The organism is Mesorhizobium sp. AA23 (assembly GCF_001672435.1).
In the GTDB taxonomy this organism is placed as follows: Bacteria; Pseudomonadota; Alphaproteobacteria; order Rhizobiales; family Rhizobiaceae; genus Mesorhizobium.
The window spans coordinates 1-461,373 of record NZ_LYTP01000023.1; the positions used below are offsets into that span (position 1 = coordinate 1).

The following is a 461,373-nucleotide window of genomic DNA, read 5'->3' on the forward strand; positions in this document are numbered from 1 at the left end:
GGGCGGGGAGGGGCGGCCGCAGCACTCCTCAAATCCCGCGACCGGTATGCCGCCTTCCGCCAGCGCCGGGTCGTCGTCAAGGTCCGCTTCGTCAAGCTCGCCGGCAAGGGCGCGGACGGGGCGCGTGCGCATCTGCGCTATCTTCAGCGCGACGGCGTCACCCGCGAAGGCGAACCTGGCGAGCTCTATGGCGCCGACAGCGACCGCGTCGACGGCAAGGCGTTCATCGATCGCGCGGACGGAGACCGCCATCAGTTCCGCTTCATCGTCGCAGCCGAAGATGGCATCGAGTATGAGGACCTCAAGCCGCTGACTCGGCGCCTCATGGCTCAGATGGAAGAGGACCTCGGCACCAAGCTCGACTGGGTCGCCGTCGACCATTTCAACACCGGCCATCCGCACAGCCACATCATCGTGCGTGGCAAGGACGACCGCGGGGAAAACCTCGTCATCGCGCGTGAGTATATTTCGAGCGGCATCCGCGAGCGCGCTGCCGAGCTGGTCAGCCTCGATCTCGGTCCACTCACCGATCGCGAGATCGAGCAGCGCCTGCGCCAGGAAATGGAGCAGGAACGCTTCACCAGCATCGACCGGCAGCTGCTGCGCATGCGTGACGATGACGGTCTTGTTTCGACAAACGGCCGCGACACCTTTCGCCAGACGCTGCACCAGGGCCGGCTTCGCAAGCTGGATCGCATGGGTCTGGCCGAGGACGTCGGCGCCGGCTCCTGGCGACTCGACGGCGAGCTGGAAGCGACCCTGCGGCGTATCGGCGAGCGCGGCGACATCATCAAGATCATGCATCGCGAGCTGGCCGGCAAGGGGCTGGCGCGCAGTGCCGCCGACTGCGTGATCCACGATCGATCCGGTGAGCCGGCCCAGCCCGTCGTCGGCCGCGTCGTCGCTCGCGGGCTCGCCGACGAAATCAATGACCGGCAATACCTTGTCCTCGACGGGGTTGACGGCAAAAGCCATTGGATCGACATCGGCAAAGGCGAGGCCACCGAACCGACGCCCGAAGGCTGCATCGTGCGTGCCACCCCGAGGAGCAGCGAGCCGAGGCAAGTCGACCGTACTGTCGCCGAGATCGCCGCTGCCCATGGCGGCCGTTACGACGCCGATATCCACCTGGAGCATGAGCCATCCGCCACCGAGAGCTTTGCGCAAACGCATGTCCGGCGGCTGGAGGCGATCCGCCGCGCGACCGGCGGCATCGAGCGAGAGCCGAACGGCACCTGGCTCGTCGCGCCGGACCATCTCGATCGTGTCGCGGAATACGAGCGCCAGCGGGCCAGGGCCGAGCCTGTCGTTGTCGACAGGCTGTCATCAATGCCGCTGGAGCACCAAGTCAGCTTTGAAGGTGCCACCTGGCTCGACCGGGAGCTGGTTGCCGACGGACCAGAGCGGTTGCGCAACTCAGGCTTCGGGCATGAGGTTCGCGAGGCGCAAGCCCGCCGGCGGCAGTGGCTGATCGCGCAAGGCCTCGGGCGCGAAGAGCAGGATCGGATCGTTTGCCGCGCCAACATGCTTTCGATCCTGCGGCAGCGTGAGTTGAACCGAGTTGCCGGCCAACTGTCGGAGGAACTTGGACTGTCGTATTCCGAAGCCAAGCCTGGGGTTCGGATAGAAGGTACGCTGCGCCGAAAGGTGGAGCTTGCCAGCGGCAAATATGCCGTCATCGAGAAGTCGCGCGAGTTCACGCTGGTACCATGGCGGCCTGTGCTCGATCGGAATCTCGGCAAAGAGGTGTCCGGGATCGTGAGCGGGGAGGGGATTTCGTGGGCGATCGGCCGGCAAAGGAGTGGGCCAAGCGTTTCATAGTGGCGCCCACATCTCTCGCGCACAAGCCGCCGCTCTGCGGCAAGGGAGACGTCTGCGTCCGCTTAGGCGGCGGAGACATCGCTTAGCTGCTCAACGCTCTTGCTATATTTGCGCCTGTAAGCGGCAATAAAATCGTCGTCGCTACAGATGCAGCGGCCGCTGGAATCTTTGGCCTTCGGATCGTGCAAATGAGAGCCAAGGGGGCGCAGAAGATTCACCCGAGTGCTCGTCGTCCGGCTCATGGGAAAACCCGCACTATGTTTGACCAGCTCCGCGGCAAGCATAATCCCGGCAAGCGCTGACTGAAAGGCCATCGGAACTACGGTTCGAACGAGGCGACCTCCATCGCTGAGCTGGAACACCAGACCGCCGCAGATCGCCTGCTGATAAAAGGAGCGCAGGGGCTGGCCAACAAACGGAGCTAGCGGTTCAAACGGCACAGCCATCGCAGTAGCCACCCGGACTACAAAGTCGTTGGGAACTCCGGCATTGGTCTGCAGCAGCATTTTCACCTGCTCGTGTGCTTCCGGTATTCCGAGTTCCTCGGCAATCAGCTGGTGCTCGTCCTTGGATTTTCCGGATGACAGGTACATGCAACAAAGGCAAGCCTGGCTGTCGTCGAAACCATGCCGGGAGATACCGAGATCGTGCTCCTGGGTCCAGGCATTCGCGATCCATCGGGGCAGAGCACCTTGGACAGCCAGACGGTCGGCGGCGGTGTCAAGCGCCACACCCACTTGGTCGAAGACCCAATTGCCCCTGCGCGCAACAAATTCTGCCCACTTCAATGGGTGCGCCTCAACATCGAGGGCGGTCGATCGAAGAGCGGTGGTTGCAAGGACCGCCTTGGACATGCCTATCTCCGCCTGGCCGGCCAGTGCGTAGCGCTGCAGGTTTGAGAGTTCGATCGCTTCGTGATCGATTACATGCAGGCGACCCGAGAGACCGGGTTGTCTCGCTAGGGTCCAAAGCGAGCCATGGCCTATCGCGCCGAGCCCAACGAGGTGCGTTTCGCCAAGATCGACAGGGAAGTCGATCGGGCCTGCCTCGCCGGCTTTGGTCTTGTCGTAGCTGTATAAAGAGAGGTCGATGGTTTCGTCCGACTCGGCGCCGGTCAGCTGGGCGGCGAAAATGGTTCGAAAGACATTGGCGGCGCCAAAGCAACTGGCGGCCCCAGCTCCATAGGGCAGCAAACTCGGGCCAGAGCCCACCGGGTCCGTACGCGACAGCTTGGCCGACCAACCGTCCGATCCCATGAAAAAGGTTGGGCACCGGAGTGATGGGCGCGTTACCCCTGCAACTACGCAGACGGTGGCAGATTTGCCGGAACGCCGGATGCCGACTTTTGGATTGATCGACTTTGCCAAGCGCTCCAGCGCTTGGGTTTGACAGCTTGCCGCGCTGTCCAGCGGGAGTATCGCCAGAACTGGGTAGAGCCTGGCGAGCAATCTCACCGCAAGATCCAGCGTCGCCTCGCCTTCGGGGCAGGAAGCCGCCTGATTGTCGAACGCGACTGCCACGACCTGCTTTTCAAGAGCGGCTTTGAAGTCGCCCAGATGAAAGTCGGCCAGCACCTGAGATGCCGCCGTGGCAGCGCGGTCGATGAAGTTTGCAAGGGCCATCGTCAGCTCGTTATCGTGATCATTCGCATCAGGGCCGTGGACGCGACCTCATTCCAGTTCGCCTTCGCGTCAAGTCGGTAGGCAGCGACGCGAGCAAGATCGAAAGGCTCACGGGCGAAATTCGGCACTACCAGCGACAGACACCCAACCGTGCTAGCAACCGCATAAGCGTCGTCGGTCGTCGAATGGTAGGCGCGGCCCGGATGGCTGTGAATCTGGGCCAACAGTTTCAGGCCGCTTTTGTAGAGCCAGACATTGAGCCGGTGCAGTTCTTCGGCCGGAACTATCACGCAAACGCCATCGCTTGTCTGAATGTGACGCTGCGCCGGGATAACTGTCTCTGTTACGGCAAACTGCCGGTCTTGCTGAACGCCGACCCAGAGCGCCATCCCCTCATTGCCCTCGCGACCAACTGAGCGCAGATGCGCATGCGTGGTCGAGATGCAGCCGCGCGGGAGAGTCACGGTCGCTACATCTTTCAATTCAGTCATTCCGGTATCGCCTGAGGCGACACCGCCATTCCCACGACGGTCGGTTGGAGATGAATCTGCAACTGCTCTACAGGATTGATTCCGTATTTGATGATCTTGTCCAGAATGAAGGCCAAACAGCCTTCGCCAGAACCCCGATGAAGTAGCCATGGGTCACCTGAATGGGCTGGGTTATCGTGGTATTCGCGGACACCCGCCATGCACAGGAATGGGGGGTCTTCAGGGCCGTTGGCCTGGATGAAGTCCGTCAAGGCCACAGCATTCTGCTGGATCAGGGCTGGGATCATCCCCGGAGGAGTTCCCGGCAGCGCAGGACGTCTCAGCATTCTAAGCATCAAATCCTTCCGGGCAACTGGCTGACGGGTAAACGGGTCTACGAAGACCACCGAAGGAGGTCGAAGGTCGAAGTTGGAGAAGTCGATCTCGACAGCTGCACCGATCATCTGTGGCTTTATCTTCGGCGGTGCAAATATGAAGAAGGCGCTCGGGAAGCTCGCCTCGATCAGGAAGCAGCCTTGAGCACGATAGGCATCTGCATATGGCCGGAACCGGCCCATCTCACGATCAAACTTCGCTCGGGAGACTTCCGGGTCCACAGTTTGGAGTTCAGGCACCTGCGACACCCGCCCTTAGGCTTAGGAACAGGGTCACAGGATTCGCGAAACCGAGATCGCCAACTTTTTTGTCGACGTCGAGCAAGTTGCCGGCCTCATCCTTGAATTCCCAATTCTCGGCCGGTTGGGCGACGTTCTGCGTGTTTTCAAGGGCTTTGGTACGAACGACGTGCAGCGGCTGGTTGGGATTGGCTTCGACCTGCGTGGGCTGGCCGTTCACCACCACCGTGATCTCGATCTTGCCTGGCCCGCCGCCGTGATTATCGCTCTTACCTGAATCCTTCGACATTGTCCTACTCCTGTGGCTTGCCAATCCCGCCCCCCGTGCCCACTTGCTGGTGAGACCGTCGGTCTTCAATCGTCCACGCGGCGCCACGACCGCGAGTACGCGAAAGACAGGGGATAAGCTACCGAATCGGTGCTACCTCTTTTATCCGTGACTTGAGCGGCAAGTAAACTGGCCAAAATTGCTCTTCACAACTATAATCGATTAGAGCAATGCCAAAATATTGGCGACGCGCCGATTCATGTGCTCTTTCACTCGCCTGCTCCAATTGCAGCGTGCAACGTTGGCCGACCCCGTGCAAGTCCGGCGGCCGGTATGATTTCATGTTCGACTGGGCGGGCGCTGTGATGATTTGGCTGGGGCGGCTTCTGGCCGCTGTAATCTTGACGCAGGGTTTGGCAACCACGCGGAGCCTTAGAGTTGGTGATCGGGAGCTCGGCCCATTCGAAAGGTGTCTCGGAAGCAGGTCGCCGTGACCAACTCCGGATACCGCGATAGTCACGACGAGATGACGGGACGTGAGTGGTTGCACCGAACCGTGCTCCGGGTGCGCCCGAAGAGCGATGTTGGCCAGCTAACCTATTGCGAGTGGAAGGAGTAGAGTTAAACAACTGATAAGGCAACATTATGATTCGTTTTAATCGCACGACAGGTACAGCGCTTTTTACCCATTCTGTTGCCAAAAGCGCCGCCGTGATTCATCCTTCTCGGCAATGATTCTGCGTCCCAAACCCGCTCCGCGCCACCACCCCACGCTTGCCGGCGCCCCTTCGACCGCGCCGATGGCAACGGTGCCGGCCTGGCTGCGCCGGGTCATCCCGGATACGCAAAGCCTTGCGGGAAAGGATGTCGAGGACGTCGCGCTTACCGCGGGCGCGGCCATCGGCGCGCTCGATGCGGTGGTCCGCCGGCAGGAGCGCTGGGCCGGCGCCTGGCGGCAGCGGCTGGCGCTTACGGCGGCTGCCGCGACTGCAAGTCGGGCGGGGCGCAGCGAGGATGAAGGAGCACTGCGCGATGCCGTGCTCTTGACCCGCCCGGGCGACGATGTCGGGCCCGGTGGGCGCATGCTGCTTGCCTGGCGGCGGCTGGCGTTGCGGCCCACAGATGACTTGTTTACAGCGGCGGGGCTTGCCGCTGTCCTTGATGAGCATGGTCGCGCCCCCGACGACGGGACGACCAGCGAGCTTGTCGACGATCTCCGTCGGCTTGCCGCGTCAGGCAGCTTTGTCACGGTGCTGACCGGTGCTTTCGCAACCGCCGAACGTCATGGGCTCGGACACAGCTTTGGCTCTTGGCTCGGGGATGCGCTGCTCGCCCGCAAGTTGGGCTGGTCGCACGCCGTGCCGCTGCTCGGTGTCCAGCCGCCGGGTGAAGGCGCGCGTGGCTCGAGGTCACAAACACGCGGCCTGACGCAACGAGGTCCCGACAGCGGGCATCGAGGCTGAGCGGGCGTTGCTGGCGGCGCAAGCGCGCGCAGCCTTATCTGCCGTTGATCTGTCGATTGAGCTTGGCCGCCGTGCTGAGCGGCTGATCGCTGTCGCGCCGAAGTTGCGGGCGAAAGGAGCGGACCTCGTTGTCGAAAAACTGCTGTCCGAGGATGCGGCCGTGGCTTCCCAGCCTGTCAGGGGCATGAGCGATCGCGGCCTGAGGCGGCTGTTCGACAGACTGGTCGATCTTGGTGCCGCGCGCGAGCTTTCCGGTCGCTCGTCCTTTCGGCTCTACGGGCTGTAGCTATGGTTGAACCGTCCCTCCGCCGAAAGCAAAACGATCAGGCATTGCTGGATACCGAACTCGAGCATTTACCGCCCGAGCTGCGCTGGCGCGAATGGATGGGCCGCGTCGAAGCCGTGATCTTTGCCGCCAGTGAACCGGTCGGCCGCGAGACGCTCGCGCGCGTCGTCGGCAGAGGCTGCAACATCGATCTGATCATCGACGACATTCGCGAGGAACTGCGCAGCCGGTCCTATGAATTGGTGTCGGTCGCCGGCGGCTGGCAGCATCGCACCAAGAAAGCCTTTGGCGACGTCATTCGTGTCGCGACGGGGCAGGGTGATGCCGTCCGGCCACCGTCGCAGTCCGAGGCGCTGGTGCTGATGTGCATCGCGTACTTCCAGCCGATCACCCATGGAGAGCTGTCGACCTTCTTCGGCAAGGAGGTTTCGCGCGATCTAATCGGTCTGCTGCGCGCGCAAGACTTCATCGCCTCGGGACCGCGCAGCCCACAGCCCGGCGCGCCCTACACCTACGTGACGACCAAGGCCTTCATGTCGCACTTCGGTCTCGACACGCTGCGCGACCTGCCCGATTTCGAAGCGCTTGAGGATGCCGGGCTGCTCAGCAAGGAGAAGCTGCTGGCGGCGACATTCCCGTCGGGCTGGTGAGCGGTGGAGGAGATGAGGAGCGACACTCCAACGATGAAGCGTGAAGTCGGGTTGAAGGCGTCTTCAAGAATTATTTCAAAAAGTTACCGATGGATTGCACTTTGCCCAGTTCTGCTTCATCGTGCTGCGAAGATGTTGTCGGGCTGATTCGACGGACCTCGACGAGTTGAGCTTCTTGCGTCGAATACGGCCAAGTTCAAATCTTGTTCCAAGACGTCACACCCGACCGGAAGATTGTTCGCGGGGGCATCCTGTCGAGAAGTGAGTCGAGCGTGGGACAACTAGCATCGAAAAAGAGCATAGTAACCTCTGCCGAACTGGCGGCGGCGGTCGCAGACAATCGAGGAAATGTGCGCTCACAAGAGCTTCGGGAGCGCCGGGATGCGAATGGTTTTTTGAGCGCGCCTCCTCCACGCATCAATTTAGATGCGAACGCGAACGCGGCGCCTACGCCAAAGGTCGTCGCTGCTGTTGTTCGGGCTCTGCACAACAGCGCCAACCCGTCGAGCGCGCATGCGGCCGGCGATGAAGCACGTGTTCAGCTTGAGCAGGCGAGGGACGCTGTCTCTGCGCTGTGCCGCGGCGTCTATCCAGAAAACGTCATATTCACCTCGGGATGCACCGAAGCGAACAATCTGGTGGTAGCTACCGCCAAGGCCTTAGGTGCGACGCTCATCACCACCACTGTGGAGCACCCATCAGTGCTGCGGCCAGCCTACGAGCTGCGCGCGGCGGGCCACGATGTCCGCTTCGTTCCGGTCGACGCCGAAGGTTGCATTGAGCTTCCGCGCCTTCAAGAGGAGCTCCAGATCGCACTGGGCCCGATCGTCTTGTCGGTCCAGACGGCGAACAGCGAGACCGGGGTCCTGCAGCCGATCGGCGAGATCGCAGCCGTGGTGGCAGACCGCAAGGATGTCCTTTTTCACAGCGACGCGGCGCAAGGGCTCGGCAAGTTTGAGTTGGCCCTGGGCGGCCGTCACGGCCCGCACGTTGTGACGGTATCGGCGCACAAGCTGCACGGACCTATGGGCGTGGGTGCCATCCTGATGAGTGAAGGCGAAGACCGTCTCCGCCCGCTCTTGGTGGGCGGCGACCAGGAGCGCGGTTTGCGTGCGGGCACTCAGTCCCTTCCGCTAATTACCGGTTTCGGCGCCGCCTGCGAGGAGCGACGGGCTCATCTCTCGAGTCACGTTGCGTATATGGCCCTGCTCCGCGACCGCCTGGAGGCTGGCGTGGTGGCAGCCCTCCCTGGCGTGACTGTCGGGGGCGCAGGCGGTCCGCGCCTGCCTAACACCAGCAATCTCCGATTCCCTGGCATGGAGGCGATGGCCTTGGTGGCCCTCTTGGATGCCGAGGGTGTGCTTGCATCGCAGGGCTCTGCCTGCCACAGCCACCGGCCGGAGCCCTCCCCTGTGTTGATGGCCATGGGCGTTTCGGAAGCCGATGCATTCAGCGCGGTCCGCTTCTCCGTATCCCCACTCAACACGACAGCGGAGATCGACGCAGCCATTTCAATCATTGTGCAGGCTTGCCAGAGTTCGGGGTTTTGCAAGTGAGCCAGGCCGCTATTCGTTTCCAGTTCGGGGGCCACGCGACCTTCCCAGTGCGTTATGGATGGCTGCCCAAGGGCTTGGAGCAGCTGGTGAACCAAGGCGGCTTCACGGCCAACACGGAGACGGCCGATGAACTTGGTCTTGGCTCCAAGATGGTCGAGTCCCTCGCCTACTGGCTGAACGTCACAGGTCTGGCCGCGGCGGGAATACAGGGCGTGGCGCCGAGCCCGCTGGCTGACCTCATACATGAGCACGATCCCTACTTTGAGCTTCCTGGCACCTGGTGGTTCCTGCACCTCCTCCTGGCGCGGCGGGACGGCTCGGTTTGGAGCTGGTTCTTCAACGACTACGCCGACCGGATTTTCGACCGTCTAATTTGCGCGGACGCGTTCCTGCAGTTCGCCCGCAGCAAAGCCATTCGCCCGCCGAGTCCGGCGATGGCGCAGCGTGACGTGGCCTGCCTGCTCAGCGCCTATGCCTCGCGACCAGGAGTCGACCTGGTGGACCCGGACGACATCGGTGCCTGTCCGTTCCGCGAACTCGGGCTGCTTGTGCGGCACGAGGCTGTTAACCGCTTCGAACGCTCTCGTCGGCCGCACGGTGTGCCAAACGAGGTGTTCCTGGCGTGCGCGGCCCTCCTGGCCCGGGAGACGGGCAAGCAAGCCCTGTCGCTGCGCGAGCTCGCCACGCTCCGCGGTGGCCCGGGCCGCGTCCTCTGCATGGGTCTGGAGGCCATCGAGACGCAGGTCGGCAAGATTGGCGGCAAGCGCTGGCAGGAGGGCATCCAAGTCCAGACGCTCAACGGCGAGCGGCACCTGTTCGTCCCTTCGCGCGCCCCCCAGGATTGGCTGGTGGCGCTCTACGCCCGCGTTGAAGGCGAGCACCCGCAATGAGCGAGTTCTTCTTCCGCTCCCTAAGTCTGACTGAGGATCTCGACAGGCCCGAGCGGTTCGCGCACTACCGTCCGACGCGACGTGCCACGCCAATTCTTGCGGCAGTATTGCAGCCCCGCAGTGCGGCGATGGTCATCGCCCCCTACGGCAGCGGCAAGAGCCTAGCCGCTGGCGTGGGCGCCCTTGCCATCCGCGGTGAGGCTCGGGACCGAGCCGTCGTCGAGACGATCCTGCCGCGCCTGACCCAGGTGGCACCCGAGCTCGCCATCCGGCTGCGCGAGCGCCTGGACGCTGGACGGGTGGGCAAGGTCGTCGTGCTTAGCGGCCACGTGCCCAACCCTTTGGCGACGATCGCGAGTCAACTGGGTCTCGGCAAGACACCCGGCAATCTCGAGGCCCTCACCCGCGCGCTCAGCGGCGGCGGAGCCGATCACGTGGCGATCGTATGGGACGAGTTCGGCCGTCATCTGGAGGGCTTGGTCTCCGATGGCCGCTCGACGGACATGGACTTCGTCCAGCGATTGGCGGAGCGCGCGGTGCGCGCCAACGTCCCCACCTTGGGCCTTACCCTCCTGCTGCACCAGAACCTGCTTGCCTACGCGAGCCGGCTGAACGAGACGACGCGCAGTGAGTGGAGGAAGATCGAGGGTCGCTTCACCGCCATCCGGCTGGTCGAGGACAGCCAGGAGATCTACAGCGTAATCGCTGAGGTGGTCGCCTCGCTGCGGACGATCAAGCCGCGCGGCAAGATCACGCGGGATCTCGTCGAGCGCGTGCAAGGGGCGCGTTGGTTCGACGGCATGGATGACGCCGATGCGGTCGAGCGCGTACTCCGCAACGTTCGCCCACTCACAGCCGGCGCCCTCCAGATCCTCCCGACCCTCGTCGCCCGTATTGGGCAGAACGAACGCAGCCTGTTCTCCTTCTTGCGGGAAGTCGACCTCGGCTCGACGGTGGGCATTGAGCAGGTCTATCTCGCCTTCTCTGACGCCATGCGCAGCGACGTAGGCATCGGGGGCAGCTATCGGCGCTGGGTGGAGGCAGAAAGCGCGCGCTCCCGGGCCCGTAATGCCTTGCAGCGGGAGCTGATCGCGGCAGCCTGCCTGCTCCAGCTGGGCGTGAGCGGGGAACGCATCCGGCTACCTCGCGAGGTGCTTGAACTGGCCGTGGTTTCCAGTGCGTACGATCCGGCCGAGGTGAAGCAAGCCGTCGACGACCTGATCGCGGCCAACCTGCTGCTCTGGCGCCGCCACAATGATGACGTCGCCGTGTGGCATGGTGCGGATATCGATGTGGGCCTAAGGGTCAAGGAGGAGCGCGAGCGCCAAGCGATCGGCTTCGATCTGACCGCCTTCCTGAAGGCGCGCTTCCCCGCCCCGAACGTCCGCGCACCAGGTCACAACGCCCGATTCGGCGTTAACCGCTTCTTCCGTGGGGTCTATGCGACCGCCGAAGCGCTGCCAGAGCAGCCACCGGAGACCCAAGCCTGCGCTGTCATCTATGTGTTGGCGCGGACGCGCGAGGAGATCGACACAGCTCGGGAGGCAGCCCGTGCCGGCGGCGGCGCCAGCCTTATCTATGTGATTCCTCAGCAGCCGCTCGATGTGGAGAGCGCCGCGCTGGAGGTCGTCGCCCTCGAGGCGCTACGCGCGGACCCGGACTTCGTTGCCGCGGACCCCATGGTGACCACCGAACTCGACGAGTTGCAATCGGTTGCCTTCGAGCAGCTCGCGCTACTGCTGCGCCCTGTGCTCAGCCCGAGAGGCCCCGCCGCACAATGGTGGGCGGGGGGCCGCCGCCTCGAAGTGACTGGCGACCGCCCAGGCACCATGGCGGCCTCCGAGCTACTCAATAGCTGGTACCCGCAGACGCCGAAAATTGGAAACGAACAGCTGATGCGCGAGCATGCCTCGCGCACCATGCAGACCGCTCGCGTGCGCGTTATCAGCGGCGTTCTTGAACGCGGCGATCGTGAAAGGCTTGGCCTAGCCGACGGCGAGCGCAGCGCCGAGGGCTCGACCTACCGCACAGTCTTCGAGAAGACCGGCCTTCACCGCAACGAGGACCGCCGGTTCGCCCTGGTCCATGAGGTCGAGGACGGCGGTCTCGCGGCGGCCTGGCGGACGATCGCCGAGTTCTTCCAGATCCCGACCCCAGACGGTGCCCGACCGCTCACAGATCTTACCACTGCCCTGCAGGAGCCGCCGATTGGCCTGCCGGCGGCGGTCATGCCGTTGCTGGTGGCGGCCGGCTATAAGCAGTTCGCCCATACGGTCGCGCTCTATCGTGACGGCGTTTATGAGCCCGATCTATTAGGGTTCCAGTTCGACCAGATGGTTGTGCAGCCCAAAGGCTTCACTCTCCATGTTGAGCCCGGCGGAATTCGGCTCTCCGAGTACCTGCGCGAGCTCTGTTACGCCTTCCAACACGAGCACCCCGCGGCCGGTGACGAGTTGGTGCGGCGCGCTTACGACGCTGTCCAGCGCTGGCGTGTGACCGTCCCCGACGGTGCGCGCCGCACGCAGAAGTTGGATGATACCGCCCGCCACTTACTACAGGTGGTTACTACGGTCCGCGACCCGATCGAGCTCCTGCTCTCCGCGATTCCGGGCGTGTTCGGCGCGAACGGTGCAGACCAGTCGGTCATCCAGCGGGTCGAGCAGGCCCGCAAGGCGGTCGACGAACTGCGCGACATCTTTGCCGAGGAGGCGGTCGCGACCGTGAACGAGGCCTTCCGCCTCCCTAACACGTCCGGCGAGCTCCTCGATGCAGTCCGCGACTGGGCCAGCTGCTTCGACTGGCCAAGTCTTAGCCGGGGCGACGATCTGCGGATCAGCGACAAGGCGGTCCTCAGCAAGGCGGTTGAGACCGCCAACGGCCGCTTCTCACCCAAGTCATTCGCCGGCGCCCTCAGTCTGATCCTGCTGAAGTGCGGCCTCGACAAGTGGGATGACCGCTCGGCCGCTGAGTTCCGTACTGCGCTACGCGAGGCGCGCGAACGCATCGAGGTGGCGGCTATCAGCGGCCCGTCACTGACGCCGGCGCTGCGGCCGATCATCACCGCGCGCATCAAGGAACTGCAGGACCGGTTGGCTCAGCTAGACGGAGAAACTGACGCGCCGGAAGTGCTTATGACACGGGGAGGATTGCGTTGATGAGTATCGTCGTGTCCGTGGACGACGCAGTCCGAGACCAAGAGGCCCGCCACATCGTGCCGGTTTCCGGCGGCAAGGACTCGTCCGCACTCGCCGTTTACCTGCGGCAGCGCAACGCCGAGGTCCGCTTCGAGTACGTGTTCTCCGACACGGGTGTCGAACTCCCGGAGACTTACGACTATCTGGACCGCCTGGAGAACGTGCTTGGCATCAAAATCGCCCGCATCTCGGCGATGGAACAATTCGACGTGGAGGAGAAGCCCGGCCGCACAGCCTTCGACGTCGCCTTGTACGAACACTTTGCCGGCTTTCTCCCGAGCCCACGGGCGCGCTGGTGCACCCGGGTGATGAAGATCGCCCCGTTCGAGCGCTTCGTCGGCTCCGACCGCGCCTACTCCTACATCGGTATTCGCGCCGATGAGAATCGTTTGGGTTACCTCGGCACAGGCGGCGCCGGTACCAAGCCGGTGGTGATCTCGGAACGGCCGAACATCACGCCGGTCTATCCGTACAAAGACGACGCGATCGGCCTGGAGGACGTGAACCGTATCCTCGAGAGCGCGGGCCTCGGACTCCCTGACTATTACCAATGGCGCAGTCGCTCGGGATGTTACTTTTGTTTCTACCAGCAGATCGGTGAGTGGCAGGGCCTAAAGGAGCGCCACCCCGAGCTATACGAGCGCGCCAAGATGTACGAGGTCATGAAGCGAGGCCGCAAGTACACCTGGGTGGATGGCCGCTCCCTCGAGGACGTGGAGCGGATGCCTCGCCGTGCCGTCCAGGCGAAGGAGGAGGACGGCTGCGCCTTGTGCCACCTGTGAGCGCCCTCGTAGACTTCCTGCGCACTTTCGGTCCGGTCGCCACGTCGGACAGTCTCTGCGACGAGAACCTCCACCAGACTCAGGCCAAGTTCGATGTCGAGCCGATCGACACACCCGCCCCCCGCGCGGCAGACCTCCGAGAGGCGATCCTCGGCGCATCGCCTACGAACGTGATCCTCACAGGGACAGCGGGCGACGGGAAAACCTACCACATACGTCAGTTCTTCATGGCGACGTACTCTGATCGGGTGGGAGAATGGCCAGGCGACGACGGAGTCCTCAGTCTCCCACTCGCAGACGGCAGGGAGCTCCGCGTGATCCGCGACCTCAGCGAGATCTCGGACTCAGAGAAGGCGGCCGAACTTGGGAGCTTCTCTGCCGCCCTTTTGGGCGAGAACTCCGAGCGCGTCTACCTCGTCGCCGCCAACGACGGCCAGCTCCTAAAGTATTTCCGGGACGCCGCGGCCCAGGACGAGCCCAATGCTGCGCGCTATCGGGACCTGCATCATGCGATCTCCGAGATGCTGCGCGAGGAGAATGAAACCCGCGCCTCGTTGAATCTGCGGCTGATGAACCTCAGCCGCACGTGGAGTGAGGCGGTCGTTGACAGCATTTTTGACTCCGTACTCGAGCACCCGCGCTGGGAGAGCGACTGCGAGGGTTGCCCATCCGTCGGAGGCGCCACTTCCTGTCCCATCCGCCTGAACCGAAGCCTCTTGCGCAACGGGTCCGAAGGGCCGTCGGTATTCCGCCAGCGTCTCAAGGAGGCGCTCCGGCTTGCCGCCTCGAACGATCAGCACATCCCAATCCGCCAGCTTCTGACCTTGGTGGTCAACATCCTGTTGGGTGACGCCAGCCGACCCGATGACCCACTCCTGGACTGCGCGACAGCGCGCAAACGAGCGGACGGCCGCCGCTACACCGCCACTAACCCCTACAACAACGCGCTGGGGCTGAACCTGCGACTTGAGCGGCGGCGTGCGAACCGGGTGTTTAATGTCTTCGAAGTCCTGGCGGTTGGATATGAAACCAACAATCTGATCGACAGCGTCCTCGTTCAGAAGCAACCCGCAGCTCTCTACAACCCACTGTTCGCGAGCGATCCCACTTACGGTCGCGAGCTCTTCGAGCCGTTGCGCGATGCTTATTTCAGCAGCGGCGGAGCCGGTGGCGCTGACGGCGTGATCCGCGACTTCCGGCTGGGACTCGAGGCCCAGCGGCGACGGGCCTTCTTCCGCTTACCCACCCAAAGCGAGCGCGAGATGGCCGCCCCCTGGCGGCTCTCCATCTTCCACCACGGCGGCGAGTACCTCAATCTGCTCGACGCTCTGGCCACCAGCGCGCCTCGAGAGACGACTGACCCCTACACGCGCCAGCTGCTACGAGGCCTCAACCGGGCCTTCTCGGGAATGATGACCAGCGACGACGAGCGCCTCTGGTTGGCTGGGACCATTGGCAAGACCGATGACCCCACCGGTCGAATCGCGACACTCGAACCTATCGAGCGGACGAGTGCCAATTCCTTCGGTGTCCGTCTTGCGCTGGATCCAGTGAGCAAGCGTCCCTGTCTGCGGATCATGCCGCCGCGGATGGCCCCGCAGGTTGCCGTCTCCGAGCTCCCGCTGCGACCCCTCCTTTTCGAGTATCTGATGCGGGTGGCGAACGGCAGCCTGCCTTCGAGCTTTTCGCGGCAGTGCCATCAGGAGATTCGTCACTTCGCGCTCGTCACTCAAACTGCCGTGCAACGCCTACTGCCCCCTGAGAAGGACAGCGCGCAGGTGGTGCGCGTCCTGGCGCTCGGGGGCCGCGGCGAAGTTCTCGCCCAGTCCCTGGAGGTCTGACGATGCCGACACCGAACCAGCGACTGCAGCTGCCGCCCGACGCCGTACGGGTGCCCGATACTCAGAATCTGTCGGGCGTGAAGCTCTGGTGCGAGTACGCGATCTGGGGGCTGCTCTTCTACGACGACCAGTCACCCTGGCGCACGCTGGTCGAGTGTCTGCACATCTGCTTCGACCGCCAACGCCGAGGCCTGCCGATTTTCGACGATTGGAAGGTGGCCGGCGTCGCCGACCGTGCCCATGAGTCTGTCCGCTACGGGACGCCCCTCAACCACGCACTGCGGCACCTTCTGTTTCGCGACCGCGACATCCTGCAGATCGCCGATGGCCCCAGTGATGACCGCGCCATGTGGAAGGAGTGGCTCGACCGCTTGGAGCGCGACCGCATAACGATCGACTTCCGCTATCTGCAGGAGCGATTCAGAACTTTCCGTGACTTGGCGCTCGGTGTAGAGCTGCTGCGCTCCGCCGAAATTGAGAGCCACACAGCTAAGCGCTGGACCTCTCGCCACCTGCTGCCGCTCGGGGCGGCCATGCTTTTCCCGGACGTGGACGAGGCCAATAAACTCGACCGCAAGTTCATGCGACGAACCGGAGAGATGCTCTACCTGATGCTCAACCGGGCGCGAGACCGCGGGCCCTTGAGCAACCTCATCTCGGAGCGCCTCCTGACCGCGAGCGGACCATGGGACGGTCTGGCGCAACGGCTCGCCGGACCCGACCTGGGTGCGCTCGTGGAGACGACCATCGGATATCTGCCGCTGCCTCGGCACTCGGTCTACGACCAGCTGGCGGCAGACTGGATCGCGCTACTCGAGCTGCGCAGCATCCCCGTCGAGAATATGCTCGATACCCTTGAGCGGGTCAGTGGCTTGCTGCAGGCGTTGTACGTCGTGAAGCGAGCGCAGGAGACGATTGGGGAAGACGCGCCTCTCCCGCCGTTCTTCCTAGACCTGGTTGGGGCTCCAGGCGGAAATCCAGTGCGCAAGCTCTCCATCGACCAGTACAAGCGCCACCGCACGATGCTGATGGATGCCATGAGCCGGTTTGTGGAGGACTTTGCTGACACAGAAGACTGGCAGAAGGTCCTCGACAGTGCGGCGGGGGCTAAGGAAGCGTTCGATCTGCTGCATAAGCGCTTTCGTTGGGCGCCGCCCCGTCCTGACGACCCCCACCGCATGACCTCCGCAGACCAGCAGCTGGCGGAATTGCGCGCCGAGACGCAGGCGAGCCGAGGCCATTTCATCGGCTCCACCTTCCTAAACCATGTGCGCCAAATCGGCATGCTGCGGGCTCATCGTCGTGCGGGCACTTGGTACGCGCCCAACGACGCCTTCCTGGAGGCTTTGGTGCTAACGGTGGTCCGTTCGCCGATGGAGTTCGGCGATTTCCTCCAGACGCTTCACGCACGATACAATATCGTCGTGGGGCCCGAAGAGGTCCGTCTCGCCTTTCGTGTGACCACCGGGTCCCTGCCAGCTCCGCTTGCGGACCTAAAGGACAACGAACGCCGGTTGGAAGAGCGGCTTCGTGTGCTGGGTTTCCTCGACCGTAAGTCAGATGACTGCGCGTTCGTGATCAATCCCTTCTACGTCTCGCAACCGAGCCCGACTGGAGCCGCTGTCCGTGTCCCCGCTTGATCTGATCGGCCGCGTTGCAGCGCGGCGTCTGCGTTACAATACGGACGGACGGCACGGGCGCGCCTTCTTCTGCATGATCGGGCTCGAAGCTCCCGTGGTGACAGCCATAGCCCGTCGTGTCGCCGAGGGCGGGTCCAACGGCGAGGTCCAGGTCTTCGTCCACCCGAAGCTCGTCGATGGCGGTCTCGGCGCGGCGGTAGTGTCCGACAAGCCCGCACCCTGGCATAGAAATCACGCCACGCCGGGCGTCCGCCTGACGGTCTGCACTGTCCCGCCTGACATGGTTAAGGCGACGGAACCAACACTCGAGCATAACACCAAAATCGACGACGCCTGGCTGTTGCAAGACGCGGCGGTATGGGCGCGTGAGGGGCTTAACCAGAGCTCCGACGTGTTGCAGGACGCCTTCACCGTCGCCCTGACCGGGCTTCTCCACGCGAAAGTGGCGCACGATGCGAAAACCATCGCCGGCTTCGTAAGCAGGGTCCACAAGCATATCGTGCAGGACGGTCTGACTCCGGAGAAGGCGATCCGCAGCGCGCTGCCGGTTATTCGGCTGCCCCGCGACGCGGGGGATCCGGGCGCGAAGACGACGGAATCTGCGAGTGGCGCGGCTCAATTCTTTCGGAAAGTGCTCGAAGAGACTCAGCCGGCGCTCTACCTTAAGGGAAAAGACGGCGATCCACTGGACCGCAGCCAGCTGCGTCGGCGGTTGGAAGAGCTCACTGGGAGCGGCCAGCTACAGTCCGCCGCCGCCGCTGGGCTCCAGGCGCTGCTGGCTGATCGCTCCGTCTATGACGGCTCTTGGACAGAAACCCAGGCGCTGGTGGCAGAGCTCGGGTGGGATGCGATCGATCCCCTCTTCAGCGATGCCAAGCGCAAGAGTAAACCGGTTTTCGGCGCCGAGACCAAGTCCTTCTTTGAACGGCAGTTCCCGACGGCGTTGACGCCGAAGGATATTGCCCTGCTGGACGACCTTAGCAAGGACTCCATCAAGCCGAACGATCAACTCGACGACTTCTTCTCGGACCACCGGGCGCGGCTGCAGACCGAACCCAAGCTTTACAAACGGTGGGAGCGCCTCGTCTTCCGGGCCCCGATAGAAAGCCAAGACCTGACGGAAGGCCTGTTGAAGCTCGCGCACCGTGCCGTCCCCGATATCGACGAGGGCGAGGACGAGGCGGCGGAGCGGACCCTGATCATCCGCCTACGGAATGCCGAGAAGCTCGACTTCTGGACCCGGGACAAGAATACCCGCGTGCTGCGGTACCTGCGGGACCGCTACCGTGGCCTAGATAAGCTCCTCGTGCCGTCCGCGGTCCTGCTCTTCGGGCGCTGCTGGGACGACGACTGGGAGGCCCAGATCACCGAGCCCAACAACTCGCCCAGCCGGGCGGCCGTCGAGCTCGAATTCGAGGCCTTCCTGGTGCGCCGTGACGAGGTCGAGGCTTTCGCGGCCGCCGTGTACGGCAAGCCTCATCCGAACCGCGCTCACCTTATCTGGCGGCCCCAAGCCGAGGCGATTGGGCTCTCTCTTTCGCAGGATCTGCGGCATATTTGGCCCAAGGAGCAGGACTATGCTCGCCTGCTGACTGGACGAGTGCACCAGAACCGGGCGGCACGTGCCGCCATGGCCACTGGGGTTGACCTAGCCGTGCGGACAAGCCTGACTGACGTCTTCGGCGGCAGCGAGGGCCTGCTCGCTAACCCAGGGCGTCCAGAATACCGGATCGATGAGCAATGGCCTGCGGCCCTCGCCGACATCGCTGAACAACGGGTCCTCACGACGGCCCAGGTCGAAGCGCTAACGATAGCGTTCGAGACCTTCCACACAGCCTATGGTCAGGCTGTGCAGGACCTCCTGTTCAGCGAGGGCATCGGCGCCGCCAGTCTCATCGTTCAAGCCGAGGCCTATGGTTCGCTGCTCACCGCGCTGCAGACCCACGCCCCGCAGGAGATCTGTATTTCGAAGCTGCTGGCGCCACTGACACATCTGGGGATCATCGCCATCGAGAGCGAAACGCCTTCCGCGGTAGTCGCTGCCTGGCAGCCGCTACGCCTGGCCGAGCTCGCGGCGAAAGCGCACCAGTTCGCTAGCGCGGTCGCCAAGGTGGTCGGCAGCACCCCAGAGCAGCGCGCCGATGTCCAGGACTTCGTGAACGACCGCGCGTTTACGCTAACCGCGACCTATTACGCGGACGTGGCTGTGCTGCCTGGCGAGGTGCCTCAACTGCTACACGAGAGCCAAGCGCTCGCCGACTGCAGTTTAGTCGAGAGTGTCACGACCACCCAACACGGCCTCTCAGACGAGCCTGCGGATGCCGCCGTCACAGCCTTCGATCGGGTGGCTACCGAGTACCTGAAGCTGCGCCCGCATGAGAGGGCGAACTTCTCAGTCGTCATTCTGAACGCGGACTCCGAGAACCTGCCGCTCGCAATGGCCAACGGCCTGGCGCGTCGCATCGACGACGACCCAGAGCTCCGATGCGAGCTGGTCGTGACTGACGATGACGCAACCCACCTGCGGCAGGTCTACGAGCGCCAGAACCGGCGTATCAATCATGAGATCGATGCCAGCCTCGCCAGCGAAGCCGCGCGTAACTTTCTCTCCCGCCTTCGACTCGGGATTCTTAGTCCCGATACCCTCACGCGGGAAGCGGGCCCGAAGTCAAGCGACATTGTTGTCCTGCAGGATGTAATTGCTCGGAACAGCCGCCTCAGGTGGACACGTGCTCAGTCTGATGCCCAGCCGCCGCCGCTAATAAGCTTTGCTCCGACCGAACGCTCAAAGCGGCGCCCGTTCCGCATGGGCAACACCACCTCCGCCCTCTATTTGACCGCGCCACGCCAACCTACCGCTGGGCGCGCCTATATAGACGCCCTCTACGCAGTCCTCAACCGGGAGGCGGCGAGCGGGGTTTCGCGCCTGCCCGTACAGGAAGTGGAGTTCCGGTCCGGCGAGGTCGCAGAGGTGCTATGCAAGGCACATGCGCTCGGCAACTGGGTCATGACCTTCGACCGTGTTGCCGATCGGCGCCTGGTCGCCAACGACGCACGTCGAATCATCCGCTACTTCAGTGTGCCGGGATCGAGCCACAACGTCATCGTCTCCACCGAGATTACTGCGGAAGAACTCGCCGATTGCATCTCGGCGGATCTCGACGTCATACTCCCGGGCGCAGACAAGGACATGCTCGAAGTCCTGCGCGAGCAGCTGTTCACCCGAGCCGCGGAGCTTTCCGGTGGGGTGGTGATGCGCGGCGCCCAATGGCGCAATTACGCCCATGAGCTCCTGGGGCTGGTACTGACCCAGCGTGAGATCGATCGCCTCCTGAAGGTCGGCCGCGATAACCGCACCGGTTGGTTCTTCCTCGATGAATTCCGGGACTGGCTCGACCTCTCCGGCGAGATGGCCGACATTCTGGCGGTGGACCTCTCTGTTGGGCCCGAAGGTCCCGAAGTGCGCTTGGTCCTCGCTGAGGCCAAGTATGCGGGTCGGGAGAACCTGATCGAGCACCGCAAGCGTTCGTTACGGCAGCTCGAATCCACCTTCACGGCGCTACATCATAGACTGCTCGACCCGACCTCCACCCTCGACCCCTCGATCTGGCGGCACCGCATCGCTGACATGGTGCTGGAACATATGGAGCCGTTCGATCAAGTGGGAGGGATCGTCCAGGATACCTGGCTGGAGGGACTCCGCTCTGGCGAGATCCCGGTGCGCCTGGACGCCCACTCAGTAGTCTTCAGCCATGACCTCGACGCCGTACATGAGAATATGCCGATGCTTCCGGATGAGACGAAGCCCCAGGCGGAGCGCCGCCATCTGGCGCAGTGGGTTTTCCCTCGTCCGGTAACGGCCAAGGCGCTCCGCGAACTCGGAGACGACGCGTCCACCCCGCTCCTGAGCTACCCGGCTGGATGGCCCCCGGCCGCCCCTAGGCCGAGCGATGGCAGTGAACGCGAGCCACCGCCTTCCGCAGCGGGCTGGGACGAGCCTGAACCAACCCCGCCACCGCCTCCAGCGCCAGCTCCGGCGGAGAACGCACGGGAGGCTCCGAGCGATGTGCCGGCAGAGCCGCCTCCCGATCTTGCTGAGGTCGTCGCCCACGCTGGTCCTTGGAGTCCCGAGATCTCAGCCGTCCTCAGCCGCCTCAGCCGGGCTAAGGACGAGGCGGCAGGCGAGGCTTGGCTCGAGACGCAAATCATCGCCCTCCGCAGCGCGCTCCAAACCGAGGGCATGGACGCCCCCGTGATCGGCAGCCGTCTCACTCCGAATACCGGGTTGGTCTATGTCGGCGGACGTAGCCTCACTGTTGGTTGGCTTGAGAAGAAGCAGACGGACCTGCTGACGCGATACGGCCTGGACATCGTCCGGATCACCCCCATGGCTGGGCAAATCGCCGTTGGTCTCCGGCGGCCCTCTCGAGCGATCCTGCACCTCGCCGACGCCTGGCTGCGGCGTACGGGAGAACCCGACAGCGGCGCCCTCACGATGTCGCCTCTGCTGGGAGAGAAGGAGGATGACGGCGGACTCTGCTTCCTGCCGTTGGCGAGCGGGTTTGCCGGCCAAGAGACGGCTGCACCCCACAGCCTGATCTCCGGTACCACCGGCAGCGGCAAAGGTATCCTGGTCACCAACCTGATCCTTGACCTCTGCGCCCTCAACTCTCCGAAGGACCTCGATCTCTACCTCATCGATCCGAAGCGGGGGGTGGACTACGCTTGGGCGCGCCGCTTGCCGCAGTTGAAGGTCGGCATCATCGACGACCAGCAAGAGGCGCAGGCCCTGCTGGCTCGGCTCGTAGATGACATGGACGTGCGGTATGAGGCGATAGCTGCCGAGAACTGCCGAAATATCGACCACTTCAACCGCAAGGTCCCGCCGCACCGGCGGATGCCGCGCATTAGTATCTTCTTCGATGAGGTAGCCAACTGGATGCAGGACGACGGCTTCAAAGGGGTCGTCGATGGCCTGATCAATAAGATTGCCACCAAGTCGCGGGCCGCCGGTTTCCACCTGTTTATGATCTATCAGCGCGCCGACAATCAAGTCATGACGATGCAGTTGCGCACCAACCTCGGAAACAAGCTGATCCTGAGGCTGGGTGACGAAGGCAGCTCGCGCATTGCCCTAAATGAGAAAGGTGCCGAACGTCTACTTGGCAAGGGACATCTTATCGCTAAGCTGGGAAGCGACGAGAAGCTTTACATGCAGGTGCCCTACATAGGGGACGAAGAGGTTGAGGAACTTGCGGAGGCGGTTATCGCCACTTGGAGCCCGACGCAACAGACGGCAGCCGAATGAGATCTCGGCGGTCGGTAAGCGGGTCCGTGACGCACTCTACATCCATCGCGCCGCCCTTGATAGGCTGAAACCTGAGCTGCGAGAACGGCTCGAGGCGGCGAGCCGGCTGGCAGGTGATCGGCCCTGGAATGTCGCTCGGATTGAACCGAAGGCGGTGGGGTTGCTTCTCTACGAGCCCTTCGAAATGGCCGCCTTTCCCGCCCTGATCGTCTCCACTCGTATAGATTTGGCGAGCGGGACTGTCAGTTCACGCAACTTTAAGGGCGCCGCGAACCCGCTGATCCTGCACCGTAAGGAACAGATGGTGTCGGACGAGCATCCCGAAGCCGTGCTTTGGGCCGAGCTGACGGCCGAGCTCGAGGCGCTCGGCTGCTTCCGGGACCCTCACCTCATCGGACGCCGGAGGGCCTGGGAGGCGCGGCTTGCGGCGGCCGGCGTTCGCGTCGAAGGTCATGCGCTTTGTCCGATCTGACCGCATTAACTCGAACCATCCACCGCTACCGCACCGCTATGGTGCGGTACGACCTGTCACAGCCAGTCGCCCTCCTGGTCCGTCATCGCCTCATCGAGCCAGGCGTGCGGGTTTTCGACTATGGCTGCGGTCAAGGCGACGACCTGCGGATCCTGAGTGCCAGCGGGATCGAAGCCGCCGGCTGGGATCCTCACTTCTTCCCCGACGCACCTCAGACCCCGGCAGCGGTGGTGAACTTGGGATTCGTCCTGAACGTCATAGAGGATCCGGCCGAGCGCCGGAAGGCGCTCACTCAGGCCTGGGTGCTGGCCGAACGGATCCTCTCTGTGGCAACCATGATCGCGGGGCAGGTCCCAATTCGCGGCCTGCGCCCCCACGGGGACGGCTATCTCACGTCGCGCGGCACCTTCCAAAAGTACTTCCAGCACGCTGAGCTGCGCACGCTGATCACCCAGGCCCTCAACACCAACGTGGTGGCTGTCGCGCCAGGAATTTTCTTCGCCTTCCGCTCGCCCGAGGATGAGCAGGAGTTCCTGCTCAACAAACGCGCAGGCCGCCGCGCCTCCACCGCGGGCTATCGAGCGCTACGTGAGCCCAGAACCCGCCGGGCAGTCCGCCCGGAACTAACCGAACGCATCCCGCTCGCGCTCTCGGAGATCGCCGCCTTCATCCGTCGACGTGGCCGCCTGCCGCAGGCGGACGAGCTTGGTCCACTCGTGCTTCAAGAATTGGGGACGCAAAGTGTTTCTCTCGCGCGAGCTGTGCAGGTCTGCCTGGACCGCGTGATCTCGCCAAATGAAGTCGAGGCGGCCGTGGCATTTCGCCGGGAGGACCTCCTGGTCCACCACGCCTTAGGCCTGCTCAACCGCTCCCCCTCCGCGAACCGGCCGAGCCCAGCGATGGTTCGAGACATCCGAGCACACTTCGGTAACCAGAAGGAGCTCACGGTTCAGGCCACTCAGTATCTGTACGAACTCGCCGATGAGGACCGCGTTCGGGCCGCCGTGCACAAGGCCGCCGAAGTGGGTCTCGGCGTGCTCGACCACCGCGATCGTCTGATTGTGGATGGTGAGCGCGCGGAGGACCTGCCTGGCGTACTTCGCTGCTACTTCGGCTGCGCCACTTTCCTCTCAGGCGATCCGTACGGTCGCTTCCTGCTCCGGATAGATGCTGGCCGCCGTCGTGTCACGATGTGGCCGGTGCCGGACCTGAAGGACTCCTTTCCGCTGACAGAGTTGTCAGTGCGTGTGGACCTCCGCCGGCAGGACGTCGCAGTTCGGAAAGACGTTCGCCGGTTACTCCGCAAGAGCGAAATCCTGGGTCTATCATCTCGATCTCGGCAACGCCGTACGGAGGTCGCTTACCGCGTGGAGCACGGGCTACCAAACATTGCTGTGTTCGAGAAGTTGATATCGCCCCCTCTCAGCCCCTGAGAGTGCTTTCCCGAGGCCCATCGGTCGGCCAGGACGCGGTAGATTTGCAATCTAGAGCATCGAATGTTCCTGGCGATCTCAGTTGGGGTCAGGCCCTCCTGGTCGCCCGCGCGATTCGCCGCAGCGCAAGGCGCGCCTAAAGACGTCCTGCTTCGCCTCTTGGCGTTTCCGCCGCCGCTCCGTCTGCAGCGCGCTCAGGGCGACCATTTTCTTGACCAAGGCTAGCAGATCGCGCTTCGTGCCGTGCGGCAGAGACACGACCTGTTGTATTGAGTGGTTGGCTGAACAAGGGGATGGCGGTCCGGGCGTTCGAAACGAATTGGAAGTCCCGGACGACAGTTCCCTCGGGATGGAAAGGAAGCTCGATCGTTTGGGCCGCCTAGTCTTGTCTCGGGCGGAGGAGCTGGTCGCCACGGTCGACGGCTCGGCGACCCTTGCGGAAGCTTTCGTGCGCGAGGCTGTCGCCTTTGCCACTAAGGGCTCTCAGGATCACCGTCAACTCGCCTTTGAACGGGGGCTGGCACGCGACGGCTTCGTGATCGTCTGGAGCGAGTGGGACCGCGTTGCATCGCTGCGTTCCGCCCTGCCTGACGAGGTGGACCTGCCGGCCAGTGACGACGAGGTCCGAACCCTGCTTCGACACTTTCAGTCTTCCGTTCCGTTGAGCCACCTCGATCAGGCCATAGAGGCGCATATTTTAATCCTCATGCGCAAGTGCCATTTGAACCAAGCTTTACGTGGCCAGAAGAGGTTCCCGAAATTACTATGACGTGACGGCCGGCCAACCGATCCAAATACATCCCGATCGCGCGTTGGTTTCCCGGCAGGTTTTTGAATTGAGCCCTTTCTGGATGCACCATCTCCTTGAAAGCAATGGTTTTGTCCGATGTCTCCATCCCTCGAACAATTGCTGGTGGAGCCAGGCATGACCGCTTTGCGCCCAATTTCAGCCCTTGAGCTGAACGCAGACGCAGCCTGAAAGCAGACATGGCTGGAAGAGGTGGTGCGACACGGGCGGCAGCCAAGCAAAATCCTAGAAACATACCCGCACCCGCACAACACCCGAGCGCTTGCGGCTTTCGAACCTTCAACTCATGTTCAGACGTAGAACTTGAACGGCTGGCGTTTCTCGCCCTTGGCCGACCCCATTGTCAGGACATCGCCGACCATCTTCGCAAAGCGAACGGTGACCGGCAGCCCGTCGTTGAAGTTGCACGAGTTATAGTTGATCTTGGTTAGACCCATTATGTCTTCCAGCACAGTGCTGATTTTCGGTTTGGATTTCTTGGACCGCATCACCGTGATGTGCAGCGGATTGGGCGTCTCGGGCCCAATGTAGGTGTCGAGCTGCGGCACGTAGCCTGTCGTCCACAGATACGCTGTCTGATCGTCGAGCAAGAGCGCTGTGCCGCGCAGCACCGGATAGTCGCCATCCCGAAAGAGCTTGGTCTCGCCCCCTGTTGGTCGGATCCTCACGCCGACGACATTTGTATCTTTCGGCGCGGCCGCGACGAAAGCATCCCACTCTTCATCGTTGAAATAGGTCTGTCCGTGAATGAACAGCTCCTTCGGGGGGCCGCCATGCTCTTCGCTGTAGGTTTTCAGCACGAGCTCAAGCAAGTCCTTAGCCGCCGGCGCCTTGAGATGATACTCATAGTCGCCGGTCTTCCAAGGACCATTGGCACCGCGGAAAACGACGCCGTCACCCTCGTTGAGGAACATCTGAGCGGCGCAGCAGGCATGCCCGTCAGGATCGTTCGGCAGGCTCTTGTAGACCAAGCCGATGTAGCAAACGCCGGGCCGCACGTCCGCCAACCGCCATGGCGGTTTCGGCTGCGTCTTATAGTAGAATCCGGTGGCGAGATTCCATGCGACCGTTGCCGCATCCTGCGTCTTGCGGATGGGGTAGTTGGCCTTGTTGAGGAAGGCGCCGGGCGCGAGCGTCGTCTCGCGCACCAGCTGCGTCGGCGCGATCCTCAGGAACTCGGCCTTGATCCGGCGATGGAAGTCGGGGACATCCTCGAAGATCGCCTCGTCGGACTGATCGATGGCGCCCATGGCGGACAACAGCGGCAGGTTTTCTTTTGCCTTCTGCCGCTTCTTGAAGTCGCCGAGCTCCATGGCAACGCCAATGCGCTTAGATTGCGGCCGGCAGCGCTCATAGACGATATCCGGCAGAACAAGGACCCAGACGTCGATTGATCGCTCGTCGTTGCGGCGATGCTGCTCGACACGATCGATGTAGAGGCGGGCGACCTTGTCGACCGCTTCATTGAGATTGAAGATGCGCGTGGCGCGCTCAATATCCTTCAGCTGGATCGACAGCGCACTGCATTCATCCGGATCGAACGATATCCCGAAGGCCTCCTCGAGCCCGGGGAAGTTCGCCAGATGCAGGCGATCGGCCTTCTCACCCTTTCCGGGCGGTGGAACCGGAACGACGGACTTCAGCTTGCGCGCCCAGGTGCGAAAATGCGCAATGCCGTCGCTGGTGCCGACCACCCCGACACGGATTTCGCGCGTCCTCTTCGCCTTCGCGTGAGGTCCATAGAGGAACAGACCATCCTTCGGGTGAGGACTGCGCTGCGCGTAGGCAAATTCCAGTAGCGGCTCGTCGAAATGTTCAACCTGGAGCGATTTCTCAGGAAATTTCATTCGTCGGCCTCGTCATCATTGTCCGGGCGACCCAAGGTGCTGATGTCGGCTTCTTCCTCCTCGGCATCGAGGATATCGGGAAGTGTTGTGCTCACCGGCGACATGAACAGCATCGGCGCCGCCTCGATAACCAACTCGGCATCCTGCGCAAGCGCCAGGCGGATGTTCGCGCTTTCGCCGGAGAGGAGCTCGAGGAAGGCAAGCATGCGGCCATGCCATTGCTTGTTGCGCCATCCCTTGCACACGCGGCGGCGCAGGCGATGTAACTTCTTGGGATCGTCGATATCGAGCCCGCCCGGCGTGTTGTTGTCGACGGAGAACAACACCCGCGCCTTCAGCTTCAGATGCCAGAACGGCCAAAAATAGGGCATCGCGGTGACGCCAAACTGCCAGATATGCCCCTTCGCGACGTTGCGCAGCATTGAGGACCGCTGATCCCCCTGTCTGCCCCAGGGAATGCGTTGGCCGGTCCGCACCTGGGCGGCAGACGCGTGGAAGCCGGCCGCGTTAGAGTAGTGATATTCGACGAAGCCCTTCGCCCTGCAGAACGAGAACCAGGCCTGTTTGATCATCACAACGACCAAGTTCGATGCGACCCCACGCTCGATGCCAAGCTGCGGGTAACCGTTGTCGACGAAATCCTGCAACGGGATCTCGTGCTTCATCTGAAAACGGCCTGCGGATGCGAACGCGATGTTGATCTCGGTCTGGTCCGCAAAGGTGATGAGGCCGGCGCCCTGCAGGGTGCATGGATACTTGAACTGCTCGATCGCTCGATCAAGCAACCGACTGTTGATCGCTCCAGTGCTCTCGTAGTAGCGAATGACGTCAGGCGCCTCTGCAGCGCGCAGCCAATTCGATGTCAGGCGCTCAGCTTCATCGACGAGCGGGACCGCGCCGCGCCGGCGGGAGATTTCCCAATTCGGATCGATCACGGCGGAACCGCCGGATCGCGGGACCTTCTGCCTTTGCAGGGCATCAAGGAGGCTCGCGACGCCTTCTCCCCAACCGCGGACGAAATCGACCGGCATCGCGTCGCCGAGACCCTTGACCTTTTTCCCCTGCTCGAGACGCAGTGGGATGATGAATCGCGGATCGTCGATTTCCTTAGCCACCTCCAGAGCAATGTCGAGATCGTCCTGCACGTGCTGGTCAGCGAGCGTCGCGTCGCGCCAGAGGAGGAGGACTTTCGCCGCGCGGTACTGCAACGCCTGGTTCATCTGCCGACGCAATTTGTCGCCCGGCTGCAGCGTCAGGATGTCGGCGAAGACCCGATAGCCTTCGGCCTCCAGCTTGGGGCCTAGCCACAGCGCAAATTCGTCGTCAATCCGCGAGGCCTTGAGCAGAAAGATTGTGTCGCGCACCGCTGGCGCGGCAGCGTCAGGCGTGGTTCCTTGCGCCGGCGGCAGCAGATTGGCGAGGACAGGAGGGACCGGCCCTGACTTCCCGAGCGCTTCCTCGAACGCTTCCTTGATCACCGATTTCAGAACGGGGGTGCTTTGCGCCCAAAGCTTCTGATGAGCTTTTTCGATCTCAGGATACTTGCGCAGCAACGCATTGAGATCGCCGGGCCCGAATATGTCGCCGGGGCCTTGCAGAGCCGGCCCAACGATCTCCGTCAACGCCGTCTTGTTTTTTGGCGTGAGTGAAGCTGACGTGACGAGGATATAGCGCGACGGCGCCATATCATCGATGGCTGTGCGCTCGCTCTTCATCTTGGATTTCAGCGCCGAGAAGCCCGACCGGTGGTAGTGCTTCGCCTGCAGCACAATGTCGCCGTCGGCAAGGGCATGTCGCCCATCCATCGCGTCGTCCGGTCCCTCGGGAAAGGCCTCGAAACGCTTGTCGATCTCGCGACCTACGAGGTCGCGGGCCAAATCCTCAAACTCGTTGTGGGACAAACTCGAGAAATCATAAGCCATGCGCCCAGATTGAGTGCCCATTTCGCGGGCAGTCAAGCAACCGAAAGCATAATTGCGTTGTGCCTAACCTTACCAACAAAAAGATAAACGCGCGTTCTCAGGAAATGCGGTCGAATGATCGTTCGCGCTTGGCAAAAGCGAACGGATCAGTCTATGGCTCTCGGTAGGGGGCGAGTTATGCGGCGTGTGCGAATCCTTCAAATAGGCGATATTCACTATCCGGACTGGCATCCTTCCTCTAGCAATATCGATGCCAAGGACAGCAAGTTCGCTCCGAAAATAACGCAGAAGCTGCGCGCGTCTTCGCTGCGCGCCGTCTTGACGAAACTTCGGCGGCTGACGACTTCGAAGCCCCTGGATTCGATCGCCTTCATGGGCGATTTCACGAGCCGTGGCGACAAGACTTTCATTGCTTCGGCATTCCAGCATTTCACGTTGCTCTGCCGCGCACAGGGGCGCAGTTCAAAGGCGCTTCCGTTGATATTCGTACCGGGAAATCACGATGTGAACCGTGATGACTCGCGCGAACTTGGACCGACTGAGAAATTCAGCGAAATGGCGAGTTTAGCCGCCCGCTTCGGTTGGCAAACCGTTCCCGTAGACCAACCCGTGCACTTCAGACTTCCGACAGGATCCGGGCGCCGATTATGACTGATTGTGCATTTCGATTTTTGCTTTGGAATAACGACCAGCCTTATAAGCCATCTCGTTGTTACATTATCGCCGACCCAGAGGTCAACGATCGCAAGCAGTGGCGACTTCAGCTCGATCCTCCCGAAGGGGCGGCTTGGTCCTACGAAATTGACGATGTTAAAGACTGGATGCTGCACGGCAAACCGAAGCGGCAGATCATTTTCGACAGATCGAATCCCAAGACTCCTTTCCGAGATTTGGTACGCGATGAAGTCTTTCGGGAATACCTTCGAAAAATCCTGGAAAATATCCCCGCAGCGTACCAGTCGCGTCGCAAGTATGCTCTCATGCCATCAATTGCCGACGAAGAGTCGAGGACGCGCTACAGGGATGCGATAGAGGCTGCAATTCCGGACGTGACGGTTTTTCCGGAGCCGGAAATGGTCGCGGAGTATTTCCGCCTGATCAAGCGGAACCTGGAGCTTGAGGCGGGTCAAAACAATGTCCTGCTCGTCGTCGATGTCGGCGCCTCGACCGCCAATATGACCCTGATAGTGAGCCGGCGCGACCGCACAATCCTGGACGTGGACACGAAGGGCGCCCAGCGCGACTTGCGTCTGCGAGCGCTGCGCGGGGACAGCGACGATCATGCTGGCCGCTGGGTCGACAAGCGCCTGCTTGGGATGTTGGGTTTGAACGAGTCGGCCGCGATGCTACGCGAAATTGAACAGGCTAAAGTACGGGCCAGTTCAAGCGACGGCCAGGTCCCCCTTGCCAACTCATCGCTGACGATAGACCGCTCCATGTTGGCCGCGGTTTCGACCGAACTCTGGATGGAGTTGCGTCCGCTTTTCGAGAGGTTATGCGAACGGCTTTACGATAATCAGGTCTCCTCGGAGGATGCCCGCCGGAAGAGCGAGGAACGCCGTATCGAACGCGGAGTCACCGCACCCGGCGATGCGCACCGGCTGATCGACACGATCTTGTTAGCGGGCGGAACAAGCCTGTTGCCAGGTTTCGAAGAGGCGATGCTGGCGACCCTTTTTCCTGACGGTCGTCGTCCCGCGGTCCTGCGCGTCGGGAGTTCCTTCGCCGTTGCCGCCGCGGCCGGCGGCCTCGCCCACATCCTGCACAACTACACACCGCCGCGCTTACGCGAATCGCCCGGAGCGAGCAGTGCACTATTCACGGCGCAGCTCGAAGCGACGCTCCCCCATGCGTTGCTGTTGGGTATCAAGCAGACCGCTGAGCGAGAGCAATATGTTACCGTGCTCGACCCGAACGACCCGTTCGTCGACGACGGCGGAACGCGGTCGATTGATGATATGCCTCCTCTCGCCCAAGGTGCTCAACCCAAGACGCGTCTGATTCCCGCCCTCACCGCTGGAGTCGAGGCACGGCGGGGCAGCAAATTCCTGCCGACGCGCGTCAATCAATCGCCTGCCAAGTTTGCGCTGCTTTGGGACCCCGCGAAGGAAAAAGCCTACATCTCTTCCGATCAGGTTAGCCAGACGGGCCACCTCTGGATCGATGCTGGCAAATTGCGTAAGAGGGAGGAGGCTTCCCTCCATCCTTTCGACGAGCCGTTGCCAGCAGACGCGCTAGCGGTGGATGCGGCCGACGACATCATTCTGGATCTCGGCATGTCCAAGATCGTCGCGGTGACAGCCGAACGTGGCTGGGTATCGACACAAGAACTGGAGCGGATCGTCCGGGAAGGGGACCCGTCCGCCACGCGTTTACTATCCGAGAACAACAACAACTACATTGATCCTGATGCCGGCCCTGAGGCAGCGGCTGGGGCAGCGATCGACGATCCGGAGATAGAGGTCACGTACGATAGTAGCGCCCATCCGATCCGGCGGGATGCCCAGGAAACAAGTTTGGACCCGGATGAGAAAAATGCGGCGGAAATATCGAACGATCTAGACGGCGGCGAAGCGAGTTCTGGCGATGACAGTCGGCCTCCGAAACTGGGCGCGGCTGCCGTTGCGACCAAGCAGCCCTCGCCTTCTTCCAAACACCAATCAGAAGCCCGCTCCAACTGGAACAGGCGGGTTGCGGACTCCGAATTTTCTCACGCACTAACGTCGTTACGCGATGTCTTCGCGAGTGAAGCCCCCGAGGTGCGTTTCGACGACATCGTCGTCGCCCTTCTGGCGCTGGCGGTCCGCCCGATCGTGCTACTGGCTGGACCGCCCGGATGTGGAAAGTCGACACTCGTCCGACTGATCGCTCGCATATTGGGCAAGGAACCCGGCGAAAACTTCCACGATGTGGCGGTCCAGGCGCATTGGGCCGATGATGTGGCTCTCTTCGGCAACAATGGCAAACTGGCTGCCCTTCTCACGCAACCGGAGACGGCGCATTTGGTGCTGTTCGACGAGTTCAACCTCACTCGGCCCGAATATTATCTGTCGCGGTTGTTCCACGCATTCGACAGCGGGAGCGGCAAGCTCTCTCACGATCAAAGCATTGCATCGTGCCGGGTCTTTGGGACGCTGAACATCGACGAATCCTCGCGCCCGCCCTCACCGAAGGTCATCGATCGCTGTTTTCTCCTCGAGCTGTCGCAGGTCAGCCACGAAACTGGTGGACAGGCCGACCTAACAATGCCGAGCAAATTCAAAGCGCTTCCGGGTCTGCCGGAAGTTTCGATGACCGGTCCCAATACCGACGAACGGATAGATGGCGTCCTGAGCGCGCTCCATATAGCGGTCCGCGATCACGAACTTCGTCACGATCTGCTTCCGTCGCGCCGCGTCCTTTCCGACATTCGGGCGATGCTTAGCTTGCACCATCGGCTGGATCTCCAAGGCAGAAGCTTGCTGGACAGGAGTGACTTGGTCGACCGCCTCATCGCCAGTCGAATCCTCGTAAAACTTTCGGGCGCCTACGATCAACTTGGGCCTGCGCTCTCTGCCCTTGAGTCTTTTGTCGACGATGTGGAGGAGTTGCCTAGAACGCAGCGTCGTCTCAAACTGGCGCGCCAGCAAGCGCGGCTGGGGTTCGTTTCACCTTGGCAGTGAACCAAACGATCATCGAAGCCGTGCGGGTCAGGGGAGCCGACGGGATCGGCGTCGAATATCCTTGGGACCCCGCGACCTGGTATTTGATCCGCGACGATCATCCCTTTCTGGACATTCTGACTCGGGGCTATCCTGCGCGACCCGCGCACGATGCGACCATTTCGAAACTATCCGAGCCTTGCGAGGACGGCATGCAATGGCAACGATGGGACCTCTCTGAGGAGCTGTCGAGGAAGCGACGGTTTGGTGAGATAAGTGCCGTGCTGAAAGTCCCCAAGGACTGCATGCTCCGCTGCTATGTAATTCCGACGGCACTTCTCAGCTACCGCGATGTGGTCACGATGGTGGAGGACGTCGAGGCGGAATTGGGACTGGCGGCCGCGTGGGACATTTTGGCCGACCGGCCGGACCGAAGCTGGAGCCGTCCGTTGGACAGATCGCGATCGCTGACGCCGTCCGAAACCTTGAATTTGATCGAGGAAGAAGTCCGCGCAGCGAGTTCGATCCGTCGTGATCCGTTCACGGAACTGGGCCCTCCGTCTAGGCTGTACACGCCGCTTGCGGAAAATGCACTCGTGTCGCAATGGGCGATGCGCAGGTCGGGCCAACTTCGCGATCTCACCAAGGTTTTGGAGGGTGGTCTTGAGGTCGCAAAAGCCAAGAGCGCTCTGAACAATCCTGAAAAACGCCAAGAAAGAATCGATGCGGAAATGGATCGGCTGAACTCGATCCTGCTGCGATCAGGTGAACTAATTACCCTTCTGGCCCGCTTCGTCGACGACGTAGAACTTGGCACCCAAATATACCCGAGTCCGCTCTTCCAGCGCGATCACCGGCTTCGATTGCTGCTGCGCGTCTTCGCACCGAACCCGTCCGAAGCGATCGCCGAGATCGAGTCGGTGAGATCAAGTTATCCGCCACTCATCCTCAACCATCTTTGGGAGCTTTGGGGCGTCGTCTGGATCGCCAGGGAACTTCGGAACCTCGGATTTTCCGGCATATGTTCGGTCGAGGCGATCGAAACTGTGAAGCGATGCTCCTGGCATCTCACGAGGGACGGGGTCACTATTGAGCTCGATTTCGAGGCTGAGCCCGCTTTCATCGACTATGACCACATCCCGCCGCTTCATGAGCGCGCCGTTCCCGCGCTGGAATGGGCAGCACGCCACCAAAAAATCGATGCCGAGCGTCCGTTTCTGGGAGTGGAACTAAAATGTTCGCCTGACTACCTGATTCGGATCACGACGCCGACTAATAAGGCGCTTTTGGTCGGGGATGCCTGCCTGACGAGTCCCGAGCATCATGGCAAGAAGGGCGATAAAACGGCTTCGAAACCCTACACAGTGGAAAAATACAGGAGAACGATTGGCTGGGCTGTCGGCGATCAGTTGATCAGATGCCATCCAATGGGTGGTTTCGTAATATTTCCGCCCCCCGCTCATGAGTGGACCGAGTTCGAGGCAATGCCAGGCGCAAGTGATTGCATGCTTCTTTCTCCGAGCCCCCAAGGCGATGTGGAGGCAAGCCGTCGACTAAAGATCCTCCTTAGGTCCATCGTTCCAGAACTTGGCGCCCCGAGCAGCACTACCCAATAATCTACGGTCTGAACCGCATTAGGCAGTTTCGATCGATGATCCCCCGCGTCGCCAATGTCTGTTCACGAGGCTACGCGCCTAAGAGCTGCCAGTCCTCTAAACGGCCCCCTCGCCACTGCTTCGCGGTTCTCTTCCGTCAAAACGGCCAAAGGAGAACCGAAAAATGGGTATTTCACAATACGATCCAGGAGCTCTAGGACGCCCTGCTTGGAACGCTGGTCGGAAGGTCGGCGTCAAGAAGCCGCTGAAACAACGGCAGATATGGGCGATCCGCTTTTTCCTCGACAGAGAAGGGCGCATGAGAGATCGGGCGCTGTTCGATCTGGCAATCGACAGCAAGCTGCGGGGCTGCGATTTGGTGAAGATCAGGATCGGGACGCTGGTCACTGGCCCGGAAATCCGAACGCGGGCCATGGTCGTTCAACAGAAGACCAGACGACCCGTGCAATTCGAGATTACAGCCGACGCGGGAGGACTGCGTGAGGATCGGCGCCGAACACAACGTTGAGGGAGCCGACGCCTACGAAGCGATTGTTATCTACGGTGGGAACACCTCGCTTCGCGCGCTTTGCCACCTCCTCCAGAACTGCGCTGCCGTTACCAATGGCGTTGGCAGCATTCGTCTTTCTCGGATCGAGACCACGCTTCGTGTCATGTCGTGCGGCAGCGATGCGCTCAAGCTTTTGCACGAGCGCGGCGACGACCCCCGAAGATCGGCTTAATTCCGGACAGCGACAGATAATTCCGGACTGCACAGAACTTGGGGCTGTTGGGCGCCAGCATGCCGGACAAGCCACCACAAGAGGGCTTAATCGACTCGAATCTGCGATTTTGGCAACTTGCGGACAATCCGAGAACTTCGAGGCTTGTTCTCCTTGCTTGGGGAGCATAGCGACGCTTTCCTCGGCAAAGCGAAGGCGGGCAATCCCCGTTTGCGCGCCATTGCCGTCGAAATGGCCCTGGCTCTGGCTGCGGCACCAGCCCGGTTCGGCGCTTGCACGCTGGTATCACGAGAGAGTCCGCCCGTTCGGCCCACGCACAAGGAAAGTCACGATCGTCGCTCTGGCGCGCAAACTGCTTGTCGCTATGTGGAAGTACGTGACCGGGGTGTCGTGATCGAGGGCGCCGGAATGAAGGCCGCCTGACCGCTACGGAGTAGCCATCCAGTTGCCGAGACCTCTGGGCTTACGGGCCAGCCTTGGCCGCCGCTTCGTGCTCGCGCACCGCGCGATCTGCCGGACTCTACCCCAACTGGAGGAAGTTACTGGTGACAGTCAATAGGCCAATGATCAGTCTGCCGCGACCACTTTCACCCCTGGCCGCACGGCCGTTTCGCCGTCAATTACCAGGTAGGCCGGCTCCGGGAATTCGCGCGTACGGATCTCTGCGGGGCCTAGCAAATCGGCGTTCCTTCCGCGATTTTGTGCCCAAAGACCCGATAACGAGGCACGTAGCAAGCACGTGAACCCCTGAGCCAACCAGGAGGCCCCCTATAGGTCAATATGGTCAGCTGGCCATCATTCCATGACAGGACAACTGATAAAAGAAGGTGTCGCCGGTTCTGGCGTCTGACGATCGTATACTATCCGACACTGTTCTGTCGCTTTTGTTGGGTCCGCGACACCGGTCTTTTTCGCCGAGCTCTTGTGTGGGCCTCACGCTAATCCGCTGAAAAGCAATCACAATGTTTTTTCTTCTGCTGGGTCGGCCAAATTGGCACGAGTTTTGAAACTCCTTCGTTGGGAGCCCGGGAGCCGCCGACCGACCTTCATTTCGTGGATGACACCGCGATCGATGGAACGAAGAAAGAAAAGCAAATGTCAAATCCGCATCAGATAGCATTCTATGGCAAGGCGGCCCCGGCGAGACCGCCTCGTACCCAAACAGGCGCCGCCCTTGTCGACCCTTGCGCAGGAAATATTGACGGCCGGCTGCGACTCAAAGGCCGGCCCACCACACTCGCTTTATCCTGACTTCAAAGGCGCAGGATAAAGTTCTGCACTCTCGCCCCGCGCGGTATGCCTGGACAGTTATACGTTGGCCAATCTTATAATCGAGCCGGCTACGCCGCGGAGGACGTCTACATGCCGTCCTACGTCATTCGCTGCCCGCAGCGCCTTCCGCCCTTCCATCGCTTAGAGAGTGAAGTGCCACCATGTCCGAACACCCCTTGCCGACGCTGCCGATGTGGCGCGTCGATCACATCGAGCCCTCGCCCGAGATGTTGGCGCTACGCGCCAACGGTCCGATCCACCGCGTGCGCTTCCCGTCCGGGCACGAAGGCTGGTGGGTGACAGGCTACGACGAGGCCAAGGCGGCGCTGTCCGACGCGGCGTTCCGGCCCGCGGGAATGCCGCCGGCGGCATTCACCCCGGATTCGGTGATTCTCCGTTCGCCGGGGTGGCTGGTCTCGCACGAGGGGGGCGAGCACGACCGGTTACGCACGATCGTGGCGCCGGCCTTCAGCAACCGAAGGGTGAAGCTGCTCGCGCAGCAGGTCGAGGCGATCGCCGCGCAGTTGTTCGAGACGTTAGCTGTCCAGCCCCAGCCCGCCGACCTGAGGCGCCACTTCTCCTTTCCGCTTCCGGCCATGGTCATCAGCGCGCTGATTGGCGTGCTCTATGAGGATCACGCCTTTTTCGCCGGGCTGTCCGACGAGGTGATGACGCACCAGCATGAAAGCGGTCCGCGCAGCGCGGCTCGCCTGGCCTGGGAAGAACTGCGCGCCTACATTCGCGGCAAGATGTGGGACAAGCGCCAGGATCCGGGCGACAACCTGCTGCCGGATCTGCTCTCGGCGGTCGACCAGGGCAAGGCGACCGAGGAAGAGGCGATCGGCCTGGCGGCGGGCATGCTGGTGGCGGGGTCACGAGAGCACCGTCGCGCAGATCGAATTCGGCCTGCTGGCCATGTTCCGCCATCCGCAACAGCGCGAACGCCTGGTCGGCGATCCACTGGTGGACAAGGCGGTGGAGGAAATCCTGCGCATGTACCCGCCGGGCGCGGGCTGGGACGGCATCATGCGCTATCCGAGGACCGACATGACTATCGCGGGCGTGCATATTCCCGCGGAGAGCAAGGTGCTCGTCGGCCTGCCGGCGACGTCGTTCGATCCGCGCCATTTCGACGACCCGGAAATCTTCGATATCGGACGCGACGAAAATCCGCACCTGACGTTCTCGCACGGGCCGCACTACTGCATCGGCATGGCGCTGGCCAGGCTGGAACTCAAGGTGGTGTTCGGTTCGATCTTCCAGCGCTTTCCCGCGCTGCGCCTGGCCGTGGCGCCCGAAGCGCTGAAGTTGCGCAAGGAGATCATCACTGGCGGGTTCGAGGAGTTCCCGGTGCTCTGGTGATGCACGGACGCCGCCGGGAATCGCGATCTTCTCCGCAACTTGCCGGCGCCCCTGGCGCGCGCCGGTCAGATCAGCCAGCCAACAGGTAACCAAGATGGACGTGCAAGAAACCATGGCAGCATGCCGGGACGCCTTCGCCGAACTGGCGTCGCCAGCGTGCATCCACGACCCGTATCTGTTCATGCGGTGGTTGCGCGAGCACCATCCGGTGCATCGCGCGGCGTCGGGCCTCTTTCTGTTGAGCCGCCACGCCGACATCTACTGGGCGCTCAAGGCCACGGGCGATGCGTTTCGGGGACCGGCTCCGGGCGAACTGGCGCGCTATTTCCCGCGTGCGGCGACCAGCCTGTCGCTCAATCTAATGGCGTCCACGATAGCGATGAAGGACCCACCGACGCATACGCGTCTGCGCCGGCTGATCTCTCGCGATTTCACCATGCGCCAGATCGACAACCTGCGGCCGAGCATCGCGCGCATCGTCGCAGCGCGCCTGGACGGCATGGCGCCCGCGCTGGAGCGCGGGGAGGCGGTGGACCTGCATCGGGAATTCGCGCTGGCCTTGCCCATGCTGGTCTTCGCCGAACTGTTCGGCCTGCCCCAGGACGACATGTTCGGGCTCGCCGCCGGCATCGGCGCCATTGTGGAAGGCCTGAGCCCGCACGCCAGCGATCCCCAGCTCGCCGCGGCGGACGCAGGCAGCGCCAGGGTGCAGGCCTACTTCGGCGACCTCATACAGCGCAAGCGCACCGATCCCCGCCATGACATGGTGTCGATGCTGGTCGGCGCACACGACGACGATGCCGACACGCTGTCGGATGCGGAGTTGATCAGCATGCTGTGGGGCATGCTGCTGGGCGGCTTCACCACCACTGCTGCGACCATCGACCATGCGGTCCTGGCGATGCTGGCGTATCCCGAACAGCGGCACTGGCTGCAGGGAGACGCCGTGGGGGTGAAGGCATTCGTCGAAGAAGTCCTGCGCCGCGACGCGCCCGTCCTGTTCAGCGCCACTCCGCGTATCGCCCAGCGCGACATCGAACTGGGCGGCGTGGTGATCCCGAAGAACGCGGACGTTCGCGTGCTGATCGCGGCCGGCAATCGCGACCCGGACGCCTTCGCCGATCCCGACCGCTTCGATCCCGCGCGGTTCTACGGCACCAATCCTGGCATGTCGACCGACGGGAAGATAATGCTGAGCTTCGGCCACGGCATCCACTTCTGCCCCGGTGCGCAACTGGCCCGGATGCAGTTGGCCGAGAGCCTGCCGCGGATCCAGGCACGCTTCCCCACGCTGGCATTGGCCGAGCAGCCGACCCGGGAGCCCTCCGCGTTCCTTCGGATGTTTCGCGCGCTGCCGGTGCGGCTGGATGCGCAGGGGAGCTGAGATGCGCGTCGTGGTCGACCAGGATCTGTGCGGAACTACCGGGCAGTGCGCGCTGACGCTGCCGGGCACCTTTCGCCAGCGCGAACTGGATGGAGTGGCCGAAATGTGCGTGGCGACGGTTCCGCAGGCGCTACACGCCGCCGTGCGGCTCGCGGCCAGCCAGTGCCCGGTCGCCGCCATTCGGGTCATCGAAAGCGAAGCTGGCGATGAGGAGCGCGCCAGCGCCGACCCTGCGCCTTCTCCGGCGGAGGCCGAGCGGCATGCCGCGAAAGACCAACGCAATCCAGGGCGACACGATGGGGCGGTTTGAAGGCAAGGTGGCCGTGGTGACCGGCGCCGGCGCCGGCATCGGCAAGGCTTGCGCCCTCGCCATCGCGCGCGAGGGCGGCAGAGTGGTGGTGGCCGACATTGATGGCTCCACGGCCATCGCCTGCACCGCGCAGATCGCGGCCGAAGCGGGTCACGCGCTGGCCCTTGCCATGGACATCGCCGATGCGCAGGCGGTGGCAGCGCTGTTCGAGACGGCGGAGCGGCACTTCGGTGGGGTCGACCTGCTGGTGAACAACGCGAGTGCCATGCATCCGACCCCGCGCGACTGCGCGATCCTCGACCTGGACCTGGCGGTCTGGGATCAGACCATGGCGACCAATCTGCGCGGCACGCTGCTCTGCTGCCGACAGGCCATCCCAGGGATGATCGCCCGCGGCGGTGGCGCGATCGTCAACATGTCGTCGTGCCAGGGCTCAGCGGTGGCACCGCGCAGACGTCCTACGCCGCGTCGAAGGCAGCGATGAACATGTTGTCGGTTTCGCTCGCCACCCAGTACGGTCATGCGCAGATCCGCTGCAACGCGGTTGCGCAGGGTCTCATCATGACCGAGCGTCTCCTCGCCAAGCTGGACGAGTGCATGCAACGGCATTTGCGCCGGCACCAGCTCCTGCCGCGCGTCGGCCGCCCCGACGACGTGGCCGCGCTGGTGGCGTTCCTGCTCTCCGACGATGCTGCATTCATTACCGGCCAGGTCGTGTGCATCGACGGCGGCATGCTGGCGCATGTGCCGACGTATGCCGACGGTGGCAACAACCGCGCCGCGCGGCCTGCCGGCGGCCTCGCCGAAGCGGCCGCGTAGCAGCGCTGCTGATGGACATGCTGCTCAACCCCCTGGACCGTCGGCGCCGGCTGCGGCACGACATCCCGGTCATGCCCGGCGCTTTCCCCCTGGTCGGGCATCTTCCCGCCATCGTCTGCGACCTGCCGCGCCTGCTGCGGCGCGCGGAACGGACGCTGGGCAGCCACTTCTGGCTGGATTTCGGCCCTGCCGGCCACCTGATGACCTGCGTGCATCCGGATGCGTTCGCACTGCTCCGGCACAAGGACGTGTCCTCGGCGCTAATAGAAGAGATCGCGCCCGAATTGCTTGGCGGAACGTTGGTCGCCAAGGACGGCGGCGCGCACCGGCAGGCGCGCGATGCGATCAAGGCGGCGTTCCTGCCCAAGGGGCTGACCCAGGCCGGCATCGGCAACCTGTTCGCGCCCGTCATCCGAGCGCGGGTGCAGGCGTGGCGCGATCGCGGCGACGTAACCATCCTGCGCGAAACCGGCGACCTGATGCTCAAGCTCATCTTCAGCCTAATGGGAATCCCCGCGCAGGACCTGCCGAGATGGCATCGCAAGTACCGGCAACTGGTGCAGTTGATCGTCGCGCCCCCGATCGACCTGCCCGGACTGCCCTTGCGGCGCGGCCGCGCCGCCCGCGACTGGATCGACGCGCAGTTGCGCCAGTTCGTCCGCGACGCGCGCGCGCATGCCGCGCGCACCGGGTTGATCAAGGACATGGTGAGCGCCTTCGATCGCAGCGACGATGCGCTCTCCGATGACGTCCTGGTCGCCAATATCCGCTTGCTGCTGCTTGGCGGTCACGAGACCACCGCCTCGACGATGGCCTGGATGGTGATCGAGCTGGCGCGGCAGCCTGTGCTATGGGACGCCCTGGTCGAAGAGGCGCAACGCGTGGGCGCGGTGCCGACCCGGCACGCGGACCTGGCGCAGTGTCCGGTCGCCGAGGCGCTGTTCCGCGAGACGCTGCGCCTGCATCCGGCGGTCACGCTCCTGCCGCGTCGCGCGCTGCAGGAATTGCAACTCGGCCAACGGCGCATTCCCGCGGGCACCCATCTGTGCATCCCGCTGCTGCATTACTCGACCTCGGCGCTGCTGCACGAGGCGCCTGATCAGTTCCGCCTGGCGCGGTGGCTTGAACGCACGGAGCCGATCCGGCCGGTGGACATGCTGCAGTTCGGTACCGGCCCACACGTCTGCATCGGCTACCACTTGGTATGGCTGGAAATGGTGCAGTTCTGCATCGCCTTGGCGCTGACCATGCACGAGGCCGGGGTGCGGCCGCGGTTGCTGAGCGGCGTCGAAAAAGGCCGGCGCTATTACCCGACCGCACATCCGTCCATGACAGTCCGCATCGGATTCTCATGAGCTGGCATCCCATGCCCCGTGTGGCGAGGCAGTGGCGCCGGCGACGCGCAGCATTGCTGCACTCGGCGCAAGCGCTCAGCGCCGGCAACACCGCGGCGGCTCGACGCTCGCAGTGGCCGTGTCAGGTACAAGGACTATGAACAACATGCATACCGGTTCCACGCTACACGACGACCGAACGGGCGTTTCCGCGCTCGGCGGATTGGGCGCGCAGGCGCGCGGCGCATCCGGCAGGCTGCTGCCGGAGATCTGGATGCAGGATGGCGCAAAGCGGGTCGAACAGGCGCTGGCGCGTCTTCTCTGCGCCGAAGATCACAGTGAGACCGAGCTGATGGCGGCGATGCGCTACGCCACCTTGCACGGCGGGAAGCGCACCCGCGCCTTGCTCTGTCTGGCTGCCGGCGCACTGGCCGACACGCCGGCGCACATGCTCGATGACGTCGGAGCCGCCATCGAGATGATGCACGCCTGTACCCTGGTCCACGACGACCTGCCCGCGATGGACGACGACGTGCTTCGGCGCGGCCTTCCGACCGTGCACGTCAACTTCGGCGAAGCCACTGCGATCCTGGTCGGCGATGCGCTGCAGGCGCACGCCTTCCTGACCCTGGCGAGCCTGGATGCGCCGGGCAACAACCGTATAGCGCTCGTGCGCGAACTGGCGCAGGCGGTGTCCGCCGAGGGTGCCGCAGGCGGGCAGGCCATGGATCTGTCGCTGGTCGGAAAGCACGTCGAGTTGGACAGGATCGTGGCGATGCACCGGAAGAAGAGCGGAGCGCTAGTACGCGCGTCCGTTCGCATGGGCGCGCTATGCGCCATCGCGGAGGATACCGCGCACGCTGCGCTGTACTGTGCGCTCGATCGCTACAGCGCCTGTTTCGGCCTCGCGTTGCAGGTGGTCGACGACCTTCTCGACGCGACAGCCGATGCCGCGACGCTGGGCAAGACCCCCGGCAAGGACGCGGCGGCGCAGAAGCCGACCTGCGCGTCAATCATGGGGCTGCAGGCAGCGCGCCAGTTCGCGCTGGATCTGTTGCGCGACGCCGGGGAGGCCATCGCCCCGCTGGGGTCGCGTGCGGAACGGTTGGCGCAGATGCTGCAGCGGGCCAAAGCGTATCTCTTCAAGCACGCGCCGGGCGCATGAGCGCGCCCGTCCGCATGGAGTCGCCCCTGTGCCGCTGCGATCGGCCCGGCGGCAGCGGTGCATGCTGCCTGTGTCCGAGTCCTCGGCGCCGATCAGCGGTTGCCCAGCACGGCCGCGGCGCACGGGCGCGCTGCGCGCAAGCCTATGCGGTAGAACGGCTCCAGCGTCGGGGCGCGTCGCCGCGCCGGAGCAGGGCGGCCGTCCGGCGCTGCACATGCGCCGGGACGCGACGGGGCTGCGGCCAGGTGCGCGGCGTCTGCCCAATCCTCGTCAACCGTTTGCAGAAGGACCATCCCGCGTGAACGCGCCGTCCGAACAGATCCTTTCCGAATTGCGCCACCTGCTGAGCGAGATGAGCGACGGCGGCAGCGTCGGTCCGTCCGTCTACGACACGGCGCGAGCTCTGCATTTCCACGGCAACGTCACCGGTCGGCAGGACGCATACGCCTGGCTGATCGCGCAGCAACAGGCCGATGGCGGATGGGGAAGCGCGGATTTCCCGCTGTTTCGCCATGCGCCCACGTGGGCGGCGTTGCTGGCATTGCAGCGCGCCGACCCTCTTCCCGGCGTTGCCGACGCAGTCCAGGCTGCAACCCGGTTCCTCGAGCGCCAGCCCGATCCCTACGCGCATGCGGTGCCGGAAGATGCGCCGATCGGCGCGGAGCTGATTCTGCCGCAGTTGTGCGGCGAGGCTTCCTCCCTGCTGGGCGGCGTGGCGTTTCCGCGCCACCTGGCGCTGTTGCCGTTGCGGCAAGCCTGCCTGGTCAAGCTGGGGGCGGTGGCGACGTTGCCGAGCGGCCATCCGTTGCTGCACTCCTGGGAAGCCTGGGGGACGTCGCCGACCACCGCATGCCCGGATGAAGACGGCAGCATCGGCATCAGTCCGGCGGCCACCGCCGCGTGGCGTGCGCAGGCCGTGACACAGGGGAGCAGGCCGCAGGTCGGGTGCGCCGACGCGTATCTGCAGGCGGCATCGCGGGCGACGCGCAGCGGCATCGAAGGTGTCGTTCCCAGCGTCTGGCCGATCAATGTGTTCGAGCCATGCTGGTCGCTGTACACCCTGCATCTGGCCGGGCTATTCGCGCATCCCGCGCTCGCCGAGGCGGTGCGCGTGATCGTCGCGCAGCTCGACGCCCGCTTGGGCGTGCGCGGTCTGGGCCCGGCCTTGCACTTCGCGGCCGATGCGGACGACACCGCCGTTGCGTTGTGCGTCCTGCGCCTTGCAGGCCGCGACCCGGCGGTTGATGCGTTGCGCCATTTCGAAATCGGCGAGCTATTCGTCACCTTCCCCGGCGAGCGCAATGCTTCGGTGTCGACCAACATCCATGCCCTGCATGCGTTGCGACTGTTGGGAAAGCCCGCCGCCGGCACCAGCGCCTACGTCGAGGCCAATCGCAACCCGCACGGCCTATGGGACAACGAAAAATGGCACGTTTCTTGGCTGTATCCCACCGCGCATGCGGTCGCTGCGCTGGCGCAAGGCAAGCCCCAGTGGCGCGACGAGCGCGCGCTGGCGGCGCTGCTGCAGGCGCAGCGCGACGACGGCGGCTGGGGCGCCGGTCGCGCGTCCACATTCGAGGAAACCGCCTATGCGCTGTTCGCGTTGCACGTGATGGACGGGAGTGAAGAGCCGACAGGGCGCCGGCGCATCGCGCAGGCTGTGGCGCATGCGCTGGAGTGGATGCTCGCCCGCCATGCGGCGCATGCATTGCCGCAGATGCCGCTGTGGATCGGCAAGGAACTGTATTGCCCCACCCGGGTTGTGCGCGTGGCCGAACTCGCCGGGTTGTGGCTGGCGCTTCGTTGGGGGCGGCGCGTCCTGGCCGAGGGAGTAGGAGCGGCGCCATGATCCAGACCGAACGCGCGCTGCAGCAGGTGCTGGAGTGGGGGCGTTCCCTGATCGGGTTCGCCGACGAGCATGCCGTGGAAGCGGTCAGGGGCGGCCAGTACATCCTGCAGCGCATCGACCCGAGCCTGCGCGACACCGGCGCCCGCACTGGTCGCGATCCGCAGGACGAAACACTGATCGTGGCGTTCTACCGCGAACTGGCGCTGCTGTTTTGGCTCGACGATTGCAACGACCTTGGCCTGATCGCGCCAGAGCAGCTCGCCGCGGTGGAGCAGGCGCTGGGGCAGGGCGTGCCGTGCGCACTCCCCGGATTCGAGGGCTGCGCTGTGCTAAGCGCTTCGCTGGCCGCGCTCGCCTACGATCGTCGCGACTATGCTCAGCTTCTCGACGATACCCGGTGCTACTGCGCGGCGCTGCGCGCCGGAGGCGCGCAGGCGGCAGGGGCGGAACGCTGGTCCTACGCCGAGTACCTGCACAACGGCATCGATTCGATCGCCTACAGGAACGTTTTGTGTTGCCTGTCGTTGTTGTGGGGGCTGGACATGGCGACTTTGCGCGCGCGTCCGGCGTTTCGCCAGGCCCTGCGGCTCATCTCCGCGATAGGGCGCCTGCAGAACGATCTGCATGGACGCGACAAGGACAGGTCGGCCGGCGAGGCCGACAACGCGGCGATCCTGCTGCTGCAGCGCTATCCGGCTATGCCTGTGGTGAAGTTCCTCAACGACGAGTTGGCCGGCCATACGCGCATGCTGCACCGAGTGATGGCGGAAGCACGCTTTCCCGCACCGTGGGGACCGTTGATCGAAGCCATGGCGGCCATCCGCGCGCAGTTCTACCAGACCTCGGCCACCCGCTACCGCAGGGACACTGCGGGGGGAGGCCAGCATGGGCCGGCTTGAACGCGCGGGAGGCGGCGGCCTGTGCATGCTGCCGTCGGTCCGATCCGACACAACGCGCCGTCGCCAGATGCGACGCATGGAGCGAGCATGAACGACACCGTCCTGAGCCGGCGCAAGGACGACCATCTTGGCATCGTGCTGGATCGGCGAACGGCGCCGGCCACGGTCGCCGCCGGCTGGGAGTGTATCCGTTTCGAACACTGCGCATTGCCCGAGTTGGACCTGACGCAGATCGACCTGCGCGCCTCGCTGCTGGGCAGGACCATGCGCGCGCCGCTGCTGATCAGCTCCATGACCGGCGGCATGCCGCGCGCCGACGCCATCAACCGGCATCTGAGCGAGGCAGCGCAAGCCTTAGGGATCGCCATGTGCGTCGGTTCGCAGCGCGTGAGCCTGCAATCCCGCAACTCCCAGGGGCTGACGCGCGCGCTGCGCCGCCTGGCCCCAGACATCCCGTTGCTGGCCAATATCGGCGCCGCGCAATTGCGCGAGGCCGACGGCCTAGACTTGGCGCGCCGGGCGGTGGATGCGCTGGAGGCCGATGCACTCATCGTTCATCTCAATCCGCTGCAGGAGGCGGTACAGCCGGAGGGCGACCGCGACTGGCGCGGCGTCCTGGCGCAGATCGCTCGCGCCGCGCGCAGCGTGGGCGTGCCGATCGTGGCCAAGGAAGTGGGGTCGGGCCTGTCCGCCTCGGTGGCTTCTGCGCTCGTCGAGGCGGGCGTGGCGGTGATCGATGTCGCCGGCGCCGGCGGCACCAGTTGGGCCGCGGTGGAGGGCGAGCGCGCCCGCGATGCCGCCGACCGTGCAGTGGCGATGGCGTTCGCCGATTGGGGGATTCCGACCCCTGCAAGCGTGCAGGCGGTACGTCGGGCGCTGCCAACGGTGAAGCTGATCGCGTCGGGCGGTATCCGCGACGGCGGCGACGTGGCCAAGGCCATCCGCCTGGGCGCGGACTTCGCCGGGCAGGCGGCCGGCGTGCTGCGCGCGGCGACGGTGTCCACCGAGGCGGTTGTCGCGCATTTCGAGATCGTCATCCGCCAGTTGGCAGTCGCGTGCTTCTGCACCGGCTCGGCTGATCTGGCGGCGTTGCGTCAAGCGCCGTTGTTGCCCTCGGCGCATCTGCCCGCCGGTTAATGCGTGGCGTCGTCCGCACGTGGCGACGGGCGCCTAGCAGGCTGCTGAATACCTAACCAACGATAGACTACTGATCCACCTCGGCGAGGCGGTTCGATGCGCGGGAGCTCGTGATCACCAGGCGGGAAGTCGATGTTCGGGGACAGCAATAGGATCGAACCGTCTCGTCACGCATGGCGGGACGATCGCTCCAGAGGAAGCATTCGGTTCTGCCACACAGCATTGGCCAGGCAAAATAGCTTGCGTTGCGCAGATAAAATGCCCTGATCCTGCCATTCCTCCATGGACACGTGGGCGGGGAGAGATCTCTTACAACCGGCAGCGAAGGGAGGTTCAGCCCAATGAGCGGGGTAGCGCATAAAGAAGTAATCCGGTGTCATCGGCGACCGCCGCTGACCTGTTCGATGCACTTGCACACAGCACAATTGCGTTTTCGCGCCGCAACCCCGAGGCGAGCTTGTAATTTTTCGCTTTTGCTGGGTTTGACTCCAGGGTCCGAGATATGAACCGGTTGTCCTAAGAATGCTACAAATTTCTGACAAGCTTACGCCGGCCAGGGGCGCTGCGTCTTTAACTGGGCTGATGTTCACGCTTCGTGCTTCTAAAGTCAAGGCTTCCGCCAAAGATGACCGCCGATGCTAAAAGGCCTTGCTCGCCGGCGGCGTTCGGAAAAGCCATAATCCGGCTTTTGCCTTTCGATTGTCCGACCGCGTCACTTCGATTGTTATGGGCCGAATAGACCGATTTCCCTTCGCTTTGGCCTTGTCTTCCCCCGCAGCATCTCCGTTTGGCCTTCAGCACGTTTCCGCCCGCGCTTGCCCTGTATCGGGGTAGGAGCTATCGCTTCCGGTGGATCCAGCATGCCCGGCAGGTGCACAGGATATGCCTGAAAGAGTTGGTCGATAGTCACGATCTGAATTCTTTGAACCTTCTATGATGTGGGGCCGCATCGGAAGGTGAAGTAGCGGCTTCGCGCACCATTGGTCCGGTCGGCGGATTGACACAGACAAATACGCCAATCTCCGCATCTGCTACCGGGCTGGGCTTCGCGTCGCCACCACTCTCGCCGAGTCGGCGGTGAACCCAGTCGTCGGGAAACGTATGGTCAAGAAGCAGCAGATGCGCTGGTCGCTTCACTGTGCGCATATGCTCATACAGGTCCGGGCAGCGGAGATTAACGGCGAACTTCTTAACCGGCTGCGGGCGCCTTTCCGACAGCCAGAACTGAACATGCCTCCAATATTCAGGCCCAAAACGCCTCTTCTACGCGCCGCCTGACCCCGGAGAAATTACTGGTCTCGATTGAGGCGTCGGCCTCTACACGTCTAATCCCTGGCCTCCACAGCATTCCCGACTTTGAGTTAACGCCAGCGACGTCGATCGAATGGGAACATAATGTAATCCCGCGCGGTCAGCGGCTCGGGCTGGTTTCGCATGCCAACCTCCGGCCACTCATTCTTTTTTGGCCAGTATGCCGTTAGAAAAATCGAATCCCAGATGGTTGTGAAAAACCCATAGTTTCGGCGCTGGTGATGCGGTTCCATCGAGTGGTGGATGCGGTGGAATTTGTTGTCGCCAATGATGTATCGAAGCGGCCCAAGATTGATGCGGGTACTAGAGTGCGAAAGATGGGCCTGGAACGTAATCAGCGTCATGGCAACGATGGGCACTACGCCAGATTCAAAATGGAGCAGAGCGAGTGGCAGTGCTACCAGCGCTGCGTAAACGAGTGGTTCGGAGATGTGATGATTGCAATTCCATGCCGTCAATTCGCGGATCGAGTGGTGCGTAGCGTGAAGTCGCCAGAGGAATGGAACAGCATGCTGAGCGCGGTGCATCCAATAGTAAAAGAAATCGCCAGCAATCGCGACTAAAACCCCGGAAAGGACCGCAAATCCACTGTTGAGGATTGCGTTGTCAGAGTGTAGCACCGTTGCGAAATTGATCGTTACCAGCGGCTTTACTCCTAGCCAAGCCAGACCAACAGCGAAGAAGTGCCAAACAAACGCACCCAATCCGAGCCGAATCAGCCAATTTCGCGCGCCGCGAGCGTATGAGGCAAGACTGTATCGATAGGCCGGAGAGGCGAACTCCAGCGCGGCGCAAATGGTGGCGAAGATCACCACTAGCTTGAGCGATTTCACGAGGATCTGCGATATCTGATTAAAATCGAGAACTTGCATTTGTTTGCTCCGGCGAATCGTTCAAGCTGCGCCAGCTTCAGGTCGGAACATCGAGGCAGTCATTTTCGTCATCAGGGCGAATCCGATGGTTAGTCGATCTCCGGCGCGGCCCAATAAATTCGAGGTCGGCACCCAAATCTATCTCCGCGCAGAACCCATAGCGGTCATGCAATTTGCTTTTTCAACGGGTGATTATTCCGTGCACGCAGGGCATCGCGGAAGCGGACTATGCGGGGTTCTCCTGGATTGGTAAAAGCGATTGTTTGGATGAGACGTATCTGTTTCCTAAATGGTCGGAAAAGCCCTTGGGCGAGTTGGCTTTCCCGAGGCGACAGACCATGTGTTGGGCGGCTCACGCTCGCGTCGGCACCATTGATCCCGTGAGCCTGAAAGACATGCTTGGCGATATCCAGGCCAATTGTGGTAATCTTCTCCATGGACGGCTCTCCCTTATGTGACTTTCGACAGCCACACTTTGGCACACTGCGATGCCGGGAGCGGAGGCCGTCCACATCTGGTCAGATGCGGGCTGCATCGTGATGCTCACAAATCAGCAACTCGGCGCGCAGGGTGTCGACGAGGGTCATCGCGACTTGCTAATGCAGGCTTTTCGGGGAAGTCCGGGTCGTGCGCGATGATTTCGACAATGGCATCGCCGATTTAAAGCAGGTCACATTTCACCATCAATGGCTTTCTTGGTTCGCCACCGACCCCGGCTTTCTTCCAGGCCGGCCGGCCGAAGTCTGGTCATAGAAGGGTGTTGCGCGTCCTTTTGGCGCCGGGTATCAAGGTGCGGCGAGCCCGCCTCGCGCCGCATCGTCGGCTCTGTCAGTCCTCTCCCAAGTGAACTCGGGCTCTTCGCGACCGAAATGACCATAGGTCGAGGTCTTGCGGTAAATCGGGGCGTAAGAGATCAAGCATCTTGATAATGCCTTTCGGTTTGAAATCGAACAACTCAGAATGAGCTGCTCGATCCTTCTTTCCTCGACCCTTGCTGCCCCGAAAGTATTGACCATGACAGAAACCGGACTGGCCACGCCGATCGCGTAATCAAGCTGCACCTCGCAGACGTCCGCGAGTCCGCTAGCCACTATATTGGGGTCGGAACAAGATGGGGTGGTTGCCGCCCATCTCAGACGGCATCAAATGTGCCAAATAGTGGGTGGACCCCACCCCATCTTGTTCCCACCCCTCGAACGGCTGCAGCAACTCGATGCCGTGCGCGAGCTGTCGGGCCGCGCCAGCTTCCGGCCATCGTCGATCGACAGGCCAATCTCACCGCCGTACAGGCGCTCCCAGCTCTTGTCGATCCGGACTACCCGGCGACAAACGTCGCCGAACTCGTTCTTCCCCTCGATCGTAACCGTCCATTCCACCGCCATCGCTTTGTCTCCGATCAAAACGATGATGATGGAATGCTCGAGCCTAACAACCCGTATTTGACCCCACAGAAATTACCGGTCTCGTGGTAGGCCTGTCAGGATTATATTCCTATTTAGCCTTTTGGTTTGTCAACCAGATAATCGCCAAAGGCAAAAGGTCGTGTTGAGCAGCGATCCAATTCTGGTGCGCGGAACGCCCGCGCCCCGGCTGCCTAATCTAGCAGTTGCACTGGGCATGCTCCGTGCTCGGCTATCTCGAGCTTCTCCAGTGCCTGCCTAATGTCATCTCCGGCGTCCTCCGGCAACGGCAAAATTGGACGCGGTGGCTGGACGTGCGCCAGACCGAGGTATTCGGCGACGACGAACATAACGCGGAAGCTACCGTAGCGCTTGAACACCGTCCAGAGCGGCTCGAAAGCGCGGTTCAACCGAGTGGACTCCACCGCGTCGCCGGACTGCGCCGCACGCGTCAGCGCAAGCGCCGGGACCGCCAGCAGACCTGCCGCAACGCTGTACCAGGTGTCACATCCGGCGAGTAGGGCATCCGCCGCGCCCCAATCGCCGCTGTATCCGATTGTGAACGTGTCAGGCGTCATCGACCGCAAGCGTGCCAGTTCCCCCGTGTAATCCTCATTCGTCGCCAAAGGCATTTTCACGGCGACGATGTTGGACACCTCTGACAGCCGGGCGATCAATGCGTCGCTGAATATGAAGCGCGTGGTGCTTGGATTGTTGTATATGCACAAAGGCAGTTCCCCCGCCTCGGCAACCGCGACGAAGTGCTGGAAGACTTCGTCCTCGTTCAGGGGAACGTAGGACATCGGTGCCAGGAGCAGGCCGTCAGCGCCAGCGGATTTTGCATCGCGCGCCAGAGCCTGAGCTTCGTCGGTACGCAATGCACCCACACCCACGACAAGGGGCGTTTTGCCGCCGATGCATTCCACGGCAGCCTGAACAGCACGCTTGCGTTCTTCCCTCGCGAGGTAAGCATAACCGCCTGTGCTCCCCAGAAGGCCGATGGAGTCTGCTCCCGCGTGTTGAATACGCTCGAGAAAGCGAGCCAGTGCCTCGGTGTCGACATGCCCTTTCGCATCGGTTGGCGTGAGGGGGAACGCCGACAGGCCACGAAACAAGGTCATCATCCATTCCTTTCGAAACTACATACGGGAAAGCAGCATGCGCAGCCCGGCGAACCCGAAGAACATCGCCAGCAGACTTTCGATCCAGCGGCGACAGCGGCGATATAGAGCCACCATTGGCGGCGTGGAGAAGACAATGGCGTAGCCGCAGAATATCGTGACACTTAGGACGGCGCAGCCACCCAATATCGCCGCGATGCTCTGCCACGACGAATTCGGGCCGATGCCCAATGTGACGAGCGCGATCCATGCCAGCACGGATTTTGGGTTCGCCAAATGCATTAAGAGGCCCTTTCTATAGAGCTCACCCCGTGAAAGAGCGACTTCGTCGGCCGAGGCGCGCGCCGCCAGCTGCTCGTTCGACGTAAGCGCCGACCGTCCCGCCCTGAAGGCAAGGAATAGCAGGTAAAGCCCCCCGAAAACCTGCAGCACGAGCAGTGCCTGGGCGTACCTGGCCAAGAGGGCGGAGATGCCGGTCGAGGCCATAAAGCCCCAGAAGATCGAGCCGCTGACGACGCCAGAGGCGAGCATGAGCGCGGCACCCCTGCCGCGCGACATCGCAACCCCCATGATGCGCATGTTGCTCGGGCCGGGGCTCCCCGCGGCAATGACATATGCAGCAAAGACGATGAGCAACTGATGGAGATCTGCATTCATTCTCTCAGCCCTTGATAATCTTGCGCCGGATGCCATGGACCCGTTCGCTCGACCGGAAACGTCTCCGGCGATGGCAATTTCTTGGCTCGCGATTTTGCAGCCAGCGGCGCGACCAGTCATGATCGCTTCCTGACTGCGAGCCAATATTGCATTCTACTGGTTTAAACTAAACTGCCACTTTTGGAGCCTTTCAGTGGTCCAGTAAAAGGAGGGCTCTCGCAGGACGGGAGCGACGCGTCGAATTTATCAATCCCTGCTCAAGCAGATCCAGGCCGGAGCCTACGGTGTCTGTGACGCCACTCAGTTCTCCGCAAGCTAGCGGTCCACAAGGTCCCCATGATCTGGTCATGCTGTTGTGAACCTAGCGCACTATCGTCGATGCCAGCGCCACCAGGCTGGCGTTGTAGTGTTCGAAACCGCGTTACCGCAGTTTTGCTTTACGTCGCGCGATGACCTTGGCCGAGGCCTAGAATGAAGCGCCGATTGGAGTGATGGGTCGGGCCGCGAGTTAGACGGGTAAAGCGCGCCCGTTGCACGCCACCCGCAGTGTTAGTCCATCCATAGCGTGGATGACAGCGATCCCAACAATCGATTTTACCAATCGTGCTGGATTTCATTCTAACTGAGCGCGCGCCAGGGCGGGTGTTCGTCCCTCGTCTGCGTCCGCTGAGGCTGCCGGTAAGAATTCGGAGAAGAACATGTGCGGGATTGTTGGCATCGTTGGAAAATGGCCGGTGTCGGAGCGCCTAGTCCACGCGTTGAAGCGTCTGGAATACCGCGGCTATGATTCGGCCGGCATTGCGACGATCACCGAGGGCACCTTGCAACGCCGACGCGCCGAGGGCAAGCTCGTCAATCTCGAGGCGAGACTGAAGGAAGAGCCGCTGAGTGGCACCATCGGCATCGCCCACACCCGCTGGGCAACGCATGGGCCACCGACGGAACGCAATGCACACCCGCACTTTACGGACGGTGTGGCCGTCGTTCATAACGGCATCATCGAGAATTTCGCCCAGCTGAAGGACGAATTGGCGGCGACGGGAACCGAGTTCCAAACCGACACGGACACCGAGGTCCTAGCGCATCTTTTGGCAAAACACCGCCGGGAGGGCATGGGGCGTGGTGAGGCGGTACACGTCATGCTGAAAAGCGTCAGGGGTGCCTATGCGCTTGCTATCCTCTTTGAGGATGATCCGTCGACCATCATTGCGGCGCGCAATGGACCACCGCTGGCGATCGGTCATGGCGACGGCGAGATGTTCCTGGGCTCCGACGCGATCGCGCTTGCTCCATTCACGAATGAAATCACCTATCTCCTCGACGGCGACTGGGCCGTCGTCGGCAGGACGCGCGCCGATATCTTTGATTACGACGGCCACCCCGTCACTCGTCTGCGCCAGACCTCCATGGCCGCGGCCACTCTGGCCAACAAGGGCAACCATCGCCACTTCATGGGGAAGGAAATCCTCGAGCAGCCAGAGGTCATCGCCGATGCGCTCGGTCATTATACCAATTTCATAGAAAATGACGCCGATGCGGTATTTGGCATCGACTTCGCCAGGATCCCGAGTTTGGCGATTTCTGCCTGCGGCACCGCGTATCTCGCCGGGCTGATCGGAAAATACTGGTTCGAGCGCTATGCGCGCCTGCCGGTCGAAATAGATGTTGCATCCGAATTCCGCTATCGCGAGATCCCGTTGTCGCCGCAGTCGGCGGCTCTTTTCATTTCACAGTCGGGCGAAACCGCCGACACGCTGGCATCGCTGAGGTACTGCAAGCAGCTTGGGCTAAAAATAGGCGCCGTTGTCAATGCGTGCGAATCGACCATCGCTCGGGAGGCTGATGTGGTCTTCCCGATCCTTGCCGGCCCGGAGATCGGCGTCGCCTCCACCAAGGCCTTCACCTGCCAGCTCACCGCTCTTGCAGCACTCGCCATCCACGCAGCCAAGGCCCGCGGAACAGTGACGGAAGCTGAGGTGCAGGCGCTCGTCGGGAGCCTCACCGAAATGCCGCGCCTCATGAGGCAGGTACTGGACAGCGTCCAGCCGGAGATTGAGCTTCTGTCGCGCGAACTGTCAAAGTTTCATCATGTCCTGTATCTCGGCCGTGGCACAAATTTCCCACTGGCGATGGAAGGTGCGCTGAAGGTCAAGGAGATTTCCTACATCCACGCCGAGGGCTATGCGGCAGGTGAATTGAAGCACGGTCCTATCGCATTGATAGACTCGAACATGCCAGTGATCGTCATCGCGCCACATGATCGCTTTTTCGACAAGACCCTCTCCAACATGCAAGAAGTGGTCGCCCGCGGAGGGCGCATTATCCTTATCACCGATGGAAAAGGGGCAGCCGCATCGAAACTCGATACGATGCACACGATCGTGCTGCCGGCCACCGACGAGATTATCGCGCCGATGATCTTCTCGCTGCCGATACAGCTTCTTGCGTACCACACGGCGGTCTTCGTGGGCACAGATCTCGACCAGCCACGCAACCTGGCAAAATCAGTCACAGTCGAATGATTGTGAAGCTTTCATAGGTCGCAACGCTCGCCTATTGGGAAAACCCCAAGCCCTTCAACCGGCGCAAGCGCACACCGCTTTGTGTTATTTACTGGAGCATGCCGGCTAGCGACGATTGGTTATCCGTTTGGCCGCCCCTCACGCTGCTTGGCTGTGCTTACAGGCAAACCCGGTCGAGAAGAGCATCGAATACGCAGCAATGGCGCTAATCACAAAGCGATGCTCCTGCCGCACGCGGATAAAACCCTTCGATGTCCACTATCCCGTCCTCGGCAGCATCGCCGGGCGTTTAGCTGAACTAAGAAAACGGATCGGATCAGACCCGTGGGCCGCACAGATTGCCGGCACATCAGCGGCTCGATGATTGCGGCTCGCGCGCGATCTTCGTCGGTGAGAAGGTAGCCCTTTGATTTTGCCAGGCGGCCAGCTGCGATGTGCCGGCTGTGGGAATCCCGTGTAACCTGGTTCTGGACGCAACGCTCGCCGGTACGCCCGGCCAGTCACAAGAGGATCGGGCGATGATCGGACGCTTCCAGGAACCGCTCGAAGGTTCGGTCGAGCGGACGACCGAAATAGCGGCCGTACAGCACGAGATTGGGCGAGATAAATACATGGTCGGTCAGCGACTTGAAGGGCGCTTGGACCTACGTGATCTGCTTGTCCGAAGCATCCTGCGCGGCGAGCGCGGTCAGGCCGGCGGCGGTCAGCGCGTCGAGGTCTCCGGACGCCAAGGTTGCATTGGCGTCGCCGCCGATCCGGTCGATATCGAAGCTGGGACACTGGCCGAGCCGAATCGACCGGTCGAATGCGGCATGCCGCGTTCCAGCAGCATCTCCTCGCCCAGGCGGACGCTGAAGGGAAGGGGATAGGATAGTAGCCCCAGACGGTGTGCACGATACTTTCGACGGGAAACCTGTGGCGCTTGTCGCTGACCAGCGCGTGCTCATACCGTCGCTGTCCAGCCAAGGCTGAACAGCGCTTATCACTGCGAATCGGACCGAAAGCGGAACGGCCTGATATAGCGCAAAGACACAGGAGAGCGCAGTGGTAAGGATTGGAAGGCATCAACATGGGACGGTAACTGTTGCAGACCACAAAACATCGCGAGGCCCGCCTGCCTTGGTACACCATCTATCCGACTGTCTCGGAGTTCTCTGGGGCGGTCGGCGCCGAGGCTTATAAGGAATGGCTTAGGAACCTACCGGCTGACGATCCGGCGTCACTTTACTTGCACGTTCCGTTCTGCCGATCAAAGTGCTGGTTTTGCGGCTTTCCCACCGCCATCACTCGCCATGATGCGCCGATCCTCAATTATCTGGCGGCGCTGCGTGACGAGATACGTTTGGTCTCGGAGCACGCGCCACAGGCGCTGCCCGTGAGCGATTTGCATTTCGGCGGCGGAACGCCAGCTCTCATGGGGCCAGTAGAGTTCCTCGCCCTGATGGAGTTCCTGCGCCGCCACTTTGCGCTCGCGAAAACAGCTACGATCGCCGTCGAGATCGATCCACGCACGTTCACGGCCGAGATGGCCGAAGCCTTGGAAGCAGCCGGCGTGAACCGCGCGAGCCTCGGCGTGCAGAGCTTCGATCCCATTGTTCAAAACGCGATCAACCGGGTCCAGAGTGAGGCGCAAACGGCGGCTGCCGTCGAAATGCTGCGTCGGCATGGAGTGAGAAGCATTAACTTCGACCTCATCTTTGGTCTCCCGCATCAAACAGTGCAGTCTTGCGTCGAGACCACGAGGGCGGCGGTCGCCATGCACCCCAACCGGCTTGCGGTGTTCGGCTACTCGCACATTCCGTCCTTTATTAAGAATCAGCGCCTCATCGACGAGACATCTCTTCCAGGCAGCGCTGCCCGCGCCGAACAGGATGCGGCCATTGCCGTGACGCTGATTGCCGCCGGCTACCGAGAGATCGGGCTCGACCATTTCGCCTTGCCGGACGACGATCTCGCCCTCGCACAGAAAACCGGGCGCCTGCGGCGCAACTCGCTGGGTTACTCGGCCGACACCTGCAAAACCCTGATCGGTTTTGGCGCGTCGGCTATCGGGCGTGTCGGCGAGGGTTACGTTCAGAACGAGGTTACACGGGAATCCTACAGCCGGCACATCGCAGCTGGCCGTCTGGCGACGTCAAAGGGCTACCGTCTTACCGACGAAGACCGCGCGCGAGCCGCAATCATCGAGCGACTAATGTGCGATCTCGAGGCCGATGTGCCGGCAATCTGTGCCGCCCACGGGTCTGATCCGATCCATCTACTCGAATCAGCTGAACGCTTGGCGATGCTTGCCAAGGACGGAATTGTGGACATCGAAAAGGGTTTTGTCCGCGTATGGCGGCAGCATCGCTTTGCGATTCGCGGTGTTGCTGCCGCATTCGATGCTTTTCTCGACCGGGTTGCCCCGTGAGTCAGCCAACGAGTGTGAGGGAGGCCAAGGCAACGCCGAAGCGAAAGTCGACGCACATGCGGTTTGCCTTCTTGTAGGTCAGGATTTCATCGCCGTCGCCGGCGTAGCGGGCCTCAAGCGGCTTCCCGCCCTCGAAGAAGGCCACGGTGAAGGCCCAACGAGCCTCGAGATCTGCGTCCGATACGCGGACGGCTGCACAGGCGACGCGCAGATTGGCGAAGCGGCGGGGAAGCAAAGAGTTCCTCAAGATTAGTGCAGAAGCCCGGCCTCGTTAACGCCCGCGCGCGCCCCCTCAGGAGCGGCAGCCAAGGAGCAGCCGTCTGTCGGCGGCCGACTAAAACGATCGGTCGTGTGGAGTTGGCCGACACCTGTGAACAAGCCGTGTGCGACATTGCAATCATCCATCTAATGGCTCAACTGCCCACATGGCCGTGAATGAACTGGATTTGTTTGTTTTCCAGATGGCAGTGGAAAGCGTCCGCTCACTCTGCTTGAGCTTCAATGACAAAGCGGCGGAAATAGCCGCGAGGAGCCGCGGAATCCTGATTTTCGACGTGCGGGTCGACGATGACGCCGACATCCAGCGGATCGCAGCCATCCGATATCGAGGCGACCAGATTGGTGTGGTGGCGTTGGACAGACAAGGCCTTGTTAGCCGCTACTGCGTCGTAAACGGTACCTTTTCCCGCTTCATTGTACCGTTGGAAAATTGGACCAGCATGCCGGTGTCAATGCAGGCCAAAATCGATGTCACTCACCTTGCCAGCCTCTTCCTAGGCGCGTTGCGAAATGCGGGTCATATGCCTGGCAACTAGCGCTTGGCGGAACGCATCTGAGGATTTTTGCATCCGCCTGGGCGTTTGAACCGGTGGCCCATCGAGATTCTGCAGCGCGCGGATGTGCCACGGCCGGGGAGTGATAGCCGCCTCTGCCCGACAGCATCGCCGGCGAAGCTTGCCACACAATGAATGTCGTCAATTCGGCGTCCGAGGAGATCGCCCAAGATATCCTCAGCGCCCAATATGTCCGAGCTCGCCTGAGGAATTCCCATGGCGGGCAGGCCCACCTCGCGATCCGATCTCGATAGGCCTGTTGTACCTCAGATCGGACTGGATGTTCAGGATTCCTCAGCGGCTTGCCCGCACGCTACCGCCAGCTCCCCGACCAAATATCCGACGTGCTCACGATAAGCACGAACGATATGGGCCCCCTCCGACATAGCAGTCAAGACTCGCTCGGGAATGCGCGAATATTGATGCACACCTCGAAGGAGAGCAACGGCGCGCCAAACAGCCTCTCGTCGCACCACGTCGTACATAGGGTGCATTCCTGTTCCGGCCGCCCCCGGCGATGCTCGATCCACCTCTCCAGAACAGCGGAGCTATCCAGTGACGCCCACAAAGCTTCTGATTGGGCAGATCGCCATTGTGTTCGCCATCGTTCTCCTTGGCGTGTGGGCTGCCACGCAATGGTGCGCTCATATGCTGGCCTTTCAGGAACAACTCGGCGCGCCATGGTTTGTCGCGGCTGGCTGGCCGATCTACGAGCCGTGGAAACTGTTGGAATGGTGGTTCCAATTCGATGCCTATGCGCCCGAGGTATTCGACAAGGCGGGCATGCTTGCGGGCACCAGTGGATTCATGGGCTGTGCCGCTGCAATCGCTGGTTCCCTCTGGCGCGCGCGCCAGCGCGGGTTGGTCACTACCTATGGCTCCTCTCGATGGGCGGCGACGCGGGAGATCGAGAAAGCAGGGCTGTTTCAGCCGGCAGGCGTCTTCCTCGGCAAACTGAAGGATCGGTATCTGCGTCATGACGGGCCGGAGCACGTCATGGCGTTTGCGCCGACACGTTCGGGCAAGGGCGTCGGACTGGTTGTCCCAACTCTTCTCTCCTGGTCCGGATCGGCCGTCATTCACGACATCAAAGGCGAGAACTGGCAGCTGACCTCCGGCTGGCGGTCGAAGTTCTCGTATTGCCTTTTGTTCAATCCGACTGATCCGCGATCGGCCCGCTACAACCCGCTCTTGGAAGTGCGCAAAGGTCCGAACGAGGTCCGCGACGTTCAGAACATCGCCGACATCTTGGTCGATCCTGAGGGCGCGCTGGAGCGGCGTAATCATTGGGAGAAGACCAGCCATTCACTCTTGGTCGGCGCCATCCTGCACGTCCTCTATGCCGAGGAGGAAAAGACACTCGCTCGGGTCGCCACGTTCTTGTCGGACCCGCAGCGCTCAATTGTTGCAACGCTACAGCGGATGATGACTACCAACCATCTTGGCGCGGCGGAAAGGCCTCAAGTACACCCGGTTGTGGCTTCTGCGGCGCGCGAGGTGCTGAACAAGTCGGAGAACGAGCGTTCAGGCGTGCTCTCGACCGCCATGTCTTTTCTCGGGCTCTACCATGATCCGACCGTGGCTGCGGCCACTTCGTCTTGTGACTGGCGGATTGCCGACTTGATGGATGCCGCGCGACCGACATCGCTCTATCTGGTCGTGCCGCCATCTGACATTTCGCGCACCAAGCCTTTGGTGCGACTGATCCTGAACCAGATCGGCAGGCGGCTCACGGAGCGCCTCGAGGGTGACCCAAAGAAGAGTCGCAAACATCAACTGCTCATGATGCTGGATGAGTTTCCGGCGCTCGGTCGCCTCGACTTCTTTGAGACCGCGCTCGCCTTTATGGCCGGTTACGGAATTCGCGCCTACTTGATCGCGCAATCGTTGAACCAGATCTCCAAAGCGTATGGCGAGAACAACGCCATTCTGGACAATTGCCATGTGCGAATTGCCTTTTCTTCCAACGATGAGCGCACGGCCAAGCGAATCTCGGACGCGCTTGGCATGGCCACGGAATTGAGATCGATGCGCAACTATGCGGGCCACCGGCTGGCGCCCTGGCTCTCGCATGTCATGGTGAGCCGCCAGGAAACCGCCCGCCCGCTGCTGACACCTGGCGAGGTGATGCAATTGCCGCCCTCGGACGAACTGGTGCTCGTTTCGGGATTGCCCCCCATCCGCGCCAAAAAGCTGCGCTACTACGAGGATCAGAATTTCACCGAACGAATGCTGCCTGCGCCGGTGCTGCATGACGGTCTCTACGCAGACTGCCCTGCGCCGCGCCAAGACGACTGGACTGGCCAAGTACGCGGCGTCGACCGCCGTCTTGCCTCCGACGACGAAAGCGCTGGCGCCGCGCTTGCGGACCAGGGAGGTGTTCAGCAGCAGCGCCATCCTGGCCTGCCCGAAGAACATACCGCCGTCACCCAGGAACCGGACCAGGACGATCTGTCCAGACCCGCAGACGATGATAGCGAGGCGATGGCCGACAAGCGCGTCATGGACCGGATCTCCACCGTCGCGCGTGCCTATGGCATCAACGAGGGAAGGGGCGACGACAAGGATATGGTCCCCGGCTTCTGAACGCCGGCGCGTGGCCGGCGTACTTCAGCGTAGATAACGGCCATAAGCGATTTCGGGGCTTTGGCCGATGCTTGTTCCCGTCGCCGGCGCAACGCCGGTCCGTCGGAACGAGCCGCATGAAGACCCACCGCATTCGTCACCAGTTTCTGCTCGAACCCGAATTGAGCGAGAGGCTGGAGAACCTCAGCCGCGATCCCTCGACGACCAAATCAGCCATTGTGGCGAAGGCGGTTGAGGCTTTCATCGAGCGGCGTGGCGAGAACGAACTCGACCGGCGCTACGGTGTGCGGCTCGATCGTCTTTCACGCGACCTCATTCGAGTCCGGCGCGATGCCGAGATGATTCTGGAGAGCCTGGCGCTCTTCATTCGCTTTTCGATCACGCTTCACGCCCACACGCCGGTCCCAGACAAGGCGACGCAGGCCATTGCCCAGGACCGTTTCGACAAATTCGTCGAGCAGGTCGGTCGCCAGATCGCTTCCGGGAAACGGTCGCTCGGCAAGGAGAATGGCAGGGGAGGGGAAGGATGAGCTCTCATCCGGAGGCCGACCATCGTCGCCGCGCGATGCTGCGCACCGCCATGGGCCCTGCGATCACCGAAGCGCTCTCCGATTCATTGGTTATCGAGGTGATGGTCAATCCCGACGGCGCGCTGCGGCTCGACCGGTTGGGCGAAGGCCGGGTCGATACCGGCGTGCACATGCATCCTTCCGAGGCGGAGCGCATTATCCGCCTGGTCGCGTCCCATATGCGCGCCGAGGCTCATGCCGACAACCCGATCGTCAGTGCGGAACTGCCGTCGGGCGAACGCTTCGAAGGACTGCTGCCGCCTGTGGTGCTGGCGCCGTGCTTCGCCATTCGCAAACCAGCGGCAAAACTCTACACGCTGGCCAACTATGTCGCCGACCGCATCATGTCGCCGCTGCAGGCCGATGCGCTGAGGAAGGCAGTGCGCGAGCGGCGCAATATCCTGGTCGCAGGCGGCACGTCCTCGGGCAAAACGACCCTTGCCAATGCGCTGCTGGCCGAAGTCGCCGACTGCGACGAGCGGGTGATCCTGATCGAGGATACGCGCGAACTGCAATGCGCAGCAAAGGACTGCGTTGCCTTGAGAACGAGGCGTGGTTCGGTAACGATCGCCGATCTCGTGCGCTCGACGCTCCGGCTCAGACCCGACCGCATCATTGTCGGCGAAGTGAGGGGCGCGGAAGCGCTCGACATGCTGAAGGCATGGAACACGGGCCACCCCGGCGGCATCGCCACGGTTCACGCCAATTCGGCGCGCTCCGCTCTCTACCGTATCGAGCAACTCGCTCAGGAGGCCGTCGTCACCGTTCCCCGACGCCTCATCGCCGATGCGATCGATCTAATCGTCTTCATCGCCGGGCGCGGATCCTCGCGCCGCATCGACGCGATCGCCGAGGTCACTGGTCTCGACGGCAGCGGCGACTACGCCGTCACCCAACTCACGCTTCCGCAACTCCAGCAGTTTTGAGAGGTCACTTCATGCGCAAGAAGCTTCGCTTTGTTTCGTCCACCGCGCTCGCGCTTCTAGTCACCGCCCCGGCATACGCGGCTGGTTCCGGCATGCCCTGGGAACAACCGCTGCAGCAAATTTTGGAATCGGTGCAGGGGCCGGTCGCCAAGATCGTCGCGGTGATCATCATCATCACCACCGGCCTGACGCTTGCCTTCGGTGACACGGCAGGCGGGTTCCGCCGGCTTATCCAGATCGTCTTCGGGCTGTCGATCGCGTTCGCGGCATCGAGTTTCTTCCTCTCCTTCTTCTCCTTTGGCGGCGGGGCACTCGTCTGATGGTCGCCGCAGAGCAGCACATCGAAGGGTTCGAGATCCCGGTTCATCGCGCATTGACGGAGCCGATCTTGCTGGGCGGCGCGCCGCGAGCGGTGGCGATTCTCAACGGCACGGTGGCCGCGGCAATAGGCCTTGGCTTACAGCAGTGGACTGCCGGGCTGGTGCTCTGGACCGCCGGGCACACGCTCGCGGTCTTTGCCGCAAGACGCGATCCCGATTTCGCCAGCGTGCTACTCCGCCACCTTCGCCTGAAGGGCTGGCTTGCATGCTGAACCTTTCGGAATATCGCGGCAAAGGCGACCGGCTTGCCGACCATCTGCCTTGGGCTGCTCTTGTCGCTCCGGGCATTGTGCTCAATAAGGATGGCAGCTTTCAGCGGACCTTCCGGTTTCGCGGCCCCGATCTCGAAAGCGCGACGGAAGCCGAGCTCGTCGGCATCTGCGCGCGAGCGAACAATGCGCTCAGACGACTTGGCTCCGGCTGGGCATTGTTCTTCGAGGCGGAGCGCATCGAAGCGCTGGGCTATCCGCAATCGCGTTTTCCCGACGCCGCGTCGTGGCTGGTCGACGAAGAACGCCGCGCGGCCTTTGAGGGCAAGGTGGCGCATTTCGAAAGCCGTTATCACCTGACCTTGCTGTTCATGCCATCGCCCGACAGCCAGGCGCGGGCGGAAAGCGCGCTCGTCGACTCGCATCATTCCGAAGGCGAACGAGACTGGCGCCAGGAGATGGCGCGGTTCCGTGACGAGACCGACCGTGTGCTGGACCTTCTGTCCGGCTTCATGCCCGAAGTGCGCGCGCTCGAGGATGCCGAGACGCTAACCTACCTGCACGGCACAATCGCGACCCGCCGCCATCCGGTCGCAGTGCCGGAAACGCCGATGTATCTCGACGGCTTCCTGGTCGACGTGCCGCTTACCGGCGGCCTGGAACCGATGCTGGGCGAGCAGTATCTGCGTACGCTCACCATCCTCGGCTTCCCGAACCTCACCCGGCCCGGGATCCTCGACGCCCTCAATCATCAGGATTTTGCCTATCGCTGGGTATCGCGGTTCATTCCGCTCGACAAGACTGCCGCCACGAAGACGCTGACACGGTTGCGGCGGCAGTGGTTTGCCAAGCGCAAGTCAATCTCGGCCATCCTGCGCGAGGTTGTGACCAACGAACCGGTCCCTCTCGTGGATAGCGATGCTGACAACAAGGCGCTCGATGCCGATGACGCGCTTCAAGCATTGGGTGGCGATCATGTCGGCTTCGGCTATCTCACCACGACCGTGACGGTGTGGGACGAGGATCGCCACGCCGCCGCGGAGAAACTCCGCGCGGTCGAGCGCATCGTCAACGGACTCGGTTTCACCACGATCCCGGAGAGCGTCAACGCGGTCGAGGCGTGGCTCGGGTCGCTGCCAGGTCATGTCTATGCCAATGTTCGCCAGCCACTCGTTCATACGCTGAACCTTGCCCATCTTATGCCGCTGTCGTCGGTTTGGGCCGGCCCGGCGACGAACGAGCATGTCGCGAAAGTCACCCAGATCGACGCCCCGCCGCTTCTCTTCGCCGAGACGAGCGGGTCAACTCCGTTCCGGCTTTCCACCCATGTCGACGATGTCGGTCACATGCTGATCGTTGGTCCGACCGGCGCCGGCAAGTCGGTGCTGCTTGCGCTGGTAGCTCTGCAGTTCCGACGCTATGCCGGCGCCCAGGTCTATGTCTTCGACAAAGGCAATTCGGCTCGAGCGGCAACGCTCGCCATGGGTGGAGAGCACCACGCACTCGGCGCGGATGGCGCGGTTGCCTTCCAGCCCCTGCGCGACATCAGCGACCCCGCGACGCGCAGCTGGGCGGCCGAATGGATCGCCGGCCTCATTGCCCATGAGAACGTCACCGTCACTCCGGAAGTGAAGGAGGCCATCTGGTCGGCACTTACCAGCCTATCTACAGCGCCGGCGCAGGAACGCACCCTGACCGGCCTGTCCGTCCTGCTTCAGTCCAATGCGCTGAAGTCTGCCTTGATGCCCTACACACTCGACGGTCCCTACGGCCGGCTGCTCGATGCCGATGATGATCGGCTGGCCTTGTCCGATGTGCAGTGTTTCGAGACCGAGCAACTGATGCACAGCCAGGGCGCTGTCACGACGCCGGTGCTCACCTATCTCTTCCATCGTCTTGAGGAGCGGTTCGACGGACGGCCGACACTGCTCATGCTCGACGAGGCGTGGGTCTATCTTGACAATCCGCTCTTTGCCGCCCGCATCCGCGAATGGCTGAAGGTGCTGCGCAAGAAGAACGTCTCGGTCATCTTCGCCACGCAGTCGCTTGCCGACATCGCCGGCTCGGCAATAGCGCCGGCAATCATCGAGAGCTGCCCTCAGCGCATCTTTCTTCCCAATGATCGTGCCGTGGAACCGCAGGCTAGGGCAGCCTACGAACGCTTCGGTCTCAACGAGCGGCAGATCGAGCTTGTCGCTCGCGCCACACCGAAGCGCCAGTACTATCTACAGTCGCGCCGCGGCAACCGGCTCTTTGAGCTTGGCCTCGGCCCGATTGCTCTCGCCCTTTGCGGTGCCTCCGATCCTGCCAGCCAGACGCTAATCGGTAGCGTGCTGTCCGAGCACGGGCAGGACGGCTTTGTCGCTCGGTTCCTGAATGCGCGCGGACTCGATTGGGCCGCCGAGCTTCTCAAGCAATTCCCTCAACCCATGGAGCAATCGTCATGATGCGGCGCCGTTTTCTCTCCACCCTGATCACTATTTCTCTGATCGCCAAGCCGATGGCCGACTATGTCCAGCCGGCCTATGCACTCATCGTGTTCGATCCCTCGAACTACGCGCAGAACGTTCTGACGGCGGCGCGCTCGTTGGAGCAGATCAACAACCAGATCCAGTCGCTGCAGAACCAGGCAACCATGCTACAGAACATGGCACGCAATCTTCAGAGTTTGGATTTCTCCTCCGTGGGTCAGCTGACCGGCGCGCTGCATCGCATCGATGGACTGATGGACCAGGCGAGCGGCCTGAGCTTTGATCTGGACAAGCTCAAGAACCAGTGGCGCAACCAATATCCGGAAAGCTACGACGCCACCATCAAGGTCAGCAATGTGGCGAGCGCCGCGCGCGAACGCTGGCAAAGCGCCATGCAGGCGTTCCGACAGACCATGGGTGTGCAGTCGCAGATCGTCGAGAATGTCCGAGGCGACGGTGACCTGCTTGCCGATCTCGTCAACCGCAGCCAAGGGGCGGCCGGCGCCCTTGAGGCAAGCCAGGCCACCAATCAGCTGATCGCGCTTTCGACCAAGCAGCAGATGCAGATCCAGACGCTGCTTGCGACGCAGTTTCGGGCTGAGGCTGAGGATGCCGCCCGCAAGGCGCAGTCCGAGGAAGCCGCCCGCGAGACGACAAAGCGCTTCCTGGGCACCGGCACGGCCTATCCCGGCAACTGATCACCAGTTCTTCAATACGAGAGAGGTGGCGGCGTGAACGACCTCGGGGTCATTGATCGCTTCATGGAGACTTTTATCGGCTATATCGATAGCGGGTTCGGTCTACTTTCGGGCGACGTCGCCTTCCTCACTACGACTTTAATTGGCATCGACATCACGCTTGCCGGCCTGGCCTGGGCATTCGGCGGCGAGCCCAACATTCTAGCCCGCCTCATCCGCAAGGTCCTCTATGTCGGCGTCTTCGCCTTCATTCTGAACAATTTCAAAAACCTTGCCGACATCATCTATCGGTCCTTTGCCGGTCTCGGCATCAATGCCTCTTCCGGCAATCTCTCCGCCGACAATCTGCTGCATCCAGGCCGCATTGCCGCGACGGGCTTCGAGGGCGCGTGGCCGCTTCTCGATCAGGCGAGCCAGTTGCTTGGTTTCCCCGAAATTTTTGGCAACGCGCTCACCATCTTCGTGCTGCTCTTGGCCTGGTTCCTGGTCATCATCGCCTTTTTCATTCTCTCCATCCAGCTCTTCATCACCATCCTGGAATTCAAACTCACCACGTTGGCAGGCTTCGTTCTCGTGCCCTTCGCGCTGTGGAACCGCTCGTCGTTTCTGGCCGAGCGCGTGCTCGGTAATGTGATCTCGTCGGGCATCAAGGTGATGGTGCTCGCCGCCATCGTCGGTATCGGGTCCACGCTCTTCGGCGAGTTCGCTTCAGCGCTGCAGGGCAAGGAGCCGGACTTGGCCGCTGCCATGTCGCAGGTGCTCGGGGCGCTGGCGCTGCTTGGGCTAGGCATTTTCGGCCCTGGGATCGCCTCGGGTCTCGTCTCCGGCGCGCCACAACTTGGCGCGGGCGCAGCACTTGGGACTACCGCGGCAGCGGCCGGTGCATCGCTCGTTGCCGGAGGTGCGGCATTCGCCGGCGCGCGCATGGCAACTGGCGGCGGGCTTGCCGCCATCCGAGCCGGCACGACCATTGGCTCGGCAGCTTCCTCGGCATGGCAGTTGGGACGAGCAACCTCGCCCGAGACCGGCCTGTCCGGTGTGGCTGCTGGAATGCAGGGCGTGGCGGGTGCCGCCAGCGGCGCCGCGATGCGAGTAGCACGATCTGCCGCGGGAGGGTTCGCGCGCAGCGCCGATTCCGGGCGCGAAGCCGCATGGACCGCGACCGGCGGTGCGCCGACCGCGTCAATGGCCGGAAGTCCAGCCAGTACCGCCGCTAACGCCGCGCCCATCTGGGCGAGGCGCTTGCGTTCCGAGCAGACCGCTCGTGCTCATCGCCACGCCGCCGTGCAGGCCGTCCGCGACGGTGACAGACCGGGCGGCAGCGCCAATCCCTCTCTCAATGACAAGGACAACTAGATGCTCTTCAAGCGACCCGTTCAACGTTACGGCAAGACGCCCGAGCCGGTCACGCCGTATCAGAAGGCCGCCCAGGTGTGGGATGAGCGCATCGGCTCATCGCGGGTGCAGGCCCGGAACTGGCGGCTGATGGCTCTTGGCTGCCTGGCTTTGACGACTGGGCTCTCCGGCGAACTCGTGTGGCAGTCGATGCACAGCCGTATCGTGCCATACGTCGTCGAGGTCGACCGCTTCGGTGAGGCGCTCTCCGTTGCACCGGCAATCCGGGACTACGAGCCGTCCGATGCACAGATCGCCTGGCATCTCGGCCGCTTTATCCAGAATGTCCGTTCCGTCTCCACAGATCCGGTGCTGGTGCGGCAAAACTGGTTGGCGGCCTACGACTTTGCCACCGACCGGGCGGCGCTCTTCCTCAACGAGTACGCCAAGGCGAACGACCCCTTCGGTCAGATCGGCACGCGCAGCGTGTCGGTGCAGGTGACCAGCGTGATCAGGGCTTCCGACAGCTCGTTCCAGGTCAAATGGACTGAGCAGGTTTTTGAGCGCGGCAGCCTTGCCAGCACGACGCGCTGGACGGCGATCCTCACCATCGTGATTCGCCCGCCGAGCAATACCGACCAGCTGCGCAACAACCCGCTCGGCGTCTTCGTCAATGCCATCGACTGGTCGCGTGAGCTCGACAGCGCCGCGCCGACATCCGTTTCCCCGAAGGAGCCTGCAAATGAAAAATAGAGTCCCATCATTCCGTGCCGCGCTACTCCTGTCCGCGTCAGCAGCCGTCCTTCCCGCTTGCGCCTCGAAGCCGGTGCCACCGCCTGAGATTTCCTACGATGCTGCCGACTTCAAACCAGCCGCGATCGAAAAGCCGCCGGAGAAGCCGGTGAAGATTGTCCAAGTCCCAAAGCCGCTACCGCTCCCGGGCCAGTTGCAGCCCGATCCGGATAAGGTTGCTGAGGAAAAGCGCTCTCCCGAAGACCGGGTCTCCGATGCCAACAAGGCTGCGACGCAGCAACCCACCAAATACGGCTATGTCAACGCGGTACAGGTCTATCCCTTCTCTGATGGAGCGCTTTATCAACTCTACGCCGCGCCGGAGCGCGTCACCGATATCGCTCTACAGCCGGGCGAGAAATTAACAGCCGTGTCGGCTGGCGATACCGTGCGCTGGGTGATTGGCGACACCGTCAGCGGCACCGGCGACAGTCAGCGCACCCATGTGCTGGTCAAACCTTTTGCGCCGGGGCTTAGCACCAATCTGGTGATCACCACGGAACGCCGGACATACCACCTGCAGCTTCAAAGCACCGAGAAAACTGCAATGGCGGCGATCTCCTGGACCTATAGCGAAGACCAGATCATTGCGTTGCGCCAGCGCAATGCGCAGGCCGACGCCGCCATGCCGGCAGCTTCAAATGTGGCGCTCGAAAACATTCGCTTCCGCTACTCGATCAGCGGTGACACGCCGCCTTGGCGGCCGACGCGTGCCTTCGACGACGGCAACAAGGTTTATATCGAATTCCCGCGGCGCATCGATCAGGGTGAGGCACCGCCACTCTTCATCGTCGGTGCTGACGGGAGCAACCAGCTCGTCAATTACCGCATGCGCGGGAACTATTACATCGTCGATCGTCTCTTTGCCGCCGCCGAATTGCGCCTCGGCGTCAAGCAGCAGCAAGTGGTCCGCATCACCAGGATCGACGGCCGGCAACCGCCGCGGCGAATACGGCTCTTTGCGCCGTCCAGCAGGTGAGGAGAGCGCTCATGACCGATACTTCCCGACCAGATGCACCGCCGAAACTCGACCCCGAGCAGCTGCAGTTGCGGGCTTCTCCCCGCCGCGCGGTGCGGTTCAGGCGCGGCGTGATCGTCGCTATCGCTGCAGTTGGGTCCGGCGCAATTCTGGGCGTCACGATGATAGCGCTTCAGGGGCCGGCGTTGCGTATCAAAGAGCGGGCGGAAGACCTCTACAACACCGAACGTAAGCCAACCGCGGAGGGACTTGAAACGCTTCCCAAGGACTATTCCGTAATGAAGCCGAAGCCTCCCGTGCTTGGGCCACCTCTGCCCGGCGATCTCGGCCGCCCCATTCTTGAACGCCAGCGACAGCTTGGCATCGCCCCGGGGCAGGAGGCCTCCGCCGAGGAGCAGCGGCTTGCCCAGCAGGCGATCGAGGCACGTGAGTCGCAAGTCATGTTCCGGATCGAAAACCGGCCCAGGGAAACGAATGTCGCCGACAATGCGCAGGGAGCGCGGCCGCCGTTTGAAGCACCACTTGCACAACCGGATGCGGGAGACGCAAGGGCTTCCGTTGCACCGGCTGAGGGTGATCAGAACAATCAGCAGCGCAAGCTCGACTTTGTCAGCCAGCAGAGCACAAATGGGATCTACAATCCGCACGCGCTGCAGACTCCGGCTTCGCCCTATCAGCTGATGGCCGGCAGCGTGATCGCCGCAAGCCTCATCACCGGCATCAATTCCGACCTGCCTGGCCTCGTGGTTGCACAGGTTACCGAGAATGTGCACGACACAGTCACCGGCAGCACCTTGCTCATCCCGCAGGGCTCGCGGCTCATCGGCACCTATGACAGTGTCGTCGCTTTTGGACAGAAGCGCGCGTTGCTAGTCTGGCAGCGCATTGTGATGCCGGACGGGTCGTCGATTGAAATCGACAATCTGCCAGCGACAGATACTGCCGGCTATGCAGGGCTGGAGGACCAGGTGGATTTCCACACTTGGCAGCTGATCAAGGGAGTTGCTCTAGCCACGCTGCTGGGCGTCGGCACCGAGTTGAGCTTTGGGGACAACGAAAGCGATCTGCTCAAGGCAATCCGCGAATCCACTCAGCAGAACGTCAGTCAAGCTGGCCAGCGCCTCACCGAAAAAAACCTCAATATTCAACCCACCATCACCGTCCGTCCTGGTTGGCCGCTCCGCGTCATCGTGCACAAGGACATCGTGCTACGACCATACATAAATTGAATAGGAGCCGCTCATGGCGAACCTGAAATTAGGAAAGCTTCCGGACCGGACGCCTTCCAAGATCACCATCACCGTCAGCGCGGGCCTCAGCCAAGCACTGAAGGACTACGCGGCGCTTTACCGTCAGACCTACAATGAGTCTGAGACAGTAGCTGAGCTCATTCCATTCATGCTGGTCGGGTTCTTGGAAGGCGATCGCGCGTTTGCCAAGGCCAGAAAGGAAAGCTTGCCTGCCGCCGGCATGTCAGAGAAATCGCGACGCGTGTCAGGTTCAGGTTCCGAGTAATTATAAAGTTGGTCAATGGCGCAAGCCGCAGCGCTGAGTAGCGGAAGCCGCAACGAGGTGCGTCGCTGACATTCAGTGAAAGAATGGGCCGAACAATCCAACCTCCTTGGGCGGATACAAAGTGGAGCCCTGCCTACAGGTTCCGGCCGGCCCTCTGCCATGCGACCCCCTACGGTCATCTTCGGAAACGCGATGCCGCGGGCCGCAGCCAGCCCGGCATTGGCGACCAGGCGCCCGCACCGGGCGGTCGACGGCATGTTCTGCACGTAGCCCTGGCGAAAAGCGCCCGATGGAGGAAGGACCAACGCCGATGAGCGTTTCGCAGCGATCCTCGGTGTAGCCCTGGAAATTGCGGCGAATTGTTCCCGCGCGAGCCGAGATTGCAAGCGCATCATCCGGCCTAGCGAAATGGTCTTCCGGCGCCCATGATCAGATGGGCGGCAATTTGCGACTGAGCGAACCGTTCGGCCGGACCCGGCAACCATGCCTCGTCGATCATAGTCTGATGCTTCTTGAACAGGTGCCGAACAGCGCCATCCGGTCAGGCTCCAGAGTCAGCGCCTGCGCCACGGTGGAACAGACGCTCTCCCTGGTCTGATGCGGCAGACCGTAAAGCAGATCGAGGTTCACGGACCCTACGCCGCGAGAGCGAATGTCGACAACCGCCTTGGTCTGCAAAAAGCTCTGCTCGCGGTTGATCGCCTTCCGCACTTCCGGATCGAAATCCTGCACGCCGAGGCTCGCCCGCGCCATGCCGATCTCGGAAAGTGCATCAAGGCGGGCTTCGTCCATGTCGTGGGGTTCGATTTCGACGCTGATCTTCGCATCGGCAAGAAAATCGAAGCTATCCCGCAGGACAGTTCCCAGGGCTATCATATCCTCGGGCTTCAGCATGGTCGGCGAGCCGCCGCCGAAATGCACAGCGCGGACATGGGCCTTGCCGCTGACAAGACCGGCGACAGTCGCGACTCCGCGTGAAGTGAGCGGAGATACGCAGCCCCCGGCTCGTAGTGGCGGGTCTGCTTTGTATGGCACGCACAGAACCAGCAGAGCCGGTCGCAATGAGGAATGTGCAGGTAGAGCGAGACCTCGTCACCGGTTTCGAGCGCCTTAAGCCAGTTTCGATAGGCATCAGCTTCGACGTCCGGATGGAAATGCGGCGCGGTCGGGTGACTGGTATAAGGCGGGACGTCCTCGCCAAGCCTGGCAGCTAATTCCGGTCTCATTTGGTGGTCCGCCGTTTTTGCCTCGCCGGAAGTCTGGACGCGTTGAAGAGTCAAAGGCCTGATTTCGGTCAGCCTCCAGCACGGACAAACTGCCGCAAGGATTTCTCTGCCATCGCTTGCTATCCTGCCGAAACTTGGGATCGATAGCGCGAGCGTAATGACAGTACAGCAGGACATTCACAGTTCCGGCATTCCCGTTCTTTGCCTGTCTTGCGCCGCACGGCATCGCGGGATCTGTGGTGCGCTCGATCCAAACCATTTGGTTGGGCTCGCCAAGACTTCGTCGCGGCACAAAATCGAGCCGGGGGTCGAACTGATCGCCGACGCCGCGGCTGTCGACAGCTATTCAAACATGCTTTCAGGCGTTGTGAAGCTGACGAAGTGCCTTTCGGACGGCCGCCAGCAGATTGTCGGTCTTCGGTTCGCACCGGATTTTCTGGGATGGCCCTTCAAGGTGAAAAGCACGATCAATGTGGAAGCGGCAACCTCCGTCTCGCTGTGCTCGTTTCCGAAGGCGGCCGTTGAACGAATAATGAAGGAATCACCGGAACTCCAGCTTCGCCTGCTCAAGCAGACGCTGAACGAACTCGACGAGGCACTTGAATGGATGGTGACTCTCGGGCGCAAGACCGCACCCGAGAAGGTGGCGAGCTTTCTCCTCATGATCGCCCAGAATATGGATTCCAGTATCGACCCGGCGGCTAGGTCCTCATGCTTCGATCTGCCGCTGACACGTGCCGACATCTCTGATTTCCTTGGACTGACGAACGAGACCGTGAGCCGCCAGCTTACGCGATTGCGGGCTGACGGCGTGATCCGGATCGAGAACAAACGCCATGTAACGGTGGACAGCATGAGCCGGCTGGAGCAGCGCTGCGGCGGCCGAGGCGCGTGGCAGCTGACCTTTGAATGAGACCTAAGCGCCGGGGTCTACGTCGCTTATTGCGATCCGCGGCAGGACGTGCTCGCGTTCGAAAGCGATGTGTCGCCGCAAGCCTTCGAAGAAGCCTCGTAGCATGAACCCGACAGCTTCCGGGCTCTCTATCGCATCACCATGACCGATCGCTAGGAGCGTTTCGGCCACCTCGCTAGCGAAGCATTGATCCTCAAGGTGCTCGACGCGCAACCGGCTGGTAGAGGCAAGTTTGGCCTCGGCCGGGGTCAAGTGCGCCTCATACGCAGGGAAAATCTCCGTCTCCTCAAACCCATGAAACAGCGGAACGATTTTCTTGGCCGTTCCAAGACATTTGAGGCGATCGACGTTCGGCAGCGCATCGGCAATGCTTTCCAGCGAGTCGCAGAGATTCAGCTTTTCCCGATGGGCACGCTTCATGACCTCGCCCGGAATCGCCTGTGTGCCGGCCCGGCGCGAGGAAGCTGCACTTGTCCATGAGTGGGGTGGCCCGTGCTGCGTTTCCTTGTTCAAATCGCCACCTTCTGATTGCACCGAACTCGATGCTGCCCGAAGCAAAATCGTGCTGCCCTGACATGGATCAGGGCGAGCAGGCGGCAACTGCGGAATTAATGCACCGCGGATTTAGCGTCCGCGCATTGGAATCCTGGTCGGGGACATGTCATGAAATTCGGCACAGAGATCGTCCTTTTAAGCCTGTTTGCCTTTGCGGCCCTGGTGGCTGCCGGCTTTGGCGTAGAAGGACCCTTTCGCCAGCACATGTGGGTTCTGTTCTTCGCACTGACTGGCTTCATCGCGATGTTGCTGCGCAATTGGGATTTCAAGCCCGTGGGGCCGATCGACCCCTCCGCCTACATGGATGGTCCGCTCCGCTACGGGGCCATCGCAACGGTGTTTTGGGGTGTCGTCGGCATGCTGGTCGGCGTCATTATCGCGCTTCAACTCGCCTTCCCCGACCTTAACATCCCACCCTGGTTCAATTTCGGCCGTTTGCGTCCGCTGCACACATCGGGAGTCGTCTTCGCCTTCGGCGGCAACGCGCTGCTTTGCACATCGCTCTATGTAGTCCAGCGCACCTGCCGCGCCCGGCTGTTTGGCGGCAATCTGGTCTGGTTTGTGTTCTGGGGTTACCAGCTGTTCATCGTCATGGCCGCGACCGGCTACCTGCTCGGCATCACCGAGAGCCGGGAATACGCCGAACCCGAATGGTATGTGGACCTCTGGCTGACCATCGTCTGGGTCGCCTATCTCATCCTGTTCCTCGGCACCATCCTGAAGCGCAAGGAACCGCATATCTACGTCGCCAACTGGTTCTATCTATCCTTCATCGTGACCATCGCGATGCTGCATGTGGTCAACAACCTGTCGATGCCGGCCTCTTTCCTCGGCTCGAAGAGCTACTCCGCCTTCTCCGGCGTCCAGGACGCCTTGACGCAATGGTGGTATGGCCACAATGCGGTCGGCTTCTTCCTGACGGCCGGCTTCCTTGGCATGATGTATTATTTCGTGCCCAAGCAGGCTAGCCGGCCGGTCTATTCCTACCGGCTGTCGATCATCCACTTCTGGGCGATCATTTTTCTCTACATCTGGGCCGGCCCGCACCACCTGCATTACACCGCCTTACCCGACTGGGCGCAGACGCTAGGCATGGCATTCTCGATCATGCTGTGGATGCCGTCATGGGGCGGCATGATCAACGGCCTGATGACGCTGTCAGGCGCCTGGGACAAGCTGCGCACCGATCCGATCATCCGCATGATGGTGATGGCAGTCGCCTTCTACGGCATGTCGACCTTCGAGGGTCCGATTATGTCGATCAAGACGGTCAATTCGCTATCGCACTACACGGACTGGACCATTGGCCATGTCCACTCAGGTGCGCTCGGCTGGGTCGGCATGATCTCGTTCGGCGCGATCTACTACATGGTGCCGAAACTGTGGAACCGTGACCGGCTCTATTCGATACGGCTCGTCACCTGGCACTTCTGGCTGGCGACGCTGGGGATCGTCGTCTACGCCGCGGTGATGTGGGTGTCCGGCATCATGCAGGGCCTGATGTGGCGCGAATACGACGAGCAGGGGTTCCTGGTCTACTCCTTCGCCGAAACCGTCGCCGCCATGCACCCCTACTACGTCATGCGCGCCATCGGCGGGGCGATGTACCTCTCCGGCGCCATGATCATGGCCTGGAACATCGCTATGACCATCCTCGGATACCGGCGCGAAGAGCAACCAATGCCGGGTTCCGAGCCCGCCCTCCGGCCTGCCGAATAGGGAGCCAGACAATGGGCTTGACGGACAAACACGCGATCATCGAGAAGAACGCCACGCTTCTTCTCGTTGGCTCTCTTCTTGTCGTGACCGTCGGCGGCATAGTCGAAATCGCACCGCTGTTCTATCTCGACAACACGATCGAGAAGGTCGAGGGCATGCGCCCCTATTCGCCGCTCGAACTCGCCGGACGCAACATCTATGTGCGCGAGGGCTGCTACCTCTGCCATAGCCAGATGATCAGGCCTTTCCGGGACGAGGTCGAACGCTACGGCCACTACAGCCTGGCGGCTGAGTCCATGTACGACCACCCCTTCCAGTGGGGCTCGAAGCGCACCGGCCCTGACCTTGCACGAGTTGGCAACCGCTATTCCAACGAATGGCACGTTCAGCACCTTGTGGATCCACGTTCGGTGGTGCCGGAATCTATCATGCCTCGCTATGCCTTCCTGAAGGACGCGCCGATCGAGGTGAAGGACTTCTCGACGCATCTGGTTGCGAACGCGCGTGTTGGCGTCCCGTACTCCGATGACCTGATCGCGCACGCTAATGCCGATCTAATGGCCCAGGCCGACCCGAATGCCGATAGCTCCGGCCTCGAGAAACGCTATCCGAAAGCCAAGGTCGGCGATCTGGACGGCAATCCGCAGCAGGTGACCGAGATGGATGCCCTCGTCGCCTATCTGCAAATGCTGGGAACACTGGTCGATTTCAAGACCTATGACGATGCAGCCGGCTACCGCTGAGGGGGACGCAATGAGCTATGATTTGATGCGGGAATTCGCGGACAGCTGGGGTCTGCTTGCCATGTCGCTCTTCTTCGTCGGCAGCATTGCCTTTGCCTTGCGTCCCGGCGGCAAAACACAGGCCGAGCAAGCCGCCCAGATTCCACTTAAGGGCGACCGATCATGAGCGACGAGCACATCGACGAAGTCTCGGGCATCTCAACGACCGGTCATGAATGGGACGGGATAAGGGAGCTCAACAATCCATTGCCCCGATGGTGGGTGATAACCTTCTACATCACCGTTGGTTGGGCGGTGGCTTATACAATTGCGTATCCGGCTTGGCCCATGCTGTCTTCCGCAACCAAGGGTGTGCTTGGATATTCCAGCCGCAACGATGTCAAGAACGAGCTGGCGGCGGCGGAAGCGGCGAAAGGCAAATACGCCGCGGCGGTGGAGTCGAAAAGCGTCTCTGAAATCGCCTCGGACTATGCCTTGCGCGAATTCGCGGTCGCGGCCGGCGGCGCCGCATTCAAGGTCAACTGCACGCAGTGCCATGGCTCCGGCGCCCAAGGGTCGAAGGGTTTTCCAAACCTGAACGACGATGACTGGCTGTGGGGCGGCACGACCGAGCAGATCCAGCAAACGATCGCGCACGGCATCCGCTTCGCGTCAGATCCGGACACGCGCCTGTCGGAAATGCCGGCCTTCGGCGACATCATCACCGCCGATCAGATCGCACAGGTGAGCGCCTACGTTGCCACCCTGTCCGGCAAGGTCCGCGATGCAAGTCTGATTGAACCCGGCGCCAAGATCTTCGCCGAAAACTGCGTCGCCTGTCACGGCGACAATGCAAAGGGCAACAGGGAACTCGGCGCACCCGACCTGACCGACGCGATCTGGCTCTACGGGTCGGGCGAGACAGCCGTCGCCGTCCAGGTCCGTGCGCCGAAGCACGGCGTCATGCCGGCCTGGATCGGGCGTCTCGGCGAGACCAAGGTTAAGGAACTTGCGGTTTATGTCCATTCGCTTGGCGGCGGAGAATAGGAACGGAAGCCTATTCTCGGCCCTCCCCCGCCAAGCGACGAGGCCCGGCTTTGCCGGGCCTCGACACCATTCCGGCATGCGGCGATTGACCCTGCTGCAAGACGGCGCGGCCCCATTCGGGGAAGCGGGCTCACTTCAGACCGGACGTCTGTCGAAGCAGACAAGTCCGTCGCACGACGTTGTCATAGGCCGCGGGCAAGTGGAGATACACGTGCTGGATAAAACGCAAATGGAGCGGCTCGAGGCAAATGCGGGCAACTCCGCCAAGACACGACAGCCGCTCTATGCACCGCGCAAGAAAATCTTCCCCAAGCGCGCCTCGGGTAGCTTCCGCCGCTTCAAGTGGCTGGTGATGGCGATCACGCTGGGCATCTACTATCTGACACCCTGGCTGCGCTGGGATCGAGGTCCGTTTGCTCCTGATCAGGCAGTGCTGATCGATCTTGCCAACCGCCGCTTCTACTTCTTCTTCATCGAGATATGGCCGCAGGAATTCTACTATGTCGCCGGCCTTCTGATAATGGCCGGCATCGGCCTCTTCCTGATCACGTCCACCGTCGGCCGCGCCTGGTGCGGCTATATCTGCCCGCAGACGGTATGGGTCGATCTTTTCCTGGTGGTGGAGCGGGCGATCGAAGGCGATCGCAATGCCCGCATAAAGCTCGACGCCGGCCCATGGACGATGCGCAAACTGGTACTGCGCGTATCGAAGCACGCCATCTGGCTGGTCATAGCAGCAGCCACCGGCGGCGCCTGGATCCTCTATTTCGCCGACGCGCCAACGCTGATCAGCGAGGTACTCACCGGCACCGCCGCTCCGGTCGCCTACGTCACCATCGCGGTGCTGACGGCGACCACCTACACGTTCGGCGGGCTGATGCGCGAGCAAGTCTGCACCTACATGTGCCCGTGGCCGCGCATCCAGGCTGCCATGCTCGACGAGAATTCGCTCACAGTGACCTACAATGACTGGCGCGGCGAACCTCGTTCGAGGCACGCCAAGAAGGCCCAGGGGGCGGGGCAGCGGGTCGGCGACTGCGTCGATTGCAATGCCTGTGTCGCGGTGTGCCCGATGGGGATCGACATTCGCGACGGCCAGCAGCTCGAATGCATTACCTGCGCGCTGTGTATCGACGCCTGCGACGGCGTCATGGACAAGCTCGGCAAGGAGCGTGGGCTGATCTCCTACGCGACGCTCTTCGACTACAACGCCAACATGATGCTGGCGACAGCAGGCGGCTCCAGTTCGATCAATCCGTCGCTGGTCAGGACTGCTGTCGGCACCTTCTGCGATCAGGTGGCGTATTTTCACATTCGCAAGATCTTTCGGCCGCGCACCTACGTCTACATGGCCCTGTGGCCGCTGATCGGGCTGGGCCTGTTCTATTCGCTGCTGACGCGCGATCGGCTCGAACTGAACGTGCTGCATGACCGCAATCCACAGTTCGTCACGCTGTCCGACGGTTCGATCCGCAATGGCTATACCGTCAAACTGCTCAACATGATCCCCGAGCCAAGGACAATCATTGTCGCGATGCAGGGCTTGCAGGGAGCCGAAATGAGCGTCGTCGGCAGTGATCTGCCGGCAGATCGCTTCTTCGGCATCGCGGTCGAACCCGACCGGCTGAAGATGCTGAAGGTTTTCGTGCGCCAGCCAGCGGGTGAGGTGCGGCATGCTGCACAAACCTTCAAGTTCCGGGTCGAGGACAAGGCGAACTTCGAATCGGACGAATACACGGCCACCTTCAACGCACCGGAGATCGCCAGATGAGCGCCAATACGCAAAAGACGCGTGAGTTCACCGGCAGGCACATGCTGCTCACCATTCTCGGCTTTTTCGGCGTGGTCATCGCCGTCAACCTGACCATGGCGACGCTCGCCAGCAAAAGCTGGACCGGCCTTGTCGTCGAGAACACCTATGTGGCCAGTCAGCAATTCAACAAAAAGGCCGAGGAAGGGCGCGCGCAGGCGGCACTCGGCTGGACCGGCAACCTGACGATCGCTCGGAGTGAGGTCCGCTACAGCTTGAGCGATGCCACCGGCAAGCCTGTCCCCTTGCATGGCGTGAAGATACTGTTTCGTCATCCCGCTTATGAGGCCGAGGACAAGTCCGTCACTCTTGCCCTTGCTTCGGCTCAGGAGTTTGCAGCACCGGACGTGCCCAAGGATGGCGTCTGGATCGTCGAAGTCGATGCCGACGCCGGTCTCGCGGAGCCCTATCGCGACGTTCGCCGGATCATGATTTCGCAAGGAGCGCTGCAATGAGCTGCTGTGCACCCGGCGCGGAACTGCCGCTGGATCTGACCGGTACCACATCGGTCCTGCCGTCTGGCCAGGAGATCAGGTTGGCGAGCCGCTTGGTTGGCGACGGTCTTCGCCAGACCGACCTTTCAGTTCCGACGGTTCGTTGCGCAGCCTGCATCCAGACGATCGAGAAGGCGTTGGGAAAGCTCGATCGCGTCGAGAGCGCCCGCGTCAACCTGTCGACGAAACGGGTCTCGGTCAGGTGGCGTGGTGACGAGGTGCCGCCGTTCGTCCTCGCGCTTGGGCGGCTAGGCTACCAGGTGCATCTGTTCGACCCCGAGGTTGGCGACAAGAACAAGACGCTATCCGAACTGATCCGCGCGGTCGCGGTTGCTGGTTTTGCGGCGGGCAACATCATGCTGCTTTCGGTCTCGGTCTGGTCCGGCGCCGAAGGCGCGACCCGCGACTTGTTCCACTGGGTCTCGGCGCTGATCGCGATCCCGGCGCTTGCCTTCGCCGGCGGCATTTTCTTCCGCTCGGCCTGGAACGCGCTGCGCCACGGCAGCATGAACATGGACGTGCCGATCGCGGTCGGGGTGTCGCTCGCCTACGCCATGAGCCTCTATGAGACGATCAATCATGGCGATCAAGCCTATTTCGACGCGTCGGTATCGCTGCTGTTCTTCCTGTTAATCGGGCGTACGCTGGATCACGTCATGCGCGAGCGGGCCCGGACCGCCGTAAACGGCCTGTCGCAGCTGGCGGCGCGTGGTGCCATGGTGCTGCGCGGCGACGGCGCGCGCGACTACCTGCCGGTTGTCGAGATCGAACCGGGAATGCAGCTGCTCATCGCTGCGGGCGAAAGGATTCCTGTCGACGGAAAGATCATTCGGGGATCATCGGATCTCGACTGCTCCCTGGTCTCCGGCGAAAGCACGCCTAGAAACGTGGCGCCAGGCGTAGCCGTGCAGGCTGGCGTACTCAACCTTACCGGCTCCCTGACGATCGAGGCGACAGCCGCCGCGAAGGACTCGTTCCTGGCGGAAATGGTTCGGTTGATGGAGGCGGCGGAGGGCGGCCGCTCGCCCTATCGACGCATCGCTGATCGTGTCTCCGCCCTCTATGCGCCGGTGATCCATCTCACAGCCTTAATAACATTCATCGGTTGGATGGTTGCGGTCGGCGACTGGCACCTGGCAATGACGATTGCAATTGCCGTTCTCATCATCACGTGCCCATGTGCGCTCGGCCTCGCCGTGCCGATCGTGCAGGTGGTCGCGGCGCGGCGTCTGTTCGAAAGCGGCATCATGGTCAAGGACGGTTCGGCCATGGAGCGCCTGGCGACGATGGATACGGCGGTGTTCGACAAGACCGGAACACTCACGCTCGGACAGCCCCGGCTCGTCAATGCGTCGTCGATCGATCCGGCCCTGCTGGCAATCGCCGCCGATATGGCCGCGCATTCGCGTCATCCGTTTTCAAAGGCCATAGCCGGTTTTGCCGCTGCTGGCGGGCAGCACAAGTTCGATGCCGTCACAGAGCATCCGGGGTTTGGAATCGAAGCCACTGTCGCCGGAAGTATCTGGCGGCTGGGCCGGCGCGGATGGGCTAGATGGAAGGCCCGAACCGATGGCGAAAGCGGGCATGGCGGAACAGTCCTGACGAAAGACGGGGGCATTGTCGCATCCTTCGTTTTCGAGGATGCGTTGCGGCCCGATGCCAGGGCCGCCTTGGCGCAGTTGAACGATGCCGGGGTCTCGGTCGAAATGCTGTCGGGCGATACCGCAGACGCCTGTGGCGATGTCGCAAGATTATTGGGCATCGACCGTTTTGTTTCGGCGCTGCTGCCGTCCGGGAAGGCTGAGCGGATCGAAGTGCTGACCAAGGCCGGCCACAAGGTCCTGATGGTGGGCGACGGGCTCAACGACAGCCCAGCGCTAGGCGCGGCGCACGTCTCGATCGCTCCAGCCACCGCCGCCGATGTCGGCCGCAACGCCGCCGATTTCGTGTTCCTGCGTGAAAGCCTTTCGGCGGTACCCCTTGCGCTGGACGTCTCGCGGAAGGCAGGGCGGCTGATCCGCCAGAACATAGCCATCGCGATCATCTACAACGCCGTTGCCGTTCCGATCGCCATCCTCGGCCACGTCACACCGTTGATCGCGGCGGTCGCGATGTCCGCCTCATCGCTGCTGGTGATCGGAAACGCGCTGCGGCTGCAGGGCTTTATGCTCGCCGAGCTGACAAGGGCTTCTTCGGCAACGCGTTCCGGCATTCGCTCATCAGCGCGGCCGTCATGACGACACTCGTCTACCTCATACCAGTCGCCCTATTTTTTGGCGCACTGGGGCTGTCTGGCTTTCTATGGGCGTTGAGAAGTGGCCAATATGAGGATCTTGATGGAGCCGTTGAGCGCATCCTCATCGACCAGGACGGCAAGCCGGGACGCTGAGCCAGATCGCTGTCCCGACGCTGTGCGCATGCCGGCCGTCAGCCGACTCGGAATAACGATTGAGGCTCCGCAACCAGCTAAGCCACCCTTGAGGTAGATTTGTGAAAAGCCCCGTCGCTCGAAGGACTGCGTCGCCGGTTCCGCCCCAACATAGACGCGGCCAATGTCGCGGCCGCCCATGGCGGGCGCTACAACATCGACATTCAAACCGAGGCATGATCTGGTCCGCCACCGAACGCTTCGCCGAAACCCCGTGCGGAGGCCGGAACCGATCCGCCGCGCGACCGGCGGCGTGGCGCGCGAAGCGGACCGCACTTGGATCATCGCGCCGGACCATCTCGATCGTGTCGCCGATTCCGGGAATCCATATTAGATCGGAAATGGGTGCAACGCTTGAACCGCCAACGAGGCAGGCCGCGATTGTAAAGGCAACCGAATATTTCTGCTGCAAGATCATCATTCAGATTCGTTTCGAATCCATGCTCGGTCAAAAGATCGCGATCAGTGTGGCCTGCAGCTACATCCATTTTTTGCCCACGCTGCCAGTTCGGCCCGAGCCTTTTCTGGCCAATCATGCAGAGGTGGCCAGACCTGCGGACACGAAAACCATTGCCTCCTGAAGGCCTCACATATGCGGGGTGCAAGCCGTTCCGACATAGTCGTCGCCGACGAATTGCCGGAACCAGCCCCGTCGAGCGTTTCGCGGTATGCCTTAAGGTCGGTTCCGAGTAGGTCACTGATTGCCCGGCCTATGTTGCAAAGCCCTTATCCATGTCTGATTGCTTCGCCGTAAAAGTTCGGACGGATGTTTGATGGTGAGTTCACGTAAGGATTTCGACGGACGGCCCCTCGGTAAGCCCGGCGGATGGCGTCCACACCCATGCTTTGCCAACCCTTCCGGCGCTTGGGGCAATGGAAAATGTAATCACAGTATCTTGAACCTTGCGGGTTACCAACGCGCAGTCGGTGCCCTCGATTGGCCCGTCAATGCGAGGGTTGCTGTTGGTTGGAAACGACACGACGAAGGGCGATACTTCACACGAGGCGCCGCCGGAGAGACTGTTGCCGATCAATGTTGGAATTCTGCCCACCAGCGCAATTTCGTCTATGGTGAGCCTACCGTCTGTAATGGTGGGTTTCCCGTCGAGATGCATCGTCTCCTCGGTCTTGCCGTAAATTTCGACTGAATGACCAAATAGAATGGCGTTGAAATCATCTGCCATTGAGAGGTGTGAGGCTGGGGATGACAATTAGCGCGAGAGGTTTCTCAAGCTACTTCGCATTGGACGGCCTTAGTCTTTTGGATCTGAAAGTGCCGCCGTATGTAGCCTTGTGGATGGGCGATCGGACTTGGCTCCGTGTCAGAGAAAAGGGCGGCATCGCTGCCGCCCCTCGAGATTGTTGAGGTGAGTGGACCTTAGAAATCCATACCCCCCATACCACCCATGCCGCCGCCGGGCATGCCGCCAGGCATGCCGCCGCCAGCCGACTCCTTCTTCGGGGCTTCGGCGATCATGGCTTCGGTGGTGACGAGCAGGCCGGCGACCGAGGCCGCGTCCTGGAGAGCCGTGCGCACGACCTTGACCGGGTCGACGATGCCCATGGCGATCATGTCGCCATACTCGCCGGTCTGGGCGTTGAAGCCAAAGGTCGCGCCCTTGTTCTCGAGGATCTTGCCAGCAACGATCGAAGCTTCGGCGCCCGCGTTCGCGGCGATCTGGCGGGCAGGAGCCTGCAGTGCGCGACGAACGATGGCGATGCCGGCGGTCTGGTCGGAGTTGGCGCCGCTGACAGTGATGGCCAGCGAAGCGCGCAGCAGCGCGACGCCGCCGCCGGGAACGATGCCTTCTTCGACGGCCGCGCGGGTCGCGTTGAGGGCGTCATCGACACGGTCCTTCTTTTCCTTGACTTCCACCTCGGTCGCGCCGCCGACGCGGATCACCGCGACGCCGCCCGCGAGCTTCGCAAGACGCTCCTGCAGCTTCTCCTTGTCGTAGTCCGAGGTGGTCTCCTCGATCTGCTGCTTGATCTGGGCGACGCGGCCCTGGATCTCTTCTTTCTTGCCAGCACCGTCGACGATGGTGGTGTTCTCCTTGGAGATCGACACCTTCTTGGCGCGGCCGAGCATGTTGAGGCCGACATTCTCGAGCTTGATGCCGAGGTCTTCCGAGATGACCTGGCCACCGGTGAGGATCGCGATGTCTTCCAGCATGGCCTTGCGGCGGTCACCGAAGCCCGGCGCCTTGACGGCGGCGATCTTCAGGCCACCGCGCAGCTTGTTGACGACCAGCGTGGCCAGAGCCTCGCCTTCGACGTCTTCCGAGATGATGATCAGCGGCTTCGAGGTCTGCACGACAGCCTCGAGGATTGGCAGCATGGCCTGCAGGTTGGAGAGCTTCTTCTCGTGGAGGAGGATGTAGACGTCCTCGAGATCGGCAACCATCTTGTCGGCATTGGTGACGAAGTAGGGCGAGAGATAGCCGCGGTCGAACTGCATGCCTTCGACGACTTCGAGCTCGGTCTCGGCGGTCTTGGCTTCCTCGACCGTGATGACGCCCTCGTTGCCGACCTTCTGCATCGCTTCGGCGATCATCGAGCCGACCGAAGCATCGCCATTGCCGGCGATGGTGCCGACCTGGGCAACCTCTTCCGAGGTCTTGATCTTCTTGGCGTTCTTGATCAGCGTCGCGACGACGTCGCTAACCGCGAGATCGATGCCGCGCTTCAGGTCCATCGGGTTCATGCCGGCGGCAACCGCCTTGTGGCCTTCCTGGACGATCGACTGCGCCAGTACGGTCGCGGTCGTGGTGCCGTCGCCGGCGATGTCGTTGGTCTTCGAAGCGACTTCGCGGACCATCTGCGCGCCCATGTTCTCGAACTTGTCTTCAAGCTCGATTTCCTTGGCGACGGTGACGCCGTCCTTGGTGATGCGCGGGGCGCCGAACGACTTGTCGATGACGACGTTGCGGCCCTTGGGGCCGAGCGTGACCTTCACCGCGTCGGCGAGGATGTTGACGCCGCGCAGCATGCGCTCGCGGGCATCACGGGAGAATTTTACGTCTTTGGCAGCCATGTTTAACTCCTGGCAGGGGCTCGGATCGAGCCCGAAGATTCAAGATTCAGTTGACGGTGAGGCCGATATTCAGCCGATGATGCCCATGATGTCGGATTCCTTCATGATCAGAAGGTCTTCGCCATTGAGCTTGACTTCAGTGCCCGACCACTTGCCGAACAGGATGCGGTCGCCGGCCTTGACGTCCAGCGGCACGAGCTTGCCGGCTTCGTCGCGGGCGCCGGAACCGACGGCGATGATCTCGCCTTCCTGCGGCTTTTCCTTAGCCGTATCGGGGATGATGATCCCGCCGGCGGTCTTGGATTCGGATTCGACCCGACGAACGACCACGCGGTCATGCAGCGGCCGGAACTTCGACTTTGCCATTTTGGATATCCCTGGTGCGGAGGTTGAAAGGTTCTCCGTTGCCGGAGCCGGTTAGCACTCGCCAGCGGGGAGTGCTAACATGGCGGTGAGATAGGCTGTAGGTTCGTCCTGGTCAAGACGGATGAGCGGACAGCCGAAGAGCAAAAGATTTGGAATCGACACGGAAGCCTGGCCTCCATTACGGGCGCATCCCACTGCCTAAGCGCGTTTCGGCCGTCAGCTCTGGGCCGATTTTTGTGTCTTATTTGGAATGTGAAATTATGTGAAATTAACGGCCGAGCCGTCGGCCGCATCCATAAACTTGGGGTCGCAACGAGCGCTCATCGCTTCGGCAGGCACTTGCAAAAGGCGCTCTGAGAGTAGTCGCTCACCGATCTCAATGGGGTTCCCCGTTTTACGATGGGAATGGCATCCCGGCTGGATGTCTCATGCCGTCGCATGCTGTCTAAATCAATAGCATCCTGCATGATGGGCTTTTTGGCGGGTAAGTTCTGAAATTCGCTCTAAATTATTGATTTTGTTTATGAACTGGCGGAGAGAGCGGGATTCGAACCCGCGTTACGGTTTCCCGTAAACACACTTTCCAGGCGTGCGCCTTCAACCACTCGGCCACCTCTCCGTCTTGCATGTCGCGTCGGCCGGTTTCGCCGCGCGGGTTGGGGAGATGCATCTCCCTCGGGAAGGCCTCTCGGCCTAAATTTGGGGTGCCTTCAACCGGCAGGCAACCCTTTCCCGGCACCTCTAGCCGTCTAGGCAAAACAGGCGCGGGGCTCATCTAGTCGATCCTAAAGCGAATGCCAAGTCATTCCGTGGCTTTTGCCGTGGATGACACGGAAGCTGCCTCGGTGGCCTGCCATGCAGCCGAATGCTGTGCACAGGCTGGCCGGCGGAGTTTCCCGCGCTTGACTTCGGCTCTGGCCGCCTGTCGACTGCCTGAGGCGTTGTTTTTGTGCACCTCCGGACGGAAAACCACGACGCAGTTCCCGGAACTGCTTGGGCTTTGCGAGGGGCATCGTCCTGACATGGCATCGATCAACCAGCAGCCCGCGGGCCGGCCCGACAGCGGGCTCTCCTTCATCCCGGTGGCGTGGCTGATCATCGTGATGGCGCTTTCGGCCTATGGCCTGATCTCGAGCTGGCGGCTGATCGGCGACTTCAATCTGCCGGAAAGCGTGCTCTTCCTGATCTACGGCGGGCTGACCGGTGGCGTCGTGACCATTCTGTGGGGGCTTTACCTGCTCGGCCTCGCCTTCAACCGGTCGGCGCGTTTCCCGCGTCACTATACGATCGGGCAGGTCGCCATCATCCTTTGGCTCGTCGTGCGTCAGGCCTACACGCTTCTTGTCCCCGATTTCGTCTTCTCGGCCGAAGGGCTGGGCTTCACGGTGGCCGAGATCGCCATCGGCCTGCTCTGCATCTACCTCCTGCGGCGCGGCGCCGGCGCCGACACGGTGTATGCCAATCCCGAGGCCGTACGCCCGCCGCTCCTGGTCTCGCTCGTCGCCGCGTTGCTCGGCATCATTCTTGGCGGCGCCATCGGCGCCTGCATCGGATTTTTCGCGGGGTCGCTAATCGCCGACGCCACCCATATGAGCTGCTTCGAGGGCGCCTGCGGGTTTTTTGCTGTCTTCATCGGCTTGGGCGGACTGATCATCGGAGCCGTCGGCGGCGGGATTTTCGCCATCTGGCGCGTCAACCGGCGCAAAGCGGCGCGGAGGGCCTAACTCAAAATCACGTGTCGCGATTGCGTGGCGGTTGTGCACGCTCTATGTCGTTTGGCGGGGCAGACGGGAGTGTTCCCGGGGAGTGCGTTGGATGCTGCGTTTCATCTTTCGGCTGGCGGCCATGGTTGCGTTGTCGATTTCTGTCATCATGGCGGTGATCGACACCACGCGCTCTGTCGCGGCGTCGGCGCTGGTCATGACGCCGCTCAACGCAAGCTGGCTGGCGGTATCGCCCGACACGCGCGCCGCGTTCGAGACCTATGTGCGCGCCAAGGCCAGTCCGCTGGTCTGGGACGGGATCATCGCCTGGGTGCTCGGCCAGCCGGGATTCGCCGTGTTCGCGGTATTGGCGTTCCTGCTCTACGCCCTCGGCTACCGCCGGCGGCGCCACGAATTCGCCCCGACCAACTGACGCTGACTCCGCCCGAAACGGTCGGCCTTCACGCTTTTTCCAACAGGTCAAAATTCCACGTGAATTTTGTTTCGGGCCGTGCCAGATTGGCCGCGAGCGGGAGGGGCATACACTTCCTGCCTGACGTCGCATGCCTGCCGGAGAACCGGGCAGGGTGTGCGGTGCAACGGAAAATAACCGACAGGGTGTGGATCACATGAAACGTATCGTTCTCGGCCTCCTGGCCGCAACCGCAATGGTTCTCCCGGCCTTCGCCGCGGATGTCCAGCCGGCCATCCTCTACGATCTCGGCGGCAAGTTCGACAAATCCTTCAACGAGGCTGCCTATAACGGCGCCGAGAAATTCAAGAAGGAAACCGGCGTCGCTTATGTCGAATTCGAAGTCTCCAACGCTTCGCAGCGCGAGCAGGCGCTGCGCCGCTTCGCCGAGGACGGCCGCAACCCGATCGTGATGGCCGGCTTTGCCTGGGAAGATGCGCTGAAGAAGGTCGCGGCCGAATATACCGACCTCAACTTCGCCATCATCGACGATGCCGTCGACCTGCCCAATGTCCGCTCGCTGGTGTTCAAGGAGAACGAAGGCTCCTACCTCGTCGGCATTCTGGCTGCGATGGCGTCAAAGTCGAAGAAGGTCGGCTTCGTCGGCGGCATGGACATCCCGCTGATCCGCAAGTTCGAATGTGGTTATGTCGGCGGCGCCAAGTCTGCCGGGGCCACCGAGGTCATCCAGAACATGACCGGCGATACCCCGGCCGCCTGGAACGACCCCGCCAAGGGCGGCGAGATCGCCAAGACGCAGATCGATCAGGGCGCGGACGTCGTCTATGCCGCGGCCGGCGGCACCGGCGTCGGCGTGCTGCAGGCGGCCGCGGATGCCGGCAAGCTCGGCATCGGCGTCGACTCCAACCAGAACGGCCTGCAGCCCGGCAAGGTGCTGACCTCGATGCTGAAGCGCGTGGACGTTGCCGTCTACACGGCTTTCATGGACGGCAAGAACGGGACCTTCAAGGGCGGCGTCGAAAATCTCGGCCTGAAGGAAGGCGGTGTCGACTACGCCATGGACGACAACAACAAGGCGCTGGTGACGGACGAGATGAAGGCGGCGGTCGAAAAGGCCAAGGCCGACATTATCGCCGGCAAGGTCCAGGTGCACGATTACACCACCGACAACAACTGCCCATATTGATCGGCAACTGAACGAGGCTTCTTAGACCGCCGGGCTTTTTGCCCGGCGGTTTGTTTTTGGGACCAGCATCATGCAACCGATTATCGAAGCCATGACGGAGCGCGATGTCGAGGCGATCGCCAAGCTGCGCCTGGCCGCCTTCTTTGAGGGCACCGGCCGGACGCTCGCAGAGGATATTGCGGGACTTCGCCGGCTGATCGCAGGCGACGGGTTCGAGGCGGCTGTCGTCGCCCGCCTCGGCGGCCCGCCGATCGGAAGCTGCCTCTTCGTCCGCAACGAGATCGACCCGGCGCATGATCTGACGCCGTGGCTCGCCGGGCTTGTTGTTGACAAGGCGTATCGAGGGCAGGGCGTTGGCACGGCGCTGGTCAGAGCCATAGAAGGCCACGCCGCGTCGGCCGGCGTTAACCGGCTCTATCTCTACACCTGGCAGGCACGACCGTTCTACGAAGCGCTTGGCTGGACTGCGGCGGAAGCTTTCGAGCAGGAGGGCGAGCCGATGCTTTTGATGTCATGCGCCCTATAGCGTGCCGGCGAGATAGCCCAGCGCGAAGGCGGCCGCCAGGGCGAGCGCGATAGCCAGGCCGAGCCGGCCGCCAAGGGGATGCAGGCCGACGCCATAAGGCTTGCGCTCGATCTTGTTGATCACGATCGGCTGCGGCTTCGCATCGCCCTTGTCCAGCCCGGCAAACCGCATTTGCGGCAATTCGCCAAGCCGGCGCTGGATAAGCTGCCAGCGCTCATCCGAAGCCGTGGCCGACGCTCTCTGCGGCTCCAAAGCACGCATGCGCTCGGCAAGCCGCAGCACCGCGTCGCGAAAGGCGGGATCGATCTGTAGGTCGCGCTCGGCGCGAGCGCGCTCCCGTTCGTCCATCAGGCCGAAGACATAGTCGCCGGCCCTTGCGATGCGGTCTCCTTCACCGGCCATGACCGTTCTCCTCGAACTCGCTCGCTCCCCCTGCAGGCTCAGTAGTGCGGCGGCTTGGTCACCGGCACGTCGGGAGCGGCCTGCTCCTCCAGGGCCAGGAATCGGTCGGCAAGGGCGGCCAGCTTGCGTTCCATGCGCTCGATCACCGTCCACTGCTCGGCGATCTGGCCGGACAGTTCCTCGATCGTCTTTTCCTGCTCGGCGGCGCGGATTTCCAGCGTCGTCAGCCGATCGTCAGGCATCGTCATCATCCCGGTCTCTGTGAATGTGAAGCTCCCGGCCACCTTCGAAATTGACAAGCGCGGGGGGATTTGTCGAGAGTGAATGGCGTTTCGGCCAATTGGCACGGGCGGGGCATCATGCTAGGCATTTGACCAAGCGATAAAAAATAACGAGTGGGACAGGCTGCATGGCGCAAGCCGCAATCGAGCTCATAGGCATCAACAAGAGTTTTGGCGCCGTGCGCGCCAACCGCGACATCAACCTGGAAGTCACGCGCGGCACCATCCATGGCATTGTCGGGGAGAACGGCGCAGGCAAATCGACGCTGATGTCGATCCTCTATGGCTTCTACCAGGCCGACAGCGGCGAAATCCGCGTCGCCGGCAAGGCGGTGTCGATCAACACCCCAAACGACGCGATAGCGCTCGGCATCGGCATGGTGCACCAACATTTCATGCTGGTCGACAATTTCACGGTGCTGGAGAACGTCATCCTCGGCGCCGAGACCGACGCGCTGTTGAAGAGCAGCATCGCCAAGGCGCGCTCCGAGCTCGAACGGCTGGAGCGCGAATACGGCCTCGAGGTCGATCCCGACGCCATCATCGAGGAATTGCCGGTCGGCCTGCAGCAGCGCGTCGAGATCCTCAAGGCGCTCTATCGCGGCGCCGAGATCCTGATCCTCGACGAGCCGACAGGGGTTCTGACGCCAGCCGAGGCCGACCATCTGTTCCGCATCCTCAAGCAGCTGAAGGAACAGGGAAAAACGGTGGTGCTGATCACCCACAAGCTGCGCGAGATCATGGCCGTTACCGACACGGTCTCGGTCATGCGCCAGGGGACCATGGTGGCGACCAGGGTGACCAGGGAAACGACGGTCGGCGAGTTGGCCGAACTGATGGTCGGCCGGCGCGTGCTGTTGCGGGTGGAGAAAGGCCAGTCGGAGGCCGGTGCGACAAAACTCTCGGTCAAGAACCTGACGGTCAAGGATTCACGCGGCGTCACCATGGTCGACGACGTCTCCTTCGACGTGCGCGGCGGCGAGATCGTCGGCATCGCCGGCGTGGCCGGCAACGGCCAGTCGGAGCTGCTTGAGGCGATCTCCGGCATCCGGCACGCCGTCTCGGGCGAGGTCATGCTCGACGGCAAGCCAATCGACCTGACCGGCAAGGCCGATCCCGGCGAATTGCGCGACCGCGGTCTCGCCCATGTGCCGGAAGACCGCCACCATGTCGGGCTGGTGCTCGCCTTCGAGGAGAACGAGAACTCGATCCTCGGCTATCATGACGACGAGCGCTATCTCAAGGGACCGTTCCTCAACGTCGATGCCATCATGGCCGACGCGAAGAACAAGATCGAGAAATACGACATCCGTCCCGGCAATCCGCGGCTGAAGACCGCAAATTTCTCCGGCGGCAACCAGCAGAAGATCGTGCTGGCCAGGGAGATGGAGCAGGATCCCGGCGTGCTGATCGTCGGCCAGCCGACGCGCGGCGTCGACGTCGGCGCCATCGAATTCATCCACAAGCGGCTGATCGCCATGCGCGATCAGGGCAAGGCGGTGCTGGTCGTGTCGGTCGAGCTCGACGAGATCCGCTCGCTGTCCGACCGCATCCTGGTGATGTTCGCCGGCCGCATCGTCGGCGAACGCGGACCGGAAGCGACGGAAGGCGAGCTTGGCCTCTTGATGGCCGGTGTCGAGCACCAGGAGGCCGCCGAATGAGCACGCCTTACGCCAAGCTCCCGGCCTGGGCCGATTATGGGTTGATCCCTTTGATCAACCTGTCGGTTGCTTTCATCGTCGCGGGCTTCGTCGTCATGCTGGTCGGCGAAAATCCGTTCCGCGCCGCCGTCATCCTGGTCGAAGGCGCTTTCGGCAAGGGCACAGGCATCGCCTTCACCTTGTTCTATGCCACGACCTTCATCTTCACCGGGCTGTCGGTGGCGGTGGCGGCGCATTGCAGCCTGTTCAACATCGGCACCGAAGGCCAGGCCTATATCGGCGGCCTCGGCATCGCGCTCGTCTGCCTGAGCTTCGACAGCGTCCTGCCCTGGTGGCTGATATTTCCGATGGCGATCGTCGCCGCGGCGGCGTTCGGCGCGCTCTGGGGTTTCATCCCGGCCTATCTGCAGGCCAAGCGTGGCTCGCACATCGTCATCACCACCATCATGTTCAACTTCATCGCTGCCTCGGTGATGGTCTATCTGCTGGTCGGTCCGCTGAAGCCGGTCGGATCGCAGGCGCCGCAGACACGCAATTTCCTGGCCGGCGCGGAATTGCCGAAGCTCAACTGGATGATCGAATTGTTCGGCGCCAAGATCCGCTCGGCGCCGCTCAACATCTGCTTCCTGCTGGCGCTGGCGATGGCGTTCCTGGTCTGGCTGCTGATCTGGCGCACCAAGCTCGGCTACGAGATGCGCACCTATGGCCATAGTCCGAAGGCGGCGCGCTATGCCGGCATTTCGGAAACCCGCATCATCCTCACCGCAATGATGATCTCGGGCGGCCTGGCCGGCATGATGGCCCTCAACCCCGTGATGGGCGACCAGCACAATGTGGCGATCGATTTCGTCTCGGGCGCCGGCTATGTCGGCATCGCGGTCGCGCTTATGGGCAGGCTGCATCCGGTCGGCATCGTGCTGGCGGCGATCCTATTCGGCATGCTCTACCAGGGCGGGGCCGAGCTTGCCTTCGAGATGCCGGCGATCAGCCGCGACATGATCGTCATCATTCAAGGGTTGGTCATCCTCTTCGCCGGCGCGCTGGAGCATATGTTCAGGCCCTATATCCAGGCGCTGTTCGCATCGGTCAGCCCGAAATCGGTCGGCATGCAGGCGGTCAAGGGGAAGGGGGCCTGAGATGGACAGTTTCAACGCGATCGTCCAGGTCCTGGATTCCACCATCCGCCTGTCGGTGCCGCTGCTGCTTGCCTGTCTTGCCGGCCTCTATTCAGAGCGGGCCGGCATCTTCGATATCGGTCTCGAAGGCAAGATGCTGGTCGGCGCCTTCGCCGGCGCTGCAGCGGCATCGGTCTTCCATTCGGCCTTTTTCGGTCTCGGCACCGCCGTCCTGATCTCGGTCGCCTTCGCCATGGTGCACGGTTTCGCCTCGATCACGCATCGCGGCAACCAGATCGTCTCCGGAGTCGCCATCAACTTCGTCGCCGCCGGTTCGACCATCATCCTCGGCCAGGCCTGGTTCGAGCAGGGCGGCCGCACGCCGGCGCTGCAGCCGGGCGAGCGCTTCGAGGCGATCGTGTGGCCGGGCGCCGAAGCCGTTCGCAACGTGCCGATCCTCGGGCCCGTTTATGCCGAGCTGATCTCCGGGCATTCGATCCTGGTCTACTTCGCCTTCGCGATGGTGCCGTTCACCTGGTGGGTGCTGTTCCGCACCCGCTTCGGTCTCAGGATGCGCGCCGTGGGCGAAAACCCGGCCGCCGTCGACACCGCCGGCATCTCGGTCGCCTGGCTGCGCTATCGGGCGCTGATCTGCACCGGTATCCTTACCGGCGTCGCCGGTGCGTATCTGTCCATGGTCCAGAATGGCGGCTTCGTAAAGGACATGACCGCAGGCAAGGGCTATATCGCGCTTGCCGCGCTGATCTTCGCCAAATGGAAGCCGGTCAACGCGATGTTCGCCTGCCTGCTGTTCGGCTTCCTCGACGCGGCATCGATCCGCTTGCAGGGCTCGCCGCTGCCGATCCTGGGCAAAGTGCCGGTGCAGTTCATGCAGGCGCTGCCCTATGTGCTCACCGTCATCCTGCTCGCCGGCTTCATCGGCAAGGCGATCCCGCCGCGCGCCGGCGGCGTGCCCTATGTCAAGGAACGCTGAGGCTCGGGCAGTCTCGGCAACCGGCAATTTGAACAAGATCGTGGGAGAGAAGAAGGAAATGTCGCATGATCTGTTCGAAGCGGCCAGGACGGCGATGGCCAAGGCCTATGCGCCCTATTCCAAGTTTCCCGTAGGCGCCGCGCTGCGCACCGAGGACGGTCGCGTCTTCACCGGCGCCAACATCGAGGTGGCGTCCTATCCGGAAGGCTGGTGTGCGGAGACCACCGCGCTCGGCCACTACATCATGGGCGGCGGCGGCAAGATCACCGAGATCGCGGTGATCGCCGAGCGCATGGCCAAATGCTCGCCCTGCGGCGGCTGCCGGCAGCGGCTGGCGGAATTCTGCCGGCCGGAGACGAAACTCTATCTCTGCGACAACACCGGCGTGGTCGAGACGGTCACCATGGGCGACATGCTGCCTTACGGCTTCAGGGGCGATATCTTGAAATGAAGGAGGCGCTGGATCATCTGGTCGAGAAACTGGACGGGCTGGCCCCGACCGCGGCGCTTGTGCTGGGCTCCGGCCTTGGTGGGCTGGTCGACCAGGTGGAGGACGCAAGGCGCATCCCCTATGCCGAACTGCCGGGCTTCCCGCGCAGCGGCGTCTCCGGCCACGCCGGCGAGGTGGTGGCAGGGCGTTTCGCCGGCACGCCGGTGCTGATGCTTTCCGGGCGCGCGCACTATTACGAGCACGGCAATGCCGCCGCCATGCGCCCGGCACTCGAGGTGCTTGCCGGCATCGGCATCTCGCATCTCATCCTCACCAACGCCGCCGGTTCGGTCGATCCCGAGATGGGACCGGGCTCGGTGATGATGATTACCGATCACATCAACTTCTCCGGCTCCAATCCGCTGATCGGAGAGCCGAGCGACCGCCGCTTCGTTGGCCTCACCGAGGCCTATGATGCCGGCTTGCGCAAGGCGATCGAGACGGCGGCGAAGGAGACCGGCACCGCGCTCCACCAAGGCGTCTACATGTGGTTTTCCGGACCATGTTTCGAGACGCCGGCCGAAATCCGCATGGCGCGCGTCATGGGCGCCAACGCGGTCGGCATGTCGACCGTGCCCGAAGTGATCCTGGCCCGCTTCCTCGGCCTCAAGGTCGCTGCCTGCTCGGTCATCACCAACCTTGCGGCAGGCATGACCGGGGCGGAACTCTCGCACCAGGAAACCAAGGACATGGCGCCGGTCGGCGGCGCGCGGCTGGCGACGATCCTGCGGCGCGTCTTCGAGGAAGGTTTGCCGGAAAGCTGATGCTCCCGCAGGAAATCATTCGGCGCAAGCGTGACGGCCACAAGCTCTCGATGCCCGAGATTGCGACCTTCATCGAGGGGATCACGGCCGGCACGCTCTCGGAGGGCCAGATCGGCGCCTTTGCCATGGCGGTGTTCCTCAAAGGCATGAGTCGCGAGGAAGCAGTGGCGCTGACGCTCGCGATGCGCGATTCCGGTGACGTGCTCGACTGGTCCGATTTGCCGGGACCGGTCACTGACAAGCATTCGACGGGCGGTGTCGGCGACAATGTCTCGCTGATGCTGGCGCCGATCGTCGCGGCCTGCGGCGCTTATGTGCCGATGATCTCTGGCCGCGGGCTTGGCCATACCGGCGGCACGCTGGACAAGATGGATGCCATTCCCGGTTACGTCAGCCGGCCGGATTTGGCGCGGTTCCGCAGGACGGTGCTCGAGACGGGCTGCGCCATCATCGGCCAGACCGCCGACCTGGCGCCGGCCGATCGCCGGCTCTACGCCATCCGCGACGTGACGGGCACAGTGGAATCGGTGCCGCTGATAACGGCTTCGATCCTGTCAAAGAAGCTTGCCGCCGGGCTCGGCTCGCTTGTGCTCGACGTCAAGGTCGGCAACGGCGCCTTCATGGAGAAGTCGCGCGATGCGGCCGCACTTGCGAACAGCCTGGTCGAGGTCGCCAATGGCGCCGGTCTGAAGGCTTCGGCACTGGTGACCGGCATGAACGAGCCGCTGGCCTCGGCAGCGGGCAATGCGGTCGAGGTGAAGAACGCGGTAGACTTTCTCACCGGCCGCTTCCGCGACCGCCGGCTGGAGGACGTCACGCTGGCGCTTGCCGCCGAGATGCTGCAATCGGCGGGAATTGTCTCGTCCAACCAGGACGGGATCAGGCGCGCGGCCGAGACGCTTGCCGGCGGCCGCGCGGCGGCGGTGTTCGCACGCATGGTGACGGCGCTCGGCGGCCCCGCCGACTTCGTCGAGAATCCGGAGAAATATCTGCCAAAGGCGGCAGTGGAATCGGCGGTCAAAGCGGCCGAGGACGGCTTCGTCACCGGGATCGCGACGCGCGAAATCGGGCTCGCCGTCGTTGCGCTGGGCGGCGGGCGCGTCCGTCCGGATGACAAGATCGATCATTCCGTCGGCCTCACCCGGCTGCTGCCTGTGGGCGCGGAGGTGCATGCGGGCGAGGCGCTGGCGCTGGTCCATGCGCGGACCGAGGCCGACGCCGAGGCTGCCGCCGTCGCGGTGCGCGCCGCCTATACGGTCGGTCACTCGAAGCCGACCGCAGAAAAGACGGTGCTCAGGCGGATACTGCCTCTGTAAAATCGCGCCTATTGAACGAGCAACAGCGCGCCGTCCTGCACTTCGTATTTCTGCAGCCGCTGCAGGAAGCTCATGCCGATCAGGTTGGTTTGCAGCGCTCGATCGTCGAGCACCACCGCCTGGACGTTGTCGAGGGAAATCTTGCCGATCTGCAGCCGGTCGACGGTGACCACGGCAGCCTTGATGGCGCCGTTCGCCGTGTTCACCTGTTGATTGAAATCCGACTGGTTGAGCGAGATGCCGATCCGGCGCGCCGTCGATATGTTGATCGCGACCAGCGTCGCGCCGGTGTCGATCATGCCGTCTATCTGACGGCCGTTGAACTTGAAGGCGGAAGTGAAATGGCCGCCCTGGTCGGCATTGACCAGCACCTGGCGGCCGAGCGGCATCGGCGTCGCCGGCCTGGCTGGAACCGAAGCGAGATTGACGTCCGGCTGAGCCTCAGGCGGCGCCGGCTTCGAAGCAAACGCCGATCTCAGCAGGGTTTCCACCATCTGCGGGTTCGACTGATAGACGATCGGAATCGATGCCGAGCTTCCGACAAAGACGCCAAGGAGAAGAAGCTTGCGCAGCATGGATCGACCTTCGTGAAGGGTCGATCCTTAAGCCGACATGGTGTTTTCGGCTTTAACGCGCGCCGGAACCACGGCGTTTCGTAAACGAGCGGTTAAGAAAAGATCTCACTTGGTTCCGTACATGCGGTCGCCGGCGTCGCCGAGGCCAGGCATGATGTAACCCTTGTCGTTCAACTGGCGGTCGATCGAAGCGGTGAAGATCGGGACATCCGGATGCGCTTTGGTGAAGCGCTCGATGCCTTCGGGTGCCGCCAGCAGGCAAAGGAAGCGGATGTTGGTGGCGCCGCGCCCCTTCAGCTTGTCGATCGCCGCGATCGCGGAATTGGCGGTCGCAAGCATCGGATCGACCACGATCACCAGACGGTCGGCAAGGTCGCTCGGCGCCTTGAAGAAATATTCGATCGCCTCGAGCGTCTCATGGTCGCGGTAAAGGCCGATATGGGCAACGCGCGCCGCCGGCACCAGATCGAGCAGGCCTTCGAGCAGGCCATTGCCGGCCCGCAGCACGGAGGCGAAAACCAGCTTCTTGCCCTCCAGCGTCGGCGCTTCCATCTCCTCGATCGGGGTCTCGATCGTGGTGGTCGTCAGTTCGAGGTTGCGGGTCACCTCGTAGCCGAGAAGCAGGGAGATCTCGCGCAGCAGCCGCCTGAAGCCTGCCGTCGAGGTCTCCTTCTTGCGCATGATGGTCAACTTGTGCTGGACAAGGGGGTGGTCGACGACGGTGACGCCCTGCATGGTCTTCTCCAGTGAATGGTGAGTAGTGAATAGTGAATAGTGAGCCGGTTTGCGAGTCCTGATGGGCCGATGATTGCGGTTGACAGGCCGAAGGGCCCGCGAACCATTCACCGGCCTTTGGGGTCGAGCCGGCTCATCAGCATCGCCTTGGTCTTCCGGTCGACGAAGGCCGCCTCGATGGCCGTCCTGGTGACGGCGGTAAGCGCCTTGTCGTCCATCGCGAAATGCTCGGCGGCGATGTCGTATTCGCGCTTCAGCGAGGTCCAGAAATAGGGCGGGTCGTCGGAATTGAGCGTCACCTTGCAGCCGGCCGCGCGCAACGCCGGAAAAGGATGCGTGGCGAAACTATCGAACACCTTGAGCGCGATGTTGGAGCCGGGGCAGCATTCCAGCACCACGCCCTCGGCGGCGATGCGGCGAACAAGGTCCGGGTTCTCGATGGCGCGCACGCCATGGCCGATCCGCGATGGGCGGATATGGTCGAGCGCTGCCGCCACGCTTTCCCAGCCCATCAATTCTCCGGCGTGGATGGTGATGCCGAGGCCGGCCTCGCGCGCGATCTCGAAAGCCCGCACATAGTCCTCGAAATCGCCGATGCGCTCGTCGCCGGCGACGCCGAAGCCGGTGACCAGCGGATGGCCGCAGCGCGCCGCAAAGCGCGCCGCCTGCTCGATCGCCTCGACGCCGACGTGGCGTACGCCGGTGACGATCATGCGCCCCTCGATGCCGGTCCTCGCCTTGGCGCGGGCCATGCCTTCGCCCAGCGCGTCCGTATAGGCCTTGGGCGAAAGCCCGGCCCTTTTCGCGTGATCCGGCGAGGTGAAGACCTCGGAATAGATGGCGCCGTCGCGGGCGAGGCTGGTGAGATAGTGATCGGTTAGACGGGCGTAATCCTCCTCGGTGCGGAACAGGTCGGAAGCAAAATCATAGGCGGCGAGGAAAGACGTGAAATCGTGCCAGACGAAAGAGCCGTTCTGGATGTAGGGCGAAGGGTCCTTGCCGTATTTGCGGGCCTGGCTGACGACGAGGTCGGGCGCCGCTGCCCCTTCGATGTGGCAGTGCAATTCGGCTTTCAAGATCATGCGGCCATCCCGTGCGGTATTCTTCTGTCGTGGCGCCGATTCCGGGTAGAAAATCGTGGCAAACTCTTCCCCGACCCGTTCTGAAAGCGCGGCCGAAAACCGCGCCTTGGACAATAGCGCCCGCCCCATCGATCGGCTATGGTCCCGCCGGTTTTATGGCGGATCGAAATAATGTCAGTTGAGAGAACCACGGCCGCGGGCGGCATGGAAACCTCCTATGGTTTCAGGAAGGTTGGCGCGGGCGACAAGCAGTCGCTCGTCAATGACGTCTTTCACAAGGTGGCCAATCGATACGACCTGATGAACGATCTGATGTCGGGTGGGTTGCACCGGCTGTGGAAGGACGCGATGGTCGCGTGGCTCAACCCCCCGAAGCGGCCGGGCTGGAAGGTGCTCGACGTCGCCGGCGGCACCGGCGACATCGCCTTTCGCATCATCGAGGCAAGCCAGCGCCATGCGCATGCCACGGTGCTCGACATCAACGGCTCAATGCTCGACGTCGGCCGCGACAGGGCCGAAAAGAAAGGCCTCTCGGAAAAGACCGATTTCGTCGAGGCCAATGCCGAAGCGCTGCCGTTCGAGGACGGCACGTTCGATGCGTATACGATCGCGTTCGGCATCCGCAACGTGCCGCGCATCGATGTGGCGCTGAGCGAAGCTTTTCGTGTGCTGAAGCGCGGCGGGCGCTTCCTATGCCTGGAGTTTTCCGAGGTCGACATGCCGCTGCTCGACAAGGCCTACGAGGCTTGGTCGTTCAACGCCATCCCCAAAATCGGCAGGGCGGTGACCGGCGACGACGAGCCCTATTCCTATCTGGTCGAATCGATCCGCAAGTTCCCCAACCAGCAGAACTTCGCCGCGATGATTGGTCGGGCCGGCTTCGATCGGGTTACTTTCCGCAACTATTCGGGGGGCATCGCGGCGCTCCATTCGGGCTGGAAGCTTTGAGGCAGGGCGTCCGATGACCAGCGTTGGCGCCGGCTTCCGGCTCGCCAGGGCCAGCTGGGTGCTGGTCCGCGAGGGCGTCGTCGCGGCGCTGCCCGGCGAAGAGCTTTCCGGTATGCCGAAGCTCGGCTGGCGGCTGGCGCGCGTGCTCACTCGCCGCCGCGCCCGAAGCCATCTGCGCGGCGACCGGCTGGCGCAGGCGGTGGTGCGGCTGGGGCCATCCTATGTGAAGCTCGGCCAGTTCCTCGCCACGCGGCCCGACGTCGTCGGCAACGACATGGCGGTCGACCTTGCGCTGCTGCAGGACAAGATGCACACCTTTCCGAGGGCGGAAGCGGTCGCGGCGATCGAAGCCTCGCTCGGGCGCAGGATCGAGGATCTCTACGCAACCTTCGGCGAGCCGGTCGCGGCGGCATCGATCGCCCAGGTGCACGGCGCCGAAGTCGTTCGCGACGGAAAGGCTTCACGGGTCGCGGTGAAGGTCATCCGCCCCGGCGTGCGCCATCGCTTCTTCCAGGATCTCGAGAGCTACTTCCTCGCCGCCCGCCTGCAGGAGAAGTACATCCCCTCCTCGCGGCGCCTGCGGCCGATCGAGGTGACCCAGACGCTGGCGCAGACCACCAAGGTCGAGATGGACATGCGGCTCGAAGCGGCCGCGTTTTCCGAGCTCGCTGAGAACACCAAGGATGATCCGGGCTTCCGCGTGCCGGCGGTCGATTGGGAGCGGACCGGCCGAGACGTGATCACCATGGAGTGGATCGACGGCGTCAAGATGAACGATCTGACCGGCCTTGCTGCCGCCGGTCACGACCTCAAGGCGATCGCAGCCAATCTCGTCCAGTCCTTCCTCAGGCATACGCTGCGCGACGGCTTCTTCCATGCCGACATGCATCCGGGCAACCTGTTCGTCGAACCGGACGGCACCATCGTTGCCGTCGATCTCGGCATCGCCGGCAGACTCGGCAAGAAGGAGCGGCGTTTTCTGGCCGAGATCCTCTACGGCTTCATCGTGCGCGACTACCGGCGCGTCGCCGAGGTGCATTTCGAGGCCGGCTATGTGCCGCGTCAGCACAATGTCTCGGCCTTCGCGCAGGCGATCCGCGCCATCGGCGAGCCGATCCACGGCCAATCGGCCGACACGATCTCGATGGCCAAGCTTCTGACGCTGCTGTTCGAGGTCACCGACCTCTTCGACATGGCGACGCGGACCGAGCTGGTGCTTTTGCAAAAGACCATGGTGGTGGTCGAAGGCGTGGCCCGCACGCTCGATCCGGCGTTCAACATGTGGAAGACTTCGGAGCCGGTGGTCAGTGACTGGATCGCGGGCAATCTCGGCCCGCGCGGCGTGCTCTCGGACGCGCGGGACGCCGGCAAGGCCTTGATCTCGCTGGCGAGGCAGGCGCCGGACATTGCGGTTCGCACCGAGCGGCTGTCGCGTGAGATCGACCTGATGGCCGAGCATGGCTTGCGCTTCGACGAGGCGACCGCGCGCGCGATCGGCAAGGCGGAGGCGCGCCACACCCGCTCCGGCCGCGTGGCGCTGTGGACCATTGCGCTGACGCTGATTTACATCGCGTGGCGGATTTTCTGACCGCCCGCCGCCTTGCTGCGTTTTGATTGCATTGCTATCATTGCCGGCGCTAGTTTGAAGCGGGTGCAATCAGATGGCCAGCATCACGATCCGCAACCTTGACGATGGAGTTAAGGACCTGCTGCGCCAATTGGCTGCCGAAAATGGCTGCTCGATGGAGGAGCAGGCCCGGGCGATGATCAGGGCGGCGGTTGAGGGCCGGGCAGGGCAGGCCGACCGCATCGACCAGATCGAGAAGACGTTGCGCGCGCTGACCGGCCCCGGCCAGCAAGCACCGCCTATCGCCGACATGCCCGGCAGGCCATCAGTTCGCGGAACGCTCTCCGGCAAACGCATCCTTCTCGTCATCGGCGGCGGCATCGCTGCCTATAAATCGCTCGACCTGATCCGGCGCCTGCGCGAGCGCGGCGCTTCTGTCCGGGTGGTAATGACATCAGCTGCGCAGGAATTCGTCACCACGCTGTCCGTCGGCGCGCTTTCGGCCGACCATGTTTTCACCGAACTCTTCGACCGCAATGACGAGCACGATGTCGGCCACATAAGGCTGTCGCGCGAGGCCGATCTGCTGGTCGTGGCGCCGGCCACCGCCGACCTGATGGCGAAGCTCGCCAACGGCCATGCCAATGATCTTGCCTCGACGGTGCTGCTTGCGACCGACAAGAAAGTGCTGATGGCGCCGGCGATGAATCCGAAGATGTGGTCGCATCCGGCGACGCGGCGCAACCGGGCGACCTTGCAGAAGGATGGCATCGCCTTTGTCGGGCCGGCCAAGGGCGAGATGGCGGAAAGCAACGAGGCGGGCGAAGGCCGCATGGCCGAGCCGCTGGAAATCGTGGCCGCGATCGAGGCGATGCTCGACGAGAAGCCGCAGCCGCTTGCGGGCCGCAAGATCATCGTCACCTCGGGGCCGACGCATGAGCCGATCGATCCGGTGCGCTACATCGCCAACCGTTCGTCCGGCAAGCAGGGCCATGCGATCGCGGCGGCACTGGCGAAGCTCGGCGCCGATGTCCGGCTCGTGTCCGGTCCGGTCAACATCGCCGATCCGGCCGGGGTGAAGACCACGCATGTGGAAACAGCGGCCGAGATGAAGGAAGCGGTCGAGAACCTTCTGCCGGCGGACGCGGCTGTTTTCGTCGCGGCCGTCGCCGACTGGCGCACCGCGAATGCCGCCGGTGAAAAGATCAAGAAGGTGGCAGGGAAGGGCCCGCCGTCGCTCAAGATGGTCGAGAATCCCGACATCCTGGCGGGCGTCGGCCATCATGCGCAGAGGCCCGGCCTTGTCGTCGGCTTTGCCGCCGAGACGCAGGACCTCATCGGCAACGCCGAGGCCAAGCTCAGGAAGAAGGGCGCCGATCTCATCGTCGCCAACGACGTCTCGCATGGCAGTGGCATCGGCCCTTCCGGCGTGATGGGCGGCGATCGCAACAAGGTGCGCATCGTCTCGCGCAGGGGCGTCGAGGAGTGGCCGGAGATGGGCAAGGACGAGGTGGCGACACGGCTCGCCGCATCGATTGCCGAGCGGCTGAAAACGACAGTGGTTTAGCTGGCCGCTGCCTGCGGTCGCATTGGCGGCAGCGCGATCCGCAGCGCGGCGATGCAGCCGAGGATCCCAAGCGGCACGAAGGCGAGGAAGAGCCAGCCGGCCACGCCTGCAGCCGCGTCACGATTGAGGCCTTGCGAGAAGCCGCTGGCGTTGGCCACAATGCCGGCAACGGCCGCGCCCACCGCGTAGCCGATCCGCTGCATGGTCGGCACGGCGGCGGAAGCGATCGTCTGCTCGCCGTCGCGGGCCGAAGCGACGATGACACGCGTCAGGAACGGCCAGCAGACGCCGAAGCCGCCGCCCTGCAGCAGAGCGCAGAGCAGGATCAGCGGGATCGAACCTGCGGGGATGGCATAGGCGAAACCGGCAAGACCGGAGGCGATCATCAGCGCGCCGACGACGATGATCAGTCTTTCGCGCTCCAGCGGCGCATTGGCGATGAGGATCGACAGGATCGACCAGGCGATGGATTCGGCAGCGATGATATAGCCGGTGGTCAGGATTGGGATGCCGTGCAGCGTGGTGAGCAGCAGCGGCCCGTAAATGGTGAACGTACAGGTGGCTACCGAGAAGGCCGCAACCATCGTCATGCCTGAGCCAAGCGGCGAGCGCCATGAGAACAAAGGTGCCGGAAACAGGCGCGAGCGCGGCCTGCGGGCATCGATGCGGAAGAAAAGCGCCAGGCCGATCAGCCCGAGGGCCAGCAGCAGCGACGAGCGCAGCAGGGCGATGTCGATGCCGGCGGCAGCGATCAGCACGACGGCGATGGCGAGACAGGCAAGCGCCGGATAGGGAAAGGGCGGCGCCGTGCCGCTGCCCGCCTGCGGCCTCGTCGCCTCCGGCGTGCCCAGCACGATAAAGCTCGCCAGCGCCATCGCCGCGCCGCCGACAGTGAAGACGCCAAAGGCCCAGCGCCATGACAGGAACTCGGTCATAACAGCGCCGAGCATCGGTCCGCTGAAGGCGGCGACGCCCCAGATCGCCGACATGATGCCGAAGAGCTGCGGCCAGATGTTGCGCGGAAAGAGACGCTCGACCGAAACGAAGGCGAGCGACACCAGCGCGCCGCCGCCAAGTCCCTCGACCAGCCGCCCGGCGAGGAAGAACGGCATGGAGGGTGCCACGGCGCAGATCAGCGCGCCTGCCGCGTAGAGCAGGGCGGCGACCATCATGTTGGAGCGCAGCGCGACATAGCTCACCAGCCGCCCGGCGGCGGCACCAGCGACGATGGCGCCGAGCTCATAGATCGCCAGCGACCAGCCAACGAGCTGGACGCCGGCCAGTTCGCCGACCATGGCCGGCATCACCGTCGCCACCATAGTCTCATTGGTGGCATGCAGCAGGATGCCGAGACTGACAAAGCAGAAACGCGCCAGGTCGCCGCTTGCCCACAGTGCTCGCCAGTCCACCTTGTTGCCGGCCACCTTGCCGCCGCCTGCTGCCGTCACGTCGATCTCCCGCTTGTTTTCCGCAACCTCATCCGCATTGCGAACGAAGCGCCAGATCCAGTTCGGCAGGGCTTGTAGAACCTCAAGCGCAGTTGAGCTCAAGAGGCATTTTCGGCGATGTCAGCGAGCAAGCGCGCTAAAAATTCGGCCCGGGAACGAGCGTCCCGGGCCGTATCGGTGCTAATTGATTTGAAATTTCACTTATAGGAGTGGACGAGGTCCAGCGAAGCCACGGCAACAGCGAGGTTGACGCCGGTCTGTGCCTGGACGCTCAGCGGCTCGAGCATGAAGGCGCCGTCCAGGCCACCGACCAAAAGATTGGCGCCGCCGCCGGTCACGACGCTCGCCTCCGCGTTGACGCCGTAATAGCTGCCGGCGAGATCGCCCGAGTCATGGTGGCGGGTGGCGGCGAGAACTGCCCAGACAAGCTGACCTTGATGCGTCCGGCCGATATCGACGCCAAGCTTGGAGATCATGCCCGTATAGAGCTCGGCCGGGCCGTGATGATAGGGGCGGAAGACGCAGGACACGCCCTTGTTGGAGGTGATGACGTAACCGGTGCCCCCGTCGATGGTGCAATCGAGCGTGCCGAGCCGGAGCGTGCCGGCGCTGACCGGAGAAGCGAGGACCGTGGCGGCAAGCGCGGCGGCGGCACAGGCAAGTGTCTTGATCATCGGAAATGTCCTTTCGCAACAAACGGCCCCGGTTAAACGGTCGAGGTGCGAGGAGCGTTCCGCCCAAAACTTGGCGCGAGCATGGCGAGCCAACGCATCGCCGTTGGCGGCTGACGGCCACATCGGCGTGTCAGCGCCGCAATGGACCCATCGCGGGCGACCGGACCCCCGGGCGGCCTTAGCTTCCGATCAGCTGGCGCCGGCCGAGGTGCGCGACAGGCCGTCCTTGGCGGGTTGGTAGTTCGGGTCGAGGTGGACAGCCTCGCGGTAGGACTTGGCCGCCCTTTCCTTGTCGCCGCGTCGCTCGTAGATCAGCGCCTGGTTGGCCCAGGCCTCGGCGTTCTTGCCGTCGAGCTTGATGGCCATGTTGAAGTCGGCGAAGGCGTTGTCCTCGTCATTCATGGCGAGATAGGACAGGCCGCGGCCGTTGTAGGGCTCGGCTGCGTCCGGCGCCAGCGAGATGGCGGTCGAGAAATCCTCGATGGCGAACTTGTGCTGGCCCTGGCTCTGATAGATCAGGCCGCGATTGTGGTAGGCGCGGGCGTCGGTCGTGTCGAGTTGGATCGCCTTCTGGAAATCGTTGAAGGCGTCGTTGACGCGGCCGGCCTTGCGATAAAGATTGCCGCGGCCGATATAGGCGGCGTCGTAGTTGGCGTTGATCTGGATCGAGCGGTTATAGTCGGCAAGCGCTGCTTGCTGGTTGCCGAGGAAACGCTGGATGAGCGCCCGGTTCGAATAGGCCTGATAGAAGTTCGGATTGAGCTGGATGGCGGTGTCGAAATCCTTGAGCGCCGCCTGGTACTGGCCGCCGCGGCCATAGGCCGAGCCGCGCACATTGTAACCCTCGGGATCCTGAGGATTGCGCTGGATGACAGCCGACAGCGAGGAGATGTTCTCGGTCGAGCCTTGCGCCTTGTCGATATTGTTGAACTCTCCCGTCGGGGCGGTCTGGCATGCTGCAAGGGTCAGGCCCGAAAGCAGGGCCGCCGTCAGGGCGAAGCCGCGAAAAGCGGTTCTGCGCTCCACGGTAATTGCGTTCATCTCAGTCCTCACTGGCGCCGCGCCGTCAGGTCCGTTCCCTCTCCGAACCGGCTCGAACGCATAAACAAAAAGGTGGCGGCGATTCCGCATCGCGCCACCCTCGGTATCCTTCGAAAAGGACGAAAAATTGACGGTATCAGCGCGGCGAACGCGATGCGCCGGCAGCACCAGCCGGAGCCGGGCGCGGGGTCATCGGCAGCAGGCCTTCGCGCTGGGCGCGCTTACGGGCCAGCTTGCGGGCGCGGCGGACGGCTTCCGCCTTCTCGCGGGCACGCTTCTCGGACGGCTTTTCGTAGTGACCGCGCATCTTCATTTCGCGGAAAATACCTTCGCGCTGCATCTTCTTCTTCAGCGCGCGAAGCGCCTGATCAACGTTGTTGTCGCGGACGAGTACCTGCACGTGCAATCCTGTCTTCGGGTTTGAAATCTCAGGCAAGCAGCCCATAGCCGCATGCCTCCGCAGTGACCTGCACCGCGAATTGTGCCGGCTGATAGCAGAATCAGGCCGTGCTGTCCACCGTTGATTGCAGGAAACCGCGATCGGAAGCCCGAGTACCGTGCCTTGCGGGTCTGAGCCTTAGGCGGTCGCCAGATGCAGACGGGCGAAATCCTCAAAGAATTCGCCATAGTCGCAAGTGATTTCCTCGCCGGCCGCGATATCCCGGGTCGCTGTGGCGCCACCATATTGGGAGAAATCCGTGTTCGGCCGCTCGGAATGGTTCATGAAGCGGCCATTGTCGACCTCATATACCATGAAACCCGGCTTGTCCGGGCTCGGATAGGCGTAGCGGTCGAGCAATTCCTTGAGATGCGGCAGCGCCTTCTCGTATTTCTCCATGGGGATCAGCCGGTCGAAATCGGGATCGAGCCGCCAGATGGAGGCGCCTTTCCTGACCGGCTCGGCGGCGAAAACACCGACGCCTTCGATAGCGCTCTGGGCGACATAGGTTCTGATCAGCAGCATCGTTCCGATCCGTTTTCGACGGGAAACCAAATCGTCAAAACGGACCGGAATGCAAGGCCCCGTCGCGCTATTTCAGCGGATGAGCATGGCTGCCGACCGTCAGATGATTCACGTCCGATTGATCGAGACGCCACCATCGGCAAACAGCGCCGCGCCGGTGGTGAAGCTTGAGGCGTCCGAGGCAAGGTAGAGCGCTGAGCGGGCGATCTCCTCGGGCCGGGCCACACGCTTCAAGGCATGCAGGTTTTCGACGAATGTCCGCGACTCCGGCGTCTTGAACGTCGCTGCGGGCGTGTCGGTGCCGCCGGGCAGCAGCGCGTTGACGCGCAGCCCTTTCGGGCCGTATTCGGCGGCCAGCACCTGCGTCAGCCCGATCAAACCCGCCTTGGCGGCGGCATAGGCGGCCATGCCCGGCATGCCGGCGGTATAGCCGACGAAGCTCGAGGTGAAGATCAGCGAGCCGCCGCCGCGCTCCAGCATCGCCGGGATCTGGTGCCTGGCGGCGAGGAAGGCGCTGGTCAAATTGGTGTCGATCGTGTCGTGCCAAGTCGCCGGCGCCATCTCAGGAACCTGCGCCATCAAGCCGACGGCGCCGGCATTGTTGAAGGCAATGTCGAGGCCGCCGAACCTTTCGACTGCAAGCTCGACCAGAGCCCTGGCATAGGCTTCGTCTCGGACATCGCCGGCGAGTGCAATTGCGGTTCCACCGGCCGTCTCGATTTCGCCGACGAGTGCATCGAGTTCGGCCCGGCGGCGCGCCGCGACGACGAGACTGGCGCCCTGCTCGGCGAACAGACTGGCCGTAGCGCGGCCGATGCCGGAACTGGCGCCGGTGACGATGGCGACCTTTTCGGTGAGTGCGAACATTTCACATCCTTTCTCTATGCCGGTCCAGCCGGTGGTGGGATGGTTGGTCGCAAATCGGCATTTCGGCAGCCACCCGAAAGCTGACTTGCCGATCGGAATGCAAGTTGTCGGGCATGCGCCGCGCAGCCGCGGCGCAAAACGGCAAGCGCCGTCGCAAACAGCGCAAGGGTGACTGCACGCTTTCGCTAGTGATACACCACGCGCGCCGGGGAATGCCCGGCCGAGATCCGCGATTTTTGGCGCGAGGCTGAACGTGAAGAAATACTCCGTATTCGCCATTGCCCGCGAGGCGATGCGCGGCCACAAGGGCTGGGAAGAGCAATGGACCTCACCCGAGCCGAAGAAGGAATACGACGTCATCATCGTCGGCGCCGGCGGCCACGGCCTGGCCACCGCCTATTATCTGGCGACCGAGCACGGCATCACCAATGTCGCGGTGCTGGAAAAGGGCTGGCTCGGCGGCGGCAACACCGGCCGCAACACCACCATCATCCGCTCCAACTATCTCTATGACGAAAGCGCCGGCATCTACGACCATGCGCTGAAGTTGTGGGACGGACTGAGCCAGGAGCTCAACTACAACGTCATGTATTCGGCGCGCGGCGTCATGATGCTCGCGCACAATGTGCATGACGTTCAGGTGTTCAAGCGCCACATCCATGCCAACCGCCTCAACGGCATCGACAATGAGTGGCTGACGCCGGAACAGGCGAAGGAGTTCTGTCCGCCGCTCAACATTTCCAAGGAGGCGCGCTATCCGGTCATGGGTGCCGCGCTGCAGCGCCGCGGCGGCACGGCCCGCCACGATGCGGTCGCCTGGGGTTATGCGCGCGGCGCCTCGGTGCGCGGCGTGCACATCATCCAGAACTGCGAGGTCACCGGCGTCAAGCGTGCGGCCAACGGCGCGGTCACCGGCGTCGAGACGACGCGCGGCTTCATCGGCGCCAAGAAGGTCGGCGTCGTCGCTGCCGGCCATTCGTCGGTCATCATGGATATGGCCGGCGTGCGCATGCCGTTGGAGAGTTATCCGTTGCAGGCGCTGGTCTCGGAGCCGGTCAAGCCGGTGGTGCCATGCGTCATCATGTCGAACACGGTGCACGCCTATATCTCGCAGTCGGACAAGGGCGAGCTGGTCATCGGCGCCGGCACCGACCAGTATATCTCCTATTCGCAAACCGGCGGCCTGCACATCCTGCAGCACACGCTCGACGCCATCTGCGAGATGTTCCCGATCTTCACCCGCATGAAGATGCTGCGCTCCTGGGGCGGCATCGTCGACGTGACCCCCGACCGCTCGCCGATCCTGGCTAAGACGCCGGTCAAGGGCCTCTATGTCAATTGCGGCTGGGGCACCGGCGGCTTCAAGGCGACGCCAGGTTCGGGCAACGTCTTTGCCCACACCATCGCCAGGGACGACCCGCACCCGATCAACGCGCCCTTCACGCTCGAGCGCTTCCGCACCGGCCGTCTCATCGACGAAGCGGCGGCGGCGGCGGTGGCGCATTGATGATGGCCGAGATGGCCTGCCAGAAGCTTTGCGATCAACCGGCCGGCGCCCGCGTCAGCCATGGCGAATTGTAGGATCAACCTAGATGCTTCTCATCCGCTGTCCCTATTGCGAGGAAGAGCGCCCGGAACTCGAGTTCCGCAATGCCGGCGAGGCGCATATTGCGCGCCCGACCAACATTGCCGCCGAGAGCGACGACGATTTCGAGAAATTCTTCTTCATCCGCTCGAACCCCAAGGGCGTGATCTATGAGCGCTGGCGGCACATCCATGGCTGCGCGCGCTTTTTCAACGCCGTGCGCGACACCGTGACCGACAAGTTCGTCATGACCTACAAGGCCGGCGAGCCGAAGCCTGCGAAGCTGCCTGGAGCCTCGAAATGAACGCCGCCTTCCGCATTTCCGGCGCCGGGCGTCTCAGCCAGGCGAAGACCGCCTCGTTCAGCTTCGACGGCAAGCAGTATATCGGGATCGAGGGCGACACGCTGGCCTCGGCGCTGCTCGCCAACGGCGTGCATCTCGTCGGCCGCTCCTTCAAGTACCACCGGCCGCGCGGCTTCCTCTCGGCCGGCGCGGAAGAACCCAACGCGCTGGTGCAGATCGTGCGCGACGACGCGCGCAAGACGCCGAATGTGCGGGCGACCGTGCAGGAGCTCTATGACGGGCTGACCGCCCATTCGCAGAACCGCTGGCCCTCGCTCGCCTTCGATGTCGGCGCGGTCAACGACATTGCCTCGCCGATGTTCTCGGCCGGCTTCTACTACAAGACCTTCATGTGGCCGAAGTCGGCCTGGTTGAACTTCTATGAGCCGAAGATCCGCGCGACGGCCGGCCTTGGCGTTTCCCCCGACCGGCCGGATCCCGACCATTATGCGGCGCGCTACGCGCATTGCGACGTGCTGGTGCTGGGCGGCGGTGCGGCCGGCATCACTGCGGCGCTTGCCGCAGCCGAAACCGGCGTGCGGGTGATCCTCGCCGACGAGCAGGCCGAATTCGGCGGCAGCCTGCGCTTCGAGAGCGGCGCCAGGATCGATGGCGAGGACGGCTTTGCCTGGGCACAAGCCGCGATCGCCAAACTCAAGGCGATGGACAATGTCCGAGTGCTGTCGCGCACGACAGCTTTCGGGTACTACGCGCAGAACTTCGTCGGCCTGGTCGAGCGGGTCAGCGACCATCTCAAGAGCCCCGGCCCGGAGCTGGCGCGCGAGCGCCTGTGGCAGGTTCGCGCCAAGCGGGTCGTGCTCGCGACCGGCGCCATCGAGCGGCACATGGTGTTCGCCAACAACGACCGGCCGGGCGTCATGCTGGCATCGGCGGCGCGCACCTACCTCAACCACTATGGCGTGGCGGTCGGTAGGAATGTCGGCGTCTATACGGCAAACGACTCGGCCTACGCGGCCGCGATCGACCTGAGGAAGGCCGGCGTCAATGTCGCTGCCATCGTCGACCTGCGCGACAACCCGTCGGGGGCGGTGATCGACGAAGCGAGGAGCCTCGGCATCGAGATCAATTTCGGTCGCGCTGTGGTTAGCGCCGGCGGCAAGCTGCGCGTATCGTCGATGACGGTGCAGCCGAAGAACGGCGGCGGCGAGCGCAGGATCGCGGTCGACGCCATCCTGATGTCCGCCGGCTGGACGCCGTCGGTGCATCTGTTCTCGCAGTCGCGCGGCAAAGTCGCCTTCAACGAGGAGGCGCGACGCTTCGTGCCGGGGACCTATGCGCAGGACTGCGTCTCGGTCGGCGCCTGCAACGGCACGGACGGTTTGGAGGCAACGGTCGACGAGGCCTATGCGGCAGGCGCCCAGGCGGCAAGGGACGCCGGCGGCAAGGATTCCAGCGGCAAGATGGGCAAGGGCGCCAAGCCAAAGGTCGATGCCAGTGAAAGCTGGTCACGCGGCATGCTTGGCGCTGCGCCCGGCGCCGGGCCGGGCACCACGGTCAAGGCCTTCGTCGATTTTCAGAACGATGTCACCGCCAAGGACATTCGCCAGGCGGTGCATGAGGGCATGCACTCGATCGAGCACGTCAAGCGCTTCACCACCAACGGCATGGCGACCGACCAGGGTAAGACGTCGAACATGCACGGCCTGGCGATCGCCGCCGAGACGCTCGGCAAGCCGATCCCGCAGGTCGGTCTCACCACGTTCCGCGCGCCCTATACCCCGGTCACCTTCGGCTCGATCGTCGGCCATGCGCGTGGCGCGCTGTTCGACCCGACGCGCCGCACGGCGACGCATGGCTGGGCGGCCGCCCAAGGTGCCGTGTTCGAGGATGTCGGCCAGTGGAAGCGCGCCTGGTATTTCCCAAAAGCCGGCGAGGACATGCACGCCGCTGTCAACCGCGAATGCGTGACGGTGCGCAAAGCGGCCGGCCTGTTCGACGCCTCCACGCTCGGCAAGATCGAGGTGGTCGGGCCGGATGCGGCGAAGTTCATGGAGCTGCTCTACACCAACCCGTGGGAGAAGCTGGAGCCCGGCCGCTGCCGCTACGGCATCATGCTGCGCGAGGACGGCTTCATCTATGATGACGGCGTCGTCGGCAGGCTGGCGCCGGACCGCTTCCATGTGACGACGACCACCGGCGGCGCGCCGCGTGTCATGCATCACATGGAGGATTATCTCCAGACCGAGTTCCCGCATCTCAATGTCTGGCTGACCTCGATCACCGAGCAATGGGCGGTGATCGCCGTGCAGGGGCCGAGCGCGCGGAAGATCATCGAGCCTTTGGTCGAAGGCATCGACATGTCGGACGAGGCACTGCCGCATATGTCGGTGCGAGAAGGTAAGATCTGCGGCGTGCCGACGCGGCTGTTCCGCATGTCTTTCACCGGCGAGCGCGGCTTCGAGGTCAACGTGCCGGCCGACTATGGCGAAGCGGTGTGGGAAGCGCTGTGGGCCGAAGGCCAGAAGCATGGCGCGACCGCTTACGGCACCGAAACGATGCACGTGCTGCGCGCCGAAAAGGGCTACATCATCGTCGGCCAGGATACGGACGGCACGGTGACGCCGAACGATGCCGGTCTCGACTGGGCGGTCGGCAAGAAGAAGACCGACTTCGTCGGCATCCGCGGCATGATGCGCGCGGATCTCGTCGCCAAGGGCCGCAAGCAACTGGTCGGCCTGAAGGCCAAGGATCCGAAGGTCGTGTTGGAAGAAGGCGCGCAGATCGTCGAGGATCCGAAACAGGCGATCCCGATGAAGATGATCGGCCACGTCACCTCCAGCTACTGGTCGGAGAACTGCGGGCGCTCGATCGCGCTGGCGCTGGTCGCCGGCGGCCGTGATCGCATGGGCCAGACGCTCTATGTGCCGATGCCGAACGGCACGATCGAGGTGGAGGTCACCGGCATGGTGTTCGTCGACGAAAAGGGGGAGCGCCTCAATGGCTAAGGCTACCGCCAAGACAAAAGCCGCCGACGCTTCAGCTGCCGCCGAACGGCGTCCGGCACTTGCTGGGCGCGCGGTGTCGGCGCCGGGCGTCAAGGTCGAGATCCTACCGCCGGCCGAACGCATCTCGCTGCGCGCGCCCGAAGCTTCCGTCGCCGCGCTCTCCAAGGCCCTCGGCGTGACGCTGCCGTCGAAGCCGAAGACCTCGGCGGCGAAAGGCGGGCGCACCGCCTTATGGCTCGGGCCGGACGAATGGCTGGTCATCGACGATGCCGGCAACGATCCGCTGGCCGACTGCGCCAAGGTTTCGGCGCTGCACTCCGCGGTCGGCATCTCGCATCGCAATGTGGCGATCTCGGTTGCCGGGCCGGCGGCCGCGGTGACGGTCAGTTCCGGTTGCCCACAGGACCTGTCGCTCGAGGCCTTCCCGGTCGGGGCAGCATCGCGCACCATTCTCGGCAAGTCCGAGATCGTGCTGCTGCGTACCGCTGAAGACACGTTCCGGGTGGAATGCTGGCGTTCCTTCTCGGACTATGTATTTACTTTGCTGTCGGAAGCGGCGAGCGACGCGGCGAACTGATCCTGCGCCAACCGGTCCGAAGGGCCGGCCTCGGGGAGCCTTCACCGGTCCGGGCCGTTTCTGCGGCTTGCGAGGAGACTGCCGATGCCGTCCAAGTCTGCGCCGAAGTCGCCCAAGAAGTCAGAGGCGGTCCGTTCGCTGGAGCGGGATCGCGAGATCGAGGAAGAAGAGCTCGAGGAAGGCCTCGAGGACACCTTCCCGGCCAGCGATCCGGTGTCGATTACCAGCACCACCATCCCCGGCGGGCCGGCAAAGCCTGGCAGGGCCAAGACCTTGCCTGGAATGAAGTCGCACAAGAAGTAGAGCGCCGCCGCAGTCAAATCGGGCTTCAGGCGAAACGAAAACGGGCGGCCAAGCGCCGCCGGTTTCGTTTGCGATTTGGCGCTGATTAGAGGCCCGGCACGAACCAAGGGTTCACGTCGATACCGAGCCGCGGGCCGTTGGTCGTCTGAGTGTTGGCGGCATCGGGCTTTTCCACCGAGCCGGTCGCGGCGCAGTCGAGCGCCTGATTGGTGTGAGTCTGGGTGCAGGCCGCAGGGGCGTGCTTGGCCGGCTGGCTCCCGCCAGCGAAAGCGGCGCCCGAGAAAGCCAGCAAGGCAGCGAGCGCGAGGATTGTCTTTTTCATCTTTCCGTCTCCAATCGTACATGTACGACACAACGTACATATACGGTTAATGGAGGCTGAATTCAAGAGGGAATTTGTACGCGTACGACAAATTAGCTTGAACCGAGTAACCGGCGTCGCAAATCAAGCGACCGGCGTTGTGTCAAGCCGGCGAAGCCGGTCAGCAGTTGACCGGTGTTTCGGTGAGCGGGGGTATGTCTTGCGCCGACAACGAGGCCAGCATGAAGTCGCACATCCGCTTCACATAGGCCTGGGGGTCGCCGAACGGATAGAAGGGAAAGGTGATCAGCAGCGAGATCGTGCCGTGGCCAACGGTCCACAGCATGGTGGCTATGGCGCGAGGGTCGCCTTTGAGCTTGCCGGCTGCGACGCAGGCCTCGACCCTTTTGATCAGCACCTTCATCGCCGGGTTGCTCTCTTCCATGTCCTCGTAGGTGCGGCCCTCCGGAAGCCGGGTCTTCTCTGTCATGAAGACGGTGCGGTATTCATTGGGATTGCCGAGCCCGAAGGCGGCATACTCGGTCATAACAGCCCTCAGCGCCTCAACGGGATCGTCAGCCGGGTGCTCCTCGATGCGGCGGGCAAGCGTTTCGAACGCGTCCTCGGCGAGCGCGAACAGGATGTCCTGCTTGTCGGCAAAATAGGAATAGACCGACATCGGCGCGTAGCCGACCCGCTTGGCAAGCTTGCGGATGGTAAGCCCTTCGTATCCCTCTTCCTGGACGAGCTTGTGAGCTGCGTCGACCAGTTCGGAACGAAGCTCGGCTTTCTGTTTCTCGCGGCGTTTCTGAACGCTCAGCGGCAATTTCCGCCTGCCTTTATGACTGGGTGCCTGACAAAATTATATACGCTGTACGGAAACGGACAAGGGAGCGGCCTGGTTCCCCAAGATACGCCCTAACGCTTTGTTCCTACTTAATTCCGAACAGGAAAGCCGCTACCCACTTTTTCCGAACTAGATCGCGCTAATGCCGCCGTCCAGCGCCAGCGCATGGCCGCTCGCCCTCAGTGGCGAAGGCTTTGGCCGCGCCGCTGCCGAGGCCGCCTGTCGCACCGGCTAAAACACCGTCGCTCCATCGAAACGGCCCCGGCTTGGCTCCCTCAACTTTTCTTGTCAATCAGTTCCACCGCCAGCGCGGCGAGCAGCTTCACCGCCTCGCCATAGGTCCTGGCCTTTTCCGGGTTGGAGGCATTGCCGTCCAGCGCGCGGCGGTAGACGCCCTGGCAGATCGCCGCCAGGCGGAAGAAGGAGAAGGCGAGGAAGAAGGTCCAGTTGCCGATGCCGTCGATGCCGCGCCGGCGGCAATAGGCGGCGACATAGGCCTCCTCGGACGGCAGGCCGATCGAGGCGCGGTCGATGCCGTCTAGGCCGCGAAAGCCAGACGCATGCGGCAGCCGCCATTGCATGCATTGATAGGCGAGGTCGGCAAAGGGATGGCCAAGCGTCGACAGTTCCCAGTCGAGCACGGCGATGACCTTGGGCTCGTCCTTGGCGAAAATCATATTGTCCAATCGGTAGTCGCCATGGACCAGCGAGACCCGGCCGTCATCGGCCGGCATATGCGTCTCCAGCCAGGTCATCAGCTGATCCATAGCGGCTATGCTTTCGGTTTCGGAGGCGCGGTACTGACTTGTCCAGCGCGCGAACTGGCGCTGGAAATAGCTGCCGGGCTTGCCGAAATCGCCTAAGCCCACAGCCTCGACATCGACTTGGTGCAGGGCGGCGAGGGTGGCATTCATGGCGTCGCAGATCGCGGCACGCTCGTCATTGCCGGATATATCCGGCAGCGACGGATCCCAGAAGATGCGCCCGTCGAGGAACTCCATGACGTAGAACATGCGGCCGATCGGCGTCATCTCGCCTGAAAGATGGAGCATGCGCGGCACCGGCACGGAGGTCGTGCTCAGCGCCTGCATGACCCGGAATTCGCGGTCGACCTGATGCGCCGATTTCAGCAACTGCCCCGGCGGCTTGGCGCGCAGCACGTAGCGGCCGCTGGCGGCGGTCAGCAGATAGGTCGGGTTCGACTGTCCGGACTCGAATTTTTCGGCCGCGCAAAGCTTGGAAAAACCAGGCACATGCGCTTCGAGATAAGGCGCAAGCGCTGCTTGGTCGAGCGCGTTGGCGTCGCCGCTCATGCGGTCTCGGGCTGGCGCTCGATCAGCGTCAGGGTCAGCCAGCGCGCGGTGAGCGCCGGCTTCTTCGATCCTTCGATCTCGATGGTGACGTCGTGCGCCGTCTGCACCCATCCGGAAGGCCGCACCTTGACGTCGGCCAGCACGAAATGGGTGCGGATGCGCGAGCCGGTCTTCACCGGCGCCAGGAAGCGCAGCGTGTCGAAGCCGTGATTGACGCCCATCTTGGTGTTTTCGATCGGCGGCATGGTCTCGAAGGTCATGGCCGACAGCAGCGACAGCGACAGGAAGCCGTGCGCGATGGTGCCGCCGAACGGCGTCTCGCGCGCGGCCCGTTCCGGATCGCAATGGATGAACTGGTGATCGTCGGTGGCGTCGGCGAACTGATCGATCATGCGCTGCGTCACCGTGCGCCAGGGCGACACGCCGACTTCCTTGCCGACGCAGGCCAGAAGCGTATCGAGACTGATCGGTTCCACGCTGATGTCCTCCGCACCCCGCCCGATCGCGATTGCTTGAACCGGGCGTCCTACTCCTTGAACAATGTCATCCCGTGCTGCACCGACTGGCCGCCGTCGATCGGCAGGATGGCGCCGGTGACATAGCTTCCGGCACGGCTGCACAAATAGAGCGTTGCGCCGGCAATGTCATCCGCCACGCCGATGCGGCCGAGCGGAACATGGCTGCCGACACGTTTCGCCTGCTCCTCCGTGGCGGTGGCAAAGGCCGTCATCCGACTCTGGAAGGGACCGGGCGCAAAGGCGTTGACGGTGATGCGGCGGGCGGCGAATTCGATCGCCAGCGTGCGCGTCAGGTGATGCACCGCAGCCTTGGAGGCGGTGTAGGAATAGGCGTCGTCGGCCAGCGGCTGCGTGCCCATCACCGAGCCCAGATTGATCACGCGGGCCGGGTCATCGTCGCTTGCTGCAGCATCGAGCAGCGGCAAGAGCTCGCGCGTCAGGTGGAAGACGGCGGTGACGTTGACGCCCAACACCTTCGTCCAGGCGTGGTAGGGAAACTCTGCGAGCGGCGCGCCCCAGGAAATGCCGGCATTGTTGACCAGGATGTGCAGCCGGTCCGTTCGGACCTTCACCTCGGCAACCAGCGCGGCGATGCCCGCTTCGCTGGACACGTCGCCGGCAAACCCCTCGGTCCGACCGGAGCCGCCCTGAGCGTTCATTTCGTCGGCGACCCGCACACAGTCCTCGCCCTTGCGCGAGGCGATCATCACAGTGGCGCCGGCCTGCACCAGTCCGGTCGCCACCATGCGGCCGATGCCTGTTGCGGCACCGGTCACAAGCGCGGTCTTGCCGACGACCGAGAACAGCTTGTCGAGATAGCTCATCCTAATTCCTCCCGCGCGCCTCGTCCCGGCCGGAACCGAAGGACTCGCGTTGACAAGGCTAGCCGAAGTACGGTCATCCTTGCCACGGATAAAGAAGCGAAAGGGTCGGAACCGATGGCGGACATGAACCTCGGCATGACCGAGCGGCTGAAGCCGATCCATCAGCGCGTGGCCGCGATGGTGCGCGACGAGATCGCACCGCTCGGCGAGGAGTTTCTCGCCGAGGTCGGCAGAAACGGAGACCGCTGGACTTACACGGCCAGGCAGACTGAAATCCTCGAAGGACTGAAGAAGACGGCGCGGGAGCGCGGGCTGTGGAACTTCTGGCTGACCGATTCCAAGCGCGGCTACGGCCTGTCGACGGTCGAATATGCCTATTTGGCGGAGGAGATGGGCAAGGCGCATCTCGGCGCAGAGACCTTCAACTGCTCGGCGCCCGATACCGGCAATATGGAAGTGCTGGAGCGCTACGGCTCGGAAGAGCACAGGCGGCAATGGCTGGAGCCGCTGCTCGAAGGGAAGATCCGCTCGGCCTATCTGATGACCGAGCCGGACGTCGCCTCATCCGATGCCACCAATATTTCGATGCGCTGCGAGCGGCAGGGCGACGACTATGTGCTTAACGGCGAGAAATGGTGGGCGTCCGGGGCCGGCGATCCGCGCTGCGCCATCTATATCGTCATGGTGAGGACCGGCTCGGACGAGGAGCCGCAGCATCGCCGGCATTCGATGATCCTGGTGCCGGCAGAGAGCGAGGGGATCACCAAGCTCCGGCCAATGCAGGTCTATGGCGACGACGACGCGCCGCATGGCCATATGCATCTAAGGTTCGAGGATGTGCGGGTGCCGGCGGCGAACCTGATCCTCGGCGAGGGCAGGGGCTTCGAGATCGCGCAGGGACGGCTTGGGCCAGGCCGCATCCATCATTGCATGCGTGCGATCGGCCAGGCCGAGATGGCGCTGGAGATGCTGTGCCAGCGTTCGGTGCGGCGCGAGGCGTTCGGCCAATCGCTGGCAAAGCTCGGCGCCAATTTCGACATCGTCGCCGAATGCCGCATGGAGATCGAGATGGCGAGGCTCTTGTGCCTGAAGGCAGCTTGGATGATCGACCAGGGCGATGCACGCGCTGCGGCCCCTTGGATCAGCCAGATCAAGGTGGTAGCGCCGCGCGTCGCGCTCAAGGTCACCGACGAGGCGGTGCAGATGTTCGGCGCGCAAGGCATCAGCCAGGATACGCCGCTCGCCCGCTCGTGGACGCATCTGAGAACTCTGCGGTTGGCCGACGGGCCGGACGCCGTGCACCGGCGGCAGGTGGCGCGCGCCGAGCTCAGGAAATACACGCAGGAGAAGATCTGACCGCCATGACGCTTCCATCGGAAATGCGAGGCTTGCTGCTTGTCGGCGACGGCTACAGCAAAACGCCTTCGGCCAGCGTGCCGGAGGCGATGGAGCCTTATTTGAAGCCCGGCAGCATTGCCGTGCCGGCGCCTGGTCCGACACAAGCGCTGATCAAGGTCAGTCTCGCCTCAATCAACCCGTCCGATATCGCCTTCATCACAGGGCAATACGGCCAGCCCCGTGTGCAGGGCCGGCCGGCCGGATTTGAGGGCGTCGGAATCGTGGCCTCGACTGGCGACGATCCATACGCAAAAAGCCTTGCGGGCAAGCGCGTCGCCTTCGCCACCGGCGTGTCGAACTGGGGCGCCTGGGCAGAATACGCGGTTGCCGAGGCGGCTTCCTGCATTCCACTGCTCGACACGGTGCGCGACGAGGACGCCGCGGCGATGATCGTCAATCCGCTGACCGCCTTAGCCATGTTCGACATCGTCAAGCAGGAGGGTGAGAAGGCCTTCATCATGACTGCCGGCGCCAGCCAGCTCTGCAAGCTGATCATCGGGCTGGCGAAAGAGGAGGGTTTTAGGCCGATCGTCACCGTGCGCCGCGACGAGCAGATCCCGCTGCTGAAAGGGCTGGGCGCCGCCCATGCGCTCAACGAGAAGGCGGCGGATTTCGAGGCCGCGCTGCGCGAGGTGATGAAGGCGGAGCAGCCCCGCATCTTCCTGGACGCAGTGACCGGACTGCTTGCCTCGGCCATCTTCAACGCCATGCCGAAGCGCTCGCGCTGGATCGTCTATGGGAGGCTCGACGCCGAGCCGACTGTCATCCGCGAGCCCGGCCAACTGATCTTCCAGCACAAGCGCATCGAAGGCTTCTGGCTGGCCGAATGGATGCGGCAGTTCCGCGACCGGCTCGGCCCGGCGGTGCTGGAGGCACAGAAGAGATTTTCCGACGGGCGCTGGTCGACGGATGTGACAGCGGTGGTGCCGCTGGACGAGGCGATGGCCAGGCTGTCGGACGAGCTGGCCAAGCCGAACGGCAAGGTGTTTGTTAAGCCCTGATCAAAATAACTCGAGGTCGCGTCTATGAGGCTACGGTGGTTTGTCGGATTCGTCCTGGTGTCAATGGCAGGTCCATTTAGTGCCGAGGCCGCCGACAAGTTCCCGCCCATTTGGCGCAAGTCGATGACCAATGATCCGGGTACGAACTATTTTCTCAATAAATATTCGGCCTCTTTGAATGATCCAGCATCGACCGCAATTAGAAATATCATGCTGGCGCGCGTCGTCGGCTCTGAATGCCAGTCATCGCGGCTCAGCAAGGCCAAGGTCAGGGCCTATCGCAATAGCATGCTCGGCTCGCTTTCGTCGGATGCGATGAAAGCGGCTGCATTCGCAGCCGGCAGCGAATTGCGCAACTTCGACTATGAAACGCTCGCGCATCTTTGTGCCGGCATCGATTATCAATTTGGGCCGAAAGGAGTGCTCATAGCGGGAGCCGTTTCGTCTGGCAAAGGCGAGCCAAGATATCCCTACGATCAGCGCAATCCATACATTCGGCTGCCCGATTTCACCGGCAAGTAGCTGAGCTGCCTGGCTCGTGCCTGCGCACTATTCCGCCGGCTCGACATTGGCATAGGCGGCTTGCTCGAGTTCGCGCTTCACGCGGGCTTCCTCATGCGCCTTGGGCGTGACGAAGCGGCCAAGCAAGAGATAGGCGACAGGGGTCAGGAAGAGCGTGGAGACGGTCGCCAGGCCAAGGCCGCCGACGATCACCCAACCGAGCGCCACGCGCGCCTCGGCGCCTGCGCCCGAAGCCAGCACCAGCGGCACGCCGCCGAGCACGGTGCAGATCATCGTCATCATCACCGGGCGAAGGCGAATGGTGGCAGCCTCTTCGATCGCCTCGCGCACGCCAAGCCCGCGGTCGCGCAGCTGGTTGGCAAACTCGACGATGAGGATGCCGTTCTTGGCCATGACGCCGACCAGCAGGACCAGGCCGATCTGGCTGTAGGCATTGAGACTGGTGCCCGACAAAAGCAGCGCGAAGATGGCGCAGGCGAGCCCGAGCGGCACTGTCGCCATGATGATGACGGCGCTGACGAAGCTCTCGAACTGGGCCGCCAGCACCAGAAGAATGATGACCAGCGCGAAACCGAAGATGGTCGCCATGGCGCTGTTGCTCTCGCCGAGTGTCGCCGCCTCGGCCAGCGGCACGATCCGCGCGTCCGACGGCAGCAGCGGTGTTGCGATCTCCTCGGCGCGGGTCAGCGCATCGCCGAGCGCGAAGCTGCCGCCGAGACTGGCGGTGATCGCCACCGACGGCTGCTGCTGCTCGCGAGTCAGGGACGGCGGCACGGCGCGCTCGGTCAGCGTGGCGATGGTCGACATCGGCACGAAGCGGCCGTCCGACGTTTTCAGGAAGATGTTTTCCAGATCCGTCGGATCGTTGATCGGATTGGTGGTCGAGACCAGCTTCACGCCATAGCTGCGGTCGGCGATGTAGACGTCGACGACATCGTTGCCGTCGAGCATCGCCTGCAGCGTGTCCGCAAGCCCGGTGATGTCGATGCCGAGGTCGGAGGCGCGCTCGCGGTCGATGGCAACGGCAAGCTGCGGCTGCGTAAGGTCGACGGAAAGTCGCGGTGATTGGAAGCGCGGATCCTGCCGCATTTCCTCGACGATCTGCACCGCCGCCGCGCTTAGCGCCTTGCGGTCGTTGCCGACCAGGGCGAATTGCAGGCCGCTGCCCGCGCCGCGGATGCGAAGGCTGTTGGGCTGAACCGGGAAAACGCGGACGCTTGGCACCTGCTTTGTCAGGCGGCTGATCTCGGCCATGATCTCCTGCTGGCTGCGCGTCCGCTCGGCCCACGGCGCCAGCGTCATCACCATGAAGCCGCTATTGTAGGCGCCGTTGTTGCCGGCATTCGCGAAGGTGCTGCGGATCTCGCCGGAATCGCGCAAAGGCTGGATCAGCCGCTCGATCTTGCGCATCTGCTCGGTCGTGTAGTCGAGGCTGACTCCTTGCGGCGCGTTGATGCGCAGCAAAACGACGGCGCGGTCTTCGGTCGGCGTCAGCTCCTGACGTATCGTGCCGAACAAAGTGAAGGCGGTGCCAGCGAAGAGCATAGCGACGAGCACTACGATCCAGGGGGCGCCGAGGCAGGCATGCAGGCAGCGCTTGTAGAGCCGATGCAATGCGCCGCCGATGCGAGCGCCCACGCCGCTGCCACCTTCGTGGTGAAGAGAGGCGCTGGTCAGCATGCGCGAGGCGAGCATCGGGCAGAGCGTCAGCGCCACGACGCAGGAGAGCAGTACCGACATCGCCAGCACGAAGCCGAACTCGCGAAAGAGCCCGCCGGTCTGTCCCGGCAGGAAGGAGATCGGCACGAAGACGGCGACCAGGGTCAGCGTCGTGGCAACGACGGCGAAGAAGACTTCCTGGGTGCCGAGCACGGCGGCCGCTCGCGGCCCCATGCCCTCGTTGCGGCGGCGCACGATATTTTCGAGCACGACGATGGCGTCGTCGACGACGAGGCCCGTCGCCAGAACCAGCGCCAGCAGCGTCAGGATGTTGATGGAAAAGCCGGCGAGGTAGATCGCGGCGATGGTGCCGATCATGGCGACCGGCATCGACAGGCCCGGGATCAGCGTCGCGCGCCAGTCGAGCAGGAAGGCGTAGATGACGATCAGCACGATCGAGACGGAAAGCGCGAGCGCGATCTCAACCTCGTGCACAGCGCCGTTGACGAAGACGGCATCGTCGCTGGTGACCTTGATCGACATGCCTTGCGGAAGGTTTGCCTGGAGCTTCTCCACGGCGGCCCTGACGCCGGTCGATATATCGAGCGTGTTCGATTCCGCCTGGCGGATGATGCCGAGGCCGATGCCGGTTTTGCCGTCGGAGCGCAATGAGGTCTGGCCGATGTCGGGGCCGAGCGTCACGGTCGCGACGTCGCGGATGCGCGTCGCGCCGCCGATGACGATGCTCTCGAATTCCTCCGACGTGGTCACGTCGGCCGTCGTGCGCACGACGAGGTCCTGGTTGGTGGTGGTGATCGAGCCGGCCGGGGAATCGAAGGCGACGGAGGCGAGCGCCTTGCGCAAATCCGCCACGGTGAAGCCATGGCTTGCCAGCTTGTTCTGGTCGACATCGATGCGGAAGATCTTGTCGCGGTCGCCGGATACCTGGACGTCGGCGACTCCTGGAACGGCGGCGAGCTCGTCCTCGATGCGGTCCTGGACCAGCACCGTCATGTCCTGCACCGACATGGTGTCGGACGTGACCGCCAGCCGCATCACCGGGTCGGAATTGGCGTCGGCCTTGACGATGCGCGGCGCATCGGCGGTCTCGGGCAGTTGGTTGGTGATGCGGCTGACGGAATCGCGGACATCGGAGGCGGCTACATTGAGATCGACGCCGTCGCTGAACTCGATGGTGACGCGGCTCTGGCCGAAAGATGAAGTCGACGAGATCGACTTGACACCCGAGACGCGCGCGACGGCGCCCTCGATCGGGTCGGTCAACTCGCGGTCGACGGTTTCGGCGGCCGCGCCTTCGAAGGTGGTGTTGACGGTGATGACCGGGCGGTCGACATCCGGCAGTTCGCGGATTTCGACGCCCCAGAAGGCTGCGAGGCCGGCGACCGCGATCAGCGTGTTGAGCACGAAGGCCATGACCGGCCTGCGGATAAAGAGCGCGGTCAGGCCCGATCCCGCGGTCTGGTCGCCGGCGGCGCTCATGAGCCTTCGGCCGCGGTGGCGCGGTCCTCGCCGGCGATCCGGACGTCGCCGCCTTCGCTGACACTCTCCGTGCCTTCGGTCACCACCATATCGCCGCTCTCGACGGGAGCATCGATCAGCACCGTCTCGGTGTTGCGCTGGATGATGCGCACCGGCACGCGCTTTGCCTTGCCGTTTTCGACGGTCCAGATATAGGCGCCGTCGGTGCCCCACTGGATGGCCAGTGGGCTGACGGCCGGATAGGTGTCGCCGGGGAATTTCATGGCGATCTGGAACGACATGCCGGCGCGCAGCGAATCCGGCGGGTTGGCGATCGTCGCCTTGACGAGCAGCGTGCGGCTGTTCTCGTCGATATGGTTGTCGATGGCCGAAACCGTGCCGGAATAGACCTGGTTGGGGTTGGCCAGCGGCGTGGCCGACAATCGCTGTCCGACCTTTACAGCGGCGGCGAAACGCTCCGGCACCCAGAAATCGACCAATATGCTCGAGCGGTCGTCAAGCGTGGCGATCGCCGACTGGCTGGTGACATAGTTGCCGGCGGCGATCGGCAGGATACCGACAGTGCCTTCGATAGGCGCGACGACCGAGCGGCGCTCGAGCGCGAGCTCGGCATCGCGCAGCGCCAGCTTGGCATTGGCGAGCGCCACCTCGGCATCCGCGACGGCAACTTGCGTGGCGGCATTGGAGGCTCGCAGCGACTTGACCCGGTCGAGCTTCGCCTGGGCGTCGTCGAGCGCGACCTTGGCACGGTCGCGCGCAATCACTTCCGTCTCCGAATCGAGCCTGGCGATGACATCGCCTTTTTCGACATGGGTGCCGGACTGCACCGGCAGTTCGGTGAGGCGGCCGGAAGAGTATGGATTGACAGTGACTGTCGCATTGGCGCGGCCGGTCCCGATCGCCTGAAGCCTGTCGTTGATGGTGGCGGTGCCGGCAGGGGAGGCGACAATGGTCACGATCTGGCCGGCGCGATTGCGACCGGACCGGACAGAACCGCTCTCGATGCTTCCCGTGGCGGGGGGCGTCGCCGCAATCGCCCAGTCCATACCCCAGCGTGCCAATACCTCAGGCGCGCCGGGATAGAAGCGCGCCCAGGCGGCCGCAGCGGCAACCACGATCACCAGCGCAAGAACAATCTGTTTCCAGCTCGACATTGACACTCCAGCGGCAGAATCGTCCGCCGGTTCCAGGTGGAAGCAGGCTGAGCGACGATACGGCGTGAGAGCGATACCGGCCACGCCACATCATAATATCAGCGTTTTATGGCAATTATCACGCAAACGTGCACATTAAATCTCGGTAACGTGAAGCGGGATCATCGCTTCGGTCCCACCTTTTGCCGCAATTTGGGGGACGCCGGCCGCCATTCGGTTAAAGGAAAACCGAACGGACGGAACTGCCTAGCGCAGGCTCTCCAGGTCGCGGATGCGCTTGGCGCCGGCGGCTTCGAGCTGCCTCGTGACCGCGCCGATTAGCGTTTCGGCGACGACAAAGAGGGCGGCGGACGAATCCCAGGCCGAAGGCACGGCGGTACGCCCGGCGATCACATGGCGGGCGAAGCGGGCGATCGGCGAGAGCCACTGATCGGTGAAGAGCACGATCTGGACGCCGCGCTGGTGCGCCTTCTCGGCAAAGCGGAGCAGACTTTCCTGGTAGCGCCTGATGTCGAAGATAACCAGGACGTCGCGCTTGCCCATGTCAATCAGCCGGTCGCGCCAGATGCTCTCCTGGCCGGCGAGGTGGTAGACGTCTGGCTGGATGATGGCGAGATGGGCTGCCATGTAGCGCGCGAGCGGATCGGTGAAGCGGCCGCCGATCAGAAAGGTCTTGCCGCGGCGCTCGGCAAGCCGTGCGGCAATGTCGGCCAACTGCTTGTCGGTAAGGTGCCGGAACGTCTCGCGCATGTTGTCGAGCGTCGCCTCCAGCATCGGCGAAACGGCGCCGCCATTGGCGGGCGACGCCGAGTTGAGCGTGCGAGAGGCCGGCGACTGCAATTGCGCGGCCAGTTCATCCTGCAGCGCCGACTGGAATTCGGGATAGTTCTGGAAACCTAACCTCGCGACGAAACGCAGAATCGTCGGTGAGGAGACTCCCGCCGCGGTCGAGAACTCGGCCACGGTCTTCAGCCCGGTCAGCGGATAGTTGGCAATCAGCGTCTGTGCGGCGCGGCGCTCGCCTGCCGGCATCGTGCCGATGCGGTCCGAAATCAGTTCGGCAATACTGGAGATCATCGTTTTCCCCACCCTTTGACCCGGTCGCCGCCGTTTTCGGAATTCCGCGTTTGACAAAGCCGCGTAAACTGTATGAAATCATTCACAGGGGCGCAATGAGGCAAATTACGTAACATAAGATACAGCGCTCCCGAGGGGACGGCAGTATGGAGAAAGCACGGCGCGCCAGCCTTGCACCGTCTGAGACCGTGAGGGTGACCAACCCCGGCGGCTCGAGCCCCTTCGTCCTCACCTGCGATCACGCCTCGAACTTCCTGCCCGCCGAATTCGGAACGCTCGGGCTGCCCGCCGAGGATCTCTCCCGGCATATCGCCTGGGATCCGGGCGCGCTGCCGGTCGCCAGCCGGATGGCCGACGCGCTCGACGCCACGCTGGTCGAAACCCGCATCTCGCGCCTGGTGATCGACTGCAACCGCCCGCTCGACGCGCCGGACCTCGTGCCGCCGGTCAGCGAGGCGACGGCCATTCCGGGCAATTCGAATCTCTCCGGCAAGCAGCGCGCGGAGCGGATCGATCTCGCGTGGCGTCCGTTCCACGACACGATCGCTGAGATCATCGAGCAGCGGCTGGCGCTCGGCCAGGAAACGCGCCTGGTGTCGGTGCACTCCTTCACGCCGGTCTATAAGGGCAGGACCCGTCCCTGGCATATCGGCATCATCCATGACGACGATCGCCGGCTCGCCGCGCCGCTGATATCGGCGCTCAAGCGGCTCTCCGGCGTCACCGTTGGCGTCAACGAACCCTATTCGCCGGCCGACCGCGTCTATTTCACGCTGGAACGGCACGCGCGCTCGCGCGGCCTTGCCTGCGCGATGATCGAAATCCGCAACGACGAGATCTCCGGCGAGACCGGGCAGCGGAAATGGGCGGATCTGCTCACAGGCATATTCTCGAATCTGGAGCCCGAGGAGGCCAGGGGCTCCCGACAACGCGCAATGGGAAAGTCAGTACAGTCGGCCAGCTAAGAAACCACAGGGGACTTCCAACATGGCAGCAAATGACTACACCGAAGTCGACAAGGCTGAGGACATACAAGTCCTCCACAGCATGGGCTATGCCCAGGAACTGGAGCGACGCCTCAGCCGCTTCTCGAATTTCGCGGTTTCCTTCTCCATCATCTGCATCCTGTCCGGCGGCATCAACTCGCTGGCGCAGGCGACCTCCGGCGCCGGCGGCATCGCCATCGGCATCGGCTGGCTGGTGGGCTGTTTCGTGTCGCTCACCTTCGCGGTCGCCATGTCGCAGATCAGCTCGGCCTATCCGACGGCCGGCGGCCTCTATCACTGGGGCTCGATCCTCGGCAATCGCGGCACCGGCTGGGTTACCGCCTGGCTCAACCTGCTTGGCCTGATCACCGTGCTCGGCGCCATCAATGTCGGCACCTGGACTTTCTTCGTCGGCGCTTTCGGGTCGGCGCTGGGCATTGAAAACAACCTGACCACCCAGACGATCTTCCTGGTCATCATCACCGGCGCGCAGGCGCTGATCAACCATCTGGGCATCAAGCTGACGGCAAAGCTCACCGACTTTTCGGGCTATCTGATCTTCTTCGGCTCGATCCTGATCGCGGTGGTCTGCCTGCTCTCGGCCGAGACCTGGGACTTCAGCCGCCTCTTCACCTTCCACAACTACTCAGGCGATGCCGGAGGTGGCGTGTGGCCGCAGGTCTCGAACGCCTGGGTCTTCGCGCTGGGCCTCCTGCTGCCGATCTATACGATCACCGGCTATGACGCCTCGGCGCACACGTCGGAGGAAACCATCAAGGCGGCTTCTTCCGTGCCGCGCGCGATGGTCATGTCGGTCATCTGGTCGGCGCTGTTCGGCTACCTGTTCCTGGCTGCCTTCGTGTTGATGATCCCGAACATGGACGAGGCCGCCAAGCAGGGCTGGAACGTGTTCTTCTGGGCCTTCGACCAGCGCGTCGGAACCGGACTGAAGGAGTTCGTCTATCTCGTCGTGTTCCTGGCACAGCTGCTGTGCGGCCTTGCCACCGTCACTTCGGCCTCGCGCATGATCTTCGCCTTCTCGCGTGACGGCGGCCTGCCCGGCTCGGCAGCGCTTTCCAAGGTCAGCCCGACCTATCGCACGCCCGTGGCGGCGATCTGGACAGCCTCGATCCTGTCGGTGCTGTTCGTGTGGGGCTCGTCGGTGGTCTCGGTCGCTGGCACCTCGGCCTACACGATCGTGGTGTCCTGCACCGTCATCTTCCTGTTCCTCTCCTTCACCGTGCCGATCGTGCTCGGCATGATGGCCTGGGGGACGCCGAAGTGGGACAAGATGGGGCCGTGGAACATGGGCCGCGGCATCTTCATGCTGTTCGGTCTGCTCTCGATCGTGTCGATGATCCTGATCTTCGTCATCGGCATCCAGCCGCCGAACGACTGGGCGCTCTACATCACCGTCGGCTTCTTCATCCTGACGGCGGTCGTCTGGTTCGCCTTCGAGCGCAACCGCTTCCAGGGGCCGCCGCTCGGCGACATTATCGCGGCGCGCCAGGCGGCGATCAAGGCGGCAGAGCAGGCGGTCGGCGAGACCGGCCACTGATATCGAACATCATCGCTCTGGCCGGCGTCACGCCGGCCAGAGCTTCGTTTCTCCCTTTCAATCGACAAGTGTTGGAGTGCCAAAGGAATGGCCGGGAATTTCTCGTTCGATCAGTTGAAGAAAGCGGTCTCGAACGGCGAGGTCGACACGGTGCTGGCCTGCATCGTCGACATGCAGGGCCGGCTCGCGGGGAAGCGCTTCCTGGCCCAGTATTTCGTCGATTCCGCGCATGGCGAGACGCATGGCTGCAACTATCTGCTGGCCTGCGACATCGATATGGAGCCGGTGCCAGGCTACAAGGCGGCGAGCTGGTCGAAGGGTTATGGCGACTTTGTCATGAAACCCGACCTGTCGACGTTGCGGCGCGTCCCATGGCTGGAGAAGACGGCGCTGGTCATCTGCGACGTGCTCGATCATCACGACCATGAGGACCTCGCGCATTCGCCGCGCGCGATCCTGAAGAAGCAGGTCAAGCGCCTGAGCGAGCGCGGCTATATCGGCTACTTCGCCTCCGAGCTCGAATTCTACCTGTTCAGCGAAACCTATGAATCGGCGCGCAGGAAGCACTGGCAAGGGCTCGACAGCGCTTCGCCCTATATCGGCGACTACCAGATCGGCATCACCACCAAGGAAGAAGGCGTCATGCGCCGGCTCCGCAACGAGATGGAGGCAGCCGGTATCCCGATCGAAAATTCCAAGGGCGAGTGGGGTCCGGGCCAGGAAGAGATCAATGTGCGCTATGCCGAAGCACTGGAGATGGCGGATCGCCACGTCATCCTGAAGAACGGCGCCAAGGAGATCGCCGATTCCGAAGGCAAGGCCATCTCCTTCATGGCCAAGTACAATTACGGGCTCGCCGGCAATTCCAGCCACATCCATAATTCGCTGTGGAGCGCCGACGGCGGGACGCCGCTGTTCTTCGACAAAAACGCCGAATGGACGCTGTCGAGCCTCGGTCAGCAATGGGCGGCCGGCCAGCTCAAATACGCCAAGGAGTTCACCTGGTTCCTGGCGCCGTACATCAACTCCTACAAGCGCTTCCAGGCCGGCACCTTCGCGCCGACCAAGATCATGTGGAGCGAGGACAACCGCACGGCGGGATTCCGGCTGTGCGGCGAGGGTACCAAAGGCATCCGCATGGAATGCCGCATCGGCGGCGCCGATCTCAACCCCTATCTCGCCTTCGCCGCGCTGATCGCGGCCGGTCTCGCCGGCATCGACGAGAAGCTGGAGCTGCAGAAGCCGTTTGTCGGCGACGCCTATCAGGCGTCGCAACTGCCGGAAATCCCGAAGACGCTGCGCGATGCCACCGAGACGCTGGAAGCCTCCACGATGCTGAAGCAGGCCTTCGGCGAGGAGGTGATCGAGCACTATGTCCACACCGCCCGCTGGGAGCAGTTCGAATACGACCGCCGCATCACGGATTGGGAACTGCACCGGGGGTTTGAACGCTACTAAAGCTGTAGTCGAACGTTGACTGAACCTAACTAAAGCTGTAGTCTTGGCTGGTTGAGTTCGGGAGCGTGAGAATGGGAAAGTATTCGCCTTTGCGTTCGTATCTTATGGCTCAAACCGGCGAGCGGGTTCCGATGTCGTTCAGCGACATCGAGAAGCTGCTTGGCGAAAAGCTACCGGCGTCCAAGCAGTATCCTGCTTGGTGGAGCAATAACCCCAGCAACAATCCAATGACAAAGGAGTGGCTGGCTGCGGGGTTCCAGACTGAGTCCGTCAATATAGCGGACGAAAATCTGGTCTTTCGGCGCGTTCAGCCAGGTTCCGGCACTTCAAAGGGGTTCGGCGAATCGGCTCAGGCCGAGATCGGCGGGACACCGACACGGCACCCGATCTTCGGCTGCATGAAGGGAACGCTTACTATCCTCCCAGAGGTCGATCTGACGGAGCCTGTCGAGCAGTATTGGGGCAAGGTCTATGAAGACTGAGAACCTTCTGTTGGACACTTGCGCGGTCATCTGGATTTCGCAGGACGAACCGATAGCCGATGCGGCGACAACGGCTATCAGCAAGGCTCCTCAGTCCGGCACGCTGAACGTATCGGTCATGTCGGCATGGGAGATGGGCATGCTGGTGTCGAAGGGCAGGTTGCCGTCCACGAAGACGCCCGACCGTTGGTTCGACGAGTTCGTTGAGGCGGCGGCCGTCACAGTGGAAGGGGTGACGCCACGTATTCTCATAGCGGCCTCCTACCTCCCAGGTGTCGTTCACAGCGATCCAATGGATCGAATTCTGATAGCGACCGCGCGGGAGCGCGATTTGACTATCGTAACCCGTGACAAGGCCATTTTGGCCTATGCCGCGCAGGGTCATGTCAGAGCCATCGCCTGCTGAAAGAGTCAATTTGGAGACGTCTTCTTGGATACCGTAAAACTCAAATCACCCATCGACGGCTCGATCTACGCCGAGCGGCCGGTCGCGACGGATCAGGCGATCAATGCGGCGGTAGAGCGCGCCAGGGCGGCGCAGGAGAAATGGGCCGAGACACCGGTCGCCGAGCGCGGCAAGTACATGCTGGCGATGCTGGAAGCGCTGGTCGGCATCAGCGACGAGATCGTGCCCGAGATCGCCTGGCAGATGGGGCGGCCGGTGCGCTATGGCGGCGAGTTCGGCGGCGTCAAGGAACGCACCAGCTACATGGTCGAGATCGCGGAAGCTGCGCTGAAGCCGATCATGGCCTCCAATCCGAAGGACGGCTTTCGCCGCTATGTCAAGAAGGTGCCGCTCGGCGTCGTGCTGGTGATCGCGCCGTGGAACTATCCTTATCTCACCGCGGTCAACACGATCGTGCCGGCGCTGATGGCCGGAAGCGCGGTCATCCTCAAGCATGCGGCGCAGACGCTGCTGGTCGGCGAGCGCTTCCAGCAGGCGTTCGACAAGGCGGGCCTGCCGAAAGGCCTGTTCCAGAATCTGGTCATGAACCACGACCAGACCGAAAGGCTGCTCGGCTCGGGCAAGATCGATCATGTCAACTTCACCGGCTCGGTCGCCGGCGGCCGCGCCATCGAGAAGGCCGCGGCCGGCACCTTCATGACGCTCGGCCTCGAGCTCGGCGGCAAGGATCCGGCCTATGTCCTTCCCGACGCCAAAATGGACCATGCGGTCGCCAATTTGGTCGACGGCGCCTTCTACAATTCCGGCCAATGCTGCTGCGGCATCGAGCGCGTCTATGTGCACGAAAAGGTCTATGACGAGTTCGTCGAAGGTTTTGTCGCCGAGACCAGGAACTATGTCGTCGGCAATCCGCTGGAGCAGGCGACGACCATGGGTCCGATGGCGCAGGCACGCTTCGCCGACCTGATCCGCGAGCAGAAGGCAGAGGCGCTGCGCAAGGGCGCCAAGGCGCACATCGCCATGAAGGTGGAAAACGACAGGCCGGGCTCGCCCTATCTGGCGCCGGAAGTGCTGACCGGTGTCGACCACCAGATGAGCGTCATGCGCGAGGAAAGCTTCGGGCCGATCGTCGGCATCATGAAGGTGCGCGACGACGAGGAAGCCATCGCGCTGATGAACGACAGCCCCTATGGGCTGACGGCCTCGATCTGGACGCGCGACACCGAGCGCGCCGTGGCGATCGGCGACCGGGTCCAGACAGGTACCGTGTTCATGAACCGCTGCGACTATCTCGATCCGGCGCTGGTCTGGACCGGCGTCAAGGACACCGGCAAGGGCGCGGCGCTGTCCGCCATCGGCTACGACAACCTGACCCGGCCGAAATCCTATCACCTGCGCGAAGCGATCTGATTTTTCGAAAGACAATCCATGTCCAAGCTCACCTCCAAATGGAACTACCCCACCACCGTCCGCTTCGGCGCGGGGCGCATCAAGGAACTGCCGGACGCGCTGGCTGCGGCAGGCATCAAGCGCCCGCTTTTCGTCACCGACCCGGGGCTGGCGAAGCTGCCCGTCGTCGCTTCGACGCTGAAGATCCTCGACGATGCCAAGGTGCCTTATGGCGTCTTTTCCGAGGTGAAGCCGAACCCGGTCGAGTCCAACCTGACCGCCGGCATCGCCGTTTTCAAGAACGGCAAGCATGACGGGGTCGTCGCTTTCGGCGGCGGCTCGGCGCTCGACCTCGGCAAGCTGATCGCCTTCCAGGCCGGGCAGACGCGTCCGGTATGGGATTTCGAGGACATCGGCGACTGGTGGGCGCGCGCCAACTCGGATGCGATCGCGCCGATCATCGCGGTGCCGACCACGGCGGGCACCGGTTCCGAGGTCGGCCGCGCCGGCGTCATCACCAATGAAGAGACCCACACCAAGAAAGTCATTTTCCACCCCAAGCTTCTGCCGGCGATCGTGATTGCCGATCCGGAGCTGTCGGTCGGCATGCCGCCCTTCATCACGGCCGGCACCGGCATGGACGCGCTCGCCCACTGCCTCGAAGCCTATTGCGCGCCGGGCTATCATCCGATGGCCGACGGCATCGCCGTGGAAGGCATCCGGCTGGTGTTCGAGAACCTGCCCAAGGCCTTCGCCAACGGCAAGGATCTGGTCGCCCGCGCGAATATGATGAGCGCGGCCGCGATGGGCGCGGCCGCCTTCCAGAAAGGGCTGGGCGCCATCCACTCTCTGTCGCATCCGATCGGCGCGCTCTACGACACGCATCACGGCATGACCAATGCGGTGTTCATGCCCTATGTCCTCGCCTTCAACCGCGATGCGATCGAGGATCGCATCGCGCGGCTCGCCGCCTATTGCGGCATCAAGGGCGGCTTCGATGGCTTCGCAAAAGCCGTCATTAAATTGCGCAAGGAGCTCAAGGTGCCGCATGCGCTGCCCGGCCTGATCAAGGGCCTCGACATGGACAAGAACCGCAAGACACTGATCGCCGACATGGCGGTGGTCGATCCGACCGCCGGCGGCAATCCGGTCAAGCTCACCAAGAAAGGGGCGCTTGCTCTGCTCGAAAATGCCATCGTAGGGTCTGTGTAAACCAATTTGCAGCGGAAAGTTGATCTGGAAACGAGGGGAAAGGAAAGGGCAACGGGCGGAATGCAAGGAGGAGAATAATTAGCCGGAAAAAGAATCGCGAAGCGATTGCTACAGCCGGTTAAAGAGAGTTTACTTTTTCGTGTTGCGGGGTGCCGCTTTCACAAAGCTTTCATCTGGCTGTCACACGAAAACGATACCGCATCGCAGGCGTCCAATGGCGTCAGTTCAACGGAGAGAACACATGTTCAAATTCACGGGGAAAGTGCTTTCCCTTTCGGCCGCGGCGCTGTTTGCGTCGACGGTGATTTCGTCCGCCGACGCGATGGACGATCTCGTCAAGGCGGCGAAAGCCGAGGGCCAGCTCACCACCATCGCGCTGCCGCACGACTGGTGCGGCTATGGCGACGTCATCGCCGGCTTCAAGGCGAAGTATCCGGAGATCACCGTCAACGAGCTCAACCCGGATGCAGGCTCCGGCGATGAGATCGAGGCGATCAAAGCGAACAAGGACAACAAGGGCCCGCAGGCACCTGACGTCATCGACGTCGGCCTGTCCTTCGGTCCGTCCGCCAAGAAGGACGGCCTGATCCAGCCTTATAAAGTCTCGACCTGGGATTCTATTCCGGACAGCGCCAAGGACGCTGACGGCTACTGGACAGGCGACTATTATGGCGTGCTCTCGTTCCAGGTGAACAAGGATCTGGTCAAAGAATCGCCGACCGACTGGGCCGACCTGCTGAAGCCTGAATTCGCCAACTCGGTTGCCCTTGCCGGCGATCCGCGCGCTTCGAACCAGGCTATCCAGGCCGTCTACGCCGCCGGCCTTGCCAGCGGCGCTGCCGCTGGCGAAGCCGCAGGCACTGCTGGGCTCGAGTTTTTCAAGAAGCTCAATGCCGCCGGCAACTTCGTGCCGGTCATCGGCAAAACCGCCACGCTCGCCCAGGGCCAGACGCCGATCCTCGTCACCTGGGACTACAACGCGCTCTCCGGTCGCGACACGCTGAAGGGCAATCCCCCCGTTGACGTCATTGTGCCGAAGACCGGCGTTGTCGCCGGCGTTTACGTGCAGGCGATCAGCGCTTACGCGCCGCATCCGAATGCGGCCAAGCTTTGGCTGGAATATCTCTACTCCGACGAAGGCCAGATCGGCTGGCTGAAGGGCTATTGCCACCCGATCCGCTTCAACGATCTCGCCAAGAACGGCAAGGTTCCGGCGGATATGCTGGCGAAGATGCCTCCGGCCGAGTCCTATGCGGCCGCGGTGTTTCCGACGCTCGATGAACAGGGCAAGGCGAAAGAAGCCATCACCAAGAACTGGGACGCCGTTGTCGGCGCCAATGTGAAGTAAGCATCAATATGGTCCGGGCGGCCCGATGGCCGCCCGGACTCCTTCCCAAAAACGGTAGCCGGCGCATGACCGATCTCTCGGTTTCCAATCAGGCAATTGCAGGCAAGGCCGCGCCCCCCGGCGAAGCGCGCGCAATGCGGCTGCCGACGCAATGGCTTGGCGTAACGCCGTTCTTCGTCTTCGCCGTCATGTTCCTGATCCTGCCCACGCTCTACTTGATGCTGGGCGCCTTCCAGAACGAGTCGGGCGAGTTCACCTTCGCCAACATCGTCGCGCTTTTTTCGGCCAACATCGTTGCCGCCTACTGGATTTCGATAAAGGTCAGCCTGGCGTCATCGCTGATCGGCGCCTTCGCCGGTCTTGCCATCGCCATCGCCATCGTGCGCGGAGGCCTGCCCAACTGGATACGGTCGGGGACGCTGACGTTTTCCGGTGTCGCGTCCAATTTCGCCGGAGTGCCGCTGGCTTTCGCCTTCATCGCGACCCTAGGCCGGCTGGGCCTCGTCACCGTGCTTCTCAACACGCTGGTCGGGTTCAACATCTATGCGCATGGCTTCAACCTGCTGTCGTTCTGGGGTCTGACGATCACCTATGTCTATTTCCAGATCCCGCTGATGGTGGTCATCATCGTGCCGGCGATCGACGGACTAAAAAGGGAATGGGGCGAAGCCGCCGCCACGCTCGGCGCCACCCAGGCGCAATACTGGCGCTTGGTGGTAATCCCCGTGCTGTGGCCAAGCTTCCTCGGCACCGTGATCCTGCTCTTCGCCAATGCCTTCGGGGCGATCGCCACCGCCTATGCGCTGACCGGGTCCTCGCTCAACATCGTGCCGATCCTGCTCTACGCCCAGATCCGCGGCGACGTGCTGCACAATGCCCATCTCGGTTACGCGATCGCCTTCGGCATGATCGTCATCACCGGGCTTGCCAACATCTTCTACATCTGGTTCCGGACGCGCTCGGAGAGGTGGCTGAAATGAAATCCGGCAGGTTCTGGGCCTGGGTCGTCTTTGTCCTCGGCGCGGCGTATTTCTTCATCCCGCTGATCGCGACGATCGAGTTCTCGCTGCGCATGCGCCGCGGCGTCTATTCCCTGGACGCCTACAAGGTCGTGCTCGGCGACAGCCAGTTCCAGGCGACCTTCATGTTTTCGGTGGTCGTCGCCATCTTCACCATTCTCCTCGGCGTGCTGATCGTCGTGCCTACGGCCTACTGGATCCGCCTTCGCATGCCGCAGATCAGGCCGATCGTCGAGTTCATCACGCTGCTGCCGCTGGTGATCCCGGCCATCGTCATCGTCTTCGGCTATATCAGGATGTATGGGTCGAATTCGCCGCTGCCGTTCCTGGCAACCAATCCAGGCGCGAATGCTCTGCTGGTCATCGGCTATGCAACGCTTGCACTGCCATACATGTACCGCGCCGTCGACACCGGGCTTCGCACCATCGACGTGCGCACGTTGACGGAAGCGGCGCAGATCCTGGGTGCCGGCTGGGGCACGATTATCAGCCGCGTGATCCTGCCCAATGTGCTGATCGCGGTGCTTTCGGGCGCATTCCTGACCTTCGCCATCGTGATCGGCGAATTCACCATGGCCAGCCTGCTCAACCGGCCGGCATTCGGCCCGTATTTGCAGAATCTTGTGGCCAACCGCGCCTATGAGCCGGCGGCGTTGTCGATCATCGCGTTCGTCATAACCTGGGGCTGCATGTCGCTGATCCAGATCTTGTCCCGTTTCGCGCCGAAATCGGCGAACCGCCCCAATTGAGCGAAGTACCGACCGAAAGAAAAAGCCATGGCCGAGCCGTTCCTCTCCATCCAGCATGTGCGAAAGTCCTTCGGCGCCACAACCGTGGTCGAGGATTTCAACCTCGATGTCGCGCCGGGCGAATTCGTCTCCTTCCTCGGTCCGTCCGGCTGCGGCAAGACGACGGTGTTGCGCATGGTGGCCGGCTTCGAGGAGCCCTCGGCCGGCAAGATCGTGGTTAGCGGCAAGGACATCACCAGGCTGAAGCCCAACCAGCGCAATATCGGCATGGTGTTCCAGGCCTATGCGCTGTTTCCCAACCTCACTGTGGCGCAGAATATCGGGTTCGGACTGAAGGTGGCGGGCATGCCCAGGGCGGCCATCGATTCCCGTGTCGCGGAGATGCTCGACATCATCAGGCTGCCGCAGATGGCCGACCGCTATCCCTACCAGCTCTCCGGCGGCCAGCAGCAGCGCATCGCGCTGGCGCGCGCCATTGCGCCGAAGCCGAAGCTTTTGCTGCTCGACGAGCCGCTGTCGGCGCTGGACGCCAAAGTGCGCATTTCGCTGCGAGAGGAAATCCGCTCGATCCAGAAGAAGCTCGGCATAACCACCATCTTCGTGACGCATGACCAGGAAGAGGCGCTGTCGATCTCCGACCGCATCGCGGTCATGTATGGCGGCAAGGCCGAACAGGTCGGCACGCCGTTCGAGATCTACAACCGGCCGGCGACCAAGTTCGTTGCCAATTTCGTCGGCACGCTCAACGTCCTGGAAGGCAAGGTCACCGATGCCGCGTCCGGCAAGGTGCGGGTCAACACGCAGGAAGTCTCGCTGAAGGGCAAGCTCAACGGCTCGAAGTCTGGCGACACGCTGTCGCTGGCGCTGCGGCCCGAAGCGATTTCGCTCGGACGCCAGCCCGGCCACGACACCAGCCTTTCGGGCGAGATCGCCGAAGTGCATTTCCTCGGCTCGGTCATCCGGGTGCGCGTCGGCATCGGCGGCAACACGGTATCGCTCGACACCTTCAACAACTCGGCGACGCCGCCGCCTGTCGTCGGCGAGAAGGCGGACATCTCGTTCTCGTCGGGCGACATGCTGGTGCTGCACTAGGGTGAATGGTGAATAGTGAATAGTGAATGGTAGTCAGCGAAGAGAGCACTTTACGTGCTCGAATTGTTCTGATGATGCTATTCACCATTCACCATTCACCATTCACCATTCACCGTTCGCCATTCACCATTCACCATTCGTTTTTTGCAGTGCCAAAGGCCTGGTTCCATCGCTACGATGAGTCATGGCGCTTTTCGAGCTCACCCTCATTCTGCTTCTGATCGCCGTCGGGCTGACGACGTTGTCGCGATGGCTGGGGATACCTTATCCCTCCCTGCTGGCCTTGGCCGGAGTGGGGATCGCCTTTCTGCCAGGTGCGCCGACCATCGAGATCGATCCGGAACTGGCGCTTGCCCTGTTCATCGCGCCGGTGCTTCTCGATGCCGCCTATGATACGTCGCTGCGCGACCTGAAGCGCTACCGGCTGTCGCTGGTGCTGCTGGCGTTGGGCGCGGTCGTCTTCACCACCGTGGTCGTCGCCTTCGTCGGCTGGAAGATGGCAGGTCTGCCGATCGCGGCGGCGATCGCGCTCGGCGCCATCGTCGCGCCGCCGGACGCCGTGGCGGCGAGCGCCGTGCTTGGCCAGTTCAAGGTGCCGCACCGCCTCAACGCCATCCTGCAAGGGGAGAGCCTGCTCAACGACGCCACGGCACTTCTGATCTACCGCATCGCCGTTTCGGCCGCGGTCGGCTCGGTCATGCTGAGCGATGCGGTGCCGGTGATCCTTCTGTCGACGGTCGGCAGCGTCGCCGCCGGCTATCTGTTCGGCCGCCTCTCGCTGCTGACGCTGACGCGCATCGAGGATGCGGCAAGCAGCACCGTGGTGCAGTTTGCCGGAACCTTTGCCGTCTGGATCATCGCCGACAGGATCGGCCTTTCCGCCATCATCACCATCGTCGTCTATGCCATCACCATCGCGCGCACCGCGCCGCGCCAGATGTCGGCCAGACGCCGCGTCAGCACCTACTCGGTCTGGGAGTCGGCAGTGTTCGTGCTCAATGTGCTGGCTTTCGTGCTGATGGGCCTGCAGGCCCGGTCGATCGTCGGCAGGCTCTCCGGCGATGGGCAGGGCGATGAATTTGTCTTCGCCGCAACGGTGCTGGCCGTTGTCATCGTGGCACGCCTCGTCTGGGTGTTTGGCTACGTCGCGATCATACGGCGGTTCGCCCGCTTCGACAGCAAAGAGCAAAGGCGGGATGCGCCGACATTCGGGGGCGCCTTGCTTGTCGGCTGGTGCGGCATGCGTGGGCTGGTGAGCCTGGTGGTGGCCATTGCACTGCCGGCCAATTTCCCTGGCCGGGACCCGATCGTGCTTGCCGCCTTCGCGGTCGTGCTCGGCACGCTGGTGCTGCAAGGCATGAGCTTGAAGCCGCTGCTGCGCTGGCTCAATTTCGAAGAGGATACGACGATAGATCGCGAAGTGGCGCAGGCACGCGTTGCCATCATGGAAGCCGCGCTCGACGTCCTGAGCCGCAAGACGTCTGCCGCTGCCGACGTCGTGCGCGAGCAGTACGAGGCCCAACGCAAGATCGCCGAGAATCCTGAGGATGCGCAGGCGGCCACCGAATACGACCGGCTGCGCCTCTATGCCATCAAGCGGCAGCGCGATAGGCTCGAAGAATTGCGCCGCGACGGTACGATCGGCGACGAAGCCTATCACCGTCTGGAAGAAGAAATCGACTGGTCCGAGCTGGCAGCATCGCCGGCGGGGCGGTTCCAGTCGCTCACGACCTAGACGATGCCAGGGTCGGCGGTCATGACTGGACCATTCCGCACGTCGATGGCGTCCATTGCAACGCGATGGCCGAGGCGCTAGTGCCGTGGCCGGATATTCAGCCGGTTAATCGATGAAGCTGGTCAGCTACAACATCCAGTACGGCTACGGCAGCGACGGCCGCTACGATCTGGTGCGCGCCGCGCGCCTCGTCGACGGCGCCGACATCATTGCCCTGCAGGAAGTGGAGCGGCACTGGCAGCGCAGCAACGGCGACGACCAGCCGGAAATCCTGTCCAGGCTGCTGCCCGACTATCACTGGGTCTACGGTCCGGCCTTCGACATGGACGCCAGCGAAAAGCGTGATGGGCGCATCGTCAACCGCCGCAGGCAGTTCGGCACGATGCTTCTGTCCAAGCTGCCGATCGTCTGGTCGCGGCTGCATGCGCTGCCGCTGCGCCGCACGCTCAAGCCCCTCAACACGCGCAACGCCGCGCTGGAGTGCATGATCCGGACGCCGGCGGGATCGGTGCGGGTTTTCTCGCTGCATCTTGCCCATATCGCGGCCGAAGAGCGGCTGGAGCAAATCGACTATCTGCTCGCCGAACAGCGCCGCGCGCCGTCCGATGGCGGTCCCTGGAGCGGCGCCGATGACGAGCCGCAGCGCAACTGGGCGAATGGCGAGCCGGAGCCGGAAAACCCGCTGGCGGCGATCTGGCTCGGCGATTTCAACATGGAGCCGGGAAGTGCGGAATACCGGCGCATCGTCGGCAGCACGCCCTATCATCGCGGCGCCGTCTATATCGACGGGTTCGTCGATGCCGCAGCCGTCGCCGCCAAGCCGGTGGCGGACTTCCACACGCATGAAAAGATCATCGAGGGCAAGCTGGCGAAACGCCGGCTCGATCATTGCTTCGTTGGCGGCGTGCTGGCCGGGCGGGTGCGTTCCGTGAGCGCCGATATCGGCGAAGTGGCCTCCGACCATTTCCCGCTCAGGGTCGATATCGATCTGGAAACGCCAGGCATCGCCGCTAGGCTTGCAGGCGGGTGAGGCGGGCATGACGCTTTTCGTCTTCCTCGCGGTGCTGTCGGCGGCCGCCATGCACGCGATCTGGAACGCGCTGGTCAAGGTGCACCTCGACCGCTTCCTGTCGATCACCTTGATGACGCTCGGCATGGGGGCTGCGGCGCTGCTGGCGCTGCCTTTCGTTGAAGTGCCGAAAGCCGAGGTCTGGCCATTCATCCTCGCCTCGGTCTTCTTCCATATGGGCTACCGGACGTTTCTGATCGGCGCTTACAAGGCCGGCGATTTCGCTCAGACCTATCCGCTGGCGCGCGGTACCGCGCCGCTGCTCTCCGCGCTCGGCGGCATCGTTCTGCTCGGAGAGATACCGGCGCCACTCTCCATCTTCGGCATCGTGCTTCTGTCGGCAGGCACGCTGGTCATGTCGTTTCGCGGCGGTGTGCATCTTGAACGGTTCAATCTGCGCGCCGTCAGCTTCGCGCTCGGCACATCGATCTTCATTGCCAGCTACACGCTGTCGGACGGCAGCGGCGCGCGGCTGGCGGCAACCGCGCAAAGCTATGCGGCCTGGCTGTTCGTCTGCGATGCGCTCTGGGCGCTGGTGCTGTGCATCGCCTTTCGCGGGCCACAGTCGCTGCCCCTGCTGGCGCGGGACTGGAAGGCAGGCCTCTTCACCGGCGTGCTCAGCGGCGCCGCCTACTGGATCGTGATGTGGGCGATGACCAAGGCGCCGATCGCCTCGGTGGCGTCGCTGCGCGAGACCTCGATCCTGTTCGCCATGCTGATCTCGGTGCTTGCGCTGGGCGAGAAGATGACGGCATGGCGCGCCGCCGCGGCGCTGGGCATCGTCGCGGGCGTGGTCGCGCTCAGACTGGGCTGACTTCCCGGTCGATCACGGTCATGACCTCGCCACGCTTCTCGGGGCTGAAGCGGATCACGACGATGATGCAGACGGCGACCACGCCGGCAAACAATGCCAGCGCATAGCCATAGCTGCCTCCCCGCGCTTCGGCGATGCCGGCCTGATACGGGCCGCCATAGGAGGCCGCCAGATTGCCGGCCTGGTAGATGAAGCCAGGCAAGGTCGCCCGCACGGAGCCCGGCGATAGCTCGTTGAGATGCACCGGAATGACGCCCCAGGCGCCTTGCACCGCCACCTGCATGATGAAGGCGCCGAGCGCCAGCATGAAGGGCGTCGTCGTATAGGCCCAGAGCGGAATAGCCGGCAGGGCAATGACGCAGGCGAGCGTGATGGCGTTTATGCGCCCGATCTTCTCCGACAGCGCGCCGAACGCCAGACCGCCGACAATGGCGCCGATATTGGCGACAATGGTGATCCAGCTCACCGTGTGCGGATCGAAGCCGTGCTGCTTCTTCAGGAAGGTCGGGTAGAGGTCCTGCGTGCCATGGCTGAAGAAGTTGAAGAACATCATCAGCACCACGGCATAGAGCGCGATGCCCCAGTGCTTCTGCAGCGTTACGAGAAGACCCGGCCGCGCCTGCGCCCGGCCTGAGACGAAGGCGGGCGATTCAGGCACGTGCGAGCGGATGAAGAGCACGATCAGCGCCGGCACGAAGCTCAGCAGGAACATGGCGCGCCAGCCGAAGGTGAAATCGCCGATCTTCTGGCCGTAGAGCAGCCCATAGACAACTGCCGCCAGCAGATATCCCGCCGGATAGCCGCATTGCAGTATGCCCGAAACCATGCCGCGGGCGCTGGGCGGAATGGATTCCATGGCGAGCGAGCTGCCAAGGCCCCACTCGCCGCCCATCGCGATGCCGAACAGCGCCCGAAGCGCCAGGAAGATGCCGAGATTGGGCGAGAAGGCCGCCAGCGCCCCGATCACCGAGTAGCTGACGATGTTGAGCATCAGCAGCGGTTTGCGCCCATATCTGTCGGCCAGCATGCCGAACAGGAACGCGCCGATGAATCGCGTGGCCAAGGTCAGGAACAGCGCCTTGGAGACCGCCGGGACATCGGTATGGAATTCAGCGGCGATATCGGTGAGCAGGAATGTCAGAAGGAAGAAATCAAAAGCGTCGAGCGTCCAGCCCAGGAAAGATGCGAGTACGGTTTTCTTCTGCTCCGAGGTGAGACTCAAATCGCTGCTCCTTTGCATCCGCGAAAGGAACGATATGTTCCATGCAGTGCAAAAAAGAACGGGTTATTTGCCGGTTTCCGATCAACCGGCGGTCACATTTCCGTAAACTCCAAGTCGAGGACCATCAGCCCGTCGGTGCCCCCTTCGAGCGCCGCTACCAGGCGAGCGCCGGCGCGCTGATGCGCCTCGTGCGCCAGTAGGCGTCGCGGGCGGCAGCATCGCGGAAATCGATGGTAAAGCCATGGCCGAAACCGCGCGCGAACGGCTCCGGGCTGACCTTGGCGCTGAAATGAACCTTGCCCATGCCGTCGATGGCCGGGCGCAGCGCTTCGAGATCGGCGTGAATCGCGGCGCGCTCGGCGGCGGAGGTGCCGTCGCCGAAGCGGACAAAGACGCAGTGGCGGATCATTGTTCTCCCCTCAAGCCGCCTTATTGCCCTTGAACACGGCCGGCGGCAGCGGCTCGCGTCCGAGGATCAGATCGGCGCCCTTCTCGCCGACCATGATGGTCGGCGCATTGGTGTTGGAGGAGGGGACACGCGGCATCACCGACGCGTCGCAGACCCGCAGGCCGTCGATGCCGCGCAGCCTGAGATCGGGCGTCACCACAGCCAACGCATCATGTCCCATGCGGCAGGTGCCGACGGGATGGTGATCGGTCTTGGACGCGCGGCAGGCATAGTCGAAGAGGTCGGCGTCGCTTTGCAGGGCAGGGCCGGGCAGCACCTCGCGCAGCACAAAAGGCTGCAGCGCCTTCTGCCGCATGATCTCGCGCGCCAGCCGCAGTCCCTTGATCGACATGTCGCGATCGTAGGAATCGGACCAGTAGTTCGGGTCGATCAGCGGATGATCGGCGGGATCGGCGCTCTTCAATCGCACGGTGCCGCGCGAGCGCGGGCGCAGGAAGGCGGAGTTCAGCGTCACGCCGGGATTGTTCAGCTTCTCGACCCCAGCCTCGATGCCGGAGCCGAGACCGAGATGGAACTGGATGTCGGGCGAGGCGGCGGTCGGATCGGCGTACCAGAAGCCGCCGGTCTCGAACAGGCTGGATGCGACAGGGCCCTTCTTCAAAAGCACGTATTGCAGGCCGGCCCACATCGTGCGGTGCAGCTTGGCATAGTTGTCATAGGTGTGGTCGCCGGTGCATTCGGCGATCACGAACAGGTCGAGATGGTCCTGCATGTTGGAGCCGACGCCGGGCAGGTCGTGGACCGGCGTGACGCCGACCGACTTCAGATGGTCGGCCGGGCCAATGCCGGATTGCATCAAAAGCTTCGGCGAGCCGATGGCGCCGGAGGAGACGATCACCTCGCGTTCGGCGCGCAGGATCGTCTTCTCTCCGCCCGGCCTGTCGACGATCTCGACGCCGATGGCGCGGCCTTTCTCGACGACGACGCGGGTGACGAGCATATCGGTCCTGACCGTCAGGTTCTTGCGGGCGCGGATAGGCTTCAGATAGGCGACCGAGGCGGAGGAGCGCCGCGCGTCCTTCTGGGTGAGCTGGTAATAGCCGACGCCTTCCTGGCTGGCGCCGTTGAAATCCGGATTGAAGGGGATTCCCATCTCCTGGCCGGCGCGGAAATAGGCCTCGCAGATCGGCAGCGGCGAGATCGGGTTGGAAACGCCGAGCGGCCCTTGGTCGCCGTGATAATCGTTGGCGAAGCGCTGGTTGTTCTCGGCGCGCTTGAAATAGGGCAGCACATCGCGATAGCCCCAGCCGGCCAAGCCCTCTTCCTTCTCCCAGGCGTCATAGTCGCGGGCGTTGCCGCGCGTGTAGATCTGGGCGTTGATCGACGAGCCGCCGCCGACAACCTTGGCTTGGGTGTACCAGAAGACGCGGTCCTTCATGTGCTTCTGCGGAACCGTCGACCAGCCCCAGGAAGCGATGCCCTTGGTCATCTTGGCGAAGCCTGCCGGCATGTGGATCAGCGGGTGCCAATCCTTGCCGCCGGCTTCGAGCAGCAGCACCGAATTGGTCGGCTCCTCGCTCAGCCGGTTGGCCAGCACGCAACCGGCCGGTCCGGCGCCAACGATGATGTAGTCAGCCATGGTTCCACTCACTCACAGACGAGGCACGGAGAGCGCGCCGTCGACATCGATGACCGATCCGGTTGCAAAGCCGAATTTTCCGCTGGCAAGTGCGGCCACCACAGCGCCGATATCGGCGCCCTCGCCCCAGCGTTTGGCCGGCACCAACCCGCCGTCGATCAGCGCGTCATATTTGGCGGATACGCCTGCCGTCATGTCGGTGCGAATGATGCCCGGCCGCACCTCGAACACGCCGATGTTTTCCGCGGCGAGCCGCAGCGCCAGGTTCTTCACCCACATCGAAAGCCCTGCCTTTGAGATGCAGTAGTCGGCGCGCTCCGGCGAGGCCATTGTCGCGCTGACCGAGGTGATGGTGACGATCGACCTCGCAAAGCTGGCGGGTGTCGCCAGCATCGCCTTGGCGACGGCCTGGCTGAGGAACACCGTGCCGCGCAGATTGATATTTAGCTCGTGGTCGAAATTATCAGGCTTCAGTTCAAGAAGGTCGCCGCGCACGACGGCGCCTATGCCGGCGTTGTTGACGAGGCAATCGATGCTGCCGAAGGCGTCCACCGCCGCCGCGACCAGTTTTGGATGGCCGGCGAGATCAGCGATGTCACAGCTGGCATAGGCAAACTTCGCGCCGCGCGCGGCGATGCTTTCGGCAAGTCCATCGGCCGGCTTGTCCGCAAGGTCGGCAACAAGAATATCGAAGCCGGCATCGGCCAGCGCCTCGGCGCAGGCAAGGCCGATGCCGCGCGCGCCGCCGGTGACGATGGCTGCCGGGCGGGTCATGCCGCGAACTCCGTCTTGCGGATATGGTCTGCTACGCGCAGCGCCTGGGCGGCGATCGACAGCGCCGGATTGACCGCCGCCGAGGTCGGCAGGAAGCCGGCGTCCACGACGAACAGGTTCTTATGGTCGTAAGCACGACAGAACGTATCGAGTGGCTCCGTCGCCGGGTCGTTGCCCATGCGCACCGTGCCGCACTGGTGCGAGGGCGTGCGCTTGTCGAAGGGGTGCGACAGCACGATCGGGTAACCGCAGGCGCGGAAGTTTTCGCGCATCACCTTGGTCAGGCCTTCCAACGACTGCATGTTGGAGCGCCGCCACTGCATGACGATCTCCTTGCCGTCGACCAGGATGCGGCTTTCAGGATCGGGCAGGTCCTCGCACATCAGGTACCAATCGACGGCGTGGCCGGCCATGAAATCGAGCGCGAATCTCGGCGCCAGCTTCACATTGGCCCGCAGCATGTTGCCGTCGATCTTGCCGAGCAGTTGCACGTTGCCGAGTGGTTTACCGCCCTTGCCGTCCGACAGATAATAGTCGTTGAGCATCAGCGTCTTCTGGTAGACGGCGTCGTTGCGGCGGCGCGGGTCGATCGCCAGCATCGCGCTGGAATTGTGGTTCATGAAATTGCGGCCGACCTGGTCGGAACTGTTGGCGAGGCCTTTGCCGTTTGTCGAGGGCGAGCGCAGCAGGATGGCGGCGGAGTTGATCGCGCCGGCCGAAAGGATGACCAGCTTCGGCGAGAGCGTCCTTTGCGCGCCGTTCTGCGTGTAATGAATGGCGGCAATCGATTTGCCGCCCGGCGAGGCCTCGAGCCAGTCGACATGGGCGCCGGTTTCGAGCTTGATGTTCTTGTCATTGAGCGCAGCCGCCAGAGGCCCGGTCTGGGCGTCGACCTTGCCTTGGCCGGTGTTCGGAAAAGCATCCCAGCCGGTCTTGCCCTCCTTCAGCCAGGCTTCGATGTCGACGCCGAGCGGCAGCGAGGCAGGATGCAGGCCGAGGCCTTTGAGCTCGGCGCGGGCACGCGCGATCGAAGGTTCGTCGGGCACCGGCTTGAAGGCATAGGGAATCGAATGGAACGGCTCGGTCGGATCCTCGCCGAGCGCGCCGCGCACGCGGAAAAGCTGCTCGGCCTTCGAATACCAGGGTTCGAACTCGTCATAGGAAAACGGCCAGGCCGGCGAGACACCGCCGAAATGCTCCAACTCGGAGAAATCCTCCTTGCGGTAGCGGATCAGCACCGCGCCGAAAAATTTCGAGTTGCCGCCGACATAATAGTAATTGCCGGGGTTGAACGCGGCGCCGCCGGCCTCGCGCCACATCTCCTTCGGCCGGTAATGCCCGTCGACGAAGATCGAGCGCGTCGAGCGCGCATGCGGCGTCGCGGGCAGCGGTTCACCGCGTTCCAGGATCAGGATCGAGGCGCCGCTGCCGGCCAAGCCGGAGGCGATCGTGGCGCCGCCGATGCCGGAGCCGATGATGACGATATCCGGATTTGTCATGGTCTAAAGCGCGTCGTGTTTGAACTGACCGGGACCACGCGCTTTAGATCTTTGTCTTGACGCATGTCGCTGCCCCAAAACCGGATCCACTTTTGGGCGACATGCATCAGAGAATGCGCTTCTCGGTCGCCGGATCGAAGAACACCGCCTTGCTGAGATTGAAGGCCAGCGGCGTGCTGGTGCCGGGCTGGATCCTGGCGTCGGCGCGCAGCCGCGCCACCACGCCCTTGCCGCCGAGATTGGTGACCGCGAAGGTGTCCGATCCCGCCGGCTCGACCACTTCGATGTGGCAGTCGGCGGTGGCGATTTCGGATCCGTTGCGTTCGGCGCCTTCTGGGTCGGTCAGCGCCTCCGGCCGCACGCCGAAGATGACCGGCTTGTCCTTGAAGGCCGCAAGGCCGGTCGGCGCGCCGGGCAGCGACAGCGTGATCGGTTGGCGGGCCTCACGATCGAGAACAACGGAAAGCCCGCTGCCATTGGCGCCGATCTTGGCCGGGATCAGGTTCATCGCGGGCGAGCCCATGAAATCGGCGACGAAGATATTGGTGGGGTTGTTGTAGACTTCGGCCGGCGTGCCGAACTGCTGTACCTCGCCGTCGCGCATCACGGCGATCTTGGTCGCCAGCGTCATCGCCTCGATCTGGTCGTGGGTGACATAGACGATCGTGGTGCCGGTCGTGGCGTGCAGGCGCTTGATCTCGATGCGCATGTCGACGCGCAGCTTGGCGTCGAGGTTGGAAAGCGGCTCGTCAAACAGGAAGAGTTTCGGGTCGCGAACCAGCGCCCGGCCCATGGCGACGCGCTGGCGCTGGCCGCCGGAAAGCTGGCTGGGCTTGCGGTTGAGCAGGTGACCGATCTGCAGTATCTTTGCCACCTTGTCGATCGCCGCCTGGCGCTCCGCCGCCGGCACGCCGCGCATCTCCATGCCGAAGGCGATGTTTCCGGCAACCGTCATGTTCGGATAGAGCGCGTAGCTCTGGAAGACCATGGCGATGTCGCGCTTCGAGGGATGCAGATCGTTGATCGCGCGGCCGTCGACGCGGATCTGGCCCTCGGTGATGGTTTCCAGCCCGGCAATGGTGTTGAGCAGGGTGGACTTGCCGCAGCCGGACGGGCCGACCAGCACCAGGAAGCCGCCCTTTTCGAGCTCGACATCGATGCCCTTCAGGATCTCGACATTCCCGAAGCGCTTCTTCAGCCCATCAATTTCCAGAAAAGCCATGGTCGTTCCTTCAGAAAATAGGGTCAGCCCTTGACCGCGCCGGCCATCAGCCCGCGCACGAAATAGCGGCCGGCGACGACATAGACGATCAGGGTGGGGAGCGCGGCAATCATCGCCGCCGCCATGTTGACGTTGTATTCGACGACGCCGGTCGAGGTGTTGACGACATTGTTGAGCGCCACCGTCATCGGCATCACGTCGCCGGTGCCGGCGTAAGCGGAAGCGAACAGGAAGTCGTTCCAGATGTTGGTGAACTGGTAGATGACGGTGACGACGAAGATCGGCATCGAGTTGGGCAGCATGATGCGACGGAAAATCTGGAAGAAGGAGGCGCCGTCGACCTGCGCCGCCTTCACCAGTTCGGTCGGGAAGGCCTCGTAATAGTTGCGGAAGAACAGCGTGGTGAAGCCGAGGCCGTAGACCACATGGACGAAGGCCAGGTTGACCGTCGAGTTGCCGAGGCCGAAGTTGAACCCCGTCGCGTTCTGCAGGCTGGCGCCGAAGCGGCCGATGCTGCCGAGGATGGTCGCCATTGGCAAGAGCACCGACTGGAACGGAATGAAGCAGGCAAACAGCATCATCGCGAAGACCAGCGTGTGGCCGCGGAAGCGCCATTTGGTCAGCACATAGCCGTTGAGAGCGCCGAGCAGCGTCGAGATCAGCACCGCCGGCACCACCATCTTGATGGAGTTCCAGAAGTAGCCCTTGATGCCGGCACAAGTCAGGCCGACGCAGGTTTCGCCCCAGGCCTTGAACCATGGCGCGATGGTCGGCGACTGCGGCAGCGCCAGCATGTTGCCGTTCTGGATCTCGTCCATGGTCTTGAACGAGGTGACCAGCATCACGAAGAGCGGCATCAGGTAGAACAGCGCGAACAGCGCAAGCAGTCCGTAGATGACGATGCGGTTGATTGTCCTGGCGCTGACGCCGCTCGATGCCTGGCTGGCCGGTGAGGTGACGGCGCTCATCGCGGCTTCTCCCTGAGCTCGGAATAGAGATAAGGCACGATGATCGCGGTCAGCGTCATCAGCATGATCACCGCGCTCGCCGAGCCCACCGCCATCTCGTTGCGCTTGAAGGTGAACTCATACATGAAGTTGGAGGGCAGCCAGGCCGAACCGCCCGGTCCGCCGCTGGTCAGCGCCACGACAAGGTCATAGGACTTGATGGCCAGATGCGCGAGCACGATGAAGGCCGACAGGAACACCGGCCTGAGCAGCGGAATGACGATGCGGCGGTAGAGCTGGAAGGTGGTGGCGCCGTCGATCTGCGCGGCTTTCATGATTTCACCGTCGATGCCGCGAAGCCCGGCCAGGAACATCGCCATGATGAAGCCGGAAGCCTGCCAGACGCCGGCGATCACCACTGTGTAGATGACGAAATCCTTGTTCTTGATCCAGTCGAAATGGAAGCTCGTCCAGCCCCATTGGTGTAGCGTCTGCTCGAGACCGAGGCCGGGGTCGAGGAACCATTTCCAGGCGACGCCGGTGACGATGAAGGAGAGCGCCATCGGATAGAGATAGATCGGCCGCAGCATCCCTTCGCCGCGGATCTTCTGGTCGAGCAGGATGGCCAGGAACAGGCCGAGCGCCAGGCAGATCAGGATGTAGAGGAAGCCGAAAATCCCCATGTTGGTGATCGAGGTGTACCAGCTCGACGGCGGGTCGCTCTCGAAGGTCCAGCGCCACAGCCGCTGATAGGCGCGGGCGCCGGTGATGTCGTAGGATGGGAAGGTCTTGGAGTTGGTGAACGACAGATAGATCGTCCACAGGATGAAGCCATAGACGAAGACGATTGTCGCCGCGAAGCTCGGCGCCAGGACGATCTTCGGCAAAAGGTCCTGCAATCGCGAGCGGACGGAGGCGCCGGGACGGGCGTCGTGTTCCGGCGTCAGCTTGATTTGGGTTTCGGCGACTGTGCTCATCGGCTCATCCAGTACCGGTTATTGGGGACCAGTCAGCGTGCGGCGCACACAAGGCAGCAATCCCGTATATCGTCTCGACAGGAGACTCCCCCGCCGGAGCGGGGGAGACTCGAGTGGTTTGTTTATGCAATTCCGAACGGAAAACCGCTATGCACTTTTCCTGGAATTGCTCCAGCAGAACGCCTTACTTGGCGTCGTCGATCGCCTTGACCAATTCGGTCACGGCTTCGTCCGAGGTCTTGATCTGGCCATGGACGAACTTCGAGATGACGTCCTTGTAGGCGTTGGCGACAGCCGGGGGCGCGCCATAGCCCTGGGCCAACGAGCCGAACAGCTTGCCGCCTTCGTTAGCCGCCTTAAGGTCGGCGATGCCCTTCTTGCCGCAAGCATCGAAGTCGGTGTCCGGCACGTCGGTACGGGCGGGGACCGAGCCCTTCACGACATTGAAAGCCGACTGGAAGCTCTTCGACAGGGTGGCGGTGGCCAGAGCGACCTGCGCGGCCTTGCGGTCGTCCGGAACGTTGAACATGCCGAACATGTCGGAGTTGTAGATCACCGAGCCGTCGGTGCCCGGGAAGCGGTAGCAGAGGAAGTCCGTGCCCGGGGTCTTGTTGGCGGCGTGGAACTCGCCCTTGGCCCAGTCGCCCATGACCTGAACCAGCGCATCGCCCTTGATGACCATGGCGGTGGCGAGGTTCCAGTCGCGGCCCGAGAAGTTCGGGTCGACATAGGTGACGAGCTTGGCAAGGTTGTCGAACGACTTCTTCATCGTGTCGGACTTGAGCGACTCCTCATCGAGGTCGTTCATCGCCTTCTTGTAGAATTCCGGTCCGCCGGTCGACAGCACGACGGAGTCGAACATGGTCGCTTCCTGCCAGTTCTGGCCGCCAAGCGCCAGCGGGATGACGCCAGCGGCCTTGGCCTTGTCGAGCAGGGCGATGAAGTCGTCGAAGGTCTTCGGCTCGGTGCCGCCGATCTTGTCCATCACGGCCTTGTTGATCCACAGCCAGTTGACCGAGTGGACGTTGACCGGAGCCGCGACCCACTTGCCGTCATAGACGGAGAACTTCTGCAGGGCGGCCGGAACGCTCTTGTCCCAGCCTTCCTTCTTGGCGGTCTCGGTGAGGTCGCCCATGACGCCAGCAGCGGCATAGTCGAGCACGGTGTAGCCCAGCATCTGCGAGGCAGTCGGATAGTTGCCGGCCGCGACCATCGCCTTCAGAGCGGTCATGGCGGCGTCGCCGCCGCCGCCGGCCACCGGCACGTCCTTCCAGGCATAGCCTTCCTTGGCCAGATCCTGCTTCAGCACGTTCAGAGCAGCCGCTTCGCCGCCCGACGTCCACCAATGCAGCATCTGCACTTCCTTGACGTCCGCGGCATGCGCCGAGAACGCAAAGCTCGTCGCAAGAGCCGTTCCGATAAGCAGTTTGCGCAACATGTACTACCTCCCTTGTTGCATTCACATAACCGGCGGGGTGACCGCCGGGGTCTCCCAACTCAGCCAAGCCACCATCCGGTGCGCTGGCCGCGATGAAACTGGATTGTCTTTTCCTCGGTATAGTCCTCGACGGCGCGTTTGCCGAGTTCGCGTCCGAGACCGGATTGCTTGTAGCCGCCGAAGGGCAGTTCGGGATAACCCTCCATGAACGTATTCACCCAAACCGTCCCCGAACGCACACCGCGCGCCACCGACATGCATGTGTCGATGCTGGCGCTCCACACTCCCGCAGACAGACCATAGGGCGTGTTGTTGGCGATGTGCAATGCCCTTTCAATCGTTTCAAAAGTGAGCACGGACAGCACCGGCCCGAAGACTTCCTCGCGCGCGATTTCCATGTCCTCGGTAACGTTGCGGACAATGGTCGGATCGAGATACTGGCCGGCGTTGGAGGCGAGCTGTTCGCCGCCGCTGAAGACGCTGCCGCCGCTGGTCTTGGCCGCCGTCACATAGCCGGCTACCTTTGCCATGTGGTCGGCCGAGATCATCGCGCCGACCTTGGTGCGGTCGTCAAGCGGATCGCCGACTTTCACCCTCTCGGCCAGCGCCTTGACTGCGCCGAGAAAGTCGTCCGCGATCGCCTCATGCACGATCAGCCGACTGCCGGCATTGCAGCATTCGCCGGCGTTGAAGAAGCCGCCGAAGACTGCGGCATCCGCCGCTGCTTCGAGATCGGCGTCGGGGAAGACGATCTGGCCGTTCTTGCCGCCGAGCTCCATCGACACCTTCTTCAGCGAACTGGACGCCGCCGCCATCGTCATCTTGCCGACGCGGGTCGAGCCGGTGAAGGACACCATCTCAACCAGCGGATGCCTGACCATCGGCGCGCCGACATCGCTACCCAGGCCGGCGAGGATGTTGACGACACCCGCCGGCAGGCCGGCCTGCAGCAGGATATCGCCGAGCACGAAGGTCGACGCCGAGGTCATCTCGCTCGGCTTGACCACGGCAGTGCAGCCGGCGGCGAGCGCGAAGGGCAGTTTCTGGCTGACGATCAGGAAGGGAAAATTCCACGGCGTGACGATCGAGACGACGCCGATCGGCTCGCGCAGCACCACGCCCAGCATGTCATCGCCGAGATTGGCGTAGCTCTCGCCATGGAGCGTGCGGGCAAGCGAAGCGGCATAGCGCCAGATGTCGACGGCGCCGCCGATCTCGCCGCGCGCCTGCGCGATCGGCTTGCCGGATTCCAACGCGTCGAGCCTGGCAATCTCTTCCAGTCGGCCCTCGATCAGATCGGCCGCTTTGAGCAGCACCGCGGCGCGTTCCGAAGCCTTCATGCGCGGCCATGCGCCGGCCTCGAAGGCCTTGTGCGCGGCCTGCACCGCAGCGTCGACTTCCGCAGCACCCGCCTGCGCATAGCGTGAAACCGCAAAACCGTGGCCGGGGCTGTTGCGTTCGATCGTGCGGCCATCCCGGGCACCGACATGTTTGCCGTCGATCAGAAGCTTGTAGCTCTTCGGCGCCTGAGACGCTTCGACCGGCATGGAAATGTTAAGCGGTGCGTTCATCGTATCTTCTCTCAAGATCTCGAAAAGTCCGGCTTGTGCCTGGCCTTGAAGGCGCCGACACCGGCCTTGAGGTCGCCGGTGAGCGCAATGAAGCCGCTGGCCAGCGCTTCCGTGGCGGCGGCGTCTTCCTCGCCTTCGGCAATGCCGATCATCAGCTTGGCGGCCTCGGTTGCGAGCGGACCACGCTCGGCGATCTTTTCTCCCCAGGCTTTTGCTTCATCCAAGGCCTTGCCGGTTTCGACGACGCGGTCGACGACGCCGAGGGCGAGCGCCTCGTTCGCCAGAAAAATCTCGCCGCCAAGCGCCATGCGCCGCACGATCTGTGCACCGAAGCGGCGCACAGCGCGCTGCGTACCAGACCAGCCGGGCACGACGCCGATCGAGGTCTCGGGAAAGCCGAGCTTGATCTGGGTTTCGGCGACGCGAAAATCGCAGGCGGCGGCCAATTCCAAGCCGCCGCCCAGCGCATGGCCGGACAGCACGGCGATTGTCGGTTGCCGAAGCCGCGCCAGCCGGTCGAAGACACGATGGCCGTAGCGCACCCATTGAACCTGGAAATCGGCGGCGCTTAATTGTGCCCAGGCCTCGACGTCGCCGCCGGCGCAGAAACCCTTGCCTTCGCCGCTGATGAGCACGACACGGACACCCTCGGCCAGTTCGGCCTTGTCGAGTGCGGCTTCGAGCGCGCGCAGCATCGGAATGTCGAGCGCGTTGAACTTTTCCGGCCGCCTGAGCGTCACGGTACCGATCACGCCATCCTGCTCGAAGGTGACGAGGCGCTCAGCCATGCGCGCCTCCAAGCGAAGCGCCGCCGTTGAGCGACAGGCCGATCGGCCGATCTTGATAGAGCGAGGCCGGCGTGAACTTGAGGTCGTTTGCGACGGAGAGCGGAGTGTCGGACTGCGCCAGCACATCGCGTTCGAGATCGATGCCGGGCGCCAGCTCGGTCACCATCAGCCCGGCCTGGGTCAGCTTCATCACACAGCGTTCGGTGACATAGGTGATGTCCTGGCCTTGCGCGACCGCGCGCTTGCCGGAGAAGGAGATGTGCTCGACCTCCTCGACGATCTTTTTCACCTTGCCTTCCTGGTCGATGCGGAGGGCGCCGTTCGCCAGCGAAAGCTTGGCGCCAGCATTGAAGAAGCCGGAGAAGACGATCTTCTTCGCCCGCGCGGTGATATCGACGAAGCCGCCGGCGCCGGCCGTCACATGCGGTCTCGCCGAAAGCTTCGACACGTTGACCGAGCCGTGGCGGTCGATCTGCAGGAAGGACAGGAGCGAGGCGTCAAAGCCGCCGGCCTGGAAATAGATGAACTGGTGCGGCGAGGGCATGATCGCCTCGGCATTCGAGGCGCAGCCGAACTTGAAGTCGAGCAGCGGCACGCCGCCGACCGCGCCCTGCTCGATCACCCAGGTGACCTTGCCGTGCTGGCCTTCCTCGAGAAGAATGCGCGGCACGTTGGCGGAGATGCCGAAGCCGATATTGACGGCCATGCCGTCGCGCAACTCCATGGCGACGCGGCGCGCGATCACCTTCTGGATGTTCATCTCCGGGGTGCGGAAGGTGGAGAGCGGCCGGAAGATCTCGCCCGAGATCGCCGGGTCGTAAGCCGTCTGCGTCGTCTGCAGCTGATCGGGCGCGACCACGATATGGTCGACCAAGACGCCGGGCACGCGCACATCGTGCGGCTTGAGGGTGCCGTTCTCGACGATGCGCTTAACCTGCGCAATGACGATGCCGCCATTGTTGCGGGCAGCCAATGACTGTTCGAGACCGCCGAGATAGGCGCCCTCATGCTCGTAGGTGAGATTGCCGCGCTCGTCGGCGGAGGTGGCGCGGATGATCGAGACGTTGGGGACGATGGCGCGGAAATAGAGCCACTCCTCGCCGTCGAACTGCTGCACCGAGACGATCGGCTCGCTGGCGGCGGCGTTCATGGCGCAGCCCTGGTGGCGAGGGTCGGCGAAAGTGTCGAGGCCGACCTTGGTCAGCACGCCGGGACGCTTGGCGGCCGCCTCGCGATGCATGTCGAAGAGGATGCCGGAGGGCACGTTGTAAGCCGCGACCGAGTTGTCGCCGATCATCTGCCAGATCCGCGGCGGCTCGGCGGAGGAGGGGCCTGACGGATACGAGCCGCAGAGCGTGCGTTTGAGCAGGCCAGGCTTGGCGAGATGGTCGATGCCCTTGATGCCGTACATGTCGCCAGCGGCGATCGGGTGCAGCGTGGTGATCGCTCTCGGATGCCCTTCCGCATCGAAGCGCTCGCCGATCGCGGCGAGCACGGCGTCGGGGCAGCCGAGGCCGCTCGAGGACGACACCGAGACAACCATGCCGTCCTTGATCAGGCTGGCGGCATGCGCTGCCGTGACGAGCTTGCTCACGCGAGGCTCCCGAGTTGCGGATCGATGATCACGGCCTTGCCGGTCTTCGATGATTGCAGTGCTGCTTCGGCGGATGCCAGCGACCAAATGCCGTCCTCGCCGGTGGCCGAAGGCTGGCCTTCGCCGCGGGTCGCGGCATGGAACTGGCGCAGCGAGCGGGTGTAGAGGTCCTCGCGATCGAAGTTCAGCTCTTCCTCGCCATTTGCAGTGCGCAGCAGCACCGAGCCGACCGGCTTCTGCGTCATCACATCGGTGGCGATCAGCGAGCCCTCCGACCCATGCACTTCGAAACCGATGCCGGCGAACTTGGTCGTGAAGCCTTCATGCGATTGCGCAATGACGCCGGACTTGAAGCGCCAGATGCACATCGCGCCGTCCTCCAGCCCGCCGCCGGCCATGCCGGCCGACTGTGTGAAGGCCGAGATCTCGACCGGATCGTCGCCGAGCACGAAGCGCAGCGTGTCGGCATCATGCACCGTGATGTCGAGCACCACGCCGCCCCCGGCTTCGGGCCTGGTGATGCGCCAGCCCTGCAGGCTTTCAGGCAGATAGACGGAATGGAAGACACGCGCGGCGATCGGCTTGCCGATACGGCCGGTTGCGATCGCCTCGCGCATCGCCCGGTGCGCGCCGGCATTGCGCAGATGATGGTTGGTGCCGAACACGATGCCGGCTTTCCTGGCCACCGCCACCATCTTGCGCGCATCGGCGCTGGTCAGCGCCAGCGGCTTTTCGCAGAGCACATGCTTGCCGGCCTTGATGGCGGCCAGCCCCTGTTCGAGATGCAGCTCATTGGTGGTCGAGATGTAGACGGCATCAATGTCCGAGCCAAGCAGCGCATCGAGCGTCGAGACGGCTTTAGGAATGCCGTTTTCCTTGGCGTAGCCTTGAGCCCGCTCTGCGCTGGAGCTCATCACGGCGGCAACCTCGCCGTCGGCCTGCGCGCGAATGGCGTTGATCATGAACTGCCTGGCGATTGTGCTCGCGCCGATCAGGCCCCATCTCACGCTCATGCCGCGTCTCCCATTCCAGTGCCGTGCGCGCTGCGGCTCGGGCCGCAGCTTTCCCTGACGACGAGGCTGACCGCGCCGATATGGTCCTCGGCGCGCGTCGTGCGCGACTGGATCATCTTCAGCATGACGTGCGCGGCGCGCTCGCCGAGGCCTGGGGTGTCGACGGCGACGCTGGTCAGCGCCGGCATGTAGTGCTCGGCTTCGGCCACGTCGTCGAAACCGACCACGGCGAAGTCGGCCCCGGCCTCCAGGCCGCGCTTGCGCAGCGCGAGCATGACGCCGAAAGCGACGGCGTCGTTGAAGCAAAGCGCGGCTGTCGGCGGCTCGGCTGCCGCAAGCGCGGTCTCCAGGCAGGCCATGCCGCCTCTGCGGCTGGTCTCGCCTTCGACGATCGTCCGGTTGGCGGCCGGGATGCCAAGCGCCTCGCAAGCCTCGATGAAGCCGCCGAGCCTGTCGTGATAGACAACGAGGTCGGACGAACCGCCGAAGAAAGCCAGCCGGCGGTGGCCTTTGCCGATCAGATGCTGGGTGGCGAGATAGGCGCCGCGATGGTTGTCGGGCGCGATTGCCGGGATGCGGCTCTCGGGCAGGCGGCGCATGGCGAAGACGACCGGCACGCCGGCAGCCTCGATGCGGCGGAAGGCGCCGGGCGTGGTGCCGCGCGCCGGCGAGACGATCAAACCGGCGACGCCCTGTTCCAGCAGCGACTTCAGCACTTCTTCCTGGCGGACCGGATTTTCCGCGGTGTTGGCGATGAAGGGCACGATGCCTGCGGCCTGAAAGACGCGCTCCATGCCAACCGCCAGCTCGGCGAAGAAGGGATTGGTGAGATCGTTGATCACCATGCCGATGACGTTGGAATGCGCCTTGCGCAGGTTGGCGGCGCCGCGGTTGTAGACATAGCCGACATCCTCGATCGCCTTGCGGACCTTGACCGCGGTCTCAGGCCGGATCAGCCCGCTGCCTTGCAGCACGAGCGATACCGTCGATTTGGACACGCCGGCCTCGCGGGCGATGTCCAGGATCGTCGCCTTGGCCCGGCTGACCATATCCGTGCTTCCTCCGCGTCCGGCGCTAAAATTTATTGGAACGTTCTAAACATTGCGTCAAACCGGAGTCAACTGGGAATCATGTCGATTTCGAAAAATTGATCGATGGCCGGAAAATGTATGGGCTTAGGGCCGCAGCGCTGCGTTGGATCGCTTCAGTCGCAGGGATCATAAAGGTTCTTGATTTATTGGAACGTTCCATCTATAGGCTGCCACAAAGGGAGATTTCGATGGACATCATCCTGCCTGCGAAGAATGGCGATCGTGTCGGCTACCGGCTGGTCGGCCAACCGGCGCAGCCCATCATCGGCGCGGATTTCCCGCGCCTCGCCTATGCCGCCGCCCATGTCGTCGCCAACCCCTTCGCCATGACCGATCCCTGGTCGCGGCCGGCGGTCGAGTGGGACAAGACCATGGCATTCCGTCATCATCTGTGGCGGCTCGGCTTCCGCATCGCCGAGGCGATGGACACCTCGCAGCGCGGCATGGGGTTCGACTGGGCGAGCGCGAAAGAACTGATCCGGCGCTCGATCGCCGAGGCGCGCACGGTGAAAGGCGCCGATCTCGCCTCCGGCGCCGGCACCGACCATCTGGCGCCGGCCGCGGCAAGGACGCTCGACGATGTGATCCGAGCCTATGAGGAGCAGTTCGCCTTCATCGAAGGCGAGGGCGGCAAGGCGATCATGATGGCAAGCCGCGCGCTGGCGGCCGCGGCCAAAGGCCCGGACGACTATGCCCGCGTCTACGACCGGATCCTCAGCCAAGCCTCCGGCAAGGTGATCCTGCACTGGCTGGGCGACATGTTCGATCCGGCGCTCAAGGGCTATTGGGGCAGCAATGATTTCGATACCGCCCTGGACACCGTGGTCGCCATCATCGAGCGGCACGCCGACAAGGTCGAAGGCATAAAGATATCGCTGCTCGACGCAGGCAAGGAGGTGCTGCTGCGAGACCGCCTGCCTGAAGGCGTGGTGATGTTCACGGGTGACGATTTCAACTATCCGGAGTTGATCGCGGGCGACGGCAAGAGGCACTCGCATGCGCTGCTCGGCATCTTCGATGCCATCGCCCCGGTGGCCAACCCCGCGCTGGCCAGGCTCGCCGAGGGCGACCGGGCCGGCTATGACGCGCTGATGGCGCCGACCGTGCCGCTGTCGCGCAAGATCTTCGAAGCCCCGACGGAATATTACAAGGCAGGCATCGTCTTCATGGCCTGGCTGAATGGCCACCAGGATCATTTCACCATGGTCGGCGGCATGCAGTCGGCACGCGGCGTCTGCCACTACGCCGATGTTTTCCGCCTCGCCGATCAGGCGGGATTGCTGGCCGATCCAGATCTCGCCGTCGCTAGAATGAAAGCGCTGTGCGCCGTCTCGGGCGTCTGAGAGGGATACGCCTCTCGCTTCCCCTGCCGCTGGCGAAGAGCGTAACTTTGATATCGGGCTTGGACCGGCGGCAGTCGAACTTCAGCTGGAAGGGGTGGGCACTGCCGTCACGGACCATCATTAGGTCGGCCGATCGGCAGTAGCGCACGTCCCGCAGGCCCAGGTTTAGACCCCAGGGACTTTGCGAGAAATCCGCTTCAACCGGTGCGGATCGATCTGCGGTTCTGTGTCGATGAGCTTCTGCCTCGAACGATTGATCACATCTCTCGTTTGGGCGAGGAGCTTCCTGTCGCTCTCGGCTTGAAGAGGGCGCGGACGTGGGTTGTCGGGAATTTGGTCTCGCATGACGCGTCTCCGGTCTTGGTTCAGACGGGAGCGCGGTCGCTGTCTCTCACCCGCCGGCGTCCTTTGCTAGTTGCCGACGATGAAGGTTAACTTGCGAGCGTCAGATCAGTTGCACGGTGCGTTAGATCTTCTGGGCCTTGCCGGAATATCCAGGCTCGCTCTCGGGCCGATTGCACCGGATCCGTCGCGCTTGTTGCCGTTCGGCATCGACTTCGGCTCGAAGCCGATACCGCTCGGCGCGCAATTTGATGGAATCTATATAGACCTTCCAGAAACGGTCGTCGTCTTCGGCCATTGCAGCCAGTCCCCATTTGGCGTGCAACGGAACGCGTCCGCTTTGGTTCCGGAGTGCGGTTGGAAATCTTCGCCCCGGAGTTTCTGTGCCAATCGGCACATTGGGTTAGCTAAGTTATTGAAAGGATGGTGGGCGTGACAAGGATTGAACTTGTGACCCCTGCAATGTCAATGCAGTGCTCTCCCGCTGAGCTACACGCCCATCCGAAGCCGCGCATACACCATTTTTGGTCCGGCACGTCAATAGCAGGAACAAGAAAAGAAAGCTCCGTTTCGCCGCAGCAGCGGAAGCGCCGATGCCTAAAGCGCGTCGCGTCGAAACGGGTTCGAGTGACGCGCTTAGATCTTTGTTTTGTGGATGTCGTTTTCCCAGCCGCTGCGCCGTTTTGGACGACATGCGCCGGCCGGAAAAACCCTTTAGGCGGCCTGAAGCATCTTCTCGACCTCGTTGACGAGATCGCGCAGATGGAACGGCTTCGACAGCACCTTGGCGTCCTTGGGCGCCTTGGAATCCGGATTGAGCGCGACGGCAGCGAAGCCGGTGATGAACATGACCTTGAGATCCGGATCGATCTCAGTGGCGCGGCGGGCAAGCTCGATGCCGTCCATCTCCGGCATGACGATGTCGGTCAGAAGCAGCGAAAAAGGCTCCTCGCGCAGCCGCTCATAGGCGCTGGCGCCGTTGTCGAAATCGCTCACCTGGTAGCCGGCGCGTTCCAGCGCCTTGACGAGGAACCGGCGCATATCGTCGTCGTCTTCCGCCAGAAGAATGCGTGCCATCGTATCCCGTCCGAATCACCCGCCCCAAGCCTGCCGCCGGGCAAGCCCGTTAACCATCCTGTATATGAGGAGGAGACGGTAAACATCAAGTGAACGTTGGCCTTGTCGCGACCACTTCGACTGTGCGTTTCGCGGGGCTGAAATGCTGGACATGCCGGGCGCAAGATGTCAGTTTCGCATCATGATGCAGTGCTTCGTCCTGGTTCGTTCAAATTGAAGACGGCAGCCGAGGATTTTTCGGTCACACCACCCTTCGAAATCCGGTCGGGCGCCGAGCAACGCGTAGCTTTCCTGTTCAACTCGCCGCATAGCGGCCGCCATTATCCCGAGCGCTTCCTGGCCATGGTGCGGCTCGACCGCAACGCCATACGCCGGTCGGAGGATTGCTATGTCGATGAGCTGTTCGGCGGCGCCGTCGCGCTCGGCGCGCCCATGCTGGCGGCAAATTTCCCGCGCGCCTATCTCGACGTCAATCGCGAACCGTGGGAACTCGATCCGCGCATGTTCGCGGAGCCGGTGCCGTCCTTCTGCAACATCCGCTCTGCCCGCGTGGCGGGCGGGCTGGGCACCGTGCCGAAGCTGGTGGGGGAAGGGCTCGATATCTATCCCGGGCGTCTGCCGCTCTCCGAGGCCGTGGGACGCATAGAGGCCGTCTACAAGCCCTACCACGAGACGCTGAAGCGGCTATTGACCAGGACCCACGCCAGGTTCGGCTATGCCGTGCTGATCGACTGCCATTCGATGCCGGCCAGCGTCCGGGTCGGCGACAATGGCGCGCGGCCGGACTTCATCATCGGCGATCGTTTCGGCATTTCCGCCAGCGCGGCTCTAACCGAGAGGGCGATCGGCCTGCTCACCGGAATGGGCTACGCTGTCGCGCATAACAAGCCTTATGCCGGCGGCTTCATAACCGAGCATTACGGGCGGCCGGCGCGTCATCTCCACGCGCTGCAGATCGAGGTCAATCGCGGGCTCTACATGAACGAGCGGACATTCCAGAAATCGGCCGGCTTCGACGCTTTAGCCGACGACCTGACGCGGTTTTCGGCCGAACTGATTTCGATGCCCGGCCATCATTTCCTCGACCTGCCGCTCGCCGCCGAATGACGGCAGCGCTGCGATCCGCGGCTCAAAAAAAGACCGCATCGTTTTCACGACACGGTCGAAGTCTAGGGAGGAAACGCCCAAGGAGGGCATGGACAGGATAAGCTGTCCGAGAACAAAAGTATTGTGCGATGCACAAATGTCAATCGACTTCAGGCTTTTTTAATTCAATATGATGTGCAAATCCGGTTTCGGCGCCTGACGTGTGACTTTGAGGCAACAGGCGAGGGCGCCTGACCCGGTTGCACGCTCCGGTCCGACAAGAAGACAGCAGCTGCCGGATGGTTGCCGCAACGGGGAGAGTGGGTTGGATATCAGCATCGACTTCATGCGGCGCATCGCGCGTGCCGCCGCCGCCGAGACCTTGCCTCGCTTCCGCAGCCAGGCCGCAGTCGCCAACAAGCTGGCGGAGAGCTTCGATCCGGTGACGGAAGCCGATCGCGAGGCCGAGCGGGCGATCCGGGCGCTTATCTCGGCGGAGTATCCCGATCACGGCATCCTCGGCGAAGAGCATGGCAGCGAGAACATTTCGAGCCGGCATGTCTGGGTCATCGACCCGATCGACGGCACACGCGCCTTCATTTCCGGCCTGCCGGTCTGGGGAACGCTGGTCGGACTGACGATCGACGGCGATGCCGTCGCCGGCCTGATGTCGCAGCCCTTCACCGGCGAGCTGTTCTATGCCAATGCCTCCGGCTCGCATTACGAAGGCCCGGGTGGCCCGCGCAAGCTCGCGACGCGCAAGACGACGCAGCTTTCGCAAGCGACCCTGTTCACCACCACGCCGGCGCTGTTCAAGGGCGCGGCGCGCAACCGCTATGACGCGTTCGAGAAACAAGTGCAGCTCGCCCGCTACGGCACCGACTGCTACGCCTTCGCCATGATGGCGGCGGGCAGCGTCGATATCGTCGCCGATCCGGGTTTGAAACCCTACGACATCGTGGCGCTGATCCCGATCATCGAGAAGGCGGGCGGCGTCGTCACCACCTTCGAAGGCGGGCCGGCGGAAAACGGCGGCGACATATTGGCGGCGGCGACGCCGGAGTTGCACGCCGCGGCAATGGCGGCGCTGCGCGGCTGATCCGCGGCGTCGTTCCGTGATCAGGCAGCGTCGCCGGTTCCCGGAACAAAAGCATCGAAGGCCGCCAGGAGCTGCTCGCGAAAGAGATCCCTCTCCTGCAGGATCTCATGATGCGCGCCGTCGATCATCAACAAAGAGCCGACGCGCAGCCGTCTGGCATAGGATTCGACCGCCTTGGTCGAGACCACCTGGTCGGCGCCGGCGCCGACGATCAGCGTCGGTACTTGGATCCTTGCGATGAAATCGGGGTCGCTGACCGCCTCCGCGGCTGCGGCTGCGGCCTTCAGCCAGCGGATGGTCGGACCACCGAGTCCCAGGTGGGGCCAGGCCCTGTAAATATCGGTATTGCGCCGGTAGCGCTCCGGGTCGGACGTCACCTTGTTCATTTCGAAGGGCGTCGGCAATTTCGAGCGGGGCCCCCAGGCGGCATAGAGCCGGCCGAGGCCCAGCGCGCAGAACACCGCGCAGACGCGCCTTATGGTGGCCATCGAAACCCGCAAGTCGGGCACGGCCAGGAAAGGCGCGATCAGCACCATCCGCCGCACCCGGTTGGCCATCGACGGCGAGGCAAGCAGCGCGATCACCGCTCCCGTCGAATGGGCGAGGATGTAATAGGGGCCGCGGCAATCGGGCAGCACGATCTCCTCGAAGAACTGCTCGAGATCACGGGTGTAGTCACGGAAGCTGCGGACATAGCCGCGCTGCCGGTCGCGCAGCAGGCGGCTGGAATCGCCCTGGCCGCGCCAGTCGAGGGTGGCGACGCCGAATCCGCGGTCGGCGAGATCGCGGATGGTCTCGAAATATTTCTCGATGCACTCGTTGCGGCCGGTCAGCAGCACCACCGTGCCCTGGAGCGGGCGGGCGACGGCGGCGAAAACGCCGTAGCGGATCTTCCTGCCGTCGCGGGTGGTGAAGAAGCCGCCGGCAGCGTTCTGCGGCGGCGGGTTGCCCTCAGTCAGATAGTAAAGGTCCGTCATTCGGCGCTTCGTTGATTGCTTCTTGCCCGAGCGGGCCAGGCGTCGCCACGGTGATAGACGGCCATGCGCCAAAAGCAAAGGTCCGGGATACGCGCTTTCCTGAACAGGAAGGCCGGAAGCGCCTGCGGCGCGCTTCCGGCCTCTGTCGATCCGGGAGGAAGGGACGTTGCACCCGGTCGGCCTCGTCGCGGCGCACCGATCGAGGCGCCGCATATCCGTATCGTTGACTGCAGCCTAGCGATCCCACGCTGAACGGATGCCGAAGCCTCGGTTCATCTGGCGTTCATCGAAACGAAAAAATCGAAGGGAAAGTTGGTGCGCGAAGTTCTTGAAATGGGCTTTTCCGCTTCCCAAATGGAGGTTGCGGCCGCCGATGTCGGGGCCGCTGGCCTATCCGGAACGCCTTTCGAGGGTTTCGTACCGGGTCAAACGCAAACCATGTTGCTCAACAGGAGAACACATCATGCGTCACGTTGATTTTTCCCCGCTTTATCGTTCGACCGTCGGTTTCGACCGGCTGTTCACCATGCTCGATACGCTCGGCCAGCCCGAGAGCGCGCAGACCTATCCGCCCTATAACATCGAGCGCACCGGCGAGAACGCCTATCGCATCTCGATGGCGGTTGCCGGCTTCTCGGAAGACGAGATCTCGATCGAGGCGCACCGCAATGTGCTGACCGTCAAGGGTGAGCGCAAGGAAGAGAACAATGGCGAGGGTTCGGAGCTGCTCTATCGCGGCATCGCTTCGCGCGCCTTCGAGCGTCGCTTCCAGCTCGCCGACCACGTTGAGGTCGAGGGCGCCACGCTGAAGAACGGCCTGCTCTTCGTCGACCTCAAGCGCAACATTCCGGAAGAGCTGAAGCCGCGCAAGATCGCGATCACCTCGTCTTCGGACAAGGCCAAGCAGATCGAGGCCAAGGCCGCCGCGTAAGCCGCGGGCTCCATGTAAGAAACGTCTCCCTCCCGAGACGAAAGCGGCGCCGAAGGGCGCCGCTTTTTTGTGACATTAATCCTGCGCCAGAAAATCAACGCGGCGACATTTCGCCGATGTTTTCTGGCTTTTTTGATCCTGCTTGGCCTCGAACTGTCGCTGGGGCCTTTGCTCGCCTGATCATTGCGAGAGGTGTTGGCCGAGACGGTCGATCTCTTGGGTGGTGGTGGCGAAGCTGGCGACGAAACGGTAGATTGCTTCCTTGTCGCCGAGATGGCCATCGAAACCCTGCGGCACGCCCCATTCATAGAATTTGGCGCCGGCGGTCTGCAGCTTTTCGGCAAGAGCGCGGTCGAAGATTGCGAACACTTCGTTGGCCTGCGGCAGCCAGGCGAGCCTGCCCGCCGGCGCGTCCTCGATCGTCTCGGCGAGATGTGCCGCCATCGCATTGGCATGCCGCGCCATCCTCAGCCAAAGGTCGTCGGTGAAATAGGCTTCGAATTGCGCCGAGATGAAGCGCGCCTTGGAAAAGGTCTGTCCGGCGCGCTGGCGAAGCAGGCGCAGATCCCGGCCGACTTCCGGGTTGAAGATCACCACCGCGTCGGCCATCCAGCAACCGTTCTTGGTGCCGCCGAAGGAGATCAAGTCGACGCCGCTCCTCCAGGTCATTTCCGCCGGCGTGACGTCGGTCGCGGCAATCGCATTGGCAAAGCGCGCGCCATCCATATGCAGCGGCAGCTTGTGCCTACGGCTGACCTCGGCAATCGCCTTGACGTCGTCGACGGTGTAGACGGTGCCCACCTCGGTCGCCTGGGTGATCGTCACGGCCATCGGCTGGCCGGCCGGCGCAAGATCCTGTGAATAACGCCTGATGGCGTCGTCGAGAGCCTGCGGGTTGATGCGCCCCAGGGGACCCGCAACCGGCGTCGTACGAGCGCCGCCGGTGTAGAAGCCCATCGCTCCGAACTCGTCGACATTCATATGCGCTTCGGAATGACAAAGGGCGATGCCGCCGATACGGTTCAACGCCGCCATCGAAAGGGCGTTGGCCGCGGTGCCGGTGGCGACGAAGAACACTTGAACATCGCGCTCGAAGATCTCGCTGAAGCGATGGTAGACGGTGCGGTCCAGGTCGCCGTCGCCATACGCGGTCGCGATGCCGGCCGCGTGGCGGGAGAGGTTCGCCGAAATGTCGGGATGAACGCCCGCCCAATTGTCGGATGCAAAGAACATCGAGAGGTCCGTATTGTGATTGGCAGAAAGCGGCGCGACTTGACTGCTTTGGCGCCCGAAGCGCAAGGGCCAATCTTTCGCAAAACGGTGAAGCCAGCCGGGCCGTAACGACTGACTAGAGGTTGTGTTTTCCGATCCCTTCGCGAAATTTTGTGTCGCGGCACGCCCAAGAATTTTGTGAATCGGTCTTGTGCAGGTGCGGGATTTCTGCCATAAAAAATTTAGGACAGTAGTGCTGTCTTATTTTGTCGCACAAAACAGGCTGGACTGGCATATCATCGCTGCCATTCCGGCTATTGTCGCGAGCGGCGGGTAGACGGCTCCGCTCTGGCCTGTACGATACCGGATGCGAACCGGGCGTATGGCCGCATGGTTCGGCAAGAATTTCGCGAGACGTGCAGCAAGGACGAAGGGAAGCATCGTGCTTCCCAAGGCAAGCCAGCGCCCCGAGGGAAATCACCGCCAAGGGTGCGGAACGGAGGACAGGACGATGACGGAACTGACGCCATCTGCGATCAACGGCCAGGCCGCGCAGACGAAAGCGGCAGCCGTCAAAACTGGTACCACCGCCAATGGTTTGATCGCGCAGGGCCTCTACGATCCGCGCAACGAGCATGACGCCTGCGGCGTCGGCTTCATCGCCAACATGAAGGGCGTAAAGTCGCACCAGATCGTCGAGGACGGTCTGGCGATGCTGGAAAACCTCACCCATCGCGGCGCTGTCGGCGCCGATCCGCTGGTCGGCGACGGCGCCGGCGTGCTGGTGCAGATTCCGGATCGGTTCTTCCGCGATGAGATGGCCGCAAACGGCGTCGAACTGCCGCCGGCCGGCCAATATGGCGTCGGCCACTGGTTCATGCCGCAGGACGCAGCACTTCGCGCCCATATCGAGGATATCATCGCCGAATCGGCCCAGTCCGAAGGGCTGCCGCTGATCGGCTTCCGCGACGTGCCGGTCGATAATTCGTCGCTGTCGAAGGCGCCGGAGATTGTCGCCTCCGAGCCGTTCCATCGCCAGGTGTTTATCGGCCGCACGGCCGACATTCCGGACGACGAGGAATACGAGGCGAGGCTCTACCTGCTGCGCAAAGTGATCTCGGGCCGCATCTATGCCGAGAACGACAACAAGGATGTCGGCGCCTATTGCGTGTCGCTGTCGGCGCGCACCATCGTCTACAAGGGCATGTTCCTCGCCTACCAAGTCGGCGCCTATTACAAGGACCTCAAGGATCCGCGCTTCGACACGGCGCTGATTCTCGTCCACCAGCGCTTCTCGACCAATACCTTCCCGTCATGGAAGCTGGCGCATCCCTATCGCATGGTCGCGCATAACGGCGAGATCAACACGGTGCGCGGCAACAACAACTGGATGGCGGCGCGTCAGGCCTCGGTCGATTCCGAGCTGTTCGGCAACAACATCTCGAAGCTGTGGCCGATATCCTATGAAGGCCAGTCCGACACGGCGTGCTTCGACAATGCGCTCGAATTCCTGTTCCAGGGCGGCTATAGCTTAAGCCACGCCATGATGATGCTGATCCCGGAAGCCTGGGCCGGCAACAAGCTCATGGATTCCGACCGCAAGGCGTTTTACGAATACCACGCCGCGCTGATGGAGCCGTGGGACGGGCCGGCGGCGGTCGTCTTCACCGACGGGCGGCAGATCGGCGCGACGCTCGATCGCAACGGCCTGCGTCCGGCTCGCTACATCGTCACCGACGACGACCGCGTCATCATGGCTTCGGAAGCCGGCGTGCTGCCGGTGCCGGAGGAAAAGATCGTGCAGAAGTGGCGGCTGCAGCCCGGCCGCATGCTTTTGATCGATTTGGCCAAGGGCCGCATCATCTCCGACGAGGAGATCAAGTCGGAGATCGCGACCAGGCACCCTTACAAGACCTGGCTCGCCAACACGCAGTTGATTCTTGAAGAGCTGAAGCCGGTCGAGCCGCGGGCGCTGCGCAAGGATGTCAGCCTGCTCGATCGCCAGCAGGCCTTCGGCTACACACAGGAAGACACGAAGCTTCTAATGGCACCGATGGCCACTACCGGCCAGGAAGCGGTCGGCTCGATGGGCACCGACACGCCGATCTCGGCGATGTCGGACAAGTCGAAGCTGCTCTACACCTATTTCAAGCAGAACTTCGCTCAGGTCACCAATCCGCCGATCGACCCGATCCGTGAGGAACTGGTGATGAGCCTGGTGTCCTTCATCGGGCCGCGGCCGAACATCTTCGACCTGATCGGCACATCGCGCCGCAAGCGGCTTGAAGTGCGCCAGCCGATTCTCACCAACGGCGATCTCGAGAAGATCCGCTCCATCGGACACACCGAGGACCGCTTCGACACCAAGACGATCGACATCACCTACGGTTCGAACGAGGGCGCTGCCGGCATGCAAGGCGCCATCGACCGGCTCTGCGAGCGCGCCGAGGCGGCGGTCGCGGGCGGCTACAACATCATCATCCTGTCCGACCGCCAGGTCGGGCCGGACCGCATCGCCATTCCGGTTTTGCTGGCGACGGCGGCGGTGCACCATCACCTGATCCGCAAGGGCCTGCGCACCGCGGTCGGACTGGTCGTCGAATCCGGCGAGCCCCGCGAGGTGCATCATTTCTGCTGCCTGGCCGGCTATGGCGCCGAGGCGATCAACCCCTATCTCGCTTTCGACACGCTGCTCGACATGCACAGGCGCGGCGAACTGCCGGAGGAGGTCGACGCATACGAGGTCGTCTCCCGCTACATCAAGTCGATCGGCAAGGGCATCCTCAAAGTGATGTCCAAGATGGGCATCTCGACTTACCAGTCCTATTGCGGTGCGCAGATCTTCGACGCCATCGGGCTCAAGTCGGACTTCGTCGAGAAGTATTTCACCGGCACCGCGACGCTGATCGAAGGCGTCGGGCTGGACGAGATCGCGACCGAGACTCTCAGCCGCCATACCGATGCCTTCGGCAACGACCCGGTGCTGCGCAGCAATCTCGAGGTCGGCGGCGAATACATGTTCCGCATGCGCGGTGAGGCGCATATGTGGTCGCCGGATGCGGTCGCCAGCCTGCAGCATGCCGTGCGCCAGGGCTCCTGGGACACGTTCAAGGAGTATTCGGCGCAGATCGACAGCGCGACAGCTAGAGCGCAGACCATCCGCGGCCTGTTCGAGATCAAGCTGGCGGAAGAGACCGGCCGCAAGAAGGTCGCGATCGAAGACGTCATGCCGGCGGCCGAGATCGTCAAGCGCTTCTCGACCGGGGCGATGTCCTTCGGTTCGATCTCCCGGGAAGCGCACACCACGCTGGCGCGCGCGATGAACGCCATCGGCGGCAAGTCGAACACCGGCGAGGGCGGCGAAGAGGCCGACCGCTATCTGCCGCTGCCCGGCGGCGGCAAGAATCCGGAACGCTCGGCGATCAAGCAGGTCGCGTCGGGGCGGTTCGGCGTGACGGCGGAGTATCTGGTCAATTCCGACGTCATGCAGATCAAGGTGGCCCAAGGCGCCAAGCCCGGCGAGGGCGGTCAGTTGCCCGGACACAAGGTCGACGCCACCATCGCCAAGGTCAGACACTCGACGCCAGGCGTCGGCCTGATCTCGCCGCCGCCGCATCACGACATCTATTCGATCGAGGATCTGGCTCAGCTGATCTACGACCTTAAGAACGTCAATCCGGCGGCCGATGTCTCGGTCAAGCTGGTCTCGGAGGTCGGCGTCGGCACGGTTGCGGCGGGCGTCGCCAAGGCGCGCGCCGATCACATCACCATCTCCGGCTACGACGGCGGCACCGGCGCTTCGCCGCTGACCTCACTCAAGCATGCCGGCAGCCCGTGGGAAATGGGCCTCGCCGAGACGCATCAGACCCTCGTGCTCAACGGCCTGCGCTCCCGCGTGGCGCTGCAGGTCGACGGCGGGTTGCGCACCGGCCGTGACGTCATCATCGGCGCGCTGCTCGGCGCCGACGAGTTCGGCTTCTCGACCGCGCCGCTGATTGCGGCCGGCTGCATCATGATGCGCAAGTGCCACCTGAACACCTGCCCGGTCGGGGTGGCGACGCAGGACCCGGTGCTGCGCAAGCGCTTCAAGGGCACGCCGGAGCATGTCATCAACTTCTTCTTCTATGTGGCGGAGGAGGTGCGCGCGCTGCTTGCGGAAATGGGCTTCACCCGTCTCGACCAGATCATCGGCGACACCGACCTTCTGGAGAAGCGCGACGTGATCCAGCACTGGAAGGCGCGCGGGCTCGACTTCTCGAAGATGTTCTTCAAGCCGGAGGCGCCGCCTGAGGCGCTGCACTGGACCGAGCGGCAGAAGCATCCGATCGACGACGTGCTCGACCGCAAGCTGATCGAGCTGGCAAAGCCGGCGCTGGAAGCCAAGCAGCCGGTCAGCATCGAGCTGCCGATCCGCAATGTCGACCGCTCTGCCGGCGCGATGCTGTCGGGCGAAGTCGCCAAGCGCTTCAAGCACAAAGGCCTGCGCGAGGACACGATCCAGGTCAAGCTCACCGGCACGGCCGGCCAGTCTTTCGGTGCGTTTCTCGCGCGCGGCGTCTCCTTCGAGCTGGTCGGCGCCGGCAACGACTATGTCGGCAAAGGCCTGTCGGGCGGCCGCATCGTCATCCGGCCGCCGGAAGAGGCCAAGATCGTCGCGGCCGACTCGATCATCGTCGGCAACACGGTGCTCTACGGCGCGACCGAGGGCGAGGCCTATTTCGCCGGGGTCGCCGGCGAGCGCTTCGCGGTGCGCAATTCCGGCGTCGTTGCCGTCGTCGAAGGCGTCGGCGACCATGGCTGCGAATACATGACCGGCGGCATCGTCGTGGTCATCGGCAAAACGGGCCGCAACTTCGCCGCCGGCATGTCGGGCGGCGTCGCCTATGTGCTCGACGAGAAGGGCGATTTCGCCGAACGCTGCAACATGGCGATGGTCGAGCTGGAGCCCGTTCCGGAAGAGGACGACCTGATGGAGAAGCTGCTCCATCATGGCGGCGACCTCGACCATAAGGGACGCGTCGACGTCTCCGGAGACATGACAAGCCATGACGAGGAGCGGCTCTATCAGCTGATCTCGAACCACGTCCATTACACGGGCTCGGTGCGCGGCCGCGAGATCCTCGACAATTGGGCAAGCTTCCGGCCGAAATTCCGGAAAATCATGCCGGTCGAGTATCGCCGCGCGCTGATCGAGATGGAGCGCATGCGCATGAGCGTGGCGGCGGAATAGGCTTTGGGCACGGCCGAGGAGACGCCCGGCCGGCATCCTCACCAACAATCCTGACCTCGGACCAAGGTTGCCACGGCGTCCTTATGAGGTTAACGGGTGCGCCGACAAGCTAGACTTGCGAGCGCGCCTTCGGACAGCAGGGACTGGACTATGGGCAAGGTAACAGGGTTTCTCGAAATCGACCGGCAGGTGCAGAAGTACCAGCCTGCCTCGGATCGCATCCGGCATTTCCGCGAATTCACGCTGCCGATGTCGGACAAGGAGGTCGAGAAACAGGCCGCGCGCTGCATGGATTGCGGCATCCCGTTTTGCCATGGGCCGACCGGCTGCCCGATCCACAACCAGATCCCGGACTGGAACGACCTCGTCTACAATGGCGACTGGGACAGCGCGATCCGCAACCTGCATTCGACCAACAATTTCCCGGAGTTTACCGGCCGCATCTGCCCGGCGCCTTGCGAGGAAGCCTGCACGCTGAACCTCGAGGACATTCCGGTCGCCATCAAGACGGTCGAGCAGGCGATCGCCGACAAGGCCTATGAAACCGGCCACATCCGGCCCTACCCGCCGGAAAAGAAGACCGGCAAGCGGGTTGCCGTCATCGGCTCCGGGCCGGCCGGCATGGCCGCCGCCCAGCAGCTCGGCCGCGCCGGCCACGATGTGCATGTCTATGAGCGCGAGAGCCGGCCGGGCGGGCTGATGCGCTACGGCATTCCCGACTTCAAGATCGAGAAGCATTACATCGATCGCCGCATCGAGCAGATGCAGGGCGAGGGCGTGAGTTTCCATTGCGGCGTCAATGTCGGCGTCGACAAGCCGGTTGCCGAGCTCCTCGCCGAGCACGACGCCGTGCTCTATTGCGGCGGCTCGGAAACGCCGCGCCCGGCCAACATTCCGGGCGACGATCTCAGCGGTGTCTATGATGCCATGCCGTATCTCGTGCAGCAGAACCGCCGCGTCGGCGGCGAGCCGATCCAATCGGTGGCCTGGCCGTCACATCCGATCATCGCCGGCGGCCAGCATGTCGTCGTCGTCGGCGGCGGCGACACCGCGTCCGACTGCATCGGCACCGCCTTCCGGCAAGGCGCGGTGCGCGTGACGCAGCTCGACATCCGTCCGCAGCCGCCGGAGAAGGAAGACAAGCTCGCCGTTTGGCCTTACTGGGCGACGAAGATGCGCACGTCTTCCTCGCAGGCCGAGGGCGCGGAGCGCGAATTCCAGGTGGCGACCCTCGAATTCATCGGCGAGGACGGACAGCTGACCGGCGTCCGCTGCTGCGAGGTCGATGAGAAGCGCAAGCCGATCGCCGGCACCGAGTTCGTCATCCGCGCCGATCTCGCCTTCATCGCCATCGGCTTTGCCGGTCCGGCGAATGATGGGGTCATGAAGGAGCTGGACGGCGAGATAAAAATGGTCACCGACAGCCGCCGCTCGCGGAACGTCGAGGCCGACGACCGCGACTACAGAACCAGCATAGACAGGCTCTATGCCGCGGGCGACGTCCGTCGCGGCCAGTCGCTGGTGGTGTGGGCGATCCGCGAAGGCCGCCAGGCAGCGCGGGCGATCGACGAGGCGCTGATGGGGTCTAGCGTACTCCCCCGCTGAGGCTACCTGCAGCCACGATGGGCTCTTCCGTTGCGGCCCTACCGACGCACCGCTGTCGAGGTCTCCGATGAAGCGGTCGGCGTCTTCGGCGGCCAGGAAAAATCGTCGGCTCGGCCGGGCGAGGCGACGGGCGCCTTGCCCTCGACGGTCAGCTTTTCGCCTGGAAGATTCGGATCGGCCTTGGCTGGCGGTGCGGCACCCAGCAGCTCGGTCCCGCCGTCGAGCGCGGGGTCGCTGAGCAGCATCGGCGCGGTGCGGTCGACGATGACAGGGGCCGCGGCAGGCTTCGACGCCTCGACCGGAGCGCCCGCCGGCGCGGAAACCGTGGTGACGCTTCCGGGTGCCGCCAGCCCGAGGATCTTGGCCAGCGGCTTTTCGGTGTAGAAGGCAAGCTTGCGCTTGCCGGCCTTGGTCACGTTGATGCCGTCGTCGGAGCGCAGGCGCACCGGCTGGCCGTTGATGTCCGGACCGGAGGTGACGAAGGCGCCGTTCTCGTCGACGAAGCCGTCCCAGACATCGACGAACTCGCCGCCATGGGTCTGTGCGGCTGAATGATAGATGTCGTTGAAGGCGAGCATATCCGAGGTCATTTTTGCCGCCCCGAACGCCGGCATGCCGACCCACAGGAACGGCACCTTTGCATCCTGAATGGCCTTGCCCAGCCCATCGGTGCGGTGCTCGTATTCCTTGGTCCAGTTCTCGGAGCGCGGCTGCTCGCGGACGTCGCCGACGCGCATCTGCTGGCGGTCGTTGGAGCCAAGCATGACCACCACCACGGACGGCTTCTCCGTCTCGATCAGAGACTTGATCTCGACCGGCCAATTGTAGAAATCGTCACGCACGAAGCCCGACGAGCCGTTGCTGCGCGAAACGATCCTGACCGCCGGATTGTCGGCAAAGGCGACGTCCAGACCCTCGGCGAGCCCGCCCGCCAGGAAATCGCCGACCACCAGCACGACGCGCGCATCCGGCGCCTTTTCGACGACCGGCGCCTCCGGCTCGGCCGGCGGGCGCGGCTTGGGTTTTCTGGCCTTCGGCTTCGGCCTCACCGGCTGGACATTGGCAGGGGGTTCAATGCGCTCGCTGCGGCGCGGGAAAAGAAGATCGCGCAGCGACCAGCCGCGGTTTCCGTCTTCCTGCGCGAAAGCCGGGGAATGAAAGGCGCTCGAGCCGGCGACGGCAAGCACAGCGATGGCCAGGACGAGAATCGGCAGGCGGCGAACGATCAGCCAGACACGCGCGACCGTAACCAATGAAAGTCTCCATCCTTGGCGCATGACAACGTAAAAAGCCGGCAAGTCATGCGCAGGCCGCAGCGCTACAGCATCCTTTCCGCTTTTGAAAGGATGCTTGACGCCATGGGCGGCTCTATTGCTTCCGGAGCCATTTCAGCACTTCCAGGCTCGGATAGCCATCCTGGCTCAAGCCTACCTTCGCCTGGTAGGCCATGATGGCGGCTTTCGACCCCTCGCCGATCTTGCCGTCGAACTTGCCGTCATAATAACCGTGCTCGGAAAGCCGCTTCTGCAGTTCCTGCCGTTGCTCGAAGCTGAGCTTGGTGAAAGGCCGCTGCCAGTCCTGCACAAGCCCGGTGCCACCGGCGATTTCGTCGGCGAGCAGGCCGACGGCCAAAGCATATTTGTCGGCATTGTTGTAAGCCTTGATGACCGAGAAATTCCTGATCATCAGGAAGGCCGGTCCGCCCCTGCCGTCCGGCACCTTGAGCGTCGCCTTGTCGCTCAGGTTCCTGAACGGCTTGCCGTTGGCCCTGGCGACCCCGAGAGCCTGCCACTGCGCCAGCGTCTTCGATCCGGCGGGCAGCTTGCCCGGCGGCAAGGTCACTTCATAGCCCCAGGTCTTGCCGGCCTGCCAGCCGTTCTTCCTGAGCAGGTTGGCGGCAGTCGCCAACGCGTCGGGTATCGAATTCCAGATGTCGCGCCGGCCATTGCCGTCCATGTCCACCGCGTAGTGCTGATAGCTGGTCGGGATGAACTGCGTCTGACCCATCGCGCCCGCCCAGGAACCCATGAGATGGCTTTCGTCGATGTCGCCGGTCTGCAGGATCTTCAGCGCCGCGATCAGCTGGGTTCGGGCATATTTCGACCGCTTCGGGTCGCCATAGGCTAGGGTCGCCAGCGAACGGATGACATTGCGCATGATGTCGTCGCGCTTGAGGATCTCGCCATAGTTCGATTCCATCGACCAGATGGCGAGAAGGATATGGCGATCGACGCCGAACCGCGCCTCGATCCGATCCAGCCATGGCTTCCATTTGCGCGCCATTGCCTGACCGTTGGTCACCGACTGGTCATGCACCCGGTTGTCGAAATAATCCCAGGCGGGGGCGGTGAATTCCGGCTGGGTGCGGGCCTTTTCCAGCACGACCGGGTCGGGCTCGATGCCCCTCATGGCCTTGTCGTAGACTGCGCCGGAAACGCCGCCCGAAACCGCGGTGGCACGGAAGTCCGCGACCCACTGGCGGAAACCCGCATCGGCGAAAGCGGGTCCGGCGGGCATCAGCAAGGCAAGCGTGAGGCCCGCGGCCGTCACAAATGCCGTCAGGCGCCTTGCGCTGTTGCGAACGGACATCCTTTTCCTCCTTCATCAAAATTAGGAAGGATCATTCAACGCCGAAGCCGGTTAGTATTTAGTTTACCATAGGTGCCATTAGGAACGAAAAGAGAGGTCGGTGCTTTAACTTTCGATTTTCAGGCCAGCCGCTCGGGTAATTCAACATTCCGGCGCGAAAATGTTCGGGGGGATTGCAGAGCGGATGGCCGCGCGGATAATGGGCTTAAACGTATGGGTGGAGCATGAAGCGAGTTCGCAAGGCAGTTTTCCCGGTCGCCGGTCTCGGCACACGGTTTCTTCCGGCCACCAAGGCCATCCCGAAGGAGATGCTGACGGTCGTCGACCGGCCGGTCATTCAATATGTGGTCGACGAGGCGCGCGACGCCGGCATCGAGCATTTCATTTTCGTGACCGGGCGCAACAAGGCGGTCATCGAGGATCACTTCGACGTCCAGTTCGAGCTCTACGATACGCTCGCCCAGCGCGGCAAGGACGACCAGCTCGCCCGCCTGCAGCGGCTGCAGCCAGCGCCTGGCCAGACCAGCTTCACCCGCCAGCAGGTGCCGATGGGCCTTGGCCATGCCGTCTGGTGCGCGCGTGAACTGGTCGGTGACGAACCGTTCGCGCTGCTTTTGCCCGACATGATCATGCAGTCGGAAAAAAGCTGCATGAAGGATATGGTCGAACTCTATGCCGAGACCGGGAACAACATCATCGCCGTACAGGAATGCGATCCGGCCGAGGCCCATAAATACGGCATCGTCGGCCGTGGCGAGGACACCCATCACGGTTTCCGCATCACCGGCATGGTGGAGAAGCCTAAGGCTGGCACGGCGCCCTCCAATCTCTTCATCAACGGGCGCTACATCCTGCAACCGGAGATTTTCGGCATCCTCGAAAGCCAGGAGCGCGGCGCCGGCAACGAGATCCAGCTGACGGATGCGATGCTGAAGCTGGAGAAGCAGCAGCCCTTCTACGGCTATCACTATAAGGGGCGCACCTTCGACTGCGGCTCGCCGGAAGGCTTCGTCGAGGCCAATGTCGCCTTCGCGCTCTGGCGCAGCGACATGAATGCGAGCATGGCTGGGGTCATCCGCACGCTGCTGGATGAGGTGCGGCCGGCGGAGCGGGTCGGCGCCGCTTCCTAGGTGCTGGCTAAGCGGCGTTGATCCTTCGGATCTCCGCGTCCGCGTCGCTGGCGCGAGGATGACGAAGCGTCAGCGCTGCACCTTCAGGCCGAGATAGACGCTGTTGGCGACATAATCGCGACCGGGAAGGTTGCTGGTGAGCTTCTCCGTCCTGATTCTTGTGGTGAGGCCGGCATAGCGGTTCAGCCACCAGGTCAGGCCGGCCTCGGCGCTCAGGACCAGATCGTGGCCATCGGAGCCGGTGTAGTCGCGCCAGTCGAGCCCGAGCGCTGTATTCGCCGTCAGGTTGGCGCGGACCTGCCGCTCGCCGGTGAGCCGGCCCGAATAGAGGAGGTCGCCGCTCTCGTTAGCGATGGTCGTGGTCTCGACCGTGGTTCTTCCGGTCAGCCCGATGATGGTGCCGCGCTCGGGCGACCATCTGAGGTCGGCGTTGACGTAGGGCCCCGCAATCGCCGGCAGACGGTCGTCGTCGATGCCTTCGCGCAGCCAGCCGACGGAGAACTCGCCGGAGAGCTTCTCGCGCATGTCGAGCTCGAGGCCGGCACGCGCGCCGAGCCGCGTCGAGGAGCGCTCGAAACCGTTGCTGTCGAGGCGCAGATCGTAGATCCGCCGGCCGGCTTCCACCTCAAGGAATGGCGTCATGGCCGGTGAGACCTGGTAGCCGGTACGCAAGGTCGCAGAGTAGAGTGTCGAGTCGCGATCCTTCAGCGACAAGACGGTGCCGTCCGAGAGCTTGGCGTCGCCGTAGAAGTCATGCGAGACCGCGCCGGTCAGCGCGTAGCGCATCTTGCCGACATCCTTCTCGATGCCGAGGCTGCCGTCGACGGTCTGCCGCAGCGGCTGTGAGGTGACGCCGGCAATCGCATCCGGCGAGGACGCCGATTCCGGCACCGCTTCATAGCCGAGCTTGGCGATGGCGCGCAGTTCATTGTCGAGGTCGACATTGAGCTGGCCTTCGATCCGTCCCTGCGCATCGTTGATCTTCTGGCCCGAAAGCGTGTTGCGAAAAAGGCCGTAGCCGTCGACGACGGCCGAATTCTCGCGCCAGTCGGAGGTGGCGGAGAAACGCAGCGCGGTTTCGGACAGCACAGCCGACCTGCCGCCGGCGCTGGCATCGGCATTGGAAGTCGCGGTGAGGCCTTGCTCGAGTGTCGGACGGAAGACAAAGGTCCCGACCTTGATGCCGGGGGCGGCGAAGGCATCGTCCTCCAGCTTCACTTTCTGGCCCTCGATCGATCCTGTGCGCTCCGCGCCGGGATCGAGCTTCTGCCGGTCGACGCTGTCGATGGTGACGGCGCGGCGGTTCGCGCCGTCATCCTCGGTGGCCGCCGTTTCGGCCGGATCGCCGGTGGCGGCCTTGGCCGTGCTGTCGGCCGTCTGGCCAGGCTTCTTGTTGGCGTTTTTCTTGTCGGCCGCCTTGGCATCGCTTTTCGCGTTGGCACCCGCCGAGCCCTGCCTGGCAGTCGAAGGCCGACGTGGCGCGGCAATTGTCTGATTGTCGGCGAAGGGGTCGTCGGTGGCTTGCGGCTGGTTGAAGATGCTGCCCTCCGCGCCCCCGGTCTGGTCGTCGTCGGGCACCGCGCCTGGGCTTGCCGGCTCATAAGGGTTGGCGGGCGTCTGGTCCTCAGCCATTTGGGTCGCCGGAACCGCTTGATCCAGCGATCCCTGCGGGCGCAACTGTCTCGCCTTGCGTTGCTGGTCGGCCAGGATTGCCGATTCGGAGACCTCGCCGCGCAACTCGGTTTCCTGCGAAAATGCCGGCACTGTGCGCAGCAAGGCGACGATGCTTGCCGTCAGCAAAAGCGCTGCAACGGCAATGCACTTCCGGCCCTTTTTCGTATCTGGCTCGCCGCCGAACATCATCACCACTGCTTGCGCGGCGCAGGCGCGCCATACTTACCGGACCGTAAATGCGGATGGTTAACGGAGGGTTGAAACAGGCCAAGGGCCCTGTCCGCGACGCACGCGAGACGGGAATTCCGTTGGACAGGCGGGCGACATGGCGCTAATGGCATCTGCCATGCACGCGGGGTCCTCAGAAAGAAAGCAGCCGGACAGGCAGGCAGCGATTGAATCGGCGCTGAGAACGGTGGCGACGGAGCAGGCCGGCATGGCCGCGCTTGCAGCCGCTCTCGGCAACGGCTTGTCCGAACCGTTCGCTGCCGCAGTGGATGCCATCGCGCGGATCGAGGGCCGCGTCATCGTCACCGGCGTCGGCAAGAGCGGCCATATCGGCTCAAAGATCGCGGCGACGCTCGCCTCGACCGGCACGCCTGCCTTCTTCGTCCATCCGGCCGAGGCCAATCATGGCGATCTCGGCATGATCGCCAGGGACGACGCCATCATCGCCATGTCGTGGTCGGGCGAGAGCAAGGAACTGATGGGCATCGTCGCCTATTCCAGACGCTTTTCGATCCCGCTGATCGCCATCACCTCGGGCGAGAATTCGGCGCTGGCGCGCGCCGCCGACGTCGTGCTGTTGCTGCCGGCCGCGCCGGAGGCCTGTCCCCACGGGCTGGCGCCGACGACATCGGCGCTGCTGCAGCTGGTCATGGGCGACGCGCTGGCGATCGCGCTGCTCGAGGCGCGCGGCTTCACGCCGGACCATTTCCGCACCTTCCATCCCGGCGGTCAGCTCGGCGCCAATCTGATGCAACTGCGCGAGATCATGCATGTCGGCGAGCGGCTGCCGCTGGTGCCGTCGGGCACGGGAATGCGCGAAGCGATCGTCGAACTGTCGCGCAAGGGTTTTGGCTGCGTGGCGATCACTGGCGCCGACGGTGCGCTGATCGGCATCATCACCGATGGCGACATCCGCCGCCACATTGCCGATGATCTTCTGTCGATGAACGTCGATGAGGTGATGACAAAGAAGCCGAAGACGGCTGCCCCCGACACGCTGGTGGCGACGGCGCTGCAGACGATCAATACGTCGGCCATCACCAGCCTGATGGTGGTCGAGGCCGATCGCCCCGTGGGGCTGGTGCATCTGCACGATCTGCTGCGCATCGGCGCCGCCTGAGATGGGCGAGACTCAGGACACGCAGGCCTGATTCCCAAACGGCTTCAGAATAGGAAACCCGCAAACGTCAGACGGCCTCCACCGTCAGCTCCAGATCGGTGTCGGCGGCGCCGGTCACACGCACCTGGGTGCCGACGGGCAGGTCCGGGCCGGAGACACGCCACAGCGTGTCGCCGAGGCGGATGCGGCCGCGGCCATTCTTGATGGGCTCGGCCAATGTCGCCGTGCGGCCGACCATCTGAGCGCCGCGGCGGTTGAGCAGCGGCTGGTCCGCATTGACGGCACGATCGCCCACCAGCTTCTTGCCGACGAAGGCTGAGACCAGAGAGAGCACGAGGAAGGCGAGCACCTGGAGCTGCCAGGTCCAGAAGGCAGCGTCCCAAATCAGCAGCGATACCGCGCCGATGATCAGCGCGGCGATGCCGATCCACAGCATGAACACGCCGGGCGCCACGATTTCCATCACCAGCAGCACGAAGCCGAGGACCATCCAGTTCCACGGCCCGAGTTCCGAGACGATGCGATCGATCATTGACGTTCTCCCACCCAGATGGCGTGACTCAATTGTCCGACGGTCGCACGAGCGGCGTGCGCGCCCCCTGACGTTGCGGGCCGGAAGGGCCGTCGGCCTTGAACACTTCGCGGGCGATCTCGCCGATGCCGCCGAGCGAACCGATCAGCGATGAGGCTTCGAACGGCATGAGCACGATCTTGTTGTTGCTGGACGAGCCGATCCTGGCCAGCGCCTCGGTGTATTTCTGCGCGATGAAGTAGTTGATCGCCTGCACGTCGCCCTTGGCGATGGCTTCCGACACCACCTGGGTCGCCTTGGCCTCCGCCTCGGCGGAACGCTCGCGCGCCTCGGCATCGCGGAAAGCAGCTTCCCTGCGGCCTTCGGCCTCGAGGATCTGCGACTGCTTCATGCCTTCGGCGGCCAGGATCTGGGCGCGCTTGTCGCGCTCGGCGATCATCTGGCGGCTCATCGAATCCACCAGATTGGCCGGCGGGTTGATGTCCTTGATCTCGACGCGGGTGATCTTGATGCCCCACGGGTGCGCGGCCTCATCGACGACGCGCAGCAGCCGTTCGTTGATCGCATCGCGGTTGGACAGCAATTCGTCGAGATCCATCGAGCCCATGACGGTACGGATGTTGGTCATGGTGAGGTTGAGGATGGCGTTCTGCAGCCCGGAGACCTGATAGGCGGCCTGCGGGGCATTCAGCACCTGGTAGAAGGCGACGCCGTCGACGCCGACGATTGCATTGTCGCGGGTGATGATCTCCTGCGTCGGGACATCGAGCACCTGCTCCATCATGTTCATCTTGGCGCCTACACGCTCGAAGATCGGGTTGATGATGTTCAGGCCGGGCGTCAGCGTCTTGGTGTAGCGGCCGAAACGCTCCACCGTGTAGTTGTAGCCCTGCGGCACCGTTCTGATGCCTTTGAAAAGAAGGATGATGACGAGGAATACAAGAACAATGATGGCAATATCGAAACCGCTAAACCCCATTTCGTTTCTCCCTCAAAAGGCGGCGACCTCGCGGAATCACTTAAGTGTGTTTCCGAAGCGTTACAATCAGGTGATCGCGAATATTGGTTAGCGAAGGCTGTGCGAACCGGTTTCGCCGCCTAATATCGGACGTCAGACCCAGCCTGACAGTTCCCGCCGCACCAGCGCCTCGATCACTGCCATGCCCTCGGCGCTGTCGTTGAGGCAGGGGATGTGGGCGAAGTTCTTGCCGCCGGCATGGTGGAATGTCTCGGCGGCCTCGCGGCCGATCTCGTCCAGCGTCTCGATACAGTCGACGGAAAAACCCGGATTGACGACCGCGATCGATTTGACGCCGTCCTTCGCCAGCTTCTCGACAGTGACGTCGGTGTAGGGCTGCAGCCATTCCTGGGCGCCGAAGCGCGACTGGAAGGTGGTGATGAGCTTCTTCTCGTCCCAGCCGAGCCTTGCCCTGAGCAGCCTCGTCGTCTCGAGGCAATGCGCCTGGTAAGGGTCACCCTTGTCGGAATAGGGTTTTGGGATGCCGTGGTAGGAGGTGATCACCACCTCCGGCGCGAAATCGAGCGTCGCCAGGTTTTTCTCGATCGAGCGGGCGAGGGCGTCGATATAGACCGGCTCGTCATAATAGGGCGGCACGCTGCGGATCGCCGGCGCTTGCCTGATCTTCATCAGCGCCCGGAACAGCTGGTCGTTCGCCGTCGCCGTGGTCGTCGCCGAATATTGCGGATAGAGCGGAAAAGTGAGGATGCGCTCGCAGCCCTGCTCGACCAGCCGGCGGACGACGCTGCCGGTCGAGGGATTGCCGTAGCGCATGGCCCAGTCGACCACGACGTCCGGCAGATCAGCAAGCGCAATGGCGAGTTTCTCCGCCTGCGAGCGGGTGAAGGTGCGCAGCGGCGACTCGTTCTTCTCCCGGTTCCAGATCCTGGCGTAGTTGGCGCCGGACTTTTTCGGCCGCGTTGTGAGAACCAGCGCGTAGAGGATCGGATACCAGATCGCCTTGTTGAGCTCGATGACGCGCGGATCGGAGAGAAATTCTCTGAGATAGCGCCACATCGGCTTGAAATCGGTGCCGTCGGGCGTGCCGAGATTGATCAGCATGATGCCGGTCTTGCCCGCTTTCACCGGCGCGGCACCCGCCGGCGCCGGACCGGCGGTCTTGGCGGCTTTCGCATCGGCAGGATTGGCAAGCGTCATCGACGGTCTCCGGTTGTCGGTGCGAAAACTAGCGATGCCATGCCGGTTTTGGAATGCTGCGTCTGGACGCACCTTACCGCGTTTGCGTCTGAAAACGGAACACCCGTCCGGTCTCCCGGACGGGCGCCATGAATTTCCGGCGAAAGGTTACTTTGCGGCCGGCGGAATTGTCAGCGTTGCTCCGAGCGGCAGACGGCGCGGCCTGTAGTCCTTGTTGGCCTCGGAGATCAGCTTCCATTTGCTGCCGTCGCCATAGTTTTTCTTGGCCAGATCCCAATAGGTGTCGCCGGCGGCGACCACATGGCTGGTCTCTGGGCTGGCCTCCGGACCGGTCGCGGCCGGCTTGGCCTCGGCGGGCGCTGTTTCGGCCGGCTTGGCGGATTCGGTCGCAGGGGCGGCGGTCGCCGGCGCAGTCTCGGCAGGTTTTGCTGTCTCCGACGTTGCCGGTGCCGTCTCGGTCGGAACGGCCGGCGGCGTCCCGGCGATGTCGCCGGAATTGGACGGCAAAGCCGGCATGGCAGGCTCGGTGGCCGCCGGCGCCGTCTCGGCCGGCTTCGCGGGTTGGGCGGCAGGCGGCGTCGTGGCGGTCTCGGCAGGTTTTGCCGGCTCCGCGGCCGCTGTCATGGCGCCGATCTCGGTGATGCGGCCGTCGAGCTTCGGCGTGTAGGGGCGGTGCGCGCCGAGATAGTCGGCCACCACCTGCTCCAGGCCCGGGCCGTAGTCATAGGCGTCCGTGGCCTTTTCGGCGAAGACCTTGTAGCCGTCGCCGCCCTGGCGGACGTAGTTGTTGGTGGCGACGAGATACTGCTTGTCCGGATTGATCGGCACCCAGGCGCCGTTCTCCATCACCTCGACCGATTTGACGCGGCCGGCATTGGGCGCGATCGACTTGTCGAAGGCATATTTCAAGCCGGCCACCTGCGGGAAGCGGCCGGCGGCGTCCTCGACCTGGCTGACGCCGCTTTCGAGACCGGCGACCAGGTCCTTGCCGGAGATCTTGAAGGTCGCCAGCGTGTTCTGGAACGGCAGCACCGTCAGCACTTCGCCCATGGTCACGGTGCCCTGGTCGATCGAGGCGCGCAGTCCGCCGCCATTCGAGATGACGATCTCGACGCCCTGGCCCTTGACCCGATCGAGGACGGCGTCGGAGACGAGATTGCCCATTTCGCATTCGCGGGTGCGGCAGCTTTCACGACTGCCATCGATCGGCTTGGTGGTCTCCGCCACTTCCTTGTTCTTCAGCGCCTCGATCGGCGCGCCAAGCTCCTTGATGCGGGCGAGCACCGCCGGATCGGGCGTGATCGACTTGTCGAGAAAGATCGGGTCGCCGCTGGCCGACTTGACGACGCCGTTGTCGTCGAACACGACCTTGAATTCGCCGAGATATTTCGAATAGGACGCCGCCTGCACCACCGGCACCTTGTAGCCGTCGGGGTTGTCGACCATCGTCGGGTAGGGGCCTGCCGCCTTCGGATCGGTGTTCGACAAAAGCGTGTGGCTGTGGCCGCCGACCACCACGTCGACGCCGGGGATTTTCGCGATGACGTCGCGCTCGCGGTTATAGCCGATATGGGTGACGGCGATGATCTTGTTGATGCCCTGCGCCTTCAGTTTCTCGACCTCGGCGGTGATCGACTTGACGTCGTCCGCGATGGCAATGTTGGGGCCGGGCGAGGCGAGTTCCGGAGTGTCGTTGGTGACGGCGCCGACGATGCCGATCTTCTGGCCGCCGACCTCGACCACGATGGACGGCTTGACCTTGCCGTGGGCGCCGGACTTGTCGTTGGGCACGACGTTGGCGCTGACCACCGGGAACTTCGCCTTGTCGAGGTAAGGCACAAGCGCGCTTTCGCCGTCGTCGAACTCATGGTTGCCGAGCGTCACCGCGTCGGGCTTGAGCTGATTGAGGAATTCCTCCTCCGCTGCTCCCTTGTAGGTGATGTAGAACAGCGATCCCTGGAAGCTGTCGCCTGCATTGAGCAGCAGCACGTTCTGACCTTCGAGCTTCTTGCGCTCCTGCGCGATCGCAGTGACCAGCCGGCCGGCGCCGCCAATGCACTCGCCTTTGGTCTCCTCCTCCGCGGAACATGTCGACTCGTATTTGTTGTTGCCTTCGATGCGGCTATGCCAATCGTTGAAATGCAGGATGTTCAGCGTGTAGTCGGCAAAAGACGCTCCGGCCGAGAGGCCAAGTGCTGATGCGGAAAGGGCGGCAATGGCGGCAAATTTCTTCATTCTCGTCTCCCGGATGAGCTGACTTGAAGTGCTTAAAGCCCTCGCTTGGCTGGAAGGTAACAGTCAGCTTCGGATCATGTTCACATCGCGTTTTGGCCGATGCAAGCGGAAATCGGGAGGAGGTTTGCCGGCACAAAAAAGGACGGCGGCTCGCGCCGCCATCCTCGACAAAGTCGATCTCTGCCTGCGCTCAGGCCCGGCGCGTCAGCACGAAATTCTGACCACTGGAGCTGGTGCAGTTGAGCTGGCTGGTAGAGACCATCAGGCAGTTGAAGCTAACCGGCGTCTGGCGGATCAGCGAGGTGCCGTGGATCTCGACCGAGGTCGCGCCGGTCATGGTGTAGCTGCCCTCGGACAGCTTCTGGCCGGTATCGGTCGCGACGGTGGTGAAGCTGCCGGCCGCGAAAGTCGAGAGGCCGGTGCCCTTGGCGTCGATCCAGTTGCCCTCGACGCCCTTGGGCGCCGCTGCGATCGGCTCCGAAGGGCCGGTGGTGGTGCAGGCGGCCGCGGCCAGAAGGCTTGCCGCGGAGCCTGCCGAAAGCAATTTGCGCGCAATGGTCATTTAGAATCCTCTCCTCTCGCGTCGGCCCGAAAACCGATCTCCGATCTTCGGAAAAGCACGATGCGTGCATTCAAAGTGCTAGAGTACTTTGTGCGTCCGAAGGAACGCCCGTTTCTCTAGGCTGCCCGTCTTCAATCGCCCGATTTCCGGGCGATTGCAAGGTGGAGACGCGGGTAGGCTTGGCTGCTATCGCACCAGGATGTTGCGGAACTGCCACGGATCGTCCTTGTCCAGATCCTCGGGGAAAAGCCCCGGGCGATTATCAAGCGGCGTCCAGTCGGTGTAGTAGCCCCTGACCGGCCCGAGATAGGGAAGCTGCACTTCCAGGCAGCGCCGGTAGTCCATCTCGTCGGCCTCGACGATGCCGGCCATCGGATTTTCCAACGCCCAGACCATGCCGGCCAGCACCGCCGAGGTGACCTGCAGGCCGGTGGCGTTCTGATAAGGCGCCAGCTTGCGCGCCTCGGCCAGCGACAGCTGCGAGCCGTACCAATAGGCGTTCTTGGCATGGCCGTAGAGCAGCACGCCGAGCTCGTCGACGCCGTCGACCAGCTCGTTCTCGTCGAGCACGTGATGCACCGGTTGCGCCTTGCCGGCGGCGCCGAACATCTCGTGCAGCGACAGCACGGCATCGTTGCAGGGGTGATAGGCATAATGGCAGGTCGGGCGATACTGAACCTTGCCCTTCTTGCCGCGCACGGTGAAGAAATCGGCGATCGAGATCGCCTCGTTGTGGGTGACCAGGAAGCCGTATTGCGGGCCGGGCGTCGGGCACCAGGAGCGCACGCGCGTGTTGGCGCCCGGCTGCTCCAGATAGATCGCCGCCTGCGAGCCATGCTTGTGCTTCTTGCCGTTCTTCGGCATCCAGGTCTCATGCGTGCCCCAGCCGAGCTCGGCCGGCTGCAGGCCTTCCGAGATGAAGCCCTCGACCGACCAGGTGTTCCAGAATACATCCATCGGCTTCGGCTTCTTGGTGCGCTGGGTATCGCGCTCGGCGATGTGGATGCCCTTGACTCCGGCCTTCTTCATCAGCTTCGCCCAGCCCTCGCGGTCGTGCTCCGGCGGGACCACAAACTCGAGCCCGAGATCGTTGGCGAGGTTGACCAGTGCCTGCTTGACGAACCAGGAGACCATGCCAGGATTGGCGCCGCAGCAGGAGATCGCCGTAGTGCCGCCGGGAGCCTTCTCCTTCTCCTGGCGCACGCTCTCGCGCAGCGCGTAATTGGTGCGCGAGGCATTGTCGGCCTTGTCGTCGAAATAGAAGCCGAGCCACGGCTCGACCACCGTATCGACATAGAGCACGCCGAGCTTGCGGCAGAGCTTCATCAACTCGAGCGAGGAGGTGTCGACCGACAGGTTGACGCACATGCCCTGACCGCTGCCATTGGTGAGAAGCGGGGTCAGAAGCTTCTTGTAGTTCTTCCTGGTCACCGCGTCCTGAACGAAGGCGATGCCGCGCTCGTCGAGCAGCATGCGGTCGCTGTCGCGCGGGTCGATGACCACCATGCGCGACTTGTCGAACTTGAAATGGCGTTCGATCAGCGGCAGCGTTCCCCGTCCGATCGAGCCGAAGCCGATCATCACGACAGGGCCGGTGATTTCACCGTAAACGGGCCAGTTCTCGTTCGCCATTTTTTCGCACACTCCTTCAAACACGGGAAAGTCCGGCATTTTTCGCCGGTAGCCCTACATCATAGATCATTGTCACAAACCAGCAAAAACCGCCAACCGACGGCCAAACCGGCCTGGCGGTTTGGTTAAGCCACCATGGCCATGCCGGCGAGGTACGAAACCAGCCGGTCGCGGTCCGCGCTCAAACCCTTGTAGTCGAGCTGCGCCTGATCGAGAGCATTGAGCTGGTCGGCGAAGGAGGCCGCAAGCGCGACCTTGTCGGGGTGGCGGGCAAGCACCGCCAGCGGGTCGAGATGGATGCGAATGGTGAAAAGGATGTCGCGCGACACCGGCAGCTTGCGCAAGGTCTGACGCTCGACGCGAATGAAGGCATGGGCGTTGATGTCACCATCCGAAAAACGCGTCGGACGGTTCGTGGCACGGTCGATGCGCTCCCCGTTGGAAAGCGGATGATAGAGCGCGTCGCCCGCCTGGATCGACCAGTTGAAGCGCTCGACCGCTTGTCCCTGCAGGCCGTCGAACATGCGGTTGATGAGGTCGGCAGGCCGCGTGCCGGGGCCGAAGCCGGGCACGGGCGCGTGGATCTGTTGTAGCGGCTTGCCGAATTTCTCCTGGAGCGACCAGGACGACGGAAAGCAGAGCGAGCCGGCGGCGAGCCGCCAGCCATCATCGCCGCGGCGCATCAGGATCAGGTCTTCCTGGATTAGCAGCGAGGCTGCGACCAGCGGGGCGTCGGGGCCGACATTGCTGCCTTCGGGGCCGGCTACCTCGATCCCGGCACCCTTGCGGCGGTAGGTTTCGGGATGTTTCGCCAGCAGGTGCGCTCCAAGCAGATCCAGCACCTCCTGCTGCGCCTCACGCGTGCCCTCCTCCTCGACAAAAACCCGGCTTGGGATTTCCGCGTAGAGACGGCGCTTCTCGGCGAGATGCGGCAAAAGAAACTCGTCGAGCTCGATCCATCGATCGAGATCGAGCGGTTTCAGCCCGATGGTGAAAAGCCTTGACGATCCGTCATAGGGCGTATGGGTCGGCTGGCGAACACTCATGCTTCCTTGAAGGCGTCCAGTTCGGTGGCGGTCAACCGCGCCGCGAATTCGGTGATTTCGTAGTCGGCCGCGCCTGCCTCGGAGAAAGGGTCGGCCGCCAGTCTGGCGTCAAGCACGTCGCGGGAACCGCGCGCGACGATGATGCCGCCGGTCCTTGGCCGTTTCGGTCCAGACGCAACAAAAATGCCTTCCGCGTAGCAGGCCTTCAGCCATTCGACATGCGCCGGCGCCAGCCGATCGATCTCGGTCAGCGGCACCTTGTAGTTCAGCGAAACGATGAACATTGCATTCTCCTGCTTGGCGTCATGCCAGCCTCGCCGGGATCAACCCACGTAGCGAATTGCCGACGAAGATCGCCTGCGCCGACTTCAGATCGTCGAAGGTGTAGATCGCTTCCGCGGCGCGGCCTTCGTCCAGAAGCTCGCCGCGCAATACTCCAGGCAGCAGGCCGCAATCAAGCCGGGGCGTCACCAGCATCCCGTCGCCGAAATCGGCGAACAGATTGGTGATCGTGCCTTCGCAGAGTTCTCCGCGCTCGTTGGCGAGCAGCACTTCGTCGGCGCGGGTGGCGAGGTATTCGGCGCGCGCCTGTTGGTAGGTTTCGCGGCGGTTGGTCTTGTGACGCAGCAACAAGTTACCGGAATCGAGGCGGACCCGCGCCAGCTGCAGACGCCATGCCCTACCTGCGGGAAGCTGCTCAAAGGGCTGCGCGGCTGCTGTCGCCTCGCCGTTGCGCTGCAGTGCAAGCCGGGTGCGCAAAGCGATCCGCTGCCCGCCGATCGCGTTCTTCAGCACCTCGCCGATCCGTTGCGGATCGCAGGCAAAGCCGAGCTCCGCGGCCGAGGCATAAAGCCGTGCAAGATGGCGCTCGAAGCGCAGGAAGCCCGAGCCAGGCTCCCAGCGCATGGTCTCGATCAGCTCGAAGTCGGCACGGTTCCCGTCGCGAAGCGCGCTTTCAGAAGACACTCCCGGTACTCCTCCTCGGCGGTGGAATCGAAGACGACGCCGCCGCCAACATTGTAGACAGCCTCGCCGTCGGCAAAGAGCGAGATGGTGCGGATCGCCACCGAGAACCGCATCGTGCCGCCGGGCGCGACCCAGCCGATGGCGCCGCAATAGACGTCGCGCGGCACGCCCTCCAGATCGTGCAGGATCTCCATGGCGCGGATCTTCGGCGCGCCGGTGATCGAGCCGCAGGGAAAGAGCGCTGCGAAGACTTGGCGAATACCGATATCAGGCAGGAGCTTCGCCCGCACCCGGCTCACCATCTGGTGCACCGTCGGGTAGGTCTCGATGCGGAACAGCTCAGGCACTTCCAGCGTGCCGACCTCGCTGATCAGCGAGATGTCGTTGCGCAGGAGATCGACGATCATCCGGTTCTCGGCCTGGTTCTTCTCGTCGTTGCGCAGGAACGCCTTCAGCCGCGCGTCCTCGGCCTTGGTGGCGCCGCGCGGCGCCGTGCCCTTCATCGGGTGCGTCTCGATCATACCGTCGGCGTCGATCTCGAAGAAGAGTTCCGGCGAGCGCGACAGCACGATCGGATCGCCGAACGAGATCAGCGCGCCGTATTTCACCGGCTGGCGCCCGGTCAGCGCCTCGAAGGCGGCAAGCGGATCGCCCGACCATTGCGCATGGACCGGAAAGGTTAGATTGCCCTGATAACAGTCGCCCTTGCGAATATGGTGGTGGAGGCGCGCGAAGCGGACGGCGTAGTCCTCGGCGGACCAGGATGCGCGGGCGTCGAAGATCGGTCCGTTGCTAGCGGGGCCTTCATTCCGCGGGACAGCCTGTTCGAGCGGCGCATCGAAGACACCGAGACAGATCAGCGGCGCGCGGCGGCCCTCTGGCAGCAACGGCACCAGTTTCGGCTCCAGCAGGTAGCCTGCCTCATAGGAGAAATAGCCTGCCAGCCATTTGCCCGCGTCGGAGGCGGCCTGTGCCGCTTCCAGCGCCGGCGTGAATTCGTCCGCGGTTCGCGCCGTGATGACCTCATGCGGCCCGTCAAAGACGAGCTGGCGGCCGGTCTCGTCATTGCGGAATATTGCTGAGGGCAGGGACATAAGCCTTGGATGGGTCGATTAAGTCGATCGCTCTATATGGGGGCGCGGCGAGGCGCAATCGAGAGAGCGGCGTCGGAGGGCGTAAAGGCATCTGGTCCAAAGCAAAAACGGCGCCCAATGGACGCCGCCTGCGCTGGGAAGACACAGCGAGATCAGTTGTTGTTCGAGGTCGCCGCCGTGGGGAACCGGCTAGCGAATTCGGCCTCGTCGCCCGCGGCCAGCAGTTTCGCCTGCTCGATCCATTTCTCGCGCGCGATGCGGCCGTCGAAATTGAGCACCTCCTCGACGCGCTTGACGTCGGCATCGGTCCAAGCGGCGATCTGGGCATAGGACGTGACGCCCTGCGCCTTGAGCAGCTTTTCATTGACCGGGCCGATGCCGATCAGGCGGCGCAGATTGTCCGCCTTGCCGGTGGTCGCCTTCGGGGCGGCGGCTTTCTTCGGAGCCGGCGCCTTCTTTGGCGCCGCGGCGGCCGTCTTTGCCGCTGCCGGCTTGGCCGCGGCGGATTTGGTCGAAGCCGATTTTGCCGCTGACGGTCTTGCAGATGAGGATCTGGCTGGGGTCGGGGTCGACATCAGCGCCGCAGGCGCCGGCGCGGAGGCTTTGTCGGTTCCCGCCTTGGCGGAAGAGGTCGGCGCTTCGCGCAGCTTGCGTTCGAGATCGGCGCGGCTGCGGCCGCATGCGTCGAGCTCGCCGCTCAGGCGGTAGGTATCGGCGCTAAACCGGTCGCGTTCGCTCTTGGCGCGACCGAGTTCGCCGCGCAGGCTGTCGAGCTCGCCACGCAGGCGGCCCCAGATGAACCAGCCAACCAGGACACCGACAACGAACGCCAGGAGCATATAGAAGAAAGTGCTCATTTCCCTCTCCAGTCCGATCGGGCCGCGGTCGCAAACGGCGGCCTTGCCGCAGGGATCGTCAATCGTTCCGCGCGCTGGGCGGAACCGCCCCTCCAATCGCTGGCGGCTGGCCCTCCTCCGGCTGCGGCCCGACGGCCGCTATCGCTCTCGCTGAAGCAACGCTAGGGCCGCCTCCGGCCTTGCTGTCGCGTCCGGTTGAGCTTGGGGTCTACGCTAGCACACGGCCTGCGCAAAGCTAATTGAAAAGTGCGGGCAGAGTTATTCAAGAACAGCACAAGTATGCGTTCCGGCCAAACTGTTCCCGGTCTATGCCGCCAGGCGAGCACCCGTCATTTGTCGAGCGCCTCCAGCTCGTCGATCAGCGCGCCGATCACACCCAGGCCGATCTGCCAGAAGGCCGGATCCGTGGCGTCGAGGCCGAAGGGCGCCAGCAGTTCCGAATGATGCTTGGTGCCGCCGGCGCGCAGCATCTCGAAATACTTCTCCTGAAAGCCGCGCTCGGCGTTCTGGTAGACGGCGTAGAGCGAGTTGACCAGGCAGTCGCCGAAGGCATAGGCGTAGACGTAGAAGGGCGAGTGGATGAAGTGCGGGATATAAGTCCAGAAGACCTCGTAGCCATCGCGCAACTTGATCGCCGGCCCCAGGCTTTCAGCCTGCACCTCAAGCCAGAACTGGCCCAGCCTGTCCGAGGTCAGCTCGCCGTTGCGGCGCTCGGCATGCACCTTGCGCTCGAACTCGTAGAAGGCGATCTGGCGCACGACGGTATTGATCATGTCCTCGACCTTCTGGGCGAGCATGGCCTTGCGCTCGCGCTTGTCGGAGGTCTGGTCGAGCAGCGAGCGGAAGGTCAGCATCTCTCCGAAGACGGAGGCGGTCTCGGCCAGCGTCAGCGGGGTGGACGCCATCAGCGCGCCCTGGCCGGCGGCCAGCACCTGGTGAACGCCGTGGCCCAGCTCATGCGCCAGCGTCATCACATCGCGCGGCTTGCCCATGTAGTTGAGGAGCACGTAGGGATGCGCCGATGGCACAGTCGGGTGGGCGAAGGCGCCGGGCGATTTGCCCGGCCTGACCGGCGCATCAATCCATTTGCGGTCGAAGAAGGTCCGCGCGATTTCCGCCATCTTCGGCGAGAAACGCTGATAGGCTGACAGCACCGTGTCCCTGGCGTCGTCCCAGCGGATCACCGACTGCGGGGTCTCGGGCAGCGGCGCGTTGCGGTCCCAGTGGTTCATGACGTCCATGCCGAGCCAGCGCGCCTTCATCTGATAGTAGCGGTGCGACAGGCGCGGATAGGCTTCGCGCACGGCCGCGGCCAAAGCATCGACCACGCCGCGTTCGACGCGGTTGGCGAGATGGCGCGAATCGGCGATGTCCTCGAAGCCGCGCCAGCGGTCGGAGATCTCCTTGTCCTTGGCCAGCGTGTTGGTGATGAGCGTGAAGGTGCGCAGGTTCTTGCGGAAGGTCGCGGCGAGCGCCTCGGAGGCGCGGCGGCGCACTTCGCCATCCGCGTCCTGCAGTCGGTTCAGCGCCGGCTCCAGCGTCAGCTCCTCGCCGTCGACGTCGAAGCGCAGGTCGGTCATCGTCTCGTCGAACAGGCGGTTCCAGGCGCCGCGTCCGGTGACCGACTTCTCGTGGAACAACTGCTCGACCCGATCCTCAAGCTGGTACGGCTTGTCCTTCCTGAGATCGAGCACCCATGGGCGATAGTGGGCGAAGGCCAGGTCGGCCGCGAGTGCTGCTTCGATCACCGCGTCGTCGATCAGGTTGAGCTCCAGCGCGAAGAACAAAAGATGCGCGCTGGCATCCGTCATCTTCTCCTGAATGTCGCCATAGAGCTTGGCGCGCTGCGGATCGGCGGTGTTGCCGGCATAGACAAGCCCGGCATAGGAGACGATGCGGCCGATCAGTTCCTCCAGCGCCTCGTAGGTCTTCAGCGCCTCGCCGAGCCGGCCGGCGGCGCCACGCTCGGCTTCGGCGGCCAACGTGCCCTTCCAACGGACCTCGAAGGCAATGGCGTCGCTTGCCGCCCGGGCGATGTCACGCTTCAGCTCCGGCGCTTCCATGCCGGAATAGAGATCGGCGAGATTCCACTCCGGCAGATCGCCGAGCTCCGCCGCGGCCTGGCCAGATGCCGTCGCCGCAAGCCGCTGACCAAACATCATGCGCATCGACAATACCTTCTTCGAATCAACGGGAAAGGAGAAGCCGGTCAAATCCTAAGGAATTCGTTCACCGGGTTTTTTGAAACCTTATTTAGAACCCTGTGCCAAGATGATCCATGGGGATTTATCGGGCGGATAATTCAAAGAGTCATGACAGGTTCCGTACTCATAGTCGATGACGATCCCGTGCAGCGCAGGCTGCTCGAGGCGGCGGTGACGAAATTCGGCCACAGCGCCATCGTCACCGACGGCGGCGAGGCCGGCCTCGATGTGCTGGACGGACCGAAGGCGCGCGATGTGTCGGTCGTCATCCTCGACCTGGTCATGCCCGGTCTCGACGGCATCGGCGTGCTGAAGGCGATGCGCGAGCGCGCCATCAATCTCCCGGTCATCGTGCAGACCGCGCAGGGCGGCATCGAAACCGTTGTCTCGGCCATGCGCCACGGCGCTTTCGATTTCGTCGTCAAGCCGGCCTCGCCCGACCGGCTGCAGACCTCGATTTCCAATGCTTTGAAGGTCGAAGCGGTCGAGGACGAGGTGAAGCGCACGTCGCGGCGTCGCGGCGGCCATCTCACCTTCAAGGATCTGATCACCCGCAGCCCGGCGATGGACCGGGTGATCCGGCTCGGCCAGAAGGCGGCGGCCTCCAACATTCCGATCCTGATCGAGGGTGAATCGGGCGTGGGCAAGGAGTTGGTGGCGCGCGCCATCCAGGGCAGCGGCGACCGCCGCTCGAAACCCCTCGTCACCGTCAATTGCGGCGCCATCCCCGACAATCTGGTGGAATCGATCCTGTTCGGCCATGAGAAGGGTTCCTTCACCGGCGCCACGGACAAGCACACCGGCAAATTCGTCGAGGCGCATTCGGGCACGCTGTTCCTGGACGAGATCGGCGACCTGCCGCTCGACGTCCAGGTCAAGCTGCTGCGCGCCGTGCAGGAGGGCGAGGTCGACCCGGTCGGCGGCCGTTCGACCGTCAAGGTCGACATCCGGCTGATCTCGGCGACGCATCGGAATCTTTTGCAGCAGGTCAAGGACGGCAAATTCCGCGAGGACCTATTTTATCGCCTGAACGTCTATCCGATCTTCGTGCCGCCGCTGCGCGACCGGCGCGAGGACATCCCCCATCTGGTCAGGCATTTCATGGAGAAGGTGGCGCCGGCCGATCCGCGTCATCGTCTCACCGGCATATCGGCCAAAGCGCTGGCGATGCTGCAGGCCTACGATTGGCCGGGCAACATCCGCCAGCTGGAAAATGCGGTGTTCAGGGCGTCGGTGCTCGCCGAAGGCGAATTGCTGACCGAAGAGGAATTCCCACAGATTCGCGCGCAGGTCGAAGGCACGGTGAAGCTCGATGCCGAGCCTGCGACTGCCGTGGCACCGGTCGCGGACGAGCGGCAGCCGGGCGATCAGGCCGTCTCCAATGGAGCGGCGGCAGGTTCGCACGAGGCCGAGGCGCGGGCGCCGCTGCAGCCGCGATTCGGCACGCTGAGGGCCTTGGACGAGCGCGGCAATGTGCGGGCGCTGGCCGATGTCGAGTTCGAGATGATCAAGCTTGCGATCGACCACTATAACGGCCAGATGAGCGAGGTGGCGCGCCGCCTCGGCATCGGGCGCTCTACGCTCTACCGAAAGTTGAAGGAATATGGCATTGACCCCGAAGCGGGTCGGCTTGATCGACTTGCCTCTTGAGACGCAAGCCCAGCCCGGTTTATATTCCGACTTAAATCGTCGCTTTTTCGTTTCTGAAGGCGCTTTTTCAGTCGCTTGCGTGTTCGCGATCACGCATTTAACGCAATCGGTAACAGATTGTGTTTGGGCCAAAGCCGAATTCTCGATCTAAACCAGCGATTTACCACGAAACGTGGTGCATCATTTTTGACGGGATATCGCCACGGTGTTACCGCATTTCGGCTCCAATAAGCGATGATTAACCATTAGGATCGATATTCGGATGTGAGAACCACGCATCCGTTTGGGCAAATCCGGGGACAAACGGCAGCCTGCAAGGCCTTTTGATTTGAACCAAGTCGAACGACACACGAACGGGCGGCATTTTCACATGAGCGTCTGGCCACGGTGGCTGACGTTTATGATTTTGGCCGTAGGGTTCCTTTCGGCAGCCGCCTCCGGCGCGAAAGCCGAAGTCCGTTCGCTGAAGCTCTATCACCTGCACACACACGAAAAGGCCGAGATCGTCTACAAGCGTAACGGCCGCTACGTTCCCGAAGGCCTGCGCAAGATCAACATCATCCTGCGCGACTGGCGCCGCAACGAGCCGACCAAGATGGATCCGCGGCTGCTCGATCTGGTGTGGGAGGCCTACCGGCAGAGCGGAGCGACCGACTACATCCAGGTCGTCTGCGGCTATCGCTCGCCATCTACCAATTCGATGCTGCGCAGCCGCAGCCGCGGTGTCGCCGAGAAAAGCCAGCACATGCTTGGCAAGGCGATGGACTTCTACATCCCCGGCGTGCCGCTGAAGAAGCTGCGCAACATCGGCCTCAAGATGCAGGGCGGCGGCGTCGGCTACTATCCGAATTCCGGTTCTCCGTTCGTCCACATGGATGTCGGTAATGTCCGCCACTGGCCGGGTATCAGCCGTCAGGAACTGGTCAGCCTGTTCCCGAACGGCAAGACGCTGCACGTGCCGAGCGACGGCCGGCCGCTGCCTGGCTATGAGCAGGCTCTGGCCGCCTACAAGGCGCGCAAGGGCGCCGGCACCCCCAATATCGAGCTGGCCAGCGCCGGCGGCTCGACCAAGCGGTCCGGCGGACTGTTTGCGGCCTGGTTCGGCGGCGGCGACGACGAGGCCGACGATACCGCCGATGTCCCGAGCGCCCAACCCGCACCCCAGCCGAAAGCTGTGAAGCAGGTGGCGGCCGCCAAGAGCGGCAACAGCGGCAGCCTGCCGGGCATCGCGATCGTGTCGCCGCAGGATGCCAAGCGCGCCAACATCCCGCAGATCGCCGATGACAGCTCGGACGATTCGCAACCGCAGCAGGACACGCCCGAAACCATCATTGCCGCGTTGCCGCCGAAGGAGGTTCCTCTGCCCGCCTTCGCGCCGAGGCCCAAGGCCGATGTCGGCCAGCAGACGGCTGAAAACGTGCCGTTCGCCGTGGCGGACGCCTCGGCCACGGCTGAGCAGGCGGTGGCGACGGCGCATGCTCCGGCCAACGTACCGTTCGGCATGGCCGCCGGCGCGGCGCAGGCCGCAGCCGATCCCGCGCAGGGGGCGTTCAACAATGTTCCGCTGCCGACGAGGCGGCCCGATCTGCCGAGGGAACTTGCGCCCAAGGACAAGGGCGTGCTTCTGGCGCTGGCGGAAACCGCCTCGCAGGACAAGAGCGCGACCGATGCCTTCTCGGTGCTGCCGACCGCGCGGCCCGACACGGGCAAGCCGGATGAGATCAAAGCGGTGCTCGAGCAGGCCAGCGCGACCACCGTGGCCGGCTCGAGTGGGGCCGAATACGAAGTCGCTTCGCTGACTGCGCCGGAGCCACGCTCGGCATTCAACGATCCGTCGGGTCTCGATGCAGCTTCGCCGCGTCAAGCCATCGCCGCACGCCCCGCCGGCACCGATCCGGCGCAGGCGATCGGCGCCGGCGTGAAGACGACGCGCAAGGAGGCCAGGGCGTCCGCCAACGACCTGAAGCCCGGCCCGAAGGCAATGGTGGTGGCAACGCCGCCGCAGGCAGCGCGCTGGGCGCTGGGCAGCGGCGTCAACATCGCCACCGTTTCCGATCCGACCACGGCACCGCGCTATGCCTACAATATCGTGCACACGCCGCCGAGCGAGGTCTACACGGCCGGCTTCCAGACGGATGCGCAATTGCCGGACGCCAGCCGGTTCACCGGCAACGCGGTGAAGTTCCTTTCGGTCGCCCGCTTCCAGACGAAATAACGAGCCTGCCAGTGCCGCAACAGCCGCGTTGAACAACAGCGCGGCTTTTGCTTTTATCACGGCAGCATAGTTTGAACGGCGCGGGTTTCCCGCGTAGTCTTTTCCCGCTTCGTCTAACGGTAGGACAGCGCCCTTTGAAGGCGTGAATCGTGGTTCGAATCCATGAGCGGGAACCAGCCGGCGGCTGGTTTTCGGCCCGCACCGGCATGCCATCACGCACGCTTAAACTTCTCGTGAGACCGGAACGGGCCGCGCTTTTTCGGGTTAGGATGCGTTCGTTCCAAACTGGGGATATTCATGAAGAAGATTCTATTGGCGTCAGTTCTCGCTCTGGCCGCGGCATCGGCTGCGGTGGCTCCAACGCAGGCCGAAACCGTTATCGTCAATTCCGGCAAGCATCACTGCAGAACCAAGGTGGTCACCCATTGGGTTCACCACCGCAAGGTCGTCGAGAAGGTCAAGGTCTGCCACTGACCGCATGTCCAGCCCTGGAGCGGTTCAGCGTTTGATAGACCGCTGAACCGCTCCAGGTTGTTCTTTACACGATCCGGACGGAAGAACCGGTGCCCACTCTTCCTGGAATTGCGTTAGGCGAGCTTGCTCGCCTCGTGCGCCAGGGCTTCGATCTCATCCCATTTGCCGGCCTTGATGAATTCGTCGGGCGCCACCCACGAGCCGCCGACGCAGATGACGTTGGGGAGGCTCAGATAGTCGGCGGCGTTCTTGGCCGTTATGCGGCCGGTCGGGCAGAATTTCACGTCGGCGAGCGGCGAGGCGAAGGCCTTCAGCGATGCGATGCCGCCCGACTGTTCGGCCGGGAAGAATTTCAGGAAGCGCAGGCCGGCTTCGCGCGCAGCCATGATCTCCCCGGGGGTGATGGCGCCGGGCAGCAGCGGCACGGGGCTGTCCTTGGCCGCGTCGAGAAGCTGGCTCGTAATGCCGGGGCTGACGATGAATTTCGAGCCGGCGCGTGCCGCCTCGTCGAACTGCTTGGCATCGAGAATGGTGCCGGCACCGACAACCGCATCCTCGACTTCGGCCGCGACGCGGCGGATCGCTTCCAGCGCATCGGCGGTGCGCAGCGTGATCTCGATCGCCCTCAAGCCGCCGCGCGACAGAGCGCGAGCGAGCGGCACGGCGTCGGCGACATTGGCGATCTTGAGCACCGGGATGACCGGCTGGCCGTTGAGGAGCGACAGAAGCTTTTCGGTCTTGCTGGTCATTGGCTTGTCTCTCCGTGTCGGTCGATTTCAACCGATTAGCAGAAGGGGTATTCCGAGTCCACGAAGGCGGGCGTGTCGCAATGTCACGCGGCCCGTCCGCTCCGCCTTGAAACGGCTTTCAGCACGGTCTAGTGCCATGGGCATGACAACAAACAAGGAAATTCAGCCGGTCCGCGTTGCCGCGCTCTACAAGTTTGCGTGGCTCGACAATTACCAAGCGCTGCGCGCGCCGCTTGCCGCCTTCTGCTGCGGACGCGGCATCAAGGGCACGCTGCTTTTGGCGCATGAGGGCATCAACGGCACGGTCGCCGGCAGCGAGGCAGCGATCGCCGCGCTTATCGATCACCTGGAGGCGATCGAAGCGCTTGCCGGCCTGGAAGTGAAATACAGCACCGCCGCCGAGATGCCGTTCCACCGCATGAAGGTGCGGCTGAAGCGCGAGATCGTCACGATGGGCGTCGACAATCTCGATCCGACGAGCAGCGCCGGCACCTATGTCGCGCCGGCCGATTGGAACGCGCTGATCTCGGACGCCGACACGTTGGTCATCGACACGCGCAACGCCTACGAGGTTTGGATCGGCACCTTCAAGGGCGCGGTCGATCCCAAGACCGCCAGCTTTCGCGAGTTCCCGGGCTGGGTCGAAGAGCACCGCGAGGAGCTCGAAGGCCGCAAGGTGGCGATGTTCTGCACCGGCGGCATTCGCTGCGAGAAGGCGACCGCTTACGTGAAGTCGCTGGGCTTCAGGCAGGTCTTCCACCTTAAGGGCGGCATCCTGAAATATCTCGAAGAGGTGCCGGCCGAAGAGAGCCTGTGGCAGGGCGAATGCTTCGTCTTCGACGAGCGGGTATCGGTGTCGCATGGCCTGGCCGAGGGCGAAGCCGAACTCTGCCGCGCCTGCCGCCATCCGCTCACCGTCGAGGACCGGCTCTCGCCGAAATATACGGTCGGCGTCTCATGCCCGCATTGCTTCGAAGCGCGCTCGGACGAGGACCGCGCGCGCTACGCCGAGCGCCATCGCCAGGTGGAACTCGCGCATGCGCGGGGCGCCAAGCGCCACATCGGAAGCTGAGCAGCCCAGGTTTCGTCAAATCATCCGCCCGTTCATTGTAATGTCAATGCGCGGGGCCTACGTCTTGCCGATCCGAAACCCCGCCCGGGCGCATTCGGCCGGGCCAATTCTGGAGGCATTGATGCTCGACCCCAAGAAGCTGCTCGACGACCTTTTCGGCTCGCAAATTCCCGGCACGGGATCGACCGTTCGCGACAAGGCGGGGCAGGCGGTGCAGATGGCGAAGGACAATCCGCTCGCCGCCGGCGCGCTGGCGGCGGTGCTGCTCGGCACCGGCCCCGGTCGACAGGTGACGGGCGCTGCCATGAAGCTCGGCGGCCTGGCAGCCATTGGCGGCCTCGCCTATAAGGCCTACCAGAACTACAAGGCCGGCAATGTGCCGGCACAAGAACCCGTGGCCGGCGAGCCCGAGTTGCTGCCGCCGCCCAAGGACACCGCCTTCCATCCCTCGCAGGCGCCGCAGGGCGAGGCCGAATTCACGCTGACCCTGGTGCGGGCGATGATCTCCGCAGCCAAGGCGGACGGTCACGTCGATGACGAGGAGCGGCAGAAAATCGCCGACAAGCTCAAGCTCGCCGGCATCGGTGCCGAAGCGGAAAAATTTCTGCTGGATGAGCTTGAACGCCCGCTCGATCTCGACGTCCTGATCACCGGCGCCAAGACCGATGCGCAGAAGGTTGAGCTCTACACCGCCTCGCGCCTTACCATCGATCCCGACACCCGCACGGAGCGCGGCTATCTCGACCTGCTAGCCGGCCGCCTCGGCCTGCCGGACGCGCTGGTCGACCATGTCGAGGCGACGGTCTCGGCGGCGAAGGCGCCGGCTTGAACCGTGCCCGATCCGCGCCAGCAAATTGCCGGTTGGTAAACGCGCGTCGGACGTGCTGCTGGCCGTTAATCTTTCGTTAACCCAGCAAGCGCATCATTCTAACCAGTCGGACCGGCTTATCCTCCTCCCAAGCGCGGTTCAGATGAGGGGCGGTCGCCAATGACCGCCCTTTTTGTCGGCTCCGCTTTCTTGCCGACAATAGCCGCTTGCCACGCCCTCCGTCATTTGCGATGCCACGTCTTCTTCCAGCAGTGACGGGGAGCGAGGACGATGACCGCCATGACAGAGAAAACAGCCATCGTAACCGGCGCCGGCACCGGCATCGGCAAGAGCGTCGCCACCACGCTGCTCAAGGCAGGCTGGAACACCGTGTTCTGCGGCCGCCGCAAGACGCTGCTCGAGGAGGCGATCGCCGAGGCCGGGAAGACCAGCGCCAGGGCGCTTGCCGTTGCATGCGACATCAGCAAGGCCGGCGAAGTCGACGACATGTTCGAGACAGTGGTGGAGGCGTTCGGGCGCGTCGACCTGCTCTTCAACAATGCCGGCATGGGCTACAAGTCGACGCTGATCGACGAGATCCCGGTCGAGGTCTGGAACGATGTCGTCGGCGTCAACCTGACCGGCTCGTTCCTATGCGCCCGTGCCGCCTTCGGCGTCATGCGCCGGCAAAAGCCGATGGGTGGGCGCATCATCAACAATGGCTCGGTGTCGGCCTATGCGCCGCGGCCGGGCTCAGCGCCCTACACGGCGACCAAGCATGCCATCACCGGCCTGACCAAGACCCTGGCGCTCGACGGCCGGCCCTATGACATTGCCTGCGGCCAGATCGACATCGGCAATGCGCTGACCGAGATGGCGCAGGCGATGACCGTCGGCGTGCCGCAGGCCAACGGCTCCATCGCCGCCGAAGCGGTGATGGATGTCCAGCGCGTCGCCGACGCGGTGCTTCACATGGCGAGCCTGCCGCTCGACGCCAATGTGCTGTTCATGACGGTGATGGCGACGAAGATGCCGTTCGTCGGCCGCGGGTGAGGGGGCTGAGGCTCTATTTCGTCAAGAACCCTTCGATCCGCTCCAGCGCTCGCAATATGTTCTCCTCGGAATTGGCGTAGGAAAGCCGGACATAGCCTTCGCCGAGCACGCCGAAATCGGGGCCGCCGATCAGCGCTACGCCGGCATCCTCCAACAGCGCCGAGGCAAGCTTCTTGGCCTTCCAGCCGGTCTTCGAAACATTGGGGAAGGCGTAGAAGGCGCCCTTCGGCGTGATGCAGGAAATGCCGGGGAGCGCGTTCAGCCCTTCGACCACTATCTTCCTGCGGTTGTCGAAGGCGAGCATCATCTTTTCGACATCGTCCTGCGGGCCGTCTATCGCGGCGATGCCGGCATACTGGCTCGGCGCGTTGACGCAGGACCAGCAGTTGACCGCAAGCTTGCGCACCTTGTCGTAGAGATAGGCGCCCTTTTCGCCGTTTGGCCAGATCGACCAGCCCATGCGCCAGCCGGTCATCGCCCAGGTCTTGGACCAGCCGTTGAGCACGATCAGCCTGTCGCGGAGTTCCGGAAAGTTGAGCAGCGAGCAGTGGGTCTCGCCGTCATAGGTCATGACATTGTAGATTTCGTCGGAGAGGATCGCGACCTCAGGGTGCTTCTCCAAGCCCTTCACGAGTTTGGCGATCTCGTCCCGCGCGGTCACGCCGCCGGTCGGATTGGCGGGCGAGTTTAGGATCAGCAGCCTTGTCTTCGGCGTGATCAGCGCCAGCGTCTCTTCCGCCGAGAAGGCAAAGCCGTTCTCCTCGCGGATCGGCACCGGGATTGGAGCAGCACCCGTGAACTCGATCATCGAACGATAAATCGGAAAGCCGGGATCGGGATAAAGAATCTCCGCCCCCCGCTCGCCGAACATCAGGATCGCGGCGAACATGGTCGGCTTGCCGCCGGGCAGGATCATCACGCTCTCGGGCGATACTTCGACGCCGGTGATGGTCAGCGTGCGGCGCACGACGGCCTCGCGAGTGGCTAAAAGGCCGTTGGCAGGCGTGTAGCCGTGGTGGCCGTCGCGCAGCGCCTTTATCGCCGCCTCGACGATATGCTGCGGCGTCTTGAAGTCGGGCTGGCCGATGCCGAGGTTGATGATGTCGCGGCCCTGATGGGCAAGCGTCGTTGCCCGCGCGAGCACCGCAAAGGCATTTTCCTCGCCGAGACGATCGAAGGCCGCGATGGTGTGGAGCATTTTTCCCGTCCCTGTGGTTCTTTCTGTGGGCGAGCGTTTTTGTGAGCGTGCGCCAGGAAAAGTCAAACGGATTGGAGCTTTCGGTGTCGGAAAATCTGAAGAATTGGCAGCCACGCCCGCGGCCCGAACGCAAGGCGCTGGAAGGCCGCTATGTCCGGCTCGAGCCACTGAGCGCGTCAAAGCACGGCGACGGCCTCTATGAGGCGTCGTCGGTGCCCGATGCCGGAGGCCGCTTCGCCTGGCTGCCGGACTATCCGCCTGAGAACCGCGCCGCCTTCCAGCCATGGCTCGACAAAGTCGAGGCGAGCGAGGATCCGCTGTTCTTCGCCGTCATCGACAAGCCGAGCGGCAAGATCGCCGGACGTCAGACGCTGATGCGCATTGATGCCGCCAACGGCGTCATCGAGATCGGCAACATCTATTGGGGGCCGCTGATCTCGCGCAGGCCGCAGGCGACGGAAGCACAGTTCCTGTTCACCAAATATGCCTTCGACGAGCTTGGCTATCGCCGCTACGAATGGAAATGCAACAACCGCAACGAGCCGTCGAAACGTGCGGCGGAACGTTTCGGTTTCAAGTTCGAAGGCATTTTCCGCCAGCATCTTGTGGTGAAGGGCGAAAACCGCGATACGGCGTGGTACTCGATCATCGACAAGGAGTGGCCGGCGCTGCGCAAGGCCTATGAGGCCTGGCTCGATCCGGCGAATTTCGATGGCGAGGGCCGCCAAAAGCGACGGCTCGAGGAATTCCGCGCCGAGTCCGGCGCGTAGCAGGAGTTGCGCGATGGCGCATGATCACGGCTCACACGCCCACAGCCACGGCGCCGATCACGTGCACGGGTCGACCGACAAGAAGCGCGTTCTCGTCGCGGGCTGCCTGACAGCGGGCTTCATGATCGCGGAGGCGCTCGGCGGCTGGCTCACCGGCTCGCTGGCGCTGCTTGCGGATGCCGGCCATATGCTGGCGGACGCGATCGCGCTCGGCCTCGCCTGGTATGCCTTCCATCTCACCGGACGTCCCGCCACCGGGCGTCTCACCTACGGCTTCGCTCGCGTGAAGACGCTGGTGGCCTACACCAACGGCATCGCCATCTTCGTCATGGCGCTTTGGATCGTCTACGAGGCCTGGGCGCGGCTGATGCAACCGGCGCCGGTGCTGGGCGGGCCGATGCTGGTGGTGGCAGTCGCCGGCCTGCTGGTCAACGTCGCCTCCTTCTTCGTGCTGCATGGCGGCGACCGCGAGAGCCTCAACATGCGCGGCGCCATACTGCATGTGCTGGGCGACCTGCTTGGCTCGGCCGCGGCAATCGCTGCGGCCCTCATCATTCTCGCCACCGGCTGGACGCCGATCGATCCGATCCTCTCCGTGCTGGTGGCGCTGCTGATCCTGTCGACGGCGTGGTCGCTGATGCGCGAGGCCGCCCATGTGCTGCTCGAAGGCGTGCCGGCAAGCCTCGACCGCGATCTCATCGCCAAGGATCTGGAAGCCGCGGTCAAGGGCGTGCGGGAGGTGCATCACATGCATGTCTGGTCGCTCGACGGCACCAGCAACATGGCGACGCTGCATGCCTGCCTGAATGACGGCGTCGATCCGCATGCTGCGGTAAGCGCCATCAAGAAGCGGCTTGCGGCGAAGCACGGGATCGATCATGCAACGGTGGAGCCCGAGTTCGGGCTATGCGCCGACAGCCATGACGAGCACGATCATCACCATGATCACGACCATGCGCATGATGCGCCTCGCGATCGCCGCCACTATCACTGAGCCGGTGATGAGCTTCGGATCGAGGGACGGCGCCTGATGGATCGCGAGACACGCAACGCGGCGATCGCCGCGGCCTGGATACTGCTCCTGTTCGGGCTCGCCGCCTATTTCCTGCCGACCATCATGCTGGCCGCCGGCAAGGTCTCTACGGTCCTTGCGGTCGTCATCGCCGCGCTCTTCATGGTGGGGCTGTTCGCCGTCCTGTGGCTGCGCGGACGCAGCCAACGCAAGAAGGGTCTATGAGATGAGAGTTCTGATTACCGGCGCCGCCGGCATGGTTGGCCGCAAGCTGATCGCAAGGCTGGCCAAGGACGGTGTGCTGCGCGGGCGCAAAATAGCAGCGCTCGATCTGCACGATATCGTGCCGCCGCAGGCGCCGACGCTCGCGGGAGTCGATCTCTCGATCCACACCGGCGACCTTTCCACGCCCGGCGCGACGGCCAAGCTCGTTGCTTCCCGCCCGGACGTGATCTTCCATCTCGCCGGCATCGTTTCCGGCGAGGCGGAGGCCAATTTCGACCTCGGCTACCGCGTCAATCTCGACGGCACGCGCGCTTTGTTCGACGCGGTGCGGGTGGCGGGCTTCGCGCCGCGCCTTGTCTTCACCTCGTCGATCGCGGTGTTCGGCGCGCCGTTCCCGGATGTCATCCCGGACGAGTTCCATCCGACGCCGCTCACCTCCTACGGCACGCAGAAGCTGATCAGTGAGGCGCTGCTTGCCGACTACTCGCGGCGCGGAGTCTTCGACGGCATCGGCATCCGGCTGCCCACCATCTGCGTGCGGCCGGGCAAGCCGAACAAGGCGGCGTCGAGCTTCTTCTCAGGGATCATCCGCGAGCCGCTTAGCGGCCAGGAGGCGATCCTGCCGGTGCCGCGCTCGGTGCTGCACACGCATGCCAGCCCGCGATCGGCGGTGAATTTCCTGATCCATGCGGCCGAAATCGATGGCGATAAGGTCGGGCCGCGGCGCAATCTCACCATGCCCGGCGTGGCGGTCACCGTCGGCGAGCAGATCGAAGCGCTCGGGCGCATAGCCGGCGCCGAGGTGGTCAAACGGATCCGCGAGCGGCCCGACGAAACGATCTGGGCGATCGTCAGAGGCTGGCCGACGCGCTTCGAGGCGCGCCGCTCGCGGGAACTGGGTTTTGTCGCCGAGAAGAATTTTGACGAGATCATCCGCGCCCATATCGAGGACGAACTCGACGGAAAGATCGGGTGACAGTTCCGGTCGGCTTCAGACGCCGCCCGTCAGGCTGGCCGACAAGAGCAGCAGGCCAACGAGGAAGATGAAGGCGGCGCCGCCGATCTCGACGATCGAATGGATGCGGTTGCCGATGCGTCCGTCGCCGGCGAAATAGACAGCCCAGTTCTTGGCCGTCACCGCGATCATCGCCAGCGCTGAGACGGTGATCGCGGTGCCGATCGACATGGCGAGCACCGAGAGCAGGCCGCCGAGCCAGAGGCCGTTGAGGAGCGCGAAGCTCAGCACGATCAGCGCGCCGGAGCAGGGGCGGATGCCGACGGCGGCCACCGCCGACCAGGCGGTCTTCCAGTCGAAGCGATCGCCCGAAAGCAGCGCCGGATCCGGCGCGTGCGAATGGCCGCAGGTGTCGCAGACTTCGCCCGGGCCGTGGTGATGTTGCCCAGCGTGAGCATGGTCGTGCGCCGCGTGGTCGTGATCATGCGCCTTGTGATCAGTCGCCTCATGGCTGTGCGCATGCGAATGCGCGGCATGATCATGGTCGTGATGCGCGTGCGAGTGCGTCGAGTGGGCATGCGCGGAATGCGAATGGGAGTGGGAATGACCGGCATGGGAATGCGCGTGAGCATGCGAGTGCCCGCCATGCGAGTGGCCGGCATGGGCCGCCGACAGACTGTAGGCCGGACCGGCGCCGAACCGCCGAAGAATGGCCGGGCCCGCCTTGCGCCACAGTAGCCAGGCGCCGAACAGCGTCACCAGCACATAACTCGAGATCTCAAGAAACCATGCCGCGTCGGTCATCGACACCGCCGTGCCGCGCAGCACGAAATAGGCAAGCATCATGACGACGATCGCGGTCAGCCCCTGCAGCAGCGCCGAGACGAAGGACAGCATGATCCCGCGCTTCAGCGCCACTTCGTTGGCGACCATGTAGGACGAAATCACCGCCTTGCCGTGGCCGGGCCCGGCGGCGTGGAAAATGCCGTAGGCGAAGGACAGGCCGACCAGGAGCCAGAGCTTGCTGCCGTCCTGGCGCATGGCTTTCATGGCGGCCGCCAGCGAATGGTAAAATTCCTGCTGCCTAAGGTTGATCCACATCAGGATATGGGCGAACGGACCGGTCGTGCTCGGCGCCATGCCGTCATTGGTGCCGATGCCGAGCGAGCTCTGGGCATGAGCGACGCCGGGTAGATGCATCATGACCAAGGTGGCGGCCGCGAGGCCGAGCGCCAGGCGCAGCGACGGTTTCATCACCGATTATCCTTCCGGCGGACAGTTCAGTTCGAGCTTGGTGGCGAAGATCTTGCTCATGTCGGTGCCCGTCGGATCGTTGAAGAAGGCTTCCGTCAGGGTCTTCTGGTTTTCCTTGATCGCTTCGTCCGGATCGGGACGGATCACCTTCTTGGTGCAATTCGCGGGCAATCCCTCAACGGTGAGGTTGGCGTCGTCGGTGAAGTCGATCGCCGTGTAGAAGGTCGGATCGTAGACGCCGATGTCGATCTTGCCGGCGAGCTTGATCGGCGTCTTCGGCTGCGACTCGAACAGAATGATCAGCTGGTCGTTGTCGAAGCTCGCCATCAGATGCGGCGGAGGGACCATGGACACGTCCTTGCCGTCCTGCGTGACCAGCTGGAAATAGTTGAACTCGGCCAGCGAGGAATGGACGGTGTCGGCCACTTCCTTGAGCTCTTTGTCGTCAAGCTTCAGATCGGAGTTCTTGTCGAACTCCATCATCACTGTACTCGAAAACAGATCGTCGAAGCGCCAAAGGTGGCGCAGCGCCGTCACACTTTGGTGATCCGCGCCGAGGATGACGTCGAGGCGAGCCTCGGCGAAGACGTGCGGGTGCACCTGGGCGGGCTCTACCGCGGCAAAGGTGGCCGCAATTGCCGAAGCCAGTACGATTGCTTGCCGTTTCAGGTGCATTCCGGGCCGCGATTCCATCGACTTTGTGAGTGGGCTCCGAGAGTTAACAGAAAGGGGGCGAAAATGGGACGCGCTCTCGGAGAGCCTCGCGCTTTTTCCAGATTCGCTCGATGCGCTTTTAGGCTCTGATTCTGCGCATGTCCTTGTGCCGAAAACGGTTCCCACCTTCGGGGGACGTGCTTCACGCAGCGTCGCGCGTCCTGAACCAGTGCACCAGGAAATCGACGAAGACACGGACCTTGGCGGGCAAATAGCGGCGATGCGGATAGACCGCGAAGATGCCGCTGCCCGAGAGGATGCGGTCGTCGAGCACCGTCACCAGCTTGCCCGACGCGACTTCGGGCGCAGCGATGAAATCCGGCAGGATGGTGAAGCCCAGGCCCGACACGGCGGCTGCTCTCGCCGCCATCGGACTGTTGACCTCGATCGGCCCCGACACGGTGACGCTCACCGAATCCTCGCCGTCTCCCTTGAAGCGCCAGTTGGCTAAAGAGCGGCCGTTGGTGTCGACGATGCAGGGCATGTTGGAAAGATCCTGCGGGCGCGTCGGGGTGCCATGCTTTGCAAGCAGGTCCGGCGAAGCGCAGAGCTTGATCGAAAACGGCCCGAGGCGCCGCGCGATCAGCGACGAGTTCTCCAGCCGCGAAATGCGCACGGCGACATCGAAGCCCTCCTCGACCAGATCGACGAAGCGGTCGTCGAGATGGATGTCGAGAACGATATCCGGATGTTGCTTGGCAAAGTCGATCAGCGACTGGCCAATCGGCGCGTCGGCAAAGGTGCGCGCCGCCGAGAGCTTGATGCGGCCGCGCACGTCGCCGGAAGATTCGCGCACGGCATCGGCCAGGCTGTCGACCTCGCGCACGATTTCGGAGGCGCGCTGATAATAGGTGTGGCCGGCTTCGGTCAGCGAGAACTGCCGCGTGGTACGGTTCAACAACAGCGCGCCGAGTTCGTCCTCCAGCTCGCGCACATATTTCGACAGCAGCGCCTTGGAACGGCCGATCTTGCGCGCGGCGGCCGAGAAGCCTTCGGCCTCGACCACGTCGATGAAGGCGCGCATGCGGGTCAATGTATCCATGATCAGACCTTTCGGGCCGCATCGAGAATCGTGCGGCCGAGCCCTATCAGGGCGACGTCGCTGCCGAAAGGGCCGAGCAGCGACAGGCCGAAGGGCGCGCCGTCGACGGAACCGAGCGGCAAGGTGATCTGCGGGAAGCCCGACAACCCGGCCAGGCACAAAAGATGCAGCGCCCTCTCGCGATAGGCCTGGAACTGCTCCGGCGTGCTGGTCTTCAGTGGCGCTGCGCCCGGCACGGTCGGCAGAACAAGAAAGCCGCCGTTGCCGAGCAGCTTGCCGAACTCGAAACGGAAGGCTGCCCGACGCGCCGTTTCGGCTTCGACAGTCTTTGCATCGATCGTGCGGCCGAAGCCGAAACGCTCGTCGACACCTGGACCAAGCCCGTGATCGCCTGCCGAAATCCAGCCGCCATGCACCTGCCAGGCCTCGAAGGCCTGCAGCCGACGAAAGCACCAGTAGAGATCATCCGGGGAGGAGGCGAAGGCGTGTTCGGTTTCGGTCGGCTCGCCGACGACGGCTGCTGCCTGTGCCTTCATTCGCGCATATTCGGCGGCTTCCGTCGGCCCGGAGACAAAGGCATCGAGCCAGCCGATCGACAGCGGGCGGTTGAGCGGATGCTGGTGTGGATCGCGCCCGAGCAGAAGCTTGCCGACCAATTCGTAAGTTTCTATGTCGCCGGCGAACCAGCCGAAAGTGTCGAAGCTCGGCGCGAGCTTCATGGCGCCCTCGAGCGATATCCGGCCGTGACTGGTACGCAGCCCGATCAACCCGCAGAAGCTCGCCGGCGCGCGGATCGAGCCGCCCGTGTCGGAGCCGACGGCGATGTCGGCAAGGCCGCCGGCGACCGCTGCCGCCGAACCTGACGAGGAGCCGCCGGTCACGCGATCCGGAGCGGCTGCGTTCACCGGAAACGGGAAATGCGAATTCTGGCCGAACAGCGAGAAGGCGAGCTCGTCGGTTTGCGTCTTGCCGACGAATCGCGCACCGGCATCGAGAATCAACTGCACAGCCTCGGCCGTCCGCGAGGCGGCGTGAGCCTGTTCGAACTTGCGCGGGTTGCCGCAGCCGGTGCGATAGCCGGCGACGTCATAGATGTCCTTCACGGCTAGGCGCAGGCCGGCCAACGGGCCAAATTCCGCATTGGCCACGGGCATTTGGCGCAGATCGAGGAAGGCGTTGAGAGGGCCGTGGGTGCCTGGCATTGTTCGATTTCCGAATACGGTCCACAAACATTGTTCGATGCCGCAATATTTACAACCGGCGCTGACGATTTTTATTGATTGTGAAACCCTTCGCTCTTATATCGCGCTTGCCCAAAGTCGCACGTGCCTGTGGGTGTCCGCCGATCCTCGAATGGTGAGGGCAATCGGTAAGGTAACTGGAGCCAACCCCTCCAGTCGGTCAGTGGCCAACCACAAGACCGAGGACACCTTGAAGCAACGACGGTGCGGGCCTTTCTGGTGTCTGCCGGTCGTCCAAAGACCGGGGTTACTGAAGAGGCACACCTTCATTGCCGGCAGTGCGGACGGGTCCTCCCATCCAAGCCAAGGCAGACAAAGCGAACCGAGGCCGGGCAAGGCCAGGTTCACCGCCGCGAGACGGCGATCCGTGGTTCCGGGGTCTCCACCGGCTGGTTCCATGGATTTTCCGTCCCGCCTTTGTCCACCGCGAGTTCGCGAGGCCGAGCGCCCGCGTCCCGCAGCCTTTGTGCGCGCCGAAAGGCGCAGATGGAGAGACCTCGATGGCCAGCCAGCGCATCCTTGACTTTCTCGCCACCCGACGTCCGAACGGTCCCTGCCTCGTCGTCGACCTCGATGTCGTGCGCGACAATTTCCGCGCCTTCGAGAAGGCGTTGCCCGATTCCAAGATCTACTATGCGGTGAAAGCAAACCCGGCGCCGGAGATCCTGCGCCTGCTTGCTGCGATGGGCTCGTCCTTCGACACCGCGTCGGTTGCCGAGGTCGAGATGGCGATGGATGCCGGCGCGCCGGCGGATCGCATTTCCTTCGGCAACACCATCAAGAAGGAGCGCGACATTGCGCGCGCCTACCAGCTCGGCATCCGCCTCTATGCCGTGGATTGCGTCGAGGAGGTCGAGAAGATCGCCCGTGCCGCCCCGGGCTCGCGCGTGTTCTGCCGCGTGCTCACCGACGGCGAGGGCGCCGAATGGCCGCTGTCGCGCAAGTTCGGCTGCGTGCCGACGATGGCGGTGAATGTGCTGCGGCATGCCAAGGCGCTCGGCCTCGATGCCTATGGCGTGTCGTTCCATGTCGGCTCGCAGCAGACCGATCTCTCGGCTTGGGACCGCGCGCTGGGCGATGCCAAGAAGGTGTTCGCCACGCTCGCCGAGGAAGGCATCGTCTTGAAGATGGTCAACATGGGCGGCGGTTTCCCGACCCGTTACCTGAAGGACGTGCCGGCGGCGCAGGCCTATGGCCAGGCGATCTTCTCGGCGCTGCGCAAGCATTTCGGCAACGCGCTGCCCGAGACGATCATCGAGCCGGGTCGCGGCATGGTCGGCAATGCCGGCGTCATCAAGTCGGAAGTCGTGCTGATCTCGAAGAAGGCCGACAATGACAATGTGCGCTGGGTGTTCCTCGACATCGGCAAGTTCGGGGGCCTCGCCGAGACCATGGACGAGGCGATCCGCTATCCGATCGTGACGCCGCGCGACGGATCGGAGACCGCGCCTTGCGTGCTCGCCGGCCCGACCTGCGATTCGGCCGATGTGCTCTACGAGAAGACGCCTTATCCGCTGCCGCTGTCGCTCACCATCGGCGACGAGGTGCTGATCGAAGGTACCGGCGCCTACACGACCACCTATTCGTCGGTCGCCTTCAACGGCTTCGAGCCTCTCCGATCCTACGTGATCTGAAGGCGCGAGCCTTCAGATCAACCGGCGTGGGCGACATCGCCCGCCCGGGCTCGCTTGTGGAACAGATCTCCGCTCGTGAAGGATCGCGGAAATGGACTTTGCAGATTTCATCATCGAGGGCGCTGCGCGCCGGGTCTCCCCCCTCGAGGGGGAGATGGCCGCGCAGCGGTCAGAGGGGGGCGTCGCGCGTGGAGCGCCAGCGCCGCTTCTCGTCACGCTGGGCGCCGGTATTACATGCGCAACGACCCCCTCTGTCGCCTTTGGCGACATCTCCCGCTCGAGGGGGGAGATTGCGCCGGCCTTCGTCATCGTTGCCGAAGGCATCGGTGATATGCAGGCGCGCGAAGCGCTGCTCGACCGCGCCATGGGGCCGAAGCGCAGGAAGAAGTCGTCCGAGAAACTGCGGCGTGGCCGCCGGCCGTCGGAAGGCCTGGCCTTTGTCGCGCGCGACCCGTCGGGCGCGCTCGTCGGCACGGTTCGGCTGTGGGACGTGACGCTGGGCGAGGGTGGTCCGGCAGCGCTCCTGCTTGGGCCGCTGGCAGTCGAGCCGGGCCTGAGGAGCGGCGGCATCGGCTCGGCGCTGATGCGGCACGCGATCGCCGAGGCTGCGCGGCTCGGTCACGGCGCGATCCTGCTCGTCGGCGATGCACCCTATTACGGGCGGTTCGGTTTTTCGGCCGACCGCACCGGCTCGCTCGCCATGCCTGGGCCCTATGAGCGGCACCGCCTGCTGGCGCTCGAGCTGAAGGAGGGCTCGCTCGACGGGGCCGCGGGCACGATCAAGGCAGCCGGCCGCAAGGTCAAGGCGCTGGATTTCGTCGCCTGACTGTCGGAGGCATACCAATGCGGCGGCGCGCGTTCAAAAACGCGGCGCCGCATCGCTCTTCTAAAATAGTTGGCTGCCGGTCAGCCGAGCAACTGGCTGAGCGCCATGGCGACCGTCATGTCGCCCTCGACCTTCAGCTTGCCGGCCATGAAGGCCATGGTCGGGTTGAGGTCGCCGGCGATCAGCGAATCGAGATCGTCGAGCGAGAGCTTGATCGTGCAGTCGGTCGGGGCATCGGCGGTCGAAACGGTCGCGCCGTCGATCACGATGACGCCGTCGCTGCCGGTGTCGAACTTGACCGAATGCTCGAAGCCGGCGCTTGCCACCTGCGACCTGATCTTGTCGGCAATCTCCTGAACGCCCATGGCGGTTCTCCTCGTTTGGTTGCGTTTGACGCGCACCGGCCTTGGCCGCTGGGCGAAGCGCCGCGTCGCGCGGCAGCGCGGCGACAGCCATCGGCGCATATAGCTTCGGGTTGACGTTTACGTCAACGTGGCTGCCATGCGGCATGTCGCATCACCAGACGAGGGTGTGACCCCGCCAGTCGATCGCCGAGAGCGGATCAATGCTCCGGCTGGAACGGCTTGGTCATCGCTTGCGCGGTCTCGCCGGCAGTTTTGCGGCGGCGGATGGCGTTGTCGCGGATTTCGTCCTTGGACAGGAAGTTGACCTGGTCGATCAGCACGTCATGCACCAGCTCGACGCCGACGCGGGCGTTGACGGTATCGCGGATCGCTTTGCGGAAAGCATCGAGATCGATCGTGTCCTTCTTGGTGAAATCGATCTGCGGATTGGAATAGAGGTAGGAATAGACCTGATCGGTGATGATCGCCGGCGCCGGGATCGATAGTTTCTTTATCTGATCCGGCTCCACTGTGTAGACGAGCTTGGTGAGAAAATAGCCGTCGATCTTGGCATCGCGGATGAGCGGCACCGAAATGATGTCGGTCTTGACGTAGTCTAGACCGCCCAGCATCGGCTTCGGCGGCTCACCGACGCCGCGCTCGCCCGCCGCCTGGAAGGAATAAAACACGGCGCCGAGCGTTACGGCGCAGATCCAGAGCGCTGCGGCGAGGAACTTGATCACCGGATCCTACCTTGCTCCGCAGTCATCTCATTCAAGCCCGGGCGTATCCGAATTCGCCTGCCGAGTAGGTGCCGTCGGCATCGGCGCGCTGGATGGCGTTCTTCAACAGCGTGGCGACCTCGTTGACGGCATTGAGATGGGCAAGGATAGCCGCCTCGTTCTTTGCCAGCTTCTGGCGCAGCCGCGCCAGCCCCTCGCGATGCTGCTCGAGGAACTCGATCTCATTGGCGCCCTTCAGCGCGCGGGTCAGTTCGTAGAGATAGCGGCTTTTGCGGGCATTCGAGGCCTTGAGGTCGTAGCTGGTGCCGCTGCGGATACCCGCCGTCTCCTCGTCCACCGCCTCCTCGATCCGGCCGATGATGGCGGCGAGGTTGCCAGGCCGTGCAGCTGCGATCGGTGCTTCCGCGGCGGTGGTTCGTGCAGGCAGGTTGGAAAGGTCCGTTTGGTCGGCCATGTAGGTCCCTAGATCTTGATGTCCGTTTTTATGGTTGTGTCGTCACCGGTCATAGACCGGGCGGCCTTGCGCTCGAGCTCGTCGACCAGGGAGGTCGAAAGCCTGGTCTGCTGGTCGATCTCGGCTTTGTCCGGTCCGCCCCCAACGGACCCGACCGGCACCTTGTGTTTGCCGTCCAGATAATGGTCGGCAAGCATCGATCTCGCGATGCCGATCCCGCCATGCGCGGCCATGACATCGGCTACCTTTTCGGCAAGCTGCGATTTCCACATGTCGCCGGCCAGACCCTTGCCGTAAACGCCCTCGGTGTCCTTAGGCATCATGTTCTGGATGAAAGTGGTCAGCACCATCGCCTCGAAGCGCTGGAACTTTTTAGCCGGATTTGCCGCCTCGGCCTTGTCGGCAGCGGCGCGCGAGAGCACCGAGCCCGCCTCGACCGAGGCAGTCTGGTCGATCGAGAAGGTCTCCCCGGCACCGCCGGCCCGCCTCGCGAGTGCTGCCCGCGCGGCCTCGACGTCGGCCGGCTCCGCCGCACGGGCGACGTCCATCACGATGTCGCTGGGAGGTGAAATCGCCAAGAAAGCACTGCCTTTTGCCGGTTATGTCCGTTGCACAATGACGCAACAAGCTTGTGGCAGGCTTGCGGGGATGGCGAGGTGCAGTGCAGCCCGCTCCAAGCGGTGGCGCGCCCGCCGCCAGAGAGTCACCTCATCGATCGATCGTTCGGCCGAACCCCTCCGTAGCTTCGTACAAGCTCAAATCTTATTTTAGCAGGTATTAATATTTTAACGGTGTTGCCCCGCCGCCGGCGCAATTCGGGGTTTTGAAAACGACTAATTAACCCCGCCCCCTCATCCTCGAGACCACGCCTTGGAGACGTTGATCGTGAAAAGCGATGTCGTGCTGATCGCATTTCTGCTGTCGGTTGCCAGCCCATTTGCCGCCCAGGCCGGAACGGCGATGCAAACCAAAGGCAAGGCGTTCCCACCGCCGGCCTTCTATTCGTTCTGCAGCCGCCAACCCAGCCTCTGCAGCACGGCCGGCGGAACAAAGGTCGTCGCCCTGCGGCCTCAGCTCAGCGCGCAATTGAACGAGATCAACCTTTCGGTCAATTCACGCATTACCGAGGTCAGTGATCGAGCCGTTGTCGGCAAGAACGACGACTGGCGCGTGCCGACCGTGTCCGGCGATTGCGAGGATATCGCGATACTGAAGAAGCTCGAACTGATGAAGCGCGGCTGGCCGGCCTCGGCGCTGCTGTTGACCGTGGCAAGCTATCACGGCGAGGGACACACGGTGCTGACGGTGCGCACCAACGAGGGCGACCTGGTGCTCGACAACCTCACCAGCGCGGTCCGTGATTGGTCCAGCACGCCCTACAACTATTTCGCCCGGCAGGCGCAGGGCAATGGCAGGCGCTGGGAGCGGATCGGGGCGGCCAAGTCGGTCGGCACGACGGCGACCGGCATCTGACAGCCTCGTTCGCCGCGCGCCGGATCCACCGCTCTATCTTCTTGGTTTGACGCAAGTCCGGACGGGAGGCCACGGCGACGTCGCCGAGCCCAACCGTTTCATGCTTTTCCTGATTGCCCTAGTCATGTCCCCGCTTCTGGGCAATGAGGTCCAGCCGCTCGCGGTCTGAGCGTTCGCGCTCGTCGCGGCGGCGAGCGTCCCTATAGGCGCGCTCGACCATGTTGGTCCGCGCGGTCGCGGCGGCGATCAACGTCGCCTCCTCCCGGGCGCTTTCAAGATTCTGTTTTTGTTGGCCGAGCGCGTTCGCAATCCGGCGATGGTAAAGTTCCGGGAACAGGCCGGCCAGCGAGCTGTCAGCGTCGAAATGCCCGATGAGTTCCTTTGCTTCCGATTCGGCCGCCGCGGCCGCGGAGAGGAAGCCGGCATGACGAGTTTCGTGCACCGCCTTCAACTGCTCCTGCACCTTGACCAACTTCTTCAGTCTGTCCTTGCGCGAGGCCATCGCGGCTACCTCGCTAGCGTCAGGTCGACAAAGCCGTCGACGAACAACGACAGCAAGGTGCCGATGGCAAAGTAGAAGATGATCAGCCCGCCGGCGATGACGAAGGGCAGCGAGATGAAATACACCGGGATCTGCGGCGTCAGCTTGTTGACGAAGCCGATCGTCAAATTGACCAGAATGGCGTAGGCGACGAAGGGACTGCCGAGCCGGATGACCAGGAAGAAGGCGTCCGACACCGTGTCGGTGACGTCGACCAGCGCCGCCTGCGGGTTGAAGAATACATTGACCGGAGCAACCGTGTAGGAGGCGACCAGCGCGCGCACGATCTCGTGGTCGAAATCGAAGACGAAAAGCAGGAGCAGCGCCGAGAACGAGATGATGGCGGCGAGCGCAGCCTGCGGCTCCGGCTCCTCGATCGCCGGGCCGCCTGAGCCGCCATAGCCGATCATCATGGCGATGGCCGAGCCCATGAACCGCAGCGCTTCCATATAGAGCCTGGTCATGGCGCCGATCAGCCCGCCGACCAGAAGCTCGGAAACGATCATCGGCACCAGAACCTGCGGGCGCGGGTCGACATAGGGATAGATGCGGTCCCAGAGGAAGGCGAGCAGGCCGCCGGTGGCGGCGATCGACACAAACAGCCGGACCTGGAGAGGCACGCGGGCGCTCGACAGGCCGGGCATCAGCATGAAACAGGCGCCGATGCGGCAGAAGGCGAGGAAGGCGGCGATGACGACGCCTTGCGAGAGCGCGTTCACGAGATCGTTCCGAGCACCTTGATTTCGACGCCCTTGGCGATCTCGACGTGGCTGAGCACGGGCAGCGTGGTGAACAGCCGCTCGATGATCATGCGCACATAAGGCCGCGCGTCCGGCGCGGTGACCAGCACGAAGCGCTCGCCGGCTTCGAGATGCTTGCGGATCGCCTTGGTGGCGTCCTGGCCGAATTCCTCGAGCTGGCGCGGATCGATGTCGAACTCGCGCACCTCGCCCTTGGCGTCCCGCTTGAGGCTCTGGTGAAAGGCGAGGTCCCATCGGTTGCCGAGGCGCAGCACCTTGAGCATGCCGCCCTCGGAGAGATCGCCGCAGATCTGCTGCGCCATGCGGATGCGGACATGCTCGACGATCTGCTCGGTGCGGCGCACGTGCGGCGCGATCTCGGCGATGGCCTCGATGATCAGGTGCAGGTTGCGGATTGAGACACGCTCGGCAAGCAGAAGCTTCAGCACCGCCTGCAGGCCGGGATAGGAGATGTGCGACGTGCAGATCTCGTCGGCGAGCTTGCGGTATTCGGGGTCCAGCCGCTCGAGGAGCGCCTTCATGTCCTTGTAGGACAGAAGCTGCGGCAGGTTGTTGCGGATCACCTCGGAGAGGTGGGTGAGCAGCACCGACATGTTGTCGGCAAAGGTGTAGTTCTCGCGCTTCAGATCTTCGGCGAAGGTTTCCAGCACCGAATAGGCGCGCATGCCGAAAGCGGGCTCGCGGATTTCCTCACCGGGGATGTCGGGCACGCCGCGGGTGCCAAGCAGCACCATGATTTCGCCGACGCGCATCTGGTATTCGGCAACGACGGTGCCGTGGACCTTGATCTGATAGCTCTTCGGCGGGATGGCGAAGTCGTCGGCGACGCGCACCTCCGGCACCACGAACCCATATTGCTGGGCGAATTTCTTGCGCATCTTCGACATGCGGAACACCAGCTCCTGATGTGCGACCAGCAGCCTGGTCGAGAGCTGCTTGCCGATCAGCAGCTCGATCTCGGCAGTCGCAAGCGAGGCCTTGACCGAATTCTTCTCCTCCTCGACCTTGTCGGCCTTCTCCTTGTTCTTCTGCGCTTCGGCTGCCGCCAGCGCGCGGTTGTGGCGTAGCGGGATGACGTAGCCGAGGCCGGCCATGGCGCCGGCAAGGGCAAAGAACGGGAATAGCGGCAGACCGGGCATAAGGCCGAGGATGACGAGCAGCGAGGCCGCGACATAGAGCGCGCGCGGATGCGCGCCGAGCTGGCCGAACACCGCCTGATTGGCGGAGCCCCGCGTGCCGCCCTTGGAGACGAGCATGCCGGCGGCGAGCGAGACGATGAGGGCCGGGATCTGGGTGACGAGGCCGTCGCCGACCGACAGCTTGATGAAGACGTCGGCCGCCTGGCCGAGGCCCATGCCGTGGCGCAGATAGCCGATGGCGATGCCGCCGACGATGTTGATGGCGGTGATGATGAGGCCGGCGATGGCGTCGCCGCGCACGAATTTCGACGCGCCGTCCATCGAGCCGAAGAAGGAGGATTCTTCTTCCAATTCGCGGCGGCGAAGCTGCGCCGTCTTCTCGTCGATCATTCCGGCGGAAAGGTCGGCGTCGATCGACATCTGCTTGCCGGGGATGGCGTCGAGGGTGAAGCGCGCACCGACTTCGGCGATGCGGGTGGCGCCCTTGGTGATGACGATGAAGTTCACCACGATCAGGATCATGAAGACGATGAGGCCGATGACGAAGTCGCTCGACATCACCAGCTTCGAGAAACCCGAGATGACGTAACCGGCGGCATGCGTACCCTCATTGCCATGCGACAGGATCATGCGCGTGGTGGCGATGTTGAGCGAGAGCCTGAGCATCGTGGCGATGAGCAGCACGGTCGGGAAGGAGGAGAAATCCAGCGGCCGCTGGATCCAGAGCGCCACCATCAGGATCAGCACCGAGAGCGCGATCGAGAAGGCAAGGCCGATGTCGATAAGAAAGGCCGGGATCGGCAGGAACAGCACCGCCAGGATGACGACGATGCCGAGCGCGAAGAAAACGTCGCGGCCGTTCTTGGCCGCCAGGCCGGACGGGATTGTTTCGCTGATCGCCATATCGTCCTCGAATCCAGACTTGCCCAGCGCAAAGGCAGGCTCCCGACCTTAACCGGTCAAGCTTGCGCGAAGGTGGGAGAGGGGCTACGGGATTTGAGCCGGCTGGCGAAAGGAAAGGCGCATGCTCCTCATCATCGGCACGATTCGGCTGCCACCCGACAGGCTCGAGCAGGCAAGGCCGGCGATGGGACGAATGATTTCAGCGAGTCGCGCCGAAGCCGGCTGCCTCGCATATTCCTATGCGCAGGATGTTCTCGATCCCGGCCTGATCCATGTCTCGGAAGCCTGGCGGGATCGTGCGGCGCTCGAGGCGCATTTCAAGTCAGCGCATATAGCCGAATGGCGCGCGAGCTGGGCGGAACTCGGCATTGGGGATCGGAAGCTGGCGCTCTATGAAGCGGGCGAGGGTACTGCGATCTAACCGGCCGCGCCCGCGATCGAGACGGCGACCAGCCAGCGCCGGACGGCGCGCTCTTCGTTGGCCGAAAGTGCGGCGGTCAGCTCGCGTTCAAGCCGCTGCACCCGCTCGCGACATTTCTTCAGCAAGGCACGGCCGCTGTCGCTAAGATCAAGGTGCTGGATGCGCCCGTGCACCGCATGCGGCTTGCGGACCACGGAACCGGCCTTTTCCAGATTGCCGACGATCACGCTCACCGTCTGCGGCGTCAGCACCGCGAGCCGGGCGAGGTCGGCATTGGAGATGCCTGGATAGGCCGACAGCATGGTCAGCGTCGCGAATTGCGGCTGCGTGACGCCGAACTCATCCAGCGCCCGCTCGACCCGCAGCCTGTAGGCGCCGGCGGCCTGGCGCAGCAGGTAGCCGAGATAACCTTCCTCGCCGCGCTTGCCTTTGCCAGGGGCCGGAATTTCCGGTTTCTGCTTGCGCACGATGTAAGAGCTCTTATATGTTGTTCGAACTCTGATATTATCGCAAGATGGAATGGAAGACGATGGGCTATCGCATCTTTCTTGCTGGTGGTTCCGGCGCGATCGGCCGCCGCCTGATCCCGCAACTGGTCGCTGCCGGCCATCAGGTAGCTGCGACAACGCGCCGGGCCGAGAAGGCCGAGGCGCTCCGCGCGATCGGGGCCAGCCCGGTGGTGATCGATGTGTTCGATGCCGGCGACCTGCTTGCGGCGGTCGCCGAGGTGAAGCCGGAGGTCGTGATCCATCAGCTTACCGATCTGCCGGCCGGACTCGATCCCAACAAGATGGGCGAGGCCATCATCGGAAAGGCGCGCGTCCGCGACGAGGGGACCCGCAATCTGGTCGAGGCCGCGGCGTCGGCCGGCGCCCGTCGCCTGATCGCGCAGAGCATCGCCTGGGCCTATGCGCCCGGACCCGAGCCGCATGCCGAAACCGATCCGCTCGACAGCGGCGCCGAAGGCGGCCGCGGCATCAGCGTCGGCGGCGTGATCGCGCTCGAACGCCAGGTTCTCGAGGAGCCCATGACGGGCATCGTGCTGCGCTATGGGCATCTCTACGGGCCTGGTACCGGAGCCGACGCTGCCGCCGACCCGGCGCTGCATGTCGATGCCGCCGCTTATGCGGTGCTGCTTGCCGTCGAGCGCGGTGCGCCGGGCGCCTTCAACATCGCCGAGCCGAACGGCCATGTCGCGACCGACAAGGCGGTCAGCGAACTCGGCTGGCGGCCCGACTTCCGTCTGGCTGTGTGAGGCAGACGGAGGAATTGCCGCCAAAGGACAGACCTGGTTCGAGCCGCCGGGCACGGTGCATCGTTCGCGGAGAAGGCGAGCGCAATGGAGCCGGCGGAGCTGCTGGCGACCTTCGTCGCGAGGGACGATTGCGGGCCGCTGACCATCTTCGATCAGTGACATTTTCCCGTTCTCGCAGCGAGGGTAGCCGGCCCAACCGTCGCTAATCGACGCAACGCCAAAATGGCGCCACAAGGGGTCGGCATTGCGGTTGCCACTCCATGCCGTCGGGCGTATCAGGCGCGGCAGCATCCATCCTCCGCATACCGGCGAGCCGCTCCGTTGCCTGCCATAAACGAACCGCAAGTCTACGCCCGCCGGCTTCGGGCGGTGCTGATCAATTCCATTCCCGTGCTCGAGGCGCGCGGCATCGTCATTGTGCTGATGGCGGGGATGGTCGGCATGATCGCGGGCGCCCTGGTCACCGGCATGAGCGCGCTGGTGCAAGCCATGCACTTCCTGCTCTTTGACGTGCAGCCGGGCGGGCGTCTTTCAGCGATGTTTTCGCTGGCCAGTCCGGTGCAGGCGATGTTTCCGGCGATCGGGGGACTGCTGCTCGGCCTTTCGGTGATCTGGCTGAGAAGGCGGAAGTTCAGAACGCCTGTCGACCCGATCGAAGCCAACGCGCTCTACGGTGGGCGCATGTCGCTCACCGATACGTTCATCATTGTCGGCCAGACCATGATCTCCAGCGGCTTCGGCGCCTCGGTCGGTCTGGAAGCCGGTTATACGCAGGTTGGTTCCGGCATCGCCTCGCGGCTGGCGCGCGCCTTCCGGCTGCGCCGCAACGACGTGCGCATCCTGGTCGGCTGCGGCGCCGCCGGCGCGATCGCTGCCGCCTTCGACGCGCCGTTGACGGGTGCCTTCTACGGCTTCGAACTGGTCATCGGCATCTACTCGGTGGCCAATGTGGCGCCGGTCATGACGGCGGCGATCGCCGCCTCGCTGACGGCTGAGATGTTCGGCGGCGTGCCGTTTCCGCTCGAACTTTCCGGCCTGCCGACGCTGACCGCCAGCCAGTATGTGCCGTTCCTGCTGCTGGGACTGCTCGGCGGGGCGGCGTCCATCGCGATCATGCATCTGGTGAGCCTTATCGAGCGCGTCTTTGTGCGGCTGGCGATCGACGCTTCCGTCAGACCTTTCATCGGCGGCATCGTTGTCGGGCTGCTCGGGCTGGTCACGCCGCAGGTGCTGTCCAGCGGACACGGCGCACTCCACCGCGAGTTCGCCATGAACTACGCGCTTCCCGTGGTGGCCAGCGTCTTCGTGCTGAAGCTTGCTGCCTCGGCGATCTCGCTCGGCTCCGGTTTCCGCGGCGGTCTGTTCTTCGCCTCGCTGTTCCTGGGGGCGCTGCTCGGCAAGGTCTTTGCCGGCGTCATGGCGATGGCTGCGCCCTCAACCGCGCTCGATCCGGCGGTCGCCGCTGTCGTCGGCATGACGTCGCTTGCCGTCGGTGTCGTCGGCGGCCCGCTGACCATGACTTTTCTCGCGCTGGAATCGACGCGCGACCTGACGCTCACCGGCGTGGTGCTGGCAGCGTCGATCATGTCGGCCATCCTGGTCCGCGAGACCTTCGGCTACTCCTTCTCGACCTGGCGCTTCCATCTGCGCGGCGAGACGATCCGCAGCGCCCACGACGTCGGCTGGATGCGCAGCCTCAATGTCGGGTCGATGATGCGCAAGGACGTCCGTACTATCGATGCTTCGATTACCTTGGCCGAGTTCCGCAAGGAGATCCCGCTCGGCTCGGCGCAGCGCGTCATCGCCGTCGAAGGGGGCCGGCACTATGTCGGCGTGCTGCTCGTGGCCGAACTGCACAGCGACCTCTCAGACGGCGAGACTCCGGTGCAGGCGCTCGCGCAGTTCAAGGATGCGGTGCTGGTGCCGTCGATGAACGTCCAGTCCGCCGCCGAGACCTTTCAGCGCGCCGGCGCTGAAGAGCTAGCGGTCGTTGAGGATTTCGACGACCGCATCGTGCTTGGCCTGCTCACTGAAAGCCATCTGATGCGGCGCTACGCCGAGGAGCTGGACAAGGCGCGGAGGGATCTTTCCGGCGAGGGCTGAGCCCTGATTTAATCGGCGGTCTTGCGGCCCTGCTTGGCGACTTTCCGCAGCATGGATGGGCCCAAGCGAAGAGACTCGGCTCGAGCTTTTCCATCTGTTTTGGCGCCACCCTGCCTTGCGACGAGATAGTTGGTCATCAACCTTGCCTCAACAGGCTCCGACATAAAGAACCCTTGTGCGCCGTGACAGTGTTCGTGGATCAGGAAGTCGAGTTGGGCTTCGTTCTCCACCCCTTCCGCAACAACGGTCAGGCCTAGCGAATTGGCCAGCGCGATGATGCCTCGGACCACGTTCTGTTTCTTCGTGGAGGAAGCCAGATCGCTGAGGAACGAGCGATCGATCTTTAATTGGTTCAAGTCGAAATCGGCAAGGTATCCGAAGCTCGCATAACCTGACCCAAAATCGTCGAGTGCCAGGCTCACTCCGAGGTTTCTAATCTTGCCGATACTCTCCAGGGCATTGCGGCTGTTCTGGATGAATATCCCTTCAGTGATCTCCAACTGCAGACGCGATGGAAGCAACCCCGTTTGCCGCAGCGTCTCGGTGAGATGCGTCAGATAGGCATCGGTCTGGAGGCTTCTTCCGGAGACGTTGACCGAGCAGATGAACTCTTCGGTGGAAATAGGCATCCATCGGGCGGCTTGCTCGCAAGCCTTGCCCAGAACCATCTTGTCGAGTTCCAGTATCAGCTCACTTCGTTCCGCGATCGGAATGAACGATGCCGGCGCACGAACCGCTCCCGAGACCGGGTCGTGCCAGCGGACCAGCGCCTCGGCCCCGATCATGCGGCCGGTCGCCAGCTCGAACTGGGATTGCCAGACCAGGAAGAACTCGTCGCAATTGAGGGCCCGCTTGATGGCCGCTTCTTCACCGAGCTGCATGTCGATCTGACTGAGGATCGCGGGCGAAAACGTCACGAAACCGGACCGCCCTTCGGCCTTTGCCGTGTAGAGAGCGCTATCGGCACTGTGCAGCAACGTGGAAATGTCGGAACCGTGCTGAGGGAAACATGCCATGCCGATGCTGGCGCCAATGCGCACCTGATGGCCCTCCAACTCTGCGAACCTGTTCAGCCGTTCGCGCAGACGTTGCCCCAAATCGTCATGATCATTCCGATCGGCAATAGCCATGATGGCGAATTCGTCTCCGCCCAATCGCACGGCGGCTACGTCGCCGGGCCGCTCGACCGACTGAAGGACCTCGGCAACCGCCTTCAGCAGCAGATCGCCGACGTGATGGCCGAAGGTGTCGTTCACGCTCTTGAAATGGTCGAGATCGATCAGGAGCAGCTGAAGCTGCCTACCGGTCTCCCTCGCCCGGTCCAGCATGGCGTCCCTGTTGGCTGCCATCCAGGCACGATTCTTCAGTCCGGTGGTCGCGTCGCGCCAGGCGAGAAATTCCAGCTTCTTTATCGTTTCCCGGCGCCCGATGAACAGAACCGCCGTCCCGATTGCCAGCAGCGACAAGATCGTCAGAGCAAAGGCTATCTGATAGTTGAACCGATTCAGGCTGACTTCCGACGCATAGAGATCGGCGTTAACGCCCTCGCCGTATTTGTAGTACTCGTCGTTCATCCGGCCGACGATCTGCTCCAGTTCCAGACCGAGTTCCTTCAAGCGCTGCTGATCGAACGGGAGCCCCGCCGCGATCACGGCGTCGAGCCGCGTTACCGCGTCGTTCACGCGCGGCACGATGCCTGCATATGCGGGAATTGCGCTGATCGTTTCGCCGCCGTCGACCCGCTTGAAGCGGATGTAAACCAGGTCGTTTGCAGCGGCCAGATGATCTAGGCTCGCCTGAGAGTTGGGCGCGACCTCAGCAAGCGAGATCATATCCCTCAGGTGGGTCACGTCGCGTATGGCAATATGGAATTCGCGGATGGCGAAGAACCCGAACCGGGGCAGCGAAGACTCGATCTTGCTGATACTGACAAACAGCATGACGATGAGGATCGCGGAACCGACCGCCGCCAGCCCTATGGCACTGCCATAGGTAAGCGGAATGCGCCAGCCTCTCAGTCGAGATCCCACCATGGAGGCCTACCAGCCGGTCAGTTGTCGGACTCGATCGTCTTGATCAGCCAAATCCATCGCGGTTTGCGGATCGGCGTGTCGAAGGCGGGGAAATCCTTGAGAGGATAGACCAAGCGGGTCGGACCTTGTGTTCGTCGGGTGAGCAACTCCCCGTCCTGGCGCGTCGCAAGAAGCAGAGGACCTTCCGTCCAATCCTCGTGCGGAATCACCTGCACGTAATCGTCCGCGGCCCTTAGAGTGACGGAATCCCTATCTGCCAATCCCAGGGACTTAAGCACGTCTCGGAACAGGACGCCTTCAAACGTCAATTGCCCTTGCTCGAAAGGACTTGTGGTGATGACTTTGTAGAGGCCGAGCTTTTCCAACTGCCTCAGTGTGACCGGGATCTGCTTGCCGTCCTTCTGAACGGTGAAAGCTACGGAGTCCGGCGGCTCCGGATAGCTGGCCGGTTCCAACGCCCGTGCAGTCAGAGTGCCGATCGCCAAGACAGCCAGCATCAGCAGGCTGCGCACGAGCATCAACGGTCCTTTTCTTAGCCAGGATGACATATCGCAATCCCTTCCCGCTCAGCAGATCGACAATGGTCCTTGCTGTACGACATCTTGCCGGCCGACATTCGATACTGCCGTTGAATGCTTAATTTTTTGATCGGCTTCCGTTCCCCGCCATGGGACCGTGGAAATGGCATCCGCCCCCTATTGCCAGCTGTACAGTGGTACTGTACAAGGTGTTAAGTGGAGGAAAACGGGATGCGCGAGGCTTCGGAGGACGGCCAGGCTCCGGCGACGAACGGTGCCGGCACGGCTGCAGCTCATGCGCAGCAGGTGCTGGGCGTGCGGCTCAAGGCCCTGCGCCTCGCTCGCCGTCTATCATTGCGTGACCTCGCGGAAGCGACCGGAACGAGCGCCAGCTTCATCAGCCAGCTTGAACGCGGGCTGACCGGCGCCAGTACTGCCTCGCTCAACCAGATGGCTTCGGCGTTGGGCGTGAGCGTCGCGATGCTGTTCGAGGAAAGCGCGACACAGAACCATGGCGTGCTCCGGCGCAGCGAGCGGCCAAGCCTTCCGCCCAGCAACGGCTGCCGTAAGATGCTGCTTTCCCGCCCGCCGCTGAGCGACATGGAGGTCTATGTCGGCGAGTTCGATATCGGCGGCTCGACCGGCTCCGCGCTTTACACGCATGGCGACGCGCAGGAGATGCTGATCGTCCTTCGCGGTGTCGTCGAGGTCTCTCTTGGCGACGCCCGCCACGTCCTCGAAGAAGGCGACAGCATCGAATACGCGACATCGACACCACATCGCAGCGAGAACATCGGCAGTGGTCGGGCCGAGGTGATGTGGATCATCGCACCGCCGACCTCGGCACGCGCCGAGCTCGATCAATACAAGCCCTGGAAACCGCTCGCGGCCAGGTAGTCCGATTAAACGCGGGCATAATGGGAGAGTCAGAGTTATGTTGAAGTCGAAACTTGCAGGTCTTGGCGCCGTGCTGGCGCTCGGAATGCTGACAACCACCGCCTTCGCACAGGAAAAGCCTGTCGCGGGCGAGGTGAAGGAAGGCTCGCTCAAGGGCAAGACCCTGACCTTCGTCTCCTATGGCGGCATCTATCAGGATGGCCAGGTGGCGGCGCTGAAGGAGTTCGTCGAGAAGTCCGGCGTCAAGCTGCTCAATGACGGGCCGACCGAGATCGCCAAGCTGCAGGCCCAGGTCGAATCCGGCAACGTCACCTGGGACGTGGTCGATACCGGCGATCTGCCGCCTTACGTCCATTGCGGAAAGCTGTTCCAGAAGCTCGATCTCTCGAAGCTCGACGTCTCGAAGATACCCGAAGGACAGGTCGGCGAGTGCTCGGTTCCGGCGATGAACTACGGCGTCGTGCTGATGTACAATAAGGAGAAGTACAAAGATAACCCGCCCAAGAACTGGGCTGACTTCTTCGACACCGAAAAGTTCCCCGGCGTGCGCGCCCTGGACGGATCCGGCGATCCGACCGGTGGCCTGCTCGAACAGGCCTTCAAGGTGGCGGGCGGCGATCCGAAGGCGATGACTGCTGCCGACATCGACAAGGCCATCGACGTGATTCGCAAGCTCGGCCCGGACACGATCTACTGGAAGACGGGCGCTGAATCGCAGCAGCTCGCGGAGTCCGGCGAAGCCGACATGCTGATGATGTGGACCGGCCGCGCCATGACGGCGGTCAAGAACGGCGCCAAATACGCGCCCGCCTGGCAGGACTGGCTGGTGGTGATGGACCAGATGACGATCCCCGTCGGCGTCAAGGATACGGATGCCGCCTATGCGCTGCTGAATGCCTACCTCGGCAAGCAGGCGCAGGAGATTCTCACGCAGCAGACCTCCTACACGCCGATCAACAACGATGCGAAGCCGAAGGTTGACGAGTCGGTCGCAGCGTTCCTGACCAACACGCCCGAGCGCCAGAAGCAAGGCTACAAGCAGAACATCAAGTTCTGGGTCGAGAACTTCCCAGTGGCGCAGGAGAAGTGGTCCGCGCTGATGGCCGGCAACTGAGCTGACGGAGGCAAGGCCCGTGAGCGCGCTCGAACCGACGATCCAGACTGCCGAAAAACGGGCAGGATGGGCCTGGCGGCCGTTCGCGCTCACGCTGCCGGCCATGATCCTGCTCGCAGCTGTGATCGGCTATCCGCTGCTCACCATCGTGCTGCGCAGCCTCTCGGAGCCGGAATGGGGCGTGCAGAACTATGCCTGGTTCTTCGGCGCGCCCGTCAATCTCGCGGTGCTCCAGCGCACATTCACCATCTCGGCATGGGTGACGCTGGTCTGCGTGGTTTGCGCTTATCCTTATGCTTACCTCATGACCGCGGTCGGGTCGCGCGTGCGGCTCGTCCTGGTTCTCTGCGTGCTGATCCCATTCTGGGTGAGCGGCGTGGTGCGCACACTCTCCTGGGTGATCCTGCTGCAGGATTCCGGCGTCATCAACTCGCTGCTGAGATCAGCCGGCTTCGCGGGCATCCGGCTGATCCGCACCCAGACGGGCGTGGTGATCGGCATGGCGCAGGTGCTTTTGCCCTTCATGATCCTGCCGCTTTATTCGGTGATGAAAGGCATCGACCTCAGGCTGGTGCAGGCGGCGCGAAGCCTTGGCGCCCGGCCGTCCCGCGCTTTCTTCACAGTCTACCTGCCGCTGTCGCTGCCGGGCGTCTATGCCGGCGCAATCATCGTCTTCATCCTGGCGCTGGGCTTCTACATCACGCCGGCACTGCTCGGCGGGCCGCGCTCGACGATGCTGTCGACACTGGTGCAGACCCAGGTGCTCAGCCTGCTGCAATGGGGACGCGGCGGCGCGATGGGCGTGGTGCTGCTGGTCACGACCTTCCTGTTGCTGGCGCTTGCAGCGCCGGTGATGCGGTCGCGGCACCGGGAGGCGGGGCGGCGCTGATGGAAATGAAGACGCTCACCCGTGTCGTTCTCGGCCTTGTCAGCCTGCTGGTGGCGATCTGGCTGGTGGCGCCGACGCTGGTCGTCGTGCCGATGTCGTTCAACGGCAACAAGTCGCTCTCCTTCCCACCGCAAGGCTTCTCCTGGCAGTGGTACGAGAATTTCGTCACGAATCCAGAATGGTCGACCAGCTTCCTCAATTCCCTGAAGGTCGCCTCGATCGTGGCGGTGCTGGCAACGGTGCTCGGCACGCTGGCCGCCTTCGGGCTCGACCGTATGAAGGCACGGCCTGCCAATTTGCTGCGGATGCTGATGCTGACGCCGATGGTTGTGCCGGGCGTGGTTCTGGCCATCGGCATCTATGCCGTCTATCTCGATGCGCAACTCGTCGGCACGCTGCCCGGCTTCGTGCTCGCCCACACCATCCTGGCGCTGCCCTTCGTGCTGATCGCCGTGTCGGCCAATCTGGAAGTGTTCGACAGGCGGCTGGAGACGGCTGCGGCGAGCCTCGGCGCCGGCGCGCTCACCACGTTCCGGACGGTGACGCTGCCGCTGATCCTGCCCGGCATCCTCTCCGGCCTGCTGTTCGCCTTCGCGACGTCCTTCGACGAGATCATCGTCTCGCTGTTCATCACCAACCCCTATCTCAAGACCCTGCCGGTGCAGATCTTCTCCTCGATCACGCGCGACGCCGACCCGACGGTCGCGGCCGTCGGCACGATCCTTTTGTGCGCCACGACCATCCTGATCGGCGGCGGCATGCTTCTTCTTGGCCGCGAGCGGAAGGGACGCTTATGAACCCAAGACCGGACAATCGCGGCGCGGCGATCGACCTCGAATCCGTCACCAAGGCCTATGGCGCGTTCAAGGCGCTGGACGGCGTGTCGCTCAGGATCGAGCCCGGCGAGTTCATGACGCTGCTTGGGCCGAGCGGCTCCGGCAAGACGACGACGCTCAATGTGATCGCCGGCTTCACGGATGTGTCGAGCGGCAAGCTGCTGGTCGGAGGACAAAGTGTCGTCGGCGTGCCGGCGCACAAACGCAACATCGGCGTCGTCTTTCAGCACTACGCATTGTTCCCGCATATGACGGTCGGCCGCAACGTCGCCTATCCGCTGACGCTGCGCGGCGTTGGGCAGGACGATCGGAAGCGGCGCGTGGCCAAGGCGCTCGACATGGTCAAGATGGGCGACTTCGCGCATCGCTATCCGAGCGAATTGTCGGGCGGCCAGCAGCAGCGCGTGGCGCTGGCGCGGGCCATCGTCTTCGACCCGCCGCTGCTCCTCATGGACGAGCCGCTCGGCGCGCTCGACAAGAAGCTGCGCGAATGGCTGCAGCTCGAGATCAAGCGCATCCATCGCGAGCTCGGCACCACCTTCGTCTATGTCACGCACGACCAGGAGGAGGCATTGGTGCTGTCGGACCGCATCGCCGTGTTCAACCGCGGCCGCATCGAGCAGGTCGGCACTGGACGGCAGCTCTATGACGAGCCGGCAACGCTGTTCGTCGGCCGCTTCATCGGCGACTCCACGGTGCTGCGCGGCGAAGCCAGAAGTGACGGGACCGGCACTGCGCTGACCATCGCCGGCGAGACGGTCGCCGCGCCGCGCCGGCTTGCCGGAGAAGCCAGCCCGGTGATGCTGCTGCGGCCCGAGAAACTTGCCATTCGCCGGCCGGGGCAAGCCGACGGCAAGAACCGCCTGGCGGGAACGATCGCCGAGGCGATCTATCTTGGCTCGGGATCGAAATACGAAGTGAAGCTCGGCGACGGCTCGACCGCGATCGTGCGGTCGCCGCTGACGGGCGAGAATTTCGCCCTCGGCGAGAACGTGGAACTCTGCTTTGACGGCGCCGACGCCAAGCTTCTGCCCGACGACAGCACGGCAGACACGACGCTCACCTGATCCCTCTCTCCGGTCTCCTGGAAGCCATCCCATGCAAGTCAAGCGCAACGGCGACATCTCGTTCTGGTATGCGGATCTGGGCGCGGTCCCAAGCCCGCGTCCGCCCTTGCCCGGCGACATCGAAGCCGATGTTGCGATCGTCGGCGCCGGCTACACCGGGCTCTGGACCGCCTATTATCTGAAGAAGGCGAAGCCCTCGCTTCGCATAGTCCTGCTCGAACGCGAATTCGCCGGCTTCGGTGCCTCGGGGCGCAATGGCGGCTGGCTTTCGGGCGGCTTCGGCTGGTCGCGCGAAAAATATCTAAAGACCTCGACCCGGCAAGCTGTCAGCGCCATGCAGGCAGCGATGGCGGGCTGTGTCGACGAGGTGATCCGGGTGGCGACGGCCGAAGACATCGACGCCGACATCCGCCGTGCCGACAATCTGACGGTCGCCACCAATGCCGCACAGCTCCAACGTGTGCGCGAGGCGTGCGAGACGATCCGCTCCTGGGACGCCGACCCCGAGCGCATCGAATTGCTCGACGCTGCAGCCACACGCGCGCGCATCAATATCGCGAATGTCATGGGCAGCTTCGTCATCCACGGCCAGGCGCGGGTGCAGCCGGCCAAGCTGGTGCGCGGGCTGGCGGAAGCGGTCGAGCGGCTCGGCGTGCCGATCTACGAAAAGACGACCGTGACGTCGATCGCCAAGGGCAGGGTGGCCACCGACCGTGGCACGGTGCGGGCGGAAACGATAATTCGCGCGACGGAGGGGTTCACGGCCGGCATTCCCGGGGAAGAGCGGACATGGCTGGCGCTCAACAGCGCGCAGATCGTGACCGAGCCCCTGCCACAAGAACTCTGGCGCGAGATCGGCTGGGACGGGCATGAGCTCCTCGGCAATGCGGCGCACGCCTATTGCTATGCCCAGCGCACGCGCGAGGGCCGTATCACCATGGGCGGACGCGGCGTGCCCTACCGCTATGGCTCGCGCACCGACGTCAACGGTCGGACGCAGCAGGCGACGATCGACCAGCTGCACACGATCCTGACGACGCTGTTGCCGCAGACGGCCGGGTGCCGCATCGACCACGCCTGGTGCGGCGTGCTCGGCGTGCCGCGCGACTGGTGCACGACGGTCGGCCTCGACCCCAGGACGCGCATCGGCTGGGCCGGCGGTTATGTCGGGCTGGGCGTGTCGAGCTCAAACCTTTCGGGGCGCACGCTTGCCGATCTGATCCTCGGCAATGACACGGATCTTACGCGACTGCCCTGGGTCAACCGCAAGGTCAGACCGTGGGAGCCGGAACCGTTCCGCTGGCTCGGCGTCCACTCGATGTACCAGCTCTACCGCATCGCCGACCAACGCGAGGCCGCCGGGCTCAATTACACTTCGAAATTGGCCGCCCTGGCCGACAGCATCACAGGCCACTGAGACGGTTCGGCGTTCGCCGAACCGCTCTAACTCTTTGTTTTCGCGCAATTCCGGACGGAAAACCATTGCACTTTCCTGGAATTGCTTTTGACACTGGAGCCTATCTTGATCGACCTTTCGACCTTCCGCGACCTCGCCACGGCCGATATCGGCGCCTTTTCACCGAAGCCGACCTCGATCGAAGGCGATCAGGTCGAAGCGGTGCGCTCGTTCTTCCAATCGCCGGACGGGACCGTCGATATCGGCATCTGGGAATGCACGCCCGGCCGCTTCACCGCCGACCGCTCGGGTTCATCCGAGATCTGCCACATCATCTCCGGTCGCGTGGAAGTGAGCCGCGCCGACGGCGAGATGCGTGAGCTGGGGCCTGGCGATCTGCTCGTCCTGCCGAAGGGCTGGAAGGGCGAGTGGCTTATTCATGAGACGACGCGCAAGCTCTATATGATCCACAGCGCTGGCTGATCGGAACTAGATATTCCGGGCCAAAAGACGCGGGTTAGTGATCGATCGGCCCCTTGGGCGAGACAAGGGCCGTGCCGGCGGTGGTCGGGCGTTCGATCATGCGGCGCACACGCGGCGGGTTCTCGCCGCTGTGCAGCGCGCGGATGCGCTCGCCGACAACGGCGTCGGCATGGGTGGCACGCCGGTTGTGGCGGATATACTCGACCCAGGTCGGCGTGTGGTAGTGTTCGATCCAGATGCCCGGATTTTCGAGATCGCGGGCGAGCGTCCAGTTGCGGGCGCCGTCGCGGCGGCGGATGCGGCCACGCTCGGCCATGGTTGCGAGGAATTCCGGCACGTCCTCCTCGCGAATGATGTATTCGATCATGATGGCGATCGGGCCGCTGCGCGGCTTCAAATCGAGCGCCAGCATCGGCTCCTTGAACCGGTTGAGCGGATCGAGGTTGAGAGCGGTGTGCTGCGGCAGCGGCAGGATCAGGCCGATGCCGCCACCGACGAGCATGGTGACAGCGGCAACCATCAATGCAGTCTCCGCGCCATGGGCGTCGGCGACGACGCCCCAGATCCAGCTGCCCAGCGCAATGCCGCCGAAGGTTGCTGTCTGGTAGATCGACAGCACGCGCCCGACCACCCAGCGCGGCGTCGACATCTGCACCGTGACGTTGAAATGCGAGAGCGCGATCACCCAGCAGGCACCGCCGATGAGCAGGCCCGCCGACGTCTGCCAGGCATTGTCGCTGACGGCGGCGTTGAAGGCGCAAAGCGCGAAACCGGCGAAGGCGGCGCGCACCATCGTTTCGCTGGAGAGCAATTGTCTGAGCCTCACGCTGATCAGCGCACCGCCGACCGCGCCGATACCGAAGGCGCCAAGCATGATGCCGTAGGTCAGCGCGTCGCCCTTGACGACATCGCGCGCCACCAGGGGCAGCAGCGCCAGCACCGCGCCGGCGCTGAAGCCGAAGGCGAAGCCTCTCGCCAGCACCTTGCCGATGTTCGGCGACATGGCGACATAGCGCAGGCCGGCTCCCATCGCGGCGCCGAGCGATTCCCGCGGCAGGGTCGGCGCGGGCACTTCCGGCTTCCAGCGGAAAAGCACGACGATCAGGCCGATATAGCTGATGGCGTTGGCGGCGAAGGCCGCCGCCGCCCCTGCGGCGGCGACGATGATGCCGCCGATCGCCGGGCCGACGCTGCGCGTGATGTTGAAGCCCATTGAGTTGAGCGCGATCGCCGCCGGCACCTTGGCGCGCGGCACCATGTCGCCAACCGACGCCTGCCATGACGGGCTGTTCAGCGCCGTGCCGCTGTCGATCAGGAAGGTGAAGGCAAGCAGCGTCCACGGCGTCATCCAGCCGAACCAGGTGAATACGGTGAGCAGTGCCGAGACCACCAGCATGAAGCTCTGCGCCACCAGCATGACCTTGCGGCGGTTGAAGCTGTCGGCAATGGCGCCGGCAACAAGCGCGAACAGCATGATCGGCAAGGTGGTCGAGGCCTGGACCAGCGCCACCTGGTAGGATGAGGTGGCGATCGTCGTCATCATCCAGGCGGCGCCCACGCCCTGGATCAAGCCGCCGAAATTCGACACAAGGCTCGCCGACCAGACGGCACGGAAGATGCCGTGCCGGAACGGCGCCAACGCCGAGACGCGTTCGCTTTCCGGCTCGTCGTCGATCATGGTCGCTGTCCCGCCTTCATCTTGCTGTCTTGCGCTCGCCCGACGCCATTATCGCGCCGGCGACTCGCCAAAGCATCCCGGTCCAACAACAGGAAGGCAAAGGCGAAAATGCGTCGGCGAAGCTTTAAGCCAAGCATCTTGCCGGTGTGGACCAAACTTTTGCTGGTCCGCGCGGGCGGGATGCCCGCAGCCGCAGGTCAGAAGCCGTGCTCGATGCGTTCGAAGATGACGTTGGTGAAGGCCGAGATCTGGCTGCCGATGAACGGGCCGGTCAGCGCCACGACCAGCATGATGGCGACGATCTTGGGCACGAAAGTGAGGGTGATTTCCTGAATCTGGGTCAGCGCCTGGATGAGCGCGATGCCGATGCCGACGGCCATAGCCACGAGCACCACCGGCGCGGAAGCGGTAAGCACCGTCCACACCGCATATTGCACGATATCGAGGGCATCGGCCTCGTTCATGGGCAGACTCTATACAAAACTCTAGGCGGCCGGCTTGATCGATACGCCCGCGCCGACAGGGACCTCGGTGCCGTCCTGCAGCACCGCGATCAGGCCGCTGCTGGCGAGCTTCACCGAAGCCACGGTCCCTGTTGTCTTGCCGTCGGCGGCGGTGATCGAACGGCCGATCAGCGCGTCCGCCTGCGACAGCGCCGAGGATTGCATGATCTGGTCGAGCTTGCTGTTGGTCTGCACCGATTGCTCGACCTGCGAGAAGGTCGCGAGCTGGGCGACATATTCCGTCGAATCCATCGGCTTGGTCGGATCCTGGTTCTTCATCTCGGCGATCAGAAGCTTCAGGAACGACTGGTAGTCGACCGCCGTCTTCGAGGTCTGCTGGCTGCTGGCCTGGGTGGCGCCAACCGGGATCGTCGTTGTCATGTCCACGGCCATCTTTATGCTCCCACAGTCAGCGCGCGCGGCGCTTCCGGAATGTCGTCATTGCCGCCAAGCGCCTGGCGCTCGAGCGGATAGAGCGCGCGGATCGCCTTCAGCGCCTCGTAGATATGATCCTCGCCGACCATGCGGTCGATCTGCTTCAGCGCGCTGCAGATTTCCTGGTTGTCGAAGCTTGCGATCAGCATCGGCAGCGAGCGGCGGAACATGTCGCGGGCCTCGGAGGCGCCCGGCGGGTTGATCAGCATGATCTGCACGATGAAATAGAGCTGCCTGAGCGGCGTCAAGGCCTGCTCGGCCTGGATGACGTGGCTTTCGAGCAGGAACTGAACGTCGTTCATCAGCTCGATCGTGACCTTGCGGTCGACCCGGATGACGGCGCCGTTGATGTAAATCTTCTCGTTCGGCTTCAGCGAGATCTTCAGCGTGTTGCTCATTGGATGCCGTCTCGGATGATCTGGGAGACCTCGATCAATCCTTCGAAATTGTTGGTGCGGCCCTGCCGGATGTCTTCGGTTTCGCGCAGCAGCCAGAGGCCGATCGAGATCAGATTGGCGCGCAGTTCCTTGGGCAGCGCATTGTCGCTGGAGCCGAGATCCTCGACGAAGGTGGTCCAGATGCGGTTGGTGAAGTGCAGCGCCTCGACCGCCTCAATCGACTCCGGCCCAACGGAAGCTGCCGTGGACAACATGTCGATCGATCGGGTGAGCAATTGCCGCTCCCGGTCCTTGGCGTCGGCGACGGAGTCGGTCTGGATGTCGGCGTAGGAGAATTGATACATCGTCGGAGCTCTGGCGTTCCGGTGAGAGTGTCAGGTGAGATAGTTCAACAGGCTCAGTTGCTGCAGTCGCGCGGTCAAGGCGAAGGACGTTTCGATATGCTGCGTCAGGTCGGCCACGCGGGTGGCGGCCTCCGAGGGATCGACGCCTTCGAGGTCGATGATGTGCTTCTCGAACAGATCGACCTGGGTCTTCATGCGATCGCTGGCGTCGGACACGCGCTTCTGGGTGAGGCCGGCTTCGGACTGCACCTGGACGATGCCGCCGATGGCCTCGCCGACCAGCTTTTGCGCGCGGCTGACGATCGTATTCTGCCCGGCCTCGCTGATGTTGCCGGCAAAGAGCGTGCCGACCATGGCGGCCGCCATGGCGAGCTTGCGGATGCCTTGCTCGTTGGCGCTGACCGACGTCTGCGTGGTCTCGTTCAATGAAATGCGGCTGGTGATCTGGTCGTCGGTGGCGTTCGACCAGTTGGCCTGCCAGCCGGAGCCCAGGAACTGCGGCTCGACCGCGGTGGTGATGAAGTCGTCCATCTGGGCGGCGGTGATGTTGGCGGCCGCGGGGTCGTTCTGGGTGAAGCCGAAATAGCTGGTGAAGGCGGCGTCGAACGCCGCCTTGGCGGGCGAGCCGGCGGCGCTGAAATCGTCGATCGGCTTGACGTCGGTGTTGGTCCCGGCAAACAGGTATTCGCCGTTGACGCTGGTGTTGAGGATGCCCGTCATCTGCTGCAGCGCCGTGGCGCCGGCGGTCTGGGTGATGCTGGTCGAGGAGTCGCCCGATACGGCGCTGGTCAGCGCCGGCAGCAGATCCTGCGCGACATCGGAGAGCTGACCCAGCGAATCCTGTGTCGAAGTCAGACGCGCGGCGACCAGCGAGTTCGAATCGACGATGCCGTTCAACCGGTCGAGATCGCGCTGGAAGGTGACGGCCTGTGTCGTGCGCCCGCCGAGCGCCAGGCCGACATCCGCTACCTTGCCGGTCTGGGATTCGGTAGTCGCCTTGATGAGCTCGGCCTGCATGCGCATCTGCTGATAGCGCAGGGCGTTGGAGATGGCGGCTGAGGAGACGGCTGTCGCTTTCATCGATTATCCCACCGCGCCCAACAAGGCGTCCAGCATGTCGTCGACGGTCTTCATCATGCGCGCCGACGCCTGATAGGTATGCTCGAGGTCGAGAAGCAGGGACATTTCCTGGTCGACATTGACGCCGGTATCGTTCGACAGCGCTTCGGCGGTGCGCGTGGACAGCGCTTCCTTGGCGTCGGCGTTGGTCGACGCCTGCTGGCGCACGCCTTCGAACCAGCCGATGGTGTTGGCCGCGTAGTCCGAGACGCCGGAGCTGACCGTGATGCCGGCGGAGGTGTCGAAGGCCATCGGCTGGTCGAGCCTGTTGCCGTAGGCGATCAGCAGGTCCGAGTAGGAGGCGCCGCCGCCGGTGTTGGAAACATAGGCCGCGCCGTTGGCGCCGCCGTCGCGCAGCAGCGCCGCGCTGCCGCCGGCGCTCGGGTCAAACGCGGCGTTGACGCTGATCGAGCCGGCGAGGCCGTCGACCAGGGTGCCGGCAGCGGGAATAGCCGGCGCGCCGGACCAGGTGAACAGGCCTGCGGCGTTGGGCTGAGACGGCGCGGTCTCGGCAAATGCCGTGATCAGGCCGCGCGCGATCTCGTCGAGCTGGCTCTGCATGGTCGCGGCAACGCCGTCGCGCAGCTTCAGCATGCCGGCAAGCTTGCCGTCGGCGCTGGTATTGTCGCCGGTGCCTGCAGAAAGCGGCACATTGTCGATATAGATCGTGTTGCCGGGCGTGCCGGCGGTGTAGCCGGCCGAGGGCGTGAAGGTCACCGACCGCGGCACCGTCTCGAACAGCGTCGTGCCGTCCTTGGTGGTGATGACCATGTCGTTGTCGCCGCGCGTGAAGGTCGAGACCGGGACATATTCGGCGATCTTCTTGAGAAGCGCGTCGCGCTGGTCGAGCGCGTCCGACACATCCGTGCCGGAGCGCGTGCCGGCGATAACGGCCTTGTTGGCGTCCTGGAACTGGCTGAGCAGCGAGTTGAGGTCGTCGACCGCGGTGGCGATCTGGCCGTCCGTCTGGCTGCGGAAATCCTGGATCGCCGTGGTGCCGTCGTTCAGTGAGCTCACCACCTGCTTGGCCGCGTCGATGACGTTGGCGCCGAGATTCTGGTTCGACGGCGTGGTGGCGTAGAGCTGCAGCGCCTGCTGCAGATTGCCGATCGCAGTCGACGCAGACGACGCATTGTCGACTCCATTAACCGATAGGTCGAGCTGATCCATGCCGCTATAAAGCGCGCTCTGGCCGCTCCATGCCGACAGAGCGGAGAGGTTCTGCCGGAACAGAAGATCATTGGCGGCGCGCTGGATCTCCACCGATCGCGCGCCGGGCGCCGTGCTGGTGACGACGGCGACGCGACGGGCATAGTCCGGGTTGGACGCGTCGGCCACATTGCGCGACACGACGCTGGTTTGCTTGGATGTGGCCAGGAGCGCCGACTGGGCGATGCTTAATGCGGTGGAAAGCGACATGCGGGTCTTTCACGGGCTGGCGCCCGATGGGTTATCTTTTCAGGTTGACCAGGACGTCCATCAGGTCGGAACCGGTCTGGAAGACCTTCGAGTTGGCGGTGTAGCTGCGCTGCGCCGCAATCATGTTGGTCAGTTCCTCGGCGATATCGACATTGGAATTTTCGAGCGCGCCCGAGACGACCGAGCCAAGCTTCCCTTCATTGGCAAAGCCGATGCGAACAGCACCTGAGTCCGCGCTCTGCACATAGACGTTGCCCGGCATCGCGGTGAGGTTGTCGGGGCTCTGAACGTCGGCCAGCGGGATCTTGTAGAGCGGCTTGGTGGAGCCATCCTCGAATTGGGCGTAGATGACGCCGTCCTGGCTGATCTGGATCTTTTCGATCGTGCTCGGCGCATTGCCGTTGACGTTGGCGTCGGAGACCGTGAAGCCGGTTCCGAGTTGCGTCAGCTTGGAGAGGTCGAGGTTGAGAGTCGACCCGTTCGGCACCGTGAAGGACACGCCGGTGGTCGCGCCGGTGAGCTTGCCGGTGGTGGTGTCGAAGGTGAGATTGGCCGAACCCAGCGCGCCGCCCGCATAGGGGAACGACGTTCCGGCCGTGGCCTTCGACTGATCGAACACCGAAACCTGCCAGGTGCCGGTGCCGGTGTTGGTGAAGTAGACGTCGAGCAACACCTTGTTGCCGAGATTGTCGTAGGCGACCAGCGACGATTTCGACGTGTATTGTGACGAGGTGCTGTTGTCGGTGGGTAGGTTGCCGGCGGTGACAGCGGTGGCGCCAGCCGGCAGGTTGCCGGTGAATGTCCCTTCCGTGCTCGGCGTCGCCGTCATCTCCTGATCGGAAATCTGCACCGGCACGAGGCCTTCGAAGCCGTTGGCGGTGGCGGCCGGATCGCCATTGGCGTAGCTGTAGGCCATCAGCTGGTAGCCGGCGGCGTTGACGAGGCGTCCTTGAGCGTCCGGAACGAAGGCGCCGGCGCGGGTGAGATAGGGCGTTCCGCTCGGGTCCTGCACGACGAAGAAGCCGTCGCCGTTGACGGCTAGGTCGGAGACCGAAGTGGTGTATTGCAGAACACCCTGCGAGCTGACGGCCGAGCGGATCGTCGTCGTGACGCCACCCGAATTATAGGCGCCGCCGGTGCTGGGCATAATCAGCGTCGAGAATTCGGCGGAGGAGCGCTTGTAGCCGGTGGTGTCGGAATTCGCGATGTTGTCGGCCACCGTGGACAAGCGGTTGGCCTGGGCGTTCATACCGGAGACGCCGGTGCGCATCATTCCGTAGAGGCTCATCGATACATCTCCTCGGTGCCTTTCTGAGAGGCTACAAAACTAAGCCTCGTGTCTTGCGCGAGGCTGGCGCGGGATGTGCCGGCGACGACCATCAAAACACTAGCCGGTAGCCGAGGAACCTCTTGGAATCGATCGGGTCGTGGCCGAGCTTCTCACGCAATTTCTTGCGCAGCTTCGAGATGTGGCTCTCCACCACGTTCTCCTCGACCTCCTCGTCGAAGATGCCGTAGATGGCGTTGAACACCTGCGTCTTGGTCACGCGCCGGCCGCGATTGCTGGCCAAATACTCCAGGATGCGCCGCTCGCGACGCGGCAGCGGCAGCGGCTCGCCGTCGATCTCCGGGTCGCGCCCATCCATGAAGATGCGCATCGAGCCGACCTCGGTGTAGGCGGCCTCTTCGCGGGCGCGGCGGCGGATGGCGGTTATGCGGGCGAGGATCTCGCGGATGTGCACGGGCTTGCGGACGACGTCGTCGACGCCGCTCTCGAAGAGCCTGAGCGTGTGTTCCAGCGAGTGCTGTTCACTGAGCGCGATCACCGGCGCCCCGGTGCGGTCGCGGATCTGGCGCGGCGAGATGGCGCCCTCGCGGCAGTCGCCGATAAGGAAAGCCCTGACCGATCTTAAATCCGTGTCGGCGGCAGAGTTCACCCACTCGCCGAACTCGCCTGGCGCGAAGCCGGCGGTGGCGACGCCCTCGCGATCGAAAAGTGAGCTGTAGCCCTCAGTTACGAGCTCGCGCTCATCAACGATCACGATCATCGGCCCGCCCTCCGAATCATCTCATTTGCCCCGTGCGGAAAGCGGTATCCGGTGCGGTGAATCCTGAAAAACCGTCATTTCTTGTAGCTATTTTCTTGGGAGTTTTTTGGGAGCCGTAATAAAGCCGGCCGTGAAGGGTCTATTCGCGGCACTGGATGGAGGGCGATGCCGGCGGCGCTGTGAACCCCATTGCGGCAGACCAAAGGCACAAGGTTTGGCAACTATTGGTTGCAGAACGCGCTGGCGTTCGGCGTCCATTTGCCGAAGCCGGTGGCGACCATGTTGGCGATGACGCGGCAGACATAGACCTTCTGCGCCGGGTCGTTGTCGGGGCCCGCATGATAGCGGGCGACGGCCATCGACCAAGTCATGTGGCGGGCGTGGAGGCTCGCCAGGAAGCGCGCGGCGTAGTCGACGTTCTGGTGCGGGTCTAGCATGTCCTCGGCGCTGCGGAACTGCGCGCCATGATAGCGATGATTGATCTGCATGCAGCCGAGATCGATCAGCGTCTTGCCCTCGCGGCGGGCATTCTCGAACGTCGCCAGCGCTTCGCCCCTGCTGCGCGGAAAAACAGCCTTTCCTTCTACATTCAAAGCGTTGGGCTGAAGGCTGCCCTTCTTTCCCGTTTCGGTCAGGCCGACCGCGTAAAGGATACCGGCCGGCACGCCATAGCGATCGGCGGCGCGCAGGATTTCCGGCTCGCAAGGATTGGGCGCGGCTTTGGCGACGGTCGCGGCCAGACTAGATATAGATATCGTCGCCAGCGCGCTCGCGAAGAGGCGAAGCAGCGCGGCCGAATTCCTGTGCGCCATTGCCGTTGTTCCTTCCCGGTTGCCGATCGCCGCCGGCGCTGTTGCCGCCCGAGTTCCCGGGCTGGAACGAAGGCTGTTCGCGGCCCGTGGACATCGGCGGCGCGCCGCTCGCTTCGACGCGACCGGGCGAATGGACCGCTATCGAGGGTTGCATGATGGTGACGTGATCGACGTCGAAACCAAGACTGCGGAGCGACTTGACGATGGCGTCGCTGTCAGCGGTCAGACGGCGGTACGCCTCGTGCGTTTCCGGCTTCATCTCGATCGAAAGCTGCTCTCCGGAAAGACGCAGGCTGGCGGTGACGGGGCCGAGGTCAGCCGGGTGGAGCTCGATCTTCAGGACATGTGTCGAACTGGCAACAGAGTTGGTCGCGTGCGAGCCGATCGGAGCGCTCGAGTAGGCCTGCTGAACGCCGCTGTCAGAGGCGATCGCCTCGGCCAGCGCCGATACTGTCTGGCCGAAGGCGTTTTGGGCCGGCGCGGGGAAGCTCTGCTGGCTGACCATATCCAAGCGCCCGGCGGCGGAGGATGGCCTGGCTTGACTGTTTAATGCGAGGGCTTGCGCCGTTTGCGCGGTCTTCTGGGCGGCCGCCGGACGCCAGCCTTGCGGCGTCGCTGCGTCGGTTGCGGCTCCTTGCGTTCCAGACAGGACGTCGTCCTTGCGGATCGACATGTCCGGGCCCGGACCAGCGCCGGCCGGTTTCTGTCCGAAATCGGGTCCGGGCTTCTCGGTCGCCATCGTCGCGCGACCGGATCGCGGCAATGGCTCGCTGCCTTCGGAAGCGTCGGCCAACATGCGTTTGCCTTGACGGATCGCCAGCTGCGAAGACGCGGCCTGGCCGATCGAGGGCTGGGTTCCTGCCTCTCCCTCGACAGAAGATCCACCGCGCTCGGCATTTGTCGACGTTGCGAAGTGGCGGATGTCGCCCAGCGCCATCAACAAGGGCAAACCGTCATGAAGCGGAGCGCTATCTGACGATTGCGCCGCCGCATCGGCATCGTCCGTGGCCTTTACATGGTCGGCCTCGGCGCCATTCTTCGCGGCCTTTGCGGCCGCTGGCTTCGGCGCGGCAGTCTTGTTCTGGCCATCCTGATCGGGTCGTGGCTTGGGCGAACCGGCGAGGGCGCGCCGCTCCGGCTGCGCATGGGAAGACACAGGTTCGGCGGGATGCTTTGCCTCCCTCGCCGATTGTCCGGCGCCATGCACCATCTCGCCAAAATTCGCGCCGTTTTCCTTGCCGTCGGCAGGATGCTGCCGCGATTGGACGTGGGCGGATGCAAGTCCCGGCGTGGCCTGGCTCACGCTGTTCATTTGGGCGCTGGTCATTTGGGAGCGGCTCCGAGTAGCTGGTCGATCTGGTCGAGCTGGCGGCGCGCTTTGAGCATCGCGGCATCGGTGGGATCGTGCGGATCGAGGCTTGCTGCGGCCGCCGGCGCGGATGCAGGCAGCACGGATGGCGTTTCGGGCTGCGCAGGAGCGGGGGCTTGAGCCTCGGCCGCGGCCTGAGCCGTCGTCGGCGGAGCCGGCGGCGCGGACGCTGCGGCCGGCGCGTCCGCCGGCTTGACCGGGGCCGGCTGCTCGGCCATCGCGCCCTCCACCGGTGGCAACCCTTCGGCGTCGGCCGGGCTCGCAGCCTCGGTTTCAGCGGGTTTCGCGGCATCGCTCTTTGCCGGACCTGCGGCCTCCGTCTCATTCATGGCGGCCGCACGCACGGGAGCGACGACCTCGCCGGCAACGGCTTGCGCTGCATCGAGCAAAGCGCGGTCGCTCTCCGAAAGCTTGCCGCGATCAATCGTGCCGAGCCTCGCGCGCACATCGTCGATCGTGGCCGATGTCACCGTGGATAGGCTCGAATAGAGCACGGCGCGCGGGTCGTCCTGATTGCCTTTGCCGTTGCGGCCCTGCTCGGCCCGGGCCGAGGCGAAGGCGGAGAGGTCGCTCAGCCCGTCGATCGCGGCGCGGCGCGCGATGCGCAGATAAATCACCTTCTCGCGCTCGGGGTCCATCATCGAGGTGATGTCTGCGAGCTTGTGTTGGCTGATCGACATGTGCAGCGCAATCACACCGGAGACGAAGGAATCGGCGAACTGGCTGGCATAGGGGGAATAGAGATAGCCGGCGACATATTGCGTCGAGGCAAGCGCGAAGCGCGCGGCGTCGCCTTGTGTCGCTGCGAGGCCGACCGAGCGGCGAAGCGCTGCCTCCTCGACCAGTGTGCCGGGGCTGAGCAGGCGGGCCTCGTCAAGCAGCGTCAGCGCCGTTGCGGGTTCATCGGCCGCAAGCAGCGAGCCCTTGACCAACGCCAGGAAGGCGCCGAGGTCGGCGGGCACGCTCATCGGGTCGATCGGCTTCAGGATTTCGATTGCCGCGGCCGGCCTGCCGTTGAGATAGGCGACGACCCCTTTGGCGATGGCGAGGCTTTGCGGGTCGGTCGCCGCGCGCGAAGCTGCCGCCTCGACTGTGACGGGATTGCCGCCGCTCATGCCATAGACGAGCAGAGCGCGGAAATTCTTCGGGTCCTTGAAATCGCCGGCATCGGCGGCGCGAAGCCTCGCATCGGTCATTTCCAGCAGCTTGGCCTGCATCGGCAGCGCCGCATGATCGCCTCCGGCAATGCGGTCCTGGACCAACTGCAGCGAGCGCACCAGCTGGTAAGGCTGCAGGCCGTCATCCTGTGCAAAAGCGGCAGCGGGCGATCCTGCGGCGAGCAGCAGCAGCCCGACTGCGCGGCCGATGGCGGTCCTGACCCTCATCCGCCGGTCGCCATCAGGATCTCGATGCGGCGGTTGGCGGCGGCCAGCGGATCGGACGCGATCTTGGGCTGGCGGTCGGCGAAGCCCGCGACCTCGGTGATGCGGCTTTCGTCGACGCCGCCGCGCACCAGCATGTAATAGGCGGAGTGGGCGCGGGCGGTGGACAGCCGCCAGTTGTCGTAGGCGCCGCTGCGGAACTGCCGCGCATCGGTATGGCCGCCGATGGTGATGGTGCCCTTCTTCTCGTTGATGATGCGGCCGATCTTCTCCATCGCCAGCACCATCTCGCGGCGCGGCACGGCCGAGCCGATCTCGAACATGCCGAAGTCGAGCTGATCGGTGATCGAGATGACGACGCCCTTGTCGGTTGCCTCGACGGAGACGCCCTCGGCCAGCTTTTCACCGGGCGCAAAGGCCTTGGCCAGTTCCTGCTTGATTTCGGCGGCCGCCTTGAGGGCGGCGCTGCTCGGGACCTTCTTTCCCTTGTCGGAGGCTTGCTCCGGCTCCGCCTTTGCCGGCTCGGCCGTCGCCGCTTCGCCCCCTGCGGCTCCCGGCATCGCAGCATCGGTCGCAGCGGCCTCCGCCTTTTCGGCTTCTGCCTTTTCAGCTTGGGCTTTCTCGCCCTTGATCGCCTTGCCTTCGGCCTTCCCGACTTTCGTGTCGCCGTCCGATCCGGCGACCACCTTGGCACCGGGTTTTTCCGGTGTGGCCAGCGGCTCGAGCGGCGCATCCAACTGCGGCGGTGCCGGCGGAACGGCCTTGACTTTCGGAACATCGGTCTCGGCGACCTTCTCGCCGGGCCTGGCCGGATCGCCTTCGATCCTCCTGCGTTCGGCGCTGGCCTCGGCGCCGGGTGTCGCAACCTGCTGCGACCAGAAGTCCGGCGCGAAAGGATCGCGATAGGATTCGCCGCCGGAAGCGCCGGTCGCCGGACCGGCGTTCTGAGCGCCGCCTTCACCCTTGGCGCTGACATTCTGCATCACGCCGGTATCGGTAGCGATCTCCGACAGCACGGCATAGGGATCGGCAAACAAATGCTCGTCAGAGAGATCGGATTTCTGCGAGGCCTCCTTCGTCTGCCTGCGGTCGGAGGAGCCGGCGCCGCCCTTGCCGTCCTCGCCGGCCTTGCTCGCGCCATCCTGCGGATTGTCGGCGGTGAGGCCAACCTTGCTCGGGCCGTCGCCAAGGTCTTCCAGGCCCTTGCGGCTGGAATTGCGATCGATCAGCTCGACCGGGTTGAAATAGCTGGCGACCGCCGCCTTGGTCTGCTCGTTGGCGGCGTTGATCAGCCACATGACGAGAAAGAAGCACATCATGGCGGTCATGAAGTCGGCAAAGGCGATCTTCCAGACGCCGCCATGATGGCCGTCGTCATGACCGTCGTGGTTCCGCTTGACGATGATGATCTCGTGCCTGGCCTCGCCGTGGTCGATGGCGCTCATGATAGGACCTCCGACAGGGAAGCCGACCATTCGGCGATGCGCGTCTCGAAGACGGTTTCATCGATGGTCACGGTCAGGTCGAAGCCGGCGGCCTCGGTGAAATCGAGATTGGCCGCGCGATCTCCAAGCGACGCCTTCAGCGGCTCGAACAGCGACAGCGGCCCGCGCACGCCGATACGCACCGCCTCACTGTCGGCAATCGCGGCGCTTAGGATACGGGCAAGAGCTTCGATCGAGCGCTTCTGCAGATCATCGCTGACCACGCCGCCGATGATGCGGGCGACGGTGGCGGCGGTGAGCTCGGCCACGCGCGCTTCCATGGCATCGATCCGTGTCGCGACCGCCGCCCCCAGATCGCCGCCGAAGCTTTTGAGGAACGCCTTTGCCGCATCGTCATTGGCCTGGCGTTCGGCCTCGAGGGCCGCCTCGTGGGCGGCCGCGAGCCGCGCCCCGAGTGCTGCTTCCGCATCGGCCACCGCCTCGGCGATCAGCGCGCCGATGTCGGCCTGCGGTGGCGATATGTCTGGCTTGCGCTCGATGTCAGGCGCTGACGGTGCCTGGCCGGCGCGCGGGGCGCGCGAACCGAAATCGGGCAGGAGATCGAAAAGGGCCGCCGAAGCCATGGCTTAACCCGCGGCTTCCGGGGCGGCCGCCCATTTGCGCAGGATCTGGGCGGTGCGTTCCTCGTTGAGGTCGACCATGCGTGCTAGCCGTTCCTGCGGCGCAGGCCTGATCTTCTGGCGCAGGTCGTCGAGCGGAGTGGCGCCCGGCCGGGCGCCCGGCAGCGCGCCGACGGCCGTGTCGGCTGCGATTGCGGCCACCGGCGCGTCTGGGGTCGGCAGCGAGCGCTGGACATCGTCGAAGCTCGGGCCGGCGAGGGCCGCGGGCTTGGCCGACGCCGTCAGCGCGGCCGCCATCGGCCGCAGGCCGAAGAAGGCGACCAGGAACACGACGACGATAAAGGCGCCGGCATTGATCAGCGTGCCGGTGTATGTGCCGATCGAGGCGAGGATGCCCGGCTGGTCGATCGGCTCACCGTCCAGCCCGTCGATGAACTCGACCGCCGAGACATCGATGACGTCGCCGCGCTTCTCCTCAAAGCCAGTGGCGGAGGCCACCATCTTCTGGATATCGGCGACGCGCTTGGCAATCTGCTCGGGGGTGGCGTCCTTGCCGAGGATGGTCTTCAGCCGATCCTGGTTGACGACGACGGCGATCGACATCTTGGTCACCGAGTAGCCATTGGAAACGGTGGCGATCTTCTTGGAGTTGATCTCGTAGTTGGTGATCTCCTCCTTGCGGTCGTTCTGCGAGGAGGACTGCGGCCCTTCAGTCGTGGTCGTCTGCGTCTCGGGCAGGTTCTGCTCGACGCTGGTCGGGTTCGAGGCCTGCTTCTGGTTGCTGGCCTCGTTGGTGCGCACCGACTGCACCGAACGCTCGACGCGGGATTCGGGATCGAAGATCGTTTCTTCGGTCTGACGGGTGTCGGTATTGACGTCGGCCTTGACGCTGGCGCGAAAATTGTCGGGGCCGAGATAGGGCGTCAGCGCGCGGCGGATGTTGTCACCGATCTGCGCCTCGACCGTCTGCTCGACGCCGAGCGTGCGGGCAGCACTTGTGTTGGAAGTGTCGTCGCCGGCGGCGAGCAGATTGCCGTTGGAATCGAGCACGGTCACCTTGTCGGCCGACAGGCCGGGAACCGCTGCGGCGACGAGGTGGCGGATCGACTGGGCGCTCTTTTCGGCATCGACGCCGGCATAACGAATGACCACCGAGGCCGAGGGCTGCTGCTCGTCGCGGCGGAAATTGGCGCGCTCGGACATGACGATGTGTACGCGCGCCGCCTTGACGCCGGCGATCGACTGGATGGTGCGCGCGATCTCGCCTTCCAGCGCACGCACGCGGGTGATCTGCTGCATGAACGAGGTGAGGCCGAGCGAGCCGACATTGTCGAACAGCTCGTAGCCGGCGTTGGCGCTGGTCGGCAGGCCCTTTTCGGCCAGCAGCATGCGCGCCTGCGCGGTGGTGCCCGTCGGCACCAGCACCGATGTTCCGTCGGCGCCGACATCGAAGCCGATGCCGGCCTCGCCCAGCACCAGGCCGATCTGGTTCACGTCGCTGCGGTCGAGCCCGACATAGAGCGTCTCGTAGGCCGGGCGGTTGAGATAGACCGAGCCGACGCCGATGACGGCCATGACCAGCGCGGCGATGCCGCCCATGAGAGCGAGACGCCTGACGCCGAAGCCGCGGAGGTTCGCGATGAGGCTCTGGATCTGTTCCGGCACGATTCAACCGCTCCCATCATGACTTTCCGCCGGAAGACTAGACCGCGAAGCTTGTGCGAGGATGATAGTGCGTGCGGCCAGGGGCTATGCGAGGCCCGAACGGCCCGGAGGCAGCAGTCCGACGCGCAAGAAAAAGGCCGCGCTCAGGACGCGGCCTTGCGATGGAGGGGTTGCCTCAGCGGAAATATCAGCTCTTGAACAAGGCCAGGATCGACTGCGAGTTGCCGTTGGCGATCGACAGCGCCTGGATGCCGAGCTGCTGTTGCACCTGGAGCGCCTGCAGGCGGGTCGATTCCTTGTTCATGTCAGCATCGACGAGGGCACCGACGCCCTTGTCGATCGAATCGGACAGGTTCGACAGGAAGCTCTGCTGGGTGTCGATGCGCGACTTGGCGGCGCCAAGGTAGGCAGCGCCGGTGGAGAGCTTGGCAAGCGCGGTTTCAACGCTGTCGAGCGCGGTGTCGACGGCGGTGTCGGAAACGGCCGCGGCACTCGGATCGAAGAAGGTCGTCGCAAGCAGCCCGCCGACGATGCCGCCCGTGCCGGCGGTGTCAAGAACCTGCGTGTCGGTCGCTGCCACGTCGATGGTGTCGATGGAGACGGTCGTGCCGGTGCGGTTGTACGAAGCCACGACATGCAGGTCCGAGGCGGCCGTTCCGTCATTCTGCAGCAGGTTCGAACCGGCATAGCTGGCATTGGTGACCGACGACCTGATCTGGTCCTGGATGGCCTTGATTTCGGTCGCGATCTTCTGCTGGTTGTCCTGACTGGCGCCGCGCGCGGTGACCAGCTTGGCCTTGATCGCGTCGACCTGGTCCTTGATGTCGGTGATGGCGGTGTAAGCTGTGTCGACCTTGCCGGCGCCGAGGCCGAGCGCGTCCTGGACGGCCGAGAGCGCCTTGTTGTCGGACCGCATCGAGGTGGCGATCGACCAGTAGGCGGCGTTGTCGGAAGCGGTGGCGACACGGTAGCCGGTCGAGATGCGGCCCTGCGTCGTCTCAAGCGCCTTGTTGGTGGCGTTGAGGCTCTGCAGCGCGGTGAGCGCGGCGGCGTTGGTCATGATGCTTGCCAAGATACACCCCTTCTCAAAGCAGGCATGCCTCGCGCATGCCGGTCAACTCTCTGGCGGGGGCGGTCATGCCTGTCGACCGTCGGTCGGCCCGTCATAGCGATTGGTTAACCATAGCTAGCGCGTCACAGTTAACGGCGCGTTAAAAGCCAGCCTTGAAACCGCGGTGCGGTAATATTTCCCGAGGGAAGAGGCGCGCCTCGGAGGGGCAGCAGCATCAAAAATGAAAATCGGGCCGCGCTGGTGGCGCGGCCCGACAAGATGCCTGAAGTTCGCCGGGCGATCAGCCGCGGAAGAGCGACAGGATCTGCTGCGAATTGCCGTTGGCGATCGACAGCGCCTGGATGCCGAGCTGCTGCTGCACCTGGAGGGCCTGCAGGCGGGTCGATTCCTTGTTCATGTCGGCGTCGACCAGAGCGCCGACGCCCTTGTCGATCGAGTCCGACAGGTTCGACAGGAAGCTCTGCTGGGTATCGATGCGCGACTTTGCGGCGCCGAGCGAGGCGGCGCCGGTGGACAGCTTGCCGAGCGCCGTTTCAACGCTGCCGAGCGCGGTGTCGATGGCGGTGTCGGCGACGGCGGCGGAGCTCGGGTCGAAGAAGGTCGTCGCAAGCAGACCGCCAACGATGCCGCCGGTGCCCGCCGTGTCGAGGACCTGCGTGTCGGCAGAGGCCACCTTGATGGTGTCGATGGTGACGGTCGAGCCGGTGCGGTTGTACGAAGCAACGATGTTCAGATCGGAAGCAGCCGTGCCGTCGTTCTGCAGCAGGTTCGAGCCGGCGAAGTTGGCGTTGGTGACCGACGACTTGATCTGATCCTGGATGGCCTTGATTTCGGTCGCGATCTTCTGCTGGTCTTCCTGGCTGGCGCCGCGGGCTGTAACCAGCTTGGTCTTGATCAGGTCGACCTGATCCTTGACGTCGTTGATGGCGGTGTAGGCGGTATCGACCTTGCCTGCGCCGAGGCCGAGCGAGTCCTGAACGGCCGAGAGCGCCTTGTTGTCGGACTTCATCGAGGTGGCGATTGACCAGTAAGCGGCGTTGTCGCTGGCGGTGGCGACACGGTAGCCGGTGGAAATGCGGGACTGGGTGGTCTCGAGCTGCTTGTTGGTGTTGTTCAAGCTCTGCAGCGCGGTCAGCGCAGCGGAATTGGTCATGATACTGGACATGATACTCGTACCTTGGTTTTTACACGGATTTTTTTGACATACCGGCTTGTCCGGTATGACGGTGCGGCATCATGCCCATGATCGCTGAGACCCGATCACCCGCCATCTGGAGCGGACTATGCGGGCAACTTCCTACCAAACGGCTAAACTGGACGGTTAATCCAAAATAATTCGCGAGGGCCTTAGCAGGCGAAGCCTTAAGTGTCGTCCTGGAGCCCGGCGGGGCGATCAGGTAAAGGATCGCACCAGGCTGCCGACCAGAAGGTTCCAGCCGTCGATCAGCACGAAAAACAGGATCTTGAACGGCAGGGAAACCACCGTCGGCGGCAGCATCATCATGCCCATCGCCATGGTCACGGTGGCGACGATGAGATCGATCACCAGGAACGGCAGCACGATCAGAAAACCGATCTCGAAGCCGCGCCTGATTTCCGAGATCATGAAGGCGGGCACCAGAATGCGCAGGTCCACGGTGTCGCGCGAGACAGTCTGGCCGCGCTCGCGGGCGAGATCGGCAAAAAGATCGAAATCCTTGTCGCGCACATTGTGCAGCATGAAGCTGCGGAACGGATCCGAGATCTTCTCGAAGGCCTCGGCCTGGGTGATCTGGTTGTCCATCAGCGGCTTGACGCCGGTGTTCCAAGCCTGGTCGAAGGTCGGCGCCATGACATAGAAGGTCATGAACAGCGACAGCGAGATCAGGATCAGGTTGGCCGGCGTCGACTGCAGGCCGATGCCGGCGCGCAGAATCGAGAAGGCGATGACGAAGCGGGTGAAGCTCGTCACCATGATCAGCAGGCCCGGCGCCACCGAAAGCACGGTGAGCAGCCCGAACATCTGGATGAGATAGCCGACCGTGGTGCCGTCGGCCTTGCCTATGCCGCCGAGATCGAGCTGCTGGGCCGCGGCGACAGAGGTGGTGATGACGATGAGCGCCGTGGCGATGAGGAACTTTCTCATTCGAGCAGCATCGTCCTGATGAGAACCTGTTTGACGTGGCCGCCGCTGCGCAGCGCCGCACGCTCGTCGAGATCGGCCTTGAGATGCTGGTAGCCGCTGGCGCCTTCGATCTGATGCATCTTCAGCGTGCGCACGAACGCCAGCAGGTCCTGATGGATCTGCTCGGTCATTTCCTGCGGCTGCGGCGCGTCGTAGAGCACCGATGCCTCCAGCCTTATCCAGACTTCGCTGGGTGCGGCGAGATTGGTGGTGATCGGCGCCAGTTGGACCACCGTCGGTCCGGCAATCTGTTTGACCACTTCGGCCGACTTCTCCGGGCTGCCGGCGTTCTCGGGTGCGGCAGGAACCGGCGCCGGGGCTTCTCCCTGCTTGAGATAGCCGCCCGAGAACCAGCCCATGCCGACGGCCGCGCCCGTCATGGCCAACAGCATGGCGAGCTGGACCACAAGGGACGGTCCGTTCTTGGACTGAGCCTGCTCGACATTTGCCACGACAGCGATCTCCCCGGCCTAGAAAGGAAGAACCTGGTCGAGGATCTGCTGACCGTAGGCCGGCTGCTGGACCTCGCTCACGCGTCCACGTCCGCCATATGAGATGCGTGCCTCGGCGATGCGCTCGTAGGGGATGGTGTTTTCGGCGCCGATATCGGAGGGACGCACCATGCCGGCGATGGTGAGGACCCGAAGCTCGTAGTTGACGCGCACTTCCTGCGAACCCCTGATCATCAGATTGCCGTTGGGCAGCACTTCGGTGACGACGGCGGCGACATTGAGCTCGAGATTCTCCGAGCGATTGATCTCGCCGTCGGCGTTGGTCTCGGTGCTGGAGCTCAAGCCGGCATCGCCCTTGCCGCTGGTGCTCTTGCCGTCCCAACCGAGCGTGACGTCGTAGCCGAGCTTGCGCGCGGCGGTGCGGCTGCGGTCGTTCTTGTTCTTGAAATTGGCCTTGTCGTTGAGCTTGATGTTGACGGTCAGGATATCGCCCTCGCGCAGCGCCCGCGGATCGGTGAAAAGCCTGCTCTGGCGATCATCCCAAAGCGAGAATTTCTTGACGGGTCCCGCCGGCGGCTCCGGATAGGAGTAGGGGGCGGCGGCGCCATTGCCGATGCCGGAGCCGACCGGTGAGAGCGCAGGCTCCCGGCCGACTTCCTTGAGATCGGTGCCGCAGCCGGACAGTGCCGCCGCCGCGACAAGGACGAGCAATTGCAACTTCATGACGGATCAACCCTTCGCGCCGCGCTGGCCATGATGCCGGTGAGCGTCGCCGCCGCCTTCTGGTCCATTTCGTTGAGGATGATGCCGGCCTTGCGCGCATCGAGCTTCATCAGGATGGCCGCAGCGAGCTCGGCGTTGACCATTGCCAGGCGCTCGGCTGCGGCGTCTGGCTTCATGCCGGCATAGATCTTGACGACGCTCTCTTCGGCGCGCGCCAGGAATACCTCGCGTCGCTTCAGCCACTGCTCGTACTCGGAACGTTTTGTCTCCAGGGCTTTCATGCGCTCGTCGATGCCTGCCTGGAGCTGCTTCAGCTCCTCGGCCTGCAAGGCGTAGCGGCGGTCGCGAGCTGCATCGGCGATGTTGGAGCAGAAGCGCTGGATCTCGCTCTCGTCCGGCGCCTTCCCGCGCGCGAGATCAGCCGGCTGGGCCGGGGCCTGTCCGCCGGGCAGCACCTGGCGGACTTCTTCCGCGCGACCCGGAGTGCCGCCCATCAGCGCAGCGATCGAGACAGCGGCTAGTAGCTTCATGGTCGTATGAAGTCTCGGGCGACGATGCGGGTTTGAGGAGAAGAGCTCGATCATCGGCATGCCTATTGGAGAACCAGGTCGGCCTGCAGGGCGCCGGCCGACTTGATCCCTTGCAGGATGGCGATGATGCCGTCGGGCTTGACGCCGAGACGGTTGAGACCGGAAACGAGCGTTTCAAGGTCGGGGCCGTCGAGCACGGCGACGCGGGCGTCGGGTCGCGAGGCCTCGATGGCGGTGAAGGGTTCGACCGCCGTCTCGCCCTTGGAGAAGGGCTCCGGCTGAACCACTTTCGGCGCCTCGGTGATGCGCACGGTGAGCGTGCCGTGGCTGATCGCGACGCGCGAGATCTTGACGTTGTTGCCGATGACGATGGTGCCGGTGCGCTCGTCGATGACGACCCGGGCAGGCGCATCCGACTCGACGACCAGGTTTTCGATCTCGGCATAGAAGCGCGCGGCCGATACGTTCTTCGGCCGTCTGATCTGCACGGTGCGGGCATCGCGCTCGGCCGCAACCCGCATGCCGAAGCGCTGCGAGGTGTAGTCGTTGATGGCGTCCGCGATGCGGATGGCGGTCGAGAAATCGGGATTGCGCAATTGCAGCGTCAGCACGCCCTGGTCATCGAACTCGGCGGGCACCGAGCGCTCGACGATGGCGCCGTTCGGCACGCGGCCGGCGGTGGGCACGCCTTGCGTCAGTTGCTCTGCCTGGCCCTGGGCGGTGAAACCGCCCACGATCACCGAGCCTTGGCCGACGGCGTAGATCTCGCCGTCCGCGGCCTTGAGCGGCGTCATCACCAGGGTGCCGCCGGCAAGCGAGGTGGCATCTCCCATCGAGGAGACGTCGATGTCGATGCGCGCGCCCGACTGGACGAAGGGCGGCATGTTGGCGGTGACGATGACGGCGGCGACGTTCTTGGCGCGCGCGCTGCCGCCTTCGGTGGCGATGCCGAGGTTCTCCAGCATGGCGCGGATCGACTGTTCGGTGAACGGCGAGTTGCGCAGGCTGTCGCCAGTTCCCGCCAGGCCGATGACCAGGCCGTAGCCGACGAGCTGGTTGTCGCGCGCGCTCTGTAACTGGGCAATGTCCTTGATGCGCGCGGCGACCTGGCCGGGCGGCAGCGTGCTCGGTCCCGTCGAGACGCGGAACATGCGCGTGGTGGTCGCCGGATCGTATTCCGGGTCGTCGTAGACGCCGCCATTTTTTTGCGCAAGTTCGCGCTTGGCCTTGGACGTGAGCCCATCGGCCAATGCGGGCTGAAGACCGATCGCGACGCTCAGCAGAAGGGCAAAGACGGGCCTCACGATGCGCCGACCCGAATCGTGCCGTCGGCCATTACCGTGCCGGAAATGATCTTGCCGCTGTCGACATTGCGAATTTTGATGAGATCGCCGGCGGCGCCCGGCTGCAGCGTGACGCCGGCGGCCGAGATGGTCAGCGCTCCGGCGGTGAAATAGACCTGCACCGAGGCACCCTGCTCGACCAGCCAGGCATCGCGGATCGCGGCCGCCGGAATGTAGCGGCCGGGCACGAGGGTGCGCTTGGCGACCTTGCCCTGGAGTTCCTCGGAGCGCGTCGCCATGCCGTCCGGCGTGTGCTTGCCCGGGACAAGCGTCACCTGCTTCAGCGCCGCAAGTTCGATCGTCTCGCCGGGATAGATGACCCGGTTGGGGATCAGCACGGCTTCGCCGACCGCTTGATTGGCGGCGAACTGGTTGGCCGACTCCCCGGATCGCAAGGGAGATGGGCCCGTCTCTTGCGCAAGTGCCGGCACGCCGACGACCACCAGCGCAAGGGCCAGCACGGCGCGACGAAAAGCAGGGCAGGAAGCCGGCATGGTCATCGTCGGTTACCTGATGTTCTTTGAGACCACCGAGGCCATGTCGTCGGCGGCCTGGATGACCTTCGAGTTCATTTCATAGGCGCGCTGCGCCGAGATCAGCTCGGTGATTTCCTTGACCGGATCGACGTTGGAGGACTCCAGATAGCCCTGCTCGATGGTGGCGAAGCCCGGATCGCCTGGAACGCCGACATTGGCCGGGCCGGAGGCAGCCGTCTCCTGGAACAGATTGTCGCCGAGCGGCGCCAGGCCCGCCTCATTGGCGAAATTGGCGATCTGAAGCTGGCCGAGAAGCTGAAGGTCGGTCTGGCCGTCGATACGGGCAAAGACCTGGCCGGTCTTGTTAACGATGACCTCGACCGCGTCGGTCGGCACGGTGATCGCGGGAATGACGGTGGCACCGTCGGCGGTGACCAACTGCCCGGTGGCATTGGTGTTGAAGGCACCGGCGCGGGAGTAGAGCGTGCTGCCGTCGGCGCCCTCGATCTGGAACCAGCCGCGGCCGGTCAACGCCAGGTCGAAGCTGTTGCCCGTGCTGGTCAGCTCGCCCTGTGTGTGGACGTTGCGCACGGCCGTCGTCTTGACGCCGAGGCCGATCGAAACGCCCTCGGGCACAAGCGAGGTGTTGGAGCGGTTGGGCACCCCTTGGGTGCGGTCGACCTGGTAGAGCAGGTCGGAGAATTCGGCGCGCGCCCGCTTGTAGCCGGTGGTGTTGATGTTGGCGATGTTGTTGGCGATGACTTCCAGATTGGTCTGCTGGGCGTTCATGCCGGTCGCGGCGATGGCAAGGGCTTTCATGACGCGGTCCTAGATACTCATGCGGCTGATTTCGAGATAGGCCGAGACGACCTTGTCGCGAATGGCGATCGTCGTCTGCAGAGCCTGCTGGGCGCTCAGCACTGCATCGGCCACTTGGCGGGTGTCGGCGTCGCCTTTGAGCGCCTGAATCGACATCTGCTCGGCGTTCTGCAGCGTGTTGACGGTCCTGGTCGCAGCCTGGCTGAGAGCCTCCGCAAAGCTGCTGCCGACGCCTTCGCCTGCTTTGGTGCCGACGCCGCCCTGAAGCAGGCCCGGCGAGGCGGCCTCCGTGCCGTCGATTGCCGGTTTGAACTGTAGTGCCCCGATACCGCCGATCATTACTGGTTCCTCATCAGGTCGATGGTCATGGAAATCAGATCGCGAGCCTGCTTGATGACCTGCAGGTTGGCCTCATAGGAGCGGTTGGCCTCGCTCATGTCGGCCATTTCGACCAGCACGTTGACGTTGGGCATCTTCACGTACCCTTTTGCGTCGGCGGCTTCGTTGCCGGGCTGGAACTCGATCGGGAAGTCCGACGGGTCGCGCGCGATCGAGCTCACCTCGACCAGCGAACCACCGCTCGTCCGGTCGAGCTCGGACTGGAAGCTGATCGTCTTGCGGCGATAGGGATCGGCGCCAGGCGTGTTGCCCGTCGATTGCGCATTGGCGAGGTTCTCAGACACCACACGCAGACGCTCCGACTGGGCGCCAAGGCCGGATGCCGCGACTTTGAGGGCTGCGGTCAGGGCGTCCATGGTCAGCTCTTCACCACCATCGTCATCATCGAATGGAAGGCTTTGACGATCGCCGTGTTGAGCTCGAAGGAGCGGCGCACTTCGCCGGCCTTCATCAGCTCATCCTCGAGCACCACCGTGTTCTTCGACGGCATTATCGAGCCCGTGACATCCTCCGGCTTGAGATTGAAGCCGGCATTGGTCCCCTCGGCGCCCAGATGGCCGGTCTGGGTGGCCGCCAGCGTCACCGCAGTCCGGTCGAGGACCTTTTCGAACGGTTCGACGTCGTTTGCCGTGTAGCCCGGCGTGTTGGCATTGGCGATGTTGGATGCGATCGCCGACTGGCGCACGGCTAGCCATTGCGACTGCCGGGTGGCGAGGTCAAAGAGGTTGACGGATTCCATGGGACTCTCCGGGCGAGTACGCACAGGACTAGGCCACCAGTCTTGCGCGGACCTTGCGCGGAGCGAGCCCGCGGCCCGTTACGAGGCCATTACCTGGAAAGCTGGATTACCTTATTGGTATCGGTGACGATCACCCACTTGCCACCGCGCTGCTCGATCGCGGCGACGCGGCTGGAGTCCGGCAGGACGGAGCCGCGCTGGACGATCCACAGGCCGGTGTCGTCCTCGATCATCGCGCGGCCATTGGCGACATGCACCATCCTGAATTCCGCCGCGGCCGCAGGGAAGGGCTGGTCGCCATGCGCCGGCGGGGGTTCGTCCTGCACCGTTCCGGTGGCCAGCAGGTCGATATCGGCGTTGGGAACGTCCTTGGCCGTCAGCGGTCCGCTGCGTTCGGCCGCGACGCCGCCGCCGTCGCGTCCCGAATTGCTGCCGCTGCCGCCGAACTTGATGGTCTGAACGCCGAACTGCTCCTGGTTGAAAAAGATATACCAGGGAAACAGCGCGCAGATCAGGCCGAGCGTGATGCCGAGCGCTGCGACGACGAAATCGCTGCGCCGGTCCGCTTTCCTGTTCGCGAGGCGGGGGAACTGGACCGGCGGCGGCTGCGGCCACTCCACCTTTTTCGGGAACAGGCCGTTGATGAGCGAGTCGCGGCTGGCGTCGGCCTCCTCGGCGGCCTTGGCCTCGGCAATCATCTCACGCAGCATGCGCTCGGTCTGTTGCAGGTCAGTCTCCTTGATCGCCATTCTGCTTCCCCTTGAGATGGCGGGCGAGATCGGTGAACGGATCGGCCGATGCGCGGTCCCTCGGCGACTGCGTGAGCGCCTCGTAGATCAGCGGCACCTGGCGCACGGCGATGTCGAGCTCGGCGTCGGCGCCGCCCTGATAGGCGCCGAGCAGACGGATGTCGCGCGTGTCCTCGAAGCGCGCGATCATCGCTTTCAGCCTTGTCACCAGCATGCGCTGCTCCGCGCTCCAGGCCTTGTCGGCGAGACGTGAGATCGACGACAGCGGATTGACCGGCGGGTAGCGTCCCTGCTCGGCGATCGCGCGGTCGAGCACGACGTGGCCATCGAGGATGCCGCGCACCGAATCGGCCACCGGATCGTTGTGGTCGTCGCCGTCCACCAGCACCGAGATGATGGCGGTGATCGAGCCTTTGCCCTCGGCGCCTGGTCCGGCGCGCTCGAGCAGCTTCGGCAGATCGGTGAAGACCGATGCCGGGTAGCCGCGCGCGACCGGCGGCTCGCCGGTGCCCGTCGCCACCTCGCGCAGCGCATGGGCAAAGCGGGTGATCGAATCCAGCACCAGGAGCACGCGATGGCCCTGGTCGCGGAAATGCTCGGCCACGCGCATGGCTGTGTCGGGCGCGCGCCGGCGCATCATGGCGCTCTCGTCGCTGGTGGCGACGACCGCGACGGTCTTGGCCATGCTGTCGGCGCCGATGGTGTCCTCGAGGAATTCGCGTACCTCGCGGCCGCGCTCGCCGATCAGCGCCACGACCACCGTGTCGAAGGCCTCGGCACCTGCGAGCATGGCAAGCAGCGTCGACTTGCCGACGCCGGAGCCGGCGAAAATGCCGAGCCGCTGGCCGAAGCAGAGCGGCGTGAAGATGTCGATCACCCGCACTCCGGTCAGGAAGCCGGTGCCGACCCGCTGCCGCGACATGGCGCCGGGCGTCAATGTGTCGGCGCTGCCGGCGGCATTCGGCCTGACCAGCGGCGGGCCGCCGTCGATGACGCGAGTCAAAGCATCGATGGCGCGCCCGCGCCAGGAAACATCCGGCGCGACCGCGAGTGGGCCGCGCCGGAAAACGGTGTCGCCGATGCCGGCATCGGCGTGGCGCTCGAACGGCGCGACCACCACCTCGTCGCGGCCTATCCTGACGATCTCGCCGCGGCGCGTGCCGGTCTTGCCGCGCTGCTCGACGATGTCGCCGAGCCTGGCAATGTCCGAAAGGCCGCGCACCTTGTAGTGAGTGGGCGAGATCTCGACGACGCGGCCGCCGCGGCTGAGCAGCGTTTCCGGGTTGTCGAACCGCCGCCAGATGCGTTCGAGCGCGGCCAGCCGATCCGTGGGACCGGCGTCTGCAAGCTTCTCAGGCGCGCGGAGCAGGGACGAGCCGTTCGCCATCCCGTTACTTGTCGCCGAGCGTCTTGATCGCATCGTCGGTGGACGAAGCACTCTGCCGGATCAGCGCAGCCGTATTCTCGAAGGCGCGCTGCACCTGGATCAGCCGGGTCATCTCCAGCACCGGATTGACGTTGGATTCCTCGAGAAACCCTTGAGCTACGCCGACATCGGAGCGGTCGGTGACCGGTTCCGGGGTCCGCGCGGGAACGATGCCCGAATTGCCGTAGCGGACGAAATTGGCGCCGGGGTCGAAATCGTAGAGGCCGATGGCGCCGACGAGCTGGTCGTTTTGGCGTAGCGAGCCATCGGCGCCGGCCTTGGGCGGACCGTTGCGCGGATCGAGCTGGATCGGCGCGCCGCCGCTGTCCAGCACCGGATAGCCTTCGATCGACATCAGCTCGCCGTTCTCGTTCATGGAGAAACGGCCGTCGCGGGTCATCACCGTGCCGGCCGGCGTCTCGATGGCGAACCAGGCGTCGCCTTGGATGGCGAAATCGAAAGGATTGCCGGTTTCGGTCAGCGAGCCGTGCGCGCTGGAAAGATAGGTCTTGCCGGAGGATGCGAAGGATACCGACTTCGGCCCGGTGCCGGAGACCACGTCCTCGAATTTCACGCCGGTGGCGCGAAAGCCGATGGTCGAAGCGTTGGCGACATTGTCGGCGATGGTGTCGAGACGGCGTTCGAGCGCAATCTGCGAAGATAGGGCGACGTAGAGACTGTCCTGCATGGTGTTCTCAGAACTTCAGCTTCTGCATGGCCATCATCAGATCGGTCGAGATGCCGACCGTGGTCGGCTGCGCGAACAGCACGCTGACCGAGGTCACGGCAGTGGTCGTCGGGTTGTTGATCTCCCACAGGCTGGTGAAGCGGGTAAGGAAGGTGTTCAGCTTGTCGGGATCCTTGAAGTCGGCGATATCGAGCTTCTGCTCGAACATCTGCGCCTGCTTGTCGATGTCGGCCGACGCGATGGAGTCGGGCAGGCCGAGAGCCGTGCGCACCACGCTCGAAAGGGCCGTGTCGGCGAGCACGTCATACCAGCTGTTGATGTCAGGCGCCTTACGCTGGAAATAGAGCGCCAGCCGCACGCCCTGATTGGTTTCGCCGGCATTCTCCTCCAGTGTCTGGCGCATGTATTTGTCGACCGCGCCTTGCTGGGCGGAGGGATAGAGCGTGGCGGTCGAGCCGTAAGCCGCAAAGTTGAACGCTTTGACGAAGTCGGCGTAACGCTTGTCGCTCAGCTTGTTGGCGAAGCTGTCGGAGTCGGACACGCCTTCCTTGAGCGCCTTGACCATGAAGGCCTTGGCATAGGCCATGTCTTCCAGCCCGTACGCCTTCATCGCGTAGTTGAACAGCCGAGTGTTGTTGACGAAATCGTCGATGCTTTTGACGTTGCCGATATTGGCCAAATAGTAGTCGGTGTCACGCTTCACGACGGGCTGCGACTCGACCTGGTCGATTGCCTTTGGGATGTCCTTGGCGATGAGCTGATAGCTCGTATACGTGTTCAACATCTGCGCCTCCGGCCGAAGCTTTCCGGTGACGATAGCGATGCTTCCTTGTGCGAGGCTGAATCGGTTTCCGCAACGCAATTCAAGCCTCACACAAGGCACGAGGACTATCCCTGATCCCCGACGTGACATGCGGAAGGACCTGTCGTGGGTATTCTGATCGGACTTGTGGTGACGCTTGGCTGCGTGCTCGGTGGCTTCATGGCCATGGGTGGGCATCTGCATGTGCTGATCCAGCCTTGGGAAGCGGTGGTCATCTGCGGCGCAGCGCTCGGCACTTTCCTTGTCGCCAACCCGATGAAGACGGTCAAGGACACCGGCAAGGGCATTCTCGAGGCCTTCAAGCAGGCCGTGCCGAAGGAGCGCGACTATCTCGAAACGCTTGGCGTCCTGCACAGCCTGATGCGCGAGTTGCGATCGAAGTCGCGCAGCGAGGTCGAGGCGCATATCGACAATCCGGAAGAGTCGGCGATCTTCCAGGCGTTCCCGACGGTGCTCAAGAACCACGACCTGACGCATTTCATCTGCGACTATTGCCGCATCATCATCATCGGCAATGCGCGCTCGCACGAGATCGAGGCGCTGATGGATGAGGAGATCCAGACGATCCGCACCGACAAGCTGAAGGCCTATCACGCGATGGTCGCGGTCGGCGACGGCCTGCCGGCGCTCGGCATCGTCGCGGCCGTGCTCGGCGTGGTGAAGGCGATGGGCGCGCTCGACCAATCGCCGGAAATTCTCGGCGGGCTGATTGGTGCTGCGCTCGTCGGAACCTTCCTCGGCATCTTCCTGTCCTATGCCGTGGTCGGTCCGGTCGCCACCAAGATCAAGACGGTGCGCGAGAAGAAGAACCGCCTGTACATCATCGTCAAGCAGACGCTGCTCGCTTACATGAACGGCGCCTTGCCGCAGGTCGCGATCGAGTTCGGCCGCAAGACCATTTCGTCCTATGAGCGTCCGACGATCGATGCCGTCGAGCAGAGCACGATGAATACCGGCACCGCCGAGAAGAAGGCGGCCTGAGCATGCAGAACTTCAGCCGGGGCCGTTTGGCGTCATGACCAGTCCGGCAAGTCCGTCGCAAACCCGGGCTCTCATCATCGAGCGTCTCGTCGGCGACAGCGGCGAGGCCGCGCAGGTGATCGGCGTCGGCCGCGGCATGGCCGAGCGCTCGCTGCCGCTGCTGCAGAAAGCACTTTCCGCAGAGCTGGGCGCGCCGGTCACCGTCGACCTGCAGGCGGTCGAAGTGGGACGTGTCCCCGATGCGCGTATGCGCGCCGGCGAAACCTTCGCCATGACTATCGTTCCTTCGCCGACCTCGGCCGACGCCATGACGCTCGTCATGGACGCGCCGGCGATCGCCGTCATGGTCCAGGCGCTGTTCGGCGGCGATCCGGACCAGCCGGTGGCGCCGATCGAGCGCGACCTGTCACAGATCGAGACCGACGTCGCCACCACCGTCTTCCAAGAGGTTGCGATGGCGCTGAACGGATCGGGCCGGCGTTCTCTCGAGCTGCGCCAGCCTGTCCCGAGAGCGATGTCCGGCAACGAGGCGAAACGGCGCGTGCTGCGCGACGGGGCGGCGGTTCGCATCATCTATGGCATCTCGACGCCGACCGACACCGGCACGGTGACGGTGATGATCCCGCAGCGAATCCTTTTGGCGACCCGCGGCGCCACCGCCGATCACGGCGGCGACCAGACGACGGAATTCGACTGGCGAGCCCGCTTCTCGGAAGAAGTGATGCGCTCGGCCGTGCGGCTCGAGGCCACCATGCCGCTCGCCCGGCTGTCGCTTGGCGATCTCGCCGCCTTCCAGCCCGGACAGGTGATCGAGTTCGAGGAAGATGCGCAACTGCAGGCAAAGCTCAGCGCGCGCGACAAGACGCTGTTTGTCTGCGAGTTCGGCAAGCTCGGACAGAACTACACGGTCCGCATCCGGCATCCCCACGATGGCGGGCAGGATTTCATCGACGGATTGGTGTCGGGCTGAGGCCTGGCTTGGGATTATTGGAGACGAGGCATGGCAAAGACCAACTTGGAAGCCGAACCCGAAGCCGACCAGCCGGACGAGCAGCTCGACCGCGCCATCGAGGAATTGCGCGGCGTGCTGCGGGAGGAGGAGAACCGCCCCGACGCTGCCCTGCAGGCCGGCGCCAATTCCTCGATCATCATGACGATTCCGGTCGATGTGCAGATCATTCTGGGCAGCACCGAAATGCCGGTGTCGGAGCTGATGGCGCTGCAGAAGGGCTCGACGGTAGCGCTCAACCGCCGCATAGGCGAGCCGGTCGACGTGGTGGTCAACGGCCGCAGAATCGCGCGTGGCGAGATCACGGTGCTTGAACACGATCCGACACGCTTCGGCATCAGGCTTACCGAAATCAACGCTGCTACCAAGAGCGCCTGAGCATGGACGGCGAGAGCATTCACCGGCAGCGGAGCCATGCCCAATGACGTCGTTGACGCTGACGCGCCCGCAAAAGGCCGCCGCCATCCTGGTGGCGATGGGCAAGCCCTCGGCCAGCCGGCTGCTCAAATTCTTCAAGCAGGAGGAGCTGAAGGCGTTGATCGAGGGCGCGCGGCTGCTGCGCACCATTCCGCAAACCGACCTGGAGCGCATCGTTGCGGAATTCGAGGCCGAGTTCACCGAGGGCGCAGGCCTGCTCGATTCGGCGGACCGGATGGACACGATCCTCAACGAATCGCTGTCGCCGGAGGAAATGAGCGCGATCATGGGCGAGAAGAAGTTCGAGCCCGCTCCTGAGGGACCGCCGCCGATCTGGCCGGATCTGGAAAAGCTCGAGCCGACGCGCCTGGGCACCTTCCTCGCCGGCGAACACCCGCAAACGTCCGCCATGGTGCTGTCGAAGCTTGCGCCGCAGACCGCGGCCAATGTGCTGCTGACGATGGAAAAGCCGATACGCAGCCAGATCATCAAGCGCATGGTGACGATGGCCAACATTCCGGATGCGGCAGCCAGGATCGTCGAGAACCAGTTGCGCGCCAGCGTGCTTTCGCAAAAAGCGACCAGGGACACCTCGGTCGGCCAGGAGCGCGTCGCCAGCGTGCTCAACGAGATGGCCAAGCCCGAGCTCGACGAACTCATGCAGGATCTGGAGGAAGCGGGCACGCCCGATCTGGCCGGGGTCAGGTCGCGGCTGTTTGCCTTCGACGACTTGCCGCTGCTCGCCCAGAAGGCGCGCGTGCTTCTGTTCGACGGGCTGTCGACGGAGCTCGTCACACTGGCTTTGCGCGGCGCGCCGGCGGAGCTAACCGAATCCGTGCTGTCGGCGATCGGCGCTCGCTCGCGCCGCATGATCGAATCCGAGCTCGGACAGGGATCGGAAGGTATCGCGCTGGCCGACATCATGGCGGCGCGAAAGACGATCGCCGTGGCGACCATTCGTCTCTCGCGGCAGGGAGCGTTCGAGCTTCCCTCGACGCAGACCACCGCCGAAGCCGCCTGACGATAGCGATGCGGTCAGGGCACCATGGCTGACGCGGTCGACAAGGATTCCAAAACCGAGGAAGCCACAGAAAAGAAGATCCGCGACACGATCGAGCAGGGCAAGCTGCCTCACTCGCGCGAGACGGCGATCTTCGCTTCCTTCCTCGCCATACTGGTGTTCAGCGTCTTTTACGCCAAGGACGCCATCGTCAATCTCGGCATGTTCCTCGCCATGTTCCTGGAAAAGCCGGAAGCCTGGCCGATGGGCACCGAGACCGACGTCATCGAGCTCTACAAGACCGTGCTGTTCGAAATCGGCCGCGCCGTCGTCAGCCTGCTGGTGCTGCTGGTGGTCGCCGGCGTCGGCGCTTCGGTGTTCCAGAACATCCCGCGATTCGTCGGCGAACGGATCCGGCCGCAGCTGTCGCGCATTTCGATCGCCAAGGGCTGGAGCCGCCTGTTCGGCGTGCAGGGCTTTGTCGAATTCGCCAAGTCGCTGGCCAAGCTTGCCTTCGCCATCGCCGTGCTCGCCTTCACGCTGTCGGAAGATCACCGCAGGCTGCTCGCCGGCATGATCACCAACCCGGTGTCGTTCGGCATGGTCATCCGCGGCATCTTCGTCGACATATTGGTGGCGATCGTCTTCGTCATGGGGGCGGTCGCGGTCGCCGATATCGTCTGGTCGCGCTTCCACTGGCGGCGCGACCTGCGCATGACCAAGCAGGAAGTGAAAGACGAGCTGAAGCAGTCGGAAGGCGATCCGATCGTGAAGTCACGCCTGCGCTCGCTGGCGCGTGACCGGGCGCGGCGGCGCATGATGACGGCGGTGCCGCGCGCGACGCTCGTCATCGCCAATCCGACGCACTATTCCATCGCGCTGAAATATGTGCGCGAAGAGGACTCCGCTCCGCTGGTGCTCGCCAAGGGCCAGGATCTGGTGGCGCTAAAAATCCGCGAGATCGCGAGAGAGAACAACATCCCGATCTTCGAGGACGTGGCGCTTGCCCGCTCCATGTACAAGCAAGTTTCAGTTGATAGCGTGATCCCGTCGCAATTCTACCAGGCCGTCGCCGAATTGGTGCGGATCGTCTACTCGAAGAAGGCCGAGCGAAAAGTAACCCAATGATCGGACGCTGTTTCTATCCATGAACCGGCAACCACACGCCAATTCACGCGAGCAGATCGTCGCCAATGCCATCCAGGACGTGGTGGGCGAGCTGCGCCTGATCGAGGTCGCGGATTATATCGCCTTTATCCGGCTGGAGCATTTCGCCTGCCTGTCGGACCTGGTGGACTCGGCTGCGGAGCTCTATTTCCAGCCGGGCACGCTCAGGCTCGGTCATGGCGGCGAAGCGCATGTCGACTGGAGCGGCAGCCCGCGCATCGTGCTCGATCTCGAGCTTCGGCCGCGCGGCGTAACCGTCTATTTCCAGCTGATGCTGACCGGGCAGGGCACGTCCGTGATCGTCAATTACGTCTCTTTCGAGAAGCCGGGCGAGGCGCCGGAGCACAACACCGCCCTGCTCGAGGACGCGATCGACGAGGCGCGCATCCGGAGGACCGAGCCACTCGCTTTTCCCTGACGATGTTTCAGGTCTCGGCGCCTGGCCTGGGCGAGCTACTCGATCAGGCCAAGCCGCAGCGCCTTCGCGACCGCCTGGTTGCGGTTGACAGCGTTGAGCTTCTGCGTCGACTGGGTGAGATACTGGTTGGCGGTGTGCACCGACAGTTTCAGGAGCTTCGCGATCTCCTCGCTGGTGTTGCCGTTGGCGGTCAGCTTCAGGCATTCGAGTTCGCGCTTGGAAATGGCGCGCGTCCTGCCGGTTTCGCTTGGACGGATGCGGGCGACCGACGCAAACAGGGCAAAGCAGCGCGCGTGGATTTCACATAGCGTGTCGTCCGAAAGGGTCATATCCGGCCCCAGGAAGACGACCAGCCCGCACTGGCCGCGCTCCGCATGCACCGGAAAGGCGATGCCGTCGGTGCCGGGCGCGAGCGGCGCGGTCGGTTCGGACCATGCCAGGCTCTCCAACCTCTGCTGCGAAACGGCCATGCCGCTGTCGGCCCACCAGCGCGGCGTCGTCGAGATGCGGCTGTGGCGCACCATTTCCTCGCCGCTGGCGCCCGAGATGAATTTGGTGGTGAGGCCGGTCGACGGATAATCCGAATCGAAGCAGGCGACGAGGCGCGCTCGCTCCAGCGAGGGGCTGACGAAGAACAGTCCGAAACCAGAAGCGTTGATATCGACCGCGATCCAGCGGCAGCGGCGCACGGCGTCCGGAATAGTCACCGCGTGATGCGTCTCCGATCCGAGCGAGAAGGCGCCGAACGGATTGCGCTGCTCGTTGAAAAGGGCGGCAGCGGCCTCTTTGATCTGTGCGTGCTTCAAATGATGCCGCTCCTGATAGCGGTCGCAATCGCCATCGCGCGGTTCGAAGCCGCGAATTTCTGGATGGCATGCGTGATGTAGCTGTTGACGGTGTTCGACGAGACGCCAAGGATGAGGGCCACCTCGTCGGTGGTCTTGCCCTCCGATACCCAGAACAGGCATTCGCGCTCGCGGTCCGACAGCGGATCCTGCATGGATGCCGCGGCGATCAATTGCGGGATGCTGGATAACGCGTAGCAGCATTTCAGCTGCGCCTTCATCAAGGCCGTAAGGTCGATCTTGCCGGGCTCGGCGGCGGAAAACAGCACGAAAAGGCGCTGGCGGCCGACATTCAACCGCAGCGAATAGATCTCGGCGTGGCCGAGCACATCGAGCAGCCGCGCTTCCTCGCCGCTCAGTAGCGCGCCGGCGTCGGGCGCATGCGCCGCGACCAATGGCTTGGGGCGCACGCCCGGCGCTGCCGTCAGCGGGCCGAGCGCGAGATTGGCAATCAGCCGCTTGCCGATCAACTCGATGGCGTCGAAAATCCAGTTCGACGACACGATACGCGCGTCGTTTCGATCCTGATCGTGCACCATGGCGACCAACATATAGCTGTCGGCGCCGATATCGGCTGAAAGCTGCATGAAGAAACTGGTGAGATCGCCGCGCGACGCCAGGCGCGAGCCTGAAGCGTCGGATTGAAGAAGCGCGGCGGGACTGCTCATTTTGATATTCTGACCGGAATCGATCCTTGCGCCCGGTGCTGGCATTGGCCAGCGCTCGGACCCGAAACGCATCACGTTTACGAAGACACACCCACGGGCGCGCACAGCGCCCAACCGAGCCGAATCCTTACAGGGAACGCGAAGCCGTCCGCGTCTGGTACCGGCAGGACGCCGGAACTTGAGACTTTGGGTGGTCGCCGCGCCCCCCGTGGACCGGCTGATTCGGGTCTAATCTACCCGCAGATGAATCCGACATCAAACGCGATTTGACAAAATCGAATCCGCTGGACTCGTGTTGCGACTCAGCTGCTGCTCATCGCGTTACTTGGGGGTGGCTTCAGAGCTGCATCGAGCCGATGATTTCCCGGTGAAATCGAAAAAATAACGCTCCGTTGCAGGTGGAGCGCGTCCTTTTGATCAGATATGGCTCAGCGGTCCTCGAAGCCGGTCAGCACGCCGACGGCGTTGATGCCGATTTCCTCAACCGCGTAGCCGCCTTCCATGACGAACAGCGTCGGCAGGCCGAGCTTGGCGATGCGCCGGCCGATCTTGGGATAGTCTTCGCTCTTCAGCTTGAACTGGCTGATCGGATCCTTCTCGAAGGTGTCGACGCCGAGCGAGACCACGACCACGTCCGGCGCATAGGCGGCAAGCTTGGCACAGGCGTCTTCCAGCGCTGCGTTCCAGCCGTCCCAGTTGGTGCCGAAGGGCATCGGGTAGTTGACGTTGAAGCCTTCGCCTTCATCCTCGCCGCGCTCGTCGGCATGGCCGAGGAAGAAGGGGTACTCGACCATCGGATCGCCATGCAGGTTGAGCACCTGGACGTCGCCGCGGCGATAGAAAATCTCCTGCGTGCCATTGCCGTGGTGGTAATCGACATCGAGGATCGAGACGCGGCTTGCGCCCTGGTCGCGGAACCGTTGCGCGACGACGGCGGCGTTATTGATGAAGCAGTAGCCGCCCATGAAGGCAGCGCCGGCGTGGTGGCCGGGCGGGCGGCAGAGCGCGAAGGCGGTCCGCTCGCCGCCCTTGACCAGGGCGGCCGCCGTCAGCGCGACGTCATAGGATGACTTGATCGCCTTCCATGTGCCTTCGACGAAAGTGGCGCCGGCATCGAAGGAATAGTAGCCGAGCAGGGCGTCAATGCGCTTCGGCGGGACATCGCCGCGCAGGCCGCGCGTCGGCCAGGTGAAGCCCATCGCCGAGCCCTTGAAGCCGGCGGCGACCCATTCCGGCCAAACCGTCGGCAGGAAATCGATGTAGTGCGCTTCATGCACGCGCTTGGCGGCGGCAAGGTCGTGCTCGACCGGCCCGATGATCGGCCCCAGCTTCTCGCTTTCCACCCTTGCCTTGATGAATTCGGCCCGCGAGGGCTTCTCGAAACCCGGCACGATCGCCGAGGTGACCAGTTCCATCTGGCCGGCGTGACCGGCGTGAAGCGGCGAAAAAACTGTCTTCATTTTGGGAGTTGGCTCGCTGTTCGAGTTCTGGTTACGGGGCCTCAAACAGCTTTGTGGCAGAGAGTTCCGGCGCCGCCAAGGGGCATTTCAATTTGTCGTTCGGGCCAGCATGGGACGGCTTGCCAGACGCCAATACTCTGCTAGCCTAGGCAGAAATGGGAGAAAATGATGCCGCAAACGGCCGATCTTATCGTCGAGAACGCCAGCATATTGACGATGGATCCGGATACCCCCGCCGCCCAGGCCATTGCCATCAAAGGTGATAAGATAATTGCGATCGCAGATCGCGATAGCCTCCGCGACTGCAAAGGCCCTGCCACTCGTGTCGTCGATGCTCAGGGCGGCTCTGTCCTGCCGGGCTTCATCGAAGCGCACATGCATTTGTTCGGCGGCGCGGCCGAGCTCGACAATCTGCATCTGACAGGCGTGCAGGGCTTCGACGCGCTTCGCGACGCGATCCAGGGCTTTGCGGCGAAGCGTCCGAAAGCCAGGCTGCTGCTCGGCGCCGGTGTAGACTATGCGATCCTGCCCGAGCCGGTGACCCGCCATCACCTCGACCGTATCATTCCCGACCGGCCCTTCGCCATGTCGGCCTCCGACCATCACACGATGTGGGCGAACACCAAGGCGCTGGAAGAGGCCGGCCTGCTGCATGGCAAGCAGGTGGGACCAGGCAACGAAATCGTCATGGGCGCGGACGGGCTTGCCGCCGGCGAGTTGCGCGAAGGCGAGGCGTTCGGTCCCGTGCTCGATCATTTCGGCGCGAACCGGACACGGCTCGGCCTCCAAGGTGCGGAGCCGGATCCCTATCCGTCGGCAGCGGAGCTTGCCGCCGACGGCGATCTCATGCACCGCGGGCTCGAGTGGTGCGCAAAGCACGGCATCACTTCGATCCAGAACATGGACGGCAACCTCTACCAGCTCGAGCTGCTCGCCGGGCTGCAAGAGGAAGGACGGCTCATCTGCCGCACCAAGATCCCGTTCCACTTCAAGAATTTCATGAAGCTGGACATGCTGGAAAAAGCCTCGCGCATGGCGGCGGCGTACAATTCCGAGTGGCTGTCGTCCGGCATGGTCAAGGTCTTCTACGACGGGGTGCTGGATTCCTGGACCGCGGTGATGGTCGACGATTATGCCGACCGTCCGGGCTGGCGCGGCGAGCCGCTTTTTTCCCCCGAGCATTTCGCCGAGGTTGCGGTCGAAGCCGACAGGCGCGGCCTGCAGATCGCCGTTCATTCGATCGGAGACGGAGCGGTGCGCGCCGTGCTCGACGGTTACCAGGCGGCAGCGAAGAAAAACGGCAGGCGCGACAGCCGGCACCGCATCGAGCACATCGAAGTGATCACCCCGTCCGATGTGCCGCGTTTCGCCGAGCTCGGCGTGCTCGCCTCGATGCAGCCGCCGCATCCGCCGGGCGCGATGAATTTCCCGCTGGAGCCGACGATCTCGCGCATTGGCCACGATAAGTGGCCGCTGAGCTATGCCTGGCGCACCTTGAAGAATGCCGGCGCGCGGGTCGTCTTCGCATCCGACTGGCCGGTCTCGCCGGTTGACCCGATCCTGGGCATCCAGGCGGCGGTCTTGCGCAAACCTTGGGCAGAAGGCCTGCCGGACCAGAGCTTCTCGCTGCATGAAGCGATTGCCGGCTACACGGTCGAAGGCGCCTATGCCGAATTCATGGAACACCGCAAGGGGCGCCTGAAGCCCGGATACCTCGCCGATATCGTGGTTTTGTCGGCCGATATCGAGAAGACGGCGCCGGAGGCGCTGCACACCGTGCGGCCGGTCACCACCATCTGTGGCGGCAAGATCACTTTCCAAGCTTAGGATTGACTAGGCCTGAGGCTGGCATGGGTATTGCGTTAAAAAAACGAGTAGCAGCTCCGCAGTTGCCAAGCCGGTCGGCTTATGGTGACAATCAAACAGGAACGCACCTGCCGCCAAGAGCAGGCTCTCTCAATGGGGTAATCGTGCCGGAACAACCGGGTAAGAACGCGATCGAAGTTCGCGGCGTACGAAAAGTATTTGGAACCGGTGAAAACCAGGTAGCCGCTCTCGACACGGTGTCCGTCTCGATCCGCGAGAACGAGTTTTTCACGCTGCTCGGCCCGTCCGGATGCGGAAAGACGACGCTTTTGAGACTGATTGCCGGCTTCGATTTCCCAAGCGCCGGCGAAATCATGCTGCACGGCCAGGACATCGCGCCGCTGCCGCCGTTCAAGCGACCCGTCAACACCGTCTTCCAGAGCTACGCGCTCTTCCCGCACATGACGGTGGCGCAGAACATCGGCTTCGGTCTGGAGATGCTCGGCAAGCCCAAGGGCGAAATCGAGGCACGGGTCGCTCAGATGCTGAAACTGGTCAAGATGGAGGCGCTCAAGGCGCGCCGCACCAGCCAGATCTCGGGCGGCCAGCAGCAGCGCGTGGCGCTCGCCCGGGCGCTCGCGCCACAGCCGAAGGTGCTCTTGCTCGACGAGCCGCTCTCGGCGCTCGACTACAAGCTGCGCAAGGAGATGCAGATCGAACTGAAGCGGCTGCAGCACGAGACCGGCATCACCTTCATCTTCGTCACCCACGACCAGGAAGAAGCGCTGACCATGTCAGACCGGATCGCGGTGATGTCGGCCGGCAAGATCCTCCAGGTCGGCACGCCGCGCGACATCTACGACAAGCCGGCGGAACGCTTCGTCGCCGACTTCATCGGCGAGACGAATTTCTTGGCCGGCACGGTGTTGTCGAAGAAGCCAGGGGCGGCCACGGTCAAATTCGCCAGCAACGCGACGATCGCCGCCGGCTATCCGGAGGGCTTCGATCCGACAGGCGAGGTGACGCTGGTGGTGCGTCCCGAGCATGCCGACCTGGTGCCCGATCCGACCAAGGGCACGATCGCTGGAACGCTTTCCAACATCGTCTATTTCGGCACCGATACGCATTACCACGTGAGGCTCGACGGCGGTGAGAACTTCATCGTGCGCCATCAGAACAGCCGCTCGTCTCCGGTGACCTACGAGACCGGCGCCAAGGTCGGCATCCAGTTCGAGGAGGGCGCCGCGCGCGTCCTGAAAGACTGATGACGACAGCCACGCTCTCCCCGACCATGCCTTCCAAGGCCGCGTTGTTCGAAGCCCAGGCGGTGAAAGCCGGCGCGCGACGCAACCGCCTGCTGTCGCTGCCGGCGCTGCTCATCATCGGCATTTTCGGCGTGCTCCCGCTTTTGATCATCTGCGTCTATTCGTTTCTGGCCGCCGCGCCCTATGGCGGCGTGCAGTGGCGGTTCTCGACCGACGCCTATCTGAACTTCCTGTTCCAGCGCGACATCTTCGACGACACCCTGCAGTTCACGCCGGACTTCCTGATCATCTATCTGCGCTCGTTCCTGTTCGCGGTGGTGACGACGATCATCTGCCTGCTGCTCGGATTTCCGACCGCCTATTTCATGGCGACGCGACCGCCGGCGCAGCGCAACTGGTGGGTGCTTCTGATCACCATCCCGTTCTGGTCGAACCTTTTGGTCCGCACGCTGGCGATCATGTTCATCATCCGCGACGAAGGGCTGATCAACAACGCGCTGCTGGGGCTCGGCGTGATCGATAAGCCGATCACCATGCTCTACACCAATTTCGCAATCCAACTCGGCCTGCTCTATGCCTTTCTGCCGTTCATGGTGCTGCCGCTCTATTCCAGCCTGGAGAAGCTCGATTTCCGGCTGATCGAGGCGGCCTACGACCTCTATGCGACGCGCCGCCAGGTGCTGTGGCGGGTGATCATCCCGCTGTCGAAGCCGGGCATCATCGCCGGCTGCCTGCTCGTCTTCATCCCGGCGCTCGGCGCCTACGTGACGCCGCTGATCCTCGGCGGGGGCGTCCACCTGATGATCGGCGATCTCATCGCCCAGCAATTCGGATCGGGGCGCAACTGGCCGCTCGGCTGCGCGCAGGCGCTGATCCTGATGGCCGCGGTGCTGGTGGCGCTGTTCTTCTACGTCCGCAACACGTCAGGGAAGGTGCAGCATGGCTGAGCCGCGCAGCATCGACATCAAGGAGCAGCCGGGCTTCCGCTCGATTGCTGTCATCTGCCTGCTGGTGCTCTACGTGCCGGTGCTGATCCTGATGATCTTCTCGCTGAACAGCGGCTCGCTGGTCACGCATTGGGAGGGCGTCACGCTCGGCTGGTACGGCAGCGCATTGCGGAACGAGGAATTCCACAACGCTGCCCGCAACACGCTGATCATCTCGATCAGCGCCACGATAATCTCTACCGTGTGCGCGACGCTCGCGGCGATCGGCATGACAAGAGTGAAGCCGTGGCGCGGGCTGGCGGCGGCCTTCATGGTCATCAACCTGCCACTGATGGTGCCGGAAATCATCACGGCGGTGGCGACGCTCTCCTTCTTCGCGCTGATCGCCGGCACGTTCGGGCTGAATTTCGGCATCGGCAATCTGATCCTCGCCCACACCGTGTTTTGCATTCCGTTCGCCTACATGCCCATCCGGGCGCGGCTGGAAGACATGGACCTGACGCTGGAATATGCCGCCGCCGACCTCTACGCGACGCCGTGGAAGGCCTTCAGGCGCATCACGCTGCCCTTGCTTGTTCCCGGCATCATGTCGGGCGCGGCACTCGCCTTCATCGTCTCATTCGACGATTTCACCATCACCCAGCTCGTCGCCGGCCCCGGCCAGACGACTTTGCCCCTCTATATCTGGAACCAGATCCGGCGGCCGATGACGCCGGAGATCAACGCCATCTCCACCATCCTGCTTTTGGTGTCGATCCTGTTCGTCTCGGTCTCGTTCCTGATCGCGCGGCGACGCGCCAAATGATCCGTGAGCTCCAACACAAAACAATGGGAAGGCAAGGAGAACATTAAATGTCTGGAAAACTGATGGCGGCCGTTTCCGCGGCCGTGCTGTTATGGGCCGTTCCGGCGCTCGCCGACGGCGAATTGCATATCTACAACTGGGGCGACTACACCAACCCCAAGCTGATCGAGAAGTTCGAAAAGCAGTACAACGTCAAGGTGACGCTGGACGACTACGATTCCAACGAAACCATGCTGTCCAAGGTGCGCGCCGGCAATTCGGGCTACGACGTCGTCGTGCCGTCCGACTACACCGTGAAGATCATGATCGAGGAGGGCCTGCTCGAAAAGACCGAGCCCAACGCGATGCCGAACGGCAAGAACATCGATCCGCGCTTCCTCGATATCTACTGGGACTCCGGACGCCATTACACCGCGCCGTGGCAATTCGGCACGACGGCGTTCTCCGTCAATACGGATAAGTTCAAGGGCGACATCAACACGCTGGCCATTCTGTTCAACCCGCCGGACGAACTGAAGGGCCAGATCAACGTGCTCGACGACGTCAACACCGTCATGCACGCGGCCGAGCGCTATGCCGGCGTGCCGCGCTGCGGCGCAGACAAGGCCAGCCTGAAAAAGATCAACGACATACTGATGGCCGCCAAGCCGTCATGGAAGACCTTCAGCTACGACACGATCACCAAGATCACTTCCGGCGACGTGATCGTGACCGAACAGTGGAATGGTGCGGCCTACCGCTCGCGTCAGAAGATCCCGGCGATCAAATATGCCTATCCGAAGGAAGGCATCGAGGGCTGGATGGACAATGTCGCGGTGCTGAAGGGCGCCAAGAACCTGGAGAACGCCAAGCTCTTCCAGGATTTCGTCATGGCGCCTGAGAACGCGGCGCTGATCTCCGAGTATGCCGGTTACGACAACGGCATCGCCGGCAGCCACAAATTTCTGCCGGCAGAGTTCGCCAACTCGCCGGAAATCAGCCCGCCGGCCGGCTCGCCGACGCCGGAATTCGTGCCGCCGTGCCCGCCAGATGTGGTGGAGATCTACAACAAGATCTGGACCAACCTGCGCAAGTAACTGAGCGGGAACGCATGAAGGGAGGGAGGCTCCGGCCTCCCTTTCTTATGTGCAGGGAGGATTGATGACATCTTACCGCAACTCCGATCCGCGGCCGCCGATCATGCAGGGCTCGCCGCCGGCCATGGCTCTGCCGAAGCTCGACTGGGATCGGCCACCGTGGAACCGCTGGGCCTTCCAGCACGTGCGTGAGTTTTTGCCGACCGTCGAGGTCTGGCGCGGCCAAGGTCATCGCCGTCGGCTCGAGCGCGCCGAGGTCGATCTCGACGACCTGGCGGTGGCGGATAGCGAGGGCCGGCCGACAACGCTCGCCGGCTTGCTCGACGAGACCTACACGGACGGTTTCCTGGTGTTGAAGGACGGCACGGTCGCCTATGAGCGCTACTTCAACGGCATGGACGAGCGCACGCTGCATCTGTCGCAATCGATGGCAAAGTCGGTCACCGGATCGGTGTTCGGCATCCTGGTCGGGCGCGGCCTGATCGACCCGGCCAGGCTGGTGACGGATTATCTTCCGGAGCTCGGCGAGACCGCCTGGACCGGGGCCACCGTGCAGCAAGTGCTCGACATGACCACGGGCGTGCGCTTCTCGGAAGAGTACACGGATCGCTATTCCGAGATCGGTCAGGTCGATGTCGCCACCGGCTGGAAGCCGATCCCGCCGGGCAGCGATCCTGATTTCCGGTGGCCCGCGCATCTGTTCGAGCTGATCCTGCGGCTGAAGGACAAGGTGCGCGAACATGGGGAGGCCTTCGAGTACCGCTCGATCGAGACCGATGTGCTTGCCTTCATCATGGAGCGGGTGAGCGGCAAGCGCCTGGCGCAGCTGGTCTCGGAAGAACTCTGGCAAAAGCTCGGCGCCGACGAGAGCGCCTGTTTCACAGTCGACAGCGCCGGCTATGCGCTGGCCGACGGCGGCTTCAACGCGACGCTGCGCGATTATGGCCGCTTCGGCCAGTTGATCCTCGACAATGGCGGCGGGGTCATCCCTGCCGAGTGGATCGAGGCGACGCGCAGCGGCAAGCACGGACCGGACTTCAGCCCGAGCCTTCCGGACGGCAGCTACCGCAACCAGTTCTGGATCGAGGATCCACGCTCTCGCGCACTGATGTGCAAGGGCGTGTTCGGCCAGATGATCCATATCAGCTGGGAGCACAGGATGGTCGTCGTGAAGCTTTCGACCTATCCGGATTTCCTCAACGCCGCCTATTCGGTGGCGACGCTTAAGGCCGTGCACGCCATAGCCGCCGCGCTAGGCTGAAAGTCAGAAATGGACGACCGGGAGACAATCGTGACCGGCAACACCGCGTTCGAGACCAGATACGGCTTTGCCCGCAAGGATGTGCGGCTCGACAATTGGCGGCTGAGGCCGTTCAGCCAATGGTCGTTCCAGAATGTCGGCGAACTGGTGCCGAGCGTCCACGTTGCCGCCGCGCCCGGCGGCGAGGAAGAGGTGAAATCGCTCGGCGCGCTGCTCGAGGAGAAAGTCACCTTGGCCGGCGGCGCCGAAACAGTCGAAGCATTCCTGAAGCGCTCCGACACTGACGGGCTGACGATCCTGAAGGGCGGCAGGCTGGTCGGCGACTGGTCGGCGCCGCATATGGCGTTCGGTCAGCGCCACATCATCTTTTCGATCAGCAAGTCGGTGACGGCGATCCTCGCCGGCATCCTGCAAGGCGAGGGAGTGTTCGACCCGGAAGCGCCGGTGACAGAATACATCCCCGAAGCCAAGGGCTCGGCCTATGGCGATGCGAGCGTGCGCAATGTGCTCGACATGACGGTCAGCCTCGACTTCGAGGAGGCCTATCTCGATCCGGAAAGCGCCTTCGCCCGCTATCGCCGCGCGACACTGTGGAATCCAGGCGGCGGGTCGGAAAGCCTCGCTGCGTTTCTGTTGACGTTGCCGCGGCTCGCCGAGCCGCATGGGCAGACCTACCGTTATCGCTCACCCAATTCGGATATGCTGGGCATCCTGGTGGAGCGGGCATCCGGCAAACGCGTCAGCGACTTGCTCAGCGAGAAACTGTGGCTGCCGCTGGGCGCCGCGAGCGAGATGTCAGTGACGGTCGACATGGAAGGCACGGCGCGTACCGCCGGCGGCATGTCGATGACGCCGCGCGACCTTGCCCGCATCGGCGAGATGATGCGACAGGGCGGCACGGCCAATGGCCGCCGCATCGTGCCGGAGGCTTGGGTGCATGACACGGTTGCCAGCGGCGGCAGCCATGAAGCGTGGCGGCGCGGTACGATGGCGTTCCTCTTCCCTAAGGGCCGCTACCGCAACAAATGGTACCAGATGGGCACGCCAAGCGGCGCCTTCTGCGGCATCGGCATTCACGGCCAGTGGCTCTACGTCAACCCGAGCGACGAGGTGGTCATCGCCAAGATGTCGTCGCAACCGGAACCGGTCGACGATCAGCTTGATCTCGATGTAGTCGCCTTCTTCGAGGCCCTGAGCCGGATGGTTTGAGCCGTTCGGCTGGTCTTTCCTCGCAGCTCTTTCCTGTGGAGCTTTCCTGTCGGGTGGAGACAGCGCGGTTGGCGCAGCCGTCGTCCCGGCCTATTGTCGCCGCTCTTTTCGGCAGGAACCAGCATGGCATCGGACATCAAGCGCATCGCAGCAATCATCGCGGCCGAGATCGGCTCGCGGCCGGAGCAGGCGGCAGCCGCAATCGGGCTGCTGGACGAGGGCGCAACGGTGCCTTTCGTGGCGCGCTACCGCAAGGAGGTCACCGGCGGCCTCGACGACACGCAGTTGCGCGACCTTTCCGAGCGGCTTGCCTATCTGCGCGAGCTCGATGCGCGCCGCGACACCATCCTCGGTTCGATCCGTGAGCAGGGCAAGCTGACCGAGGACCTCGAGGCAAAAATCGCGGCGGCGACCACCAAGGCCGAGCTCGAAGACATCTACTTGCCATACAAGCCGAAGCGCCGCACCAAGGCCGAGATCGCCAGGGAACGTGGACTGGGGCCGCTGGCCGAGGCGATCCTCGCCGACCGTTCGGCGGTGCCTGCCGAACTCGCGCTAGCCTATCGCACAGACGAGGTTCCCGACGCCAAGGCGGCGCTCGAAGGCGCACGCGACATCCTGTCGGAGCAGTTCGCCGAGAATGCCGATCTGGTCGGGAAGCTGCGCGCCTATATGAAGGAGCGCGCCTTCCTGCGCGCCAGGGTCGTCGACGGCAAGCAGGAGGCGGGCGCGAAATTCTCCGACTATTTCGATCATGTCGAGCGCTGGGCGAACGTGCCCAGCCATCGCGCCTTGGCCATGCTGCGTGGCCGCAACGAAGAGGTGCTGTCGCTCGACATCGAAGTCGATGCCGACGATCAATCGCCGGTGAAACCGGTCGAGCGGATGATCGCCAACGCCTATGCGATTGGTAGCACCCTGCCAGGCGACCGCTGGCTGATGGAAGTGGCCGGCTGGACCTGGCGGATAAAACTATCGCTCCATCTGACGCTTGATTTGATGCGCGACCTGCGCGAGCGGGCCGAGGACGAGGCCATCCATGTCTTTGCCCGCAACCTCAAGGACCTGCTGCTCGCCGCGCCCGCCGGCTCCCGGCCCACGATGGGTCTCGATCCCGGCATCCGCACCGGCGTCAAGGTGGCTGTGGTCGACGGTACCGGCAAGCTGGTGGCGACGACCACCGTCTATCCGTTTCCGCCAAAGAACGATGTGCGCGGCACGCAGGCGGAACTTGCCAGGCTCATTCGCTTCCACAAGGTGGAGCTGATCTCGATCGGCAACGGCACCGGCAGCCGCGAGACCGAGAAGCTGGTGGCCGACATGCTCGCCAGCCTGCCGTCCGACGGCGGGCCGAAGCCGATCAAGGTGATCGTCAGCGAAGCCGGCGCGTCGGTCTATTCGGCCTCGGCGACGGCGGCCGCCGAGTTTCCCGACCTCGACGTGTCGCTGCGCGGCGCGGTGTCGATCGCCAGGCGCCTGCAGGACCCGCTCGCCGAGCTGGTCAAGATCGAGCCGAAGTCGATCGGCGTCGGCCAGTATCAGCACGATGTCGACCAGTACCGGCTCGGCCGCTCGCTGGAGGCGGTGGTGGAGGATGCGGTCAATGCCGTCGGCGTCGACCTCAACACGGCATCGGCGCCGCTCTTGGCGCGCGTGTCGGGACTGGGGCCATCGCTTGCCGAAGCGATCGTCGCGCATCGCGACGTCGGCGGCCCGTTCGCTACGCGCCGCGATCTGCTGAACGTGGCGCGGCTTGGACCGCGCGCGTTCGAGCAGTGCGCCGGCTTCCTGCGCATCCCGAACGGCTCCGAGCCGCTCGACGCTTCATCCGTGCATCCGGAAGCCTATGGCGTGGCAAAGAAGATCGTCGTCGCCTGCGGCCGCGACGTGCGCGCGCTGATGGGCGACAGTGCCGCGCTCAAGGCACTTGACCCTCGTGTCTTCGTCGACGAGCGCTTCGGCCTGCCGACGGTACGCGACATCATCGCGGAACTGGAAAAGCCCGGACGCGACCCGCGGCCGGGCTTCAAGACGGCGACCTTTGCCGAAGGCGTCGACGACATCAAGGACCTGAAGCCCGGCATGCTGCTCGAAGGCACGGTCACCAATGTCGCCGCCTTCGGCGCCTTCGTGGACATCGGCGTGCACCAGGACGGGCTGGTGCATGTCTCGCAGCTGGCCGACCGCTTCATCAAGGACGCGCATGAGGTGGTAAAGGCCGGCGATGTCGTGAAAGTTCGAGTGGTCGATGTCGACATCAAGCGCAATCGCATCGGCCTCTCGATGCGCAAGGATGGCGGCCAGGGTGGGGCGCCTCGGGTCGGCCAGCGCGACAGCGGCGGCGGCAAGCCCGTACCGCGCTCGCCGGCGCCGCAGCGCCAGCCTGAAAAGCCGTCACAGGGTGCGTTCGGCGCGGCGCTCGCCGAGGCGATGAAGCGGAAATAGCTACCACGCCAGAACAGCCGGCTCCTTCTCAACCTGGCCCCGCAGCCAGTCGCGAAAGCTGGCAACCGGCGGATGGCCGCGCTTGGCGTGCGGCACGACGAGATAATAGGCACTGCGGCTCTGCATCGGCTTGCCCGGCGCCGGCGCCAACTGGCCACGCTGCAATTCTCCGGCGATCAGGATCTGCGGCAGCAGCGCCACGCCGAGCCCCGCCATGCAGGCCTGCGCGACCGTACCGAACTGCTCGAACTGCATGCCGGGGCCGGTCGGCGCGTCGAGCTCCTGATGCTCGAACCATTCGCTCCAGGCGTCGGGACGCGTTGCCATGTGCAGCAACGGCAGGCGGCCGATATCGGCCGGCGTCGCGACCTTCCGCTGCGCCAGGAATTCGGGCGCGGCGACCGGCATCACGGTCTCGCGCATCAAAAGCGTGCAATCAGCGTCCGGCCAATCAGGCATGCCGTGGTGGATTGCGGCGTCGAGCCGCTCGCGCGCGAAGTCGAAGCGGCCAATGCGCGTGGCGAAATTGATCGTGATGTCCGGATGACGGGCGACGAAATCCGGAATGAGCGGCATCAGCCAGCGCGTGCCGAAGGTCGGCAGGATGGCAAGGTTGAGAACACCGCTATGCCGATTGCTCATCAATCCAAGCGCCGCATCGCGCAACTGCGCGAGTGCTGAGCGCACCGCGCCGGCGTAGATTTCGCCCGCCGTGGACAGCCTGACATTGCGGCTGTCGCGTTCGAAAAGCCGGCGCCCGAACTGCTCTTCCAGCAGATTGATCTGCCGGCTGACGGCACCTTGCGTGAGATCGAGCTCGCGGGCCGCGGCGGTGAAGGAGCCGAGACGCGCCACCGCCTCGAAGGCGGCAAGCGCGCTGATGTTTGGCAAGAGGCGGCGCTGGACGTTCATGATCTATTACTATCGCTCATTGATGCTTGATGCAATTTCGTTTGATTTTTTCCAGATGGAGGCGGATAAGCCGGGCCATCCAAGATTTTACCGGGAGACCCACCTCATGGCCGCCGAGAAGAACGCCTTCGTCTGGAACGATCCCTTCCTGATCGAGGACCAGCTCTCCGAAGACGAGCGGATGGTGCGCGACGGCGCAGCGGCGTTCGCCGCCGACAAGCTGGCGCCCCGCATCGAGGAAGCTTATGCCGATGAGAAAACCGATCCCTCGATCTTCCGCGAGATGGGCGAGGCGGGCCTGCTCGGCATTACCATTCCGGAGGAATATGGCGGGCTCGGCGCCAACTACGTCACCTACGGGCTGGTGGCGCGCGAAGTCGAACGCATCGATTCCGGCTATCGCTCGATGATGAGCGTGCAGTCGTCGCTGGTCATGTATCCGATCCATGCCTACGGCTCGGAAGAGCAGCGCAAGAAGTACCTGCCGAAGCTCGCCTCCGGCGAATGGATCGGCTGCTTCGGCCTCACCGAGCCGGATGCCGGCTCCGATCCGGGCGGCATGAAGACACGGGCCGAGAAGACGGCGAACGGCTACAGGCTTTCCGGTTCCAAGATGTGGATTTCCAACGCGCCGATCGCCGACGTCTTCGTCGTCTGGGCAAAGTCGGCCGCGCATGACAACCAGATCCGCGGCTTCGTGCTGGAAAAGGGCCTGAAGGGGCTGTCGGCGCCGAAGATCGGCGGCAAGCTTTCGCTGCGAGCCTCAATCACCGGCGAGGTTGTGATGGAAGGCGTCGAGGTCGGCGAGGAGGCGCTGCTGCCCAATGTCTCGGGCCTGAAGGGACCCTTCGGCTGTCTCAACCGCGCGCGCTACGGCATCTCGTGGGGCGCCATGGGCGCGGCCGAGGATTGCTGGCACCGCGCGCGGCAGTACGGCCTCGACCGCAAGCAGTTCGGCAAGCCGCTCGCCGGCACGCAGCTCTTCCAGAAGAAGCTCGCCGACATGCAGACCGAGATCGCGCTCGGCCTGCAGGGTTCGCTGCGCGTCGGCCGGCTGATGGACGAAGGCAAGATGGCGCCGGAGATGATTTCGATCGTCAAGCGCAACAATTGCGGCAAGGCGCTCGACATCGCCCGCCAGGCTCGCGACATGCATGGCGGCAACGGCATCCAGATCGGCTATCACGTGATGCGTCATGCCCAGAACCTGGAGACGGTCAACACCTATGAGGGCACGCATGACGTGCATGCGCTGATACTGGGTAGGGCGCAGACGGGGCTTCAGGCGTTTTTCTAAGCCGGCAACGCTGCTTAAATTAGGTGCAGCGCAACATCTCTGCTTGGAGAATGCCCAGCACTTATGTCAGGGTTCGGCGACTGAAACGCCGTTCCCCGGGGCACCATGGCAATTCTGGCAGCCGTCCACCACCTGACCCATTACAAATACGACCGGCCGGTCGTTCTCGGCCCTCAGGTGATCAGGCTGCAGCCGGCGCCGCATTCACGCACCAAGGTGCTCAGCCATTCGCTGAAGGTCGATCCGAAGAACCATTTCGTCAACCTGCAGCAGGACCCGTACGGCAACTTCCTCGCCCGCTTCGTCTTCCCGGAGCCGGTGACGGAATTGAAGATCCAGGTCGATCTCGTCGCCGATATGACGGTCTATAATCCATTCGATTTTTTCGTCGAGGAATCGGCCGAGAATTTCCCGTTCGAGTACCCGGAAGAGATCAGGCAAGACCTCGCCATATACCGCACGCCCGAGCCGGCCGGCCCGTTGCTGTCGGCCTTCCTGAAAACCATCGACCGCAGTCCGACAAACACGGTCAACTTCCTGGTCGGCCTCAACGCGCGGCTGCAGCGCGAAATCGCCTATATCGTGCGCATGGAGACCGGCGTCTATTCGCCGGAGGAGACGCTGGCCGCCGGCAAAGGCTCGTGCCGAGATTCGAGCTGGCTGCTGGTGCAGATCCTGCGCAACCTCGGCATCGCAGCGCGTTTTGTCTCCGGTTACCTGATCCAGTTGAAGCCGGACCTCGTCTCGTTGGACGGACCGCCTGGAACTTCGGTCGATTTCACCGACCTGCACGCCTGGTGCGAAGTCTATATTCCGGGCGCCGGCTGGATCGGCTTCGACCCGACTTCCGGTTTGCTCACCGGCGAAAGCCATGTGCCGCTGGCGGCGACGCCGCACTTCCGCAATGCCGCGCCGATCTCCGGCATGGCGAGCTTCGCTAATGTCGATTTCGGCTTCGACATGCGCGTCGATCGCATCGCCGAGCATCCGCGCATCACCAAGCCGTTCTCGGATGAAAGCTGGGAGGCGCTCGACGCCTTGGGCAACAAGGTCGACGCGGTTTTGCGGGAACAGGATGTGCGGCTCACCATGGGCGGCGAGCCGACCTTCGTGTCGATCGACGATTTCGAGGCTGCCGAATGGAACACGGCGGCCGTCGGGCCGACCAAGCGCGATAAGGCGGATCAGCTGATCCGGCGCCTGCGCGAGCGCTTCGCGCCGGGCGGTTTCCTCCACTACGGGCAAGGCAAGTGGTATCCGGGCGAGAGCCTGCCGCGCTGGACCTTCTCGCTCTTTTGGCGCACCGATGGCGAGCCGGTCTGGCGCGACCCGTCGCTGATCGCGCGCGAAACGAGCACCGTCTCTGTCGGGCCTGAGCAGGCCGCAAGCTTGCTCACGGCGATCGCCGCCGAGCTCGGCATCGACAAGGCGATGGTCGGCGAGGCCTATGAGGATCCGGCCGAATGGCTGCTCAAGGAAGGCAAGCTGCCGGATAATGTCGACCCGTCCAACTCGAAGCTGGAGGATCCGGAAGAGCGCAGCCGCATGGCACGTGTGTTCGAGCGCGGCCTGACCAAGCCGTCAGGCTATGTGCTGCCGGTGCAGCGCTGGAACAGCCAGGCCGCCGGGCAGCGCTGGCGTTCGGAAAAGTGGAAGACGCGGCGCGGCCGGCTGTTCCTGGTGCCGGGCGATTCCCCGGTCGGTTATCGGCTGCCGCTCGGCGCGCTGCCTTACGTGCCGCCGGCGCAGTACCCCTATATCGTGCCGGTCGATCCGTCGCTGCCGCGCGCTACGCTGCCGGCGCGCGACGCTCTCTTGCCGGAACCTGCCCCAGCAGAACTTGAGGGCCCCGACGAAATGGCGCGCCGCCAGCTGGCAGCGTCCTTCACCGCGACAACCGGCCAGCAGGACCGCGTCGAGCAGGAGATCACCGAGATCGGCGGTGCGGTGCGCACGGCGCTCACCGTCGAGCCGCGTGAAGGGCGGCTCTGCGTGTTCATGCCGCCGGTCGAGGCGCTTGAGGACTATCTTGAGCTGGTGGCGGCGGCCGAGAACGCGGCCAAGGCGATCGGCCTGCCGGTGCATATCGAGGGTTATGGGCCGCCGCACGACCCGCGCCTCAACGTCATCCGCGTGGCGCCCGATCCCGGCGTCATCGAGGTAAACATCCACCCGGCCGCCGACTGGCGGGAATGCGTCGCGACGACCGCGGCGATCTATGAGGAAGCCAGGCAGTCGCGGCTCGGCACCGACAAGTTCATGATCGACGGCCGTCACACCGGCACGGGCGGCGGCAATCATGTCGTTGTCGGCGGTGCGACGCCCAACGATAGTCCGTTCCTGCGCCGGCCGGACCTGTTGAAGAGCCTGGTGCTGCAATGGCAGCGGCACCCATCGCTCTCCTATCTGTTTTCCGGCCTGTTCATCGGCCCCACCAGCCAGGCGCCGCGCATCGACGAGGCACGGCATGATTACCTCTATGAACTCGAGATCGCGCTGGCCCAGGTGCCGCATCCCGACAAGGGCGAGGCGCCGTTGCCGTGGCTGGTCGACCGGCTGTTCCGCAATCTCTTGACCGACGTGACCGGCAACACGCACCGTTCGGAAATCTGCATCGACAAATTGTTCTCGCCGGACGGTCCGACAGGACGGCTCGGTTTGGTCGAGTTCCGCGGCTTCGAAATGCCACCCAATGCCCGGATGTCGCTCGCCCAGCAATTGCTGGTCCGGGCTATCATCGCGCGGGCTTGGAAGAAGCCGCTGGACGGCCGCTTCGCGCGCTGGGGCACGTCGCTGCATGACCGTTTCATGCTGCCGCATTATGTCTGGGCGGATTTCCTCGACGTGCTGGAAGATCTGAAGCTCAACGGCTTCGACTTCCGCCCGGAATGGTTCGCAGCCCAACTCGAATTTCGCTTCCCGTTCTGCGGTGAGGTGCAGCATGGCGGCGTCAAGCTGGAGCTCAGGCAGGCGCTCGAGCCCTGGCATGTGATGGGCGAGCAGGGCGCGATCGGCGGCACGGTCCGCTTCGTCGATTCGTCCATCGAGCGGCTGCAGGTGAGAACGCAAGGCCTCAATCCGGAGCGTCACGCGGTCGTCTGCAACGGCCGCATTGTACCGATGAAGGCGACCGACAGCAGAGAGGTCGCGGTGGCAGGCGTGCGCTTCAAGGCCTGGCAGCCGGCCTCCGGCCTGCATCCGGCCCTTCCGGTCAACACGCCGTTGGTGTTCGACATCTACGACCGCTGGTCGGGCCGCTCGTTGGGAGGCTGCGTCTATCATGTCGCGCATCCGGGCGGCCGCAACTACGACACCTTCCCGGTTAATGGCAACGAGGCGGAGGCGCGGCGGCTGGCCCGCTTCGAGCCGCGCGGCCATACGCCGGGTGCCTATGTGCTGCGTGAAGAACAAGGTTCTGAAGAGTTTCCCATGACCCTTGACCTCAGGCGACCGGCGAGATTCTGATCGACCATGGCCAAGGGGAATCAGAAACGGGCGGGCGGCAGGCCGCGGACGCAGAGCCTGTTGGAGCATTACCGGCCGATTGAAGGCGTCGTCGACGAGATGGTCGACGCGTCGGGCAATCCGCGCCCGGCCTGGCAGTCCTTCATCGGAGCGCTGGACGATCTGGGGGCTGAGGCGCTCGGACAGCGCTTTGCCCGCGCCGACCAATATCTGCGCGATGCCGGCGTCTACTACCGCGTCTACGACAAAGCCGGCGCCAACGAGCGCGAATGGCCGCTGGCGCATGTCCCGCTGCTGATCGACGAGAAGGAATGGGCCGAGATCAGCGCCGGCCTCGTCCAGCGCGCCGACCTGTTCGAGGCGATGCTGGCCGACATTTACGGGCCGAACCGGCTGATCGAGAAGGGAATCCTGCCGGCGGGGCTGATTGCGGCGAGCCCGGAATATCTGCGCCCGGTGGTCGGCGTCCGTCCGGCCAGCGGCCATTTCCTGCACATGGTCGCCTTCGAGCTCGGCCGCGGCCCCGACGGCCGCTGGTGGGTTCTGGGCGACCGCACGCAAGCGCCGTCGGGCGCCGGCTTTGCGTTGGAGAACCGCGTTGCCACCACGCGCGCCTTGTCTGACATCTATGGCGAGCTGCATGTGCATCGCCTGGCCGGCTTCTTCCGCCGCTTCCGTGATGCGCTGAACGGCATGGCGAAGGATTCCGGCGGCCGCGTCGCCATCCTGACGCCCGGACCGCTCAACGAGACCTATTACGAGCACGCCTATATCGCGCGTTATCTCGGCATTATGCTGCTCGAAGGCGAGGACCTGACGGTGTCCGGCGGCCGGCTGATGGTGCGCACGGTTTCGGGCCTGATGCCGATCGGCGTTTTGTGGCGGCGGCTCGATGCCGCTTTCGCCGATCCGCTGGAGCTCAAACCGGACTCGCAGATCGGCACGCCGGGGCTGGTCGAGGCGATCCGGCGCGGCACCGTCTCGGCCGTCAACGGGCTCGGTTCCGGCTTGGCGGAAACGCGGGCGCTGCTTTCTTTCCTGCCGCGGATCGCGCGGGAATTGCATGGCGAGGAACTCAAGCTGCCGAACATTGCGACCTGGTGGTGCGGACAGCAGGCCGAACGCGACCATGTGCTGGCCAATATCGACCGCATGGTGGTTGGCCCGGCGCTGTCGACACGGCTTGCCTTCGAGGACGATGGCGCGACCAGGCTCGGTTCGGCGCTTTCGGCCGGCGAGCGGGCGGAGCTTATCGCGCGGATCGAAGCCGACGGGGTTGGCTTCGTCGGCCAGGAGGCGGTCACGCTCTCGACTACGCCGGTCTTTGCCGGCGGCCGCTTGGAGCCGCGGCCCGCCAGCCTGCGCGTCTACCTGGCGCGAACACACGAAGGCTGGACGGTGATGCCCGGCGGCTTTGCACGCGTCGGCTTCTCGCTCGACCCGACCGCGATGGCCATGCAGCGCGGCGGTCAGGCGGCGGATGTCTGGGTGGTCAGCGACAGGCCTGTCGAGCGGGAGACGCTGCTGCCGCAGGAGACCGACGGCTTCACCCGCACCATGCCCGGCAGCCTGCCGAGCCGCGCCGCGGAAAACCTGACCTGGCTCGGCCGCTATATCGAGCGCTCGGAAGACACGGTGCGGGTGCTGCGCGCTTATCACGTCAGGCTGGCGGAGACATCCGATCCCGAGATGCCGCTGCTCGCCGACATCAGAGACTATCTCGAACCGTTCGGCATCGAGGTCGAAACCGCGATCCCGCTTGGATTGATCGGCACATTGGACAGCGCCGTCTACAGCGCCGGCCAGATCCGCGACCGCTTCTCGCCGGATGGCTGGCTGGCGCTGAAGGATCTGTCGAAGACCATCCACAAATTCGCGGAGACGGTCGCTCCGGGCGACGACGCGACGCGGGCGATGACCGTGATGCTGCGAAAGCTTGCGGGCTTCTCGGGGCTGCTGCACGAGAACATGTACCGCTTCACCGGTTGGCGCTTCCTGGAGATCGGCCGCCGACTGGAACGTGGCATCCAGATCGCGCGCACGCTAGCCAGGCTGACAAAGGCAGACGCGCCCGACGGCGCACTCGACATGATGCTGGAGATCGGCGACAGCGTCATGACCCACCGCCGGCAATATCCGGTTCAGTCAGGCCGGCGCACGGTTATAGACCTCTTGGCGCTCGATCCGCTCAACCCGCGCTCGATCCTGTTCCAGCTCGAGCGGCTCAAGGCCGAGATCGGCATGCTGCCTTCCGTCGGGGGCGAGGGACATATGTCGCCCGCGGCGAAAGAAATCCTGCAGCTCAACACGGCGCTCGCCGTGATGGAGCCTCAGGACATGACCGCGAAGGTGCTGGACGATCTCGCCATTCAGATCGGCGATCTCTACAACAGTCTCGCCAGGGCCTATTTCGGATAAATGCTCTACGACATCAGGCTCCATCTTCATTACGGCTATGCGGCCGCAGCCGGCGGCGGCAGGCACCAGGTGCGCGTGCTGCCACAGACGATCGCCGGCGTGCAGCGGGTTATCGCCGCCTCGCTGTCGTTCCAGCCGAATCCGGCCGAGCGCGCGGATTTTTCCGATTTCTTCGGCAACAACGTCACTGCGATCGCCGTTCGCGACGCGCATGAGGAGCTCCACGTCAGGATGAGCGCCCGTGTGTCGGTATCGCGGCCGGAAGCCGGCCTCGACGTCTCGCCCGACATTCACGGCTTGAGGGCGGAACTCGACGCGGTGCGTTCGCTGTCCCCCGACGCGCCGCATCACTTCCTCGCCGCCAGCGACCACGCCAGCATCGATCCGGTAATCACGGACTATGCGCGGGAAAGCCTCGCCGGTTCGGCGATCGCCACGGCGGTCGATCTCTGCAATCGGATCCACCGCGATTTCACCTATGACGGCAAGGCAACTACCGTGCAGACGCGCGCCAGCGATGCCTTTGCGCTTCAGCGTGGAGTTTGCCAGGATTTCTCGCACATTATGATCGCCGGGCTGCGCGGGCTTGGCATCCCCGCCGGCTATGTCAGCGGCTTCCTGCGCACGATCCCGCCCAAGGGTAAGCCGAGGCTCGAAGGCGCCGACGCCATGCATGCCTGGGTCAAGGCCTGGTGCGGGCGCGATGCCGGCTGGCAGGAATTCGATCCGACCAACGGCATGCGGGCGAGCAACGACCATATCACGGTGGGATACGGCCGCGACTATTCCGACGTGGCGCCGATTGTCGGCGTCCTGAAAACCACCGGCGAGCAGATCGGCGAGCAGGCGGTCGATGTCATCCCGGTCGCTGCCTGAAGGCGCACGATCGGTGATGCGGCTGCTTCTCAAATCGCGATCCCGCCGCTATCTTGCCGCCGGACCGTGGACCGGCCTGCCGGGCACTTGCGCGGAGTTCAATTGTTGACATCGGTCAGCATCATCATTCCAGCACACAACGCGTCGGCAACCGTTGCAGACACGTTGGCAACCTTGCGCTCGGAAGCCGAGATCATCGGCGAAGTGATACTGGTCGACGATTCCTCGACGGACAACACGGCGGCCGTGGCCGCGGACGCAGCCTCGCGGCTGGCGCTGCCGTTCCGGATCATCCGGTCCAATTGTCGAGACGCGGGCGGCTCCCGCAATCTTGCGCTGGCCGAGGCGCGCTTCCCCTGGATTTACATGATCGACGCCGACGATCTGCATATCGAGGGTGGGTTGCGGACGCTGCTGTCCAAGACCAGGACCAAGCCAGGCGCCGACATGGTGGTCGGCGCCTACCGCCGGCGGACCGATGGCCGGGACCGACAGTTCAAAACGCCGGCCGGCTACATGACTGCCGGGCTCGCCAATGCCTCCGCCTATGTGGAAGGCAGGATACGGTCGATTGCCGTCGGCAGCGCGCTGGTGTCGCGGCATACGGTCGGCGACACGCGCTTCCCGACCGGTCTTGCCTACGACGAGGACACATTGTTCTGGGCGCGGGTTATGCGCAAGGCATCGCTCGCGGTCGTAAGGCAACCGATCATGGTCTACTTCGTATCGTCGGACCGTTCGGATGACCGCTTCGCGATAAAGCCTGCGCGACGCTTCCTCGAATGGCGCCTGGCGTTGCGCGAACTCGCCGACTGCGGCATTGCGAAATCGTCGTTGAAAGCGAGGGAAGGGCTTGTGGCGCTCAAGATCGCCCGCGTACACTACGCTCGCGGCGATCTCGAAACGGCGGCAAAATTCCTGGCGGTTGCCGAAGCGGCGCCCAAGGTTTCCACCGACATCTGGCGCTGCATGCGCTACCGGCTCAAAATCGCGGCGCGGCGCCGGTTCCCGGCCCATCGCGTCCAACTGCAAAGTGCCTGATGGCCGACGGGCCGGAACTTGCAGTCGTGGTGATAGGTTTTCGGGCTCCGACCGATCTGGTCGCGGCGGTCAGGTCGGTGCTCGGCCAGAACATCCCGCTCGAGGTGGTGGTCGTGAATTCCGGCGGCGGGAATGCCCAGGCGCTTCTGGCCAATGCCGGACTCGACGTGCCAGTCATCGAGTGCGAAGAAAGGCTCTTTGCCGGGGCCGCGAGAAATCGCGGCATAGCGGCGACGAAAGCTCCTTTCATCGCCTTTCTCGCGGATGATTGCCTGGCATGCCCGCGATGGGCAGAGGTCCGGCTGCGCCATCACCGGGAAGGCGTCGCGGCCGTGGCAAGCGCCATCGCCAACAGTCATCCGCGCAATCTGGTCGCGTGCGCGGCCCATCTCGTTACCTATATGCGGCGCCTGCCAGGTCTTCCCGCTCATAAGGCACTTCGCTACGGCGTTTCTTTCGACCGAAAATTGTTCGATCGGTATGGCCTGTTCGACGAACAAATGGCGACGGGAGAAGACACGGAATTCCTGGAAAGGCTGCCGAAGGCGGTCGTGCCGCTATGGGAGCCGGCGGTGCTTACCGTCCATCGCAACGAGACACGGCTGATCCGAGTGATTGTCGACCAGTATCTGCGCGGATACCGATATGGGACCTACCTCAAATCCGTTGGACACCGAAAGCCATTGCGGATTTTCAAAGGGGTGTTTCGGGACCGGCGCAATGTCGGCAAGTTCGCAAAAGAAGGCCTGGCCGAAGAGGATAGACGTTTCGCGATGTTATCGCTGCCGATCGTATGGGCGGCATTGTTCGCAAAATCGCTGGGGGCAGCCGTCGGCGTAACGCATGGCGATAGGACAGGCACGCGGCCATGATCACCATGGAGATGAAGCAGCCGCGCCGGCGGCGCGGTCGATGGCTTTGGTCGCGGCAAAGGATCGTCGCCATTTTCAGCTATCGCTACGATGCGCATCTGGTGCCAGACCTCCTCGCCAATCTCGACGCAATCGTCGATGGCTGGATCGCCTATGACGATCGCTCGGCGGATGCGGTCTTCAGCAATGAACCGCAGAGGCGGCGCGCGCTTGTTGCCGCGGCCTATGAGGCGGGTGCCGATTGGCTTCTGGCAATCGATCCGGACGAAAGGCTGGAAGATGCCGTGGCAAGCCGGATAGGCCAACTGACCAGCGGGTCCAGGCGCAATGCCTGGGGATTTCGCCTAAGGGAGATGTATACGCCGGCAAGCTATCGCATCGACGGCGTCTGGGGCCAAAAGATGCAGCACAGGCTTTTCCCCGCCTATCACCCGGATCTGAGCCGGTCGCAAGGGCTGCATGAGGCCTGGTTCCCCGAAGATCTGCGCTTCAAGCTTCGGGACAGCGGCCTTAACCTTTATCATTTGAAGATGATCGAGCCGAAACGGCGCGTGGCACGTCGCGACCTCTACAATCATCTCGATCCGGAGCAACGTTTGCAGCAGATCGGCTACGACTATCTGACGGACGAGTCGGGAGCGGTTCTGGAAGCGATACCGGCCGGGCGAGACTACTTTCCCACCCATGTCGACGACGGCAGGCTTTGGATGGCTGAGGTGTCCGCCGACCGGCGGAGCTGAAGGACGCCCTCTGGGGACGGCGGAACCAGCCGCTGTCGCGCGGCTTATCTACGGACCAGTTCCGTGGAGTTACCATGCTGCAACGAGCACAATCGTCCTTCGGCCGCCTGGCGGGTGGTCTGGAAATACAAGGGAACGGCGCGCAGAGTTCCGCCGAGCGCGCCGCGCTCAGCTATGTCAGCGATGCCGATCCGGGCATCCGGCGCCTGAGAAAAGGCAAGGGATTTTCCTATGTCGGCCCGAACGGGAGTGCGGTCACCGCGGCCACCCTTGACCGTATCAAGGCGATCGTCATTCCGCCCGCGTGGACGGATGTATGGATCTCGCCCGACCCGAACGGCCATATCCAGGCGACCGGCCGGGATCAGCGCGGACGCAAGCAGTACCGCTATCATCCGCAGTGGACCGAGGAACGGGACGGCGTCAAATACTCCAGCCTCGTTGCTTTCGCGCAAAGCCTGCCCTCCTTGAGGCGCCAGGTCGATGCCGACCTGCGCCGTCATGGACTTCCGCTGGAGCGCGTTGTCGCCTCTGTCGTCTGGCTGCTCGACAACACCATGATCCGTGTCGGCAATGCCGCCTATGCCCGCGACAACAAGAGTTTCGGCCTGACCACGCTGCGCGACCGCCATGTCGAAATCACCGGTTCCAGCCTGCGCTTCTCCTTCACGGGCAAGTCCGGCAAGGAATGGAAGCTGAAGCTCGTCGACCAACGCATCGCCAAAATCGTGCGCGGCGCGCAGGACCTGCCTGGCCAGAAGCTGTTTCAGTATCTTGATGACGAGGGAACACGCCGGCCGCTGCGGTCGGAGGACGTCAATCGCTATATTCGCGAGGCATCTGGCCCGGAGTTCAGCTCCAAGCATTTTCGCACCTGGGGCGGCACCATCCATGCGGCATCCCTGTTCGCGCAGGCGGAGTTGCCCGAGAGCATGACCCAGAAAAACCGCGTGATGAACAGTATCGTCGACAAGGTCGCCGAACGACTCGGCAATACGCGAGCCGTCTGCCGCCGGTGCTATATCCATCCGCTCGTCTTCGAGGCGTGGGCCGAAGGGAAGCTGCTCGGCGAAATGGCCGAAGCCAACAAACGAAAGCGCCTTATACCGGGCCTCGACGAGGAGGAGACGCTGGTGCTGAGATGGCTGCAGGCGCGCGAAGCCTGACCACCAGGAGGATAGCGTAAACCCTCGATAGCCCTACAACTTTTTTGTCGACCTTGTGTCGGGAAGGGTCCTACTGTTGCGTCCTTTGATACGGAAAGGACGCACCATGCTCTATGCCATTCTCTGCTACGCCTCCGAAGACGTGGTCTGCTCCTGGAGCAAGGAACAGGACGAGGAGGTCATGGCAAAGCTCCTCAACGTACAGGACAAATACGCCAGGGCAGGCCGGCTGGGGCCGGTGGCGCGCCTGCTGCCGACCACAGCCGCGACGACGCTTCGCAAGGTCAAGGGCGAATCGGTGGTGCTCGACGGCCCGTTCGCCGAGACCAAGGAGCAGTTCCTCGGCTTCTACACGCTCGAATGCAATCACCTGGACGAAGCCGTCGAGTTCGCCCGCGAACTCTCCGAGGTCAATCCGAGCGGTGGTTCCTACGAGATCAGGCCGATCTCGGTCTTCAATCCGACAAAGGTTCCCGCATGACCGAGCTTGCCTGGATCAGCAACGCGATCAGCACCGCCCGTCCGCAGGCGATGGGCGCGCTGCTGCGCTATTTCCGCGACCTCGACGCCGCGGAAGAAGCTTTCCAGGATGCATGCCTGAGGGCGCTGAAGAACTGGCCGAAAAACGGGCCGCCGCGCGATCCGGCGGCCTGGCTGATCTTCGTCGGCCGCAACAGCGGCATCGACGCGGTGCGCAAGCGCGCCAAGCAGGCGCCGATGCCGGAAGAGGACCAGATCTCCGATCTCGAGGATGCCGAAGGCGATATGGCCGAGCGGCTGGACGGCGCGCATTATCGCGACGATATCCTGCGGCTCCTGTTCATCTGCTGCCATCCGGACCTGCCGGCGACGCAGCAGATCGCGGTCGCGCTGCGCATCGTCTCCGGCCTGACCGTCAAGCAGATCGCGCGCGCCTTTCTCGTCGGCGAGAGCGCCATGGAGCAGCGCATCACCCGGGCCAAGGCGCGCATCGCCGATGCCGGCGTGCCGTTCGAGACGCCAGGCGCGGTCGAGCGTTCCGAGCGCTTGGCGGCGGTCGCGGCCATGATCTATCTGATCTTCAACGAGGGCTATTCGACCAATGGCGGCGAGGCGCCGGCCCGCGCGCCGCTTTGCGAGGAGGCGATCCGGCTCGCCCGGCTGCTGCTCAGGCTGTTTCAGCAGGAACCGGAGATCATGGGGCTGACGGCGCTGCTGCTTCTCCAGCATGCACGCGCGCCGGCGCGCTTCGACGCGCATGGCGAGATCGTGCTGCTCGAGGATCAGGACCGGTCGCTCTGGAGCCGCAAGATGATCGACGAGGGCCTGGCGCTGGTCGACAAGGCGCTGCGTCATCGCAAGCCTGGCCCATACCAGGTGCAAGCGGCGATCGCGGCATTGCATGCGCGGGCGGCAACACCCGAGGATACGGACTGGACCGAGATCGACCTGCTCTACGGCTTGCTCGAGCAGATGCAGCCGTCGCCGGTAGTGACGCTGAACCGCGCGGTCGCGGTGAGCAAGGTGCGCGGCCCCGAAGCGGCGCTGGCAATGATCGAGCCGCTGGAAGATCGGCTGGCAGGCTATTTCCACTTCTTCGGCCTGAAGGGCGGCCTGCTGATGCAGCTTGGCCGCAGCGAGGAGGCGCGCGTGGCCTTCGACCGCGCGATCGCTTTAGCCAACACCGCCGCCGAAGCCGCTCATATCCGCATGCATATCGACCGGCTGATCAAGCAAAGCACCGAGACGTCGCAGGCCAAGAAGGCGCGCTGATCCCATTTTCACTGCTGGCCCAATTTTGCGCGCCGGGGTTGGACCATCCCGGGGTGGCGGTTTTTCCCTGAAACGAGTAATGCCACGCCATGAAAGCGCCGTCGTGCCTCAGGGCGCCGACAAGACGTGGCGCAAGGCTTCGACGCTCGCCATATCCAAGGCGAGATCTGAAAAGGAACAAACATGACGATTGCGAAGGAAACGGCCTCACTTCTGGAGAAACTTGGCGTCGCCAAGGATGCACTTTCCGGCGGCGACCTCATCGTGCGCAGCCCGGTGACGGGCGAGCAGATCGCGGCACTGAAGTCGATCTCGGCGGTCGATGCCGGCAAGGCTATCGATGCCGCGCACAAGGCCTTCCACGCCTGGCGGCTGGTGCCGGGGCCGAAGCGGGGCGAGCTGGTGCGCCTGCTCGGCGAGGAGTTGCGTGCTCACAAGGCGGAGCTCGGCCGGCTGGTGTCGATCGAGGTCGGCAAGATCCCGTCCGAGGGTCTCGGTGAAGTGCAGGAGATGATCGACATCTGCGATTTCGCGGTCGGTCTTTCCCGCCAGCTCTACGGCCTGACCATCGCCACCGAGCGCCCTGGACATCGCATGATGGAAACCTGGCATCCGCTCGGCGTCGTCGGCGTGATCTCGGCCTTCAACTTCCCCGTCGCGGTGTGGTCGTGGAACGCGGCACTTGCACTCGTGTGCGGTGACGCGGTGGTGTGGAAGCCGTCGGAAAAGACGCCGCTGACGGCGCTTGCCTGCGAGGCGATCTTCGAGCGCGCCGCCAGGCGTTTCGGCGCCGATGCGCCGGAAGGCCTGCTCCAGGTGCTGATCGGCGACCGCGCCGTCGGCGAGGTGCTGGTCGACCATCCGAAGGTGCCGCTGGTCTCGGCCACGGGCTCGACCCGCATGGGCCGCGAGGTCGGTCCGCGGCTGGCCAAGCGTTTTGCACGCGCGGTGCTCGAGCTCGGCGGCAACAATGCCGGCATCGTCTGCCCGAGCGCCGATCTCGACATGGCGCTGCGCGCCATTGCGTTCGGCGCCATGGGCACCGCCGGCCAGCGCTGCACGACGCTCAGGCGGTTGTTCGTGCACGAGAGCGTCTATGACGCGCTGCTGCCGCGCCTGAAGAAGGCCTATCAGAGCGTTTCGGTCGGCAATCCGCTGGAGACCTCGGCGCTGGTCGGTCCGCTGATCGACAAGGCCGCCTTCGACAATATGCAGAAGGCGTTGAACGAAGCGGAAGCGCATGGCGGCAAGGTGACCGGGGGCAAGCGGTTCGAGAACGGCCATCCCGATGCCTACTATGTGCATCCGGCGCTCGTCGAAATGCCAAAGCAGGTTTCGCCGGTGACGGAAGAAACCTTCGCGCCGATCCTCTATGTGATGAAATATGCCGATTTCGACGAGGCGCTCGACCTGCACAACGCGGTCGGCGCCGGCCTGTCGTCCTCGATCTTCACCCGCGACCTGCAGGAATCGGAGCGCTTTCTCGGCGTCGACGGTTCGGACTGCGGCATCGCCAATGTCAATATCGGCACGTCGGGCGCCGAGATCGGCGGCGCATTCGGCGGCGAGAAGGAAACCGGCGGCGGCCGCGAGAGCGGCTCGGATGCCTGGAAGGCCTATATGAGGCGCGCCACCAACACGGTGAACTTCTCGAAGGCCCTGCCCTTGGCGCAAGGCGTATCCTTCGACATCGACTGAGGACATAGAGCGGTTCACCGTTTCACGGAAACGGCAAACCGCCCTATCTCTTTGATTTGACAATTCCGGACGGAAAACCGTTTCACAATATCCTGGAATTGCTCTGAGCGCCGCGTCATCGTCGAAGCGGCTCAACGGCGCGTCTCTTTGCGCGCCGTCACGGCAAGCTCGGAGCAGGCGCCGCGGCGCTCAGCCTTCGCTCGCGCCGGAAAAACTCGCCTCGAAGGCTGCGTCGACGATGGCGAGCTTGGCTGCCTGAACGGCCATGTACTCGTCGAAGAACTGCCGCGACACCCACATGACGGAATGTCCGCGCTGGCCGACCCAGCCGATGCTGCCGAGCGCCTCGGCGTCGCGGAGCTTGCGCGCCAGATGCGTGCGCGACAGCTTCAGCCAATGCGCAAATTCGCTGATCGAGATGACGCCGGTCGGAATCTTCTCGAGGCTGGCGTCCTCCGGATCGATACCCGACATCAGCCAGTCCATGACGATGCCGCCGTTGTTGAGCCAGATGAACAACGAGAAGGTTTGCTGGGGTTCCCGCACCGGAATGGATGCGAGCAATCCGTCGCAGATCAATGGCTGCAGCTTGGCCAGCATATCGGGGTGTTCGAGGAAAATCGTCAGCCGGGCTCCGCCATCGATGCGGTCGAGCGTTCGCAAATGGGCATGGATCCAGCCGGTAAAGGTCTCGATGGTGGCCGCGGTCACCCGCAAGGGATGAGCTCGGCCATCGCCACGCGACGAAATGTATTCGGCGACGTTGTAATGGAGCATTTCCTTGACGAACGCTTCGGCGGTGTTGCGGCTGGCAACTGAATTGCGGCGCACGACCTCGATGAAACGCGCTACGGTCATTTCGGTGCGGCGGTCATCGGGGTCGCGCCTGAAATGCAGCGCAAGTCCGACATGGCCGAGCAGCCAGCGCTGCTGGGTGGCAAAAACGGCGGCAAGGCGCGGGCTGGTTTCGTAGATATGGATGAGCGCGCGCGACTGCTCCTTGACACCGCGCAGAGCTGCCGGATGACTGGCGATTTCTTCGGCGCTCAAGGGCATTTCCTGCGGCACTCCATTCGATTCCAAGCAACGACGAAAGAAGATTCCCCGCCTTCGACGGTCGTGTCCAGTTGCCCATTGGAACAACGGCTGATGTTTCGGCGCGTTCTTGCTAACCCTTTGCATCGATTCGAAAAACCCGGATAATAATTCGCTCGACGGTCTAGCGTTCAATGGGCGGTCTCTTCGCCGAATCGGCGAAGGAGCATCGACGGTTGGGCTTCGTGGCGTGGACAGGTCGGCAACGTCCAAAACCGGTCTTTGCAACCTGCTGGCGGCGACCTATCCTGGCGACTTGAAATCCGTTGCCGCGCCGAGTGAAGCCATGCCGAGAACGATCCGGACGCTGACCGCCAGCGAGGTGGAAAAGCTCGTCGAGTGGGCGGCGAGGGAGGGATGGAATCCGGGCATCGACGATGCCGCCGCGCTCAGGGCTGCCGATCCTGAAGGGTTCATCGGCGCCTTCGTCACCGGCGAGATGGTGGCCGGCATCTCGACCGTCGCCTATGGCGCGGAGTTCGGTTTCATCGGCCTCTATATCTGCCGGCCCGATCGGCGCGGTGAAGGCCATGGCAAGGCGGTCTGGGATGCCGGCATGGCTCGGCTCGGCGACCGCATTGTCGGCCTCGACGGCGTAGCCGAGCAGCGCGCCAACTACCAACACAAAGGCTTCGTGCCGGCTTATGAGACCGTCCGCTTCAGCGGTCGTCCGGCCCGACTGACCGGGGGTCGGGAAATCCGGTCCGTTGCCGCCGCCGAGACAGCCGAGATCCTGGCCTATGACCGCCAGTGCTTCCCGGCGCCTCGGGAGGCCTTCCTGCGGGCATGGCTGCGGCCGCCCCGGATCGCGATGATGTCCACTGGCTCGGCCGGCCTTGCCGGCTACGGCGTGGCGCGCCGATGCCGCGAAGGTTTCAAGATCGGTCCGCTGTTCGCGGACGACATGGAGACAGCCCTGGCTTTGATGGCGGAACTGACGGGAAGGACGGCAGGCGAGGCGCTGCATATCGACGTGCCGGCCACCCAGATCGGCTTCACCGCCGTGCTTCAGGCTGTCGGCATGGTCCCCGGATTCACGACAACCCGCATGTATCGGGGCGGCAAACCAGGCAATGTGCCGTCGAAGGTTTTCGGCATCACGACGCTGGAGCTGGGGTGATCGCGAAGCGAATGGCTTCGGTGCTGTGATCATTGTTTGTCCGGCGTGGCGCATGCGAGATGTCTCTCCGACGTGGTTCGGATGCCGGACTGTGTCTCGCCGCAACGCTCATCGCACAGCGGAGGTTATCGAATGGCTGCAAGAACCGTCTTGATCGCGGGCGGCGCCGGGGGCATGGGTCTTGCGACGGGACTGCGCCTTGCGGCTGACGGTGAGCGGATCGTGCTCGCCGACCTTCCCGGCGCGAAACTCGACGAGGCCGTGTCAAGGATTGCCGCGACCGGTGCGAACGCGATCGGTCTGCCGCTCGACATCCGTTCCGTCGCTGCCTGCCGAGAGGTTGTGAACAAGGCCCGCGAATGGGGAGGCGGCCTGGACATTCTCGTCAACGCCGCCGGCGTCTGGCTCGAGGGAGCGGCAAGCGAGGTCCGCGAAGAGCAATGGGACCTGGTGCTGGACGTCAATCTCAAAGGTGCCTTCTTCCTGATCTCGGCCGCCATTCCGCACCTGTCGGCGGCGCAGGGCGTTATCATCAATATCGCCTCCGACGCGGGCATCGTTGGCAACAGCGGCGCGGCGGTCTATTGCGCCTCCAAAGGCGGGCTGGTGCTGCTGACCAAGGCTCTCGCCCTGGAGCTTGCGCCGCACGGCATCAGGGTCAACGCCGTCTGTCCTGGCGACACGGCGACGCCAATGATCGAGTATCAGGCAAGGACCTATGGCGGAGATGACCCGGACGGCTACAAGCGCAGGCTCCTTGGGCAATACCCGCAAGGGGAAAGAGCACGGTTCATCTGCGTGGAAGAGATCGCCTCCTTCATCCATTATCTTTGCCAGCCCGGCGCGGCGCCGATCACCGGGGCCGCGCTTTCGATCGATTTCGGCATCAGCGCCGGATACTGACTCGCGGCATTGGCGTCATCGCCTTGGAGGGCTCATGACCACGTTTCGCAAATCCCGCACGGCGCTGGTGACCGGCGCGGGCGCCGCCGACGGCATCGGCGTCGCGGTGGCGCGCGCACTCGGCCACGCCGGGCTTGCGGTCGCGATCACCGCCTCGTCGCATCGCGTCGAGCAGCGCGCTGAAGAGCTGCGGGCGGAGGGGCTCGACGTTCGTGCGGTGATGGCCGATCTGACGCGTGCAGCGGATGTCGAGCGGCTCTGCTCGGAGGTCGGCGAGATCGATATCCTCGTCAACAATGCCGGGATGGGAACGGTCGCTCAGCCGGCGCTGCAGCGGCGATTTCTCGATCTCAGCGAAAGCGACTGGGACCGCGGCATCGATGTCAGCCTGAAGACCACATTCCTTGCCACACGCGCATTTCTGGCCGGCATGGTAGAGCGCGGTCATGGACGCGTGGTGAACATGGCCTCGGTCACCGGCCCTTACGTCTCCAACGAAGGCGAGGCCCCTTACTCCGCCGCCAAGGCAGGCATGGTCGGGCTGACGCATGCGCTTGCGCTGGAGGTCGGCCGCAGCGGCGTCACCGTCAACGCCGTGGCGCCGGGCTGGATCGCGACGGGCGCCTCGACCCCGGAAGAACTCCTCGCGGCGCAAAACACGCCGCTTGGACGCGCCGGCACTCCGGAGGAGGTCGCCGCGGCTGTGCTGTTCTTGGCGTCCGACGGCGCCAGCTATGTCAACGGAGCCGTCATCGTCGTGGATGGCGGCAACATCCTTCAGGAGCGCAAGGGCTGACCGCCAAGGTCAACCCGTCGGCCGCCGCCATCGGCCGCTACTTGTTCGTGTCGGCAATCGCGTCCGGCACCACCACCAGCTTGCCGACGAAGTCCTTGGCCATGAAGTCGGTCTGGGCGCGTTGGAAGTCCGACAGCTTGTAGACGCCGCCGACCAGCGGGCGGATCTTCTTCTCCTCGACGTAGCGCACGATGCGGCGGAAATCGGCCCTGGTGCCCTGGCTCGAGCCGTGCAGCTGAAGCTGCTTGAGATACATGGTGCGCAGGTCCAACTGCACCACCGGCCCCGCGATGGCGCCTGCGGTGGTGTAGCGTCCCTCGGGCCGCAGGATGCGCAGCAGATCATTGAAAATGGCGCCGCCGACAAGGTCGGCGACCACGTCGATGGGTTGGCCAGCGGTCGCTTCGTTGACGGCGGCAGGCAGGTCGGCCACGCCGCGCGTGACCACTTTCTCGGCGCCGATGTCGAGCACCGCTTGCTCCTTGCCCTTGCCGACCACGGCATAGGGAATGGCGCCCCGCGCCCGCGCCAGCTGCACGATGCCGGAGCCGACACCGCCGGAGGCGCCGGTGACCAGCACCCGTTCGCCGGCCTTCAAGCCTGCACGTTCCAGCATCTGCTCGCCGGTGAGATAGGCGCAGCAGAAGGTGGCGAGCTCGACATCGCTCAAATCGGTATTGACGACATGCGCGTTCTCGGCCGGCAGCGCCTGGTATTCGGCATAGCCGCCGTCACGGCCGTGGCCCATATAGTCGATGTCGGCAAGCGAATCGTCGTCACGGTTGTAGATGGAGAAGTCGACCATGACGCGTTCGCCGATGCGCTCGGAGGGTACGCCGTCACCGACGGCGACGATGGTGCCCACCGTATCGGTGCCCTGGATGCGCGGAAAGGTCAGCGTGTTGCCTTGCCGGCGCCAGGTCGACACGGCGGCCGCGTCTTCCTCGGTGCCGTAGGCGCCCTGGCGCACCCAGACATCGGTGTTGTTCATGCCGCAGGCGCTGACCTTGACCAGCACCTCGCCGGCAGCCGGCGGCGGCACCTTCACATCGGTGCGATAGACGAGTTTTTCCAGGCCGCCGTGGCCGGTGAGTTGCACGGCGGCCATCGTGGCGGGGACGGTTCTGGTCATGGCATTCATGTCGGTCTGTTCCTTTGCTTTCACGCAACTCCGGACGGAAAACCGTTCACACCTTTCCTGGATTGCTTCAGAGGCTGGCAAACACGCTGTTCACGGCGTCGGCGGTCTTGGCGACGATGGTGTCGGCCTCCTCGCGCGTCAGGCAAAGCGGCGGCGCGAAGCCGAGGATGTCGCCCTGCGGCATGGCGCGGCCGATGACGCCGCTTGCCGCGAGCGTCGTGGCGATCTGCGGGCCCACTTTGAGCGCCGGATCGAAGAAGACGCGATCGTCGCGATCCCTGACGAACTCGACCGCAGCCAGCATGCCGTCGCCGCGGACCTCGCCGACGTTTCTGTGGCCGCCGACGGCCTTGGCCAGCTCGGCGCGGAAATAAGCGCCGGTCTCGCCGGCATTCCTCACCAGATCCATCTCGTCGATCAGTTCGAGATTGGCGACGCCCGCGGCGACGCAGATGGGATGCGCCGAATAGGTCCAGCCGTGGCCCAGCGAGCCCAGCTTGTCGGAACCCCTGACCAGCACCTGCCAGACCTTGTTGGAGACGATGACGCCGGAAAGCGGCGCATAGGCAGACGTCAGCCCCTTCGCGATGGTGATCAGGTCCGGCTTGATGCCGTAATGGTCGGAGCCGAACATGGTGCCGAGACGGCCGAAGCCGGTCACCACCTCGTCGGCGACAAGCAGCACGTCGTATTTGTTCAGCACCGCCTGGATCTTTTCCCAATAGCCGGCGGGCGGCGGCACGATGCCGCCGGTGCCGAGGATCGGCTCGCCGATAAAGGCCGCGACGGTGTCCGGGCCCTCGGCAAGGATCATCTCCTCGAGCTTGTCGGCGCAATATTGCGAAAACTGCTCCTCGCTCATCGAGCGGTCGGCGCGGCGGAAATAATAGGGGGCCTCGGTGTGCATGATCGGCGCGCGCGGCAGGTCGAAGGCGTTGTGGAACAGCTCGAGCCCGGTCAGCGATCCTGTCATGACGCCGGAGCCGTGGTAGCCGCGCCAGCGCGAGATGATCTTCTTCTTCTCCGGCCGGCCGAGAACGTTGTTGTAGTACCAGATCAGCTTGATGTTGGTCTCGTTGGCGTCGGAGCCGGAGAGGCCGAAATAGACCCTCGACATGCCCTTCGGCGCGCGGTCGATGATCATCTTGGCGAGCGTAATCGAGGCCTCGGTGCCGTGCCCGACATAGGCGTGATAATAAGCGAGGTTCTTGGCCTGATCGGCAATGGCATCGGCGATCTTGTGGCGGCCATAGCCGACATTGACGCAATAGAGCCCGGCAAAGGCATCGATGCTCTTCTTGCCGGTGTTGTCCCAGACGGTGACGCCTTCGCCGCCGGCCATGATGCGCGCCGGGGACTCGCCCCGCGCATGCGTGCCCATATGCGTCGAGGGATGGAAGAAGTGGTCGCGATCCCAGGCCGAAAGTTCGTTGGACTGTTCGAGCATCTTTTTTCTCCTTGCAGGGAATTCTTCCGGCGTGCGCTAGGCGACGTCCAGACAAAGGTATTTCAGATCGGTGAAAGCTTCGAGGCCATGGCGCGAGCCTTCGCGGCCGATGCCGGACTGCTTGACGCCGCCGAACGGGATCGGCGCGCCGGTGATCTTCACCCGGTTGATCGCGACCATACCGTATTCCAGCGCGCGACCCATGCGCGCCTGGCACGCGCCGTTCTCGGTCACGACATAGGCGACGAGACCATATTCGGTAGCGTTGGCGCGGGCGACGACTTCCGCTTCCTCGTCGAACGGGGTGACGGCGGCGACCGGGCCGAAGGTTTCCTCATGCATGATCAGCGCCTCGTCCGGCACATCGACGAGCAGCGTTGGCTGATAGAACAGCGGCCCGGCCGCATGGCGCTTGCCGCCGATGAGGCAGCGCGCGCCGCGAGCCAGCGCGTCTGCGACCTGCTCCTCCACCTTCTTGACGGCGCGCTCATGCATCAGCGGGCCGATATCGGCGTCGGGTGAAAGCCCGTTGCCGGTGCGCAGACGCTCGATGCGACGGGCGAGGGCGGCGCAGAAGCGGTCATAGATCTGGCGCTGCACATAGATGCGGTTGGCGGCAAGACAATCCTGGCCGGAGGTGGCGAATTTGGCGTCGAGGGCGATCGTCACCGCCTTTTCGATATCGGCATCACCGAAGACGATCAGCGGCGCATGGCCGCCGAGCTCCATGACCAGTCGCTTCATCGTCGGCGCGCTCTGCGCGGCAATCAGCCGGCCGACGTCGGTCGAACCGGTGAAGCTCATGGCGCGCACCCGGGCGTCAGCGCACATCGCGCCGACGATGGTGCGCGCATCCCCGGTGACAACGTTGAAGACGCCGGCGGGCAGGCCGGCACGCTCGCCGAGCTCGGCCAGCGCCAGCGCCGAAAGCGGCGTTTCCGAGGACGGATGCGCCACCACGGTGCAGCCGGCGGCAAGCGCCGCAGCGGCCTTGCGGGTGAGCATGGCCGACGGAAAGTTCCATGGGGTGACGACGCCGACGACGCCGAGCGGCTCGCGGCGAACGGTCATCTGAGCATTCGGCAAATGGCTGGTGACGCTTTCCGCATTGAGGCGCTTTGCTTCCTCGGCATACCACTCGACGAAGGAGGCGGCGTAGTCGATCTCGCCCAGCGATTCCTTTAGCGGCTTGCCCTGTTCAAGCGTCATCAGCAGCGCCAGGTCGTCCTTGGCGGCGACGATCAGCTCGAACCATTTTCGCAAGATTCCGGAGCGCTCCTGCGGCAGCGCGGAGCGCCAGGCCGGCAGGGCACGCGCTGCCGCGTCGACAGCCTCCGCCGTTTGGCTTGCGCCGAGGGCGGCAACGAAGGCGACTGTAGCGCCGGTGGCCGGATCGGTGACTGCGAAGCTCGCAGCCGAGTCGCCGGCGGTCCAATGGCCCCCGATATAGCCGAGATCGCGCAGCAGCCGGCGATCGGCGAGACGATCCAGTGCTTCGTGGCGGTGTGGGCGTGCAAAATGCGCGGACATCGTTTGTCTCCCGGTGCCAAGGCGATGCGGAGAGATTAGCCGCGCGACCGAGACAGAGAGGCTTTTTCGGCAGCCGCCAGGAGAGAGATTGTCTCCCATGGCCCGCCGGGCCAGACGATCTCTCCGGCTTCAGCCTGGCAACAGGTCGGCGACAGGCACCACGGACTCCTCCTTCACCGTCTTGGTGACGATGTAGGTGAAGTAGCGGTCGATGCCGATCTCGCGTTCCAGCAGGGCGTCGACCAGCCGCTGATAGGCGTCGATGTCCCGCGCCATCACTTTCAGCACATAGTCGACGCCGCCGCCGACCGACCAGCAGGCGACGATCTCGGGTACGTCGCGGATGATCCGCTCGAAACGGTCGAAATCGGCCTGCCGGTGGCTGGCCAGTGTCACCTCCATCAGCACGGTCGCCACCGGCGCGATCGCGCGCATGGTGATTGCGGCGTGGTAGCCGGAGACAATGCCGGCCTTCTCCAGCTTGCGCAGCCGCATCCAGCAAGGCGTCGGCGACAGGCCGACCTTCTCGGCCAGCGCCAGCTTGGTGATGCGCCCGTCGCGCTGGATGGCGTCAAGGATCTTGAGGTCGATCGGATCGAGTTTTGCTGCCGCCATGCCGGCTCCAGTTTTTGTTCCGGACACCATGACGATGCATTATTTCGATTGTCAATTGCACTGATTTCGATCTCTAATAAAGTCATGACATTATGGCAGCCAGATCCTGCGCTCATCCGCCGCCCGGCCTACCTCTCGCTGGCCGATCAGTTCGCGCGCGCCATCCATGACGGAAAGCTCGCCAATGGCGCGCGACTGCCGACGCACCGGCGGCTTGCCGACGACCTGAAACTTTCGGTCCAGACGGTCAGCCGCGCCTATGAGGAACTGATCCGCCGCGGTCTGATTGCCGGCGAGGTCGGCCGCGGCAGCTTCGTGCAGACGCAGCGCCGGGAGCCGGAGCCGCCCTACCTTCCGGAACGGTTGGGCGAGGTCATCGACCTCTCGATCCTGAAGCCGGTCTGCGAGCCGATGCATCTGGAGAAGCTGAAGCAGGCGTTGGGGTGGCTGGCCGAGAACCTGCCGTCGAGTTCGGCGCTGTCGTTCCGGCCGAACATGGTGTTCCCGCGTCATCGCACGGTGGCGGTCGAATGGCTGAAGCTCTGCGGCCTCGACGCCTCACCGCAGAACATCAGCCTCACCAACGGCGCCACCGCCGGCATGACGGTAGCGCTGATGAGCGTCGCACCGCCCGGTTCGACGGTCGCCACCGAGGCGATCGGCCACCACACGCTGGTGCCGCTCGCCCGCTATCTCGGCTTCAACCTCGAGGGCCTGCCGATCGACGGCAACGGCCTGGTCCCGGAAGCGTTGGACGAGGCCTGCCGTCTCTCCGGCATTCGCGCTGTTTTCGTCCAGCCATCGGTCATCAACCCGACGGCGAGCTTGATGGACGACAGCCGGCGCGAGCAGATCGCCGCGGTCGCGCGCAAACATGACATCGCCATCATCGAGAACGACGTGCTCGGGCCGCTCGTCGAAGGCCGGCCTCCGGCGGTTGCCGCCTTCGCGCCCGAGCGGACGCTCTACGTCACCTCCTTCACCAAGATCACCGTGCCCGGCCTGCGCATCGGCTATCTCGCCGTGCCCGACCGCTATGTCGCGGCCGTCGCCAACCGCCATCTCGTCTCGAACTGGATGGCGACGCCGATGGTGGCGGAAATCGCGACGCGGTGGGTGAATGACGGCACGGCTTTTGAGTTGGTCAACTGGCAACGCGGGGCGTTGAGACGCCGGCAGGAAATCGCAGCCGAAATGCTGGCCGGCGTCGACTATCGCTCCCATCGCGAAGGGCTGCATCTGTGGCTCGAATTGCCGGGCGACCGCGCCGAGGAGAGCTTCGTTGCGCAGGCGCGCCTGCGCGGCGTGGCGATTGCCCCGGGCACGTCGTTCCGCATCGCCGACACGCCGTGGCATCCGGCCGTGCGCATCTCGCTCGGCTCGACCACCGAAGGGGAACTGCGCTCGGGCTTGAGCGTTGTCGCCAAGCTCCTGCTGGGCGATCCGGAGCATCTTCTGCTCGCCATCTGATGCAAAAGTGGATCGCCAATTGCCCTGAAATTGTGCAGCGCTCGAAAAATTGTCATGATATTATTTTCCTAATTGACATGATTTAGCGCGTTTCGCATCGTTAGGAGCATAGGCCGCTTCAGAACGGGGAAATGGATTGCCCGCGCCCATCATCAAGGTCGACGCCATTTCGAAGAGCTTCGGCGCCTTCAAGGTGCTGGACGGCCTGTCGATGCAGGTCATGCCAGGCGAGAAGCTGGCGCTGATCGGCCCATCCGGATCGGGCAAGACGACGATCCTGCGCATCCTGATGACGCTGGAAAAGATCGACGGCGGCCATATCCAGATCGACGGCGAGCAGCTCTATCACATGGAGCGCAACGGCCAGCTGGTGCCGGCCGACGAGCGGCACCTGGCCAAGATGCGCCAGAAGATCGGCATGGTCTTCCAGCTCTTCAATCTTTTCCCGCACAAATGCGTCATGGACAATGTCACGCTGGCGCCGATGCTGACCAAGGGCGTGGCGCGAGCCGCCGCCGAAAAACGGGCGATGGAACTGCTCGACATGGTGGGCCTCGCCGATAAGGCGAAGAGCATGCCGGCACAGCTTTCCGGCGGCCAGAAGCAGCGCGTCGCGATCGCCCGCGCGCTGGCGCTGTCGCCAAAGATCATGCTGTTCGACGAGGTCACCTCGGCGCTCGACCCCGAGCTGGTCGAGGAGGTGCTCAATGTCATGCGCAAGCTCGCCGCCGAAACCGACATGACGATGTTGCTCGTCACTCATGAGATGGGCTTTGCCCACGACTTCGCCGATCGCGTGCTGTTCTTCGATCGCGGCAGGATCGTCGAGGAAGGCAAGCCCGATGAGATTTTCCGCCATCCCAAGCAGGAACGCACGCAGGGCTTCCTGAAGAAGATCATCGCGGCCGGACATCGCGTCTGACCGTCATGCCAGGGCGGCGAAGCCGTCCCGAAAGCCAGAAACGGGTGGCAAGGACGCCATCCGAACCGAGCGAACCAAGAAGAGAAACAAGGAGTTGGGAACGATGAAGAAACTTGGCATCCTGGCTGGCGTCGCCGGTCTCGCCGTAAGCACCATGCTGCTCGCCTCCGGCGCGCGTTCGGCAGACGACGCAAAGCTCGAGCAGCTCAAGCAGCAGGGCTTTGCCCGCGTCGCCATTGCCAACGAGCCGCCCTACACGGCGGTCGCCGCGGACGGCAAGGTCTCGGGCGCTGCACCCGACGTAGCGCGCGAGATCTTCAAGCGCCTCGGCGTCAACGATATCGTCGCCTCCATCTCTGAATACGGCGCCATGATCCCCGGCCTGCAGGCCGGCCGCTTCGACGTCGTCACCGCCGGCCTGTTCATGAAGCCTGAGCGCTGCGCGGCGGTCGCCTATTCCGAGCCGGTGCTGTGCGATGCGGAAGCGATGCTGGTGAAGAAGGGCAACCCGAAGGGTTTCAAGAGCTATGAGGACGTCGCCAAGGACACGTCGGCCACTATCGGCGCGCCGGGCGGCGGCACCGAGGAGAAGCTGGCGCTCAATGCCGGCGTGCCGCGCGACCGCGTCATCGTCGTGCCGGACGGCCAGAGCGGCCTGAAGATGGTGCAGGACGGCCGCATCGATGCCTATTCGCTGCCCGTTCTGTCGATCAACGACCTCATCAAGAAGGCCAATGATCCGAATCTCGAAGTGATCGCGCCGGTGCAGGGCGCGCCGGTCTATTGCGACGGCGCCGCCTTCAAGAAGGGCGACGAGGCGCTGCGCGATGCCTATGACGTCGAGCTCGCCAAGATGAAGAAGTCCGGCGAGTTCGCCAAGATCATAGAGCCCTACGGCTTCTCGGCCAAGGCGGCGATGTCGACGACGCGCGAGAAGCTCTGCGCGGCGAAGTAATCTCCCTTCTTCCCGCTTGCGGCGAGAAGGTCACTCGAAGAGCCGGATGAGGGGCGGCGCGCCAGCATTTCAAGGTCAGCGCTGCCCCTCATCTGCCTGACGGCATCTTCTCCCGTGGGCGGGGACAAGGCTGTCGCAGCCTCTCGCAACGACTGCAAACGTTAGGAAAATTTGAAACTCAATGACCCAGTGGTCCGGCTATCTCGGCCTGATATTGCAGGGAGCGCTTGTCACCATCGAGCTGACGCTGATGGGGTCGGTGCTCGCGCTCGTCATGGCCTTTCTCGCCGGCATGGGACGTGTGTCGCGCTTCTTCATCGTGCGCGCGATTGCCACGACCTATATCGAGTTCTTCCGCGGCACCTCGATCTTCGTGCAGCTGTTCTGGGCCTATTTCGTGCTGCCCTTCGCCGGTCTGTCGCTGACGCCTTTGCAGGCCGGCGTGCTGGCGCTGGGGCTCAATGTCGGGGCCTATGCGGCGGAAGTTGTGCGCGGCGCCATCCTGTCGATCGGCCGTGAGCAATATGAGGCCTGCACCGCGCTTAATCTCGGCCGCTGGCAAGGCATGCGCTACGTCATCCTGCCGCAGGCGCTGCTCATCATGCTGCCAACCTTCGGCAACAACGCGATCGAGCTGCTCAAGGCGACCTCGGTCGTATCGCTGATCTCGCTTGCCGATCTCACCTTCCAGGCGCAGGTGGTTCGCTCGCAGACCGGCAGCACGCTGATGCCCTTCGTCTCCGTTCTCGTCATCTATTTCGCGCTCGCGCTGATCATCTCCTGGGGCGTGCGCTCGCTGGAGCGCCGCATGGCGCGCGGTCTCGACGGAGTGCGTGTCTGATGGAATGGGCCCGCTAATGGAATGGGATTGGAACTTTGTCTGGGAGATCATGCCGACCCTGATCCAGGGGGTGAAGATCACGATCCTGGCGACCGTGCTCGGCTCGATCCTGGCCGGGATCGTCGGTCTGGCGATCGCGCTGGCGCGGCGCTCGCCTAACCGCACGGTGTCGCGCAGCGTCGGCTGGTTCGCCGAATTCATCCGCGGCACGCCGCTTCTGGTGCAGCTCTATTTCATCTTCTACGTCCTGCCCGATATCGGCATCCTGCTGCCGCCCTTGGTGGCGGGCGTCATCGGGCTTGGACTGCACTACGGCACCTATACGGCCGAGGTCTATCGCGCCGGCATCGACAATGTGCCGCGCGGCCAGTGGGAGGCTGCCAAGGCCTGCAATCTTAACGGCCGCCACACCTGGACGCATGTCATCCTGCCGCAGGCGATCCCGCCGATGATCCCGGCCTTGGCCAACTACTTCATCGCCATGTTCAAGGAGACGCCGCTGCTTTCGGCGATCACCGTGCTGGAGCTGATGAACCAAGCCAAGAGCGTCGCCAATACCTATTACCGCTACATCGAGCCGATGACGCTGGTTGGCGCCTTCTTCCTCGTCATCAGCCTCTGCTCCGTCGTGCTGTTGCGCTGGCTGGAGCGTCGTTACGGCAGGATCGAGAGATGAAAGTCATGAAACTGTTGCCCGAAATCGAGCTGGCATCGACCCGGCCCGCACTCGATGCGCGTCCGCTCGAAAAGCGCGTCGGGCTGATTGCTTTGGCCACCGATCATACCAGCGAGGTCGACTTCCGCCGCATGGTGGCGAGCGAGCGGATCGGCGTCTACGTCGCGCGCATCCCCTACGCCAATCCGACGACGCCGGACAATCTGCGCAAGATGCAGCCCTCGCTTTCGGCGGGCGCGGCACTGATCCTGCCGGACGAGACGCTCGATGCCGTCTGCTATTCCTGCACGTCTGCTTCCGTGGTGATCGGCGACGCCGAGATCGAGCAGGCGATCCAGGCGGCCAAGCCGAATGTTCCCGTGGTCACGCCGCCCATGGCCGGCGTGCGCGGCCTCAACGCTTTTGGCGTGAAGCGGATCAGCATTCTCACCCCTTACACTGTCGAGACCAGCCGGCCGATGGCCGCCTATTTCGCCGCGCACGGCTTCGACATCGAGAGCGTCACCTGCCTCGGCTTCGAGGACGATCGGGAGATGGCACGCATCGAGCCTACCTCGCTCGTCGATCTGGCGCGCAAGGCGACGCATGCGCAGGCGGATGCGCTGTTCGTTTCATGCACCGCGCTACGCGCGGCGCTCGCCGTTCCAGGCATGGAGGAGGCAATCGGCCGCCCGGTCGTCACCAGCAACCAGGCGAGCGCCTGGAACTGCCTGCGGCTTTGCGGCGACGACACGGCGCGGCCGCAGTTCGGCCGGCTGATGACGAAGCCATTGGCCCGGTGAGCGGGCATGCCAATGACCAAAACGGAAGTCACGCTTCAGCATATCCGCGCTGCGCGCGAACGCATTGCCGGAAAGGTCGAGCGGACGCCGACTGTGTTGTCGCAAAGCCTCTCGGATCGGGCGGGCCATCCCGTTCACCTCAAGCTGGAACATCACCAGACGACCGGCGCGTTCAAGCTGCGCGGCGCGTCCAACGCGATCGCCGCGTTGAGTCCGCGAGAAAGATTGCGCGGGGTGGTCGCGGCATCGACCGGCAATCACGGCCGCGCGCTGGCCCATGCGGCGAAGCTCGAGGGCATGCGCGCGGTGATCTGCATGTCGAAGCTGGTGCCCGAAAACAAGCTCGATGCAATCCGCCGCCTTGGCGCGGATATTCGCATCGTCGGCAACAGCCAGGACGATGCCCAGCAGGAGGTGGACAGGCTGGTTGCGGAGGAGGGGCTGGTCATGCTGCCGCCCTTCGACCATCCGGACATCGTCGCCGGGCAGGGCACGCTGGGGCTGGAGATCTTGGAGCAGGTTCCGGAAGCAGCAAGTGTGCTGGTGCCGCTCTCCGGCGGCGGCCTGGCGGCCGGCGTTGCCGCGGCGGTCAAGGGCGTGAGCCCGGCCACCAAAGTCGTCGGCGTCTCGATGGCGCGCGGTGCCGCGATGAAGGCGAGTCTCGATGCCGGCCGCCCCGTGCAGGTCGAGGAATTGCCGACGCTTGCGGACTCACTCGGCGGCGGCATCGGCCTCGATAACCGGCTGACCTTTGCCATGTGCCGTGAGCTGCTCGACGACGTCATCCTGCTTTCCGAGGACGAGATCGCCGCCGGCATCCGGCATGCCTATGAGGAAGAGCGCGAGATCGTCGAAGGCGCAGGCGCGGTCGGCATCGGCGCGCTGCTTGCTGGGAAGGTCACTGCGAAAGGACCGGTGGTGGCCATCCTGTCTGGCCGCAACATCGACATGAGCCTGCATCGCCGCATCGTCTGCGGCGACGCTGCACTGACGGAGCGCCCCAGATGAGCCGCATGACCATCCTCACCGAAACAGACCTGCGCAAGGTCGTGACGCTCGATCTGGATGCGGTCGCCTGCGTCGAGAACGCCTTTCGGGCTTTGGCGACAATGCCGGTGGCGATGCCGCCAATCTTGAGGCTCGACATTCACGAGCATCGCGGCGAGGTCGACGTGAAGTCCGCCTACGTGCCCGGCATAGATGGCTTCGCCGTCAAGATAAGCTCCGGCTTCTTCGACAATCCGAAGCTCGGCCTGCCGAGCGGCGGCGGCATGATAGTGCTGCTTTCGGCCAAGACCGGTGTGGTCGAGGCGCTGCTGCTCGACAATGGCTATCTGACCGATGTGCGCACCGCCGCAGCCGGCGCAGTCGCGGCCAAGCATCTGTCGCGCGAAGACTCCAGCATAGCGGCGATCTTCGGCGCCGGTTTGCAGGCCGGCCTGCAATTGGAAGCGCTGCGTCTCGTCAGGCCGATCGCGGAGGCGCGCGTCTGGGCGCGCGATGCGGCCAAGGCCGAGGCGACCGCGGCCCGCTTGCGCGAGAGACTGGGCATCATGGTGCGTGCCGAGCCGGATGCGGCGAGGACGGCAGCGGGCGCCGACATCATCGTCACCACCACGCCTTCGACCGAGCCGCTGATCAAGGCCGGGTTCGTCTCGGCCGGCCAGCACATCACCGCGATGGGCTCGGATGCCGAGCACAAGAACGAGATCGCGCCGGCGATCCTTCGCCTGGCAGATCTCTATGTCGCAGACAGCGCGAAGCAGACGCGGCGCTTGGGCGAGCTTCACCACGCCATCGAGGCAGGGGCGATGGCGGCCGACGCGGAAGTCACCGAGCTCGGCCAGATCATCGCCGGGAAAAAGCACGGACGACGATCGGCCGGTGACATCACCCTCGCCGATCTCACTGGCACCGGCGTGCAGGACACCGCGATCGCCACTTTAGCCCGCGACCGCGCGCGGGCAGCGAAAGCGGGAACGATTTTCGAAAGCTGAATATGGCCGCGAGGCCCAACAAACGAGGACCAACAAAATGCAGCCAAACCTGAAATTCTCGCGAAGCGAATTTGCCGATCGCCTTGCCAAGACGCGGAAAGCCATGGAGGCCAAGCGGGTCGATCTGCTGATCGTCAGCGATCCCTCCAACATGGCCTGGCTGACCGGCTATGACGGCTGGTCCTTCTATGTGCATCAGGCGGTCATCGTGCCGCCTTCGGGCGAGCCGGTCTGGTATGGCCGCGGCCAGGACGCCAACGGCGCCAAGCGCACCGCCTATCTCGCGCATGACAACATCATTGGCTACGCCGACCACTACGTGCAGTCGACCGAGCGGCACCCGATGGACTATCTCGCCAGCGTGCTTGCCGATCGCCGCTGGGACAAGCTGACCATCGGCGTCGAGATGGACAACTATTGGTTCTCGGCGGCGGCCTTCGCCTCGCTGCAGAAGCACCTGCCCAACGCCCGCTTCGTCGACGCCACCGCTCTGGTCAACTGGCGGCGCGCCGTGAAGAGCCCGACCGAGATCGACTATATGCGCAAGGCCGCCCGCATCGTCGAGGCCATGCATCAGCGTATCGTCGACAAGATCGAGGTCGGCATGCGCAAATGCGATCTGGTCGCCGAAATCTATGATGCCGGCACGCGCGGCGTTGAGGGCATCGGTGGCGACTATCCGGCGATCGTGCCGCTCTTGCCATCGGGCGCCGACGCCTCGGCGCCGCATCTCACCTGGGACGACCAGCCGATGAAGGCGGGCGAGGGCACCTTCTTCGAGATCGCCGGCTGCTACAACCGCTACCACTGCCCGCTGTCGCGCACCGTCTTCCTTGGCAAGCCGACGCAAGCCTTCCTCGACGCCGAGAAGGCGACGCTCGAGGGCATGGAGGCGGGCCTTGCCGCCGCCAAGCCGGGCAATGCCTGCGAGGACATCGCCAATGCCTTCTTCGCCGTGCTGAAGAAGTACGGCATCGTCAAGGACAACCGCACCGGCTACTCGATCGGTCTTTCCTATCCGCCGGATTGGGGCGAGCGCACGATGAGCCTGCGCCCCGGCGATCGCACCGAGCTCAAGCCCGGCATGACCTTCCATTTCATGACGGGTCTGTGGCTCGAGACAATGGGACTTGAAATCACCGAATCGATCCTGATCACCAAGACCGGCGTCGAGTGCCTGGCCAATGTGCCGCGCAAGCTGTTCGTCAAGGATTGAGCCCGATGTCAGCTCTGCCTCCTTCGCCGATCACGCCGACGGTCGATTTCGAGCGCGACGGTGTCCAGCACGGCTTCCTGCGCCTGCCCTACAGCCGCGACGATTCCGCCTGGGGGTCGGTGATGATTCCGATCTGTGTCGTCCGCAACGGCAAGGGGCAGACGGCGCTGCTCACCGGGGGAAATCACGGCGACGAATATGAAGGCCCGCTGGCGCTCTACGAGCTCGCTCGCACGCTCGACCCGAAGGATGTCACCGGTACCGTCATCATCGTGCCGGCGATGAACTATCCGGCGTTCCGCGCCGGCAGCCGCACCTCGCCGATCGACAAGGGCAACATGAACCGCAGCTTTCCTGGCCGGCCAGACGGTACCGTGACGGAAAAGATCGCCGACTATTTCCAGCGCGAATTGTTGCCGTGGGCGGACATCGTGTTCGACTTCCACTCCGGCGGAAAGACGCTGGACTTCGTGCCGTTCTGCGCCGCGCATACGCTGCCGGACAAGGAGCAGGAGAAAAAGGCCTTCGCCGCGGTCAAGGCCTTTTCGGCTCCGTTCTCGATGCGCATGACCGAAATCGATACCGTTGGCATGTATGACACCGCGGCCGAGCAGATGGGCAAGGTCTTCGTCACCACCGAGCTCGGCGGTGGCGGGACGGCCCGAGCTGTGACGGTGCGCATCGCCCGCCGCGGCATCCTCAATGTGCTTCGCCATGCCGGCATCGTTGATGGCGCCGTCGAGAAGAGCCAAACCCAATGGCTCGACATGCCTTCGGGCGACTGCTTTGCATTTGCCGAAGACGAGGGCATGATCGAGACCATGATCGATCTCGGCGAGAAGGTGGAGGAAGGCCAGGTCGTGGCGCGCATCCATTCGACCGGTCGCACCGGCACCGCGCCCCAGGAGATCAAGGCCAGGATGTCAGGGCTCCTGGCCGCGCGCCATTTCCCCGGCCTCGTCAAGGCCGGAGATTGTGTCGCGGTGCTTGCCGTCGAGGTTGACTGAAGCGCGCCAGGTAGAAGCGACGCCGTAACGCCGCCAAGGCCACCTGCGTTACGGCTCGCATTCAACTGTGGAATGTAGGTAGGCGGCGATCGAGTCCGGCTTCATCTCGATCGAGAAGCCCGGCGCCGTCGGCGGCATGTAGGCCGCATTCTCAATGACACAGGGCTCGAGGAAATGCTCGTGCAGGTGATCGACATATTCGATCACCCTTCCATCCTTGGTGCCCGACACCGCGATATAGTCGATCATCGACAGATGCTGGACATATTCGCACAGGCCGACGCCGCCGGCATGCGGCCATACCGGCAAGCCGAACTTGGCGGCGATCAAAAGCACGGCCAGCACCTCGTTCAGGCCGCCCATGCGGCAGGAATCTATCTGCACGATATCGATCGCGCCGCCGGCGATGAACTGCTTGAACATGATGCGGTTCTGGCACATCTCGCCGGTCGCAACCTTGATCGGCGCCACCGCCTTGCGGATCTTGGCATGGCCGGCGACATCGTCCGGGCTGGTCGGCTCCTCAATGAAGAAGGGCTTGGCGAAGGCAAGATGGCGCAGCCAGTCGATCGCCTGGTCGACCTCCCAGACCTGGTTGGCGTCGATCATCAGGTAACGGTCCGGACCGATCACCTCGCGGGCGATCCTGAGACGGCGGATGTCGTCGGCGCGATCGCGGCCGACCTTCAGCTTGATGTGATTGAACCCCTCGTCGACTGCTTCCTGGCAGAGGCGCCTCAGCTTGTCGTCGGGATAGCCGAGCCAGCCGGCCGATGTGGTATAGCAGGCATAGCCTTCGCGCTCGAGGGTGGCGATGCGCTCGGCCTTGCCGGCCTCGGCCTTCCTCAGGATCTCCAGCGCTTCGGCCGGCGTGATCGCATCGGTGAGATAGCGGAAGTCGACGATGCGCACGATCTCTTCCGGGCTCATCTCGGCGACCAGACGCCAGACCGGCTTGCCGGCTTGCTTGGCCCAAAGATCCCAGACCGCATTGACAACCGCGCCGACGGCGAGGTGCATGGCGCCCTTGTCCGGGCCGATCCAGCGCAACTGGCTGTCGCCGGTCACGTGATGCCAGAAGCGGCTGGGATCTTGCTTGACCCAGTCCAAGTCGATCCCGACAACAAGATGGCGCAGCGCCTCGATCGCCGCGCAGCAGATCTCGTTGCCCCGGCCGATGGTGAAGGTGAGCCCGTGGCCGCTGAGCCCCTCGCTATCGGCGTCGAGGATGACATAGGCGGCCGAATAATCGGGGTCCGGATTCATCGCGTCCGACCCGTCGAGGCTCTGCGACGTCGGGAAGCGCAGATCGAAGACGCGAAGATCGGTAATGCTGGTCATGCTCGGTGCCTCATCAGATCGACCAGCCGCCGTCGATATTATAGGCCTGCCCGGTGGTATAGGTGGCGCCGGCGAGATAGACGGCAAGATCGGCGATCTCCTCCGCCGTGCCCAACCTTCCCATTGGCTGGCGGGCGATGAAGGCGGCACGGGCGGCCTCATAGTCGCCTTGCGCCCGCATGCGGCTTTCGAGCGAGGGGCTCTCCACCGTGCCGGGGCAGATCGCGTTGCAGCGAATGCCTGTGCCGACATAGTCGGCGCCGATCGACTTGGTCAGCCCGATCACGGCCGCCTTGGTCACGCCATAGGCGAAGCGGTTGGGCACGCCTTTCGGGGCGCCGGCGACCGATGCCATGTTGATGATCGAACCATCGCCGCGCTCCAGCATGCCGGGCAGCACGGCGCGGATAGTGCGGATCATGGCGCGCACATTGAGGTTGAAGGCAAAGTCGAGGTCCTCGTCCTTCATCTCCAGGATCGAGCCGGAGTGGACGAAGCCGGCGCAGTTGAAAAGCACATCGACGCGGCCGATTTCGGCGAAGGCGGCCTTCACGGCGTCGTCGTTCAGCACGTCGAGCTTGCGACTGACGATGCCTTTGTGGCCGCCGAGATCGGCCAGCGCCGCTTCATTGATGTCGGTGGCGTGGACGATCGCGCCAGCCTTGGCGAAAGCCAACGCGCTAGCCCGACCGATGCCTTGCGCAGCGGCCGTTACGACCACCACCTTGCCTGTCAGATCAGCCATGTTGTGTCTCCATCTTCAGCCGAGCCGGGGGCGCCGCTCGACGATATAGATGTGATCGGCGGCCAGCACGACTTCGTCGCGCTGGTTCAAAACCTCGACGCGTTCGATGACGCGCCCGGAGGCCGGCCGCTTCGGATCGTCTTCCTTCGCGGCGATCGTCGTGCGCGTGCGGATCGTGTCGCCGATGAAGACCGGCCTGATGAAGCGCAGCCTGTCATAACCGTAGGAGAAGGCGACCGGGTTGATGACGCTCGCGGTCAGGCCGACGCCGACCGAGAACACCAGCGTGCCATGCGCGATGCGTTGGCCGAAGGGCGTCGTCTTCATGAACTCGGCGTCCATGTGATGCGGAAAGAAATCGCCGGTGTGGCCGGCATGGACGACAAAGTCGGTCTCGGTGATGGTGCGGCCGCTGGTCAGCCGCGACGAGCCGATCTCGTAGTCGTCGAAATAGGTGACCTGTTCCATGCCGTTCCTTACGGTTTTGCGGTGAGCGGCGTCGCCGGCGCGGCGCTCGAACGATAGGCGGCTTCCACCAGTGCCATGGTGTTCCAGGCATCTTCGACGGAGCTGACCAGCTCTTTGTCTTCCCCGGAGGCGAAGCGCTGCACATTGGCCATGCGCCCGACAAAGGCGTCGGGGAACCATTCGCCGGTGAGCGGCACGCCGACCCAATCGGAGCCGCCTTTAGGGTGGATTTCCAGCACGTCGGGCTCACCGCGCGGATAGTCGAGATTGAGGCCAAGCTTGACGTAGGCGGCGCCCTCGGTGCCGCAGATACGGAACTCGCAGGCCTGATGCCGCCGTCCGAACTTATGATCGTGATTGATCGAGAGCGCGCAGCGCACCGTGTCGCCATAGTCGAGGATGGCGCTTGTCCGGGTCTGCGCGACCTTGTGATTGGGATGGCCGAGCGTCTTGGCATGCACGCCCTTCGGGTCGCCGAGAAGCTGCCGGATCAGGTCGAGATAGTGGATCGAATGCATGGCGATCTCGACACGCGGCGCCGTAAGCAGGAATTCCCAGAGCTGCCACGGCGTTGCGAGCGCCAGCCAGGCATCGAAGTCGACGACCTCGCCAAGCCAGCCCTTGGCGATCGCGTCCTTCAGCGCCAGCATCATCGGCGCAAAGCGAAGCTGGAAATTCACTGCAGCCTTGAGCTTCTTGGCGCGACAGATTTCAAGGATCTCGGTTGCCTCGCCAAGGTAGTTGCCCATCGGCTTCTGGATCAATGCGACCGCGTCGTTGGGCAGGGCCTTCAGCACCTCGGCGTGCCGGCCGGGCGGCGTTGCGAGATCGAAGATCGCATCCTTGACGGCGGCCGCCTCGTCCACCGAGCCGAATGCCGTCACGCCCCATTGTTCGGCCAGTTTCCGAGCCTTGGCCTGGTCCGGATCGTAGAGACCCACCATTGGAAAACCAGCCTTGCGATAGGCCGGGAAATGCGCATCGCCGACGATCGAGCCGGCGCCGAAGGTGACGATCGGACGCGGCTTTGCAGGCCTTGGCCAGGATTGCGCCAGCGAGGCGGGATCGAAGGCATCAGTCATGGTGGAAGACTTCATCCATCGTCGCCCACCACTCGCCCTCCTGCCTTGTCGGCAAGGGTTCCTGGCATGGCATGCAGACCGACCACCATTCCTGGGTCTTCGGATCGGCGGCCATCTTGGCCATGTCGGCGGCATAGTCGGTGCCGTGATACTCGAAATAGGAGAACAGCAGGTTCTCCGGCCGCTTGAGGTAGATCGAGTAGTTCTTGATGTTGCAGGCGGCGATCATCTCGAGCACGTCCGGCCAGACGGCGGCGTGCAGGCGCACATATTCCTCGACCTTTTCCGGCTTCAGGCCAAGCACCATGCCAATTCGCTGCATTCTCAGTTCCTCCGTTCCGTGACGGTGATGCTGAATTCGGCGATGCTCAGGGCCCTGATCGCATCGAAATCCCAGTCGATGCCGAGGCCCGGCTCGTCCGGCGCCAGCGCGTGGCCGTTTTCGATCACCATCTTCTTGCCCGTCAACTCATCCAGCTGCGGAATATATTCCACATATTTGCCGTTCGGCACCGCGCAGGCCAGGCTGACATGCAGTTCCATCAGGAAATGCGGGCAGATCGGCATGTCGAAGGCTTCCGCCATATGCGCCACCTTCAGCCAAGGCGTGACGCCGCCGATACGGCCGACATCGACCTGGACGATGTTGCAGCCGCCCTTCTGCATATATTCGCGGAAATGGCGGATCGAATAGAGTGACTCGCCGACGGCGATCGGCGTCGCGGTCGAATTCGATAGCCGCACATGGCCGTCTATGTCGTCGGCCGGCAGAGGTTCCTCCATCCAGGCGAGATCGAGATCGCGCAGCCGCTCGGCGCGCCGGATGGCTTCGTCGACAGTAAAACCCTGGTTGCAGTCGGTCATGATCTCATAGCCGTCGCCGACCGCCTTGCGCACGGCCGACAACCGGGCAAAATCCTCGGCGCCGTGCGGCTTGCCGATCTTGACCTTCGAGCCGGTAAAGCCTTTCGCCTTGGCGGCCAGCGCATCTTCGACAAGCGCTTCAGTCTCGATGTGCAGCCAGCCGCCTTCGGTGGTGTAAAGCGGACAGCGGTCCTTGGCGCCGCCGGCGAGCTTCCAGAGCGGCAGCTTCTGCTTCTTCGCCCGAAGGTCCCAGAGCGCAGTGTCGATGGCGGCGAGCGCGATGGCCGTGATAGCGCCGATGGTGGTGGCGTGCGTGGCGAATTCGAGATCGTGCCAGATCGCCTCGATCCGGTCGGCATCCTCACCGATCAGGCGCGGCGCGAGGTGGTCGGCCAGAAGCCGCATCACCGAAGAGCCGCCGGTGCCGATCGTGTAGCTGTAGCCGATGCCGACCGCCCCGTCGACGTCGGTGATGGTGACGATCGGCGTCTCCTGGCTGACGAAACTCTGGATGGCGTCGGTGCGCTTCACCTTCGGCACCAGATCAACCATTGCAAGCTCGACTTTCTCGATCTTCGCCATCGTCAGGCCCTCAAGGATTTGCCGGTTTCCGCGGAAAAGAGATGCGCCTGCGACAGGTCGAAGCTCATCGCCACGCGATCGCCCGCCCGCAATGGCCTCGGGTTCAGCATCCGCGAAACCCAGTCGCGGCGGTCGAATTCGGCGAACACCAGCGTCTCGTTGCCGAGCGGCTCGGTCACCGTCACCGGCAGCTCGATCTCGTGGACGTCAGCGGCATCGCCCGAATGCAGGCCGTGGCCCACGGGGTAGAGGTCATCGGGACGCAGGCCGAACACTACCTTGTCGCCGGCGTTCACCTTGGCCTTGAAGCGGCCGGGCAGCGGCAGGCTCTGTCCGCCGGAAAAGACGATCTTGCCGTCGTCCACGGTCGCCTCCTGCAGGTTCATAGGCGGCGAGCCGATGAAGCCCGCCACGAAGCGTGTCGCCGGCCGCTGGAAGACCTCGTCCGGCGTGCCGACCTGCTCGATGTTGCCGTCGCGCATGATGACGATGCGGTCGGCGAGCGTCATCGCCTCGACCTGGTCGTGGGTGACGTAGATAACCGTGGACTTCACCTTGGCGTGCAGCTTCTTGATCTCGGTGCGCATCTGCGTGCGCAGCTTGGCGTCGAGATTGCTGAGCGGCTCGTCGAACAGGAAGACGTCCGGATCGCGCACGATGGCGCGGCCCATGGCGACGCGCTGGCGCTGGCCGCCGGAAAGCTGGGAGGGGCGGCGCTCGAGCAGCGCGTCGAGGCCGAGAATGGCCGAGGCCTCGGCCACGCGACGGTCCATCTCTTCCTTGGGCGCGCCGGCGATCTTCAGCGAGAAGCCGAGATTTTCGCGGACCGTCATGTGCGGATAAAGCGCGTAGGATTGGAACACCATCGAGATGTTGCGCGAACGCGGCGGCAGATCGTTGACGATGCGGTCGCCGATCTTGATCGTGCCGCCGGAGATGTCTTCCAGCCCGGCGATCATGCGCAGCGTGGTCGACTTGCCGCAGCCGGACGGCCCGACTAGCGCGATGAATTCGCGGTCGGCGACATCGAGATCGATGCCGTGCACGATCTCCATATTGCCGTAACGCTTGGTCAGTTTCTTGAGCGAGACAATCGCCATCGGATCAACCTTTCACCGCGCCGGAAGTCAGGCCCCCGACGAGGTGTTTCTGGACGATGAAGGTAAGGAGCAGCGCCGGGATGATCATCACCACCGCCAGCGCGCACATGCCGCGCCAGTCGATGGTGAATTCGGCGGTGTAGTCGAGCAGCCCGACGGGGAGCGTCTTGGAATTGATCGAGCGCGTCAGCTGCGAGGCGAGCGCGAATTCGTTCCAGGAGGTAAGGAAGGCGAAGATGCCGGCCGACGCGATGCCTGGCCCGGCGAGTGGAAACTCGACCTGCCAGAAGGCCTGCCAGCGCGTGCAGCCGTCGATTTGCGCGGCCTCGGCGAGATCCTTCGGCACCTGGCGGAAGAAGCCGTCGATCAGCCAGATGGTGAACGGCACATTGAGCGCGACATAGGCGAGGATCAGGCCGAAATGCGTGTCGATGATGTCGAGCCGCGCATAGACGAAAAACAGCGGCAGCGACAGCGCGATGCCGGGCACGGTGCGGGTCAGCATCAGGCCGAGGAACATCGCCGACTTGCCACGAAACCGGTAGCGAGCGAAAGCGTAGCCACCGGCCATACCGATGGCGATGGCAATGACGGTCGAGGTCACCGAGATGATCAGGGAATTGCGGAAATAGTCGAAGACGGGAATGCCGCCCTTGCCGACACCGCTGAACATGGCGACGTAGGCATCGAGCGAGACCTGCTGCGGGATCCAGACCGGCGGCTTGGCCAGGATCTCGACCGTCGGCCGCAGCGAGGACAGCACGATCCAGATGCCGGGCAGGCAGATCAAAAGCATGGCGAGGAACAGGCCGACGCGGTGGGCGACGACGCCGGCGCGGCGCTGCAGACTGGCGGATGCGTTGGCGTCCATCCTCACCACTCCGCGCCGATCTGGGTCCGCGCCGCGGCGAGCTTCTTGAAGAAATAGACGGTGAAGACGATCGACAGCAGGATCGAAAAATAGGCCATCGCATTGGCCACGCCCATGCGCGCGTCACTGTATGCGGTGCGCGCAACCAGCGTCCACAACAGTTCCGTGCGACCGGCCGGGCCGCCATCGGTCATGATCTTGACGATGTCGTAGGCGCGCGCAACGTCGAGCGAGCGGATGGTCATGGCGATATAGGCGAAGGGCATGATGAAGGGCCAGGTCACATAGCGGAAGGTTTGCCACGGCGTGCAGCCGTCGACGCGCGCCGCTTCGATCGGCTCCTTCGGCATGGCGAGCAGGCCGGCGAGGATCAGGATCGCGAAGATCGAGGTCGACGACCAGATCTCCGCGACTGAAATGGCGATGAAGGCGAGATGGCCTTCGATCAGCCAGGGAATGGCGTCCCGCGTGATGCCTAGCGACTGCAGCGCGTTGTTCACCAAACCGATGTTGTCGTTGAACATGAACTTGAACTGGAAGCCGACCAGGATCGGCGAGAACATCATCGGGAACATCATGATGGTGCGCAGCAGCCGCTGGCCGCGGCTCGCCTTCTCGACCAGCAACGCGAGGCCGAGACCGAGCAGCATTTCGAGATTGAGCGCGATGGTGAGCAGGAGCACGGTGCGGCCGAAGGCCCACCAGAAATTCGCGTCGGACAGAATGTTGCGATAGTTGCGCAGGCCGATGAAGGTGAAGAAGGTTTCCGGCCGCGTCAGCCTGAACGGCGTGAAGCTAGAATAGAATGACAGGCAGAGCGGCACGACCACCACGGCCGCCAGAACGAGCACGGCCGGCAGCAGAAGAAGCGTTGGCGCGGAAAGCCGCTTAGCCCTCATGCAAAGTCCCAAAATTGTTTGCACGGCCGGCGATCCAATCGCAGGGCGGCCGCCTCGGTCAAAGCGGCGCCGGTCGCGAAGACCGGCGCCGCTGGGAGGATAGTCCTTAGAGCTTGCCGGCGTCCTCGAGGATCTGCGTCGCCTTGGCGGCAGCGTCGTCGAGCGCCTGCTTGGAGGTCTTGTCGCCGAGGATGGCGGCCTGAAGTTCGGGATAGACCGCGTTGGAGATCTCGATCCATTCCGGCGTCTGCGGCACCGGGAAGGCGTTCTTGGCGGCTTCCTGGAAGGCCTGCAGCACTTCGGTTTTGTAAGGATCGGACTTGGCCTGCTCGAGGTCCCATTCCCACACCTTGGTGCGGGTGGGCAGCGGGCCGGCCGCGGCTTCCAGCTTCTGGCTGTCCTCGTTGGTCAGCCACCAGACGAGCGAGGCGGCGGCCTCCTTGTTGGCGCAGCTTTCGGTCACCGAGAAGCCATGCGCGCCGGACCAGCCCGAGCGCTTGCCGGACGAGCCCTTCGGCTGCACCTTGACGCCGACATTGCCGGCGACCTTGGACGACTTCGGGTCGTTGAAGAAGCCGGCCCAGCCCGGCCAGTCGAGGTTGAGCGCCACCGTGCCGGACGCGAACCCCTGGCCGAGATCATCCCACAAATAGTTGGTCGTGCCGGCGGGCACAGCCTTGGCCTTGTAGAGCTTGACGAACCAGTCGAGCGCCTTGACGCCGGCCTCGGAGTTGAAGGCAGGCTTGCCGTCCTTGTCGAGATATTCGCCGCCGTCGGCGATCAGCATCTCGTAAAAGCGGCCGTTGATCGCCTCTTCCTTGCCGGCATATTGCGTGCCGTAGAAGTCGGGCGGGCTGGCGAAGAATTCCGCCTGCTGGGCCATCTCGTCGAAGGTGTCCGGCGGGGCGAGCTCCTCGCCGTATTTCTCCTTGTAGGCCTTCTTCTTGGCTTCGTCCTGGTAGAGGCTCTTCTGGTAGTAGAGCGCCGAGACGTCGAACTGCGCGCGCGGCAGCATCACCAGCTTGCCGTCGAGCGTGCCGGCGGCGATGTTGGCCGGGACGAAAGCGTCGATCTCCTCCTTCGGCAGCAGCTTGGCGAGGTCGGTGTAGATGCCCGGATATTGCGGCGCGAACGAGGTGTGGTTGGAGCCGACGCACCAGGTGATCGAGTTGGAGGCGATGTCCGACTTGATCTCCTTGTCGAGATCGAAGTGGTTCTTCTTGGATACGACGTTGACCTTGGCGCCAGTCGCTTTCTCCCACTCGCCGATGCGCGCGTAGAGTTTTTCGTATTGCTGGCCGCCGATCAGCTTGGCGTCGATCGTGACGCCGGTGAACTTGCCCGGCAGGTCGGCCGCAAAGACCGCACCCGATGCCATGAGCAATGCGCCGGCGGCGACGCCGGAAAGCAGTCTGTTCATGAATATCCTCCCTGGAACGGCTGTAGGCCGTCGTGGCTGAAGCTCCATGCTTCATTCATATGCAAACAAATTATTCATAGGTCGTCAAGCCGAAACTTCTTCCCTATGAAGGCTGTCTTGCGTATATGAAGATCAGAATTCACCAGAGGGCATCGGGTGCAGGACGACGAGGAAGACCGCTATCGCGCGCCGGCACTGGACAAAGGGCTGGACATTCTGGAACTGCTCGCCAGCGTCGATGGCGGCCTGACCCAGGCGGAGATCGCCAAGCGGCTCGACCGCAGCCCGAACGAATTTTACCGGATGCTCGACCGTCTGGTGAAACGCGGCTACGTCACCCGGTCAGACGGCGACCGCTATTCGCTGACGCTGAAGCTCTTCGGGCTTGGCCAGCTGCATGCACCGGTGCGCAGGCTGGTCTCCTACGCCACCTCGATCATGCGCGAGCTGGCCGAGACCTCCTGGCAGGCAAACCAGCTCGTCGTGTTCGACCGTGGCAGCGCCGTGGTCATTGCCCAGCAGGAAGCGCCGCGATACTGGGGCATCTCGATCCGCGTCGGCTCGCATATCAGCCTGTTCGACACCGGCTCGGGACATGTGCTGCTGGCCTTCCGCTCGCCGGAAGAGCGCGAGATGATGATCGCCGAGCATTTGCGCAGCAACGAGGAGATGAAGTTGTCGCCCGACTTCTTCGCCCGCCTCGACCAGGTGCGCGATCGTGGCTACGAGATGATGGCTTCGCTGCAGACCGCCGGCGTCTACAATCTGTCGGCGCCGGTGCTCGGTTCCGACGGGCACGGCATCGCCGCGCTCACCATACCCTATATCACTCTGGTCAACGCGCCGGCAGCGCCCGATATCACCAGGACCATCGCGCTGCTCCAGGCAGCAGCGGCCCGCCTGTCCCAACTCGCCGGGTCGGATGTGAGGTCACAGGAATAATTCTAATTTGAATGATGAATTCTCCCGTGAAATGATCGAGACGATGTTTGAAGCATGTCGTTTGCGCAAAAGCCGCTGCGCAATTCGGGCCACGTGGATAGCTCGACAAGGGAGGAAGCCATGATCGTCGATACGCACCTGCATCTCATCGACAGGGCGGCGCTACGCTATCCCTGGCTTTCCGCCGTGCCGGCCCTCGACCGCGATTTTTCCCACGACGATTACGCCACCGAGGCGCGCCGCGCGGGCATAGAATTGGCGCTCCATATGGAAGTCGACGTCCACCCGGCCGATATCGCGGCCGAGACAGCCCTTGTCGAAGGACTGTCGAAGAAGCCGGGCAGCCTGGTGCGGGGCGCGATCGTGTCGTGCCGGCCGGAAGAACCTGGCTTCGCCGACTGGCTGGACAAGGTGAAGGGCGATCCATTTGTCAAAGGATTCCGTCGCGTGCTGCATGTCGTGCCCGACGACGTCTCCGAGGGTGCTCTGTTCCGCGAGAACGTCGGGCGCATCGCCGGCAGCGGGCTGACCTTCGATCTTTGCGTCCTGCCACGACAGATGAGCCAAGCGATCGCGCTGGTCGATCTGGCGCCAGACGTGCAATTCGTCCTCGATCATTGCGGCGTGCCCGACATCCGGGGCAAGGCCGAGCATCCCTGGCGCGAGCAGATCGCCGAGATCGCCCGGCGCCCCAATGTCGTCGGCAAGATCTCCGGCGTCGTCGCCTATGCCGATCCGGCGAGCTGGACCGTCGAGACCCTGCGGCGTTATGTCGAGCACACGATCGGCAGCTTCGGCTGGGATCGCGTCGTGTGGGGCAGCGACTGGCCGGTCTGCACGCTCGGTGGCGGGCTGCTCGGCTGGGTAGCGGCGACGCACGCGCTCCTTGCCGGGGCGAGCGAAACCGAGCGCGCGAAACTGCTCTCCGGCAACGCGAAGAAGCTCTGGCGGCTGTGAGCCGCAAGGCCGATGCCCGACTGTATTAGCCGGGCGCCGCGAAGCTCTGCCGGAACAGGCGATTGATGTCGGCGACGACGCGGGGGGCGTCCTGCCGGCCGGCAAGACCCTCGTTGAGGCGATCGGACGCCGCCTGCTGAAACGCCATGTAGCCGTCGTGGCGCGGGCGCACCCAGGCGCCTTCCAGCGTCGCCCGCGTGCCGCGGTAGAAGTCGCCCGTCGCGGCATTGACGGCTTCGTCCTCCCAGGCGGCGGCATGGCCGGGCTGGCCGCCGGCGGCGGCATAGAGGCCGCGCTGCACGTCGCCGCTGGCGATCCAGTAGGCGAAGTCGATCGCTTCCTCGCCGGCAGCGGAAAAGGCCGAGACGGCGATGCCGGTGCCGCCGAGCGCGGAGCCGACCGGGCCGTTGCCGCCCACAGTCGGCATGTCGCAAAAGAAGAGCCGGTTCGGCCGGAAGCCTGCAGTGGCATAGGGCACGTAGCCATAGATCAGCGGCGCGCAGGCGATGCGCGAGCCGGCCTCGGCCATCTTTTCGAACACCGCAATCGGATCCATCGTCAGGCACTCGGGATCGAGGAGTGCCGCGATCTCACGCAGCATTTCGAAGACGGTCTCGCCGGTATCGGGATCGATCAGATCGCTCGGGCTTTCGACTGCACATGGCCGGCCGAGATCGGCGGCAAGCGTGAAGAAGCACATCAGCGAGTGCGGCGGCCTGAGCGGCAAGAGCACGCGGCCCCGCTGGGCAAGCTCCAGCACTTCGGTCCAGATCTTCGGCGCGGCGTCTATCAAATCGGGTCGCCAGGCCTGCACCTGCGTCGCGGCGTCGATCGGAAAGGCCCATTGCCGGTCCTGCCAAGTGTAGCTCGGATAGGACCGGCCGACGCTTGCCTTCGCCAGCGCTTCGCGCTCCGCCTCGCGGCCGGGCACGTCGAGCGGGGCCAGGCACTTCTCGGCGGTGATCTGGCCGACATGCGGATGATCGATGACGATCAGGTCGTAGGCGCGGGCGAGTTCTTCGACAGAGAAGGACTCGAAGTCCTGCAGCGAGCGCTTCTCCCACTCGATAGAGACGCCGGTCTTTTCCCGCCAAAGCCGGGAGCAGGCGACCATCGGATCATAGCCGCGCGGATGGTTCCAGGTCATGCCCTTGAGTGTCGTCACAGGCCGAACTCCTTGCGGATTTTTGCGCTGTGCTCGCCGACGCGCGGCGCCGCCTGCTCGACTTTGGCGCGCATGCCGTCGATCCTGAGCGGTGACCGCGTGGTATCGATCGAAACACCGTCCTCGCGCGTCACGGTCTGCAGCAGGTCGAGCGCCTTGAAGCCATCGCTTTCCAGCACCTCTTTCCAGTTCAGCACCTTCGCGCACCAGATGTCGGCGGGCTCGAGGATCGCCAGCCATTCGTCGACCGACGTCTGCGCGATGCGCTGCGCGATGATCGCCTTGATCTCGTCGCGCGCCGTGAACCAGGTCGCCGGCTTGTCGCGATAGGGCGCCAGCCCCTCGATCTCGAGCAGGTCGGCGAGCTTCGGGATCGGCGTCATGGCGATCGCCAGGAAGCCGTCCTTGGCCGGATAGACTCCGTAGGGCGCCGCCAGATAGGCGTGGGCGCTATGGAACGACGAACGGCGCGGCAGCCGCCGGCCGTCATTGAGATGCGTCGTCAGCACCTCGAACTGGAGGTCGATCAGCGCCTCGAAGAGGCTGGTCTCGATATGGCCGCCCGCGCCGGTGATGCCGCGCCGGACCAGTGCTGCAAGGATGCCTTGCGCGCAGGCCGCGCCGGCCAGCATGTCGGCGATTGCCAGGCCGAACGGCACCGGACCCTGATCTTCGTCGCCGTTCAGCCACATGACGCCGGAGCGCGCCTGGGCAAGCAGGTCCTGACCCGGACGCTTTACCCACGGGCCTTCCTCGCCATAGCCGCTGATCGAGGCGTAGACCAGGCGCGGATTGAGCGTCCGCACATGCTCGTAATCGAGGCCGAGCCGCTCGATGACGCCGGGCCGGAAGTTCTGGATCAGCACGTCGGCCTTGGCGAGCAGCCCGCGCAGCGCTTTAAGGTCGTCCTCGTTCTTCAGATCGACCGCAAAGCTTTCCTTGGCACGGTTGATGGCGTGGAAGATGGTGGAATCACCACCGATCTCGGTGTCGCTGAGATAGAGCCGGCGCGACAGGTCGCCACCATCGGGCCGCTCGATCTTGATGACGCGGGCACCGAGGTCGAGGAGCCTCAGCGAGCAGTAAGGTCCCGACAGGAACTGGCTCATGTCGACGACGACAAGGCCGGACAGCGGCAGGTCGGCGGCCATCATTGCTTCTCCGTCTTGCCGGCGAAGTCGGCCGGGTCCTTGTATTTCACCGTCTGCAGATGCTCGCAGTAGAGCACCAGCTCGCCTACGCCCTTGAACACTTCATAGCTGGCGCGGATCAGCCCCATTTCCTTGTAGCGGGGCTTCTTTTCCATGTTGGTGCGGATCGAATAGATGGTGTCGCCGATGAAGACCGGCTTTATGAAGCGGAGCTTGTCATAGCCGTAGGAAAAGGCATTGACGCAGTTGGTGGCGACTAGACCGAGCCCGGCCGAGAAAACGAACGCGCCCGCCACGAGGCGCTTGCCGAAGATACCTTCGCGCTCGGCGAACATCTGGTCCTGCACATAAGGGTGGATGTCGAGCACCAGGGTGTTGAAGAGATGGCTGTCGCCTTCGGCCATAGTGCGCCGGAGCGAGCGGATTTTCTGGCCGATCGGCCAATCCTCATAGAACCAGTTTTCGGCATTCCATACCGGCAGCAAGGCGTGATCGGGCGGCATGTCGGCAGGGCAGGTCGAAGCGACGCCGACGGTGGGCGGGAAGCTGGTCATTGCGCTGTTCGTCCGCTCCGGGAGAATGGCCGCACCGCTCCGGCAAGCCGGAGCCGGACGCGATCGATCCTCCAAATCTTCTTTTGTGAATACTATATTCACATATGAGATTGGGGCACAAGCCGGTCAGGTAGAAATTTTGCGCCTTGGCAGAACCGGCTCGCCGGCAGCGTGAAAGCGTAGCGAGCGCTTCGGCCGTGCCTCGCGGCGGAATGCATTTGCACTCCAGCGCAAGGGGTCGCGGCGGGCTAGGGCTGGGGCAGAGCAGGCTCCATGTGACGGGTTTGCGAGAAATCCCGGGGAAGACATATTAGCTAATTGTACAAGCATTAACTGCCAAAAGGTTGTAAAGCTTGGCTTGTCGGTTGCACGGGCGCAGAGTGACGTAGCATCGCCAAACGGATCAGTAAAATTGACTTCTGTGACGATGCAATTCGTTGGTAATCGATCGCCAAGGATAATACTGACTTCGGCGACATCCAGTGCTTTTCTCTTGAGTCGATTTATGGCGGTTCTCGGTGCATTCCCTCCCGGTGTCGGCTGCCGACCCTTCGATGAGCGGGATTGGGAAGGCGTGGCGGATTGCCTGCACCGAGGGTTTCCGGAGCGCAGCCGGAGCTATTGGATAGAAGCGCTGACCCGCCTGTCGCAGCGGCCAGCGGTCGCCGATTTTCCGCGATATGGATTCGTCCTGGAGAAGTCGGGCCGGATCGTCGGCGCGGTGCTTACGCTCTATGCCAAGCACAAAAGCCTGGAAGGCGATGAAATCCGCTGCAATCTCTCGAGCTGGTCCGTGGACGCGGAATTCCGGCCCTATGCCAGCCGGATGATCGCGACGGTTATCCTGCGCAAGAATGTGGTCTACACCAATATTTCTCCATCGCCCGGGACAGTGAGGCTCAACAAAGCCTTCGGTTTTCGCCTGTTTTCCGGCGGACAGATCGCCTTCTTGCCCATTCTGAATGGTATGCCGCGTCCGGACCGGGTGTTGGAAGCCCATGCGGACCTCGCCGAAATGGCTGAACTCACCGACAACGAAAGATACATATTGCTCGAGCACGCCGCGTTGGGCTGTCTTTCGCTGATCTGCGTCTGCGACGGTCTGGCGTTGCCGCTTGTGCTGAAGCCGCGCCGGATATTGCATGGGCTCGTGTCGTGCTGCCAGGTCGTCTACTGCCGATCCCACGCGCATCTGGTCAGGTGCGCCGGGGTCGTAGGCCGCTTTCTCCTGCGGCGCGGACAGCTGCTTTGCCTCGTCGATGCGATGGGCCCGGTTCCCGGTCTGTCCGGCAGGTATTTTCCGAACAAGGGGATCAAGTATTTCAAGGGTCCGAAATCGCCTTCTCCGGGAGACCTGACGTTCACCGAAATGGTGCTGTTCGGTTCCTGAACGAAATCGTGAAGCCGGTCTGGAGCCCAGCCGATCCGAAGTCAGTCCGCCGCTTCGGCTCTTGCCGCCATGTGCCAGCGTGTTCCCAGCGAGACGCCCACGAGCAGCAGACAGAAGGCGAGGGCAAGAGGGGAGTAGAAAGCCTCCTCCTGTAATACGGCATTGGCCGAAATGGTGACGATGCCGACAAAGCCGAACAGGAAATCCGGGTCGCCGGTCTGGATAAGCTGCCGTCGCAATGCCACGGCCAGCGCCGCCAGGAAGCCGAAGAAGACGAGGCTCCCCACGCCCATCTGGTAAAGCATGACACCGACCGCGCTCTCGACCGGCACGGAGGCGGCGCCTTCGGCCTGGGCGGTTTGCCAGTTGAGATTGATGCTGGTGCTCGACAGGTTGCCGCCGAGACCCAAGCCCTGGCCGAGCGGATCGGCCAGGAAATCGCGCATGCCGGCAATCAGACCGAGGACGTGATAGTCGCCATGGGTGGCGCCATAGCCGATCGCCGCCGTCGTCCAGACCACGGCCAGGGCCATCGCGGCCATGAGCGCCAGACCGGCGCGGGAGGGACTGTAGATCAGCCGCACGGCAATTGCGACGAAAAGCATGAAGGTCGCGCCCTTGGAGCCGATGACGAGCAGCAGCGGCAGAGCCGCGAGAGGCAGCACCCATCGTCCTTTGAAGAGCAGCCAGGCCGAAATGATGCTTAAGGCGTAAGCATAGCTGATCGGATGGAAGTTCGGGCCGCCGATGCGGAAGACGCTTGGCAGGATGTCGTTGAACAGGGGCGTGTTGAAGAAGGTCGTGGTCATCACGTCTTCGATCCCACGGTAAACGAAACCGGTTTCCTGAAGCGCTTTTTCCCACACGCCGGTCTCGACCTGCCGCGAGATGCTGCGCTCGACATATTGGTCGCCGTGGAACAGTCCGAGGAAATCCATGGTGAAGGTCAGTTCCGCATAGCCATAGACGATCGCGCCGGCGCCGAGCCACAGCATGCTCTTGCGCAGATCGACGGGATAAAGGCTGGCGGCGAGGACCGCGACGTGGAAGCAGGCGAGCGGCGTGATCGTGTTGCGGAAATAGACGACCGCGTCCTTGGGGTCGCCATGCACGACGCCGAGAGCGAAATAGAAACAAATCGTTCCGCACAGGACCATGCTCAGCAGCAGCCACGGGCGCAACTCGGTCAGCGCGCGGACGCGGTACTGAAATGAGGCGGCCAGGAAAATGCCGAACGCTGTCATCAGGATGATGAAGTTGGTGCCGCGCAGCGCGTCGAACGTGTCGTTGTCGGGAATGTAGGGGGTGAACCAGGCGACCACGAGGTTCTGAAAGAGAAAGGCGCAGATGATCAGCACCGGAACGCCCGCCGGCATCGCGTTCGAAACGATCAGCGTCAGCACGAATGTTGCGGCAATCCCGAACGGCGTCCACACGGCAAATGCGGAGACGGCGAGCGCAACGACAAGCAAGGCCGTGCCGACATGCAGCAAGGTTTCGGGCGTATCCCTGCCCGGCAAACCCAGTCTGACGGGCGAAGAGACCTGCATCGTGCTCATCGCTGATCCGCTCCGCTCGTCACTTATCCCAGCAAGCGTAGATGGCGCCTGTCGTCCATTTCCGGCCTAACCTCCAAGGAGCGCGGCAATCATCGAGCCGTCGAAGCCCTCGACGCTCTGCCTGCTCCTGATGAAGCCGAAGCCCTGATCGAGCTCCCAATAGGTCCATGCCACATGGTTCGCTTCAGCCGCCTTGCGCACGGCGCGCACCCAGGAGGCGCGGCTTTCGGCATCCACGCAGAAGTTGAGCACACCGAATTCGTTCAGCATGACCGGGCAGCCGTTGGTGGTGGACCAGCGCGCCAGATCGGCAAAATCGGAGCCGATCCGCGCGGCCGTCCAAGGCGCCGACAATTCCTCTTCAACGAGGTTGGCGGCTTCTTCGTCGCCGGCCGACCGCAGTTTGGAGATAAGCCGGCTCACCTGGGCCATTCCCTTGCTTGCGGGAAAGGGCAGGTCCGCGATGCGGGCGAGCGGCGAGGCATCCCAGGTCTCGCACTGGTGGGTGAAGGCCAAGGGGGCGTAATAGTGAACGGCGGCAATCTGGTTGTCGTCGGCGAGCGGCGGCGCGTCGGCGATTTCCCAGATGCCCTGAAACCGTGCCGGTCCCCAGACCAGCGTGTGGCGCGGACATTTCGCCCGCAGCGCCGCGGCGATCCGTTCCCGCAGCGCCAGCCAGGCGCTCCGTTCCATCGGTGGCTCGTTCAGCAGCTCGGGATAGACCCACTCCGCAGGCAGATCGGCAACGACGGCACGCAACGCCGTCCAGGCCTGAAGCACTCTTCCTGCAGCCGCCTCGGGATCGTTTCGAAAAACTCCTACAAGCTCGCCAGAAGGATGCATGTCGAGGAGGACCGAAAAGCCCAGCCCGACAAGATCCCTGATCCCGTTCTGGATGCGGCGAAGCGTTGCCGGGTCGCCGCTGGAGACGAGATCGCCGTTGACCGGCAGCCGGATCGTTTCGAAGCCTGATTGGCGCAGCTTCTCAAGCGTGGCCGTGGCGGGAGCAAGCCCATCGTTTCGGTCGAGCCATCCGGGAAGGTTGAAGCCGCGCGACGGAACTTGGCCGGCCGTCGCGAGCGCAGCGGATTGCGGCAGAGGGGAGGCGGCGAAAACGGCTCCGGCGGCAAAGGCCAGCGCCTGTCGCCTCGACACCTTGGGCGGCGATGTCATCGATGCACCGCCTCCACGGTCTAGCCCCGAACGGTGGCGCTGCGGCGCTGCTCGCCGGCCGCTCGCGGACTGTCGATCGCCGTGGCTGGCCGCGCGCTTTCCGCCGCGACGACAAGAGTGGCACTGCGGCCGATCTGGCCGGCACCGAATTTTTGCGCGAGCAGCCTGGCGGCTTCCGAAGGCTGCTCGGAGGGGCTGAGCGCCAGAAGCGCAAGATCGGCTTTGGCGAAGAGCTCCGGATTCCAGCCGTTCTCATTGAGCGAGGGCGCGATCACGAGGACGAAATCGAACGCGCTCCCGGCTTCGGCCAGAATGCCACGGAACGAGTTGCGATCGGCAACGCCAGGACTTTTTTCCGCCACTGAGCTGCACACGACAGTCTGCAGACCGGTCGCGCCATCGATGAACAATCCGGCGCCGCCTGTCGTCGCGCTGGACAGACGATCGCCAATTTCCACCATCAGCACGTTCTGATCGGCTCGTTGCATTCCGATGCCCAGCATCGCGCCCGCAATCCTTGCCTCGAAACTGCTGTGGATCGAAGACACGAGGATCACGAACGGTTTGCCGTGGTCGTTCAGGTGCAAGACCATCTGCCGCATGATCTTCAGGACGGCGAGCGACAGCGTTTCGTTTCCGGTCTGGAAGAGCTGTTTCCTGATCGCCTTGATGTTTGAGTAGGCGGTCCCACCGGCGACGCCGGGCAGACGGTACTCGCCGAAATTGGCTGGCATCGGCAATGGCCGGGGGCTGACCGGCGCGCTGTCCTTACGGTCCACGACCGGCTCCGGCACGGCCGCCTTCGGCGCCTGCGGGTCCTCTTGCGGCTGCGGGACCGGACCAAGCGCCAGAGCGAGGCCGCATCCGGCGAGGAGCCCCAGAACGGCGCTCACCAAGAGAAGCAGGACCGGCTTCGGCCATGTCGGCTGGACAGGCGGCGAAGCCACGCCGATCTTGCGCGCTTCGGAAGTCTGCACGCCCTGCATCTGCGACGTTTCCTGTGCACGCTTGAGATAGTCGTCGAGCACGGCGCGCGCCGCCTGGGCTTTCGATTCCAGCTGCCGCAGCTGTACCTGCGCGATGTTCGAGTTCGTCGACTGTTGGCGCAGGGCTTCGAGCTTGTCCTGCAGCTTGCCGACATTCTGCACGGCGAGATCATAGCTGGCCTTCAACTGCTGCCTTATGCGATCCGCCTCGGCGGACATCAGCCGCTTCAACCGCTCCAGCTCGGACTGCAGCCGCCCGATGGTCGGGTGGCGCGGCCCGTACATGGTTTGCAGGCTGGCAAGCTCGGTGGCGCGCTGGTTGTAGTCGTCGCGCAATTTGATGGCCGAGGTGGAGGTAAGAATATCCGCAAGCTTGGCGAGCCCGGCCGGCGAACTGCCCGCAGCCAGCGCCTGATTGTAGCGGTCCTTGGCCTGGTCGGCGTCGCCCTGGGCGGCGATCAGCTGCGTCGTCAGCTGATCGAGCTGCGACTGCAGCGTGCCGCCGTCCGTCGAATTGACGATATTGTGTTTCGTCTTGAAGTCTTCGACCGTCCGCTCGGCGTCGCTGACGTCCTTTTGCAGGCCGGAGATCCTGTCCGTGAGCAGCGTATTCACGTCGCTGTTGGCGCTCTCGCGTTCTCCCACCAGGCCTGCCCGGTACTGATCGACGATGGCATTGGCGATGCGCGCGGCCTTTTCCGGCGACGGCGACGTGAAGCTGACATTGATGACGTAGGTCAGCCCTTCGCGCTCGACAGAAACCTTGCTCTGGAAGCGCTTGAAGGCGGCGTCCTGCGGCGCGCTGGCGCCGGCTCCGAACAGACGTGAAGCAAGGCCGCCGCCGGCGAATTCCGGATCGCTGTCGAGCTTCTGGCTTTTGAAGACGGCGCCGAGCAGGTCTGGCGACTGGATGACGAAGACTTGGCTGGCGATAGCGGCGCTGTCGGAGCCGATCCCCGGAAGCACGTTGTTGAAATTGGTCGCGCGCGTGTCGCGGGGGTCGATCAGTATCGAGGCCGTTGCGGTATAGCTTGGTTTGGTCACCGCAAGATAGGAGAGCGCCAGCAGCACTGCCGCGCCGGCGATGGCAAGCACCATCACGCGTCGCGTCCAAAGGATGGCCCACACTGCACCTATGTCGAACAACGGCGTAAGAGTGCGCTCGTCGATACTGGCTGGCTTCATCGATTTTCCTCGTCGAGAGCCGCGACTTCACGACCTCACTCGTCTCCACAGTATTAAGGATTATCGTTAGCCATCCGTTAAGCTTGGCGGCGTGACGATGCGCTCGGCGCTGGCGATGCCGGTAACCATGCGAAGCGTTCGCGCTGGCGCGGTTGCGGCATTTTGCTTATGCAGGATCGGGTTTTGAGCGTCGTCGTAGGTGCGGGTAGCCCATCGCCGATCGTCTCAGGAGGCGAGGTTGAAGGACACTAAAGGGAACCGCGAGGCCGCCCCCGGGGCAGGGGCCAGCCCGGCGACCGACATGCGCATGTCGGTCACGGCGCTTGCCAAGAGCGGCGCCGTGGCCGGCATCATCAAGCTTGCCAGCGCGGGCCTGTCCTTCCTGATGTTCGTGGCCGTGGCGATGGTGACGAACGAACGCGAGTTCGGTCTTTACAGCGCTACCTATGCCGGCGCGAGCCTGGTTTCCTTCTTCGCTTCGGTGGGCCAGCAGAGCACCGTGCTCAGGTTCTGGCCTCAATATGCCGGGCTGGGCGATCTCGGCTCGGCTCACGGGCTGATGGCGCGTGCCATTCTCGTGGCGCTGGCCGGGCTTGTCGGCACCAGCCTGCTCATCATCGTGGTGGGATTCCTGCCCTTCGTCGGCAGGGGAACGCCGGAATGGCTGCCGCTATGCGTGGCGGCGGCGGTGCTGTCGTTCTCGCTCGGCTGGTCGGAGTTTACCTCGGGCGCCTTCCGGGCCAAGAACGCGCTGATATCGGGCCTGCTGCCGCGGGACATCATTTGGCGCGCGGCGACAATCGCCGCCGTTGCGGCGCTGCACTTCATGCAAGTGAAGATCGATGCGATCGCGGCGACATATCTGACGGCGCTGCTGCTCATCCTGTCGGTCGTCCCGCAAACAATTGTGCTGTTGCGCGACACGGCGCGGGCAGATCGCGGTGGTCTCACGGAAGGGCAAAAGCAGGAATTCAAGACGGTGACGCTTGGCCTGTGGGGCGTCACCTCGCTGCCGCCCGCGCTCGGCCAGGTCAGCACCCTGCTCGTGGCGATGATCCTGGGGCCAGAGGCGGCAGGCGCGATCTTCGTGGCGGACCGGACCACGCGCTTCGTGACCCTTGCCCTCAACGGCATCAACCAGGCGCTGGCGCCGCAGATATCGGCGGCCTTCTACAGCGGCGACAGGGCTCACGTGCAGCGCATCACCAGCCTCGCCGCGCTTGGCGGCTCGGCCATTGCGCTGTGCGTGCTGGCGTCCTTCTGGATATTCGGCGACTTCATCCTGTCCATCTTCAATCCGGCCTATGCGACGCCGACCATGAGGGCGACGCTCGTCATCTTCGGCATCGGGGCGACGTTCGGCACCGCTTGCGGCCCGATCGAAGTCCTGTTGCAGTTGACGGGTCTGCAGCATGCGCTCTTCAAGGTGCTGGTCATCGTCAACGTTGTCGGACTTTGCGTGACGGCCGTGGCAACTTACTACCTCGGGTCCATAGGAGCGGCCCTCAGCATTGCCGGAACCGTCATCGCATGGACGGCTTTCGGGGTATTGATCGCCCGGCGCAGAATCGGCATCAACCCGTCGATCCTCGGCTTGTCCCTGGACAGGATCGGGCTGGTGCCTCATGCCCTCCTGAAGGGGCGCACGTGAAGATCGTCCAAGTGCAGACCCAGGCGGAAGCAGCGGGGGCGCAGCGCATCTCCGACATGGTGGGCGAGGGCTTGCGGGCGCGCGGGCACGAGGTGCGCACCGTCTTCATGTACCGCAAGACCGAAGCCTATGACCGCGATCCCAATGTGGATTTCGTCCTGACGGACAGACCGCGCGGATTGCCCGGGCAGATCCGGGCGACCGTCGGCTTGGCGCGATATCTGCGCGCGGCAGGCCCCGACGCAGTCATCACTTACCAACACTATGGCAATATCTTCGGCACGATCGGCGCCCGGCTGGCCGGCGTCAGGCACATCGTCGCAAACCAAAGCGGCGCCCCGCAAAGCATGGGCGTCATGGGGCTGCTCTCCCAAATCGACAAGCTGATGGGCACGGTCGGCCTTTACCAGGCGAATGTCGTCAATTCCGGCTGGACTCAAGCGCAGTTCGATCGCTATCCGCGCTCCTATCGGCGGCGCATGCGTCGCATCGATCACGGCGTACCCGCGCCGGGCGAGGAATTCGACAAGGCAGCGGCGCGCGCCGCCTTCGGCCTGCCGCAGGACGTTTGGCTGGCCGTATCATCGGGCCGACTGACGCGGATGAAGAACCAGATCGCGCTTGTCGGCGCGCTCGATCGACTGCCCGACGTCCATGTCGCGCTGGCAGGCGCGGGGCCGGAGCGCGAAGCGCTCGTCGCCTTTGCCGAAAGCCGCGGCGTTGCCGACCGCCTGCATCTCGTGGGCGAGGTTCCGCCGACGCGCATCTTCGAATTCCTCGCGGCCGGGGATGCCTATGCGTTTGCCTCGATGACGGAGACCTTCGGCCTCGCCTGCGTCGAAGCAGCCATTTCCGGGCTGCCGGTTGTGGCCAGCAACCTCGACGTCTTGCGCGAGGTGCTGACCGCGGAGGACGGCTCTCCCGCCGCACTCTTCGTCGAGGCCGACGCTGCCGGCATGGCCAGGGGCCTTGGCGATCTGTTTGCGCGGCCGGAAGCCAAGGCCAGGCTTTCAGAGGCGGGACGGCGGCTGCGGGATAAGTATTCGCCGGCCAGGATGTGCGCGGGCTACGAGGCGCTACTGCTTGCCTGACCGCTTGCGCACGGCGGCGATCCCGTCGATCACTTCCAGGCGCCCGGCCCGATTGAGTGTGTGGATTTTCGGATAAGGAAAGTCGCCAGCCGCATCGATCGGCCGCGGCGGCGACAGCCGCACCGTCTGCTGGTTGAGCTCCAGCAGCTTCGACAGGCCCAGCCCGCCGCCATAGCCCAGCGTTCCGTCCTGGACCGGAAGAAGCACGCGGCCGTCGCGGTTGCGCACGAAGGCTCCGCCGGGGCGGGCCATGCGGTGGTCGATCAGGATCGGGTTCGCCGGATGCGGCCGCCACGGACCGGCAAGCGCGGGGGCGGAGAAAATCACCAGCGTGTCGGAAGTGCTTCCATGGCCGTCACGATCCGTGGCGAACAGCCAGAGCATGCCTTCATGCTCGAACAAGGTGGCATCGGAAATCTCGCCTTCGACCAGCACGGTCTCGGCAAGCCAGCTGTCCGGGAAGCCCGACGCGCGGTAGAGTGTGAGCTTGCCGCCGGCGCTCGCCTCCGGCAGCATCCAGATCGCGCCGTCGCGCTCGAATACCTGCGGGTAGGAGAGGTGGTGAGCCTCCTCCAGCACGACCCGAGGCTCGCCAGGAACGCCATCCGCGTCGAACGGGACAACGGAAATGACCGCCTTTCCGGTCGCGTGCGGATAGTCCTCGACGAACACAAAGGGCTGACCCTGCCACCAGAAGGGGAACGGGTCGGCATAGAAATGATCGCCCGGGTCCGGCAGCACCGACCAGCCGGTGCCGAGCTTGCCGGTATCGGCGACGCCCAGGGCATCGGTAAAGCGATAGCCGACACGCCAATGCGCGTGGCGGAAGCGCGCGCGCCGAAGCGCTTCCCGGCCGAGCCGCGGCAGCGCCGCGCCGAGATAGGCGGATGTGAACCCGCCTCGCTCGCCACGACCATGGATTTCAGCCACGGCCTCTCGTGGCAGCCGGTCCGCCGCGAACGCGCGGGTGACCGACTGAACCAGAGTAATGGCGCGGGCGAACACGTCCTCGGTGCCGAGTGCGGTGGATTCCCGCTTGTCGACCATGGGCCGCGCCTGGCCGACTACCGTCTTCCTGTCGAGCACGGCCTCGATCACCGGGAGCCTGCCGGCCGCGACGGCGATTGCAGCCGACAGATCGGCGCTGGATCCGTCGAAGCGAAGGCCGATGGTGGGGACATTCGACAAGGCCGCATCGCCGGCAAGATCGAGCCTCAGCGCGGCGGGGCGCCCGCCGGGCCGTGCCGGGATTGCTTGCAGCGCGGAGCCGAGAAGGGGTCCGCGCCGGCGGAAAAGACGTTGCTCGAACTGGAAGGCGGCTTTTGCCGCTGCCGGCCAGGTCGCCGGCCCGGGCTGATGCGCCACCGCGACATCGTGGCCGTCCGCCTCCAGCCGCTCTATGGCGAGCCGCTGCCAATGGCGGGGCGCCGATTGCGGAACGATGACCTCGATCGCCAGCATGTCTTGGGCGGCTATGTCCTGCTCGGATTTCCAACAATGAGGAACGAGAGACTGGCCGAAAATACTTACATCGGCGTTACACGCAAGACCGGATTTCTACTTTTTCGGCATGATTTTCGACTTGCGATCCCGAAGCGGTTGTGGTCGTCCGCCCGGCCTGCCATGCAACGCAAGATTAGCGGTTTCGGCATATACCAAGATTCCAACAATCGCGGCGACCGGTCTTGACCTGGAACGTAAGAAGTCGTGGATAGCCGCTGTCCCTGCCGGTTCGGATCACATGTTTGAAGTCACTGCCGAGGATGCGTTCGATTTCCGTTCGACGGAGTACGCCGAGCTCTTCGCCAGCTCGGCGGCAACCGCTTTTCAGCATCCGATTTGGCTCGCGCAACTTTATGAGAGGCTCGTGCGGCGAGGCGCCGCCACGCCACTGATCATCGTCGTCCGCGTGCGTGCGAGCGGAAGGCTCGCGATGGTCCTGCCGCTGGTGAGGCGCCGCTACACGCTGCTGAAGGTCGTGGAATTCGCGGATATGCGGGTTTCGGACTATGTCTCGCCCGTCGCCGACGAGGAGACCTTCTCCCGCATTCTTGCCGACGCCCGCACCGTCGCCGCCATCCGCAAGCATCTGCGGCCATACGATCTCCTGCGCATCGGCAAGCTGGCGGACCGCTCCCTGGCGATGGAGCGCCTGCTTGGCGTCGACAAGCGCGACAGCATGGGCATGAGCGCCTATTCCAGCAAGCTGGAGCCGACATTCGCCGGCTGGCGCGAGCAGCGGCTGGACCAGTCCTATCGCAAGGAGCTGGACAAGAAATCCCGGCAGCTCAACCGCATCGGGGAGGCGCGCTTCGAATGCGTTGACGGCCCGGCCGCGGTCCGCACGACATTCGATGCCCTCAAGCTCTATCGCGGCAAACGCTTCGACGGCAGCAACGGTCCGGCCGACCTTTTGCAGCTGCCTTCCTATTTCGATTTCTACCTGGCCGTGGCCAATGAAGGGTGCGGCGGCTTCGCCCGCACCTATGCATTCTGGATGAACGGCCAGCCGATCGCCGGCGCGCTCGGGCTCGAGCACCGCGGCTCGCTCCTGGTCATCCTCGGCGGTTTCGACGAGGCCGGCTACCGGAAGCAGTCGATCGGCAGCCTGATGTTCGAGCAGATCGCCCGCGATTGCATCGAGCGCGGCGATCAACACCTCGATTTCACCATCGGCGACGAGCCCTACAAGCGCGTGTTCGGCGGCCGGCCTTCACCGATGTGGCAAATCTACCGCGCAGGGAGTCCGCTCGGCTATGCGGCGCATCTAACGGTGCAGAAATTGCCGGCGGCCAAGGCGCTGGCGCGGCATATCCTTGAGGCCGCGCATGTCAAGAAGGCCAAGCCTTCGGCTGTCATCGTGCCGCCGGCTGCCGATGAAGCCGCCGAGTCGTCCTAGTTGAAGCGGGTCGGTTCGGACGCCTTACGCTAGCTTCAGGCGGTCGCGCACGCCTATGCCGAAGCGTACTTTGAACGAAATGCGCCGGCTTACCCGCAATCAGGTCACGGCTTCCACTTGCGGCCGCTTGAGACCGCGCAGCCGCGCGGCAAAGCTCGGGCTGAACTTGTCGATCTCGTGCAGGATGCGGCGACGGCTGAAATGAACCTGCCGGCGCGCGCGCCAGCGCAGGTCCGTGTCGATGGTCAAGCTGCGGCGGAAATTCGCCAACTCGAGCCCCCGTTCATCCATCGCCTGCTTCGTGGGATCATCATAGAAGGTGGCGATCTTCGCCGCCGCCATGCCGGGCGAGGCCATCCACTGCGGCACGTGCACCATGCACAGGCGCTCCACATCGGTGAGGAGGCGGCTGACGCCTGTTCCGGCGGCCGGACAGGATGTCTGATAGGCGTCTCCGATCAGGACGACGCCGTCGCGCTTGCAATTTTCGGCGACGGTGATGTCGGTGAGCCAGCTCGAAACGCGGTCGATGACCTCGAAATCGCCAAAGGTCTTGAGGAGTCCCGGAAGCGTTTCAATGAGCGTTTCGCGCGGGCGGTCGCGCAGCGCCTTGACCCACGGGTCGGTATGCTCCCGGAAAACAAAGAGGTTGGCGCGGGTAACGCCGCCGGCCGGGAAGAAGTTGAGGTAATCGATGCCGTCCGAAACGCGTTCGCCGTAATAGGTCAACGCCAGATGCTTGAACGCGCTTGCTCCCGCCGGCCGGACATTGAAACCGAAAGTCAGCGATTGGCGCTGGTGGACGAACCGGCGCTCGATGCCGACGTCGCGCCGCAGGATGTCGCCCATGCCGGTGGCGAGCACAAGCAGGCGAGCCGTCACATCCGGCTGCCCGATGATCGACACACGCTGCCGCTCTGGGCCGGCCTCCACAGCGCTCACCCTGCCGGCGACGAAGCGTACGGCCTTGGGCAGTTCGGCCCGCATCGCCGCGACGAGGTCGTCGTAAAAAATGCCGTAGTGGCGGGCTCGCGTGCGGTCGAGTACTCGCCCCTTGCGCACGTTGACGATCTCGTCGAATGCCGCGGCCGCCGTGGAAAGACTGTCGAGGAGGCCGATCCGGCGCAGCTTGTCGATTTGGTCGCCGGCGATCTTCTCGACACGGAACTCGCGCGGAAAAACGGGGTGGCGGTCGATCAATGTGACACGGTAGCCCGACCGGCCGAGGAGAGTCGCGGCAAGTGTCCCGGAGAGCCCGCCGCCGACGACAGCGATCTCCGTGTCGGTTCCCTCCGGCAGCGGACGAAGCGAATGTTCGGCTGTCATTGGGAATACCTCAACAGGGCATAAAGGGCACGCGGATTGGTGGTGAAGTAGCGCCAGAACAGCCGGCGCGGCTCCATCAACATGCGCCACAGCCATTCGAAACCCGCCTTCTGGACCCAGAGGGGGGCGCGCCGGACCTTGCCGGCAATATGGTCGAACAGCCCTCCGGAAGTCTTGATCACACCGACATTCGAGAGCCGCGAGCCAAAATCGCGGACAAAGATCTGCTCGCGCGGCACGCCGAGGCCGAGCCACAATATGTCCGGTGCAAGCGCGTCGATCTCTTCGAGCTTTTTCTCGAGCGCTTCGCCGGTGAGGTAGCCATGGCTATGGCCGACGATGCGCAGGCGCGGATAGCTGGCTTTGATGGCGGTCACGGCCTTGGCGTTCCCGGCCTCAGTCGATCCAAGCAGATAGAAGGTCGCGGCCTCGTTCTCGGCGAGCTTCGCCACATCGTGGAACAGATCGGTGGTGGCCACCCGTTCCGGCAACCGCGTGCGGCACAATAGGCGCGAGGCGAGAACAAGCGGCTGGCCGTCGGCGAAGATCTGGTCGGCTTCGCGGAAGAGGGCGGCGATCTCAGATTTCGCGCGAACCTGGGCGATGACGTCGCCGTTGGCGGAGGTGAAGTAGTAGGGACGGCTGCCATGGCGGTGCTGCCGCGCCGCCGCGAGCATCAGGCGGGCGGCGCCCTGCCGATCGATCACGGTGACAGGCAGCCCGCCAAGCTGCACCGTCGGCAATGCAGGCAGGTCCTGCCGGGAAGGGGCTGCTTCCAGCGCTGCCACGGCGGTCACGCTTGGACGTCCGGTCGAAGTCTGGTGCTGCAACCGGGGAAAACGAGAGGTCTCATGGTTCGCGGACGTCAGATGTTGGCTGGAGTGGAGCGGATCCGATCCGCCGGTCGTAGCGCTGTGTTGTTCAAAATCTCTTTTTGAAGTTTCTAAAACTTTTCGCATAGGAGAAGTCGCCCCACTCTCCGGTAGTTCAAACTACCTCCTTCATGGCACCATACCTAAAAAAATCAAAAAGTTAAGCGACATGTTAATAGTTAGTTAATATGGACAATTTGAATCGAAATATAAATCAGTTTAACCTTTCGACCTCGACTTCACTTGCTTTTTGGGTGATTTTGAAGCTGCGTTTTCAACACGAATGCGATGCGATCGCCACTGGTGCGACCACATTGCAATGCCAACAAGCTCCTGATCTATCCTGGGTGATCCTGGGCCACGAAATAGTTGGTGAGGCGGGCAGCGACATGCATGGCGCCCGCCAGACGGGCAAAGCGGAAATCGTCCGGCGTCAGCTACTCCGGCAAAGGCCAAGACCGATCTTCATGGCTCTATTTCACACCGATGCCGGCGGTCAGGCCGCCGTCTATCTTGTAATCCGCGCCGGTGCAGAAGCTCGCTCTGGAGGAGCACAGAAAGGCGATGAGTTCGGCCACTTCTTCCGGTTCGCCGATGCGGCCAAGCGGATGCGCCGCACCGAAGCGCCTGTACGCTTCCTCGACATCGGCATCGCTGCCGGTTTCGCCATGCGCGGCCTTCTCCAGGATCGGTGTGCGGATCGAGCCTGGGCTGACCGAATTGACCCGGATGCCAGCCGCCGCGTAATCCAGCGCCAGCGAACGCGTCAGCGTGTGGATTGCGCCCTTGGTCGTGGCATAGGCGGCGACGTTCTGCTGGCAGGCGAAACCCTGCACCGAGGCGACATTGACGATGGCGCCGCCCCCGCGGCGGATCATTTCGGGGATGCCGAAATGCGCCGTCAGGTAGATCGAGCCGACATTGACCGTCATGGCCTTGTTCCATGTTTCCCAGTCAGTCGTGGTCGCGGTTCCGTAGGGATGGACGGCCGCCGAATTGACGATCACGTCGAGGCCGCAGAACCGTGCCACCCCGGCAGCGACGGCATCGCGGACCTGGTCCGCCACGGAGACGTCGGTGTCGACGACCAGCGCGCCGGCTTCGGAGCTTTCCAGCTCCGCTCTCATTGCCGCATTGGCCGAGCGGTCGATGCCGCAGGCGATGATCGCAGCACCCCCTGCGGCGAGGCGCCTGGCGGTTGCCAGACCGATTCCCGTCGTCCCCGTCACCAGGGCGACCTTGCCAACAAAATCCTTCATTGCGGGAACTCCTTCAGTCACGTGTCGGAACCCGGCTCTTCCGGCAGGAATCGCAGGGCGAAATCCAGATGGCGGCTCATCAGGTAGGCGTAGGCCACTCTGTCGCGCGCGCGCAGGGCGGCGACGATCTCGCCATGCGCGGCGCGGGTGTCGGCCAGGACCGGGCGCATCTCCTTGCCGATGGTCATGATCCGCAGGATCACCGGGGAAAGGAAGGAATACATGTCCGACAGCATGCGGTTGTCCGCCAGCCCGATCAACGCCATGTGGAAGTCGAAATCATTCTCGGCGGCCTCTTGGATCGAGCGGCTCTCGACGATCCGCGCGTTGACCGCGTCGAGCGCTTCGATCTGCTCGTTGGTGGCGTTGAGCACGATGTGGTCGCCGATGCCGACTTCGATGATGCGCCTGAAGCCCTGAATGTCGGCGAAGGAGGAGCGCGAGACATCCATATGCGCGGCAAAGAAATTCTGGATGGCGATGCTATGCCCGTCGGCGAGCACCGCCCCGACGCGGGGTTTCGGTTCGATCAGCCCGTAGGTCCGGATAGCGCGCAAAGCCTCGCGCACAGTGTTGCGACTGGCGCCGGTGATCTCGCTGAGCTCGCGCTCTGTCGGCAGCACGTCGCCGACATTCAGCTGCCGCGAGCGGATGAGATCGAGGATCCGCCCGGCCGCGGCATCGACCGCCGAACTGCCGCCGGGGTGCCGGCGGGCGACGCTCTCGCGCACGGCCTGAGAATTTTCCAATGACGATCTCCCAAATTGTTGGACCAGAATATCGCAAGATTCCGGGAAAACAATCGAGTTGGATGCGGTCTCGATCAGTTTGCCGGGCTACTGTCGGCCATTAGGGCGTCCGATAAAGCCCAAATTGTCATTGACTCTCATCGTGGTCCAACAATAACTTGCCGCTCCCTCTCAAAGGAAGGCAGAAAATGGAGCAGTGCTGGCGTTGGTATGGCCCGGACGATCCGGTGACGCTGGATCACGTCAAGCAGGCCGGGGCGACCGGAATCGTCTCGGCGCTGCACGACATCTATGACGGGCGCGCCTGGCCGCTGGAAAACATCCTGGAGCGCAAGCGGATCATCGAGGCGGCGGGGCTGACCTGGTCGGTCGTCGAGAGCATCCCCGTCCACAACTCGATCAAGATCGGCTCGCCGGAACGGCTGCGCTATGTCGGCTTTTACAAGGATACGATCCGAGCGCTGGCGAAGGCCGGCATCGCGACGATCTGCTACAATTTCATGCCTGTGGTCGACTGGACCCGCACCGATCTGGCGTATCGCCTTCCGACGACGGGTTATGCATTGCGTTTCGACGCGATCGATTTCGCGGCCTACGACCTGTTCGTGCTGAAGCGACGGAATGCCGAGGCCGGCTACAGCGCCGCGCGCATCGCCGAAGCGGAAGCGCGATTGAAAGAGCTCAGCGACGAGAAAATCGACCGGATCGAGCGTAACCTTATCGCCGGACTGCCCGCCACCGAGCGCAGCTACAACCGGGACAGTTTTCGCGAGGCCTTGGCCGAGTACGATTCGATTGGGCCAAGGGAATTGCGCGACAATCTCGCCTGGTTCCTGCGCGAGATTATTCCGGTCGCCGAACAGGAAGGGGTGCGCATGTGCATCCATCCCGACGATCCGCCCTTCTCGCTCTACGGCCTGCCGCGCATCGTTTCGACAGCTGACGATGCGCGATTCATCCTCAATGCCGTGGACAGCCCGGCAAACGGGCTGACATTCTGCACCGGCTCCTACGGCACGCGCGCCGACAACGACATCGTCGCCATGGTCAAGGAGTTCGCGGGCCGCATCCATTTCGTCCATCTGCGCAACGTCACCATCGAGGATGACGGCTCCTTCTATGAGGCCGAGCATCTCGAGGGCGGCACCGACATGGCGCATGTCATCCTCGCCCTGATGCAGGAGGAAGCGCGCCGTCGAAAGGAAGGCCGCGCCGACTGGCGCATTCCGATGCGACCCGATCACGGACATCTGCTCGCCGACGACATCGGCAAGACCAGGATCAATCCCGGTTATTCGCTGATCGGCAGGCTGAAGGGCCTCGCCGAACTGCGCGGCATCATGCGGGCCGTCGAACGGTTCGGGCTGGCATAGAATCGAAACTCTCCACCCACATTACCGGCGAGCGCAATTCGCTGCATAATGACCGCGCTGGCCGAGAATCGGTGTTCGGCAAGCCGATCCTCCACGGCGGCGTCAGTTCTGGTATTCTCAATGCCCTGGTCGCGGAGGATTTGCCCGGGCCCGGGACCGTCTTTCTCGAAATCGCATGGAAGTTCGTCAAGGCGGTCGGCGTTGAGTAGGCGATCATCGGACGCGTGGAGGTCAAGAAGTTGCGCCCCGACAAGCCGATCTGCAAGATCGAGACCAGCCTACGCAACGGCCAGGGGAGCTTTGTCCCACCGGCGCGGCGACCGTGTTGACCGTCCCGCTGCAAGGCGCATGAGCGCGGTGAGCGGCAGCCCGCTTGGCATGGCCGCCGACAGCGGCCGCTGGCGCGTGCTGTCGCTGCTTTGCCTGGCGGTCGTTCTGTCGCTGACCACCTGGTTTTCGGCGACCGCCATCCTGCCCGAACTGAGGCAGGAGCTCGCGCTCGGCGCCGGCGGGGAGGCCTGGCTGACCAACGGCGTTCAGGTCGGCTTCGTGATCGGTGCGCTGGGGGCGAGCCTGGTCAACCTTCCCGATTTGGTGCGGCTCAGCCGGCTGATGGCGGCCGCCGCTTTTGTCGCCGCGCTCGCCAATGCGAGCCTGCTGTTTCATCTCGGGCCGGGCGGCGTGATCGCCGCGCGTATTGTCACCGGCGCAGCACTTGCCGGCGTCTATCCGCCGGCGCTGAAGCTCGTCGCCACCTGGTTCACGCGCGACCGGGGGCTGGCGCTCGGCGCAGTCATAGGCGCGCTCACCATCGGCTCGGCGCTGCCGCATCTTTTTCGCGCTGTCCTGACCGCGCTCGACTGGCGGCCGGTGGTCGCGGCCGCCAGTCTAGCAACGACGGTCGGCGCGCTCCTGTTTCTCTTGTTCGCAAGGGAGGGGCCCTATCCTTTCGGCAAGGCGGTGTTCGAGCCATCGCGCATCGGGCAGGTGTTTCGCGAGCGGCCGCTGCTCCTGGCCAATCTCGGCTATCTCGGCCATATGTGGGAACTCTACGCCATGTGGGCGTGGCTGCTTGCCTATACGCGCTCGGCATTCGAGGCGCAGGCGATCGGATCGGCCGCTGCCGCCTCGCTTTCGACCTTCTTCGTCGTCGCCTCCGGCATCATTGGCTGCCTGTTGGGCGGCTATCTGTCGGACCGCATCGGCAGAACCGCGACCACCGCCGGCATGATGATCGTCTCGGGAAGCTGTGCGCTGCTGATGGGCTTCCTGTTTGCCGGGCCGCTTTGGCTCTTCATGCTGGTCGCCGTCGTCTGGGGTATTTCGGTGATCGGCGATTCGGCGCAATTCTCAGCCGCAGTGACCGAGCTCGGCGATCGCCGCTTCGTCGGCACGGCGCTGTCGGTGCAGCTTGGCGCCGGCTTTGCGCTGACGGTGCTCGCCATCTGGCTGACGCCGCGCTTCGCCGACTTCATCGGTGGCTGGCGCTGGGCCTTCCTGCTGCTGGTGCCGGGTCCGCTTCTTGGGGCGGCCGCTATGCTGTGGTTGCGAAACTTGCCGGAGAGCGAGAAAATGGCCGGCGGCCTCCGCTAGCGCTCTTGCTCCTCGACTGTCTAGCGCTGGAGCCGATTGAGAACTTCGTCGCTACGCAAATCGCCAGCGCACGGCCCGCGCTGCTCCGTTGGGCGTAAGGGTTGGCGATTGCACATTTGCCGGGAACAATGCAGCCTAGCTTCGAGGCTCGAAAGCTGCCTCCCGGAGCGGGGCCATGCAGGCAGGATACGCGGCACAGTTACTGGTGCAGATGTCATGACACGCGCCCAGTTGGCCGGCGTCATCCTGGGTCTGTCGCTGGTCGCAGCGCTTACCATTGTCCGGGCGAGCGACCCGCAGCCGTTGAGACTCGCCCGCGAAGCGACGTTCGACCAGTATCAGAGGCTGGCACCTCGCCGCTTCGAGTCGATGCCCGTCCGCGTGGTGGACATCGACGAGGCCTCATTGCAGCAGTTCGGGCAGTGGCCGTGGCCCAGGGATCGCATGGCGGCCCTGGTCGAAAAGCTGACGGAGCTTGGTGCGGCGGCCATCGCATTCGACATTCTTTTCGCCGAGCCCGACCGTCTGTCGCCTCGCACTGTCCTCCGCGACGTGCCGGGCATCGATCCGGCCCTGCTCGACCGCCTGCCCGACAATGACGAGATCTTCGCCGGGTCGATCGCCGGCAAGCCAGTTATCCTGGGCTACGGCATCTCCAACGAAGGGAACTATCGGCCGCAAATCAAGGCTGGCATTGCCTTTATGGGCGAGAGCCCGATCGCTGCTCCTCCGCCTATCAAGGCAGCCACGCCGCTGCGGCCGCAGCTTGAGGCCAATTCAGCCGGCATCGGACACATCAGCCTCAATCCCGGCAGATCGACCGCTGTGGTGAGGACAGCCCCACTCTTTCTGACTGATGGCGAGCAGCTTTATCCGGATCTTGCCCTCGAAGCCATAAGAGTAGCGCAGGGGGCCTCCACCTACCTCATTGCCGGCGCGCCGGATCGGCAGGGCATAATGACCTCCGTCAAGATCGGCGACTTCGTTATCCCGGTGACCTCGGCCGGCGAACTCTGGCTCTATGTCAGTCCCGACAGGGCCGAGCGTTATGTTTCGGCGAAGGACGTGCTTGCACCCGGCGGCGTCTCGTCCGAAACGAGGGCCGCGATCGAAGGCAGCATCGTGTTTGTCGGCACTTCGGCCGCCGGGCTGCAGGACATTCGTGTCACCGCGCTCGGTGAGAACGTGCCGGGCGTCTCGATCCACGCGCAGATCGTTGAACAGGTGCTGTCCGGCCACTATCTGTCTCGGCCTGATTGGGCAAACGGGCTGGAAATCGCGTCGATCGCGATGCTCGGCAGCCTCCTGGTGATTCTGACGATTTTCGTAAGCCCCGTGATTGCGCTCGCCTGCGGCCTTGCGATCACGGGACTGGCGCTCGTCGCATCATGGTTTGCCTTTTCGCTTGCGGGACTGCTGTTCGACCCGTTTGCGCCGATCCTCATGGGCACGATCACGCATTTCGCGACAACCTCTTTCCGCTTCCTGGTGACTGATCGAGAGCGGCGCGCGATCCGGCGGGCCTTCGGTCAGTATTTGTCGCCATCGCTTCTCTACCGGATCGAGCACACGCGCGACGCGCTTCGTCTTGGCGGCGACGACCGAGAGCTGACCGTGATGTTTGTCGATGTGCGAAACTTCACGGAGATCAGCGAAAGACTGCCGCCCACCGCCGTCGTGCGGTTTTTGAACACGCTTCTCGACGCGCTCAGCCGTCATGTCACCGCCAATGAAGGCACGCTCGACAAGTTCATCGGCGATTCGATCATGGCCTTTTGGAATGCCCCGGTCGACGTCACCGATCATCCCCGCAAAGCCGCTCGCGCGGCATTGGCGATGCGCGAGACGATTGCCCGCCTCAACGAAAGCGATGCATTCGGATTCGGGGCCGGGCAGACGGTTCGCATCGGTATCGGAATCCATACCGGCGTCGCCTGTGTCGGAAATATGGGCGCGGAGTCGCGTTTCAACTATTCGGCCGTTGGCGACGCGGTGAACATCGCAGCGCGTATCGAGACAACGTGCAAGACGGTGAGTTTCGATATCCTCGCGTCCGACGACACAGTAAGATCGCTGCAAGGCTGGGCCTTGCTCGACGCGGGATCGCTGGAACTCAAGGGAAAGAGCACGAGGACCAGAATCAATGCCGTCGTAGGCGATGAAAACGTTGGGTCGTCGCCGGATTTTGCCGAATTGCGGCTTCTCCACGGCAAGCTCGTGGAGGCGTTGCAATCGCGCTTGCCAGGCACCCGAAAGATGATCGCGGCGGCCAAAGCCAAGGCTGCGGGCCTGCCGACAGGGTTGCAGGAATTCTATGGCCGGATCTCGCGCAGAGCGGATGATTTTGTTGGCAAGCGGGCGGGAGCGGCGATGGAAGCGAATGCCGGCTATGCGGAGCAACAATTCGGCTCCGGCTCCTGACCTTCATTGATGTAGGGCGGTCGACCGCTCGACTCGGTGGTGTTCAAGGGCAACAATTTCGTCCACCCCGACGTAGGGGCGAGTTGGCCCAGACCGGTTGGCGAAGTCGGATACGGACGCGCCGAGAAAAAGAGCGGCTATCCGCTGCTCTTGCCACTGCCGGCCACCCCTGCCGCTACTTTTTGCCAGGACCCTTGGATTTTCCGGGATTGCTGGGATCGTGCTTGCCCGGATCATTTCCATGGCCGTTGTTGCCGTCATCTTTGTCGCCCCGCGGCGGGCTCGGCGGATCGGGGGTGCCCGGACTGGGTGGTGCCGGTGAGTTGCGCCGCTCCGGCCGCGCCGTATGCTCCTGCTGAATGGCAGCCGTAAGCCCGCAATTTCCGCCGATTGCGTCAAAGCCTCCCGAGAGCTGCTGATTGCCGGTCAGAAACGGCAATGCCCGCGAGGTGCCGAGTGTGGTGAGCACAGATCGATTGACCTTGATAACGTCGGACATCGCGCCTGACGGCGTCGCGACCACGCAATCGCAGCGCCGCTTCAGTTCCCTGCATCCGCCGCCGCTGCAGAATCGGGCCGACCCCTTCAGCAGCACGACGGCGGTTTTGCCGTTGGGCGCGATGTGGACATCGAATGCTGTTCCCCGCACGCCTATTGTGCCTGCGGGCGTCACAATCTGGTAGGCGGACGAAGGCGAGTTCCCGCTTATCCAGCGAAACGTTCCCTTGGCAGCGCGGATGGTGAGCTTCTTCACCGAATTATCATCGTTGAAGACGTATTTGTCGAGGACGACGGAAGAACCCCACCCCACCGCCAGCTTGGTGCCATCCCGGAACACGAATTGGCCAAGCCCGGTATTGGATGTCCTGATTCGTTCGTCCCGATGAACGGGTGCGCTGACCACCAGTGGTCCGGTTGCGCCGGTAACGGCAGTCTTGATCACGACTGCCCGGCCCACTGCTTCGGCGGCTATGGTCGGTGTCGCATTGATGAGATTCGCGGCAAGCGCGACAACTGCAGCCCACCTCAAGGACGGCATGGCATCCTCCCCGAAACGACTTTATTAGCACATGCTTGAAAGGCTGTCCCCGCGGAGTCATACCTCAATTTGAGTAGGATATGGCTCTTTCGCTTGGGCGACGCTCGAAGGCACAATCGTCGACGTTAGGTCCTGCGCTTGGGTGGGCCGCGCGGGTTGCCCCCTCGCTCATCGGGTCGGAGGTGGGATAACGCCAATGCTGTTACTGAATTCGTCTGGCTGAGGGACAAGGCGATGTTCTGCGTGGGCGGCGCGAGAGCGCCCGCATCTGGGGCATCGATCATGGTTTGTGTCGGCGCGCTGTCTTTGAAGATCTTCAGCCCATTCTTGGGCAGTTTAGCCGCGTCGGCCACGAGGGAGGAGCGCCATCGCCCTGGCCGCTTTTCTGAAAGCAAGCAATCGGCCAGCCCGCGACCCGTCTCGATACAAGTGCATGTATCCGCCGTGATCTATCTGCAGCGCACGAGGCCGACAAGGCAAATAGGCTGGGCATCGCATCCAATGTGCATAGCAGCTGAGCAGACGCTGCTCAGCATATGAACCCTCTTGGGTAATATAATTTGAAAAAATTGCTCCCTCATGTTCAAAACAGGTCGATAGACCCGCGAGAAATGGGTTCGAATCCTGCGGGGGCCCGCGGTCCTCAGGCGAGAATTCTAAAGAGGTTCGACAATGACCCAGCACGTACAAGATGCTCGAATTCTCATGTACAGCCACGACACGTTCGGGCTCGGCCACTTGCAGCGCTGCCGCACGATCGCGCATTCCCTGGTCGAGGATTTCCACGGACTTCAGGTGCTTATCATTTCGGGCGCGCCTATCGCCGGCGCCTTCGACTACCGCGCCCGCGTCGACTTCGTGAAGATCCCGAGCGTCATCAAGTTGCGCAACGGCGAATACACCTCGCTGGAAAAGGATATCGATCTGCATGAGACGCTAAGAATGCGCCAGTCGATCATTCGCCACACAGCCGAGACGTTTCGGCCGGATATCTTCATCGTCGACAAGGAACCGCTCGGGCTGCGCGGTGAGATCGAGGACACGCTGTCCTACCTCAAGACGCGAGGCACTACGCTGGTGCTTGGCCTGCGCGAGGTGATGGATGCGCCGCATCTGCTGGAAGCAGAGTGGGAACGCAGGGATGTGATGCGCAAGATAGGCCTGTTCTACGACAAGGTCTGGGCCTACGGTCCGCCGGATTTTTACGATCCGTTGACCGGCCTGGATGTGCCGCCGGCTATCAGGGCAAAGATGAAGTTCGTCGGTTTCCTGCAACGGAGCCTGCAGAAGAACGAGTTGCCCGGCCACCGCCCCGAGGGCGACTATATCCTCGTTACGACCGGTGGCGGCGGCGACGGCGCCGATCTGATCCACAACGTTATCGATGCCTATCAGCAGGATCCGCAATTGCAGCATAGGGCGCTGATCGTGCTTGGGCCCTACATGCCGGCGCGCAAGCGCAACAAGTTTCTTAAGAAGGGGTCCAAAATCCCGTATATCAAGATCATCGAATTCGACAACCGCATGGAAGAGCTGATTGCCGGCGCCAAGGCGGTAGTGGCGATGGGCGGTTACAACACCTATTGCGAGATACTGTCTTTCGACAAGCCGGCGCTGATCGTGCCCCGCGTCAAGCCGCGCGAGGAGCAACTGATCCGCGCACGGCGAGCAGCCGAACTCGGTCTCATCAAGATGCTTTCCCCGGAAGAAGCTGAGGATTCCCAGCGGTTTGCCGATACACTGAAGGTGCTGCCGGATCGGCCCCGCCCATCGCAGAGCAATCCGCACCTGAGGCTGGAAGGGCTGCCTCATATTTCCGCAATCGTCGCGGAACTGCTCGACCGGCGTGCCGGCCATCACCTTTCGGTCATTGAAGGCATCAACTGAGTTGCAACCTCGCAAGATCGTCGTGGTTCTGAAGGGTTATCCGCGGCTGTCGGAAACCTTCATCGCGCAGGAGCTGCTCGGGTTGGAGCGAGCGGGGTTCGACCTGATACTCGTCGCGCTGAGACGGCCGACCGACACAAAACGCCATCCGGTGCATAACGAGATCAAAGCGCCCGTCCATTATCTGCCGGAATATCTGCATGAAGAACCGATGCGGGTGGCTCGCTCGCTGTTTGCTTGTCTGCTGCGGCCAGGCTTCTGGCGCGCGTTCGGATCGCTGGCTACCGACATCCCTCGCGACTTTACGCGCAATCGCGTACGCCGCTTCGGGCAAGCGCTCGTGTTGGCGGCCGAATGGCCGGAAGATGTGGGCTGGCTGCATGCGCATTTCGCGCACACACCGGCATCGGTGACACGCTATGCCAGCCAGCTTCGCGGTCTGCCCTGGAGCTGCTCGGCCCATGCCAAGGACATCTGGACTTCGCCTGACTGGGATCTCGCCGGCAAGCTTTCCTCGGCCCGCTGGACGGTCACTTGCACGAAAACCGGCTTCGACCGTCTGAAAAAACTCGCTAACGGCAACTCGTCTTTGCATCTGAGCTATCATGGGCTCGACCTTGATCGCTTCGGCAGCTTCCGCGAGGCGCGGAAACAGCATGACGGCTCGGCACCGGACGAACCGGTTATCGTTCTGAGTGTCGGGCGCGCCGTTGAAAAGAAAGGTTACGATACCTTGCTGGAGGCTCTTGCCCTCCTGCCTGGTGATTTGGCGTGGCGTTTCGAGCATATCGGCGGCGGCGAGGAACTGGAACGGCTCAAGGCGCTGGCGCAAAAGCTCGGCCTGGATGGTCGCGTCTCTTGGAGAGGCGCGCTTGCTCAGGAGGAGGTGCTTGAGCACTACCGCCGCGCCGACATCTTCGCCCTGGCCTGCAGGATCACCGCAAACGGCGACCGGGACGGTCTGCCGAATGTTCTGGTTGAGGCGGCCAGCCAGCGGCTTGCCTGCGTGTCGACCGATATTTCCGGCGTGCCGGAGCTTTTATCTGCGGATGAAACCGGGCTGCTGGTCCCGACAGAAAACCCAATTGCCCTGGCACAGGCGCTGGAGCGCCTTATCCGTGATCCCGTGCTGCGCGCCCGCCTCGGTGACGCTGCAGAGTGGCGCGTGCGCGCCAATTTCGATCATCTGACAAGCATTGGGCAGCTCAAGGAACTGTTCGAGCGGGAGTGGCGGGCCGCCGAATGAAGCGACTGCGCGCCTTCTTCTATGTCCAGCACCTCCTGGGTATCGGCCATCTTGCGCGCGCCAGCCGCATTGCGGCGGCTCTGGTCGATGACGGGTTTGACGTAACCGTGGTGACGGGCGGCGCGCCGATCGCGGGGTTTCCAGGATCGGGCGTCAAATCTGTATCTCTGCCTCCCGTCACCTCCGGCGATGAAGGATTTTCCGGACTTGTCGACCTGCAGGGCAAACCCATCGACGATGCTTTCAGGAGATGGCGTTCGGAGATGCTGTTGCAGGCCTATCGGGATTGCGGGCCCGATATCGTCATTGTCGAGGCGTTTCCATTTGGACGCCGGCAGATGCGTTTCGAACTCCTGCCGCTGATCGAGGCCATCGACGCGACATCACCCAGACCGCTGCTGGCGACGTCCGTCCGTGATATCCTTCAGGAGCGCGTCAAGCCGGGCCGAAACGAGGAAACGGTCGATCTCATCAACAGGCATTTCGACCTTGTCATGGTCCACGGCGATCCGGCTTTCGCGACCATCGACAAGACCTTTCCACTGGCTGGGGCGATCAGGGCCAAGGTTGCCTACACTGGGCTCGTTGCCGCGCCGCCACCGCCCGCGGTCTCCGAGCGCTTCGACGTTCTGGTGTCGGTTGGCGGCGGGGCTGCCGGAAAGAGCCTCGTCAGTGCCACTGTCGCAGCGGCGCGGAATGCCAACGGCGCTTGGAAATGGTGTTTGATCACCGGTCCAAACCTGCCGAAAGGCGAGGTCGACGCGATCGCACGCGATGCCACGCCGGGCCTGTCGATCTTCCGGTTCCGCGAGGATTTCGCCAGCTTGCTGACCGGCGCCCGTCTGTCAGTCTCGCAGGCGGGTTACAACACGGTCTGCGACGTGCTTCGCGCGGGTTGTCGCTCCCTACTCGTTCCATTTGCGGCGGGTGCGGAAACCGAACAGACGGTTCGCGCCCTGATGCTCGAAGAAATGGGTCTTGCAACGGTGCTGACGGAAAAGGACCTAACGCCTGAAGGTTTGGCGCGAGCGATCGAACAGGCGCTTGCTGGACCGAGGCCGTCCGCGCATCGTCTCGATCTGGAAGGCGCGCGTCGCTCGGCCCAAATCCTGCGCGAGCGACATCGAACATGGTCCCTGAAAACGGAACTCTAGCTAACGCGCGTCGCCCCGGTGAGATTCGCGCGACGTCGTTATTCGACAGCCGTCACGCTTCTTTCGAGCGAAATGCGTTAAACAGTTCCAATCAGCATGAAGCGCGTATAATTTTTTGTCGGCAGTTCGCCCGAGAACCGCACCTCCCGTAGGGCCGCCATTGCTTCGAAGGCTGCCAGTGAAGCCACGCAGTTGATGTGGGTCGGCTCGCTGAAATAATCGTTCGATTGCAGCAATACATTCGTGCCCCGCGGAAGCAGGGCAAGCCAGGCGCGCAGATCGACTATGTGTTCGCAGCTCGTATTGACCACCAGGTCGGGCTGCGCGGCCGCATAGTCAACGGCGTACATATCTGCCGTCAGCGCGCGGAACCGGTCAACGGCATCCCGGTTGAGGGTCCGGGCGACCGGCGCGACTTCAGGATCGATGTCGATGCTATCAATCGCTCCGATGTCGAAGCGAGCATCGTTGAAAAGCATTGCCGGCAATACGCCGTACCATCCACCCAGAACCCATATGCGCCCGAACCGGCCGCCGCAGCTATCGAACAGCTTGTCGAGTGCCCACATCTTGCAGGCGACCTGCTTGTGGTTGAAGGCGTTGGCGATATCGGCCTGCGGATGCCTCGCGATGACGCGCGACAGCCCTGCCACGAGAGGGTGGTTGACATAGGCGGCAATTCCCCGCGTGAGGTCCAAGGCCTGTTCGTGCCCGTCCATGCCCGCATTGCGTGGTTGCGTGACATCCATCATACTCGTCTTGTAGGTTGGGATTTCGGGCGACACAACGCAATCTTGCCCCGGCAAGGCTGGTTGGTTCGCGGACGTTGATCATGCTGCACGCCGCTTCGCCATTGCCCCGTGCCGGAGAGGGGCTGTCGCATCAGTCCGGACCATCGGCGTTCATGCGCCAGCATCAGCAGCGCAGCTGTGGCGGCCGTTCGCCAAAACGCCACGGCAGCCGTCAATCGTTTGGCCAGCTGCTTTCTTCGCTAATCAACAATGCCCGTGTTGCGGTCATCGACCATGCGCCTGAACTGGATCGCGCCGCCTCGCAGCGTCCTTTCATCGTTGAGCGCAGGACAATCACGGTGCACTGTGGCTCGAAGCATGTCGTTGGCGACGAAGAAATTGCCGATGCGCCATTAGCCAGCAGGTGCTTCTATGTCCTGCAGCCTTGCAATTGAACGGTCCACGGTCGGATGGAACCCAGTTTAGCCCGCTATATCTGGACGCACACCAAGAAGCAGCAGGTCTGGATATTGATGATCGTCGTGCTTTCGATGATCCCGTATTTCATATCCTTCGATCTGCCGAAGCTGATCGTCAACGGCCCCATCCAAGGTAAGGGTTTCGGAGAACCCGGTGCGACCCAGCCGTTCATGAGGCTGCACTATGACCTGCCATTCATTGGTGAGGTGCAGTTCTTCTCCGGCTTTCAGCTCGACCGCACGGAGACGCTGTTTGCGCTGAGTATTGTTTTCCTTTTGCTAGTCATCATCAACGGCCTGTTCAAACTCTACATCAACACATACAAAGGCCGACTTGGCGAGCGCATGCTGCGGCGTATCCGTTTCGATCTGATCGATCGCGTGCTGCGGTTTCCGCCGATTTACTTCAAACGCGTGAAATCCGCCGAAGTGGCGACCATGGTGAAGGACGAGGTGGAGCCGCTGGGGGGCTTCATCGGCGATGCCTTCCTGCAGCCGGTGCTGCTCGGCGGTCAGGCGCTGACGGCCATGCTGTTCATCATGGTGCAAAACTTCTGGCTCGGAACGATTGCGGTCGTGATCGTGGTGATCCAGATCGTCCTCATCCCGCGCATGCGGCGGCGGCTGATCGTGCTCGGGCGCGAACGGCAGTTGACGGCGCGCGCGCTCTCGGGCCGGGTCGGCGAAATCGTCGACGGCATCGGCGCGGTTCACGTCCACGACACATCAAACTACGAGCGCGCCGACATAGCTGCTCGGCTCGGCCTCATTTTCAAGATCCGCTTCGATCTTTACCAATGGAAATTCATGGTGAAGTTCCTCAACAATTTCCTGGCGCAGCTCACGCCCTTTCTGTTCTACATGATCGGTGGCTACCTGGTCATCCGGGGGCGGCTGGACGTCGGCCAGCTGGTGGCCGTGATCAGCGCCTACAAGGACCTGCCCGGACCGATGAAGGAACTGATCGACTGGGATCAGGCTCGCCAGGATGTCCAGGTCAAATACCAGCAGGTCGTTGAGCAATTCACCGTCGAGGGTCTCATTGCGCCAAGAATTGGGGCGTTGACGATCGATGCTCCCGGTCCGATGACCAACCCGCTGTCGGCGATCAATCTGTCCATAGCGGACGATGGCGGTGGAATGCTCCTCGACCGGATCTCGCTCCAGGTCAAGCCGGGTGAGACGGTGGCGCTGGTCAGCACCGCAACAGGTGGAGCGGAGGCGCTTGCGGAAGCCTTCGCGCGGCTGAACTGGCCGGACAGCGGAAAGATCGCTTCGGGCGCCGACGACCTGCTTGAACTTCCCGAAGCGGTGACCGGCCGGCGCATGTCCTACGCCTCGTCGGATGTTTTCCTGTTCCATGCAAGCCTCCGCGATAACCTGCTCTACGGGTTGAAGCATGCGCCGCTGACATCAGTGCCTTATGAGGGTGCTGCGGCAGACCAGCAGCGCTGGAACATTCACGAGGCGCGGCGGTCGGGCAATTCGGACCTCGATATCCGGAGCGACTGGATCGACTATGCTTCCGCCGGCGCCACCGGCCCGCACGACCTTTTTGAGGCGGTGCGCCGGGTGCTCGACGCGGTTCTTCTGTCGCGCGACATTCTGGATCTTGGCTTGCGCTCCTCGGCTGACCTGACGCGTCACACGGAACTCGCCAGGCGCATCGTCGAACTGCGTGCGGCGCTTCGAACCCGGCTGGAACAGGAAGGGCTGAGCGGACTGGTGGTTCCTTTCGAACCAGGCGCCTACAACAAGGAAGCATCGATCGGCCAAAACCTGCTCTTCGGCGCCGCCGCCGGCCCCGAACTGGCCGACAAGGCGCTAGCGGCCAATCCCTATTTTGCGTCTGTGCTGAGGCAAGCCGGCCTCGACCGCACGCTTTTCGAGATGGGCATGGAGATCGCCGAACAGGCGATCGAGCTGTTTGCCGACCTGCCGCCCGATCACCAGTTCTTCCAGCAGCTCGCCTTCATGAGCGCCGAAGAGATACCCGCCTACGAAACCTTGTTGCAACGGCTCAAGAACCGGCCCTATGAGGCAGTTTCGGAGAACGATCGCGCCATGATCGTTACACTGAGCTTTGCCTATATCGAGCCCCGGCACCGCTTCGGTCTGCTGAGCGAGGATCTGATGAGCAAGATCGTCGCTGCACGCAACCGGTTCTATGAAACCCTGCCGTCCGAACTGCAAAATGCGATCGAACGTTATGATCCTGCCAAATACATCGCGGCGGCCAGCGTCATGGATAATGTCCTGTTCGGGCGTGTGGGCAACAACCATCCCGACGCGCCGGATCGCATACGCTCGATCGTCTATGACATTCTCGACGAACTGGGGCTTTATGCCGAACTTCTGGATGTTGGCCTGGACTTCAACGTCGGCGCCGGCGGCAGGCGGCTGACCGCTGGACAGCGGCAGAAGCTCGATGTTGCCCGGGCCCTGCTCAAGCGTCCCGATTTTCTCATTCTCAACCGGCCGCTATCGGCGCTCGACCAGCGTGCGCAGGACAAGGTGCTGCGAAACGTGCTCGACGAAGCCAGGTGCGACGGCCATTCGCCGGCAATTGTGTGGGTCGTGACGAATCCGGCAATGGGGATGATGTTCGACCGCGTTATCGTCTTCGACTCGGGTAAATTGGTGGAAGACGGAACGCTCGAGACACTTTTGGCAGGGAAGGGTATCTTCAAGGAACTGCTGTCTTAGATCAACGGGCATTGAGATGGGATCGTTCTGTCGGTGGGAATTGGCTGCAAGGCCTCGGGATACGGCGCCTGGCAAACGCGAATTTTGAGAAGGTTTGCGACAATGCTGCTCAAGGATGAAGTTGGAATGCTGCAACGCGTTCCCTTGTTCTCCGGCATCGAACCGACAAAGCTCAAGCTGCTTGCGTTCACATCCGATCGTGTGAGCTACAGCGCCGGCCAGATCCTTTTCCGGCAGGGCGACGAGGGAGACGCCGCCTATGTCATCCTTTCAGGCAGTGCGGATGTTCTGGTCGATTCCGACAGCGGGCCGATAAAAGTTGCCGAACTGGCGCCAAATTCGATCGTTGGCGAGATCGCCATCTTGTGCAACAGCTCCCGCACTGCCACCGTCAGAGCGGCAAGTCCGCTGGAAGCCTTGAAAATCAGCAAGGATCATTTCCTGAGGCTTATGAAGGAGTTCCCGGAGATGACCATCGAGATATTGCGGGTTCTTGCCGATCGTCTAAGCCATACGACCGCGGACCTGATCGACGCACGAAACGCCTAGCAGCAGTTGTTTGGCCACGACGGGCGAAGGAGCAGCATGGATTTCCTGGTCAGGTTTTGGGGCGTGCGCGGCAGCATTTCGGTATCGGGACCAGAATTCTCTCGCTATGGCGGCAACACGAGCTGCATTGAGATGCGATGCGGCAAGCATATGCTTCTGTTCGACGCCGGCTCTGGCCTAGGGCTTGCCGGCAGAGCGTTTCGGGCCTCGGGCGTGACCGATTTCGAGCTGTTTTTCACCCATTGCCATTACGATCACATCATCGGGCTGCCGGCTTTCAAACCGATCTATGACCGGAGCGTCAAGGTCAGGCTTTGGTCCGGCCATCTTGCGGGACGCATGACGACCCGTCAGATGGTCGATGAATTCATGCGGCCGCCGTGGTTTCCGGCCAAGCTCGACATCTGCAAGGCAAGCATCGACTGCCGCGATTTCGTATCCGGAGACGTTCTAAGGCCGCGCGAAGGAGTGGTCGTCCGGACCGGCAGTCTCAACCATCCGGGAGGCTGCATAGGTTACCGCGTCGAATGGGGCGGCCGCGTCGTGGCGGTGATCACAGACACTGAGCACGAGCCGGGTAAGCTCGATCAGGCGGTGCTCGACCTGATCGAAGACGCCGACCTCGTCATCTACGATTGCACCTACACCGAGGACGAAATGGAAGACCGCCGTGGCAACGGGCACTCGACATGGCAGCAGGGCGTCAAACTCTGTGAGGCAGCCGGTGCCCGAGGGCTTGGGCTGTTCCACCACGATCCGACACGCACCGACGACCAATTGGACGAGATCGAGAAACTGGCCAAAGCCAGGTTTGCCGGCGCTTTTGCCGCGCGGGACGGCCAGACGCTCAAATTTCCAGTCTCATTGCACAAAAAGCGCTGAGCTATTTTGCTCTATCTTATTGTTTTGACGCAATTCCGGAGGAAAATCGCTCACACTTTTCCTGGAATTGCTCTACCGCCGCTACGCCCGATCAATGTCCGGATCGGAAGCCATGCGCAGGCTTCAGTCTGTGCGGCGACTGTGAACAGCCGTTCGAGAAAAAGCCAGGCCGATTCATCGTGGACGAGATGATGGGTGAGCAGGCCGACCGGTTCGCCACCGTCGAAGGCATGCTGCAATTGCGCAATGATGGCCTGAACCAATGGCCCATGATCGCGACAGCCGCGCGTGCCATGCCAATCGATGATGTCGACATTGCTGTTGATGACCGGCACTGAGGCCGGCTTCGGCGGCCCAAAGACCGACAATGCCGCAAATCCTACCGATCCAAGCTCCGATACCAAGCCGGCGTCGATTCTGTTCCAGGGTGGCACCAGCATCGGAACGGCACGCGCGCCGTGCAGCCCGGTTAGGCGCGACAGCCCGCGAGCCATATCATCGAGCACCGCCTGGCGTGGCCGATGCGCGCCGAGTTCCTGCTTTTTCTGGTCCTGCGGCGCATAGTTTCGGTGCGCCCAGCCATGGATGGCGACCGAGGCATGCGGCGCCTCGTCAAGCCGGACGACAAGCCTCTCGTCAGTCAGCGCCGGAATGACGGCCAGAGTGAGCGGAACCTCGAATGCGCGGGTGAGTTCCAGCAGCCGATCAAGCGCAGCCGTCGGATCCACAGCGTCGTCGTCGCGCAACCAGAACTCCGCCTTGCGGTCCGCCCGTCGCCAGCACGCCAGTTCTTCCACCAAGGGCTGCCAGATCTGATCGACTGTCATGCAACCGCGATCTTCGCAAGAAGTTCGGAAAGACGCGCCGCTGCAGTAGCGAGGGAGCGTTCTTCGAGGATGAAACGTCTGGCGTTGCCGGCCATGACGGTTCTTTCCTCGCCACGGACCAGAAGCCTTTCGATGGCAGACGTGAACGCCGCCACATCGCCCGGCGGGGTGAGAAATCCGGTCTGGCCATCCCGCACGACCTCCGGCACGCCGGCGATGTCCTGCGCCACCACCGGAAGCCCGGCGGCCTGTGCTTCAAGGTAGGCAACGCCATAAGCTTCGCCGCAACCCGGCCAGACGTAAATCCCTCCACTGTAGAGGACATCCGGCACGGCGGCTGGCTCGATCGCGCCAAGCCATTCGATCCGGTCGGCGGGCAGGCCGGCGAATTGCGCTTTGACCTCGTCACGGGCAGGCCCGTCCCCGACGACCGACATGGTCCAGGGCAGGTGGCCGATCGGAGCGAGGGCGTGCGCGAGCATGCGATAGCTATCGACCTTGTCGCCCGGTCGCATCATGGCGACGGTAACGAGACGCGTCGGACAACCACGCGCCGGCAGTTCCCGGAATACCGATGTGTCGATGAAGGGCGAAAGCATGCCGAAAACGGCGTCTGGAAGAGCGTCTGTCAGTCCCCGACGATCCCTTTGCGTGAAGCAGATGTTCAGCGCCGCCTGTTCGACAGCTCGCGCCACCAAGGCTTGCATATCGGCCCAAAAACCGACGTTGCGCCGCCTCGAATAGGAGGCTTCCGCGGTCACATAGGGGATGGCAAAGGCCGACGCCAGCTCTGGCCCGATCAGGTCGGGCGCCTTGTAATAGAGATGATAGGAGAACCAGAGGTCGGGCTTGCCGTCACGCTGCCAAAGCTCTGTCAGCCGCGCGACTTCCTCTCGGGCTTCGACCTTGAGCGCATCGAAACTTTTCGACTCCGGCTCGCGTTGATAGGAGCGCAGTTCGGATGCCAGATCGACGCGATGCCCTCCATGCTCCAGCGCCTTGATCAACATCCGTGCCATCTGACGGTCGCCAGAGGCAACGGCATGATTAGGCGACTTCAGCGGCGCGTAGAAGGCAACTCGCATCGCCGGAGCCTATCATTGGAAAGCCTACGCAAGTCAATTTCGAAGCATGATCGAGTTTCACCTTCAAGCAATGGAATGTGCTATTGCATGCTCATGGAAACAGCCGCAGCGTCCGACCCGTTCGTCGCTTCCTTGCCGGTGTTCGCGGAGTTCGAAAGCGTTGCCGATATCGACAACTATCGGCCGCTCCCCGATGGCTGGGCGCTGGCCACCGCCGACATCGTCGGCTCGACCAAGGCGATCGGGGCCGGGCGCTATAAAACTGTGAATATGGCCGGCGCCAGCGTCATTTCGGCGCTGCTCAATGCGCTGGGTCGGCAAGATCTTCCCTTTGTCTTCGGCGGCGACGGCGCGCTTGTGGCGTTTCCGAGTTCGGCGCTGGAGATCACGCGCAACGCCCTGGCGGCCGTCCAGCGATGGGTGGCGGACGAGTTGGCCCTGACCTTGCGTGCCGCAATCGTGCCGATAGCGGATATAAGAGCGCAAGGCCTCGACGTTCGGGTAGCGAGGTTCCGGGCCTCCGAAGCGGTGTTCTATGCCATGTTTGCCGGCGGCGGCGGCAGTTGGGCGGAAGCCGAGATGAAAGCGGGGCGCTACCTGATCGATCCTGCGCCGGCCAACGCGCGGCCGGATCTGACTGGTCTCTCCTGCCGCTGGAGCCCGATCGAAGCCCGGCATGGCGAAATCGTCTCGATCATAGCCGTTCCGGGCGCCTCGCGCGATGTGCGCGGTTTTCAGGTTCTGGCTTCCGACATCATCGCCCTTGTCGGTCGACAGGAACGTGATGGCCATCCGGTGCCGGTGAACGGGCCGGCCTACGGTTTTTCGCGCGCCGGCCTCGATCTCGAGGCCCGGGCCGTCGCGCCGGCGGGAAGGCGGTGGTTGTCGAAGCTGTGGATAGTGTTCCTGTTGTCGCTTGCGGCTGTGACCGATCGATATGGCTGGACGATCGGGAGGTTCGATCCGAAGATCTACAAACGCGACGTGGCCAGCAATTCGGATTTCCGGAAGTTCGATGACGGCTTGAAGATGACCATCGATGTAGATGCGGATTTGTTGCAGCGGATCGAGCACCGGCTGCAGCAGGCCGAAGAGGCGGGCATTTGCACCTATGGCCTGCACCGCCAGCAATCGGCGTTGATGACGTGCCTCGTCGCCTCGCCGCTGCAGCGCGATCATGTTCATTTCATCGACGGCGCCGCCGGCGGTTATGCGATGGCTGCCGCAAGCCTGAAGGCGAAGGTGTCGGCCTGACGACGGCTTGCGGAGATCCATTTTCCGCAATATGCCTCGGGGTTGTTGGGCCCACATGAGCCTCGCCGTGGAAGCGGGCAGTCTGTCCACATTGAGGAAAACAGATTTTTGGACGCCTCACGATCGACATATGACAGTCTGCTGAACCGGATTTCGACGCGCACCGCGCAAGTCGGGGTGATCGGACTGGGTTATGTCGGATTGCCGCTGGCGGTCGCGGTAGCACGCGCCGGCTTCCCGGTTTTCGGCTTCGACATTGAAGCCCAGAAGGTCGAGAATCTGAACAGCGGGCAATCCTACATCGAGGCGGTGACGTCCACTGCCCTTGCCGTCGAGGTGGCGAGCGGACGGTTTCGCGCCACTGCGGATTTTACCGAACTGGCCGCCTGCGATGTCATCGTCATCTGCGTTCCGACGCCGCTGACGAAAAACCGCGAGCCAGACCTCTCCTTTGTCAGGAACACGGCAGGCACCATCGCGAAGCATCTGCGTCTCGGCCAGTTGGTCGTGCTGGAATCGACCACCTATCCCGGCACCACCGACGACGTGATCAAGCCCATCCTGGAACAAACCGGCTTGCAGTCGAAGATAGACTTCTTCCTTGGCTTCTCGCCCGAACGCGAGGATCCCGGCAACCGCAGCTTTGAAGTCGCGACGATCCCCAAGGTCGTGGCAGGCGACGGCATTGAAGCGGCGGCGCTCGTGAAGGATTTCTACCAGGGTGTGGTCAAGACCGTCGTTCCGGTTTCCACCACCGCGACCGCCGAGGCGGTCAAGCTGACGGAAAACATCTTTCGCTCGGTCAACATAGCCCTGGTCAACGAGTTGAAGGTCGTGCTCGGTGCGATGGGCATCGACATCTGGGAGGTGATCGAGGCGGCAAAGAGCAAGCCCTTCGGCTACATGCCGTTCTATCCTGGGCCCGGACTTGGCGGGCACTGCGTCCCCATCGATCCTTTCTACCTGACGTGGAAGGCGCGCGAATACGAACTGCCGACCCGCTTCATCGAACTGGCGGCAGAGATCAACACGGCTATGCCGCGTCATGTGGTCGATGAACTGGCCAGGGCGCTGGACCGGCGTTGCGGCAAGGCGCTCAGCCGCTCGCGCATTCTCATCATTGGGCTCGCCTATAAGAAGAATGTGCCGGACATCCGCGAGAGCCCTTCATTGCGGCTCATTGAACTCATCGAGGAATGGGGCGGCAAGGCCGAATTCCACGATCCGCACGTCAGAGAAATTCCGGCGACACGGGAGCATATGCCGATCAAGGGGCGTCGGTCTGTCGAATTGAGCGAGGGGACCTTGAAGGATTTCGATGCTGTCGTCGTTGCAACCGACCACGACGCGATCGACTATCAGGCGATCGCCGATCACGCCCTTCTGATCGTCGACACGCGCAATGTTTTCGGCCGCCTCGGGCTAGCCCGAGAGACGGTGGTAAAGGCCTGATGGCGGTCTGAGCCGGCGAATTCTTTGCTCGATGTCAGGATCGTGGTTGCACTCGGCCGGCAGCGTCGACACATAATGCCGCGAGTAAATAGATACAGTTAGCCTGTCGCTCGCCCGCACGGACAGCCAGTTGCGAAGTTCTTCGCCGGCTTTTCCTGCCAAAGCTGGCTTCATTGACTTCGGGGATCTCTTCTTGGGGTCGTTGGCGGACTGTGTTGTGGGCGGATCAAAGGACAATGCCTCGTCTTCGAGGAGTTTCGAGATAGCATGAGCACAACGCAAGCAGAAATTTCCACCATTCTCATGGATAAGGTAGCCGATTGGCTGAACCAATCGGTACTTGCCGGCAACGACCTGGAAACATTGGTAAAAGGCTTTTGCGAACGGCTGGCTGCTGCCGGCCTGCCGTTGAAGCGGGTGCATTTGAGCTTTTCGATGCTTCATCCGCTTTATGATGCGCTTGGCTTCACCTGGGTTCGCGGCCGAGGCTTAGAAATCGAAAGCTTCCGCAATGAGCCCGGCGCGCCGTCCGACAGGTTCCTGACCAGCCCATACTATCATCTGCTCAGCAATAAGCTCGACCACCTGCGACGCCGGCTCGACCCGTCGCTGCCATCGGAGTTTCCTGTTTTCGATGATCTCAGGCTTATAGGCGTCACCGACTATTTGGCTTTCGTGCATTCCTTCAACGGCAACGCCAGTCAGGGCATGATGGGGTCCTGGTCCACCGACAGTGCCGCAGGGTTCAGCGACAGCATGATTTCGGCGCTGCTGCGCATCCAGAACCATCTCGCTATGGCAACCAAGATGGCGGTTCTCACCAAGCTCGCCGACAACATGATGACCACTTATCTCGGCGGCGACGCCGGCAGGCGCGTGCTTGACGGTCAGATCAAGCGCGGCGAGGGCGATACAATCCGGGCCGCGCTGGTCATGGGCGACATGCGCGGGTCGTCAAGGCTTGCCGAAACCTCCGGCCGTGAAATCTATATCGATACGCTGAACCAGTTTTTCGACGCCGTTGCTGCACCTTTCAATCGCAAAGGGGGGCAGATCATGAGTTTCATCGGGGATGGTTTCATCGCCGTTTACCCTTGCGAAAGGCATCGCTCGCAGTCCGAGATCGCCTGCCAGGCTGCTCTTGCGGCAGCGCGCAGCGCCACAGCGCGCGTGACGGATCTCAATCTGCGCAGAAAGGAAAAGGGGCTAACCGACATAAAATTTGGTATCGGCCTACATGTCGGCAATGTGATGTTCGGCAATGTCGGGCTTACCGACCGGCTCACATTCTCCGTCTTCGGCTCGGCTGTAAACGAGGTCCAGCGCCTCCAGGTACTGACCAAGAAATATCCGCACAGCATTCTCGCCAGCAAGGAATTCGCCAGCTATTGCGGCGCCAGCAACTGGCTGACGCTCGGCAGCGAGGAACTGGCTGGCATCAAGCAGAAGCTGACGGTGCTCTCACCCGATCTGTCGGGTGCTCTCGCAGTCGATGAAGACGGTGCGCTGGAGCCGGTTTATGACCGAAGATCGGACGCCGAGCAGGTCATGTTGCTTCACCGCGATGCCGCGCGGCTGTCGGCGGGCGACCCGAGCAAGCTCCAGTAACCGCCACGACCTGATCCGAAGGGCCCCAGATAGACAGTCCGCTCGCCGGTTCCGCCGCTGGCGACCGTTCCGAATCCAAGTTGCTCTAAGCTGGCAATAGGTTAGTCTCGCTTCCGAACCTGCCAGATTGGGGCTGGTGTGGAATGAATTCGGGTGTTGATCTGCTGCGGATCGAGGATGTTGGCATCTCTTTTGCCATCATCGGCGGACCGTTGCATGCCGTCAGGCGCGCAAATCTTCGCGTCCTGCCCGGCAAGGTTACCGCGCTTGTGGGCGAGTCCGGCTCCGGAAAATCGGTTCTCAGCCAGGCAGTGATGGGCATTCTGCCGGGATCAGCCCATGTTCGCGGCCGTATCCTGTTCTCCGATCCTGAAAGGCCCGGCACCACGCAAGATATCCTGAAGATGCCACGTGACGGACCCGAAATCCGGGCATTGAGAGGCAGCCGCATCGGCAAGATCTTTCAGGAGCCGATGACATCGCTGTCGCCGCTGCACACGATCGGCAACCAGGTCAGCGAATCCTTGCAGATTCATACCCCCATGGCTCGGGCGGAGCGCAAGGCGCGGACCGAGGAAATGCTCGGTCTTGTCGGCTTTCCGAGTCCCAAACGCGCCTATGATATGTATCCCTTTGAGCTTTCAGGAGGATTGCGTCAGCGCGCCATGATCGCCATGGCGCTTATCTGCCGGCCCGCCCTGTTGATCGCCGACGAGCCGACGACGGCGTTGGACGTCACCATCCAGGCGCAAATCCTACATTTGCTGCGCGGCCTTCAGACCAAGCTGAACATGGCGATGTTGCTGATCACCCACGACCTCGGCGTGGTCGCCAACGTCGCCGACGAGGTCGTGGTCATGTACCATGGCGAGATCATGGAAGCGGGACCTGTCGAGGCGATATTCCGCCGACCAGGTCACCCCTACCTGAAGGGCCTGATGGCAGCCGTTCCGCATTTCGACCTGAAGCCTGGCGAAAGGCTAAAGGCGCTGCGCGAGGTGCCGGTGAATGTCGAGAACCTGCTCGGCAAGCAGACGGCGCCGCCGTCGAAGGGGCCAGACGATATCCTGTTGTCGGTCAGGGATCTGAAAAAGACCTTCACAATCCGCAAGTCCGGATTGTTTGGCGGGGATCACCAAACCACGGTTCGCGCCGTGGGCGGCGTGAGCTTCGATATCAGGCGCGGCGAGTGCCTGGGGCTGGTCGGCGAAAGCGGCTCCGGCAAAACCACGGTCAGCAAGATCCTTATGCGGGCTATCACCCCTAGCGGCGGCTCTGTGACGTTCAACGGCCGCGATGGAGCGATCGACGTCTTGCAAGGCGAGGGAGACGCCCTGCGCATGCTGCGCGCCAAAATCCAGATGGTCTTCCAGGATCCGGTTTCATCGCTGTCACCTCGCATGACGGTGGAGAACATCCTGAGCGAGCCGCTGGAGATCCATCAACGTGGCGATGCCGCGTCCCGACTCGCCACTGTCAAAAGCCTGATGCAGGCGATCGGGCTCGATCCGCGCTTCATCAAGCGCTATCCCCACAGTTTCTCCGGCGGGCAGCGTCAGCGTATCGGCATCGCGCGCGCGTTGGCGCTGGGCCCTGAACTGCTGATCTGCGACGAGCCGGTTTCGGCGCTCGACGTCTCTGTCCAGGCGCAGATCTTGAACCTGCTGAAGGACCTGCAGAAGGAACTGGGCCTGACCTACCTGTTCATATCGCACAATCTGGCGGTGGTGGACTACATGGCAGACCGAATCGCAGTGATGTGCGGCGGGCGTATCGTCGAGCTTGCGCCACGCGAAACTCTGCTGAGGAAACCGATCCACCCCTACACGCGCTCACTCGTCGCCGCAGTACCTTTCCCCGACCTCGACAGGCCGATGGATTTCAAGACGCTGAAGCTCAGCGGCGCTTCCGACACCAGCGCATGGGGACCGCAATTCCGCGACGAGGGCGACGAGGATGTATTGTCGCCGCTCGATCTTGGTGGCGGCCACCTCGTGTTGGCCCGACGTTCGGCCGATGTCAGCGAGCTACGCCATTGATCAGCCGGCGCACCGTCCTCGGACTCATGGCTTCGGCGGTTTTGCCGGGCACATTGCACGCAGGCGATCTGGAGCCGCAATTTCTTCAGCCGCTGCTGAAGGCCCTGGCGCTGCCGGCACTCTCCGAGCGCTTGCCCAAGAACCCGCGCGTGTTGAATCTCGCTGCGATGGGGCGGCAGCCCGGCCAGTATGGCGGCACGCTGCGCACGATCATCGGCAGTCAGAAAGATATCCGGATGATGACGATCTACGGATATGCTCGCCTGGTCGGCTATGACCAAAAGCTCAACTTGCAAGCCGACATTCTTGAAAGTTTCGAGGTAGCGGACGATCGCGTCTTCACTTTCAAGATACGGGAAGGACATAAATGGTCTGACGGTAGCCTGCTGACGCCGGAGGACTTTCGCTATTGCTGGGAAGATGTCTGGCTGAACGACGAACTTTCGCAAGGCGGGCTCGCCCCGGCCCTGCTGGCCGACGGCAAGCCGCCACGCTTCGAGATCGTCGATGCGTTGACGGTCCGTTATAGTTGGGATGCGCCAAATCCCGACTTCCTGCCCAAGCTCGCGGCTGCTTCGCCGTTATCGCTTGTTCTGCCGGCCGCCTATCTCAAGCAGTTCCACAAGAAATACCAGGATCCATTCCGGCTCGCCGGCCTGATGGAGGAGAACAGGGCCAAGAAATGGACGCTCCTGCATATCCGCATGTCGCGGCAGTATCGCCCGGAGAACCCGGAACTGCCGACGCTCGATCCCTGGCGGAACCGGACCAAGCCGCCGGCTGAGCAGTTCGTCTTCGAGCGCAATCCGTTCTTTCACCGCATAGACGAGAATGGCCGGCAACTACCCTATGTTGACCGGATTGTCATGAATGTGAGCTCGTCGGCGATTATTTCCGCCAAGACCGGCGCGGGCGAGAGCGACCTGCAATGCATGGGAATTGATTTCAGCGATTACTCCTTCCTGAAGGACGCGGAGAAGCGCTACCCGGTCAAGATGCATCTCTGGAAACGCACACAGGGTTCGCGACTGGCGCTGCTGCCCAATCTGAATTGTGCCGACCAGGTCTGGCGTGGCCTTTTTCGCGACGTGCGCGTGCGTCGTGCACTTTCGCTCGCTGTGCACAGACGCGAGATCAATATGGCCGTGTTCTATGGATTGGCGCAGGAAAGTGCCGATACGGTCCTGCCGGAGAGCCCGCTCTACCGGCCCGAATTCGCGAAAGCCTGGGTCACCTACGATCCTGATCAGGCCAATGCCCTGCTCGACGAGGTCGGGCTTCAGGCGCGTGACGATGACGGCCTGCGGATACTTCCCGATGGACGCCCGGCGCAGATCGTCGTGGAAACGGCCGGCGAAAGCACGCTGGAAACCGATGCGCTCGAGCTCATCAGCGATCACTGGCGCCAGATCGGTATCGCCCTGTTCATCCGGACTTCGCAGCGCGACATCTTTCGCAGTCGCGCGCTTGGCGGCCAGATCATGATGTCGATGTGGTCGGGCATCGACAATGGCGTGCCGACCGCCGACATGAACCCGTACCAGCTGGCCCCCACCATTGACGACCAACTGCAATGGCCGCTCTGGGGTGCTCACTACTTGTCTCGTGGCAGGCTCGGCGAGGCGCCCGATCTTCCGCCTGTGGTCGAGTTGATGACCTTACTCAAGCGCTGGAACGCATCGACCGAAGCCACGGAGCGCGCTGAAATCTGGAATTCAATGCTGTCGATCTACACCGATCAGGTGTTTTCGATCGGCACGGTGAACGGAACATATCAGCCGGTTCTGGCCTCCTCGCGGCTGCGCAATCTGCCTGACAAGGCGCTCTACGGCTACGACCCGACCGCCTATTTCGGTGTCTACATGCCCGATACATTTTGGCTTGGAGAGTCCTGAGCGTGCTTCGATATATTGTCTGGCGCCTCGCCGTAATGGTTCCAACGCTGCTGATCATATCGGCGCTTGTGTTCACGATCATCGAACTTCCCCCAGGCGACTATTTCGACAGCTATGTTGCCGAGCTTCGGGCCCAGGGCGAAGCGGTGGATTCCGACCGCATCGAGATGATGCGGAAGGACTATGGTTTCGACAAGCCGCCGGTCATTCGCTACTTCTACTGGGTCGGCGGGATGCTGCACGGCGATTTCGGCTATTCCTTCGAATATGAGCTGCCGGTTCGCGACGTGATCGGGGACCGAATGTGGCTGACCGTGCTGGTTTCCTTCGTGACGATCCTCTTCACCTGGCTCATCGCCTTTCCGATCGGCATGTACTCGGCCACGCATCAATACAGCTGGGGCGACTACGGCCTGACTTTCTTCGGCCTTCTCGGCCTTGCCATCCCGAACTTCATGCTGGCGCTGATCCTGATGTATTTCGCCAATATCTGGTTCGGCACGTCCGTCGGCCATCTCATGGACCAGCAATATCTCGGCGAGCCGATGAGCTGGGCCAAGGCGAAGTCGATCCTCGCCCATCTCTGGATCCCGGTCTTGATCATCGGCACCGGGGGCACGGCAAGCATGATCCGGCGGCTGCGCGCCAATCTGCTCGATGAGCTTCACAAGCAATATGTCGTGACGGCGCGCGCCAAGGGCCTTCATCCCTTCAGGACCCTGGTCAAATACCCGCTGCGCATGGCGCTCAATTTCTTCATTTCGGACATCGGCTCTATCCTGCCGGCCATCATTTCCGGTGCCGAAATCACGGCGATCGTGCTGTCTTTGGAAACGACCGGGCCGATGCTGATCAAGGCGCTGCAAAGCCAGGACATGTATCTGGCAGGGTCGTTCCTGATGTTCCTCGCCTTCCTGACGGTCATCGGCGTGCTGATTTCCGATCTGGCGCTGGCACTGCTTGATCCACGAATTCGTTTGCAGGGCGGCAGTACCAAATGAACACGCAATCGCCACTTCCCGCCCCGGGTGCTCCGCTGCAACACTATGTTTCCATCGCGCCCTTTGACCTGCAGTCGGTCGAGGCAATGACGCCGGAGCAGTCGAAGGTCTTTCAGGCGTCGCAGTTGCGGCTGATGTGGTGGAAATTTCGACGGCACCGGCTTGCTCTTGTATCCGGCATATTCCTGGCGGTGCTCTATTTCGCGATACTGATCTGCGAGTTCCTGGCGCCCTACAATCTGCACACGCGCAACATGGACTACATCTATGCGCCGCCGCAGCGGGTGCACCTGTTCCACAACGGCCAGTTCGTCGGGCCGTTCGTCTACGGCCGCCAAATGACGCTGGATATGGACACGCTGAAGCGGAACTACATCGACCAACAGGATGATGTTCAGCGGATCCGTTTCTTCTGCAAGGGCGACAGCTACCGGTTCTGGGGCCTGATCGAAGGTGACAGGCATTTTGTCTGCCCTGCCGAAAACGGCCAGCTCTTCCTGGCCGGCACTGACAGGCTGGGGCGCGATGTGCTCTCGCGCATCATCTATGGTGCACGCATTTCACTGACGATCGGCCTCGTCGGCATCAGTTTCAGCTTCCTGCTCGGCATAGTCATCGGCGGACTGGCCGGCTATCACGGCGGCATCTTCGACCTGATCGTTCAACGGATAATCGAAGTTCTGCAATCGATCCCCAGCATTCCGCTATGGCTGGCTCTGGCGGCGATCATGCCGATAACCTGGAGTCCCATCCTGATCTATTTCGGCATCACCGTCATCCTCGGGCTGCTCGACTGGACCGGATTGGCGCGGGCCGTGCGTTCAAAGCTTTTAGCGTTGCGAGAGGAGGATTACGTTCTGGCCGCGCAATTGATGGGCGCCAGCAGCGGCCGCATTATCCGGCGGCACCTCATTCCGGGCTTCATGTCGCATCTGATCGCGACGGCGACGATCTCCATACCCGGCATGATCCTGGGCGAGACGGCGCTGAGCTTCCTCGGGCTCGGGCTGCGGGCACCGATAACCAGTTGGGGCATCCTGCTCACCGAGGCGCGCAGCGTCAGTGTGATCGCGTTTTATCCATGGCTACTTTTGCCGATCCTCCCCGTCATACTCGTCATTCTGGCGTTCAACTTCCTCGGCGACGGCTTGCGGGACGCTGCAGACCCCTACAAGTGACATCGCCAGTCCGCCGCCCGCCAAGCCGCAGACTCCACCCGGTTCGTCGGGGGCCTGTTCGGTTGTTGCTGTGTTGAACGTTCGCCTTTATATGCGGCGACGCCGGATCGGGCTAACACGTTGCTCTCGGGCTTCATCCTGGTCGCGGGCATTGCCGGTCTCTTGAGCTGGTTCAGGACACACAAACGCATATGAGTCGCCTCGAAAGTTTCATCCGCAGGCTGACCGCACAGCGCGACATTCTCGATCAAGTCTGCGCGGAGGTGGCGAAGATCGAGGGTCCCATCCTTGAACTCGGCCTCGGCAATGGCCGGACGTTCCACCATCTGCGCGAGCGTCTGCCCGGCCGACGGATCGTGGCGTTCGACCGCGCACTTGCCGCACACGCCAGCTCGATACCCGAAGCTGAAAACCTCGTGCTCGGCGAAATCCGCGAGACGGCAAGCAGGTTCATTGGCATCGAGGCCGCTCTTGTTCATGCCGACATCGGGACCGGCTATGAAGATCGCGATGCGGTGACGTCTACCTGGCTTCCGGAACTGACCGCGCGCCTGCTTCGCGTCGGCGGCATTGCGGTCAGCGGCACGCCGCTCGATCACCCGCAGTTGCAACGCCTTCCACTGCCGCCTTCGGTACCCGCCGATCGTTATTTTGTCTGCAGGCGCGTCTGAGGTCCTCAACGCCCAAGTCTTCAGGGGATCGTGTATACCGCTATCTCCCTCTCGATGCCGCGCAGCGAGACCTCGTGTGGCACGGGCGTCAGCGCGTTCCTGTGCAATAGATCGGCGGTGAGATTGTCGTCGACCACCGCGCGCGTGGCGAAGATCGCCTGTGCGTTGGCAAGATTCTGGACCCGCGAAGCAATGTTGACCGTCTGGCCGAAATAGTCCTGTCGCTCGTTCATAGACACGGCAATGCACGGGCCGGCATGGACTCCGATCTTGAGCAGCAGATCCTCGCGCCCGCTCTTCTCATTGAGCGCACGCATGGCGTCGCGCATCCTGAGGGCCGCGGCAATCGCACGATCCGGCGTCGCGAAGGTCGCCATCACCGCATCGCCGATCGTCTTCACCACCGCGCCTGCCTCCGACGCAACGATCTCGTGCAGGACCTGAAAATGCACGCGCACGAGATCGAAGGCTGAAAGATCGCCCACCCGCTCGTAAAGCTCGGTCGATCCGCGCAGGTCGGTGAACAGGAAGGTGAGGCTAGTGATCTTCAGGCGCTGGTTGATGTCGAGCGTGTCGGTGCGATAGAGATCGCGGAACGTCTGGTTGGTGAGCAGGCGCTTGGCTGTCAGGAACGGCCGGCGTTTGCCCAGGAGATCATGCAATTCCTGGCCGGCGATGAAGACCGTCGGCAGCACGCGGGTGTCGGTCCTGTTTTCCAGCGAAATGCGCAACGGGCCGGGTTGCATCTCCAGCGTCTGGTTCTGGACATGCTCGCGGTCGAAGACCAATGAGAGGCTTCGGCGCTCTCTTGTCGGTTCGCCCTTGACGTCGATGAACTGCACTGAATGGGTGACCGGCTCGAAGACGATGATGAATTCGGACGGAAGCTGTACGGGCAGAACAGCCTTTTCACCTGGCGCAAGCTCGATATCCTCCAGCGAGAACGCTTCCATCGTCTTGGCGAAATCCTCTTCCGGCAGGTCGACGCCGGACGCCCAGTAGATCTGGCGGAAATATTCCACCAACGGCAGTTCGTGTGGATTGTGGGCGGCAATCTTGCGCACGCGAGGACTGACCGTGAATGTCACCTCGACCATCTCGTCGAGGGTCGGTGAATAGCCTTCGGAACACAGCGCGCAGGTATATTCGTCCTTCTGCAGGGTTTTCAGCGTGGCGTTGCTGTCGAGCACGCCGCCACAGCCGGGGCATAGAACATTCCAGGAAATGTCGAAGAGGCCCACGCGCGCCGCATGCAGAAAGGCGCCTATGGCGCGTTCCACATCGAGGCCATGCTTGCTGGCGAAGGCTAGAGCATTGATGCGGCAAAGCTCGCGGTCCTTGCCCTCCGCGATGGTTCGCTTGATCGCATCGATTGCCCGCGGATCGACATCGGTCGATTGCCGCAGAAGCGAGAACAGATCCTGAGCTTCGTTCATCGTGCAGGCTCCGGAAGAAATGCGCCGCCGAAACGTGTTGACCGGACCGGTCCTGGTCCGACTGCGCCATTTTACTTCGAAACCGACCCTACGGCCATTCGAATAGACAAGCCGGGCGATACCTCAAGTCCGTTTGGTGGATTTTCGCCGGCCGCAACCGGCACTATGATGATCCATGGGCATTTATCTATGCGGGCTACCCGATGCCGACATCCGACAATCCGCCGTTTCCCGGCACCCTGCGCCTCTTTTCCTTGGTGGTCATTATCGTCCTGACCGTAGGCGCCGGCCTGTTCTTCGCGCCCGTGCTGGTCAAGCCGCGCTGGCCGTGGGCCGTCACCCCGTTCAATGCCCGCTTCCTTGGTGGCTTCTACACCGCCGAAATGGTCGTGATGGCGGCGCTGCTGTTCTGGAATCGCTGGTCGCCCGGCAGGCTCGTGCTCGTCATGGCGCTCATCTTCACCGTCATCGTGTCGCTGGCCTCGTTCATCAATCTTGGCTATTTCAACTTCGGACGCAAAGCGCCCTGGCTCTGGTTTCTGGTCTATCTTGGTTCGGTCGCGGTATCCGGGCTGTTCTTGTGGCGGGCCAGGGCCCGTCCTTCTGCAAAAGGCGTGACCTTAAGGCCCGCATGGCGCGGCTACATGCCGGTGGAATCGGCAATCCTTGGGGTCTATGGCGTCGGCCTCTTGCTGTTCCCCCTGACATTCGGCAGCTTCTGGCCATGGCCGGTCGATGGCTTCCACGCTCAGGTCTACAGCGCCATCTTCCTCGCGGGGGCGGGCGGCATATATGTCGTCTGGAGAAGCGCGCCGCGCGAGGAACTGCTGGTGCTGGGCTTGGCGCAGTTGCTGGTTGGCCTGCTTGCCATTGTTGGACTCGTCATCACCGACGCTGCGGTGCACCGGATCGACTGGGCGGCGATCGGGACATTGTGCTGGCTCGCCCTTTTCGCCTGGATCGGCATCAGCGGCGTCTTCAAACTCTTCGCCGCCACTCGGTATTTCAGCTCGCAATCGGCATCATAGGTTGCAGAGACGGCTGGATTTTCAGGTGACGTAGGGTGCATCGTACCGTGCCGATTGCCTTCGCCGGGAACGTTATGACCAGCACAACCTCGCCATCCCCCGAGAAAATCCAGCCGCAGCTCCGATCCGTTCGGCTAAGCGATGCGGAGGCGCTTTGCGCCATCTTCAACATGCCGGGCTTCCGCTGGGGCACGCTCAGGATGCCTTTCGAGATGGTGGAGCAGGTGGAGCGGCGCATCGCCAAGTCCGGCCAGGAAACCACCTGGATCGTTGCGGAGGTGGAGGGCAGGGTCGTCGGCCATGGCAGCCTGGTCGTGCAGGGTTCGCCGCGCCGTTCGCATATCGGCGAGATCAATATCGGTCTTGACGATGCCTTTGTCGGCAAAGGCATCGGCTCTGCCATACTTGGCGCGCTGCTCGACGTGGCCGACAATTGGCGCGCTCTGAAGCGGGTCGAATTGACCGTCTACGCCGACAACGAACCGGCCATGCGCCTCTACAAAAGCCATGGCTTCGAGGTCGAAGGTCGGCATGTGAAGGCCGGCTTTACCGACGGCCAGTACCACGACCTCCTCAGCATGGCCCGGCTGCGATTCTGAGGTCCGCTGTTCGGTCTTAACTGTTTGGCCAATCTAGCAATCCAAGCCGAGTCGGCGAACTGGCGGTTGCCGATGGAGAGCTCTGTAGGATAACTTCGTCTCACACCGTTCTGATCGAGTTGACGATCCATGTGTGGGCCGGCCGCATCCAGGAAGTCTGGTCTCCCTTGGCGTTTGCACCGCGAGGCGCCAGACGGACCAATGACCGCCGTGGCTGACCCAATCCCTGCGCCTCCAGCGGAAATTCTGGCTGTGCTGTCGCTGCTCTGCCCGGAGGTCGTGCGTGACATCGAGCAGAACTGGAACGCACCGGTTTCCGATTACGCCCGCCATCTGTGGCGGCCGGTGGCAAGGCCTGCATCGGGTCCGGCGATCGCTGCCCGCTCGATCCTGCGCGACGTGCTGCATCGGCGTCTTGGGGCGATCATGCAGCCTGAAGAGGTCGGCAAGGCCCTCGAAGCGTTCGAGCACAGACCGGTGATTCAGTCCGGCCTGCACTGTCTGCTTCTGATGGACCGGATCACCTTCGATGCCCTCCTGCTTGCCTGGCTCGGCGCGGTCGAAAGCGGGCTCTCGGCCTTCTTCTGCTTCATGGGAACGACGATGACCATGGAGACAATCGGCCGGGAGGGGCCCGGATGGCTCGATGTCGGCGACGACAAGGTCAACCTGTTTGGCATCGGACGCCACAAGCTGTGCCGCAAAAGCGCGTGCGCGGCCGGTCCCGTCTTCCTCAACAAACGCGCGCTCGAAGCGGTGGGTGATGAAACGGATGCCAGCCGCTGGCTGGGCACACTGCTTGCCAGCCGCGACAAGAGGTTTGCAACCGCGGCCGACGCGGTCACAGCCCTCAACGAGGATCTGGTCGCCAATTGGGATGGTTCCGACATGGCCCGGCCGGTTTTCATCGATGATCGGCTGGCCGCGGCCGCCATGGCTCGGCATCTGGAATATGACGGCAGCCTTCTTTCCAGGCTGCTCTTTGAGCCCGCGAGGCGCCAGCGTCTCGAACGTGCCTTGCAAGAGACCGCAGCGAGCCCATTTGGCAGGTTCTTGCCCAATGCCACAGCCTATTTCTGGGGCATCCGCGACGAGCGCGTGCGCAAGCTCGTCCTCGAGAACGGCCACCTGATCGAGCCCGACCGGCCGCATGGTCTTTCCATCCCGTTCGAGCGAACGCATCTCAAGCAGGCGCTACGGGAAGGCGTGCTGCTGCCGAACTTGTTCCTGACGTTCCTGGTTCTTGCCATATTGCCGCGGGTGCGGGTTGTGGGCGGGCTGAGACAGATTGGGTATATGGCGCTTTTCCACTCGATCCTGCTGGCGGCGCTTGACGAGAACGCGCCGGAAGAGCGCGATCTGGCTCAGGAGCTGCAGGTTCGGGGAAATGCCTGGGGCGTGCGGGTCATCGATGAAAAGATCTCGGTCCGCGAGCAGCTTGCCGGCCTGCCGCAAGGGGCGCTCTTCCCGGATCTGCTGCGGCAGTATCGCTTGCAAACACTTGCCGAGACGACCGACGACCTGAAACTGGTTCGAGAAGACGCCCGATGGCGCAAGGTCGGCCAGGCAGAGATCAAGGCGACCTGAGCTTCGCATCAGGTTTTATTCGCGGAGAGTCCATCGCGATCGGCCGCAGTTCAAGGCCTGCCTGACATGGCCTCACCTGTCATTGCACGATACCGGCCTTGCGGAGCCCGTCCACGATGAGTTCGAAATCGGCAGGGTTCTTGTAGGGCAAGACCTTGCGTCGGTAGTCCAGCGAATAGTCGGGATTGACGCGAAGCACCTCCTGCCATGCCTCGCGGGCCTCGGCGAAACGGCCCAGATGGCCGTAGCTGGCGGCCAGAAGCGCGCGCGAGACATCGGTGACAGCGTTGCGAGCCAGCCGTTGCAGCAAGAGGGCAACGGCCTCTTCGTACCTTCCGAGTTGAAACGATGCCAAAGCCTGGAAATGCAGAAGCACATCCGGAAAGTATGGATTCAAGGTCTTGCCCCGGGCGTAACTCTCGAGCGCCTGTTCGGATCTGCCCGAATAGTGCAGCGCCTCGCCGAGGATCACGTGCCCTTCGGCGAAGTTCGGATTGAGGGCTATCGCGTGCTCGGCCTCGTTGATGGCCTCATCGTGCCGTCGTGTATACAGCTTGACGATAGCCAGCGCCCAGTGCGCCCAGGGATCGCTGTCATCCAGCGTCACCGCTCGCGTTGCGGCCTCTTCCGCTTGCGCCATCGATTCCGGCGGCGACGCACTCCACCTGTTCAGGTAATCGAGCCCGTGCGTGAGAGCGAGGAAGGCGTGGGCAGAGGCAAACTTCGGGTCCAGTTCGATGGCACGTTGCAAGAGGTCGCGGGCTGCGACGTTCGTCTCATTCGTCAGCCGGTGCCACAGCTCCCGGCCCCGCAGGAAATAGTCATACGCCTGCGTGTTGCGCGCATACTCGGGCGCCAGCCGCTGACGGTCGCCCTCGGTCAGATTGAGCGCCAACGCCCCGACGATCTGCTGCGTCACGTCGTCCTGCACGGCGAATATGTCGGTCAGATCGCGGTCGAACCGCTCTGCCCAAAGATGACCGCCCGAGGTTGCATCGATGAGCTGCGCGGTGATGCGCACCCTGTTCCCCGACTTGCGTACGCTGCCCTCGAGTACATGCCGCACGCCGAGCTTCGAGCCCACCTCCTGCACATGGACGTTCTGCCCCTTGAAGGTGAACGACGAATTGCGTGCGATGACGAAGAGCTGCGACAGTTTGGACAGCGCCGTGATGATGTCCTCAGAAATGCCGTCGGCGAAGTAATCCTGTTCGGCGTCACCGCTCATGTTGGCGAACGGCAGGACGGCGATCGACAGTTTCGGCGGCGCTGCCGTCGCGGGCCGGCTTGCCGCGATTTCCGGGGTCGCGGCCGGCTTGGTCCCGGCGCTGCCGACTTGCAGCGAATAGACCCGGATCGGCTCGGCGATGTTCTTGAGCTGTGTGCTGCCGAGATCGCTGACCGAGAGGTCGAGCCGCGCCTTGACCTGGCGATAGGCATCCTCGGACAGCCAGATGGCGCCGGGCGCCGCGACGCCCTCCAAACGCGAGGCGATGTTGACGCCGTCGCCCATCAGGTCGCCGTCGCTCTCTTCGACCACATCGCCCAGATGGATGCCGATCCTGAACTCGATGCGGCGGTCCTGCGGCACGCCGGCATTGCGCTCGACCATGCCGTTCTGAACCTCAACGGCGCAGCGCACGGCATCCACCACGCTGCGGAACTCGACCAGCGCTCCATCCCCGGTGCGCTTGATTACCCGCCCGTTGTGGACTGCGATGATCGGATCGATCAGGTCGCTGCGCAGTGCCCGCAACCTCGCCAAAGTACGATCTTCGTCCGCGCTCGCGAGCCGGCTGTATCCAACCACATCTGCAGCCAGGATTGCGGCCAGCTTCCGGTTTTCGCTCATGGGCACGTGTCCTCGGCTCCATAATAGCAGGAAGGCGGAGGCTAAGAGGGAATTTTCGTGGACGACGGCTACGCAGACGCGCGAGTCGGCAGCGCTCTGCCACCGGGCCTGGACCGATCGCTCGATGCCCCATTTGCGCTGCCGCTTGCTGGCCGACGACTAACGGTTCATTCTTGCTTGAATACCCCGGCCGTGAAGTGCGTGGCGAGATCACGCCGTCATGGCTCCAGTGAGGTCTTGCTCGATGGACTGCTCGGGCTGCGGTTTCGAGGTTGAGGGCGGTTTCGCCTTCTGTCCGAAGTGTGGCAGGCGCCAGCCCGTGCCATGCGCCAGTTGCGGCTATCTGTGCGCACCTGATTTCGAGTTCTGTCCGAAATGTGGGGCAAGCGTCGGTGCGACGGCAAAAGCCGTCGAACGGCCTGCTCCGACACCGAGCCGGACCATTGTGCCGCCTTCTCGAACGCCGTCGCTGCCCGCGAACATCGAAAGCGAAGATGATGGGTTCCATCCCGTCTCTGAAGCCGATCGCAGGACGGTGACGGTCCTGTTCGCCGACCTTTGCGGCTTCACGACACTCAGCGAGCAGCTCGACCCCGAGGTGATGCAAGCGCTGCAGAACCAACTGTTCAGGGAATTGACGGCAGCCGTGCGAAACTTTGGCGGTTTCGTCGACAAATTCATCGGCGATGCATTGCTTGCCTTGTTCGGTGCGCCGGTCGCGCATGAAGACGATCCGGAACGTGCGCTTCGCGCCGCTCTCGACATGATGGCCCGGACGACGCGGCTCGGCGAAAGCGCTCCCCACTCCGGCTCGCCTCTGTTGCTCCACATCGGCATAAACACTGGTCCGGTCGTCACCGGCGGATTGGGCATCGGCACCGCCAAATCCTATTCGGTCACCGGCGATACCGTGAATACGGCGCAACGCTTGCAATCGCTGGCCGCACCTGGTGAGGTTCTGGTGGGCGAACTCACTCACAGGCTGACCCGGCATGCCTTCTCTTTCGAGCCGCTGGGCGATGTTGTGCTTCGCGGCAAAGCAGGCAGTGTGCTCGTCCATCGACTGGACGCACCGCTTGCGTTGCCGCGTGCAGCGCGTGGGCTCGAGGCGCTCGGCCTCAGCGCGCCGATCATAGGTCGTGGTGCGGAGCTCCATAGAATGCTGGCCAGCCTTGACCAGGCGTGCGGCGGTTCGGCCCAACTTGTTCGCCTCGTCGGAGAAGCCGGTATCGGGAAATCGAGGCTGGTGAAGGAGTTCGTCGCCCGCGTCGGCGACGAGGATCGTTTTCGCAACGTCGCCGTGCGGCAGGCCACATGCTCCCCGCTGGGCGAACAATCTTTTGGCGCCTTGGGCGCAGTGGTGCGCAGCGCTGCCGGGATGATGCAAAGCGATACTGGGGATGAAATGCGGGCGAAGCTCGGAGGCTTGCTGACCGACCTAGGCCTGCAGGGCGAGGAGGCGAAGCGGCTGATGCCTTTGCTCTACCATGTGCTTGGCCTTGGCGACCCCGATGCCACCTTGCAGCATGTCGAGCCCGAGCAGCTGCGGAGGCAAATTCTCTACGCAGTCCGCACGATCATCGAACGGCGGCTTGCGTTGTCGCCGCTGTTGATTGTCGTCGAAGATCTGCACTGGGCCGACGCCGTGTCGCTCGAGGCGCTGCGTTTCGTGATGGACAGGTTGGAACGCACGCGGTTGATGTTGCTGGTCACGCATCGTCCGGCGCCGGACAACGACCAGCTCGACTCAAGTCGGGTCAGTCACACAGCGCTCAGGCTTTCGCCGCTCAACACTGATGACGGACGCGGGCTGCTGGCGGCGCTGTTCGGTGAGAGCTGGGTAAAGTCCGCAGGCGGGCTTGTCGACCAGATCCTCGAGCGCGCCGGCGGCAACCCGCTTTTTATAGAGGAGATCGTTCGCGGCCTGATCGATCGCGGCGTGCTGGTGCGCGAGGGCCAGCGATGGCGGACTGCGCCAGGCGAAGTCGCAACCGGCATTCCCGCCACTATCCAGGCAATGCTGCTTGCCCGGGTCGACCGGCTGCCCCAGGAGGTGCGCCGGTTGGCCCAGGAAGCCGCGGTGATCGGCCCGCGCTTCGATGCCACACTTTTGAAAGCCGTGACAGCCGAACCCGGCCGCTTGGAAGCCGGCTGCGAACTGCTTTGCGATGCCGAAATCATCGAGGAGGTCGCCGGATCAGGCTCGATCTCGTCGCCAAGCTACCGCTTTACGCAAACGTTGCTGCAGGACGTGATCTACCAGAATCTGCTGTTGCAACGCCGGACCGATATCCACGGGCGGGTCGGTGCCGCCTTGGAGCAGCTGTGTGGCGACAAGCCGGAACGGCTCGAGGATTTGACCGTGCTCGGTCATCATTTCGCGCAAAGCGCGGAGCGGGAGAAAGGCGCGCATTACTTGCAGGCGGCGGGCGATCGCGCTCGCATGATATACGCCAACGACGACGCCCTTCGTTTCTACGAGCGAGCGTTGACTGCGTTGAGCGCGATCGGGCAAACGCCGCTCAAACTGGCAATCGCGGAGCGCATTGCCGATTTGAGCGGCCCGGTAGGCCGCCGCGAGGTCGCGCACCAGCACTACGAAACGGTGCTGCAGGCATATCGGGAGTCAGGCAATCGTGTCGCGTCGGCACGAGTTTTGCGCAAGATCGGTCGGCTGCTCTGGGACGTCGGCAAGCGGGACAACGCAGAATCCCGCTATGCGGAAGCCGCAGCGCTGCTCGAAGGAGCGGATGCCCCGATCGAGCAGGCGCAGCTGTGGCAAGAACGTGGCCGACAGGCGTTCCGTAGCGGAGATCACGCTCGCGCAGCAAAATGGGCAGACGCGGCGCTGGATGGCGTACGCACTCTGACAACGGAGCATGTCTCCGAGGAAGGGCGTGACGCCACTCTTGTGACCGCCGAGGCGCTCAACACCAAGGCTGTCGCGCTGGCTCGCCTTGGGCGAAACCTTGAAGCGGTACGCCAGATCGAGCGTAGCATTGAATTGGCCGAAGCCGCCGGCCTGCTGGGCACGGCCTGCCGCGGCTACACCAATCTCGGCGTGCTTTACACGACCATCGATCCGGCACAGGCGATAAAGGTCTGTCGGCGCGGTCTTGAAGCGGCGCGCCATATTGGTGATTTGGGCTTTCAGGCGCGCCTCCTCGCGAACCTGGCGGTTGCTTGTTGTACTTTCACGGATCGTTGCCCAACGGAGGGCGTGCCTGCTGCCGAGAAGGCCATCGAGATCGACCGGGCACTCGACCAGCGCGAGCACCTGCCGGTGCCGTTGATCGTGCTTGCGCAGATCCACCAGTGCAACGGTCGTCCGGAACTGGCGGTTGGCTTGTTCCACGAAGCACTGGACGTAGCGCGCGAAACGAGTGAACCCCAACTGCTGTTTCCGTGCTATGATGGTCTGGCAACGCTTAATCTCGACCTCGACAATCTGGCCGAGGCCGAACGCTACTTTTCCCTGGCGCAGGGTATATGCGCCCAGCACGGGCTAGACCCGGAAGCGCTTGTGGTGCTGCCTTTTCTCGACTAGCCGGGTGGGAGGTTGAACAATGTCCGCGCGTATTGACTTGGTACCGCTTCAGCCAGGCGATCGTGCGCCGAACGTGGTGCTCGACGCCATAACCCAGGAAGGCAAGATCGCGCTTGACGACTTCCGCGGACAAAAACCGGTGCTGGTTGGCCTGTTTCGAGGTCTGCATTGTGCGTTTTGCCGACGCCATATCGCCGCCCAGGCGCGGCTTGATCCGGAACTGCGCGAAAAGGGGGTGGAAAGCCTGACGGTGGTCAACACGCCGATCGAACGGGCTCGTCTCTATTTCCGCTACCACCCGATGCCGAATCTGCTTGCGGCTTCGGACCCTGAACGCGCTTCGCATCGTGCTTTTGGACTGCCCAATCTTGAATTTACCCAGGACGACACGAACTGGCCGTACAAGGTCTCGATGGCAGCGGCAAAGGATATGCGGGTCGACATACCAGGCGAGTTGCCCGCTCCCATGGATCCTTTTGCGGCCAGCGAATTCCTCGACAAGAAGGACCAGTACGAAGTGACCGAGGCCGACCAGCAGATGATGGCAACGGGACACGGACAACTGATCGGTCAATTCCTGCTGGACCGGCAGGGGGTGGTCCGCTGGAGCTTCACGGAGGTTCCAGAGGGTGGGCGATACATGTTTGGGGCGCCAAACCCGCAGGAGCTGATGTCAGCCGTGTCCCAGGTCGTTCAATAGACTTGCGAACAAGGTAGTCGGGCGGGACACCGACAAAAAAGCAGAAGCGGTTTGTTCACAATTCATCCGAGCACGGCCTCGACACGTGCAACAAAGTCGTCGAGCGAGCGATCCCCGCGAACCTCGATGCGCGGAAGGTCGATGGGATCGCAATCGAGGCCCGCCGGCCCGTGTTTGCCGCCGAAGCCGATCCGATAGCCGCACTCCTTGGCCAGCCGGCCAAGCCGTCGGTCGGTGACAGAGAAGGGTGCCGCGAACGCCGTGGTCGGCCGACCGGTCCACCGTTCGACGAACATGCGAGAGCGCAGGAGCTCGGCGGCCAAATCAGAACTCGACAGACCATCGATCGCGCGATGCGTCGCCAGATGGCTTCCGAAGAACGCACCTTCGCCGGCGAGACGTCGCACCGTCCCAGCGTCCATAAGCTGCGTCGGCGGACCGCTGTCGATGTCCCACCGTGCACTTTCCCCTACCAAGTCCGTTACCAGGAACACTTCCGCGGTCAGGTCGTTCGCGCGCAAGATCGGCCAGGCATGGTCGGCAAAATTCTGGAAGCCGTCATCGAAGGTGATGAGCACCGGGCGGCCAACGAAAGGTTCACGGTTGGCGATGGACCATCCCAGCTCCTCGGACGTGATGGCGTGAAAGCCATTGGCGCGCAGCCATGCCATCTGGCGGTCGAATGCGGCGGGCGTGAGCCGAAAACGGGCGAGCGCGGCTGGACCATCATCGGCGATGCCGTGGTACATGAGGACAGGGACATGCTGCCGCCGCTCGCTACGCGCGACGTCGCGGCGCAAGGCCCGTGCCCCGCCCCAGACAATATTTCGCGCGACTCCAACACCGATGGGCGCGTGGATTGGCACATGATCAATCACCGGGGCCGTCGCCACGCCGTCCCGTGACAGGCGGCGGAAGCGGTCTATGCGATAGAGCTCGGTCTGGATCGACCGCTCGAGGAAGAGCCCTTCGGTCGCCGCCAGCGTCTCCGAGATCGCTTGTGCGCCGAATGTGTTCCAGTCGAAGCCCGTCCTCTCAACATTGTCTCGGAGCACGAATGCGTGTGCGCTGACGAGACTGCCGCCAGGCTTCAACGCCTCAACAAATTTCTTGGCGATGCGCCGCAACTCAGCGAGATCGTCTAGGTAGTAGAGCACTTCCGAACAGACGATCAGATCCATCTTGCCCGGAAGCGTTTCCGCGGAGAAATCCAGTACGCCGAAGTCAACATTCGGCTGATCGCTGCATCGCGCGCGCGCCCGCTCGACGGCTACGCTGGAGATGTCAGTTGCGGTCAAATGGCCGACTCGCGGCGCCAACTGCCGCGTGAAGTGGCCCTCCGCGCAGGCCAGCTCAAGCGCCCGTCCGATGGGACAGGCAGGCAGAATTTCGAGCTGCCGCTCATACTTTTCCTGCTCATAGGGCGAACGATAGTTCCAGGGATCCTCGGTCGCGAAACGGCGATTCCAGAACGACGTGCGATCAGTACCGTTGTCATCCGCGGCCGGTTTACGGCGCGGTGCCGCAAGTGGCTCTGCAGGTTCGGCGCTCGACCGAACCAGTTGCTGCGCTTCCGCGGCCAATCGCGCCAGTTTGCCGAAGTGGCTGTCCGGATCGGACGGAGGCTCCGCCATGGACAACGATGCCCCGGCAACTGAAGACACGTTGTCGGCGACGCCGCTCTGCAAGGCCAACTCAATCCAATGGCTCCTTGTCACTTTCCCGAGCGCGCCGAACTGCACGCGCGCCTCGATCCGGCCGTCCATCATCAGATAGGCATAAATTCGATCGATTCCTTCCGGAAGGTCGGTGGAGGCCGGATTTCCAACGTCGACGCGAATTCCGAGTGTCCGCGTCAGTCTGCGCGGCGCGGCGAGATCGTCGGAGTCGAGAAGCATTTGCTCAAGGTGATACTGGACGCGGCGACCCGCTGCGGGATCGTCCCAGACCCTGCCGAGTTCGACGATCAACTCGGTGAGGGGGCCACCGAACCTGTCCCACCTGGCAGCCAATTGCGCTGGCACCGACAGGCTTCCTACCATAAGGCCATCGAAGACCACCTTGGCGATCTCACGCGCCCATTTGCGTGCTGCCGGGACCGCGCGCAGGGACTGCGCGTCGATTGAGCAGGCGCCGCGGCCGCAATCCGACGCGGCGTTCCACAGCGCGAACCACGCGAGTGCTTCGGCAGCGGAGCAGCCGTTCGCGTCGATCGCTCCATTGGCGTGAACCGATGCCGGGTGTTCGACCCTGGGATCAGGAGAAAAGCCGCGGACGATCACGATTGCCGCATCTGCCAGCATCTGCGTCGAATTGCGGGAGAGCGAGTTGGGGCTGACCCGATGGAAAGCGAGAGGCTCGTCGACCATCACCCAACGTTTGCCCAGACGTGCGAGGCGCTGCCACAGGTCCCAGTCCTCGCAGGTGCGCAGCGACACATCGAAACCGCCCAACTCGACAATTGTCTTCCGATCGACCAGCAGCGCGTGAGTGCGGATGGCGCACCGGCGCGCGAAAGTTTCGAAGGGCTCGATCGCAACCTCTGGTGAGATGCTCGACGGGGTCAACTCGCCGTCGGGCATCACGCGCCGAGAACCGCAATAGGCGGCCACCGCATCGGGAGCGGTTTTCAGAGCGGCCAGCATTTTCGCAAGGAAGCTGGCATCCACCCAATCGTCCGCATCCAGAAACATGAGCCATTGGCCGCGCGCTGTCGAAATCCCGCTGTTGCGCGCGCCGGCGGCGCTGTGCGCGCAAGAGCTCAATGTGCGAAATCGGGCATCGCGCTCAACATAACCGGCGATGATCGCGGGGGTGCGATCCGTGGAGGAGTCATCGACGATGATCGCCTCCCAATCCGCTATATCCTGATCGAGAAGGCAATCGAGTGCGCGCGCCAGCGTTGCCTCGGCGTTGTGCGCAGGAACCACGATTGAAACCAGAGGATTATGCGCCACGCCGTCTTACCCGCGCCTGCTTCGAACGTAGAACAAAAGTCCCAAACCATAGCCCGCGATTTCCTGCAGGCAAACAAGACTTGAAAACAGGCTTGAATGGAGAGCGCTCATGCCCGACGGTTTAGAATTAGGCCCGTGCGCCGGGGCGGTGTTTTCGCGTCACATCCGAGGCACTCGCGCTTACCGAAGGGGCTGTCGGGTGTGACTGGATTAGCGTAAGCTGCTGTCCACAGGGGGTGCAAACATGCACCGTGTCATCGCCCTAGCGATCGTAGTTGCGGCCGTGTTCAGTTCCGCGAGGGCTGAGGTGCTGATCGGGGTCTCGTCTGCGATGACAGGGCGGCTTGCCTGGATAGGCGAGCAAGGGCAGCGCGGCGCGGAGAGGGCGGTGGCCGACCTCAACGCGGCGGGCGGCGTGCTCGGCCAGAAGGTGAGGCTGATCTCGGTCGACGATTTCTGCGATCCCGAGCAGGCGGTCGCGGCCGCCCAGAAGCTGGTGGCTGACGGGGTGGTGCTCGTCGTCGGGCATTATTGCTCTGGAGCCTCGATCCCCGCATCAAAAGTGTATGAGGCGGCGGGCGTCGTGCAAATATCCCCAGGCTCGACCAATCCGCAGCTGACCGAACAGGGCCGGGCCAATGTCTTCCGCACCATTGGCCGCGACGACGCGCAGGGTTTCATCGCCGGCAACTACCTTGCCGATCACTGGGGCGACAAGAAGATTGCAATCCTTCACGACAATTCGACCTATGGGAAGGGTCTCGCCGACGAGACCAGGAAGCAGCTGAACAAACGGGGCGTGACTGAAGTTTTTTACGACGCATACAGGCCTGGGAAGGACGACTATTCAGCCGAGGTCGCTGCGTTGCAATCCGCCGGCATTTCGGCCTTGTATGTGGGCGGGTATCATGCCGACGTTGCGCTGATCGCTCGCGCTGCAGGCGACCGGGACTACACGCTTCAGCTCATATCCGGAGATGCTTTGGCTACCGAGGAATTCGCCCTGATCGCAGGCTCAGCGGCGGAGGGGACCCTGTTCACCTTCCCGGCGGACCCGCGGCGAAATGCCGGCGCGGCCGCGATCGTGGAGCAGTTCCGTGCGGACAACTTCGAGCCCGCGGGCTATACGCTGTTGAGCTACTGCGCGGTGCAGGTCTGGGCCCAGGCGGTGGCGAAGGCAGGTTCGCTGGCGCCAAAGGCGGTCATAGCGGCACTGCGCGAACAGCAATTCGACACCGTCATTGGCAGGGTCGATTTCGACGCCAAGGGCGACCTCACGAGGCAGAGCTGGGTTTGGTACGTCTGGCGGGGCGGGGAGTACGTGCCGGTTGAATAGGGTGCGCCGAACGCCGGCGTGACGCTGAGACGTCTAGTCTGATGCAGACCAGTGTGGCTGGATTGTTCCGACTCCCCACGATGCTTGAACGCCTCGGCATACGCGGTCGGCTGTTGCTCGCCTTTTTCGGGATCAGCGGCCTTGCGGTGCTGGCTACCGCCGCGGCGCTTTATGCCTTCCTCGATGTCGGCGACGTCGTCGACCGAATTACCAGGGATCGGGTGCCGTCGGCGCTGGCCTCCCTCCAGCTGTCGCGCCAGGCCGAACGGGTCGCCGCTGCCGCGCCCTCGGTGCTGGCGGCGACAAGCAAGGCTCAGCACAGCAAGGTCTCGGCGGCCGTCGCGCTCGAGATGTCCCGCCTCGAGGCCCTGCGTACGGATCTCAGAGATGCTACGCTGGGCACAGTGCCTTTAGCTGAGATCGAGGAAGCTGCGGTTGTCCTGAGGCGCAACCTGAAGGAGCTCGACTCTCTTGTTGTCGCCCGCCTCGATGTGGTCGCCCGCAAGGAGGAGCTTCTGAACCGCCTCGCCGCGACGACGACCGGCAGCCAACGCCTTCTGGCCACCGGCATCGTGGTGATGGATTCCAGGCTCCCGCAATGGCGGGCGGTCGCGGCCGATACGTCGCTGTCGCCCGATCGACGCGCAGCGACAATGGCCGACATGGTCCACGCGATTGCGGCTTACATCCCCCAGCAGAAGGCGCTGCTGGAGATCTCGGCGGTCAACGACGCGCTGGTGAAGGCCGCGACCGCGCCGACGCGAGGCGACCTGGCGTTGATCCTGTTTCCGCTGCACCGCTCGCTTGCCGCTCTGGAAACGGCTTCCTCGGAGATCGACGAAAAGCTGCAAACCCGTTTTCGGCTGCGGGTGGACGAGTTCGAGGCACTCACCGATGGTGAGAGCAGCATCCCGAAGGCACGGGAGGAGGAGCTTGCGGTCCTCGCGCAGGGCGAAAAACTTCTGGCCGAAAACAATCGGCTGTCGCGCAGTCTGACCGCAGCCGTCGACCGTCTTGTCGCCGCAGCGGACCGCGAGATCGCTGCCTCCGGTCGCGAAGCCGCGCTCGTCCAGCGCTACGGCACCGGAGTTGTCCTCGGCTCTGCCTTTCTCAGCCTGTTGAGCTCGGTTCTGGTCGTCTGGCTCTATGTCGACCGCAGCCTTCTCGCCCGTCTGGGAGCGGTGAGTCAGGGCATGCTCGCGATCGCGGGCGGCGACCTTCGTGCTCCGCTGCCGGCGGCGGGCAGCGACGAAATCGGGCGCATGGCCGAGGCGCTGAGCCTCTTCCGGGATACCGCTGTCGAGGTCGAGGAAAAGAACCTGCGCGACGTTGCAGAAGCGCGTCAGCGGCTGGTCGATGCCATCGAAAGCATTTCCGAAGGTTTCGCTCTCTATGACAAAGAGGACTGGCTTGTCCTTAGCAACAGCCGCTACCGCGAACTGCTATACGCCGGTCTGGAGGCAGAGCTAACCCCCGGCATGGCATTCGAGGAGATCATTCGCCGATCCGCGGAGCGTGGCTACATCAGGGATGCCGAGGGTCGGGTCGATGAGTGGGTCGCGGAGCGCCTATGGCGGCACCGTAACCCCGGCGAACCGTGGGTGCAGCGGCGGGGCGACGGACGATGGATCATGATAAGCGAGCGGCGGATCAGCGCCGGCGGCACGGTCGCCGTCTATTCGGACATCACCGAGCTGAAGCAAAGGGAGGAGAACCTCGCCGAGAAGTCCGCTGCCCTGGAAGCGCTTTCCAGCAAGCTGGCCAAATATCTGGCGCCCCAAGTGTACAGCTCGATATTCACCGGCCGCCAAGACGTTAGAATCGCCAGCCAGCGTAAGAAGCTGACCATATGCTTCTCCGATATCGCCGGCTTTACCGAGACCACCGACAAGATGGAATCCGAGGATCTCACCCAGCTCCTCAATCACTACCTGACGGAAATGTCGAAAATCGCGTTGGATCATGGTGCCACGATCGACAAGTACGTCGGCGACGCGATCCTGATGTTTTTCGGCGACCCTGAGACGCGCGGCGTCAAGCAGGACGCGCTGGCTTGCGTGCAGATGGCGCTTGCCATGCAAAAGCGGATCAGCGAGCTTACGGAGGTCTGGCGGGACATGGGGATCGAAACACCGCTGCGCTGCCGCATCGGCATCCATACCGACTACTGCACCGTCGGTAACTTCGGCAGCGAGGACCGGATGGATTACACGATAATCGGCGGCGCCGTGAATCTCGCCTCGCGCCTGGAACAAGAGGCGGCTCCGGGGACCATCCTCATTTCCTACGAGACGTTTGCGCAAGTGAAGGACACGATCGATTGTGAGGAGATGGGGCACGTCCAGGTCAAGGGCATCGCCTATCCGGTCGCTACCTACCGCGTCATCAAGGCCAATCTAGCGGGCGCCTGTCGCGTTGTTCGAACCGAGCTGCCGCACTTCAGGCTGGAACTTGAACCGGGGCTGATGTCCGCCGATGAGCGTGGCGGTGCCGCCACTGCGCTTCGAGACGCGCTGGACCGGCTTTCCCACAAGCCCGGGCAGTAGGAGTTGGGCGCCGCGCCTGCCGGCAAATCACCGAAGCCGCGTCCGAGCAAGTCACGACTACGTATCCGGGCCGGACATGGGTTGAGGTGGTAGCGGAGGAGGGACTTGAACCCCCGACCCCAGGATTATGATTCCCGTGCTCTAACCAACTGAGCTACTCCGCCAGGAGCGGCGAAGAGGCTCGAAGAACCACACCGGTCGTGGGCAATTCGAGGCGTTCGCCAAGGTCGCGCGGATATAAGGTTGGCAGGGTAAAGCTGTCAAGCCGCACGCATCAGCATAATCTCATCCCGGAAAAGCCGCGCCGGGCAGATGCTGAAGCGCATGCATCGGGGTTGAGTTCGACGGGGCACGTCGCTATGTCTCGGCCACGAAATTCTAGAGTTTGAGCGAATGAAGCCGCGCATCGCCGTCCTCGGTTGCGGATACTGGGGCAGCAACCACATCCGCACCCTCAAGGCGCTTGGCGCGCTCCATGCCGTTTCCGACGTCAACCGTGCCCGCGCCGAAGGCTTTGCCAGCGAGCAGGACTGCCTGGCGATCGGGCCGGACCAGTTGTTCGAGCGCGCCGATGTCGACGCCATTGTCATGGCGCTGCCGCCGCAGTTCCATGCCGACATGGCGCTGCGCGCCATCGAGGGCGGCAAGGACGTGCTGGTGGAGAAGCCGATCGCGCTGACGGTCGCGGACGCCGAGCGTTCGGTGCAGGCGGCCAGGAACAATGGCTGCGTCTTCATGGTGGGTCACGTGCTGCGCTTCCACCCCGCCTTCGAGACGCTGAAGGCGCTGATCGACACTGGCGAGCTTGGTGAGGTGCGCTACATCCACTCGCACCGGCTCGGCCTTGGCAAGTTCCACACCGAGAACGACGCGCTCTGGGACCTTGCGCCGCATGACCTCTCGATGATCCTCGCCATCACCGGCACCGAGCCGATCGAGGTCAGGGGCGAGGGCGCGGCACTGCTCGACAACCTCAGCGACTTCGCGCATCTGCACATGCGCTTTCCGAACGGCGTGCGCAGCCATCTCTTCGCTTCTCGTCTCAATCCCTATCGCGAGCGCCGGCTGACCGTGGTCGGAACCAAGGCGATGGCGGTGTTCGACGATGTCGAGCCGTGGGAGCGCAAGCTTGCCGTCTACAGGCACGCTGTCTGGCAGGACAGCGGCCAGTGGGCGTTCACCGCCAACGAGCCTTCCTACGTTGCGGTCGGCGAAGGCATGCCGCTGACGCGCGAGCTCGCCCACTTCATGCAGTGCATCGAGACGCGCGCCGAACCCCGCACCGACGGCGAGGAAGCGATCCGGGTGCTGCGCATCCTGACGGCTGGGACGGTGGCGCATAGCGGGTCGCCCGCTTAAGGCGCGACCACAAAAGGAATCCTGAGGCAAAGCGCCCGATTGAAGGCGTGGGTTACTCGGCGGGGACGTGCACGGGCTGCTGCGCAAGCCTGGACAGCATCGCCTCGGCCTCGGCGCCGCGCTCGGAGCGCTCGATAAAGCCGCCGCCATAGACTCGCGCCTCATCGCCGTCATCGGAATAGAGCACGCAGGCCTGTCCGGGCGCGATGCCGGATTCGCCGTCGACCAGCTCGACCGAGGTCACGCCGTCGCGGTGATGCAGCACGGCCGGGCGCGGCGGCCGGGTCGAACGGACTTTTGCGAAAAGCTCGATCCCGCCGGCCGGAACGTCGGAGAGCGGGCCGTCGCCGAGCCAGTTCATGGCGCGCAGGTAGATCCTGTGCGTCTCTAGCGCCTCGCGCGGGCCGACAATGACGCGGGCGCGGTCGGCGTCGAGATGGACGACGTAGAGCGGCTCGCCCGAAGCGATGCCGATGCCGCGGCGCTGGCCGATCGTGAAGCGCAAGATGCCTTCGTGACGCCCGAGCACGCGACCGTCGATATGGACGATATCGCCCGGATTGGCGGCCGCCGGCTTCAGCTTGGCGATAATGTCGGAGTACTTGCCCTGCGGCACGAAGCAGATGTCCTGGCTGTCCTGCTTGGCGGCGACCGTCAGCCCCATCTCCTCGGCGATCGCCCGCACCTGCGGCTTGGGAAGTCCGCCGAGCGGGAAGCGTAGATAGTCGATCTGCGCCTGGGTCGTGGCGAACAGGAAATAGCTCTGGTCGCGGTCTGCATCGACCGGCCTGTAGAGCGCGCGATGCGCGCCATTGGCGCGCGAGCGGATGTAATGGCCCGTGGCCAAAGCATCGGCGCCGAGATCCTGGGCGGTGGCCAAAAGGTCCGCGAACTTGACCGTCTGGTTGCAGGACACGCAGGGGATAGGCGTCTCGCCGGCGACGTAGCTCTCGGCGAAGGGATCGATGACCGCCTTGCGGAAGCGCTCTTCATAGTCGAGCACGTAATGCGGGATGCCGAGCGTCTCGGAAACGCGGCGGGCATCGTCGATGTCCTGGCCGGCGCAGCAGGAACCGGCGCGGTGCGTTGCCGCGCCGTGGTCGTAAAGCTGCAGGGTGACGCCGACGACATCATAGCCTTCGCGCTTCAGGATGCCGGCAACGACCGATGAATCGACGCCGCCCGACATCGCGACGACGACGCGGGTGTCTTCTGGGCGTCCGGGAAGATCGAGGCTGTTCATGGTTCTTTCAATCTGCGTGGCGCTGGCTGCCAATGGCCGGAATATAGGTCAAGCATCCCGGCGGCGCCAGCTTGGCTCCTCAAGCGATTTTATCGGCGATATTTCCGGGCAAAATCAGGGCCGGACCGCGATTATCTCAAATGCCGAACGAAAACCTAACGCGACGTTCACGATCCTTACCTAGTCATTAGGCTTCGCTTAGGCAATTTTTAAAGCTGTGGCGGTACGGTGGCGGGGATTGGGTCTTTGAGTTTTTAGTAGAGAGTACGATGACCGATCTGGTTAGACCTAGAGTCAAATATGTTATCGGGCCCGACGGCAGCCCTCTCACGATAGCCGATCTACCGCCGACGAATACACGGCGCTGGGTTATCCGGCGCAAGGCGGAAGTCGTCGCGGCGGTCCGCGGCGGACTACTCAGCCTGGAAGAGGCCTGCCAGCGCTACAAGCTGACCACCGAGGAGTTTCTCTCCTGGCAGGCATCGATCGACGAATATGGCCTTGCCGGGCTGCGCACGACGCGGATCCAGCAGTACCGGCACTAGGCTCCGACTGCCGGAAACCAAAGAAGGGCGCGGAACTCCGCGCCCTTTTGCTTCCGGGATCTGCGCTGATCAAACCGTCAGCACAACCTTGCCGATCGGTCGGGTGGCGAGGAAGGCATGGGCGGCACCCGCCTGGTTCAGCGGAAAAGCCTTCGCCACGTGCACGGCGAGCTTCCTGGCATCGACTAGCCTGGCGAGTTCCACCAGCCCCTCGCGATCCGGCACCACCGACATGCGCTCGACGCGGATGTTGCGCTCCCCGGCCTTGGCCCTTGTCGCATCGTGGACGTTGAGCAGCGACACCAGCACGCCGCCTTCGCGCAGCACTTTCAGTGACCGGTCGGCATGGTCGCCGCCCATGGCGTCCAGCACCAGATCGATATCGCGGACCCGTTCGGTGAAATCTCCGTTGGTGTAGTCGACGACCTCATCGGCGCCGATCGAGCGGACGTATTCAAGCTTGTCCGGGCTCGCAGTAGCGATGACCCAGGCGCCGCGCGCCTTGGCTATCTGCACAGCGAGATGGCCGACGCCGCCGGCGCCGGCGTGGATCAGGACGCGCTGGCCGGATTGCAGGCCGCCGTGGCGGACGAGACCCTGCCAGGCGGTCAGCCCGGCCAGCGGCAGCGCCGCGGCTTGGGCATGGTCGATGGCGGCAGGCTTGGCTGCGATCTCGTCCACCGGCGTGGCGACGAACTCGGCATAGGCGGCGGCCTGCTTGGGGAAGCGCGGCATGCCGAAGACCGCATCGCCGAGCTTGAAGGCGGTCACGCCGGTGCCCAGCGCCTCGACGGTGCCCGAGATATCCCAGCCGAGAATGAAAGGTGGTTCGCCGATGAGAGGGAAGTAGCCGGCGCGCACCGCGCCATCGACCGGGTTGATGCCCGCGGCCTTGACGCGGACCAGAACTTCGCTGGCCTTGGGCGAGGGGGCCGGCTGTTCGGCGACGAAGAGGACGTCGGGTTCGCCAACGGAATTCTGGGTAACGGCACGCATTGGATGGTCTCCTGCTTGATTGCTGCCGCTATCATTTGGATAGTAACAATCTCTTGTCTAGTATGCACCTTTCGGATATATAGATACCCCATGGATAGTGAAGACAGCGGTTCCTTTGGCTACGATGCATTCCGGCGCACCTGCCCGTCGCATACGGTGCTCGAAATGCTGGCCAGCAAATGGGTCTATCTGACGGTTTGCGCGTTGCGGCGCGGCCGCCTGCGCAATGGCGAGCTCGCCCGCAAGCTGGAAGGCATCACGCCGAAAATGCTGACGCAGACGCTGCGCGTGCTGGAGCGCGACGGGCTCGTCCGGCGCGAGGTCTATCCGGTCATACCGCCGAGGGTCGAGTATGAATTGACGGAGCTCGGCCAGAACCTTGCGGGACTGCTCAGCCAGATCAGGTCCTGGGCGGAAGAGCATGCCCCCGACATCAAGGATGCCCGTGCGCGGGCGTCGGCGGACCATCAGGATGATGAGACGGCGATGCTGCCCTAGGCGGAGGCCGGGCTTTTTCGGCTCGTGGTTCGAAACGGCGATCAGGCAGCGCTCCGAGGGATCAATTGCGCTCGGCGGTCAGCCGATCATGGCGCTGCGGCCGCCCACTTCCGTGTCGCGGATCTTGCTGTCGCGCGATTCCAGCATCTCCGCCTTGGAAAGCTCCGCTTCAGCTTCGCCGAGTAATGATTCGGCCATGGTTCGCTGCTGGGCAAGATCGTTCTGCGAGTTCCTGAGGTTGTCGCGGCGCAGGCGTGCCGCCTTGGCGAAGGTCGGATAGGCAAAATGATTGATGTCGGTGATGCCGGCTTTTTTCTCTTCGGCGACGATTTGCGCCTCCAACTCGACGGCCATGCGTTCGAATTCGGCGATCATCATGTCCAGCTGCAACAGCTGGCGCCGCTTCTCATTCACCTGAAACTGCTTCAGCCGAACGAGGTTTTCACGTGACTTCATGACTCGGTACTCCGCAAAACGCACACCTGCATATCGTCCCATCGACCTCGAGAGGCCTACGCGTCGCCCGTTTCCACCGGCTTTCCCCGCTCTATGGGAAACAAAGCCCTAAAGATTTTTGCCGGCGGTAACCATTCGTTTACGGGCATTGTTAATCATACGGGCGAGGACTTAAGGCCGGGTAAAAATTCCGGACAGCGGCAGGAAGCGCGGCCTGCGAGTCTCTGGAGTCACTTAGGCTTGCTTATTAATGTGGTACATGAGCGATTTGGGTCTACGATTCGTTATTAGATTCAAGTGGGTGTAGAAAGGGGTTAAAAAATCTGATATCGTGACCGACACGAAATTAGGATTTGTTAACCAGTCGGTGGCACCTTCTGTTCAGGCAATCACTGCTCCGGGTTCGGGACGGGTCGTGACGCGGCCCGGCGGCAGAAAAGGGGAATGAAATGCGTGTTCTGCTGATTGAAGACGACAGTGCAACCGCACAGAGCATCGAGTTGATGCTGAAATCGGAAAGCTTCAACGTCTATACGACCGACCTCGGCGAAGAAGGGGTCGATCTCGGCAAGCTTTACGATTACGACATCATCCTCCTCGATCTTAACCTTCCCGACATGTCGGGCTACGAGGTGCTGCGCACGCTTCGCCTCTCCAAGGTCAAGACTCCGATCCTGATCCTCTCCGGCATGGCCGGAATCGAGGATAAGGTGCGCGGCCTCGGCTTCGGCGCCGACGACTATATGACCAAGCCTTTCCACAAGGACGAGCTGGTGGCGCGCATCCACGCCATCGTGCGCCGCTCCAAGGGCCACGCCCAGTCGGTCATCACCACCGGCGACCTGGTGGTCAATCTCGACGCCAAGACGGTCGAGGTGGGCGGCCAGCGCGTGCACCTGACCGGCAAGGAATATCAGATGCTTGAGCTGCTCTCGCTGCGCAAGGGCACGACCCTTACCAAGGAAATGTTCCTCAACCACCTCTATGGTGGCATGGACGAGCCGGAACTGAAGATCATCGACGTCTTCATCTGCAAGCTGCGCAAGAAGCTCGACGCAGCGTCCGGCGGCCAGAATTACATCGAGACGGTGTGGGGCCGCGGCTATGTGCTGCGTGAGCCGGAAGACATCCGCGTCAGCGCCTGATCCTCTGCCAATTCAAACAAAAAACCCGGCTCAGGCCGGGTTTTTGTTTGGGGTGTCGAAAAGCTCAGGCCGCGATTTTCAGGAAGCGGAAGCTCTCGAGCAACTGCGCGCGGTTGAAGGGCTTCAGCAGGTAACCCTGGGCGCCGGCACGTTTCGCTCGCATGATCGAGCCGACATCGACTTCGACGAGCGAGACCAGGATCTGCGGCTTGACGCGGTTTTCGATGGCACGGATGCGGCGAATGAGGTCGACCGCCTGCATATCCGGCAGGCCGCCGTCGACAACAATGACATCGGGCATGTCGCCGGAGCAGATCTCGATCGCATCAAGCCCGCTGGCCGCCTCGAAGACCACGATGTCCGAGCCGCCAAGGATACGCTTCGCGACCTTCCTGATGACGCTCGAGTCGTCCACGAACAGGCAGCGTTTCATTTCCGGGTCCTCTTTGCCATCTGCCGAACCGGCAATCCGGTAACCGTGAGGCACCCTAGAACAATCTGGTAAAGAAGCCGAAAAGCGGTTAGGTAAAGTTTTTCCAAAGAACCGCTTTGCGCGGTTTTGGCCTGCGATGCATTGCAGTGCCAGGCGGCAGGCAATGCTTCGATCGCACTGCCAGCTGCAAGATCAGTGACAATGGATACTTGACCTGTTCTTGGCTGTCGCCTCAGGCCGCCGACAACACGATCTCATCGGCCGTCGCATGGATCGAGATCGTCATGTTCGCCTCGCGCGCCAGAAGCAGCGTGTAATAAGGCTGGACCGAGTGGGCGTCGATCGGCTCCTCGGGCTTGTGGCCCGAATGCAGCTCGAGGAATTTCGGCGGCACCCGCAGCATGGGGCCGCTCGCCGACAGCGAGAAACGCGGTTCGGTCTCGAGGTTCTCCAGCGTGACAACCAGCCTGCCGCCACGCGGTATGGCGGCATTGGCGACAAGAATGAGATTGAGCAGAAGCTTGACCTTGTTCTTGGGCAGCAGCGCGCGGGCGCCGTTCCAGACAAGTTCCGGCTTCTCGTTCTTCAGGAAGGCAATGGCCACGGCCTCGGCGTCGCCGGTATCGATCATCATGCCGGCGGAGCCCGCGGCGCCGAAGGCGATGCGGGCAAACTGCAGCCGCGCCGAGGCGTTCCTGGCGCTCTGGCGAATCAGCTTCATGGCGTCTTCGTCGGCGCCGCCTTCATCGAGCAGTTCGAGGCCGTTGTTTATGGCGCCGACCGGCGAAATGATGTCGTGGCATACGCGGCTGCACAAAAGCGCAGCCAGATCGGGGGCGGAGAGGGTGAAGAGCTCGGCCATCGGAGAAATCCCTGCTGGTTCACATGTCATGGCCGAACGTTGTCGCGCCCGCTACGCGAATCACGCTCTTTTCCAAGGCCTTCTGAATACACAGCGTCCGTCCATGCATCAACAAATCCACAGCTGCGGACAGCGAAAATGGTGCCTGATGCCGCGAAATTGAGGCTGATAGAGATCGTGTCAGGCTCTTCAGCCCTCGAACCGCCATCTTCCTGCGCCAGCTTAATGGTTGAAAAAGGATTACGGCATAGTTTGCCTGTAACAGTCATCTCGAAACGGCCGCCAAGAGCCGTAGGGATACGAGGCGTCGGCGAAAGTGCTCCCTGACGGAGATTGGAAGCATGTTTTCCCGATTCTTTGACCGGATGTTCGTCCGCGTCCTCACCATGACGATCGCCCTCTCGGGTGCTCTCATCCTCTCAACCTCGGCGTCGCGGGCCCAGGAATACACCGCGCAAGAGATTGTCGATTCCGGCCACAAGTTCTTCGGCGCGACGTCGGGAGGCCTCGCCACCGTGGTCGAAAAGGTGTTCGCGTCCTACGGCCTGCCAAACGGTTATCTGCTCGGCGAGGAGGGATCCGGCGCGCTGATCGGCGGCCTGACCTATGGCGAGGGCACGCTGTACACCAAGAACGCCGGCGACCATAAGGTGTTTTGGCAAGGCCCATCGCTCGGCTGGGATTTCGGCGGCGAAGGCTCGCGCGTGATGATGCTGGTCTACAATCTCGACGATATCAGCAGCCTCTACAACCGCTTCGGCGGCGTCGCCGGATCGGCTTACGTCGTGGCGGGCGTCGGCTTCAACGTGCTGCAAAGCAACAGAGTGCTGCTCGTTCCGATCCGCACCGGGGTCGGTGCCCGGCTCGGCGTCAATCTCGGCTATCTGAAGCTGACCGAGCGGGCGACGTGGAATCCGTTCTGACCGGACAGGATTGCCACAGCCGCTCGGATAAGACTGATCGTGCCGCGGCGCGCTCTTGCCGCGGCGCTGGATTTCCGCCATGCCAAGGTGGCACAGTCGGCATGGCGGGTTGCCGCCTCGCATACGGATAGTCCACCTTGGTCCAGTCGATCCTGTTCTTCGCACTCGGCTTCCTCTGCGCGGCCTTTCTGGTGTCGCTGATCGCGCCGGCCGTCTGGCGGAGGGTCGTCGTGTTGACACGCCGGCGCCTTGAGGCCTCGATGCCGCTGACGCCTGCCGAGATGCTGGCCGAGAAGGACCGTATCCGCGCCGAGTTCGCCATGAACACGCGCCGACTCGAGATGAACATCAAAAATCTGAAGGAAAAGGTGGCCGAGCAACTGGTCGAGATCGGCCGCGCCCAGGAGGCCCTGAAGGGACTGGCGGTCGAGAAGAAGGACAAGACTCAGGCGCTTTCCGATCTGCAGGCCAAGAACGCGGAGCTCAGGCTGCGCGAGGAAGAGTTGCACAAGCTTACGGAAAAGCTGGCGCAGGCGGAGCGCTCGCTGGAGAAGCGCGCGCTGGAGCTGCAAAAGCTCGAGCAGATGTATGACGAAGCCAGCTTTTCTTCCTCAAACCGCCAGATCGAGCTCGTCGCCCGCGAATCGGAACTGGACAAGCTTGCCAATGACATTGCGGTGCTGCGCAGCCAGCGCAAGGAAGCGGACCGGCGCAATCAGGAACTGGCAGCGGAAAGCAAAGCCGCCAGGGACGCGCTCAAGGCGGAGAAGAAGCGGACGGCCGAGCTGGACAAGAAGGTCGAACGGCTGCTTGCAACCCTTGCCGACCGCGAGGAAAAGCTGGACAGGCGCGAAAAGGAGCTTGCGCGGATGCGCGAACGCCCAAGCAAAGATCATGCGGTAAATGGCGGAACGCATAAGGCCGACGAAGTCCAAGGGATCGACAATGCCATCGCCAAGCTCGAAGGCGATCGCGAGCGGCTAGAGGCGCGGCTGACGGCGCTTGCGCGGGAGAACAAGCGGCTCAAGACCGATCTTGCCGCCCTCGAAACGGCACAGCCCGAACAGGCAGCCGAGGCACCGCGCGCCGGTGCGGCGCTTCGCGAACAAATGAACGAACTGGCAGCCGAGGTCGTCAACCTGACGATGAGGCTGGAAGGGCCGGATTCGCCGATCGCCAAGGCCTTGGCGACACCTCGCGACGAGCGGCAAGATATCGGCGAGCGCGGCATCAGCCTCGCGGACCGTGTCAGGGCCTTGCAGAAGGCCAACGCAAGCAACTGATCCGAATGCCGTGGCGAGCGGAGCGTCTTGGTCGCTGCGCCGCTATCGTTTCGAGAAGTGATGCAGGGCAATGGCCGATGCGGCTGCAACGTTCAGGCTGTCGAATCCCTCCGCCATGCCGATCCGTACGGTCCGCAGGCGACTGAGCAGGGTCTCGGGCAGGCCTTCGCCTTCCGTGCCGAGAAAGAGGGCCAGCCGAGACGTTCTTTCCGCAGCGCGGATGTCCGTTTCGCCGCGCGGCGAGAGCGCGAACTGGGCGAAACCCATCCGGTCAAGCGTTGCGGCCAAGCTCATCGCATTGTCGAAGGAGCCGAAGGGCACCTTCAGCGCCGCGCCGACCGAAACGCGGATCGCCTTGCGGTAAAGCGGATCACAGCAGGTGGGATCGAGAAGCACGGCGTCCGCGCCAAAGGCTGCGGCGTTGCGGAAGATCGAGCCCATATTGTCATGATTGGATATGCCGACCAGAACCACGACCAACGCGCTTGCCGGCAAGGTTTCGAGCAGCACCTCGGCCGGTTGAGGAGAGCCCCGAACGCCAATCGCCAATACGCCGCGATGCATGTGAAAGCCGGCGATCCGGTCCATGACGTCGCCGTTTACGACATAGATCGGGAGGTCGGCTGGCGCCTTGCGCAAGACACCTTCGAGGCCCGCCCGCCTGTTCTCCAGAATGAGGGCCGATTCCGCCGCGAAGCGTCCGGCCGACAGCAGAAGATCCAGCACCACCTTGCCTTCGGCGACGAAGCGCCCATGTCGGCCGACGAGATCGCGCTCGCGGATATCGAGATAGGCGGCGACACGCGGATCCCGCGGGTCGTCGACAGGGATGAGGTTCATAGAAATCTCGCCGGCGAACGATCGTCAGCAAGGTAAGGGGCTTTGCAGAGCCCGGGTCAAGTCCCGGCGCGGCGCATCCTGTAGGCCATCTGAGACAGGTCGCCGTCGCCGAAAATGCCTTCCAGCGTGCGAAGCAGCTCGCGCACCGCGTCGGAGTTGCAGGAATAATAGATCATCTGGCGATCGCGACGCGTCTCGACGATATCAAGCGCTCTCAGCTTGGCCAAATGCTGCGACAGAGCGGACTGGCTCAACTGGACTTTCTCGGCGATGGCGCCGACGGACATTTCGCCCTCGATCAGATAGCTGACGATCAGCAGCCGCTTTTCATTGCCCATGAGCGTCAGAAACGCGGCAGCCGATTCGGCGTTGGCGACTAGCTTGCTTGAGATCATGGATCCCCCATGTTTTCTGGCTCATCCAGCTGCCATGGGGGCAATGGCGGCTGATTTCCACGATATTCAGGTCAGGGAGCGCCGCTGAATCGGCGCTGCAACAAAAGGTAGATCATTTTACCTAAATCTCAAGAGTTGCTTTCGATCCGGGACGATTAACTTTCGCTACTGTGCCCGCCCTGCGGCGCGCCCGGCCTTGGCCATCTCGACCAGCACGGACCGCAACTCGCCGGCAGTGCCGAGAGGCCGAGGGAAGAAGACCCTGCAGGTGGCATCCGGAGAAGCCAGATCCATGCCGTCCGCATCGAAACCCGTAGCGATCCAGCCATCGCCTTCGGCCCGGCCGAAATGGCGCGCATAAATGCAAAGCGCATCGCGATGGCCGGCATTCATGTGGTCCAGCGCCGACTGTTCGCTGGCCCCCAGCTCCTCGACGATCGTGCCGCCGGCGATCAGGTCGGCGCGATCCAGAAGATAGGCTTTGCCGAAGCCGCCATTGAGACTGGCGCGTTCAGGCTCAAGCCGGAATATCGAGAAGTCGCCGAGCCCGGCATAGAGTTTCGCCTTCGGATTGCGGTTGAGATAGCGCCGTTCGGCGCGGGCGTGACCCGCCGATCCGCGCTCCAACCGCAGCGCCTGGCATACAAGCGAGATGCGGGGATGCGCGAGCGGATCGCCCTTGCCGGGTTCGCCGACGAGCAGCGAGCAGCGCGGGTCGGCGAGAAGCGCGCCGGTATGCGCCGACAGCATCGAGACCAGGATCAGCGGCGCGCCGTCGATGTCGGTCGCCACGCCGACCCGGCTTGCCAGCGGCGCCCCGGTGCCGGGCTCGATTGCCGCAAGCGCGCCGAAGCGGGCCGAGCGGACCAGAGTCTTCGCCAGCCTGACGGCCTCGGTGTCGGTCTCGCGGATGACATCCTTCCTGGTCTCGGTCACAGCGCTCACCGCGATAAGTTGATTTCTACTCTCCGGCTATCTGCCAAACAGGCCGGACCTGACAAGGGCTTCAATTTCAGTCTCGTCGATGCCGAAGCGTGCCAGCACAGCCGAAGGCCGGCGGTCGGCGACGGTCGGCGCCGCGGCAAGCGTCGAGGCGGCGCTGGAGAAGCGCGGCGCCGGCGTCGGACGTTCGAGCTCGCGCGATCTTGCAAAATTTTGCCGGGCACGGCTCTGCGGATGATCCCTGGCTTCGGTCAGCGACAGGACCGGAGCGACGCAGGCGTCGGTCGGTCCAAACACCTCGGCCCACTCGTCGCGTGTCTTCTCTCTGATCCTCGCGGCAATGGCAGCGCGCATGTCGGGCCACGATGTCCTGTCATATTGGCTGCCGACAAAACGCCGGTCGAGCGGCAACAATCGGGCGAACTCGGCAAAGAATTGCGGTTCGAGGCAGCCGATGGCGATATGCCGTCCGTCCGCCGCCTCGTAAACGTCGTAGAAGGGGGCCCCGGAATCGAGCAGGTTCTCACCGCGTCGCTCGCTCCAGAGGCCGGCCGCCATGAAGGCATGGATCGGAGCCGCGAGCATCGATGCACCCTCGACCATGGCGGCATCGATCACCTGACCTTTGCCGGTGCGCGAGCGCTGGAACAGGGCCGCCAGCACGCCGGCGATCAGCATCATGGCGCCGCCGCCCTGGTCGGCGACAAGGTTCAGCGGCGGCACGGGCGGCGCTCCCTGCCGGCCGACGGCATGCAGCAGGCCGGCATAGGCGAGGTAGGTGATGTCATGACCGGCGCGGCGCGATAGCGGCCCGTCCTGGCCGAAACCCGTGAGGCGGCCGTAGATCAGCGCAGGATTGCCTTCCAGCACGACATCAGGCCCGAGGCCCAGCCGCTCCATGACGCCTGGGCGAAAACCTTCGATGAGAACGTCGGCCTTTTCCGCAAGGCGCAGCAGAAGCTCCGCGCCGTCCGGCCGCTTCAGGTCGAGCCTGAGGATGGAGCGGCCGTGGCGGTCGAGGTCGTGGGCCTCGGGCAAGGATAGAAGCGGCTCTTTGGCGTCCGCCCGCTCGATGCGCAGGACGTCTGCGCCCATCTCCGATAGCATCAAGGCGGCGAGCGGCACCGGGCCGAGGCCCGCCATCTCGATCAGCCTGAGGCCAGCCAACGGCCCTGTCTTGTCGGCGGCTGTCGGCGGCGTGCTCATTCGCTTTTATTTGGGCGCCATGCGGATCGCGCCGTCGAGGCGGATGGTCTCGCCGTTCAGCATCTGGTTCTCGATGATGTGGAGCGCGAGTGCTGCATATTCCGAGGGCTCGCCGAGGCGAGGCGGGAAGGGCACCGAAGCGCCGAGCGAATCCTGCACCTCTTGCGGCATGCCGGCCATCATCGGGGTCTTGAAGATCCCTGGGGCGATGGTGCAGACGCGAATGCCTGAGCGCGCCAGGTCGCGCGCCACCGGCAATGTCATGCCGACGACGCCGCCCTTGGACGCCGAATAGGCAGCCTGGCCGATCTGGCCGTCATAGGCGGCGACCGACGCCGTGTTGACGATGACGCCGCGTTCGCCGCCGGCGAGCGGGTCGAGTTTCGCCGCCCGGTCGGCGACCAGGCGGATCATGTTGAAGGTGCCGATCAGGTTGATCTCGATCACCTTGCGGTATTGATCCAGCGGGTGCGGGCCATCCTTGCCGACCGTCTTCACTCCAATGGCAATGCCGGCGCAATTGACCAGGATGCGCGGTTCGCCGAGCTTTGCCGCCACTTCGGCGATCGCCGCGCTGCCACTGTCTGCGCTGCTGACATCGCATTGAACCGCGATGCCGCCGATATCGGCGGCAACCTTGGCCGCGCGATCGATACCGATATCGAGTATCGCTATCTTAGCGCCCTTGGTGGCAAGGGCGCGCGCCGTCGCTTCGCCAAGGCCGGAGCCACCGCCAGTGACGATCGCGATCTGGCCGTTCGGGGTCATGGTGGCGTCCTCCCAGAATTTCGGATCATGCTACGAAGCGCGCTGCTGCGGCGCAACCTGAATGACCGGATCGATCGAGGACTGCGGAATGGCCGAGGCGCGGACCGCGACCTGGGCCAGGTCGGCAACCCGCGCCGTATCCGCATGACAGACCTCACCGACGAACCGGGCCACCGCGCCAAGCCTGATTTCGTGATGGAGCAGCCGGTCGAGATCGACCGGACGCGGCATGGTGATCTGCCCACGCGGGAAGCGCTTGAAGCCGAGCGGCCCGTAGTAGGGCTCGTCACCGACCAGCATGACGGCCGGCGCGCCGGCCTTCGCGGCGGCTTCGAGCGCGATCGCGACCAGCCTGCGGCCTATGCCGAGATTCTTGAAGGCGGGCCGGACGGCAAGCGGGCCAAGCATCATGGCGCGTCCGGCGCCTGCCGCCACGCGCGTCATGCGCACCGAGGCGATCACCGTCTCGTCCTTGACGGCGACAAAGGACATCGAGCGGTCGTGCCCGCCCGCCTCGCGGATCTTATAGGCGGCCAGCACGAAACGGCCCGGCCCGAAGGCCTCGTCGTTGATGGCTTCGATTTCAGGATCGTGCGCCGGGGTCTCCGGCAGATATTTCACGTCGGCAAGGCTCATGGTCTTTGCGTTCCGGTATGCGAGGAAAGGTTTGCTGCAAGCGGCAGCGTTCGCCAGTCAGCGCTTCATCAAGCGCGGGCGTCCTTTCGTCGTCGGTCGAACCGGATCGTGGCAAAGTCAAACATGGGCGCTTCCGCTAGCATCAATTGTTCACGGCTGCAATCGGCCCTTTTCACCTTTCTTTTCGTCGTTTGACGAACTGTTCAGCGCCTGAGGGCTTCGACATTCCGGGTAAGCGCCTAGATGTCCGTTGGAACCTGAGGGAGATTTCGCATGGGATTGCTGGTTGAAGGCAAATGGCAGGACCGCTCGACCGTTGCCGACAGCAGCGGCAGGTTCGTGCGTGCCGAAGCGCAATGGCGCGACTGGGTGACGCGCGACGGTGCGCCGGCGCAAGGGCGCAAACGCGGTTTCAAGGGGGAGCCCGGGCGCTATCACCTTTACGTCTCGCTCGCCTGCCCCTGGGCGCACCGGACCTTGATCTTCCGCGTCTTGAAGAAGTTGGAAGACATCATCTCCGTCTCCGTGGTGCACCATTTCATGGGCGAGAACGGCTGGACCTTCACAGCCGAGGACGGCGCAACCGGTGACACGCTCTACGGCCTCGACTTCCTGCACCAGATCTATGCCAAGGCCGATCGCGGCTATTCGGGCCGCGCGTCCGTACCGGTGCTGTGGGACAAAAGACAGGAAACCATCGTCAGCAACGAGTCGTCAGAAATCATCCGCATGCTCAATTCCGGCTTCGACGAATGGGGTGATGCGAGCCTGGACTTCTATCCGCCGGCGTTGCGTTCCGAGATCGACAGGATCAATGCGCTGGTCTATCCGGCGATCAACAACGGCGTCTATCGCGCCGGCTTCGCCACCTCGCAGGAAGCCTATGAGGAAGCGTTCGGCGAGCTCTTCGCAGCACTCGACACGTTGGAAGAGCGGCTGTCAAAGCAGCGCTATCTTGTCGGCGAGCGGATCACCGAAGCTGACTGGCGTCTATTCACCACGCTGGTGCGCTTCGATCCGGTCTATGTCGGCCACTTCAAATGCAATCTGCGCCGGATCGCCGACTATCCGAACCTGTCGAACTATCTGCGCGACCTCTACCAGGTGCCCGGCGTGTCAGGCACGGTCAGCCTGCATCACATCAAGTCGCACTACTACGGCAGCCACAAATCGATCAATCCGACGGGGATAATCCCGGCGGGACCTGAACTCGACTATGCCGCACCACATGATCGCGGCCGGTTCAGGAAGGCGGCATGAGTTACCAGTAGGCCGAGACCTGCTCGCCGCTGAAAATTTCGGCAATCCGACGTCGGGTCGCCGGCGTCGCATCTGCCGGCAAACGGTCGAGCGGAAAGAACGCCGCCTCGGCGATCTCATGGTCCGCCGATTTCGGCGCCGTCTGGTTGAAGGCTTCGACCAGATAGAGGCCGACGTGGTCCCGTGTGCCGGCGCGACGGTTGAAGTGCATCGATCTCAGCACCGGCGGAGCCGTCAACGCGATGTTGCCCTCCTCGGCGAGCTCGCGCGCCAGCGCCTCGACAAGCGTCTCGCCGACCTCGACGCCGCCGCCAGGCAACTGCCAGCCCGGAACATAGGTGTGGCGGATGAGGAAGATGGAGTTGGATGCGCGGTCGTAGATCAAGCCGCGCACGCCAAGCGTCATCGGGCGCCGCAGCAGGAAATAGAGATGGAACAGCCTTGCCCGCAGTCCCGCCCAGCCGGTCTGGCGGAACGCCTGTTCCGAATCGGCGCCAGTCATCCACGAAACCGCGAGCGGACAGGAAACGTTGAGTAGAAAGCCCGGACCGGGTCGCTTAAGAAGGGGCTATGCTCAGGCTTGCACATATTTCCGATGTCCATCTGGGGCCGCTGCCCGATGTAACCTATCGCGATCTCGCGTCCAAGCGCGTGCTGGGTTACGTCAACTGGCAGCGCAACCGCCGCCGTCATATGCACGATGCGGTGATCGACACGATTGTCGGCGATATCAAAGCCAACGCCCCCGACCACCTCGCGATCACCGGCGATCTCGTCAACCTGGCGCTCGATGGCGAGATCGAGATGACGAAACATTGGCTGGAGACGCTGGGCTCTGCGAACGACGTATCCGTGGTGCCGGGCAATCACGATGCCTATGTGCCGGGCGCCTTCGACAAGGTCTGCCGGTCATGGGCGCCGTGGATGACCGGCGACGGCATCAACAGCCCAATCGACCGCAATTCCTTTCCCTATTTGCGGGTTCGCGGTGATGTCGCTCTGATCGGCGTCACGACGGCGCGGGCCACGGCGCCCTTCATGGCCAACGGCTTCTTCATGGAGGGCCAGGCGGAGCGGCTCGGCAACATCCTCGACGCGACGGCCAGACAGGGGCTGTTTCGCGCCATCATGATCCATCATCCGCCGGTGCGTGGCGCGGTCTCGCAGCATAAGCGGCTGTTCGGTATCGCGCGCTTCCACAAAGTCATCCGCCGGTATGGCGCCGAGCTTGTGCTGCACGGCCACTCGCACTTGCCTTCGCTGTTCACCATCGGTCCGCGCGGCGTCAAGGTGCCGGTGGTCGGCGTGGCCGCCGCCGGCCAGGCGCCGGGCGGCGATCATCCCGCCGCTCAGTACAATCTGTTCGAGATCGGAGGAAAAAAAGGTGGTTGGACCATCCGCCTGACACGGCGCGGCCTGACCGGTCCGGCACTGCCGCCGTCGGACATTCAGGTGATCGAGCTCGGTGCCGATATGCCGGTGGTGCGCGAGCCCGTCGTCAGAAGCTGATCTTCATCTGGGCGATGCGGTCCCAGAACAGCACCAGCGATACCGCCAGGCCGACCAGGGCGCCGGCGGCGATCAAGCCAAGGCCGGCGAAGAAGGTCGTCCAGCCGTTGCGGCGCGTTGCAGCCTGCAAGGGCGGCTCGGCTTCCCGGACCTCGGCTCGATGCAGGCCAGTCACCGCGCTCTCGACCGCGCCTTCCATCATCCGCTGCCGCTCGACGACACGCTGGGCCACGTATCGCGTAACGGCATCGGCGACGGGCTTCATGTCGGTCGATTCGGCCAGCACCACGCGGCCGATGCGCGTGTCCTTAAGGAAGCGGAAGGTGCGGCGATCCCGCCCCATGGCGACATGGCTGACGGCATCGACCCACAGCCGCGGCTGCAGGCCGGAGGAGACGGCGAAGTCGAAATTGTCGATATCCGCCGGCACGTCGGCGAAAACGGGGGCGAGCTCCGCGGCCAGCAACTCGAGCCGCATGCGGTGCGCCTCGCGCATGTCGACCACCACATCATCGCGGTCGGCGAAGGCGTTCTTGACGTCGCGGATCGCGTCCGCGAGCTTTCGCGATGGCTCGATCGGGGTGATTTTGTCGCCTGCATCCTTCATGGCGCTGCCTCGCTGTTGGTAAACAGCGAGTTAACACAGTCGCCGGCAAAATGCACTGCGAGATGGGCTCAGCTTGCGGCTGCGCTGAACACCGGTCTCTGGATTCTGCCGCGGCGACGCGTGTTGCGGCGCACGGCCTTTGCAATCAGGTCAGGCGCCTCCTCGACCAGCATGTGGCCCGCCTCCAGCACGTGGTGCAGGTGGAAATGCGGCGGCAAGTCCTCGGCCTGGGCGACGGGCAGGACGGGATCGTCCGTTCCCCAAAGCACCATCACCGGCATGCTCAGGGTTTCCAGCCGTTCGCTCGGGATGACACCTTGCCGGTGTTCCCTGGAGATCACGGCTGCAGCACCGACGAGGGTCCGCAACTGGCCCGGCCGTTTGCGCATGCCGCACAGCGCCTCCACCACGTGTTGAGGAGGAGAACTTTGCGGCCCCGACATGGCGGCAAGACAGGCGCGGATCTCATCTCTATCGACCGCGGCCGCATAGCGCCGCAGCAACGGACCGTTGATCTCGGGGCCGAAGCCGCCGGGCGCCAGCAAGGTCAGCGAGGCCACCCTTTCGGGATCGGCAGATGCCATCAAAGTCGCGATCGCGCCGCCCATTGAATGGCCGACGACGTGAACTTTGCCCAGGCGGCGCGCGCCCAGATCGGCCAGGATAACCCCAGCGGCCTGCTTGACTCCTGCCGCCTGGCACTCCAGGGAGTTTCCGTGGCCCGGCAGGTCGTAGGCCAGTGTCCTCACATCGGGCGTCAATCCCGCAATCACGTCGCGCCAGATCGAATGGCAAGCGCCGAAGCCGTGCAGGAAGACGATCGTCTTCGAGCCAGCACCGCTTTCGGCGACGTGAAGAGAGTTAAACATTGAGATTGTTGGCTGTGAAGCAGTATGAGGGGCAATTCAAGATTGTGGCTGAATTGCTCCCTGAGCAGTTCGATAGCCAGTAAAATCTTCGCGAATTCGCCGTGCGCGCCCCAATCGAACGCGTAAGCAGGCCTAAGACTCGTTGAGTGTCGACGCCCGCTGTGCCGAGCAGACCCGGCGTGCGAATTTAATATTCCAATCAGTCCGCACGTCAGCGAATGCTCCACGTTCGCTCAGCTCGGATTGCCAATCCCCGCAGAGCGCAAGGATTGCACCAGCCGGTCGATGAGATCGGCGGGGTACTTCCTGTCAACAAAAGTGGCGCGCGGATTGGCGGCGAATTTCGGGAATTCGGCCGTGAGCTCGTTCGCCAATTCGTTTGCGAGCTTGTCGCGGCCTGAGATCTTGGCGCCGATCAGGCGCGCCGCCAGGTAATGCGATTTGGACGCGGTGGTCCGCAGCGACTCGCTGGCAATCGCTGCCCTCTGGGTGTCGCCTTGCATGAAGGCTCCGACAAACAGGCCATAGTCCCACCAGGTCGGATGACCGCTGAAGGCCTCGACGGCATGGCCCAGGATCGGCGTCCCTTCCTGGTATCTGCCAGCGAAGATCAGGCCGTAGCCATAAGCGGCGGCCATGCCGAGATCGTAGGGGTTGAGCTCATAAGCCTTGCGCATCCAGCGGATCGCTTCGTCGGTGTTGCCGAGGCGCGAGTTGAGGTAGCCGTAGGCGCGATGCGCGTGCGGGCTCATCGGTGCCATCTGAATGGCGCGGTGGGCAAACGACATGGCCTGCTCGACCCTTGCGCCGGGCGGATAGGCGTAGCGGTTGTTGACGGCTTCCAGATGCAGGGAAGCCAGTTCCGAGTAGATGAGCGATGATTTGGTGCTTTCTCTGACCAGCTTCTCCAGACAGCGATACGCAGCTTCGTGCGCCTTGGCGCTCTGGTCGAGATAGTAGAGGTCGTCGAGCACCAGACATCCTATCTGGCTGGTCCGGATATCGCTCTGGTCGATATAGCTGTAGATCGCGCCCGAAGCGGGGACGGTAGAGCTCAGGAGATTGGCGATGTTGCTCTCGACCGCACCAGGCGCGCTTTCGGCCGGTGTCAGGTTGCGTGACAGGAGAACCCGTCCCGTCGCGACGCTCTGCAGCTCGATCATGACGTCGCCGGCGTTAGTCCCGGGAATAAGATCGAAGACGAAGCTGATCGGATCGGCGGAACGGTTGCGCCTAGAGTCGGCGTCGCGTCCGATGAAGTCTATCGTATCGAAGCCGGCGAGACCGGCGCGCAGCGAGGAAGCAACACGGGCCGCCTCGGGTCCGTCGGCTTTGATGGCCAAGTAGATCAAAGGCAGGCCGTCGAACGTTTGGGAAGCGACGCTGCCCGTCGCGCCTGCCGTTTCGACTTCGACCGGCGCGGCCGCGTCGTCACCACGAAGAAAGGCGTTACCCTGGCGGACGACAAGGATACCCAGCATGGCGATGACTAGCACCATGGCGGCCCAGAAGAACCGCAACTGGCGCGTCAGCGATGACGCGGATTCGGTCGGTGCCGGGGTCGTCGTCAGCGGCACGGCGTCGACCGGTGCGGCGGCGGCCTCGGGCTTCTCGAAATGCTTGGAAGGCCGGGCGATCGGGGCATCCGCGGGTTTGGCGTCGGCTGGGAGCCGTATGGCGTTCAGCTCGTAGGAAGGCACATAGCCGCCGCGCGGAATGGCGATGCGTACCGGCTCGCCAATACCTTCGCTGGCGAAATATTGATCCAAAAGCTCGCGCAGCCGCCCCGCCTGGACCCTGACGACCGCGTCGGTCGATCCGTCGAAATCGCCGTCCTTGCCGAAGACATCCATGGCAATGGATACACCCTTCAGCCGGTCGGCTTCGCCTGCCTGCTCACGTTCGACCAGATAGCGTAACAGCCTGCGGGCCCGCTCGGATCGTCCGAACGTTTCGCTGGCAAGCAGTCGCTCCAATGTCTCGCGCACTGCGGGGGCGGCAGGCGTGGCAGGCTCCAAGTGTCGGACCTTTCAGAGTCGGCACAGGTTAGGGCGCGATAATATAGCGCGCGCTCCAGCGCACAAGGAACCTTCTGTTATGTGATCGCGTAAGCCACGGGAAATTTACCGGCCGGTTAACGAATTTGAACGCGGCTCGCGCCTGCCATGAAGCGTGGCACGTCCGATGAACGGGCCACGCTTTATCAATCGAACAATCAGGCGGCCTTGCGGCCCAGGATGCGGTTGGCGGCCGAGACCACGGCCTCCAGCGAGGCGGCGACGATGTTGGTGTTTATGCCTGCGCCGAACAGCTTGCCGCCGGGATATTCCATCTCGACATAGGAAATGGCCGAGGCGTTCGAGCCGCGCTGCAAGGAATGTTCGGAATAGTCGAGCACCGACATGTCGACGCCGATATGGCGCGAAAGCGCATCGACGAAGCCGTCGATCGGGCCGGTACCGGTGCCGGTGATGGTGACTTCCTTGCCTTTGTCGACGATTTCGGCCTCGACCACGCGACGGCCCTTTACCGCGGTGTCCGGATAGGTGCGATGGTCGAGGAATTTCAGCCTGGCGCCGGGCTGGTCGACATAGGCTTCGAGGAAGCGCTCGTGGATGCGCTTGGCCGGCACTTCCTTGCCTTCGGCGTCGGTGATCGCCTGGATGTCCTGGCTGAACTCGATCTGCAGGTTTCGCGGCAGATTGAGGCCATAGTCGGCCTGCAGCACGTAGGCGATGCCGCCCTTGCCCGACTGCGAGTTGATGCGGATGATCGCCTCATAGGTGCGGCCGACATCGGCGGGGTCGATCGGCAGGTAGGGCACTTCCCACACCGGCGTGTTGGCTTTGCGCAGCGCCTTCATGCCCTTGTTGATGGCATCCTGGTGCGAGCCGGAGAAAGCGGTGTAGACGAGCTCGCCGACATAGGGGTGGCGTTCCGGGATCTTCAGCTGGTTCGAATATTCATAGACGTCCTTCATCCGGTTGATGTCGGAGCAGTCCAGCTCGGGATCGACGCCTTGCGTGTACATGTTGAGCGCCAGCGTCACGATGTCGACATTGCCGGTCCGCTCGCCATTGCCGAACAGCGTGCCCTCGACGCGGTCGGCGCCGGCCATCAGGCCGAGCTCGGTGGTGGCGATGCCGGTGCCGCGGTCGTTGTGCGGATGCAGCGAGATGATCAGCTTGTCGCGGTTGTCGAGATTGCGGCACATCCACTCGATGCGGTCGGCATAGACGTTGGGCGTCGACATCTCGACCGTCGATGGCAGGTTGACGATCAGCTTGTTGTCGGCCGTCGGCTTCACGATCTCGGTGACGGCGTTGCAGATCTCCAGCGCGACCTCGAGCTCGGTACCGGTGAAGCTCTCCGGCGAATATTCGAAACGGAAGCCGCCGCCGGCCTTGGCGGCCATTTCGGTGATCATCTTGGCGGCATCCGTGGCGATGCGCTTGATGCCGGCGACGTCCTTTTCGAAGACGACGCGGCGCTGCAGCTCGCTGGTCGAGTTGTAGAAATGCACGATCGGGCGGTGGGCGCCCTCGAGCGCCTCGAAGGTCCGCGTGATCAGCTCGGGCCGGCACTGCACCAGAACCTGCAGCGACACGTCCTTGGGCACGCCGCCCTCCTCGACGCACCAGCGGGCGAAGTCGAAGTCGGTCTGCGAGGCCGACGGGAAGCCGATCTCGATCTCCTTGAAGCCCATGTCGAGCAGCAGCGCGAACATGCGCGCCTTGCGCTCATGGCCCATCGGGTCGATCAGCGCCTGGTTGCCGTCGCGCAGGTCGACCGAGCACCAGATCGGCGCCTTGTCGATCACCTTGGACGGCCAGGTGCGATCGGCGAGGTTGACGGTCGGGTAGGGCTGATATTTGCGGGCGGCATCGGCCATGTGGCCGGGCGCTTGCGCGCCCGTTTCGGCCTCGCCGGCGCGGATTGCTTCTCTTCTATTCATCGTCGTTTCTCCCGGCGGCTCGTGGGACCGCCCTCAGGCGGATCGGTGCCGAGCGGCGCCTTTACCAAAGAATTTCGTTCGCTTGATGTGACTTGCCAATCTAGCCAAGGAGCAGGCGCCCAAAGCGGCGGTTTTCGACCGCCGGGCGCTCCTTCAGCGAACCCGGCGATCGCCGATAAGGCCGAGAAGGAGCAGGGTCGAAGCAAGCGCGCGCACGGTCTCGCGGGCAAAGCCGGGGCGAGAAGAAGCGACGGAGCGGGTGCGCGTGGTCATGCCGGCTCTCTTACAGGAGCGGCCATCCGGAGGCAAGTGCCGGCCCGGCTTTAAGTCTTTGGTTTCATGCATATCGTCTTCCCAAAACCGCTGCACAGTTTTGGTCGACATGCTTTGGCGCGGCTCTTCCCCGCATCAGCCAAATGCGCCACACTCGCCTCCGGAGGACCTGATCCGAGGGGGAGGTCGTGCATGAATTTCGTGTTCTTCTCGCCGCATTTTCCGGGCAACGGCGCCGATTTCTGCGACCGGCTGAAGAAGGCCGGCGCTACCGTGCTCGGCATCGGCGACGCGCCCTATGAGACGCTGAGCAGCAAGCTCAAGGCGGCGCTTTCGGAATATTATCGGGTCGCGGACATGGAGAACTACGATGCCGTATTCCGGGCGATGGGCCATTTCATCCACAAATGGGGCCGCATCGACCGCTTCGAGTCGTTGAACGAGCACTGGCTGGAGCTCGAGGCCAATATCCGCACCGACTTCAACATCTTCGGCACCAAGCTCGACTTCGTGAAGAATTTGAAGCGCAAGAGCCGCATGCGGGCCTTCTTCCGCAAGAGCGGCGTCGAGACAATCCCGCAACGCAAATGCTCCGATCGCGCAGGCGCCATGACCTTCATCCGCCGCGTCGGCTATCCGGTGGTAGTGAAACCGGATTCGGGCTCCGGCGCCTCGAACACGTTCAAGATCTCCAACGCGAAGGAGCTCGACCAGTTCTTCAAGGACAAGCCCGAAGGCGTGACCTTCGTCATGGAGCAGTTCATCGAGGGGCTGGTGGTGACCTTCGACGGGCTGGTCAACCGCGACGGCGAGGTGGTGCTGGCGGCGAGCCACCGCTACGACCAGAGCGTCATGGAGGTGGTCAACCGCGACCGCCATATGAGCTACACCTGCTTCCCCGAGATCACGCCCGCGATCGAGGAGGCAGGCCGCAAGATCCTCATGGCGTTCGACGTACGTGAGCGCTTCTTCCACATCGAACTGTTCGAGACCAGGGACAAGCGCATCATTGCGCTGGAGGTCAACATGCGGCCGCCAGGCGCCTGGATGACGGATGCGATCAACTACACCTTCGACATCGACGTCTATGCCGAATGGGCCAACATGGTGGTGAAGGACGTGGCCGGCGGGCCCTACAAGGGCAAGTATTTCACGGCCTATGCCAGCCGCAAGCGGCACCTCGACTATTTGCACAGCCATGAGGACGTGCTAGCCGCCCACGGCGACAAGATCGTCCATCATCAGGCCATCGAAGAGGTTTTCAGCCGCGCCATGGGGAACTACGCCTACCAGATGCGCTCGAAGGACCAGAAGGCGCTGCGTCAGGCGGTTGACTATATCCACGCGGAAAAGGCGTGAGCCGATGGACGTCTCCTATCACAAGGCCCATGCCCGCAATCTCGGCCGCGACATGGAATACAAGCGCTACGGCCATGCCGGGCGGCCGGTGGTGGTGTTTCCCACCTCGCAGGGGCGTTTTTACCAGTTCGAGGATTCGGGAGGCGTCGCAGCACTCGCCGAATTCGTCGACACCGGCCGCATCCAGCTGTTCACGCTCGACGGCATCGATTCGGAATCCTTCTTCGACAAGCATGGCGATCCCATCAGTCGCATCGCCCGCCACGAAGCCTATTTCCGCTATGTGCGCGAGGAGGCGCTGCCGGAGCTGCAGGCGGTTGCCGCCAAGGCCAATGGCGGACGCGCCCTCAAGCCGCTGTTCTGCGGCTGCTCGATGGGCGGCTACCACTCGTCGAATTTCGTGTTCCGCTTTCCGGAGCTGGCGAGCGGCGTGATCTCGCTATCCGGCGTCTATTCGACCCGCGACTTTTTCGGTCGGGCGCTCGAGGGCAGCATCTTCTACAATTCGCCGCTCGACTATCTGCCGGGCATCGTCGACCAGAAGCTGCTCGGGCGGCTGAGGGCGCTGAGGCTGATCTTCTGCTGCGGGCAGGGCGCCTGGGAAGAACGAATGCTCGTCGAAACGCGCGAACTGGAGCAGGTGCTGCGCGAGAAATCCATTGGGGCCTGGGTCGACTATTGGGGCGGCGACGTCAGCCACGACTGGCCGTGGTGGCACAAGCAACTCGTCTATTTCTTTGGCCGCTGGCTCGATGACGACCTGATGCACAGGATCGACTGATGACCGCGCCCGACCCGATCCGCCGCTTGTCGAAGCCACCAATGCCGGCGACCCGGGGCCTTTCTCGAACCCTCACGGCCGATGCCTTGCTCACCGATTGGGGCCGTTCCTTCCGCGGACGCGAGCAGATCTCGCGCTGGAACCAATCCGACAGTATCGGCGTACAATCCCTTTTGATGCGCGTCGCGGGGTTGGCCGCCACCTCGGGTCATGTGGAATGGCGGCGTGGGCGCGCTGTCGCGATCCTCGCTCAGTAGGTCGCGCGCCCGCCGGACAGATCGAAGGTGGCGCCAGTGGTGAAGGAATTCTCGTCCGACAGCATGAAGGCGACCATGGCCGCAGCCTCCTCCACCTCGACGAATCGACCGCGAGGCACCTTGCTGAGCATATAGGTCACCTGGGCCTCGGTGAGCTGTTCGAGGATACGGGTGCGGGCGGGCGAGGGGGTCAACGCGTTGACGGCGATGTCGAGACCGGCGAGTTCCTTGCCGAGCGACTTGGTCAGCGCAAGCACGCCGGCTTTGGCGGCCGAATAGGCGGCGGCGTTGGGATTGCCTTCCTTGCCGGCCACGGAAGCGACATTGACGATGCGGCCGTAGTTGCGCGCGATCATGCCGGGCACCAGACGTCGGCAGCAGTAAAAGACGCCGTTGAGGTCGATTTCGATGATCTGCCGCCAGGCGGCGGGGTCATAGTCCACCACGGTCGCGGCCGGCCCGGCAATGCCGGCATTGTTGACAAGGAGATCGACAGGCCCGAGCGCCTGCTCGGTTTCGATGGCGGCGCGGTCGACGGCCTCGATCTGCGACTGGTCGCAAAGCAAGGCATCGACCCGGCCCAAGGGAGCAAGCTCGGCCACAGCGCTCGCCATCGCGGCCTGGTCGATGTCCCAGATGGCGACGCTTGCGCCCGACGACAGCAGGCGTCGGGCGACCGCAAGGCCGATGCCTTGCGCGCCGCCCGTCACGACCCCGACGCGGCCAGAGAGATCGACAGCATTCAAACGACGGTTCATGGCCAATTCCTCTGCTTCTCCATGCACTTGGTAGCGCGGATCAGTCCCTGACGTTTCGCGCCACAAGCTTGGCGACGCTTGGCCCAACAAGCAGCACGACGAGGAAACGGGCCGATTGCAGCGCCATGACGAAGGAGATGTCGACGTTCTGCGCGGCGGCGGCGATGATGGCGACGCTGTCCATGCCGCCGGGGCTGGTCGCCAGATAGGCGGTCAGCGGATCGATGCCGAGCACGCCGCTGATGACGAAAGCCATGCCGCCGCAGAAGGCGATCAGCGCTACGATCGAGGCCATGATCTGCGGCAGGGCGCGTGCCGCGTGGCGCAGGATCGGCCGGGTGAAGTTCAGCCCGATCGACCAGCCGACCATGGCGTAGCTGACGGCCAGCAGCCAGGGCGGCAATTGCATCGGCACGCTGAAGCCGAGATGGATTACCGCGCCAAAGATGAAGGTGCCAAGGAAGAAGGGCGAGGGCAGTCTGAGCAGCTTGCCGAGCAGGCCGCCGACGACCGCGATGCCAAGGGTGGCGCCAAAGGCCAATGGATCGATCGGCGGAAACCAGATGATGGGCGGCACTTCGACGCCCGACGTGTCGACCCACATCTTGGCGACGAGCGCCGCCGTCACCGAAACGAAGATGACACGCAGATATTGCATGAAGGCGACGAGGCGCTGGTCGGCACCGAAGGCGCCGGCCATCAGCACCATGGCGGTGGCGGCGCCCGGCGAGGAACCCCAGACCGCCGTGGTGCCGGGCAGGATGCGCCAGCGACTGATCAGCCAGCCTAGCAGGCTGGAGGCGGTGAGCGTCGCCACCACCATCCCGAAGAAGAGCGCCCATTCGGCGTAGAAGACCGGAAATATGTCGACCGAGATCGAATTCGCCACCAGGCAGCCGACCACGGCCTGAGCGGAACCGAACAGCGCGCGGGGTACGCGCACCGTGGCGCCGTTGGTGCCGGCCAGGATCGCGGCAAGCATCGGGCCGATCAGCAGCGCCGCAGGCAAGGCGGCCAATTCCAGCGCGCCGGCAAAGAGCAGCGAGAGCACCACCAGCGCCAGCCACTGCTGCAGCGGGCGCAATCGCGTCATGCGTTGAACAGACGGTTGCTCCAGTGACGGTCCTTCTGATGAAGAGTCCATATCCGGCTCTTAGCCCGGGCACGGACAAATGCGAACCCATTTTCCCGCGGAAATGCCGTTGGCGACGGTCTCGCGCTCAGCTGCCCTTCTCGGGGGCCGGAAGGCCGAAGCCGCCGACAGGATGGGTCTCGACCTGGAATTCGAAGCCGGCGATGAAAGGACGCGCCTTGGCGATTGCCGCCTGGACTTCGGGCAGTTGCAGGGACGCCTTATGGCTTGCCTGATCGGTCCACACTTCGGTGACCCAGATCGCGTCGGCATCGGCCGGATCGGTGGCGATGATGTAGCTCAGGCAGCCGGGCAGGGCACCGGTCGTCTCACGCAGCACGTCAATGACTGCATCGCGCTGGCCGCGTGCCGCCCGCATCTTGCCGATCAGTCCGAACATTCCCTTCCTCTCCCTCCAGGTTGCACGCTGAGCTGAGTATGCAATCGCCAGCTCACGGCATCAACTGGCCACCATTGACCTCGATCACCTGGCCGATGATGTAGCCGCTCAAGCGGTCGGAAGACAGGAACAGGTAAGCGCCGACGCAATCTTCGGCCCTTCCGGCGCGACCCTGCGGAATGGTGGCGACCATGCCCTTCATCTGCTCGGCGGTGGAATAGCGCTCGTGGAACGGGGTCAGGATGGTGCCGGGCGCCACGGCGTTGACGCGGATGCCGAAGCCGATCAGCTCCTTGGCCATGCCGCGCGTCACGTTGGAGACGAAGGCCTTGGACGAGCCATAGAGGCCGGCGCCGCCGCCGGCGCCGTTGCGGGCGGCGATCGAGGTGGTGTTGATGATGAAGCCGCCCTGGCGCTTCAGCCATGGGATCGCTCTGCGCGAGGCCGTCAGCACCGAGCGCGCGTTGAGATCCATCACCGCATCGTAATGGGCCTCGGTCTGCTCGGCATAGGCAACGCGGCCGAGCATGCCGCCGGCATTGTTGACCAGCCCGTCGAGCCGGCCGAAATGTTCAGCGCTCCCCTCGACCACGCGCTCGACGTCGGCGGGAACCGAAAAATCGCCCTGCGTCAAGAACACCTCGCCGCCGTCGTCGCGGATGGTTTTGGCGAGCTCTTCGGCGGCTTCCCGGCTTGAGTTGTAATGCAGCGCAACGCGGCATTTCTGCCGGGCATAGGCGAGGGCGAGGGCTGCTCCGATCCCGGTCGACGCGCCGGTGACCAGCACCGCCTTGCCGGCAAGATCGGGAATGACAAGCGTGGTCGGGTCAGTTGGCACGTCGATATCTCCAGGATTGCGCTGGCAATTGGTAGACGCTTCCCGGCCAGGTGTTCAAGTCAAGGCAAGATCAGGGCGCGAATTCAGGGCCGCAGATAGACATAGCCCTGGCGCTGCAGCTCCGCGAGCTTGACCACGCCGCCTTTCTCCGCGACCTGGAAGCCGGCAAGCAGGTCGGTCAGTGCGATGTCCATGCCATGCATGGTGTTGCTGCAGGCCTGCGGAACAAGTCCCTGCTGGACGAGGCCGGCAAAGCGGCTGGAGGTCGCGCCGGAAGCGCTCTTTGCCTTGAAGGCCGCAAGCGCCCGCCCGTGCACGACCAGCACGACCTCGACATTGCCGCCGGTGCCCTCATAGTGGTTCTTGATGTTGCCGAGGACGAAGTTGACCTTGTCGGCGTCGCTGAGATGGTAGGCGACCTTCAGCCTGTCTTCGCCGGCGGCGGCGCTCGCCTGTCGCAGACCGAAAAAACCGCCCACTCCGGCAAGACCGGCGCGGAAAACGTCACGGCGCAGCATCGCATCCTCCTCGATCCGGCGGCTCTCGCAAGTTTGCGTGGCCCAGCCTTCGTGCCTAGACTAGCATGAATCGCAATCACGTCCTGTCGGTGCGAGGAGAGGATCACATGACGTCGAGGATGGTGGCAGGTGCGGTGCTGGGTGCCGCGCTGTTCATTGCCGGCGCGGCGCTCGCAGATGATGCCCCCAAGCTGACCGAACTCAGCCCGAACGGCGCCGACGTCTGCTTCGGCCGGGTCTATGATGCCGCCCATCTCAAGGCGCATCCGCACCAGAAGGTGGCGCGCATCTTCTTCTACCATGGCCACGATCCGGCCAGCCGGCCGAACGAGGAGCCGAGCTCGATGTCCGACGCTGCCTATAACGGCTTTCTCACCACCACGGTGCGCGGCGCCAAGAAGCCGGAATGGGCGGCTGGCTGGTGCAACAAGGAGGATCCGAGCGACAAGGCGAGCGGCATCCGCTGCGGCATGGAATGCGACCGCACGCTGGCCTCGCTGAAAGTCGACGACAAGGGCCGGCTGATCCTCTCCAACGTGCAGCGTGACGTCTATCTCGACGCCGGCGCGGAGGAGGATCTCGGCAAGGCGAAATACAACGAGCAGGCGCTGGGCAGCGAAGACGATAATTTCCGTCTCGATCCGATGCCGGCCGACACCTGCAAGGCGGAGTTCGCGCGCATCGATCCGATCGACCCGGCGATCGGGGCCCCGCTGCGCGAGCGGCTGAAGCCGGACCAGCCCTTCTGCTACGGCCGCGACTATGACGACGCGCATCTGAAATCCCATCCGGACCAGATGACGCAGTCGATCCGCGTCTTCCGCGGGCCGATCGAGCTCGCTTCCTTCGCCGCCGGTGGCGATGCCGCCAACTGGCCAGACGGCGCCGACATCGCCATCTCGGTGACGACCAGGCAGAAAGAGGCCAAGGTTACGCAGACCTATTCCTGCCAGGGCGAGGCCGATCAGTGGCGCTGCTCGGCCAGCTCCAAGATGAGCGACTTTGCCTGCGACATCTCGCAGAAGGAGATTTTTCTCAAGCGCGGCGCCAGCGGCACGATGCTGCTGGCCAACCCCAACAATGCGCTCGCCATCGTCGACCTCTGCTCGAAGATGGCGGGCGGCAAGACCAAATCCGACGACAAGGTGTACAGGCTCAATCCGATGCCGCAGTCGGCCTGCACGCCGTGAGTGTGCCACTTCGTCACTCTAAAGTGTGGCGCTTCGTCATCCTATGCGGAGCAAGGAGGGGAGCGACGCGGCGCAGCCATAGGATCCATGCCGTTATGCTAAGGCGTTGAAACGGTGCAGAATTCTGCTTCGCTGCATGCTTCGGCCAAGGCCACGGCATGGATCCCAGGGGTCTCGGCGATGGAGCTTCGCTCCTGCTTCGTCCAGGGATGACGACACCGCGGAGGCCCGGCCAATTTTCCAAGGCGTGCCTGGAAATCGCTTCAGGCGAAAGGCACCGCCGTTGTGCCTTTCGGCAGCTTCGCCTCGTCGTCCGGCTCGACATGGATGGTGACGCGCACCGAGGGGATCTCGGCCTTCAGCGCGTCCTCGATGCGGTCGCAAATGACATGGCTGGCGCCGACCGTCATGTCGGCGTCGACGACGAGGTGGAACTCGATGAAGGTCGCTCGCCCGGCGATGCGGGTTTTCAGGTCATGCACCTCCAGCGCACCCTTCGAATTGGCCGAGATGATATCGCGGATCTGCATGTGCTCCTGGGTGTCGACGGCACGATCCATCAGTCCGCTCAGCGACTCTCCGGTAAGCTTCCAGCCCTGATAGAGAATGTTCAGCGCAACAAGAAGCGCAAGCAGCGGGTCGAGGATATGCCATCCAGTCATCACCGCGGCGACAAGGCCCACGATGACGCCGACCGAGGTAAGCACGTCGGTCATGATGTGCTGGCCGTCGGCGACCAGGGCCGGCGATCGTTCGCTGCGGCCGTTGCGGATCAGCACGAATGCCCAGACGGCATTGACGAGCGCCGCGCCGGCATTGATCGCCAAGCCCTGCCAGGGCTGTTCGAGCGGCGCGGGATGCTGCAGCGATTGCCACACCTTGGCGATGATCAGCAGCGCCGCAACGACGATCAGAACACCCTCGAGCACCGCAGAAAAATACTCGGCCTTGTGATGGCCGAAGGGATGGTCGCTATCGGCCGGCTTATGGCTGATGCGGATCGCCCAGAGAGCGGCTGCTGAAGTGATGACGTTGACGATGGATTCCAAAGCATCGGAATAGAGGGCCACGGAGCCGGTCATCTGCCAGGCAACGAATTTCAGCCCCATCACCAGGAAGGCGATGACGATCGACCAGAAAGCGAGGCTGGCGATCTTGCGCTTCGCGGCGGCTCTTGCGGCCGCCGTCGCCGTGTCTTCCACCGCGGCCATCGTTGCTAGGCAGCCTTTTCCTTGGCCTTGCGCGGCAGATGCGCAACGATGTTCTCGATGATGCGCATGCCGGCATTGTGGCCGAGCGTCATGATCGATTCCGGGTGGAACTGAACGGCGGCGATCGGCTCCTTGCGGTGCTCGAAGGCCATGATGACGCCGTCCTCGGTCTCGGCCGTCACCACGAAACCTTCGGGCAGGCGCACCGGATCGGCGAAGATCGAATGATAGCGGCCGACGGTCACTTCCTTGGGCAGCCCCGAGAAGATGATGCCCGGCTTCGAGACACGGATGCGCGAGGGCTTGCCGTGCATCGGAATGTGCAACTGCCGCAACTCGCCGCCATAGGCTTCGGCCAGCGCCTGCAGGCCGAGACAGACGCCGAAGACCGGCAGGTCGCGGGCGCGCGCTCGTCTGATGGTCGCGGCGCAATCGAAATCCTTCGGCGTACCCGGGCCGGGGGAGAGCACGACGAGATCGGGCTTCAGCCGCTCGAACACCTCTTCCGGCACCGGCGTCCGCACGGTGGAAACAGTGGCGCCGGTCTGGCGGAAGTAGTTGGCCAGCGTGTGGACGAACGAGTCCTCGTGGTCGACGAGCAGGATGTTGACGCCGTCGCCGACGCGCGCGGTGGTGCGTTCGGTGCCTGCGGCGTTGCCGGTCTTGGCGTCGCGTATGGCGGAGAGCATGGCGGATGCCTTCAGTTCGGTTTCGGCTTCTTCTTCCTCAGGAACGCTGTCAAAAAGCAATGTGGCGCCGGCGCGCACTTCGGCGATACCGTCCTTGATGCGGATGGTGCGCAGCGTCAGCCCGGTGTTCATGTCGCCGTTGAAATTGACCATGCCGATCGCCCCGCCATACCAGGCGCGCGGGCTCTTCTCGTTCTGCTCGATGAAACGCATGGCCCACAGCTTCGGCGCGCCGGTGACGGTGACCGCCCAGGCGTGTGACAGGAAGGCGTCGAAGGCGTCCATGCCTTCGCGCAGCCGTCCCTCGATGTGATCGACGGTGTGGATCAGGCGCGAATACATCTCGATCTGGCGGCGGCCGATGACGCGCACCGAGCCCGGCTCGCAGACGCGCGACTTGTCGTTGCGGTCGACGTCCGAGCACATGGTGAGCTCGGACTCGTCCTTCTTGGAGTTGAGCAGCTTGAGGATCTGCTCGCTGTCGGACATGGCGTCGTCGCCGCGCTTGATGGTGCCGGAGATAGGGCAGGTCTCGACCCGACGGCCGTTGACGCGCACGAACATCTCCGGCGAGGCGCCGATCAGATACTCGTTTTCACCGAGATTGATGAAGAAGGAATAGGGAGAGGGGTTGATCGACTTCAGCTTGCGGGAAATGTCGGAGGGCTGGGTCTCGCAACGCTCGTAGAACATCTGTCCAGGCACGACCTCGAACAGGTCGCCGCGCTTGAAGCTCTCCATCGCCCGGCGCACCAAATTGGCATATTCGCCGGGTTCGTGATCGCCGCGCGGCGGGATGCGGTCGGCGGTCCTGAACGGCTCGACATGAGCATCGCGGGCCAAGCCTTCCGTGGAAAACCCTTCGCCGGAATAGTCGTAGCGGTCGGTCCAGGCCTTGGTCGAATAGTGGTCGACGACGAGGATCTCGTCGGGCAGGAACAGCACCAGGTCGCGCTGGCTCTGCTTACGCTCGAGCTTGTAGTCGACCGGGTCGAACTGGAAGGCGAGATCGTAGCCGAAGGCGCCGTAAAGGCCGAGATTGGCGTCCTCGGCAGTCTTGAACAAAGCCGTGATGGCGCGCAGCACCGTGAAGACGGACGGCACGCGGCTGCGCTCTTCCTCGGTGAAGACGCGGCCGGGCTTGGCGACATCGAGGCGGATCAGCTTTTTCGAGCTCTCGGCAATCGCCACCTCGCTCAGCTCGCCAAGCGCCTTGCCGATCACCGGCAGCAGCACTTCGCCGCGCTGGTTGAGCGCCTCGATGCGCATGGCGCGGCCGCGCGCCGAGATCACCAGCGGCGGATCGATGATGGCCGTGTCCCAGCGCGTGTAACGGCCCGGATATTCGTAGTTCGAGGAGAACACCGCGCCGCGGCGGGAATTCAGGCCGTCGACATAGGCGTCAATCGCGCCTTCATAGGGCTGGTCATGGCGTTCGCGGGTGATCGTCACCCCGCCCGCGGTGACGAAGCGCTCCGCCCCGTTGTCCAGAACTGTAGTCGTCATTGCCGTCTCCATCAGCGTTTTGGGCAACGGACCCGGGAATGGCTTGGAAAAACAAATGGCCGCCCGGACATTCCGCTGCGGCCACCCTCATTTTCACGCATGCGCGTTCGAACCGGCCGCTGTCAGCGAGCCCACCACCAAACGGTCTTGTTCGAACGCATGTTCATGGCGACTCCCATAGCGGCGAATGACGGCCCGCGCAACTGGATTTCACGCGAACGGTAAAGCCGGCCCGTCAGTCCTCCAGCGTGCCGGAGCGCGCGTCGGCGCTCCTCTTGTCGCCGGCAAGCTTCAAAAGATCCTCGCCGGCGCGAATGATGCGGCGCGAACGACGGGTCAGGATGAAACCCGACTGGGGCGCGAACACCTCGGTGCGGCCGCCGGCTTCGCCGGGCGCATGGACGATCGTCGCCAGCCGGTCGCCCTTGTTGACGCGGTCGCCGGGCTTGACGTCGTAAAGGATGGCGCCGGCCTTGGGCGAAGGCATCATCTCGATGTTTTCCAGCGGTACGACGGCGCCGGAGAAGCTGCTCGCCTTCGGGACGGAAGGGTCCTGGATGACGCCGCGCGTCACCAGCAAGCGGTATAGGCCGGCGGCATCGGAGGCGGCCAAGCCGCTGTCGACATCCAGCATGCCGCGATATTCGACCGTGGTGGCGACGCGCCGGTCGAAGCGCGCGACGCTCGCAGGCACATTTTGATAGGGCATGATCGAGGCGCCCTCGAAGGTGCCGCTACTGTCCTCGCTCCACAGCAGGACGGCATCGATGCCCATCGCAGCCGCGCAGTCGGCCATATGCGGCCACAGGCTGGTGTGGATGTAGAGATAGGCAAGGCCCTCATCGTCGCAGTGGAGATCGAGCACGATGTCGTTGCCGAGCGAGAGTTGGACGAGCCGCTTCTTCAGCCGGCGATCGGCGCCGCCGAGGTTGACATCCGCTAAAAGCTTGGCGTCCGGCGCGGCAAGCAGCGGGAAAGCACGGTTGAAGTTGGTGCGGGTGCCGAGATTGAATCGGCCCTGGTGCTCGCCGAAATGGTATTGCGCCCGGCCGATTGGATTGGCCCAGGGCACCAACGTGATGGCGCCCCTGATGCGGCCTTCCGCTTCCGCCTTGGCAAGCATCGGCATCAGCGCGTCGATGGCGACGACACCCGGCAATTCTCCGGCATGAAGCGCCGCCTGCAGATAGGCCGAGGGCGCCGCCTTGTCCGTGCCCTCGAAGCGGAAAACCGGGAATTCGTAAGCAACGCCTTCGCTGTCGCCTGCGATGCGCTCGATGGTCTTTTGCACGGGGTTCCTCCGGTGGGTGGCCAGGCATGCATGGTTACGGCCCGGGTGTCAGTGGTCCAGTCCGCCCGCGCGATAGGCGCAAGCCAACCGTCGGACGCCTTCAGCACTGTTTGCCAAGACCGAGAGGCCCCGACGTGGAGCGGCGATCTGGCGTTAGGCCAGCGGCTTCAAGTCTTGGGCGATGGTCGGCAGAAGCTCCGAGACGTTGGGGTGGATGTGCATGGCGCGCGCCAGCGTCGAGATCGGCGCCTTGGCATACATCAGATCGAGCACTGAGTGGATCGCCTCGTCGCCGCCCGGTCCGAGCACCGAACAGCCGAGGATCTCGCCGGTGTCGGCGTCGGCCAGGATCTTCATGAAACCTTGCGTCTCGCCCTTTTCGACGGCGCGGCCGACACGGGTCATCGGCCGCTGGCCGACAAGCGCGCGGCGGCCGGATTTCTTGACAGCGGTCTCGGTCATGCCGCAGCGGCCGAGCGGCGGATCGATGTAGAGCGCATAGGCCTCGATGCGGTCGCTGACCTTGCGCGGATCGTTGTCGAGCAGATTGGCGGCGACGATCTCGTAGTCGTTGTAGGAGGTGTGGGTGAAGGCGCCCTTGCCGTTGCAGTCGCCCATGGCCCAAATGCCGGGCACATTGGTGCGCAACTGGTCGTCGACGACGATGTAGCCGCGCTTGTCGACCTCGACGCCGGCCTTGTCGAGGCCGAGGTCGTCGGTGTTGGGGACGCGGCCGAGCGCCAGCAGCACATGCGAGCCGACCGCCGGCGGCTTGCCGGCAGAGAAGGTCACGGCAATACCGTTGCCCTGCCTGGCAAAGCCGATGTCCTCGGCGCCGACATGGACGGTGATGCCTTCGTTTTCGAGGATCGACTGGATCGCGGCCGAGACGTCCTCGTCCTCGTGGCCCGTCAGCCGCGGCGCTTTCTCGATCACCGTGACCTCGGAGCCGAAACGGCGGAACATCTGGGCGAATTCGAGCGAGATATAGCTGCCGCCGACGACGACCAGATGGCTGGGCAGCACATCGAGATCCATCATCGAGGAGTTGGTGAGATAGGGGACGTCGTTGACGCCGGGCAGGTCCGGCACGGAGGCGCGGCCGCCGGTGTTGAGGAAGATTTTTGGCGCGGTCAGCAGGTCGTCGGCGACGCGCACTGTATTAGCGGATTCGAACCTGGCATGGCCGCGATAAAGCGTGCAGCCCTTCATCCCCGCGATCCAGCTTTCGAGATTGCCGCGGGCATCGTTGGTCACCTTGTCCTTGCGTGCCTTGATCCTTTGATAGTCGACCCCGACCGGACCGGAGAGCGCGACGCCATAGTCGGCGGCGCGGCGGGCAAGATGCGCGGCGTAGGCGCTCGCCACCATCGCCTTGGTCGGCATGCAGCCGGTGTTGACACAGGTTCCGCCGATAAGCTTTCGCTCGATCAGCGCAACGCTCATGCCGGCGGCGTCGAGCCGGCCGGCGAGCGAAGGGCCGGCCTGGCCGGCGCCGATGACGATGGCATCGAAGTTTTTCGCGCTCATGCGACCGCCGCCACGATCAGCAGGCCGCCGATGATCGCCACCGCGTCCTCGATGAAGGCGGCGGGCGGATCCTTGCCGAAGGCGGCAGCCATCCTGGCGCGTGCTTCCGCGCCGCCCAGCGTGCCGATCACCGCGCCGATCGCGCCGGCGATGAGGCCGCCGATGGTGGCGCCGACCGTGGCGCCGATCACCGCGCCGCAGAAGGCGCCCGTGACGATGCGCGCGCCAAACTGCTGCGGCACCTTGCGGCTCGGCGTCGACGGCAACTGGTCGGTGACGAGTTCGACAATCGCCAGGACGGTGAAGATGCCGACCGCGATCCAGTGGCCCATGAAGCTTGCCCAGGTGCCGGCAACCGGGATCCAGCCGAGATACGAACCCCAGGCAACGGTCGCTGGCGCGGTCATGGCGCGAAGGCCGGCGACGACGCCAATCAGCAATGCCAGAATGTAGAGCATCATCATCCCCTCAAATTCGGAGCTCCGCACGGTTCCGCGGATGGCAAGCTAGCATAGGCCTGGCGTTTGGCCATGGGCTTTTCCGGTCGGGCGGATTGTGCTTTGGCAGCGGGACGGGAATGGAGGAGCAGCCATGACGACAAGCGAGCGCATGAAGATGGCGGCGGGTGAATGGTACAGCTGCATCGACCCGGAGCTGGAGGCGATGCGGGTGACCGCCCGCGACGCAGTGTTCGAGCACAACAGCATGCCGCCCCGGCAGCGCGGCGACATCGGCGCGACACTGCGAGCGCTGCTCGGCGGCCTAGGCGAGGGCGCGCGCATCGAGGCGCCGTTCCACTGCGCTTACGGCTTCAACCTGTTTCTCGGCGAGGGCGCCTTCCTGAACGCCGGTTGCACCATTCTCGATACCGCTCCGGTGAAGATCGGCAGGAGGACGCTGCTTGGCCCCAATGTGCAGATCTATTGCGCCGAGCATCACCGCGAGGCCGCCGGGCGGCTGGCCGGATTGGAGATCGCCAAATCGGTGACGATCGGCGACAACGCGTGGATCGGCGGCAGCGCGGTGATCCTCGCCGGCGTCAGCATCGGCGAAGGCGCCATCGTCGGCGCCGGCGCGGTGGTGACGCGCGACGTTCCGGCCAATGCGACCGTGGTCGGCAACCCGGCGCGGATGGTTACACGCCGCTGAGGGCGACCCGTGCGCTGCCCTTCGAGAATTCGCGCCGGTACTGCATCGGCGAGGTTCTGAGCCGTGCCGCGAAATGCTGGCGCAGCGACGTGGCGCTGCCGAAGCCGGCCTCGAAGGCCACCATGTCCATCGATTTGTCGGTCTGTTCCAGCAGCCTCTGCGCCAGCGCCAAGCGCTGTTCGGCCAGCCAACTGCCGAAGCTGGTGCCGGTCGTCTTCTGGAAGCGACGCGTGAAGGTGCGGCGGGTGAGGCCAGCTGCTTCGGCGACGCTGTCCAGGGTGTGAGCTTCGCCAAGCGTTGCCCGCACCCCGTCAAGTGCCTTTGTGAACCGGTCGGCGTTTGGCGTCGGCGCGAGCGGGCGCTCGATGAACTGAGCCTGTCCACCCTGCCGGTGCGGCGACAGCACGACGTGGCGGGCGAGCCGAAGCGCTGCCTCGGCGCCGTAGCGGGCGCGCACAATGTGCAGGCAGCAGTCCAGCCCGGCGGCGACGCCGGCCGAGGTAACGACGTCGCCTTCATCGACATAGAGCACGTCGGCATCGACGGCGATATCGGGGTGCAGCGTCTGCAACTGGTCGGTATAGGCCCAATGCGTGGTGGCCCTGCGTCCCGCCAGCAGTCCGGCGGCGGCGATGGCGAAGGTGCCGAGGCAGAGGCCGACGATCAGCGCGCCGCGCTTATGTGCCCGTTCGAGCGCATGCTTGAGCGGCGCTGCCAGAGGAGCATCGAGCTCTTTCCAGCTTGGGATGATGACGATGTCGGTCTGGTCGAGCGCCGAAAGATCGTGCGGGACCGAAATGCTCAAACCGGCATCGGTATGGATAGGTCCTTGCTCCGCCGCGCAGACGCGGAAATCGAAGCGCGGCAGGCCGAGCTTGGTGCGATCCGCGCCGAAGACCAGGCAAGGCACGGAAAGGTGGAACGGGCTGATGCCGTCGAAGGCGACGACGGCGACGATCGGATTGCGCATGGCAGACATCACAGGTTACGGCAAGGAGTGTCCCAATTTTTTCGAATAATGTCAATTGGGCCACTTTCTGGGAATAGATGTTCGGCCTAGCTTCGCCACCTATCAACCCGCTCGAAAGGAACCGCCATGTCAGCACCAGCCACCCAGCCACGCCGCGCACTCGTCGTCGTCGATGTCCAGAACGACTACAATGGCGGCAATCTCGCCATCCAGCATCCGCCCTTCGCCGACAGCGTCGCCAACGTGGCGCGCGCCATGGACGCCGCCACTGCTGCCGGCATCAAGGTCGTTGTCGTGAAGCAGATGGCGCCGGAGACTTCGCCGATCTTCGCCAAGGGCAGCCATGGCGGCGAACTGCATCCCGAGATCGCCGGGCGCGCCCGCGACCACTATGTCGAGAAGACGCTGCCCTCCGCCTTCACAGGCACCGACCTCGAGAACTGGCTACGCGCCAACCACATCGATACGATCGCGGTCGTCGGCTACATGACGCATAATTGCGACCTGTCGACCATCATCCATGCGGTGCATTTGGGCTTTGCGGTCGAGTTCCTCTCGGATGCCAGCGGCTCGGTTCCCTACGCCAACAGCGCCGGCTACGCGTCTGCCGAAGACATCCATCGCGTGGTGAGCGTGGTGCTGCAGTCGCGCTTCGCCGCGGTGCTCAAGACCGCCGAATGGATCGATTGCCTGAAGACCGGCGCCCTGCCGGAGCGCGACACGATCTATGCGTCGAACCAGCGGGCGCTAAAGCGGAACGCTGCCTAAGCATTTCACCGTTTCACGGAAACGGCGAAATGCTCTGGCTTTTTGTTTTTGACGCAATTCCAGACGGAAAACTGCTCACACTTTCCTGGAATTGCTTTAGCCGCACCAACGCCGAAAGAAAAAGGGCACCGCAGCAGTGCGGCGCCCTTCGTCATTTCAGCTCCTAACGCTGCCTAGAACAGGCCCTCGATCTGGCCCTGCTCGTTGAGGAAGATCTTCTCCGAGGAGGGCGACTTGGGCAGGCCGGGCATGGTCATGATCTCGCCGCAGATGATGACGACGAAGCCGGCGCCGGCCGAGAGCCTGACCTCGCGCACCGGCACGGTATGGCCGGTCGGCGCGCCGCGCAGGTTTGGGTCGGTCGAGAAGGAGTACTGGGTCTTGGCCATGCAGACCGGCAGATTGCCGTAGCCTGCCTGTTCCCACGCATGCAGCTGGTCGCGGATCGATTTGTCGGCGATCGCCTCGTCGCCGCGATAGATGCGCTTGACGATGGTGTTGACCTTCTCGAACAGCGGCATCTCGTCCGGGTAAAGCGGCGAGAACTGCGAAGCGCCGGATTCGGCGATCTCGACGACCTTCTTCGCCAGGTCCTCGATGCCGGCCGAGCCTTGAGCCCAGTGCTTGCACAGGATCGCCTCGGCGCCCTGCGCCTTGACGAAGTCCTTCATCGCCTGGATCTCGGCGTCGGTGTCGGTGGTGAAGTGGTTGATCGCCACCACCGCCGGCACGCCGAACTGCTTCACGTTCTCGATGTGACGGCCGAGGTTGAGGCAGCCCTTCTTGACCGCTTCGATGTTTTCCTTGCCGAGATCTTCCTTCTTGACCCCGCCATTCATCTTCATGGCGCGCACGGTGGCGACGATGACGGCGGCCGCCGGCTGGAGCCCGGCCTTGCGGCACTTGATGTCGAAGAATTTTTCGGCTCCCAGGTCGGCGCCGAAGCCGGCTTCGGTCACGACGTAGTCGGCAAGCTTCAGCGCCGTCGTCGTGGCGACGACCGAGTTGCAGCCATGCGCGATGTTGGCGAACGGGCCGCCATGCACGAAGGCCGGGTTGTTCTCCAGCGTCTGCACCAGGTTGGGCTGGATGGCGTCCTTCAAAAGCACGGCCATGGCGCCGTCGGCCTTGAGGTCGCGGGCATAGACCGGCGACTTGTCGCGGCGGTAGGCGACGATGATGTCGCCGAGGCGCTTCTCGAGATCCTTGAGGTCGGTGGCAAGGCACAGGATCGCCATGACTTCCGAAGCGACGGTGATGTCGAAGCCGGCCTCACGGGGGAAGCCATTGGCGACGCCGCCCAGCGAGCAGATGATCTCGCGCAGCGCCCGGTCGTTCATGTCCATGACGCGGCGCCAGGCGACGCGGCGGGTATCGATGCCGAGCTCGTTGCCCCAGTAGATGTGGTTGTCGATCAGCGCCGAAAGTAGGTTGTGGGCCGTGGTGATCGCGTGGAAGTCGCCGGTGAAGTGGAGGTTCATATCGTCCATCGGCACCACCTGGGCCAGGCCGCCGCCGGCGGCGCCACCCTTCATGCCGAAGTTCGGGCCGAGCGAGGCTTCGCGGATGCACACGATCGCCTTCTTGCCGATGCGGTTCAGGCCGTCGCCGAGGCCGACCGTGGTGGTCGTCTTGCCTTCGCCGGCAGGCGTCGGGTTGATGGCGGTGACGAGGATCAGCTTGCCGTCCTTGTTGCCCCTTACCGATTTGATGAATTCGGCCGAGACCTTCGCCTTGTCGTGGCCATAGGGCAAAAGGTGCTCGTAAGGGATGCCGATCTTGGCGCCGATCTCCTGGATCGGTTTCTTCCTGGCGGCGCGCGCGATCTCGATGTCGGACTTCACTTCGGCCATGACGGCTTTCCTCTGGATTGTGCGGTGGAGGGGACGGGTTCGATCACTAAAGCAATTCCAGGAAAAGTGTGAGCCGGTCTTCCGTCCGGAATTGCGTGAAAACGAGGAAACAGGGCGGTTCTGCGTTTCCGCCCGGACGCAAGGGCATGTTCTAACCCTGTCGCGGTCACGGCGTCAACTTTCATGCAACTATGTTTCCTGTGAAGAAATTATGCGTTCCCGGCCGACCTTCCCAAGGGTCTTTGGCGCCCGGTCGTTGCGAGCGTATAGAAGCCAGAGCAGGGATCGTTCCGCCGTCTCAAAACAGCCGCGCAATGCGCGGAATGCGACAGACGCGACGGCGCAAATCCGCCACCGAGCTGCGGTGGCGGCAGCGCTATTGGCTGAGCACGTTGCTGATCTCGACCATGTTGGAGCGCACGCGCAGGATATAGAAGCCCATGGTCGTCAGATGCGTCGGCAGCAGCCAGCCGTCCTCGCGGCCGTTGGCGATGATGAAGGGCTGGATGCGCAGTGCCGAGACGAATTGCGCGTCCATGGTGTCCCACAAATTCTGCAGGTGCTTTTCCTTGATCACGTCCTCAAAGTCGGCCTGCGCCGCTTTCATCAGGCCGTAATAGGCGTAGAGCTGGCCATAGGCGAACCAGAAGCGGTCGTCGGCGCGGAAGTCGAACCAGCCGTCATTATGGTTCTCGGCGCGCTCCTTCAAGATCGCGGAGGTCGAGCCGATGTCGCTGGCGATGCGGTCGATATATTGCTTCAGATTGTCGGCGCGGGCATCGAACGTCGCCTGACAACTGGCAAGGCGAGCGTTGAAGGAGCGCAGCTTGCGCACCGCGTCGCGGTAGTAGCTCGGCGTCGGCGTCTTGGGGCCGAACGGGTTGAGGCCGAAATACCAGGTCTCTTCGTCGAATTGCAGATTGCCGCGTGCATCCTGCAGGTCGGCGTCGATCTGCGAGGTGGTGCGCACGCGGCCGAGATTGTCGGCTAGCTCGGTGGCGGTGCGCCGGACCGCCTGGTTGATGCCGCGCTGGAAAGAGGCCTTGTTGTCCATCCACGGCGTATGGTCCCAGTCGATGCCGAACAAGCCGAGCTTGTAAAGGATCATCGAGGAGACCCAGGCATTCTGGTTGACGTTGAAGTCCGTCAGATCGGCAGCCACCTGGGCTATCCCTGAGTTGCCGCAGGTCTTGGCGGTGTCGGTGCCAGCGCCGGCGGAGACCTGCTCGCCGGCCGAGACGCTGCGCTTCTCGAAGGTGTATTTGTCGGGATAGTTCGGGTCGAAATTGTTCCACCACTGGGTGGCGTAGAAGAAGTTGGCGTAAAGGCCGATCAAAACCAGCAAGGCGAGGCCGACCACCGCCTTCAGGATCCAGCCGCGCTGGCCATACCAGCGGCCGGCCCATATGAACGGCCAGAGAATAATGCCGACGACGAAGCCTATGCCGCGGCCGATCCACTGGAAAATCCGGGTGAAGAAATTCACGATCGGATCAAGCATGGCTCTCGTCACCCCCTCAGTCCGTCAAGCCGTAAAGGCGCGCGCGGAACGCGGCCTTGTCCTTCAAATATGTGGTTTTCAGAACGTCCACAACATGCGATCGCCATGCATCGCTGAAGCCGTCGAAGTCCTTGTAGAAGCCCGGTTTATTGAAGACGTAGCGCGAGACGAAGTCCTGTGGCACGAAATCCGAGATCAACTGATTGGTGAGCCAGGCATCGGGATGATCGGGCTTGGCGCGCACAACCAGGAAGCGCTGGCGCGGCGGCACATCTTCAAGCTTCAGGTGGCCGAACTGGGCGATCTCGCGCTTGGCGGCGTTGAGGAAAGGGAAATTGCCGTCGCTGGCAATCAGGTCGGCATGGCTGTGGATCCAGGTCTGCAGCCAGACCTTGTCGACGTCCGTCAAGTTGCGGTTGGGCTCGGCATCGCGGATCAGTGCCCTCACCACCATCTCGGCGCGGTGCTCCAGATAGCCCGAGGTCTCGATCCAGGAAGCGCGCGGCAGGTCAAGACGGCCCGTGGCGGCGAGGAAGCGGAATACCTTGTCCGCGTCGTTGATCGACAGATAGCTCACCTGCCAGGGCCGCGAGCGGCGGAAGCCGGGCGCAGCCGGATCGCTGATCACCGTCGTCATGTCCGGGTCGACGAAGACGTACAGCCCGCCGAAATGGCTGGTCCAGTAGGCGTTGTGGCGGAAGATCACCTGATCGGGCACCAGCGCGTTCTCGCGGATGTCGCCGCAGACCTTGGCGAGGCCGACCATGCGCTCGAGCATGGCGTTGTCGCGCCAGGCGTCGGGTTCCTGCTTCAGCCGGTCGACCAGCTTGCCGAGCTCGGCCGCCTTGCCGAGCACGTCCTCGGCCGACAATACCTTGAACTCGACCTGATTGATCGACAGCAGGTCCTCGATGTCGTCGACCCTGGGGACGGAGTCCTCGATCTCGCCGTAGATGACGTCCTTGATGGTCAGCGCGTCGATGGCACGCTGGTTCTTGGACATGAACTCGAACATCAGCTGCGAGGTGTTGGAGAAGGCGGTGTGCACGACCGGCAAATCGATCTGCGACGGCGTCAGGATGATGAAGCGGCGGTTGACCTCGTTGGGATCGAGATAGCCGTAATCGCCACATTCCTCGGCCACCTCGGGCGAGAAACCGGTGCGGTCGATCTGGAAGCTCGTCAGCTTTGTCGGCTCGAGGCCGAAGGCGACGAGAGCCTTGTTGTAGCGCTGGATGAGATGCGGCTCGTCGACGACGAGCAGCCTGCCATAGATCAGCTCGTTGTCGCGCAGAAGGTCGGGCTTTTTGGCGGGACGGGTCATTGGCAAAGGTCCGACGGATGTAGCCTCGAAAGGCGAACCGGCAACGCCGACGCCCCCCTCTCCCCGTTCTTGACGGGGAGAGGGTAAGGGTGAGGGGCGGCGCCAACGATCAAAGATTTGTCTCCCCGTAGCCGCTGGCAGCAATAAATCGAAGCTCGTGCGTCTCGATCAGACAATCGAGACGGCATTCGATCGCAGCAAGTATGGTTTCGAGCACCTCACCCCGCTTCTTCAAGACATCGACATTCCAGAAGCGGAGAACGGACCAATTGTTTGAGATCAGGAAGCGATCCCTGATCTGGTCGTAGCTGTCGCCTGCATGCTGGCTGCCATCGACCTCGACAACGAGCTGGCACTCCCTGCAGGCAAAATCAGCGAAATAATTGCCTATCGGAAACTGCCGCACAAACTTATGGCCATTCAATCGTCTGTCGCGCAGTTCCATCCAAAGAGCTGTTTCCGCGTTGTTATCCGACTGCCGGAGGCGTCTTGCCCGTTTCGTTGTAGCGACTTCTGGTCCACGCACGGCGCTGCCCCTCACTCTTACCCTCTCCCCGTGAAGTACGGGGAGAGGGAGGCGCCGACGTTGGCACCACATCCTTCCGCACTTGCGGGCAGCGAAGGAAGCCTACGCATTCCAAAGCCCCTTCTTCTTCAGCTCCTCCATCTCGCGCACGGCGCGTTCGCGCAGCCGCGCGTCGCGCAAAAGCTTCTCGACCGCCGCGTCGTCGGACTTGTCGGAGTAGCGGAATTCGGAATCGGCGTAGCGGTTGATCTCCTGCATGACCATGTCCATCGAGAACGGCCCGCGCAACTCCTCGATCATCGCCTTCTTGTCGTCGTAGCCCTTGTGGATGAAGGCTTCCGGCTTCTCGAACCAGTCGTCCGGCAGCTCGATATCCATGGCGCGCATCTTGATGGCGTCGGTCACGTTCTTGATGGCGCGGCCGGTGAAGCGCGGCTCGGCATCCTTGATCATGTGCAGGTAGGTGCCGATATCGGCCATCGTCTTCGGCGCGCCGTTCTCCTTCATATAGCGCTCATAGACCTTCATCAGCCCGTCTTCCTGCGGCTTCTCGTGCTCCTCATAAGCCGCAGTCACGGCGCGCTGGATTTCCTGCGCGGCATAGAGCTCGTGCTCGCCCAGCGGGATCTTGTGGTTCTTGCCGGCGAGCAGCACGAAGATGTCGATGTAGTCGTCGCGGCTCTGGGGGCCGTCGACCAGCCAGCGGGCGCCGGCGCGCTGGCGCAGCGCGTCGTCGACATTTTCGGGGTAGTTGGAAAACATGCCGAAGGAGCAGTTGCCTCGCACCACGGTGGAAGCGCCGGCAAAGGCGTCCATGAGCACGCCGGTGATCTCCTGCTGGCCGGCGGATGCACGGTCGTCCGAGCGGCGCGCCGCCACCTGGTCGATGTCGTCGATGGTGCCGAAACCGATGGCCCGCGGATTGAGCACATTGTTGATGAACTGGCGGCAGTTCTGGCCGGACTTGCCCTGGTAGGAAGAAATCTGGTCGACCCCGAAATTCTCGTAGACGAAGGGATAGCCGGCGACCTGACAATAGTTGTTGAGGAGGCCGGCGATCATCTGGATCAGCGTCGTCTTGCCGGTGCCTGGCGCGCCGTCGCCGATGAAGGTGAACAGAAAGCCGCCGAGCTCCACGAAGGGGTTTAGCTCGCGTTCGAAATCATAGGCCATCAGCATCTTGGCAAGCTTTACCGACTGGTATTTGGCAATGTGATTGCCGACGACCTCTTCCGGCTTCTTGAAGGTCATCACCAGCGGCTTCAAGCGCTTGCCGGGCGCGACGTCGAAACCGTCGAGGGTGAAGTCGTCGGCATCAATGCGGATATGCGCGTTCTCGAACGGACCGATGCCGTCGAAGCGCCCCTTGCGCGCGAGCAGCCCGTCGATGGCGACGCGGGCGAATGCGCGCGCCCTGGTCATCAGATCGGCATCGTCCTTGGAGCCGGCAATTGCCTTGTCGAGGCCTGCCACGATCGACTTCACCGCGTCCTGCGGCGTGTCGAACAGGAAGTCGGGTTCGGGACTGTCGTTCGGCGCCTCGCCTTCGCTGTCGATCAGCTGGAACAGGTAGGAGGCGAAGCTGAAAGCCGAAACATAGGCGGAGGCCGACAGCAGCTTCTTGAATCTCGCCGCCTCGTCGCCTTCGAGCGGGGCACGCGCGTTCTTGGCCTGCAGGCTTTCGAGATCGGATCCTTCGGCAAAGACATCCGATACGGCCAGCGCGATCGCGAGCCCTCGCCGGGCGCGGTAGAGAAGCATGTGCTGCGGGATGCTCATCAGCTGGTCGTCGGGATGGATCGCGGCGACCGTTTTCGACAGTTCGACCTCGCGCGTGCGGCGCACCGAACCGGCCGAGACGGTCGAGACGAAGCGCCGGTTGGTGCCGGCAAGCGCGGTGCCGGACTCGCGCGATGGATCCTCCAGCACGACGATGCGGGTGATGAAGCTCTGCGCGGTGGCGCGATGCTTTTCGATTGTCGATTCCGAGATCGTGGTCAGCCCGGTGTCCATTACGGATGCTCCGCGGTTCGACGGTCACACATCGCTGATGACCTGCCCTTTGGACAGGATGTGGACCTTGTAGCCGGAAAAGATCTTCTGCGCTTCGCCCGCGGCATAGAGCGCCTGATAGGCCTCGTGCGGGATCAGCGCGTGGTTCTCATAGCTGGAGACGCCTTGGCGCGCGGCTTCGAGGTCGTCGGTGTTGATGAAGAATTCCTGCGTCGTCTTTTCGCTGGAGAACAGCCCCTTGCGGCCGGGCTTCTCGGACTTGGAAAAGACTTCCTGGATGGTCCAGGTCAGCAACCAGGCGTTCTCCGGCTTGCGCACCTTGGCCAGAACCTCGGTCACCGTCGAATTGTTCTCGGTGATCCCGGCCGAATAGAAGGGGCCGAGCACGACGCGCCGCAACTGCTTCGGGTGCAGCGGCTCGAAATCCTTGTCGAGATTGACCGCGATGGTCGCCGGCGACAGCGTGTAGGCGGAATTCTTCTCGGTGAAATCGTCGAAGCGGTGGGCAAGCTCGGGGTTGAGCAGGCCATCGACGGGAAGCGGAATATCGATCTTCTCGTTCAGCTTGCCGTTCGCGTCGACGAGCTGTCGCACCATGCTCTCGGAGGAGTCCTCGACCGTCACCATATAGATCAGCGGCAGGTTGGCGCTGCCGTCGAACGAGGCCCAGTGGACGAGGTAGTAAGGCCGCGTGGTCTTGGGATTGACCGAGACTTTGGCCGTCTGCGCCAGGGTGAACGGACCGAAGGTGGTCTCGCTCTTGACGCCCTCCAGGTAGAGCCGCTCGGCCATCGACCTTTGCAGCGCCACAGGAAATTCCTTGTGGCGCAGGATGAAGTCGGCCATCTCCTCGCGCAACTCGCCGGCCTGCGGAATGTTGGCCAGCCGGCTGTCTGCCTGACGGCGGTCGTTCTCCAATTCGAGCAGGTTCTGGAACACCGGATAGCCGCTGTCGGCGCGCGAAATGCGGAACGTATCCATGAAGCCCAGCCGGTTGCGCCAGCAGTCGAATGAGTTTTCCAGCCGGGCGATGTATTCGGCGACGATCTTGGCGACGATGCCGTGCCGGTAGAGCGGCGAGCGGTCGTCGCGCATGAACAGTTCCAGCCCGCTCAGCGCCGCGGTGATGGCGAAGAAGTAGCGCGCCGCCGCTTCATTTTCGGGGGTCATGGCACCGCCGTGTCGAAGAATGCCGTCACACCGCCTACTGCTGCACGTAGTTCGCCGAATTGTGCTTCTTCATCACCTCGTCGAAGCGGCGGGCGAAGGCGTCGTCGGCGAGTTTCTTGCGGCGCTGGATGTCAGCGGTGGCCACCATATTCTTCTCGTGCATCTCCAAGAGATCGCCGATGTGCTTCTGCGAAGCGGCGCCGATGCCGGCCATCGTCTCCTCGGCCGTGTTGTCGACCTGGCTGCCCAGCGTGTTGATCTTGTGGGCGACGTCCTGCTGGGCGGCCGTCTTCAGCGAGTCTTCCAGAGCTTTGTAGAGCACGATGCGCTGCTCGGTGTCGATTGTCAGCTTGTTGATCAGCGTCGACTGCGCGGCGATCTGGTTGTTGAGGGAATCGACAAACGTCTGAAACATCGAGGTGTAGCGCTCCAGCGTCTGGCTTTCGGCCAGCAGCTCCTGCTCCTTGGCCTGCTTCTCGTTGTATTCGGTCGCCATCTTCGAACGCTCGCCCTCGAGCTGGGTGCGTTCCTTCTGGCTGGTCGAGGCGGCGATCTTGTTCTCGATGTCGAGCAGCATCGGGTTGAGTTCCTCGATGCGTTTCTGCACCGCCTCGAGATTGGTCATGGTCGCCTTGCGGCGCTCGATCACCTGCGACAGGCTAGCCTCGGAGGTCTTGTAGCGCTGGTCCAGGATCTGCTTCTGGGCTTTCAGGATGCCGACGATGGTGTCCGATTTCGCCAGGAGCTCCTGCAAATTACCGGCGAGCGACATGTTGCGCACGCGGTCGGTGCGCATGCGCTGCTTGCGCTGCTCGGAGAAGACGCCGACGAGATTTTCCCAGCCGGTGTAGCTCTTCATGCTCTCGAATTCGGCGCCGAAGACATTGGTGGCGTCCTCCAGCCCGATGATCAGGTCGGCGATATTGCCTTCCATGACCTTCTGCTGTTTCAGCACGTCCTCGATGCGGGCGTTCTCGAGGTCGAAATTGGCATCGCCGATCTTCCTGTCGGCCTGCGCCAGCGTGTCGAGCACGGTTCCGGACTGCTCGATCTTGGTGCGCATGTCCTCGACGACCCGTTTGGTCTTGGCAATTTCGGCATCGAAATTCTGCAACGTCGCCATAGGGGCCTCCCGCTTCGGCATCCGGTTTCGTGTCGCACGTCGCCGAATATATGTGGGGGCTCAAGGGATTGAAAGAAGGAAGACAGGGAGACGTGGCAAAACAAAAGAATTGGCCAGGTCCTTGAAAGATAAGGCAAGCATGCTCATGCCGAGTAATGCGCGCCGCCTTCAGGCAGCTTTAGCTGGTATGCCTTAAGCTCTTGTTTTTGCGGACAAGCTGCGGCGCTGGGAAGTGTGCAAATCTGTTGTGCCGAATCGTGGCAATCAAGCGGCCATCAGCCGGCCGATGGCAGCGATTGCCCAACTTAATCGGAAGTCGCGAGGCTCCCCGTCTCAGTTGCGGGCAAAGCCGATGAAGTCGTCGGGCGCAGCCCTGCCCATTTCCTCTTCCCAGTGCCGGCGGCAGAGCGAGACATAGACGTCCTTGCCGATCGCCACCTGCTCGCCTTGCTTTGCCACCTTGCCGTCGGGACCGAGGCGAACGACCATCGTCGCCTTGCGGCCGCAGCGGCAGATGGTGCGCACTTCGCGCAGATCGTCGGCGATGGCGAGCAGCGCGCGCGAGCCGGAAAACAACTTGCCTTGGAAATCGGTGCGCAGGCCGTAGCACATGACCGGGATGTTCAGCCGGTCGGCGATGCGGGCCAGCTGCCAGACCTGCTCCTCCTCGAGGAACTGCGCCTCGTCGACGAAGATGCAATGCACGGTGGTGTGCTCATGATGCTCGGCGACGCGGGCGTAGAGATCGTCGCCGTCGCGGAACATCTCGGCCTCGGTCTCGAGACCGATGCGCGACGAGATCAGTCCCTTGTCGCCGTTGCGATAATGGCCGGCGACGAACAGCATCGTCGTCATGCCGCGTTCGCGATAGTTGTAGGATGCCTGCAGGAGCATCGTCGTCTTGCCGGCATTCATCGTTGCGTAGTTGAAGTAGAGCTTGGCCATATGGGTGTTTAAGCTCAATTGCCGCGGGGCGGGGAAGGGGCCGCGGGCTCCTTCCACCAAAAAAGCGGGCCCGCCGGAAAGCGCGGCATGTCGCTGAATGGCAAGCGCGCGCCGTTGATCGCGGTGTGGAACCGCTTGAAACCGCATCAAAATGGTGTTTGGCTGGCGAAACAAGGCGGGCGCAAGAACCGTGACTTCGCGCCGCTTTAAAAAACCGCAATGGGAGAAAGTTCATGTCGCGTATGAAATCCTTCGTCGCCGGCCTCGGGCTGGCGGCGCTTCTGTCCACGACCGCGGCCTATGCCGGCGATCCGGCGAGCTGCAAGGCCGTGCGTCTGTCCGATGTCGGCTGGACCGATATCCAGGCAACCACCGGGGTGGCTTCGGTGCTGCTCACCGCGCTCGGCTACGAGCCGCAGGTGATCCAGCTTTCGGTGCCGGTGACTTATGCGTCGCTGAAGAACAAGGACCTCGACGTCTTTCTCGGCAACTGGATGCCGTCGATGACCAATGACATCAAGGACTATACCGCCGACGGCTCGGTCGAGACGGTAAGCACCAACCTGACCGGCGCCGGCTACGGCATCGTCGTGCCGACCTATGTCGCGGATGCGGGCGTCAAGACGCTGACCGATCTCGGCAAGTTCAAGGACAAGTTCAACGGCAAGATCTACGGCATCGAGGCCGGTAATGACGGCAACCGCATCATCCTCGACATGATCAAGAACCCGAAGGACAATCTCGAAGGCTTCGAGCTGGTCGAGTCCTCGGAAGCCGGCATGCTGACGCAGGCCGAGCAGTCGATGAAGAACAATGAGTGGATCGCCTTCCTCGGCTGGACGCCGCATCCGGTGATGGGCGCCATGAAGATCACCTATCTCGACGGGATGGGCGACAGCGGTTTCGGCGCCGCCACCGTCTATACGAACACGCGCAAGGGCTACACCACCGAGTGCCCGAATGCCGGCAAGTTCATCTCCAACCTGAAATTCAATCTCGACATGGAAGGCGAGATGATGGACGCGATCCTGAAAGGCGGCGATGCCCAGACGGTCGCCACCGACTGGCTGAAGAAGCATCCGGACGCGATCGCGCCCTGGATCGCCGGCGTGACCACCTTCGACGGCGGCGATGCGGCTGCGGCCATCAAGACTGCGCTCGGGAGCTGAGCCGGCTTTGAGTCCGGCATGATCTCCGGAAAGGGGCAGCCGCTGGAAAAGGCTGCCCTTTTTCATATGCTGTGAGAAGGTGACCGCTCGGCAGGGGCGGCAAGGATCAAAGAGGGGAAAGATGGATCCGATCTCGAAATTTCTGGTCGCCTACAAGATTCCCATAGGTCCATGGGGCAAGGCCTTTTTCGGCTTCCTCACCGAGAATTTCGACACCGTCTTCAGGGCCTTTTCGAACGGCCTGAATTTCATCCTCGACGGGGCGGTGGACCTCCTGCTGATGCTGCCGCCGGTGCTGCTGGCGCTGGTCGTCGCCGTCATCGCCTGGTTCCTGCAACGCTCGCGGCCGCTCGCCATCGGGGTCTTCATCGGCCTCATCTTCATCATCAACCAGAACCTTTGGAAGCAGACGGTGCAGACACTGGTGCTGGTGGTGGCCGCCGCCGCCATGGCAATGGCGATCGGCGTGCCGCTCGGCATCTGGGCGGCGCACAAGCCGAAGGTCTACCGCGTGATGCTGCCGGTGCTTGACCTGATGCAGACGCTGCCGACCTTCGTCTACCTGATCCCGGTGCTGACGCTGTTCGGGCTGGGCAACGCGCCCGGCCTCATCGTCACCATCATCTTCGTCATCCCGACGGCGGTGCGTCTCACCCATCTCGGCATCGTCTCGGTGCCCAAGGCGATCATCGAGGCGGGCGAGTCCTTCGGCGCCACCAAGAACCAGCTTCTGTGGAAGGTCGAATTGCCCTCGGCGCTGCCCACGATCATGGCGGGGCTGACCCAGTCGATCATGCTGTCGCTGTCGATGGTGGTGTTCGCGGCGCTGATCGGCGCCGGCGGTCTGGGCACCGAAATCAACCGCGCGCTGGGCTCCCGCAAGATCGACCTCGGGCTTGAAGCAGGCCTTGCCATCGTCGTGCTCGCCATCGTGCTCGATCGCATGACCCGCATCGGCGTTGGAGGCAAGAAATGACCGTCGCCGTCGATTTCAAGAATGTCGATATCGTCTTCGGTGCCGACCAGGCGCAATCCCTCGCGCTGATCGACCAGGGCGCAACCCGCGCCGAAATCCTCGAAAAGACCGGCAACGTGCTGGGCTGCGCCGGCGCCAACCTCACCGTGCATGAGGGCGAGATCTCGGTGCTGATGGGGCTTTCCGGCTCCGGCAAGTCGACGCTGCTGAGAGCCGTCAACCGGTTGAACGTGGTGTCGCGAGGCCAGGTGCTGGTCAATGACGGCGACCGCACGGTCGACGTGGTCACCTGCGATGAGCCGACGCTGAGACGCCTGCGGCAGAAGCAGGTGGCGATGGTGTTCCAACAGTTCGGCCTGCTACCGTGGCGAACGGTCGAGGAGAATGTCGGCTTCGGCCTGGAGCTCGCCGGCGTGCCGGAGGCCGAGCGCAAGGCACGGGTGCAGAAGCAGCTCCAGCTGGTCCATCTCGACCAGTGGTCGAAGAAATACGCGCATGAACTTTCGGGCGGCATGCAGCAGCGCGTCGGCCTCGCCCGCGCCTTCGCCACCGAGGCGCCGATCCTGTTGATGGACGAGCCGTTCTCGGCCCTCGATCCGCTGATCCGCACCAAGCTGCAGGACGAGCTCCTGCAGCTCCAGGCGGCGCTGAAGAAGACCATCATCTTCGTCAGCCACGACCTCGAGGAGGCGCTGAAGATCGGCAGCCACATCACCATCATGGAAGGCGGGCGCATCGTCCAGACCGGCGCGCCGGAAGACATCGTGCTCAGGCCGGCCAACGACTATGTCCGCGACTTCATCGCCAATGTGAATCCGCTCTCGGTGCTTACCGCCTGGAACGTGATGCGCGACCGCCGCGATCTCGAGCAGGGCGAGAATGGCTGGGTCTGGCTCGACCGGCGCAAGACGACGCGCTTCAAGATCGACGAGCACGGCCTGGTGGCCGCGGCCGAACGCGACGGCAAGCCGGCGGTGTGGGTATCCTGCGCCGAGGTCGAGAGGCAGCCGGAGGAGGGTGCGCAGGTGTTCTGGGCCAATCCCGGCACGGCGCTGAAGACGGTGATGCTCGCCATGCATCGCTCGCAGACGGCACCGGTGGCGCTGTTCGACGAAGGCTCGCGCTTCGTCGGCGCGATCGGCATCCGCGACGTGCTGAGCGCGGTGCTCAGGCGGTAGGAGCTCGGCCCTTAGATCAGCATGAAGTGTTCGCTGGCGGGCACCTCATGCTTGTTCTAGACTTGGTCGGCAGCCGGGGTGGGCCGCTCGCGCATGGGGCCGATAAAATGATCTTCCGTCAGCTTTTCGATTCGGTTTCGGGCACTTATTCCTATCTCCTCGCCAGCCGCCGCGGCGGCGAGGCGCTGATCATCGATCCGGTGCTGGAGAAGGTCGAACGCTACCTGCAGCTGGTCAACGAGCTCGACCTCAGACTGGTCAAAGCGGTCGACACACATCTTCATGCCGACCACATCACCGGGCTCGGCGCGCTGCGCGACAGGACGCATTGCGTCACCGTGATGGGTGAGCAGACCAAGGCCGACGTCGTGTCGATGCGGCTTGCCGACGGCGACAAGCTTGCCATCGAGGGGCTGGCGCTGGACGTCGTCTATACGCCCGGCCACACCGACGATTCCTACAGCTTCGTCCTGCCGGACCGCGTCTTCACCGGCGACACGCTGCTCATTCGCGGCACCGGCCGCACCGACTTCCAGAACGGCGATCCGCGCCAGCAATACGAATCGATCTTCGGCCGACTGCTCAAGCTTCCCGACGAGACGCTGATCTTTCCGGCACACGACTACAAGGGCGAAACCGTGTCGACGATCGGCGAGGAAAAGGCCTTCAATCCGCGCCTGCAGGTGAAGTCGGTGGACGAATACGTGAACATCATGAACAACCTGAAGCTCTCCAATCCGAAGATGATGGATGTGGCCGTGCCGGCCAACATGCGGGTGGGGCTGCATCAGGACGACATCGCCAGCCGCGGCTGGGCAGTGACCGCCGAACAGGCGCTGGCGCTGGTCGGTCGGCCCGACGTGGCGCTGATCGACCTGCGCGAGCAATCCGAACGGGATCGTCACGGCGTCATCCCCGGCGCGATCCATCTGCCTTATTCGCGGCTGCAGGAGAATATCGCCGCTGGCGGAATGCTGCACGAGCTGGCGAAATCGACAGCCAAGCAGATCCTGTTCTATTGCGCCTTCGGCGAGCGCTCGGCGATGGCCGTGCAGGCGGCGCAGGATCGCGGAATATCGAGCGCCCGCCACATCCAGGGCGGCATCGATGCGTGGCGGAAGGCCAGCGGTCCGCTGATCCACTAAGGTCTATTGATATTCAGTTGATGCCGGCCTGCAAACGCCGCGTTCCTGGTCGCCATTCTCGGCTCGGCCAGACCTCGGTCAATTCAATCCGATCAGCTTCGCGCCTCTGCGGAACAGGGCCTCGCCGTCCCGGTCGAAGCGGAACGTGGCAATGAAATCGTCCGCCCGATAGTCGGGCCACGTGGTGCGGATCGCGGCGGCGAAGTTTCGTGCCTCGTCCTGGCGGCCGGCCAGCGCCAGGCAATGCGCGGCGATCGCCAGGATGATGACATGGGCGTTGGGCCTGGCCGCAGCTTTCAGCGCCCATTCGGCGGCTTCATCGTATTCGCCCAGCCGCGCATGGGCCATGGCCCGCGCGCCCATCATGCCGAACAGCAATGGGTCAAAGGGGCTGAGATGGCGCGAGTGATCGGAGGAGCCGATCGCCGATTGCGGATCGCCCGACTGCGAATGGACAAAGGACAGGGCATAGTGGCCGAGCGCGAAGTTCGGGCTGAGGTCGACGGCCTTTGCCAGTTCGAGCAGCGAGCCGTCCTGCTCGCCGCGCAGCCACAAGGCGCGGCCCATCGCCCAGTGCGCGGCCGGATTGCGGTCATCGACCAGGAGGCTGTGACCGGCAGTTGCGAAAGCCAGCGACGCCTCACGGTCGCGATCGCCCCAACGCTGAAAGGCATTCTGCCAATGCGTGAAGGAGAGGCCTGCATAGGCTCGGGCGAAGGTCGGGTCGAGCTTCAGGGCGTCATTGAAGAACTGCTGCGCCAGTTCGTTTTCCTGGCGGGTGAAGCGGTACATGTGCCAGAGCCCGCGATGATAGGCTTCCCACGCATTCAGCGAATTCGGCGCCTTAAGCATTGCCCGGTTTCGCTCGACGGTCGCGATCTCGGCGGCGATCGAAGAGACGATGCTGTTGCCGATGTCGTCTATCACCGTAAAGATCTCGTCCGGCCTGTGCTCGAAGGTCTCGGCCCACACAATCCTCGCGGTGCGGACCTCGACGAGCTCGACCGAGACGATCACCCTGCCCGAAAGGCTGCGGACCGAGCCTGTCGCCACATAGTCGACATTCAGCCGGCGCCCGGCGTCCTCCGGCGCGATGTCCTTCTCGGCCAGCGCGAAAACCGATCCGCGGGCAATGACGAAGAAATCGCGAAGCTTGGCGAGCCGCGTTATGATGTCGTGGGTCAAGCCATCGGCAAGCCCGCCACGGAAATTGACGGCGCTTTCCGCGAACGGCATCACCGCCAGCGAGGCCCGGCGCACCGATGCGGGTTCGGATTCGACGGCAACGATCGGTGCTTGTGGGGCCGGAAGAGCTAGTCCGGATCGCGCGCATGGCGTTGCGCTGGAATGGCGTGCCTTGATCTCGTGCCATGCTTCCCGCAACGGAGCGACATCCAGCTCCTCGGAGCGGAAGAGTTCCGCCGCGGTTGCAATATGCTCCTCACCGGCGCCGATCTGTCCCCGCCGCGCAAGGTTTTCCAGCAGCGCCACATGGGCGCGGCCATCGAAGGGCGCGAGTTCCAGCCATCTGTCCAGATAGGCGCCCGCTTCATCGGCTCCCTGGGGGAGCAGGCCGATGATGTGCTCCAGAACGGCGACGTGGCACGAGCTGAAACGGCGGCGTTGCGCGGTCAGCCAGCTGGTGAAATGCGGGCTCCGATCGAGCTCCAGCCCGTCAAGGAAATCGCCGGCGAAGAGCTGCGCAAGCGCCCGAAGACGCCCGAGGCTGAGCGTCTCGATCCCTTCGGCGACCGCTGCGGCGGCTTCGACGGCATCGACGTTCGTATCGGCAAGACGAAGCGCCACAGTGTCGCCCTCGGTCTCGACCCTCTGCCGGCCCGGTTGGTTAAGCGCGCCGCGAAGCTTGCTCAGGCACCAGCGAAGCTCGCCGCGCGGATCGTTCGGCACGTCCCACAGAAGCTCGCAAAGCCGGCTGCGGCTGACGGGATGTGGCGCGAGCGCCAGATAGGCCAGCAGCGCGCGCAACTTGCGCGAAGAAGGCAATTTAACCGGCTCGCCGCCACGCGCGATCGTCAGTTGCCCAAGCAGTCGCAAGGACAGGCCGGCGGCAGTGTCGTTCGGGCTCGATCGGCTGGATTCCACGTATGTTCCCACGCTTTCTCCAACGCTCACCAGTTGGTCCATGTTCTATCACCAAAGACGACAGGAAGCATCCGGCAGCCCAATTCCATGCCGGAATGCCGCCGTTGCCGCATTCGCGGCAGGTCAAGCAACCTAACGCGGCAAGGTGTCGAAACCGCGCCGCCCAAGCCGCCGGTCTGTAACCGGCGCGTGAGATCGCGAGGAGAGAAGCCCATGTTGCAGAAGTTGAAAATCAGGACCACTGCCGGTCGCGGCCGGCTGTTCGACAGCATTCTCGACACCGTCGGCGACACGCCGGTCATCCGTATCAACAATCTCGGCCCCGGCCACGCGACCATCTATGTGAAGGCCGAGTTCTTCAATCCGGCGGCCTCGGTGAAGGATCGGCTGGCGCTCAACATCATCGAGGAAGGCGAGCGTAGCGGCAAGCTGAAGCCGGGCCAGACCGTCGTCGAGGCGACCAGCGGCAACACCGGTATCGGCCTTGCCATGGTCTGCGCGCAGAAGGGCTACCCGCTGGTGGTGACGATGGCCGACAGCTTCTCGATCGAGCGCCGCAAGCTGATGCGCATGCTTGGCGCCAAGGTGGTGCTGACGCCGCGCGCCCAGAAGGGTTTCGGGATGTACAAGAAGGCGGTGGAACTCGCCGACGCCAACGGCTGGTTCCTGGCGCGCCAGTTCGAGACGGAAGCCAATGCCGCCATCCACGAGGCGACCACGGCGCGCGAGATCATCAACGATTTCGCAGGGTCGCGCCTCGACGTGCTGGTCACCGGCTACGGCACCGGCGGGACCGTGGCCGGCGTCGGCCGGGTGCTGCGCCGCGAGCGGCCGGATGTCCGCATCGTGCTTGCCGAACCGGCGAACGCGCAGCTTATCGGCAGCGGCAAGCCGCAGGAGCGTGGCCAGGGCGGTGCGCCGTCCGCCAGCCATCCGGCCTTCGAGCCGCATCCGATCCAGGGCTGGACGCCGGACTTCATCCCCAACGTGCTGCAGGAGGCGATCGATAAGCGCTACTATGACGATGTGGTGCCGATCGCCGGCCCGGAAGGCATTAAATGGGCCAAGGCCCTGGCGCAGCAGGAAGGCCTCTTCACCGGCATTTCAGGCGGCGCCACCTTCGCCGTCGCGCGCCAGATCGCGGGCACCGCTCCGGCGGGCTCGGTGATCCTGTGCATGCTGCCCGACACCGGCGAGCGCTACATGTCGACCCCGCTCTTCGACGGCATCGAGGCTGAGATGGATGCCGAGGAGACGGCACTGTCGCGCTCGACACCAGGCTGCCAGTTCGACGCCTGAAGACAAATCGCGGCGCTGCTGTCCACTCGGATGGCGGCGCCGCGCGACGATCCAGGAATGATCGCGGGGGAGCAGCGAATGGACACTATGCAGGAAACAGCGGTGATGGATGAGACGCTCGACCCGCCAGACTGGGCCGAGATGCAGGCCCTGTCGCATCGGATCGTCGAGGATGCCGTCGCTTATCTCAAGGATGTCCGGGACCGTCCGGTGTGGCGCCAAATGCCGGTCGAGGTTCGCGCCTTCTTCTCGGCGCCGCTGCCGCGCTCGCCGGCACCGATAGCCGACGTCTATGGCGATGTCGCCCGCAACGTCATGGCCTATCCGATGGGCAACATCCATCCGCGCTTCTGGTCCTGGTATATGGGGTCAAGCAATTTCACGGGCGCGCTGGGCGATTTCCTGGCGGCGATCCAGGGCTCGAACCTCGGCGGCGGCAATCACGCCGCCGGGCTGATGGACAGCCAGGTGGTCGACTGGTGCAAGGAGATGGTGGGCTTCCCGGCTTCGGCCAGCGGCACGCTTGTCAGCGGCGGCTCGATGGCCAACCTCATCGGTTTGACCGTGGCGCGCAATGCCAAAGCAGGCGTCGACGTGCGCGAAAGGGGTGTCGGGGCGATCCCAAAACCGTTGCGCTTCTACGCCTCGGACCAGGTCCATTCCTGCCACCGCAAGGCCATGGAAGCGCTCGGCCTCGGCAACCGGGCGCTGCGGCGGGTCTCGACCGACGCCGATCTGCGCATCGATGTCGATGCCCTCAAGACCGCCATCGCGGAAGACCGCGCGGCAGGTTTCAAGCCGGCTTGCATCATCGGCACCGCAGGAACCGTCAACACGGGCGCGATCGACGACTTGCGGGCGCTGGCCGTGTTGGCGGCAGAGGAAGACCTCTGGTTTCATGTCGATGGCTGCATCGGCGCCCTGATCGCCATCGCGCCTGAAAACAGATCGCTCGTCGCCGGCATCGAACGCGCCCATTCCGTCGCGCTCGACCCGCACAAATGGCTGCACGCGCCCTTCGAAGCGGGCTGTGCGCTGGTTCGCGACGCCGTCGCCCACCGCAACGCCTTCGCCGTCACGCCGGAATATCTGGAATCGACGCCGCGTGGCCTCGCCTCAGGGCAATGGCTGCACGACTATGGCCTGCAGACATCGCGCGGTTTTCGCGCGCTCAAGATCTGGATGTCGCTCAAGGAGCATGGCATCGAGAAATTGGGGCGGCTGATCGACCAGAACATCGCCCAGGCCGGCTATCTGACCGAGCTGATCCGGGTCGAGGCGGCGCTCGAGCTGACGGCGCCGACCACCATCAACATCGTCTGCTTCCGCCATCGCCTGGACGGCGCCTCCGAGGAACAGCTCAAGTCGTTCAACACCGAAATCATGCTCAGGCTGCAGGAAGAAGGCATTGCAGCCGTGTCCGACACCACGGTGCACGGGCAGCACTGCCTGCGGGTCGCGATCACCAACCACCGCACCCGCCGCGACGACCTCGATCTCCTGCTGCGTGAGACGCTTCGCATCGGAGCGGAAATCAAGACCGCGGCGCTACCAGACTGACGAGAGAGCGCCAAGACATGTCATTCCGGGAGGCCGGCTAGCCGTAGCGCCTCGACATATTTGGCGAAATATTCTGGCCTGATCTGCCCTACCCGATGCTTGAGGTTGGAAAGCTTCAGTTGCGGGTCGAGCTCCAGCGAGCGCGCGATGTGCCTGCTCGCGGCATCCAGCCTGCCGGCCATGGCGTTGCTGGCGGCCGCCACACGCAGGCCGGTGAGATAATAGGGCTGCGCGCGCGACGCCGCCTCGGCGAGCGGCCAGGCGGCGTCGTAGCGGCCGGCCACGAAGTGAGCGAAGGCAGTGAAGGTCTGCATGAAGAAGGTCAGCGGATCGAGCGGGCTCAGCCGCCTTGCCCGCGACATGTGCTCGATTGCGATGTCCGGGTCGTCATGGCAGGCCTTGAGGCAGCCGCTGGCGCTCCAGGCGGCTGCGCAGTTCGGGTTGAGCACGAGCGCGCGGTCGGCCAGTGCCGATCCGGCCTCGTAATCGCCGGTGACATAACCCAGCGCCAGGCCGCTGAAAGCCAGCGCCACCGCATCGTCCTTGCCGTCGATAGCCACGTCGCCGACCAGCCTGGATACCTCGGCTGTTTCCTTCTGCCGGTCGATCATCCAGCCATTCGCCATGCGCCAGAAATAGCACCAGGCGGCAGCGCCTTCCGCGGCGGCAAAATCGGGGTCGAGCTGGATGGCCCTGTAGAACTGTGGCAACGCCTCCTCCAGCCCTTCTCTCGTCCAGCGGTAAAGGCTCGCCATGCCGCGCAGATAGTGGTCATAAGCGTCGAGGCTCTCGGTGGGCTTGCGCTTGGCGCGCGCCATCTCGGCCTGTTCGAGTCTGGGTGAAATTGCGCCGATGACACTGGAGGCAACGAGGTCCTGCAGTTCGAACACTTCCGAGACATCGCCTTCGAAGCGGTCGGCCCAGAGATTTACTCCCGCCGACGCCTCGATAAGCTGACCTGCCACCCGAAGCCGGCTGCCGGCCTTGCGGACACTGCCCTCCAGCACATAGCGCACCCCGAGCTCGCGTGCCACGCGGGTGACGTCAACCGCCTGGCCCTTGTAGGCGAAGGCGGAATTCCGCGCGATCACGAACAGCCAGCTGACATGCGACAGCGCCGTCGTGATCTCCTCGACAACGCCGTCAGTGAAATATTCCTGCTCGGCGTCGCCGCTCATGTTCTGGAACGGCAGGACCGCGATCGACGGCTTTTCCGGCACCGAAACGACAGGGCGATGCGCCTTCGCTTCCAGGCGGGAAAGTTCGGCCTCGGGCTGGCCATAGTCGGCTATCGAACCCTTCAGCTCCATTGGCGCCTCGATGCGTTCGATCAGCGCCCGCGTCGCTTCCTCAGGCTCGACACCGAGCTCGCGCTTGAGCGCTTCCTTACAGGCCAGGAACTGGCGAAAGGCGTCGTTGGTGCGGCCGTGGCGGCGGAAGACGCGGATCAGGGCGCGGTGGGCCTGCTCGGCGCATGGGTCGGACGTCACTAGCCGCTCAGCCAGTCTTTCGCAGGCCTGCTCCTCGCGTTCACCGAGTTCCGGCAGGAGGCTCAGCCGTTCGGCCAGGTCCAACGCCTTGCGGGTGTAGTTCGCCCGAAGCGGCGCAAGCCATTCGTCGATTTCGCCGGGGGATGGCAGTCCGTCGAGCAGGTCACCCCGGTACAGGTCGGCAGCTGCCGCGAGGCTCGCGCCGTCATCGGCCTGGCAGTTCCGGTCGAAAATCCAGATGTCGGCCTCGTTGTCATTCGCCACCACCCAGATGGTGTCGGCATTGCCTTCGATGCGAATGGCCTCGTTGCCGGTGGACGGAAACAGCCGCCTGATGTCCACCAGGGCCTGGCGCAGGCTGTTTCGCGCCTGCTGCTCGCCGCCGCCGGTCCACAGCATCGCCGCCACCTTCTCGCGGCGAAGCCCTTTCGGGCCGGCCAGAACCAGCGCGGCAAAGAGCAGCGACGTCTTGCGCGTCGCGAAGTGCAGAGGTTGCCCGCCTGCGGAGACAACCTCGATGCCGCCAAGCAATCGAATGTACATCCGGGGCCCCGTGAAACAGCGCTAAGCAGAATACCATGTCCCGCCGCCGACTTAACGACGATTTTGCGGGCTTTTTCCTGCGGTTTCACGCCTGGACGAACGTTGCCAAAGCGCGCCGATGAGACACTGCCCTCGTGAGTTCGAACGAGGGAGAATGACAATGACCTACATCAATATCAGAACCTGCCAGCCGAGCACCCGAGTTGCCGGCACGCTCGCCGCCAAGATCGCGTTAATCTTCGCCGGGTTCCAGCGCCGGTATCAGGACGCCATGCAGCGCAGGGCTTTGGCCGGTCTGTCCATTTCGGAGCTGAAGGATTTCGGCTATCCGGCCGATGAAGCCCCCGCGGATGCTGCGGCGCGCAGCCGCACCGCCGGGCGCCGCCCGCTGCGGTGAATCCGTCGCTACTCCCGGAATTCAGGCCAGCGGCGCGCCCGGCAGATAAAGCGCAATCGGCCGGATCTCGTAGACGGCGGTGGGATTGACGCGCCTGAGATCGCGCGCCACCGCTATCGCCTCGTCCTGGTTGGCGCAATCCAGCACATAGAGGCCCAGCAACTGCTCCTTGGTCTCGGCAAAGGGGCCGTCGATCACCATGCCGTCGCCCGGACCGCGCAGCGTGACGGCTTTCGCCGTCTCCCCCAGCCTTGCCGCCGGGCCCAGCTTGCCGGCGCGGGTCAGCCTGTCGTTGATCTCGAGCAGGTCTTTCATGACGGCTGCATCCTCGTCGGGCGTCCAGGACTGGACGGTCTCTTCGACGTGATAGGCAAGGATTGCGTAGAACATGGTTCGGTTCCTCGTGCGGGGATCCGAAAATCAGAATCGATTTTTGCGTCGCTGACCTTCGGTTCGGTAAGGGTCATGCACCAAATTGAAGTGCTACAGCATCCCGCGTCCTGGAGGACGCACGGCGCTTTAGGGCGGGCTGCACTATCACAAGGATGGCGCGGCTGATCCAGTCCTCTGGAGCAGCCGGGAAAGCGCTTGCTGACTCAAGCTGCCAGCGGCAGGCGCAGCTCCGTCAGCAGGCCGCCGCCGGGATGGTTGGAAAGGCTGATCTCGCCGCCGGCGCCGCGGGCGATGTTGCGGGCGATGGTCAGGCCGAGGCCGAGCCCGCCGGTCTCGCGGTTGCGCGACTGTTCGAGGCGCACGAAGGAACCGAACACCTGATCCAGCTTTGCCTGCGGAATGCCCGGCCCTTCATCGCGGATGCTGAGCGTGATTGTATCGCCAGAGCGCTGCACGCCGATATGCGCCTTCTTGCCATAGGTGACGGCGTTCTGGACTAGATTGGTGATGCAGCGGCGCAGCGCCACCGGCCGCGCGATGCAGACCAGGCCGCGCGACGGCGTGGCGTCCTCGTCGAACGAAGCGTCCTCGAACATGTCGGCGACCGCCTCCACCAGCGACCAGAAGTCGATCCGCTCGGCCTTTTCCTCGGTGACCTCGAATTTGGCGAAGTCGATCACCGAGCTTGCGATGCTCTCGATGTCGGCAAGGTCATGCGCCAGCGCTTCACGGGCCGGCGATTTGCGCAGCAGCTCGAGACGCAATCGCATCCTGGTCAGCGGCGTCCGCAGATCATGCGCCAGTGCCGCCGCCAGGTGCTCGCGGTCCTCGACATAGTCGCGCAGGCGCACCTGCATGGCGTTGACCGCCTTTGCCGCGGCGCGGATTTCGCGGCTGCCGGTCTCGGCGATGGGCGGGCTTTTGAGGTCCTTGCCGATGCGGTTCACCGCGGTCTCCATCATGCGATAGGGTGCGGTCAGCCGGCGCAGCGACCAGATCGACATCACGATGATCAGTCCCGCTATCAGCGAATAGAGCGGTAGGCTGTCCCAACTCAGGATCGGCCCAGCCGGCGTGATCGGCTCGGTGAAGTTCAGCCACTGGCCGTCGGAAAAGCGCAGCGACGCCGTCAGCTTGTCGCTCTGGGCGAAATCCGCGGCCAGCACCAGCAGATCGCGTTCGACCTGGCCGACATCCTTGTTCATCACCTGGCCGTCCGGGACATCGGCTTCCTGCGTTGCCGGATCGCGCCGCACACGCGCGTCGGTGATGCCGAACTTGGACAGGCGGCCGACCAGGATGTCCTCCAACTCGGCTAGCTGGTCATCGCCGGCGATCGAGGAAGTGACGGCGGGGGTGTCCGAAACGGTCAATGCGTAGGTGGCATTGAACAGACCGGAAGCGGTCGTCTTGCGTTCTTCAGGCGTGGCGTCATGCATAAGCTGCACCAGCGAATAGGCGCGGTCGTTCAGCCGATAGAGATCAACCACATCGTTGGCGGCGGCGCGGTCGCGCGCCACGATATAAAGCGTCGCGACCTGGCTGATCATCAGGCCGGCAATGACGATGAGCAGAACCCAGACAGGCAGGGTTTGCGGCAGCAAGCGTCTCATTCGGAGGTCGTTTCGGGCAGAAACTGATAGCCACCGCTGCGAACAGTCAAGATCAGTTTCGGCGTCTTGGGATCGTCCTCCATCTTGCGGCGCAGGCGGCTGACCAGGATATCGACGCTGCGATCGAAGCTGTAACCGGTGTCGCCGCCGGACAACTCGATGAGCTGCTCGCGGGTGAGAACGCGTTGCGCGCTCTTGACGAAGGTCTGCAGCAGGTTGAACTCCGCCATCGTCAGTTCCACCCGCACGTCGTCGGGCGCCGTCAGCCGGCGGCGCGAGCAATCCATGGTCCAGCCGGCAAAGCGGTAGATCTGCTTGGCTGTGGGCCGGCGCGGCTCGGCCGTGCCGTTGCGCCTCAGCACCGCTCGGATGCGGGCGAGCAATTCGCGCGGATCGAAGGGTTTCGGCACATAGTCATCAGCCCCCATCTCGAGCCCGACGACGCGATCCGTCGTCTCGGTCACCGCGGTCAGCATGATGATCGGTGTCGTGTGATTGGCGCGGATCTCGCGGCACAGTTCCAGCCCGCTTTTACCGGGAAGCATCACATCGAGCACGATCAGGTCGACCTGCGCCCGGCGCAGGATCGACTCCATCTCGGTGCCGTCGGCGGCCACTGTCGTGCGCAGCCCCCGCTTCTGGAAAAACTCCTGAAGCAGGTCGCGTATGCCCTTGTCGTCATCGACGATCAGTATGTGCGAGTCGGATTTCACGAGAACCCCGCGATTTGTGTAGCCAAGCTGCCCTTCTGTGATCACCCACACGATAGAATTCGGGCCACATCTTGGCCAGTGGCGGCGACGTGGGACGGAATGGCTTCCCCAGAAACAATTCAGAAACAAAATTCTACACTCGGGAAAAACTCGTGAAAAATTTCAAGGGCATAACTGGTGCCGTGGCGGTCAGGTCATCGGCTGCGACGCAAGTTTCCGGAGTAACGGGCAAGACCGATGCAGAGGTTCTGGATCAGCGTGATGGGTGCTTTGCTTAGCATGTCGCTCATCACAGCCGCAGTCGGGGCCTCCAACGCAAAGGTAACGCCGCTGACCCGGACCGAGCGCTGCACCAATCTCAACCGTCAAGTTGACGAAGCCCTCGAAACCCATGCCGCGGCAACGCAGGTCACCGCGGCGAAGGCACTTCAAAGAAAGGGAAACCGGTTCTGCGCTGCCAAGAAACAGGCGCAGGGCATCCGGATGCTCGCAAACGCTTTGAAGCTGCTTGGAGTGACACCGATCGACCCGGTTCAGTGACGCTCAACTCCTCGACCCGCATGAAAAAGGAAATGAAGCCATGACAAAGTCCCTCCTCTCCGCCCTCGGCCTCGCTGTTGCTCTCGCTTTCTCGATGCCGGCTGTCAGCAACGCCGCCGCCACGACGACCGCCGCTCCGGCCGCCTCGACCACGACCACGGCTCCGGCCGCTGACGCTACGGCGAAGACCGCTCCGAAGAAGGTCGCCGCCAAGAAGGCCTGCAAGGTGACCAAGACCCACAAGTGCCCAGTCAAGAAGGCCCCGAAGAAGGACGCGAAGAAGTCCTAATCCAGGCTTCGATCCTGATCTTTCAAGACCGCTCCGGCCGAAACCGGCCGGGGCGGCTTCCAGCGGCCGAATCCTGACACCGGCAGCTTGCGCCGCGCCACTTCCTTAACCCGATCGCAATGCCGGTGCCGTAGGACAATCCGCATGAAGAAGCGGCTTTCGTCCATGATGCGCTCGCTGGCTCTCGGCGGCTTGGTTGCCGCCGCGGCAGCAAGAGCGCTGATCATCTTGACAGCCAGCCCAGTGCCGGATCCCGCCAGCGGCAGGACCGAGCCGGAACTTTTCGCACCGGCCATCTCATCGAGCTTCGACTACATCACGCCGGCACAGAGCTGGATCCTGATCGCGCTGACGGGCGCGACTCTGATCGGCTTCGCCGCCTGGATGATTGGCGCCTTCATGGAGCGCGGTTCCAACATGGACGACGGTGCGTCGCACGATCGGTCGGCAGGGGCGTTGAAGCGCAAACAACGCTATCCCACATAAGCCTTCATCGTCCCTCGATTCTCCGCCCTCCAGCGGACAAATGGACAAATGCTTCCCTGCCTGAGGGAGTGCAAGCCAGACCCAGTTTCCAGCTGGTGAATTCCAATGCCTGAGACCGTCCTCAAACCGCGTACCAAGACGCAGCCGAAGACCGAGCGGCCGAAGCTCTACAAGGTCATCCTGGTCAATGACGACTTCACGCCGCGAGAGTTCGTGGTGACGGTGCTTAAAGGCGAGTTCAGGCTCAGCGAGGATCAGGCGCATCGCGTGATGATCACTGCGCATACGCGCGGCGTCTGCGTGGTCGCCGTCTTCACGCGCGACGTTGCCGAGACCAAGGCCGCGCGAGCAACCGACGCCGGCAAGGCCAAGGGCTATCCGCTGCTGTTCACGACCGAGCCGGAAGAGTAGGGCGGCTCTGCCTCGCCCGTGTCCTGGAGAGGGAAAGCGAGGCCGCCGGCCGAGCAGGGTGGGGGCAAGCGCCGTATTTGATTGTTGCGCGCCGCCCCTCATCCGCCCTTTCGGGCACCTTTCCCCGGAAGGGGGAGAAGGAAAAGGCTCTACCTTCCTTCTCGATACCACATCGAGCCGATGGCCAGGAGCAGCAAGCCGAGGCCGAGGAAGCCGCCGAACAGCGGCACGCGCGAGACGGCCTTCAGCGTGCTGTCGTCGGTGGTGCGCAGCCCGATCCAATCGTTCCCCGATGCCGCCCCCGAGGAGCGGACCGGTACGATCGAAGGCAATGCCACACCGCCGGCAAGATCGCCAAGCATGGAGGATGGCGCGAGCCGGCGCACGCTGCCGCCGGTCGCCTCGGCCGGCGCCTTCAGCCTGTCCTCGGTGGAAACGACATCGGCGAATTCAGGCGCATTGATCGGGCCGACATGGGCAAGCGCGGTGAGGTCGCCGTTGCCGACCTGATAGAGGCCGATCTCGCTGGTCTGCAGGCTGCCCGTGAAAATCCCTGGTTCGGCTTTTTCCAGCTTGACCGTCATCGTCTTGCCGGAAGGCGTGATCACCTGGGCGGGGCCGGGATCGTCGCTCATCGTCTGGCGGCGGATTTCCAGCACCATGCCGCGGCCGCCGGCGGTCAGCCGTTCTTCTTCAAGTTCGGGCTCCTTCATCAGCCAATGGGCGATGCGCCGATAGAGCTGGACATGCGGCCCGCCGCCTTCGAAGCCGCGCGCCCACAGCCAGCCCTGATCGGAAAGCAGCATGCCGACCCGGCCTTCGCCCTTGCGGTCGAGCACAAGCAGGGGGCGGTCGTCGGCCCCTTTCATCACCACCGCGCCCTCGGGATTCTTGACGCCGATGGTGCGGAACCAGCGGCTCCAGCGCGGCGGATCGGCGGCGGAGCCGTCGAGCCCGCGCGTGACCGGGTGGCGCTGGCCGAGATCGGTGAGACGCGGATAGAAGGCCTTATCGACGACCTCGCCGCTCGGCATCGCGGGCAGGGCCGACATCAGCGGCGTTCGGGCGATGGAGCTTTCGCCGGCATATTCGGGGCCGGCGGCAATCAGCAGCGCGCCACCCTTTTCGACATATTCGGAGATGTAGTCGTAATAGAGGATCGGCAGCACGTCGCGGTGCTGATAGCGATCGAAGATGATCAGATCGAAATCCTTGATTTTCTCGACGAACAGCTCGCGCGTCGGGAAGGCGATCAGCGACAGCTCGTTGATCGGCGTGCCGTCCTGCTTTTCCGGCGGTCGCAGAATAGTGAAGTGGACGAGGTCGACCGAAGCGTCGGATTTCAACAGGTTGCGCCAGGTGCGCTCGCCGGCATGCGGCTCGCCGGAGACCAGAAGCACGCGCAGATGATCGCGAATGCCGTCGACCAGCGCGATGGCGCGGTTGTTGGTGTCGGTCAGCTCGCCCGGCTCGTGGTCGATCGAAAGCTGGACGATGTTGCGGCCCGCGTTGGGAATGGTGACTTCAAGCTTCATCGGCTGACCGATGGTCGCATGCTCGACAGAGACCTGCTCGCCATTGACCGAGACCCGCACGTCGACCGGGCCGCCCCGGCCTTCCGTGGAAAGGACCCGATAGCTCATGTCGAGCGGCTTGCCGACGAGGCCAAACCGCGGCGCGTTCTCGAAGCGGATGCGGCGGTCCTTCTCGTGCTCGTTGCCGGTGATCAGCGCATGCAGCGGCGCATTGAATTCCGGAGCGCCGGCCGGCGCGTCATGCACCTCGCCATCGGTGATCATGATGGCGCCGCCGATGCGAGAGGGCGGCACATCGCGGAAAGCGCTTTCCAGCGCGCCGAACAGCCTGGTTTCCGTGCGCTCATCGGCGGCCTCGGATTTGCCGGCCTCGACGACGCGGACGTCGAATTGCTTGAAGCGGCCGAGGCGCTGCTGAAGGCCCGTCAGCGCTTCGTCGGTCTGCTTGGTGCGGTCGCCGATGTCCTGGCTCTGGCTGCGATCGACGATGACAGCGACGACGCTTTTCAATGCCTCGCGTTCCTCGTCGAGGAAAACGGGATTGAGCAGTGCCGCGCCCAGCGCGAGCAGGGCGATGAAGCGCAGGACAGAGCCGCGCTGACGGAACCACAGGCCGGCCAGCGCGAGCAGCGCGATCGGCACGATGACGACCCAGAACAGCGGCCAGGAAACGAGCGGCTCGAAGGAGATCGACCAGTTCATGATCTACTGTCCCAGCCGTTCGAGCAGGACGGGCACATGCACCTGGTCGGATTTGTAGTTGCCGGTCAGCATGTACATCATGATGTTGACGCCGGCGCGCAGCGCGTAGACGCGTTGCATCGGATCCGGCGGCACGGTCGGCAGCATCGGATCGCCGTTCTCGTCGACCGCCCAGGCGCCGGCGAAATCATTGCCGGTGATCATGATCGGGGAGACGCCGTCGCCGGTGCGCACGGGACGGTTCTCGGTATTGCTGGCATCGAGCGAGGCTTCGACCCAGAGCGGACTGCCGTTGAAGCGGCCGGGAAACTCGGGAAGGATGAAGAAGGACTTCGTCAGCACATGGTCCGAGGGCACCGGCTCCAGCGGCGGCACGTTCAGATTGCCGAGAATATCGCGCAGCCGCTCGGTGGCCGAGCTTGCCGAGCCGGCGCCGATGCCGTTGGAGAACTGGTCGCGCGTGTCGAAGAGAACCGTGCCGCCCTGCTGCATATAGGCGTCGATGCGGGCGATCGCGGCTTCGCTGGGCATCGGCGCGGTGGCGTCGATCGGCCAGTAGATCAGCGGATAGAAGGTCAGTTCGTCCTTGGAGATGTCGACGCCCGCCGGCGGGCCGGGTTCCAGCGCGGTCTTCTCGATCAGGAAGCGAGTGAGGCCTTCGAGGCCGGCGCGGCTGATTGAATCGACGCCGGGCTCGCCGGTGATGACATAGGCGATCCGAGTTTTCGAAATGTCCTCGATGGCCTGGGAATCGCCCGGCTTCGAATCATCGGCGCGGGCAAAGTCGGCGTGGCCGAAGAGCCCGCCGAACACGATCAGCAGGGCAGCGGCGGTCGCCGCGGCGCGGCGCGGCCGGCGCGAGAACAGCCCACCCATCCAGAACACGGCAAGCGTGTCGAGCACCATCAGCAAGAGGGCCAATGTGACCAGCGGGCCTTTCAGGTTCTCCGATTCGTCGAAGGCGTAAGCGATGGCCGTCACCGGCAGCGAGACCTGTGGCCGAGCAAGCGGCGTGAATGTGCTCGAGGCGTTGAGCAGGTTATGCGCGAAAACGCCGGTTTCCGAACCGTAGAGGCCGGGCGGGTTTTCCAGCGTCACCGGAAGCGGGCCGGCGGCGGGCACGAGCGGCCGCGCATCGGGTGTCGGCGGCACCAGCGCGCCGTCGGCGCCGATCATGCGATAGGGCGCCAGCGAAGCGGCGGCCGCCTCGGCATTGGCGACCGCGGCGCCCTGGTTGCGCGACAATTGCACTATGCGTCTCAGCATCTCGACGAAGCTGCCGGAGATCGGCAGGTTCGACCAGGTCGCCTCCGGTGTCACGTGGAAGAGCGCCAGCGTTCCCTTGTCCTTCTTCATGCCCGTGACCAGCGGCGTGCCGTCGGCAAGCGTCGCCCAGGTGCGCTCGACGATGTCGGGCGTCGGCTCGGCCAGCACCTGCCGGCTGACCGTCACCTCCGTCGGCGGCGCGAGATCGGCGAACGGGCCGTTCTTCGGGAATTCGGTGACCGGTTGCGGCGTCGTCCACGAAAGCGCGCCGCCCAGCGCGCGCTCGCCGCTGCGCAGCCGGACCGGCAAGAGATCATCGTCGTTGCCGGCGGCGGCCAGCCTTGAACCGGCAAAGCGCACCAGCGTGCCGCCATTGTTCACCCAGTCGACCAGCCGTTGCCGGACCTGCGCGGGGATGGTGCCGACATCGGCCATGATGATCATCGCCGGCTTCTGGTCGAGAAGCTGCGGAATGGCATCGGCCAGATCGGCGCTCGACGGCTCCACCAGATCGGCGAAAGGCTGCAGGGCGCGGCGAATGTAATAGAGCGGCGACAGCAGCGGCTGCGCCTGGTCTGCCTCGGCCTGCGAGAGCAGACCGACACGGCGGCGCTTGGAGCTCTCGTCCAGCACGCGAACGGCACCGGCCTGGTGCTCGCCGTCGAGTGCTATCGAGGCGAAGTCGTTGCGCAATTCGAACGGCACCTTCATCGTTCCGGTGGCGGTGACCTGACCCGGCGCGAAGGTCAGAGTCGCGTCGGCGATGCGGCGGCCCTTGTCGTCGAAGGCGCCCGCAGTGACCTGCGCCGGCGCCGGGTCGCCCGGCGCGCGGATGGCGGTCAGCGTGAAGCCGTCGACCTGATTGTCGGCGCCGGTCAGGCCGGTGAGCGAGAGCCGGTCCGAGGTAGCCCAGACCAGCCTCGCGGCATTCCTTTCCAGGAGCGTCTTGAACGCCGCTTCGTCGCCGGTGGCGGCAAGGCCATCGGCAAGCACGGCGACGCTGGCGCCGGGCAGGCGCTCCAAAGTGGCTGCGACGCGGGCATAGACGGCGGGGCGGTCGGTCGGGATCGGGCGCGGCTTTGCCGCGCGCAGCCGGTCGAGTGCGGCCGATGCATCGAAGGGGCCGATCTCGGCATTCGGCTTCTCGGCGGTAAAGGCGATGACGACCGGCACGCCGTTCGAGCCTGCATCGGCAATCAGCCGCTCGGCGGTGGCGACGCGCTTGCCCCAGTCGGCGGCGCTTGCCCAGTCATTGTCGATGACCAGCGCGAGCGCCGAGCCCTCGGCCGGCAGCTTTTCGCGCGGATTGAAGATCGGCTCGGCGAGCGCGGTGACGACAAGGGCGGCCATCAGCAAGCGAAGCAACGTCAGCCACCAGGGGCTTTGATGCGGCGTCTCCTCGCGCCTCAGGACGCGGGCGAGGATTCTCAGCGGCGGAAAGACTTCGGTCCGCGGCCTGGGCGGCGTCAGCCTCAGCAGGTACCAGATCACCGGCAGGGCCAGCAACCCCCACAGCACCATCGGCGCGCCGAAGGAAAGCGGAAGCCAACTCATGCGACCGCCTTTCCGGCATCACCGCCCGCGGTCAGCCCTGCATGACCGCCACCGGCGGTCAGCCCGGCATGACCCGAGGTCAGACCCGGACGGCTGCTGTCGGCGGTCATCGCCATGTGGACGCGCACGAGCGCCTCGGAGGCGAGGCGGTCGGTATGATTGACAGTAAAGCTCCAGCCGAGGCGCTTGCACCAGCCGGCGAGTTCCTGGCGGCGAGCTATATAGAGCAGGCGGTATTCGTCTTTAAGCGTTTCGGCACGGCCGGCGGTCAGCTTGTCGCCGGTCTCGGGATCGGTGAATTCGGTGCGGCCGGCATAAGGGAAGGTCTCCTCGGCCGGGTCGGCAACCTCGATCAGGTGCGCGCGCACGCCATGACGGGCGAGCACGTCGAGCCAGGCCATGGTTTCCTCGACCGGATCGAGAAAGTCGCTGACGATGACGATGTCGCAGAAGCGGCGGATGGTGGAGAGATCGGGCTTAGCCGCCAGGTTGCCGGCATGGCTGAGCTGGGCCGCGATGCGTTCGGCGCCGTTGCGGGCGGTGAACGGGTCGGTGAGGCCCGGCCAGGCGATGCGCTCGCCGCTGCGCGACAGGAGCTCGGCCAACGCAAGCGCCAGCACCAGAGCGCGCGATTCCTTGGAAACGCCGGCTCCGGAGGATTTGTAGAGCATGGACGGCGAGGGATCCGACCAGAGCCAGACAGTATGGGCCGCCTCCCACTCGCGGTCGCGCACATAGGTGTGGTCGTCGCGGGCCGAGCGGCGCCAGTCGATGCGCGAGGCATCGCCTTCGACATAGGGGCGGAACTGCCAGAAATTCTCGCCGATGCCGCGCTTGCGGCGGCCATGCCAGCCGGCGATCACCGTGTTGACGATGCGGCGCGCCTCGACCAGCAGATCCGGCACCAGAGAGGCCCGCAACCGGCCACGGGCGAGCGCGTCGCGCGTCGCAACCGGTGCCTGGACCTCGCCTATTCGACCCATCAGATGCCTTTTGCCAGTTTCGCCACCACGTCGCGCACGGATGTGCCTTCGGCGCGGGCGGCGAAGGTCAGCGCCATGCGATGCTGCAGCACCGGTTCGGCGAGGGCACGGATGTCGTCGACCGACGGCGCCAGCCTGCCATCATATAGGGCGCGTGCTCGGGCGCACAGGGTCAGCGCCTGGCTGGCGCGCGGACCAGGACCCCAGGCGACATGCTTGTCGGTGTCGGCAATCCCCTGACCGGGACGAGCCGAGCGCACCAGCTTGAGGATCGCTTCGACGACGCTTTCAGGCACCGGCATGCGGCGGATCAGCGTCTGAATTTCCTTCAGCCTGGCTGGCTGCAGCACATTGTCGGCCTTGGCCTCCTCGACGCCGGTGGTTTCGAGCAGGATGCGGCGTTCGGCCTCGATCTCCGGATAGAGGATGTCGACCTGCATCAGGAAACGATCGAGCTGCGCTTCCGGCAGCGGATAGGTGCCTTCCTGCTCCAGCGGGTTCTGCGTCGCCAGCACGTGGAAGGGCGAGGGCAGGTCGTGGCGAACGCCGGCAATGGTGACGTGATATTCCTGCATTGCCTGCAGCAGCGCCGACTGGGTGCGCGGCGAGGCACGGTTGATCTCGTCGGCCATCAAAAGCTGCGAAAAGATAGGCCCGCGGAGGAAGCGGAAGGATCGTTTGCCAAGCTCATCCTGCTCCATGACTTCGGAGCCGAGGATGTCGGACGGCATCAGGTCGGGCGTGAACTGGATGCGGCGGGAATCGAGGCCGAGCACGATGCCCAGTGTCTCGACCAGCTTGGTCTTGGCGAGGCCCGGCACGCCGACGAGGAGCGCATGCCCGCCGGCAAGCAGCGCAACCAGCGTGCGCTCGACAACGGCTTCCTGGCCGAAGATCACGCGGCCTATGGCGTCGCGGACCTTGGAGATGTCGGACAGCGCCTTCTCGGCCTGCTCGATCATCGCCTTGTCGCTCAACGGGCTTTCCTTGATCATCACGCTCATGCCGTTCGATCCTTGTGGTTGGAAATACCGGCTTGCATTCTCGATTCGCAGAATGCCGCGATTCGGCCTCGCCCGGCGCCTGCGATTGAACTTAAATCACAGGCTTGGGCTGACAAGGCTGACAATCCGGACAACAGTGACTATTTCGTGACCATGACGCATCGCACAGAATCCAGTGAAAAGGGCCTGACCAGCGCCACCGAGGCGCGCGGGCTGGAGGCGCTGATCTCGCGAGCGGCGCGCGCCGGCAAGGGGCCCGCTCCGGTGGAGCGCTGGAATCCGGACTTCTGCGGCGACCTCGATATGGAGATCAGGGCCGACGGCACCTGGTTCTACCTCGGCACGCCGATCGGGCGCATGCCGCTGGTGCAGCTCTTTTCCAGCGTGTTGCGCAAGGACGCCGACGGCAAGACCTATCTGGTGACGCCGGTGGAGCGCGTCCGCATCCGCGTCGCCGATGCGCCCTTCATCGCCGTCGAGATGAACGTGTCCGGGACCGGCGACGGCCAGATCATCACGTTCCGCACCAATGTCGGGGACGTGGTCACCGCCGGGCCCGGCCATCCGCTGCGCTTCGTCGACGAGGACGCCACCGGCGGGCTCAAGCCCTATGTGCTGGTGCGCGGGCGGCTGGAAGCCTTGGTGGCGCGGCCGGTGATGTACGAATTGGTCGAGCATGGAGAGGTGATCGACGTCTGCGGCAGGGCAATGTTCGCCGTCCGCTCCGGCGGCGAAGTTTATCCGATCATGTCGGCCGACAAGCTCGAGCGGCTAAGCGCGTGATGGACCAGGTGGCGCCGGTGCCGTTCTCGATCGCGGATTTTCGCGCCCGCGCAGCGGCCCAGGCCGAGGTCCA

At 63.6% G+C, this 461,373-nt stretch carries 412 protein-coding genes, 4 tRNA genes and 8 pseudogenes (1 of these 424 only partly in view); 223 read left to right on the plus strand and 201 right to left on the minus strand.

Features of this window, described 5'->3' with window-relative positions:
- Positions 1-1,821 (plus strand): relaxase/mobilization nuclease RlxS (rlxS, locus tag A9K66_RS16755; RefSeq protein WP_067325560.1); only part of this gene is annotated, 1,821 nt, incomplete at its 5' end.
- Between the two features lie 62 nt (positions 1,822-1,883).
- Here the strand turns inward: rlxS and A9K66_RS16760 are convergent.
- From A9K66_RS16760 to A9K66_RS16775, 4 genes are read right to left on the minus strand one after another with little or no spacing between them, the layout of a single operon-like run.
- Complete coding sequence (locus A9K66_RS16760) at positions 1,884-3,443, minus strand: E2 ligase fold family C protein (RefSeq protein WP_067325564.1); 1,560 nt, start codon at positions 3,441-3,443, stop codon at positions 1,884-1,886.
- Positions 3,444-3,445: 2 nt separating this feature from the next.
- Positions 3,446-3,934 (minus strand): Mov34/MPN/PAD-1 family protein, encoded by a 489-nt coding sequence (locus A9K66_RS16765; protein ID WP_067325567.1) that lies wholly within the window; start codon positions 3,932-3,934, stop codon positions 3,446-3,448.
- Positions 3,931-4,548, minus strand: a complete 618-nt coding sequence (locus A9K66_RS16770; RefSeq protein ID WP_067326989.1) for a putative metal-binding protein — start codon at positions 4,546-4,548, stop codon at positions 3,931-3,933. Before A9K66_RS16770 ends, A9K66_RS16765 begins: the two co-directional genes overlap by 4 nt.
- Entirely contained in the window at positions 4,541-4,837 is a 297-nt protein-coding gene (locus A9K66_RS16775) for a DUF2604 domain-containing protein (protein WP_067325570.1), read from the minus strand. Before A9K66_RS16775 ends, A9K66_RS16770 begins: the two co-directional genes overlap by 8 nt.
- Positions 4,838-5,616: 779 nt before the next feature.
- Here A9K66_RS16775 and A9K66_RS16780 point away from each other — a divergent pair.
- From A9K66_RS16780 to A9K66_RS16835, 13 genes are all read left to right on the plus strand, one after another.
- Positions 5,617-6,279: a DUF1403 family protein gene (locus A9K66_RS16780; RefSeq protein WP_281407008.1), complete on the plus strand. Its 663-nt coding sequence runs from the start codon at positions 5,617-5,619 to the stop codon at positions 6,277-6,279.
- 7 nt (positions 6,280-6,286) lie between these two features.
- Entirely contained in the window at positions 6,287-6,565 is a 279-nt protein-coding gene (locus A9K66_RS31625; protein WP_281407007.1) for a DUF1403 family protein, read from the plus strand.
- Between the two features lie 44 nt (positions 6,566-6,609).
- On the plus strand, positions 6,610-7,215 hold the full coding sequence (locus A9K66_RS16785; protein ID WP_245307571.1) for an SMC-Scp complex subunit ScpB: 606 nt from the start codon (positions 6,610-6,612) through the stop codon (positions 7,213-7,215).
- 203 nt (positions 7,216-7,418) lie between these two features.
- Positions 7,419-8,771: a cysteine desulfurase family protein gene (locus A9K66_RS16790; RefSeq protein ID WP_156315321.1), complete on the plus strand. Its 1,353-nt coding sequence runs from the start codon at positions 7,419-7,421 to the stop codon at positions 8,769-8,771.
- On the plus strand, positions 8,768-9,661 hold the full coding sequence (locus tag A9K66_RS16795) for a DUF4007 family protein (RefSeq protein WP_067326994.1): 894 nt from the start codon (positions 8,768-8,770) through the stop codon (positions 9,659-9,661). Before A9K66_RS16790 ends, A9K66_RS16795 begins: the two co-directional genes overlap by 4 nt.
- A complete protein-coding gene (locus A9K66_RS16800) occupies positions 9,658-12,816 on the plus strand; it encodes a hypothetical protein (RefSeq protein WP_067325577.1) in 3,159 nt (1,052 codons plus the stop codon). Before A9K66_RS16795 ends, A9K66_RS16800 begins: the two co-directional genes overlap by 4 nt.
- Positions 12,816-13,637, plus strand: coding sequence for a phosphoadenosine phosphosulfate reductase family protein (locus A9K66_RS16805; RefSeq protein ID WP_067325581.1), 822 nt, complete (start codon positions 12,816-12,818; stop codon positions 13,635-13,637). Before A9K66_RS16800 ends, A9K66_RS16805 begins: the two co-directional genes overlap by 1 nt.
- 314 nt (positions 13,638-13,951) lie before the next feature.
- Entirely contained in the window at positions 13,952-15,478 is a 1,527-nt protein-coding gene (locus tag A9K66_RS16810) for a hypothetical protein (RefSeq protein ID WP_156315319.1), read from the plus strand.
- Positions 15,479-15,480: 2 nt separating this feature from the next.
- The gene (locus tag A9K66_RS16815; RefSeq protein ID WP_067325587.1) at positions 15,481-17,118 is read left to right on the plus strand and encodes a hypothetical protein; all 1,638 of its coding nucleotides are present in this window, start codon (positions 15,481-15,483) and stop codon (positions 17,116-17,118) included.
- Complete coding sequence (locus A9K66_RS16820; protein WP_156315318.1) at positions 17,105-22,426, plus strand: FtsK/SpoIIIE domain-containing protein; 5,322 nt, start codon at positions 17,105-17,107, stop codon at positions 22,424-22,426. The genes A9K66_RS16815 and A9K66_RS16820 overlap by 14 nt, the downstream gene beginning before the upstream one ends.
- A gap of 160 nt (positions 22,427-22,586) precedes the next feature.
- Complete coding sequence (locus A9K66_RS29625; protein WP_156315317.1) at positions 22,587-22,898, plus strand: hypothetical protein; 312 nt, start codon at positions 22,587-22,589, stop codon at positions 22,896-22,898.
- A complete protein-coding gene (locus A9K66_RS16830) occupies positions 22,886-24,331 on the plus strand; it encodes a DNA phosphorothioation-associated putative methyltransferase (protein WP_156315316.1) in 1,446 nt (481 codons plus the stop codon). The genes A9K66_RS29625 and A9K66_RS16830 overlap by 13 nt, the downstream gene beginning before the upstream one ends.
- 349 nt (positions 24,332-24,680) lie before the next feature.
- Positions 24,681-25,100, plus strand: coding sequence for a hypothetical protein (locus A9K66_RS16835; RefSeq protein WP_067325599.1), 420 nt, complete (start codon positions 24,681-24,683; stop codon positions 25,098-25,100).
- A gap of 329 nt (positions 25,101-25,429) precedes the next feature.
- Here the strand turns inward: A9K66_RS16835 and A9K66_RS16840 are convergent, their stop codons facing one another.
- Both A9K66_RS16840 and A9K66_RS16845 read right to left on the minus strand, forming a co-directional pair.
- Positions 25,430-26,986, minus strand: a complete 1,557-nt coding sequence (locus tag A9K66_RS16840; protein ID WP_067325603.1) for a hypothetical protein — start codon at positions 26,984-26,986, stop codon at positions 25,430-25,432.
- Positions 26,983-28,908: a toll/interleukin-1 receptor domain-containing protein gene (locus tag A9K66_RS16845; protein WP_067325608.1), complete on the minus strand. Its 1,926-nt coding sequence runs from the start codon at positions 28,906-28,908 to the stop codon at positions 26,983-26,985. Before A9K66_RS16845 ends, A9K66_RS16840 begins: the two co-directional genes overlap by 4 nt.
- A 114-nt stretch (positions 28,909-29,022) precedes the next feature.
- Here A9K66_RS16845 and A9K66_RS29630 point away from each other — a divergent pair, with 114 nt between their 5' ends.
- From A9K66_RS29630 to A9K66_RS31225, 15 genes and pseudogenes are all read left to right on the plus strand, one after another.
- A complete protein-coding gene (locus A9K66_RS29630; RefSeq protein WP_082953936.1) occupies positions 29,023-29,559 on the plus strand; it encodes a metallophosphoesterase in 537 nt (178 codons plus the stop codon).
- Positions 29,556-32,570: an AAA family ATPase gene (locus A9K66_RS16855; RefSeq protein WP_156315314.1), complete on the plus strand. Its 3,015-nt coding sequence runs from the start codon at positions 29,556-29,558 to the stop codon at positions 32,568-32,570. The genes A9K66_RS29630 and A9K66_RS16855 overlap by 4 nt, the downstream gene beginning before the upstream one ends.
- Positions 32,561-34,165, plus strand: a complete 1,605-nt coding sequence (locus tag A9K66_RS16860) for a hypothetical protein (RefSeq protein ID WP_067325618.1) — start codon at positions 32,561-32,563, stop codon at positions 34,163-34,165. The genes A9K66_RS16855 and A9K66_RS16860 overlap by 10 nt, the downstream gene beginning before the upstream one ends.
- 163 nt (positions 34,166-34,328) lie before the next feature.
- A pseudogene (locus A9K66_RS16865) lies at positions 34,329-34,631 on the plus strand (integrase); the annotation flags it as partial.
- A 439-nt stretch (positions 34,632-35,070) separates the two neighbouring features.
- Positions 35,071-35,310 (plus strand): annotated as a pseudogene (locus tag A9K66_RS29635) (IS110 family transposase); the annotation flags it as partial.
- Between the two features lie 1,010 nt (positions 35,311-36,320).
- A pseudogene (locus A9K66_RS16875) lies at positions 36,321-37,521 on the plus strand (cytochrome P450).
- A gap of 94 nt (positions 37,522-37,615) precedes the next feature.
- Entirely contained in the window at positions 37,616-38,905 is a 1,290-nt protein-coding gene (locus A9K66_RS16880; RefSeq protein ID WP_067325625.1) for a cytochrome P450, read from the plus strand.
- 1 nt (position 38,906) lies between these two features.
- Positions 38,907-39,215, plus strand: a complete 309-nt coding sequence (locus A9K66_RS29640) for a ferredoxin (protein ID WP_082953972.1) — start codon at positions 38,907-38,909, stop codon at positions 39,213-39,215.
- Positions 39,202-40,034, plus strand: a pseudogene (locus tag A9K66_RS16885) (SDR family oxidoreductase). Before A9K66_RS29640 ends, A9K66_RS16885 begins: the two are co-directional and overlap by 14 nt.
- An 11-nt stretch (positions 40,035-40,045) precedes the next feature.
- Complete coding sequence (locus tag A9K66_RS16890) at positions 40,046-41,389, plus strand: cytochrome P450 (RefSeq protein WP_067325629.1); 1,344 nt, start codon at positions 40,046-40,048, stop codon at positions 41,387-41,389.
- A 136-nt stretch (positions 41,390-41,525) separates the two neighbouring features.
- A complete protein-coding gene (locus A9K66_RS16895) occupies positions 41,526-42,533 on the plus strand; it encodes a polyprenyl synthetase family protein (RefSeq protein ID WP_197093076.1) in 1,008 nt (335 codons plus the stop codon).
- Positions 42,534-42,831: 298 nt separating this feature from the next.
- Positions 42,832-44,382, plus strand: a complete 1,551-nt coding sequence (locus tag A9K66_RS16900; protein WP_067325632.1) for a hypothetical protein — start codon at positions 42,832-42,834, stop codon at positions 44,380-44,382.
- A complete protein-coding gene (locus A9K66_RS16905; protein ID WP_067325635.1) occupies positions 44,379-45,281 on the plus strand; it encodes a hypothetical protein in 903 nt (300 codons plus the stop codon). Before A9K66_RS16900 ends, A9K66_RS16905 begins: the two co-directional genes overlap by 4 nt.
- An 87-nt stretch (positions 45,282-45,368) precedes the next feature.
- Positions 45,369-46,418, plus strand: coding sequence for a type 2 isopentenyl-diphosphate Delta-isomerase (gene fni / locus A9K66_RS16910; protein ID WP_067325640.1), 1,050 nt, complete (start codon positions 45,369-45,371; stop codon positions 46,416-46,418).
- Between the two features lie 1,032 nt (positions 46,419-47,450).
- Positions 47,451-47,696 (plus strand): annotated as a pseudogene (locus tag A9K66_RS31225) (hypothetical protein); the annotation flags it as partial.
- Positions 47,697-47,779: 83 nt separating this feature from the next.
- On the opposite strand, the gene A9K66_RS16915 reads toward A9K66_RS31225, so the two are convergent.
- Both A9K66_RS16915 and A9K66_RS29645 read right to left on the minus strand, forming a co-directional pair.
- Positions 47,780-48,601, minus strand: a complete 822-nt coding sequence (locus A9K66_RS16915; protein ID WP_067325643.1) for a sterol desaturase family protein — start codon at positions 48,599-48,601, stop codon at positions 47,780-47,782.
- Between the two features lie 164 nt (positions 48,602-48,765).
- Complete coding sequence (locus A9K66_RS29645) at positions 48,766-49,038, minus strand: hypothetical protein (RefSeq protein ID WP_082953937.1); 273 nt, start codon at positions 49,036-49,038, stop codon at positions 48,766-48,768.
- 190 nt (positions 49,039-49,228) lie between these two features.
- Here A9K66_RS29645 and A9K66_RS31505 point away from each other — a divergent pair, with 190 nt between their 5' ends.
- Positions 49,229-49,354: a hypothetical protein gene (locus tag A9K66_RS31505; RefSeq protein WP_280944368.1), complete on the plus strand. Its 126-nt coding sequence runs from the start codon at positions 49,229-49,231 to the stop codon at positions 49,352-49,354.
- An 841-nt stretch (positions 49,355-50,195) separates the two neighbouring features.
- Here the strand turns inward: A9K66_RS31505 and A9K66_RS16930 are convergent.
- Both A9K66_RS16930 and A9K66_RS16935 read right to left on the minus strand, forming a co-directional pair.
- Positions 50,196-51,122, minus strand: a complete 927-nt coding sequence (locus A9K66_RS16930) for a dihydrodipicolinate synthase family protein (RefSeq protein WP_067327008.1) — start codon at positions 51,120-51,122, stop codon at positions 50,196-50,198.
- 18 nt (positions 51,123-51,140) lie between these two features.
- Entirely contained in the window at positions 51,141-51,779 is a 639-nt protein-coding gene (locus A9K66_RS16935) for a LysE family translocator (protein ID WP_067325651.1), read from the minus strand.
- Between the two features lie 698 nt (positions 51,780-52,477).
- On the opposite strand from A9K66_RS16935, the gene glmS reads away from it, so the two are divergent.
- Positions 52,478-54,301 carry a glutamine--fructose-6-phosphate transaminase (isomerizing) gene (glmS, locus tag A9K66_RS16940; protein ID WP_067325654.1) on the plus strand — a complete coding sequence of 608 codons (1,824 nt, stop codon included), beginning with the start codon at positions 52,478-52,480 and terminating at the stop codon, positions 54,299-54,301.
- 157 nt (positions 54,302-54,458) lie between these two features.
- Here the strand turns inward: glmS and A9K66_RS31230 are convergent.
- A pseudogene (locus A9K66_RS31230) lies at positions 54,459-54,795 on the minus strand (coproporphyrinogen III oxidase); the annotation flags it as partial.
- Positions 54,796-54,819: 24 nt separating this feature from the next.
- Between A9K66_RS31230 and A9K66_RS31235 the strand changes: the two are divergent.
- A complete protein-coding gene (locus A9K66_RS31235) occupies positions 54,820-55,170 on the plus strand; it encodes a hypothetical protein (RefSeq protein ID WP_245307572.1) in 351 nt (116 codons plus the stop codon).
- A 215-nt stretch (positions 55,171-55,385) separates the two neighbouring features.
- Positions 55,386-56,711 carry an oxygen-independent coproporphyrinogen III oxidase gene (hemN, locus tag A9K66_RS16950; RefSeq protein ID WP_067325657.1) on the plus strand — a complete coding sequence of 442 codons (1,326 nt, stop codon included), beginning with the start codon at positions 55,386-55,388 and terminating at the stop codon, positions 56,709-56,711.
- Position 56,712: 1 nt separating this feature from the next.
- Here the strand turns inward: hemN and A9K66_RS31240 are convergent, their stop codons facing one another.
- On the minus strand, positions 56,713-56,946 hold the full coding sequence (locus tag A9K66_RS31240; RefSeq protein WP_067325660.1) for a hypothetical protein: 234 nt from the start codon (positions 56,944-56,946) through the stop codon (positions 56,713-56,715).
- Between the two features lie 190 nt (positions 56,947-57,136).
- Here A9K66_RS31240 and A9K66_RS16960 point away from each other — a divergent pair, with 190 nt between their 5' ends.
- The 13 genes from A9K66_RS16960 to A9K66_RS17020 all read left to right on the plus strand — a co-directional run bounded on the left by A9K66_RS16960 (position 57,137) and on the right by A9K66_RS17020 (position 70,004).
- Positions 57,137-57,526 carry a hypothetical protein gene (locus A9K66_RS16960; protein WP_067325663.1) on the plus strand — a complete coding sequence of 130 codons (390 nt, stop codon included), beginning with the start codon at positions 57,137-57,139 and terminating at the stop codon, positions 57,524-57,526.
- Positions 57,527-58,099: 573 nt separating this feature from the next.
- A complete protein-coding gene (locus A9K66_RS16965; protein WP_067325666.1) occupies positions 58,100-60,130 on the plus strand; it encodes a conjugal transfer protein TraG in 2,031 nt (676 codons plus the stop codon).
- Positions 60,131-60,246: 116 nt separating this feature from the next.
- On the plus strand, positions 60,247-60,660 hold the full coding sequence (locus tag A9K66_RS16970) for a CopG family transcriptional regulator (RefSeq protein WP_067327009.1): 414 nt from the start codon (positions 60,247-60,249) through the stop codon (positions 60,658-60,660).
- The gene (trbB, locus tag A9K66_RS16975) at positions 60,657-61,625 is read left to right on the plus strand and encodes a P-type conjugative transfer ATPase TrbB (RefSeq protein ID WP_067325669.1); all 969 of its coding nucleotides are present in this window, start codon (positions 60,657-60,659) and stop codon (positions 61,623-61,625) included. The genes A9K66_RS16970 and trbB overlap by 4 nt, the downstream gene beginning before the upstream one ends.
- An 11-nt stretch (positions 61,626-61,636) precedes the next feature.
- Entirely contained in the window at positions 61,637-61,945 is a 309-nt protein-coding gene (locus A9K66_RS16980) for a TrbC/VirB2 family protein (protein WP_067325673.1), read from the plus strand.
- Positions 61,945-62,217 (plus strand): VirB3 family type IV secretion system protein, encoded by a 273-nt coding sequence (locus A9K66_RS16985; RefSeq protein ID WP_067325676.1) that lies wholly within the window; start codon positions 61,945-61,947, stop codon positions 62,215-62,217. The genes A9K66_RS16980 and A9K66_RS16985 overlap by 1 nt, the downstream gene beginning before the upstream one ends.
- The gene (gene trbE / locus A9K66_RS16990; RefSeq protein WP_067325679.1) at positions 62,211-64,661 is read left to right on the plus strand and encodes a conjugal transfer protein TrbE; all 2,451 of its coding nucleotides are present in this window, start codon (positions 62,211-62,213) and stop codon (positions 64,659-64,661) included. The genes A9K66_RS16985 and trbE overlap by 7 nt, the downstream gene beginning before the upstream one ends.
- Positions 64,658-65,383: a P-type conjugative transfer protein TrbJ gene (trbJ, locus tag A9K66_RS16995; protein ID WP_067325681.1), complete on the plus strand. Its 726-nt coding sequence runs from the start codon at positions 64,658-64,660 to the stop codon at positions 65,381-65,383. Before trbE ends, trbJ begins: the two co-directional genes overlap by 4 nt.
- Positions 65,384-65,416: 33 nt before the next feature.
- The gene (gene trbL / locus A9K66_RS17000; RefSeq protein WP_067325685.1) at positions 65,417-66,739 is read left to right on the plus strand and encodes a P-type conjugative transfer protein TrbL; all 1,323 of its coding nucleotides are present in this window, start codon (positions 65,417-65,419) and stop codon (positions 66,737-66,739) included.
- A complete protein-coding gene (gene trbF / locus A9K66_RS17005; RefSeq protein WP_067325688.1) occupies positions 66,740-67,471 on the plus strand; it encodes a conjugal transfer protein TrbF in 732 nt (243 codons plus the stop codon).
- Positions 67,461-68,489: a P-type conjugative transfer protein TrbG gene (gene trbG, locus A9K66_RS17010; RefSeq protein WP_067325690.1), complete on the plus strand. Its 1,029-nt coding sequence runs from the start codon at positions 67,461-67,463 to the stop codon at positions 68,487-68,489. Before trbF ends, trbG begins: the two co-directional genes overlap by 11 nt.
- Positions 68,490-68,500: 11 nt before the next feature.
- Complete coding sequence (locus tag A9K66_RS17015; protein ID WP_067325695.1) at positions 68,501-69,718, plus strand: TrbI/VirB10 family protein; 1,218 nt, start codon at positions 68,501-68,503, stop codon at positions 69,716-69,718.
- Positions 69,719-69,731: 13 nt separating this feature from the next.
- The gene (locus A9K66_RS17020; RefSeq protein ID WP_067325698.1) at positions 69,732-70,004 is read left to right on the plus strand and encodes a DUF2274 domain-containing protein; all 273 of its coding nucleotides are present in this window, start codon (positions 69,732-69,734) and stop codon (positions 70,002-70,004) included.
- Between the two features lie 185 nt (positions 70,005-70,189).
- Here A9K66_RS17020 and A9K66_RS17025 read toward each other — a convergent pair.
- Positions 70,190-71,230: pseudogene (locus A9K66_RS17025) on the minus strand (radical SAM protein); the annotation flags it as partial.
- 157 nt (positions 71,231-71,387) lie between these two features.
- Between A9K66_RS17025 and A9K66_RS17030 the strand changes: the two are divergent.
- Positions 71,388-72,143: a Crp/Fnr family transcriptional regulator gene (locus A9K66_RS17030; RefSeq protein WP_067325700.1), complete on the plus strand. Its 756-nt coding sequence runs from the start codon at positions 71,388-71,390 to the stop codon at positions 72,141-72,143.
- 3 nt (positions 72,144-72,146) lie between these two features.
- On the opposite strand, the gene A9K66_RS17035 is transcribed toward A9K66_RS17030, so the two are convergent.
- Positions 72,147-72,677 carry a hemerythrin domain-containing protein gene (locus A9K66_RS17035; protein WP_067325703.1) on the minus strand — a complete coding sequence of 177 codons (531 nt, stop codon included), beginning with the start codon at positions 72,675-72,677 and terminating at the stop codon, positions 72,147-72,149.
- Between the two features lie 129 nt (positions 72,678-72,806).
- On the opposite strand from A9K66_RS17035, the gene ccoN reads away from it, so the two are divergent.
- The 10 genes from ccoN (at position 72,807) to A9K66_RS31635 (ending at position 81,499) form a co-directional block, all read left to right on the plus strand.
- A complete protein-coding gene (gene ccoN, locus A9K66_RS17040) occupies positions 72,807-74,417 on the plus strand; it encodes a cytochrome-c oxidase, cbb3-type subunit I (RefSeq protein ID WP_067325706.1) in 1,611 nt (536 codons plus the stop codon).
- 11 nt (positions 74,418-74,428) lie between these two features.
- Positions 74,429-75,160, plus strand: coding sequence for a cytochrome-c oxidase, cbb3-type subunit II (gene ccoO, locus A9K66_RS17045; protein ID WP_067325709.1), 732 nt, complete (start codon positions 74,429-74,431; stop codon positions 75,158-75,160).
- Between the two features lie 10 nt (positions 75,161-75,170).
- Positions 75,171-75,326: a CcoQ/FixQ family Cbb3-type cytochrome c oxidase assembly chaperone gene (locus A9K66_RS17050; RefSeq protein WP_067002678.1), complete on the plus strand. Its 156-nt coding sequence runs from the start codon at positions 75,171-75,173 to the stop codon at positions 75,324-75,326.
- Complete coding sequence (gene ccoP, locus A9K66_RS17055; protein ID WP_067325712.1) at positions 75,323-76,186, plus strand: cytochrome-c oxidase, cbb3-type subunit III; 864 nt, start codon at positions 75,323-75,325, stop codon at positions 76,184-76,186. The genes A9K66_RS17050 and ccoP overlap by 4 nt, the downstream gene beginning before the upstream one ends.
- Positions 76,187-76,397: 211 nt before the next feature.
- A complete protein-coding gene (ccoG, locus tag A9K66_RS17060; RefSeq protein WP_067327012.1) occupies positions 76,398-77,957 on the plus strand; it encodes a cytochrome c oxidase accessory protein CcoG in 1,560 nt (519 codons plus the stop codon).
- Positions 77,954-78,451 carry a FixH family protein gene (locus A9K66_RS17065; RefSeq protein WP_067325714.1) on the plus strand — a complete coding sequence of 166 codons (498 nt, stop codon included), beginning with the start codon at positions 77,954-77,956 and terminating at the stop codon, positions 78,449-78,451. The genes ccoG and A9K66_RS17065 overlap by 4 nt, the downstream gene beginning before the upstream one ends.
- Positions 78,448-80,727 carry a cation-translocating P-type ATPase gene (locus A9K66_RS17070; RefSeq protein WP_067325717.1) on the plus strand — a complete coding sequence of 760 codons (2,280 nt, stop codon included), beginning with the start codon at positions 78,448-78,450 and terminating at the stop codon, positions 80,725-80,727. Before A9K66_RS17065 ends, A9K66_RS17070 begins: the two co-directional genes overlap by 4 nt.
- Entirely contained in the window at positions 80,724-80,879 is a 156-nt protein-coding gene (gene ccoS, locus A9K66_RS17075; protein ID WP_067325720.1) for a cbb3-type cytochrome oxidase assembly protein CcoS, read from the plus strand. Before A9K66_RS17070 ends, ccoS begins: the two co-directional genes overlap by 4 nt.
- Positions 80,880-81,057: 178 nt before the next feature.
- Positions 81,058-81,252, plus strand: a complete 195-nt coding sequence (locus A9K66_RS31630; RefSeq protein WP_348626448.1) for a DUF3363 domain-containing protein — start codon at positions 81,058-81,060, stop codon at positions 81,250-81,252.
- Positions 81,253-81,259: 7 nt separating this feature from the next.
- The gene (locus tag A9K66_RS31635) at positions 81,260-81,499 is read left to right on the plus strand and encodes a hypothetical protein (protein WP_067325724.1); all 240 of its coding nucleotides are present in this window, start codon (positions 81,260-81,262) and stop codon (positions 81,497-81,499) included.
- Positions 81,500-81,700: 201 nt separating this feature from the next.
- On the opposite strand, the gene A9K66_RS17085 is transcribed toward A9K66_RS31635, so the two are convergent.
- From A9K66_RS17085 to A9K66_RS17100, 4 genes are all read right to left on the minus strand, one after another.
- Positions 81,701-82,102, minus strand: coding sequence for a hypothetical protein (locus A9K66_RS17085; protein ID WP_067325727.1), 402 nt, complete (start codon positions 82,100-82,102; stop codon positions 81,701-81,703).
- A 194-nt stretch (positions 82,103-82,296) separates the two neighbouring features.
- A complete protein-coding gene (gene groL / locus A9K66_RS17090; protein WP_067325729.1) occupies positions 82,297-83,952 on the minus strand; it encodes a chaperonin GroEL in 1,656 nt (551 codons plus the stop codon).
- A gap of 69 nt (positions 83,953-84,021) precedes the next feature.
- Positions 84,022-84,318: a co-chaperone GroES gene (gene groES / locus A9K66_RS17095; protein ID WP_006203049.1), complete on the minus strand. Its 297-nt coding sequence runs from the start codon at positions 84,316-84,318 to the stop codon at positions 84,022-84,024.
- A 529-nt stretch (positions 84,319-84,847) separates the two neighbouring features.
- Positions 84,848-84,937 (minus strand) — tRNA-Ser (locus tag A9K66_RS17100).
- A 403-nt stretch (positions 84,938-85,340) separates the two neighbouring features.
- On the opposite strand from A9K66_RS17100, the gene A9K66_RS17105 reads away from it, so the two are divergent.
- From A9K66_RS17105 to A9K66_RS17120, 4 genes are all read left to right on the plus strand, one after another.
- Positions 85,341-86,042, plus strand: coding sequence for a hypothetical protein (locus tag A9K66_RS17105; protein WP_067325731.1), 702 nt, complete (start codon positions 85,341-85,343; stop codon positions 86,040-86,042).
- A 91-nt stretch (positions 86,043-86,133) separates the two neighbouring features.
- Entirely contained in the window at positions 86,134-86,454 is a 321-nt protein-coding gene (locus tag A9K66_RS17110) for a hypothetical protein (protein WP_067002648.1), read from the plus strand.
- Between the two features lie 196 nt (positions 86,455-86,650).
- On the plus strand, positions 86,651-87,640 hold the full coding sequence (locus tag A9K66_RS17115) for a BMP family ABC transporter substrate-binding protein (protein ID WP_067325733.1): 990 nt from the start codon (positions 86,651-86,653) through the stop codon (positions 87,638-87,640).
- 70 nt (positions 87,641-87,710) lie between these two features.
- Complete coding sequence (locus tag A9K66_RS17120) at positions 87,711-88,166, plus strand: GNAT family N-acetyltransferase (RefSeq protein WP_067325736.1); 456 nt, start codon at positions 87,711-87,713, stop codon at positions 88,164-88,166.
- Here the strand turns inward: A9K66_RS17120 and A9K66_RS17125 are convergent.
- A complete protein-coding gene (locus A9K66_RS17125; RefSeq protein WP_067325738.1) occupies positions 88,161-88,568 on the minus strand; it encodes a hypothetical protein in 408 nt (135 codons plus the stop codon). The genes A9K66_RS17120 and A9K66_RS17125 overlap by 6 nt on opposite strands.
- Positions 88,569-88,606: 38 nt before the next feature.
- Positions 88,607-88,816, minus strand: a complete 210-nt coding sequence (locus tag A9K66_RS17130; protein ID WP_067002641.1) for a SlyX family protein — start codon at positions 88,814-88,816, stop codon at positions 88,607-88,609.
- 161 nt (positions 88,817-88,977) lie between these two features.
- Here A9K66_RS17130 and A9K66_RS17135 point away from each other — a divergent pair, with 161 nt between their 5' ends.
- The 6 genes from A9K66_RS17135 to deoA are packed head-to-tail and all read left to right on the plus strand — an operon-like array spanning position 88,978 to position 95,189.
- Positions 88,978-90,510 (plus strand): ABC transporter ATP-binding protein, encoded by a 1,533-nt coding sequence (locus A9K66_RS17135; protein ID WP_067325742.1) that lies wholly within the window; start codon positions 88,978-88,980, stop codon positions 90,508-90,510.
- Entirely contained in the window at positions 90,507-91,646 is a 1,140-nt protein-coding gene (locus tag A9K66_RS17140; protein WP_067325746.1) for an ABC transporter permease, read from the plus strand. Before A9K66_RS17135 ends, A9K66_RS17140 begins: the two co-directional genes overlap by 4 nt.
- A gap of 1 nt (position 91,647) precedes the next feature.
- The gene (locus A9K66_RS17145; RefSeq protein WP_067325751.1) at positions 91,648-92,619 is read left to right on the plus strand and encodes an ABC transporter permease; all 972 of its coding nucleotides are present in this window, start codon (positions 91,648-91,650) and stop codon (positions 92,617-92,619) included.
- 58 nt (positions 92,620-92,677) lie between these two features.
- Positions 92,678-93,070 (plus strand): cytidine deaminase, encoded by a 393-nt coding sequence (gene cdd / locus A9K66_RS17150; RefSeq protein WP_067325754.1) that lies wholly within the window; start codon positions 92,678-92,680, stop codon positions 93,068-93,070.
- Positions 93,067-93,873 (plus strand): purine-nucleoside phosphorylase, encoded by an 807-nt coding sequence (locus tag A9K66_RS17155; RefSeq protein ID WP_067325758.1) that lies wholly within the window; start codon positions 93,067-93,069, stop codon positions 93,871-93,873. The genes cdd and A9K66_RS17155 overlap by 4 nt, the downstream gene beginning before the upstream one ends.
- Positions 93,873-95,189 carry a thymidine phosphorylase gene (gene deoA / locus A9K66_RS17160; protein WP_067325762.1) on the plus strand — a complete coding sequence of 439 codons (1,317 nt, stop codon included), beginning with the start codon at positions 93,873-93,875 and terminating at the stop codon, positions 95,187-95,189. Before A9K66_RS17155 ends, deoA begins: the two co-directional genes overlap by 1 nt.
- Before the next feature lie 8 nt (positions 95,190-95,197).
- On the opposite strand, the gene A9K66_RS17165 is transcribed toward deoA, so the two are convergent.
- The 3 genes from A9K66_RS17165 to A9K66_RS17175 form a co-directional block, all read right to left on the minus strand.
- Positions 95,198-95,764, minus strand: coding sequence for a TIGR02281 family clan AA aspartic protease (locus A9K66_RS17165; protein WP_067325765.1), 567 nt, complete (start codon positions 95,762-95,764; stop codon positions 95,198-95,200).
- Positions 95,765-95,869: 105 nt separating this feature from the next.
- Positions 95,870-96,499 carry a uracil phosphoribosyltransferase gene (gene upp / locus A9K66_RS17170; RefSeq protein ID WP_067002624.1) on the minus strand — a complete coding sequence of 210 codons (630 nt, stop codon included), beginning with the start codon at positions 96,497-96,499 and terminating at the stop codon, positions 95,870-95,872.
- A 107-nt stretch (positions 96,500-96,606) separates the two neighbouring features.
- Complete coding sequence (locus A9K66_RS17175; protein WP_067327015.1) at positions 96,607-97,581, minus strand: adenosine deaminase; 975 nt, start codon at positions 97,579-97,581, stop codon at positions 96,607-96,609.
- 171 nt (positions 97,582-97,752) lie between these two features.
- On the opposite strand from A9K66_RS17175, the gene ubiE reads away from it, so the two are divergent.
- The 3 genes from ubiE to coaBC all read left to right on the plus strand — a co-directional run bounded on the left by ubiE (position 97,753) and on the right by coaBC (position 101,663).
- Positions 97,753-98,529 (plus strand): bifunctional demethylmenaquinone methyltransferase/2-methoxy-6-polyprenyl-1,4-benzoquinol methylase UbiE, encoded by a 777-nt coding sequence (ubiE, locus tag A9K66_RS17180; RefSeq protein ID WP_067325768.1) that lies wholly within the window; start codon positions 97,753-97,755, stop codon positions 98,527-98,529.
- 13 nt (positions 98,530-98,542) lie between these two features.
- Positions 98,543-100,117 carry a 2-polyprenylphenol 6-hydroxylase gene (gene ubiB / locus A9K66_RS17185; protein WP_067325771.1) on the plus strand — a complete coding sequence of 525 codons (1,575 nt, stop codon included), beginning with the start codon at positions 98,543-98,545 and terminating at the stop codon, positions 100,115-100,117.
- Between the two features lie 73 nt (positions 100,118-100,190).
- Positions 100,191-101,663 (plus strand): bifunctional phosphopantothenoylcysteine decarboxylase/phosphopantothenate--cysteine ligase CoaBC, encoded by a 1,473-nt coding sequence (gene coaBC / locus A9K66_RS17190; RefSeq protein WP_067325775.1) that lies wholly within the window; start codon positions 100,191-100,193, stop codon positions 101,661-101,663.
- Here the strand turns inward: coaBC and A9K66_RS17195 are convergent.
- The 6 genes from A9K66_RS17195 to A9K66_RS17220 form a co-directional block, all read right to left on the minus strand.
- Positions 101,660-103,111 carry an MFS transporter gene (locus tag A9K66_RS17195; RefSeq protein ID WP_245307574.1) on the minus strand — a complete coding sequence of 484 codons (1,452 nt, stop codon included), beginning with the start codon at positions 103,109-103,111 and terminating at the stop codon, positions 101,660-101,662. The genes coaBC and A9K66_RS17195 overlap by 4 nt on opposite strands.
- Positions 103,112-103,308: 197 nt before the next feature.
- Positions 103,309-103,785 (minus strand): DUF992 domain-containing protein, encoded by a 477-nt coding sequence (locus A9K66_RS17200; protein ID WP_067325778.1) that lies wholly within the window; start codon positions 103,783-103,785, stop codon positions 103,309-103,311.
- Between the two features lie 189 nt (positions 103,786-103,974).
- A complete protein-coding gene (locus A9K66_RS17205) occupies positions 103,975-104,826 on the minus strand; it encodes a tetratricopeptide repeat protein (protein ID WP_067002613.1) in 852 nt (283 codons plus the stop codon).
- Between the two features lie 136 nt (positions 104,827-104,962).
- Positions 104,963-105,226 (minus strand): 30S ribosomal protein S21, encoded by a 264-nt coding sequence (gene rpsU / locus A9K66_RS17210; RefSeq protein WP_040969057.1) that lies wholly within the window; start codon positions 105,224-105,226, stop codon positions 104,963-104,965.
- A 177-nt stretch (positions 105,227-105,403) separates the two neighbouring features.
- Positions 105,404-105,790 carry an SET domain-containing protein-lysine N-methyltransferase gene (locus tag A9K66_RS17215; RefSeq protein WP_067325782.1) on the minus strand — a complete coding sequence of 129 codons (387 nt, stop codon included), beginning with the start codon at positions 105,788-105,790 and terminating at the stop codon, positions 105,404-105,406.
- A 108-nt stretch (positions 105,791-105,898) separates the two neighbouring features.
- Positions 105,899-106,657, minus strand: a complete 759-nt coding sequence (locus tag A9K66_RS17220) for an SDR family oxidoreductase (protein WP_067325787.1) — start codon at positions 106,655-106,657, stop codon at positions 105,899-105,901.
- Positions 106,658-106,910: 253 nt separating this feature from the next.
- Between A9K66_RS17220 and A9K66_RS17225 the strand changes: the two genes are divergently transcribed.
- From A9K66_RS17225 to A9K66_RS17245, 5 genes are all read left to right on the plus strand, one after another.
- Positions 106,911-108,164: a sarcosine oxidase subunit beta gene (locus tag A9K66_RS17225; protein WP_067325790.1), complete on the plus strand. Its 1,254-nt coding sequence runs from the start codon at positions 106,911-106,913 to the stop codon at positions 108,162-108,164.
- Between the two features lie 85 nt (positions 108,165-108,249).
- On the plus strand, positions 108,250-108,546 hold the full coding sequence (locus A9K66_RS17230; protein ID WP_067325793.1) for a sarcosine oxidase subunit delta: 297 nt from the start codon (positions 108,250-108,252) through the stop codon (positions 108,544-108,546).
- Positions 108,543-111,551, plus strand: a complete 3,009-nt coding sequence (locus A9K66_RS17235) for a sarcosine oxidase subunit alpha (RefSeq protein WP_067325796.1) — start codon at positions 108,543-108,545, stop codon at positions 111,549-111,551. Before A9K66_RS17230 ends, A9K66_RS17235 begins: the two co-directional genes overlap by 4 nt.
- A complete protein-coding gene (locus tag A9K66_RS17240; protein ID WP_067325799.1) occupies positions 111,544-112,128 on the plus strand; it encodes a sarcosine oxidase subunit gamma in 585 nt (194 codons plus the stop codon). Before A9K66_RS17235 ends, A9K66_RS17240 begins: the two co-directional genes overlap by 8 nt.
- A gap of 84 nt (positions 112,129-112,212) precedes the next feature.
- Positions 112,213-112,431, plus strand: coding sequence for a hypothetical protein (locus A9K66_RS17245; RefSeq protein ID WP_067325802.1), 219 nt, complete (start codon positions 112,213-112,215; stop codon positions 112,429-112,431).
- Between the two features lie 85 nt (positions 112,432-112,516).
- Here A9K66_RS17245 and A9K66_RS17250 read toward each other — a convergent pair whose 3' ends face one another.
- The 5 genes from A9K66_RS17250 to A9K66_RS17270 all read right to left on the minus strand — a co-directional run bounded on the left by A9K66_RS17250 (position 112,517) and on the right by A9K66_RS17270 (position 116,234).
- Entirely contained in the window at positions 112,517-112,753 is a 237-nt protein-coding gene (locus A9K66_RS17250; RefSeq protein ID WP_067325805.1) for a DUF680 domain-containing protein, read from the minus strand.
- A 160-nt stretch (positions 112,754-112,913) separates the two neighbouring features.
- Positions 112,914-113,558 carry a TetR/AcrR family transcriptional regulator gene (locus A9K66_RS17255; protein ID WP_067325810.1) on the minus strand — a complete coding sequence of 215 codons (645 nt, stop codon included), beginning with the start codon at positions 113,556-113,558 and terminating at the stop codon, positions 112,914-112,916.
- Positions 113,559-113,854: 296 nt separating this feature from the next.
- On the minus strand, positions 113,855-114,892 hold the full coding sequence (locus A9K66_RS17260; RefSeq protein WP_067325814.1) for a phosphotransferase: 1,038 nt from the start codon (positions 114,890-114,892) through the stop codon (positions 113,855-113,857).
- The gene (locus A9K66_RS17265; RefSeq protein ID WP_275955103.1) at positions 114,889-115,374 is read right to left on the minus strand and encodes a MaoC family dehydratase; all 486 of its coding nucleotides are present in this window, start codon (positions 115,372-115,374) and stop codon (positions 114,889-114,891) included. The genes A9K66_RS17260 and A9K66_RS17265 overlap by 4 nt, the downstream gene beginning before the upstream one ends.
- 44 nt (positions 115,375-115,418) lie before the next feature.
- Positions 115,419-116,234, minus strand: a complete 816-nt coding sequence (locus A9K66_RS17270; RefSeq protein WP_067325820.1) for an SDR family oxidoreductase — start codon at positions 116,232-116,234, stop codon at positions 115,419-115,421.
- Between the two features lie 114 nt (positions 116,235-116,348).
- Between A9K66_RS17270 and A9K66_RS17275 the strand changes: the two genes are divergently transcribed.
- Genes A9K66_RS17275 through A9K66_RS17285 form a run of 3 tightly spaced genes read left to right on the plus strand, consistent with a single transcriptional unit; the run spans position 116,349 to position 119,155 of the window.
- Positions 116,349-117,590, plus strand: coding sequence for an acyl-CoA dehydrogenase family protein (locus A9K66_RS17275; RefSeq protein WP_067325823.1), 1,242 nt, complete (start codon positions 116,349-116,351; stop codon positions 117,588-117,590).
- A gap of 5 nt (positions 117,591-117,595) precedes the next feature.
- Positions 117,596-118,633 (plus strand): zinc-binding dehydrogenase, encoded by a 1,038-nt coding sequence (locus A9K66_RS17280; RefSeq protein WP_067325827.1) that lies wholly within the window; start codon positions 117,596-117,598, stop codon positions 118,631-118,633.
- A gap of 57 nt (positions 118,634-118,690) precedes the next feature.
- Positions 118,691-119,155 carry a hypothetical protein gene (locus A9K66_RS17285; protein ID WP_197507487.1) on the plus strand — a complete coding sequence of 155 codons (465 nt, stop codon included), beginning with the start codon at positions 118,691-118,693 and terminating at the stop codon, positions 119,153-119,155.
- A 27-nt stretch (positions 119,156-119,182) separates the two neighbouring features.
- Here A9K66_RS17285 and A9K66_RS17290 read toward each other — a convergent pair whose 3' ends face one another.
- From A9K66_RS17290 to A9K66_RS17300, 3 genes are all read right to left on the minus strand, one after another.
- Positions 119,183-122,314, minus strand: a complete 3,132-nt coding sequence (locus tag A9K66_RS17290; protein ID WP_067325833.1) for an efflux RND transporter permease subunit — start codon at positions 122,312-122,314, stop codon at positions 119,183-119,185.
- Entirely contained in the window at positions 122,311-123,468 is a 1,158-nt protein-coding gene (locus A9K66_RS17295) for an efflux RND transporter periplasmic adaptor subunit (protein WP_067325836.1), read from the minus strand. Before A9K66_RS17295 ends, A9K66_RS17290 begins: the two co-directional genes overlap by 4 nt.
- Positions 123,469-123,714: 246 nt before the next feature.
- Entirely contained in the window at positions 123,715-124,545 is an 831-nt protein-coding gene (locus A9K66_RS17300) for a MurR/RpiR family transcriptional regulator (protein ID WP_067002767.1), read from the minus strand.
- 146 nt (positions 124,546-124,691) lie between these two features.
- On the opposite strand from A9K66_RS17300, the gene A9K66_RS17305 reads away from it, so the two are divergent.
- From A9K66_RS17305 to A9K66_RS17370, 14 genes are all read left to right on the plus strand, one after another.
- Positions 124,692-125,510 (plus strand): N-formylglutamate amidohydrolase, encoded by an 819-nt coding sequence (locus A9K66_RS17305; RefSeq protein ID WP_067002583.1) that lies wholly within the window; start codon positions 124,692-124,694, stop codon positions 125,508-125,510.
- 22 nt (positions 125,511-125,532) lie between these two features.
- Positions 125,533-127,089: an amino acid permease gene (locus A9K66_RS17310; protein ID WP_067325840.1), complete on the plus strand. Its 1,557-nt coding sequence runs from the start codon at positions 125,533-125,535 to the stop codon at positions 127,087-127,089.
- An 87-nt stretch (positions 127,090-127,176) separates the two neighbouring features.
- A complete protein-coding gene (locus tag A9K66_RS17315; protein WP_067325846.1) occupies positions 127,177-128,547 on the plus strand; it encodes a glutamine synthetase family protein in 1,371 nt (456 codons plus the stop codon).
- Positions 128,548-128,618: 71 nt separating this feature from the next.
- On the plus strand, positions 128,619-129,029 hold the full coding sequence (locus tag A9K66_RS17320) for a hypothetical protein (protein WP_067325849.1): 411 nt from the start codon (positions 128,619-128,621) through the stop codon (positions 129,027-129,029).
- Positions 129,019-129,435: a type II toxin-antitoxin system VapC family toxin gene (locus A9K66_RS17325; RefSeq protein ID WP_067325851.1), complete on the plus strand. Its 417-nt coding sequence runs from the start codon at positions 129,019-129,021 to the stop codon at positions 129,433-129,435. Before A9K66_RS17320 ends, A9K66_RS17325 begins: the two co-directional genes overlap by 11 nt.
- A gap of 24 nt (positions 129,436-129,459) precedes the next feature.
- A complete protein-coding gene (locus A9K66_RS17330) occupies positions 129,460-130,845 on the plus strand; it encodes an aldehyde dehydrogenase family protein (RefSeq protein ID WP_067325854.1) in 1,386 nt (461 codons plus the stop codon).
- An 18-nt stretch (positions 130,846-130,863) separates the two neighbouring features.
- Positions 130,864-132,036 carry an iron-containing alcohol dehydrogenase gene (locus tag A9K66_RS17335; RefSeq protein WP_067325857.1) on the plus strand — a complete coding sequence of 391 codons (1,173 nt, stop codon included), beginning with the start codon at positions 130,864-130,866 and terminating at the stop codon, positions 132,034-132,036.
- A 241-nt stretch (positions 132,037-132,277) separates the two neighbouring features.
- The gene (locus tag A9K66_RS17340; protein WP_067002568.1) at positions 132,278-133,384 is read left to right on the plus strand and encodes an ABC transporter substrate-binding protein; all 1,107 of its coding nucleotides are present in this window, start codon (positions 132,278-132,280) and stop codon (positions 133,382-133,384) included.
- A gap of 65 nt (positions 133,385-133,449) precedes the next feature.
- Positions 133,450-134,364: an ABC transporter permease subunit gene (locus tag A9K66_RS17345; RefSeq protein WP_067325859.1), complete on the plus strand. Its 915-nt coding sequence runs from the start codon at positions 133,450-133,452 to the stop codon at positions 134,362-134,364.
- Positions 134,361-135,152 carry an ABC transporter permease gene (locus A9K66_RS17350; protein WP_067002564.1) on the plus strand — a complete coding sequence of 264 codons (792 nt, stop codon included), beginning with the start codon at positions 134,361-134,363 and terminating at the stop codon, positions 135,150-135,152. The genes A9K66_RS17345 and A9K66_RS17350 overlap by 4 nt, the downstream gene beginning before the upstream one ends.
- Before the next feature lie 27 nt (positions 135,153-135,179).
- Complete coding sequence (locus tag A9K66_RS17355) at positions 135,180-136,244, plus strand: ABC transporter ATP-binding protein (RefSeq protein ID WP_067325862.1); 1,065 nt, start codon at positions 135,180-135,182, stop codon at positions 136,242-136,244.
- 184 nt (positions 136,245-136,428) lie between these two features.
- Complete coding sequence (locus A9K66_RS17360; protein ID WP_067325865.1) at positions 136,429-137,979, plus strand: sodium:proton antiporter; 1,551 nt, start codon at positions 136,429-136,431, stop codon at positions 137,977-137,979.
- Between the two features lie 112 nt (positions 137,980-138,091).
- Positions 138,092-139,009, plus strand: coding sequence for an endonuclease/exonuclease/phosphatase family protein (locus A9K66_RS17365; protein ID WP_067325867.1), 918 nt, complete (start codon positions 138,092-138,094; stop codon positions 139,007-139,009).
- Positions 139,010-139,016: 7 nt separating this feature from the next.
- Complete coding sequence (locus A9K66_RS17370; RefSeq protein ID WP_067002559.1) at positions 139,017-139,862, plus strand: EamA family transporter; 846 nt, start codon at positions 139,017-139,019, stop codon at positions 139,860-139,862.
- On the opposite strand, the gene A9K66_RS17375 is transcribed toward A9K66_RS17370, so the two are convergent.
- The 14 genes and pseudogenes from A9K66_RS17375 to A9K66_RS17440 all read right to left on the minus strand — a co-directional run bounded on the left by A9K66_RS17375 (position 139,849) and on the right by A9K66_RS17440 (position 156,004).
- Positions 139,849-141,102: an MFS transporter gene (locus tag A9K66_RS17375; RefSeq protein WP_082953939.1), complete on the minus strand. Its 1,254-nt coding sequence runs from the start codon at positions 141,100-141,102 to the stop codon at positions 139,849-139,851. The genes A9K66_RS17370 and A9K66_RS17375 overlap by 14 nt on opposite strands.
- Before the next feature lie 74 nt (positions 141,103-141,176).
- Positions 141,177-141,493: pseudogene (locus tag A9K66_RS17380) on the minus strand (Dabb family protein).
- A gap of 10 nt (positions 141,494-141,503) precedes the next feature.
- Entirely contained in the window at positions 141,504-143,132 is a 1,629-nt protein-coding gene (locus A9K66_RS17385; RefSeq protein WP_067325870.1) for a GMC family oxidoreductase N-terminal domain-containing protein, read from the minus strand.
- Between the two features lie 12 nt (positions 143,133-143,144).
- Positions 143,145-143,906 (minus strand): 3-ketoacyl-ACP reductase, encoded by a 762-nt coding sequence (locus tag A9K66_RS17390; RefSeq protein ID WP_067325873.1) that lies wholly within the window; start codon positions 143,904-143,906, stop codon positions 143,145-143,147.
- Positions 143,903-145,405, minus strand: a complete 1,503-nt coding sequence (locus A9K66_RS17395) for a GMC family oxidoreductase (protein WP_067325876.1) — start codon at positions 145,403-145,405, stop codon at positions 143,903-143,905. The genes A9K66_RS17390 and A9K66_RS17395 overlap by 4 nt, the downstream gene beginning before the upstream one ends.
- 106 nt (positions 145,406-145,511) lie before the next feature.
- The gene (locus A9K66_RS17400) at positions 145,512-146,627 is read right to left on the minus strand and encodes an ABC transporter ATP-binding protein (protein WP_067325879.1); all 1,116 of its coding nucleotides are present in this window, start codon (positions 146,625-146,627) and stop codon (positions 145,512-145,514) included.
- 23 nt (positions 146,628-146,650) lie between these two features.
- Positions 146,651-147,595 carry a carbohydrate ABC transporter permease gene (locus tag A9K66_RS17405; protein ID WP_067325882.1) on the minus strand — a complete coding sequence of 315 codons (945 nt, stop codon included), beginning with the start codon at positions 147,593-147,595 and terminating at the stop codon, positions 146,651-146,653.
- Positions 147,592-148,551, minus strand: a complete 960-nt coding sequence (locus A9K66_RS17410) for a sugar ABC transporter permease (protein ID WP_067002547.1) — start codon at positions 148,549-148,551, stop codon at positions 147,592-147,594. The genes A9K66_RS17405 and A9K66_RS17410 overlap by 4 nt, the downstream gene beginning before the upstream one ends.
- A gap of 184 nt (positions 148,552-148,735) precedes the next feature.
- Entirely contained in the window at positions 148,736-149,989 is a 1,254-nt protein-coding gene (locus A9K66_RS17415; RefSeq protein WP_067002546.1) for an ABC transporter substrate-binding protein, read from the minus strand.
- A gap of 59 nt (positions 149,990-150,048) precedes the next feature.
- Positions 150,049-151,560, minus strand: a complete 1,512-nt coding sequence (locus tag A9K66_RS17420) for an aldehyde dehydrogenase family protein (RefSeq protein WP_067325885.1) — start codon at positions 151,558-151,560, stop codon at positions 150,049-150,051.
- 11 nt (positions 151,561-151,571) lie between these two features.
- Positions 151,572-152,348, minus strand: coding sequence for an enoyl-CoA hydratase/isomerase family protein (locus tag A9K66_RS17425; RefSeq protein ID WP_067327025.1), 777 nt, complete (start codon positions 152,346-152,348; stop codon positions 151,572-151,574).
- Positions 152,341-153,942 carry an acyl CoA:acetate/3-ketoacid CoA transferase gene (locus A9K66_RS17430; RefSeq protein WP_067325887.1) on the minus strand — a complete coding sequence of 534 codons (1,602 nt, stop codon included), beginning with the start codon at positions 153,940-153,942 and terminating at the stop codon, positions 152,341-152,343. Before A9K66_RS17430 ends, A9K66_RS17425 begins: the two co-directional genes overlap by 8 nt.
- Positions 153,939-154,955: a Gfo/Idh/MocA family oxidoreductase gene (locus A9K66_RS17435; RefSeq protein WP_067325890.1), complete on the minus strand. Its 1,017-nt coding sequence runs from the start codon at positions 154,953-154,955 to the stop codon at positions 153,939-153,941. The genes A9K66_RS17430 and A9K66_RS17435 overlap by 4 nt, the downstream gene beginning before the upstream one ends.
- Positions 154,952-156,004: a LacI family DNA-binding transcriptional regulator gene (locus tag A9K66_RS17440; protein WP_067325893.1), complete on the minus strand. Its 1,053-nt coding sequence runs from the start codon at positions 156,002-156,004 to the stop codon at positions 154,952-154,954. The genes A9K66_RS17435 and A9K66_RS17440 overlap by 4 nt, the downstream gene beginning before the upstream one ends.
- Before the next feature lie 230 nt (positions 156,005-156,234).
- Between A9K66_RS17440 and A9K66_RS17445 the strand changes: the two genes are divergently transcribed.
- The gene (locus tag A9K66_RS17445; protein WP_067325896.1) at positions 156,235-157,389 is read left to right on the plus strand and encodes a dihydrodipicolinate synthase family protein; all 1,155 of its coding nucleotides are present in this window, start codon (positions 156,235-156,237) and stop codon (positions 157,387-157,389) included.
- Positions 157,390-157,855: 466 nt separating this feature from the next.
- Here A9K66_RS17445 and A9K66_RS30385 read toward each other — a convergent pair whose 3' ends face one another.
- The 3 genes from A9K66_RS30385 to A9K66_RS17455 all read right to left on the minus strand — a co-directional run bounded on the left by A9K66_RS30385 (position 157,856) and on the right by A9K66_RS17455 (position 158,808).
- Positions 157,856-158,029, minus strand: coding sequence for a hypothetical protein (locus tag A9K66_RS30385; protein WP_156751095.1), 174 nt, complete (start codon positions 158,027-158,029; stop codon positions 157,856-157,858).
- Between the two features lie 126 nt (positions 158,030-158,155).
- A tRNA-Val gene (locus A9K66_RS17450) sits at positions 158,156-158,230 on the minus strand.
- 215 nt (positions 158,231-158,445) lie between these two features.
- Positions 158,446-158,808 (minus strand): response regulator, encoded by a 363-nt coding sequence (locus tag A9K66_RS17455; protein ID WP_006199474.1) that lies wholly within the window; start codon positions 158,806-158,808, stop codon positions 158,446-158,448.
- 165 nt (positions 158,809-158,973) lie between these two features.
- Between A9K66_RS17455 and A9K66_RS17460 the strand changes: the two genes are divergently transcribed.
- Positions 158,974-159,915 carry an N-formylglutamate amidohydrolase gene (locus tag A9K66_RS17460; RefSeq protein ID WP_067325899.1) on the plus strand — a complete coding sequence of 314 codons (942 nt, stop codon included), beginning with the start codon at positions 158,974-158,976 and terminating at the stop codon, positions 159,913-159,915.
- 304 nt (positions 159,916-160,219) lie between these two features.
- A complete protein-coding gene (gene hisN, locus A9K66_RS17465; RefSeq protein ID WP_067325902.1) occupies positions 160,220-160,993 on the plus strand; it encodes a histidinol-phosphatase in 774 nt (257 codons plus the stop codon).
- Positions 160,994-161,013: 20 nt separating this feature from the next.
- On the opposite strand, the gene A9K66_RS17470 is transcribed toward hisN, so the two are convergent.
- Positions 161,014-161,970: an alpha/beta hydrolase gene (locus A9K66_RS17470; protein WP_067325905.1), complete on the minus strand. Its 957-nt coding sequence runs from the start codon at positions 161,968-161,970 to the stop codon at positions 161,014-161,016.
- Between the two features lie 463 nt (positions 161,971-162,433).
- On the opposite strand from A9K66_RS17470, the gene A9K66_RS17475 reads away from it, so the two are divergent.
- Positions 162,434-162,901 (plus strand): Hsp20 family protein, encoded by a 468-nt coding sequence (locus A9K66_RS17475; RefSeq protein ID WP_067002526.1) that lies wholly within the window; start codon positions 162,434-162,436, stop codon positions 162,899-162,901.
- A gap of 180 nt (positions 162,902-163,081) precedes the next feature.
- Here the strand turns inward: A9K66_RS17475 and A9K66_RS17480 are convergent, their stop codons facing one another.
- Positions 163,082-164,134 carry a low specificity L-threonine aldolase gene (locus tag A9K66_RS17480; RefSeq protein WP_067325909.1) on the minus strand — a complete coding sequence of 351 codons (1,053 nt, stop codon included), beginning with the start codon at positions 164,132-164,134 and terminating at the stop codon, positions 163,082-163,084.
- A gap of 490 nt (positions 164,135-164,624) precedes the next feature.
- Between A9K66_RS17480 and gltB the strand changes: the two genes are divergently transcribed.
- Together gltB and A9K66_RS17490 are read left to right on the plus strand one after the other, a co-directional pair.
- A complete protein-coding gene (gene gltB / locus A9K66_RS17485) occupies positions 164,625-169,343 on the plus strand; it encodes a glutamate synthase large subunit (RefSeq protein ID WP_067325912.1) in 4,719 nt (1,572 codons plus the stop codon).
- Between the two features lie 150 nt (positions 169,344-169,493).
- The gene (locus A9K66_RS17490) at positions 169,494-170,948 is read left to right on the plus strand and encodes a glutamate synthase subunit beta (RefSeq protein WP_067325915.1); all 1,455 of its coding nucleotides are present in this window, start codon (positions 169,494-169,496) and stop codon (positions 170,946-170,948) included.
- 38 nt (positions 170,949-170,986) lie between these two features.
- On the opposite strand, the gene A9K66_RS17495 is transcribed toward A9K66_RS17490, so the two are convergent.
- Positions 170,987-172,201, minus strand: coding sequence for a DUF459 domain-containing protein (locus tag A9K66_RS17495; RefSeq protein ID WP_067325918.1), 1,215 nt, complete (start codon positions 172,199-172,201; stop codon positions 170,987-170,989).
- A 115-nt stretch (positions 172,202-172,316) separates the two neighbouring features.
- Positions 172,317-173,537 carry a lytic murein transglycosylase gene (locus A9K66_RS17500; RefSeq protein ID WP_067325921.1) on the minus strand — a complete coding sequence of 407 codons (1,221 nt, stop codon included), beginning with the start codon at positions 173,535-173,537 and terminating at the stop codon, positions 172,317-172,319.
- Positions 173,538-173,761: 224 nt separating this feature from the next.
- Here A9K66_RS17500 and galU point away from each other — a divergent pair, with 224 nt between their 5' ends.
- Positions 173,762-174,667, plus strand: a complete 906-nt coding sequence (gene galU, locus A9K66_RS17505; RefSeq protein ID WP_067325925.1) for a UTP--glucose-1-phosphate uridylyltransferase GalU — start codon at positions 173,762-173,764, stop codon at positions 174,665-174,667.
- 69 nt (positions 174,668-174,736) lie between these two features.
- Here the strand turns inward: galU and A9K66_RS17510 are convergent, their stop codons facing one another.
- Positions 174,737-176,527 (minus strand): outer membrane beta-barrel protein, encoded by a 1,791-nt coding sequence (locus tag A9K66_RS17510; protein ID WP_067327029.1) that lies wholly within the window; start codon positions 176,525-176,527, stop codon positions 174,737-174,739.
- Between the two features lie 160 nt (positions 176,528-176,687).
- On the opposite strand from A9K66_RS17510, the gene A9K66_RS17515 reads away from it, so the two are divergent.
- A complete protein-coding gene (locus tag A9K66_RS17515; RefSeq protein WP_067327031.1) occupies positions 176,688-177,689 on the plus strand; it encodes a KpsF/GutQ family sugar-phosphate isomerase in 1,002 nt (333 codons plus the stop codon).
- Positions 177,690-177,756: 67 nt separating this feature from the next.
- Here A9K66_RS17515 and A9K66_RS17520 read toward each other — a convergent pair whose 3' ends face one another.
- From A9K66_RS17520 to A9K66_RS17575, 12 genes are all read right to left on the minus strand, one after another.
- On the minus strand, positions 177,757-178,221 hold the full coding sequence (locus A9K66_RS17520) for an NfeD family protein (protein ID WP_067325928.1): 465 nt from the start codon (positions 178,219-178,221) through the stop codon (positions 177,757-177,759).
- 28 nt (positions 178,222-178,249) lie between these two features.
- Positions 178,250-179,200, minus strand: a complete 951-nt coding sequence (locus tag A9K66_RS17525) for an SPFH domain-containing protein (protein WP_067002512.1) — start codon at positions 179,198-179,200, stop codon at positions 178,250-178,252.
- 132 nt (positions 179,201-179,332) lie between these two features.
- Entirely contained in the window at positions 179,333-180,397 is a 1,065-nt protein-coding gene (gene hemH / locus A9K66_RS17530; RefSeq protein ID WP_067325932.1) for a ferrochelatase, read from the minus strand.
- Between the two features lie 147 nt (positions 180,398-180,544).
- Positions 180,545-182,632, minus strand: coding sequence for a 5'-nucleotidase C-terminal domain-containing protein (locus tag A9K66_RS17535; protein WP_067325935.1), 2,088 nt, complete (start codon positions 182,630-182,632; stop codon positions 180,545-180,547).
- Between the two features lie 190 nt (positions 182,633-182,822).
- Positions 182,823-183,194, minus strand: coding sequence for a hypothetical protein (locus A9K66_RS17540; RefSeq protein ID WP_067325938.1), 372 nt, complete (start codon positions 183,192-183,194; stop codon positions 182,823-182,825).
- 186 nt (positions 183,195-183,380) lie between these two features.
- Complete coding sequence (locus tag A9K66_RS17545; protein ID WP_067325942.1) at positions 183,381-184,826, minus strand: homospermidine synthase; 1,446 nt, start codon at positions 184,824-184,826, stop codon at positions 183,381-183,383.
- Between the two features lie 125 nt (positions 184,827-184,951).
- Positions 184,952-185,872, minus strand: a complete 921-nt coding sequence (locus A9K66_RS17550) for a DUF3445 domain-containing protein (RefSeq protein ID WP_067325945.1) — start codon at positions 185,870-185,872, stop codon at positions 184,952-184,954.
- The gene (locus A9K66_RS17555) at positions 185,869-186,156 is read right to left on the minus strand and encodes a YciI family protein (RefSeq protein ID WP_067002501.1); all 288 of its coding nucleotides are present in this window, start codon (positions 186,154-186,156) and stop codon (positions 185,869-185,871) included. The genes A9K66_RS17550 and A9K66_RS17555 overlap by 4 nt, the downstream gene beginning before the upstream one ends.
- A gap of 19 nt (positions 186,157-186,175) precedes the next feature.
- Entirely contained in the window at positions 186,176-186,838 is a 663-nt protein-coding gene (locus tag A9K66_RS17560) for an aminotransferase class IV family protein (RefSeq protein ID WP_067325948.1), read from the minus strand.
- Positions 186,787-187,932: an aminodeoxychorismate synthase component I gene (locus A9K66_RS17565; RefSeq protein ID WP_067325952.1), complete on the minus strand. Its 1,146-nt coding sequence runs from the start codon at positions 187,930-187,932 to the stop codon at positions 186,787-186,789. The genes A9K66_RS17560 and A9K66_RS17565 overlap by 52 nt, the downstream gene beginning before the upstream one ends.
- A gap of 152 nt (positions 187,933-188,084) precedes the next feature.
- Positions 188,085-188,789, minus strand: coding sequence for an NADH dehydrogenase (locus A9K66_RS17570; protein ID WP_067325955.1), 705 nt, complete (start codon positions 188,787-188,789; stop codon positions 188,085-188,087).
- A 329-nt stretch (positions 188,790-189,118) separates the two neighbouring features.
- A complete protein-coding gene (locus A9K66_RS17575; RefSeq protein ID WP_067327034.1) occupies positions 189,119-190,957 on the minus strand; it encodes a M3 family oligoendopeptidase in 1,839 nt (612 codons plus the stop codon).
- A 144-nt stretch (positions 190,958-191,101) separates the two neighbouring features.
- Here A9K66_RS17575 and A9K66_RS17580 point away from each other — a divergent pair, with 144 nt between their 5' ends.
- The 4 genes from A9K66_RS17580 (at position 191,102) to A9K66_RS30800 (ending at position 195,332) form a co-directional block, all read left to right on the plus strand.
- Positions 191,102-192,643 (plus strand): sigma-54 dependent transcriptional regulator, encoded by a 1,542-nt coding sequence (locus A9K66_RS17580; RefSeq protein WP_067325958.1) that lies wholly within the window; start codon positions 191,102-191,104, stop codon positions 192,641-192,643.
- Positions 192,644-193,043: 400 nt separating this feature from the next.
- Positions 193,044-194,858 (plus strand): DUF882 domain-containing protein, encoded by a 1,815-nt coding sequence (locus tag A9K66_RS17585; RefSeq protein ID WP_245307576.1) that lies wholly within the window; start codon positions 193,044-193,046, stop codon positions 194,856-194,858.
- A 102-nt stretch (positions 194,859-194,960) separates the two neighbouring features.
- Positions 194,961-195,034: transfer RNA gene (locus A9K66_RS17590), tRNA-Gln, on the plus strand.
- Positions 195,035-195,155: 121 nt separating this feature from the next.
- Positions 195,156-195,332 carry a hypothetical protein gene (locus tag A9K66_RS30800; protein ID WP_082953941.1) on the plus strand — a complete coding sequence of 59 codons (177 nt, stop codon included), beginning with the start codon at positions 195,156-195,158 and terminating at the stop codon, positions 195,330-195,332.
- 113 nt (positions 195,333-195,445) lie between these two features.
- Here the strand turns inward: A9K66_RS30800 and A9K66_RS17595 are convergent, their stop codons facing one another.
- Positions 195,446-196,081 (minus strand): 2-dehydro-3-deoxy-phosphogluconate aldolase, encoded by a 636-nt coding sequence (locus tag A9K66_RS17595; RefSeq protein ID WP_067325964.1) that lies wholly within the window; start codon positions 196,079-196,081, stop codon positions 195,446-195,448.
- Positions 196,082-196,223: 142 nt separating this feature from the next.
- Here A9K66_RS17595 and A9K66_RS17600 point away from each other — a divergent pair, with 142 nt between their 5' ends.
- The 3 genes from A9K66_RS17600 to A9K66_RS17610 all read left to right on the plus strand — a co-directional run bounded on the left by A9K66_RS17600 (position 196,224) and on the right by A9K66_RS17610 (position 199,014).
- Positions 196,224-197,153: a rhodanese-related sulfurtransferase gene (locus A9K66_RS17600; RefSeq protein ID WP_067327037.1), complete on the plus strand. Its 930-nt coding sequence runs from the start codon at positions 196,224-196,226 to the stop codon at positions 197,151-197,153.
- Positions 197,154-197,274: 121 nt separating this feature from the next.
- Positions 197,275-197,982, plus strand: coding sequence for a tellurite resistance TerB family protein (locus A9K66_RS17605; RefSeq protein ID WP_067002750.1), 708 nt, complete (start codon positions 197,275-197,277; stop codon positions 197,980-197,982).
- A gap of 279 nt (positions 197,983-198,261) precedes the next feature.
- On the plus strand, positions 198,262-199,014 hold the full coding sequence (locus tag A9K66_RS17610; protein WP_082953977.1) for an SDR family oxidoreductase: 753 nt from the start codon (positions 198,262-198,264) through the stop codon (positions 199,012-199,014).
- 13 nt (positions 199,015-199,027) lie between these two features.
- Here A9K66_RS17610 and A9K66_RS17615 read toward each other — a convergent pair whose 3' ends face one another.
- Positions 199,028-200,212 (minus strand): pyridoxal phosphate-dependent aminotransferase, encoded by a 1,185-nt coding sequence (locus A9K66_RS17615; protein ID WP_067325967.1) that lies wholly within the window; start codon positions 200,210-200,212, stop codon positions 199,028-199,030.
- An 83-nt stretch (positions 200,213-200,295) separates the two neighbouring features.
- Here A9K66_RS17615 and A9K66_RS17620 point away from each other — a divergent pair, with 83 nt between their 5' ends.
- The 4 genes from A9K66_RS17620 to denD are packed head-to-tail and all read left to right on the plus strand — an operon-like array spanning position 200,296 to position 203,195.
- Positions 200,296-200,982, plus strand: coding sequence for a GNAT family protein (locus A9K66_RS17620; RefSeq protein WP_067327043.1), 687 nt, complete (start codon positions 200,296-200,298; stop codon positions 200,980-200,982).
- Between the two features lie 13 nt (positions 200,983-200,995).
- Positions 200,996-201,976: a cation diffusion facilitator family transporter gene (locus A9K66_RS17625; protein ID WP_067325971.1), complete on the plus strand. Its 981-nt coding sequence runs from the start codon at positions 200,996-200,998 to the stop codon at positions 201,974-201,976.
- A 36-nt stretch (positions 201,977-202,012) separates the two neighbouring features.
- Complete coding sequence (locus A9K66_RS17630; RefSeq protein WP_067325974.1) at positions 202,013-202,219, plus strand: hypothetical protein; 207 nt, start codon at positions 202,013-202,015, stop codon at positions 202,217-202,219.
- Between the two features lies 1 nt (position 202,220).
- Positions 202,221-203,195, plus strand: a complete 975-nt coding sequence (gene denD / locus A9K66_RS17635; protein WP_067325977.1) for a D-erythronate dehydrogenase — start codon at positions 202,221-202,223, stop codon at positions 203,193-203,195.
- Positions 203,196-203,210: 15 nt separating this feature from the next.
- Here denD and A9K66_RS17640 read toward each other — a convergent pair whose 3' ends face one another.
- The 4 genes from A9K66_RS17640 to A9K66_RS17655 all read right to left on the minus strand — a co-directional run bounded on the left by A9K66_RS17640 (position 203,211) and on the right by A9K66_RS17655 (position 207,386).
- Positions 203,211-204,428, minus strand: a complete 1,218-nt coding sequence (locus A9K66_RS17640; protein ID WP_067325980.1) for a nickel/cobalt transporter — start codon at positions 204,426-204,428, stop codon at positions 203,211-203,213.
- Between the two features lie 6 nt (positions 204,429-204,434).
- Positions 204,435-205,103, minus strand: a complete 669-nt coding sequence (locus A9K66_RS17645) for a DUF1007 family protein (protein WP_067327045.1) — start codon at positions 205,101-205,103, stop codon at positions 204,435-204,437.
- Between the two features lie 181 nt (positions 205,104-205,284).
- A complete protein-coding gene (locus tag A9K66_RS17650; RefSeq protein WP_067002475.1) occupies positions 205,285-206,184 on the minus strand; it encodes a LysR family transcriptional regulator in 900 nt (299 codons plus the stop codon).
- A gap of 2 nt (positions 206,185-206,186) precedes the next feature.
- Positions 206,187-207,386: an amidase gene (locus A9K66_RS17655; protein WP_067325983.1), complete on the minus strand. Its 1,200-nt coding sequence runs from the start codon at positions 207,384-207,386 to the stop codon at positions 206,187-206,189.
- Positions 207,387-207,925: 539 nt separating this feature from the next.
- Between A9K66_RS17655 and odc2 the strand changes: the two genes are divergently transcribed.
- The gene (gene odc2 / locus A9K66_RS17660) at positions 207,926-209,059 is read left to right on the plus strand and encodes an ornithine/lysine decarboxylase (protein WP_067325986.1); all 1,134 of its coding nucleotides are present in this window, start codon (positions 207,926-207,928) and stop codon (positions 209,057-209,059) included.
- 331 nt (positions 209,060-209,390) lie between these two features.
- Positions 209,391-209,885, plus strand: a complete 495-nt coding sequence (locus A9K66_RS17665; RefSeq protein ID WP_067327048.1) for an N-acetyltransferase — start codon at positions 209,391-209,393, stop codon at positions 209,883-209,885.
- An 80-nt stretch (positions 209,886-209,965) separates the two neighbouring features.
- On the opposite strand, the gene A9K66_RS17670 is transcribed toward A9K66_RS17665, so the two are convergent.
- From A9K66_RS17670 to A9K66_RS17685, 4 genes are all read right to left on the minus strand, one after another.
- A complete protein-coding gene (locus A9K66_RS17670) occupies positions 209,966-210,250 on the minus strand; it encodes an SCP2 sterol-binding domain-containing protein (protein WP_067327050.1) in 285 nt (94 codons plus the stop codon).
- 197 nt (positions 210,251-210,447) lie between these two features.
- Positions 210,448-210,972, minus strand: a complete 525-nt coding sequence (locus A9K66_RS17675; RefSeq protein ID WP_067325989.1) for a hypothetical protein — start codon at positions 210,970-210,972, stop codon at positions 210,448-210,450.
- Positions 210,973-211,003: 31 nt separating this feature from the next.
- On the minus strand, positions 211,004-211,426 hold the full coding sequence (locus A9K66_RS17680; RefSeq protein WP_067325992.1) for a hypothetical protein: 423 nt from the start codon (positions 211,424-211,426) through the stop codon (positions 211,004-211,006).
- 8 nt (positions 211,427-211,434) lie between these two features.
- Complete coding sequence (locus A9K66_RS17685) at positions 211,435-212,004, minus strand: rod-binding protein (RefSeq protein ID WP_067325995.1); 570 nt, start codon at positions 212,002-212,004, stop codon at positions 211,435-211,437.
- 307 nt (positions 212,005-212,311) lie between these two features.
- Between A9K66_RS17685 and A9K66_RS17690 the strand changes: the two genes are divergently transcribed.
- The gene (locus A9K66_RS17690) at positions 212,312-212,899 is read left to right on the plus strand and encodes a transglutaminase-like cysteine peptidase (protein WP_067327052.1); all 588 of its coding nucleotides are present in this window, start codon (positions 212,312-212,314) and stop codon (positions 212,897-212,899) included.
- Positions 212,900-213,017: 118 nt separating this feature from the next.
- Here A9K66_RS17690 and A9K66_RS17695 read toward each other — a convergent pair whose 3' ends face one another.
- The 3 genes from A9K66_RS17695 to flhA are packed head-to-tail and all read right to left on the minus strand — an operon-like array spanning position 213,018 to position 216,243.
- Positions 213,018-213,401: a hypothetical protein gene (locus A9K66_RS17695; protein ID WP_067325997.1), complete on the minus strand. Its 384-nt coding sequence runs from the start codon at positions 213,399-213,401 to the stop codon at positions 213,018-213,020.
- Between the two features lie 5 nt (positions 213,402-213,406).
- Complete coding sequence (fliR, locus tag A9K66_RS17700; protein ID WP_067326000.1) at positions 213,407-214,159, minus strand: flagellar biosynthetic protein FliR; 753 nt, start codon at positions 214,157-214,159, stop codon at positions 213,407-213,409.
- Positions 214,156-216,243, minus strand: a complete 2,088-nt coding sequence (gene flhA / locus A9K66_RS17705; protein ID WP_067326003.1) for a flagellar biosynthesis protein FlhA — start codon at positions 216,241-216,243, stop codon at positions 214,156-214,158. The genes fliR and flhA overlap by 4 nt, the downstream gene beginning before the upstream one ends.
- Before the next feature lie 121 nt (positions 216,244-216,364).
- Between flhA and A9K66_RS17710 the strand changes: the two genes are divergently transcribed.
- Positions 216,365-216,664: a putative quinol monooxygenase gene (locus A9K66_RS17710; protein WP_067002458.1), complete on the plus strand. Its 300-nt coding sequence runs from the start codon at positions 216,365-216,367 to the stop codon at positions 216,662-216,664.
- Here A9K66_RS17710 and A9K66_RS17715 read toward each other — a convergent pair.
- Complete coding sequence (locus A9K66_RS17715) at positions 216,661-217,131, minus strand: MarR family transcriptional regulator (protein ID WP_067326006.1); 471 nt, start codon at positions 217,129-217,131, stop codon at positions 216,661-216,663. The two genes, A9K66_RS17710 and A9K66_RS17715, sit on opposite strands and share 4 nt — an antisense overlap.
- Positions 217,132-217,178: 47 nt before the next feature.
- Between A9K66_RS17715 and A9K66_RS17720 the strand changes: the two genes are divergently transcribed.
- Together A9K66_RS17720 and A9K66_RS17725 are read left to right on the plus strand one after the other, a co-directional pair.
- Complete coding sequence (locus A9K66_RS17720) at positions 217,179-217,919, plus strand: NAD(P)-dependent oxidoreductase (protein WP_245307578.1); 741 nt, start codon at positions 217,179-217,181, stop codon at positions 217,917-217,919.
- A 321-nt stretch (positions 217,920-218,240) separates the two neighbouring features.
- Complete coding sequence (locus A9K66_RS17725) at positions 218,241-220,022, plus strand: chloride channel protein (protein WP_067326009.1); 1,782 nt, start codon at positions 218,241-218,243, stop codon at positions 220,020-220,022.
- An 8-nt stretch (positions 220,023-220,030) separates the two neighbouring features.
- On the opposite strand, the gene A9K66_RS17730 is transcribed toward A9K66_RS17725, so the two are convergent.
- Both A9K66_RS17730 and A9K66_RS17735 read right to left on the minus strand, forming a co-directional pair.
- Positions 220,031-222,055, minus strand: coding sequence for a bifunctional diguanylate cyclase/phosphodiesterase (locus tag A9K66_RS17730; protein ID WP_067326013.1), 2,025 nt, complete (start codon positions 222,053-222,055; stop codon positions 220,031-220,033).
- A gap of 17 nt (positions 222,056-222,072) precedes the next feature.
- Positions 222,073-222,573, minus strand: coding sequence for a molybdopterin-dependent oxidoreductase (locus tag A9K66_RS17735; RefSeq protein ID WP_067326015.1), 501 nt, complete (start codon positions 222,571-222,573; stop codon positions 222,073-222,075).
- A 231-nt stretch (positions 222,574-222,804) separates the two neighbouring features.
- Between A9K66_RS17735 and A9K66_RS17740 the strand changes: the two genes are divergently transcribed.
- The 7 genes from A9K66_RS17740 (at position 222,805) to A9K66_RS17770 (ending at position 229,255) form a co-directional block, all read left to right on the plus strand.
- Positions 222,805-223,470: an XRE family transcriptional regulator gene (locus A9K66_RS17740; protein ID WP_067327057.1), complete on the plus strand. Its 666-nt coding sequence runs from the start codon at positions 222,805-222,807 to the stop codon at positions 223,468-223,470.
- A 37-nt stretch (positions 223,471-223,507) separates the two neighbouring features.
- On the plus strand, positions 223,508-224,584 hold the full coding sequence (locus A9K66_RS17745) for an extracellular solute-binding protein (RefSeq protein ID WP_067326018.1): 1,077 nt from the start codon (positions 223,508-223,510) through the stop codon (positions 224,582-224,584).
- A gap of 19 nt (positions 224,585-224,603) precedes the next feature.
- A complete protein-coding gene (locus tag A9K66_RS17750) occupies positions 224,604-225,473 on the plus strand; it encodes an ABC transporter permease (RefSeq protein WP_067326021.1) in 870 nt (289 codons plus the stop codon).
- Positions 225,473-226,270: an ABC transporter permease gene (locus A9K66_RS17755; protein ID WP_067326024.1), complete on the plus strand. Its 798-nt coding sequence runs from the start codon at positions 225,473-225,475 to the stop codon at positions 226,268-226,270. Before A9K66_RS17750 ends, A9K66_RS17755 begins: the two co-directional genes overlap by 1 nt.
- Positions 226,267-227,376 carry an ABC transporter ATP-binding protein gene (locus tag A9K66_RS17760; protein WP_067326027.1) on the plus strand — a complete coding sequence of 370 codons (1,110 nt, stop codon included), beginning with the start codon at positions 226,267-226,269 and terminating at the stop codon, positions 227,374-227,376. Before A9K66_RS17755 ends, A9K66_RS17760 begins: the two co-directional genes overlap by 4 nt.
- Positions 227,377-227,407: 31 nt before the next feature.
- The gene (locus A9K66_RS17765) at positions 227,408-228,793 is read left to right on the plus strand and encodes an FAD-binding oxidoreductase (protein ID WP_067326030.1); all 1,386 of its coding nucleotides are present in this window, start codon (positions 227,408-227,410) and stop codon (positions 228,791-228,793) included.
- A 105-nt stretch (positions 228,794-228,898) separates the two neighbouring features.
- Positions 228,899-229,255 carry a cupin domain-containing protein gene (locus A9K66_RS17770; RefSeq protein ID WP_067326033.1) on the plus strand — a complete coding sequence of 119 codons (357 nt, stop codon included), beginning with the start codon at positions 228,899-228,901 and terminating at the stop codon, positions 229,253-229,255.
- A gap of 34 nt (positions 229,256-229,289) precedes the next feature.
- On the opposite strand, the gene A9K66_RS17775 is transcribed toward A9K66_RS17770, so the two are convergent.
- The 31 genes from A9K66_RS17775 to A9K66_RS17925 form a co-directional block, all read right to left on the minus strand.
- Positions 229,290-230,933: an MFS transporter gene (locus tag A9K66_RS17775; protein WP_067326036.1), complete on the minus strand. Its 1,644-nt coding sequence runs from the start codon at positions 230,931-230,933 to the stop codon at positions 229,290-229,292.
- A 197-nt stretch (positions 230,934-231,130) separates the two neighbouring features.
- Positions 231,131-231,397, minus strand: a complete 267-nt coding sequence (fliQ, locus tag A9K66_RS17780) for a flagellar biosynthesis protein FliQ (RefSeq protein WP_027165133.1) — start codon at positions 231,395-231,397, stop codon at positions 231,131-231,133.
- 21 nt (positions 231,398-231,418) lie between these two features.
- Complete coding sequence (gene flgD / locus A9K66_RS17785) at positions 231,419-231,829, minus strand: flagellar hook assembly protein FlgD (RefSeq protein WP_067326039.1); 411 nt, start codon at positions 231,827-231,829, stop codon at positions 231,419-231,421.
- Positions 231,830-231,831: 2 nt separating this feature from the next.
- Entirely contained in the window at positions 231,832-232,269 is a 438-nt protein-coding gene (gene flbT, locus A9K66_RS17790; protein WP_067326041.1) for a flagellar biosynthesis repressor FlbT, read from the minus strand.
- Entirely contained in the window at positions 232,266-232,613 is a 348-nt protein-coding gene (gene flaF / locus A9K66_RS17795; protein ID WP_067002429.1) for a flagellar biosynthesis regulator FlaF, read from the minus strand. Before flaF ends, flbT begins: the two co-directional genes overlap by 4 nt.
- 30 nt (positions 232,614-232,643) lie before the next feature.
- A complete protein-coding gene (locus tag A9K66_RS17800; RefSeq protein WP_067326044.1) occupies positions 232,644-233,693 on the minus strand; it encodes a flagellar hook-associated family protein in 1,050 nt (349 codons plus the stop codon).
- A 3-nt stretch (positions 233,694-233,696) separates the two neighbouring features.
- Positions 233,697-235,151 (minus strand): flagellar hook-associated protein FlgK, encoded by a 1,455-nt coding sequence (gene flgK, locus A9K66_RS17805; RefSeq protein ID WP_067326047.1) that lies wholly within the window; start codon positions 235,149-235,151, stop codon positions 233,697-233,699.
- Positions 235,152-235,182: 31 nt separating this feature from the next.
- Positions 235,183-236,439, minus strand: coding sequence for a flagellar hook protein FlgE (locus tag A9K66_RS17810; RefSeq protein ID WP_067002423.1), 1,257 nt, complete (start codon positions 236,437-236,439; stop codon positions 235,183-235,185).
- Between the two features lie 91 nt (positions 236,440-236,530).
- On the minus strand, positions 236,531-237,199 hold the full coding sequence (locus A9K66_RS17815) for a response regulator transcription factor (RefSeq protein WP_067002421.1): 669 nt from the start codon (positions 237,197-237,199) through the stop codon (positions 236,531-236,533).
- A 221-nt stretch (positions 237,200-237,420) separates the two neighbouring features.
- Positions 237,421-238,011 carry a transglycosylase SLT domain-containing protein gene (locus tag A9K66_RS17820; protein WP_067326049.1) on the minus strand — a complete coding sequence of 197 codons (591 nt, stop codon included), beginning with the start codon at positions 238,009-238,011 and terminating at the stop codon, positions 237,421-237,423.
- A complete protein-coding gene (locus A9K66_RS17825) occupies positions 237,941-238,948 on the minus strand; it encodes a flagellar hook-length control protein FliK (protein WP_197507488.1) in 1,008 nt (335 codons plus the stop codon). The genes A9K66_RS17820 and A9K66_RS17825 overlap by 71 nt, the downstream gene beginning before the upstream one ends.
- A 386-nt stretch (positions 238,949-239,334) precedes the next feature.
- A complete protein-coding gene (locus A9K66_RS17830; RefSeq protein ID WP_067326052.1) occupies positions 239,335-240,765 on the minus strand; it encodes a chemotaxis protein MotC in 1,431 nt (476 codons plus the stop codon).
- Positions 240,762-242,207 (minus strand): MotB family protein, encoded by a 1,446-nt coding sequence (locus tag A9K66_RS17835; RefSeq protein ID WP_067326054.1) that lies wholly within the window; start codon positions 242,205-242,207, stop codon positions 240,762-240,764. The genes A9K66_RS17830 and A9K66_RS17835 overlap by 4 nt, the downstream gene beginning before the upstream one ends.
- Positions 242,204-242,830 carry a hypothetical protein gene (locus A9K66_RS17840; protein WP_067326057.1) on the minus strand — a complete coding sequence of 209 codons (627 nt, stop codon included), beginning with the start codon at positions 242,828-242,830 and terminating at the stop codon, positions 242,204-242,206. Before A9K66_RS17840 ends, A9K66_RS17835 begins: the two co-directional genes overlap by 4 nt.
- A 3-nt stretch (positions 242,831-242,833) precedes the next feature.
- Entirely contained in the window at positions 242,834-244,492 is a 1,659-nt protein-coding gene (gene fliF, locus A9K66_RS17845) for a flagellar basal-body MS-ring/collar protein FliF (protein ID WP_067326060.1), read from the minus strand.
- A 187-nt stretch (positions 244,493-244,679) separates the two neighbouring features.
- Positions 244,680-245,564, minus strand: coding sequence for a flagellin (locus A9K66_RS17850; protein ID WP_067002412.1), 885 nt, complete (start codon positions 245,562-245,564; stop codon positions 244,680-244,682).
- Between the two features lie 280 nt (positions 245,565-245,844).
- Complete coding sequence (locus A9K66_RS17855; protein WP_067326063.1) at positions 245,845-246,729, minus strand: flagellin; 885 nt, start codon at positions 246,727-246,729, stop codon at positions 245,845-245,847.
- 228 nt (positions 246,730-246,957) lie between these two features.
- Positions 246,958-247,689 (minus strand): flagellar type III secretion system pore protein FliP, encoded by a 732-nt coding sequence (gene fliP, locus A9K66_RS17860; protein ID WP_067326066.1) that lies wholly within the window; start codon positions 247,687-247,689, stop codon positions 246,958-246,960.
- On the minus strand, positions 247,686-248,180 hold the full coding sequence (locus tag A9K66_RS17865; protein ID WP_067326069.1) for a flagellar basal body-associated FliL family protein: 495 nt from the start codon (positions 248,178-248,180) through the stop codon (positions 247,686-247,688). Before A9K66_RS17865 ends, fliP begins: the two co-directional genes overlap by 4 nt.
- A gap of 18 nt (positions 248,181-248,198) precedes the next feature.
- Positions 248,199-248,903 carry a flagellar basal body L-ring protein FlgH gene (gene flgH, locus A9K66_RS17870; protein WP_067326072.1) on the minus strand — a complete coding sequence of 235 codons (705 nt, stop codon included), beginning with the start codon at positions 248,901-248,903 and terminating at the stop codon, positions 248,199-248,201.
- Positions 248,900-249,433: a MotE family protein gene (locus A9K66_RS17875; RefSeq protein WP_067327062.1), complete on the minus strand. Its 534-nt coding sequence runs from the start codon at positions 249,431-249,433 to the stop codon at positions 248,900-248,902. The genes flgH and A9K66_RS17875 overlap by 4 nt, the downstream gene beginning before the upstream one ends.
- Before the next feature lie 62 nt (positions 249,434-249,495).
- Positions 249,496-250,740: a flagellar basal body P-ring protein FlgI gene (locus A9K66_RS17880; protein WP_067326075.1), complete on the minus strand. Its 1,245-nt coding sequence runs from the start codon at positions 250,738-250,740 to the stop codon at positions 249,496-249,498.
- The gene (gene flgA / locus A9K66_RS17885) at positions 250,734-251,276 is read right to left on the minus strand and encodes a flagellar basal body P-ring formation chaperone FlgA (protein ID WP_067326077.1); all 543 of its coding nucleotides are present in this window, start codon (positions 251,274-251,276) and stop codon (positions 250,734-250,736) included. Before flgA ends, A9K66_RS17880 begins: the two co-directional genes overlap by 7 nt.
- Before the next feature lie 6 nt (positions 251,277-251,282).
- Positions 251,283-252,071 carry a flagellar basal-body rod protein FlgG gene (gene flgG, locus A9K66_RS17890; protein WP_067002397.1) on the minus strand — a complete coding sequence of 263 codons (789 nt, stop codon included), beginning with the start codon at positions 252,069-252,071 and terminating at the stop codon, positions 251,283-251,285.
- Between the two features lie 9 nt (positions 252,072-252,080).
- Positions 252,081-252,410: a flagellar hook-basal body complex protein FliE gene (locus A9K66_RS17895; RefSeq protein ID WP_067326080.1), complete on the minus strand. Its 330-nt coding sequence runs from the start codon at positions 252,408-252,410 to the stop codon at positions 252,081-252,083.
- Positions 252,410-252,826, minus strand: a complete 417-nt coding sequence (gene flgC / locus A9K66_RS17900) for a flagellar basal body rod protein FlgC (RefSeq protein WP_067326083.1) — start codon at positions 252,824-252,826, stop codon at positions 252,410-252,412. The genes A9K66_RS17895 and flgC overlap by 1 nt, the downstream gene beginning before the upstream one ends.
- Before the next feature lie 2 nt (positions 252,827-252,828).
- Entirely contained in the window at positions 252,829-253,209 is a 381-nt protein-coding gene (flgB, locus tag A9K66_RS17905; protein WP_067002392.1) for a flagellar basal body rod protein FlgB, read from the minus strand.
- Positions 253,210-253,298: 89 nt separating this feature from the next.
- The gene (locus tag A9K66_RS17910) at positions 253,299-253,958 is read right to left on the minus strand and encodes a hypothetical protein (protein WP_067326086.1); all 660 of its coding nucleotides are present in this window, start codon (positions 253,956-253,958) and stop codon (positions 253,299-253,301) included.
- Positions 253,939-255,345, minus strand: coding sequence for a flagellar protein export ATPase FliI (gene fliI / locus A9K66_RS17915; RefSeq protein ID WP_067326089.1), 1,407 nt, complete (start codon positions 255,343-255,345; stop codon positions 253,939-253,941). Before fliI ends, A9K66_RS17910 begins: the two co-directional genes overlap by 20 nt.
- Before the next feature lie 4 nt (positions 255,346-255,349).
- Positions 255,350-256,072 (minus strand): flagellar basal-body rod protein FlgF, encoded by a 723-nt coding sequence (flgF, locus tag A9K66_RS17920; protein WP_067002386.1) that lies wholly within the window; start codon positions 256,070-256,072, stop codon positions 255,350-255,352.
- A gap of 7 nt (positions 256,073-256,079) precedes the next feature.
- Positions 256,080-256,856 carry a DUF1217 domain-containing protein gene (locus A9K66_RS17925; RefSeq protein ID WP_067326092.1) on the minus strand — a complete coding sequence of 259 codons (777 nt, stop codon included), beginning with the start codon at positions 256,854-256,856 and terminating at the stop codon, positions 256,080-256,082.
- 144 nt (positions 256,857-257,000) lie between these two features.
- Here A9K66_RS17925 and motA point away from each other — a divergent pair, with 144 nt between their 5' ends.
- From motA to A9K66_RS17955, 6 genes are read left to right on the plus strand one after another with little or no spacing between them, the layout of a single operon-like run.
- The gene (motA, locus tag A9K66_RS17930; protein WP_067002381.1) at positions 257,001-257,876 is read left to right on the plus strand and encodes a flagellar motor stator protein MotA; all 876 of its coding nucleotides are present in this window, start codon (positions 257,001-257,003) and stop codon (positions 257,874-257,876) included.
- A gap of 34 nt (positions 257,877-257,910) precedes the next feature.
- Positions 257,911-258,846 carry a FliM/FliN family flagellar motor switch protein gene (locus tag A9K66_RS17935; RefSeq protein ID WP_067326096.1) on the plus strand — a complete coding sequence of 312 codons (936 nt, stop codon included), beginning with the start codon at positions 257,911-257,913 and terminating at the stop codon, positions 258,844-258,846.
- A gap of 30 nt (positions 258,847-258,876) precedes the next feature.
- A complete protein-coding gene (gene fliN, locus A9K66_RS17940) occupies positions 258,877-259,263 on the plus strand; it encodes a flagellar motor switch protein FliN (protein ID WP_067002376.1) in 387 nt (128 codons plus the stop codon).
- Between the two features lie 43 nt (positions 259,264-259,306).
- Positions 259,307-260,323, plus strand: coding sequence for a flagellar motor switch protein FliG (locus tag A9K66_RS17945; protein WP_067326099.1), 1,017 nt, complete (start codon positions 259,307-259,309; stop codon positions 260,321-260,323).
- A gap of 24 nt (positions 260,324-260,347) precedes the next feature.
- Positions 260,348-261,430, plus strand: coding sequence for a flagellar biosynthesis protein FlhB (gene flhB / locus A9K66_RS17950; RefSeq protein ID WP_067326102.1), 1,083 nt, complete (start codon positions 260,348-260,350; stop codon positions 261,428-261,430).
- A gap of 19 nt (positions 261,431-261,449) precedes the next feature.
- The gene (locus tag A9K66_RS17955) at positions 261,450-261,887 is read left to right on the plus strand and encodes a hypothetical protein (RefSeq protein ID WP_067326105.1); all 438 of its coding nucleotides are present in this window, start codon (positions 261,450-261,452) and stop codon (positions 261,885-261,887) included.
- 35 nt (positions 261,888-261,922) lie between these two features.
- Here A9K66_RS17955 and A9K66_RS17960 read toward each other — a convergent pair whose 3' ends face one another.
- The 3 genes from A9K66_RS17960 to A9K66_RS17970 form a co-directional block, all read right to left on the minus strand.
- Entirely contained in the window at positions 261,923-262,693 is a 771-nt protein-coding gene (locus A9K66_RS17960; RefSeq protein WP_067326107.1) for a helix-turn-helix transcriptional regulator, read from the minus strand.
- On the minus strand, positions 262,690-263,400 hold the full coding sequence (locus tag A9K66_RS17965; RefSeq protein WP_067002732.1) for a helix-turn-helix transcriptional regulator: 711 nt from the start codon (positions 263,398-263,400) through the stop codon (positions 262,690-262,692). The genes A9K66_RS17960 and A9K66_RS17965 overlap by 4 nt, the downstream gene beginning before the upstream one ends.
- Before the next feature lie 428 nt (positions 263,401-263,828).
- Positions 263,829-264,860, minus strand: coding sequence for a histone deacetylase family protein (locus tag A9K66_RS17970; RefSeq protein ID WP_067326110.1), 1,032 nt, complete (start codon positions 264,858-264,860; stop codon positions 263,829-263,831).
- A gap of 168 nt (positions 264,861-265,028) precedes the next feature.
- Between A9K66_RS17970 and A9K66_RS17975 the strand changes: the two genes are divergently transcribed.
- The 8 genes from A9K66_RS17975 to A9K66_RS18010 all read left to right on the plus strand — a co-directional run bounded on the left by A9K66_RS17975 (position 265,029) and on the right by A9K66_RS18010 (position 275,674).
- Entirely contained in the window at positions 265,029-266,687 is a 1,659-nt protein-coding gene (locus A9K66_RS17975; protein WP_067327066.1) for an amidohydrolase, read from the plus strand.
- A 143-nt stretch (positions 266,688-266,830) separates the two neighbouring features.
- On the plus strand, positions 266,831-267,931 hold the full coding sequence (locus tag A9K66_RS17980; RefSeq protein ID WP_067326113.1) for an ABC transporter ATP-binding protein: 1,101 nt from the start codon (positions 266,831-266,833) through the stop codon (positions 267,929-267,931).
- On the plus strand, positions 267,931-268,878 hold the full coding sequence (locus tag A9K66_RS17985) for an ABC transporter permease (RefSeq protein WP_082953946.1): 948 nt from the start codon (positions 267,931-267,933) through the stop codon (positions 268,876-268,878). The genes A9K66_RS17980 and A9K66_RS17985 overlap by 1 nt, the downstream gene beginning before the upstream one ends.
- The gene (locus A9K66_RS17990) at positions 268,871-269,683 is read left to right on the plus strand and encodes an ABC transporter permease (protein ID WP_067002359.1); all 813 of its coding nucleotides are present in this window, start codon (positions 268,871-268,873) and stop codon (positions 269,681-269,683) included. The genes A9K66_RS17985 and A9K66_RS17990 overlap by 8 nt, the downstream gene beginning before the upstream one ends.
- A gap of 47 nt (positions 269,684-269,730) precedes the next feature.
- Entirely contained in the window at positions 269,731-270,759 is a 1,029-nt protein-coding gene (locus A9K66_RS17995) for an extracellular solute-binding protein (protein WP_067326116.1), read from the plus strand.
- A gap of 64 nt (positions 270,760-270,823) precedes the next feature.
- Positions 270,824-272,020 (plus strand): serine hydrolase, encoded by a 1,197-nt coding sequence (locus A9K66_RS18000; RefSeq protein ID WP_067326119.1) that lies wholly within the window; start codon positions 270,824-270,826, stop codon positions 272,018-272,020.
- A gap of 30 nt (positions 272,021-272,050) precedes the next feature.
- Positions 272,051-273,229 (plus strand): serine hydrolase, encoded by a 1,179-nt coding sequence (locus A9K66_RS18005; protein WP_067327071.1) that lies wholly within the window; start codon positions 272,051-272,053, stop codon positions 273,227-273,229.
- 123 nt (positions 273,230-273,352) lie between these two features.
- Positions 273,353-275,674 (plus strand): Tex family protein, encoded by a 2,322-nt coding sequence (locus A9K66_RS18010; protein ID WP_067326122.1) that lies wholly within the window; start codon positions 273,353-273,355, stop codon positions 275,672-275,674.
- Here A9K66_RS18010 and A9K66_RS18015 read toward each other — a convergent pair whose 3' ends face one another.
- Positions 275,675-276,586 (minus strand): LysR family transcriptional regulator, encoded by a 912-nt coding sequence (locus A9K66_RS18015; RefSeq protein ID WP_067326124.1) that lies wholly within the window; start codon positions 276,584-276,586, stop codon positions 275,675-275,677.
- Between the two features lie 106 nt (positions 276,587-276,692).
- On the opposite strand from A9K66_RS18015, the gene A9K66_RS18020 reads away from it, so the two are divergent.
- The 11 genes from A9K66_RS18020 (at position 276,693) to A9K66_RS18070 (ending at position 291,911) form a co-directional block, all read left to right on the plus strand.
- Positions 276,693-277,883 (plus strand): acyl-CoA dehydrogenase, encoded by a 1,191-nt coding sequence (locus A9K66_RS18020; RefSeq protein WP_067002729.1) that lies wholly within the window; start codon positions 276,693-276,695, stop codon positions 277,881-277,883.
- Positions 277,884-277,988: 105 nt separating this feature from the next.
- The gene (locus tag A9K66_RS18025; protein ID WP_067326127.1) at positions 277,989-281,348 is read left to right on the plus strand and encodes a transglutaminase family protein; all 3,360 of its coding nucleotides are present in this window, start codon (positions 277,989-277,991) and stop codon (positions 281,346-281,348) included.
- A 6-nt stretch (positions 281,349-281,354) separates the two neighbouring features.
- The gene (locus A9K66_RS18030) at positions 281,355-283,766 is read left to right on the plus strand and encodes a circularly permuted type 2 ATP-grasp protein (protein ID WP_067326130.1); all 2,412 of its coding nucleotides are present in this window, start codon (positions 281,355-281,357) and stop codon (positions 283,764-283,766) included.
- Positions 283,767-284,642 carry a transglutaminase family protein gene (locus A9K66_RS18035; RefSeq protein WP_067326134.1) on the plus strand — a complete coding sequence of 292 codons (876 nt, stop codon included), beginning with the start codon at positions 283,767-283,769 and terminating at the stop codon, positions 284,640-284,642.
- Between the two features lie 105 nt (positions 284,643-284,747).
- A complete protein-coding gene (locus A9K66_RS18040) occupies positions 284,748-285,683 on the plus strand; it encodes a glycosyltransferase family 2 protein (protein ID WP_067326137.1) in 936 nt (311 codons plus the stop codon).
- Positions 285,683-286,555: a glycosyltransferase gene (locus tag A9K66_RS18045; RefSeq protein ID WP_067326139.1), complete on the plus strand. Its 873-nt coding sequence runs from the start codon at positions 285,683-285,685 to the stop codon at positions 286,553-286,555. The genes A9K66_RS18040 and A9K66_RS18045 overlap by 1 nt, the downstream gene beginning before the upstream one ends.
- Complete coding sequence (locus A9K66_RS18050; protein WP_067326142.1) at positions 286,552-287,295, plus strand: hypothetical protein; 744 nt, start codon at positions 286,552-286,554, stop codon at positions 287,293-287,295. Before A9K66_RS18045 ends, A9K66_RS18050 begins: the two co-directional genes overlap by 4 nt.
- A gap of 74 nt (positions 287,296-287,369) precedes the next feature.
- Positions 287,370-288,461 (plus strand): DNA topoisomerase IB, encoded by a 1,092-nt coding sequence (locus tag A9K66_RS18055; RefSeq protein WP_067326145.1) that lies wholly within the window; start codon positions 287,370-287,372, stop codon positions 288,459-288,461.
- A gap of 106 nt (positions 288,462-288,567) precedes the next feature.
- Positions 288,568-288,942, plus strand: coding sequence for a YciI family protein (locus tag A9K66_RS18060; protein ID WP_067002334.1), 375 nt, complete (start codon positions 288,568-288,570; stop codon positions 288,940-288,942).
- Positions 288,939-290,213 (plus strand): RNA polymerase sigma factor, encoded by a 1,275-nt coding sequence (locus tag A9K66_RS18065; protein WP_067326148.1) that lies wholly within the window; start codon positions 288,939-288,941, stop codon positions 290,211-290,213. Before A9K66_RS18060 ends, A9K66_RS18065 begins: the two co-directional genes overlap by 4 nt.
- 183 nt (positions 290,214-290,396) lie before the next feature.
- Positions 290,397-291,911, plus strand: a complete 1,515-nt coding sequence (locus A9K66_RS18070; protein ID WP_067326151.1) for an aldehyde dehydrogenase family protein — start codon at positions 290,397-290,399, stop codon at positions 291,909-291,911.
- 189 nt (positions 291,912-292,100) lie between these two features.
- On the opposite strand, the gene A9K66_RS18075 is transcribed toward A9K66_RS18070, so the two are convergent.
- Entirely contained in the window at positions 292,101-292,967 is an 867-nt protein-coding gene (locus A9K66_RS18075; RefSeq protein ID WP_067326155.1) for a hypothetical protein, read from the minus strand.
- 325 nt (positions 292,968-293,292) lie between these two features.
- Between A9K66_RS18075 and A9K66_RS18080 the strand changes: the two genes are divergently transcribed.
- The 3 genes from A9K66_RS18080 to A9K66_RS18090 all read left to right on the plus strand — a co-directional run bounded on the left by A9K66_RS18080 (position 293,293) and on the right by A9K66_RS18090 (position 295,825).
- A complete protein-coding gene (locus A9K66_RS18080; protein ID WP_067327074.1) occupies positions 293,293-294,126 on the plus strand; it encodes a GNAT family N-acetyltransferase in 834 nt (277 codons plus the stop codon).
- A gap of 132 nt (positions 294,127-294,258) precedes the next feature.
- On the plus strand, positions 294,259-295,029 hold the full coding sequence (locus tag A9K66_RS18085) for an SDR family oxidoreductase (protein WP_067326158.1): 771 nt from the start codon (positions 294,259-294,261) through the stop codon (positions 295,027-295,029).
- Positions 295,030-295,063: 34 nt separating this feature from the next.
- Positions 295,064-295,825 carry an SDR family NAD(P)-dependent oxidoreductase gene (locus A9K66_RS18090; RefSeq protein ID WP_067326162.1) on the plus strand — a complete coding sequence of 254 codons (762 nt, stop codon included), beginning with the start codon at positions 295,064-295,066 and terminating at the stop codon, positions 295,823-295,825.
- Positions 295,826-295,862: 37 nt separating this feature from the next.
- Here A9K66_RS18090 and A9K66_RS18095 read toward each other — a convergent pair whose 3' ends face one another.
- From A9K66_RS18095 to A9K66_RS18110, 4 genes are all read right to left on the minus strand, one after another.
- Positions 295,863-296,966: an alcohol dehydrogenase family protein gene (locus A9K66_RS18095; protein WP_067327078.1), complete on the minus strand. Its 1,104-nt coding sequence runs from the start codon at positions 296,964-296,966 to the stop codon at positions 295,863-295,865.
- Between the two features lie 67 nt (positions 296,967-297,033).
- Complete coding sequence (locus A9K66_RS18100) at positions 297,034-298,413, minus strand: aspartate aminotransferase family protein (protein WP_067326165.1); 1,380 nt, start codon at positions 298,411-298,413, stop codon at positions 297,034-297,036.
- Positions 298,414-298,449: 36 nt separating this feature from the next.
- Positions 298,450-299,943, minus strand: coding sequence for an NAD-dependent succinate-semialdehyde dehydrogenase (locus A9K66_RS18105; protein ID WP_067326168.1), 1,494 nt, complete (start codon positions 299,941-299,943; stop codon positions 298,450-298,452).
- Between the two features lie 129 nt (positions 299,944-300,072).
- On the minus strand, positions 300,073-300,558 hold the full coding sequence (locus A9K66_RS18110; protein WP_067326171.1) for an Lrp/AsnC family transcriptional regulator: 486 nt from the start codon (positions 300,556-300,558) through the stop codon (positions 300,073-300,075).
- A gap of 84 nt (positions 300,559-300,642) precedes the next feature.
- On the opposite strand from A9K66_RS18110, the gene A9K66_RS18115 reads away from it, so the two are divergent.
- The 10 genes from A9K66_RS18115 to doeB all read left to right on the plus strand — a co-directional run bounded on the left by A9K66_RS18115 (position 300,643) and on the right by doeB (position 310,424).
- A complete protein-coding gene (locus tag A9K66_RS18115; RefSeq protein WP_067326174.1) occupies positions 300,643-302,028 on the plus strand; it encodes a PLP-dependent aminotransferase family protein in 1,386 nt (461 codons plus the stop codon).
- Between the two features lie 136 nt (positions 302,029-302,164).
- Entirely contained in the window at positions 302,165-302,950 is a 786-nt protein-coding gene (gene ehuA / locus A9K66_RS18120) for an ectoine/hydroxyectoine ABC transporter ATP-binding protein EhuA (RefSeq protein WP_067326178.1), read from the plus strand.
- Between the two features lie 103 nt (positions 302,951-303,053).
- A complete protein-coding gene (gene ehuB, locus A9K66_RS18125) occupies positions 303,054-303,905 on the plus strand; it encodes an ectoine/hydroxyectoine ABC transporter substrate-binding protein EhuB (protein WP_067326181.1) in 852 nt (283 codons plus the stop codon).
- 181 nt (positions 303,906-304,086) lie between these two features.
- Positions 304,087-304,746 carry an ectoine/hydroxyectoine ABC transporter permease subunit EhuC gene (ehuC, locus tag A9K66_RS18130; RefSeq protein WP_067326184.1) on the plus strand — a complete coding sequence of 220 codons (660 nt, stop codon included), beginning with the start codon at positions 304,087-304,089 and terminating at the stop codon, positions 304,744-304,746.
- A gap of 16 nt (positions 304,747-304,762) precedes the next feature.
- On the plus strand, positions 304,763-305,422 hold the full coding sequence (ehuD, locus tag A9K66_RS18135) for an ectoine/hydroxyectoine ABC transporter permease subunit EhuD (protein ID WP_067002307.1): 660 nt from the start codon (positions 304,763-304,765) through the stop codon (positions 305,420-305,422).
- 5 nt (positions 305,423-305,427) lie between these two features.
- Positions 305,428-306,204, plus strand: a complete 777-nt coding sequence (gene eutA, locus A9K66_RS18140) for an ectoine utilization protein EutA (protein WP_067327080.1) — start codon at positions 305,428-305,430, stop codon at positions 306,202-306,204.
- 12 nt (positions 306,205-306,216) lie between these two features.
- On the plus strand, positions 306,217-307,212 hold the full coding sequence (gene eutB, locus A9K66_RS18145) for a hydroxyectoine utilization dehydratase EutB (RefSeq protein WP_067326187.1): 996 nt from the start codon (positions 306,217-306,219) through the stop codon (positions 307,210-307,212).
- Positions 307,209-308,201, plus strand: a complete 993-nt coding sequence (locus A9K66_RS18150; RefSeq protein ID WP_067326190.1) for a cyclodeaminase — start codon at positions 307,209-307,211, stop codon at positions 308,199-308,201. Before eutB ends, A9K66_RS18150 begins: the two co-directional genes overlap by 4 nt.
- A gap of 37 nt (positions 308,202-308,238) precedes the next feature.
- Entirely contained in the window at positions 308,239-309,417 is a 1,179-nt protein-coding gene (gene doeA, locus A9K66_RS18155) for an ectoine hydrolase DoeA (RefSeq protein WP_067326193.1), read from the plus strand.
- 5 nt (positions 309,418-309,422) lie between these two features.
- Complete coding sequence (gene doeB, locus A9K66_RS18160) at positions 309,423-310,424, plus strand: N(2)-acetyl-L-2,4-diaminobutanoate deacetylase DoeB (protein WP_067326196.1); 1,002 nt, start codon at positions 309,423-309,425, stop codon at positions 310,422-310,424.
- A 48-nt stretch (positions 310,425-310,472) separates the two neighbouring features.
- Here the strand turns inward: doeB and A9K66_RS18165 are convergent, their stop codons facing one another.
- The 10 genes from A9K66_RS18165 to A9K66_RS18210 form a co-directional block, all read right to left on the minus strand.
- A complete protein-coding gene (locus A9K66_RS18165) occupies positions 310,473-311,765 on the minus strand; it encodes an L-fuconate dehydratase (RefSeq protein WP_067326199.1) in 1,293 nt (430 codons plus the stop codon).
- A 13-nt stretch (positions 311,766-311,778) separates the two neighbouring features.
- Positions 311,779-312,510 carry an SDR family oxidoreductase gene (locus tag A9K66_RS18170; protein ID WP_067326202.1) on the minus strand — a complete coding sequence of 244 codons (732 nt, stop codon included), beginning with the start codon at positions 312,508-312,510 and terminating at the stop codon, positions 311,779-311,781.
- Between the two features lie 15 nt (positions 312,511-312,525).
- Entirely contained in the window at positions 312,526-312,978 is a 453-nt protein-coding gene (locus A9K66_RS18175) for a MaoC/PaaZ C-terminal domain-containing protein (protein ID WP_067326205.1), read from the minus strand.
- An 8-nt stretch (positions 312,979-312,986) separates the two neighbouring features.
- A complete protein-coding gene (locus A9K66_RS18180; RefSeq protein ID WP_067326208.1) occupies positions 312,987-314,060 on the minus strand; it encodes a Gfo/Idh/MocA family oxidoreductase in 1,074 nt (357 codons plus the stop codon).
- The gene (locus A9K66_RS18185) at positions 314,053-314,382 is read right to left on the minus strand and encodes an L-rhamnose mutarotase (RefSeq protein ID WP_067326211.1); all 330 of its coding nucleotides are present in this window, start codon (positions 314,380-314,382) and stop codon (positions 314,053-314,055) included. The genes A9K66_RS18180 and A9K66_RS18185 overlap by 8 nt, the downstream gene beginning before the upstream one ends.
- A gap of 2 nt (positions 314,383-314,384) precedes the next feature.
- On the minus strand, positions 314,385-315,506 hold the full coding sequence (locus tag A9K66_RS18190) for a mandelate racemase/muconate lactonizing enzyme family protein (RefSeq protein ID WP_067326215.1): 1,122 nt from the start codon (positions 315,504-315,506) through the stop codon (positions 314,385-314,387).
- 2 nt (positions 315,507-315,508) lie between these two features.
- Complete coding sequence (ugpC, locus tag A9K66_RS18195) at positions 315,509-316,606, minus strand: sn-glycerol-3-phosphate ABC transporter ATP-binding protein UgpC (RefSeq protein ID WP_067326218.1); 1,098 nt, start codon at positions 316,604-316,606, stop codon at positions 315,509-315,511.
- Between the two features lie 4 nt (positions 316,607-316,610).
- The gene (locus tag A9K66_RS18200) at positions 316,611-317,477 is read right to left on the minus strand and encodes a carbohydrate ABC transporter permease (protein WP_067326221.1); all 867 of its coding nucleotides are present in this window, start codon (positions 317,475-317,477) and stop codon (positions 316,611-316,613) included.
- 2 nt (positions 317,478-317,479) lie between these two features.
- Positions 317,480-318,376, minus strand: coding sequence for a sugar ABC transporter permease (locus tag A9K66_RS18205; RefSeq protein ID WP_067326224.1), 897 nt, complete (start codon positions 318,374-318,376; stop codon positions 317,480-317,482).
- A gap of 106 nt (positions 318,377-318,482) precedes the next feature.
- Positions 318,483-319,796, minus strand: coding sequence for a sugar ABC transporter substrate-binding protein (locus A9K66_RS18210; RefSeq protein WP_067326227.1), 1,314 nt, complete (start codon positions 319,794-319,796; stop codon positions 318,483-318,485).
- A gap of 156 nt (positions 319,797-319,952) precedes the next feature.
- On the opposite strand from A9K66_RS18210, the gene A9K66_RS18215 reads away from it, so the two are divergent.
- Together A9K66_RS18215 and A9K66_RS18220 are read left to right on the plus strand one after the other, a co-directional pair.
- Positions 319,953-320,738, plus strand: a complete 786-nt coding sequence (locus A9K66_RS18215) for an IclR family transcriptional regulator (RefSeq protein WP_067326231.1) — start codon at positions 319,953-319,955, stop codon at positions 320,736-320,738.
- 120 nt (positions 320,739-320,858) lie between these two features.
- A complete protein-coding gene (locus A9K66_RS18220; protein ID WP_067327082.1) occupies positions 320,859-321,695 on the plus strand; it encodes an amidohydrolase in 837 nt (278 codons plus the stop codon).
- 25 nt (positions 321,696-321,720) lie between these two features.
- Here A9K66_RS18220 and A9K66_RS18225 read toward each other — a convergent pair whose 3' ends face one another.
- The 3 genes from A9K66_RS18225 to A9K66_RS18235 are packed head-to-tail and all read right to left on the minus strand — an operon-like array spanning position 321,721 to position 324,565.
- A complete protein-coding gene (locus A9K66_RS18225; protein ID WP_067327085.1) occupies positions 321,721-322,842 on the minus strand; it encodes an extracellular solute-binding protein in 1,122 nt (373 codons plus the stop codon).
- A 14-nt stretch (positions 322,843-322,856) separates the two neighbouring features.
- The gene (locus tag A9K66_RS18230; RefSeq protein WP_067326234.1) at positions 322,857-324,014 is read right to left on the minus strand and encodes a CaiB/BaiF CoA-transferase family protein; all 1,158 of its coding nucleotides are present in this window, start codon (positions 324,012-324,014) and stop codon (positions 322,857-322,859) included.
- Positions 324,011-324,565, minus strand: a complete 555-nt coding sequence (locus A9K66_RS18235; RefSeq protein ID WP_067326237.1) for a MaoC family dehydratase — start codon at positions 324,563-324,565, stop codon at positions 324,011-324,013. The genes A9K66_RS18230 and A9K66_RS18235 overlap by 4 nt, the downstream gene beginning before the upstream one ends.
- 505 nt (positions 324,566-325,070) lie before the next feature.
- Here A9K66_RS18235 and A9K66_RS18240 point away from each other — a divergent pair.
- On the plus strand, positions 325,071-325,955 hold the full coding sequence (locus A9K66_RS18240; protein ID WP_067326240.1) for a hypothetical protein: 885 nt from the start codon (positions 325,071-325,073) through the stop codon (positions 325,953-325,955).
- Between the two features lie 41 nt (positions 325,956-325,996).
- On the opposite strand, the gene A9K66_RS18245 is transcribed toward A9K66_RS18240, so the two are convergent.
- From A9K66_RS18245 to A9K66_RS18255, 3 genes are all read right to left on the minus strand, one after another.
- The gene (locus A9K66_RS18245; RefSeq protein ID WP_067326243.1) at positions 325,997-327,514 is read right to left on the minus strand and encodes a hypothetical protein; all 1,518 of its coding nucleotides are present in this window, start codon (positions 327,512-327,514) and stop codon (positions 325,997-325,999) included.
- 66 nt (positions 327,515-327,580) lie between these two features.
- On the minus strand, positions 327,581-328,687 hold the full coding sequence (locus A9K66_RS18250) for a cellulase family glycosylhydrolase (RefSeq protein WP_067326246.1): 1,107 nt from the start codon (positions 328,685-328,687) through the stop codon (positions 327,581-327,583).
- A 20-nt stretch (positions 328,688-328,707) separates the two neighbouring features.
- A complete protein-coding gene (locus tag A9K66_RS18255) occupies positions 328,708-330,858 on the minus strand; it encodes a GumC family protein (RefSeq protein ID WP_082953948.1) in 2,151 nt (716 codons plus the stop codon).
- A 238-nt stretch (positions 330,859-331,096) separates the two neighbouring features.
- On the opposite strand from A9K66_RS18255, the gene A9K66_RS18260 reads away from it, so the two are divergent.
- On the plus strand, positions 331,097-332,509 hold the full coding sequence (locus A9K66_RS18260) for a lipopolysaccharide biosynthesis protein (RefSeq protein WP_067326253.1): 1,413 nt from the start codon (positions 331,097-331,099) through the stop codon (positions 332,507-332,509).
- Positions 332,506-333,600 (plus strand): glycosyltransferase family 4 protein, encoded by a 1,095-nt coding sequence (locus A9K66_RS18265; RefSeq protein ID WP_067326255.1) that lies wholly within the window; start codon positions 332,506-332,508, stop codon positions 333,598-333,600. Before A9K66_RS18260 ends, A9K66_RS18265 begins: the two co-directional genes overlap by 4 nt.
- Here A9K66_RS18265 and A9K66_RS18270 read toward each other — a convergent pair.
- Positions 333,586-335,061, minus strand: coding sequence for a hypothetical protein (locus A9K66_RS18270; RefSeq protein ID WP_067326258.1), 1,476 nt, complete (start codon positions 335,059-335,061; stop codon positions 333,586-333,588). The two genes, A9K66_RS18265 and A9K66_RS18270, sit on opposite strands and share 15 nt — an antisense overlap.
- 280 nt (positions 335,062-335,341) lie before the next feature.
- Here A9K66_RS18270 and A9K66_RS18275 point away from each other — a divergent pair, with 280 nt between their 5' ends.
- Positions 335,342-336,499, plus strand: coding sequence for a GNAT family N-acetyltransferase (locus A9K66_RS18275; protein ID WP_067326263.1), 1,158 nt, complete (start codon positions 335,342-335,344; stop codon positions 336,497-336,499).
- A 99-nt stretch (positions 336,500-336,598) separates the two neighbouring features.
- Here A9K66_RS18275 and A9K66_RS18280 read toward each other — a convergent pair whose 3' ends face one another.
- From A9K66_RS18280 to A9K66_RS18295, 4 genes are all read right to left on the minus strand, one after another.
- Positions 336,599-337,825 carry an NAD(P)/FAD-dependent oxidoreductase gene (locus A9K66_RS18280; protein ID WP_067326266.1) on the minus strand — a complete coding sequence of 409 codons (1,227 nt, stop codon included), beginning with the start codon at positions 337,823-337,825 and terminating at the stop codon, positions 336,599-336,601.
- Positions 337,822-338,784, minus strand: coding sequence for a WecB/TagA/CpsF family glycosyltransferase (locus A9K66_RS18285; protein WP_347404202.1), 963 nt, complete (start codon positions 338,782-338,784; stop codon positions 337,822-337,824). Before A9K66_RS18285 ends, A9K66_RS18280 begins: the two co-directional genes overlap by 4 nt.
- A gap of 386 nt (positions 338,785-339,170) precedes the next feature.
- Positions 339,171-339,956, minus strand: coding sequence for an SDR family oxidoreductase (locus tag A9K66_RS18290; RefSeq protein WP_067326268.1), 786 nt, complete (start codon positions 339,954-339,956; stop codon positions 339,171-339,173).
- 17 nt (positions 339,957-339,973) lie between these two features.
- Positions 339,974-340,705 (minus strand): FCD domain-containing protein, encoded by a 732-nt coding sequence (locus A9K66_RS18295; protein WP_245307579.1) that lies wholly within the window; start codon positions 340,703-340,705, stop codon positions 339,974-339,976.
- A gap of 188 nt (positions 340,706-340,893) precedes the next feature.
- Here A9K66_RS18295 and uxuA point away from each other — a divergent pair, with 188 nt between their 5' ends.
- The 4 genes from uxuA to A9K66_RS18315 all read left to right on the plus strand — a co-directional run bounded on the left by uxuA (position 340,894) and on the right by A9K66_RS18315 (position 346,092).
- Entirely contained in the window at positions 340,894-342,078 is a 1,185-nt protein-coding gene (uxuA, locus tag A9K66_RS18300; protein ID WP_067326271.1) for a mannonate dehydratase, read from the plus strand.
- A gap of 71 nt (positions 342,079-342,149) precedes the next feature.
- Entirely contained in the window at positions 342,150-342,287 is a 138-nt protein-coding gene (locus tag A9K66_RS31245) for a MaoC/PaaZ C-terminal domain-containing protein (RefSeq protein WP_206628220.1), read from the plus strand.
- A 139-nt stretch (positions 342,288-342,426) separates the two neighbouring features.
- On the plus strand, positions 342,427-343,671 hold the full coding sequence (locus tag A9K66_RS18310; protein ID WP_067326274.1) for an MFS transporter: 1,245 nt from the start codon (positions 342,427-342,429) through the stop codon (positions 343,669-343,671).
- Between the two features lie 216 nt (positions 343,672-343,887).
- Entirely contained in the window at positions 343,888-346,092 is a 2,205-nt protein-coding gene (locus A9K66_RS18315) for an adenylate/guanylate cyclase domain-containing protein (protein ID WP_067326277.1), read from the plus strand.
- A gap of 175 nt (positions 346,093-346,267) precedes the next feature.
- Here the strand turns inward: A9K66_RS18315 and A9K66_RS18320 are convergent, their stop codons facing one another.
- Positions 346,268-347,131, minus strand: a complete 864-nt coding sequence (locus A9K66_RS18320) for a FecR domain-containing protein (protein ID WP_067326280.1) — start codon at positions 347,129-347,131, stop codon at positions 346,268-346,270.
- A gap of 672 nt (positions 347,132-347,803) precedes the next feature.
- Between A9K66_RS18320 and A9K66_RS18330 the strand changes: the two genes are divergently transcribed.
- The 3 genes from A9K66_RS18330 to A9K66_RS18340 are packed head-to-tail and all read left to right on the plus strand — an operon-like array spanning position 347,804 to position 351,418.
- Positions 347,804-349,018: a glycosyltransferase family protein gene (locus tag A9K66_RS18330; protein WP_066994049.1), complete on the plus strand. Its 1,215-nt coding sequence runs from the start codon at positions 347,804-347,806 to the stop codon at positions 349,016-349,018.
- 1 nt (position 349,019) lies between these two features.
- Positions 349,020-350,264 carry a glycosyltransferase family 4 protein gene (locus A9K66_RS18335; RefSeq protein ID WP_067326287.1) on the plus strand — a complete coding sequence of 415 codons (1,245 nt, stop codon included), beginning with the start codon at positions 349,020-349,022 and terminating at the stop codon, positions 350,262-350,264.
- A complete protein-coding gene (locus A9K66_RS18340; RefSeq protein ID WP_067327092.1) occupies positions 350,261-351,418 on the plus strand; it encodes a glycosyltransferase family protein in 1,158 nt (385 codons plus the stop codon). The genes A9K66_RS18335 and A9K66_RS18340 overlap by 4 nt, the downstream gene beginning before the upstream one ends.
- A gap of 77 nt (positions 351,419-351,495) precedes the next feature.
- On the opposite strand, the gene A9K66_RS18345 is transcribed toward A9K66_RS18340, so the two are convergent.
- Complete coding sequence (locus tag A9K66_RS18345) at positions 351,496-352,167, minus strand: class I SAM-dependent methyltransferase (RefSeq protein WP_082953982.1); 672 nt, start codon at positions 352,165-352,167, stop codon at positions 351,496-351,498.
- Between the two features lie 83 nt (positions 352,168-352,250).
- Between A9K66_RS18345 and A9K66_RS18350 the strand changes: the two genes are divergently transcribed.
- From A9K66_RS18350 to A9K66_RS18365, 4 genes are all read left to right on the plus strand, one after another.
- Entirely contained in the window at positions 352,251-352,604 is a 354-nt protein-coding gene (locus A9K66_RS18350) for a hypothetical protein (protein WP_095800379.1), read from the plus strand.
- A 15-nt stretch (positions 352,605-352,619) separates the two neighbouring features.
- Positions 352,620-355,334, plus strand: coding sequence for an ABC transporter ATP-binding protein (locus A9K66_RS18355; protein ID WP_067326297.1), 2,715 nt, complete (start codon positions 352,620-352,622; stop codon positions 355,332-355,334).
- A gap of 102 nt (positions 355,335-355,436) precedes the next feature.
- The gene (locus A9K66_RS18360) at positions 355,437-355,883 is read left to right on the plus strand and encodes a cyclic nucleotide-binding domain-containing protein (RefSeq protein ID WP_067326300.1); all 447 of its coding nucleotides are present in this window, start codon (positions 355,437-355,439) and stop codon (positions 355,881-355,883) included.
- A gap of 36 nt (positions 355,884-355,919) precedes the next feature.
- Entirely contained in the window at positions 355,920-356,765 is an 846-nt protein-coding gene (locus tag A9K66_RS18365) for an MBL fold metallo-hydrolase (protein WP_067326303.1), read from the plus strand.
- Between the two features lie 50 nt (positions 356,766-356,815).
- Here A9K66_RS18365 and A9K66_RS18370 read toward each other — a convergent pair whose 3' ends face one another.
- Both A9K66_RS18370 and A9K66_RS18375 read right to left on the minus strand, forming a co-directional pair.
- The gene (locus tag A9K66_RS18370) at positions 356,816-357,592 is read right to left on the minus strand and encodes a polysaccharide deacetylase family protein (protein WP_067326306.1); all 777 of its coding nucleotides are present in this window, start codon (positions 357,590-357,592) and stop codon (positions 356,816-356,818) included.
- Positions 357,589-358,677: a glycosyltransferase family 4 protein gene (locus A9K66_RS18375; RefSeq protein ID WP_067326309.1), complete on the minus strand. Its 1,089-nt coding sequence runs from the start codon at positions 358,675-358,677 to the stop codon at positions 357,589-357,591. Before A9K66_RS18375 ends, A9K66_RS18370 begins: the two co-directional genes overlap by 4 nt.
- A gap of 75 nt (positions 358,678-358,752) precedes the next feature.
- Between A9K66_RS18375 and A9K66_RS18380 the strand changes: the two genes are divergently transcribed.
- The 8 genes from A9K66_RS18380 to A9K66_RS18415 all read left to right on the plus strand — a co-directional run bounded on the left by A9K66_RS18380 (position 358,753) and on the right by A9K66_RS18415 (position 369,775).
- The gene (locus A9K66_RS18380) at positions 358,753-359,931 is read left to right on the plus strand and encodes a DUF3095 domain-containing protein (RefSeq protein WP_067326312.1); all 1,179 of its coding nucleotides are present in this window, start codon (positions 358,753-358,755) and stop codon (positions 359,929-359,931) included.
- 108 nt (positions 359,932-360,039) lie between these two features.
- Positions 360,040-361,383, plus strand: coding sequence for a nucleotide sugar dehydrogenase (locus A9K66_RS18385; RefSeq protein ID WP_067326315.1), 1,344 nt, complete (start codon positions 360,040-360,042; stop codon positions 361,381-361,383).
- A 267-nt stretch (positions 361,384-361,650) separates the two neighbouring features.
- On the plus strand, positions 361,651-362,991 hold the full coding sequence (locus A9K66_RS18390) for an adenylate/guanylate cyclase domain-containing protein (RefSeq protein WP_067326319.1): 1,341 nt from the start codon (positions 361,651-361,653) through the stop codon (positions 362,989-362,991).
- 143 nt (positions 362,992-363,134) lie between these two features.
- Positions 363,135-365,030, plus strand: coding sequence for an ABC transporter ATP-binding protein (locus A9K66_RS18395; protein ID WP_067326322.1), 1,896 nt, complete (start codon positions 363,135-363,137; stop codon positions 365,028-365,030).
- Positions 365,027-366,925 carry an ABC transporter substrate-binding protein gene (locus tag A9K66_RS18400; protein WP_067326326.1) on the plus strand — a complete coding sequence of 633 codons (1,899 nt, stop codon included), beginning with the start codon at positions 365,027-365,029 and terminating at the stop codon, positions 366,923-366,925. Before A9K66_RS18395 ends, A9K66_RS18400 begins: the two co-directional genes overlap by 4 nt.
- Before the next feature lie 2 nt (positions 366,926-366,927).
- Positions 366,928-367,926: an ABC transporter permease gene (locus A9K66_RS18405; RefSeq protein ID WP_066994096.1), complete on the plus strand. Its 999-nt coding sequence runs from the start codon at positions 366,928-366,930 to the stop codon at positions 367,924-367,926.
- A complete protein-coding gene (locus A9K66_RS18410; RefSeq protein WP_066994099.1) occupies positions 367,923-369,104 on the plus strand; it encodes an ABC transporter permease in 1,182 nt (393 codons plus the stop codon). The genes A9K66_RS18405 and A9K66_RS18410 overlap by 4 nt, the downstream gene beginning before the upstream one ends.
- Positions 369,105-369,295: 191 nt before the next feature.
- Complete coding sequence (locus A9K66_RS18415) at positions 369,296-369,775, plus strand: class I SAM-dependent methyltransferase (RefSeq protein WP_067326330.1); 480 nt, start codon at positions 369,296-369,298, stop codon at positions 369,773-369,775.
- Between the two features lie 20 nt (positions 369,776-369,795).
- Here A9K66_RS18415 and A9K66_RS18420 read toward each other — a convergent pair whose 3' ends face one another.
- A complete protein-coding gene (locus tag A9K66_RS18420; RefSeq protein ID WP_067326333.1) occupies positions 369,796-371,211 on the minus strand; it encodes an adenylate/guanylate cyclase domain-containing protein in 1,416 nt (471 codons plus the stop codon).
- Positions 371,212-371,414: 203 nt separating this feature from the next.
- Here A9K66_RS18420 and A9K66_RS18425 point away from each other — a divergent pair, with 203 nt between their 5' ends.
- The 3 genes from A9K66_RS18425 to A9K66_RS18435 all read left to right on the plus strand — a co-directional run bounded on the left by A9K66_RS18425 (position 371,415) and on the right by A9K66_RS18435 (position 374,425).
- A complete protein-coding gene (locus tag A9K66_RS18425; RefSeq protein ID WP_067326336.1) occupies positions 371,415-372,239 on the plus strand; it encodes a hypothetical protein in 825 nt (274 codons plus the stop codon).
- Positions 372,240-372,313: 74 nt separating this feature from the next.
- Positions 372,314-372,838 (plus strand): GNAT family N-acetyltransferase, encoded by a 525-nt coding sequence (locus A9K66_RS18430; RefSeq protein WP_067326339.1) that lies wholly within the window; start codon positions 372,314-372,316, stop codon positions 372,836-372,838.
- A gap of 201 nt (positions 372,839-373,039) precedes the next feature.
- Positions 373,040-374,425 carry a hypothetical protein gene (locus tag A9K66_RS18435; protein ID WP_067326342.1) on the plus strand — a complete coding sequence of 462 codons (1,386 nt, stop codon included), beginning with the start codon at positions 373,040-373,042 and terminating at the stop codon, positions 374,423-374,425.
- Between the two features lie 79 nt (positions 374,426-374,504).
- Here A9K66_RS18435 and A9K66_RS18440 read toward each other — a convergent pair whose 3' ends face one another.
- A complete protein-coding gene (locus A9K66_RS18440) occupies positions 374,505-376,277 on the minus strand; it encodes an adenylate/guanylate cyclase domain-containing protein (protein ID WP_067326345.1) in 1,773 nt (590 codons plus the stop codon).
- 244 nt (positions 376,278-376,521) lie between these two features.
- Between A9K66_RS18440 and A9K66_RS18445 the strand changes: the two genes are divergently transcribed.
- A complete protein-coding gene (locus A9K66_RS18445) occupies positions 376,522-379,824 on the plus strand; it encodes an adenylate/guanylate cyclase domain-containing protein (RefSeq protein WP_067326348.1) in 3,303 nt (1,100 codons plus the stop codon).
- Positions 379,825-379,843: 19 nt separating this feature from the next.
- Complete coding sequence (locus tag A9K66_RS18450) at positions 379,844-380,524, plus strand: redoxin domain-containing protein (protein WP_067326351.1); 681 nt, start codon at positions 379,844-379,846, stop codon at positions 380,522-380,524.
- A 62-nt stretch (positions 380,525-380,586) separates the two neighbouring features.
- Here A9K66_RS18450 and A9K66_RS18455 read toward each other — a convergent pair whose 3' ends face one another.
- Positions 380,587-383,481 (minus strand): trifunctional glycosyltransferase/class I SAM-dependent methyltransferase/polysaccharide deacetylase, encoded by a 2,895-nt coding sequence (locus A9K66_RS18455; protein WP_067326354.1) that lies wholly within the window; start codon positions 383,479-383,481, stop codon positions 380,587-380,589.
- A 244-nt stretch (positions 383,482-383,725) separates the two neighbouring features.
- On the opposite strand from A9K66_RS18455, the gene A9K66_RS18460 reads away from it, so the two are divergent.
- Complete coding sequence (locus A9K66_RS18460) at positions 383,726-384,817, plus strand: branched-chain amino acid ABC transporter substrate-binding protein (RefSeq protein WP_067326357.1); 1,092 nt, start codon at positions 383,726-383,728, stop codon at positions 384,815-384,817.
- Positions 384,818-384,897: 80 nt separating this feature from the next.
- Positions 384,898-387,363 carry an adenylate/guanylate cyclase domain-containing protein gene (locus A9K66_RS18465; RefSeq protein ID WP_067326361.1) on the plus strand — a complete coding sequence of 822 codons (2,466 nt, stop codon included), beginning with the start codon at positions 384,898-384,900 and terminating at the stop codon, positions 387,361-387,363.
- 87 nt (positions 387,364-387,450) lie between these two features.
- Here A9K66_RS18465 and A9K66_RS18470 read toward each other — a convergent pair.
- Positions 387,451-387,527 (minus strand) — tRNA-Met (locus tag A9K66_RS18470).
- Between the two features lie 229 nt (positions 387,528-387,756).
- On the opposite strand from A9K66_RS18470, the gene A9K66_RS18475 reads away from it, so the two are divergent.
- Positions 387,757-388,722 carry a Gfo/Idh/MocA family oxidoreductase gene (locus tag A9K66_RS18475; protein WP_067326362.1) on the plus strand — a complete coding sequence of 322 codons (966 nt, stop codon included), beginning with the start codon at positions 387,757-387,759 and terminating at the stop codon, positions 388,720-388,722.
- A 52-nt stretch (positions 388,723-388,774) separates the two neighbouring features.
- Here the strand turns inward: A9K66_RS18475 and mnmA are convergent, their stop codons facing one another.
- Positions 388,775-389,965 carry a tRNA 2-thiouridine(34) synthase MnmA gene (mnmA, locus tag A9K66_RS18480; protein WP_067326366.1) on the minus strand — a complete coding sequence of 397 codons (1,191 nt, stop codon included), beginning with the start codon at positions 389,963-389,965 and terminating at the stop codon, positions 388,775-388,777.
- On the opposite strand from mnmA, the gene A9K66_RS30390 reads away from it, so the two are divergent.
- Positions 389,964-390,149: a hypothetical protein gene (locus tag A9K66_RS30390; RefSeq protein ID WP_127246013.1), complete on the plus strand. Its 186-nt coding sequence runs from the start codon at positions 389,964-389,966 to the stop codon at positions 390,147-390,149. The two genes, mnmA and A9K66_RS30390, sit on opposite strands and share 2 nt — an antisense overlap.
- A gap of 85 nt (positions 390,150-390,234) precedes the next feature.
- Entirely contained in the window at positions 390,235-390,510 is a 276-nt protein-coding gene (locus A9K66_RS18485; protein WP_006203587.1) for a DUF1153 domain-containing protein, read from the plus strand.
- 69 nt (positions 390,511-390,579) lie between these two features.
- On the opposite strand, the gene A9K66_RS18490 is transcribed toward A9K66_RS18485, so the two are convergent.
- The gene (locus tag A9K66_RS18490; RefSeq protein WP_067326369.1) at positions 390,580-391,506 is read right to left on the minus strand and encodes an NADP-dependent oxidoreductase; all 927 of its coding nucleotides are present in this window, start codon (positions 391,504-391,506) and stop codon (positions 390,580-390,582) included.
- 90 nt (positions 391,507-391,596) lie between these two features.
- On the opposite strand from A9K66_RS18490, the gene A9K66_RS18495 reads away from it, so the two are divergent.
- Positions 391,597-392,004, plus strand: a complete 408-nt coding sequence (locus A9K66_RS18495; RefSeq protein ID WP_066994146.1) for a helix-turn-helix domain-containing protein — start codon at positions 391,597-391,599, stop codon at positions 392,002-392,004.
- A 78-nt stretch (positions 392,005-392,082) separates the two neighbouring features.
- Here the strand turns inward: A9K66_RS18495 and A9K66_RS18500 are convergent, their stop codons facing one another.
- The gene (locus A9K66_RS18500; protein WP_066994149.1) at positions 392,083-392,460 is read right to left on the minus strand and encodes a flagellar export protein FliJ; all 378 of its coding nucleotides are present in this window, start codon (positions 392,458-392,460) and stop codon (positions 392,083-392,085) included.
- A 449-nt stretch (positions 392,461-392,909) separates the two neighbouring features.
- Between A9K66_RS18500 and ctrA the strand changes: the two genes are divergently transcribed.
- Entirely contained in the window at positions 392,910-393,605 is a 696-nt protein-coding gene (gene ctrA / locus A9K66_RS18505) for a cell cycle two-component system response regulator CtrA (protein ID WP_006203583.1), read from the plus strand.
- 64 nt (positions 393,606-393,669) lie between these two features.
- On the opposite strand, the gene A9K66_RS18510 is transcribed toward ctrA, so the two are convergent.
- Positions 393,670-394,038 (minus strand): response regulator, encoded by a 369-nt coding sequence (locus A9K66_RS18510; RefSeq protein ID WP_067326373.1) that lies wholly within the window; start codon positions 394,036-394,038, stop codon positions 393,670-393,672.
- A gap of 232 nt (positions 394,039-394,270) precedes the next feature.
- On the minus strand, positions 394,271-394,900 hold the full coding sequence (locus A9K66_RS18515) for a histidine phosphotransferase family protein (protein ID WP_067326376.1): 630 nt from the start codon (positions 394,898-394,900) through the stop codon (positions 394,271-394,273).
- A 386-nt stretch (positions 394,901-395,286) separates the two neighbouring features.
- Between A9K66_RS18515 and A9K66_RS18520 the strand changes: the two genes are divergently transcribed.
- Both A9K66_RS18520 and A9K66_RS18525 read left to right on the plus strand, forming a co-directional pair.
- On the plus strand, positions 395,287-395,823 hold the full coding sequence (locus A9K66_RS18520; protein WP_245299591.1) for an EipA family protein: 537 nt from the start codon (positions 395,287-395,289) through the stop codon (positions 395,821-395,823).
- A 137-nt stretch (positions 395,824-395,960) separates the two neighbouring features.
- Positions 395,961-397,106 (plus strand): hypothetical protein, encoded by a 1,146-nt coding sequence (locus A9K66_RS18525; RefSeq protein ID WP_067326380.1) that lies wholly within the window; start codon positions 395,961-395,963, stop codon positions 397,104-397,106.
- A gap of 42 nt (positions 397,107-397,148) precedes the next feature.
- Here the strand turns inward: A9K66_RS18525 and A9K66_RS18530 are convergent, their stop codons facing one another.
- The 6 genes from A9K66_RS18530 to A9K66_RS18555 form a co-directional block, all read right to left on the minus strand.
- Positions 397,149-397,946, minus strand: a complete 798-nt coding sequence (locus A9K66_RS18530; protein WP_067326385.1) for an RNA methyltransferase — start codon at positions 397,944-397,946, stop codon at positions 397,149-397,151.
- Between the two features lie 56 nt (positions 397,947-398,002).
- Entirely contained in the window at positions 398,003-398,341 is a 339-nt protein-coding gene (locus A9K66_RS18535) for a metalloregulator ArsR/SmtB family transcription factor (RefSeq protein WP_066994170.1), read from the minus strand.
- 165 nt (positions 398,342-398,506) lie between these two features.
- The gene (locus tag A9K66_RS18540; protein WP_067326389.1) at positions 398,507-399,277 is read right to left on the minus strand and encodes a HugZ family protein; all 771 of its coding nucleotides are present in this window, start codon (positions 399,275-399,277) and stop codon (positions 398,507-398,509) included.
- Between the two features lie 36 nt (positions 399,278-399,313).
- Positions 399,314-400,489 carry a CaiB/BaiF CoA-transferase family protein gene (locus A9K66_RS18545; protein ID WP_067326393.1) on the minus strand — a complete coding sequence of 392 codons (1,176 nt, stop codon included), beginning with the start codon at positions 400,487-400,489 and terminating at the stop codon, positions 399,314-399,316.
- Between the two features lie 6 nt (positions 400,490-400,495).
- Complete coding sequence (locus tag A9K66_RS18550; protein ID WP_067326396.1) at positions 400,496-401,257, minus strand: 3-hydroxyacyl-CoA dehydrogenase; 762 nt, start codon at positions 401,255-401,257, stop codon at positions 400,496-400,498.
- Positions 401,258-401,287: 30 nt separating this feature from the next.
- Positions 401,288-401,893, minus strand: a complete 606-nt coding sequence (locus A9K66_RS18555; protein WP_082953949.1) for an N-acetyltransferase — start codon at positions 401,891-401,893, stop codon at positions 401,288-401,290.
- A 273-nt stretch (positions 401,894-402,166) separates the two neighbouring features.
- On the opposite strand from A9K66_RS18555, the gene A9K66_RS18560 reads away from it, so the two are divergent.
- Entirely contained in the window at positions 402,167-403,153 is a 987-nt protein-coding gene (locus A9K66_RS18560; protein WP_067326399.1) for a glutathione S-transferase family protein, read from the plus strand.
- Between the two features lies 1 nt (position 403,154).
- Here A9K66_RS18560 and A9K66_RS18565 read toward each other — a convergent pair whose 3' ends face one another.
- Positions 403,155-403,655, minus strand: a complete 501-nt coding sequence (locus tag A9K66_RS18565) for an NUDIX domain-containing protein (RefSeq protein ID WP_067326402.1) — start codon at positions 403,653-403,655, stop codon at positions 403,155-403,157.
- A 68-nt stretch (positions 403,656-403,723) separates the two neighbouring features.
- Between A9K66_RS18565 and A9K66_RS18570 the strand changes: the two genes are divergently transcribed.
- On the plus strand, positions 403,724-404,662 hold the full coding sequence (locus tag A9K66_RS18570) for a metallophosphoesterase (RefSeq protein WP_067326405.1): 939 nt from the start codon (positions 403,724-403,726) through the stop codon (positions 404,660-404,662).
- Here A9K66_RS18570 and A9K66_RS18575 read toward each other — a convergent pair.
- From A9K66_RS18575 to leuA, 4 genes are all read right to left on the minus strand, one after another.
- The gene (locus A9K66_RS18575; protein WP_067326408.1) at positions 404,652-405,269 is read right to left on the minus strand and encodes a hypothetical protein; all 618 of its coding nucleotides are present in this window, start codon (positions 405,267-405,269) and stop codon (positions 404,652-404,654) included. The genes A9K66_RS18570 and A9K66_RS18575 overlap by 11 nt on opposite strands.
- 68 nt (positions 405,270-405,337) lie before the next feature.
- On the minus strand, positions 405,338-406,138 hold the full coding sequence (locus A9K66_RS18580; RefSeq protein WP_067326411.1) for an alpha/beta fold hydrolase: 801 nt from the start codon (positions 406,136-406,138) through the stop codon (positions 405,338-405,340).
- A gap of 233 nt (positions 406,139-406,371) precedes the next feature.
- Positions 406,372-408,156 carry a tetratricopeptide repeat protein gene (locus A9K66_RS18585; RefSeq protein WP_067326419.1) on the minus strand — a complete coding sequence of 595 codons (1,785 nt, stop codon included), beginning with the start codon at positions 408,154-408,156 and terminating at the stop codon, positions 406,372-406,374.
- Between the two features lie 197 nt (positions 408,157-408,353).
- Positions 408,354-410,030 (minus strand): 2-isopropylmalate synthase, encoded by a 1,677-nt coding sequence (leuA, locus tag A9K66_RS18590; protein ID WP_067327095.1) that lies wholly within the window; start codon positions 410,028-410,030, stop codon positions 408,354-408,356.
- A 528-nt stretch (positions 410,031-410,558) separates the two neighbouring features.
- Here leuA and A9K66_RS18595 point away from each other — a divergent pair.
- From A9K66_RS18595 to A9K66_RS30805, 3 genes are read left to right on the plus strand one after another with little or no spacing between them, the layout of a single operon-like run.
- Positions 410,559-411,725, plus strand: a complete 1,167-nt coding sequence (locus A9K66_RS18595) for an ATP-grasp domain-containing protein (RefSeq protein WP_067326422.1) — start codon at positions 410,559-410,561, stop codon at positions 411,723-411,725.
- Positions 411,726-411,729: 4 nt separating this feature from the next.
- Entirely contained in the window at positions 411,730-412,506 is a 777-nt protein-coding gene (locus A9K66_RS18600) for an esterase family protein (protein ID WP_067326426.1), read from the plus strand.
- The gene (locus A9K66_RS30805) at positions 412,506-412,763 is read left to right on the plus strand and encodes a hypothetical protein (protein WP_067326429.1); all 258 of its coding nucleotides are present in this window, start codon (positions 412,506-412,508) and stop codon (positions 412,761-412,763) included. The genes A9K66_RS18600 and A9K66_RS30805 overlap by 1 nt, the downstream gene beginning before the upstream one ends.
- Here A9K66_RS30805 and A9K66_RS18610 read toward each other — a convergent pair.
- The 5 genes from A9K66_RS18610 to A9K66_RS18630 form a co-directional block, all read right to left on the minus strand.
- Positions 412,757-413,509 carry an SDR family NAD(P)-dependent oxidoreductase gene (locus A9K66_RS18610; RefSeq protein ID WP_067327099.1) on the minus strand — a complete coding sequence of 251 codons (753 nt, stop codon included), beginning with the start codon at positions 413,507-413,509 and terminating at the stop codon, positions 412,757-412,759. The genes A9K66_RS30805 and A9K66_RS18610 overlap by 7 nt on opposite strands.
- A gap of 52 nt (positions 413,510-413,561) precedes the next feature.
- Complete coding sequence (locus A9K66_RS18615) at positions 413,562-414,665, minus strand: AbrB family transcriptional regulator (RefSeq protein ID WP_067326433.1); 1,104 nt, start codon at positions 414,663-414,665, stop codon at positions 413,562-413,564.
- A gap of 76 nt (positions 414,666-414,741) precedes the next feature.
- A complete protein-coding gene (locus A9K66_RS18620; protein ID WP_067326436.1) occupies positions 414,742-415,053 on the minus strand; it encodes a putative quinol monooxygenase in 312 nt (103 codons plus the stop codon).
- 52 nt (positions 415,054-415,105) lie between these two features.
- Positions 415,106-415,891, minus strand: coding sequence for an SDR family oxidoreductase (locus tag A9K66_RS18625; RefSeq protein ID WP_082953952.1), 786 nt, complete (start codon positions 415,889-415,891; stop codon positions 415,106-415,108).
- 83 nt (positions 415,892-415,974) lie between these two features.
- Positions 415,975-416,409 (minus strand): DsrE family protein, encoded by a 435-nt coding sequence (locus tag A9K66_RS18630; RefSeq protein WP_067326442.1) that lies wholly within the window; start codon positions 416,407-416,409, stop codon positions 415,975-415,977.
- A 107-nt stretch (positions 416,410-416,516) separates the two neighbouring features.
- Here A9K66_RS18630 and A9K66_RS18635 point away from each other — a divergent pair, with 107 nt between their 5' ends.
- Positions 416,517-417,599 (plus strand): hypothetical protein, encoded by a 1,083-nt coding sequence (locus A9K66_RS18635; RefSeq protein WP_067326445.1) that lies wholly within the window; start codon positions 416,517-416,519, stop codon positions 417,597-417,599.
- Positions 417,600-417,862: 263 nt separating this feature from the next.
- Here A9K66_RS18635 and A9K66_RS18640 read toward each other — a convergent pair whose 3' ends face one another.
- The 5 genes from A9K66_RS18640 to A9K66_RS18660 all read right to left on the minus strand — a co-directional run bounded on the left by A9K66_RS18640 (position 417,863) and on the right by A9K66_RS18660 (position 424,284).
- A complete protein-coding gene (locus A9K66_RS18640) occupies positions 417,863-418,810 on the minus strand; it encodes a cation diffusion facilitator family transporter (protein ID WP_067326449.1) in 948 nt (315 codons plus the stop codon).
- 5 nt (positions 418,811-418,815) lie between these two features.
- A complete protein-coding gene (locus A9K66_RS18645; RefSeq protein WP_067327101.1) occupies positions 418,816-421,005 on the minus strand; it encodes an anthranilate synthase in 2,190 nt (729 codons plus the stop codon).
- 235 nt (positions 421,006-421,240) lie between these two features.
- On the minus strand, positions 421,241-422,296 hold the full coding sequence (locus tag A9K66_RS18650; protein WP_067326452.1) for a succinylglutamate desuccinylase/aspartoacylase family protein: 1,056 nt from the start codon (positions 422,294-422,296) through the stop codon (positions 421,241-421,243).
- Positions 422,297-422,449: 153 nt separating this feature from the next.
- On the minus strand, positions 422,450-423,826 hold the full coding sequence (locus tag A9K66_RS18655; RefSeq protein ID WP_067326455.1) for an FAD-containing oxidoreductase: 1,377 nt from the start codon (positions 423,824-423,826) through the stop codon (positions 422,450-422,452).
- Positions 423,823-424,284, minus strand: coding sequence for a DUF4126 domain-containing protein (locus A9K66_RS18660; protein WP_067327104.1), 462 nt, complete (start codon positions 424,282-424,284; stop codon positions 423,823-423,825). Before A9K66_RS18660 ends, A9K66_RS18655 begins: the two co-directional genes overlap by 4 nt.
- Positions 424,285-424,417: 133 nt before the next feature.
- On the opposite strand from A9K66_RS18660, the gene A9K66_RS18665 reads away from it, so the two are divergent.
- Positions 424,418-424,975, plus strand: coding sequence for a sugar O-acetyltransferase (locus A9K66_RS18665; protein ID WP_067326458.1), 558 nt, complete (start codon positions 424,418-424,420; stop codon positions 424,973-424,975).
- Here the strand turns inward: A9K66_RS18665 and A9K66_RS18670 are convergent.
- Positions 424,962-425,945 (minus strand): helix-turn-helix domain-containing protein, encoded by a 984-nt coding sequence (locus A9K66_RS18670; protein ID WP_067326461.1) that lies wholly within the window; start codon positions 425,943-425,945, stop codon positions 424,962-424,964. The genes A9K66_RS18665 and A9K66_RS18670 overlap by 14 nt on opposite strands.
- A 126-nt stretch (positions 425,946-426,071) precedes the next feature.
- Between A9K66_RS18670 and A9K66_RS18675 the strand changes: the two genes are divergently transcribed.
- Positions 426,072-426,713, plus strand: coding sequence for a cysteine hydrolase family protein (locus tag A9K66_RS18675; RefSeq protein WP_067326464.1), 642 nt, complete (start codon positions 426,072-426,074; stop codon positions 426,711-426,713).
- Between the two features lie 5 nt (positions 426,714-426,718).
- On the opposite strand, the gene A9K66_RS30400 is transcribed toward A9K66_RS18675, so the two are convergent.
- From A9K66_RS30400 to A9K66_RS18715, 9 genes are all read right to left on the minus strand, one after another.
- Complete coding sequence (locus tag A9K66_RS30400) at positions 426,719-426,868, minus strand: hypothetical protein (RefSeq protein ID WP_156751097.1); 150 nt, start codon at positions 426,866-426,868, stop codon at positions 426,719-426,721.
- 18 nt (positions 426,869-426,886) lie between these two features.
- The gene (locus tag A9K66_RS18680) at positions 426,887-428,566 is read right to left on the minus strand and encodes a formate--tetrahydrofolate ligase (protein WP_067326468.1); all 1,680 of its coding nucleotides are present in this window, start codon (positions 428,564-428,566) and stop codon (positions 426,887-426,889) included.
- A 376-nt stretch (positions 428,567-428,942) separates the two neighbouring features.
- Positions 428,943-430,067: a DUF2333 family protein gene (locus A9K66_RS18685; protein WP_067326471.1), complete on the minus strand. Its 1,125-nt coding sequence runs from the start codon at positions 430,065-430,067 to the stop codon at positions 428,943-428,945.
- 16 nt (positions 430,068-430,083) lie between these two features.
- Positions 430,084-431,391: a DUF6638 family protein gene (locus A9K66_RS18690; protein WP_067326474.1), complete on the minus strand. Its 1,308-nt coding sequence runs from the start codon at positions 431,389-431,391 to the stop codon at positions 430,084-430,086.
- Between the two features lie 109 nt (positions 431,392-431,500).
- On the minus strand, positions 431,501-431,917 hold the full coding sequence (locus A9K66_RS18695; RefSeq protein ID WP_067327107.1) for a DUF559 domain-containing protein: 417 nt from the start codon (positions 431,915-431,917) through the stop codon (positions 431,501-431,503).
- Positions 431,918-432,019: 102 nt separating this feature from the next.
- Positions 432,020-433,930 (minus strand): ATP-binding protein, encoded by a 1,911-nt coding sequence (locus tag A9K66_RS18700; RefSeq protein WP_067326478.1) that lies wholly within the window; start codon positions 433,928-433,930, stop codon positions 432,020-432,022.
- A gap of 24 nt (positions 433,931-433,954) precedes the next feature.
- Complete coding sequence (locus tag A9K66_RS18705; protein WP_067326482.1) at positions 433,955-435,100, minus strand: hypothetical protein; 1,146 nt, start codon at positions 435,098-435,100, stop codon at positions 433,955-433,957.
- Between the two features lie 34 nt (positions 435,101-435,134).
- The gene (locus tag A9K66_RS18710) at positions 435,135-436,223 is read right to left on the minus strand and encodes a hypothetical protein (protein WP_067326485.1); all 1,089 of its coding nucleotides are present in this window, start codon (positions 436,221-436,223) and stop codon (positions 435,135-435,137) included.
- Between the two features lie 333 nt (positions 436,224-436,556).
- Entirely contained in the window at positions 436,557-437,168 is a 612-nt protein-coding gene (locus A9K66_RS18715; protein ID WP_066994253.1) for a thymidine kinase, read from the minus strand.
- Between the two features lie 87 nt (positions 437,169-437,255).
- Between A9K66_RS18715 and A9K66_RS31510 the strand changes: the two genes are divergently transcribed.
- The 5 genes from A9K66_RS31510 to A9K66_RS18735 all read left to right on the plus strand — a co-directional run bounded on the left by A9K66_RS31510 (position 437,256) and on the right by A9K66_RS18735 (position 441,636).
- The gene (locus A9K66_RS31510; protein ID WP_259979959.1) at positions 437,256-437,378 is read left to right on the plus strand and encodes a hypothetical protein; all 123 of its coding nucleotides are present in this window, start codon (positions 437,256-437,258) and stop codon (positions 437,376-437,378) included.
- 23 nt (positions 437,379-437,401) lie between these two features.
- A complete protein-coding gene (locus A9K66_RS18720; protein ID WP_066994256.1) occupies positions 437,402-438,337 on the plus strand; it encodes a choline ABC transporter substrate-binding protein in 936 nt (311 codons plus the stop codon).
- Between the two features lie 121 nt (positions 438,338-438,458).
- Entirely contained in the window at positions 438,459-439,313 is an 855-nt protein-coding gene (choW, locus tag A9K66_RS18725; RefSeq protein ID WP_066994259.1) for a choline ABC transporter permease subunit, read from the plus strand.
- Positions 439,310-440,491: a choline ABC transporter ATP-binding protein gene (choV, locus tag A9K66_RS18730; protein ID WP_067326488.1), complete on the plus strand. Its 1,182-nt coding sequence runs from the start codon at positions 439,310-439,312 to the stop codon at positions 440,489-440,491. Before choW ends, choV begins: the two co-directional genes overlap by 4 nt.
- Before the next feature lie 107 nt (positions 440,492-440,598).
- Positions 440,599-441,636, plus strand: a complete 1,038-nt coding sequence (locus A9K66_RS18735; protein WP_067326491.1) for an MBL fold metallo-hydrolase — start codon at positions 440,599-440,601, stop codon at positions 441,634-441,636.
- Between the two features lie 78 nt (positions 441,637-441,714).
- Here A9K66_RS18735 and A9K66_RS18740 read toward each other — a convergent pair whose 3' ends face one another.
- Positions 441,715-443,781, minus strand: a complete 2,067-nt coding sequence (locus tag A9K66_RS18740; RefSeq protein ID WP_082953953.1) for a BTAD domain-containing putative transcriptional regulator — start codon at positions 443,779-443,781, stop codon at positions 441,715-441,717.
- 171 nt (positions 443,782-443,952) lie between these two features.
- Here A9K66_RS18740 and A9K66_RS18745 point away from each other — a divergent pair, with 171 nt between their 5' ends.
- Together A9K66_RS18745 and A9K66_RS18750 are read left to right on the plus strand one after the other, a co-directional pair.
- A complete protein-coding gene (locus A9K66_RS18745) occupies positions 443,953-445,038 on the plus strand; it encodes a pyridoxal-phosphate dependent enzyme (RefSeq protein ID WP_067326494.1) in 1,086 nt (361 codons plus the stop codon).
- Between the two features lie 78 nt (positions 445,039-445,116).
- The gene (locus A9K66_RS18750) at positions 445,117-446,598 is read left to right on the plus strand and encodes an aspartate aminotransferase family protein (RefSeq protein WP_067327118.1); all 1,482 of its coding nucleotides are present in this window, start codon (positions 445,117-445,119) and stop codon (positions 446,596-446,598) included.
- Positions 446,599-446,618: 20 nt separating this feature from the next.
- On the opposite strand, the gene A9K66_RS18755 is transcribed toward A9K66_RS18750, so the two are convergent.
- A complete protein-coding gene (locus tag A9K66_RS18755) occupies positions 446,619-448,631 on the minus strand; it encodes a BTAD domain-containing putative transcriptional regulator (protein WP_067326497.1) in 2,013 nt (670 codons plus the stop codon).
- 160 nt (positions 448,632-448,791) lie between these two features.
- On the opposite strand from A9K66_RS18755, the gene A9K66_RS18760 reads away from it, so the two are divergent.
- Complete coding sequence (locus A9K66_RS18760; RefSeq protein ID WP_040996927.1) at positions 448,792-449,028, plus strand: hypothetical protein; 237 nt, start codon at positions 448,792-448,794, stop codon at positions 449,026-449,028.
- A 21-nt stretch (positions 449,029-449,049) separates the two neighbouring features.
- On the opposite strand, the gene A9K66_RS18765 is transcribed toward A9K66_RS18760, so the two are convergent.
- From A9K66_RS18765 to A9K66_RS18775, 3 genes are all read right to left on the minus strand, one after another.
- Complete coding sequence (locus A9K66_RS18765) at positions 449,050-449,418, minus strand: YciI family protein (RefSeq protein ID WP_066994274.1); 369 nt, start codon at positions 449,416-449,418, stop codon at positions 449,050-449,052.
- A 206-nt stretch (positions 449,419-449,624) separates the two neighbouring features.
- The gene (locus A9K66_RS18770; protein WP_067326500.1) at positions 449,625-451,034 is read right to left on the minus strand and encodes an ATP-binding protein; all 1,410 of its coding nucleotides are present in this window, start codon (positions 451,032-451,034) and stop codon (positions 449,625-449,627) included.
- The gene (locus A9K66_RS18775; protein WP_066994281.1) at positions 451,031-451,747 is read right to left on the minus strand and encodes a response regulator transcription factor; all 717 of its coding nucleotides are present in this window, start codon (positions 451,745-451,747) and stop codon (positions 451,031-451,033) included. The genes A9K66_RS18770 and A9K66_RS18775 overlap by 4 nt, the downstream gene beginning before the upstream one ends.
- A gap of 237 nt (positions 451,748-451,984) precedes the next feature.
- On the opposite strand from A9K66_RS18775, the gene A9K66_RS18780 reads away from it, so the two are divergent.
- From A9K66_RS18780 to clpS, 4 genes are all read left to right on the plus strand, one after another.
- Positions 451,985-452,287 (plus strand): hypothetical protein, encoded by a 303-nt coding sequence (locus A9K66_RS18780; RefSeq protein ID WP_066994286.1) that lies wholly within the window; start codon positions 451,985-451,987, stop codon positions 452,285-452,287.
- Positions 452,288-452,327: 40 nt separating this feature from the next.
- The gene (locus tag A9K66_RS18785) at positions 452,328-452,576 is read left to right on the plus strand and encodes a hypothetical protein (RefSeq protein ID WP_066994288.1); all 249 of its coding nucleotides are present in this window, start codon (positions 452,328-452,330) and stop codon (positions 452,574-452,576) included.
- A 144-nt stretch (positions 452,577-452,720) separates the two neighbouring features.
- Positions 452,721-453,062 (plus strand): hypothetical protein, encoded by a 342-nt coding sequence (locus tag A9K66_RS18790; protein ID WP_245307581.1) that lies wholly within the window; start codon positions 452,721-452,723, stop codon positions 453,060-453,062.
- A gap of 105 nt (positions 453,063-453,167) precedes the next feature.
- On the plus strand, positions 453,168-453,473 hold the full coding sequence (clpS, locus tag A9K66_RS18795) for an ATP-dependent Clp protease adapter ClpS (protein WP_067326504.1): 306 nt from the start codon (positions 453,168-453,170) through the stop codon (positions 453,471-453,473).
- A gap of 149 nt (positions 453,474-453,622) precedes the next feature.
- Here clpS and A9K66_RS18800 read toward each other — a convergent pair whose 3' ends face one another.
- From A9K66_RS18800 to A9K66_RS18815, 4 genes are read right to left on the minus strand one after another with little or no spacing between them, the layout of a single operon-like run.
- Positions 453,623-455,710 (minus strand): hypothetical protein, encoded by a 2,088-nt coding sequence (locus A9K66_RS18800; protein ID WP_067326507.1) that lies wholly within the window; start codon positions 455,708-455,710, stop codon positions 453,623-453,625.
- A gap of 3 nt (positions 455,711-455,713) precedes the next feature.
- A complete protein-coding gene (locus A9K66_RS18805; protein ID WP_067326511.1) occupies positions 455,714-458,530 on the minus strand; it encodes a DUF4159 domain-containing protein in 2,817 nt (938 codons plus the stop codon).
- A complete protein-coding gene (locus A9K66_RS18810; protein ID WP_067326514.1) occupies positions 458,527-459,513 on the minus strand; it encodes a DUF58 domain-containing protein in 987 nt (328 codons plus the stop codon). Before A9K66_RS18810 ends, A9K66_RS18805 begins: the two co-directional genes overlap by 4 nt.
- Positions 459,513-460,517 (minus strand): MoxR family ATPase, encoded by a 1,005-nt coding sequence (locus A9K66_RS18815; RefSeq protein WP_067326517.1) that lies wholly within the window; start codon positions 460,515-460,517, stop codon positions 459,513-459,515. The genes A9K66_RS18810 and A9K66_RS18815 overlap by 1 nt, the downstream gene beginning before the upstream one ends.
- Positions 460,518-460,670: 153 nt before the next feature.
- Between A9K66_RS18815 and A9K66_RS18820 the strand changes: the two genes are divergently transcribed.
- Positions 460,671-461,300, plus strand: a complete 630-nt coding sequence (locus tag A9K66_RS18820) for a DUF1285 domain-containing protein (RefSeq protein ID WP_067327121.1) — start codon at positions 460,671-460,673, stop codon at positions 461,298-461,300.
- Positions 461,300-461,373 carry the 5' end (the start) of a CoA pyrophosphatase gene (locus A9K66_RS18825; RefSeq protein WP_067326521.1) on the plus strand. Its footprint extends 559 nt past the window's final position, so the window shows 74 of its 633 coding nt (coding positions 1-74); the start codon lies at positions 461,300-461,302; the stop codon falls past the right edge of the window. The genes A9K66_RS18820 and A9K66_RS18825 overlap by 1 nt, the downstream gene beginning before the upstream one ends.

Bases quoted from the DNA above. Each gene is read 5' to 3' on its own strand.
- A9K66_RS16760 (WP_067325564.1), bottom strand. From the start codon at position 3,443: ATGGCCCTTGCAAACTTCATCGACCGCGCTGCCACGGCGGCATCTCAG.
- A9K66_RS16765 (WP_067325567.1), bottom strand. From the start codon at position 3,934: ATGACTGAATTGAAAGATGTAGCGACCGTGACTCTCCCGCGCGGCTGC.
- A9K66_RS16775 (WP_067325570.1), bottom strand. From the start codon at position 4,837: ATGTCGAAGGATTCAGGTAAGAGCGATAATCACGGCGGCGGGCCAGGC.
- A9K66_RS16780 (WP_281407008.1), top strand. From the start codon at position 5,617: ATGGCAACGGTGCCGGCCTGGCTGCGCCGGGTCATCCCGGATACGCAA.
- A9K66_RS16800 (WP_067325577.1), top strand. From the start codon at position 9,658: ATGAGCGAGTTCTTCTTCCGCTCCCTAAGTCTGACTGAGGATCTCGAC.
- A9K66_RS16805 (WP_067325581.1), top strand. From the start codon at position 12,816: ATGAGTATCGTCGTGTCCGTGGACGACGCAGTCCGAGACCAAGAGGCC.
- A9K66_RS16815 (WP_067325587.1), top strand. From the start codon at position 15,481: ATGCCGACACCGAACCAGCGACTGCAGCTGCCGCCCGACGCCGTACGG.
- A9K66_RS16835 (WP_067325599.1), top strand. From the start codon at position 24,681: ATGGAAAGGAAGCTCGATCGTTTGGGCCGCCTAGTCTTGTCTCGGGCG.
- A9K66_RS16840 (WP_067325603.1), bottom strand. From the start codon at position 26,986: ATGAAATTTCCTGAGAAATCGCTCCAGGTTGAACATTTCGACGAGCCG.
- A9K66_RS16845 (WP_067325608.1), bottom strand. From the start codon at position 28,908: ATGGCTTATGATTTCTCGAGTTTGTCCCACAACGAGTTTGAGGATTTG.
- A9K66_RS29630 (WP_082953936.1), top strand. From the start codon at position 29,023: ATGATCGTTCGCGCTTGGCAAAAGCGAACGGATCAGTCTATGGCTCTC.
- A9K66_RS16855 (WP_156315314.1), top strand. From the start codon at position 29,556: ATGACTGATTGTGCATTTCGATTTTTGCTTTGGAATAACGACCAGCCT.
- A9K66_RS16880 (WP_067325625.1), top strand. From the start codon at position 37,616: ATGGACGTGCAAGAAACCATGGCAGCATGCCGGGACGCCTTCGCCGAA.
- A9K66_RS29640 (WP_082953972.1), top strand. From the start codon at position 38,907: ATGCGCGTCGTGGTCGACCAGGATCTGTGCGGAACTACCGGGCAGTGC.
- A9K66_RS16890 (WP_067325629.1), top strand. From the start codon at position 40,046: ATGGACATGCTGCTCAACCCCCTGGACCGTCGGCGCCGGCTGCGGCAC.
- A9K66_RS16895 (WP_197093076.1), top strand. From the start codon at position 41,526: ATGAACAACATGCATACCGGTTCCACGCTACACGACGACCGAACGGGC.
- A9K66_RS16905 (WP_067325635.1), top strand. From the start codon at position 44,379: ATGATCCAGACCGAACGCGCGCTGCAGCAGGTGCTGGAGTGGGGGCGT.
- fni (WP_067325640.1), top strand. From the start codon at position 45,369: ATGAACGACACCGTCCTGAGCCGGCGCAAGGACGACCATCTTGGCATC.
- A9K66_RS16915 (WP_067325643.1), bottom strand. From the start codon at position 48,601: ATGCAAGTTCTCGATTTTAATCAGATATCGCAGATCCTCGTGAAATCG.
- A9K66_RS29645 (WP_082953937.1), bottom strand. From the start codon at position 49,038: ATGGAGAAGATTACCACAATTGGCCTGGATATCGCCAAGCATGTCTTT.
- A9K66_RS16930 (WP_067327008.1), bottom strand. From the start codon at position 51,122: ATGACCTTGTTTCGTGGCCTGTCGGCGTTCCCCCTCACGCCAACCGAT.
- A9K66_RS16935 (WP_067325651.1), bottom strand. From the start codon at position 51,779: ATGAATGCAGATCTCCATCAGTTGCTCATCGTCTTTGCTGCATATGTC.
- glmS (WP_067325654.1), top strand. From the start codon at position 52,478: ATGTGCGGGATTGTTGGCATCGTTGGAAAATGGCCGGTGTCGGAGCGC.
- A9K66_RS31235 (WP_245307572.1), top strand. From the start codon at position 54,820: ATGATCGGACGCTTCCAGGAACCGCTCGAAGGTTCGGTCGAGCGGACG.
- A9K66_RS16960 (WP_067325663.1), top strand. From the start codon at position 57,137: ATGGCCGTGAATGAACTGGATTTGTTTGTTTTCCAGATGGCAGTGGAA.
- A9K66_RS16970 (WP_067327009.1), top strand. From the start codon at position 60,247: ATGAAGACCCACCGCATTCGTCACCAGTTTCTGCTCGAACCCGAATTG.
- trbB (WP_067325669.1), top strand. From the start codon at position 60,657: ATGAGCTCTCATCCGGAGGCCGACCATCGTCGCCGCGCGATGCTGCGC.
- A9K66_RS16980 (WP_067325673.1), top strand. From the start codon at position 61,637: ATGCGCAAGAAGCTTCGCTTTGTTTCGTCCACCGCGCTCGCGCTTCTA.
- A9K66_RS16985 (WP_067325676.1), top strand. From the start codon at position 61,945: ATGGTCGCCGCAGAGCAGCACATCGAAGGGTTCGAGATCCCGGTTCAT.
- trbE (WP_067325679.1), top strand. From the start codon at position 62,211: ATGCTGAACCTTTCGGAATATCGCGGCAAAGGCGACCGGCTTGCCGAC.
- trbJ (WP_067325681.1), top strand. From the start codon at position 64,658: ATGATGCGGCGCCGTTTTCTCTCCACCCTGATCACTATTTCTCTGATC.
- trbF (WP_067325688.1), top strand. From the start codon at position 66,740: ATGCTCTTCAAGCGACCCGTTCAACGTTACGGCAAGACGCCCGAGCCG.
- trbG (WP_067325690.1), top strand. From the start codon at position 67,461: ATGAAAAATAGAGTCCCATCATTCCGTGCCGCGCTACTCCTGTCCGCG.
- A9K66_RS17015 (WP_067325695.1), top strand. From the start codon at position 68,501: ATGACCGATACTTCCCGACCAGATGCACCGCCGAAACTCGACCCCGAG.
- A9K66_RS17020 (WP_067325698.1), top strand. From the start codon at position 69,732: ATGGCGAACCTGAAATTAGGAAAGCTTCCGGACCGGACGCCTTCCAAG.
- A9K66_RS17030 (WP_067325700.1), top strand. From the start codon at position 71,388: ATGACAGTACAGCAGGACATTCACAGTTCCGGCATTCCCGTTCTTTGC.
- ccoN (WP_067325706.1), top strand. From the start codon at position 72,807: ATGAAATTCGGCACAGAGATCGTCCTTTTAAGCCTGTTTGCCTTTGCG.
- ccoO (WP_067325709.1), top strand. From the start codon at position 74,429: ATGGGCTTGACGGACAAACACGCGATCATCGAGAAGAACGCCACGCTT.
- A9K66_RS17050 (WP_067002678.1), top strand. From the start codon at position 75,171: ATGAGCTATGATTTGATGCGGGAATTCGCGGACAGCTGGGGTCTGCTT.
- ccoP (WP_067325712.1), top strand. From the start codon at position 75,323: ATGAGCGACGAGCACATCGACGAAGTCTCGGGCATCTCAACGACCGGT.
- A9K66_RS17065 (WP_067325714.1), top strand. From the start codon at position 77,954: ATGAGCGCCAATACGCAAAAGACGCGTGAGTTCACCGGCAGGCACATG.
- A9K66_RS17070 (WP_067325717.1), top strand. From the start codon at position 78,448: ATGAGCTGCTGTGCACCCGGCGCGGAACTGCCGCTGGATCTGACCGGT.
- ccoS (WP_067325720.1), top strand. From the start codon at position 80,724: ATGACGACACTCGTCTACCTCATACCAGTCGCCCTATTTTTTGGCGCA.
- A9K66_RS31630 (WP_348626448.1), top strand. From the start codon at position 81,058: ATGGCGGGCGCTACAACATCGACATTCAAACCGAGGCATGATCTGGTC.
- A9K66_RS31635 (WP_067325724.1), top strand. From the start codon at position 81,260: ATGGGTGCAACGCTTGAACCGCCAACGAGGCAGGCCGCGATTGTAAAG.
- A9K66_RS17085 (WP_067325727.1), bottom strand. From the start codon at position 82,102: ATGGCAGATGATTTCAACGCCATTCTATTTGGTCATTCAGTCGAAATT.
- groL (WP_067325729.1), bottom strand. From the start codon at position 83,952: ATGGCTGCCAAAGACGTAAAATTCTCCCGTGATGCCCGCGAGCGCATG.
- groES (WP_006203049.1), bottom strand. From the start codon at position 84,318: ATGGCAAAGTCGAAGTTCCGGCCGCTGCATGACCGCGTGGTCGTTCGT.
- A9K66_RS17105 (WP_067325731.1), top strand. From the start codon at position 85,341: ATGGCATCGATCAACCAGCAGCCCGCGGGCCGGCCCGACAGCGGGCTC.
- A9K66_RS17110 (WP_067002648.1), top strand. From the start codon at position 86,134: ATGCTGCGTTTCATCTTTCGGCTGGCGGCCATGGTTGCGTTGTCGATT.
- A9K66_RS17115 (WP_067325733.1), top strand. From the start codon at position 86,651: ATGAAACGTATCGTTCTCGGCCTCCTGGCCGCAACCGCAATGGTTCTC.
- A9K66_RS17120 (WP_067325736.1), top strand. From the start codon at position 87,711: ATGCAACCGATTATCGAAGCCATGACGGAGCGCGATGTCGAGGCGATC.
- A9K66_RS17125 (WP_067325738.1), bottom strand. From the start codon at position 88,568: ATGGCCGGTGAAGGAGACCGCATCGCAAGGGCCGGCGACTATGTCTTC.
- A9K66_RS17130 (WP_067002641.1), bottom strand. From the start codon at position 88,816: ATGACGATGCCTGACGATCGGCTGACGACGCTGGAAATCCGCGCCGCC.
- A9K66_RS17135 (WP_067325742.1), top strand. From the start codon at position 88,978: ATGGCGCAAGCCGCAATCGAGCTCATAGGCATCAACAAGAGTTTTGGC.
- A9K66_RS17140 (WP_067325746.1), top strand. From the start codon at position 90,507: ATGAGCACGCCTTACGCCAAGCTCCCGGCCTGGGCCGATTATGGGTTG.
- A9K66_RS17145 (WP_067325751.1), top strand. From the start codon at position 91,648: ATGGACAGTTTCAACGCGATCGTCCAGGTCCTGGATTCCACCATCCGC.
- cdd (WP_067325754.1), top strand. From the start codon at position 92,678: ATGTCGCATGATCTGTTCGAAGCGGCCAGGACGGCGATGGCCAAGGCC.
- A9K66_RS17155 (WP_067325758.1), top strand. From the start codon at position 93,067: ATGAAGGAGGCGCTGGATCATCTGGTCGAGAAACTGGACGGGCTGGCC.
- deoA (WP_067325762.1), top strand. From the start codon at position 93,873: ATGCTCCCGCAGGAAATCATTCGGCGCAAGCGTGACGGCCACAAGCTC.
- A9K66_RS17165 (WP_067325765.1), bottom strand. From the start codon at position 95,764: ATGCTGCGCAAGCTTCTTCTCCTTGGCGTCTTTGTCGGAAGCTCGGCA.
- upp (WP_067002624.1), bottom strand. From the start codon at position 96,499: ATGCAGGGCGTCACCGTCGTCGACCACCCCCTTGTCCAGCACAAGTTG.
- A9K66_RS17175 (WP_067327015.1), bottom strand. From the start codon at position 97,581: ATGATCTTGAAAGCCGAATTGCACTGCCACATCGAAGGGGCAGCGGCG.
- ubiE (WP_067325768.1), top strand. From the start codon at position 97,753: ATGTCAGTTGAGAGAACCACGGCCGCGGGCGGCATGGAAACCTCCTAT.
- ubiB (WP_067325771.1), top strand. From the start codon at position 98,543: ATGACCAGCGTTGGCGCCGGCTTCCGGCTCGCCAGGGCCAGCTGGGTG.
- coaBC (WP_067325775.1), top strand. From the start codon at position 100,191: ATGGCCAGCATCACGATCCGCAACCTTGACGATGGAGTTAAGGACCTG.
- A9K66_RS17200 (WP_067325778.1), bottom strand. From the start codon at position 103,785: ATGATCAAGACACTTGCCTGTGCCGCCGCCGCGCTTGCCGCCACGGTC.
- A9K66_RS17205 (WP_067002613.1), bottom strand. From the start codon at position 104,826: ATGAACGCAATTACCGTGGAGCGCAGAACCGCTTTTCGCGGCTTCGCC.
- A9K66_RS17215 (WP_067325782.1), bottom strand. From the start codon at position 105,790: ATGCTGCTGATCAGAACCTATGTCGCCCAGAGCGCTATCGAAGGCGTC.
- A9K66_RS17220 (WP_067325787.1), bottom strand. From the start codon at position 106,657: ATGTTCGCACTCACCGAAAAGGTCGCCATCGTCACCGGCGCCAGTTCC.
- A9K66_RS17230 (WP_067325793.1), top strand. From the start codon at position 108,250: ATGCTTCTCATCCGCTGTCCCTATTGCGAGGAAGAGCGCCCGGAACTC.
- A9K66_RS17235 (WP_067325796.1), top strand. From the start codon at position 108,543: ATGAACGCCGCCTTCCGCATTTCCGGCGCCGGGCGTCTCAGCCAGGCG.
- A9K66_RS17240 (WP_067325799.1), top strand. From the start codon at position 111,544: ATGGCTAAGGCTACCGCCAAGACAAAAGCCGCCGACGCTTCAGCTGCC.
- A9K66_RS17245 (WP_067325802.1), top strand. From the start codon at position 112,213: ATGCCGTCCAAGTCTGCGCCGAAGTCGCCCAAGAAGTCAGAGGCGGTC.
- A9K66_RS17250 (WP_067325805.1), bottom strand. From the start codon at position 112,753: ATGAAAAAGACAATCCTCGCGCTCGCTGCCTTGCTGGCTTTCTCGGGC.
- A9K66_RS17260 (WP_067325814.1), bottom strand. From the start codon at position 114,892: ATGAGCGGCGACGCCAACGCGCTCGACCAAGCAGCGCTTGCGCCTTAT.
- A9K66_RS17270 (WP_067325820.1), bottom strand. From the start codon at position 116,234: ATGAGCTATCTCGACAAGCTGTTCTCGGTCGTCGGCAAGACCGCGCTT.
- A9K66_RS17275 (WP_067325823.1), top strand. From the start codon at position 116,349: ATGGCGGACATGAACCTCGGCATGACCGAGCGGCTGAAGCCGATCCAT.
- A9K66_RS17280 (WP_067325827.1), top strand. From the start codon at position 117,596: ATGACGCTTCCATCGGAAATGCGAGGCTTGCTGCTTGTCGGCGACGGC.
- A9K66_RS17290 (WP_067325833.1), bottom strand. From the start codon at position 122,314: ATGAGCGCCGCCGGCGACCAGACCGCGGGATCGGGCCTGACCGCGCTC.
- A9K66_RS17295 (WP_067325836.1), bottom strand. From the start codon at position 123,468: ATGTCGAGCTGGAAACAGATTGTTCTTGCGCTGGTGATCGTGGTTGCC.
- A9K66_RS17300 (WP_067002767.1), bottom strand. From the start codon at position 124,545: ATGATCTCCAGTATTGCCGAACTGATTTCGGACCGCATCGGCACGATG.
- A9K66_RS17305 (WP_067002583.1), top strand. From the start codon at position 124,692: ATGGAGAAAGCACGGCGCGCCAGCCTTGCACCGTCTGAGACCGTGAGG.
- A9K66_RS17310 (WP_067325840.1), top strand. From the start codon at position 125,533: ATGGCAGCAAATGACTACACCGAAGTCGACAAGGCTGAGGACATACAA.
- A9K66_RS17315 (WP_067325846.1), top strand. From the start codon at position 127,177: ATGGCCGGGAATTTCTCGTTCGATCAGTTGAAGAAAGCGGTCTCGAAC.
- A9K66_RS17320 (WP_067325849.1), top strand. From the start codon at position 128,619: ATGGGAAAGTATTCGCCTTTGCGTTCGTATCTTATGGCTCAAACCGGC.
- A9K66_RS17325 (WP_067325851.1), top strand. From the start codon at position 129,019: ATGAAGACTGAGAACCTTCTGTTGGACACTTGCGCGGTCATCTGGATT.
- A9K66_RS17335 (WP_067325857.1), top strand. From the start codon at position 130,864: ATGTCCAAGCTCACCTCCAAATGGAACTACCCCACCACCGTCCGCTTC.
- A9K66_RS17340 (WP_067002568.1), top strand. From the start codon at position 132,278: ATGTTCAAATTCACGGGGAAAGTGCTTTCCCTTTCGGCCGCGGCGCTG.
- A9K66_RS17345 (WP_067325859.1), top strand. From the start codon at position 133,450: ATGACCGATCTCTCGGTTTCCAATCAGGCAATTGCAGGCAAGGCCGCG.
- A9K66_RS17350 (WP_067002564.1), top strand. From the start codon at position 134,361: ATGAAATCCGGCAGGTTCTGGGCCTGGGTCGTCTTTGTCCTCGGCGCG.
- A9K66_RS17355 (WP_067325862.1), top strand. From the start codon at position 135,180: ATGGCCGAGCCGTTCCTCTCCATCCAGCATGTGCGAAAGTCCTTCGGC.
- A9K66_RS17360 (WP_067325865.1), top strand. From the start codon at position 136,429: ATGGCGCTTTTCGAGCTCACCCTCATTCTGCTTCTGATCGCCGTCGGG.
- A9K66_RS17365 (WP_067325867.1), top strand. From the start codon at position 138,092: ATGAAGCTGGTCAGCTACAACATCCAGTACGGCTACGGCAGCGACGGC.
- A9K66_RS17370 (WP_067002559.1), top strand. From the start codon at position 139,017: ATGACGCTTTTCGTCTTCCTCGCGGTGCTGTCGGCGGCCGCCATGCAC.
- A9K66_RS17375 (WP_082953939.1), bottom strand. From the start codon at position 141,102: ATGCAAAGGAGCAGCGATTTGAGTCTCACCTCGGAGCAGAAGAAAACC.
- A9K66_RS17385 (WP_067325870.1), bottom strand. From the start codon at position 143,132: ATGGCTGACTACATCATCGTTGGCGCCGGACCGGCCGGTTGCGTGCTG.
- A9K66_RS17390 (WP_067325873.1), bottom strand. From the start codon at position 143,906: ATGACCCGCCCGGCAGCCATCGTCACCGGCGGCGCGCGCGGCATCGGC.
- A9K66_RS17395 (WP_067325876.1), bottom strand. From the start codon at position 145,405: ATGACAAATCCGGATATCGTCATCATCGGCTCCGGCATCGGCGGCGCC.
- A9K66_RS17400 (WP_067325879.1), bottom strand. From the start codon at position 146,627: ATGGCTTTTCTGGAAATTGATGGGCTGAAGAAGCGCTTCGGGAATGTC.
- A9K66_RS17405 (WP_067325882.1), bottom strand. From the start codon at position 147,595: ATGAGCGCCGTCACCTCACCGGCCAGCCAGGCATCGAGCGGCGTCAGC.
- A9K66_RS17410 (WP_067002547.1), bottom strand. From the start codon at position 148,551: ATGAGCACAGTCGCCGAAACCCAAATCAAGCTGACGCCGGAACACGAC.
- A9K66_RS17415 (WP_067002546.1), bottom strand. From the start codon at position 149,989: ATGTTGCGCAAACTGCTTATCGGAACGGCTCTTGCGACGAGCTTTGCG.
- A9K66_RS17420 (WP_067325885.1), bottom strand. From the start codon at position 151,560: ATGAACGCACCGCTTAACATTTCCATGCCGGTCGAAGCGTCTCAGGCG.
- A9K66_RS17425 (WP_067327025.1), bottom strand. From the start codon at position 152,348: ATGGCTGAGCGCCTCGTCACCTTCGAGCAGGATGGCGTGATCGGTACC.
- A9K66_RS17435 (WP_067325890.1), bottom strand. From the start codon at position 154,955: ATGAGCGTGAGATGGGGCCTGATCGGCGCGAGCACAATCGCCAGGCAG.
- A9K66_RS17440 (WP_067325893.1), bottom strand. From the start codon at position 156,004: ATGGTCAGCCGGGCCAAGGCGACGATCCTGGACATCGCCCGCGAGGCC.
- A9K66_RS17445 (WP_067325896.1), top strand. From the start codon at position 156,235: ATGGACATCATCCTGCCTGCGAAGAATGGCGATCGTGTCGGCTACCGG.
- A9K66_RS30385 (WP_156751095.1), bottom strand. From the start codon at position 158,029: ATGGCCGAAGACGACGACCGTTTCTGGAAGGTCTATATAGATTCCATC.
- A9K66_RS17455 (WP_006199474.1), bottom strand. From the start codon at position 158,808: ATGGCACGCATTCTTCTGGCGGAAGACGACGACGATATGCGCCGGTTC.
- A9K66_RS17460 (WP_067325899.1), top strand. From the start codon at position 158,974: ATGTCAGTTTCGCATCATGATGCAGTGCTTCGTCCTGGTTCGTTCAAA.
- A9K66_RS17470 (WP_067325905.1), bottom strand. From the start codon at position 161,970: ATGACGGACCTTTACTATCTGACTGAGGGCAACCCGCCGCCGCAGAAC.
- A9K66_RS17475 (WP_067002526.1), top strand. From the start codon at position 162,434: ATGCGTCACGTTGATTTTTCCCCGCTTTATCGTTCGACCGTCGGTTTC.
- A9K66_RS17480 (WP_067325909.1), bottom strand. From the start codon at position 164,134: ATGTTCTTTGCATCCGACAATTGGGCGGGCGTTCATCCCGACATTTCG.
- gltB (WP_067325912.1), top strand. From the start codon at position 164,625: ATGACGGAACTGACGCCATCTGCGATCAACGGCCAGGCCGCGCAGACG.
- A9K66_RS17490 (WP_067325915.1), top strand. From the start codon at position 169,494: ATGGGCAAGGTAACAGGGTTTCTCGAAATCGACCGGCAGGTGCAGAAG.
- A9K66_RS17500 (WP_067325921.1), bottom strand. From the start codon at position 173,537: ATGTCCGTTCGCAACAGCGCAAGGCGCCTGACGGCATTTGTGACGGCC.
- galU (WP_067325925.1), top strand. From the start codon at position 173,762: ATGAAGCGAGTTCGCAAGGCAGTTTTCCCGGTCGCCGGTCTCGGCACA.
- A9K66_RS17510 (WP_067327029.1), bottom strand. From the start codon at position 176,527: ATGTTCGGCGGCGAGCCAGATACGAAAAAGGGCCGGAAGTGCATTGCC.
- A9K66_RS17515 (WP_067327031.1), top strand. From the start codon at position 176,688: ATGCACGCGGGGTCCTCAGAAAGAAAGCAGCCGGACAGGCAGGCAGCG.
- A9K66_RS17520 (WP_067325928.1), bottom strand. From the start codon at position 178,221: ATGATCGATCGCATCGTCTCGGAACTCGGGCCGTGGAACTGGATGGTC.
- A9K66_RS17525 (WP_067002512.1), bottom strand. From the start codon at position 179,200: ATGGGGTTTAGCGGTTTCGATATTGCCATCATTGTTCTTGTATTCCTC.
- hemH (WP_067325932.1), bottom strand. From the start codon at position 180,397: ATGACGCTTGCCAATCCTGCCGATGCGAAAGCCGCCAAGACCGCCGGT.
- A9K66_RS17535 (WP_067325935.1), bottom strand. From the start codon at position 182,632: ATGAAGAAATTTGCCGCCATTGCCGCCCTTTCCGCATCAGCACTTGGC.
- A9K66_RS17540 (WP_067325938.1), bottom strand. From the start codon at position 183,194: ATGACCATTGCGCGCAAATTGCTTTCGGCAGGCTCCGCGGCAAGCCTT.
- A9K66_RS17545 (WP_067325942.1), bottom strand. From the start codon at position 184,826: ATGGCGAACGAGAACTGGCCCGTTTACGGTGAAATCACCGGCCCTGTC.
- A9K66_RS17550 (WP_067325945.1), bottom strand. From the start codon at position 185,872: ATGAGTGTTCGCCAGCCGACCCATACGCCCTATGACGGATCGTCAAGG.
- A9K66_RS17555 (WP_067002501.1), bottom strand. From the start codon at position 186,156: ATGTTCATCGTTTCGCTGAACTACAAGGTGCCGCTGACCGAGATCGAT.
- A9K66_RS17565 (WP_067325952.1), bottom strand. From the start codon at position 187,932: ATGTCCCTGCCCTCAGCAATATTCCGCAATGACGAGACCGGCCGCCAG.
- A9K66_RS17570 (WP_067325955.1), bottom strand. From the start codon at position 188,789: ATGAGCACTTTCTTCTATATGCTCCTGGCGTTCGTTGTCGGTGTCCTG.
- A9K66_RS17575 (WP_067327034.1), bottom strand. From the start codon at position 190,957: ATGCGCATGATGTTTGGTCAGCGGCTTGCGGCGACGGCATCTGGCCAG.
- A9K66_RS17580 (WP_067325958.1), top strand. From the start codon at position 191,102: ATGACAGGTTCCGTACTCATAGTCGATGACGATCCCGTGCAGCGCAGG.
- A9K66_RS17585 (WP_245307576.1), top strand. From the start codon at position 193,044: ATGATTTTGGCCGTAGGGTTCCTTTCGGCAGCCGCCTCCGGCGCGAAA.
- A9K66_RS30800 (WP_082953941.1), top strand. From the start codon at position 195,156: ATGAAGAAGATTCTATTGGCGTCAGTTCTCGCTCTGGCCGCGGCATCG.
- A9K66_RS17595 (WP_067325964.1), bottom strand. From the start codon at position 196,081: ATGACCAGCAAGACCGAAAAGCTTCTGTCGCTCCTCAACGGCCAGCCG.
- A9K66_RS17600 (WP_067327037.1), top strand. From the start codon at position 196,224: ATGACAACAAACAAGGAAATTCAGCCGGTCCGCGTTGCCGCGCTCTAC.
- A9K66_RS17605 (WP_067002750.1), top strand. From the start codon at position 197,275: ATGCTCGACCCCAAGAAGCTGCTCGACGACCTTTTCGGCTCGCAAATT.
- A9K66_RS17610 (WP_082953977.1), top strand. From the start codon at position 198,262: ATGACAGAGAAAACAGCCATCGTAACCGGCGCCGGCACCGGCATCGGC.
- A9K66_RS17615 (WP_067325967.1), bottom strand. From the start codon at position 200,212: ATGCTCCACACCATCGCGGCCTTCGATCGTCTCGGCGAGGAAAATGCC.
- A9K66_RS17625 (WP_067325971.1), top strand. From the start codon at position 200,996: ATGGCGCATGATCACGGCTCACACGCCCACAGCCACGGCGCCGATCAC.
- A9K66_RS17630 (WP_067325974.1), top strand. From the start codon at position 202,013: ATGGATCGCGAGACACGCAACGCGGCGATCGCCGCGGCCTGGATACTG.
- denD (WP_067325977.1), top strand. From the start codon at position 202,221: ATGAGAGTTCTGATTACCGGCGCCGCCGGCATGGTTGGCCGCAAGCTG.
- A9K66_RS17640 (WP_067325980.1), bottom strand. From the start codon at position 204,428: ATGAAACCGTCGCTGCGCCTGGCGCTCGGCCTCGCGGCCGCCACCTTG.
- A9K66_RS17645 (WP_067327045.1), bottom strand. From the start codon at position 205,103: ATGCACCTGAAACGGCAAGCAATCGTACTGGCTTCGGCAATTGCGGCC.
- A9K66_RS17650 (WP_067002475.1), bottom strand. From the start codon at position 206,184: ATGGATACATTGACCCGCATGCGCGCCTTCATCGACGTGGTCGAGGCC.
- A9K66_RS17655 (WP_067325983.1), bottom strand. From the start codon at position 207,386: ATGCCAGGCACCCACGGCCCTCTCAACGCCTTCCTCGATCTGCGCCAA.
- odc2 (WP_067325986.1), top strand. From the start codon at position 207,926: ATGGCCAGCCAGCGCATCCTTGACTTTCTCGCCACCCGACGTCCGAAC.
- A9K66_RS17665 (WP_067327048.1), top strand. From the start codon at position 209,391: ATGCAGGCGCGCGAAGCGCTGCTCGACCGCGCCATGGGGCCGAAGCGC.
- A9K66_RS17670 (WP_067327050.1), bottom strand. From the start codon at position 210,250: ATGGGCGTTCAGGAGATTGCCGACAAGATCAGGTCGCAGGTGGCAAGC.
- A9K66_RS17680 (WP_067325992.1), bottom strand. From the start codon at position 211,426: ATGGCCGACCAAACGGACCTTTCCAACCTGCCTGCACGAACCACCGCC.
- A9K66_RS17695 (WP_067325997.1), bottom strand. From the start codon at position 213,401: ATGGCCTCGCGCAAGGACAGACTGAAGAAGTTGGTCAAGGTGCAGGAG.
- flhA (WP_067326003.1), bottom strand. From the start codon at position 216,243: ATGGCGATCAGCGAAACAATCCCGTCCGGCCTGGCGGCCAAGAACGGC.
- A9K66_RS17710 (WP_067002458.1), top strand. From the start codon at position 216,365: ATGCTCCTCATCATCGGCACGATTCGGCTGCCACCCGACAGGCTCGAG.
- A9K66_RS17720 (WP_245307578.1), top strand. From the start codon at position 217,179: ATGGAATGGAAGACGATGGGCTATCGCATCTTTCTTGCTGGTGGTTCC.
- A9K66_RS17730 (WP_067326013.1), bottom strand. From the start codon at position 222,055: ATGGTGGGATCTCGACTGAGAGGCTGGCGCATTCCGCTTACCTATGGC.
- A9K66_RS17735 (WP_067326015.1), bottom strand. From the start codon at position 222,573: ATGCTCGTGCGCAGCCTGCTGATGCTGGCTGTCTTGGCGATCGGCACT.
- A9K66_RS17740 (WP_067327057.1), top strand. From the start codon at position 222,805: ATGCGCGAGGCTTCGGAGGACGGCCAGGCTCCGGCGACGAACGGTGCC.
- A9K66_RS17745 (WP_067326018.1), top strand. From the start codon at position 223,508: ATGTTGAAGTCGAAACTTGCAGGTCTTGGCGCCGTGCTGGCGCTCGGA.
- A9K66_RS17755 (WP_067326024.1), top strand. From the start codon at position 225,473: ATGGAAATGAAGACGCTCACCCGTGTCGTTCTCGGCCTTGTCAGCCTG.
- A9K66_RS17760 (WP_067326027.1), top strand. From the start codon at position 226,267: ATGAACCCAAGACCGGACAATCGCGGCGCGGCGATCGACCTCGAATCC.
- A9K66_RS17765 (WP_067326030.1), top strand. From the start codon at position 227,408: ATGCAAGTCAAGCGCAACGGCGACATCTCGTTCTGGTATGCGGATCTG.
- A9K66_RS17775 (WP_067326036.1), bottom strand. From the start codon at position 230,933: ATGATCGACGACGAGCCGGAAAGCGAACGCGTCTCGGCGTTGGCGCCG.
- fliQ (WP_027165133.1), bottom strand. From the start codon at position 231,397: ATGAACGAGGCCGATGCCCTCGATATCGTGCAATATGCGGTGTGGACG.
- flgD (WP_067326039.1), bottom strand. From the start codon at position 231,829: ATGGCCGTGGACATGACAACGACGATCCCGGTTGGCGCCACCCAGGCC.
- flbT (WP_067326041.1), bottom strand. From the start codon at position 232,269: ATGAGCAACACGCTGAAGATCTCGCTGAAGCCGAACGAGAAGATTTAC.
- flaF (WP_067002429.1), bottom strand. From the start codon at position 232,613: ATGTATCAATTCTCCTACGCCGACATCCAGACCGACTCCGTCGCCGAC.
- A9K66_RS17800 (WP_067326044.1), bottom strand. From the start codon at position 233,693: ATGAAAGCGACAGCCGTCTCCTCAGCCGCCATCTCCAACGCCCTGCGC.
- flgK (WP_067326047.1), bottom strand. From the start codon at position 235,151: ATGTCGCTTTCCACCGCATTAAGCATCGCCCAGTCGGCGCTCCTGGCC.
- A9K66_RS17810 (WP_067002423.1), bottom strand. From the start codon at position 236,439: ATGAGCCTCTACGGAATGATGCGCACCGGCGTCTCCGGTATGAACGCC.
- A9K66_RS17815 (WP_067002421.1), bottom strand. From the start codon at position 237,199: ATGATCGTGATCGTTGATGAGCGCGAGCTCGTAACTGAGGGCTACAGC.
- A9K66_RS17820 (WP_067326049.1), bottom strand. From the start codon at position 238,011: ATGGCGCACAGGAATTCGGCCGCGCTGCTTCGCCTCTTCGCGAGCGCG.
- A9K66_RS17825 (WP_197507488.1), bottom strand. From the start codon at position 238,948: ATGGCGCTGGGCGACATCCGCCACTTCGCAACGTCGACAAATGCCGAG.
- A9K66_RS17830 (WP_067326052.1), bottom strand. From the start codon at position 240,765: ATGAGGGTCAGGACCGCCATCGGCCGCGCAGTCGGGCTGCTGCTGCTC.
- A9K66_RS17835 (WP_067326054.1), bottom strand. From the start codon at position 242,207: ATGAGCGCCATCGACCACGGCGAGGCCAGGCACGAGATCATCATCGTC.
- A9K66_RS17840 (WP_067326057.1), bottom strand. From the start codon at position 242,830: ATGGCTTCGGCGGCCCTTTTCGATCTCCTGCCCGATTTCGGTTCGCGC.
- A9K66_RS17855 (WP_067326063.1), bottom strand. From the start codon at position 246,729: ATGTCCAGTATCATGACCAATTCCGCTGCGCTGACCGCGCTGCAGAGC.
- fliP (WP_067326066.1), bottom strand. From the start codon at position 247,689: ATGAGAAAGTTCCTCATCGCCACGGCGCTCATCGTCATCACCACCTCT.
- flgH (WP_067326072.1), bottom strand. From the start codon at position 248,903: ATGAAGTTGCAATTGCTCGTCCTTGTCGCGGCGGCGGCACTGTCCGGC.
- A9K66_RS17875 (WP_067327062.1), bottom strand. From the start codon at position 249,433: ATGAAGCTACTAGCCGCTGTCTCGATCGCTGCGCTGATGGGCGGCACT.
- flgA (WP_067326077.1), bottom strand. From the start codon at position 251,276: ATGACCATGCCGGCTTCCTGCCCTGCTTTTCGTCGCGCCGTGCTGGCC.
- flgG (WP_067002397.1), bottom strand. From the start codon at position 252,071: ATGAAAGCCCTTGCCATCGCCGCGACCGGCATGAACGCCCAGCAGACC.
- A9K66_RS17895 (WP_067326080.1), bottom strand. From the start codon at position 252,410: ATGATCGGCGGTATCGGGGCACTACAGTTCAAACCGGCAATCGACGGC.
- flgC (WP_067326083.1), bottom strand. From the start codon at position 252,826: ATGGACGCCCTGACCGCAGCCCTCAAAGTCGCGGCATCCGGCCTTGGC.
- flgB (WP_067002392.1), bottom strand. From the start codon at position 253,209: ATGGAATCCGTCAACCTCTTTGACCTCGCCACCCGGCAGTCGCAATGG.
- A9K66_RS17910 (WP_067326086.1), bottom strand. From the start codon at position 253,958: ATGGCGATCAAGGAGACTGACCTGCAACAGACCGAGCGCATGCTGCGT.
- fliI (WP_067326089.1), bottom strand. From the start codon at position 255,345: ATGGCGAACGGCTCGTCCCTGCTCCGCGCGCCTGAGAAGCTTGCAGAC.
- flgF (WP_067002386.1), bottom strand. From the start codon at position 256,072: ATGCAGGACAGTCTCTACGTCGCCCTATCTTCGCAGATTGCGCTCGAA.
- A9K66_RS17925 (WP_067326092.1), bottom strand. From the start codon at position 256,856: ATGTTGAACACGTATACGAGCTATCAGCTCATCGCCAAGGACATCCCA.
- A9K66_RS17935 (WP_067326096.1), top strand. From the start codon at position 257,911: ATGACCAGTCCGGCAAGTCCGTCGCAAACCCGGGCTCTCATCATCGAG.
- fliN (WP_067002376.1), top strand. From the start codon at position 258,877: ATGGCAAAGACCAACTTGGAAGCCGAACCCGAAGCCGACCAGCCGGAC.
- A9K66_RS17945 (WP_067326099.1), top strand. From the start codon at position 259,307: ATGACGTCGTTGACGCTGACGCGCCCGCAAAAGGCCGCCGCCATCCTG.
- flhB (WP_067326102.1), top strand. From the start codon at position 260,348: ATGGCTGACGCGGTCGACAAGGATTCCAAAACCGAGGAAGCCACAGAA.
- A9K66_RS17955 (WP_067326105.1), top strand. From the start codon at position 261,450: ATGAACCGGCAACCACACGCCAATTCACGCGAGCAGATCGTCGCCAAT.
- A9K66_RS17965 (WP_067002732.1), bottom strand. From the start codon at position 263,400: ATGAGCAGTCCCGCCGCGCTTCTTCAATCCGACGCTTCAGGCTCGCGC.
- A9K66_RS17970 (WP_067326110.1), bottom strand. From the start codon at position 264,860: ATGAAGACAGTTTTTTCGCCGCTTCACGCCGGTCACGCCGGCCAGATG.
- A9K66_RS17975 (WP_067327066.1), top strand. From the start codon at position 265,029: ATGCCGCAAACGGCCGATCTTATCGTCGAGAACGCCAGCATATTGACG.
- A9K66_RS17985 (WP_082953946.1), top strand. From the start codon at position 267,931: ATGACGACAGCCACGCTCTCCCCGACCATGCCTTCCAAGGCCGCGTTG.
- A9K66_RS17990 (WP_067002359.1), top strand. From the start codon at position 268,871: ATGGCTGAGCCGCGCAGCATCGACATCAAGGAGCAGCCGGGCTTCCGC.
- A9K66_RS17995 (WP_067326116.1), top strand. From the start codon at position 269,731: ATGTCTGGAAAACTGATGGCGGCCGTTTCCGCGGCCGTGCTGTTATGG.
- A9K66_RS18000 (WP_067326119.1), top strand. From the start codon at position 270,824: ATGACATCTTACCGCAACTCCGATCCGCGGCCGCCGATCATGCAGGGC.
- A9K66_RS18010 (WP_067326122.1), top strand. From the start codon at position 273,353: ATGGCATCGGACATCAAGCGCATCGCAGCAATCATCGCGGCCGAGATC.
- A9K66_RS18015 (WP_067326124.1), bottom strand. From the start codon at position 276,586: ATGAACGTCCAGCGCCGCCTCTTGCCAAACATCAGCGCGCTTGCCGCC.
- A9K66_RS18020 (WP_067002729.1), top strand. From the start codon at position 276,693: ATGGCCGCCGAGAAGAACGCCTTCGTCTGGAACGATCCCTTCCTGATC.
- A9K66_RS18025 (WP_067326127.1), top strand. From the start codon at position 277,989: ATGGCAATTCTGGCAGCCGTCCACCACCTGACCCATTACAAATACGAC.
- A9K66_RS18030 (WP_067326130.1), top strand. From the start codon at position 281,355: ATGGCCAAGGGGAATCAGAAACGGGCGGGCGGCAGGCCGCGGACGCAG.
- A9K66_RS18035 (WP_067326134.1), top strand. From the start codon at position 283,767: ATGCTCTACGACATCAGGCTCCATCTTCATTACGGCTATGCGGCCGCA.
- A9K66_RS18045 (WP_067326139.1), top strand. From the start codon at position 285,683: ATGGCCGACGGGCCGGAACTTGCAGTCGTGGTGATAGGTTTTCGGGCT.
- A9K66_RS18050 (WP_067326142.1), top strand. From the start codon at position 286,552: ATGATCACCATGGAGATGAAGCAGCCGCGCCGGCGGCGCGGTCGATGG.
- A9K66_RS18055 (WP_067326145.1), top strand. From the start codon at position 287,370: ATGCTGCAACGAGCACAATCGTCCTTCGGCCGCCTGGCGGGTGGTCTG.
- A9K66_RS18060 (WP_067002334.1), top strand. From the start codon at position 288,568: ATGCTCTATGCCATTCTCTGCTACGCCTCCGAAGACGTGGTCTGCTCC.
- A9K66_RS18065 (WP_067326148.1), top strand. From the start codon at position 288,939: ATGACCGAGCTTGCCTGGATCAGCAACGCGATCAGCACCGCCCGTCCG.
- A9K66_RS18070 (WP_067326151.1), top strand. From the start codon at position 290,397: ATGACGATTGCGAAGGAAACGGCCTCACTTCTGGAGAAACTTGGCGTC.
- A9K66_RS18075 (WP_067326155.1), bottom strand. From the start codon at position 292,967: ATGCCCTTGAGCGCCGAAGAAATCGCCAGTCATCCGGCAGCTCTGCGC.
- A9K66_RS18080 (WP_067327074.1), top strand. From the start codon at position 293,293: ATGCCGAGAACGATCCGGACGCTGACCGCCAGCGAGGTGGAAAAGCTC.
- A9K66_RS18085 (WP_067326158.1), top strand. From the start codon at position 294,259: ATGGCTGCAAGAACCGTCTTGATCGCGGGCGGCGCCGGGGGCATGGGT.
- A9K66_RS18090 (WP_067326162.1), top strand. From the start codon at position 295,064: ATGACCACGTTTCGCAAATCCCGCACGGCGCTGGTGACCGGCGCGGGC.
- A9K66_RS18095 (WP_067327078.1), bottom strand. From the start codon at position 296,966: ATGAATGCCATGACCAGAACCGTCCCCGCCACGATGGCCGCCGTGCAA.
- A9K66_RS18100 (WP_067326165.1), bottom strand. From the start codon at position 298,413: ATGCTCGAACAGTCCAACGAACTTTCGGCCTGGGATCGCGACCACTTC.
- A9K66_RS18105 (WP_067326168.1), bottom strand. From the start codon at position 299,943: ATGTCCGCGCATTTTGCACGCCCACACCGCCACGAAGCACTGGATCGT.
- A9K66_RS18110 (WP_067326171.1), bottom strand. From the start codon at position 300,558: ATGGCGGCAGCAAAACTCGATCCGATCGACCTCAAGATCCTTGACGCC.
- A9K66_RS18115 (WP_067326174.1), top strand. From the start codon at position 300,643: ATGACATTATGGCAGCCAGATCCTGCGCTCATCCGCCGCCCGGCCTAC.
- ehuB (WP_067326181.1), top strand. From the start codon at position 303,054: ATGAAGAAACTTGGCATCCTGGCTGGCGTCGCCGGTCTCGCCGTAAGC.
- ehuC (WP_067326184.1), top strand. From the start codon at position 304,087: ATGACCCAGTGGTCCGGCTATCTCGGCCTGATATTGCAGGGAGCGCTT.
- ehuD (WP_067002307.1), top strand. From the start codon at position 304,763: ATGGAATGGGATTGGAACTTTGTCTGGGAGATCATGCCGACCCTGATC.
- eutA (WP_067327080.1), top strand. From the start codon at position 305,428: ATGAAACTGTTGCCCGAAATCGAGCTGGCATCGACCCGGCCCGCACTC.
- eutB (WP_067326187.1), top strand. From the start codon at position 306,217: ATGACCAAAACGGAAGTCACGCTTCAGCATATCCGCGCTGCGCGCGAA.
- A9K66_RS18150 (WP_067326190.1), top strand. From the start codon at position 307,209: ATGAGCCGCATGACCATCCTCACCGAAACAGACCTGCGCAAGGTCGTG.
- doeA (WP_067326193.1), top strand. From the start codon at position 308,239: ATGCAGCCAAACCTGAAATTCTCGCGAAGCGAATTTGCCGATCGCCTT.
- doeB (WP_067326196.1), top strand. From the start codon at position 309,423: ATGTCAGCTCTGCCTCCTTCGCCGATCACGCCGACGGTCGATTTCGAG.
- A9K66_RS18165 (WP_067326199.1), bottom strand. From the start codon at position 311,765: ATGACCAGCATTACCGATCTTCGCGTCTTCGATCTGCGCTTCCCGACG.
- A9K66_RS18170 (WP_067326202.1), bottom strand. From the start codon at position 312,510: ATGGCTGATCTGACAGGCAAGGTGGTGGTCGTAACGGCCGCTGCGCAA.
- A9K66_RS18175 (WP_067326205.1), bottom strand. From the start codon at position 312,978: ATGGAACAGGTCACCTATTTCGACGACTACGAGATCGGCTCGTCGCGG.
- A9K66_RS18180 (WP_067326208.1), bottom strand. From the start codon at position 314,060: ATGACTGATGCCTTCGATCCCGCCTCGCTGGCGCAATCCTGGCCAAGG.
- A9K66_RS18185 (WP_067326211.1), bottom strand. From the start codon at position 314,382: ATGCAGCGAATTGGCATGGTGCTTGGCCTGAAGCCGGAAAAGGTCGAG.
- A9K66_RS18190 (WP_067326215.1), bottom strand. From the start codon at position 315,506: ATGGCGAAGATCGAGAAAGTCGAGCTTGCAATGGTTGATCTGGTGCCG.
- ugpC (WP_067326218.1), bottom strand. From the start codon at position 316,606: ATGGCGATTGTCTCGCTCAAGAAACTGACCAAGCGTTACGGCAATATG.
- A9K66_RS18200 (WP_067326221.1), bottom strand. From the start codon at position 317,477: ATGGACGCCAACGCATCCGCCAGTCTGCAGCGCCGCGCCGGCGTCGTC.
- A9K66_RS18205 (WP_067326224.1), bottom strand. From the start codon at position 318,376: ATGAGGGCTAAGCGGCTTTCCGCGCCAACGCTTCTTCTGCTGCCGGCC.
- A9K66_RS18210 (WP_067326227.1), bottom strand. From the start codon at position 319,796: ATGAACAGACTGCTTTCCGGCGTCGCCGCCGGCGCATTGCTCATGGCA.
- A9K66_RS18220 (WP_067327082.1), top strand. From the start codon at position 320,859: ATGATCGTCGATACGCACCTGCATCTCATCGACAGGGCGGCGCTACGC.
- A9K66_RS18225 (WP_067327085.1), bottom strand. From the start codon at position 322,842: ATGACCTGGAACCATCCGCGCGGCTATGATCCGATGGTCGCCTGCTCC.
- A9K66_RS18230 (WP_067326234.1), bottom strand. From the start codon at position 324,014: ATGATGGCCGCCGACCTGCCGCTGTCCGGCCTTGTCGTCGTCGACATG.
- A9K66_RS18235 (WP_067326237.1), bottom strand. From the start codon at position 324,565: ATGACCAGCTTCCCGCCCACCGTCGGCGTCGCTTCGACCTGCCCTGCC.
- A9K66_RS18240 (WP_067326240.1), top strand. From the start codon at position 325,071: ATGGCGGTTCTCGGTGCATTCCCTCCCGGTGTCGGCTGCCGACCCTTC.
- A9K66_RS18245 (WP_067326243.1), bottom strand. From the start codon at position 327,514: ATGAGCACGATGCAGGTCTCTTCGCCCGTCAGACTGGGTTTGCCGGGC.
- A9K66_RS18250 (WP_067326246.1), bottom strand. From the start codon at position 328,687: ATGACATCGCCGCCCAAGGTGTCGAGGCGACAGGCGCTGGCCTTTGCC.
- A9K66_RS18255 (WP_082953948.1), bottom strand. From the start codon at position 330,858: ATGAAGCCAGCCAGTATCGACGAGCGCACTCTTACGCCGTTGTTCGAC.
- A9K66_RS18270 (WP_067326258.1), bottom strand. From the start codon at position 335,061: ATGCTGGCGATCGAGGTCATCGTTCCGCAATCGGCGCCCCGCCATTGG.
- A9K66_RS18275 (WP_067326263.1), top strand. From the start codon at position 335,342: ATGTTTGAAGTCACTGCCGAGGATGCGTTCGATTTCCGTTCGACGGAG.
- A9K66_RS18280 (WP_067326266.1), bottom strand. From the start codon at position 337,825: ATGACAGCCGAACATTCGCTTCGTCCGCTGCCGGAGGGAACCGACACG.
- A9K66_RS18285 (WP_347404202.1), bottom strand. From the start codon at position 338,784: ATGCGAAAAGTTTTAGAAACTTCAAAAAGAGATTTTGAACAACACAGC.
- A9K66_RS18290 (WP_067326268.1), bottom strand. From the start codon at position 339,956: ATGAAGGATTTTGTTGGCAAGGTCGCCCTGGTGACGGGGACGACGGGA.
- uxuA (WP_067326271.1), top strand. From the start codon at position 340,894: ATGGAGCAGTGCTGGCGTTGGTATGGCCCGGACGATCCGGTGACGCTG.
- A9K66_RS18310 (WP_067326274.1), top strand. From the start codon at position 342,427: ATGAGCGCGGTGAGCGGCAGCCCGCTTGGCATGGCCGCCGACAGCGGC.
- A9K66_RS18315 (WP_067326277.1), top strand. From the start codon at position 343,888: ATGACACGCGCCCAGTTGGCCGGCGTCATCCTGGGTCTGTCGCTGGTC.
- A9K66_RS18320 (WP_067326280.1), bottom strand. From the start codon at position 347,131: ATGCCGTCCTTGAGGTGGGCTGCAGTTGTCGCGCTTGCCGCGAATCTC.
- A9K66_RS18330 (WP_066994049.1), top strand. From the start codon at position 347,804: ATGACCCAGCACGTACAAGATGCTCGAATTCTCATGTACAGCCACGAC.
- A9K66_RS18340 (WP_067327092.1), top strand. From the start codon at position 350,261: ATGAAGCGACTGCGCGCCTTCTTCTATGTCCAGCACCTCCTGGGTATC.
- A9K66_RS18345 (WP_082953982.1), bottom strand. From the start codon at position 352,167: ATGGATGTCACGCAACCACGCAATGCGGGCATGGACGGGCACGAACAG.
- A9K66_RS18350 (WP_095800379.1), top strand. From the start codon at position 352,251: ATGCTGCACGCCGCTTCGCCATTGCCCCGTGCCGGAGAGGGGCTGTCG.
- A9K66_RS18355 (WP_067326297.1), top strand. From the start codon at position 352,620: ATGGAACCCAGTTTAGCCCGCTATATCTGGACGCACACCAAGAAGCAG.
- A9K66_RS18360 (WP_067326300.1), top strand. From the start codon at position 355,437: ATGCTGCTCAAGGATGAAGTTGGAATGCTGCAACGCGTTCCCTTGTTC.
- A9K66_RS18365 (WP_067326303.1), top strand. From the start codon at position 355,920: ATGGATTTCCTGGTCAGGTTTTGGGGCGTGCGCGGCAGCATTTCGGTA.
- A9K66_RS18370 (WP_067326306.1), bottom strand. From the start codon at position 357,592: ATGACAGTCGATCAGATCTGGCAGCCCTTGGTGGAAGAACTGGCGTGC.
- A9K66_RS18375 (WP_067326309.1), bottom strand. From the start codon at position 358,677: ATGCGAGTTGCCTTCTACGCGCCGCTGAAGTCGCCTAATCATGCCGTT.
- A9K66_RS18380 (WP_067326312.1), top strand. From the start codon at position 358,753: ATGTGCTATTGCATGCTCATGGAAACAGCCGCAGCGTCCGACCCGTTC.
- A9K66_RS18390 (WP_067326319.1), top strand. From the start codon at position 361,651: ATGAGCACAACGCAAGCAGAAATTTCCACCATTCTCATGGATAAGGTA.
- A9K66_RS18395 (WP_067326322.1), top strand. From the start codon at position 363,135: ATGAATTCGGGTGTTGATCTGCTGCGGATCGAGGATGTTGGCATCTCT.
- A9K66_RS18410 (WP_066994099.1), top strand. From the start codon at position 367,923: ATGAACACGCAATCGCCACTTCCCGCCCCGGGTGCTCCGCTGCAACAC.
- A9K66_RS18415 (WP_067326330.1), top strand. From the start codon at position 369,296: ATGAGTCGCCTCGAAAGTTTCATCCGCAGGCTGACCGCACAGCGCGAC.
- A9K66_RS18420 (WP_067326333.1), bottom strand. From the start codon at position 371,211: ATGAACGAAGCTCAGGATCTGTTCTCGCTTCTGCGGCAATCGACCGAT.
- A9K66_RS18425 (WP_067326336.1), top strand. From the start codon at position 371,415: ATGCCGACATCCGACAATCCGCCGTTTCCCGGCACCCTGCGCCTCTTT.
- A9K66_RS18430 (WP_067326339.1), top strand. From the start codon at position 372,314: ATGACCAGCACAACCTCGCCATCCCCCGAGAAAATCCAGCCGCAGCTC.
- A9K66_RS18435 (WP_067326342.1), top strand. From the start codon at position 373,040: ATGACCGCCGTGGCTGACCCAATCCCTGCGCCTCCAGCGGAAATTCTG.
- A9K66_RS18440 (WP_067326345.1), bottom strand. From the start codon at position 376,277: ATGAGCGAAAACCGGAAGCTGGCCGCAATCCTGGCTGCAGATGTGGTT.
- A9K66_RS18445 (WP_067326348.1), top strand. From the start codon at position 376,522: ATGGACTGCTCGGGCTGCGGTTTCGAGGTTGAGGGCGGTTTCGCCTTC.
- A9K66_RS18450 (WP_067326351.1), top strand. From the start codon at position 379,844: ATGTCCGCGCGTATTGACTTGGTACCGCTTCAGCCAGGCGATCGTGCG.
- A9K66_RS18460 (WP_067326357.1), top strand. From the start codon at position 383,726: ATGCACCGTGTCATCGCCCTAGCGATCGTAGTTGCGGCCGTGTTCAGT.
- A9K66_RS18465 (WP_067326361.1), top strand. From the start codon at position 384,898: ATGCTTGAACGCCTCGGCATACGCGGTCGGCTGTTGCTCGCCTTTTTC.
- A9K66_RS18475 (WP_067326362.1), top strand. From the start codon at position 387,757: ATGAAGCCGCGCATCGCCGTCCTCGGTTGCGGATACTGGGGCAGCAAC.
- A9K66_RS30390 (WP_127246013.1), top strand. From the start codon at position 389,964: ATGGTTCTTTCAATCTGCGTGGCGCTGGCTGCCAATGGCCGGAATATA.
- mnmA (WP_067326366.1), bottom strand. From the start codon at position 389,965: ATGAACAGCCTCGATCTTCCCGGACGCCCAGAAGACACCCGCGTCGTC.
- A9K66_RS18485 (WP_006203587.1), top strand. From the start codon at position 390,235: ATGACCGATCTGGTTAGACCTAGAGTCAAATATGTTATCGGGCCCGAC.
- A9K66_RS18490 (WP_067326369.1), bottom strand. From the start codon at position 391,506: ATGCGTGCCGTTACCCAGAATTCCGTTGGCGAACCCGACGTCCTCTTC.
- A9K66_RS18495 (WP_066994146.1), top strand. From the start codon at position 391,597: ATGGATAGTGAAGACAGCGGTTCCTTTGGCTACGATGCATTCCGGCGC.
- A9K66_RS18500 (WP_066994149.1), bottom strand. From the start codon at position 392,460: ATGAAGTCACGTGAAAACCTCGTTCGGCTGAAGCAGTTTCAGGTGAAT.
- ctrA (WP_006203583.1), top strand. From the start codon at position 392,910: ATGCGTGTTCTGCTGATTGAAGACGACAGTGCAACCGCACAGAGCATC.
- A9K66_RS18510 (WP_067326373.1), bottom strand. From the start codon at position 394,038: ATGAAACGCTGCCTGTTCGTGGACGACTCGAGCGTCATCAGGAAGGTC.
- A9K66_RS18515 (WP_067326376.1), bottom strand. From the start codon at position 394,900: ATGGCCGAGCTCTTCACCCTCTCCGCCCCCGATCTGGCTGCGCTTTTG.
- A9K66_RS18520 (WP_245299591.1), top strand. From the start codon at position 395,287: ATGACGATCGCCCTCTCGGGTGCTCTCATCCTCTCAACCTCGGCGTCG.
- A9K66_RS18530 (WP_067326385.1), bottom strand. From the start codon at position 397,946: ATGAACCTCATCCCTGTCGACGACCCGCGGGATCCGCGTGTCGCCGCC.
- A9K66_RS18535 (WP_066994170.1), bottom strand. From the start codon at position 398,341: ATGATCTCAAGCAAGCTAGTCGCCAACGCCGAATCGGCTGCCGCGTTT.
- A9K66_RS18545 (WP_067326393.1), bottom strand. From the start codon at position 400,489: ATGAGCACGCCGCCGACAGCCGCCGACAAGACAGGGCCGTTGGCTGGC.
- A9K66_RS18550 (WP_067326396.1), bottom strand. From the start codon at position 401,257: ATGACCCCGAACGGCCAGATCGCGATCGTCACTGGCGGTGGCTCCGGC.
- A9K66_RS18555 (WP_082953949.1), bottom strand. From the start codon at position 401,893: ATGAGCCTTGCCGACGTGAAATATCTGCCGGAGACCCCGGCGCACGAT.
- A9K66_RS18560 (WP_067326399.1), top strand. From the start codon at position 402,167: ATGGGATTGCTGGTTGAAGGCAAATGGCAGGACCGCTCGACCGTTGCC.
- A9K66_RS18565 (WP_067326402.1), bottom strand. From the start codon at position 403,655: ATGACTGGCGCCGATTCGGAACAGGCGTTCCGCCAGACCGGCTGGGCG.
- A9K66_RS18570 (WP_067326405.1), top strand. From the start codon at position 403,724: ATGCTCAGGCTTGCACATATTTCCGATGTCCATCTGGGGCCGCTGCCC.
- A9K66_RS18575 (WP_067326408.1), bottom strand. From the start codon at position 405,269: ATGAAGGATGCAGGCGACAAAATCACCCCGATCGAGCCATCGCGAAAG.
- A9K66_RS18580 (WP_067326411.1), bottom strand. From the start codon at position 406,138: ATGTTTAACTCTCTTCACGTCGCCGAAAGCGGTGCTGGCTCGAAGACG.
- leuA (WP_067327095.1), bottom strand. From the start codon at position 410,030: ATGGCCGATGCCGCCCGCAAATATCAGCCCTACCCGACCGTCAACCTC.
- A9K66_RS18595 (WP_067326422.1), top strand. From the start codon at position 410,559: ATGAATTTCGTGTTCTTCTCGCCGCATTTTCCGGGCAACGGCGCCGAT.
- A9K66_RS18600 (WP_067326426.1), top strand. From the start codon at position 411,730: ATGGACGTCTCCTATCACAAGGCCCATGCCCGCAATCTCGGCCGCGAC.
- A9K66_RS30805 (WP_067326429.1), top strand. From the start codon at position 412,506: ATGACCGCGCCCGACCCGATCCGCCGCTTGTCGAAGCCACCAATGCCG.
- A9K66_RS18615 (WP_067326433.1), bottom strand. From the start codon at position 414,665: ATGGACTCTTCATCAGAAGGACCGTCACTGGAGCAACCGTCTGTTCAA.
- A9K66_RS18620 (WP_067326436.1), bottom strand. From the start codon at position 415,053: ATGTTCGGACTGATCGGCAAGATGCGGGCGGCACGCGGCCAGCGCGAT.
- A9K66_RS18630 (WP_067326442.1), bottom strand. From the start codon at position 416,409: ATGCTGCGCCGTGACGTTTTCCGCGCCGGTCTTGCCGGAGTGGGCGGT.
- A9K66_RS18635 (WP_067326445.1), top strand. From the start codon at position 416,517: ATGACGTCGAGGATGGTGGCAGGTGCGGTGCTGGGTGCCGCGCTGTTC.
- A9K66_RS18640 (WP_067326449.1), bottom strand. From the start codon at position 418,810: ATGGCCGCGGTGGAAGACACGGCGACGGCGGCCGCAAGAGCCGCCGCG.
- A9K66_RS18645 (WP_067327101.1), bottom strand. From the start codon at position 421,005: ATGACGACTACAGTTCTGGACAACGGGGCGGAGCGCTTCGTCACCGCG.
- A9K66_RS18655 (WP_067326455.1), bottom strand. From the start codon at position 423,826: ATGAGCGCGAAAAACTTCGATGCCATCGTCATCGGCGCCGGCCAGGCC.
- A9K66_RS18660 (WP_067327104.1), bottom strand. From the start codon at position 424,284: ATGCTCTACATTCTGGCATTGCTGATTGGCGTCGTCGCCGGCCTTCGC.
- A9K66_RS18665 (WP_067326458.1), top strand. From the start codon at position 424,418: ATGACGACAAGCGAGCGCATGAAGATGGCGGCGGGTGAATGGTACAGC.
- A9K66_RS18670 (WP_067326461.1), bottom strand. From the start codon at position 425,945: ATGCGCAATCCGATCGTCGCCGTCGTCGCCTTCGACGGCATCAGCCCG.
- A9K66_RS18675 (WP_067326464.1), top strand. From the start codon at position 426,072: ATGTCAGCACCAGCCACCCAGCCACGCCGCGCACTCGTCGTCGTCGAT.
- A9K66_RS30400 (WP_156751097.1), bottom strand. From the start codon at position 426,868: ATGACGAAGGGCGCCGCACTGCTGCGGTGCCCTTTTTCTTTCGGCGTT.
- A9K66_RS18680 (WP_067326468.1), bottom strand. From the start codon at position 428,566: ATGGCCGAAGTGAAGTCCGACATCGAGATCGCGCGCGCCGCCAGGAAG.
- A9K66_RS18685 (WP_067326471.1), bottom strand. From the start codon at position 430,067: ATGCTTGATCCGATCGTGAATTTCTTCACCCGGATTTTCCAGTGGATC.
- A9K66_RS18690 (WP_067326474.1), bottom strand. From the start codon at position 431,391: ATGACCCGTCCCGCCAAAAAGCCCGACCTTCTGCGCGACAACGAGCTG.
- A9K66_RS18700 (WP_067326478.1), bottom strand. From the start codon at position 433,930: ATGGACACCGGGCTGACCACGATCTCGGAATCGACAATCGAAAAGCAT.
- A9K66_RS18705 (WP_067326482.1), bottom strand. From the start codon at position 435,100: ATGACCCCCGAAAATGAAGCGGCGGCGCGCTACTTCTTCGCCATCACC.
- A9K66_RS18710 (WP_067326485.1), bottom strand. From the start codon at position 436,223: ATGGCGACGTTGCAGAATTTCGATGCCGAAATTGCCAAGACCAAACGG.
- A9K66_RS18715 (WP_066994253.1), bottom strand. From the start codon at position 437,168: ATGGCCAAGCTCTACTTCAACTACGCAACGATGAATGCCGGCAAGACG.
- A9K66_RS31510 (WP_259979959.1), top strand. From the start codon at position 437,256: ATGTCGCTGAATGGCAAGCGCGCGCCGTTGATCGCGGTGTGGAACCGC.
- A9K66_RS18720 (WP_066994256.1), top strand. From the start codon at position 437,402: ATGTCGCGTATGAAATCCTTCGTCGCCGGCCTCGGGCTGGCGGCGCTT.
- choW (WP_066994259.1), top strand. From the start codon at position 438,459: ATGGATCCGATCTCGAAATTTCTGGTCGCCTACAAGATTCCCATAGGT.
- choV (WP_067326488.1), top strand. From the start codon at position 439,310: ATGACCGTCGCCGTCGATTTCAAGAATGTCGATATCGTCTTCGGTGCC.
- A9K66_RS18735 (WP_067326491.1), top strand. From the start codon at position 440,599: ATGATCTTCCGTCAGCTTTTCGATTCGGTTTCGGGCACTTATTCCTAT.
- A9K66_RS18740 (WP_082953953.1), bottom strand. From the start codon at position 443,781: ATGGACCAACTGGTGAGCGTTGGAGAAAGCGTGGGAACATACGTGGAA.
- A9K66_RS18745 (WP_067326494.1), top strand. From the start codon at position 443,953: ATGTTGCAGAAGTTGAAAATCAGGACCACTGCCGGTCGCGGCCGGCTG.
- A9K66_RS18750 (WP_067327118.1), top strand. From the start codon at position 445,117: ATGGACACTATGCAGGAAACAGCGGTGATGGATGAGACGCTCGACCCG.
- A9K66_RS18755 (WP_067326497.1), bottom strand. From the start codon at position 448,631: ATGTACATTCGATTGCTTGGCGGCATCGAGGTTGTCTCCGCAGGCGGG.
- A9K66_RS18760 (WP_040996927.1), top strand. From the start codon at position 448,792: ATGACCTACATCAATATCAGAACCTGCCAGCCGAGCACCCGAGTTGCC.
- A9K66_RS18765 (WP_066994274.1), bottom strand. From the start codon at position 449,418: ATGTTCTACGCAATCCTTGCCTATCACGTCGAAGAGACCGTCCAGTCC.
- A9K66_RS18770 (WP_067326500.1), bottom strand. From the start codon at position 451,034: ATGAGACGCTTGCTGCCGCAAACCCTGCCTGTCTGGGTTCTGCTCATC.
- A9K66_RS18780 (WP_066994286.1), top strand. From the start codon at position 451,985: ATGCAGAGGTTCTGGATCAGCGTGATGGGTGCTTTGCTTAGCATGTCG.
- A9K66_RS18785 (WP_066994288.1), top strand. From the start codon at position 452,328: ATGACAAAGTCCCTCCTCTCCGCCCTCGGCCTCGCTGTTGCTCTCGCT.
- A9K66_RS18790 (WP_245307581.1), top strand. From the start codon at position 452,721: ATGAAGAAGCGGCTTTCGTCCATGATGCGCTCGCTGGCTCTCGGCGGC.
- clpS (WP_067326504.1), top strand. From the start codon at position 453,168: ATGCCTGAGACCGTCCTCAAACCGCGTACCAAGACGCAGCCGAAGACC.
- A9K66_RS18800 (WP_067326507.1), bottom strand. From the start codon at position 455,710: ATGAACTGGTCGATCTCCTTCGAGCCGCTCGTTTCCTGGCCGCTGTTC.
- A9K66_RS18805 (WP_067326511.1), bottom strand. From the start codon at position 458,530: ATGAGTTGGCTTCCGCTTTCCTTCGGCGCGCCGATGGTGCTGTGGGGG.
- A9K66_RS18810 (WP_067326514.1), bottom strand. From the start codon at position 459,513: ATGGGTCGAATAGGCGAGGTCCAGGCACCGGTTGCGACGCGCGACGCG.
- A9K66_RS18815 (WP_067326517.1), bottom strand. From the start codon at position 460,517: ATGAGCGTGATGATCAAGGAAAGCCCGTTGAGCGACAAGGCGATGATC.
- A9K66_RS18820 (WP_067327121.1), top strand. From the start codon at position 460,671: ATGACGCATCGCACAGAATCCAGTGAAAAGGGCCTGACCAGCGCCACC.